Here is a 424808-nt window from a genome sequence, read left to right as displayed (position 1 = left end):
CGCGCAGCACCCACAGCAGGGGCATCTCCGCGGGGACGTCGACCTCGACGTCCTTGCCGTTGACGGTGAACTCGTACTTGGGCATGTCGCTCGGGAACTCCTCAGAAGTTGATCGGGAAGCTGCGCGGCTGCGTACCGGTCGCCCGGGCGTAGGCGGTGGCCACGGCACCCGCGCACACCGGAACCCCCAGCTCGGCCACGCCGCCGGGTTCGTCGGTGGTGGCCGGCATGACGTGGATCTGCAGCTCCGGCGGGGTGTGGCGCTGGCGTGCCCACTTGAAGTCGGCGTAGCTGCCCTCGCGCACCGCGCCGTTGTCGATGTGGATGCCGGCCTGCAGCACCGTGGAGATGGCGTCGGTGAGGCCGCCCATCATCTGGGCCTCGATGCCCTTGGGGTTCAGCGGCAGACCGGCGTCGACGGCGATGACGGCCTTGGTGACCCGCGGGTTCTTCGGGTCGGTGGCGTTGATCTCGACCAGGCAGGCCGCGACGGACTTGTACTCCTCGTGCATCGAGATGCCCTGCGCGTGGCCCTGGGGCATCGGGCGGCCCCACTTGCCGTCCTTGATGACCTTCTGCAGCACGGCCTTGGCGCGGTCGCTCTTGGCGTTGTCCAGCCGGAATTTCGCCGCGTCGGAACCGGCCTTCTCCGCGATCTGGTCGATGACCAGGTCCTCCGCGGTGCGGAAGGTCGCCGAGTGCACCGACCGCCAGCTGCCGGTGTGCAGACCTTCGATTTCCAAGTCGGTCAGCGAGATGCTGGTCGCGCCGAACTCGTAGGGCACCGACTGGGTCAGGGCGAAGTAGCCCTGACTGATCGGCATCTTGCCGACGTGGGCCTCGATGAGGGTGGAGACGAGCAGGTCGCCGACGCCGTGGCTGAAGTCGACCTGGACGGTTGCCATCTTGTGCGCCCAGGACCGCACCTTGCCGCTGCGGAAGGAAGCCTTCACGCGGTGGTGCGAGGCGGGACGCATCCGGCCGTGGCGGGTGTCGTCGTTGCGGGTCCACATCAGCTTGACCGGCTTGCCGATGGCCTTGGAGACCTCGGCGGCCTCGATCGCCGCGTCGTGGAACAGGCACCTGCCGAACGAACCGCCGGCGCGGGTGACGTGCACCTTGACGTCGGGGATGCCGATCGCCGCGGCGATGTCTTTCTGCCCGTCGACGGGCGCCTGCGAGGGAACCCAGATCTCGGCGCGGCCATCGGTGACGTCGGCGATCGCGTAGTTGACCTCCATCGGCGCGTGGCTGACGAAGGCGAAGTCGAAGCTCGCGTCGATCTCGTCGCCGTCGCCGTCGGCGACCGAGTCGTCGAGGCTGCCGGTCAGGCCGGCCAGCTTCTCCTGGATGTCCGCTGAGGAGGTGTCGGTGAGGGGGCCGGGTTTCCAGGTGACCTTGAGCTCCTTGGCGAGTTCCATGGCTTGCCAGGTGTACTCGGCGCACACCGCGACACCGGTGGAGAGCTTGACGGTGCCCTTGAACCCGGGGGTGTTGCGGAGGGCCGAGTCGTCGTAGGAGGCGACCTCACCGCTCAGCGTCGGCGGGCGAACCACGACGGCCACCACGGAACCCGGGATCTTCAGGTCGCCGACGTAGCGGGCCTTGCCGGTGATGATGTCGACCGCATCGGAGCGTGTGTGCGGCTTGCCGAGGATCGTGAAGTCCTTCGGGTTCTTCGGGCTGGCTGGGACCGCTGGTGCGAGCACCTTGGCGGCGTCCTTGGCCAGTTCGCCGAAGGTGGCCTTGCGGCCGCCGGGGCCGACCACCCCGGTGCCCTGGGTGGACAGACCACTCGCGGGCACGTCCCACTTCTGGGCGGCGGCGGTGATCAACCGAGAACGCGCGGCGGCGGCCATCTGGCGTAACGGCTTCCAGAACGTGCGCACCGAGGTCGAGGCGGCCGTGATCTGGTTGAACAGCAGCTCCGGGCGGGCATCGGATAACCGCACCACGACGTCTTGGGTGCGGGCGCCGAGTTCCTCGGCCAGCATCATCACCACGGTGGTGTTGATGCCCTGCCCGGACTCCAGCCGCGGCAGTTCGAAGAGGACCTTGTTATCCGCGCTGAACTCGAGCTTCAGCAGCGGCATGGTGGGCGCGGTGGCCAGCTTCATCAGGTCTCCGGCGTCGAAGACCCCCGCGACGCTGGGAAGCGGCAGCTGTCCGGAGACCGGCGTGGCAGCGGCGGTGGCCTCGCCCTCCAGCACGAACTTGCCGGCGATCGTCAGCATCGGCGCTGCCGCGACATAAGTGAGGAAGCTCCGGCGTCGCGTGCCCGACGCCGGAGCGGCTTCCTCGTGATCGGTGGCGGGGTGAACCATCCCAACTCCTCTCGCGCGCCGGCACTGAAGGCTTGTCCCGGCGAATAGTCGCCCATACTGTAAGGGCAACAGTAAGAGCGACTAGACGGGGTTGATCACGGCTTTGTCACGGCGACAGCGAGCCACTTCTATGTGCACCAGTCGGGTTCCGGATGGAGATCAACACCGTGAAGATCCGCGCGGCTTCTACGGGTCAGGCGCGCGGTGATCCGGTGGAAGTGTGCTGGTCGAAGGAGTGCAGAGTGGACGATCCACCGAGTAGGGATCAGGCTTCTGGGCACCGTGTTTCGTGTTCTGGAGAGCCCAGCCTTGTCGAGGGGTGCGCTTGCCGAGGCAATCCCGTGCCCGTGGACGCGCAGGTTCCTCGCCGAGGGCGTCTCGCAACTGCACAGCGAAATCCTCCCGTCCATGTGGCGGGCGCCGCGCAGACGGACGCTGGTGCAGTTGGCAGACGGCGGCGTAGACGGTGGCCGGTGTGGTCGGCGCCGGTGGGGACAGGTGGTGCTGTCAGCTCGGCATCACGTGCGCCTTCGTCGTTTCTGGGAGCATTTTCGATTTTTCCGTGCGTCGTGTGCCGACGCAATCATCACGGGGAGAACCACCGATGAGTGGCAAGAGCGTGACCGGAGTTCGTGACTACTTCGACGCATGGACCAGTGTGATTCTGAGCGACGTTGGCCACACGTATCAGGCGGGTACCGTGATCGGTCACAGCGCCACCCCGTATCGCGACACCAATGTGTTTCTCGCCGGCCGTGCGGGTATTGGCGCGGGTATGCGGGTGCTGGACGCAGGGTGCGGCGCGTGTGGGCCGGCGGTGGACATCGTCGAGCACACCGGTGATCTCACCATCGACGCGATGACCATTTCTGAGGTGCAGGCTGCGGCGGGAACCGCCCACCTGCAGGCCCGCGGGCTTGCTGACCGCATCCGGGTGCGCGTCGGTGACTACCATCAGATGCCTTTTCCTGACGGTACTTTCGACGTTGTGTACTTCCTGGAGTCGGCGTGTTACACGGAGGACAACGTGGCGCTGTTCGGTGAGGCGTTGCGCGTGCTGAAACCCGGTGGTGCGCTGTACGTCAAGGATCAGTTCGTCGAAGAAGGCCCGCTGACCCCGGCCGAGACGACCGCGCTGGCGGGCATGAACGAGATATTCGCCTGCAACATCACCCGCCTGCTCGACGAGGTGGCGCAGGCCATCGCCGACGCAGGGTTCATCGATGTGCAGGCGGGTGGCAGGGACTTCTTCGACCACGCCGAATACAAGAAGGCCATGGCGAAATTCCTCGACGAGCGCCCGCTCCTGGGCGCTGACGGGCGTCCCCAGCTGACCTCTCTGGGCCAAGGCCATCAGTACCCCGGCGTCCTCGAGGGAACTCCACCAGTTTTCACCGCCGACATCCGCGCCATCCGCCCGCGCTGACAACGACAAGGAAACGACTGTGGATGCACGGGCCGAGAAGTATGACGCCTGCATATTCGACTTCGACGGCACACTCGCCGACACCACGGAATTAAACCTGGGCGCTCTGCGTGCCGCCCTCGCCCACCACGGCATCACGCCGTCAGCCCAGTGGTGGGACACGGTGCCGGTCACCTCGCAACAAGCCTGCCGCGAGCGACTCGAACACGACTACGGAATTCCTGTCGCTGAACTCGTAGTGGCAGGCCGGCAGTACTGGCTCGACAACAGCACCGGACTCAAGGCCTTGCCCGCCGTGGACGTGGCGATCGAGCTGGCAGGGCAGGGGATGCCGCTTGCGGTTGCCTCCGCCAACTATGCCGACGCGGTGCGGGCGGGGTTGCGCGCCGTGGCGTTCGATGGCCTGTTCCACACGGTGATCACCGCAGAGGATGTCCGCGCCGTCAAGCCCGCTCCCGACGCCTACCTGCTTGCCGCGCGCCGGCTGCGCGTGGATCCGAGCCGGTGCCTGGCCTACGACAACACCGACGAGGGTGTGCAGGCTGCACAGCAGGCAGGCATGACCGTCGTCGACGTCCGACAGGGCCTGACATTCCAACATCCGAGTACGGGGTGAGCATGACAACCATCCACGGGGACGCCGAGGACGTGGGCATCGCACCGTCTGCCGACGACATCCGACGCAGCGTCGATGCCGCCCTGCACCGGTTCCTCGCCACACAGGCCGGGCAGCACGACAAGCTCGGCGACCCGCACTCGGCTGCACTGCTGCGTGATTTCGTCCTGCACGGGGGAAAACGGCTTCGTCCGTTGTTCTGCTACTGGGGCTGGCGCGGAGCCGGCGGCCAGGACGGCGAGGGCATCATCACCGCGGCAGCCTCACTGGAACTGTTCCACGCCTTCGCCCTCATCCACGACGACCTGATGGACGCCAGCCCGCAGCGGCGCGGAAAGCCAAGCCTGCACCGCGCCTGGGCAGACCTGCACGCCCAGCAAGGGTGGCGTGGCGACGGGGACCGCTTCGGCCACAGCATGGCCATACTGGCCGGCGACCTCCTACTCACGCTGTCCGACGAGATGTTTCATTCCTGCCACCTGCCTGAGAGTCACCTCGCGCGTGCGTTGCCTTGGCTGCACGCGATGCGCAGCGAGATCTTTGCCGGCCAATCGATGGAACTACGCGAACAAGCCCGAGGCTCCTCGGACACAGTCGCATTCGACGTGATCCGCTACAAGTCCGCCAAATACACGATCGAACGGCCATTGCACATCGGCGCCGCGCTGGCCAGCTCAGATGCGAGCCTGGCCCTCCACTACACCGACTACGCCATCCCTCTCGGCGAGGCCTTCCAGCTCCGCGACGACCTCCTCGGCGTTTTCGGAGATCCCAGCGCCACCGGAAAATCCACCATGGACGATCTGCGTGAGGGCAAGCCCACCGTGCTCATGGCCATCACCCGCCAGCAGGCAAACCCGGACCAACTCACGCGCATCGACACACTGCACGGCAACCCCGAAATCGATGAGGTCGGATGCGCCGAACTCCGACACATCATCATCCACAGCGGCGCGCTAAGCCGGGTGGAACGGATGATCGACGACCGCGTTACCCGAGCACGCCAAGCCCTGCACAACACCCCGGTCCCCACTGATGTACGCAGCGCACTACAGCAACTGACAACGGCAGCCACACACCGAACAGTCTGAGAGCAAGCCTTTTCTTGGTCATGCCTTCAGCCACCTGAACCGCAACATTTAGTTGCCGGTCCACCCCTTTTCGATTGAGCGGGCGGCTGAACGGCCGAATTAGGCAGGCCTTCCGATGTGGGGTGGTTTGAGGACGACGGCGGAGTTGTGTCCGCCCATGCCGATCGAGGATTTGACCGTCAGACCGGCGGCTGGTCGTGTGGGGCCGGAAAGCAGGCGGGGGTGCCCGGTAGCGACCAGTGGTGGTGCGGGAAGTAGGTCGCGGTCGTATCCCAGTGCCGTGGCGGCGATTTCGACGGCGGAGGCTGCACCTTGGCAATGGCCGGCGAGCGGTTTGATCGAATACAACTCGGCTGTGTCGGGAAACAGAGCGTCGAACACCGCTGCTTCGGCTCTGTCGCATTGGCGGGTGCCGGGGCCGTGGGCGTTGAGGTATCGCACCTGTTCTGGCGCGATACCGGCGTTGTCCAGGGCTTGGGTGAAGCAGCGGGTGATGTCGGTCAGCTCAGGGTCGATCGAGGTGACGTGGTAGGCGTCGTGCGACATTGATCCGCCCAGCACGTGCAGGTAGGGATTGCTCGTGCCGTGGGAAAGGACCATGGCGACCGAGCCTTCGCCCATGATGAAGCCCTGGCTGCCCTCCTGGAACGGGCGGCACGCTTGCAACGGTTCGGTGTCGGTGATGGCGACGCCCAGCTCGGTGAAGTGCTGCAGGTTCTCCGGAGTGACGGAGAGATCGGTGGCCACGAAGATCACGTCGTCAACGATGCCGCTGTCCAGCCATGCCTTGGCGGTGAGCAGGCCGGCGTTGCCGGAGGCGCACATGGCGCCGACGTTCATGGCCGGCCCGTGAAAGCCATATTCCTGCATGAGGGTCGAGATCGGTGTTGACGGCATCAGTGCGAGGTAGCTGCGAACGGACACGTGTCCGTCGTGTGTGAGGTAGAAGTCCTTCCACAGGTCGACTTCGCCGAGCACTACAGCGTGGAGCAATCCGACCCGCCGCCCGGGGCGCCATCCGCGTTCCGTCGCATCTGCGATGGCTTCGCGGGCGGCGAATCGCATCGCCCGCTGGAATCGGCTCGGGCCATCCGTGGTCTCGCCCCCGTCGGGAACGATTGCCGCCCAGGGGGCTCCCTGCCCGTTCTCGCCGTAGTCCTCCTGCGGTCGGGCGGCAGGCGTCGCCGCGGCGAGTCCTCGCCACAGCATTTCCCGGCCCCAGCCGTAGCCGGTGACAGCGCCCAGCCCTGCGATGTCCAACTCTCGTAATCCCATTGCGGATCTCCTCGAGTGTGTTCGCTAGATCACAATTCCTAGCAGGGCGGTTCTGGCCTGTCTCACCCGAGAGTGTCGCTACTCAGGCGCGAAATGCTACAGACGGTGACGCTGCGAGCTTAAGAATAACTCGAATGGACTAGTTAGATGCTTTGGAGTACCTGTTGGGAAATACGAATAGTAGTATTGCCGTGCTGGTGTGCGGCACTCTGAGGAGATAGTTTCCGCAGGTCATCAGCGTCGGAGGGGAGCGGATGTCGCCGGAGCAGGAAGAGGTCGACCGAGGCGTGGTCATGTCCGGTTCGCGGATGGACCGCGCCATGCTGGACCTGACGCTCGCCATTCACGGGGCCGTGGCGTGGCGCTATCGCTTCGCTGACGACACGCTCACATGGTTCGGTGACGGGCTCGGCCAACTCTTGTCCATCCCGGACGCGAGTGCGGAGTCATTGCGGGCCCGGCTGCGGGAATTGCTGGAGCCGGTGATCGTTTCCGCCGCGACGGCATCCGCGTGGCGCGAATTCGAACTCGAGCAGCCGTTCGAGGATCACCACGGGGTGCACCACAGGCTTTGCATCCGAGCGCGCCCGACAGGCCAGCGGCATCCAGAGGAACTCATCGGTATCGCCACGGACGCACACCCCGGCGGAGAGGAAGTTCGGCAACTGGCCGTCCTGGCCGATCGGTACCGTTTGCTGGCTGAGCTGAGTCCCGATGCGATCTGCGTGCATCAGAACGGCCTGCTCACCTATGTCAACCCTGCAACGGTGCGACTGGTGCGGGCCGAGTCCGATGAGCAACTGCTCGGGCACCCCATCAGCGAGTTCGTCGCCGAGCCGTCGCTGGGCGACTTGCGCCGGCGGGTGGCCGGCTTGACCGAACCGGGGATGGCCTCCGAGCCGACCGAGGTGCGGTTGCGCTGCGTGGACGGCGACACCGTGCTCATCGAGTCGGTCTCAGTGCGCACCGAGTGGAACGGTCATCCGGCCTTCCAGGTCCTCATGCACGACATCACCGCCCAGCGCAGGGCTGAACAGGCGCTTCACGAGCAGGCCACCCACGACGATTTGACGGGGCTGCTCAACCGCCGCGGGATGAACGAGATCCTCACCTGGCTGACCTCGGGTGAATCGAAGCAGCTCGGACTCGTGTTCTGCGACATCGACAACTTCAAGCGAATCAACGACTCGCTCGGTCACGAAGCAGGTGACGAACTCCTGATCGCTCTGGCCCGTCAGCTTTCCGCATCCGTACCACCGGAGTGCACGGTCGGGCGACTCTCCGGCGACGAGTTCCTCGTCATCACCGCAGACCTCGACGCGGTCGGCGGACTCCAAGCGTTGACCCGGCGCATCTCCGAAGCACTGCGCATCATGGTCCCCATTCGTGATCAAATGGTCAGTGTCTCCGCCTCCACTGGTGGGGCTCTGTTGACCGGTTCCATGACCGGGCAGGACCTCTTGCGCTACGCCGATGTCGCCATGTTCCACGCGAAAAGTCGCGGTCCCGGTCGCATCTCGTTGGCCGACAGTGAGATCGTCTCCGCTGCAGAAGGACAACTGCAACTCGAAGGCGAATTGCGCCAAGCCATTCACAGCGACGCGCTGACCTTGCACTACCAGCCGATCGTCGGCCGCGACGGCGCGATCGTGGCCGGTGAAGCGTTGCTGCGCTGGCCGCATCCCGAGCGGGGCGAACTGGGGCCCGGGGTGATTCTCGCGGCTGCCGAGCAAGGCGACCTGATGCGCGAACTCGACCAATGGGTGCTGCGAACCGCGTTGGCGGAAGCGTCCCGATGGCCATCGTGCGATGGCGCACCCCCTTCTGTCGCGGTGAACCTCGGTGGGCTTCTTCCTGGCGACCCCTCCTTCCTCGATGTGGTCACAGAGATCATCACTGATTCTGGGTTGGCGTTTGACCGGGTCGTGCTCGAAGTCGTCGAAACGGCTCTGGTGGACCTCAGTCCGCAAACGCATCAGGCCATGACCGACCTCGCCAAGCTCGGGGTGCGCTTTGCCCTCGATGATTTCGGCACTGGTTATTCCACGCTGTCCCGACTCAAACAGCTCCCGGTCCACATCCTCAAACTCGACCGCACATTCGTGGCAAAGATCGACACGGACCAGGTCGATCACGCGATCGCGCGCGCGATCGTCACCATGACCCACGCCATGGACCGCATCTGCGTCGCCGAAGGAGTCGAAACCCACGAACAGCACCAGGTGCTACAGAGTCTGGAAGTCGACCAATACCAGGGATACCTGCTGGCCCGCCCGCAACCGGCCGCTGCCTTCCTCGACCATCTCGCTACGCGTCGGTGAGCCGGCACTTCAGAAGTGCCGGGCAAGGGCGCCAGCAGTACAGCTAGGGCTCCCGATGATCTCGGGCTCTGCGGTTCTCGATGCGGTGGATGGTCGCGTGGGCGGGGATCAGCAGGAGCCAGCAGGCCGGCGCCCACGTGGGAGACACCAGGGCTACGGGCATGGACGCGACGAAGACGGCGATCGTCACCGCGGAGGGTGCGTAGGCCGACAGTGCCTTAGTCTCGGCGCGGAAGCTGCCGGTGTGACGGGCGATGGTGACGATGACCAGCTGCAGTGCTGCGATCGCGGCGACGTTGGCGGCGTAGCTGATCACCGCCACCGATTCGTTGCCGTAGTTGGCCAGCAGCGACGAGGGGAACGGCAGCAGTGCGACGAAGCCCAGCAGCGCCATGTTCACCGCTGCGACGGAGGGGACGATGCGCCGGATGTCGGTGAACAACGCGCGGTGTCCCAGCCACAGCACGCCGATGACCAGGAACGCGATCGCATATCCGGCCAGGTCGGGGGCGAGTCCGCGCAGAGCGTCGTGCAAGCTGCTCGTGTTCAGCCCTTCCGGAACGCGGATGTCGAGGGCGAGCAGGGTGGCCGCGATCGCGAAAACACCGTCGGACAGGGCGAGCACCCGCCCGTCCTGCCCCGAGTCGTCATCCTCGACCGTCACACCCCGAGACTGACCGAAATCCCGTCATCGAGCACGGTGACCTAGGTCCGGGCTGTTCCGCCGGCGTGAGATCGAAGGTGTTTCCCCAGGGCACACATGACGTTGATGCGTTGATGCCTAGTTTCTGATGATGGGTGTCGTTGTGTGGTGCGCAGGTGTTGAACGAAGGACGTCACCAGGGCGGTCGAGCGCCGTACGGCTACAAGGTCGTCGATGCCGGGCCTCACCCGAACCCGTCCCGCGCGGCTGACGGGTACCGGCTGAAGGTGCTCGCGATCGACAACGAGGTCGTTGACGTGGTGCGCTGGATCTTCGCCGAGTACCTCAGCGGCAGGGGCGACCGAGCGATCGCCAACGGACTGAACCGCGACGGCTTCCCGTGCCCCTCGGCCCGTCGGGCGGAGCAGAACCGGCACCGGCTGGCCGAAGCCGTTCTCAAGGGAGTTGCCGCCCACAGCATGTGCTGGGGCAAGACCGGGCCCGCCGCCGCATGCTGGAAAGCGTGCCGCAACGACCCGGGAACGCTGGCGACAGGTTCATGATCTGCTCGATCACGGTGTCGGGCTCCTCGAGGTCTCCCGCAGGTTGAACCTGGCGCTGAACACGGTCAAGCGCTACGCGCGCATCCGGGAGCCCGAACGCCTCGTGCGGGCCCCGCAATACCGGCCGACCCTGGTCGATCCGTTCCGCGACTACCTCCGCCAGCGCCGAGCCGAAGAACCGGCTGTGTCCGTCCAGCGGCTGCTCGCTCTATCGCTACATCACCCAGGGCCGCGTCGAATCCGACCGACCCGCGATCTCGCCACACCGCCTGACCCGCAACCTGCTGGCCCACCCCGACAGGCTTGCAGCCCACCAGCGAGAACGCCGCGACGCCGCGATCGGCTCCTGCCCCGAAATGACCGGATTCACTTCCCTGATCAGAGACTTCGCCACTCTGCTGAGCCCCGATCCCGGCAACGACGCACGCGTGAGCCGCTGGATCGGTGTGGATCATCGGTGATCGCGAGTTGGTCGTCTTCTTGACCGCTGGGGACCAACGAGACCCATTTGACCGGCGTGGAGCCACGCGGTCAAGTGCGTCGGCGGGTGTTCGTCGGTCCTGATGGTCCTTGATGTTGGCTTCGGTGTTCTCGGCATGTGGTCCGCGTTGGAAATGGAACGCGATGTCGTGGCCGTCATCGACCAGGCTGTGGGTCTGGCGCTCTGTGACGACGTGAAGCCCTGGTCCGCCGCGGGCATTGCGGCGGACCAGGGCATCAATCGGACGTCTTCATGTGCTCGTGATCAGGTGTGTGTCGACGCGTGCGAGACCGGTAGTGTCCGCGGACGGACTTGCACACTATTCACCCGCCTTCAGCTTCCCGAGAACGGTTGAAGCAGGGGCTTTTTGCTGTCCCAGGTGTCCCGGTACAAGCTCAATTGGGACACCGTGTAGGGGCAGGCAGGGTTGCCCGGTGAGCTGCGTAAACGTGGAGGGGGCTGGGTCGGGGGCGGGTGTTGCGGGGTGTCCCGGCCTGTCCCTGAACGGGTTTTGGCGCATCCACCGAGCGCCCAGCCGGTGGGCCGCAGAGGCGTGTCCCACGGGTTCCATTCGGATTGTCGAGCTGCGCGGCTCGGTTGGATGGTCGTTCCGAAGAGGCTGGCGACCACCGGCTGGACGTGAGGTGCCTAGATGTGGTGATCGGTTGTGCGTCAGCTTGGTCGGCGGCTCAGCAGGGGCCGGTCGTGGCATGGTCAGGTTCGGAGTCCTGCGAGGAGTGCTCGTCGGCTGGCTCGGACGTGTTCTCGCATGACTTGCTCGGCGCTGTCGCCATCCTTGGACATGATCAGCTCGACGACGTTGTGATGTTCGCGGTCTGACTGGCTGGGGCGACCGGGCTGGCTCAGTGAGGTGGTGACGAGGCGGGAATAGGCCAGCTGGTTCATCAAGGTGCGGTAATGACCTTCGAGTTTGCGGTTGTCGGCACCCACGATGATGAGTTCGTGGAATTCCTCGACGAGCTCGGCGTAGCGTTGCCGGTCGTCTGCGGAGACGGCGATGTCGGCCTGCCTCAGGTTCTCCTCCAGTTGGTCCAGCTCGGGCACACGTCCGCGTTGAGCCAGCAGCCTGGCGGCAGCGCCTTCGAGGAGCTCCTTCATCTCGAACAGCTCGGTGATCTCGCGCCGTGAGGGGGCGGTCACGAAGGTGCCCACCCGGGGCCGGATCTCGACGAGTCCCTCGGTCTGGAGCTGCTTGAAGGTCTCGCGCACGGGTGTCCGGCTGACGTCGAACTCCTCCGCGAGCGCCAGCTCGGACAAGCTCATCCCAGGCTGCACCTCGCCGTCGATGATCCGGCGCCGAATCTCGGCGATCAGCCGGGCCTGGATTGAACCCGTGCTCGCACCGTTGTTGCCGCCCACTGCACGTCTCCTCTTCAAGCCTGCCGACTCGGACCGAAGCCCCCGGGGTCATGCGAGGGGGTCGAGCGCACTTCCGTCGAAGAACTTACCCGCGCTGTAGACCATGGGAGGGAGGTCCGTGACCGTGGCGTGCTCCACACGACAGATGAACACGGTGTGCGTGCTGGCCCGCAGGCGCTCGCGGATCTCCACCTCCATCTGTGCAGCGCTGCTTGTGATCAGCGGGCTGCCGTGGGGGCCCGGGCTCCAGTCCAGGTCGGCGAACTTGTCCGCGGATTTGGTGGCGAAGGTCTTCACCACGTCGCCCTGCGCGGTGGAGAGGATGTTGATCGCGAGGTGGTCGGTCCGGAACAGGCAGTCGTGCGTGGAGGACGTGTGCTGTACGGCGACCATGACCGTCGGCGGTTCGAGCGAGATGCTGGAGAAGGCGTTCACCGCGAGTCCTCGGGGCGTGTCGTCATCGAGTGCGGTGACGACGGTGACGCCGCTGACGAACTGGCGGTTGACCTGCTTCATCAGGTCCAGGTCGGGGATGGTCATCGTGGTGTTCCTCGTGCTGGTGGTCATGGTGCTCACCCGTCCTGGCCGACGGAGATGATGCCGAGCGCGGTGAGCAGGGCGCGCGGATCCCAGGTCACGGACTCCTCGACGATCAGGTCGCCGTCGAACAGGGCGAAGTTGACCCCGTTGACCGCGACTGAACGGTGGGTTGCCGGCACGCCGAGAAACGGGTGTTCGTGCGCACCGGTGCTGTGCCAGCGGATGGCGACGCGGTCGTCTTCGATGATGATCTCGTCGATGACGGTCGTCAGGTCTGGGAACGCGGACCGGGTCGACAGGATGGACGCCTTGAACTGGTCGAGGCTGTGCACTGCCCCGGCGCTCTCGTGCCTGCGGTAGTCGGGGCTGAGCAGGTCGTCGAGAGCGTCGACGTCGCCGCGGTCCCATGCGGCTTCCCAGGCGCGCTGGATCCGTTTCCGTCGCGCGTCGGCGTCGGACATGCGATGTCTCCTTTCGGTTCGGTGGTCGCGTGGGTGCGGGCGAGATTGCGCTCGTGTTTTCGGAGGCTCGACGTCGTCGTGGCCCTAGGGGGCGACAGGCCCTGTGGCATGGCAGGGGGGGCGGAGTGCCGGTGCTCGGGTTCCGTCTCCGAGACCACGCCTGTGGCATGCAAGAGAAAGTAGGCCGGACCACACTTGTATGTCAACGGGTGGGCTGATGGTGGGCCCCACGGCCCCATCGCTGGCGCCCTACGCCGATCAATCTACCTGGATTTATGTCGCAAATAGGCCGCTCAGCCCGCCCTTGAGGTGACTCCGTGGGTGTCCGGTGATGTCTCCGGTTATTGACCGTTGGGCCGGCGAAAGCTACCTTCTGTGGCATGCAAGAGGGATTGAAGGTCGATGAGCTCGACCTACGCAAGGTGGTCGTCTACCGGGAGGAGGTCGTCACAGAAGCCGGCGAGCGGCCGGCGGCCCCTGCTGCTCAGGCCAGCGTCGCGGCGGTGCTGCGGAATCCGTGGCTGGGTACGGGCCCATCGCGAGACCTCTCGCCCGAGGTGCTGGGGGTCGCACCGGGCCTGGCACGTGTCCTGACAGGCCACCTGATCGAGACCCTCGGCAGCGTCGATGCCATCGAGGCCTTCGGGAAGGCCGCGGTGGTCGGCAACGCCGGCGAGATCGAACACGGGGGTGCACTGATCCACACCCCGTACTTCGGCAACTTGATGCGCGAGTTCCTCGACGGCGAGTCGATCATCTGCTTCGCCGACGCCCGCGCGGAGGCGGGCACGACGTTGGTCGTTCCGCTGTGGCACAAGACCCACGCGGCGACCAGGAGTCACTACCAGACCGTGACCGCTCGCATCCCGGATGCGCCGCGGTCCGACGAGCTGGTCATCATCGCCGCTGCCTCGACCGGTCCCCGCCCGCATCCTCGAATCGGGGATCGCACCACCGACCCCGCCGTCACCGCACAGAAGCTGGAGAGTTCCCTGTCATGAACCTGCGCAAGATCGTCACCGTGGTCGAGGAGACCCAGGCGGAGGGCGGCCGCCCGGTCGAGCCCGCGGCCCGCGTGGCTGTCGTGGCCGCCATCATCGAGAACCCGTGGAACGGGCAGGGTTTCGTCGAGGACCTCGCGCCCGGCATCGATGCGAACGCCTCGGACCTGGGTGCCCTGCTGGCACCCCGCGTGTTGGCCGCGTTGGGAGAGCCGGCAGAGGCCTATGGCAAGGCGGCCATCGTGGGGTTGGGCGGCGAGGTCGAGCACGGCTCGGCGCTGATCCACACGCTGAAGTTCGGCGACCACTTCCGCAAGGCGGCCAACGCCACGACCTTGCTGCCCGCGGTGGAGAAGCGCGCCCCCGCCGGGGTCGTCTTCGACATCCCGCTCAAGCACATCACCGACGCGACGATCCGGTCGCACCACCAGACCGTCGAGGTGCGCATCGCCGATGCGCCGCACGCCGATGAGATCGTCGTGGCGCTCGCCGCTGCCTCACAGGGTCGCCCGCAGCAGCGTCTCGCCTCGCTGAAGACCGAGCAGTAGTCACCCATGGCGGCGCCGACACTCGTCCTCCTGCACGGGGTGGGGCTGGACCACACCGTGTGGGAGCCCGTCGCCGGGCTGCTCCGGGCCGACTTCCGGATCGTCGCGCCTGACCTGCCAGGTCACGGCACGCGGCCGCCGGCGTTGGCCGGCACAACCCTCGCCGATCTGGCAGATGGGGTCGTCGACGAGATCCCGCCCGGCTCGCACGTGGTGGGCTTCTCGCTCGGTGCACTCGTGGCGCAGCACCTCGCGGTGCACCGCCCGGAGCTGGTCGCCACGTTGACCTCGGTCAGTTCCGTCTGCCAGCGCACCGAGGACGAGCGCGCAGCGGTGCTGCGCCGTTTGGACTCGGCCACGCAGGATCTCGCTGCCAGCACCGCGGCCTCCCTGCACCGCTGGTACGACGGCACCGACGTGTCGCCGGAGTGGATCCGCGCGACCGAGGCAATCCTGTCGGCCAACGATCCGGACAGCTTCGTGCACTGCTACCGGGTGTTCGCGACGGGAGACGCTGAGATCGCCCCGCACCTGCGTGAGATCCGCGTTCCGTCGCTGGCGGTTACCGGTGAGCTCGACCCGGGCTCCACGCCGGAGATGACCCACCGCCTGGCGCGGGCGATCCCGGACTGCACCGCAGCGGTGATCCAGGGCGCCCGGCACATGCTTCCCATCCAGAAACCCCGCGAACTCGGCACCAGCGTGTCCGACTTCCTCAGAAGGTATGCCCATGTCTGAGATCCGACGGCTTCACCACTTCATCGGCGGTGAGCCGACACCATCGCACTCGGGGGAGTACTTCACCAGCACCAACCCCGCCACGGGCGAGACCGTGTACGAAGCGGCGCGTGGCGACGCCCGCGACGTAGAGTCCGCCGTCCGATCTGCCCGCGCCGCCTTCGAGGATCCTCGGTGGCAGGCGCTCAGCCAGACCCGCCGCGGCCACTTGCTGCGTCGGCTCGGCGACCTGATCGGCGAGAACGCTGAGGAACTAGCCCGTTCTGAGAGCCTCGACAACGGAAAACTGTTGCGGGAGATGCGCGGTCAGCTCGCGACGCTGCCCGAGTACTACTACTATTACGCCGGTCTCGCGGACAAGATTCAGGGCGATGTCATCCCCACCTCCGATCGTCGCGTCATCAACTACACGATGCGCGAGCCGCTGGGCGTGATTGGCGCCATCACACCGTGGAACTCCCCGCTCACGCTCACCAGCAGCAAGCTCGCCCCGGCGTTGTGCGTGGGGAACACGGTCGTGATCAAGCCGTCCGAGTACACCTCGGCCACGGTCCTGCGTCTGGCCGAACTCGCCATCGAGGCCGGATTTCCACCGGGGGCGGTGAACGTCGTCACCGGCTTCGGCGCGGAGGCCGGGCAGCCCCTTGTCGACCACCCGGGTCTGGCGAAGATCTCCTTCACCGGCAGCACCGCGACCGGCTCGCGGATCGCGTCCGCCACGGCAGGCCGGTTCATCGGCTCGACGCTCGAACTGGGCGGCAAGTCGCCGAACATCGTGTTCGACGACGCCAACGTCGCGAACGCCGCCACCGGGGTGGTAGCCGGGATCTTCGCGGCCGCCGGTCAGACGTGCATCGCCGGAAGCAGGGTGTTCGCTCATCGGTCGGTCTACGACGAATTGCTCGAGCGGGTGGCCGAACGGGCCCGCAGCATCCGCGTGGGCGACCCGCTCGCCGACGACACCGAACTCGGCCCCCTCGCGTTCGAGGACCAGCGGGACAAGGTCGCGTCCTATGTCGAGCTCGGCCGCAGCGAGGGCGCGCGTGTGCTCACCGGTGGTCAGGCCAGTGATGGTGGCATGGGCGGCTTCTTCTACGAGCCGACCGTCCTGGTCGACGTCGACAACGGGATGCGGGTCGTGCGCGAGGAGATCTTCGGCCCCGTCGCGGCGATCATGCCCTTCGACACCGAGGACGAGGTCGTCGCGCTCGCCAACGACACCGAGTACGGGCTCGCCGCCGGTGTGTGGACCACGAATCTCGCCCGTGCGCACCGGATGGCCGATCGGCTCGACGCCGGCACCGTCTGGGTCAACACCTACCGAGCGATGTCGCCGATGTCGCCCCGCGAGGGCTTCAAGAGCAGCGGCGTCGGGGTTGAGCACGGCGCCGAGACCATCAAGGAATACACCAGGCTCAAGAGCGTCTGGATCAACACCGACGAAGGTCCCGTTCCGGACCCGTTCGTGATGCGGAGCTGAGATGCCGCTCGTCGAAGTGACTCTTGCACAGGGACGTTCGGAGGAGCAGATCCGCTCGATGATGACCGCCGTGCACGAGGCGGTGCTCGCCACCGTCGGCACGCGACCCGAACACATCCGCGTCATCGTGCGCGAGGTTCCCAGAACGCACTGGGCCACGGGGGATCGCACCATCGCGGAGACGTTTGAAACACCACCGGAGGATGAACAATGAGGTTTTCCCTCTTCGCCCACATGGAACGCTGGGACGAGCAGACCACCCACCGCGAGCAGTTCGAAAACCTCGCAGAGCTGGCGCTGATGGCCGAGGCCGGCGGATTCGGCACCGTCTGGGTCGGCGAACACCACGCCATGGAATACACGATCTCGCCGAACCCCTACCCGGTGCTCTCCTACCTCGCGGCCAAGACCAGCACGATCCGCCTCGGCGCGGGAACGCTGATCGCGCCCTTCTGGAACCCCATTCGCGCGGCGGGTGAGTCGGCGCTTCTCGACGTCATCAGCAATGGGCGGGCGGAGGTCGGGTTGGCCCGCGGCGCCTACCAGGTCGAGTTCGACCGCATGGTCCCCGGCACCAAGGCCACCGACGGTGCTACCCACCTCCGAGAGCTCGTCCCTGCGGTGCGGGCGCTGTGGCAGGGCGACTACGCCCACGACGGTGAGATCTGGCAGTTCCCGACCGCGACCAGCGTTCCGAAGCCGGTCCAGCAGCCCACGCCGCCGATGTGGATCGCGGCGCGCGACCCCGCATCGCATGACTTCGCGGTGGAGCAGGGCTGCAACGTGATGGTCACTCCGCTGATGAAGGGCTACGAGGAGGTCGCCGCCCTCAAGGAGAAGTTCGACAACGCCGTCGCCAACCACCCGGAAGTGGCCGAGCCGGAGATCATGGTGCTGCGCCACACCTACGTGCACTCGCCGGATGAGCCCGAGGGCTGGCGCCCTGCAGCTGAGGCGATCTCGAAGTTCTACCGCACCTTCGACGCGTGGTTCGGTAACAAGACCGTGCCCACGAACGGGTTCCTCGAGCCGAGTCCGAAGTCGAAGTTCGCCGACCGGCCGGAGTTCGAGCCGGAATCGTTGCACCGCACCGCGATGATCGGCACTCCTGCGGAGGTCATCACCAGGCTCAAGGAGTACGAGGCGCTCGGCATTGACGAGTTCAGCTTCTGGACCGACAACAGCATGTCCCACGAGGACAAGCGCGCCTCTCTGAAGCGTTTCATCGACGAAGTGGTGCCAGCGTTCCAGTAGCACGAGTCGCTACCGCGTCCGCGCATCGCCCGACCACCGTCGGGCGATGCGCGAGTTCGCCTGGCGGGTCAGTCTCACAGCAATCTGAATGGATCCTCTGATGACGTCGTTTCTCCCTGATCGCAGCGTTGTCCGTGTTCAGGCGGCATTGTCGGCGATCGCCGAAGGACGCCCGGTGATCGTGGTCGACGATTTCGACCGCGAGAACGAGGGCGACCTCATCTTCGCCGCAGAGCGAGCAACTCCGGAGCTCCTGGCGTTCATGGTGCGGCACACATCGGGGTTCATCTGCGTTGCCCTGACCGGTTCGGACTGCGCACGGCTGGACCTGCCACCGATGCACCACGACAACGACGATCCGTATCGAACGGCCTACTGCGTCGCTGTCGATCGCTGCGACAACGGCACCGGAATCTCTGCCAGAGCACGCGCTCGGACGATCGCGAGCCTGGCTGATCCGGCGATGGCCGCGGACGATTTCCAGCGACCAGGACACGTCGTTCCGCTACGCGCCCAGGAAGACGGCGTGCTCGCTCGACGAGGACATACCGAAGCCGCGGTCGACCTCGCGCGCATGGCAGGGCTGCATCCGGCAGGTGCGCTCTGCGAGATCGTCTCCACCGAACAGATTGGCGCCATGGCGCGCGGCCCGGAACTGGAGCGCTTCGCCGCCGAGCATGGCCTCGTCATGCTCTCCATCGATGATCTCGTCCGCTACCGGCAGAGCACGGAACCGCTCGTGCAACGAGTGGTGTCGACCTCGCTTCCTACCGAGCACGGACGATTTCACGTTGTTGGCTATTCGGGACGAGACCACGCCGAGCACCTGGCACTCATCGCCGGGGAAGAGCACCGGGTCAGCACGACCACTCCGGTGCACGTTCACCACGAATGCCTCGTTGGTGACGTTCTGCGTAGCCAGGCGTGCGGGTGCGGGCGTGAGCTCGACGACGCGATGCGCCGATTCGCAGCTCAGGGCGAGGGCGTGGTGGTGTACCTGCGCGGTGAGGCGCGGTCGTGCGCTTCGCGTACCAGTGATCTGTCCCCGGTAGCGGACTGGATCCTGGCTGACCTCCAGGCCGAAGGTCAGATCGCGACTGCTGAGGCGGAGTGGCAGGACGTGGATCTCGCTGCGGCGAGGTCGTACGACCAGGTGCCGTATGAGGTCGGGGTTGTCGCTCAGGGCTGACGGCCGTCGAATCCCGCATCTCGTTCGGGATGCGGGCTTCGCGTTGTCCAGTCCAGATATCGCTGGGGTCTGGACGATGTTCGGGTCGCGCAAGCATGAGTGGAGACCGGAAGCCTCGCGACCGGTCGTGTCTCAAGGCTTCCGGGGTGCTCGCTCACGCGCCGGAGACGAACTCGGCGATGCGGGACACGCCTGTGGTGAGGTCGTCAAGTCCGAGTGCGTAGGACAGGCGGAGATATCCGGGAGTCCCGAATGCCTCTCCCGGGACGAGGGCCACGCCGGCCTTGTCCAGCAGCAGTTCGGCGAGCTCGACCGTCGTGCTCGGACGGACACCACCGAAGTCCCTGCCCAGCAGTGACTTCACCGAAGGATAGGCGTAGAAGGCTCCCTCCGGCTCGGGGCACACGACCCCGTCGATCTCGTTCAACATGCGCACGATGGTCTGTCGGCGGGTATCGAACGCCGACTTCATCTCAGCGACCGCGGACAGGTCGCCGGATACCGCGGTCAGTGCTGCGGCCTGAGCCACGTTGGACACGTTGGACGTGGTGTGCGACTGCAAGTTCGCAGCTGCCTTGACGACATCGGTAGGCCCGATCATCCATCCCACGCGCCAGCCCGTCATGGCAAAGGTCTTCGCCACGCCGTTGATGACGATGCACCGATCCGCGATCTCCGGAACGACCACCGGCAGCGAGTGGAACTCGGCCGCCCCATAGACGAGGTGCTCATAGATCTCGTCTGTCACGACCCAAAGCCCATGATCGGCGGCCCAGCGCCCGATCGCCTCCATCTCATCGCGTGAATAGACCGAGCCCGTGGGGTTGTTCGGAGAGACGAACAACAAGACCTTCGTGCGATCCGTTCGGGCAGCCTCGAGTTGTTCGACGGAAACGCGGTACCCGGTCGACTCGTCCGCGGTCACATTGACCGGGACACCACCGGCAAGGGCGATCGACTCCGGATACGTCGTCCAGTAGGGAGCCGGGACGATCACTTCGTCGCCGGGATCCACGATGGCGGCAAACGCCTCGTAAATCGCTTGCTTGCCACCATTGGTGACGAGGACCTGCGACGGCTCGACCTGGAATCCCGAGTCCCGCTTGGTCTTCTCCGCGATCGCTTCGCGGAGCTCGGGAAGTCCAGCCGCGGGGGAGTAGCGGTGAAAACGCGGCTCGCGGCACGCCCGAACAGCGGCTTCGACGATGTAATCGGGAGTGGGGAAGTCCGGTTCGCCAGCGCCGAAAACCACAACCGACTCTCCGGCAGCTCGCATCGCCTTCGCCTTGGCATCCACGGCGAGAGTGACCGACTCGCCGATCGCGGAAATGCGCTGAGAGACCCGTCGAAAACCTGTTGGGTCGAGGTGTGAGCTCATGCGTCCAATTTACTCGAATGGCGCCCGAAATTGCAGCTCCTGCGCCACGGGGTGCATCTCACATCGGCCGTTCTCCACTGCCGTGCCGCAGCAATCGTCGCCTGCGGAGCATGGCGCCGTCGCCGCTCGCGACTCTGTCGGGCACGGTCTTGGAGCCGTGCCCGACAGAGCTGCTTTGCCTCGTAGCGAAATTGGTTGGCGCCGGACCCCGGCGTCGGTCAGGGGCGGGTCAGTTCCTCGGTTCAGCCGGGAGTGATGCGGGGACAGGGCCGTCGAGTCGCTCGCTGTCGCTGGAGCCGACGGAGTTCGCCGACGCAGGCAGTGCGACTGTGCTGTGGGCGGCTGTGGATGTCACAGCGCCCTCGATCAGGGAAGGGTCATGTGGGACGAACTCCGTCCTGAGGTCCTTCCAGAAGCCGATGGCGACGCCGATGAGGATGAGCAGGAAGGGTGCGGAGGTGACGATCACCATCTGCTGCAGGGATTCCAGGCCGCCCGCGGCGAGCAGGGCGATGGCGGCGGCGCCGGTGACCACGCCCCACAGCGCGAGGATCCACTGCGGAGGTTGCTCGGACCCCCGGCTGGTGAGCATGCCGAGCACGAAGGTGTTGGCGTCGGCGCCGGAGACGAAGAACAGCACGACGAGCACGATCGTGACGATCGAGGTCAGCGTGGGCAGCGGGAGGGACTGGAGGGTGGCGAAGAACGCCGAGTTCTCATCGGCTGCGGCCGCCACCGCGATGCGGGTGCTGCCGGCGAGGTCGCTGTGGATCGCGGTGCCGCCGAAGGCGGTGAACCAGATGGAGAACACCGCGCTGGGCACGACGAGCACACCGGTGACGAACTCGCGGATCGTGCGGCCGCGCGAGATGCGCGCCAGGAACACCCCCACGAACGCCGCCCAGGACAGCCACCAGGCGAGCATGAAGTAGGTCCAGGACTGCATGAAGTCCAGATCGCCGCTGGCCGGGGTGATCAGGCTGGCTGATACGAGCTCGCTGACGTAACGGCCGATGGTCTGCACGTAGAGGTCCACCAGGTACAGGGTGGGGCCGACGACGAGCACGAACGCGAACAGCAGCGCGCCCAGTCCCATGCTGGTCTCAGAGAGGAACCGGATGCCGCGCGCGACGCCGGTCAGGGCGGAGGCGGTGAACAGCAGGGTGATCACGCCGATGATCGCGAACTGCACGGGTGGGGAGTCGGGGATGCCGAACAGGGCGGTGAACCCACCGTTGATCTGCATCGCCCCGAGTCCGAGGGAGGTGGTGGTGCCGAACAGCGTCGCCAGGACCGCGAACACGTCGATCGCGCCACCCACGGGTCCTTCGGTGCGCTTGCCGAGCAGCGGCCGGAACAGGGCGCTGACCAGGCCGGGGCGTCCGCGCCGGAACATCGACCAGGACATGGCGAGGCCGACGACGGCGAAGATGCCCCAGGCGTGCAGTCCCCAGTCGAAGAAGGAGAACTGCATCGCCGTGACCGCGGCGGCCGGCGTCATCGGCGCGGCCATGCCGTGCGGTGGCTCGGCGAGGTGGGTGATCGGTTCGGCGACTCCGTAGGAGATCAAGCCGATGCCCATCACCGCGGACAGGATCATCGCGTACCAGGTGAGCCTGCGGAAGGCGGGACGTTCGTCGTCGCGGCCGAGCCGCAACCGCCCATAGCGGCTGCAGGCGAGGAACACCAGGAAGATCAGGAACCCGAGCGAGACCAGCAGGTAGGCCCAGCCGAAGCTGCGGGTGATGCCGTCGAGCGCGGCCGAGCCCACCCGGGACAGCGAGTCACCGGCGGCGGTGCCCCACACGGCGATTGCGACCGCCAGGGTGAGCGAGACGAGCAGGACGGGCCCGGGTCGCCGGTGTTCCGGCGACGCGGTAGGTGAATCAGACATCGTTGTCTCCGTGAACTGGCCTGAAAGAACAGTGGAAGTGCGTTGTGCCAGCAGGGGCAGGCAGCCGTGTTGGAAGGAACCGTGGCATGCAACAGCAGCGACGGTCAATACCCAGATCTGTGCTCAACCGATGAGGCTACGCGAGCAGTATTCGGCCTAGACCTGGACTTAATCGGTTCTGAACGGCAAGAGGTCGCGGCATTCTGTTGCAAACAGATCCGGGCCGACCTACCTTTACTTGCATGCAACAGCAGGGTGTCCGGTCCGGCCGCGGTGGAGCGCAAGAACGCGTTGTCGCAGGAGTTCGCAGCGGCATCATTGAAGGTCGCCACCTGCCGGGTGAGCCACTGTCGGAAACGGCGCTGGCCATCGAGTACGACGTCTCTCGGACCCCGGTTCGTGAAGCGCTCAAGCAGCTCCAGATCGAGGGCTTGGTTGAAATCCGGCCACGGGTCGGTACTTTCGTCCGCCGGCCGAGTCGTCGCGAGGTCGTGGAACTGTTCGAGCTCAAGGAGATGCTTGAAGGGATGGCGGCGCGGCTGCTCGCGTCCCGGGGCTCGGTTCCGATCTTGGACGAGCTTGAGGACAACATCGAACGTTCTGGCCACGCCGTCGTCAAGGAGGACGCCGAGGGCTATGCCGGCCTGGTCCACGAGTTCCACGAGCTGTTGGTGCGCGGCGCCGACAGCACGCAGCTGGACACGCACTACCGGAAGCTGATGAATCAGCTCGCCTACCACCGTTTCGTGTCGGCATCACTGACTCGCCCGGGACGGCTCGGCGCCTCGCTATCGGAACACCGGCACGTGCTGGAAATGATCAAGGAGAAGGACGGTTTCGGCGCCGAGTTCGCCATGCGCGACCACGTCCGCTCCAGCGAGCGGGCGACACTGACTGCTGACGATCCGCTCGTGGGTGGCACTCCTCTCGGGAAGGAGTTTTGACGCGTGTTGGACCGCACCCGCGCTGGGATCGGAGCGGCTGAGGCGCTGTGAATCCTCCGGCGGTGCTCGGCGCGTGATCCCTTTTACCTTTGATATCGAGAACTTCCTTTCGAGCAGTGCGCGACGTGCTCGGGTTCGCCGTGGATGCCCAGCCGGAGGCACATGTGGCTGATCGCTGGAACATCGTTCCCTACCTGGCAGCCCAGGCGATCGCGGCGCTGATCAGCAGCAACCACGGCGCCTGCCCTGCCAGAAAAGGATTCGAGGCAGGCACTGAGACCTCCGTGCGCAACCTCGCCGTTTTCGTCGATGGGATCAGCGCACCTGGTGGCAGTGTCCTGGAACCCGCGTCTGATCCTCACGCTGGCGACGCCCCGTCCACCTGACGGGGCGTCGTCAGCTCCAGGCGTCGACTGAAAGACAGGGGGTGCGGCGGCGAGGTGAGCTATCTGGTGGCTCTGTCCGTGGCCGCGGTGTCGTCGTCGAAGGTCATCTCCGGTGCGGGCCGGCGGAAGCCCTTGGTCAGAACGGCCAGATAGACAACGCCGATCGCCAACCATACGCCGCCGATCTGGAGCGCGACGTCACCGAGCTGCGTGAGCAGATAGACGGAGACGGCGCCGCCGATGACCGGCATCACCAGGTACGAGAACAGGCCCAGGCGGCGGCCTCGCCGGCGCTCGCGGACCAGGTGGGCGATCACGCAGATGTTGACCACGGCGAAGCCGAGAAAAGCGCCGAAGTTGATGAACGAGGTGGCCGTGGTCAGGTCGAGCTTCATCGCTAGGACACCGGCGGCCGCGGTCAACAGCAGGTTGCTGACCGGGGTGCCGGTCTTCGCCGACAGCCTGCCGAAGACGGCCTTGGGCAGTACGCCGTCGCGTCCCATGACGTACATGAGGCGGGCGGCGGACGCCTGCAGGGCGATGCAGGAGGCGATGGACCCGGCGATGGTGACGAAGTTGATGATCTCGGCGTACGTCTCGCCGCCGACCTGCACCTTCAGGTGGTAGGCGGCTGCGTCGACGTCGGCGAACTGCGCGCCCGGGTGGACGAGTTGCATCACGAAGGACAGCACGATGAAGATCGCGCCAGCGGCGATGACGCACCCGATGATGCCTCGGCCGATCGTCCGCGCCCCGCCCCTGGCTTCCTCGCCGAGCGTGGAGACGGCGTCGAAGCCGAGGAAGGAATACGCGGCGATGGCCGCGGCCGCGGTGATGGCGCCGATCGAAGTGCCGGCGTTCCAGAGGGAGTCGGTGACCGGGGCGGACGAGCCGTGCTTGCCGAGGAAGACGACGCACAGGGTGGCGAAGAGGACCAGCGAGCCGACCGCGATGAACATCAGGACCTTGTTGACGCGGTCTGCGAGTTTCATGCCGAAAGCATTGATGCCGGTGGTCAGGGCCACCGAGACGATCAGCCAGACCCACTTGGGCACGTCAGGAAACTGGGCGTTGAAGTAGATCGCGGTGATGAGCCAGCCAACCATCGGGATGAAGAAGTAGTCGAGCAGCATCGCCCAGCCGGACAGGAAGCCGATGCGGCCGTCGAGCATTCTGCGGGCGTAGGTGTACACGGATCCCGAACCGGGCACGGCGCGCGCCATCTTCGCGTAACTCAGACCGGTGAGCAGCATCGCGACGGTGGCGACGGCGAACGCCGTCGGGGCCGCGCCACCGCTGGTGGCGGCGACCACGCCGAAGATGGTGACGACGATGCCGGGGGAGATGTAGGCCAGGCCGAAGAGGACGACGGAGAAGAGGCTCAGGTCGCCCTTCAGTCTCATGGTGTTCCGGGGCTCGCTGCTCATCGTGGTGGCTCCTCGGTGGTGGGGACGGGGTTACAAGCTGTGGGGTTCCAGGTGGCGGGGTCGATACGGCCCCCGTACAGCGGGAGTTCGAGGGGCGCGTCACCGGGGCGGAACTGGTCCCAGACGCGGTTGAGGCCCGCAGTGCCGTAGCGGCGGACGTTGCCGACCTCGTCGAGGTCGATCACGTCGGTGAGGGTGGTGTCGCCGGCGTCGACGGTTTCGGTGCGCACCGTGCCCTGTGGATCGATGACGAGGCTGCGGCCGATCCCGGACGGGGCGGCGGAGTTGACGCTGGCGACGAAGACCTGGTTGGCGATGGCGTTGGCGCGGTTGAGGACGACTTCCTGCGTGCGGTCGCTCGTCGAGGTGCGCACCACGTTGACGATCAACTCGGCGCCCAGCCACGCCAGATGGCGGGAGACCTCCGGGAACCAGGTGTCGTAGCAGATGGACAGTCCGATACGGCCGATCCCCGCGAGGTCGACGACTTCGAACCGGTTGCCGGGTGCGGTCGTCTCGTAGGGGCGCCACGGGCAGATCTTGCGGTACGCGGCGAGGCGTTCTCCCTGCGGCGAGTAGACGGGTGCCGTGTTGTGGACGCGGCCGTCGGCGCCGCGTTCGTAGGCGCTGCCGGGCACCAGCCAGATGCCCAGGTCGCCCGCGAGTTCGGCGAGGGCAGCGTCCCGTTTGCAGCCGAGCGGCTCGGCGGCCTTCTCCGGCGAGGACGGAACGCCTGGGGTGGTCTCGCCGAGGTGCAGCTCGGGGTAGACGACGAGGGCGCCTGGTGCGCGCAGCTTCACGCGCCGCTCCACGTCGGAGGTGAAGCCTGCGAGGTCGTCGGCCGGGCGGCCGGGCGCCTGGGCGAGGATCAGAGGCAGGGGGCGGGCCATGCGGGGAACACCAGCCAATCGAAGGGAGGTTTCTGGCGGGAGCAGTCGGCGGTGGTTCAGCCGCCGAGGGCGTGGGCTCCGGGCGGCGGGAGCGAAGGTGAGAAAAGCGTGGGGCCCGTCACCTATAGTTTCAAATACTTCCTAGGGCTGACTTGCATGCCTTTGAGGCATGCAAGTGTTCTGCCTCCGCCGTCTTCCGAGAGGCCATTGCCATGGACCTGCGAGTGCTGCGCTACTTCCTGACCATCGTGGAGACCGGTTCCGTCACCAAGGCCGCCGAGGAGGTCCGCGTCGCCCAGCCCTCGCTGTCGCGCCAACTGCGCGGCCTGGAGGCGTCGTTGGGCATGACGCTCTTCGATCGCGGCGGCAAGCAGCTGGTCCTGACCGCCGCCGGCCGGCGCTTCCTTCCGTTGGCCCGAGATCTGGTCGCCCGAGCCGACGCCGCCGAGGCCGCAGTCGGAGCGCTGGCGTCCGGGCGCGCCATGCGGATCACCGTGGCTGCGCCGCCCACCACCATCACCGACGTGATCGCGCCGTTCCTGGCCACCTGGGGACCGGAGGATCCGCTCGTCACGGTGCAGGCGGAAAGCCCGGCTCGTGCGTACCAGGCCCTGGGGAGGGGCGCCGACATCGCCATTTCCTCGGCGCCTCCGAGACGCCGTTTCGCCGGGCTGCCCGTGGCGCGCCTGCCGCTGTGGGCCTATGTGCGGGCTGACCACGCCTGGGCGGACCGGGACGGCGTCACGATCGGGGAACTCGCCGCGGCGCCCCTGATCGTCCTCACCCCGGCGCACGGCACCCGACGCATCCTGGACCACGCTGTGCAGGACGCCGACGCCTCGTACGACATCGTGCTGGAATGCGACACCCCGCACGTCGCACAGGCGATGGCGGCCTCGGGCCACGGAATTGCGGTGGTCTCCGACGATCCCCGCTTCGACCTTCACCCGCTGCTGATCCTCGACGGCGCGGGCGAGCCGCTGCAGATCCATCTGCACGCCGCGTGGGACGCCGGCCACTATGCGCTGCGCAGCATCGAGGCGTTCGCCGCGGGGCTGTCGCGCTTCTGCATCGAGCAGTACGGGCCTCAGGTCACCGCCCGCGAGTGAGCTGGAGGTATACCTGGCGGGCAGCCTGATCAGACCGGGCAGGTATTGGACGGCGGTCCCGGCGGGCCCCAGCATGCGTCGATATCCGTATCTGCTGCCGGCCCGAGAGGACACGCTCCATGCCCAAACCCTTCCATGGCCGAGGGTTGAGCCGTGCCACCGCCGTTACTGTCGTGCTCGCGGCGCTGTGCACCGTCTCGCCACCGACGATCGCGGCGTCCGCCCACGCCGTGCCCGTACCGGGCGATCCGCTCACCGGGAGCGGTGCGGTGAACCGGGCCGAACTCACCGCCGGCCAACTCACCGAGGGCACCGCCACCGACACGGTGCCCGACAACGCCTTCGCACTCCCCGCCCAGGCAGCGCCACCCACGCACAGCTTCGAAGGCACCCTCACGCTCAACGGTCTCTCCACCACAGGCGGTTTCCGCGCACTGAAGGACCCGCACGGATACGGAGACACGGAGGCCACCCGGCACCTGCCACCGGTTGACATCGCCCTGGTGCAAAACGGTAGTCACCTCGTCCCGGCGAAGCGCGGTTTGCAGTACACGGGGAACCAGGCGTGGAACCTGGCGGTGGGGCCCGGCCGCGCGTGGAACGAGGACGGCGACGGTCAACGCACCCGCGCCTCACTGCCGTTCGCGCTCGTCGAGCGCAACGCGAACTGCGTGCACAACGGCGCCCTGACGTTCCTCTTCGACGCCACATCGGTCTCCGAAGTTCGCTACCAGATCACCACGGAGACCTGCGAGTACTTCCAGTTCGACATGTGGGGCCAGGTGCCGGCCACCTACCGGCCCGGCCCCGTCGACGGCGCCGAGAACCTGCGCGACGCATACGCCTCCGAGGTCGGGGACCGGCTCCCGACCAAGCCCGTCTCGGCGCTGGCCACCGACTACCCGGAAAGTGGGGTGGACGTGGCGAAGTTCGGCGCCGGCATCACGCCGTCCGCGCTGAGCACCTTGGGCTTCTACTTCGGCGGAGTGCACTACGTGGGCAACTGCCGGACCCGGCAAGGGGAGTACCCGTTCTGCGGCCAGATGTTGTTGCCTTCGTACTCGACCGCGAAGTCGGCGTTCGCGGGAGCAGCCATGCTGCGTCTGGCGAAGCGCTACGGCTATGCCGTGGTCCAGGAGATGCTCTCCGACCGAATCCCCGAGATCGCCGGCAACACCGCCTGGAGCGGCGTCACCCTCGACCAGACTCTCGACATGGCCACCGGGAACTACACCTCGCCAGGCTACGAGATCGACGAATCGGGCCCCATTATGGCGGACTTCTTCGCAGCCGAGCCCTACGCCGACAAGATGCGACTCGCCCTGTCCTTCCCGCGTAAGGCCAGTCCCGGCGGCCAGTGGGTCTACCACACCTCGGACACCTTCCTCGCCACCCGCGCGATGAACAACTACCTGCAGGACAAGGCCGGTTCGGACGCCGACATCTTCGACATGCTCGGTGATGACGTGCTCGAGCCCGTCGGTGTCGGGCCCGACTCGCTCGTCTCCTCCCGCACCGACAACAGCCCCGGCGGAGCACCCTTCGGCGGGTACGGCATGTTCTGGACGCAGGACTCCGTCGCCCGGTTCGCCAAGTTCCTCAACAACGACCACGGCGCCGTCAACGGAACACAGATCCTCGACCCAGCCCTGCTCGCGGCCACCATGCAACGCGACCCGGAGGCCCGGGGCATGACCACCACCGGCGCCAAGGCCATGAAGTACCAGAACGGCTTCTGGGGAAAGGAATTCACCTCCGCCGACAACCCCGCCTACACCAGCCCCTTCCACGTACCGTTCATGTCGGGGTACGGCGGCATCACGGTCGCGATGATGCCGAACGGCGCCACCTACTACTACTTCAGCGACAACAACGAGTTCAGTTGGAACGCCGCCGTCGCCGAGGCCAACAAGCTAGCGCCCATGCCCGGCGCGGCAGCTACTGCGAGGTAGATCCCCGGGCGGCACGCGTGCACGCTGTGCCGCCCGGCGGGGAACTCGTCATTCCTCCGATCGCTGAGACCACGTCGGCTCAATTCCGGGTGTGCTGATCGCGGGCGCTTGCGTCCAGCGATCGTCTTGGGTCAGTCCCTCGCACCGCCACCACGCACGCCCACCGAGATTCGCTGGTATCTGGACACGAGCAGGGTGGATACTTCCTCTGCCAGGACGGATCCGTTGGCGTGGTGTCGGCGACGAAGGGAGGCTCCGGTGGTGGAACCAGTGGACGACATGATCCCGTTCAATGGCGCGCGGCGGTGGCTGCAACCGGAATCCGGGCGCGGGAGCGGCAGTGATGCGGCGTTCTTCGCGGCGCGGCCGGATCTAGTGCTCGTGGCGAAGCGTGCGGTGCGCGCGTTGGGCGGCGGGTTCGTGCGCTACCTCGACATCGCCGGTAGCGGGGTGCGTCGTGTGACAGTCGATGTGCCGGACACGCAGCGGCGCGTCGCGCGTCTCGACATCGTCGACGTCGAGGCCCCCTACGGGCTGACCGTGCGCGAGCTGCAGGTCGCCACGTGCGCTGCCAGCGGGCTGGGAAACCAGGAGATTGCCTCGGCGCTCGGCTGCACACGCCGCACGGTGGCCACACACCTTGAGCACGTCTTCGCCAAGACCGGGGCCACCTCCCGTGCGCTTGTGGCGACGCTGATCGCTGCGGAGGACGCCTACGTGGCGCCCTTGCCGAGCCCCGATCTGGTGCTTCCTGGACCGCTGCTCGCGGTGCTGCGTGGTCCCGTGACAGCACCGCGGGTGGCAGTGCGTGCTCCGCGGCCCCGGCCGGCGCTGCTCGGCGCGGTGTACCCGGCGAACCCGTCGGCCGGCGGAGACGTCGTGGCGATGCGCCGCGGGGCGAAGCTCGCGGTGCAGGAGCTCAACGCGCGCGGTGGCATCGCGGGTCGCCGTGTCGAGCACGTGACCGTTGCCGCGACGTCAGAGGAGCTGTTGGAAGCGGTCACGGCGCTCACCGCGCGCGGCGTGGACGCCATCATGCTGGGGAATTTTCCGCTGCCGTTCGCGCGACCTGCGGTCGCGGCCTCGGCAGCTGCCGGAGCGCCGGTGCTGCACAGCATGACCGGGGCAGTCCTGTCCGAAGACGTGCGCGCGGACCCCGATGGCCTGGGTGCCGTGTTCCAGGTCTGCTCGACCGAATCCGCCTATGTGCCGGGTTTGTTGCGGACGGTCCGGTACCTGGAGGACAGCGGTTCGTTCCGGCCGAGGCGCCGGAGGCTGGCCGTGCTCCAGCGGGAGAGCACGTTCGACACGGGAGTCTTCGATCGCGTGCAGCGCCAAGCGGCAGAGGCCGGCTGGAAGCTCGTGTTCCTCGAATCGGTTCCGGACCGCACCGCGAGTTTCAGCGGCCTCATCCGGCGGCTGGAACAGGCCGAGCCGGATGCCGTGTCCTTGTCGATCTTCCCTGAGCCGACACTGCGCGCGTTCCTGTCCACCGCCGGGGCGCTGCGCGAGCACGCGCTGGTGCATGCCGCGTGGTCGCCGGTGGCCCCGGGTTTCACCAGGCGGTTCGGTGAAGTCAGCGAGGGCCTGGTGTGGTCTACGGTGATCGGCAACGTGGACAGTCCCGTGTGCGACGGGTTCGAGCGGCGGTTCCGCGCGGCCTTCGGGGCCGATCCGGGGCTCGCGGCCGCGGCGGTGCATTACGACATGGTGAATGTCCTGGCCCAGGCGTGGAGTCTGGTCAGCAGGCCGTGGGACTTCGCGGCCGTGCAAGAGCGGTTGCGATCGACGTCGTCGTTCGGAGTGACAGGAGCGCATCAGTTCGTGGGGCGCGGTCAGCACGGGCTCAGCTACCCCGACGACACCGACGACCCGACGCGCGGCCACCCGCACTTGGCGTACCGCATCTCGGGCGGCACCAACCGGAGGCTGGTGCCGCCCGTGCTCAGCTGAGCCACGTCGGGGCGGTCACCGAGCCGATGCCATCACCGCCATCAACGGGCACGGTGCGCCCGTTGACCCAAGAGGCGTCCTCGCTGAGCAGCCAGGCGATCACGGCGGCGATGTCGTCAGGACGGCCAATCCGGCCCTGGACGCTGGCCGCGCGAACCTCCTCCACGTACGACCGGGGCACGGGGTTGATGGCCGAGGCAACGTCGACGAACCCGGGAGCCACGGCGCAGCACCGGATCCCGTCGCGGCCGTGCTCAAGTGCGAAGCCGCGTACCAACGCATCGAGCGCCGCCTTGGACGCCGCGTAGACCGCCGTGCCCGGCCGTGCTCGGCTGGCGGCGCCGCTGCTGACGAATACCAGCGTTCCCGGCCGGGCTTCGGCCACGCAGTCGCGGACGAACTGCGCCCCGGCGCTCAGCGCCGAGCGCGTGTTGACGGCCATGACTCGGTCGAACAGATCCTCGTCGCTCGCTGTCACCGGCGCTGCGGGGAAGACGCCCGCCGCGTGGACAAGCGCGTCGAAACCGCGGTGCTCGGCCCACAGCCGCGCCACGTGCGTCGCAACGACGTCCCGCTCGGCGAGGTCGAGTTCGGGCAGGTCGACGCCGGTGACCGTGTAGCCCGCCGCCTCCAGCCGACTCGTCACGGCACGGCCGATGCCTCCCTGCGCTCCGATCATCAGGACCGACCGCTTCGCTGCCACGTTCACCCTCCTAGCAAAGCGGGGCGGACCCGCCGGGAGACATCGACGCACGACTCGAAGGCGACGCCGAGCTCGTGGCAGCCGGTGATGAACTGCTCGAGCGCGACCATGCGCGCGCCCCGGCCGATGACTTGAGGGTGCAGCGTCACGGTCGCGACCCCGTCCGCGACGGTGTTCGCCATGTAACGGACGTCGCCGAGGAAACGGGCGAACATGGTCTCGGCGTCCTGGAGCCCTGGCATCACGAACTGCGACGTGCGCACGAATTCCAGGTGCGGGTAGTCGTCCAGCGTCCAGGAGACGGGCAGTTCGACCACCGGTGCGGTGTCGCCGAAGAGGTACGGCCCATCGACCTCGCACCGGTCACCGGAGCGCGCGAGGTAGGGCTCGAAGTCGGTGCCCATCAACGACGAGTCGTATTCGACGCCGAGCTCGGTGAGGATCGCGACCGTGCTGTCGGTGAAATCGAAGCTCGGGGTGCGGTGTCCCGCGGGCGGGTGTCCGGTCAGCGCTTCGATCAGCTCGGCCGATCGCCGGTTCACGGCCACCTCGGATTCTCTGTCCAAGGTGGTCACCGGCTCGTGTGCGTAGCCGTGCAGCGCGATCTCGTGACCCGCCTCGGCGATGGCCGCGCACTGGGCTGGGTAGGTCTCCAGCGTGTGCCCTGGGATGAAGAACGTGGCCGGGACCTCGGTGCGGTGAAGCAGCGCGAGGATGCGGTCGATCGCGTACGCGCCGAACTCGCCTCGGGAGATCGGGCCAGGCGTGGTTTGGCCGCGCGCGATCCACAGCGAGATGGCGTCGAAATCGAAGGTCAGGCAGACGGTTCCACGGATCATGCGGACACCACCTCGGGTGTGGACTGCGTGTCGGGCGGGAACTCCACCGGCGCGACGCGTGGGTCGTCGAAGAGGGTGTCCAGCTCCCAGCGCGCGTAGCCGCGGCTGCTCGGGGGACCGGGCGCGATCCACAGCACCCGGTCGGTCAGGTCCATGACCAGGGAATAGACGGTGGCCACGCGTTCGGAGGCCGGGACGTCGGGATCGGGGTGGCGGCAGATGCCGTCCGGATAGGACCACTCGTCTCGCAGCGTCGCCACGATGTCGGCCACCCGCACCCGGCGTTGCTCGAGCGCGGGTTCGAGAAGGTGCCTGGCCCGTACCGGACGCAGCAGCGTGAGGGCGCTCGTCGCGGCTTTCCGGTCGTGCAGTGGCAACTGTGCCTGGAAGTGGTTGGAGTGGGTGAGCAGACCGCCTTGGGGAACAAGGGTGCCGAAGACTCCGGGCGCGAGTTCGAAGTCGATGGATTCGCCGCCCGCGTCGGCGAGCAGCACGTTGCCGGAGGAGATCCTCTCGACGGGCAGCAGCTGCTTGTGCGCGCCGGACATCGTCTTGGCCTGCAACGCGCCGCGCAGCAGGTAGTGGTACGGCACACCGGCACCGCCGCGGTCCAGGTCGGAGACCAGCAGGTTGGCGCACACTCCGAGCCCCGCGGAGTTGAGGCCGCTCTTGGCGAGCATGCCCGCCTCGGTCAGTGACAGCACGCGGAACCCGGTCTCGTCGCGGGTGGCCAGCAGGAACGTTGCTGCAGCCTGTTCGGGATGCCAATCCCAGTTCTGGGCCAGCAGGGTGTGGCCGTTCTCCGCGTAGCGGGGCAGGACTGACAGCGACGTGCACCCTTCGTCGCGGTAGCCGGTGCCGTACAGCATTTCCGTGCGTGCGTTGAGCGCGGCGAGCCGGTGCGCGGGGTGCCCGGAACCCGTGGCCATGCCCTCGAGCATCGCGGCGATCTCGGGGGAGTAGGAGGCGGCGACGTCGAGGTACACCCGGCCCCAGCGGTCGATGTCGGCGTTGCTGAGTCCGGCGTCGTCGCGGAACCGGCCTGTGTAGGTCTCCAGGCTGCGCGCGATGAGATCCGCAGTGCGCGCGCCGAGGTCCTCGCCCATCTGCCGGTAGCTGCCCTGCACGACGATCAGCCGTGGATTGCTGTGTTCGCTCATGGTCGATCTCACTTCAGTTCGGTTCGGTAGGTTTCCGGCATCGAGCACACGGTGACGAAGGTGATGACCGCCGCAGCCGTGGGCAGCGCGGCCACGACCAGCGCGTTGCCTGTGACGTCGATCAGCGCGGTGGCGATGAATCCCGCCGTGCCGCCGAAGGCCATGACGGAGAAGTTGTAGCCGATGCCCAGTGCCGAATACCGGACGTTGGTGGGAAACAGTTCGGCGAGCGTGGCGGGGCCGGGACCGGAGAACGCAGCGAGGACGAGCGCGATCAGCACCTGACCGAGGTACACGCCCGCGACGCTTCCGGTCTGGAACAGCCACATGACCGGAAAGCTGAGGAGCACGAACCCGCCGGAACCGATGAGCAGCAGCGGTTTCCGCCCGATTCGGTCGGAGAGGACGCCGAAGCCGAAGATCGCGACCGTCAGCACGACGAGTCCTACGATGTTCGAGGCCTCGACCGTGCTCGAATCCAGGCCGACCTGCTTGCGCAGATGGGTCGGCAGGTAGGTGAGGAAGAAGAAGTAGGCCACCGTCCAGCTCACGGTGAAGAAGAAGCCGCGTGCCATTGCGGTCTTCTGGGTGTGGAAGGCCAGTCGTAGCGGGCTGTCGCTCGTGGTGCCGGCTGCCGCCTGCGCCTGGTAGGCGGGCGTGTCCTCGAGGCCGAAGCGCAGCAGCAGCGCGACGAGCGCGGTCACGGCACCGATCAGGAACGGCACCCGCCAGCCGAAGTCGAGCATGCCTTGCTCGCTCCAGAACAGTGAGTTGAGGGCGACCACTGCCGCGGCGACCAGGAAGCCGGCCGCGGTGCTGACCTGGTTGAGGCTGCCGTAGCGGCCCCGTGAGCGCGGGCCGGCGTATTCCACGAGCATGGCGGCGGATCCTGCCCACTCGCCGGCCACGGCGAATCCCTGGAACAGCCGCAACACCACCAGCAGCACGGGCGCGGCGAGCCCGATCGTCTGGTAGCCCGGCAGCAGTCCGATGAGGACGGTCGCCGCGCCCATGAGGATCACGCTCGCGATCAGCGCCGGTCGCCGGCCCAGTTTGTCGCCGATGTGGCCGAAGAAGATGGTTCCGAGCGGCCGGGCGAGGAAGCCGACTGCGAAGACCGCGAATGTGGACAGCAGGGCTGAAGTGGAGCCGCCCACGAAGAAGTGGGCGCTGAGGTACACGGTCGAGTAGGCGTAGACGAGATTGTCGTACTGCTCGAGCAGGTTTCCGACGCTGCCGGAGATGACCGCGCGGAGCTTGAGCCCGGGCCGGGTGCCGGTCGCCGGGGGTCTGTTGTGTTGTGCCGTCATGGGGTTCGCTCCTCGGGAGGGGCCGGTCGGGGTCAGGAAGCTGCCAGGTAGCCGCCGTCGACGGGCAGCAGGACACCGGTGACGAACGAGGACTCGGGGCCGGCGAGGAACGTGAGCGCGTTCGCCAGCTCGTCGGTCTCGCCGGGGCGGAACATCGGTGCGCCGGAGATCCGCGCGTCCAGCGCCGCCGGCGGGAGGTGGTCGAGCAGGGGAGTGCGGAACACTCCGGGTAGCACCGCGTTCACGCGGATCCCGCGCGGCGCGAGCTCCACCGCGGCGATCTTGGTCAGCTGGTGCACTGCGGCCTTGCTCATCTGGTAGGCCACCGACGTGGGAACGGTGTCGGCGTCGGCGGGTGGGGTGGTGACCCCGTAGATCGAGCCGACGTTGATCACGACGCCACGCGTGCGCGCGAGGTCCTCGGCGAAGGTTCTGATACCCCGCCAGGGGCCGAAGGCGTTCACGGCGAGCACGCGGGTGAAGTCCTCGTCGGTGGTGGTGAGCAGGTCCGTCCGGGCGCTGATGCCGGCGTTGTTCACCAGCAGGTCCACCGGCCCGAACCGCTCGTGCACCAGGTCCCGCAGCCGGTCCCACGAGGCGGGCTCTGCCACGTCAAGGTGCAGCCGGTCGTCGGTCTCGGCGTCGTGGTCGAGGTCGGCGCGCACGACGGTCGCGCCGAGCCCCGCCAGCCGGTCGGCGAAAACGGCACCGATTCCTCCGGCGGCACCGGTCACCACTGCGATCTTGCCGTTCACTGCCACTCCTCGTTCGTTCCTGGTCGGCGACGGTGGCGAGGACAGTAGGGACGGCTCGCACGCCGGACATCGGTCGTTCGACCGATGTCGACTCGCGATGTCTTACGGCGACAGCTCCAGGTACCGCTGCGTGTGCTGGTGGCAGTAGGCGCGCAGGCCGTCGACCAAAGCGTGGATCGCCGAGCGCGCGTAGTGCGCTGCGTCCCAGCCCGCGTACAGGGGGACGATCAACGGGCCATCGGGAGCTTCCACGATCAGCTCCCGCAGGTCGAAGCGGGCCTGGTCGGTAACCAGGCACACCCCTCGGCCCGCTGCGGCCAGTGCTTGGGCGAAGGCGGAGGAGCCGGTCTCGGCGACACCGGCGGGGGTAAGGCCCGCGCGGTTGACGGCATCGTCGACGACCAGCCGGGCCGCGTTGGCGCGCGTCATCAGGATCAGTGGGTCGGTGACCAGTTCAGAGAGGCTGATCGTGGTGCGCCCGGCCCAGCGGTGATCGGCGGGCACCTGCGCCATCACCGGAGTGCGGCCGAGGAACGCCGATTCCAGCGGGGCGGGGGCCGGGTTGGTGGAGATGCCGATGTCGGCGTCGCTGAGCAGCAGCGTGTCGAAGACCTTGCTCGGCTCCTCCTGGATGGCGTCGTGGAGCGCGGGCCCCGCCGTGTCGCCGCCTGCCATGAACGGGGCGAGCAGGTACGCGACTGTCGCGGGCGGAGCGACCACAGTCAGCGCCGCCCTTTCGCCCTGGCCTGCGGCTGCCATCGTCTCGGTGGCCTGCTCCGCGCGGCGCACCAGGTCCTGGGCGATGGGGCGGAAGCGGCGACCAGCGGCGTTCAGCGTCAGTGAACCGGCGCCGCGGTTGAAGAGGACGACGCCTAGGTCCTTCTCCAGGGCGCTCAACTGGCGCGAGATGGAGGGTTGGGCGATGTGCAACTGGCGGGCAGCGGCGGTGACCGACTCGGCGTCGGCGACGACGAGGAAGTAGCGCAGCACCCGCAGTTCCATGACGACCTCCTGAATGCCGGTATGCCTCGAAGGCATGGGGATCTTAGGAAGCAAGTATTAGACAGCATCGGCGGCCGAACTCAAACTACCGCTATTCCACATAGGTCCTTGTCGTGAACGCCGAGTCCGCCGGAGGCCCCATGAACGTCCCACGCCCAGCCCTCGCCGGTGCTTCGCGGCAAGCCCGTCGCGCGGGTCTTGCCTCGTTCGTCGGCACCACCATCGAGTGGTACGACTTCTACATCTACGGAACGGCGTCCGCGCTCGTCTTCGGAAAGCTGTTCTTCCCCGCCGTCTCGCCCGCCGCCGGTGTACTCGCCTCCTTCGCGACGTTCTGGGTCGGTTTCCTCGCCCGGCCGCTCGGCGGCATCGTTTTCGGTCACCTGGGCGACCGCATGGGCCGCAAGACAACCTTGGTCATCACGCTGCTGATGATGGGCGTCGGGACGTTCCTCATCGGCCTGGTTCCCACACACGCGCAGATCGGGATCGCCGCGCCGTTGCTGCTGGCATTGCTTCGAGCGGTTCAGGGCATTGCCGTCGGTGGTGAATGGGGCGGTGCGGTGCTGATGGCGTCCGAGAACGCGCCGAAGGGCCGCGGGTCACTTTTCGCGATGCTGGTGCAGCAGGGTTCTCCGGCCGGGGCGATTCTGGCCACCGTGGTCTTTTTGGCCGCCGGAACCCTGGATGACGCGGCCTTCGCCTCGTGGGGTTGGCGGGTGCCTTTCCTGCTGTCAGGCGTGCTTGTCGTGGTCGGTCTCGTGATCCGCATGAAGGTTGAGGAGTCGGACGAATTCGAGCAGATCAGGGAGAGCGGCGAGGTGGTGAAGCTGCCGATCGCCGAGGTGCTGCGGACCGCCTGGCGCAGCGTGCTGCTCGGTATCGGTGCCTCGATCATGGGCATCTCTTCCGCGTATTTCACGAACACCTTCGTGCTCTCCTGGACCACCAACGAACTGCACATGAACCGGCAGACGATGCTCTACGTCCTGCTCGGGATCTCGGTGGTGCAGTTCGTGTGGCAGCCGCTCGCAGCGCTGATCTCCGAGCGAGTTGGCGAGGCCCGGTTCATGGTTTGCTCACTGCTGGTCAGCGTCGTCCTTGCGGTGCCGATGTTCCTGCTGGTCAATACCGCGCAGCCAGTGCTCGTCTTCTGCGGCATCGCGCTTGCCACCATCGCCGGCTCCGGCTACTACGCCGTTCTAGCCGGATTCCTCGCCCGCTCGTTCACTTCCCGGGTCCGCTACACCGGAATCTCACTGTCGTACCAGCTGTGCTCGACTCTCATCGGCGGCACAACGCCCTTCGTGGCTCAGGCCTTGCTGACCGCCAGCGGCTCGATCTGGCCCGTGGTCGTGTTCTACACGGCCCTGCTGCTGATCACCACGGTCTGTGTCGCTGCGCTCGCCCGGCTCACCGCGCTGCGCACAGCTCAGGAGCGGCACGCTGCGGCGTCCGTCTGATGTCTTCCAAACAAGAAGGAGTTGAGGAATTTGCGCCTCGATGCGGTGTTCCACAATGGACGGTTCACCACCCTCGACCCGGACCGCCCCACCGCTCGCGCAGTCGGTGTGCTGGGCGGCCGGATTGTCGCACTCGACGAGGAGTTGGAGGGCAGCTCCGCGGACGTCGTCGTCGACCTCGGCGGCGCGCACGCCGTGCCGGGCTTCAACGACGCGCATCACCACTTGAGTCTGGTTGGTAAAGGCCTGCGTGAACTGGACGTGTCCTACACCTCGGCGCCCAGCCTTGACGCGCTGTACAAGGCCGTGGCCGAGCGGGCCGCGGCGCTGCCTGGCGGCGCGTGGGTACTGGGGGCGGGGTACGACCAGAACAAGATCGGCGCTCATCCGAGGTCTGAGGAACTGGACCGGGCCGCTCAGGGCCGGCCGGTCTGGCTGGTGCACACCTCGCACCACATGGCCGTCGCCAGCACGGAGGCGTTCGCCCGAGCTGGATTCACCGATCGCACCGCACTACCCGAGGTGCCTGGCGGCCACGTCGTGCGCGACGAGGACGGGCGGGCCGCGGGGTTGCTCCAGGAGACGGCGATGCAACTGGTCGAGCGGGTGTTTAGGCCGGAGCCGAGCGAGCAGTGGTCCGCCAACATCGCCGCCGGTTCGCAGGCCGCCCTCGCGGTCGGCTTGACCAGTGTGACCGAACCAGGCATCGGCGTCGTCGACGGAATCGGCAACGGACCGGCCGATCTGGACGCCTACATGCGGGCGCGCGAACGAAGCGCTCTCGGCGTCCGGATGACGGTCATGCCCTACATCACCGCACTGCACGATTGCGGCGCTGTGGAACCAGGTGTCACCTGGTACGGCCTTGATCTCGGCTTGCGTACCGGCTTCGGCGACGAGTGGCTGCGCATCGGACCGACCAAGATCCTCTCGGACGGTTCGCTGATCGGTCGTTCCGCCGCGATGTGCTGCGACTACCACGATTCGCCAGGGAACAGCGGACTGCTCCAGTACGAGGCCGAGCAGATCCGTCGGTACATCGTCGAGGCACACCGCTGCGGCTGGCAGGTCGCCACGCACGCCATCGGGGACGCCGCCCTGGACGTCGTCCTCGACTCGTACGAGCAGGCGCAGTGGTTGCACCCGCGTACGGATGTGCGCCACCGCATCGAACACGCGGCGGTGACGAGCGACGCGCAGGTCGCCCGGATCGCCGCGCTCGGCCTGATTCCGGTACCACAGGGCCGGTTCCTGTCGGAGATCGGTGACGGTCTGCTCGCGGCCCTCGGTCCGGTCCGGGGCAAGCTGGCCTACCGAATGCGGTCGTTCCTGGACGCTGGTGTGGAGCTGCCGGGCTCTACGGACGCTCCCGTGGTCGCTTCGGCTCCGCTGCTGAGCATCCACGACATGGTCAACCGGCGGACCGCCTCTGGTGCGCCGATCGCGCCGCATGAGGCCGTGACGGTGCAGGAGGCGTTGCGCGCGTACACGATCGGCTCGGCCCACGCCGTCCACGAGGAACACATCAAGGGAACCCTCTCCCGCGGCATGCTCGCCGACTTCGTGGTCCTCAGCGACGACCTGTTGCGTGTGGAACCTGAACGCATTGGAGAACTGACCGTGGGAGCAACCGTCGTCGGCGGCCATGTAGCCCATGACGTCGGGGCGCTGAAGGTCTCCTGAGCACGTGAAGTCCACTTCTAAGTATGGCCTGCCCCACACCCGTGCCTGACTGATTTGCCGCTGATCACGAAACCGTTTCACCATCCCCGCCGTGACCCGGAACCCAAGACTCCGAGCAGCGCGGGTCGATCTCGCGGTCTCGGTGCTCAACGGCGGCATGATGGCCATCTGTCTCGCCGCCGTCGGCGAGTCCAGCGGGGTCCATCCGCTGCCGGTCGCGATGGCCACCGCAGCAGGACTCGCCGTGTTCGTGGTCGCCGGTGTGCGCTACGCCCGCGCCCGCCGAGGTGATCGGAGATGAGCGAACGACGGATCTCTGTAATCCGATGGAGTTGGACGGCCAATGGCTAGGCGATGCCCATTTGGCGAGGTTGGTTCGTTTGCTTATCGTTCCGGCACCTGCGGTTGACGTTGATCGGCGGTCCCATCGGGGTCTCTAAGAGGTCCTAACAGAATGATCTTGGATGTGGTTTGATCTTGAGGTCGTCGTGGGATCGTCTGGTTGGGGTTGGTGTGGCGCAGCGCAGGCCGTGGGAAGTCGAGGACGGGCTCTGGGACCGGATCGAGCCTTTGTTGCCGGTGGTCGAGCGGCGGTTTCGCAACCCTGGTCGCAAGCGGCTGGACGATCGCAAGGCGTTGTGTGGGATCTTGTTCGTGCTGTACACGGGCATGCCGTGGGAGTTCCTTCCGCAGGAACTCGGGTACGGGTCGGGCATGACCTGCTGGCGACGGTTGCGGGACTGGACCGAAGCCGGCGTGTGGCAGCAGTTGCACGAGGTGCTGCTGGCCGAGCTGAACGCCGCCGGATTGATCGACTGGTCACGTGCGGCGGTAGACGGCTCCCACCTACGAGCGTTAAAAGGGGGCCCAAAACCGGCCCCAGTCCGGTAGACCGAGCCAGAACCGGGTCGAAACATCATGTGATCGTCGACGGCGGTGGAACGCCGCTGGCGGCCACGCTCACCGGCGGGCAACGCCATGACGTCACCCAGCTGATGCCTCTGATCGAAGCCGTCCCGCCCGTGCGCGGACGGCAAGGCCGCCCACGCAAGCGACCCGAGGCGCTCTACGCCGACCGGGCCTACGACTACGACAAGTACCGCAAGCTCGCCCGAACCAAGGGAATCCAACCACGATTCGCCGAACGCGGCACCGAACACGGCTCCGGACTCGGCGTGCACCGATACGTCGTCGAACAGACCATCGCGCTGCTGCACTGGTTCCGGCGCCTGCGCATCCGCTGGGAGATCCGCGATGACATCCATGAAGCCTTCCTCAGCCTCGGCTGCAGCATCATCTGCTGGCGCAAACTCAAGAACAACTCAATCTGTTAGCACCTCTAAGCATGGGTGGGCGACGACTTCGCAGCCGTCGGGTGCTGGGCTGGCTGAGGGATCCTCGGCCAGCCCAGTTCTCTCCGTGCCCTGCGGAAACGCAACGCCCGCACGGTCGTGGGCACCGCGAGGACCAGCATCTCCCGGTGTCCGGCTTCCCCGGGGGGGGAGGGGGTCACCCCCGGGGCCTGCGCAGATCGGATGAAGTTCGTCGCCGCGGTGATCGAAAAGCCGTGAGGGCGGGTGGTGCTGCGGTCGGTACCGGACCGGCCTTTCTTACCTGCCATGTGTGCACCCCCCGGGGTTGTTAGAACGACCCCAGGGGTTGTTAGAACGGTCCTGGGGGCGTCATCTAGTCAAGGTCAATCTCCGGTTGCATGGCCCCGGCGAGCAACCAGGTGATGGCGCGCCGGGCGTCGGCGTCGTCGGCGAGGGCAACGGTGATGCCGTCCCGGCCGTGGGCGGTGTAGTTCAGGGTCCATGCGCCGCTGCGGTGCCGGGTGATGTCCAGGCACGCGCCGTCGCCAAGGGAGATGGTGCGCTGCATCGGTTCGGGGGCCTTTTCAGATCTGCTCGTTCGGGGGAACTCCTAACCAGTATCCGAACGGTCGAACTGCCGATGCCGATGGTGAGGGCCTCGCTCCAGAGCGATTTGGTCCAGGTATCGGCCGTCACAGCGGTGCACAGCACGTGGAGTTCGTCCTTCTCCGGTGCCAAAGCCGCGACCGACCCGTACCGGGCCGGCGCTGTTTCGGCACGGCTGAGGGCTCGGCGCAGTTCTTCGCGAGGCCCCCGGAGCCGAATGACCTTGACCGACTTGGGGAGACTTTGGGCCGTTCCTTCCGGATCGGCGGCCGCGAGCACCACCTCGGCGGTCCGTGCTTCGCCTTGCAAAAGGAGGTCGAAGGCTCGCCTGCGCAACGTTCGCGCGGACTCTCGCTGCTCGAGGCGGCGTTCGAGCTCCAGACTCAGCAACGACATCGAGGTGAGCACCGCGGTGCGCTGGTACTCGGTCAGCGGGGCCGGCGTGCGGACCGCGACGTAGGCCTCCGGAGGCTCACGCAACCCGATGGGTTGCACGACAGTCGAGGCTTCCGGCGACGACCAGTTTGCCGAGGCGCCCAGGCCGTGCGGTAGCAGCCCGACGACCTCATTCCTGACCTCGGCGAGTCCTGTCGGATCAGGCGAGGTTTCGGAGATGGTCCTGCCGTCGGGGCCCAGCACCCACACCGTGCCGCGAACATATCCGGCCAATTCGTCGGCGATCGAGTCTGCCGCGTCGCGGCGACGCGCGGCTTGGGCGAGGCGCCGTTGCAGGGCGACCGCATCGCGCGCCGCCGCTCGGTCGGAGTCCTCGAGCAGGCTCGCGACTGCCTGGCTGATCGAGACGAAGCTGGTCTCCATCGGTACGGCGAGCAGGTTGACCCCGAGGGCCGCGCAGGCGCTCCGCAGCCCCTCGGGCACATCGGCGTGCGTGAGTCCGGTAGCGATCCCGAGCGCCGCAACACGGGCCTCGCGGAGGTGCTCGGCGTAGCGGTACCACCGCGACGGCGACCAGTCCATTGTTTCGAGGCCGGTGAACAGGAGAAGCTCACCGCCCTCCAGGAACGGCCGAGGATCGGGAATCTCGTTGGTCGCGACCCACCGCACCTGTGCCTCTGGCAGCGGACAGGCGACCGCGTGCAGGACGACATCGGTGTTCAGGACGTCGGCAACACTCACCATGGCTGCCATTCTGCACTAACAGAAGTCCGAACTGAGTGCGAAATGGCACTGCCCTAGGTGATCGCAGCTGCTTAACGTCGGTTCAGTTCCGCCCACTGTCGTGAGGAAGAGGCTGATGACGCAGCTCGCAGATCCAGCAGTCAGCGCACCGTCGAATCCACTGGAGGACGCCCGGACGCAGCTGGCTGACGCGATCGAGATCCTCGGCTACGACGAGGGCCTCCACTCCATGCTCGCCACGCCTCGTCGCGAGGTGACGGTCAGCATCCCGCTGCGGCGCGATGACGGGAGCACCGAGCTGTTCACCGGCCACCGCGTGCAACACAACTTCTCGCGGGGCCCGGCCAAGGGCGGATTGCGGTTCAGCCCGGGTGTGACTCTGGATGAAGTGCGCGCGCTGGCCATGTGGATGACGTGGAAATGTGCACTGGTGGACGTGCCCTACGGCGGCGCGAAGGGCGGGGTTCGCATCGATCCCCGTGAGTACTCATCGGCGGAGCCCGAGCGAGTCACGCGCCGCTACACCAGCGAGATGGTGCCGGTCCTCGGGCCCAACCAGGACATCCCAGCGCCGGATATCGGCACGGACGACAAGACGATGGCGTGGCTCATGGACACCTACTCGGTGAACAAGGGCCACACCGTGCTCGGGGTCGCCACCGGCAAGCCGCTCAGTCTCGGTGGGTCCCGCGGACGTGCGAGCGCGACCTCGCAGGGAGTCGTCCACGTCGTGCTTGAGGCCCTGCGGTCGCGTGAACTGGATCCGGCCACCTCATCGGCGGCCGTGCAGGGCTTCGGCAAGGTCGGTCGTGGCGCGGCGCACCTGCTCGTCGAGGCCGGTGTACGGGTCGTCGCCGTCAGTGACCAGTACGGGGCCGTGCATCACCCGCGCGGCCTCGACATCGCGGACCTCGCCGACCACGTCGACGGCACGGGCACCGTGGTCGGGTTCGCCGGAGCGGACAAGACGTCCAACGAAGAGCTCCTGGAACTGGACGTTGACGTCCTGGTGCCCGCCGCGGTCGAGTCGGTGATCACGACGCGCAACGCGCACCGGGTCCGCGCCGGAATCGTCGTGGAGGGAGCCAATGGCCCCACCACTCCGAAGCCGACGAGGTGTTGCTCGACAATGGTGTGCTGGTCGTTCCGGACATCCTCGCCAATGCTGGTGGCGTGATCGTGTCTTACTTCGAATGGGTGCAGGCCAACCAGTCGTACTGGTGGAGCGAGGACGAGGTCGGTTCTCGGCTCGCGAACCGGATGAGTGCGGCGTGGCAGAGCGTGTGCGAATTCGCTGCCGAACGCCACGTTTCATTGCGCAAGGCCGCCACCGCGCTCGCGGTTGAACGCGTGGCTTTGGCCCACCAGCTGCGCGGACTCTACCCGTGACGAACTCGCCATCACCAGCCCTACCCGACAGGAGTTGACCTTCGTGCCGATAAAGCTCGCCACCCCGCTCGTTGCTAGCGGTTCCAGTCGACAATCCGTGGTTGTTGCGCAGGCCCGCGGACGCGGTGATGCCTGATCTGGAGGCTGTCGTCGCGCGCCAGAAGCCAAGGAACAAGCGCAGTCGGAGCTCGCGCACTTCCGGACTGCTCCAGCCACAGCGGACTCTACGTTTGCACGTGCGCGTCAACGACCCGGCGAGCGTGCCGGTGCCAAGACCTGAGCGTGCTGGGAGGGATCTTCGAACTCCACGCCTGGTGCGTGCCCGCGCAATGCACGCGGGCACGCACCAGGGCTCAGCTCGGCATGACGGGTCTCAGGCCGCTGCCGGGGAGATGCGTTCGTGCCTCGAAGCCGGGGTTTGGACCTGTTCGGTTCTCGATCAGGCGGCAGCGCGGGTTCGGGCGAGGTGCTTGCCGACTCGATGGGCGCGGACGATGGCCGAGCCGAGCGTTGCGCCGCCGCCGGGGTAGGCGTCCCTGAACAGGGTCGCGGCGCAGTTTCCCGCGGCGTGGAGACCTTGAAGCGGGTCGCCCGCGTGATCGAGGACGCGCCCGTCGGCGTCGGTGGCGAGACCGCCGGCGGTGCCGAGGACACCTGCGTGCACGGGCACGGCGTAGAACGGGGGGCTTTCGACCGGAGCGAGGCATGGGTTGGGCTTCACGGCGGGGTCGCCGAGGTGACGGTCCTGAGGGCTCCCACCTCGCCCGAAGACAGGATCCGCGCCCTGGCGGGCGTTCTCGTTGAAGGCGCCGACCGTGGTCAGCAGACCGTCCTGGTCGATACCCGCGACCTGGGCGAGCTCGTCGAGCGTGTCGGCGCGGATCATCCACGGCTGCGCCGACGACGCACCCGCCACCGAGTAGCGGTCCAGGTGCGCCTGGTCGAAGACGAGGAGCGCCGGGCTGTTGGCGAGTTGCCCGGTAGCCGGATCGATCGCGCCGAAGGCCCGGTTGAGGTCGTGGTAGTTCGTCGCTTCGTTGACGAATCGGCGTCCTGAGGTGTTCACGGTGATCGAGCCGGGGAGGGTCATCTCGACGTTGCCCATCCGGCCCGAGGGCATGCCGTCGTAGCGGGCGGTGGGCGGGGTCAGGACCGGCACGCCCCACACCGCTGTCATCTCATCGACCGCGGCACCCGCCCGCAGGCCGAGGACCAGTCCGTCACCTGTGTTGCTGGGTGCGCTGATCGGAGTGATGGGGTAGGGGAGGAAAGCCTTGCGCAGAGCGGGATTCCACTCGAAACCGCCGGAGGCGAGCACTACCGACGAGGCGCGGGTCCCGGTGCTGCCGACGGTGACGTCCCACCCGCCGTCCCGGCGTTCCAGGCCCGTCACCCGGGCCGGTGCGACGACGTGGACACCGCGCTCGATCGCCGCGACCAGTAGCCGCCCTACCAGCGCGCCACCCATGGTGCGCACGCCCGCAGCTGCACGGCGATCGAGCAGTTCGGCGTCGATCGGCGCCCCGGCGAGAGCGTCGCGCTCGGCCATGGTGATCAGGGGGAAGTAGGTCGGCGGTCGGAGCAGTTCCGCAAGACCCGGCCAGGGGTGCGGGTCGAAGGGTTCTTGGTCGAGGCCGCGGCCGGAGGCGGCGCCTGCCCACTCCGGGTGGTAGTCCGGGCGGGCGAGGGCCCGCATGCGCACCCCGACGTCGCTGAGGAACCGGACGGCCTCGGGCGCGGTCGTCACGTACCGGTCGATCTCCGCCGCGCTCATCCGGCCGCCGCTGCCGGCGTGGAGGTAGGCCTTGGCGGCCTCGGCCGAGTCCTCGAATCCGGCCTCGGTCATGAGGTGGTTGCCGGGTGCCCAGATGACTCCACCGCCGACGGCGGAGGTGCCGCCGAGCTGCTCGGCCTTCTCCAGGACGACAGTGGCCAGGCCCGCGTCGGCGGCGGCCACAGCGGCGGTCAACCCGGCGGCGCCGCTGCCGATGATCGCCACGTCGTAGTGGGCGCGAGGGCTTGAGGTGAACAGGCTCATGAGGTCATCAGCTCCACGGCGACCTTGCCGACCAGCTGGGATCGGGATCGCAGCAGCGGGAAGGCCTCATCGATGCGGTCGAACGGAAAGCGGTGGGTGATCAGCGCGGTGGCCGCGTCGCGGTGCTCGTCGAGCAGTTCGAGGGCCTCGCCGATGCGGCGCTGGCTGTTGCGGCTGCCGAGCAGGTCGATGTCCTTGACCGGCAGCGTGCGCATGGACAGCGTCACCGACCTGTCGGAGATACCGACGAGCACGACGCGTCCCGCGGTGGTGACCGCGTCCACGGCGGTGGTCAACGCAGCAGGGGACCCGGTGGCCTCGATCACCAACGAGGGCTCTGCGGGAAGCGCGAGGGCTTGATCGGGTTCGACCACGACGGTGCTGGTGGCGCCGAATAGCCTGGCGAACTCGCTGCGCTCGGGGGTGGTGTCGGCGGCGATGACGTCGACACCCAGCGAGGTGAGGTGCAAGGTCGCCAGCAGTCCGATCGGACCGCAGCCCAGGACCAGCGCCTGCTCGCCCTTCTCCGGCCGTCCTCGCAGCACCGCCTGCATCGCGATGCTTGCCGGTTCGGCCAGAGCTGCGAGGCCGGTGGGCAGGTTCTCGGGGACCGGGTGCAGATCGCCCAGGGGGACGGGCAGCAGCTCGGTGAGCCCGCCGTCCTCGTAGCAGCCGAGGCACGACGAGTTCCGGCACGCGTTGACCCGCCCGATGCCGCACGCGTAGCAGGCCCCGCACCAGCGCATGGGCGAGACCGCAACCCGATCACCAGCCCGGACGCCGCTACCGGGCGGGGCGGACTCCACGACGCCGGCGATCTCGTGTCCCTGCACGATCGGCAGTTCGGTGGCGTAGTCGTCCTCCCAGATGTGCAGGTCGGTGCCGCACAGCGTCACGGTGTGGACGCGGACGAGCGCTTCGCCCGGACCGGGATGCGGCAGCGCCACGTCCTGGATCTCGATGCGCTCGCGGGCGAGCGTGCGGGCGACCTTCACCGCAGGCCGCCGAACACGATGGTCCACTCCCGCACCGAGCGGTCGGCGATCAGGTCGTGCTTGCGGAACGGGTCTTCGTCGAGCGCGGAGGTGATCTCCGCTGCGGATTCGCCCTCGAGGACCAGCAGCGCTCCGGCTCCCGAGTCGATCGGTCCGGAGATCCGCAGCCTGCCAGTGGCGTGCAGATCGGCGAGGAAGTCCTTGTGCTGCGGCCGGATCGCGTCGCGTTCGGTGTCGGTGTCGGTGCCGTAGGTGTAGATCACCGCAAAAGTGCCCATGTCGGAAGGACTCCCGTGTCGTCGGAGGTTGAGTGCTGAACACTCATCAGCTTCGCCCGGAGATTGTGCCGAGTCCAATACATGGTTGGTCAGACATCATGTGCCGATCGCACATTGTTCGATGGTGGGCAGCACTTCGGACGCCACGTCGAGCAGGGCGCGCATGGCGTCGGTGACCCGCTCGGGATGCCAGAGCAGCGCGCTCCGCAGCCGAGGGGAAGTGCCCTCGAGCGGTACCCACACCGCCCCGGCCGGCATGATCGGCTGGAGGCAGGTGGGAGCCAGCGACACCCCGAGACCGCCGGCGACCAGTGAGAGGACGACGTAGGGGTCCTTGACTTCTTGGGCGACCACGGGCCGGAAACCGGCTGCGTGGCAGGCGGTGAGGATCACCGCGCGCAGGGCGGACTGGCCCGGCATGAGAACCCAGTCCTCGTCGGCGAGTTCGAGCAGCGAGAGGCGTCCCCGCGTGGCCAACCGGTGGTCGGAGGGCAACGCGGCACCGAGGACCTCCTCGGAGATCGTGCGACTCGGCAGCGCGCCCGGCGCAGGAAGGCCGACGAACGCGACGTCGAGCGTCCCGTGTTCGATCAGCCCGACCGCGTCCTCGGTGGTCACCCGGTCGACCAGGTGGAGGGCGACTCCGGGGTGCTCGGTGCGCAGCGCGCGGGTCAGCCGCGGGAGCGTGAGGTGGTTGAGCGCACCCGAGAACCCCAGGCGCACTTGCCCGTATATCTCACCCGGGCTGGCGCTGGTGGCGCGCAGGGCGAGGTCGGCTTCACCAACGATCCGCCGGGCGTGCGGGAGGAACGCGTGCCCGGCGGAGGTCAGCGCCACGGTTCTGGTGGTGCGCTCGAAGAGCGGTGTGCCGACGTGCTTCTCCAGCTTCTTGATCGTCTGGCTCAGTGGGGACTGGGCCATGTGCAGCCGTTCGGCCGCGCGTCCGAAGTGGCGTTCCTCCGCGACGGCCAGGAACGCGTCGATCCACCGCATCTCCACGTGGTCACCGGTCCTCTCGTCAGTAGGTCGCGCGGCCGCCGCTGGCGTCGTAGACCGCCCCGGTTGAGAAGCTGAGCTGCTCCGAGCACAGCCATCCGATGAGCTCGGCGATCTCGTCGGCTTGGCCGAACCGGCCCATCGGGGTCAACGCCTGCGAGCGGGCGAGCACGGCGGTATCGGTGCGCGCGTTCATCTGGGTCGCCACCGCCGCCGGGGCGACCGCGTTGACCAGCACGCCGGTCGTGGCGAGTTCCTTGCCCAACGACTTCGTCAGCGCCACGACCGCGGCCTTCGAGGCCGAGTAGGCGCTCTGCGCCGGGTTGCCGTCCTTGGCGGCGATGCTCGCCAGGTTCACGATCCGGCCCCATCCAGCGCGCACCATGCCCGGGACGACGCTGCGGCAGAGCAGGAACGTGCCGTCGACGTTGACCTGGAACGTGCGCCGCCACTCGTCGAGATCGAGTTCGGCCAGCGGCCGGGAGGGACCCACGATTCCCGCGCTGTGCACGAGGATTCCGAGCGGACCGATGTCCCGCACGAGCGCGGCGACGGCGTCGGGATCGGTGACGTCGAGCTTCTCGTCCGCCCCTGGCGCGACATCAGCGGTGACGACCCGGACGCCGTCGCCGCGCAGCTTCGCGGCGGTCGCGGCGCCGATCCCGCTGGCACCACCGGTGATCAGGGCGACCGCGCCCGCCGGGTAGCTCACGCGGTCCTCCCGATCCGGGCGTGCGAACCCGCGAGCTCGCGGCCGCTTATCCAGCCGAACGTCATGGCCGGTCCGATGTTGATCCCTCCGGCGGGGTAGTGGCCGCCCAGCACGCTCGCCTGATCGCATCCGACGGCGTGGAGCCCTAAAACCGGGTCGTCCTGGGCGTTGAGGACCCGCGCGCGCTCGTCGGTGGCGAGCCCGGCGAAGGTGCCGAAGCTGCCAGGTACGACCCGCACCGCGTAGAACGGCCCCTTCTCCAGCGGGGCGAGCGACGGGTTCGGCGCGACGGCCTGATCGCCGCCGTACCGGTTGAAGGGCGTGGAGCCACGTCCGAACGCGGGGTCCTCGCCACGACGTGCGGCGGCGTTGAACTCCGCGATGGTCGCGGTGAGCTCGGCTGCGTCGATGCCGCACTTGCGGGCGAGCTCTTCGATCGTGCGGCCGCGCTGCAGGTATCCGCTGCGCAGGTAGGGGAACAGCGGGACCGGACGGGGTTTGGCCATGCCGAGCGGGTAGCGGCGGACGAACCGGGAATCGGCGATCTGCCAGGACTGCACCGGTTCGCCAGCCGGGGTGGCGGCGATCATCGCGGAGACGTAGTCGTGGTAACCGTTGGCCTCGTTGACGAATCGGCGCCCGCTGCGCAGCACGCCGATGCTGCCCGGCTTGGCCCGGTCCATGATGTGCGGGAACACGCCGGTGCGGCCGTTGCGGTAGGGCACCAGGGAGACCGGGCACCAGGCGGCGGGGGAGGCGAGGTCGGTGCGCAACCGGCCGCCTGCGGACTCACCGAGGGTGATGCCCGAGCCGTCGGCGGTGGCCGGCGCCAGGCTCCAGTGCCGTTCACCGCGCGGGAACAGGGCGAGGCGGCGGTTCTCGTCCTGCGGAAAGCCGCCGGCGGCCAGCACCACGCCCCGCGATGCCGAGATCCGCACCGGGCCGTCCGGAGTGGACGCCAGCACGCCGGTGACACGGCCGCTCTCGGTGGTCAGTCCGGTGACCTCGGTGGACACCCGGATCTCGACGCCCAGGTCCAGGGCAGAGCGCAGCAGCCTGGCGATCAGCGCGGTGCCGTTGACCAGCTGCATGCCGCGACGCTTGCTCGCCAGGTCCACCAGGTGCCGGGTCACCCGGCGGGCGGCGTGCAGCAGTCCCCGGACGTCGCCGCGCGACGCGGCCAGGAATCCCGCGAGATCCGGCCCGGCCATGATTCCCATCCCGAGGAACGAGGTCTCGTAGAGCTGGGGGCGCAGGAGCCGCGCCACGTCGCTCCCGAGCCTGCGGAGGTCGGCGGGAGCGGGTGCGACCGAGCGGTGTCCGGTGCCCGCGCCGGGGAGGTCGCCGTAGACGTCGCAGATCTTCGAGCCCGGGGCGAACGTCAGTGCCGTGCGCTCGTGGAAGAACCGCACCATCTCCGGGGCGGCGGCGAGGAAGGCGTCCACACGTGTCGGCTCGTAGTCCTCGCCCAGCGCGTTGCGGAGGTAGGTGCGGAACTCGTCGGTCTCCTCGCGGACCCCGTCTGCGCGGGCGAGCGGGTTGCCCGGTGCCCACATCCAGCCGCCGGACCAGGCCGTCGCGCCCCCGCATACGTCGGCGCGTTCGAGGACCGCGACCCGCAGGCCGTGGTGGGCCGCGGTCACCGCGGTGGCCAGCCCCGCGGCGCCGGAACCGACGACGACCACGTCGTGGTCGAGCGAGGGAGGGGAGGTTCGGGTGGTGGTCACGCTGGGTTCCTCCAGGCGTCCCGGGCGGATTGTGTGCGTCGCGCACCGGGACTATGTAAGATTCGATGTAAAATAGTTAATTGACTGTGCTTTTCAGCGACTATAAGCGGATCGTGCTGCAGCGCAAGCCCCTGCAGTCAGAAAGGTGCACTGTGGAGATCCGGTGGCTCGAGGCGTTCATCGCCGTGGCCGAGGAACTGCATTTCGGCCGCGCGGCGGCCCGGCTTCGGCTGGCCCAGTCGCCGCTGAGCCAGACCATCCGCAAGCTGGAGAAGGAGCTCGGGGCGACGCTGTTCGACCGCAGCACCCGCAGCGTCGCCCTCACCCCGGCCGGGCAGGCGTTCCTGCCGCACGCGCACCGCGTCTTCGAGGAGCTCGAACTCGCCCAGCAAGCGACCCGGGCGACCTCGGGCGTGGTGTACGGGACGGTGGCCATCGGGTTCTCCGGAGCCCTCAACCACCTCACGCTGCCGCCGCTGACCAGGGCTGTCCGCCAGCGCTACCCGAACATCTCGCTGTCGCTGACCGGTCGCGTGATGACCAGGGGTGGGGTCGAGCAGCTGGAGCAGGGCGGCCTGGACATCGCGTTCGTCGGGCTGCCGATCGACCCGTCCCCGGTGCGCACGCGGCGGGTCGGGCGCGAACCGCTCGGTGCGGCGCTGCCGATCGACCACCCGCTCGCGGGGGAGGCCGCCATCGACCTCGCCGACTTGGCCGAGGACGGCTTCATCACCATCCCGGCGGCCGCCGGATCGTCTCTGCAGGAGCTGACCACGCAGGCGTGCGTCAAGGCGGGTTTCCGCCCGCGCGTGGTCCAGGAGATCACCGACCCGTACATGATCCTGACGCTGGTGTCGGCTGGTGTCGGCGTCTCGCTGATGCCGGCGGGCATCTCCGGCATCATGCCCTCGGCCTCGGTGTTCGTGCCGCTGCGCGGCGAGCAGACCCACATGGAGCACGCGTTGGCTTGGCTGGACGACAACCCCTCGCCGGTGACGCGGGCGGTGCTGGAACTGGCCGAAGAGGTGCTGCCCCATCCGGCCGACTGATTATGTTGTTTGAACACATGGTGTAGGTGAAACCAAGTATTGGACTGGGCATAGTCGTTGCTGCGATTCTCTTCCGCACCGCCCGGCACTCCCCGTTCGGGAACCGGATCTCCGTCGATGACGCCGGATCGGAAGGAACGCCATGTCCCCCAGGCCAGCAGAGGTCCCGCCGTCAGGCGGTACCCGCAACAACCCCCGGAAGGCCGCGCTCTCCGGATTCCTCGGCAGCACGCTGGAGTACTACGACTTCTTCATCTACGGCTCGGCCGCTGCGCTGGTGTTCGGCAAGGTCTTCTTCCCCGACGCCGGCGCGACTGGACCGCTGCTGTCGATCGCGACCCTCGGCGTCGCCTACGTCGCACGCCCGCTCGGCGCGATTCTCTTCGGGCACTTCGGCGACCGGTTCGGTCGCCGCAACGCCCTGATGGCCACGTTGCTGCTCATGGGCCTGTCAACGTTCCTGATCGGCTGCCTGCCGAGCTACGGACAGGTTGGCATCGCCGCGCCCATCATGCTGGTCGCCCTGCGGCTGCTGCAGGGCTTGTCGGCAGGTGGTGAATCGCCCGGCGCGAGTTCGCTGACCGTGGAGCACGCCCCCGACGGGCGCCGCGCGTTCTTCACCAGCTTCACCATGAGCGGGATCATGTTCGGGATCGTCATCTCGAGCCTGGTGTTCATCCCGATCGCCGCGCTGCCCGACGAGCAGCTCCTGTCCTGGGGCTGGCGAATCCCGTTCTGGCTGAGCATCGCGGTCACCGCCATCGCCTACTTCCTGCGCCGCTCGCTGGCCGAGCCCGAGGTGTTCTCCGAGCTGCAGGAGTCCGCGGAAACCGCCAAGGCCCCGGTGTTCGAGCTGTTCCGGCACCACTGGGCGACCCTGCTGCGCATCGCGATCTGCGCGAGCTTCGCCATGGTCAACACCATCGTCAACGTCTTCGCTCTCTCCTACGCCACACAGATCGCCGGAATCTCGAAACCGACCATGCTCGCGGTGATCTCGGTGGCCAACATGGTCGCCGTCGTCACCCAGCCCGCCTACGGGCTGCTCGCCGACCGGGTCGGGCGCAAGCCGGTCTTCGTCACCGGACTGCTCGGGGTCAGCGTGATGGTGTTCGTGTTCTTCCACGCGATCGGCACCCAGAACGTGCCCTGGATCTACCTCTCGGCGGTCGTGCTGATCGGCTTCTGCTACGCCGCGCCCAACGGCGTGTACCCCGCCTACTTCCCGGAGCAGTTCCCAGCCCGAGTCCGTTACAGCGGCATGGCGATCGGACTGATGATCGGCCTGCTCGCTGCCGGGTTCACCCCGTTGCTCGCCTCGACCCTCACGACCGGCGACGAGGCGAACTGGACTCCGGTGGCCTGGATGTGCGCCGCGTTCGTGCTGGCCTCCGCGGTTGCTGCGCTGACCGGGCCGGAAACCTTCCGCACGCCCACATCCCGCCTCGGCGAGAGCCGGGCGCAGATCGCCGACGCACCAGCACCGGCGGTGCGGTGATGCCCCGGGCCCTGCGGGCAGCGGTCATCGGGTGCGGCAACATCGCGGGCAACCACGCCGCCGCCTACCGCGGCCTTCCTGGCGTCGAGCTGGTGGCGTGCACCGACGTCTCGTCGGAACGGGCCGAGCTGTTCGCCGCCCGGCACAGCACGTCCGCGGCCGACCCGGACGAGGTGTTCGACCTCGACCTGGACCTGATCAGCGTCTGCACCCCGCACCCGACGCACGAATCCGTCGTCACCCGGGCCGCGGCGCATGGCGTGCACGTGCTGTGCGAGAAGCCGATCGCCATCGAGCTCGGTTCGGCCGCCAGGATGGTGGCAGCGTGCGAGGTGGCAGGCGTCACCCTCGGCGTGGCGTTCCAGCGGCGCTTCTGGCCCGCCGCGCAGCGGGTCCGCGCCGCGATCGACGACGGCACGCTGGGAACCCCGGTGCTCGGGCACGCTTCGGTGCTGCTGCACCGCGAAACCTCCTACTACACCGCCGATGCGTGGCGCGGCTCGTGGGCGAGCGACGGCGGCGGGGTCCTGATGACCCAAGCCGTGCACAACATCGATCTGCTGCAGTGGTTCATGGGAGACGCGGTCGAGGTGACGGCGGCCCACACGACCGCCAAGCACGGCGAGGCGATCGAGGTCGAGGACACGGCCGTGGCGACCCTGCGCTTCGCCTCGGGCGGTCTGGCCACGCTGGCAGCCTCCACCGCGCTCACCCCCGGCCTCGGTACTCGGGTGCAGGTCGTCGGACGCACCGGCGCGAGCGCTGGTCTCGCCGAGTACCCGGAGGGAAGCGAAGCCCGGATCGACGTGTGGGCGGTGCCCGGCGAAGAGGCGGCGGAATCGCCGTTCGGTCCCGGCCTGCGCGCCGACCTCACCTTGCCGGAGATCAACGGCAGTCTCGCTCCGCTGCACACCCTGCAGATCGCGGATTTCGTCAGCGCCGTCCGGGAACGCCGCGATCCGGCGGTCACCGGGCGGGAAGCCGCGAAGTCGCTGGCGATCCTCACCGCGCTGTACGCCTCGGCCGCATCCGGCTGCCCGGAGCAGGTCCCCGCTCTGAAGGAGGAGATCACCTCATGAACCCCATCGGGCTCGCCCACCTGACCCTGCTGCGGTTGAGTCCTCCCGAACTAGTCAGCACCGCCGCAGAAGCGGGGTTCGACTTCGTCGGCGTCCGGGTCAACTCGGTGACAGCGGGGGAGCACCAATACCCGATGGAGCCGGGCTCGCCGATGTCGCGCGAGACGTTGCGGCGGCTCGACGACTCGGGTTTGAACGTCCGCGACGTCGAATTCCTGACGCTCCGCCCGGAAACCGGACCGGCCGAATGGCGGCCCGCCCTCGACGCCGGTGCTGCTCTCGGTGCCCGCACGATCAGCGTCGTCGGCTCCGACCCGGACCGGAAGCGCTTGGCCGACACGCTGGCCGCGCTGACCGCCGACGCCACGCCGCTCGGCATCCGGCCCACCCTGGAACCCATCAGCTACCAATCGGTGAGCACCGTGGCCGAGGCCGCCTCGATCGCCGGGGCCACCGGTGCGGCCGTGCTGCTCGACGCCCTGCACCTCCAGCGCGGTGGCAGTTCGATCGACGACGTCCGAGCTCTCGATCCCGACCTCGTTCCCTGCCTGCAGGTCTGCGACGGCCCGCTCACCGCCCCGGAACACCTTGACCTGCCCGAGGAACTCCCGCTCGGGATGAAGGCCGACGGGTCGGTGTTGCAAGCAGAGGCCCGGGTCCAGCGGGAACTCGTCGGCGACGGCGAACTCCCGCTGCCGGAACTGCTCGCCGCGGTGCCCGCCGGAACACCGCTGAGCGTCGAGGTTCCACACGCCGCGCTGCAGACGCGCCTCACCTCACTGGAATTTGCGCGACGCAACCTGGCCGGCGTGCGCGCACTGCTGACCGAGACGAGCGCCCATGTCTGAGGTGATCGCTCCGGTCCGTCACCGAGTGGCCCTGGTGGGCGCGGGAATCGGCGGTTCGCTCTCGCCCGCGCTGCACGAGCGCGAGGCCGCTGCGCTCGGTCTCGACTACAGCTACCGGCTGCTCGACCTCGACCACCTGCCAGCGAGGTGGAACTTCCGGGAGGCGGTCGGGGAGGGCACGACCGGGTTCAACGTGACGCACCCGGCGAAGCAGACCGTCCTCGACCAGCTCGACGAGCTCTCCCCGGACGCGCGGGCGCTCGGCGCGGTCAACACCGTCTCCGTCGACGGGGACCGGCTCATCGGTCACAACACCGACCACAGTGGATTCCTGTCCGGTCTGGGCCACGGGCTCCCGGGCGTCCTGCTGGACCGGGTCGTCGTGGTCGGTGCCGGGGGCGCCGGTTCTGCCGTCGCCTACGCCCTGGTCGGTGCCGGAGCGGCCGTGGCGATCGCCGATGCGGACCCCCAACGCAGCGTAGGCCTGGTCGCCAGGCTGCGCGCGAGGTTCCCGGGCGCCGCGATCACCGGTCTGCCCGCCGAGCGGGTACCAGCCGCGCTCGCTCGGGCAGACGGAGTGGTCAACGCGACCCCGATCGGCATGACCGGCCACCCCGGCCGGCCCTTCGACACCGGCGCCCTCGAACCCCGGCACTGGGTCGCCGAGGTCGTTTACCGCCCGTTGATGACGGCCTTGCTGCAGGACGCGCGCGTGACCGGGTGCCGATGCCTCGACGGCGGCGCGATGCTCGTCTCCCAGGCAGCGCGAACTCTCGCCCTGCTCACCGCAACCACACCCGACCTCGATCGGATGCGGCGGCACCTCAGCGAACTCGTCGCCGGCGAGGAGGAAGCGAACCATGACTGACGATTGGGACCACGAGGTCGACCTCCTCGTTCTCGGCTCCGGCGCCGGCGGCATGGGTGCCGCGGTCGTCGGTGCCGAAGAGGGACTTTCCGTCCTGGTGCTGGAGAAGACCGAGTGGCTCGGCGGCACCACGGCCTACTCGGCCGGGACGTGCTGGATCCCCGGGCACCAACACCAGGACGATCCCGCCGCCGACACCGCCAGCGCGAGCAGCTACCTCGACGCCCTCGTCGGCGACCGCGCCCCGCGCGAACTCCGCGAGACCTACCTCGCGCAGGGGCCCGCCATGCTCGACTACCTGAAGCGGGTCGGCGTGGAGTTCTGGCACTCCAAGACCGTCGTCGACTACCACCCGGAGATCCCCGGGTCAGGCGTCGGCCGTGCGCTGGAACCGCGCACCTTCGACGGGCGCGAGCTCGGAAAGGCCCGCTTCGGCCGGATCCGGCGGCCGGTCCCGGAGTTCGCGCTCTTCGGCGGCACGCTCATGGTCCGGCGGTCGGAGGTCAATCAGCTGCTGACTCTCTTCAACGGATCGATGCGCGGCGTGGCGGTAGCACTGCGCCTGGGGGTGCGCTGGGCCGCGGACCGGCTCCGCTACCCGCGTGGCACCCGGCTCGCCATGGGCAACGCCCTGGTCGCCAACCTCTACGACAAGCTCCTGCAGCGCTCCGGCGACGTCTGGTTCACCGCCCGCACCACCGAACTCATCGCCGACGAGTCCGGACAGATCGTCGGCGCGGTCGTCACGCACCGAGGTCGCACCGTCCGGGTGGCGGCTCGGCGCGGCGTCGTCCTGGCGGCCGGCGGTTTCTCCGCCAGCCCGGAACTGCGAGCCGAATACCTGCCCCGACCCACGCCGCAGTTCACCCGGGCCGGGGAGGGCGCGACGGGCGACACGATCGCCCTCGCCCGCTCCGTCGGCGGCGTCCTCGGCGAGCCCTCCGGCGACAACGCCCTGTGGTTCCCCAGCTCCATCGGCCGCCGCCGCGACAGCTCCACCGCGGTCTTCCCGCACATCTGGGACCGCGCCAAACCCGGCATCATCGCGGTCAACGCCGCAGGACGCAGATTCGTCGACGAGTCGGTGTCCTACCACCGCTTCACCCGCGCGATGTACGACTCGCACAAGTCAGTTCCGACGATTCCGGCCTGGCTCGTCCTGGACTCCCGGACCCTGGGGCAGTACGGGCTCGGCGTGGTCTACCCCCATCTGCCCAAACCGCTGCTCAAGCGGCACATCGATGCGGGGTACCTGCATGCCGGGCGCACGATTCGAGAGCTCGCCACCGCAATCGGCGTCGATCCGGATGGTCTTGAGCGCACGGTGGCCGACACCAATCGCGATGCTCGCACCGGAGTTGACGAGGAGTTCGGGAAGGGGAGGAGTCCCTTCGGTCACCAGTACGGCGACCCGGCTCATGCTCCGAACGTCAACCTCGGCCCGATCGAGGCAGCTCCCTTCTACGCGATCGCCGTGGTCCCCACGCCGCTCGCGACCGCGCTCGGGTTGCGCACCAACACGGATGCGCAGGTGCTGGACGCATCAGGTGAACCGGTTCCCGGTCTCTACGCCTGCGGAAATGACGCCAACTCGATCACGGCGTCGGAATACCCGGGAGCTGGCTGCCAAGTAGGAGCAGGTCTGACCTTCGGTTACCTCGCAGCACGCCACGCTGCTCGTCGGTAACGGGTGGGCCCGTTTCTCCTTCGGGCCCTTACCAGGGACGAATCTCAGGATGTCGCGGCCGCACTGGTGTAGACCGCGTCGTTGGAGCAACGGTCAACCGATCGCAATGGCTGGTGATCGCCTGACCGGGCCTCAATACAGTCCACTGGGTATTACTCATTTGGCTTGGGACACGGTCGTCCTGAGGTGCCGCTAGACCTGGTCGTCGTGCGTGGGCGACGGCGGAGCAGGCTCCGCCGTCGCCCACGCACTCGTCGGTACCGGGGCGGGAGTTGTTCTGCCGGCGGTACCGGAGCCGACGGCCAGGTCGAAGATGAGTTCGGACCTGGTCAGGCTGTGCTCGCGTTCGAAGTGGGCAGGGCCTAGCAGGTGAGCCACCCGCCGTTGATATCCAGACTCGTCCCGGTGATGTAGGAGGCCTGCTCGCTGACCAGGAATGCGACCGCGTCGGCGATCTCTTTCGGTTGGGCGAACCGCTTCATCGGCACTTGGCTCAGCAATGAGCCATCAGCGATCACTTCACCTAGCATCGGAGTCTGGACGAAGCCTGGGGCGACCCCGTTGACGCGGATGCGCTGTCCGGCCAGTTCCCGAGACAGGCTCGCCGTCAGATTCTGCAGCGCGGCCTTACTCGCGGCGTAGGCGATGCTGGAGGGCAGGTATGGCGGGAAATCCGCGCCTTCGACGCCCCCGGCGCCCAGCTTCGCGGTGATGGAGAGCAGGTTGACGATGCTCGCGCTGCCGTCGGCGGGCATGAATGGGCAGACCTCCCGAATGAGGAAGAACGGTGCTGCGACGTTGACCGCCATCACTCGGTGCCATTCCTCGTCGGTTAGTTCGGTGAACGGGATCTTGCGGCCGTTTCGCTTGGGTGAGATGCCGACCGCGTTGACGACGGCGCCGATGGGGCCGCCAGCCCCGGCGAATACCGCGAGTTCCCGATTGACAGCCGAGTCGGTCAGGTCCCCTGCGAACCCGCGGTGCTCGGTGCCTGCGACCTCCGGAAGCCCAGTGGCGACCTTGTCAGCCGACTCCGAGTTCATGTCGGCGACCACGATTCCGTAGCCCAGGCGCGCCAGGCGGTCGCAGATCGCGGAACCCAGGCCGCCGGCACCACCCGTCACGATGGCGGTCTGTTTCGGTGTTTGGGCAACCGTCTTTTTGGTCGAGGTCTGTGTGGACGATGGCAGAGAAGGTTCAAGGCTCACGGCGATTCCTTTGTCGATGGAGCGGTGGTGTGCCGGGGCGGCTCGAGAGCGCCTGGCGGTACGTGGTTTCCAATTCCCGGTGCTTTGCACCGGAATCGATGCCGTCTGATTGGTCTTCGATGGGGTCGGCAGCACCTCTTCGGCGAGGTCGAGCACGGTCTTCAGAACCCGAAACGGGTTGTCCGCCGACCACGCGAGCCCGTGGTTCGTGTAGGTCTGCTCGCCACGAAGCGGTAGGAGACCGATCCCGAGAGGAGGAGGCGGGTGCTGGTCACGCCGGATGTCATCAGTGCGATGCCAACGCCGGCCGAGTCCAGGGTGAGGATGCTGTACGGATCACGATCCGCGGCCGGACTCCCGCCTGGACGCAGGCTCGGATCGCGGAGTCCTGCAGGGCTGAGTCCGTGCTTTGCAGAGTGGTTATGAATCCGGTCGGGTCGGCGAGAACGATGTCTGGGCGACGAAGGCCCGCAGCCATTGGCGCTCCGTGGTGAGGGAGTCCTTTGGCGATGCTTGCGCGCACTCGAGGCACTATATAGCTTGGTGCGGTCACAGTGAAGGAAGGATTAAGCGCAAATGCAACATAGTTTGTGCGCTCGATGCGTCTGAATTGCGACTGGAGTTCAAGCGAAGAAGGATGCAGTGTGAACCGTGATCTGGAAGCGTTGTCGCATGTTGCCGTAGACCTGGCTCACCAGGCCGGGAGGCTTCAGCTTGAGCGGCGCGCCGCACTCGTCGTCCGAGGTGCGAAAGCCCACGCGAATGATCTGGTGTCGGATGTGGACCTTGAAAGCGAGCGTCTACTCGTCGACGGTTTGCGGCACCATTGTCCCGACGATGGGCTACTTGGCGAAGAAGGGGCGAAGCAGGCGGGAACCAGCGGTTGGACCTGGGTCGTCGATCCGCTTGATGGAACCCGCAACTACATCTCGGGCACAGGCCCGTGGTCGATCTCCATCGCTCTGCGCAAGGACAACGCCACTCGACTCGCCGTCGTGCATGACCCGGCCGCCAGGGAGACCTTTACAGCGGTGGCCGAGCATGCGCCGCGCCTCAACGGGCACGGGATCAGCGCGAGGCGTGCCGTTCGCCTGACCGAGGCCCTCGCGGGCATCTGCTACAACACCTCCACTGCGACGAAACAGCGAATCGGACCGGTTTTCGCCACCCTGGTGCCGCACGTCGGCGACATCCGTCGGCTGCCCGCCGCGCTGCAGCTCGCCTACCTCGCCGCCGGGCGCCTCGACGTCGGCGTCGTCCTCGGCACGCGACTCTGGGACGTCGCCGCGGGGTTGTTCCTCGCCTCCCAGGCCGGTCTAGTCGTCACCGGACCGGAAGGCGAGGCGACGCCGCAGCTGACTGTCTGCGCCACGCCGGAACTGTGGGAGGACTTCGCGGCACTCCTGGCTTCGACCGGTTTGCTGCCCTGACGCCGTGCCCGCGGAGTCCGGGTTACTCACGCTGGTGGCAGAAACGAGTCGCGGTCAACGCCGTTGTCGTCGAGGACGGCTGGCTCATTGGCAACAACGCGGACCGCACGGGCTTTCTCGCCGGACTCCGGGTAAGGGCTGCCGGGAGCTAGATCCAGAGGCGTCTATTCCGGTGGGTTGAGGGGCCACGTGGTTTGGTAGGTTCGGAGCCATGGTGACGAGCAACGACGTGGCGCGGCACGTCGGGTTGTCACAGACCACGGTTTCGCGTGCTCTGCGTGGGGACGCCTCGGTCACTCCGAAGACCCGTGACCGAGTTCTGGCGGCGGCTCGCGAGCTGGGTTACGTGCCGCACTCGGCCGCGCGCACACTCGTGACCCGACGTTCCCGTGCTGTCGGTGTGGTCGTGGCTGATTTGTCGAGCCCGATCTACGCGGTCATCGTGGAGAGCCTGCAAGGCCGTCTGGATGAGCGCGGCTACCGGATGATCCTGATCCGGGACCCCGATGAGCCTGGATTCGAGAACGCTACGGATGTTCTCACCAGCGCAACCGTGGACGGCATGCTTTTCGTGTCTGCTCGTGACAATTCCGCGGCGGTGCAACTCGCGACGGAGCGCGGTGTGCCGGTCGTCCTGCTCAGCCGTGACGACTCAAGTGTGACCACGGACGTCGTCCTTTCCGACGACCGTGCAGCGGGTGAGCTCGTCGTCTCCCACCTCGTCGACTGGGGCCACGAGCGGATCGGGGTGCTGTCCACGCCTCGAGACCGTTCCAACGGTCGCGACCGTGAGGACGGGGTGCGGGAGGCCCTGCGCCGACGAGGGATGCAAGTACGAGAGGAATGGATCAAGCGGACGTCGTTTGGTCATGCCGACGCCGTTCGTGCGGCCTGCGAGATTCTCCGGGAGCCCGAGGCTCCGACAGCCCTGTTCTGCGTTGCGGACTCCTTCGCCTTCGCGGTGCTGGACGCCGCGCACCAGCTTGGTCTCCGCGTTCCCGACGATCTCTCTGTCGTTGGTTTCGATGACTCCGAACCGTCGCGTTGGTCCTTCGTGCGGCTGACCACGGTGCATCAGCCGATTCGGGAGATGTCGTGCGAGGCTGTGGATCGGTTGGTGAGCCGGATCGAGACCTCCGGTACCCACCAACCGACCACTCGCGTGTTCCCGGTCACGCTCCGGGAAAGGGCGACGGTAGCCCGTCCCGCGCGCTGATCAGGCGGTGTTGCGGCCACCGCTGAGGTCGAGGGTTTGGCCGGTCATGTAGCTGGCCTCCGGGGAGAGTAGCCAGGCAGCGAGCGCGGAGAACTCCTCGGGGAGCCCGACCCGGCCCATCGGCACCTTTGCGAGCAGAGCCGCGTTGCGCTCGGCGCTGAGGTCGTCGAGCAGTCGGGTCTTCATCATCGACGGGGCGATGCAGTTGACGGTGACTCCATATGGTGCGACCTCCTTCGCGGCGGTCTTGACCAGGGCGACCAATCCGGCCTTCGACGCGGAATAGGCCGCTTGGTGCGGATTGCCCTCGCGGGCCGCGATTGAGGAGAGGATGGCGATCCGTCCGTAGCCTTGGTCTTGCAGCTTGGGAAGCAACGCGGCAAGTCCGTGCAGGCATCCGTCGAGATTGATGTCGAGCACCCGCGACCAGCCCGCGACCGGCATGTCGGCCACTGTCGTCTCCGGGCCCTGGACGCCATGGGCGAAGAGCGCCCCGTCGATGTGGCCGTGCCGGTGCAGCACCTCGGCGGTCAAGCGATCCCAGTCGTCACGCTTGGTGACGTCGAGGGCGAGGCTGTGCTCGGGGGTGGACCCGTCGCCGCGCCCACCGGCGACGACGTCGGTGCAGATCACCGTCGCGCCCTCGCGCATCAGACGCTCGGCTGTGTTCGATCCGAGACCCCCTGCGGCCCCTGTCACAAGGAGGACCTGGCCGTCGAACCTGCCGGGCCAGAACGTCTCGGGACTCGCCATGAGCGATCGGGAAGCCGTGCCGTCACTACGATTCGCGGTACTGGTCACGAGATTCCCTTCATCGCACTGTCGTTGTGGTCGAAGTGGGACACATATGCCCGGTGAAGCTGTTCGAAGTGCTGGGCGTGTCCGAACTCAGCGCAACCGGCAACATCGGGCACCTCGATGCTGACCGGTGCTGACGGGAAGGTCTCGAGGATGCTCCGGAGCGGGAAGCTGCCTTCGCCGGGGCGCTGTCGTCGTGAGCGTGATTCGAGTGGAAGTCGGTCGGCGCTGACTGTCTGTCCCAACGGCATTCGCTCCGGAACTGGCAGTGGGGGAGGCGTTTCGGGTCCGTCGCAGAGCTGGATGACGCGGAGTGCATCGGCCGGCACGTCCTGGAGGTCTTCGACTTGGCCGCCTGCGCGGACGAAGTGCAGTACGTCGAGCATGATGCCGCAGCCGGTCTCGCGTGAGAGCGCACATGCGGCCGAGACCGTGTTGATCGGCTGGTAGGCGATGGGTTCGAGGCTGGGCTGGATGCCGTGGTCGCGGCCGTCGGCGACGAGTTCGGCGAGCGCTTCCCTCAAGCGGTGTTGGTCGGCGTCGCCTCCGATCACGTTGAGCACGGTGGCGCCCAGTGCCGCACCTGCCTCGAGGGCGGGCAGCCACTGCTCGCGTCCCCGGGTCCCGTCGAGGGTGAACGCCTCGACGTCCAGCACGGTCACGCCTGTCTCGGCCATCGCGCGCAGTGTCTGCCGGGACATCGGGGACCCGGGGGTCATCGGGTATCGCTGCTCTCCTGGGGTGGCGGGAAAGACCCGGAGGCCGACGGAGGCGAAGCCGGCGTCGGCCGCCTGCCGGACCAGGTCTGGTGGGGCTAGGTCGAGGGCTGACAGGTGTGCCACGCCCAGTGGCTGACTCATGAAATGAACGCTCCTGCGAGTTCGGGTATTGACGGGCCCGCAGACGGCTCGTACCGTCCTGCACCATCCGAATGACTACGCAGTCATTCAAACACTCGACCTGCTCCGAGGCAACGGCGCACATCAGGAAGGTCAAGGCGAACAGCTCATGACGACGCACCCTTCAGGCCCCACCCCAGACGCCGGCGAGTCCGGTCCACTCGACGCCTCGACTCCGATGCGCCCTGGCACCGGCGATTCGGGATCCAAGCGCAGCGCCATGGCCAGCACGGTCGGAGCGATCGTGGATTGGTACGACTTCTTCCTGTACGGCACCGCTGCAGCGGTCGTGTTCGGGCCGCTGTACTTTCCGTCGGCGAACCCATTGGCCGGGCTTCTGGCCTCAATGGGGTCCTTCGCGGTGGCGTTCGTGTTCCGGCCGATCGGGGGCGCGGTCTTCGGGCACTTCGGTGACAAGGTCGGGCGGAAGAAGATGCTGGCCATCACCGTGCTGATGATGGGGCTGGCCAGCACCGGAATCGGCTTGTTGCCCTCGTACGCGGCGATCGGTCTCGCCGCTCCGGTACTGCTGGTCCTGTTGCGTGCGATTCAGGGAATCGCAGTGGGCGGGGAGTGGGGTGGCGCGGCCCTCATGGCAGTTGAGAATGCACCCCGGGGGAAGCGCAACTTCTTCGCCTCCGGCGTGCAGACCGGCTCGTTCATCGGCCTTCTGCTCGGCACGGCTGCCTTCAGCCTCGCTCGCGGTCTCACGACCGACGAGCAGTTCATGGCCTGGGGCTGGCGGATCCCCTTCCTGATCAGCATCGCCTTCGCCCTCGTGGCGTTCTGGGTTCGATCCGGTGTCCCTGAATCGGCGAAGTTCAAGGAGATCGCTCGGGAAGACCACAAGGCACGCGCCCCACTGGCGGTTGCGCTGCGGACCAGCCCCAAGCAGATCCTGGCCGTCATCGGAATGCGGATGGTCGACCAGAGCACCTTCTACATCGGCTTCACGTTCGCCCTGGCTTACACCTCGAACTTCACCGACAACTCGCCCGCGAACGTCCTCACAGCCTCGATGATCGCGATGATCCTGGCCATTCCGTCACTGAGCCTGTGGAGCACGCTCGCTGACCGCTACGGGCGTCGGCCCTTCTACATCGCCGGTCCGATTCTCGCCACCGTCGCAGTGTTCCCCCTGTTCGTGTTCCTGGAGAACGGCTCGCTCCTCGGCCTGACGTTGTCCTTCGTGGCTCTGATCAACCTCGGTCACAACATCTCCGCGTGCGTGCAGCAGACCTGGTTCACGGACCTGTTCGACGCCCGCATCCGGTACAGCGGCGCGGGCTTCGCCTACGCGCTCGCCGGGGCTGTCGGCGGCTTCATCCCACTGACCGCGACGGCGCTGCTCGCCTTCAATCTCGGCTGGTACCCCGTGGCCGGCCTCGTGACCGGGCTCTGCGTCCTCTCCGTTGTCGCTGCTCTGTGGTCCCACCGCTGGACCACGTCCGCAGGTGAGAGCTCCACGGCGTGACCGCCGACGAGTCTTCTCAGCCGGGCCGACCGGTGGCGCACAACGACCACCGACAGCAATCACGATTTCCTGCCACATCTGGTAAGTCTGGAGAACTGCAACCGTGACCATGCCGACGAGCGCACCCGTCACCACCGACGTCATCATCGTCGGCTCCGGAGCCGGAGGACTGTCCGCCGCAGTGACGGCCGCGCAGGGCGGTCTACGGGTCACGGTGCTGGAACGTGCCGAGGTGTGCGGTGGCGCCACAGCGTGGTCGGGAGGCTGGATGTGGGTACCGGGCAACCACCTCGCCCGGGCGGATGGTGTCGACGAGGACCCGGCGGCCTTCCGCGCCTACCTCGCCGCCGTGCTGAAGGAGGACTTCGACGAGGAACGTGTCGACGCGTTCCTCGACTCCGCTCCCCAGATGGCACGCTTCTTCCACGACAACACCGCACTCGCCTTCACACCCGGCTCCAAGATCTGCGACATCTACGGCGACCTTCCCGGAGCCGGGACGGGTCACCGCTCGCTCGCACCGGCGCCAGTCAACCTCCGTGAGCTCGGGCCGGACGTGGCCCGGTTGCTCCGGCGTCAGTTGTATGAGACCTCGTTTCTGGGGCTTGGGATCATGGCCGGGCCGGATCTCGCCGGATTCCTGGCCGCATCGCGCGGTGACGCCCGCGGCCTGGCACACGCGGTCCGGCGCGTCACGCGACACATTGCCGACCTCGCCTTCTACCGACGCGGGCAGCAGTTGGTGAACGGCACCGCTCTGATCGGTCGCCTGCTGCGCGCGGCGCTGGACTTCGACGTCACCATCCGCACCTCCAGCACAGTGACCAACATCGTGCGCGATGACGAGGATCGGGTGATCGGGGTCGAGGTCACCACGCCCTTCGGCAGGGAACGCCTGCACGCGGAGCGAGGTGTGGTGGTCGCCGCAGGCGGGTTTCCTCACGACCGTGAACGGCGCCGTGCTCATTTCCCCACGGGGCCGGATCACCACTCGCTTGCCCCGGTCACCGCCGACGGCGCCGGAATCGACCTTGGCCAGGCCGCGGGCGGGCGTCTCCGCACTGATCTAGCGTCGCCGGCGGCATGGTGCCCGGTTTCGCTGGTGCCCTACCGCTCCGGGCGAATGGGGGTGTTTCCCCACATCATGGACCGTGCCAAGCCCGGCAGTATCGGCGTCCTGCGCAACGGTCGGCGCTTCGTCAACGAGGCGAACGGCTACCACGACTACGTCACGGCCATGATCGCCGCGAGCTCGGAGGGCGACCAGCCTGAGGCGTGGCAGATCGCGGACGCGCGTTTCGTGCGCCGCTACCCGTTTGGCATGGCCAAACCCCGCCCGGTTCCGCTGTTGCCTTATTTGCGCAACGGCTACCTCAAGCGTGGTCGGACCCTAGCCCAACTCGCAAAGGCATGCGGCATCGATGCTGCAGGCCTCCAGAGCACGGTCGCCAACTTCAACGAGCATGCGCGGCAAGGACACGATCCGGAGTTTGGCCGCGGTTCCACCCCGTTCAATCGATACGGCGGGGATCCTTCCACTGGCTTCCCGAACCCGTCACTGGCGCCGATTGAGAAAGGCCCGTTCTACGCAGTCCGGGTCGTGCCGGGCAGTTTCGGGACCTTCGCGGGCTTGGCCACCGACGCCCACGCTCGAGTGCTTGACGATGACGACAAAGCCATTGCTGGCCTGTACGCGGTGGGTTGCGATCAGGCGAGCGTCATGGGCGGGCACTATCCGGCCGGTGGCATCAATCTCGGACCGGCCATGGTCTTCGGCTGGATCGCCGGCATGGATCTGGTGGCTTCGACCGGTCGGGGAGCTCGCCTCAATCGGGTTGGAGACTGATTCTCCCGAGACCTGGGAAGTTTCAGCCGGTGCGCTCGTCACCGGCTGAACTCTCCGCCCCCCGGCCACACTGATGCCGGTGACGGATCCGTGGCTGCAACCCTTCTCGAGGTGATCGACTGGGTGAACCTTCTCCCTGGTGCCTGACCTGTATGAAGGTGGCTTCCGGGCAGGAGGGCGATGAGACGTCGCTCTCCGCAGCGTTCTGGACGCCCCGGCGCTGTTGGCTGCTTGGTCTTTCTGAGCGTCATTGTTGCGTGTGGTCGGTGACCCAGGTGGCGATTTGCAGGCGGGAGGTGAATCCGAGCTTGACGAGAATGTGCTCGACGTGGGTTTCCGCCGTGCGTCGGGAAATGACCAGACTGGCCGCGATCTCCTTGTTCGACTTGCCGGTTGCGATGAGGCTGGCGACTTCGCGTTCCCGCTTCGTCAGCGTCGGCTCGGCTACGGGCACCTGTTGTGCGTCATGGGCAGGTGAGGGAGGTGTTGTCTCGCCCAGTGCATAGGAGATCGTCTCCTCCCGGCTTAAAAGTGCGCCTTTCTGGCCGGCGGCCTCGAATGCTGCGTCGCCGAGTCGTTCGCGGATCTGTTCCCGTGCCTGTGCGCGCCAGGACAGCAGGGTCCCGCCGCCGAATAGCGGAGTGCCGATCAGATCCCACAGCTTTCCGAGCGCACCAAACAACACGCCAGCACGTTCGGAGTCCCCTTGAGCGGCGGCCACCCAGCTCAGCAACTCGACGCAGCATGCGATGCCGAGCATGTCCTCAAGATCCTGCTTGGCTCGAAGTGATGCCGATACGTGTAGGGCTGGCTCTGCGGTATTGCCCGCCGCCCACCAAGAGACTCCGACGTTCCACTCCGTCCATGACAGAGCCCAGCGCTCTCCGAGCGGGGTGCAGACGGATTCGCACTCGCGCAGGAACTCCATGGCCCGGGCGACGTCTCCGTGCAGGCCTGCCCTTTGTGCTTGCTCGGCGAAGACGATCAGCGCCGGGGCAGTCCAGTGGGCAGAAGCGCGGTGGCGGGCCAGGGCTTGGTCCAACAGCAACCGCCAGTCTTCGACCGTGTCAAGCATCCTCTATCTGATCACCGAAAGGTCCAGTCGGGTTGGGGTCTTCCGTCTGCGCTTGCACGAGTCCCTCACCGGTGCCCGCGGTCCGCAGTCGCCACATCCGCAGGGCGACGTGGCTGTCGAGCATCCGGCTTCCACGCCGCCAGTCAGTTCCGAGCAGCTGGTCGATGCGTTCGAGCCGTTGCCGGACGGTGTTCAGGTGCACTTTCAGGCGTTGTGCGGTTGGCGCCAGGACCGATCCGGTGTCGAGGAAGGTCCATGCCGTGAACGTCAGATCGGTGTTGCGGTGCCGGTCGTAGTCGAGGATCGGGCCGAGCTGGAACTCGACGAAATCTTGCGCCAAGCGCCGGTCCGAGAGCCCCAGCAGGATTCCGGCCGTTCCCAAATGTGTCAGATCCGCTGCCTCGCCTTCGCGGCCGAGGACTTCGAGTGCGTTCACGATCGCTTGCGCGTAGCGGTGCCCACGTCGGACTCCCGCCAGGCCGTTGACCGGTCCGGAACAACCGATGGTTGCGGTGACGTCGGCGGCTTTCAGTGCCTTCAGTGCTCCCTGCCCGTCCAGCAGGGCGACCTCTCCCGGTGTCACGAGGCACAGGTGTCCTTCGTGCAGCGACACCAGGCCGGAACGTTCGTGCAGGTATGTGCGCAGTACGACCAGCGCCCTGTAGCGTTGTTCGACCGCAACGTCGACGATGTGCACGCACCATGGTCCGTCCGGCGTGAGGCGGTATTGGGACACGCGGCGGCGAAGTGCCGGACCGTGGTCGGACCGCTCGGCGAGCATGTCGTCGATGAGTTCGCGCTGCTGGTGCTCCTCGGCATCGAGGACCACCTGCTCGAAGAGCAGCAGGATGCTGAGGTATACCGCCGATCGTTCGACGAGAGCGGTCGAGGGCGGCATCGGTTCGGCGACGAGCAGGGCGCCGAGGCATTCCGAACCCGCGGTCGCAGCGACCAATGTCCAGGGCTGGCCCGCGACGCTGAGCTCGACCGCGCCACGGGAGTTCGCCGAGCGGGCAGCGGCTTGCTGGATTCCGGTGATGTCATCGACGATCAATCCGTCCCTCGAACTCGTGATCAGCGTGCCGGCGGCATCGACGACAGCCACGTCGGACCGCAGGAACTCTGCCAGCAGGGGAACGATCTTTTCCACGCTTTTGGACTCGAGCAGGGCAGCTGTCAGGACTTCGTCGAGCCGGACCAGGCCCTGCAGAGCCTGCAGGTGTTCGAGATTGCGGGATCGGGCCTCGTCGAGGGCTGATAGTGCCTCCCCCATCTCACTGAAGGCCCGGGCATTCTCCAACGCGACAGCGGCATGGGCGCCGATCGACTCGACGAAGGCCACGTCGTCGTTGCTGAAGGTGTGCCGGTGCCGGTTCGCCACGAGCAGCGCACCGATCAGGGTCCCGCTGGCCCGCAGCGGGACACCCATGATTGCCTTGACTCCCTCGCCCGCGACGGCGTCGTCGATCTCCGGTATGTGGATGAACGTCTCGTCGGTGAGGTAGTCCTCGGTCTGCGCGGGCGAGGCACCGCGGGCGACCTTGCCGAGCACCCCGGCCCCCAGCGGCATGCGGATGGCCCGATACGCAGCGGTGGTGACACCGTCGGCCATCCGGATGTAGGTCTGCCTCCGCGAGTCGTCGTTGAGGCTGATGTAGGCCATATCCGTACCCATCAGCGATCGGGTCCGGCGAACGATCGCACTGAGGATGGCCTCGACGTCGCGGATCGCGGTCAGATCCGTCGCGGTTTCATGCAGCGTGCGCAACAGCGCCTCACGCCGCCTGGCCTCCCACAGCGAATTGTTGACCCGGCGCAGCGCAGCTGCGGCACGTGGGTCCTCCGTCCCAGTGCGGTGCGAGGCTAGGACGTTCTCCAGTTCCAGCGGCGCAATGCCCTTGTCGAGAAGCTCGAGCAGTGCGGGAACGCCCTTGTCATCCTGCGGCGAGTTCGCGCCAGTCACGCAACGAGCGTAGCCCACATTTCGGTGTCTTGAGTGCACACAGATGAGCGTCAAGTATGGCATCTCGTGCCATATACAGCCCATATGCAGAGCTGGAGAATTGCTCCCCACTGAGCCGCCATTCACACCTAGGCGCTCATTCACACATCGGCATTCTTAGTCAGACAAACAAGGGCGATTGTCATGGCGAATAACATGAAGGTCCACGTGCTCTCCACCGGTGTCATGGAAACCGATTACACGTGGCTGCTGCTCAAGGGCGGGAAGACGATCGTCGACCGCCATCACCGCAACACCCTCCCCGTCTGGGGGGACTGTCCCACGCACGCTGTGCTCATCGAGCACTCTGATGGACGCATCTTGTGGGACACCGGCGTGCCCAGGGATTGGGAGACCCGATGGGCGCCGACCGGATTCCAGGACTTCTTCCCGGTGCAGGACGATCCCGAAGGTCCCGGCTACCTGGACTCCGCGCTCGCGCAACTCGAGCTGACCCCCGACGACATCGACATGCTGGTCCTCTCGCACCTGCACTTCGATCACGCCGCCAACGCGAAGATGTTCGACCCCAAGCGCACCAGGATCATCGCCAACTCAAACGAGATCGACGGTGCACTGGCCATCGACGGAGCCTTCAAGGGCGCGCACCTGGTTTCAGACTACGAAGGCCTGCCGCTGGAAGCGGTGTCCGGTGACGTGGAGATCGTTCCCGGCGTGAGCGTCATCGAAACTCCCGGTCACACGTGGGGCACCATGTCCCTGCGGGTCGACCTCCCCGAGGACGGGACGAAGATCTTCACCTCGGACGCGGTGTACCTCAACGAGAGCTGGGGGCCTCCCGCAATGGGCGCGGCGATCGTGTGGGACAACCTCAAGTGGTTGGAATCCGTGGAGAAGCTGCGCACGATCGCCGACAAGACCGGCGCCGAGGTGATCTTCGGCCATGATGCCGAGCAGTTCTCGCAGCTGCGTGTCGCCCCTACGGGATTCTACCGGTAGGTCACGATGATTCTCTACGACTTCACCTGTGCCGACGGCCATCGGTTCGAAGCGGGGATTGCATCGATGCACGCGCCAGATCCCGCCTGCCCGGTCTGCCAGCGGCCCTCGTCGCGCCGCCCGTCGGCAGTGACCATGGCCGGCCAAGCGGACCCCGGCCCGTCCCGGGACGAGATGCCGCGCAGCTGGCAAGCCGTCCGCGGAGGCGAACGATCCACGCTGGATGGCTGGCGGAAACTGGCTGTGGAGCGGGAAAAACTCGAGCACAAGTATCCCGAGCTCGGCGGCGATCGCCGACCGGTGCTCGCGCACGAGGGCATCTTCGCCAGCAACCCGTTGAGGGTTGGCGACGACATCCCCTCCCGGGTGACTGAGGCAATCGCCGAGACGAAACCAACTACGCAAGCAGAGATTCCCTCTAAGGACACGAAGTGAAGATCTCCGGAGCAGTTCTGGAAGAGATCGGGCGACCGCGCCCGTTCGGTGATTCAACCCCCATTACGATCTCGGAACTCGAACTCGACCCACCGGGCCCCGGTGAGGTGTTGGTGCGGCTGGAGGCGGCCGGGCTGTGCCATTCCGACCTCTCGGTCCTCGACGGCAACCGCGTGCGCCCCGTGCCGATGTTGCTGGGACACGAGGCCGCGGGCCGCGTCGAGGCACTGGGCGAAGGGGTGGCCGACGTCGCCGTAGGCCAGCGGGTCGTGATGGCGTTCCTGCCGCGTTGCGGAGAATGCGCCGGCTGCGCCACGGACGGCCAGATGCCCTGCCTCCCAGGAACCCGGGCGAACAACGAGGGCGTTCTCCTTAACGGTGGTGTCCGCCTCCACCGTGACGGCTCCGAGATCAAGCACCACCTCGGCGTCTCCGGGTTCGCCACCCACGCAGTGGTCGACCGGCACTCACTCGTGCCCGTGGACAGCGACGTGCCGCCCGACATCGCGGCCGTTCTCGGTTGTGCCGTGCTCACCGGCGGCGGTGCAGTGCTCAACGCCGGAGCGCCGAAGCCGGGTCAGTCGATCATGGTCGTCGGGCTCGGGGGTGTCGGCGTGGCCGCCCTGCTCACCGCGCTGTCACTCGAGAAAAACGAGGTCATCGCGGTGGATTCGCTCCGCGACAAGCTCACCTTCGCCGACAAGCTCGGTGCGAACGCGTCGTACACGCCCCAGGAGGCACTCGCGCAGGGCGTCAAGGCCGACGTGGTCATCGAGGCCGCAGGCAAAGCCCGTGCCTTCGAAACTGCGGTCGCGGCGACAGCGCCCGGAGGCCGCACTGTTACGGCCGGTCTGCCCGGCGCCGAGGCGAGGGCGTCGATCTCCCCGCTGGGCCTGGTCGCCGAGGCTCGGACCATCATCGGCAGCTATCTCGGTTCGGCCGTGCCGTCTCGTGACATTCCCGCCTACGTCCAGCTGTGGCGCGAGGGGAAGCTGCCTGTTGAGGAACTCATCTCGTCCCGGATCGCGTTGTCGGACATCAACGAAGCCATGGACTCCCTCGCCGACGGCACGGCGATCAGGCAAGTCATCATCTTCGATCAGGAATGAGAAACGCCAGGCCATGAAACCTGAAGAGAAGCTCCTCGCAGAGGTCCGAACAGGACTGTTCATCGATGGTGATTGGAGGCCGGCCAAGGACGGCGCGACATTCGACGTCGAGGACCCGTCGACCGGCAAGGTCCTGACCTCGGTGGCGAACGCGACCTCCGCCGACGGGGCGGCGGCGCTGGACGCCGCCGCCGCCGCGCAGGAGTCCTGGGCGGCGACATCACCCCGGGAGCGCGCCGAGTTGCTGCGCTGCGCATTCGAAGCCGTCACAGCTCGCGCCGAAGATTTCGCACTGCTCATGACGATGGAGATGGGCAAGCCACTGGCCGAGGCGCGTGGCGAGGTCGCCTACGGTGCCGAGTTCCTGCGCTGGTTCTCCGAGGAGGCCCCACGCATCTCCGGCCGGTTCGCAACCGCCCCGGACGGGAAATCTCGACTCATCGTGCTCAAGCGGCCGGTCGGCCCGTGCCTGTTCATCACGCCGTGGAACTTCCCGCTGGCGATGGCGACTCGCAAGATCGCGCCGGCTATCGCCGCGGGGTGCACGATGGTTCTCAAACCGGCGGCGCTGACTCCTCTGACCGCCGCGTTGTTCACCCAGGTGCTCTCGGATGCAGGGTTACCCGCAGGCGTGCTCAACGTCGTCCCCACCACTGAGGCAGGTGCGGTCACCGGACCGCTGATCAAGGACTCACGGCTGCGCAAGCTCTCCTTCACGGGATCGACGCCGGTGGGCAGGAAACTGTTGGCCGACTCCGCACACCAGGTGCTACGCACCTCCATGGAGCTCGGTGGGAATGCGCCGTTCCTGGTTTTCGGTGATGCCGATCTGGACGCCGCTGTTGACGGAGCGATGCTCGCGAAGTTGCGCAACATGGGCGAGGCATGCACTGCGGCGAACCGGTTCATCGTGCACAGCTCCGTTGCCAAGGAATTCAGCAGCAAACTCGTGGAGCGGATGGAGCGGCTGCGGCCCGCTCGCGGCACCGAGCCGGACTCCGACCTCGGTCCGCTCATCGACGCCGCCAGCCGGGACAAGGTGCACGACCTTGTCATGGACGCGGTCGGCAGGGGTGCGGAGGTCCGGACCGGAGGCGCCCCGATCGACGGTCCAGGCTATTTCTACCCGCCGACTGTGATCACCGGAGTCAATGAGGACGCCCGCATCCTTTCCGAAGAGGTGTTCGGGCCGGTCGCGCCGATCATCACGTTCGACACGGAGGACCAGGCCGTCGCCCTCGCGAACAACACTGAATACGGGCTGGTTTCCTACGCCTTCACCCGCGACCTCCGCCGCGGCATGAGGTTGATGGAGCGGCTCGACTCCGGGATGTTCGGGCTGAACAGCGGCATAGTGTCCAACCCCGCGGCCCCGTTCGGCGGCGTCAAGCAGTCCGGACTCGGCAGGGAAGGCGGCCTCGAAGGCATCGAGGAGTTCCTCGAAACCCGATACGCGGGTATTTCCGACCCGTTCGCAGGCTGAACCACATTGTGCGGCTCCCGGCGAACTGAACTTGGGCGCAGCACAGCAGGCCACGACTCCCTAGTGCGCATGCTGCCCAGCTCGGCTTGGTAACGGCACCGCAGTCCGGCACCGCTACGGGTGAGTGCTGCAAGGCGGCATATGTGGCCGCCTTGCCGCACTCCAACCGCGCGCGGACCGACCTAGCTCGAAAATCCTGCTCCGACGACGAAGCGACCTACCATGACACGCGAATCCACTCCCTCGCGCTCCTCCATTACTCGAATTGTCGGCGCCAGCCTGGTCGGCACAACCATCGAGTGGTACGACTTCTTCCTCTACAGCGCTGCTGCAGCGCTGGTGTTCAACAAGCTGTTCTTCCCCAACTCCGATCCGCTGACCGGAACCTTGCTGGCCTTTGGCACCTACGCGGCAGGATTCGTCGCCCGCCCCGTGGGCGGGCTGGTGTTCGGACACTTCGGCGACAAGCTCGGGCGCAAGCGGCTCCTCGTGCTGAGTCTGCTGATGATGGGCGGCGCGACATGCGCGATGGGGCTGCTTCCCACGTATGCCTCCGTCGGCGTGGCTGCTCCGCTGTTGTTGACCGCATTGCGCCTGCTGCAGGGTTTCGCGCTGGGTGGCGAATGGGGTGGTGCGGTGCTCATCGTCTCCGAACACGGTTCGCCACAGCGGCGCGGGTTCTGGGCCTCGTGGCCACAAGCCGGCGCTCCGGGAGGGAACATCCTGGCTACCGGGGTGCTTGCCGTGCTCGCCGCGGTGCAGTCGGACGAGGCGTTTTTGGCTTGGGGCTGGCGCGTTCCGTTCTTGCTCTCCGGTGTGCTGCTCGTTATTGGACTGTGGATCCGGCTCTCCGTCGCGGAGTCTCCGGTGTTCCTCGAAGCAGCGGAACAGGCCAGGCGGAGCTCGGTGGTCGTTCGCGCACCGATCGCTCAGGTACTGCGAGACTACTGGCGCGAGGTCCTGATCTCGATGGGTGCGCGGATGGGCGAGAACACCACCTACTACGTGATCACCGCGTTCATTCTCGTCTACCTGACCGGCCCGGTGGGGCTGCCCAAATCGGTCGGTCTCAACGCTGTCCTCATTGGATCGATCGTGCACTTCGTGACCATTCCGCTATGGGGTGCGTTGTCGGACCGGTGGGGCCGCCGACCTGTCATCATCGCTGGCGCGGCAGGCAGCGGCGTCTGGGCGTTCGCCTTCTTCGGCCTGCTCGACACCGGTTCCTTCTTCGTGATCATTGCGGCGACCGCGGTGGGACTCGTTTTGCACGGCGCGATGTACGGGCCGATGGCGGCCTACTTCTCCGAACTGTTCGGGACGCGGGTGCGCTACTCCGGGTCCTCGATCGGCTACCAGCTTGCTTCAGTGGTCGCCGGAGGGCTCGCGCCCCTGATCGCCACCGCATTGCTGCAATTCTTCGACAGCGCCTTGCCGGTCGCGCTCTACGTCGCGGCGACGACAGCGTTGACCGTGATCGCTGTGGTGATCTCCCGCGAGACCCGGGCAACCGAGTTCGGTGACGTGCCTGACAAGCCGGCCACGAAGATCTGACGTGCAGCTTTGGGGCACCGGCCCAGCCCCCGTCCGGGCTGGTGCCCCATCCACATCCAAGGAGAATGGGCTTGGTTGGAGGTCTGACCTCGTTGCTCCGGCCCTCACAGCCGCTCCGGGACTCGGTAACGCGGAGGCTGCGTCATCCGTGCTTCTGGGTTTACGAGGCGCCGTTACGGGTGAAAGCGCCGGAGAACGTTGTCGGTGATCGTGGTGATGGAGTGGTCGCCGATGCGCAGACCGTTGACCCACTCGCAGGTGCCTGCGGTGAACACTTCGCCTGCGCCGCGTGGGAACGACACGACCATGCCGGCTCCACGGGCGAAGCGGCGCCGGTTCTGCTCGGTGTAGTCCTCGCCTGCGATGCTGGCGCGGTATCGGGCGTCTCCGTCGCCGAGCATGAAGTAGCTCTTGTCGGACTCGCGACCGTCCTCGGCTGCGGTGGACCAGTTCATGGCGATGATCTGCAGGCCTTCAGGTGCGCCGTCGGTTCCGCTCGGATGGGGGAGGCCGTGGCGGAATTCGTAGTCGAGGCCGTCGACCTCGTAGGAGAACACGGCGGCTTCATCGCCCAGGGTGTCGGCGTAGCCGAGGCCGGTGTCGTTGAGCGACCAGTGTTCGGGGCGGAAGACGGTGTAGCCGCGTGAGGATCGTGGTGCGAAAGCGCCGAAGCCTGCGTACATCCCCCGTAGTGCGTTGACCCCGAACGTCGTGGCGCCGGGGTTGCCGACCGCGGGGTCTTCCCAAGCGGCGGTGAGCAGGTGCTGCTCCTCGGTTCCGGCTACGGGATCGTGGTCGGCCGCGTCGTACTTGTAGGCGATCTGCCTGCCGTGTTCCAGGTCGAGTCGGATCTGCCACATGAAGTTGCCGGCGAACCGGGCCACGTGACCGCCCGCGGTGACGTACTCGTCGACGTGGGCTCGCATCTGCGCGGTCCAGTACTCGTCGTGGCCGCTGAACACCGCGCACCGGTAGGGCGATAGCGCCTCGGGGTTGCCGTGGAGGTCCTCCTGGACCAGCAGGTCGATCTCGTAGCCGCTGCCCTCGGCCCAGCGGAAGAAGTGACGTTCGTAGGTGGCCCAGCCCGCTGCGGCGTAGTACTTCGCGTACCCGTTGAGGTAGGCCCACTCGGCGAATTCGTAACGGGGCGGCTGGGGTGTTCTTGGCCGAGTGGCGCTGACCATGCGTGGGGCGCCGTCGGGCAGCCACACCTGCCCGCGTGCCCACGGGCGCTGCGTCGAGAGGACCGGGGAACGTCCCCGGGCGGTGTTGGGGTGCAGGCCGAAGTAGTGATTCGCTCCGCCCCAGTCGTTGTAGGCCGACCAGGTGCAGGTGGCGAGGACCTGCACGAGCGCTTCGGGTCGGGCTGTCGGGCTCCGGACGACGAAGAAGTGGTGCCCGAGCGGACGCGCTCCCGCCGGGGCGTGGGGGTCGCGCATCTCGACGAGGTATGGACCGGGTTGCAGGTCGTCGGGGAGTGACCATGTGGTCGTGACACTCCAGTCGCACCCGGTCTCGTACGCGTTGGCCGCGACGGGCTGGAAGCCGACCGAGTTGAGGTGGCTCCGGTGCACGGTTGTCTCGTGGAACCCATCGCGGTAGATCCGCAGGTCCAGCTCGGGAGCAGTGGCGGAAAGGAACAGGTTCACCGTCTCGCCCGGTAGGTACGACCGTTTGTCGGAGTAGCACCAGGCGGCGGGGTAGCCGTCCTGCCGAGGGACCTCGACCCAGACCCGTTGCGGTCCGGGTGGGAGGCCGGAGACGCGTTCGGGAGTGATGTCACCGCCGGGGCGGGATCCGTTCGCGGTGGAGGCAACCATGTGGAGTCCTTCCGGTCAGGTTCTCGCAGTTCAAGGCCTCGACAGGTGCTGTCCCGGCTGGTCGTCAGCGGCATCCGCCTCCCATGTCGGCAGCTGTTCCCCCACGGGGGTGATGTGGTCGTGGCCTCCCTTGGAGGGTGCGGTTTCGGGAAGCACGAACAGCGTGAGCAAGGAGACCGTGACGGCGATGGCCACGTACCAGGCAGGCATCAAGTCGCTGCCCGTCGCGGAGATGAGCCAGGTGAGCAAGAACGGTGAGGAGACCGAGGCGATGACCGAGAGGTTGAATCCCAGCGAGACACCGGTATAGCGCACCCGGGTCGGGAACAACTCGACCCACGTGCACACCAGCGGACCCGTGTAGCAGCCCAGCGCCAAACCGCCCGCGACGACCTGCAGCACGCCGATCAGCGCGAGGCTGCCGCCGTCCATGAACACGAACGTCGGGAAGATCAACACCAGCATGGAGATCGAACCGAAGAACAGCAGGGGCTTGCGCCCGATTCGATCCGACAGGTGGCCGGCCACCGGGATGGTCAGGGCGTAGGCGGCGATGGCCAGCGAGGTCGTGACAAGCGAACTGCTGGCGCTGTAGCCGAGCTCGGTGCGCAGGAACGTCGGGGTGTAAACGAGAACGACGTAGTAGCAGACGGTCTGCCCCAGGGCAATTCCCGCGACCTTCAGCACATTGGCCAGCTGAGTTTGCACGGTCTCGCGGACGGGGGAGGACGCGACCGCGTCAGAGTCGGCGAGTTCCTTGAACGAAGCCGTCTCCTCCAGACGCAGCCGGATGTAGAGGCCGATCAGGCCCAACGGAATCGCGACCAGGAAACCGACCCGCCATCCCCAGCTCTGCAGCTGATCCGCAGTCAGCGAGCCGGCCAGCACGAACGAGAATATGGACCCGGCCAACAGCCCAAACCCGGTGCTGGAGGGCATCAGACTGACCATCACTCCGCGCCGCTTGGCCGGCACGCTTTCAGCGATCAGTGCGGCTCCGCCGGCGTATTCGCCACCAGCCGAGAACCCCTGCACGATTCGGGCGAGGACGAGCAGGATCGGTGCGGCGACGCCGATCGTCGCGTAGCTGGGAATCAGACCGATGGCGCCGGTCGACAGCGACATCAGGACGAGCACCAGCGCGAGCGTGCGCTTGCGCCCGATCTTGTCTCCGAAGCGGGCGAAGACCACACCGCCGAGGGGGCGAGTGACGACCGGTAGGGCGAAAACTCCGAAAGTGGCCAGCAGGGCCGCAGTGGGGTCCTGGCTCGGGAAGAAGACGGCCGAGATCGTGACGGCCATGAATCCGTAGATGCTGTAGTCGAACCACTCGATGAAGTTGCCGATGGCACCGGCTGTGGTGGCCTTCGCTGAGTTGGTTCGTGTCGTTGCCGTCATACCTGTTCCTGTTCGTCGCTCAGGCCCGCCAGTGTTCCCGCGGCCACCATGGAGATCTCTTGTGCTGCGACTCTCGGTCGGTCTCCCTCCGCGTTGAAGGAACGGTAGGTCAGCTCTCGGTATAGGGGTAGGCGGTTGTGGCTACACCAGCCATAGGGTAAGCCTGTGCTTGCGCTGGACTCCCAGATGAACGGTGGTCCGGGCTACGGCGTCGTGACCATGTCGAAACGCCAAATCTTCCGACGCGGAGGTGTCGCACAACGATGACGCTGAACCAACTGCGCGCCTTCGTCACCGCCGAGCGCCTGGGGTCGTTCACCGCGGCGGCCTCGGAACTGGACATTGCCCAAGCTTCGGTATCAGAACTCATCCGACGGCTGGAAGAGGAGCTCGATGCCGTGCTCTTCGTGCGAGGATCGAGGCGGTTGTCGCTGACCACCGCCGGCACCGAACTGCTGCCCTACGCGCGGGAGAGCATCGCCGCAGCTGAGGAGGGCGCGAGAGCAGTCACATCGCTGGGATCACTCGGCGGCGGCACCGCGACCTTCGGCGTGCTGCGCAACGCCGACTTCTACCTGCTGGGCAACCTCGTGCAGACCTTCCACCGCAAGTACCCAGCGGTGCGCGTGCGGCTCGTGGGGCAGAACTCGGCCGAAACGGCCGCCGCCATCTCCGCGGGAGAGATCGAAGCCGGACTGGTCGTGCTGCCCGTTGACGAGGACGACCTGATCATCACCCCGCTCATGCAAGACGAGGTGCTCTACGTCAGCGCCGATCCCAACAGCGTGGCGGCCGCAGGAATCACGATCGAACAGTTCGCACAACGCCGCCTCGTGCTCTACGACGCCCATTTCGGCTGGAAGGACCCGACTCGCCGGCAACTCGCCGACCGCGCTCAGCTGGCCGGCGTTCGGGTTGAACCCCTGATTGAGATCGAGCACGTCGAAGCGGCGTTGAAGCTGGTCGCCGCCGGAGTCGGCGACACGATCGTGGGGTCCGCCCTGCTCAGAAGTCCGGCTTTCCCGGCCGGGCTACACACGGCGTCCTTCGCCGAGCCGCTGTTCGACACCATCGCGTTCGCCCGTAAAAGGGGTCGCCCGCTATCGCGAGCGACACGCGAGCTGGCGAGGCTAGCCGAAGACGCCATCAGCGAAGCCCGCGGCCCTGATGCTCGACCTCGACGGCAAACCTGACAGCCGAGTTGCTGGGCAGTTTGAGCAGCCGGGCGCGGCGCTGATCGGGCAGATCGGCAGGCCTGCTCATGATCCACGAGGGCAGGCGCCGCGGGGACGGGATGATCCGGTCCCTTGCTCTCGGCCCTGGTTGAGGTACTTGTACAGGCTTGGGTGCCGCGCGGTGCGCAGCTGCTAACGCCCGTCCGGAGTCAAGCTCACTCGCTAGATCCCCACCGCCGACTGCCTTTCACCGCTCGGCGGGCGAGGTGTCTTGTGGGCCGGGCCGGTTCGCCAGCGTCGAATGCGGCGAGAGCATTTGCCGGTGTCTGGTCTCGTGCGCGTGCTGGTCAGCGGGTGTTGGAGTCTGGGCTGTCTGCTCGGTTCTGGCCGTGGAGCCGGTGTTGTCGAGCTCTGTGATACGCAAGCGCGCGGTGGTCAGGTCGCGTTCGAGTTCGGCGATGCGGCAGGCGGCGGCGAGGACGGTCAGGCCGCAGTCGAGCAGTTCGCGTACGCGGGCGGCCAGGGCGAGTTCGGTGCGGCTGTAGCGGCGGTGCCCGCCGGTGGAACGGTCCGGCGCCAGCAGCCCGGCGGCATCGAGGCTGCGCAGGAAATCCGGGGTGACACCGAGCATCTCGGCGGCGCGACCCATCGTGTAGGCCGGGTAATCGTCATCGTCGAAGGCAGTGGTGGCCCGGCTAGTCGGGGGCTGATCGGTCATCTCCACCTCGCGTGCTTTACGGCGTGTCCGGGCCCGCAGCCATTGCGGGCCCGGACACAAGCGTCACTCAGCTGGAGCCTTCAATGATCTTGCGGCCGCTTCCGTGGCCCACTTCGATGCGCCGCGGCTTGGCCTGCTCGGCCACCGGCAAGGTCACGGTCAGCACCCCGTCGGTGTAGTCGGCGCGGATGTTGTCCAGATCCAGGCCGCCGCCGAGCGTGAGCTGGCGGGAGAAGGTGCCTCGGGGCCGCTCAGCGGTCAGGTAGCTGATCTCGCGATCGCCGCCTGTGCGCTCAGGGCGCTGGGCTCGCACGGTCAGGGTGTTGTTCTCCGCGCTGACCTCCAGCGAATCGGGGTCGATGCCGGGCAGGTCGAACTCGACCACGTAAGAATCCCCGGTCCGGTAGGCATCCATGGCCATGGTCTGCGGCGCCCGGGAGCTGCCGAACACCTCACTGGTCAGCCGATTGAGATCACGGAAAAGCGGATCAAACGCCAACGTCATCACTCACCACTTCCTCGGCTGTGTTTGTCACACAATTTCCAACGAATTCCACTGGTGAGCACCGGGGACGATCCCACGCGAGCTGCTCCGCTCCCCAGTGCCTGGCTAGAGGAACTATCGTTACGCAGCCTGTCATCCTCTTGATCTGTGCTGGTCAACCTCTTGTCAATCAGCCTGCGCCATCTATTCTGGAACTGCCACCTCAGATTTTGCAAGTTTTTGCAAGTCCGCTAATTCGCATTATATGTCGGCGCGTGGCTAGATTTTTCGAGAGTGAAAGGTGGTGCGTGCAGAAATGACTGGGCAGCATGTGGTCTATCGACCGGATCGAACCACCACTGCACGCCCGGCACCGCCGCGATGGCACGAGCGACTCCTGCACGATGTCCGGGGCGACCACGACTGAGTGGTTCTACTGCGATACTCGCAAGGGTGATCCGATTCGCGCTGCTTTATCCCACTCCGGAGGCTGCCGAGGACGACTTCATCGACATCGCCGCACGATGTTCGCCGCCGGCCGAGCTCGTCCCGGTCCACTTCCCCTGGCCAGAAGGGGCCGAAGACCTCACCGTGCTAGGCACCGAGCAAACCTACGCCGCGGTCCGCACGCTCGGCTCAGACACCCACCTCCAACAGGTGATCCATGCACTTCACGGATTCGACGTGGCAATCTTCGCCGTGACCAGCGCCAGTTTCCTGCATGGCGAGCACGGCGTTGACCACCAGCTTGACACCCTGCGGCGTCTGACCGGACTGCCCACAGTCAGCACCACATCGGCGTTTCAGCATGCCGTGAGACATCTCGGGTTGACCAGAGTGGCGCTGGCCTCGGTCTATCACCCCTCAGCCAGCGACCACTTCATCCAGCGCCTCGCCGAGGCCGGCGTAACCACCGTCAGCCGCGTCGACGCCGATGCCTCGTCCGACCGCGAACTCGCCGACTGGACCAGCACCCAGATCGACGCGCTGGTCCAAGCATGCCTGCACGACCAGGCGCAAGCCGTAGTCCTGCCTGAGACCGCACTGCACACCGCCGCGATCGCCGAGCGACTGGACGAAACTGCCGGCCGTCCGGTCCTCACCGCCACCCAGGTCAGCATCTGGGCCGCCTACGACACCATTGCCCGACGACCCCGCACGACGAACGCTGGCGTCTTGTTCGTCGGAGCCGGAGCAGCCCGTCCCGCTGGGACCAACCTTGGTTGACTTCTCAGCAAAGGCGCGTGCAGATTCGCCGGAACCGACCCGCCCGATGTTCGCTGTTCGGCACCTCGTGCGGCTGCAGGTAGGCGGCTGCTTTGATGAGCGCCTTTCCAAGCGGGTTCATGGCCCGGTACTGCGAGCACTGGCGAAGTGATGTCTCCACGGCTCGTTGCCCGATCGCCTCCGTCCGTGCGCCGCGCATCGGACAGGAGGACGGGCGTTTCACCACCGGAGTGCGCGGATACTCGCTGGGTGACCAGAGTTCACGCCGACCACCCGGGTGATCGGGTGTCGAGGGGGAGTGCGGTCATGCCGGAACCCGGAAGCCACCAGTACGACGTCGCGCGCGCCCGGCGCCGCAAGAAGCACAGCGACGAGGGCATGTCGGACGAGAACGCCGACCGGGTCACCCAGCGCGAGCTCCAGCGGGACAACCCACCGCGACGGCCGTCGGACGATCGCGCGCAAGGCCCGCTGGGTGAGCGGCCGTCGGGCGAGCCCGGCGGCAAGGGACGCGAGCGGGACCGGAAAGGTGGCGGCATACACCTCCGCAGCAGCACCTTCAACGACCACGACGTGCTCCCGCGCTGGTCCAGCAAGGACGGCGAGGACATCGCGCCGACGCTGGAGTGGGACGGCGTGCCCGACGACGCCGTCGAGCTCGCCGTCGTGTGCGCGGACCCGGACGCCCCGAACGGCACGTTCCTGCACTGGCTGGTTTCGTCGCTGCCACCCTCCGTGGACCGCATTGACCACGGCGAAGCACCCGCGCGTGCGGTGGAATCACGCAACGACTTCGGCGAGTACGGCTGGTCCGGTCCGATGCCACCGGTCGGCGATGCCGCTCACCGGTACTTCTTCCACGTCTTCGCCAGCAACCGGCCGCTGAATCTCGGTTCTGACTCCGGACTCGACGAGCTGAACCGCGCGTTGGCCGACAGCGAAGTGGCGCGAGGAACCATGGTCGGGCTGTACCAGCGTTGACCTCCTCACCACGCGCGGCCACCGGTCGTCGACGACCACACCTGCGGTGCTCCTGAGCCCGCTGCTCCCGCGGGCGGCGACCGGCCTGCGGGGGCGCCGACACCGATCCGCTCGCGCCCTGGCCTCCAGGCCGGTGGGAGGCCCATGCTGGTTCCGTGACGTCGGAGAAGGTGCTGGGTCCGCTGACGTTGCTGCGGCAGCGTTGGGGAGCCGCGCTGTTCGAACGCGTCGCCGGCGCCGATGGTCCGGCCAAGCGGGCCCGCATCCACGGCCTGCCGGGCCCGCGCTGGTTCTCCGAGGACCGGCCGATCCGCCGGGTGCACGCCGATGCCGCCATGTTCGTCGGCGGGCTGCGGGCGCTGCTGCTGCAATCGCTGCACCCGCTGGCCATGGCGGCCGTGGCCGCGCACTCCGGATATCGGGGAGATCCGTGGGGGCGCCTGCAGCGCACGAGCACCTTCCTCGCGGTGACGACCTTCGGCACCGCCTCCGACGCCCAGGACGCGGTGGCCACCGTGCGCCGCGTGCACCGTAAGGTGCGCGGCTCGATCCGCGATGGGCGGACCTACCGCGCCAGCGACCCGCACCTGCTGGGCTGGGTCCACGTCGCCGAGGTGGACAGCTTCCTGCGATGCCACCAGCACTACGGAGCGGTGCCGCTGGACGATGACGCCTGCGACGCCTACATCGACGACATGGCGCGCATCGGCACCGAACTCGGCGTCGTCGATCCACCGCGCGACCGCGCCGAGCTGGCCGCACGGCTCGCGGCCTACCGCCCGGAACTGCAGGGCACGCCCGAAGCTCGGGCGGCCGCCCGTTTCCTGCTGCTCGATCCGGCGGTGCCGGTGGTCGCCCGGGTCCCCTACGCCTTCCTGGCTTCCGCGGCGGTCGCAGAACTGCCCGCGTGGGCGCGGTGGCCGCTGCGCCTGCCCTACCTGCCGGTCACCGAGGCGACGGCGGTCCGCCTCGGCGGGCACGGCATCGTGGGCGCGATCCGCTGGGCGATGACGGCCCCTGCGCAGGCGGGCGGCGCGGACCGGAGCTGAGCAGGCTCGCGGCGGTGCTGGCCACGATCGCGCTACCGAGCGGTCGTGGCGAGCCCGGCTGCGCCCCGCCTTCGTTTGCCGCCCACGCGCTCGGGTACGCCTGGGCCGAAGACTAAGAGGAGCGCAGGTTTTGGCAGAACGCGTCACTGGTCCGCTCGGGTGGAGGCTCGTACACGCCGTGGAGGGCGTGCTGCTCATGGTGCTCGGGGCCGCGGGACTGATCGCGTTGGCGGTGCCACCGGAGGACCAGCCGCTCGTGGTGTTCGAACTCAATCCGGCGCATGCCGTTCTCCTGCTCCTCACCGGGGTGCTCGCCTTGATCTCGACGTGGTCGTTGCGCACGATCCGGTGGTTCGCCGCAGCTGAACTGGTCGTGTTCCTGGTTCTCTTCGTCTACGGCACCGCCCAGAGCACGGCGGACGAGTCGAGCACGATCTTCGCCCTCGACCCACCGGAGAACTTCCTGCACGCCGCGCTCGCGTTGCTGGGCTTCATCGTCCTCTGCGGAGCTTACGTGGTGCCGGGGTCGGCGGGCCGGCGGCGACTGATCACCACCACGCATCGCCCGAAGGCTCGCGAGGCCAGGAGCGGTGAAGAAGACACGCCGCGGTAGCTCCGGCCAGATATCGGTGAGGGGTTTTCGCGGTTCAGAGCCTGTGGAGACCCTCTTTTTTGTTCTTGTTTTGCTCCCGGAGTCAAGCACGCCGCTCATGGACACCTTGACTACGGAGATTTCGAATGGCTGTTTTTGATCTTGGCAAGCTCACCGAGGGCCTGTCGACGGTGTGGACCGGATACCTGCGGGACTGGGAGCGCAGCCTGCGTTCGGTGAACCATCCCGAGACCACTCGCTACAACTATCTGCTCGCCGCCGGCCAGCTCGCTGGCTACCTCGCCGAGCACTCCCCGGACCCGGATGCCGACGACGCTGCGGAGGACCCGACCGAGGTCACCCGCGATCACATCGAGGCGTTTCAAGGGACACCCGCTGTCGAGGCCACGGCGTGTGCGTAGAGCCGTCCGGCGCGGTAGGAGGACCGCACCAGTGGTCCCGCCAGTACCCCTGCGAAGCCGGTTTCGGTGGCGAAACGGGAGTGCTCGGCGAACTCTTCGGGTTTGACCCAGCGTTCGACGGGGTGATGTTTGGCGGATGGCCGGAGGTATTGGGTGATCGTGAGGAGGTTGCAGCCGGCGTTGTGCAGGTCGGTGATGGTGGCCTGCACTTCATCCGGGGTTTCGCCCATGCCGAGGATGAGGTTGGACTTGGTGACCAGCCCGTGTTCCCGTGCGGCGCTGAGCACGTCCAGGGATCGCTGGTAGCGGAACGCGGGGCGAATTCGTTTGAAGATCCGGGGCACGGTCTCGACGTTGTGCGTGAGCACTTCTGGTCGTGAGTCGAAGACGTCCTTCAGCAGTCCGGGATCGCCGCCGAAGTCGGGGATGAGGTTCTCGACGCCGGTGCCGGGGTTGAGCGCGTGGATCTGGCGGACTGTTTCGGCGTAGACCCAGGCTCCGCCGTCGTCGAGGTCGTCGCGGGCGACGCCGGTGATGGTGGCGTAGCGCAGGCGCATGGTCCGCACGCTCTCGGCGACCCGGTGCGGTTCGTCGCGGTCCAGTTCGGTGGGTTTGCCGGTGTCGATCTGGCAGAAGTCGCAGCGTCGGGTGCACTGGTCCCCTCCGATGAGGAAGGTGGCCTCGCGGTCCTCCCAGCATTCGAAGATGTTCGGGCAGCCCGCTTCTTCGCAGACGGTGTGCAGTCCTTTGCGTCGGACGAGGTCCTTGAGCTCGGTGTAGTGCGGGCCGGTTCGGGCGCGGGTGCGGATCCAGTCCGGCTTCGGTTCGATCGGCGTTCGCGCGTTGCGGGCCTCGATGCGCAGCAGCCTGCGTCCCTCGGGGGCGACCGTCATGTTCTACTTCCTCGCTGAAATCCGGGTCCGCGGGGCGTGTGAGGCCCCGCGGACCCGGAGGTCGTCAGGTGTTGAGCGGGCGGCCGAGTGCGGCGAGCACCGACTCGTGCATGGCCTCCGACAGGGTCGGGTGGGCGAAGACGACCTCGGCGAGGTCGTCCGCTGTGGCTTCCAGGGAGCGGGCGATGCCGAAGCCCTGGACCTGTTCGGTGACCTCGGGGCCGACCATGTGCGCTCCCAGCAGTTCGCCGCTGGTGGCGTCGAAGATCGTTTTGACGAAGCCCTCGGGTTCGCCGAGGGCCAGCGCCTTGCCCGATGCGGTCAGGTCGAAGCGCCCGATGCGTAGTTCCCGGCCGGTGGCCGTGGCCTGTGCTTCGGTCAGTCCGAGGCTGGCGACCTGTGGGCGGGCGTAGGTGCAGCCAGGCACGTAGTCGTGGTCGAGCGGTGAGACGTGCCCGACTCCGGCGAGCTTTTCCACGCACAGCACCCCTTCGTGGCTGGCTTTGTGGGCCAGGCACGGGGCTCCCGCGACGTCTCCGATCGCGTACAGGCCGAAGACGTTGGTGCGGCACCACTGGTCGGTTCGCACGAAACCGCCGTCGAGCTCGACCCCGAGTTCCTCGAGGCCGAGCCCTTCGACGTTGCCCTGCACACCCGCCGCCACCAGCACCCGGTCGACGGTGATCGGGTCGCCACCCAGAGTCGCGGTCACCGCATCCGTGCCGACGGCGATCTCGGAGACCGAGGTCGAGGTCCGCACGCGCATTCCGCGCTTCTCGAACCGCGTGCGAACGTGGTCGGCGACCTCGGGGTCCTCGGCGGGCATGATCTGCGGCGCCAGCTCGACGAGGGTGACCTCGCTGCCCAGATCGGCGTAGAGGCTCGCGAACTCGACACCGATGGCTCCGGATCCGACCACCAGCAGGGACTTCGGCAGTTCCGCGGGAACCAGCGCTTCGAAGTAGGTCCACACCCGGTCGCCGTCGGGAATCACACCCGGTACTGGCCTCGGGCGCGCACCGGTGGCCAGGATGACGTGATCGGCGCGGTACTCCGCACCGTCGACGTCGACGACACCCTTGCCCGTCAACCGGCCGGAACCGGTGATCACATCGACACCGTTCTTGCGCATCAGGTAGCCGACGCCGCTGGAGAGCCGCTCCGACACCGAGCGGCTGAACTCCACCAGTCCCGCCATGTCGAAATCAACACCGGTCGCGCTGAAACCCAGCGGCTTGAGATTCGCCAAGGTGTGGGCGACGTCCGCGCCGTGCAGCAGCGCCTTGGTCGGGATGCAGCCCCAGTTCAGGCAGATCCCGCCGAGCCGGTCGCGCTCGACGACCGCGGTGCGCAGACCGAGCTGCGCGGCGCGGATCGCCGCCACGTAACCACCGGGCCCGGCACCGATGACGAGCACGTCGTACTTCTCGCTCATGGACACTCCCTAGACCAGCATCAGGGCCGGTGACTCGACGAATCGCTTCAACTCGGCCAGGAAACCGGCGCCCAGCGCTCCGTCGATCACCCGGTGGTCGCAGGAGAGCGTGACCGTCAGGATCGTGCGCGGGACGACCTCGCCGTTCGCGATGACCGGTCGCTGGGTGCCCGCTCCGACCGCGAGGATCGCTGCCTGCGGCGGATTGATGATCGCGTCGAACTCGCGCACGCCGTGCATGCCGAGGTTGGACACCGTGAACGTGCCGCCCTGGAATTCCTCGGGCGCCAGCGTGCCGCTCTTGGCCTTGGTGACCAACGAGTGCACCTCCTCGGAAACCGATGCCAGAGAGCGGGTGTCGGTCTTGCGGACGATCGGCGTGATCAAGCCGGAGGGCAGGGCGACCGCCACGGAGACATCGGCGTGGGTGTAGCGGCGCACCGACTGGGTCTGCTCGTCGAACTGCACGTTGACCTCGGGCACTCTGAGCAACGCCGCCCCGCACGCCTTCACGATGAAGTCGTTGACCGACAGCTTCACCGACGGCACCGTGGCGTTGATCTGCTTGCGCAACGCGAGCAGATCGTCGATCTCGAGGTCAGCGGTGAGCCGGAAGTGCGGGGCATCGCGCTTCGACGCTTGCAGCCGCTGCCCGATCGCCTTGCGCATCGAGTTGAACGCCACGGTTTCGAACTCCACCGGGGTCTCGGCATCGCTCGAGGCTTCGGCGTTCGCCGTGACCAAGCCGAATTTCCGCTCGGCCTCGCGGACGTCTGCTTCGCAGACCCGCCCGCGCGAACCGGTCGCCCGGCAGTCGTGCAGGTTGATGCCAAGGTTGCCGGCCAACCTGCGTGCGACCGGGGTCGCATCGACCTCGCTGTCGTCCTGAGACGAGCGGCCAGGCAGACTGGAGCGAACCGGGGGAGGGGCAACTGATCCCCCAGCTGCGCGGATGGCGTTGTGCACGTCCTCCACTGAGACCCGACCGGCACGGCCGCTTCCGGTGACCTTGCCCAGGTCGATCGTGAGCTTCGCCGCCAGCTTGAGCGCGTGCGGGGTCGCGAAGACCTCGCCAGTGGCCAGCCCCTGCAAGGACTCCGGCACTTGAGTGGAGCCCGACGACGCCTCCGGCTTCGGGACGGGAGGCGCCGTCGAGGTAGGAGCCGCTGCCGGAGCGCGTGCTGCTGCCGGAGCGGCGGCTTCGGCCGGGGCGGGGACTTCGGCCGGTACCGGGGTCGTCCCGCGGGACGACAGGAACTCGTCGATCTCGGCATCGGACACGGTTTCAGCCGCCGACACGGCCAGAACTCCGCCCACCGGGAGCGTCTCGCCGGGCTGGGCGACGATCCGCCGCAGCAGCCCGTCGAACGGTGCCTCGAGCTCGTTGGTGATCTTGCTGGTCTCGACCTCGCAGAGCAGGTCGCCCTTGCGGAAGCTGGTTCCCTCCGACACGCGCCACACGGTGACGGTGCCCTCCTCCATCGACAGGCCCCACTTGGGCACCTCGATCGCGTTGATCTCGCTCATGATCAGGCCGTCACCACCTTGCGCACCGCGTCCTCGATCCGCGCGGCGTCGGGCATCCAGGCGTTCTCCAGCTTCGGTGAGAACGGCACCGGCGTGTGCGGGGGCGTCACCAACTCGACGGGGGCACGCAGGGAACCGAGCGCCTTCGTGGCGATCAGCGCGGCGACGTCGTGGCCGAACCCGCACCGCGCGGCCGACTCGTCGACGATCACAACCCGGCCGGTGGCGGCCACCGACTCCAGCACACCCTCCTCGTCCAGCGGCGACACCGTGCGCGGGTCGACCACCTCCACCGAGATCCCCTCGGCGGCGAGCTTGTCGGCCGCGGCGTTGGCGGCGTTGACCATCGCCGACAACGCGATCACCGTGACGTCGGTGCCCTGGCGGGTGTAGTTGGCGATGCCGAACGGGATCGTGAACGGATCGTCGGGAACCTCGCCCTTGGTGTCGTAGAGCGTCTTGTGCTCGCAGAACACCACCGGGTCGTCATCGCGGATCGCCTGGATCAGCAACCCCTTGGCATCGTGAGCGTTCGAGGGCGCGACGACCTTGAGGCCGGGCACCGCGGCGAAGACGTTGTACGGCGACTGGGAGTGCTGGGCTGCGGCGTTGAACCCGGCGCCGATCATCCCGCGCACCACCAGCGGGGTGCGCGCCTTGCCGCCGAACATGTACCTGAACTTGGCCGCCTGGTTGTACAGCGCGTCGTAGCAGACCCCGAAGAAGTCCATGAACATCAGCTCCGCGACCGGCCGCAGACCGGTCAGCGCCGCGCCGGCCGCCATCCCGATGATCGCCGACTCGGTGATCGGGGTGTCGATGACCCGATTCGACCCGAACTCGCCCCACAGGCCCTTGGTGACCCCGAGAACGCCGCCGAAGGCCTCGATCTTCTTCGTTTCCAGATCCGGATTGGTTCCGGCGTGGCCGCCACGCAGATCCTCACCGATCTGCACCACGGTGGCGTCGCGCTGCATTTCCTGGGCCAGCGCGTCCTTGACCGCTTCGCGGTAGGTCTTCTTCGACGAAGTCATGATTTCCGTTCCCTCAGTACGACACGTAGACGTCGGTCAGCAGGCTCTCGACCTCCGGGTATGCCGCCGCGCGGGCCTTGGCCACGGCGTCGTCCACCCGGAGCCGGGCTTCCTCTTCGATCGCGTCGAGTTCCTTCGCACTGGCCTTCCTGGAATCGACCTTGGCGCGGAAGTTCAACAGCGGGTCCTTGGTGCGGCGCAGTTCCGCGACCTGCTCGGGCGTGCGGTAGAGCTGGGCGTCGCCCTCGAAATGGCCGAACCAGCGGTGCGCCCGAGCCTCGATGGCGGTCGGACCGCCACCGTTGCGTGCGCGTTCGACGGCCTCCCGGGTCGCCTCGTGAACCTCGAAGAAGTCGGTTCCGTCGACCGAGACGGCGGGCATTCCGAAGGAGGCGGCGCGCGCGGCGATGTCCGGGGCGCCGACCGCGTAGTCGGTACCGGTGGCCTCGCCGAACCCGTTGTTCTCGATGACGAACACGATCGGCAGTTGCAGCACGACCGCCATGTTCATCGCCTCGAAGACGGTGCCCTGGTTGGAGCCGCCGTCACCGGTGAACGATGCCGCCACGCCGCCGTTGCCCAGCGTCTTGGAGCTCAGAGCAGCGCCGATGGCCAGGGACGGTGCGCCACCGACGATCGCGTTGGCGCCCAGCATGCCCACCGACAGGTCGGCGATGTGCATCGAGCCGCCCTTGCCGCGGCAGAGTCCGTCCTCCTTGCCGAAGATCTCGGCCATCATCCCGTGAATGTCACAGCCCTTGGCGATGCAGTGCCCGTGTCCGCGGTGGGTGGAACCGATGTGGTCGGTGTCGCGAAGGTTCTCGCACACGCCGACCGCGATCGCTTCCTGCCCCGAATAGAGGTGGATGAACCCGGGAATGTCGCCGGTCGCGTTCTCCTCGTGAAGGCGGTCCTCGAATGCTCGAATCTCGGACATTCTCCGATACGCACCCAGCAGTGCCTGCTTGTTCAGCGCCATGTTGCTCCTCTTCGCCGCCGTTGGGACGCCAAAGGTATGGCGGAGTCGTGAGCGGTAACCAGCGTTGCGGCAGGTTGCATCGGCGCCGGAATGCTCGTACCTGAAAACCGAGATTCGATTCAAGGAGAATCGGAATGCAACCCGTTGCAACCCTTGCGTGGGAATTGGGTTGAGCAGTCTGATGTGGCGATGTCACCTCGGCGACACATCGCGGTTACCGGCGAGGACGCACGTGGTCAAGATGAAAGATCCGCCCACGAACAGGAGGACTGTCTCCAGTAAATCGATCGGCGTGAGGACATCGCGGTCCTCCGACTGCCGGGTTCGGTGGGGCCGCGACCGGATGCGCCAGCCCAACCGACAGGAGTAGCCGATGAAGACCGACCGTCTCGAAACCGCTGTGCCCGCCGGTGTTGACCCGCACCAGTACACGCGCGCGCTCTCCCGGGTTCACGAGGCGGTGCTGTCGGGGCAGCACCCGCCCGTGCAGCTGCGGCCGCTGATCCGCCAGTCCTGGGGTCGAGTACGCCGCCAGGGCGTCGACCCCGACCGCGGCGGCGGCTGGCGGACAGCCTCCTCAGGCGAGGTCGAGGAACGTCGCGCCGCCTGCGGTCTCACCGAGGATGCGCTGCTCGCTCTGCGAACCGGCCTGGTGCCCGTGGCCCGGAGCGCGGGTCACATCGTGGTCATCGTCGACGTCGACGGCCGCGTGCTGTGGAGGGACGGGCATCCAACAGTGTTCCGGCGCGCTGATCGCCTGGGCCTCGTTGAAGGGGCCAGCTGGGCCGAGAACGCGGTCGGTACCAATGCCATCGGCACCGCTCTGGTCGAGGACCGGCCGGTGCAGGTCCACTCGGCCGAGCACTTCGTCCGCACCCACCACGCCTGGACCTGCTCCGCGGCGCCGATCCACGACGCCGCCGACGGACGACTGCTGGGTGCGGTCGACATCAGCGGGCCTGCCGACACCGTGCACCCCAGCACGCTGGCACTGGTGCACGCCGTCGCCGGTCTCGCCGAAGCCCGGCTGCGCGAGGCTCACCGCACCCGCCTCGACAGGCTGCGCGCGATCGCGACGCCGCTGCTGGCCAAGCTCAACGGGCAAGCTCTGGTGACCGACCGCCACGGCTGGGTCGCCGCTTCCACCGGGCTGCCGCCGACCGACCGCGTCGTCCTGCCGGAACGCGCTGACGTCGAGCAGGTCTGGCTGCCCGCGTTCGGGACTTGCTCGCTTGAACCGCTCCCCGAAGGAGTCCTGCTGCGCCCGCAGGGGGAGCGGTCGGTGGTCGGAACCCGGCTGGTGCTCGACATCGGTTCGGCCCGACCAACGCTGACCGTGCACCGCGACACGGGCAGCTGGACCTATCCCCTGAGCGGCAGGCACGCCGACATCCTGGTCCACCTGGCCGCGAACCGGGCGGGCAACAGCGCCGCCGATCTCGCCGAGCACCTGTTCGCCGATCGCACCAGGACCATCACCGTCCGCGCGGAGATGTCCCGCCTGCGCAAGCGGTTCGCCGACCTGCTCGACCACCGGCCCTACCGCTTCCTGCCCGACCTGGACATCACCGTCGCAACGTGAGGTATCAGGCCGGCTCGGGCGACCGAGCACCGCGCGTTCCCGACTCCCTCCACCCCACGGCGTGGCCGGTTCCTGACGCAGGTGGAACCGCTGAGCACACGAGAGGAATTCGACATGACGGACACCATGCAGGCAGCGGTCTACCGAGGACGGCGCAGTCTGAGCGTCGAGGAGGTGCCGGTGCCGGCTCCCCGCTACGGCGAGGTTCTCGTCGAAGTCGGGTTCAACGGGATCTGCGGCACGGACCTGCACGAATTCTTCGCGGGACCGATCTTCGTCCCCGACGGCGTCCCGCACCCCTTGACCGACGAGGCGATGCCACTGGTCATGGGCCACGAGTTCTCCGGCACGATCCGCGAAGTCGGCGCCGGTGTGACGGGCTGGTCAGCGGGAGACCGGGTGGCCGTCGAGCCGGTCTACCGGTGCGGCGAGTGCGCCCCGTGCAGGGCGGGTCACTACAACATCTGCCAGAAGATCGGCTTTCACGGGCTGATGTCCGACGGGGGCATGGCCCGGTACACGACGGTGCCGGCCTACATGCTGCACCGGCTGCCCGACTCGGTGTCGCTGGAGCTGGGCGCACTGGTCGAGCCGATGTCGGTCGCCTACCACGCGACGACGCTGGCCGACCTGAACCCCGGGGACACCGCGCTGGTGTTCGGGGCCGGCCCGATCGGTATCGGAGTCTTCCACGCGCTGCGCGGGCAGGGAATCGAGAACACGCTGGTGGTCGAACCTTCGGCGACGCGGCGCGCGGCGATCGAGCGGCTCGGTGCCCGCACCGTCGACCCCGCGGACGTGGACGTGGCCGCGCTGGTCGCGGATGAGACCCGAGGGGCGATGGCGGACGCGGCCTTCGACGCGGCTGGGGTCGCGGCTGCGGTGCGCACGGCGCTCGGGTCGGTCGGTGCCCGTCGCCCCGTGGTGGCTGTCGCGATCTACGAGACGCCGCTCGAAACGCCACTGCTGGAGCTGGTCATGCACGAGTCCCGCATCCAGGGGTCGCTGTGCTACACGGGCTCGGATTTCGAAGCGGTCATCGCCTTGATGGCCGAGGGCAAGTACGACACCACGGGCTGGGTGGAGGCCATCGCGCTCGGCGACGTCGTAGCGGAAGGCTTCGAATCGCTCCACCGCGGCGAGAAGATGAAGGTGCTGGTCGACCCGGCCCGGTGACCGTCGGGAAGCGGTTGAGACGCCTGCCGGCCGCGAGCGAACGGGCTGGATGTGGGCGCGTCGCAGGTGAGCAGCTGCTCGTCCGGGGCGTCGGCACTTCCTGCGGGGGTGAATCGTTGATACTGCAGGAAGCCGGATCGACGAGCATCGGAGGAGTCCGCCATGAGCCTCATCGGCACCGTGCTGGGGTACGTCCTGACGGCGTACCTGCTGCTGCTCATCGCTCGGATGGTGCTGGATTGGGCTCGGGCGGCGACCGAGGGGCCGCACTGGGTGAGGCGCGCTCGCGCGCTGACCCACGCCGGGACCGAGCCGGTGATCGCGCCGGTGCGGCGGGTGTTGCGGCCGGTGCGCGTCGGCGAGATCTCGATCGACCTGGCCTTCACCGCCGTGTTCGTGGTCGTGCTGATCCTGCGTTCGGTCGCCTTCAACCTGTAGGGGTGTTCGGGCGCTTGCTCGCTCGTCCTGACAACCGGCAACGTGGCGGATGTCAGGACGGCTGGCAGCGGGGTCAGCACCCACCCGACACCTCGGTGTTCGCGCCACCAGTCGGTCACAAAACCCGAGGCTTCGCCGGTGATCGGCGCTCTCCTGATCTGCGCTCGGCCCCGATGCGCCATCAGCCTCCGCCCGGGCGATCGGGTTCACGCGACCGGCTGGGACCGCCGCTCGTGGTCGTTGTCCTGGTGGCCACCGTGGGGGCTGGTCAACCGGGCGCGGATCTGTTGGCCCTGCTCGCGGGCGACTCCCGTCGTGTCGAACGGTGTTGCCATGACCAGCGCTGCGGCTCCTTGTGTCCAGGTCTGGTCGTCCGAGCGGTCTACTTCGACGGGGAGGTGGCTGCGGAGGGCGGGCAGGTGGGCACGGAGTGCGGGTTCGAAGCCCGGGCGCCAGTGCTGCCAGGCGGTGGTTCCCTCTCCGTAGATCGCTACCGTTTCGGGATCGACGATGTTGACCAGGCCGGCAACCGATCGTCCGAGGATTTCACCGGCGTCGCGGAGGATCGCTTGTGCTGGTCGCTCTCCCTGGTCCGCGGCGGTGTGGAGATCGGCGATCGTCTCGTCGGCGGTCAGAACACCCTCGCGGCGTGCTGCGGAGACCAGCGCGCGATCACCGATGATCGCTTCGAGGCACCCGCGGTTGCCGCACACGCATTCCGGTCCGTTCGGATCGACCGGCGTGTGGCCGAGCTCGCCGGCGTCTCCGTGCGCGCCTCGGTACACCACACCGCTGGCCACGATCGCCGCTCCGATGCCGGCTCCGATGGTGACGATCAGGAAGTCGCGGTGTTGGCGGCCTCGGCCGTAGAGGCAGTCGGCGGCGGCCAGGGCGTTGACGTCGTTGTCCACCAGCACGGGCAGCCCGAGGCTGGTTCGCAGTCGTCGTCCGAGGGGCAGGCCGCGCCAGCCCAGGATGTCTGCGTTCACGACTCCCTCGGCGGGATCGTGGACCCCGCCGGGAACGCCGAGTCCGATTCCCAGGATCGAGCTGTCGTCCCCGTCGATGCCGTCGATCACGGCTGCGAGTGTGTCGGTGAGGTGGCCGAGCGCGTCTGCGGAAGTGGGATCGAAATCGTGGACCGAAAGATCGCGCACGGTCCCGTCGAGTTCGACGGCGGAGATGGCGAGGCGGTCCGGGGCTATCTTGACACCCAGCGCGCGCTTGGGTGACCCGGCCAGGCCGAGCAGCTGCGCGGGTCTGCCACCGCGTGAGGGAGCTGACGCGAGTTCTTCGAGCAGGCCGTGGGAGATCAGTTCCTTGGTCACCTGAGTCACGGTCGCCGGGCTGAGACCCAGGCGCTGCGCGATCTCGGTCCGGCTCAAGGAACCGGACGTCCCGGCCAGGGCGAGGACGGCCGCGCGGTGGTGGTCTGTCGACGGTGAGGCCACCAAGCAACCCCTTTCGCTGTTTCTAAACGAAGCCCCAGATTAGGTGCCGGCCCCAAGGGGGTCAACGCGGGGGCTCCTTCGCCGCCGTGTGGCGATGTGAACTGCGATTACTGCTGACGTGAGGGCTGGGGCGGTTGCGTTCGGATTCGGCCGACCTCGCCCCTTGACGTGGCTGCCGACACAGCTTAACTTTCTACGCACTTAAATTAATCACGAAGAAACCCGCCGAGGGCTTCGGTCTGCCCAGCTCAGGGCCACCCCCATCGCACTGGCTGGCCGTTCCCGGCTTCTCAACGATCTTGAGCTGGCCGCGGGAATCGCCCCATCACGGCGGGTGGCCGGACGGCCGCAACACCGTCTCTGCAACTCGTGACTGGCTCCGCGCAGCCAGTCAGAGGTCGAACAAAGGAGATCGACGTGAAATTGAGACGCGCTACGACTGTATCGATCATGATCTCGTCGTTGCTGCTCGCCGCCGCGTGCGGCAACGGCTCCCAGAATTCGCAGCAGTCCGACGAGCTGGAAGGTCGAGGGCCGATCACCTTCGCCACCGGCAAGGACGACGGCTCCGGGCTCAACCCGAGGATCGTCGACGAGTGGAACCGAACTCACCCGCAGGAGCCGGTCCGCCTGATCGAGCTGCCTGCCTCGGGCGACGACCAGCGGCAGCAGATGATTCAGAACGCGCAGACGAAGTCGGACGCGTTCACGGTGCTGGACCTGGACAACGTGTGGATGTCGGAGTTCGCCGCCAACCGGTGGATCTCGCCGCTGCCCAAGGACCAGTTCGACACCTCGAAGTTCTTGCGGCCGAATCTGGAGACCGCCGAGTATCGCGGCCGTCTGTTCGCCGTTCCGCACGGCTCGGACGGGGCGATGCTGTACTTCCGCAAGGACCTCCTCGCCAAGGCAGGCGTTGTTCCACCGAAAACCTGGTCGGAGATGCAGCAGGCGTGCGCGAAGGTGCTCGCGCTGCCCGAGGCCGCCGGAATGTCCTGCTACACCGGTCAGTTCGAGAAGTACGAGGGCATGGTCGCCAACTTCGCTGAATCGGTGCACAGCGCCGGCGGCGAGATCGTGGGTGACGACGGAAAGCCGCACGTCAACACGCCGGAAGCCAAGCGCGGTCTGGACTTCCTGGTCGAGGGATTCCGGTCGGGGATGATCCCCAAGGAAGCGATCGCCTTCAAGGAAGCCGAGTCGCGCAAGGCGTTCCAGGACGGCAAGCTCGTCTTCACGCGCTGGTGGCCCGCTCAGTGGGCGAGCTTGAGCAAGACCGACGGCTCTTCCTCGGTGGCCGGGAAGTTCGACGTCGCTCCGCTGCCGGGACTGTCGGGCCCGGGTGTGTCGAGCTTGGGCGGGCACAACCTGGCGATCTCGGCCTACGGCAAGAACAAGGCGACCGCGCTGGACTTCATCAAGTTCCGCACCGGTGAGCAGCAGCAGAAGTTCGCCTTGGACCTGGCTGCCTCGGCGCCCTCGCTGGCTTCTGTCTACGACGACCCGGCCCTGCAGGCGAAGTACCCCTACCTGCCGGTGCTGAAGGACTCGATCACCCGCGCCGAACCACGCCCGCGAGTCATCAACTACGGAGAGATGACTCAGGCGATCCAGGACGACGCGTACAGGGCGCTGACCGGCGACAAGAGCTCTCAGCAGGCGCTCGCCGACATGCAGAGCCGGCTGGAGCAGCTGAGCAAGCCGTGACGCACGAGCGCACGAATGCGAGGGATGTCATGACGATGACCGCGGAGCGTCCCACCGACGAATTGAGTCAGGTGCGCACGCCGGGCGAAGACGGTAATCGGAGGAGAAACCCGTCCGGTAGAGCCGCGTCGACCGCGAGGCTCGCTGGTCTGCTGGTTTCACCGACGTTGCTGGTGCTGGGACTGGTCGTGGTGTACCCACTCCTGTCGGCGTTGCGGCAGTCCTTCTACACCGAAGGCGAGAACGTCGACCCCGAGGGGTTCGTCGTTGAAGGTGACCAGTTCGCCGGGCTCGCCAACTACACCAACGCGGTCGTGGGCGAGGGCGCGGGCCGATTCTGGAACGCGATGTTCAACACGACGTTCTTCACCGTCACCACGGTCACTTTGGAGGCGCTGCTGGGCGTGGCGATGGCGCTGATCATGCACCGGGCGTTCCGGGGCCGGGGCCTGGTGCGGGCGAGCGTGTTGGTGCCGTGGGCGATCCCGACCGCGGTCTCCGGTTTGCTGTGGCGGTGGATCTTCGCCCCGGACGGGGTCGCCAACACCATGCTGGGCCAACAAGTTCTGTGGAGCGCGGACGGCCCCCAGGCCCAGCTCGCGGTCATCATCGCCGAGGTGTGGAAGACCGCTCCGTTCGTCGGGTTGCTGACCCTCGCGGGCCTGCAGATCATCCCGAACGAGGTCTACGAGGCGGCCAAGGTCGACGGCGCCACCGCGTGGCGGCGCTTCTGGAACATCACGCTGCCACTGGTCAAACCCGCTCTGCTGGTGGCGGTGCTGTTCCGGCTGCTGGACGCGCTGCGCATGTTCGACCTGCCGTTCGTGCTGATCGGACAGCAGAAGCACTCGGTGGAGACGTTGTCCATGCTGGCCTGGCAGGAGGCCACCAATGTCCACTACGGCCCCGCAGCGGCCTACGCCACGATCATGTTCGGCTACGTGGCCCTCGTCGCCTTCGCCTTCGTCAAGTTGCTCGGCGCGGACGTCATCGGCGAGGCCCGCAACCGGCGTCGCGAGGGACGGAAAGCCCGCTCCAAGCAGGGAAAGGCGGTGACGGCATGACCACCACCCACGCATCCGCACGCGGTTGCGGGCGGGAACCCGCTTGGAAGCGCTGGCTGCCCAACCTCGGGATCGTCGTCATCGTCGGGTTCTGCCTGGCGCCGTTCTACTGGATGGTGATCACCGCCTTCCGGCGCCCATCGGACCAGTACGACACCTTCCCGCTCCCGCGCATCTGGTCGGTGGACAACTTCCTCGCCGTCTTCGCACCGGACACCGGTTTCGGCCGCGCCTTGGCCAACAGCCTCGCCGTGGCGGGGGTGACCACGGCGCTCACCCTGATCGTGGGGATATCCACGGCATACGCCCTGGCGCGACTCGACTTCCGCGGAAAGAACCTCGTGCTGGCGCTGATCATCGCCTGCAGCATGTTCCCGGGGATCTCGCTGATCGTGCCGCTGCTGAAGCTGTTCACCAGCATCGGCTGGATCAACACCTACCAGGCCATGATCACACCCAGTCTGTCGTTCGCGCTGCCGCTGGCGGTGTGGAACCTGACGACGTTCTTCCGGCAGATGCCGGTCGAACTCGAACAGGCGGCCATGATCGACGGTTGCACGCCGGGACAGGCGTTCCGGAAGGTGATCCTGCCACTGGCCGCCCCGGGCGTGTTCACCACGGCGATCTTGACCTTCATCATGGCCTGGAACGAGTTCATCATCGCCCTGTCGATGGTCAACGAGAAGGAGATGCAGACGGTCACCGTCGCGATCTCCAAGTTCACCGGCTCGCAGGGGTTCGAGCAGCCCTTCGGCACGCAGATGGCCGCCGGTGTCGTCGTCACCGTCCCACTGGTGATCGCCGTGCTGATCTTCCAGCGCCGCATCGTCGCCGGCCTCACCGCCGGCGGCGTCAAGTAACCCGCAACTGCCCGCACACCATCCGAGGAGGACCTCACCGATGCACGACAACGACTTGATCGATTCGCACCAGGGATCCGCACCGTGGTGGCGAGACGCGGTGATCTACCAGGTCTACATCCGCAGCTTCGCCGACGGGAACGGCGACGGCATGGGCGACATCGCCGGAATCCGGTCGAAACTGCCCTACCTGCGCGACCTCGGTGTAGACGCCATCTGGATCAACCCCTGGTACCCGTCACCGCAGGCCGACGCCGGCTACGACGTGGCCGACTTCCGCGACATCGAGCCCCGGTTCGGCACCCTCGACGACGCCGACCAGCTCATCGCCGAGGCGCACGAGCACGGCATCCGCGTCATCCCCGACCTCGTGCCCAACCACACCTCCGACCAGCACGTCTGGTTCCAAGCCGCGCTGGCGGCCGGGCCCGGCAGTCCCGAACGCGCGCGCTACATCTTCCGACCGGGCCGCGGGCCCGACGGCTCGGAGCCGCCGAACAACTGGAACTCCTGCTTCGGCGGCCCGGCCTGGACGCGGGTGAGCGAACCCGACGGCAGTCCGGGGGAGTGGTACCTGCACCTGTTCGCCCCGGAACAGCCCGATCTGAACTGGGCGCACCGCGAGGTCCGGGAGGAGTTCGAATCGGTCCTGCGGTTCTGGTTCGACCGCGGCATCGACGGCTTCCGCATCGACGTCGCGCACGGCCTGATCAAGGACACCGATCTCCCCGACGTCGTCGCACCGCAGGGGTCCGGATACGTCTACCCGGAGGGCGAGCACCCGCACTGGGACCGCGACGAGGTGCACGAGATCTACCGGCGCTGGCGGCGCATCGCCGACGAGTACCCCGGCCACCGGAAGTTCGTGGCAGAAGCCTGGGCCGATACCCCGCAACGGCTGGCCAACTACGTCCGCTCAGACGGCCTGCACACCGCGTTCAACTTCGATTTCCTGCAGGCGACCTGGAACGCCGAGCGGCTGCGCGAGGTCATCGACACCACCACCTCGAGCCTGAACGCGGTGGGCGCCCCGGCCACCTGGGTCCTGTCCAACCACGACGTCCCTCGCCACGCAACCCGGTACGGACGCCCGCCCGTCGACTGGGTTCCGGGCCAGAACTACAGGGCGGCCGGCGAGGCGGACCCGGAGCTGGGCACTCGCCGCGCTCGCGCCGCAGCGCTGCTCATGCTGTCGCTACCCGGCGGCGCGTACATCTACCAGGGCGAGGAACTGGGCCTGCCCGAGGTCGAAGACCTCCCGGAGGAGCTGCTCCAGGACCCGGTGTGGGAGCGGTCCGGGCACACCGAACGCGGCCGGGATGGTTGCCGAGTTCCGATTCCGTGGTCCGGTGAGAAGCCGCCGTTCGGCTTCAGCCCTGCCCACGCCACGGCTGACCCGTGGCTGCCGCAGCCGGAATCGTGGAAGGACCGCACGGCCGAGGCGCAGACCGGCGACCCCGGCACGATGCTCGAGCTCTACCGCTCCGCCCTGCGCATCCGCCGCGAGAACCCCGCGCTCGGCGAGGGAGACCTGGCCTGGAACGACGCAGGTGAAGGCGTCCTGTCGTTCACCCGCACGCCCGGCTTCGCCTGCGCCGTCAACCTCTCGGGGCAACCCCACCGACTGCCCGCGCACGACCACGTGCTGCTGGCCAGCGGCGAGCTGGACGACGACCTTCTCCCGCCCGACACCGCGGTCTGGCTGTCCCTGTGATCACCCGCGGTCGAGGAAAGAGGTAACTGATGGCAACCATCACCTACGACAAGGCGACCCGGCAGTACCCGGGCGCCGACCGGCCCGCGGTGGACGACCTGGCTCTGGACATCGCCGACGGTGAGTTCCTAGTCCTGGTGGGTCCGTCCGGATGCGGGAAGTCGACGAGCCTGCGGATGCTGGCAGGGCTCGAGGACGTCGACTCCGGCGCGATCCACATCGGCGACCGCGAGGTCACCCACCTCTCGCCGAAGGACCGGGACATCGCGATGGTGTTTCAGAACTACGCGCTGTACCCGCACATGACCGTGGCGCAGAACATGGGCTTCGCCCTGAAGATCGCCGGATCACCGAAGGACGAGATCAACCGGCGGGTCGCCGAGGCCGCGACACTGCTCGACCTGGAGCCGTATCTGGATCGCAAGCCCAAAGCCCTCTCCGGCGGGCAGCGGCAGCGGGTGGCCATGGGCCGAGCCATCGTCCGCGAACCCCAGGTGTTCCTCATGGACGAGCCGCTGTCCAACTTGGACGCCAAGCTGCGCGTGTCAACGCGTGCGCAAATCGCCGCCCTGCAACGCCGGCTCGGTGTCACGACGGTCTACGTCACCCACGACCAGGTCGAAGCCATGACCATGGGCGACCGGGTCGCGGTGCTCAACAACGGCGTGCTCCAGCAGTGCGCCTCCCCGCGCGCTCTCTACGAGCGGCCCGCGAACGTCTTCGTCGCCGGCTTCATCGGCTCGCCCGCGATGAACCTCGCCACCTGCGAGCTCGTCGACGGTGGGACGCAGCTGGGCGGACTGTTCCTCCCGCTGCCGCGAACGACCAGAGAAGCGGCCGGCGCCGACGGTTCCTCCACGGTCACACTCGGGTTCCGGCCGGAAGACCTCGACATCGTCGGTCCGGGCGCAGAAGGGTTGACGGGCACGGTCACGCTCGTCGAGGAACTCGGCTCCGACGCCTACGCCTACTGCAGGCTCACCGAAGGCTGCCGCACCCACGGCGAGGTGGACGTCATCGCCCGCGTCGACCCGCGCACCGGCGTCACCAAGGGCGAGCAGATCCACCTGCGCCCACGGCCGGAGGCACTCCACGCGTTCTCCGCGACCACCGGCGAACGCCTTCCCGCCTAACCACTCCACCCCGGTGCGGGCGGACATGCCGCCGCCCGCACCGGGACCACCACGGCTCCAGTCGCCGCCGGGCACCGGCTCTGTCATCGGCAGCGGAGCGACTTCACAAAGGCGGGTTGACTACTGATCAACGACCAGCTCGTGCGATTCCGACATCTTCGAGCACATCGAAAAAGAGGTCACCCCCCACGCCGGGTGAACGGCGGTCCGGATCGTCCCCACTCAACGGGCTGTTGACCTGGCCACGACCAAGAATGAGGCCCGTTCCTTGCAACCCCTGCTATCTCCGTGTCACCGCACTCTGGGGTTTGTGCCCGCTCCCGGGGCGGGGAACGGAAGTCGCACTCATCGCGGCGGCACGGCGTCAGGCGAGGTGGTGGTGTGTGGGGTGGCTTTGTAGCGGATGGGTCGGGTGCTGTCGTCGCGTTCGGCTTGGCCGTCGTTGGCCATGCGGCGGAGGAGTTCGGAGGTGGCGTTGCGTTCGATGGTGTCGGAGGTTCCTTGCTTGGTGAGGTTGGTGATCTGGGTGACTGTCATCCAGGTCCGTGGTTTGGTCAGCAGGACCTGGCTGATGCGGTCCCTGCGGCTCGGTAGGGTCTGGTCCTGGGCGGTGTCGGTCGGCTCGGGTTCGGCCGCCGGGGCTGCGTTGGTTTTTGCGGTGGTGGCGGGGGTCTCGGGGGTTTCGGCTGGGGATGGCGTGCTGTGCGGTGGTGTGTGGCGGCGTGGGTTGGTGGTTTCTTCGCGCCACTGGTCGATGACCGTGCGTTTGAACTGGTTGTTGACCGGTACTGGGAGTCCTTTTTCCTCGGCCCACTGGCGTAGTTGGGTGCGTTCCTGCGCGGACAGGTCGCTGCCTCGTGTGCCGTGTGGGCGGGTGGTTCGCCGGGGTGTGGTGGGTTGTGGGAGGTCGGGCATGGAGGCTTCGATGCGCCCGGCGTCGAGGTAGGGCCGCAGGAGTTGCAGGAGTTTGCGGTATTCGTCGGCGGCGAGGTCGATTTCCACGCGCATCTGGTCGATGTTGATCTCGTGGGTTTCGACGTCGTGTTCGGTGCCGCTGATGTCGCAGTATCGGATCTGGCGGGTGCCCATGGATCAGCGTGCCTTGCTGTTTTTGCGTGCGGGCTTGGCGGTTTTCGAGGCGCTGCGCGAGGTCTTGGTGGTGGTGCGGGTGGTGGCTTTGCGCAGGGCGGCGAGGCTTTGCCCGGCCAGTGCCTTGGAGGCCACGGAGTCGCCGATCTGGCGGGGGGTCATGCGGCCGCGTCCGGTGGGGGAGAGGTAGGTCTGTCCGTCTTGGCCGGTGCGGTACTCCAGTTGGGAGGTGACGCGGTGGAAGCGGGTACGGCCACGCGCCCGGGTGCCTTCCCACTTCTCCACCTTGACGGCTAGCTCGCAGCAGGTGCAGGTCAGCCGGCGGACGAACAGGCCGTCGGAGTCGATCTCGGAGAAGTGGATCCCGGCCTGTCGGATGGTCGGGAACAGGTGGCGGCCGCGTTCGCGGCAGGCCAGGACGTCGTCGGTGACGCGGTCGACGTAGAGGTCGACATCTTCGTCGGAGGCCTTGATGTAGCCGGTTTCCTGGTGTTGTTCACCTTGTGTCGACAGGACCTTCGGTAACTCGGTCACCTTGTCTGCCACCGCATACTCCATCCGTTTCGTGGTGTCCCGGTGATGCCGCACAGCTGTGTGGTGGGACCGCGGACTGCGGGTCGCTTAGGTGTTGTGGAATCACATTAGCGATTCCCACGTTGATCATCCACGTGTGCGGGCCATTGTTGCAAGCTGGTCTGCGAGCCGAGAGATCTTAGTGACCGCTTCCCTGCTCAGGTGCCTGGTTTCGTGCAGCGAGGTTCGGCAGTTGAATCGAAATCAATGTTCTCCTGGCCGCACTAGCCTCGCGACTAACCGCATGCGACCCGTGGAGGCGGTGGGCGATGGGACGGTGGTGGCAGGATCCGCTGAGGCGGTACGGCAAGCCGGTGCAGCAGGCATTCTTGGCCGTGGACTGCCTGATTCCCAGCTGTTCGGTCAAGTTCCGTTTATCGATCTAGGCGTTCACAGCAGGGGGTGGGCCGGGCCTTGTCCGATGAGCAAGATTCCGGCCCACCGCGCGAACAGCTTCGCTGTCTGGCCGCGGTCTAGATCACTGGGCGGCGGCTTCGGACGCGACTGGTGTCGAGCGGTGCGAGGCGGTGGGCGTTGTCGAAGAGTGCTCGTTCGGCTAGTCGGGTCGCGGTGAGGGCGGCGATGGTGGTGGCGGCGAGCAGCATGTACATGACGATGATCTGGTAGCGGATCGCGGTCATCGGGTCGACTCCGGCGAGGATGAGGCCTGTCATGGCTTCGGGCAGGCTGATGAGTCCGACGACTTTGGTGGAGTCGAGCGTGGGCAGCAGTGCGGTGCGCAGGGCGGAGCGTTGGAATGGGAGGAACGCTTCGCGGCTGGAGAGTCCTAGTGCTAGGCGGGCTTCGATGGCTGGGCGGTCGGACTGCGCTTGTTGGCGTACGCGGTGCAGTGACACCGCAGTGGCTTGCATGGCGGTGGCGACGATCATGCCGCCGATGGGGACCAGCACGCGGGGCTGCGGGGAGATCGCTCCGAGCGCGACCAGTGAGCCCAGGGTGATGGCGGTGCCGGTGGCGATCGCGATGGTGGCGGTGGTTCGTGCCTGTGGCAGTGCGCGGCCTCGGTAGCCGGCGACTTGACCTCCGAGCACGACCATGAACGCCACCCAGCCGAGTGCGCCGGGGAGTCCGGCGTGTTGGAAAAGCAGCACCAGCACGGCGCCCACGGCTGCGAGTTGGAGTCCGGCCCGGCCGGCGGCGATCACGAGCTCCTTGGTGAGGTGCAGGCGCTGGTGGCGTGCGATGAGCGCGGTCAGGGCGACCAGCAGCAGTGAGGCGGCAACGGCGCCCCAGCTGGGCACGGTGAGCTCGGTCATGATCCGCTTCCCGGGCGGTCCTGGATGGCGGCGGCATTCCCGCTGTCGTGGACGAACACGTCATCGGCGAGGTCTTCGACGAGCCGGTGGTCGTGGCTGACCATGACGGCACTGCCGCCGTCGGCGATGAAGCGTCGGACGGTCGTTGCGATCGCGTCGGCGCTGGTGCGGTCGAGGGCGGAGGTGGGCTCGTCGAGCAGGAGAGCTTCAGGGTGCAGGGCGAGTCCTCTGGCCAGGCAGAGACGTTGCGCTTCGCCGCCGGAGAGCCCGTGGGTGCTGCGGTGCAGGAAGAACTCGGGTGGCAGCGCTGCCTGGAGCAACAGCTCGGCGGCTTCGGCCTCGTTGAGCAGCGGGTTTGCGACTCGGAGTTCGTCGAGCACGGTGTCGGTCAGCAGCGTGGGCCGTTGGGCGATGAACTGCACGCGGCGTCGCAACGCCAGCACGTCGAGCTGGTCGAGGCGAGTGCCGCGGAAGGTGAGATGGCCGTCGTCGGGGTCTTCGAAGCGGGTCAGCAGGCCAGCAGGGTGGTCTTCCCGCTACCGCTGGGGCCGAGCAGTGCCGTGCAGCGGTGTTCGTTCATCCGCAGGGACACATCGTTGATCACCGTGGTGCCGTGGCGGTGCACGGTGACCGCGGAGAGGGTGAACAACTCTGGCTGTCCCATGAAGTGGTCGCGCCCTTCCCATACCTTGTTGTAACCGTGGTTGCAATGTAACCGTGGCTCATGACGTTGGACAGTGCCGAGGGTTCGCCGGGGAGTGGGTGCTGCTGTCGTACCGCATGCCAAGCAGGGGTTCTTCCTGCGCGCGGAGACGGCGTTTCAGATGATCGAGAACCTGGGCGGGGTGCCACGCCATTGGGAGGACAACACCGCCGAGGTGTCGCATGGCGAGGGCTTCCTGACGGTGTTCCGGGAGATGTTCAACAAGCCCGGGTTCTACATCCGTGATCATCATGACGGTGCCGACGGCGGACCCGCTCAACCCGGTCCTGAGGTGTCTGCTGCAGATCGCGGGGTGGTGCCTGGCCCGCAGGTGCGCTTGCTCGTGGGCCACGACCACGCAGGATCTACTTTCGCGGCAGTCCCCCGGGCGACGTCTGCGGTCACTGTTGTTCACTGAAGCCGCAGGCCGGTTCTTCGAGATTTCAGTTCGGTCGAGCTGAATGATGAAGTCCGCCATGTCGGGTTACGTTGCTTGGTATGACATCTGACGCGGACTCCCCAGACGTCGCCGAACCGAAGCCGACGTGGGGCGCCAGGTTCAAGCAGGTCGGACCGGGCATCATGGCCGCGGCCACCGGAGTGGGAGCCGGTGACCTGGTGGCAACCCTGGTTGCGGGTTCTCGCTACGGGTATGCGCTGTTCTGGGCGGTGATCCTGGGCACCGTGTTCAAGCTGGCGCTCGGGGAGGCGGTCGGCCGCTGGCACCTGGCGTCCAATCGCACGATGCTCGCGGGCTGGCGGACGCTCGGGCGCTGGGCGGTCACCTACTTCGGCATCTACGCCGTGGTGTGGGGCTTCGTCTACGGGGCCACCGCGATGTCGGCTTCAGCGCTGCCGCTGAACGCACTGTTCCCGGTGCTGCCGGTCAGCGGCTGGGCGGTCATCTGCGGCCTGGCGGGTCTGATGCTCGTCTGGTTCGGCCGCTACTCGGTGCTGGAAAAACTGATGACGGTGCTGGTCGGCGTCATGTTCGTGACCGTGGTGGGCACCGCGATCCTGGTCGGCCCGAACCTGGTGGAACTCGGCGCGGGCCTGGTGCCAAGGCTGCCGGAAGGCTCCGTGGCCTACGCGTTGGGTCTGATGGGCGGCGTTGGTGGCACGATCACGATGGCCGCCTACGGGTACTGGACGTTCGCCAAGGGTTGGCGTGCGCCGCGCTGGATCCCGTTCATGCGGACCGACAACGCGGTCGGCTACGTCACCACCGGCATCTTCGTGGTGGCGATGCTGGTGGTCGGCGCGGAAATCCTGCTCGGTCACGACCTGACCGAAGGCGACAAGGGTCTGCTGACGCTCGGGGAGACGTTGGCCGCGGATTACGGGCAGTGGGCGCGTATCCCGTTCCTGGTCGGGTTCTTCGCGGTCGCCTTCAGCTCGATCATCGGGGTGTGGAACGGCGTGAGTCTGCTGTTCGCCGACTGGTGGCGGACCTGGCGGTTGCCGAAGGACGCCCCGCCGGAGACCTCGGAGGACTACGACCACAAGGCCGGCATGCACAGCACGCCCTATCGGGTCTACCTGCTGTGGGTGACCTTCCCGCCGATGCTGTTGCTGCTGCTGGGCAAGCCGTTCCAGCTGACGATCGTCTACGGCGTGCTGGGCGCCTTCTTCATGCCGTTTCTCGCGGGCACACTGCTGGTGCTGCTGAACTCGAAGACGATGATGCCGGCAGCGCACCGGTCCCGGTGGTTGTCGAACACCCTGCTGGGGATCTGCCTGCTGCTGTTCGTCGGTGTCGCGGTCAACGAGATCGTCGAGTTGTTCGAGTAACGCCTGCCGGGGTCGACCAGGGGCTCGTTGCCGGGCAGGGTGAGGACTTCGTCGTGGGTCCGTGCGTGGGCGGGTCTCCTGCTGCGCGGCACGAGTGAGCTCGCGGCTGGTGACACAGCAGCTGGGGCGGAGGCACGTGCCCACTTGGTTTCTCCGCAGTGCACGGACGAAGCGTCAGGCCATCGGAGTCAGCAACCCGGGCGCTATCAGCAGGACCACGCCCGCACCGATCAACACGGCACCGAGCGCGGAGCTGACGATCTCCGCGCGGGGGAGGACCTTCTCCATCGCGATGACCGCGGCGAGAACGGCCATCCACAGTAGGTTCATCGCACCGACGGCGAGCAGGACGACCATCAGCGCCCAGCAGCAGCCGAGGCAGTAGCCGCCGTGGTGCACGCCGACCCGCAGCGCCCCCAGCCTGCTGCGGACCACCGTGTCGCCGTGCTTGACCACGAGTGCCAGCGGCGATCGGCAGCGGACCAGGCACCAGCGCTTCAACGGGCTGAACTCGTACGCTCCGGCCACCAGGAGGACGACCGCCCCGACCCGCACCGACGTCGCGCTGTGGTCGATCGCGTCGAATCCGCGCAGGATCGCCCACGCGGCAACGCCCGCGGCGGTCCAGATGAGCAGGTACCCGAGGGTCAGGGGCGGCAGGACTCCGCGTTTCTGCCGCGCTCGCACCAGCCTGGACACCCCGATCGTGAACGGGGTGATCGCCGGCAACATCATCGCGGCCATCATCACGACCCAGATGCCGAGGAACAGGGCGAAGGGCGTCGGCCCGCCCGACATCTCCGCTGGTCCCATGCCGGTGAGCAGGCCCATCCGCATGTCGGGCATGCCGAGGACGGCGCTGAGCAGCCAGGAAATCCCGGCCAGCGCGAGCAGGACCGCAGCTAGCGCCAGCTCCACCCCGGACCAGGATCGCAGCGATGGGATGCCGCGCGCCTGCGCAGTGCGGGTCATCCGGCGTCCGGTCCGGTCCAGTCGAAGGGGATGTACTTGCTGGAGTAGCCAGAGCGGTCCCAGCTGAAGCCGAACGCGTCGGCCCGGTCAGCGGTGGCCTTGCCCCAGACGGCCGCTCCGTGCCCTGGCCCGACTTCCGAGCCGGGCAGGTTGTGCACCTGCACGCGGGCGCCTTCGGGGCTGGCGGGGCCGGTCAGCGCTTCGACGGTCGCCTCTGCCTTGCCTGGGATGCGGATGCTCCAGGTGGCCAGATCATCGGCGATGGAGGCTTCGATCGGGCTGTACTCCACGCCGACGATCTCGGGGCCGAAGAGCTCGCCGAACTGCTTCGGCCAGCCTCCTGCCTCTCCGCCGAAGATCTTCTGCAGTGCGGTGCGCTGCGATTCGTCCGCTCGCTCGTCGAGGAAGAGGGCCGCACGGGCGTCGCTGTGCTCACCGCTCCACACGTTGCCGACGAACGAGGCGAGCATCGCGACGTTGAGACCGTCCAGGGCGGTGTCTCCGTAGTTGCCCTCGCGGATGTGCCACAGCAGGACGCCGTTGCAGTCGCCGTATGTTGGCGGCTGCGCGAAGGAGCACGGGCACGGAATCGCACACTTGCACGCGTCGAACCAGCCCCCGGAGACGTGCCACTGCGGAGTGCTCGGAGTGGTCATGCCGACCTCCACACCATCGCGAACGCAGACCTCAATTCCAGTGTCGGCGCGCTTGGCGGCACGAAACACGGTCGAAAGACCCGATGCATCCGCATCCTGCGGGCCCCAGCGGTGGGTCCGCGGCGTCGCGACGTTTGGGACGGTGGCCGGGAGTACGTCCAGGAGTTGGCCGACGATCGCGTCCACCTGGGCAGGCCGTCTACCTCGTGAAGAGCATTGGATGACCATCGGGACCGCAGTTCCGCAAAGGTTTGACGGGATCAACGTGCCCGGGTTGGGAGCGTGGCGCTGCGGAACCCAACGCTTCCCGCGCCCACCCGCGCCGGGGTTAGGAGGTGACCGGTTCGGCTAGCGGGACAGGTTCGGGGGAACGCCACGGCCGCAGCCACGCCAGGTCCTGGCGGTCAACCGTTCGTCCGCAATGGACGCACTTATCACCGGGATTGGTTTCGTGACCGCATTCCCGGTGGATCAGCGTCATCGGCTCAGCGGGTTCGGCTGCTTCGGTGTACCGCTGTCCCCACGCTGCGAGTGCGTGCATGACCGGAAGCAGATCTGCACCTGCGGCGGTGAGCCGGTATTCGTGTCGGGTGCGGCCGTCGTCCCGGTAGGGGACGCGGACGAGCAGCCGGGCGTCGACGAGGCGGGACAGCCTGGTCGAGAGCACGTTGTCGGCGATTGCGAGGTCCTCTCGGAATTGGTCGAAGCGCTTCATTCCCACCGTGGCGTTGCGCAGGATCAGCAGCGCCCACTTGTCGCCGAGGACGTCGATCGCGCGTCCGATGGGGCAGGGCACGTCAGCCCACGCTGTCCGTTTGGTGCTCATCGCGCACATCCTCCACTGGCTTGCAAATAGAAAGTCTGCGTCCTACCGTACCCGCATGCCGTCTGACGTTCACAATGCAAGTCAGCTCGTGGTGGATCCGCCGAGATCGGGTATGAAGGTCTTCGCGGCGGGCGCGCTGGCACTGGCGGCGTTGTACGTGGGCAACAATCTGCCTAGCGCGTTATATGGGGTCTTCCGGGAGGACTTCGGCTTCTCCTCGCTGACTCAAACGCTGTTGTATGCCACTGCGGTCGCGGTGATCCTGCCCGGCCTGCTGGTGTTCGGTCCGTTGTCCGATGTCGTCGGCAGGCGGTTGCCGATGGTGCTGGGGCTCCTGGTTTTCGCCGCCGGGGACGTGTTGTTCGTCGTCGCTGACGATGTTGGGTGGTTGTTCGCCGCGCGGGTCGCGCAGGGGCTCGGGATGGGCACGGCAACCGCTGCCGCTCAGGCGGTGCTCAGCGACAGCGTCGGCGGCTTCGTCCGGGATCCTGTCCGGGCACAGCGGCTGGCGGCCGCCGTGGCGACAGCGTGCATCACGTTCGGGCTGGCGCTCGGCCCGCTGCTCGGCGGGGTTCTGGGTGCGTTTGGGCCGGCGCCGCGGCAGCTCGCGTTCATCGTGCACCTGGGCCTGGTCGTCCTGGCGGCAGCTCTGGCGTTGCGTGCGCCAGGTCGAGCTCAGGCGGAGGGAGGGCGATGGCGCCCGGCACGCATCACGATTCCTCCTGTGGTGCGGCGGACCTTCACGATCGCTGCTTCTTCATCGTTCCTGGCATGGGCGGTGCTCGGGATGTTCTCCGCGGTGCTGCCTTCGCTGGTCGGTGACCTGCTGGGCACGCGAAACCTCGCGCTCACGGCCAGCGCGCTGACCTTGATGATCGGCACCTCCGGTGTGGTTCAGCTCGTGGCTCGCCGTCTCGCTCCGCTCACCGCCCAAGCATGGGGGCTGGGTGCTCTCGCGTTGGGGCTCGCGTTGCTCGTGGCCGCAGGCAGCGCCGGGAGTGAACTGCTGACCGTGCTCGCCATGTTGAGCACCGGCGCCGGGCATGGCCTGGTCTACTCGGGCGCGTTGCACGAGATCATGGTGGTGACCCCCTCCGCGGATCGCGGCTCGGTCGTCGGCGCCTACTTCATCGTGAGCTACACCGGCCTGGGCGGACCCGTCGTCGGCGTCGGCCTGCTCGCCGTGAGCCTCGGCTTGGAGTCCGCGACGCGGGTGGTGGCCTTGGTGATCATGGCTCTGTGCGTGGTTCTCATTCCTTCGGTGTTGAACGAAATCCGGCGCCGCGCTCGTTCTGCGGTGACGGAGTCATGGGTCTGAGATCGGCGGGAACGGAGCCGGTTGGGGCGCTCGAAGGCAATGGCGCCTCGGGGTAGCGGTGAATCCCTGGCGGCTCAATAGTCGCGCAGCGGCGCTGATGATCCGGTGCCGAGTGCCGCACGAGTCGCCCACGGATCGAGAGTCTCAGGCGCCTCACAGTGTTGCCGGACCGGAACGACTCTGACTATAGTTGACCATAGTCAGAGTAAGTCTGACTCTCTGTCTTCGCATAGGCAGCGTCGTTGGAGCCAAGGAGACCGGTGTGTCCAATGAGGAGGACCTTGACCTCGGGGATCTGATGAGCATCCTGGCTGAGGATCTCCAGGTGGTCATCGCACGGACGCTGGCTGACCGGTCTCCCGAACCGGCAAGGCTCTTCGGTGCGCGCGTGGCGGCGACCGACCGGCGCGTCGCCGCGGAGGCGAGGCTGCCCGAAGACCGCCACGAAACGCTCGGTGCAACGGTGGGATGTCTGATACTGACCGAATGGCTCGCCGGGGCGCGCGTTCACGACGAGCTGGACCTCGCTGGGATGCTGGGCTCCATCCACGCGGATCTCGGTCCTGACTGCGCTGACCTCGCCCGCGATGCCACCGCCCTGCTGGACGGCCCAGCGCAGCCGCCGGACGAGGATTTGCTGGTCGCGTTGATCTGGCTCGCCGCGGCGGTGGTGCGGCACTATGGCAACGACGATGTCGCCTGGTTGTGCGGAAGCCCCGCTGACTCCCGGTGACAGGGACGTATTTGTCGACGCGCCAACGGTCTCCAGCTAAGCGGACCAAAACGGGCAACGAGGTGAGGGTGGGTGCCGAGCAGCGGTAGAAGGCCTGCGCTGCTGGAACGCCCTCCGGCGGGTACGGTCATTGATCGTCCGACCTCAAGCAGCGTGAGCCAGCGTTCCCGACGCCCTGGAGCCGACTCTGATGCGCCTTCCCGAACGGGTCATCCCCCTGTATCTCCGTGCCGTCGGCAGGAATCGCGTGTTCCGCTCCCCTGGACGTGCACGTGCCCACGTCGACCGCCTGGCGCTGCGGCCCCGCCCTTACGCACCGCCGCGTCGGCTCGGGTCTCCGGTGACCATCGATGTCTCGCGCCGCGACGGCTGGCCGGTGTACCGCGTACGCCCTGCGGACGCCCGACCTCAGGGGTCCGTGGTGTACGTCCACGGCGGAGGCTGGGTGAACGAGATCTCCGCGGCGCACTGGCGGCTGGTGGCCCAGATCGCCGCCGAGGCCCGGACCACGGTGGTGGTGCCGATCTACCCGCTGGTCCCGTTCGGCACGGCGGAAGCCGTAGTGGCTGCCGTCGTCGAACTCGTCCGGGAGGCGGGCGAGTTGCACGGGGAGGTACGGCTCGCTGGGGACTCCGCCGGGGGCCAGATTGCCCTGTCCGCCGCGATGGTTCTGCGTGACCAGCACAGCGTCACCCTGCCGAGGGCCCTGCTCATTTCGCCAGCGCTGGATCTCGCCTGGTCAAATCCGCGGATCCCGCAGGTCCAGCCCAGCGATCCCTGGTTGGCGGTGCCCGGCGGCCGCGCGCTCTCGGACCGCTGGCGCGGCGAGCTGCCCACCGAGGACCCCCGCGTGAGCCCGCTGGCCGGGGACCTAGCGGGGCTCGGCCCGCTCACCGTCTTCAGCGGCACCCACGACATCCTCAACCCGGACGCGCACCTGCTGCGGGACCGCGCGAGAGTGGCAGGGGTCGAGGTGGAGTTCCACGAGGGGGAGGGGCTCGTGCACGTCTACCCGCTGCTGCCCACCCGAACGGGCGAGGCAGCGCGGGCGATCATCGCCGAGCGCCTCACGGTCGGATCACCCTCGAACGGGCCGGAGGACGGCGAGCGTTCGGCAAGGTCGACGAGCATCCGGATGCCTTAGCGCTCCAGCCGGACTTCGTGATCGTGTTTGGTGAGGGGGCGCCGGAAATGGGTGCCACCGCCAGTTGATCATGGTTGATGCTTGTGATCTCTGGAGCGGAGCGTTGAGGCACGGTTCGGCTGCTTCCTGCTCCCGGCGCGATTATTGATGGGGGTCGGCGTGCGACCGGAGCCCTTCCCGGCGGCGTCACTGGAAGTTCTTCAACACCTCCTGGGCTTGTTGGACTCCGGTCTGCATGTCGTTGAAGGAGCGGTTCTCCTGCATCAGCACGATCACGTGGTCGACAGCGTCGAGACCACCGGTGGGCATCGGATTGGCCATGGCCCGATGCAGTGATGGGGGCAGGAGCGATGCGGCAGCGGCGCTACCGAGGGCGCCGGCGAGCACGCGGCGTCGGGAAACTTCTGGCATGGCAGGGGACGATAGGCAGTCCGCCTCACATGTGGAGGTTGCGTTCGTGGCGCTCAGATGAACTGGCGGCGCCGAAATGGTTCCGGATCTCGATGACGGCTTCGGCGCCGTCCAGCAGGCAGCTGATCATCAACCGGATGACCACGGTCTGTGCCGCGAATCGCTGCACGCCTTCGGGCTCGTGCTACAAGTTGCGCAGCGCGGCCTGCGGAACCCTTTCGGCCCTCGCCGCATCATCCCCGACCAGGGCGGGAGTGTCAGTGAAGCTTCGCGATCGACTGTGCAGTGAGCGCGGTTTCTGGCGTGACACAGGGCCCCGGAGAAAGCTTGTCGTCAGAAGGGCGACGGGCGAGGCAGTTGGGTTCGGCGGGTTCGGCTGTCTGAGGATGTGTGAGCGGGTCAGCGGGGGAGGGGCCGTCGACCGGACCGGGACTCTGCTGGCCCGGTCGACACCCCCGATTGAATCAACGAAGCACTGCGTGTTCGCAGGCCTTGATGCCCGCGGTCGTCACGAGACAGCTTGTCAGAGAGTGGTGCGGAAGGGGCCGGTGACTTCGTAGGTGATGCCGCCGCTGCTGGAACCGCTGGTGCCGCGTTGGGAGGAGAAGTACATGCGGTTGCCTGCTGGGTTGAAGGCCACGCCGCACAGTTCGGAGGCTGATTGGCCGGTGACGTGCAGGAATGGGGCGATGATGTCGTCGGGGGTGATGATGCAGATTTCCATGTTGCCGCCGTCTTCGGCGACGTAGAGGTCGCCGACGGTGGCGCCGGTGATGTTGTCGACGCCGGTCAGCGGCGGGTTGCTGGTGAGGTTGTCGTCGTAGGCGATGTGCAGTTGGTTGGTGGCCGCGTCGTAGGCCCACACGCGGTTGTCGCCCTTGGTGGTGAAGTAGCAGATGTTGTTGCGGTAGAAGGCTCCCTCGCCGCCGTTGAAGAGCTTGGCGCCGGCGACCTGGTCACGGGTGGGTGTGGGGCTGCCGTCGGGGTCGGGAACGGTCACCCAGGACAGGGTGGTGCCGTTTTCGACCAGGACCTGCAGGGTTCCGCCGGCCGACAGGTCGCCCCAGGTGGTGGGGATGAACCGGTAGAAGCAGCCGTCGGTGGTGTCCTCGGTCTGGTAGATCACCTTGCGGTCGGGGTCGCAGGCGGCGGCTTCGTGCTTGAACCGGCCCATGGCGTCCCGTCGTACGGCGGCTTTGGTGCCCCAGGGGTCGGTTTCCCAGGTGTATCCGAAGTCGGTCTCCTCGCACGACAACCAGGTGTTCCACGGGGTCGGGCCACCGGCGCAGTTGCGGGTGGTGCCCGACAGGATGCGGTAGGCACCGGTGGTGTTGCCGTTGGCGTCGAAGCGGATGGCGCTGACGCCCCCTGCACCGGTGCCCATCTCGGAGTTGGAGACGTAGATCCACCCGGCGCCATCGGCGAAGCACGCGCCGCCATCCGGGGCGCTGTGCCAGGTGTAGCCGGTGCCGGCCACGGTTTGGGTGGAGCGGGCGATCACGCGGCTGGAAAAGCCCGCCGGCAGCTGGATGCCGTTGGCGTCAGCGGCCTGCAGGCCTCCGTAGGGGCTGGGGCCGGTCTTGGCCGGGTAGGCGATGGATTCGCGGGTGACGCTGAATCCGAGGGTGACCACGGTGCCACCGACCACGGCGGCGCGGAGGAAATCCCGACGTTCCACGGCGTTCTCCTTCAGTCAGAAGCCGGAACAGGTTGTGCCGCAGCAAAAACGACGCGGCAAACGGGAAATCTATGGCGCGTACGGTGTCCGATGAGTGCCCGCATCATGAACACTTCCAGGACGGTGGATGATCGCAAGAATCACCTGGGTCAAACGGAACTTTTCTCTCCGATTGGAATGGATGTCCAGGTGTGGACCATTTCTCGGATAATGGCCTCTTCCGTTGGACCGCACATCGAAAGTCCCCGCTATCCAGGGGGTCTGTGATGGGTGGTTGCTCAGTTGTCGTGTGCGGCGACACCGCACCACGCGTAGGGCCGTTCTGTTTCTGCTTGTGCTGTCGCTTTCGGGTGGGCGATGAGGTCGGGGCACCAGTCGGGGAGCTGGGCCACGCCGGGGTTGAGCAGCGTCCACTGGTCGCCGAGTCCGTCGAACCAGTCGGTGATAGTGCCGCGGTCGCGCAGCCACACGGGTTTGATGGCGCCGTATGCGGTCCGGAAGCGTTCCATGGCGGCGCGTGACAGGGGGTCGGGGACGTCGGAGGCGAAGTGGGAAAGGGCGATCCGGGAGCCGGGGGCGAGTTCGCTGCCGTAGCGGCGCAGCACGTCCGCGATGTTGTCGTCGGGGCCGACGAACTGCAGCGCTGAGACGGCGAGCAGGCACACGGGCTGGTCGAGGTCGAGCAGGCGCTGCGTGGTGACGTCGGCGAGAACCTCGCGCCAGTTCAGCAGGTCAGCCTGGGTCACTCCGGCCCAGTCGGTGTGCTGCAGGTAGGCCCGGGTATGGGCTGCCGCGACCGGGTCGCATTCGACGTAGACCACGCGCACGGGTTCGCTGGTGCGCAGTTGCAGGATCTCGTGCACGTTGCCCATGGTCGGAATGCCGGAGCCGAGGTCGAGGAATTGGTGGATACCCGCGTCGAGGGCATCCGTGACCACTCGTTGCATGAAGGACCGGTTCTGCCGTGCCACGCCTGCCGCCTGTGGCCACATGCCGAGCAGTCGCTGGCCGAAGACGCGATCGATGGCCCAGTTGGAATTTCCGCCCAGGAACCAGTCGTAAACACGGCCCGGATTGGGACGGTCAACGTCCAGTTTTGCTCTGCTATGAGATGACCTTCCGAGCACCGCCGTCCTCCTCGTTCCCAAGGCGCCCTCTGATGATCGCATTCTGACCAGACCTTGCTCCTGTATGACCGTCTCAGCGTCACCCGAACAGAAGGAATTGGAGCTGTGTCGTCCGATTGTTCGTGTTCGTGGTGCCTTTCAGGCCTCGTCCGCTTGCCTTCCGATTTCATGGTTTCGGAAGATGTCAGGGCAGGTGCCGGTCGTCTTCTTGTCGGTGGTTCCCGGAAGGAAAATGGCGGCGACGTCTACCGGCAGCAGACGGAACCCAGTCATGGGTAGGCGTTTGTGCTCGACTGCGCCCGTGGGGCCATGGTGCCGACGCCCGCTGGTGAGATGGTGTGTGACCGCCATCCGCTAGCGGGCGTCGGCACGGCTGATCCTACGTAGCCCGATCGGATTAGTGAAGACGCTTCCTACTGGCCGATTTGTTCCGCGGACTCGGGTGGTTGGTGCGGAAACTGGAGGCTGGGGGCGATGGTCATGCCGGTGCCTCTGCACCTTGGGCATAGCCGTTTGCGGGTGACGAACTGCGGTGCTTGCCCGGCTTCGGTGAGGACTTGCACCGCGGAGACCTCGCGCTGACCCTGGCAGTGCTCGCACTTGGGCCGTGGCCAGCAGATGCTTGGCAATGCCTCGGCTCGCGTGATGACCTGTATCCGCAGCTTTTCCAGGTGCGGAAAGCGTTCGTCGGAGTCAGCGTGGCGTCCGGCAGTCTCAGTTTCGGCCAGTGCGAGCTCATAATCGCGCACCGCCTCTTCCACTTCTTCGCCGATACCACCCCGGCGCGTTTCCCTCATGTCCTCGTGCCCCTCTTCGTTCAGCCGCCCATGGACTCGGCGGTGGTGATGACCTCGGGGGGAACCGGGGAGTCGGATGCCAGCGCCTCGAAGAGGGTTTGGGACTTCTGCTTGTCCCACTTGACCACTGAGCCGCCGGCGTCGGTCTCGCCGAAACCACCGAAGGGCACGGTCGTGGTGATGCCGTCGCCGGAGGCGATGCCGTTCATGGCGAAGGCGAGGCTGCCCAGGTGCCACACGTGGTCGTCGCGGTTGACCAGGAACGTGCTGGAGGTGTTGAGGATCAGCGGGAACAGTCGCAGCGGGTTGAGGAACACCTCGGGGCTGGATGCCTTTTCCGACAGCGCGCTGAGGAATTCGCGCTGCCGTTCCACGCGGTCGAGATCACCGCGCGCGGTGGCGCGGGTGCGCACGTAGCCCAGCGCCTGCGGGCCGGTCAGGGTTTGGCAGCCCGGCTGCAGGTCCAGGTTGGCCTTGGGGTCCTGCATCGGTTCCTTCACGCACAGGTCCACGCCACCGACCGCGTCGGTCATGTCGGCGAACCCGCCGAGGCCGACCTCGGCGTAGTGGTCGACGCGCAGCCCGGTGTTGGCCTCGATCGTCTTGACCAGCAATTGCGACCCGCCGTGGGCGAAGGCGGAGTTGAGCTTGTCCTTGCCCTGTCCCGGGATCGACACGTAGGAGTCGCGCGGTAGGCTGACCATCGTCGGCTTGCCACCCGCGGCGGGCACGTGCACCAGCATCATCGTGTCGGTACGGCGCCCTGCGGTGTCGCCGGTGCCGAGCTCGGCCTGCCGCTCGGAGTCCAGGCCCTCGCGCGAATCCGAGCCCACCAGCAGCCAGTTCGTCCCCGGCCCATCGGCCGGCCGTTCGCCGTCGGTCGGGATGGCGTCCTCGCGCTTGAGCGAGAAGTCCACGTAGACCAGGAATCCCACCACGACCAGCAGGAAGACCGCGATGACCGCCAGGATCTTGCGGCCTGGGCGACGGCGCGGACGGTAGTTCTGCGGCGGCCCGTAGGGATGCTGTCGCTGTGCGTAGGTCATATCGCCTTCCGAAACAATCGCCGGATACGTATCCGCCCCCCCGGCGGCACCGGCGCGAAGCATCGCAGAGCGACACCGACGAAAGTAGGGCCTAGCCCACTTGGGTGACCTACGGTCTGAACACAGAGTCATCACGCGGCGGTAACCATCCGCGCAATGTGCAATGTAGTTGCATTAGGCAAATTCGATATTTCAGCTGCATACGGCGACAAAGCGACACAGATTCAGTTTTGTCGCGAGATCCGGTGAACCTTCTCTCGCATCACCCGGATGAGGGCTGGGTTGTTTCGGCAGGGTCAAGACGGACACAATCCGCAGCCATGAACTACGACCCGCGCTACGGTCCGCCGCCCCAGCAGGGCTACCCCCACCCGCAGCAGCCAGGTCCATATCAGCAGCCGCCACCGGGCCCGTACCCGCAGCAGCGGCCTCACCAGGGCGGATACTACGACGAACCACCGCACGGCCGTCGCCGGGACGACAGCGGCGAGACCATCGCCCACATCGTCCGCGTCGTCGTGGGCGTGGTCATCACGATCTTCACGCTGCACGTGCTGTTCGTGGTCTTCGACGCGAACCAAGGAAATGGATTCGTCTCGTTCGTTTACGCGATGGCGCAGGTCTTCGTGCTCGGTCTCGGCGACGTCTTCACGCCCGACGACGAACTCCTCGGCGTCGTCCTCAACTACGCCCTCGCCGCCCTCGTCTGGGCCGTCGGCGGAAAGCTCATCATCAAGGCGCTCCGCCGCTGATGCTTGCGAAGCCGGAAGGCCTCCATCGAAAGTAGCAGGTCGCATTTCGGTTGTTTCGGTTCTGATGCCCGTCAGCATGCTGGATCCGATTGCTCCGCATAGGTGGGCCGGTTGCCCTTCCCCTCGGCTGGCCCGCCTATGCGGTACTTCGGGTCAACACCCATCAGGTTCTCCCAGGCGACGCGGTGCGCTCCAGAGGCTGTCGAGATCATCAGTAGGGGAAACCCGCAACGCGCCATGCCGACAGCGCCGTTGCGGAACCATGAGTGGACTGGATCTCGACCTGTCGGAGTCTTTCGAATTTCCCTGAGCACCTACGTATTCGCCGATTCCCTCGGTGGCAGGATCTCGGTTGCAGTCACGTCGTCGTCTTCGTAGCGAGCGCCAACTTTCTCGGAACGCCACAGTTCCAGCCGCCGAAGGCACTGCCGCAGCTCTTCGGCACGCATCGCCCAATCCCGGCGACTCTCACGACTGCATGCCGGGTCGGTCATCATCTTCCGGGCGAAAGAAAACCGTCCGTAGAGGTAGGTCAAGGCCGTGTCATCGTGGCGAGCCACCAGCACTCCTTAGCTTCGAAAACAACGATCACCCGTGTGGCCGCACAGGGGGTTCGTAGCGCTACCTTTTGTAGTTCAGCGCATGAGATCCACTTGCCCTATCGGCCAACCAGGCGAAGCGTTACGGGTCACCCCTCGACCTGAGATCGCGCATCGTGATCAAGAGTCGGTGGACGTCCGGTTGCAGTGACCGCCCGGCACGCTGGTGCGCAGGATCCTCTGCTCAACACCCTGGGCGTTTGGTAACCACCCCGCTACAGAACGCCGCGGATGATGGAAACGCAGCGCATCCGGCACCTGGTCACCCTTGCCAGAAACCTCGCGAACGCGAACTCGATTCCTCCGCTTCATCTTTGACAACTGGTGGGTAACCTGCGCAATTCATGCCGTAAGCGTCATTTGACCTGCGGAGATGAGTGCGCGCGAGTAATTGTTTACGCCGCAGTAAAGAACTTCGCGAGATTCCTGTAGTGGTCCACCCGCGTGCGAGAGGGTGCGATCAAAATATGACCCATTCCACAGTCCCTTGAATCGATTTGAGAACGCTCGTATCACGGTCGGGCAACTATGTTGTGGAACTTTTGGTTGATACTTGTAATAAAATGGGAAAACGGCTGGTCACAGTGCTTTTCTGATCGAATTTCGTCTCTTGCTGAGGGGTGGCGGGAAGTAACGCGCTGGGCGGCGTGCGGGATTAACGCTCGGAGATGACGGATGGCGTCACGGTGCGTTGCGCATCGCAACGCCATGCGATCACTCGCCGGGTTCTGCAACGACACAACGACACGATCGCGCTACGCCGCCTACCCGGCCGGTGGCGTCGCTGGTCAGATCGGAGGGAAAATGGGCTGCTCCCATGCCAAAACATGCCCTCTCTTCCCGTTGCTGAACGCAAGTTTGCGCGGCTGGCGAGAGTCCTATTGCGACAGCGAGGCGCGTTGGCGCGAATGCACGCGGTACCAGCTGGCATCCAGAGGCCAGCTCGTGCCAATCTCACTGCTGCCCAACGGAGCTGACGCGAGGCACATCCGAAACGCCGCCGAACGGTCCGCTGCCGCCGAACCGACACCGCCGGCACCCCTCATTTCCGGGGCGCCCGGATCCGAGGCTTGGTTCGAACCTACGCCGATACCGGAATCCGCCAGACCAGTCGAGGCGCCGGTTCAGCGCCACGAGCAGTCAGCACGGTCACACGTCAACCAAGTCCCCGACACTCCACCGGTTAAGGGGCGCAAAGCACGGTCCACTCGGACGCGGATCTCCAAGCGCCGATGGTGGACCCGACTCGCCGAATGGATGCGAGGTCCTTCATGACCACCTACTGGCCCTGGTGGGCGGGAGCGATCGGACTCGCCCTCGTCACCATCAACTACACGCTGATCACCGATCGGTCCTTCGGTGTGTCCTCAGCGTGGGACCGCGTGCTGCACTGGCGCTCCGAACGTCGCTTCGAGAAGCAGGAAGCCGAGTTCGCCGACGGACGCGCGCTCGAGGAAGCCTTCGCCGCAGCGACCGCCGCGGAGTTCGGCACCCACGCCGTCCCCTCCCACCCACCAAAGGCGACGCACGACGACGACCGGGACATCGAGCCTGTCGCCGCACGGGTGCGCCCGGCACCTCTGGTCACCCAGGCCGCATTACTGCTCTCGATCTTCATCGGCGGATGGCTCGCGGCGATCAGCATGGGCAAGTTCGAAGTCCGCTACGACATGGGCGAGGGCTTCAGCAGGCTCGTCACCGCCGATCCCAACGTCATGATCGGCGTGCTGTTCGCCGGCGGGATCCTCGTCGGCTTCGGCACTCGGCTGGCCGGTGGCTGCAGCTCGGGCCACGGGCTCAGCGGATGCGGCCGGTTGCGGCCTGTCAGCCTCGTCGCCACGACTGTCTTCTTCGGCACCGCCGTGGGTGTGTCGTTCCTGCTGTGGAAGGTGATCTGATGAATACCAGGGGCGCTGTTCTCGTCGCCAACATCATCACCGGGCTCGCCCTGGGTTTCATCGTCACCAGCATCGGGTTCGGTGACTACGCCGAGCTGAACCGCATGTTCACCTTCCAGGACCCGCGCATGCTGTACGCCTTCGCGGGGGCAGTGGGGATCATCGTCGTCGTCTTCACCGTGGTGGGCGTCCGCCGCGTACCGACCCTCATCCACGGCGGTGTTGTCCCCGGTGCCGTGCTGTTCGGCACCGGCTGGGCGATCTCGGGTGGCTGCCCTGCGATCCCGATCATCCAGGTCGCCAGCGGATACCTCCCGGCCCTGGCCACGATCGCCGGCGTCATGGTCGGCATCTGGCTGTGCCGCTGGGTCAACGCCAGGTTTTTCCAACTCGACCGCGGCGCCTGCGGCCTGTAGCGGAACCGAAGTGGTGGGGCGGGCGCCCCCCGACTGCCGCCCGCCCCGCCCCGACTTGGCTGGACCTCCGATGTCCCGACGTCAAGCTTGCATCAGGAGTGAGAGATCGCTCTGCCGCGGGAGAGGGTGGTCCAACTGCTCGCCGACCGGCACACATGTCGAAGTGGTTGCGGGGGTCTGGTGCTGCATGAGCCGCTGAGTGGGGTGCACGGGCAGGTCGGTACCGAATCGCGGGTCGTGATGCAGATGGGGAGGCAGAAGGTCAAGCGCACCGAGACCATCACGCGCCGGGAACCGGCAGACCTGCGCGGGATCCCGACAGGGAGCGTCGTTCACTTCGACCGCGAGATCGTCGCCGAGCACATGTGGAGCGCCGTGCGCGACCGGCTGACCGAAACCGGTCCGGCAACGACGCTCTGGGTGAGTGAGAGCGAATACCGGCCCTCACGGGCGTGGTGATCGCTGTACGTGAAGGCCGCGCGAGACCGAAGACCGCCCCGGGTCCGACACCGAACAGAGTTCGCAGGCAACCGGGGATCGCGAAACGATATCGGTTGCATCACTCACGGGTATGACCCATCGGATTCGAAGCCGGAAATGCGATGCCGGCGCCGAAAACCGGAGTACTCGTTTCCGCTGGTCGCCAGGCAAGCACTTGCTTGGGTTGCTCCATTCTGCGTCACAGAAGTGCGCATTCGGACGAGAGAAGCCCTGCTGTCGCAGCATTCGGGCGGCTATTCACTCCGTCACTGCTCCGCTAGGGTGCTCCGCCATACCTAGCAGGGTGAGTCTGCGCACAGATGCCAACACGCACAGTCACATCCGCGAGAACCCGAGGCGTGGGGTGCCGGACGCTGCGTGTGGGCTTGTCTCGCCTTGCTCGCTGTGTTCGAGCCGAGCTTTGGGTTGTTGCCTGGGCAACCCTTGAGAGGAGTCCTGAATGGTCACGCCCGCCACTCCAGAGGAAACCGCGGAGGGGGCAGCGGTGGCGGAACCGGGGCAGGCGTCCGGTGTTGGGCGTCGGCGCTTCCTCACCTACTTGATGGCCGCCCCGACGCTGACGGTCGCCGCGCAGCTGGTCCCCGAGGGTGAGGTCGCCGCTGCTGCGGCCAAATCCCAGATCCCGGTTCCGCTCCCGCCACTGGAGCCGATGGTCGACTTCGCCGACGCCGTCACGATGCTGGCGATGCCCACCATGCCGCTGATGCGGCTGGAGATCGCCGCCAACAACAAGGTCCGCTTCGAGATGCCCCGGCTGGAAGTCGGCCAGGGCATCAACACCTCGGTCGTCATGATGATTGCCGAGGAGATGGACGCCAAGCCCTCCGACGTGGTCGTCGAGATCTCCGACGCCCGCCCGGAGCTGTTCATCAACCACTTCACCGGGTTCTCCAGCGGTGTTCGCGCCCTGTGGCAGCCGCTGGCGTCGATGGCGGCCGCCGCCCGGTCCCGGCTGGTCACGGCCGCTGGTAAGCGCTTCGGCGTTCCCGCCACCGACCTGACCGTCTCGGACACGGCCGTGCACGCGCCCGACGGACGCAAGCTGAGCTTCGGAGAACTGGCCAAGGACGCGGCCAAGGTGACCCTTCCGGCGGTCCCGGCGCGTCCGAAGAAGATCGAGCAGCACAAGGTGCTCGGCAAGCCGATGAACCGCGTCGACGCGCGCGGCATGGTCACCGGCGCCACCAAGTACGTCGGCGACATCAAGATTCCCGGCTCGGTCGTCGCCGTCGTCGTCCGTCCGCCCACCGTGGACGGCAAGGTCGCCGCCTTCGACGACTCCTCCGTCCGCGCCCTGCCTGGGGTGTCCGACGTGGTCGAACTGCCCACCGGAGTGGCGGTGTGCGCCGAGAACACCTGGCAGGCTCTGGAAGCCGCGAAGAAGCTCCACGTCAGCTGGGTTCCCGGGCCGGGGGCGAGGACCTCGGACACCGACATCAAGGCGACGCTGAACGAGAAGACAGGCAGCATGATGGACACCCTCGACTTGGGCGACGGCGAGGGCAAGATCGACGCGAGCTTCGACTTCGCCGGTGTCAGCCACTCGCCCATGGAGGTCAGCTACGCCGTCGCCGACGTGCGTCGAGACCGGGCGGAGGTCTGGTACCCGGGCCAGGTCGGCATGGGGGTGCAGGTCGACGTCGCCAAGGCCGTCGGGCTGCCGCAGCCGGCCGTGACCGCGCACATCACGCGAGCCGGTGGTTCGTTCGGTGCGCGCGGTTTCAACGACGCCGTCGTGGAGGCCGCCCGCGTGTCCAAAGCGGTGGGCAAACCGGTCAAGCTGATGTGGACGCGCAACGACGAGACCCGGCACGGGCGGATGCGTCCGCCGACGCACCACCGCATCATCGCCTCCTACCGGGGTGGGAAGGTCCGCTCCTTCCAGCAGAAGATGAGCGGCGTGATGGTGGACCTGTCGCACGGTGCGGGCATCGTGCTGACCTCGGAGATCTTCTCGGCCATCAACAAGCCGGTCGACGAGATCGTCTTCTACATCAGCCAGAACGTGCCGTACGAGTTCGGCCTGGTCACCATCGACGGCAAGGGCGAGCGGATTCCCGGCGTGAAGACCGCCGAGTGGCGTGGTGTGCACGGTGGTTCGTTCCGCGCCGCGCAAGAGCTCATCGTCGACGAACTGGCGGCGAAGCTCGGCAAGGACCCGCTGAAGTTCCGGATGGACTCGCTCAAGACCGACCGGGCGAAGGCGGTGCTGAAGAAGGTCGGCGTCGAGGGCGGCTGGGGCCGCCCGATGCCCCAGGGCTGGGCCCAAGGTCTCGCGGTGCACGAGGAGCATCGCTCCTCCTCGGCGTGCCTGGTGGAGATCAACGCCACCGACCCGGAGAACCCACGGGTCACCAAGGCCTTCGTGGCGGTGGACGTGGGCCGCGCGATCAACCCGCGCGGTGTGGAGGCGCAGATGCAGGGCGGGCTGATCGACGGGATCTCCACGATCCTTCAGGCGGGCCTGCACTTCGACAACGGTGCCGTGCGGGAAGGCAGCTTCAGCGACTTCAAGTGGGCGCGGCAGCGGCATTCGCCGCTCGAGACGAAGGTCTTCGTGATGCCCCCGACCGGCGACCCGGGCGGTGTGGGCGAGCTGGGCGTTCCGGTGTGCGCGGGTGCCGTGGCCACCGCTTATGCCCGGGCGACCGGTACGCAGCCGCGCAGCTTCCCGATCAACTTCTGAGGAGTCCTCGAGCGACATGCCCAAGTACGAGTTCACCGTCAACGGCAAGGACGTCGAGGTCGACGTCCCCGCGGAGATGCCCCTGCTGTGGGTGCTGCGCGACGAGCTGCGCATCACCGGTCCCAAGTACGGCTGCGGTGTGGGCGTCTGCCGCGCCTGCACCTGCCTGCAGGACGACGAGGCCGTCCAGACCTGCATGGTCAAGGCCGCCGACGCCGACGGCACCGAGATCACCACGATCGAGGGCCTGGCCGACGACGACGAGCTGCACCCGGTGCAGCAGGCGTGGTTGGACCGGGACGTCGCGCAGTGCGGCTTCTGCCAGCCAGGACAGATCATGCAGGCAGTCGCGCTGATCAACGAGACCAGCGAGCCGACCGACGCGGACATCGACAAGATCGAGAACGTCTGCCGCTGCGGCACCTACGGCCGGATCCGCCAAGCCATCAAGCAGGCCGCCGAGAACATGTGACCTGCTGACAAAACGACGAGAGGCGCCCCGGACTCAACAAGTCCGGGGCGGTCGTCCCCTGACGGTGTGGTCGTGGTGCTCGAGCCGGCGGTGATTTTCTCCGAGTCCGATCTCACTCCCGCTCGCGGGGAGAGGTGTACTCGTGCATCTGCTGAGCTTCTTCCCAGTACTGCCCGGCGTGCCGCATCGCTGAGGTGAGAACCCCGTTCATCTTTTCGAGGTCTCCGATCGCGCGGTCCAGAGCTTCGTGCGGATGGTCGCGCAGCGCTTCGCGGTACAGGCGGTCGCGATCAACTTGGTCGAGCTTGTTGGTCAACTCGTGGGCCAGGTTGTGCAAGGACCCCAACACACCGAGCAACGCCGCACCGAAGGGAGGCCAGTCCAGCGACGCCAGATCCGCATCAGCGCAATCCCTCACGGCGCTGTCGAGCGATTCACGGGCGGCGTACATGTCTTCGAGGGGATGTTGAGCCATGGCTTCCCACCTTTGCCAAGCTGGTCGGGCTTTTTGTTACCCGCTGTGCGGCGGGCCCAAACCCCGTCGCCTCGGCCGGTGCGAGTGCGGCGACCACGGGTGATCGCCTTTCAGTCGTGGCCGGCGGGGTCGTCGTCGATGATCTTGTTGAGCCGCAGCGCGAGTTGGACCTCCAGGGAACCGTCCGGTTCCTGCCAACCGTCGCCGAGGAGTGTGCCGATGCGCTCCAAGCGCTGCGAGACGGTGTTGACGTGGATCTGGAGGCGGTCCTTGGTGCGGTTGAGGTTCATGTGGGAGGCGAAGTAGGCCTCGAGCGTCTCGGTCAGCTCGGTGCCGCGCTGCGCGTCGTAGTTGAGCACGGGCCCGAGGACCGACCGGATGTAGCGGCGCGCGTCGGCTCTTTCGCCGAGCACCATCCCGAGGAACCCGAGATCGGCCATTGCCGCGCCTTCGCCGTGGCGATCGAGCGCGAGCAGCGCGCGCACGCACCTCCTGGCTTCGGTGTAGGTCTGCGCGAGGGCTTGCGGCCCCGAGGCGGGACCGGCTGCGCCCACGGTCACGCGAGCACCGAGGGAGTCGGTGAGCCCACGGGCGAAGGCCTTGGCGGCCTTGCCGGGTTCGGTGTTCGGCAGCAGCGCGACCTGGTCCTCGAGCGCACCGGCGACGCCACCGGCGGCCCGGGCGTTCCAGGCGACGGCCGTGGCCAGCCGCTCTCTCGGGACGCCCTCGGCGTGCGCCACCAGCACCGAATGCGGGCTCGTGAGTTCGACGCCGAGCCGACGTGCTCGCACCACCAGCCCCGCGGGATCTCGCTGCGGGGCGGTGAGCAGGTCGGCGACCAGCTCACCACCGACCTTGTTCTCGGCTTCGGCGGTGGAGCGTTGGAGCAGGAGCAGCAGGGCGGTGACCACGCCGGCGCGTTCGAAGACGCGCCGGTCCACGTCCGACAGCGCAGGGCATCTGGTGAGGACCAGGCTGCCCAGGAGTTCGGGTCCGGCGAGAACGGCGTACACCCAGTGGTTCTCGTGCGCCACGGCCCGACCGGCCTTGCGCGAGGCCGTGACCGCTTCGTGCGGCTGCGGCAGGGGACCGGTTCCGACGCGCGCGAGTTCGTTGCCGTCGGCATCGTGAACGACCAGACCGCCGGAGAACATGGTCGCGACCGCTGCGGCGACCTCGGAGATGTCCTCGCCGCGAAGCACCAGATCGGTGAGTCGGTCGTGGGCGCGCTCGGAGTGCTGCATCGCCTCGTTGTGCTTGCGGATCGTTTCGTTGGCCTCGTTGAGCTCGTCGACCGCCTTGCGCGTTTCTTCGATCAACCGGGCGGTGTCGATCGCGATGGCCGCGTGGTCGGCCAGCGACGCCAGCAGTGCCACCTCATCTCGTGAGAAGTCGTGTGCTGTGCGGAAAGCCGCGAACAGCACACCGATGACCTCGTCGTTCAACGACAGCGGCACGCCGAGGATGGCGACCAGGCCTTCTTCGTCGACGGCAGCGTCAATGGGAGTGGTGTGGGCGAACCGGGAGTCCGCGGCGTAATCGGCCGTCGCGTACGGGCGGGCTGTTTGCGCGACGAGGCCTCCGAGGCCCTCGCCCATGCCGAGACGGACCTGCTGGAAGCGCGCCGAGATCGATCCGTCGGTCACCCGCATGTAGGTCTCGTCGCGCGTTTCGTCGTTGAGCGACAGGTAGGCGATGTCAGCGGCCAGCAGCATGCGGGCGCGGTGCACGATCGAGCGGAGGACAGCGTTGAGGTCGCGCACCCCGGCCAGGTCGCTGGCGCTGTCGAAGAGCGCGGCCAACTCCGTTTGCCTGCGTTCGTGTTCGGCGACCTTGTGGTGCACCCGGAGCGCGAGCTCGCTGGCCTTCTCGATCTCCTCGAGGTCGGCCTCGGACGCTCCGGACGTGCGGGCGGTGACGGCGACCTGCGCGACCTGCTCGCTCGGCGCGTTGTTTGCGAGCAAGGTCAGCAGGCGCCGCAGCGCCGCTGCTGCCTGATCCATGCGCCCATTCTCCTCGGTGGAACCGGGGGCACCAGCCGGGACGGGGGGAGCCGGCTGGTGGCCCCGAGGCAGGACGGAGCTAGACCGTCTGGCTCGGCTGTTCCGCAGCCGAGCCCAGCCCGGTCGCTCGGGTCTCGCGGGACATCGCGGTGGCGATCACCGTGAGCGCGGCTCCCGCCGCGACGTAGAGGGCGACCGGCACCGCCGTGCCGTAGCCCTTGAGCAGCGCCGTGGCGATCAGCGGTGCGAGACCACCGGCGACGACGGACGCGAGCTGGTATCCGATGGAGGCGCCGGAGTAGCGCACCTGGGTGCCGAAGAGTTCGGAGAAGAACGCGGCCTGCGGACCGTACATCGCGCCGTGCAGGACCAAGCCGACCGTCGTGGCCAGCGTGATCACCACGGGCGACGCGGTGTCGAGCAGCCCGAAGAACGCGAAGGCCCACGCGCCGCTGCCGAGCGCGCCCATGATGATCACCGGACGTCGGCCCCATCGGTCGGAGAGCGCCCCCCACAGCGGGATCGTCGCGAAGTGCACGATCGATCCGATGAGCACGGCGTTGAGCCCCACGGACTTCGGGAGGTCCACCGGACCGGTGAGGTAGACGAGGATGAAGGCGGTGATCACGTAGTAGGCGGTGTTCTCGCCCATGCGAGCACCCATCGAGATCAGAACCTCGCGCCAGTTGTCCCGCAGCACCCGTGCGATCGGGGCGCGCACCACCGCTGAGTTGCGCCGGGCCTGCTCCGCGGCCTCCAGGAACACCGGGGACTCCGTCACCGAGAGCCGGATCCACAGGCCGATCATGACCAGCACGCCGGACAGCAGGAACGGGATGCGCCAACCCCAGTCGAGGAAGGCCTGGTCGGACTGGACTGCGGCCAGGATCGCCAAAACTCCTGTGGCCAGGAGGTTTCCGCCTGGGGCGCCGGCCTGCGGCCACGACGCCCAGAAACCGCGGCGTTGCGGGGAACCGTGTTCGGAGACGATGAGAACCGCACCGCCCCATTCACCACCGAGCGCGAAGCCCTGCACGAGACGCAAGGTGGTCAACAAGATCGGGGCCGCGATGCCGACGGAGGCGTAGGTGGGCAGCAAACCCATCGCGCAGGTCGCACCGCCCATCAGGAGCAGGCTGAGCACCAGCAGCCGCTTGCGGCCGACCTTGTCGCCGAAGTGCCCGAAGACCAGGCCGCCCAGCGGCCGGGCGCCGAACCCCGCCGCGTAGGTGCCGAAGGCTAACAACGTCCCGGTCAGCGGATCGGAGTTCGGGAAGAAGAGCTTGTTGAACACCAACGCTGCGGCTGAGCCGTACAAGAAGAAGTCGTACCACTCGATCGTGGTGCCAACCAGGCTGGCGCCGATGATCCTGGAAATCGATGTGCGTTCGGGTTTGGGTTCCTGTGTCATGATGCACCGCTTCGTCGTTGGAGCAGGATGTCTGGCAGCAGCACGGTCAGTGCGCGGTCCACCCGCCGTCGAGGGACAACGAGCTTCCCGTCATCGAGGGGCACTGGTCGCCGCTCAGCCACAGAACGGAGTTGGCGACCTCGCTGGGTTCGATCAGCTTCTTGATGCCGGTTCGGGAGAGGAGGACGCGTTCGGTCACCTCGTCCTCGCTGATCTGGTGGGCCTGTGCTTGGGTGGCGATTTGGTCCTCCACCAGAGGCGTGCGCACGTATCCGGGGTTGACGCAGTTGCTGGTCACCCCGAACTCGGCGCCTTCGAGCGCGGCGGTCTTGCTCAACCCCTCCAGCGCGTGCTTGGCCGCGACGTAGGCCGACTTGTACGGACTCGCGCGCAGGCCGTGCACGCTGGAGATGTGCACCAGGCGCCCCCACCGCTGGGCGTACATGTGCGGAAGGCACTGCTGCATGAGCAGGAACGGCGCCAGGACCATCACCTTGTGGATCAGGGAGAACCGCTCGACCGGGAACTCGTGGATCGGAGCCACGTGCTGCAACCCGGCGTTGTTGACGAGGATGTCCACCTCGCGAGGTAGTTCTGCGATCGCGTCGGCGTCCGCCAGGTCGACGACGTGGGACTCGCCCCTGATCTCGGTCGCGAGGGACGCAGCGCTGTGCTGGTCGACGAGGTGCACGGCGGCGCCGGCCGCGGCCAGCGCCTCGGCGCAGGCCTTGCCGATTCCACCCGCGGCGCCGGTGACGAGGGCTACCTTGCCCTCCAGCGCCCCCGCGTTCGCCGCGGTGTTGTGCGGGTCACTTGTGGTCATGACGGACAAGGTAGGACGCCCGCCCGAGGGATGGCATGTGGCAACCGCACACAAACATGACCAGGTCCATGTTGGTGTGCCACATGCATCGAAGGCCCGGGCGTGGGCGTCCGGGGATCTTGTTGTGGGTGCGTGCAGCAGGGACCGGGCTCGTCTTCCCAGGACGCGACGGGGGCGGGGCGCACCTACAGTGGGCGGGGTCGTGCACCACCACGTGTTCCGGGGGGCGTCGTGGAACGAGACAGGTGGCCGGTTCCGGAGCAGGGGCTCGTCCTGACGCACTTCCTGACGGTCCACGACGTCGTCCGCGCGCGGGAGTTCTACGCAGCGGTGCTGGGCGGCGACGTGGTGCTCGAGGAGAACCCGTGCATCGTCAAGGTGGCCAACAGCTGGATCATCATGAACCCCGGCGGTGGCCCCACCCCCGACAAGCCCGGCATCACGCTGCAGCCGCCGGAGCGCACCGGCACCGTCTCGGCGTTCATGAACGTACGCGTAGCCGACATCGCCGCCTTCTACGCGCAGGCGCGGGAGAAGGGTGCGGAGTTCCTCACCGAGCCGATCGACCGCAAGGCGGAGATCCGCTGCTACATGCGCGATCCCGACGGGTATCTCATCGAGGTCGGGCAGGCCACCGGCATGCTGGAAGGGATCTTCGCCGACCCGTCGGCAGGTTCAGGCGACTAGCCGGCTCTGGCGGAGTTCGCGCTCCGAAGCCGGGCGCCCAGCCGGGCGCGGCCACGGTGGTTTGCGCAGCTCCCGCCGCTTCCACCTGCTGGTGCGAGCGCCACCGAATCACTCAGGCCTAGATCCGCAGCGGTACCGCGCACGCTGGCGGCGAGCTGATCGGTCCGGGGTGGCGGGAGGCTCCAGGCTCCGACGGTGGCCGGGGCCCGCTCGTTTCGGGTCGTTGGACTCTGGTGGGCGCGGGCCGGGCCTCGCATGCTGGGGATCGAGGTCATCGCGACCTGCGAGGTGATCGTGTCGACAGGGCTGGGGCGGAGCCGTTCGCGCGCCTGGGGGGCGGGATCCTGGCGGTCCTGCCGGACGGCCTGTCCCTGGTCCCGGGTCCTCCCGAGCGGGTAGGAGCTGAGCAATGAGCGATCGCACCAGTCGGAGATCGCCCGCCGAGCCGAGACGCCGGCACTGGCTTTCACCGCACGTGGCCACGGGTTTGGTGCTCGCCGCGCTGGCGGTGATGCTGATCGTCGGCGTCGTCATCGGACTGCTGGTGAGCCGTTCCAGGAAGTGAACAACCGGCCGCCCGGAAGCACGAAGGGGATGAGGGCCGTGGCACAGGCAGGACATGGCGCCGCCCGCTACCCGACCGCGAAGCAGCACTGGGCAGGCGGGCTGGAGCTGTTCGCCGCCATCATGCTGGTCATCATCGGTTTCTTCCACGTCATCGTCGGACTCGCGGCACTGCTGCAAAGCTCCTACTACTACGTGGTCACCGAGAACTACGCGTTCACCATCGACCCCACGGCCTGGGGCTGGGTGCACCTGGGACTGGGAATCCTGCTCGCGCTCACTGGAGGCGCGCTGGGAGCCGGCCAGTCGTGGGCGCGCGTGGTCGGCATGATCATCGCCGGGCTCAGCGCCCTCGGGAGCTTCCTGTTCATCCCGTACGAACCGGTGTGGGCGCTGCTGATCATCGCGATCGACGTCGCCGTGATCTGGGCGCTGGCCGCGCACCTGCGGGAACCGACCTCCGGAAGGACGGCGTCCAGCGAGTAGCGTGCGAGAGAAGAGCGTGATCTCGTCAGCCGCGGTGCCGCGCGGGTGGCCGACTTCCCGGCGGTGCGCGGCTGCGCCACCTCTCCTGCAACCTGGGGACGCACGTCTCTGCGGCCGACGGCGTGGCCGCCTTCGGCAACACGCAGGTGTCAGCGGGTGTCTCGTGCGCGGGTTCACTTCGTCGATCACGGCCGAGAACCCTGATCCACCTGGCTCGGTCCGAAACGGGATGAGCGCACGCCGTTCACGGCACTCTTGAGCTCTCCCTGCGGAAACCGTTGCTGCCACGTGTGAAGTGGCTGCCAGGACGTCCCACCGAGGGGTGCGGTGGACCGATCGGAGACGCCCGAACGCCGTGCGATACCGAAACTGCACCCCAGTCGCTCCGGTGGTGGCGCAACGGGCTTCGAGGGTCACGGGCATCGCTGCTCCCGTGCCTCGCGGAGTGGTTATGTTAGCGCTGTTATTCTTAGGGGTGAAATAGTCTCTTGAGCTCGGAGGTGGCCGAGGTGGCGCGACGCAACCGGTCCCGGCCGGATGCAGTGGACTTCATGCTGGCGGAGTGGCAGCGGGAGTGCCCGGATGTCGATGCGTCGGGGATGGCGGTGTTCGGGCGCCTGCACCGCGCCTTCCACCGGTACCAGGACCAGCTGAACCAGCTCTTCCAGTCGTTCGACCTGACGATGGCCGGTTTCAGCATCCTGGCGTCGCTGCGTCGAGCGGGCAGCCCGTACCGGCGCACGGCTGGTGAGCTGGCCGACGTCGCGTTGGTGACCACCGGCGGGATCTCGCAGCGGGTGGACAAGCTGGCCGCAGCCGGGCTGGTGTCCCGCGAGCGCGACGAGCGGGATCGCCGCACGGTCCACGTGCAGCTGACCGATGAGGGCTTGGCGTTCGTCGACCGGGTCAGCGCCGCGCACTTCGCCAACGAAGCCCGGATGCTGTCCGGCCTGACGGCCTCGGAGCAAGAACGCCTGGCGGACTTGCTCAGCCGCCTGGAGGGCTCGCTGGATCACTCGGCGGCCCAGGCCGAGACCGCCGAGTGACCGGGCGCGAGGATCACTGGGCCCAGGGCAGCGGGTCTTCGTCGAGTCCCCAGTAGATGCTCTTCTGCCGCGTGTAGCGCAGGATCGCGTCGCGGCCCTTGTCGGTGCCCACGCCGCTGGCCTTCATCCCGCTGAACGGCGTGGCGATGCTGAACTGCTTGTAGGTGTTGATCCACACCGTGCCCGCATCGATGGACCTGGCCAAGCGCCAGGCCCGTCGGTAGTCGCGGGTCCAGATTCCGCAGGCCAACCCGAAGATCGTGGCATTGGCCTGGGCGACCAGGTCGTCCTCGTCGCGGTAGGGCAGCACGACGCCGACCGGTCCGAAGATCTCCTCCTGGCAGGTCAGCGAGTCGTTGTCCAGTCCGCTCAGCAGCGTCGGCGGGTAGTAGGCGCCGTGCGCCAGGGCCGGGTCGTCGGGCGCTTCGCCGCCGCAGAGCACGGTGGCTCCTTCGGCGCGCGCCCGGTCGACCATCGCCGCGACGCGGTCGCGGTGCTCGAAGGTCACGAGCGGACCCACCTGGGTGGCCGGATCGGTACCGGGGCCGACCCGCAGCCGGCGGGCACCGGCGACGAGCCGTTCGACGAACTCGTCGTGGATGCTCTCGGGTGCGAAGATCCGGGAACCGGCGATGCAGCTCTGCCCGCTGGAGGAGAAGATCCCGTAGAGGATCCCGGCCGCGGCCTGTTCCAGGTCGGCGTCGGCCAGCACGATCGTCGGCGACTTGCCGCCGAGTTCGCTGGTCAGCGGCATGAACTTGTCGGCGGCGAGGCGGCCGATGGCGCGACCGGTGTCGGTGCCGCCGGTGAAGGACACCTTGCCCACCAGCGGATGCCGCACGATCGCATCGCCGACCACCGATCCCTTGCCGGGCAGCACTGACAGCAGCGCCGGGGGCACCCCGGCTTCCACGACGAGGCGTGCCAGCGCGAGCGAGACCAGCGGCGTGGCTTCGGCGGGCTTGAGCAGCACGGCGTTGCCCGCGGCCAAGGCGGGGGCGATCTTCTGCGCGTCGCTGGCGATGGGGGAGTTCCACGGCGTGATCGCGCCGACCACGCCGATCGGCTCGGCGACGCTCATCGTCAGGTACGGCCCGCGCGGTGGTGTCAGCGGGGTCTCGGTGGTTTCCAGCGCTGCGGCGTAGAAGCGGAAGGTTCCGGCGGCGCTGCCCACCAGGGCCCGGGTCTCGGCCAGCGCCTTGCCGGTGTTGCGGGTTTGCAGGTGGGCGAGTTCGTCCGCGTGCGCCTCGATCAGGTCCCCGATGCGCGCCAGGTACCTGGCGCGCTCGTGCGGGAGCAGGTCGCGCCAGACGGGGTCGGCCGCTGCGGCGGCGCCGGCTTCGGCGGCTTCGGCGACGTCGCCCGGTGAGGCCGCGGTGAGCTTCGCGATGACCTCGCCCGTGGCCGGGTCGACGCATTCCAGCGGTCTGCCGCGGCCCGCGCGCCAGCGGCCCGCGACGTGGATCTCATCCGGCACCCCGGAACTCGTCATGCTGCACCTCCAGGTCTGAGTGGCGATGACCAGTTACCTTACTGATAAGGGAATGAGCGCAACAGGGCGCGCTTTTCCGGGAAGTGGTTCGGGGCTCTCACCTGCGACGATTAGCTGATCTACAAGGAATCTTGCGGCGGGGGGTTGCGTGGGTCACGCCCGTCTGGCAATACTGCTCACCGCTAGCTCACTTACCGCTAAGGGATTATGGAGGTCGCCGCGATGACCGCTGCAGACGCCGAGGCGCACACCGACCTGGACGGGCTGATCGACTCCTGCATCGCCTCCCGGGCGAGCAGGCACGAGGACTGGGACACCCTGGCGTTCCAGACCAAGGCCGGCGACGAGTTCCGCCGCGCGCAGATCCGCTACATCGGCTCCGGCGCCACCGGCAACCACGACGGCGACAGCCGGTCGCTGCCGTCGGAGCACTTCACCTTCTCCAACATGCGGCTGCCGGTGGGCTCGGTCGGCCCGGAGCACACCCACCACGACGTCGAAGAGGTCTTCTTCGTCCTGGAGGGGCAGCTGGAGGTCAGCGTGCACGACGTCGAGGACGGCACCAGGACCGCCACCCGCGTGCTCGGCTACCGCGACCTGATCCGGGTGCCCGCCGGGGTGCCGCGCAGCCTCAAGGCCATCGGCGACACCGATGCGCTGTTCTGCGTGGTCATCGGCGCGCAGAAGCCGCAGCTGCCCACCTACCCGGCGACCTCGCCGGTGCACGGCGTCACGCGCGACTGAGAAGAGTCGAGGAAGGTCCGGGTGAGGAGCATGTCCCACGAAGTTCGCGTGCACAGCACGACGTGGCTGGCATCGGGCGTGGTGCAGGTGGAGTTCCGCGACCCGGCGGGAGCCGACCTCCCGGCGTGGGAGCCGGGAGCGCACCTGGCGCTGCAGCTGGGCAACGGGATGACGCGCGAGTACTCGCTGTGCGGCGACCCGGCCGACCGGCGCAGCTGGACGGTCGCGGTGCTGCGGGAGCCGAACTCGCGCGGTGGCAGCAGCTGGGTGCACGAGCGGTTGACCGCCGGCACGCTGCTGCAGGTCGACGGGCCGCGGAACAACTTCCCGCTGGAACCCGCCGAGCGCCACCTCCTCATCGCGGGCGGCATCGGGGTGACGCCGATGCGCGCCATGGCCGCCGAGCTCGCTGACCGCGACGGTGACTGGCAGATGCTCTACTGCGGACGGTCGCGGGAGAGCATGGCATTCGTCCCGCAGCTGCGGCAGATCGGCGGCGACCGGGTCCGCGTCCACGCCGACGACGAGCACGGCGGTCCGCCGGACCTCCGCGCCGAGCTCTCGAAGCTCGCGCCGGGCGCGCTGGTGTACTGCTGCGGCCCGGAGCCACTGATCAACGCGGTGGAATCGGCGTTGCCCGACCCGTCGGTGCTGCGCGTCGAGAGGTTCCGGGCACCCGAGCAGCCCCAGTCCACATCGGACGACGGGTTCGAGGTCGTCTGCGAGGACTCCGGGGTGCGGGTGTTCGTCGGACCGGACGCCTCCGTGCTCGATGCGCTGGCCGACGCCGGCGTGGAAGTCCCGAACTCCTGCCAGGAAGGCGTGTGCGGGACCTGCGAGACCAAGGTGCTCGGCGGCGAGCCGGAGCACCGCGACCACGTGCTCAGCCCGGGGGAGCGGGAAGCCGGCGACACCATGATGATCTGCGTGTCCCGCTGCCGCTCCGCCGAGCTGGTGCTGAGCCTGTGAATTGAGAACGACCATGACCGCCGTCGCAGCGCTCAACCACCGGCAGAGGGCCATGTTGCGGGCCGTCGCCGGTGGCCGAGCCGAGATCACCTGCAGCTGCGAACCCGACCTCTACGTCGACGGACTGCCCTGCTGCGACCAGGGCAGCGCCCGAGACCTGGTGCAGACCGGCTTGTTGCGCGCAACCCGGACCGGGCCGACCGGTCAGCGCGTCACCGCGGCCCTGACCGATCTCGGTCGAGCCGCACTGCGCTAGGAGGCACGGGAACCGGTGTCGAAGCACTGGAGGAGAACTGACATGTCGCTGAACCTGGAGCCGGTGCAGACCCGGCTCGGGCCCACCACCAGCTACGCCGACGCCTTCGGCGACGAACTCGAGGCGATCTACGGGCGAGGCGTGCACGACCTGCCCGGCGTGGTCGCCGCGCTCAACGAGGCCGGGGTCCGTCCGGCCGACGGCTCGGACTGGACGGAGCAGACGTTGACCGGTGAGCTCGCCCACCTCGGTGCGAAGGAGATCTGATGACGACCAAGCTGCGGACGGAGCAGGACCTCCTGATGCTCGGATTGCGGGATCGCTGGTACCCGCTGTGCCCGTCGCACCACGTCCGCTCCGGCGAGCTGACCCGGCTGGAACGCGCGGGCGAAGAACTGCTGCTGTGGCGGGACAGTTCGGGTGCCGTGCACGTGCAGGAGGACCGCTGCCCGCACCGCGCGGCGCGGCTGTCGATGGGCGTGCACATGGGCGATCGGATCGCGTGCAACTACCACGGCGTGCAGCTCGACGGCGATGGAGTGGTCGCCTCGGTGCCCGGCAGCCCGGGGTGCGCGCTGGAAGGCCGCCGAGCGCTGCGCACCTTCCCCGCCGAGGAGCACGCCGGAGCGATCTTCGCCTGGTTCGGCTCCGACGAGGACGCCGAGCCCACCCCGCTGCAGGTCCCCGCACCGATCGGCGGAGGGGAGTGGGACGAGTTCCTGTGCTACGTCGAGTGGGACGCCTCCTACCTGCTGTCGCTGGACAACCTGCTCGACCCGATGCACGGCGCGTTCCTGCACCGCAACAGCCACACCATGTACACCGGCAAGCGCGAGGCCGCCTTCCAGATCCGCGACACCGACACCGGTTTCGTGTTCGAGAAGACCGACCAGCGCGGCGTCAACTTCGACTGGTCTGAGTGGCTCGACACCGGCGGCCTGCAGTCGGTCACCCTCGACATCCCGTACCCGGAAACGGCCGGTCCGGGCGGGCCGTTCACCATCGTCGCCTGCGTCACCGCGATCAACGAGCAGCAGCACGCCGGGTTCTTCTGGCGCTGCCGCAAGGTCAGCGGCTGGCAGCGGGACAGCTGGCGGTTCCTGTACAAGAACCGGATCGAGGCGCGGCACTGGCAGGTGCTCGAGCAGGACCGGGTGATGGCCGAAGGCATGCCCGACGACGCCTGGGCCCGCGAAAACCTCTACCAGCACGACATCGCCCTCGTCCGGCTGCGCCGGGTGCTGCGCGCCGAGGCCAAGCGGCAGGCCAGCGCGGCAGCCGCTCGCGCCGAGCGCACACCCGCCCGCGCGGCGGCCCGCTGATTGGAGTGCCCGAACATGCGATTGCCCGATGACGGACCGGTGGTGAGGCTCCGGTCGCTGCGCTCGGTCAGCCTGCGCACCGAGCGGTTCGCCGAAGCCGCCGAGTTCTACCACGAGGTCTGGGGCCTCACCCCGGTCGAGACCGACCGGGATGCCGCGTGGTTGCGCGGCACCGGTTCCGAGCACCACATCGTCGAGCTGCAGCAAGCCGAGCAGAACGGGCTCGGCAAGATCGCCTTCGCCGTCGGCACGCCCGCCGAGATCGACGAGGCCGGAAAACGCCTGGCGGGCCTGGGGATTCCGATGCTCGCCGAGCCCGGCCCGCTGGATCAGATCGGCGGCGGCTACGGGCTGCGCTTCGTCGACCTGGAAGGCCGGCTGGTCGAGCTGTCCTGCAACGTCGAAGCCGTCGTGGCCCAAGACCCCAACGGTCTTCCCGCGGTGCCGCGCAAGGTGGCGCACGTGGTGCTCAACACCGTCGACATCGACGCCGCCTGCGACTTCTACACGCGGGTGCTCGGCATGCGGATCTCGGACTGGTCGGAGCACCAGATGGCGTTCCTGCGCTGCAACTCCGACCACCACGTGATCGCCTTCAACCAGGCCGAGTGGACCTCGATCAACCACGTCGCCTACGAGATGCCGTCGATAGACCACTTCATGCGCGGCATCGGGCGGCTCAAGCACAACGGCATCACCCCGCTGTGGGGGCCGGGACGGCACGGGCCCGGGTCGAACACCTTCTCCTACTTCGCCGACCCGGCCGGACTGGTGTGCGAGTACACCTCCGACGTCGCCCAGGTCGAAGAGGACGCCTGGCTGTGCCGGGTGTGGCGCCGCACCGCGGAGCTGTCCGACCAGTGGGGCACCGCCGGCCCGCCGTCGAAGGACGCCCGCGCGCACATGGCGGGCAAGCCCGACACCGGCTACCGGGAGTGGGTGCGGGCATGAAGGTGGCGATCCTCGGCTGCGGCGCCATCGGCGGCGTCGTGGCGCGCGCGGTGCACAGCGGGCAGGTCGTCGGCGCCGAGCTCATCGGAGTCGTGCACGCCGAACCCGTCGAACCGCCCGGGCTTCCGGTCCTGGACGTCGAGTCCGCGATCGCGCAGGCGGACCTGGTCGTCGAGTGCGCCGGTCAGCGCGCACTGGCCGAGCTCGGGCCCTCCATCGTGGCCGCCGGGACCGACCTGCTGGTGGTGTCGGTCGGTGCGCTGGCCGACGACGCGCTGCTGGCCAAGCTCCGCGACACCGGCCCCGGCCGGCTGCACCTGTGCAGCGGCGCCATCGGCGGGCTCGACGCGCTGGCCGCGACCGCGCGGATGGGCGGGCTGGACGCGGTGCGCATCGTGACCACCAAGAAGGCGCCCGCGCTGATCCAGAAGTGGATGGATGAGCCTGCCGCGCAGCGGCTGCGCACCACCGCCGAACCGGTCCAGCTGATGCGGGCCCCGGCCCGCGAGGTCACCGCCGCGTTCCCGGCCTCGGCCAACGTCGCGGCCTCGGTGGCGCTGGCGGTGGGGGACTGGGACCTGGTGGAAGCGACCGTGGTCGCCGACCCGAACGCGCCGCTGACCAGCCACGTCATCACCGCCGCCGGGAGCGCGGGCAGCTACCGGTTCGAGATCCGCAACCACCCGTCACCGGACAACCCGGCCACCAGCGGTGTGGTGCCGCACGCGGTGCTGGCCTGCCTGGCCCGGCTGGCCCAACCCACCGGAGCGTTCGCATGACCCGGGCGAGTGCGTCCGAAGTGGACGTCGTGGAAGCGGGCAGCGGTAGGCCCCTGGTGCTGCTGCACGGGATCGGTGGTGCGGCCGAGGCCTTCACCGCGCAGCTGTCGGGCCTGGCCGGCGACCACCGGGTGATCGCGTGGGACGCCCCGGGCTACGGGCGCTCCGCCGATCTGCCCGGCGAACCGGATCTCGACGCCTACGCCGACGCGGTCATCGCGCTGCTGCGCGGCCGGGACGCCGCGCCTGCGCACCTGCTCGGGGTGTCCTGGGGCGGGGTGATCGCCACCCGGGTCGCGCTGCGCGCACCGGAGGTGCTGCGGTCGCTGGTCCTGGCCGACTCCTCGCGCGGGTCCGGTCGCACGGACGCGGGCCGCGAGGCGATGGCGTCGCGGGTCGAGGAGCTGCGCACCCGTGGGGCGGGCGCCTTCGCCGCCGTGCGGGGACCGCGCCTGACCGCGCCGGGTGCCGCGCAGCCGGTGGTCGACCAGGTCGTCGCGCTGATGTCGCGGGTGCGCCTGCCCGGCTACCGCAACGCCGCGCGGGTGATGGCCGCGACCGACCACTCCGCCCAGCTGCCGCGGATCACCACGCCGACGCTGGTGATCGTCGGAGCCCAGGACCAGGTGACCGGGGTGGCCGAGAGCCGCGCGCTGGCCGAGCAGATCCCGGGCGCCCGGCTGGTCGAGATCCCTGAGGCGGGACACGCGGCCAACCAGGAGAAACCCGAGGAGTTCAACGCCGTCGTGCGGCGCTTCCTCGCCGAGGTCGACGGCAGCGGAGGTGCGCTGTGCTGAACGGACGACTGGTGGTGGTCACCGGAGCGGGCCGCGGCCTGGGCCTGGCCATCGCGCACGACCTGGCCGACGCCGGGGCGCACCTGGTGATCGCCGAGCGCAACCCCGAGTTCGCGCAGGCAGCGGTGACCGAGCTCGCCGAGCGCGGCGTCCCGGTGCACCGCGTGGACACCGACGTGTCCGACCCCGACTCGGTTCGCCGGCTGGCCGAGCGGGTCGCCGAGCTCGGCGGCGCGCACGGGGTGGTCAACAACGCCGCGCTGGCAGACGGCGTCGGCGGCAAGCACTTCCAGGACATCGAACCCGAGGAGTTCGACCGGATCATCTCGGTCAACCTGCGCGGGACCTGGCTGGTGTCGCGAGCGCTCTACCCGCAGCTGCGGGCCGCCGGTGACGGCCGGATCCTCAACATCGCCTCCGACGTCGCCTTCTACGGCCCGCCCCGGCTGATGCACTACGTGGCGTCCAAGGGCGCGATCGTGGCGATGACGCGGGCGATGGCCCGCGACGCGGGTCCGGACGGCATCACCGTCAACGCCGTCGCGCCCGGCATCACCGAATGCGAAGCGACGCAAGCGGTTCCGGCCGAGCGCCACGAGCTCTACCGGATCAACCGGGCGCTGTCGCGGCCGCAGCAGCCCGAGGACCTCGTCGGTGCGGTGCGGTTCTTGCTGTCCGACGCCGCCGCCTACATCACCGGCCAAACATTGTTGGTGGACGGTGGGTTCGTATGCCGTTGAGGAGGACATCATGGATCTGGGCCTGAGCGGTCGCACCGTGCTGGTGACCGGCGCGAGCTCCGGCGTCGGGTTGGCCACCACCAGGATGCTGCTGGCCGAGGGAGCCAACGTCGCGGCGTGCGCGCGCGACGCGGAGCGGTTGAAGACCGCCCTGGACGGGCTGCCGGGCAACCTGCACCTCGGGGCGTGCGACGTCCTCGACAACGACGCCGTGCAGGAGTTCGTCGAGGGTTCCGCCGAGCGGTTCGGCGGAATCGACGGGGTGGTCAACAACGCCGGGCGCTCGCTGATGGCGCGGCTGTCCGAGACCGAGGACCGGCAGTGGTGCGACGAGCTGGAGCTGAAGATCTTCAGCGTCCTGCACGTGGTCCGGGCGGCGCAGCCGTGGTTGCGCGAGTCCACCGCCGCGTCGGTGGTCAACATCAACGCGATCCTGGCTCGCCAGCCGGAGGCGCGGCTGGCCGCCACCTCGGCGGCGCGGGCCGCGCTGCTCAACCTCAGCAAGACGCTGGCCGGTGAGCTCGCCGCGGATGACATCCGGGTCAACTCGGTGTGCCTCGGGCTGATCGACACCGGGCAGTGGCGGCGCCGCTACGAGCAATCCGGTTCCACCGCGGACTTCTCCGAGTGGAGCGCCGAGCTGGCCGCCGACCGCGGCATTCCGCTGGGCCGGCTCGGCACCGCCGACGAGGTCGCCTTCCCCGTCGTCGCGCTGCTCTCGCCGCGCGCCTCCTACCTCACCGGCACCGCCATCGACGTCGGTGGCGGCATCGCCCGATACCTGTAGCAACCGAAGAGGACTGTCATGCCCCAAAATCACGGCGGAGACCTGCTCGTCCAGGTCATGCGCGACAACGGCGTCGACACCGCGTTCGGCGTGGTCAGCGTCCACAACCTGCCGCTGGTGGAAGCGGTGAGCCGCGAACTGCGGTTCGTGGCGGTGCGGCACGAGGCCGCCGCCGTCAACGCCGCCGACGGCTACGCCCGCGCCACCGGCGGGCTCGGCGTCGCGATCACCAGCACCGGCACCGGGGCGGGCAACGCCGCCGGTGCGCTGGTGGAGGCGCTGACCGCGGGCAGCCGGGTGCTGCACGTGACGGGTCAGATCGACTCGCCCTTCCTCGGGAAGGGGCGCGGCGTCATCCACGAGACCAAGGACCAGCTCGCGATGCTCGGCGCGGTGTCCAAGCACGCCGCCACGATCACCGAGCCGGAAGCGGCGGAGACCGCGCTGCGGCAGGCGGTGCGCACCGCGCTGTCGGTGCCCTGCGGACCCTCCAGCGTGGAGTGGCCGATCGACCTGCAGTACGCCGCGCAGGAGATCATCCCGGCACCCGCTGAGCGGGGCGCGGCGACACCGGCCGCGGACCCGGAGGCGCTGCGGCGCGCCGCCGAGCTGATCAGGGCGGCCGAGCGGCCGATCCTGTGGGTCGGCGGTGGCGGTATCGGCGCGGGTGAGCAGGTGCGCGAGCTCGCCGAGCTCCTGGACGCGGGCGTGCTGACCAGCAACTCGGGCAGGGGCACCGTGCCGGAGGACCACGAGCTGGTGGTCGGCAACTTCGCCGCCAACCCGGCGGCCGCGCCGCTGCTGGCCGAGGCCGACCTGCTGATCTCCATCGGGACGCACTTCCGCTCGAACGAGACCAAGCACTACGCGCTGGAGCTGCCCGCCGACCACGTGCAGATCGACGTCGACCCGGCCGCCGTCGGGCGCGTCCACCCGGCCACCGCGGGTCTGGTCGGCACCGCCGAGCAGGTGCTCCCGCAGCTGATCGCCGAGCTGGCCGGCAGCGCCGGCGCCGGGCGGGACTGGCGGGAGGCGGTCGCCCGCACCCGCGCCGCCGTGCGCGCGCACCTCCGGGAGGGCATCGGCACCTACGCGCTGATCTGCGAGGCGATCCGGGCGACGCTGCCCGCCGAGTCGGTGATCGCGCGGGACGTGACGATCCCGTCGAGCCAGTGGGGCAACCGGCTGCTGGACATCCACGATCCCCGCACCAACGTGTTCCCGGTCGGCGGCGGCATCGGCCAGGGGCTCGCGCACGGCATCGGCGCGGCGCTCGGCTCGCCGGACGCACCGACGCTGGTGCTGGCCGGCGACGGCGGGCTGAGCGTGCACCTCGGGGAACTGGCCACCTTCGCCCAGGAACAGCCCTGGATGGTGCTCGTGGTGTTCAACGACGGCGGCTACGGGGTGCTGCGCAACATGCAGGACAAGCACGCCGGACGGCGTTCCGGGGTGGACCTGTTCACCCCGAACTTCGGCCGCCTGGCCGAGGCGCTGGATCTGCCGTACGCGCTGGTCCAGCGCGCGGAATCGTTCGCCGAGACGTTCACCAAGGCCGTCGAGGAACGCGGTCCTTACCTGATCGAGGTCGACGTCACGGCCTTGGAGCCGACCCCGTCCCCGTTCGTGCCGCCGGTGCACGTGCCCAGCTAGAGGAGGCGCAGCGATGCCGCCCGAACCGGCCCACCACCACGCGCACGGCCCCGCCAACCGGGGACGACGAGTGCTGCGCACCGCCGCACCGCTGTTCGTGCGCTTCCCGCGGACCCCGCCGCGCGCGGCGGTGGTGGTGCTGCACGACGCCTACGGACTGACCGAACCGATCGAGGACTGCTGCCGGGCCCTGGCCCGCTTCGGCTACGTCGCCGTCGCCCCCTACCTCTACTACGAGACCGGGGGCAAGGAGTTCCGCCCCGAGCACGAGCAGACCGCGAAAGCCGCGATGTCCCTGCTCGCCGCCGACGACCTGGCCGCGGACGTCGCCGGTGCGCTCGACCACCTCGGCAGCAGGCTGGCCGTCCCGGCGCGGACCACCGCGGTGCTCGGCGTCGGCACCAGCGGGCAGCTCGCGACCCGGGCGGCGGCCGACCACGAGCTCCCGATGGCCGCGGTGTGCGACCCGCTGGACAACACCGGGCACCCGGGAGTCGCACGCGACCGGCGAGACGAGGCGATCCGGTTCATCAACGGCCGGATCGGCTGACCACAACCATCACGAGGATCCCACGACCGCTCTCCAGACCCAGGAGACACCACGCGCGAGACCGACCGGACTCGCCCGAAGCCACGGCAGTTACCGTTTCATGCCACGAGCCCACCCGTGGCATGCGTGTCCCAAAGGAGGGGCGCATGAGCATCTCCGCTCCCGACCACACCGTCCAGCACGACATCGCCGCCAGACTCGAGCGGCTGCCGATGTCGCGATGGCACGTGAGCATCCGCCTGATCATCGGCGTGGTCACGTTCTTCGAAGCCTTCGACCAGCTGCTCATCGCGTTCTCGCTGCCCGAGATCACCCGCGAGTGGGGGCTTTCGGCGGCGGGCGCCACCGCCACCCTCACCGTCGGGTCGATCGGCATGCTGGTCGGTGCGCTGGCCTCGGGCTGGCTGGCCGACCGTATCGGCCGCGTCCGGGTGATCACGCTGTGCGTGGTGATCACCGCGCTGGGCAACCTCGGCATGGCGTTGAGCCCGGCGCTGCTGCCGCTGCTGATCATGCGGTTCGTGCAGGGCTTGGCGATCGGCGGTGAGGTCCCCACCGCCGCCTCCTACATCGCCGAGCTCAGCCGGGCCAAGAAGCGCGGCCGCTTCGTGCTGATGTACGAGGTGGTGTTCCCGGCCGGGCTGACCGTCGGTGCGCTGGCCTCGGCGTGGATCGTGCCGAACTGGGGGTGGCGCGCGCTGTTCCTGATCGCCGCTGTCCCGGGCATCGCCGCGTTCTTCCTGCAGCGCAAGGTGCCGGAGTCGCCGCGCTGGCTGGCCGCGCGCGGCCAGAACGACAAGGCGCGCGAGGTGATGTCCCAGATCGAGGCGAAGGTGCGCGCCTCCACCGGCCAGGACTTGCCGGCCCCGGCTCCGGTGGCGGGTGTCGTCGGCACCGGGTCGGCGCGCAACGGCGCGCTGCGCGACCTGTTCACCGGCCGCTATCGGCGGCGCACGCTGGTGGTGTGGACGATCTGGTTCGTCGGCTACCTGGCCAACTACGGGCTGACGTCGTGGCTGCCGACGCTGTACAAGCAGGTGTTCCACCTGCCGATCGGCACCGCGCTGTGGTACAGCACGTTCGCGTCGGTGGCCGGGCTGGCCGGCTGCGTGCTGGCGGCGCTGACCATCGACCGCCTCGGCCGCCGGGTGGTGCTGAGCATCGGGCTCGGCGGCACCACGGTCGCGCTGGGCGTGCTGGCGCTGCTGGGCGTGACCTCGGCCGGTCAGCTCGTGGTGTTCTCGGCGTTCGCGGCGATGTTCAGCTTCACGGCCAACATCAGCCTCTACCTCTACACGCCGGAGCTGTACCCGACCCGCAACCGCGCGCTGGGCTGCAGCATGGGCGGGGTGTTCAACCGGCTCGGCATCATCACCGGCCCGATCGTGGTGGCGATGGTGCTCTCCAGCGGAGCGGGCCTGTCCGCGGTGTTCGCCAGCATCGCGGCGATCTGCCTCGTCGGCACGATGATCACCGCGGCCTTCGCCGAGGAGACCAAGGGACGCACTCTCGAAGAACTGTCCCCGTGAACGTCGGCGAGGCGGGTCATGAGCAGGTGCTCTGACCCGCCTCGCCGAGGACGGTCTGCTTCAGCGCTGATCAGAGGCGGGTGCTCGCTTCCGCAGGCGCAGGCCCAGTGCCGAGGCGGTGAGGAACACCGCCCCCACCAGCAGCACCGCGACCGGCCCACCGAGCGCACCGTCCGTCCAGTCCCAGACCGCTTCGGGCACCGCCACCGTCACGGCGAGCACACCCAGCGCCAGCAACACCACGGCCCGCTCGACCAGGTAGCCGCCGAAGCACAGCAACCCGATCAGCAGGGTCAACCCGTAGCCCACCCACGACGGGTCCACACCCACCGCGTACTGCGCCCCGGCCAGAGCGATCAGCACGCCCGCCCCGAGCACTGGGCGGCGGTGGCCCATCACCCTGAGAGCGGAGAGTGCGGTCCACACGGCGCCCAGCGCCACCAAGCCCGTTGTGGTGGCCGGTGAGGAGCTGTCGAACCATTCGGCAACCGCGGCCATCACCACGCCGACGCTGAACCCGATTGCCACCAGCAGAACGGGAAGTCCGCCCACGACCACGTATCCGAGCAATGCGACGAGCAAACCGGTCACCGAGGCCGCCACCGACTCGAGCACGTCAACCCCGCTGCCGACCGCCAGCGCCGCCGTGCAGGAAGCCAAGGCGAACAGGGCTGACACGATCCGGCTGCGCGCGGACGGATCCGCTTCGCCGAACGCTCGCAGCGCACGCGGCCCGCCGGCGATGACCAGTCCGGCGCCGACCAGGGCGAGGGTCGCGGCCACCAGCAGGGCAACGCGCGCGGGGACCGCCAGCTCTTCCCAGTACATCCCCACCAGCAGAACTGCACCGGCGAGGACCAACGCGCCGCCGATGTAACCGAGCACCTCCCACACGGCGGTGCGCGAACCCCAGGGCGCACCGCGCTTGATGTCGAGCTCGTCGAGGACTGCTGCGACCTGCTCACGGGAAAGCACTCCCCGTTCGCCCAACCGCTCCAGGCGTGCGCGTTGCTCCGGGGAAAGGCGCTGCGAATTGCTCATCGACGGCATTACAGCATCACCGCAGCGATATGTCGTTAGGTACTTCTACGCAAGACGTCCTGACTCGTGCGGCGATGAACTGCCTCAACCGGTCGTGTTCAACGCGGACATTTAGTCCGAAGTGGTGGCCGTACTCGGAGCGAGGCATGGGCGCGTCATCGTCTGGGAATCCTCTGGTCGTGACAAGTTCTGCACTGGTGCGTGCACGACGAGGACCAGAGGAGGCGCGATGGGTCTGGTTCAGGAGACTCAGCGGTCGCTGTATGCCACGGTTGGGGCGACAGCGTGGGTGGTGGATGCGCTACGTGGTGCGCCCGGCTGGGTCGGGAATGCGTGGCGGGAACGCGATCAGGTGATGCACTGGCTCGGCAGTGCTTACGAGGAGCTCTCGGAACGCGGCCAGGGCATTGTGGGCGGGGCCCAGGAGGGGCTCGAAGTCGGCGCCGGCGAGGTGAACCAGGCTGCGCGCCGCATCCCAGGGGCTGCCGAGGCCGAAGGGGCGGTCGTGGGGGCGTTCACCGGCGAGGAAGATCTGCCGATTTCACACTACGACCAGCTCAGGGCGGACGAGGTCGTGCACAAGTTGCCGGGGTTGTCCCAATTCGAGCTGCGAAAGGTCCGAGGCTATGAAACGCGCAATCAGGCGCGTGCGACGGTCATCGGGCGCATCGACAAGTTGTGCGAGGAGCAGCCCTGGCCGGGCTACGACGAGATGAAGTTGGACGAGATCCTTCCGAAGGCGCGGGAGTTGCCGGCTGAGGAGCAGACGAAACTGGTCAGCTACGAGCACCGTCACAAGAACCGGCGAACGATCGTTGACGGTTTCAGCCACGCCTGAATCGTTCTGAGGTCACGTCGACGAGCTCTGGTGAGGGCTGGCGTGCAGGGCGCTCAGCAGTGCGAGGGCGTGGGCGCTGGGGGTGGCCGGTTCCGCGTGGTAGATGATCAGTTGCTGCCCGGGGGCACTGCGCACGTCGAAGGCTTGGTAGGTCAGCGTCAAGGGCCCTACGTCGGGATGGACCAGGTGCTTGGGTTCGCGAGTTTTGCCGCGCACCTGGTGGGAGCTCCACAGGGCGCGGAAATCCTCGCTGCCGTCGCGGAGTTCGGCCACCAGGTGCAGCAGAGCGGGGTCGTTCGGGTCGTAGCCCGCGGCGCTGCGGAGGTTGGCCACGGTGGCTTGGGCGGTCCAGTTCCACCGCGCGTAGAAGTGGCGTCCAGCGGGGTCGAGGAAGGTCATGCGGGCGAGGTTGTCCGGCGGCTGAAACGGTGAGAACAGCGCGTCGGCCAGGGCGTTGCAGGCGAGGACGTCCAAGATCCGGTTGAGCACGAAGGCCGGGGTGTTGGGGCATCCGTCCATCAGCTGCCGCAGTTCCGGGCTCACGGTCTGCGGTACCGGGGCCGGGGCGGTCTCCGGTGCGGTGCGTGCCAGCCGGTACAGGTGCTCCCTCAGGTCGGGGTCGAGATCCAGCGCGCGGCACAGAGCGTCCAGAACCTGGGGAGACGGGTTGGATTCCCGTCCTTGTTCGAGGCGGGTGTAGTAGTCGGCGTTCACGCCGGCGAGCACGGCTACTTCCTCGCGGCGCAGGCCGGTCACCTTGCGCCGACCCGAATACACCACGCCCGCGTCCTCAGGTGACTGTTGCGCGCGCCGTGCCCGCAGGAACTCTCCCAACTCCCCACCGCTCATACCGCCACCGTAGACCGGGATCCCCTGTGGCTGGGTGGGTGTGGTGCACCCAGTCACGGCGCGTCCTGCCGGTGAGCGCACCTGCGTTGGAGGCTCGGTCCTACGAGACCGAGAGCAGGGATCGGGGTGAGCAGGTGAGCACGGGAACCGGTCGGCCGAACGCCGACGTGGTCGGAATGTGGGTCACCGCGGACGGGTGCATCCGGCAGGAGCTGCGCGTCGACGTTGTGGCCTCAGCCCGGTCCAGCTTCATCACCGGCGCCATCGTCGCCGCTGACGGCGGCTGCACGGCCGCCTGACCGATCCCGTCAGCAGAAGAGGAACGAAACATGACTGCAAGGCTGACTGGCAAGGTCGCGCTGATCACCGGCGCGACCGGCGGCATCGGACAGGCCGCGGCGGAGCTGTTCGCCCGCGAGGGAGCACAGCTGGTCCTCACCGACATCGGCGACGACCGACTGCGGGGACTGGCGGCGCGGCTCGAAGCCGACGGCACCGACGTGCTGGCGCAGCGGCTGGACGTCTCCTCACCCGAGCACTGGGACGAGGTCATGGAACTGATCGACCGGCGCTTCGGCCGACTGGACGTCCTGATCAACCTCGCAGGTGTCGTGGACTGGCCCGGCATCGAGGACACCGAGCAATCCGCCTGGGACCGCGTGATCGCCGTCAACCAAACCGGCACCTGGCTCGGGATGAAAACCGCCATGCCGCTGTTGCGCGCGTCCGGCAACGCTTCGGTGATCAACACGTCGTCCGTCCTCGGTCTCATCGGCAGTGGGGCGGCGGCTGCCTACCAAGCGTCCAAAGGAGCCGTGCGGATACTGACCAAAACGGCTGCCGTCGAGTACGCCACGCAAGGTGTTCGGGTCAACTCGGTGCATCCGGGCGTGATTCGGACACCGATGATCCATGATCTGCTCGACGAGCAAGGCGACCAGCAACCCGACATCGTGCGCACTCCGATGCGCCGCGCGGGCCGCGCCGACGAGGTCGCTCCGGCGATGCTGTTTCTGGCCAGCGACGAATCCTCGTTCATCACCGGAGCCGAGTTCGTCGTCGACGGCGGGCTCGTCGCACACTGACACCGACCCGGCACCCACCCCGGCCATCACACCGACTCCGATGACGAGTGGAACCCGCCGCGGAGTCGGTGTGACCTCGCAGGTCCCTTCAACGGCGGTCACCTGGTTTTGCCGGTCCTGTCAACGATCACCGGCGTGCGTTGGTGCGTGCTGCAAGACGTGCGACACCCTCACGCGGCTGGGAACGGTGACTTCGTGCGGGCGGGGGATCAGCTGCGGACGATGCGCCGGTGGTTCTGGCGCTGTGATGGTCCATTTCGTGCCTCGGCGATCCACGGGCCGTCGATGGACGCGTCGAGAATGCCTTCCTCCAACCATTGGTACCGATTTTCGAGCACCTGGCGGGAGATCACTCGGTCGTTGGCGTCGGTGTTGCGCCAGAGTCGACTGAACAGGTGCTCGACGCGACACCGGGACTGGTTGCAGAAGGCCTCGGCCAGCTCCACTGCCGATTCCTCCTGCCCGGGCGAACGGGCGTAGACGCAGCTGGCGCTCATCGCGTACAGCTCGGCGCCGATGTCGACGATGCGGCCTAGGAAGAGCTGATGGTGTTCCAGGCGAGCTTGCCAGCGCGACATACCGTAGAAGATCTGACGGGCGAGGCGCCGGCTCGCGCGTTCGACGAAGCGCTGGTGCTCGGAGAGCGGTCCGTACGCACCGAAGGCGCTCGGCACCTGGCCCCTGCCTGCGACCAGGGTGGGCAGCCAACGTGCGTAGAAGGCACCGGCGCGGGCCGCGGCGCGGGCCTTGTGTTGCATGTCGGCCTTGGGGTCGATGATGTCTCCGGCCACCGAGAGGTGCGCATCGACCGCTTCCCTGGCGATCAGCAACCGCATGATCTCGCTGGATCCCTCGAAGATCCGATTGATCCGCATGTCTCGGAGCATCTGCTCGGCGGGGACCCCGCGCTCGCCGCGCGCGGCCAGCGACTCCGCTGTTTCGTAGCCGCGACCACCGCGGATCTGCACGAGCTCATCAGCGACCTGCCAGGACAGTTCCGTGCTGAAGAGCTTGGCCAGTGCAGCTTCGATGCGGATGTCGTGCCGGTCGGCGTCGGCCAGCCGACCGGACACCTCCAGCACGGCCTCCAAGGCGAACGATGTGGCAGCGATGAACGAGATCTTGCCCGCGATGGCCTCGTGCTCACCAATCGGCCGACCCCACTGGACGCGCTGGGACGACCACTGACGAGCGATGCGCAGGGACCACTTCGATGCCGCCGTGCACAGCGCGGGCAACGAAAGCCGCCCGGTGTTGAGCGTCTTGAGGGCGATCTTGAGTCCATCGCCCTCACGGCCGATCCGGTTGGCGGCGGGTACGACAACGTTGTGCAACCGGGTCACGCCGTTCTCAATGCCGCGCAGGCCGAGGAAGGAATTCCGGTTCTCGACGGTGATGCCCTCGGCGTCCGCCTCGACGACGAATGCCGTGATACCACCGCGGTGTCCCTCCGACTTGGGTACCCGCGCCATCACCACGAGCAGGTCGGCGAGCACGCCATTGGTCGTCCAGAGCTTGACGCCGTCGAGCGTGTAACTGCTGCCGTCCTCGTTCGGGACCGCGCTGGTGGCCAGCCGCGCCGGGTCGCTGCCGACGTCGGGTTCGGTCAGCAGGAATGCGGTGATCTCGCGAACGCAGCGCGGCAGGAATTCTTGTTTCTGCTGCTCGGTCCCGAACATCTTGACCGGCTGCGGCACGCCGATCGACTGATGTGCCGACAGCAGGGCACCGATCGACGGATTTGCCGTGCCGACCAGCATCAGCGCGCGGTGGTAGTACACCGCGGGCAGGCCGAGCCCGCCGTAGGCCCGGGGGATCTTGATGCCGAAGGCTCCGAGGTCCTTCAGTCCGTTGATCACCTCGTCCGGGATCCACGCATCGCGCTCGATCTGCGGTCCGTCGACCTTCGTCTCGCAGAACACGCGCAACCGTTCGAGGAACGCCTCTCCTTCGACCGAGGTCTCACCCCGGGGAAGCGGGTCGATCAGGTCGAGCCGCAGCCGTCCGAGGAACAGCTCCTTGCCGAAACTAGGTCGGTCCCAGCGAGTTTCGCGGGCTTGTTCGGCTACCTGCCGGGCGTGGTCCGCGTCGACTCGCGTCCTGTCTTCGTGTATGTCATCGACCTTGGTCATCTTCGACTCCCAACGCACTAGGGCTGGGGCTGGCACCGGTCACGACAGTACTGCCGGTGGGAGGCACGCGATAGTTCGCGAGTGCGGCGCAAGGGGAGGATGGCTGGAGCACCTGATCATTGACGCTGCGAAGACGACCGTTCCGGTGCCAATTCTTTGGCCTCGATTGCTACCGAGCGTGAATGTGGCCCACTCTGCCGGGTAAGCATCAGGTATGGCCTCACTCATCAGGGATGCAGGCTCGGCGAGAAGGTAGTCGCGGTGGAGACGATGGTGCGCTCGCCGGTGAAGGTGTGGATGACCCGGACGTGTAGGTGAGCACGAGTGCCGCTCATAGGTCGAGGTCGCGTAGGAAGGTGAGGCTGGTTCGGACGTCGGCGGTGGGGCCGTCATCCGTGGGTTCGTCGGGGAGGATGGTGTCCTGTTCCATTGTGTACCAGCCGTGGTACCCATTGGATTCGAGCACGGTGATGATGCTGGCGATGTCGATGTCGCCTGCACCCAGTGGCCGGTACATGCCGTCGCGGACGGCGCTGGTGTAGGTCATCTCGCCCGCGCGCACTTGGTCGGCGAGGGCGACGTCGACGTCTTTGAGATGGGTGTGGGTGATGCGCTCGGGAACGGCTTTGGCCAGCTCGACGGGGTCTGTGCCGCCGATGAGGAGGTGGCCGGTGTCCAGGCACAGCGGCACGGTCGAACCGTCGAGGATGCGCTCGACTTCTTCGCGGTTCTCGACCACGGTGCCGACGTGCGGGTGCAGGGCGGGGCTGATGCCCCGTTCGGCGGCGCGTTCGGTGATTCGGCTGAGGTTGGCGAACAGGGTTCGCCACGCCGTGGTGTCGAGTTCGGGACGTGTGTCGTAGCCGTTCAGGCCGGTGGCCGCGGCCAGAACGAGGGTTCTCGCGCCGGCGGTGACGAATCCATCGAGTTCGCGGTCGATCTCGGGCAGTGGATCGTGCGTGGTGTCGTGCAGGACGACGGGGACGAACCCGCCCACCGCGGACAGCTCGTGTTCGCGCAGCGTGGCGGCTTTGGCCTCGGGTGCGGCGGGGAGGAACCCTTCGGGGCCGAACTCCGTGGCCACGAGACCGAGTTGGCGCATCTCCGGGAGAACTTCTTCGGGCGTGAGCTGGTGACCCCAGCCCGGCACCTCGCAGACGCCCCAGGAGATCGGGGCCCCTGCGATTCGGTTCATGATCATGGCGTGGCTCCGTTCGTTGCGTTTCTGAGGAAAATTGTTGAACGCGTGTTGAAATGACGTTCCAGCCCAAGGGGCGCATCCGCGCCACCCGGACAACTGCGTGCTATCGCCGTCCATCCGGTCGCCCCGTGGGCGTTCAGATCGTGCGGATGACGCGGGTGAGTTGGTCGTTGGGCTCGTGCGGTTGGCCGTTGCCGGCTGTCAGGCTGGGGTTTTGACTGCGAGAACGGGAACGGGACTGTCCAGGAGCAGTCGTTGGCTGATGCTGCCCAGCAGGGCTTTGCCCACTGGCGATCGTCGGCGCATGCCGATGACGAGCCGGTTGATGTTGGATCGGGCGTCGATTTCGTCCAGCACTGCGTCGACCGGGTCGCGGTCGCCGGGTCCGTTGCGCTCGACGATCGTGATCTCGAGGTCGTCGGGCAAGCTCGAGTCGTCCAGCGGCTGCAGGCGCAGGTTGACCAGGACGAGGTCGGTGCCCAGCAGTCGGGTCTCGGTGATTCCCGCGGTCAGCGCGTGGTCTCCTTCGCTGCCCTCGGCGATGGCGGTCATGACGGTCATGATGTGCAGGCCCTTTCTCCCGGGGCAGGTCCGGTCAGGCGTAGCGGGTGCGGAAGTCGTCCTCGAGCTCTTCGAGTGAGCGGTCCTTGGTCTCCGGGACGCAGGTCGCGATGAACGCGATGGCCAGCACGCCGAAGGCGGCGAAGGCGAGGAAGGTGTTCGAGATGCCCAGGGCCTTGACGACGGGCGGGAAGCCCAGAGCGACCAGAGCGTTGGCGATCCAGAGCACGAAGATGCTGATGCCGATGGCCAGGCTTCGGATCTTCAGCGGGAACATCTCGGAGAGGATGAGCCAGACCAGCGGGCCGATGGTGGCCTGCATGGAAAACACGAAGAGCACGACGAACACGAGGATGAACCAGGCCTTCGTGCTGCCTTCGGGTATCAGCATCGCCGAGAGGCCGACGAGCAGGTGGAACGTCGTGGTCAGGGTGAAGCCGCCGAGCATCATGGTGCGCCGCTTGATCTTGTTGATCATCGACAGGCCCACGGACACACCGATGACGCTGAAGGCTCCGTTGAGGGTGTTGGCGATGATGGCGGAGTTGTTCGAGAACCCGGCGTCGCCGAGCAGCTGCGTGCCGTAGTACATGACGGAGTTGATGCCGGTGAACTGCTGGCAGATGCCCAGGCCGGCCCCGATGAGGATGAGCAGGCGGACCCAGCGCACTCGGAGGTCGACCGCACCGGCGGTCTTCGCGGCGCGTTCTTCTTCGGCGAGGCGGTGAACCTCGGCTATCTCGGCTTGGGCGCGCTCGGTGGTGCGGATCTGGGACAGGACCGCGAGTGCCTCCTCGTCACGGCCTCGGGTGACCAGCCAGCGCGGGCTCTCGGGCAACCGCAGCATGCCGACGAACAGCGCGATCGCCGGCAGGAGGGCGACCAGGAGCATGACCCGCCAGATCCAGGCGGTTTCGCCCCAGATGCTGAAGATGATCGCGTTGATGACGAACGCGGAGAACTGGCCCACCACGATCATCAGCTCGTTGCGGGTGACGATGCCGCCGCGACGTTCGGCCGGAGCGATCTCGGCCAGGTAGACCGGCACGGTCGCCGAGGCCCCGCCGACGGCGAGGCCGAGCACGAAGCGGAACAGCGCGAGAACCTGCCAGCTCGGTGCGAGCACGCAGCCCACCGTTCCGAGCATGAACACCAGGGACAGCAGCAGGATGTTGTGGCGGCGGCCGTACCGGTCGGACAGGACCCCGCCGGTCATGGCACCGAAGGCGGCGCCGAAGACGAGGTTGCTGACGACGATTCCCTCGGTGAGCGGGGTCAGGCCGAGGTCGGCGGTGAGAGGGTCGAGGGCACCGTTGACGACGCCGGTGTCGTAGCCGAACAGCAGGCCGCCGAAGGTGACGACGACGGCGATCAAGCCGAGACGTCGCGAATGGGGCCCTCGCGTGTCAGGGGGTAATGCGTGGGGTGCGGGCGAGGTGGTGTTGGTCATGACTGCTGCTCCTCGTTGAGCGCTCGGGCGTCGCCGGTTCGCTGGCATCGAATGGTGCGCGGTCAGAGTTGGTCCGGCGATTTCTCGAACCAGGACTTCTTCGCGAAGTGCTCGGGGCCCGAATCGCGAGGCGATCTGGGGCGACCGCCTCTGCCGCCAGGGGATCGTGTCGTTGGACGAATGTCCAGGAGAAGTCGCGGTGTGCGTCTTCTACTGCTGATCAAGGCTGTCGAGGCGAACGGTCTGTCCTGTTCGGACGGATTGGATCGCGGCCAGCGCGATGGCGAGGGCGAAGCGGGCGTCTTCGCCGGTCGTCTGCGGTGGCGTTCCGTTGCGCACGCACCGGGCGAACTCGGTCAACTGTGCGGTGTAGGCGTCGTGGAAGAGGTCGACGTTGCGCCGCACGCTGTCGTTTCGCACGCCGTGCGCGTCGTATGCGGTCATGGTGCTGGGCCGGATGTCGCCCATGGTCGCCATGCCTTCGGAACCGAATACCTCGCCCCGGACGTCGTAGCCGTAGACAGCCTGGAAGCTGGCCTCGGCCGTGGCCATGGCTCCGTTGTCGTACCGGAGGTGCACCAGGGCGGTGTCCAGCAGGCCGCGGTCCCTCCAGTCAGGACGCACGAGCGCATCCGCCGTGGCGTACACCTCGGTCGCGCGGGCGCCGGGGTTGAGCCAGTTGAGGGTGTCGAAGTCGTGGATCAGGGTCTCCAAGAAGATCCCCCACGCAGGCACCCTGGCCGGGTCGTTCAGCTCCGGGTCGCGGGTCAGCGACCGCAGCAGTTGCGGTCGGCCGATTCCGCCCGAGGTGACCAGGTCGTGGCCCGCGCGAAATCCCCCGTCGTACCGGCGGTTGAAGCCGACCTGCAAAGCCACTCCGGCTTTGGCGGTTGCGGTGATGGCCCGGTCGGCGTCGGCGAGGGTCAGCGCCATCGGCTTCTCGCAGAACACGGCCTTGCCCGTTTCGGCTGCGGCCTCGATGAGGTCGGTGTGGAACTGAGGCGGCGTGGTGATCACCACTGCGTCGATGTCCGGATCGGCGAACACCTCGAAGGGATCGGTGGTGGCTCGCGGAACGTCCAAGCTGGTGGCCAACAGCTTCGCGGCTTCCAGGCGTGGGTCGGCGACGGCGGCCAACCGGGCCTCGGGAATGCGGCGGGCGAGGCTTTCGGCGTGAAAGGCGCCAATGGCTCCGGCGCCGATGAGCCCGAAGGCGACAGGGGTGGTCGTCATGAGGTTTGTCCTTCCAGGAGCAGGTGAGCGGCGGCCGAGGTGTCCGGGGCTGGACGGGAGAAGGCGTCCCGGAAGCGTTGAAGAGCGAGTTCGCTGTCGCCGGAAGCAAAGGCCTCCAGCCCTACAGTTCCCCGGTAGCCCATGTCGTCCAGAGCGTCGGCGATCGCCGGGTAGTTGATCTCGCCCGTGCTGGGTTCGCACCGTCCCGGCACGTCGGCGATCTGGACTTCGCCGATGAGCGAGCCCGCGCGCCGCAGCAGCTCGATGAGGTTTCCCTCGCCGATCTGGGCGTGGTAGAGGTCCAGCATCATGCGCAACCCGGGGCTGTCCACGGCCTCGACCAGTGCCAGGGTGTCCGCCGCTCGCGCGAACGGGACTCCCGGGTGGTCCACGGCGGTGTTGAGGTTTTCCAGGCAGAACGTCACGCCTGCGCGTTCTCCCAGCTCGGCGATCCGTGACAGCGTGCGGCAGGCGGTCAGCCACATCGCGCCGGTGACCTCGTGTTCCGGGCGCACCGGCAGGCCGCCTTCGCCGAGTTCGGTGCCATGCAGGTTCAGCCGGGGGCAGTCGAGCTTCTCCGCGACGGGTAGCAATGCTTCCGCGGTGCGAAGCAGCTCGGTGGCGCCGTCCTCGTCGGACAGCCGCCCGTGGACGTATCCGGTCATCGACGAGAATCGGGCTCCCGTCCGGGCCAGGACGTCGACGTCGTGGACCGTGGAGTTCCAGATCTCCACCCCGAAACCTAGATCATCAATCCGGCGCACGCGCTCCTCGAACGGTCGATCGAGGAACACCATTTCGGCGCACACGGCAAGGTCGAACACGGTAGATCTCCCCTGTTGAGCAAGTCAGCCGGTAGTACAGGTGGCCACCGAAGGCGGATGTAGCATGCGATCCACATCACTGAGACCGGTCTCAGTTCGTGACCTGGCGAACAGTTTCACGCCATCGACCGGGCATAGTCAATACGTAAGGACAAATTGAGGAGTAACTCTGATGGCCCGTTCATCTCGCCGCGCTGCGGTCACCATCGGGGACGTCGCCCGTGCCGCCGGCGTCTCGCGTGCCACGGCCGCCCGCGCGCTCGGCGGCTACGGGCAGGTCAGCCAGCGGGTCCACGAACAGGTCACCGCTGCCGCTCGTGAGCTCGGCTACCAGCCCAACGCCCTGGCCCGCAACATGAGCACCGGGCGCACCCAGTCGCTGGGCGTGGCCATCGCCAACATCGACGACCCCTTCTACGCCCGGCTCACCCGCGGCATCACCGACGTCGCCCGCGCCGAAGGGCTCGAAGTCCTGGTGGCCAACACCGACGAAGACCCCGAACTGGAGCGGCGAGCCGTTCAGGTGTTCCAGGCGAATCAGCTCGAAGGCATCCTGCTCACCCCCGCACCGACCGCCCACGCCGAGCACCTGATCGCCGCCAACGAGCAGGGGACACCCGTGGTGCTCATGGATCGCCACCCGCGAGGGCTCGGGCTCGACGCCGTGGTCGTCGACAACCGCGAAGCGACTCGCCGGGCCATTCACCACCTGCTCGACGCCGGGCACACGCGAATCGCGTTCGTCGCCGGAGGCGGGCGTCCCGACGCGAGGGAAGAATCCCCGCGACCGAGCCCCGACTCCTCGGACGTGGCACTCGCGGCGACCACCCTCGAACGCATCGACGGTTATCGCGCTGCCCTCGCCGAGCGCAACATCCCTGCCGACTCACGGTATCTGCGCTGCGGGGACTTTCACCGCGAAGCCGCCAAAGCCGAGGCGCACCAACTGCTCGCGCTGGACGAACCGCCGACTGCGATCTTCGCGGCCGGCAGCATCCCCGCGCTGGGAACCGTGGAAGCCATCTACGACTCAGGGCTGCGCATCCCTGACGACCTCTCCGTGATCGCTTTCGACGACGCCGACTGGTCCAACGTCGTTCAACCTCCGTTGACCGCGATCTCCCAGCCGGCCTACGACGTCGGAGCACTCGCCACCCGGACCCTCCTCCAGCGCATCCGAGGCGACGACAGCCCACCGGTCGTCCACGTGCTCGACACGGAGTTGCGCAACAGGAAATCCGTCGGTGAGCCCCGCACTGCGTCACGGCGGCCGGCGGAGTGACCGAGGCGTTCTTCACGCGCTGAGGAACTCGCCGACCACTGTCCGAGCGGTGATCCGACAACCAGATCGGCATTCCCTATGGGGGAGAGGGGCGTCGCAGCGGCCCAGCACTCCCGAGGGTTAACCGAAAGGCACCTCATCCATGACGTCGACCACCACCTCGACACCCACGGTTCCTGCTCCAGGATCCGGTCGGGGAGTCGACGTCGTCTGCGTGGTTGCCTCTCGCAGAGGCCTCGCGCGGCGGGACCCGTTCCGGACGGAGCTTGTGGCCCAAGCAAGCGCTGCACGCGGGTTGCTGCGGGGAGGTGTGTGGCCGGGAGACGGTGGACCTAGGTGCGTTCTTCGATGTTGCGTTCCGCTTCGACCTGCGCGTTGGTGTCGTCGTCGCGGAGGTGGTTGTGCCGCTGCACACCGCGACCGACGAACAGGCCCGCGATCAGTCCAGCGGACACCACGCCCAACAGCACGGCGAACGTGGCGCGGGGCGCGTTGGTCATCAGCGTGGGTGTCGCGACCGCCGCGATGGCGGCCACGACGCGTGCCGCGCCGACGATGCTGCCCTGCGCGGTGGCGCGCAGCAGGGTGGGGAAGGCCTCTTGGGTCCAAATCTTGAGCATCGCCTCGAACGCCAGGGCGCCGCCGATGGCGCTGAAGATCGCCGAGATGGCCAGGCTCCAGACCGTGACGCCGACGACTGCGACGATGGCCATCGCCAGCACGTAGCAGGTGGCACCGAACAGGTACCAGCGCAGCCGGTTTCGCCCGTCGACGATCCGCATGAACCACACCGCGAGAAGCACGCCGAGGCACTGCGTGATGACGCTGATGGTCGAGGCGACCGCCACGGTCGAGCCTGCGACGTTGACGTAGAGGAAGGTCCCGAATTGCCCCTTGGTGTTGGCCACGATGTTGACCAGCGCGTAGAAGGTGATGAGTCCGAGCAGCGGGAGCAGGTAGGGTCCGGCAACGAGCTCGCGCAGGCTGAGAGCGGTGTGGTGTGAACCGGTTTGGGTGAGCTTCTCGCGCGAGGCCACCCACTTCGAGGATTCGGGGACCCGCAAGCGCAGCAGCAGCACCACGACCGCGACCACCGCGACGTGGGCGTAGAGGACGCGCCCGCCGATGCTGCCGAGGTCGCCGACGACGATGCTCAGCAGCTGCGTGGCGATGATGCCGCCGAACCACAGGACCTGCGAGAGCCCGACCAACTTGCCCGCTTGACCTGGCGGTGCCTCTTCGGCGATCAGCGCGAGCGAGACCGGCAGATCCGCTCCGGAGGCGTAGCCGATCAGCACGACGCCGATGTAGAGCATGATCGGGCCGGCTGCGGCGGCGAGGAGGCCTGCGCCGAGCGCGAGCAGCACCATCGTCAGCGAGAACACGATGCGCCGCCCGAACCGGTCGCCGAGGCGACCCCCGGTCAGCGCGCCGGCGGCGATGGACAGGGTCAGCAGGGACGACAGGACGCCGATCTGCAGCGTGTCGAGACCGAGGTCGTCCTGGAACAGCACCAGCGCGGTGCCGGTGGAAACGATTGCCGCGGCGTCGAGGTAGGACGCCATGCCCGCGACGGTGGACCGGGTCCAGTCGCGAGCGGTGAGAGCCGGGGTGGTCATGGGCGAATCTCCTTTGATGGGCCAGACCAGAGCGGCGCTTCGCTGTTCGTGGTGCGGGTCCACGGCCGCCGAAGCACGAAGGGAATGAATCGTTTCATGGAATGGTGATGTGATCCGGACTACGTGTCAACGAATCCGGGCAAAGCTTCCCGTTCAGCGAAAGCGCACTGGAAAAGGAGCATGCCGGGAATCCGCTTGTGTGGCGGCGAAAGCTCGATCAGATGCGCGCTTGTCCGCTGGTGTTCGGGGCTCTACGGTTCCAATTGAAAGCTTTCAAGTCAGCCTTCGGGAACGCTCTGCCGCACGTCGACGACGACGCGAGACAAGGACCTCGATGCCATGACCGACAGCGTCATCCCCCATGCTCCGACCTTCGAGAACCACCGGGAACCGATCGGGATCGGCGTCGACGCGCCCCGGTTGTCCTGGACCACGTCCGCTCCGGCCGACTGGGCCCAGCGCGCCTACGAACTGGAGATCACCCGGGGCGCTCGGGTCGCGAAGCACGGCCCGGTCAGCGATGACGAGTCCCGCTACCGCCCCTGGCCGGAATCCCCGCTCGCGCCGCGCGAGTCGGCGAGCGTGCGGGTGCGCGTGCACGACGACAACGGGATCTCCGAGTGGAGCGAACCCGCGGTCGTCGAACGCGGCCTGAGCGAAGCGGACTGGGTCGCAGTCCCGGTCGGCGGCGACCCCGGGGAGCCCGGCACCGAGCGTCGCCCGTGGCTGGTGCGGCGCGGATTCTCGCTGCGCGGCCAGATCGCCTCGGCTCGGCTGTACGTGACCGCGCACGGCCTGGCCGAGGCCGAGATCAACGGGCACCGGGTCGGCGACGACGTCCTGTCACCAGGCTGGAGCGTGTACTCGCAGCGGTTGCGCTACCACACCCACGACGTGACCGACCTGCTCGCCGAAGGGGACAACGCGATCGGCGCGTGGCTGGCCGACGGCTGGTACCGCGGCCGGATCGGGTTCCGCGGCGGTGCTCGCGACCGCTACGGCACCGACCAGTCGCTCATCGCGCAGCTGGAGGTCACCTACTCCGACGGAAGCCGTCAGACCATCGCCACCGGCCCCGGATGGGTCGCCGCTCCCAGCCCGATCCTCGCCTCGTCGATCTACGACGGCGAGACCTTCGACGCCCGGCAGGTCCCGCACGGCTGGTCCGAGGCGGGATTCGACGACTCGGACTGGGTCGCGGCGCACGTGTGCGACCGCGACCCGGCGACGCTCGTCGCCCCCGACGGGCCGCCGGTGCGCCGCACGCGCGTGGTGCGCCCGGCGCGCGGCGAGCGACGGGCCCCGAACCGGCTGCTGGTGGACTTCGGCCAGAACCTCGTGGGACGGCTGGCGATCAGGGTCCGAGGCGAGTCAGGGCAGGAGATCGTGCTCCGGCACGCCGAGGTCCTGCAGGACGGCGAGATCTACACCCGCCCGCTGCGGCAGGCGGCGCAGACCGACCGCTACGTCCTCGCCGGGTGCGGCACCGAGGAGTGGGAACCGCGGTTCACCTTCCACGGTTTCCGCTACGCCGAGGTGACCGCCCCGCCTGCCGTGCTCGACGTTCTGGAGCTGGAAGCGCGCGTGCTGCACAGCGATCTGCGCCGCACGGGCTGGTTCGCGTGCTCGGACCCGGACCTCAACGCCCTGCACGACAACGTGCTGTGGTCGATGCGCGGCAACTTCGTGGATCTGCCCACCGACTGCCCGCAGCGCGACGAACGGCTCGGCTGGACCGGCGACATCCAGGTCTTCGCGCGCACGGCGGGTTTCCTGCACGACGTGACGGGAATGCTGTCCTCGTGGTTGCGCGACCTGGCGATCGAGCAGAACGACGACGGTGCGGTCCCGGTGTTCGTGCCCACGCTCGACGACGCCGGATCGTGGGACATGGCCGAACCGATCGCGGCGTGGGGCGATGCCGGTGTGCTCACGCCGTGGGACCTCTACGTGGCCTCCGGCGACCGACTGGTGCTGGAACGCCAGTGGGACAGCGCGAAGGCCTGGGTCGACCTGCTCGACCGGCGTTCCGGCGAAGACCGGCTGTGGACCGGCGACCACCAGCTGGGGGACTGGCTCGACCCGGCGGCACCACCCGATGACCCCGCGGCGGCCACGACCGACCGGGAACTGGTGGCGAGCGCCTACTTCGCCCACTCCGCGCGCAGGCTCTCCGACATCGCCGAGGTTCTGGGCCGCACGGCCGACGCCGAGCACTACGGCACGCTCGCTTCCGAAGTTCGCACGGCCATCCGAGAGCGCTGGACCGACGGCGGGGGCGCGTTGACTGAAGAATCCCAGTGCGGATACGCGTTGCTGCTGGCCTTCGACATCCTGGAAGAGCCCGCAGAGCGGGCCCGCGCAGGCGAGCGGTTGCGGGACCTGGTGGTCAAGGCCGATCACCGGATCTCCACCGGATTCGTGGGAACTCCGCTGGTCTCGGAGGCGCTGTCGTCGACCGGTGGCCTCGACGTCGCCTACCGTCAGCTCCGGGAGCGCGGCTGCCCGTCGTGGCTGTACCCGGTGACGATGGGCGCGACGACCATCTGGGAGCGCTGGGATTCCATGCTGCCCGACGGCACGGTCAACCCGGGCGAGATGACCTCGTTCAACCACTACGCGCTCGGCGCCGTCGCGCACTGGATGCACAGCACCATCGCCGGTCTCGCCCCGGACACCCCCGGGTGGCGGCGAACCCGCTTCGCACCACGCCCCGGGGGCGGTCTCACGTGGGCTCGAGGCGCCTACGACGGCCCGTACGGGCGCGTCGCCATCGACTGGTCGATCGAGGACGACACCCTGACGGTCCGCACCGCGGTCCCCGCCAACTGCACCGCAACCCTGGAACTCCCCGACGGCACGACCCGCGAACTCCGCTCCGGAGAAGCGATCCTCACGTGCCCGATGACGCGCTGAACGCTGGCGCTTCGGCCGTACAGCTTCTGAAATGGTGTTGTTGCTAGACCCCGGAGCGCGCCTCGCAGCTCACGGCGTCGTCAGGTCTCGGTGTTTCGGTCCTGGCGGCGCAGGGCGGCCCACCGGTCCAGCCGTCGGCGGATGTTGTCCTCGTGACCGCTCTCGGTGGGGTGGTAGTAGGTCTCGCGGTCCATGCCGTCGGGGAAGTAGTTCGCGCCGGAGAACCCGTCCGGTGTGTCGGGGTCGTACTGGTAGTCCTCGCCGTAGCCGAGGTCCTTCATGAGTCGCGTGGGTGCGTTGAGGATGTGCTTCGGTGGCATCAGCGAACCGGTCTGGTGTGCGCGTTGGCGTGCGGCGCCGAAAGCGCGGTGGACGGCGATGGATTTGGGAGCCGTCGCCAGGTGAACGACGGCTTGTGCGATCGCCAGCTCGCCCTCGGGTGAGCCCAGGCGTTCGTAGACGTCCCAGGCGGCGAGGGCCTGGTGCACCGCCTGCGGCTCGGCCGTTCCGATGTCTTCGTTGGCGAAGCGCACGAGTCGGCGGGCGATGTAGAGCGGGTCTTCGCCGCCGTCGAGCATGCGGGCGAGCCAGTACAGGGCGGCGTCGGGGTCGGAGCCGCGCATGGACTTGTGCAGCGCCGAGATGAGGTTGTAGTGGCTCTCCTGGGTTTTGTCGTACAGCGGTGCACGCCGCTGGATCTGCTCGGTGAGCGCGGCCGTGTCCAGCGGCGGTGTGTCAGCGGGCAGCGCTTGGAGTTGCTCGACCATGTTGAGCAGGAACCGGCCGTCACCATCGGCCATGGCCACCAGGGACTGACGGGCGTCGTCGTCCAGCGGCAGCGTCTGACCCGTCAACCGCTCCGCGCGCTCGATCAAGGAGTTGAGGGCGGTGGTGTCGAGGCGTGTGAGGACGAAGACCCGGCAGCGGGACAGCAGAGCCCCGTTGAGCTCGAAGCTGGGGTTCTCGGTGGTGGCGCCGACGAGGACGACCGTGCCGTCCTCCACGTACGGCAAGAAGCCGTCCTGCTGGGCCCGGTTGAACCGGTGGATTTCGTCGACGAACAGCAGCGTGCCCTGACCGATCTCGCGCCTGCGGCGGGCTGCTTCGAAGACCTTCCTCAGATCTGCGACGCCTGAGAAGGTCGCCGACAGCGTCTCGAAGGCCACGTTGGTCCGTTCCGCCAGGAGTCGAGCGATGGTCGTCTTCCCGGACCCCGGTGGACCCCACAAGATCGCCGAGACCAGCCGCCCCTGCTCCACCATGCGTCCGACGGGAGCATCGGTCGCGAGCAGGTGCTCCTGGCCGACGACCTCCTTCAGACTGCGCGGGCGGAGTCGTTCGGCCAGCGGGCGGTGCGCATCGTCGTCGAACAGGGACGGCGGTTGTTCTTCGTGCTTCATGGGGCGAGTCCGTGGGTACGTGCGAGTGGGTTGTCGTCATTGCCGTGCGCGACGTTCGTGGGTGCGGTTGGTGGTCATCGGGGACGACGCTTGTGCGGAACCGTGTCCAGAACCAGGTGGTAGGAGTCGTCGACGAGTTCGGCGACGATGTCCCGGGTGATGTCCGGGCCGGCTCCCAGGGAGATCCAGTGCCGTTTGTCGAGGTAGCGGCCCGGACTGATCGAAGCGTGCCGATCTTGCAGCAGCCGACCGTACTCCGGTTCGGCCTTGACGGTGACGATGCGCTCGTCCGGGTCGTCGGTGATGATCAGAAAGACCTTGCCCGCCACCTTGTAGACGTCCAGCTGCTCGGTGAACGGGCGCCCGTGGGTGGCCCCGGGCAGCTCCTCGACGCAGTCGGCCGCGGTCTTCAGCAAGGTCTCCCCGTCCAACGTCCCCAACTCCCTCCTGGCCGGCCGCTGAAGGCGTCCTCCGACGGGGTGGGCCGGTCTGCCCTCCCATTGTTTCCCGACGTCAGGCGACCCGACCAGTGAACTGCGGACACGTGATGGTCACCAGGCCGACAGGCCTTGACATCGGAGCAGCGTTCTCCCAGGCCAGGCCGATTCGTCGCCCGTGCTGAGACGGGTTCAGTCCCGCTGCACAGCTTCCAGCCACCGGTCGGGCCTCCGCACGGCCTGGAAGTGACCACGATCGGCCAAACGCCGTACCACGGGCTATCCCAACACCGACTTCCTCAAAGCAGTGGGCGCCCGAACGCCCGGAGACACTCGAAACACACGTTGACGCTGGGCCCGTGCCTGACAATCGGGGTCCGGCTTAGTTGACCTGGCGGGTGTGGTCCTCCCAGTAGGGCGCGCGGAGCTTGAACTTCTGCAGTTTGCCGGTCGCGGTGCGGGGGAGTTCGGTCCGGAACGTCACCGATGTGGGCGCCTTGTAGCCGGCGATCCGGTCCTTGCACCACCTGATCAGCTCGGCCTCCATCTCGGGAGTGCCCTCTGACTCGGGAGCGAGCACCACGAGCGCCTTGATCGTCTCGCCCCACTTCTCGCTGGGCACACCGATCACGCACACCTCCGCGACCGCGGGATGGGAGAAGAGGATGTCCTCGACCTCGATCGAGGAGACGTTCTCGCCGCCGGTGATGATCACGTCCTTCTTGCGGTCTGCGATCGTGAGGTAGCCGTCGTCGGTGAGGTGGCCGCCGTCGCCGGTGTGGAACCAGCCGCCGTCGAGCGCCTTCTCGGTCTCCTCCGGCTGCTCCCAGTAGCCTTCGAGCACCACGTTGGAGCGTGCCAGCACCTCACCGGCACCTTCCTCGGACTGGTCGATGCGCAGTCGTACGCCGAGCGCCGGTGCGCCGGCTCGGGTGAGTTTTTGCGCACGCTCCTCCGGGTCGAGGTCGTCCCACTCGGACCGGGTGCGGTTGACCGTCAGCAGCGGCGAGGTCTCGGTGAGACCGTAGATCTGGATGAACTCCCAGCCCAGCTCTTCTTGCACCCGGACCACGGTCTGCGTCGGCGGGGGTGCCCCGGCCATGATGATCCGCACCCGGTCCCGGCCGGGAATCTCGCCCTCCCAGTCCTGGGCGGCTTCGAGCACCGCTGCGGCGACCGCTGGAGCAGCGCACATCACCGTGACGCCGTGGTCGCGGACCCGGCGCAGGATCTCGGCTCCGTCGATCTTGCGCAGGATGATGTGCTGCCCACCGACTCCGGTCATGGCGAACGGCATGCCCCAGCCGTTGGCGTGGAACTGCGGGAGCGTGTGGAGGTAGACGTCGCGGTCGCTGATCTGCGAGTGCAGCCCGAAGGTGAGCGCGTTGACCCAGATGTTCCGGTGCGTGATCTGCACGCCCTTGGGCCGCGCCGTCGTGCCGGAGGTGTAGTTGATCGTGGCGGTCGCCTGCTCGTCCGGTTCCCAGGCCTGGGGTTCGGATCCGGGCGGCGCGTAGAGCGCGTCGTCGTCGCCGAGCACGAACTTGTGCTCGCAGCTGACACCCGCCAGCGCCTCCTCGAGCTCCGGGTCGACGTAGAGCACCCGTGCGCCGGAGTGCTCGACGATGTACTGCACCTCGTCAGGCCTCAGCCGGAAGTTCACCGGGACGAGCACCCGCCCCCATCCGCTGACCCCGAAGAACGACGTGAGCAGCCGTGCACTGTTGTGGCTCACGATCGCCACCCGGTCGCCGACACCGATGCCGAGCTGGTCGAGTTTCGCGGCCTGACGACGCGCCAGCTCCCCCAACTGCGCGTACGTCAGCTCGCCCTGGCTCGCCGCCGGCTGCATCGGCTCGTCGATGACGCCTACCCGGTCGCCGTACACCTGCACCGCACGGTCGATGAAGTCGCTGACGCTGAACGGGACGAACATCGCTGATCATCTCCTTGGGGACGTGGCCTCGGCGTCGGACGAAACGCCGAGCCCGGTATCGCCGGTCTTGCAGGCTATGTTGTGGGCGACCGCCGATGGGCGCGACGGGCCAGGCTCGGCGCAGCAACTAGCGGAGTGGGTTGGCACGCACGCTCTCGGTCACGAGGAGAACTACCACGGCGTGCGGACTGATGCCCAGAGCATCGCGACGGTCCTGTGATGCGAGTGCGTTGCGGAATCCTGCCTCCCGCTTGGTGCGTGCTCGCAGTTCGCGTTTGGCCTGTTCCATGTCGAACCGCGCTTGACCGCGTGCGGTGACCGACGCAGCCGTGATCACACCGCGCTGGACCCACCGTGCGATCGTCTGACGCGTAATACCCAGTTCGCGCGCCAGCTCCGAGCTGCTGATGAGGCGCGACTGACCAGGCATGACCCGAAGGTGCGATGACAACTCGGACGAACTCATCGATGGCGGTAACGAGCTCAATCAGGGTGAGCATGACGCGTGATTGAGGTCGCGGTCGAATTCGACGGCGGTGGCTGGCCGCCGGTCATGCCGAACGCCGGCTGATGGGTATTCACCCACAGTGTCCCCTCCAACCGCCGGAACCGCTTCCCGGCCAAACAACGCCCGGACGTGGCAGTCTCGCGAGCTTGAACCAAATCCGGGCGTTGTCCAGTGGTGAACGAGTTTGCGGACGGTTCTCTCAGGCGTAGAGGACTTTCCCGAACGCGGCGATCTGAATGACCACGTCGGCCGCGTCGGCATCGAAGCCGGCCACGCCGGGCCCCTGAGATAGCAGTGCCTGACACTCGCGCTGCACGTCGTCCTCGATCTGATGGGCGTCACCGCTAGCGATCTTCTGCACAGCACGAAGCAGGTCGTCGTGAGTGATCACGTGCTGGGAAATTTCGGTCTCTGAGCTTCCGAACGCGAACTCGGTGAAAGCCAGCGTCCAGGTTTCCGAGTCGATGTTGTCGGCCGGGTGCCGATCGACGCGATACCACGGGAACCCCAGGGCGCCGGAGCCGATGAATATGGCGAGTGTGTCTTGAGCGGTAATGGTCACTGGCAGGGTCCTCTCAACAGTTTCACCACAATGAGCCGTACGGTGAATCGTTTTGCTGACGCCGATCTGGTGTCTGATTTCGCGGGAGACGTCGGGCGGATGTGGCACTACCTTCGCCGTTGCTCCAATGCCGCCAAGTACAACGACGCGCACCACGACGCCGAACGCGACGCTGTGTGCATCCCCGCGATGTCGGCGAGCGCATCTGTCCACGTTTCAACCGCCCGGCTGCTCTCGATCAACGTGCGTTCGGACAGCTCCGGGGTCAAATCGGCCAGAGTCACGGCTGCTTCGTTCACTCGGCGTGCAAGCGCGGCTAGGTCATCGAGCGACTCTGTTCGTAGACGTGGGTCGCACGCAGCCGCCGCTAGCAAGTCACGAGCCAGGTTTACGGCTTCTACGGGGTTGTCGGGAGGAGTCGGGGAACTCATCCCGTCGGAATACTCCGCCAGGCACATACCCGACGGACCGGCACGCCCCAACCTTCAAATAATCCCCCACTCAGAGCAGCGGGCGGCCGTTGACGTGTCACCATTTGAAATCTTGTGGGTATTCGAGCTCGGGGTCAGCCCTCTATGCTCTTTGTCGGGCGTGGCAGGACCTGAGGGGGTGGGCACTGTGTCCGGGTCCTGCCACGCAAAATGCTCGCCCCCGATAGTTCCGAACTCGGGGGCGAGCATCCTTTTCTGTGCCACGCGCACCGCCACGTCCGCGCGATCCTGGACGGCCTCCTGCAAGGCTTGCTGTTTGGTTTCGTCAACGAGCATGGCCACCACGAACGCAGATAAGAACAACAGGTGTACCAACCGGGCTCGTTCGGAGCGTGGAGTCGTTGCCATCGCAAATGTGATTCCGCTCTGGTTGCTCACTTTACGGATGTTCTGCGGAGTGCCAGTAAATGTTGAGCTCGGTTCGGTCAGTGCTGGATTGGCAGCACTCGTGCTGCGGTCCCGATGTGGACGGGATTCACGCCAGTTTCGCCGGTGTCTGCTCCGAGTGCTGTTGATCTGGTGCTTTTCATTGCGCGCTGTGGTCGTGCCCATTAGCTTTCTCTGTGATCCGCGGCTCTCGCGAGCTGTTCCCCGGCGTGGGGAAGAAGACCCTGGAGGTGCCATGCCGCTGTGGCGGGTGCGTGATTTTCACGACGACGATCTGGACCAGGCGATTCACATCTGGGACCAGAGCCGCGAAGGCGGTGAGCCGGTGTTCTCCGCGGCCGAGGTGGTGTCGATGGCGCGGGCCGGACACCCGGCGACGGTGGCGGTCGTGGACAACGACGTGGTCGGCATGGCAGCGGCGAAGGTGGAAGGGGAGCGGGCGTGGCTGGCCTTGTTCGCCCTCGACACCCGGTGGCGCAACCGCGGCATCGGGAGCGCGTTGCTGGACGAACTGGAGAAGAAGCTGCGGGGTCAGGGCGTGCACCGCATCGCCAGTCTGGTCCCAGAGGGTGCGGCCGGGTTCAACGCCATGGCCAACTCCGGTTACCGCCCCCGCACCGATCTGACCTACTTCGAGAAGGTCGAACACCTCGACCCGGTCGAGTTCGGGGTGCTCGAGGAACTGGGCGGGCAGCTGCTGCCGCGCGGCAGGTGGGAAGCGCTGGCCGGGATGACGAAGGAGAAGGACATCATCGAACGGCGCGTGGTGCTGCCGATCTCGCATCCCGTGCAGGCCGAGCGGCACGGCGTGCTGCCGCCGAAGGCGATCGTGCTGTTCGGGCCGCCTGGCACCGGCAAGACCACCTTCGCCAAGGCGATCGCCTCCCGGCTGAACTGGCCGTTCGTCGAGTTGTTCCCCTCGCGGCTGGCCGGGGCGTCCCCGGACGGGTTGGCGGCGTCGCTGCGCGCGGTGTTCGCCGAGCTCGAGGAACTCGACGACCTGGTGCTGTTCATCGACGAGGTGGAGGAGATCGCGGGCACGCGTTCCACGCCCGCCGCCGGTCCTGCGCACGGCGTGACCAACGAACTGCTCAAGTTGATCCCGGGCTTCCGCGAGCACGACCACCGGCTGCTGGTGTGCGCCACCAACTCGGTGAGTTCGTTGGACTCGGCGTTCTTGCGGCCGGGCCGGTTCGACTACATCATCCCGATCGGGCCGCCGGACGAGCCCGCCAGGCGGGCGATCTGGTCGCGCTACCTCGGGCCGGCGCGCGACAACGTCGACCTGGACGTGCTGGTGAAGCGCACGGACCTGTTCACACCGGCTGACATCGAGTTCGCCGCCCGCCAAGGCGCCCAGACCGCGTTCGAACGCGACGTGCTGCACGACGACAGCACCATGGCCACCACCGACGACTACCTGCGGGCGGTCACCGACGCACGACCCACGCTGACGGCCGAGGCCATCGCGGAGTTCGAGCAGGACATCGAAAACCACACCCGTCTGTGACCGAAGCGCAGGCGAAGCCGGTCCGGAGGGGGAGACATCGTCGTCGTGCCGCCTCGTCGCAGCGTGCGTCCGCGACCGTCTTCGCCGCACTGCTCACCTGGTGGCCGCCGGGGCACTTCTTGATCGCGACGTGTGCGTGCACCATCCGATAGGGTGTGCGCTATACGCACGCGATGGTTCGAGGAGGTGTGTTCGTGACGGCTGATCCGGCTGTGGGCGGTCGTGTGGCCGGCGGGTACTTCGTGCAGTCGGTGGCGCGGGCGCTGTCGGTGATCCGTTCGTTCACCGCGGAGCGCCGGCGACAGACTCTTGCCGAGGTGGCACGAGAAACGGAGCTCGACCGGGCCACGGCGCGCAGGTTGTTGCTGACGCTGGTCGACCTGGGCTATGTCAGTTCCGACGGGGGTCACTTCGAGCTCACCCCGCGGGTTTTGGAGCTGGGTTATTCCTACCTGTCCGGGATGTCGTTGCCCGAGGTAGCCCAACCGCACCTGCAAGCGTTGACCCGGGAACTGAACGAGACCGCCGCGCTGGCGGTGCTCGACGGCGACGAGATCGTCTACCTCGCGCTTGCTACGAGCAGCAGGCTCGCGACCGTGAAGATCAACATCGGCACCCGGTTCGACGCGCACACGACCTCGATGGGGCGGGTGCTGCTGGCCGGGTTGCCGGAGGACGAGTTGGACGAGCGGTTGAGCCGGTTGCATCTGCAGCGGCGCACTGATCGCACGGTGCGGGACTCGCAGGCCCTGCGCGCGGAGATCGACAAAGCACGCGCACAGGGCTGGGCGCTGGTCGATTCCGAGCTGGAGGAGGGCCTCCGGGGCGCGGCTGTGCCGGTGCGCGATCGCGCCGGGCTGGTCATCGCCGCGGCGAACGTGTCGGTGCACGCCGGGCGCACCACGCCGGAGCTGGTCGAGCGAGACTACATCCCGGTGATCCTGCGGACGGCGCGCCTGATCGAGGCTGACCTCATCGCCGCCGGCTGATTCAGCCTTCGAAGCTGATCCAGCACTTGCCGGGTGTTGCTGCGACCGCGGTGAAGGCCTCGGCGGCTTCGTCGAGGTGGAACCGGGCCTGCAGGACCCGGTGCGGTTCGAGGGCACCCTTCTCCAAAGCTGCGATGGTGTCGGCGAAGTCGACCGGGTGGTCGTAGATCAGCGAGCCGGTGATCGACCACTGCTGCGAGACGATCGCGTGCGAGGACAGGGCCAGCGGGCCGGAGTTCATGCCGACGACGGTGGCGTGGCCGCCCGGCCGCAAGTGCTCCAGTGCTGCGTCCAGGGCTCCCGGGGCGCCCGAGGTCTCGAAGACGTGGTCGACCTCCTGGTGCGGGTCGTCGACCGTCGCGCCCAGCGACATGGCCAGCTCGTGGCGTCCTGCGTGGGGTTCTTGCACGGCGGGCGTGATCCCGACTTCGAGTAGCGACTGACACAGCAGCAGGCCCTGCGAGCCCGCTCCGACGACTAAGCAGTGCTGCTGTTCGCGGGCCCCGGAGCGGCGCACGGCTGCGCGCGCCACCGTCAGCGGCTCGACGCACACCAGATCTGCCAGGCTCACGTGATCGGCGATCGGGTGCGCGAAGGCAGCCGGCACCGCGACGCGCTCGGCGAGCAGGCCCGGCGTGGTGAGGCCGACGGCGTTGCGCTTCCGACAACCCGATGTGAAGCCCGCTTGGCACGGATCGCAGCTTAGGCAGCAGTAGTTCGGCTCGACGGCCACCCGCTGTCCAACCTGCCGATCGCGAATGGCCTCGCCCACGGCGACGATCTCGCCGACTCCTTCGTGCCCGAGAACCCAGGGGAGTTGAGGTGTTTTCCGTCGGCCGCGCACGACAGCGGTGTCGGTGCCGCACAGCCCAACACCGAGCATGCGCACGACGACGTCGCGCGGGCCGCAGGCCGGTTCAGGAACGTCGATGACGTCGACGCGTTCTGGGGCGGTCAGTGCTGCTGCCTTCATCAGGACTCCAAACGTGCGCTATGCGCTCAACTGTGCGCATCGTGACCATAGCGTGAGGGCGGTGGCCCATCAAGGCGCGCTCATCGCTTCCCGTGTCGTCGCCCAAGTGGTGATCCGAGCTTCCGGTCGCGCCGGTCGAGGCCGGGCGTGGAGGTCGATGTCCGCGTCGACGCCTGATCCGCACGCCTGGTCGCTTGACTCGGTGTGGCTGGCATCGCACTATGTCGTGCAACAAGCGCACAGACGTGCGTATAGCGCACAGGAGGTGTCCAATGGCGGATGCGCCCGAGCAAACGGAAGCGAAGCCCGTTCGCGCGGCGGCGGGGAGCTTCGTAGGAGCTGTAGTGGAGTGGTATGACTTCCTGCTCTACGGAATCGTCGCCGCAGTCGTGTTCAACGACGCGTTCTTCCCCGACATCAGCCCGCTCGCCGGAACTCTCGCGGCTTTCGCCACGTTCGGCGTCGGGTTCATCTTCCGCCCGCTCGGCGGTGTGTTCTTCGGGCACTACGGCGACAAGATCGGCCGCAAGACCATGCTGGTGTGGACGGTGTCGATCATGGGCGTCTCCACCGCCCTGATCGGTCTGCTGCCCACCTACGCCAGCATCGGCTGGTGGGCGCCGCTGCTTCTGGTGGTGCTGCGCGCCATCCAGGGCTTCGCCGTGGGCGGGGAGTGGGGTGGAGCTGCGCTGATGGCCGTCGAGAACGCGCCACCGAAGCTCAAGGCCTTCTTCAGCAGCGGCGTGCAGGTCGGCTACTCGGTCGGATTGCTGCTGGCCACCGGTGTCGCCGGGTTGATGCAGGCGTTCACCAGCGACACCGCGTTCCAGACCTGGGGCTGGCGCGTCCCCTTCCTGATCAGCGTCGTGTTCGTGGCCATCGCGCTGTGGATTCGCGCCGGCGTGCCCGAGAGCGAGGTGTTCCGCGAGCAGGTCGCCGAAGCCGAGCCGGCCAAGCGCAAGCTGCCGGTCCTGGAGGCCCTGCGGCAGCACCCGGCGGCCTTCTTCCAGATCATCGGGCTGCGGTTGGGTGAGCTGCTGACGATGTACATCGTCACCACCTTCGCGTTGGCCTATGCGACCAAGCAGTACGGCTTCGACTCCGGCTTCATGCTCACCGTCGCACTGCTCGTCGGCGGCATCGGCATCGTGACGATCCCGCTGTTCGCTTGGATCTCCGACCGCTACGGCCGCAAACCGGTGTTCATCACCGGCGCGGTGGTCGGCGTGATCGGCGCCGTGCCCTACTTCCTGTCCATGCAGGCGGGCTCGGAAATCCTCGTCGTGGTGAGCTCCGTCGTGCTGGTCAACATCGCTCACGACCTGATCGTCAGCGTGCAGCAACCGCTGCTCACCGAGTTGTTCGGCCCCGAATACCGCTACAGCGGCGCCGGATTGGGATACCAGGTGGCTGCGGCGGTCGGTGGTGGATTCACTCCGGCCATCGCCACCGCGCTCGTCCTGCTCGGCGGCGGGAGCTGGCACTGGGTCGCCGCCTACCTCGGCGCCGGATGCCTAGTGTCGGCACTGGTCGCACTCACCCTGCAGCCCGCAGGCGAACCGGCCGCGGCACCGAAGCCAGCGCCGGCGTGATCGACGGCCGGGCGACACGCCACGTGTCGCCCGGCCGCCGATCACACATGGCTGCAGGTCCTCCGCGGCCTCTTGCGAGATGGCATTAGCGTTGCCGTTCCGCTCGGGGACGGTTTTGCGTGACCCGAAGAGCTCCCGTGCGGCTGCGTTCGCATGACCGTCTCCGCCGCGGTCGAGACACGCACGGGCACCCCAACCTGTCGCTCAAACGCGTGTACAGGGCGGGAGAAGACCGCTTGGTCTTGACCGGACTGAAAGACCGGCGATACTCGCGAGCCGCATCGGTTCGCCGACCGAATGCGTCGGCAGATCCAGGTGGTTGTGTCCTACTCGAGGATCAGATCGTCGATCGCTCGGCGCGGAGCGGGAACGGTGGGGCCTCCGTAGCCGATCCGCAACAATGCCTGGGGATGCAGCGTCCCGCCCAGCAGGTGGCGCAGTTCGTCGCGGGTGTCGGGCACCTCGATGACCTCCGAGATCATCGAGGCGGCCAGGCCGCGGGCGGTCGCCGTCAACCAGACGTTCTGAACAGCCTGCCCGGCTTGTAGCTCGGCATACGGGCTCTCCTGGTGAGTGCACAGCACGACCAGCAACGGGTGGGACTCGTACTCGACTCCTTCTGGGCGCGGTGACACCCCGGCCGAGAAGTCTCGGTGCACCCACTGGTCCTGCGGCCCTGGTCGGGGGCCCGCGGCAGAGGTGGGCACTCCTTCCAACGCGTCACCGGACTGGCCCGTCCACGCTGCTAGCTCGGCGCGGAACCGCGAATCGGCCTCCTGCACCCGGTGCGCCCGGTGGACCAAGCCCTCCAGCGTCCCGAGCTCTCCCGGTGTGACGAGGTGCAGCCAGCACTGCTCGGCTTGAGCGGCGTGGAGCATGTCGTTTCGCTCCGTGGTCGGCACCGGTACGTTGCGGAACGGGGCGCGGTGGCTGTGCCGCTGAGGAATCGCGGCGTTCAGGCGTAGCGTCTCCGGTCGAGGAGCGGTGTGGCCGCCGCTGCGGATCTCCGCGAGCGCGGTGGGCCCAGCCAAGTGCGGGAGCAAGGTCACGTTCGGTCGGATCCCGGCGCTTTCCAGCGCGAGCCGCAGGTTGAACAACGCGGCGCCGCAGGCCAGGCGGAGCTCGCGACCTGCCGGGTCGGCGACCGGCAGGCGGCGTGCCGGGTCGTAGTGCAGTTCGATCATCTGCGCCAGGATTCGGAACCGCCACGGCTGCGTGTTGTGCAGGGACGGAGCCAGCCCCGCTCGCATGATGACCTGCTCGATCTCGGCAGTCGTCAGATCGAGTGCGTTGGAAATCCTGTGCACGGCCACCTCCTGGTCGGGCGCGCAGTCCGATGTTGTGACTGTGGCGGAGTTCGATCTGCACCACCAGGGTCCAACGTCCGTTGCTCGCCGCGGGCCCTCGGTACGAGGCTTGGCCCGTACGACGTTCTGAGCCGTCGCGGTCCACCGGCACAGCCGTCGTCGAGCAACTGATCTCAGGTCACGACGGCCTCGGTCAGCGAAGCCTTCGAGGTTGCCCGCACGCGGGATGCGGTGCAGCGAGAGGTCCTCGGAGGTTCGGGGCGTCCGCAGCTGGTCGTTCGCGTCGGCTGGCTGGCCGCGTGCGAGAAGCCTCGGACCTGCCGGGAGGTTGACGAGGCGCTATCCCGGGAGAGTTGAGTGCGGCGAACTTGTTCGGGGCTCGCGCACCACCACGACGGGGCAGGTGGCGTGGTCGACGCAGTATCGGGCGGTGGAGCCGAGGAGGGCTTGTGCGAACGTGCCCGTGCCGCGGTGGCCGACCACGAGCAGCTCGGCTGCCTTGGCGTGTTCGAGGAGCACCTCAGCGGGGTGGCCGCCGGCGGTGCGAAGGTGGATCCGCGGGAGATCGTCTTCGGGCACCTCGGCTCGGACGATGTCGTGCAGCCAGTTCTCGGTCGCGAGGTCGAGTTGTTGGGCCGTGGGCATCGGCCAGTCGTAGAGCTCGGGCACCGTCCAAGCCATCACGGCGGTGACGGTGGCTTCGGTTCGGCTCGCTTGGTCGAGGGCCCAGTGCAGCGCCTGACGAGAAGCGGGTGAGCCGTCGACTCCGACGACGATCGGGCGTTGAGGCGGGGTGTTCATGTCGTGCTCCGCGAGGTCTCAGGGCGCTGGATGCGCGCCGTCGGGCGTGGGCGGGCTGGCCGGATCACAGCGGGTCACCGGCGGAGTCCGTTGCGGGGGTGGCGTCCATCGAGAAGCGGGCGGTTTCGCCTGGCCTGAGGTGGGCGCTGTGCGGTCCGCAGACGCAGGTGATGGTCGGCGCTGGTGGTCCTGGGGCTGTGCGCACGGCGACCGCGCGTCCGGAGACGCGGATGGCCAGTGGTAGGCCGTGGTAGCGCACCGTCAGTTCCAGGGGGCCGAGTTCGGTCGGCCATTGGGGGTTGAGGTGCAGGCCGTCGGGGCGGATCTCGATTCCGGTGAAGCAGCGTTGCACCAGGTCGAGCGTTCCGGTCATGGCTGCCAGGTGGATGCCTTCGGCCGTTGTGCCGCGTTGGGTGTCGTGCAGGTCGCTGAACAGTGCCTTGTCGAAGAACTCCAGCGCGCGGGGCCGGTTTCCGCGTGCGAGTACCCAGGCGTGGACGACGGCGCTGAGCGTTGAGCCGTGGCTGGTGCGTGCGAGGTAGTGCTCGACGTTGGCGGGGATGTCGGCCATGGGGTAGCCGAGTCCGCTGAGGAGCTCCTCGAGTTCTTCGGCGGAGAGCAGGTAGAACAGCATGAGCACGTCGGCCTGCTTGCTGACCTGGTAGCGGTTGGGGTCGTCGCCTTCGGCCTCGAGGATGCGATCCAGGCGTTGGATGTCGCCGTAGCGTCGGCGGTAGGCATCCCAGTCGAGCTCGGCGAGCCGGTGGTATCCCTCGAATTGGCTGAGCAGCCCGGTGTCGTGGAAGGGGACGAACATGCGGTGTGCGAGCCGGTCCCACCGGTCGATCTCGTGGTGGCGCAAGTCGATCTGGTCGGTGAGCTCGCGGCGCCGCTGTCCGGGCAGTTCCCGCAGGATCTGGGTCGCCGTCGCGCACAGCCAGGCGGTCATGATGTTGGTGTAGGCGTTGTTGTCGATCCCGGGCTCGTCGTTGTCGGGGTAGGCCGTGTGGTACTCGTCGGGACCGACGACGCCGCGGATCACGTAGCGGTCCCTGCTGCGGTCGTAGGTGGCCAGCGCGGAGAAGAAGCGGGCGATCTCGCAGATCAGCTCTGCGCCCTCGCTGCTGAGGTAGTCCTCGTCTCCGGTGGCGAGGTGGTGGTGGCGAGCGCTGTGGGCGATGGCGAGCCCGACATGTCGTTGCAGGCGGGTGTGGTCGGGCAGCCAGCGGCCCGAGCGCGGGTTGAGGTGCCAGGAGGGGCTCTCCTCACGCCCGTTGCTGCCGCTCTGCCACGGGAACATGGCTCCGGTCAGCCCGGCTTGCCGGGCGGCTCGGCGTGCGCGGGGCAGTCGCCGGTATCGGTAGCGCAGCAGCGCGCGCGACAGGCGTGGTAGTCGCAGGTCGAGCACGGGCAGCACGAACAGCTCGTCCCAGAAGACGTGTCCCCGGTACGCCTCGCCGTGCAACCCGCGCGCGGGCAGCCCGACGTCGAGATCGTTGATGTTGGGCGAGGCGGTCTGCAGCAGGTGGAAGCGGTGCAGCAGCAGCGTTCGCCGAGCCGGTTCGCTCAGCGAGGAAGCGGTGGTGAAGTGCCGGTGAAGCCGGGCCCACGCCATGGCCTGGGTGTGGCACAGCTCGTCGAATCCGGGTGCGTCACCTGCGCTGTCGGCCGCTTCGGACACGGGTTCGGTGCTCGCCGGGTCGCGCGAGGTGTGCAGCGAGATGATCTTCTCCACCTGGATCTGCGCGTTTGGAGTGGCCTCGAGGACGAACTCGTGGTCCACGCGAGCTTCATCGATCTCAGTGACGGGAGTCTGGTGAGTCTTGTCCTCGGCGAGGAGCCGGTTGCGTTGCGCCACGGCGATGCGCACGTGCGACTGGGACGTCAGCGCGTCCAGCACCGCCAGATCAGGACTCGCTTCGGTGACGTGGTGGTCGACGAGGTGGTGCGCGGCGAGGTCGCGATAGCGGGCGACACCGGTGTTGGCGACGGCGCCGTCGAGGCCGCTGCGGATCGTGACGCTTCCCGACCAGTCCTCGGGTTGCAGGGTGGTGTGCAGTCCGGCGAGGTGCGCATGAGTGAGGTGCACGAGGCGGTGCTGCACCAGGCGGGTGGTGCGCCGGTGCTGATCGCGGAACCGAATTCGCCGCACCAGAATTCCGCGCTGGAGGTCCAGTTCCTGCTCGACGTCGAGCAGTTCGACGTGATCCAGTGCGAACCACGGTTCCTCGTCGATGCGGAAGGTCAGCGGCAACCAGTTCGGTGCGTTGACGATCGATTCATCTTCGATCCGGTGGCCGGCGAGGTCGGTGGTGAGCCGGTTGAAGCATCCGGCGAGGTAGGTTCCGGGGTAGTGCACTCCGTCGGCGGCGGACTCGGGTGCTGCACCCCGGGTGGCGAAGTAGCCATTTCCCAAGGTGCACAACGCTTCCCGGCGCCCCTCGTCGTCGGGATCGAAGCCCTCGAACCTCAGGCGCCACGCGGTCATCGGGAGTTGTCGCGGACCACGACGACCGGGCAGCGCGCGTGGTGGACGACGTGCTGGCTGACCGATCCCAGAAGGGCTTCGGCGAACCCGCCGTGCCCGCGGTGGCCGACCGCGATCAGGTCCGCTCCGGTTTCCTCGGCGAGGTCCAGCAGGGCCCGCGCCGGGTGACCGTTGGCGACGTTCTTGCTCACCGCGAGGTCGGAGTCCGGATCGAGGACTTCGGCGATGATCTCGTCCAGGCCTGCGGCGGTGCGCTGGGAGATGTCGTCGCTTTCGGGGACTTCCCAGTTGTAGATCAGCGGGACGTCCCAGGCCATGAGGGTGACGAGAGCCCCGCCGAGTTGTTCGGCGTGCCAAGCCGCCCAGCGCAGCGCTGCCTTCGACGCGGGTGAGCCGTCCACGCCGACCACGATCGTGTACTTGTGCTGTTGGTCCATCGCAGCCTCCCGGGTGTGTCGGATGCCCCGGCTCGTGTTGTCGGCGAACAGCGGTTCGATCCTGCGCCCCGTTCGCGGGCCGCTACGGGCGCTCCGACCGCGGCCCCACTGTGATGGTGACGCTTACCCGGTTTCACGGCACGGTCGAAAGTAATCACTTGTGATCGAGTTTCGTGATCACGTGACTGAGAGGGGCCGAAATGCCCTGTTGTTGATGTCCGATGGTGCTCACCATGGACCGCGCCCCGGAGTTCGTCACGAGGAGCAGAGGTGCATGAAGGAGCGTTACTGGTCTGCGGGCATCAGCTGGCTCGTCCATGCGTTGGGGATGCGGCGAAACCCGTTGCGACGTCCGGTCGATCGCCTCGTGGCCGTGGCGTTGCTCGGTCTGCTCGTCGTGGCGCTGACCGTCGTGCCCCTGCTAGCCCTGTTCTCGGGCAAGGCCGAATACGCTGCGCAGCGACGCGAGGCAGCCGTGATTGCGAGCGCGCAGCACGTGGTCGATGCCGTCGTGCTCACCAACCCTCAGATGGTCGGCTCCGAACCCGGCGGAGGAGCGAGCGTGCGCGCCGAGGTCGGGTGGACCGGCCAAGACGGTCATCCGCGTGCTGAGCGCGCCGAGGTGCCCTCCAGCAGCCACGTCGGCAGTCGTGTGCCGGTGTGGGTTGACGGTGCCGACCGCGTGGCGCCGGCCCCGCCGACGGAGGTCACCAGCATCGCGTCAGCGACGGGCACGGCGGTCGGGGTGCTCGTTCTGGGCCTCCTCGCATGCGTGGGGATCATGAAGACCGTCCGCGCGGTCGCGGACAGTTGGGCCCGGCGTCGCTGGGAGTGGGAGTGGGTGAACGTGGAGCCCGATTGGACCGGGCCTGGACGAGGATGACGCTTCCGCTCGACCTGCTGCCGAACAGTGGAGTGGGTGTGCGCGCCTTCGATGGGGGTAACCCGGGGCCACGGGTCATGTGAGACGTCCAGCGGAAGGACTGAGCGAACCATATGGACGACATCGAGCTCGTCGACGACCGGCCGTGGTCGCCGGAAGAGGTCGCTACCATCGCCCGCGCTGTCAACCGCGCGCCGTCGGTGCACAACACGCAACCGTGGTCGCTGTCGGTGCACGACCGCGTGGTCGAGTTGGACCAACGAGACGACATCGCACAGTCCCAGTACGACCCGGAGGGCAGGGACCGCTTGATCTCGTGCGGAGCCGCGCTGACCAACCTCGTCCTCGCTATCCGCAAGCTGGGATGGCGAGCCGAACTCGCGTTCGGGGACGATTCCAGGCCGCTTGCTTCAGTGACGGGCACCACCCGGCTGCCGCCCAGCGAGGCCGAACTCCAGCGGTACGAGGCGATCGCACACCGCGCCAGCCACCGTCGGCCCTTCGACTCACGCCCGGTCTCCGGCCCTGACGAGGAGGCCCTGCTGAGCGCGGCGGAGTGCCTCCCATCGCTCGGGGCCCGGTGGATCACCGGTAGCGCGGAAGCGCTGCATCTGGCGCGTTTGCTGACCTACGCCGCCCGCGTCCAGCACGCCGACGAGATCTATCAGCGGGAACTGGCGAGCTGGATCGCTGATCCGACCGATTCGAGACCCGGGGGAGTTCCCGCGAAAGCGCTGGGCACGCAGGGGCTCGGCGCGGTGGGGTTGGTCAGCGGATCGACCCACGTACCGGATGAAGCCTGGCTGGCAGCACGCATCGAAACGGAATCGGTGTTGCTGCTGAGCACTCCGGACGACGGGGTCCGTGCTCACCTCGACGCTGGTGCCGCCTTGCAGAACGCGTGGCTGGAGGCCACCCACCGCGCTCTGGGCGCCTCCGTCATGACCCAATGCCTGCAACTCGATGAAGTCCGAGAAGGACTCTCGCAACCTGGCCACCAGCCCGATTCGATCCAGGCGCTGATGCGCTTCGGCCACCCGGCCACGATCGTTCCGCGCAGCACCCGGCGTCCGCTCGAAGAGATCTTCAACGACTATCCGCGATGAGGCCTCCACCGCCCAGCGGACCACGACCACCGGACGCGGGGGCGTGGTGCAGGAGGTCCGGCGACCGTCGAACCTCCGCTGCCCGGTGTCGGACGAACCGAGCGTCGCGTGCGGCATCGACACTGGGTCAAACACCCATGAGGCCAGCGGGATTCGTGCGAACAGCGTCGCGGCTCGTCACGCGGGGCGGGGGTGCTCGCGGACGACGAGCACGGGGCACCTGGCGTGGTGCAGAAGCGCCTGACTGGTCGACCCGAGCAGCATGCCGCGGAACCCACCCCTCCCTCGGGTTCCCACCACGACGAGCTGCGCGCGGTCGCTCCAGTCGAGCAGGACGCTCGGTGGCCGGCCGGCGACCGCGACGCGCTCGACCTCGACGTCGGGGTAGTGCGGACTCCAACCGGCGAGAGATTCGGCCAAGATGCGCTCCACATCACCGGGTCGCTCGTGGGCTCGGCCGACGCCGACCTCTCTGATCGAGGGGGTCTCACCGACGTGCACCGCCACCAGGCCCGCCTTTCGCCACGAGGCTTCGTCGAACGCCTTGCCGAGCGCGGCGATGCTGATCGCGGTGCCGTCGACACCGACGACCACCGGGCCATCCGGAGTGTTCGGATCGCGCACGATCGCCACCGGGCTGGACGCGTGCACGGCGACGGCGGCGGCCGTGGAGCCCAGCAGCATCCCGCTGAAACCGCCACGTCCCGAAGCACCCAGGGCGATCATGTCCGCGGTCTTCGACATCCGCAGCAGCAACGAGATCGGCGGCTCCTGCACGTACTCGGTGTGCACGGGTACTTCGGGGTCGACCGTGCTCGCGCGATTCAGCCCGTCGCGCAGGTGTGCACGAGCCAGCTGATCGATCTCTTCGAACATCGCGGGCAGGTAGGGCAGCTCTGGCCCGTAGAAATTGCGGAGGTAAGGCTCGGTCGAGGCGACCAGCCGCAATGAAAGACCGTGCGAGGACGCTTCCGCCGCGGACCAAGCCACCGCGCTGAGTGCCTGCTCAGAGCCGTCGATGCCGACGACGATCGTGTCGGTCAGATCAGTCATCCGCCTTACCCCCGGTTGCGCTGAGAATCCGACCGGCGACGCCCCCGGACGTGGCGCAGCCGTACGACCCGACGACGCCAAGACGTCATCGACGCGCTCTCGACCCCGGGTCGAAACCTGGAACGGAGCTTCTCCTGAGATTCCCCGCGCGCGGCACGGGGCAAACTCGAGCAGATCCGACGATGGTTCTGCTGGGCGGTTGGCGACTCCAATGGCGCCCAGGTGCTGTCCGTTCTGGGGGCGTCACCGCCAGTCGGGTGATCGAAACGTGCTCAGGCGCCGCCGTGCAAGTAAGGTCGCTCGGCCCTACAGCTGGTGCCGGTGAATCGGTTCGACTGGTGTCGTGGCAAGGAGCGAGGAGCCGCGCGCTTGGACCGTGGGTGAGCCCGGACCGCTGACGAGCGGACCGCTATCGCTGCGCGCCCGACCACGGCCAAGCCCAGGAGCGGACGAACTCCTGGTGCGGGTGCTCGTGTGCGGAGTGTGCCGGACGGACCTGCACATCGTCGAAGGGGACCTTCCCGTGCGCAAGGCCGGGGTGGTTCCGGGCCACGAGGTGATCGGTGAAGTGGTCGGGAAGGGCCCAGACGCGTCGGGGTTCGAGGAGGGCGACCGTGTTGGAATCGCGTGGCTGCGCAGGACCTGCGGGAGCTGCCTGTACTGCCTAAGCGGTCGGGAGAACCTCTGCACGACTTCGCGCTACACCGGCTGGGACGCGGACGGAGGTTACGCCGAGTGGACCACGGTTCCCTCGGAATACGCCTATCACCTTCCGGCAGGCTACTCCGACGAGGAACTCGCACCACTGCTGTGCGCCGGCCTCATCGGTTACCGGGCGTGGAAACGTGCCCGGGTGCCCCACGGCGGTCGGCTCGGCATCTACGGCTTCGGCGCCAGCGCACATCTGACCGCCCAGGTCGCCCTGGCACACGGAGCGACGGTGCACGTGCTCACGCGTTCGGAAGCGGCACGAGCCCTCGCCTTGGACCTGGGGGCCGCCTCGGCCGGAGGCGCGGCGGACAGCCCACCCGAGCCGCTCGACTCGGCCGTGCTGTTCGCCCCGGTCGGAGATCTCGTCCCGGTCGCTCTGGAGGCGTTGGACCGCGGTGGCACGTTGGCGATCGCCGGGATCCACCTCAGCGACGTGCCGGCGTTGGACTACCAGCGACACTTGTTCTTCGAACGCACCCTGTGCAGCGTCACGGCGAACACCAGGCTCGACGGTGAGGACTTCTTCCGCTTCGCTGCCAGCAACCGCATCCACGTCACGACGACGCCCTACCGGTTCGAGGAAGCTGATCGCGCGCTCGCGGACCTGGAAGCTGATCGCGTGCGCGGCGCGGCCGTACTCCGCGTCGACTCGCGCACTGCTTGTTGAAAAGCCCGATCGACGCGGCTGCGCGGTGAGCACGGGGCTTCGCGAGCGGGGCATGACGAAAGGCCCTGGATGGATTCCGCCTGCTCATCGAGTCTGAGCTCAAGCAGCTTCTTGAGAAGTGTGATGTTCGGTGCTATGTGCGGTCGTCGGACCGAAGTGGGCACGGCAGGAGTACATGTTTCGTGCGGGAGGGATGATGACTCAACCTCATGAGCGACGTCTTCTCGATCAGATCGAGCGGGGGCTGCGCGCAGCGGATCCGGGGTTCGCGGAGAGGATGACCCGCGCGCGGCCGCTCACGAGGGTTCGGGCGTGGATGAGCTTTCACAGGGCGCTCGGCGTGGTCGCGGCCTTTCTCGCGCTGCTGTGCCTGGTGCTCGGCGAAGGAACCGGGTTCATCGTCTCCGGTCTCCTTGCCGGCGCACTGCTGGTCAGCACCGGGTGGAGGCTCCGTACCGAATGACGGGGGAGCGGCTCATGCTCGCGACGGAGGCCTGGACGGTCGATATCCACCTCGAGGAGAACCACGACCCACCTCGTGCCCTGGCGAGCTTGCACGGCCGTGACAGCGAACTGAGTGCCGACGGCCTGCCACCTGTTCAGGGAGGCGACGTCTGACGTCGAACAGCTCACGGGTGAAGCCCCGTGCGATCAACACAGCTGCCTCGACCGCAGCCGGGTGAGCGTGCGTGCTTTCCACTGCGTTCGTGCGGTGATCGCGCGCCCACGTCGCTGCGATCGGCATCGGGGCCCGAACCATCGGCGGATGCTTGCCCGCGCGGTGACCTCGGTCGACGAGTTCGTGTCGTTAGACCCTCCTGCAACCACGCGCGGCGCCCCATCGTGAATGAGGATGCTCACGAGCGGACGAGGAGTGGGATGCGCGGCAGAACTCGCGCGATCGTGCAGTGGACGGTCGCGGTGGCGGGGTTGGGCGTGTTGGCGTGGCAACTGCCCGCCCTGGTGGGCGAAGGGGGTCGCCTCGCCGCGGAACTTGCCGATCTCCGCTGGGGATGGATCGGGTTGGCCGTCCTGCTGGGCATAGGAGCGCTGGTGCTCTACGGGGAATTGCACCGGCGTCTGCTGGCTGCCGGCGGTGCGCGCTTGTCGGTGCGGTCCGTCCAGGCCATCAACTTCGCCGAGAACGCGCTGTCGACCACCCTGCCCGCTGTCGGCAACGCCGCCGGTTTCGTCTACGCCACGTACCAGCTGCGGAGGCGGCACGTGGAAGTGGCTCTGGCCGCTTGGTCGCTGATGTTGGCGGGAACGGTCTCCACCATCGTGGTGATCTTGCTCGCCGTCCTCGGCGCAGGTATTACGGGGCGAGTACCGGTGCTCGTCGCGGTCCTTGTGGTCTTGGGCCTGCTCTTGGGGACCTGGGCGTGCTGGCGTGCTGTGAACAGCGCCCCCGTGCTGCGTCGCTGCCTCAGATGGCTCGTCCGGCTTGGGCGGCACCTGCCGGCCTTCCTCGTGGGCTCCCGCACGTCGGCGGTGGACCCCGATTCGGTGTCGCAGCGCGTGTCCGACCGGATCGGGCTGCTTCGACCGAGCGGCGGCGGATGGGTTCTCATCATCGGATGCGCGGTCTTGAGCTGGGCCATGGATTTCCTGAGCCTGTACGCGAGCGTCGCCGCGGTCGGGCATCCGGCGCCGTGGTCGGCCTTGGCGCTGGGTTTCGTCGTGGTGCAGATCAGCATCGCGTTGCAGCTGTTCCCGGGTGGTGCGGGGATCGCCGAAGCCGGATTGCTCGGGGTGCTGATCGCATCCGGTGTACCGTTCGCCCCTGCCGTGGCGGGAACGTTGGTCTACAGGCTGATCAACTGGCTCGGTCTGGCGGCGATCGGTTGGGTCGTCTACGCCGTCCAAATTCACCTGACGTCACCGCCCCAGCAGCAGCTGCGCGCACGAGGATCCCCTTCTCGGGAACCGGAGACCGGATCTTGCAGCTGAACGGGTGGACCCGGATGCGACCGTCGAGGACGGGCGCCTGGAGTTGCGGGCAGACTCGCTGCGGGAAGCGGTTTACCTAGCGTTGGCACTGGCGGAATCGAGGCCCCGTCAGGGGTGCTGGTTCTGGCCGGGATACCACCAGGCCCGCGGCGGTCGGCTCGCACCTTCGGCGGGGGAGATGCGGCTACCCTGGTCGGCGACGGCGCGACTGATGTCCGATGGCGCGAGGATGCCGACCAGATGGCCCTCGTCGAACACGAGGACTCGTCCGTCGGTGGCGGTGGACAGCCGGGGCAGGATCGAGGCCATGGACTCCCCCGGGGCGGCTGTCGCAGTTCCCTTCAACGGTGTGGCGGTCTGCCGCACGGTGGTGCGGTGCCGCGCTGGCTGGGGCACGGCTTGGATGCGACGGACGGTGGCCAGTCCTTCGACCTGCCCGGTCTCGTTGACGACGGGATATCCCGCATGAGGACGTTCGAACGGGGATTTCTCCAGGAACTGCTCGACCGTCAAGGCGCCCTCGACGGTGTCGACCGGGTGGGACATCACCTCGCGGATCCGCACGTCGACCAGCGCAGCGCCGAGGTGGGCGCGTTGCTCTTCGGCGGCGGCCATGCCGGCGATGAACAGTCCCAGCAGGCTCCACCACAGCCCCTCGGCGTGCTGACCGATCAACTGCGCGAATCCGGCGATGATGAGGAGGTAACCCAAGCCGAGCCCTGCCCGGGCTGACCAGACGGCGGCCTTGAACCGGTCGCCGCTCCAACGCCACAGCAGAGCTCGCAACACCCGCCCGCCGTCCAGCGGTGCGGCAGGAACGAGGTTGAACACCGCCAGCAGGGCGTTGAGCAGCGCCAGGTAGGAGACCACGGCCACCAGGAGCTCGTCCGCACCGGCGGAGCGCGCACCCCAGGCCGCTGCGCCGAACACGCCGGCGAGCAGGGCGCTGACCAGCGGGCCCACCACCGCGATGCGCAGCTCGGCGGCGGCATTGCCCGCTTCACCGCGGAGTTGGGCGATGCCGCCCAACAACCAGAGGGTGATGCCTTCCACGGCGACGCCATTCCGGCGGGCCACTGCGGCGTGGGCGAGTTCGTGCCCGAGGAGCGAGCACACCAGCAGCGAAGAGGCTGCGATCCCGCTCATGACATAAGCGGCTGTGGAACGGCCGGGGAAGACCAGAGGAAGCTGGTGGACGGCGAGCCCGACCGTGACCAGCACGAGGATGCCCACCACGCTCCAGTGCAGCCCGATGCGCACTCCGGCGATCCGGCCCAGCGGGATCGTTGTGTTCATGACCACGCTCCGAGGCAGAGGGTTCTTCTCCATTGTGCACTGCGCGCGTGGTGATCGACGGTGGTTGCTCGCGGTGTGGGAGTGAAAGCTGTCGGCCGCTGGGGACTACGAGTTGACCGGCGCGATCAGTCCTCAACCTAGGCTTGGGCGAACGAGCGTGCCGGGCGCAGCCTTCGAAGTGCTTTCACATCACAGCAGTTCGGGAACAGAGGACGATGATTGATGGTCCTCATCAACAAGTCCGCTGTGGTCACGCGCCCCAGTAGATCGAAAGTCTCTCTCGGATGAACGGCGCGAGACGATAGGCGGCCCGCGCGATGTGTGAGAGTCCGATGCTCGTGTCACAGTGCGACTGTCGCCAGCGTCCGTGCCAGGAGTGAGACACGGCGGTGAGGAGTGGGCGGGATGACGGCGAAGCAGGATCTGCCGGTGTTGGTGGGGGTCGATGGGTCCGAGCCGTCGTTGGCCGCTGCGGTGTGGGCGGCTGAGGAGGCCTACCTCCGGCATGCTCCGGCGCGGCTCGTGGCTGTCGGCAACGATTCGGCGCAGGACGAGGAGGTCCGGGCGTCGCTCTCGAACGCGGCGGAGCACTGTCGCGAGAAGCATTCCCAGGTCGAGGTCGTCGAAGAGATCGAACACGGGAGTCCGACTGGGGCGCTGATCCGGTGCTCCGCGGAGGCACGCCTGCTCGTGGTCGGATCACGTGGCCGCGGAAACCTCGCCGAGGTGGTGCTCGGTTCGGTGAGCACTGCGGTGGCGATGCGAGCCCGGTGCCCCGTCGCGGTCATTCGTGATCGCCGCACGAGCTTCTCGGTCGGCCCGGTCGTGGTCGGCGTGGACGGCTCGGCGTCGAGCCGGTCGGCACTGCAGTTCGCGTTCGACGCGGCCACCGCGCGGCAGGCCGATCTCCTAGCGATCTATGCTTGGCGGCCGGAAAACGCCGGGCGTTCCCGGCGTGATGTGCCGCAGAGGACCGTCTGGTTCAGCCTGGACGACGCGCAGCGCGAGCTGGCCGCGCAGCTCGGCCGCTGGCGCGAGAGCCACCCGGATGTTGTGGTCCGCGAGGAAGTGCGGTTCGGACACCCGGTTGAAGAGCTGGTGTCAGCTGCTTCGCACGCCCAAGTGCTGGTCGTGGGACATCGAGGAATGGGCGGATTCGAGCGGCTGCTCCTGGGTTCGGTGGCCCACGGGGTGCTGCATCACGCGGAGTGTCCAGTGGTCGTCGTGCGCCCCGGCCAGACAACATGAGGTCCCCGAATCTCTGGTGCTCGGTCGGCTAGCGCGGTCCGAGGTCCCCCGCGCGGTGTCCGAGGCGGGCCGCTTCGAGCAGGATCTTGCGCTCGGCGGTGTCCACGGCCTGGCGCACCGCGGGCACGGCGTCGGGATTGACTGAGATCGATGTGATGCCGTGGCGGACGAGGTGTTCGGCGAACCCGGGGTCCGCGGAGGGTGCTTGACCGCACAGCGAGGAGGTGATTCCGGCGTGGCGGGCGCTTTCGACGATGTTGCCGACGGCGTCGAGTACGGCTGGGTCTGACTCGTCGAACAGCGGCGCGCATTCCTCGGAGTCGCGGTCCACGCCGAGGACCAGCTGGGTTAGGTCGTTGCTGCCGATGGACACGCCATCGATTCCCATCTTGGCGTACTCGGGAAGCCAATACCGCACCGATGGGACTTCGGCCATGACCCAGCGGTGCAGACCGCGGGCCCCACCGAGTCGGCTGCGGTCGATTTCGTCCATGCACTGCGAGAGCTCCCACCGCGTGCGGACGAATGGGATCATCAGGTGCAGGTTCGGTGTCGTCTCCCGGACGCGGGCCAGCGCTTCGAGCTCCAGCCGGAACAACGACGGGTCGCGCACGTAGCGGTAGCAGCCGCGGTAGCCGATCATCGGGTTGTCCTCGTCCGGCTCGAAATCCTCGCCACCTGCGAGATTGCGGAACTCGTTGCTTCGGAAGTCCGCCGTGCGGTAGATGACCGGCCGCGGTGCGAAGGCAGTCGTGATCGTAGACAACGCGGTCACGATCGCGTTGATCGCTTCCTCCTCGCCGTCTCGTGCTAGCACGCGGCCGGGGTGCTCGCCGCCCAGCGCGTCGGTGAGCAGGAATTCCGCGCGCAGCAGCCCCACGCCGTCAACAGGCAGCGCGGCCACCCGCGCTGCCTGCTCGGGCAGGGCGAGGTTGACGTAGATCCGAGTGGCGAGCGACGGTTCCGCAGCCGGTGGTCGTTCGGCTGCGAGGGTCGGCGTCTGGGCCGGAGTGCTGCGGCCCTCGGTCACGGTGCCGTTCGCGCCGTCGACGGTGACCCGCGCACCGGTGCGCAGCGTCGTGGTGGCGGTGCGGGTGCCCACCACGCAGGGCAGGCCCAGTTCGCGGGCCACGATCGCGGCGTGGCAGGTCATGCCGCCGCTGTCGGTCACGAGCGCCGCCGCTCTGCGGATCGCGGGAAGCCAGTCCGGTGCGGTCATCGATGCCACCAGCACCTCACCGGTCTGCAACGCGCCCGCCTCTGCGGGAGAGCGCAGGAGTCGTACAGATCCGGAGGCTGTGCCGAACGATGCGGCGAGTCCGGAGACCAGAACCGCTCCGGCGATTGGACGTCGGTCGAGGGTCGTGATCGGGCGGGACTGGACCAGCCACCACCGGCCGTCGGCGATCGCCCACTCGACGTCCTGCGGGCTGCCGTACAGCTGCTCCACCTTCGTCACCAGCTCGGCCAGCTCCGAGATCTCGGCGTCGCAGAGCACGCGTTGTTCAGCTTCGGTCGCCGCCACTTCGACGCGCGCTTGCCGTCCGCCCGAGTCTGTGACGATCTTGTGCGTTTTTCGGCCGATCGTCACGCGCGTGGGCTGGCAGTCCGTCTTCCTGACGGTGTAGTTGTCGGGTTCCACGGTGCCACCGACGACCGATTCCCCGAGCCCGAAGCCGGCTTCGATCAGCATCTCGTCCTCGTCCCCGGTGGCGGGGTTGGCGGTGAAGGCGACTCCGGAGCGGTCGGCATCGACCATCTGCTGAACGATCACTGCCATCACCGGTTGCTCGCGCACTCCTTGCGCCGCGCGGTAGACGAACGCACGAGGGCTGAACAGTGATGCCCAGCAGTCCACCACCGTGGCGGCCACGTCGCCGGCGCCGCTGACGTTGGTGAACGATTCGTTGACCCCGGCGAAGGACACGTCGGGTGCGTCCTCCGCGGTCGCCGACGAGCGCACCGCGACTCGAAGATCGGTGCCCAGCTCGGTGTAGGCCTCATCCACGGCAGCGCGAACAGCGGCGGCCATTCCCGCTCGGTGGACGAGCTGCTGCAGCCGGTCGCAGATTTCGGTGAGCCGGTCCGGATCATCGATCACTCGGACGGCGTCGCTGATCAAAGCGTCCAGCTCGGATTGCGTGCCCGATTCCTCCATGCACGCGCGGTAAGCATCGGCGACCAAGACGAATCCGGGTGGAACAGGTAGATCCGCGCGTGTCAGCTCGCCGAGGTTCGCTCCTTTGCCGCCCACCTCGAACACGTCATCGAGACCGAGTTCGGACAACCACCGGATCCACGGCATGGTCACCTCTCATTGTGCCGATCAACGCTTTTCGCAAGCGCTCCCCCTGCTTACCCCTGGCCAACACATGTTCCCGACGTTCGGAACGGACCGCAGGGCGGAAACCTCCGATCTGCGGCTGAAGACGGCACCTCGGGTGAGAGGCACGATCACTCGACTTCACACAGCGGCACTCGCCACTTGGTTCTGCGCTCGGTCCGCACCGGGTAGGCGGAGTCCTTTGAGGGCGAGGGCGTTGACGGCGACGATCACGCTGGATCCCGACATGCTCAGGGCGGCGATCTCCGGGCGGAGCATGAGGCCGAAGGCGGGTTCGAAGACGCCGGCGGCGATGGGCAGCGCGATGGTGTTGTAGCCGATGGCCCAGCCGAGGTTCTGCCGCATCTTGCGCAGTGTTGCCCGGCCGATGCGCAGCGCGGTGGGCACGTCGAGCGGGTCGGAGCGCATCAGCACGACGTCGGCGGTCTCGATGGCCACGTCCGTTCCGGCGCCGATGGCGATGCCGAGATCGGCTTGAGCGAGGGCGGGAGCGTCGTTGACGCCGTCGCCGACCATGGCGACCTTGCGGCCGGATCCCTGGAGTTCGGCGATCTTGGCGGCCTTCTCGCCGGGGAGGACCTCGGCGAGCACCGTGTCGATGTCCAGGCGCTGGGCGATTCGTTCGGCGGTGGCTCGGTTGTCGCCGGTGAGCATGACGACCTCGATGCCGAGATCGTGGAGGGCGGCGACCGCGGCTTGCGAGGTCGCCCGGGGTGCGTCCGCGATGCCGAAGACCCCTGCCGCCTGTCCGTCCACGGCGGCGAGGACGGCGGTGCGGCCGTTGGCGGCCAGCGCGTCGCGCTGCTGGGCGATCGGGCCTAGGTCGATGCCCTCGCGTTCCAGGAGCCGCCGGTTGCCCACCAGCACGTCCTTTCCCGCCACGCGGGCGATCGCGCCGTGGCCGGGGACGCTCTCGAACCGCTCGGCGCGCACGGTGCCCACACTCCGCTGATCGGCGCGGTGGACGATCGCTTCAGCCAGCGGGTGCTCGGATTCCCGCTCGACCGCCGCCACCAGGCGTAGCAGTTCGTCCTGGTCGAGTCCGTTCGCGATCACATCCGTGACCTCGGGCTCGCCCTTGGTCAACGTGCCGGTCTTGTCCATCACCACGACTTGGACGCGTGCGGAGGTCTCCAGGGCGAGGGCGTTCTTGAACAGCACACCACGTTTGGCACCGAGTCCGGTGCCAACCATGATCGCTGTGGGGGTGGCCAGGCCGAGGGCGTCCGGGCAGGTGATGACGACGACGGTGATGGCGAACAAGATCGCCGTGGCGAACGTGCTGCCGAACAGCAGCCAGGCGGCCAGCGTGGCGCCACCGCCGATGAGCGCGACGAAGACGAGCCAGAACGCGGCTCGGTCGGCGAGCTTCTGCCCGGGTGCCTTGGAGTTCTGCGCTTCTTGAACCAGTTTCACGATCTGGGCCAGGGCGGTGTCCGAACCGACCTTGGTCGCTCGGACCCGCAGGGTCCCGTTGGTGTTGATGGTCGCGCCCACGACTTCGCTCCCGGGAGCTTTGTGAACTGGCAGGCTCTCGCCGGTGACCGTGGACTCGTCGACCTCGCTGTCGCCCTCCTCGACGAGGCCGTCGACGGCGATCTTGGCACCTGGCCGGACCAGCAGCACATCGCCGACCTCGACCTCGGCGGTCGGGATCTCGACCGGCTGCCCGTCGCGCAGGACGAGGGCGTGGGGCGGGGCGAGGTCGAGCAGGGTGCGGATGGCGTCGTTGGCACCGCCGCGGGCACGCATCTCGAACCAGTGGCCCAGCAGGACGAACGCGGCGAGCACGGTGGCGGCCTCGTAGAACACCTCGCCGCCGCCGGTGAGGGTGATGGTCAGCGAGTACACCCAGCCGGAGCCCACCGCGACGGCGACGAGCACCATCATGTCCAGCGTGCGGGCTCGCAACGCCCGCATCGCGCCGTCGAAGAAGATCCAGCACGAGTAGAAGATCACCGGCAGGCTCAGCAGCAACGCCCACACGTCCTGCCGCAGACCAAACGGGGTGGGCACGTGCAGGCCGAAGACCTCGGTTCCGATCGGGGACCAGATCACGATCGGAACGGAGAACACCAGCGCGACCAGGAACCGGTTGCGCATGTCGGCGACCATCGCCGCCATCGACGTGGCCCCGGCACCGCCGTGGCCCATCGCCTCGTGCGGTGAGGGGCCGGGTCCTGCCTCGGACGGCTCAGCTTCACCGAGCGTCGTGGTGCCTGCCTCGTGGTCGGCCGGGTCGGGTTCCTGCATCGGGTCGCAGACGTGGGCGGGCACGGACTGCCCGGCGCAGTGGTAGCCGCACTCCCGCACCCAGCGCCGCAGGTCGGACAGGCTCGTGCGAGCGGGGTCGAAGACGACCGTCGCAGCCTGGGCGACTGGGTTGACCGCCACTGAGCGAACACCTGGTCGGCGTCCCAGCCGAGCGGCGACGACGTTCTGCTCGGAGGCCCACAGCAGGCCCCGCACGTCCAGGACCGCGGTGCTGGATTCCTTGCGGTGATGATTCGAGTGGGTGTGCGCATCGTTCACCGGATCTACCCCCATTGGAGCAGTGTCAGCCCTGCTCGCCGCGCCGTCCACGCGGGCCGTTGTGGGTTAGTGCAGCCATGCGTCACGCACGAGGAGCATCACCGCCGCGCCGCCGATGATGAGCGCTGCGGGCACGATGACGGTGGTGGGTGCGCCTGCCGACCAGGCGAGCAGTCCAGCAGCGGCGAGTGCAACGGTGCCGACGATGGGCCGACGCAGTGCCGCGTGGGTGTTTGTCGGCATCGGTGTGTCGGTATCCGTGGATGTGCCCTGCTGCGAGTACCTGGGCATGCGGGTGATGGATCGCAGCAAGACGGCGAACAACGCGATCCCCGCGGTGAGCAGGACCGTGCTGGCGATGAGCCACGGCCGCGCCGCACCGCTCATTTCCGGTGCGAAGGCCTTGACTGCTATACCCGCACCCAGGATCGATCCTGAGGCGGTCCAGGGCTCCGGTCGAGTGGGGTTCACCAGTGGTCACCCCGGTTCCTCTCACTGATGCGGTTGTGCGCCTCGGGTGGCATTGCTCGTTCGGAGGACGCCGGGAACGAACGCCCGGGTGCCGGCCGCGTAGACCGCCACTGCTCACCGAACCGTTTGGCGACCTAGGGCCCTGTGACATGGTCATCACGCCTTGTCGCGACTGTTTGCTCGGCACAGCAGGATGCGGTAGGGCCGAAGTACCCGATCCTCGCTGAGCTCCCTCGTCCGGGGGCGCCCCTTGGGCTTGGGCGGTGACACCGGGAAGAATCTTCAGGCGGCAGAAAGCCGCGTTTGAAGGTCCCCGAGTGGAGGCTTTCGTCCCTGCACAACCGTGCACGTTGCCGCGCATTCTTGGGATACCAGTCACTTGGGCTGGCGGAGGATGCTTTGTGAAGGAACTTCCCATGAGGAATTGGCATTACGGACTTTATGCCATCGTTGCTACCGCCATCGCGGTGCTGGGAGCGCTGTGGTTGGGCGTGCCGGTCGGCACGATCGCGCTCCTCGGGCTGGTGCTGGTGTGCCCGTTGATGATGATGTTCATGATGCGGGGCATGCGTGGTGGCGGGTCAGACGAGCACGATCACGATGTCGGCGAGCGTTACGATCCACACCGCCACACTCCTCGTGGTTGAGATGGCACCCCTGTGCCGGTGAATGTGACAGCCGCGCCACTTTCGTCTGTTCGGAATGTGTGAGTACCGGTCGCGTTGGGTGGAGGTCGCCATGAATGAGAGGCTCTGGGAACGGCTGGGCGCAGGCAGTGGCCTGTTCGCTGCAGTGGTTCTCCTTGTCGGGATGTTGCTCGTGCCCATGCCGGTTGGCCTCGCCGATGATCCGTTGGCCATCGCATCTTATTTCGCCGAGAACCGCGTGGAGATCCAGGTCGCGGTCCTGCTGGTGTCGTTGGGTGCGGTGGTGTCCTTGTGGTTCGTCGCCCACCTGCGTCACGTGTTGCAGAGGGCCGAAGGCGGTGAGGAAGCGTTCGCACCCGTGATCCTTCTCGCCGGGGCGAGCCTGGCGGTGGCCACGATGTTCGCCATGATCCCCGCTGCCGTGCTGGCCGCTCTCACCACGCGGACGGCATCGCTGAACGGACCAGCCGTTCTCACCCTCTACACACTGCACCAGCAAGCCGGCGGAGCGATCGGTCTGCTGATCGCCCTGTTCGCGGCCACGGCAGGTGCTGCCATGGTGCGCCGCGAGATCACCGGGCCGTGGCTGGGATGGCTGGGTTTCCTCGTGGCCGCGCTCGGTCTGGTCGCAGCGGTGACGGTCTTCTTCGACGCGGGTGTGCTGATGACGGTGCTGATGTTCGCCGCGGGCATCGCGTTCGTCCTGTGGATCGGCGCAGCGTCGGTGGTCATGGTCACGCGACCGGAAGTCGATCGAGCAGGGGCAGCGCGCACCGCCTTCGCGCACTAGCTGCAGCGCTCGGCCCGGGCATCGCGCGAGTTTCCGGAACGGTATTCGGCCTGATGCCCCCGCAGATGATGATCGCCCACCAGGGGTGCGAGGCCGAGTTGGCCCGAAGCATGAACGGCGAACCGAACAACTCGCCCGCGGCAACGAAATCAGCAAGGCTGCGCGATCTCATTCCGCGCACGGTCCAGTTCTCGGCGAGGAACAGGCGCAGCACGACCGGCCCAGCGGCGGCGAGGCACAAATCCACTGGGGCGAAACCTCGGAACTGACCGGCCATCACTCCTTGTTGCGGACGACGATCACTGGGCAGTGCGCGTGGTGCATGACGTGCTGGCTGACCGATCCGAGAAGGGCTTCGGTGAATCCGCCGTGTCCGCGGTGGCCGACGGCGATCAAATCTGCTCCCACGTCTTCTGCGGCGTCGAGGAGGGCACTGGCCGGATGCCCGGAGGCGACCTCGTTGCGCACTGCGACCTCGCTGTTCTCGGTGACGACCTCCGCGACGGTCTCGCTCAGCCGGGTCGCAGCGCGGCGTGCGATGTCGTCGCTCTCAGGCACCTGCCAGTTGTAGATCAGCGGCTGGTCCCAGGCCATGACAGCCACGATCTGCCCGTCGGTCTGAGCGGCGTGCCACGCGGCCCACCGCAACGCCGCGACCGACGGTGGCGAACCGTCCACGCCGACGACGATCGTGTACTTGTGCGCATTGTTCATGGAGCCTCCCCGGGAGAACGGGATACCCCGCTTCCGCTTGACCGAAACGGAGTCGCTCAAGTGTGAGAACGGGTTCGCCGCTACGACGGCTGTGTCCGGCTTCCGGGTAGACGATGACGAAATGCCCTAATCTTCCCATGACGGGAGGCTCATTCTTGGGTGGGAGCAGCCCTCCGGGAAAGCGGCCGCTCCCGCCGGACGAGATCGTCGGAGCGAGGGGATCGCTGTGATCGAGAGCAGGCTGTTCGTCGTGGGCGTGGACGGTTCGGAGGCGAGCCAACGTGCGCTGCAGTGGGCGTTGCGGGAGGCACGGGCGCGCGGGGCTTGGGTCGCCGCGATCATGGTGTGGCAGTCGCACGCGGTGCTCTCCGGTCCCGCTCCGCTGATGATGAATCCCAGGCTGGCACCGCACGAAGTGCGCGATCAGCACTGGCAGGAGCTGACCCGGGTCGTCAGCGAGGGCCTTGCGGGCGCGTCCACGCCTAAGTTGCACGAGGAGCTACTAGAAGGGGTCCCGGAGGAAGTACTGGCCGAGAAGTCGGCGCACGCCGCGATGCTCGTCCTCGGCGACCGAGGACGTGGTCGGGTCGCCGACGCGGTACTGGGCAGCACCGCGTTGCGCTGCATTCACCACGCGCGGTGCCCGGTCCTGATCATCCCCAGCGGCTTCGACCTCGGGGAGATCGGTCCGGAAACGGCGCACGAGGCCAGTGATCCGGTCCTCGGCTGAGCCGGTCGACCATCCGCGCAGGCATGCACCGCCCGCGAGGTAGATCATCGGCCGGGTTCGCGCGAATCGATCACGTGGCTGTGTCATCCGAGCTGCCGACGACCGCGACCGGGCAGGGCGCGTGGTGCAGGACGCCGGCGGCGACCGAACCCAGGAACACCCCGTCGAATCCACCACGCCCGCGGTGCCCGACGACGAGCAGCTGCGCGTCCCGGCCCACGTCGGCCAGCGCCGCCACGGGGTGGCCGCGCTGCGCCAGCTGCCGAGTGCGGACGTCCGGGAACTGCTCGTGCAAGGCGGAGACTTGCTCGGCGAGCGACTGCTCGACGTCCCGCTGCACGCGGTCACGCTCGTCGGATGACAGCAGTCCGGCGAGCAGGTCCCCTTCGTGCCACACCTCCGTCACGAGCAACTCGGCACCGGCGCGTTGAGCCTCTTCGAACGCGAACCGCAAGGCGGCAGAGCTGGATTCAGAGCCGTCGACACCGACCGCCACCGGCCCGACGGTCGTCGGCACGCCCCGTCGGACCACGACGACCGGACACGAGCCGTGGGTGGCCACGGCGGAGCTCACCCCGCCGAGCAGAGCGTCCGCGAAACCGCCGTGCCCGCGTCCGCCGAGAACCATCAGCTGCGCCTTCCGGCTGTGCCGCAGGAGTTCCTCGACCGGTCTTCCTTGCGCGATCTCGACGTCCACCGCGAGGTGGGGGGCCATGGCCCGGCACTTGGCGGCGGCCTTGTGCACCGCGCTCTCGGCGTGAGACGCGCGGGCCGGGTCGTCGTTGACGATCACGAGCAGCAGAGCTGCCCCGCGGTGGTCCGCCTCGGCCACGGCCCAGTTGGCCGCGTGCACGGCGTCCTCGGAACCGTCGATTCCCACGACAATGGGTTGGTCCGGTGTCGTCATGTCGGTCTCCCATTCGGCTTGCGCTGCGAACTGAGCGGTGCCCGCTCCCCGTCGCGATGACGCGGCAATGCCTTCGTCCGCTCTGGTTCCGAAGGTCTGTTCGTCCGGCTCCTCACCACCAGCGACACGAGTCCAACGCTCTAGGCATACCCGTGACGAGCACCGCCACGCGAGTCGAAGGGCCCGTCCGGGTAACCCGCCGCCGCGCGGCGGCATGGTGCGCCGGCCTACGCTTCGCCGCTCCATTCACTGTTCAGGAGCGGTCGTGGTTGGCCGCGAGTGAGACGAAGCGGGCCAGCAACCCGGTCAGGGAACTCGGGTCGTCGACGCCGTAGTGGGCCCAAGTCAGGCGGTCGCCGTGCTCGGCGCTGCGCACGACCACGCCGATGCCGTCCTCGCGGACCTCGCGCAGGGCGTCTTCGTCGGTGTAGTCGTCTCCGGCGAAGACGGGCACCGCGCCGGCGCCCGCCAGTCCCATGTGCTCCAGCAGCCAGCGCAAGGCTCTGCCCTTGTTCCAGTCGACGTCCGGCAGCAGCTCGATCACCCGGCGTCCGTGCGCAAGGCGCAGCGCGGGGAACGTGCGACCGATGCGGTCGACCGCGGACAGCACGTCGTCGGTGAAATCCGGCCGGACGTTGCGGTAGTGCACGGCTAGGGCGAAACGCTTGCGGTCGACACGCGAACCTGGGATGAGCTTCAGCTCCTCGCGGAGGTGCCGTTCGGCTTCGTCGAGGCCGTGCAGCGCCGAATCGCCGACGTCGTGCGCGATCAAGGCGCCGTCGGGGCTCGCCAGTTCGAACCCGTGGCTGCCCGCGTACCAGAGTTCGTCGAGGTGAACTCGGCGGCGCACGTCGTCGAGATCCCGGCCGCTGAGCACCGCTACCGGGCTGTGCCTGGAGAGCTGTTGCAGGACGTCTCGCGTGCGTGCGGGCATGACGACTTCGGTGGGGTCCTCGCGGATCGGAGCGAGGGTCCCGTCGAAGTCCAGCACCAGCACGAGGCGGCGATCTCGCAGCCGCAGGGCGATCTCGTCCCAGCATCGGTGGGCGTCGGGCACCTCGGACAGACGCCGATCGGCCGAGGTCGTGACGGAAATGTCGCTGAGCGTGGACACGACCACATCGGCACCTGCTTGCAGCAATCGGCTCGGCGGACCCGTGCGGGCGACTCCGATGACGCGGCCGAAGGATCCGGCCTTGGCCGCCTGGACTCCGGCTTTGGCGTCCTCGACGACCACGCACGCCGAGGCCGGCGTGTCGAGGCGGCGCGCTGCTTCGAGGAAGATCGCCGGTTCGGGCTTGCCGGGCAAGTTGAGCCGATCGGCGAGCACGCCGTCGACGCGGATGTCGAACAGCTGCCCCGCACCGGCGCGCCGGAGGACCTGCCGGCAGTTCCGGCTGGCGGAGATGATGGCTGTTCGAACGCCGTGTTCGCGCAGGGCCTCGATCAGCGCTACCGCGTCGTCGAACAGCAGCGCACCCGCCGTGGCGAGTGCATCGAGGAAGTAGTGGTCCTTGAGCTTGCCGAGACCGTGGGCGGTTTCGAGGCCGGCGACGTCATCGGCATCGCCGTGCGGTACCGCGATGCCACGGGAACCGAGGAAGTCCAGCACTCCGTCGATCCGCCGCTTGCCGTCGACGTAGTCGGCGTAATCGGCTCGTCGGAACGGCTGGTGATCTTCGTTCGAGGCGTGGGGGCGCTCCGCCAAGTACTGGTCGAACAGGCGTTTCCACGCCGCTGAGTGCACGGCGGCGGTATCGGTGATCACGCCGTCCATGTCGAACACCACTCCGCGGTAGCGTCGAGGATCGATGTTCGTGGTGACCATGTGGGCTCCCGCGCCTCCCGCGACCACTGAGCGAGGCGTGGTCAGTGGTTACCCGCCTGCGCGCAAGGGTATTCACCGTGCCAGGCGGTTCCGAGATGCGCGAGCGCGCACACCACGTGCGGACAGCTGTGCCGCGATTGTGGTGGCCGCTGTGCGATCTCGGAACCGAGCAGGTAGACCGGCAACGAAGCGAACCTCGGTGCGATCTGCCGGGTTGGTGGTCGGCGGTTCGCGGTCAACGCCGGAGGGAGGGTGACGCGGGTGGACCGTGGCGTTGCGCCATCCGGCCCCGGGCACCTGAGGTGCCGGGGATGTGCCGCGTCGCGAAGTAGCTGAGGTGGCAAGTCCGCGCCACATCGCATCCTCCGGTCGAGAACGGGACCCGGCGGCCATCGATCCGCGCGAGCCGACGGCGCGCGTGTTCAGGGACCTGCGGACGACCGCTGGAGGACTCACCTCGCGGGAAGCTTGGCGGCGGCTCGAGGTGCACGGTCCCAACGATCTGCCGCATCACGCGGTCAGGGGATGGCCGGTCGCGTTGCTGCGGCAGTTGACCCATCCGCTGGCACTGCTGCTGTGGATCGCCGGGGTGCTGGCCTGGATCGTCGGCACGCATGAGCTCGCATTGGCGATCGTCGCAGTCATCCTGCTCAACTCAGCACTCGCGTTCTGGCAGGAAGAGCAGGCGGAGCAGGCCGTCGAAGCCCTCGGGGACTACTTGCCGCAGCACAGCCAGGTACGGAGGGACGGGAGCCCCGCGCGGGTGCTGGCCACCGAGCTCGTGCCAGGAGATGTGCTGCTGCTCGGCGAAGGCGACCGGGTTCCCGCGGATGCCAGACTGCTCAGCGGCGCCCTCGAAATCGACGCCTCCGCGCTGACCGGCGAGTCCAGTCCGGTCGAGCGGACTGCGGACTTGCCGGACACGGCGCGACGCCCGGTGGACTCGCCGGTGTTGGTCTTCAGCGGCACCGTGTGCACTGGGGGGAGTGCGGAAGCCGTCGTGCACGCGACCGGTCGGCACACGGAGTTGGGCCGGATCGCGATGCTCTCGGCACGGGTGCGGCTGGCCGAGAGCCCCCTGGAACGCCAGGTGCGCCGTGTCGCGTGGTTGATCGCGGCCGTTGCCACCGGCGTCGCTGCCGCCTTCCTGCCCCTGGGCGTGCTGGCCGGCCTGACGTGGACGCAAGCCTTCGTGTTCGCGATCGGACTGCTCGTGGCCAACGTCCCCGAGGGGCTCCTGCCGACGATCACGCTCTCGCTCGCGGCCGGGGTGCGCAGCATGGCGCGCAGCGGTGCGCTGGTCAAACGCCTCTCGGCAGTGGAGACGCTCGGCTCGACAACCGTCATCTGCACGGACAAGACCGGCACCTTGACCCGCAACGTCATGCGGGTCGTGGAAACGCGAGACGGCGTCGGCGCGCCCGCTTCACCCCGGCCTGAGTTCGCCGTGGCGGTGGCCCGGTGCACCACGGCGGACGAACGCACGAATTCCGGCGATCCCATGGAACTGGCCTTGCTGGCGTTCTCGCGCTCCGTCGGCGAGGGCCTGAGCTCCGAATGGCGGGACGCGGAACGGGCCAGGCTGTTCAGATTCGACACGCACTTGAAGCGGATGACCACCGTGGACCACCTGGCGTCCAGGTACGTCGCACACGTCAAAGGCGCCCCCGAAGAGGTGCTGCCCCGGTGCACCAGCTCCCAGGACGATCGTGGTGCGGTGCGGTCGCTGACGGACCAGGAACGGGCCAGGTTGCTCGATGTGGTGAACGAGATGGCCGGACGCGGGCTGCGGGTGATCGCGGTGGCGTGCCGCGACTTCCCGGTGCTGCCTTCAGATCGCGAGACGGCTGAAACGGACCTGTGCCTCTTCGGGCTGATCGGGCTGATCGACCCGCCACGAGAAGAGGTCGCCGCCGCGGTGAGCGCATGTCACGCGGCGGGCATCCGCGTCCACGTGGTCACCGGCGACAACGGTCGTACCGCGGCTGCGATCGCGCGACAGGTCGGCATCGGAGCGGACCAGGTGGTCGACGGGGCGGACTTGGACGCGATGGCAGAGTCCGACCTGGACGAGCTGTTGATGAGCGGCCAGGAGATCGTGTTCTGCCGGGCCGCCCCCGAGGGCAAGCTCCGCATCGCCGATGCGCTGCACCACTGCGAGCAGGTGGTCGCGATGACGGGCGACGGGGTCAATGACGCACCTGCCCTGCGTCGGGCCGATCTGGGCGTGGCGATGGGGGCCAGCGGGACCGACGTCGCCCGCGAGGCCGCTACCGTCGTGCTCACCGACGACAACTTCGCGACCATCGTCAGCGGGATCGAAGAAGGCCGCCGGGTTTACGACAACGTGCGCAAGTTCGTCCTCTACATCTTCGCCCACGCGGTGCCTGAGGTCTTGCCTTTCCTGCTGTTCGCGCTCTCGGGCGGAGCGATCCCACTGCCGTTGACGGTGCTGCAGATCCTCGCGATCGATCTGGGCACCGAGACGCTGCCGGCCCTGGCTCTGGGCCGGGAGCGCGCCGAGCCCGGTTTGATGGATCGACCACCGAGAACGCGGTCCGACAGCGTGGTCACGCGGCGCCTGCTGTTGCGGGCGTGGGGGATCATGGGAGTGATCTCAGGGATTCTCGTTCTCACCGGGTTCTTCGCGGTGCTGCTCGCCGCCGGATGGCGACCAGGGGCGGACGTGTCGGGGAACGCGGTGCTCCACCACGCCTACCTGCAGGCGACCACCGTGACTTTCCTGGGCATCGTCTTCTGCCAGATCGGTACTGCGTTCGCGTCTCGCACCCAGTACGTCGCGCTCCGGCAAATCGGGCTGAACAGCAACAGGTTGCTGCTCGTCGGCTGTGCGTTCGAGCTGCTGTTCGCGGCCGCGATCGTCTACCTGCCCCCGCTGCGCGCGGTGTTCAACACCGCACCGCCTCCGGTTTGGACATACGTCCTCATGTTGCCGTTCCCGGTGCTCGTGTGGGGAGCCGATGAGCTCTACCGAAGCTTGTCGCGCGCTCGGACGGCGCGATGTCGAGGACTGTGAGTGGCCTCGTGCGGCGCTGCGGCGACTGACCGATGACGAAAGACCCTGGATGGGGCTCGGCTGATCACCGAGCCTGAGAGCAAGGAGCTACTCGGGAGAACGCGATGCGCTGCGATCGGCTGTCGGCCGGGGCCCATTGGCTCGGTCAGGCTCTGCGATCGACGCCGAACCCACTGCGGCGTCGGCTGGATCGCCTCACGGCGATCCTGGTGCTCGGGCTGCTCCTCATGGCGTTGGCCGTGCCTGCGGGGGCGATCGCGTGGGGCGAGGCGACGTACGCCGCGAACGCCCGGGCGGCCGCCGAGGCCGTCGAGACTCGGCGCCCTGTGGAGGCCGCCGTCATCGCACCGCCCACCACGCAGGTCGTGGGAATCAATCCCGACATCCAGACGACCACTCATCGCGCCGATGTGAGGTGGGTCGGCGTCGACGGGACTCCCCGGATCGGGAACGTCGAGGTCGGTCGAACAACTGCGACGGGTGGGAAGGTCGTGGTGTGGGTTGACGACGCCGATCGGGTCGTAGCGGCGCCGTTGACCGCAGGCCAACTCCGCGCCTCCGAAATCGCGTTCATCTTCTGGTTGGTCACCATCGGCGAGGCGCTGTGCGCGGCTTTGATGGTCTGGGTTCACCGGGTCGCGAACGCCCGTGCGCAGTGCGCGTGGAGCCGGGAGTGGGAGATCGTCGGACCCAAGTGGACGCGGCAGCAATACTGACGCCGCGCGACGGGAGCTCTGACCACCCGCTTCGTCGACCAAACCGCACGTCGGCAACGGTGCACGCGCAAGTCCCTGCAGTGGCGAGCTGTTGGTGACCCCGCGCCCGGGAGCGATTCGGTTGCCACGACCCGAATCGCCTCTCCCGTCATCGTGATACCTCGGCACCGATGTCGACGGCGGTGACCTTGTATTCGGGGCAGCCGGTCACCGCGTCGGTGTGTGGCGAAGTGACTCTGTTGACGGCGACGTGCGGGAAGTGGAAGGACGTGAACACCTGTCCCGGTGCGACGTCTCGTGTGACGTGGGCTGCCAAGGTGGCCTGACCCCACCTGCTGGTGACGGTCACGTCCGCCCCCTCGACCACTCCGAGGTGCGCTGCGTCGGAAGGGTGAAGTTCGAGGGCCTCGTCCGGGAGCAGTTCGGTGTTCTGGGTGCGCCGCGTCATGGATCCGGTGTTGTAGTGCTCGAGTCGGCGGCCGGTGATCAAGGTGTACGGGTATTGGGAGTCGGGTTGTTCGCCGGGTGGGAGGTAGGGCCGCGCGGCGAAGGCGGCGCGGCCGTTGGGGGTGGCGAACCCGTCGAGGTAGAGGACCGCGGTGCTCGGTCGATCTGCCGCCTGGCAAGGCCAGTGCAGCGGGCCTTCAGCGTCGAGGCGCTGGTGCGACAGACCGGCGAAGATCGGTGTGAGCGAAGCGCATTCGTCGAGCGCCTCGGCGGGTGTCCGGCAACCCAGGTCCACGCCCAAGGCATTGGCGATCCGGTGCACGATGGTGAAATCGGTGGCGGACTCCCCGGGTGAGGTGAGCGCGGGACGGACTCGCTGGAAGCGGCGGTCGAAGTTGACGAAGGTGCCGTCCTTCTCCAGGAAGGAGGCCGCGGGCAGGACCACGTCGGCGAGCTCGGCGGTTTCTGAGCGGAAGATGTCCTGGCAGATCACGAAGTCGCATGCGCGCAGTGCGGTGCGGACGTGGTGTGCGTTCGGGTCGCTGCGGACGACGTCCTCACCGATGATGTGCAGCGCGCGCAGGTCGCCGGAGATCGCGGCGTCGAACATCTGCGGGATTCGCAGGCCCGGGCGCTCGGGCAGCTCGCCGCCCCACCGGGCCGCGAACCGGTCGCGGATCGAGGTGTCGGTGACCGGTTGGTAGCCGGGGAGCACGTCTGGGAGCGCCCCCATGTCGGACGCACCTTGGACGTTGTTCTGACCTCTCAGCGGAAGGATTCCGCAACAACCGGGGGTCCCGACGGAGCCGCGGAGGATGGCCAGGTTGGCGAGGGTGCGCACACCGTCGGTCCCGTGTGCGTGCTCGGTGATCCCGAGGCCGTAGACGATGACCGGACGCTGCGCTCGCCCGAACAGCCGCGCTGCCTCGACCAGGTCCGCGGCTGGAACGGAGGCGATCTCGGCGGCGAAGCCGGGTGGGTACCCCTGCACGAGCTGGGCGAGGTCGTCGAAGTGCGAGGTGCGGTGCTCGATGAAGTCGTGGTCCAGTTGGCCCTGCTCGATCAGCTCTCGGGCGATGGCATTGAAGACGGCTACGTTGGAGCCTGGACGGGCTTGCAGGTGGACGTCGGCGAGGGCAGCGAGTTCGATGCGGCGCGGATCCACGACGATGAGGCGTGCCCCGGCCATCACGCGTTGCTTGATGCGCGCCCCGACCACGGGGTGCGCTTCAGTCGGGTTGGCGCCCACGAGCAGGATGCAGTCGGTGCGGTCCAGGTCGTCGAGCGGGTTGGTGCCGCCGGCCAGTCCGAAGGAGGCGGTGAGCCCGGCCGCCGAAGGAGCGTGGCAGAGCCTCGAGCAGTTGTCGATGCTGTTGGTGCCGACCGCGGTGCGGATGAACTTCTGGGCGAGGTAGTTCTCCTCGTTCGTGGCTCGCGCGGAGGAGATCATGGCGATGGCGTCCGGCCCGTGCTGTTCCCGGATCGAGCTCAACCGATGCGCGATCGTGGACAGGGCATCATCCCAAGTGGTTTCGACCAGTTGGTCGTCGCGTCGCACCAGGGGTGCGGTGAGGCGATCATCGGCGCGGCTGAAGGCGTGGGCGAACCGCCCCTTGATGCAGGCGTGCCCGCGGTTGACAGGGGCGCGGTGCGTCGGGGTGATGGCGGCGACGGCGCCGTCCCGGACGTGGACATCGAGCGTGCAACCGACTCCGCAGTAGCCGCAGGTGGTAGTGGTCGTCGTGGTCGGGCGGAGGTCGAGCAGGCCCGGCTCGGAAAGCGCTCCGGTGGGACAGCTGTCCACGCAGCCTCCGCATCCGACGCAAGGGGAGGAGACCCAAGGGCCACCATCACCGGCGGCGACAACGGTGCCGAATCCGCGTCCGGTGAGCTCCAGCGCGAACGTCCCCTGGACCTCGGCGCACATGGCCACGCACCTGCCGCAGGCGATGCACAGGTCCCGGTCCAGCTTGACGTAGGGGTGTGAGTGGTCGAGTCCTCGTTCGTGCTCCGCACCGCTGAAGCTGCTGGTGGTGATGCCGAAGTGGGCGCAGGCCCGGACCAGTTCGCTGCGCTCGGACGGCAGGTCCAGGGCACGCTCGGGAAGTTCGGACACGATCAGTTCCACGGCTTCACCAGCGGCTTGTCGGGCGACCGGATCGTTGAGGCGGACCTGCAATCCGTCGCTCGCGGGCGTCGTGCAGGCGGCGACGACGCGCTCTCCGGCTCGCACGAGGCAGGTCCGGCAGGAGCCGCGTGGCGAGAGCCGCTCGTCGTGGCAGAGCGCAGGCAGATCGGCACTCGCGGCGTGCACGGCATCGAGCACGGTGGCACCGTCCGGAACCGTCACCGAGGCCTCTTCGACGAGGACGTGCATCAGGCCTCCCCTCCGGTGAGCTCGTCCGGGTACACCTGGAGCAGGCTGCGCACCGCGGTGGATACGCCCCGACCGAAAGCGCACAGGCTTCCCACGGACATCACGCTCAACACCTTGTCGTGCTGCTCCAGGATTCGTCTGGAACTGGTCGGGAATTGCGTCGCCAACTCCTGGCCGCGGCGGGTTCCCACCCGGCACGGCGTGCAGGAGCCGCAGCTTTCAGCGGCGGCGAAGCTCCACGCGTGCCGGAGCAGTTCCCGCGCATCGATCCGGTCGTCGACCGCGACCAGACTGCCGTGGCCGAGCCCGACCCCGGATTCGGCAAGGTCTTCTGCCAGCAGCGGGATGTCCAGGTCGTCCGGAGATACGAAGCCGCCGAGCGGGCCGCCGATCTGCAGGGCCCGGAGTTGGTAACCCGGAATGAGACCGCCGCCGAGCTCGTCGACGAGGTGGCGCAACGAGACACCGAACTCGACCTCGTACACGCCCGGGTGCGCGAAGCGCTGACTCAAGCACACGAGTTTGGTGCCGGTCTCGGTCGGATTGCCAAGCCTTGCGTAGGCGGTGCCGCCGTGGCGCAGCACCCACGGCACCGCGGCCAGCGTTTCCACGTTGTTGACCGAGGTGGGCTGCCCGTTGAGGCCATGTTCGGTGGGATATGGCGGCCTGGGGCGCACAGCGCCGCGGAATCCCTGCAGCGCGTGCAGGAGGGCGGTTTCCTCCCCTGCGACGTAGGAGCCAGCGCCCTGCACGACCTCGATGTCGAAGTCGACCGGGGAGCCGTGCACACCGCGGCCCAGGTGTCCAGCTTCGCGTGCGCTCTTCACCGCGTCGCGCACCTTCTCGGCAGCCAACGGGTATTCGGAACGGACGAACACCACTCCCCGGTTCGCTCCCGTCGCGAAGCCCGCGAGCGCCAGCCCTTCGAGAACTCGGTCCGGGTCGCTTTCCAGCAGCAGCCGGTCGCAGAAAGAGCCGGGGTCGCCCTCGTCGCCGTTGGCCACCACGAATTTCGGCTCCGGGCCGCTCGCGGCCGCTCGCCACTTGTCGGCCACGGGAAACTCCGCACCTCCGCGACCGCGCAGCCCGGCGCGCGCGACCTCGGATCGGACCGCCCTCGGGGACTGGGTGGCCACGATCTGCGGCCACACCTGCCACGAGGCTTCCTTCCCGGTCAGTCCTGCAAGCACGACGGTCCGAGCACCGGTGGCTCGATAGGGGATCGCAGGTGGTGGTGCGCTCTGGGGATCGGTGGAGCGCAATCGTTCACCGATGTCAGGGCCGGTGATCGGTGTGCGCCCGTCCAGCGCCGCCGGTGAGTTGTAGCAGTAACCGAGGCAGTACGCCCCGGCCAACGACCGCGAGCCGTCCGCGCTGGCCTGTCCGGCGGTCACGCCCAGTGCCGCCTCCGCCACCGGCACGGTGTGCTCACCGGCCGAGACGAAGCACGACGTACCGGCGCACATCTGCACGTGCCGGTGCCCACGGGAACCGGCGAAATCAGCGTAGAACCCGGCGGCGCCGGTCAACGCTGCCACCGGCCGCCCGAGGTCGTCGGCGACGGCACGCAGGTCGGCTTGGTCGATTCGCGCGTGCTGCGCCGAGGCGTCGTGGAGCCGTTCGAGCGCACGGCCGTCGCTTCGACCGAACCGCCGTTCCCTTTCGACGAACGCGTCTCGACCCATGGGCTCCTCCCACTCGGATCGTCAGCGTGGAACCACCGCGCAAGGCGGGCCACGTGGTGCGGCGCGCCTTGGCAGGCGTCCCGCCGTTGCCTCGAACTCACGGTGACCGACCACGTACGGCTTCGCGAGCCGAGCTGTTCCGGGCAGCACCCGCGGCTGCGAGACGTGAATGCGGTATTGCGCTACTGGCTCGACCTTGATCGTCAGCCGGGGACCACTGCGACAGGACAGGGAGCGTGGTGCAGCGCGCCACGCGTTGTTGAACCCAGCAGCAAACCGGTGAATCCGCCTATCCCGCGGTGGCCGACCACGAGCAGCTGGGCCTGCCGAGCCGCGTCGCGCAGCGCCTGCACGGGCGGGATGTTCGATACCACCTGGTGCACGACGACCTCCGGAAAGTCTTCGGCCCAAGGCGATACCTGGGCCTCGAGACTGCTCCTGGCCGAAGCCAGCAGTTCGTCGCGGTCCGGGTGGTCGTAGGGGCCCGGGATGAAGCTGGCGTCGGGAAATGCTTGAACCGCGACGAGTTCGCTGTTGAAGCGCGTTGCAGCGTCGAAGGCGAAGTGGAGCGCGTGGTGGCTCTCCGTCGACCCGTCGATCCCGACCACCACTGGCCCGGACTGCGGAAGTTCGGTGCTGGGCACGACGACGACCGGGCACGATGCATGGGTGGCGACCGCGGTGCTGGTCGAGCCGAGCAATGTCGTCCGGAACGCGCCTTGGCCACGGGATCCCACCACGATCAGCCGCGCTGCGGCGGATCGGTGGACCAGTTCCCCAGCGGGATGGCCGGACCTGACCTCTTCGGTGATCTCCAGCTCACCTGCGATGTGCCGACAGCTGTTGCCGATGTCGTGGACCACCGCCTCGGCGTGCGACTCCCGGTCCGGTTCGTTGTTGACCAGAACGAGATGCAACGGGGCTGCCAGGCGCACTGCTTCTGCCGCCGCCCACACCGCGGCCTGCGCGGAGGAGTTGGAACCGTCCACACCGACCACGATGGAGTGCTCGGCTCGCTCCATTTTCTCGCACCTCCACGGATGTGTGCGCGCATCGACCACTGTCGACTGCAACTGGCGTGCTGATAGGTTCTCCGGGCCCTATCGTTGCTTGCGAGCGCGAGGTCCGCGTCTGCCACGACGGGCATGAGGGGCGGTAAGTGCTTCGCACAGCGCCTGAGAGGCCCTGGGGACCGAGAATGCGCGCTTGGGAGTCGGCTGGCAAACCAGGAACCCGCCGAACAATCGATCCTCGGAGAGGATGAGGACCCGGCTCGATGTCGACAGGTGGCGGGGCCGACCACGGCCCTGAAGTGCAGGATACGGCGCAGGTCGCGCGTGCGGTGCTGACCGATGGCAGCGTCGTGACCGTGCGACCGCTGGAAGTCCGCGATCTTGCTGAGGTCGAACGCCTGCACTCCGCGCTTTCGGAGGTGGACCGCTACTTCCGGTTCTTCGGTGTGCCATCGGAAGTAGCCCTGGAACGTTTCGTGCGGAGGCTGGTGGATCACGGCGATGCGCATGCTCTCGCCTTGGGAGCGTTCGACGGGCACCGCTTGATCGGGGTCGGCCATTTCGAAGTGTTGATCCCGGAAGTCGCCGAGGTGGCTTTCGTGGTGGAACGGGCGCGGCACGCGCGCGGAGTGGGAACCTTGCTCCTGGAGCACCTGGTGTCGGCGGCACGACGTCGCGGACTGCGAGAGTTCCGGGCTGAGGTGCTGGCGGCGAACTCAGCGATGATGCGGGTGTTCCAGGACAGCGGCTTGCAGTACGACGTGAGCGCGGACGGGTCGTCGTACCAGGTGACGATTGCGCTGGACGCGGGAGAACCGTACTACGCCAAGGTGAGCGACCGTGAGCGAGTGGCGGACATCGCCAGCTTGCGCCGGGTGCTGTGCCCTGCCTCGGTAGCTGTCATCGGTGCGAGTCATCGGGCGCCAGCGGTGGGAAACGCTCTGCTGGGCAACATCATCCGTGGCGGCTACACCGGAAGGATGTACGCGGTCAACCGGAGCGGAGGAGAGGTCCTCGGACTGACCGCCCACCGGTCCGCGTCCGATCTTCCGGAAACTCCCGAGCTCGCAGTGCTGTGCGTGCCCGCCGAGCACGTTTCGGACGTGGCGGAGGAATGCGGAGATCTCGGGGTACGAGCGCTGGTCGTTGTGACCGCCGGGATCTCGGGGTGTCCGATGTTCGCGGAGGGGCTCATCGCAGCGGTCCGGCGCTGGGGGATGAGGTTGCTGGGACCGAATTGCCTCGGCCTGGTCAACACCGACCCGGTCGTGCGGTTGGACGCGACCTTCAGCGCCGCGGGTGCGCCTCGGGGCGAGGTGGGGCTCGCCACGCAGTCCGGAGGAGTGGGAATCGCGCTGATCGAACGGCTGTCCGGACTCGGCCTGGGTATTTCCACGATGGTGTCCACTGGCGACAAGTACGATGTGAGCGGCAACGACATGCTCCTGTGGTGGGAACGCGATCCGCGCACCATCGCGGGGGTCCTCTACCTCGAATCCTTCGGCAATCCGCGAAAGTTCGCGTGGCTGGCGCGCAGGTTCAGCGAGCGGAAACCCTTGATCGTGCTGCGCAGTGGTGCCAGCCCGATCGCCCAGCGAGCCGCGCTCTCGCACACGGCAGCGGCCGCTACTCCGAGCACCACTCGAGACGCGTTGCTCCGGCACACCGGCGCCATCGGTGTCGACGATCTCGGAGAACTGGTGGCAGTGCTTGGTCTGCTCAGCTGGCAGCGACTCCCGAAGGGGCCGCGCGTGGCCGTGGTCAGCAACGCGGGAGGACTCGGCCTGCTTGCGGCCGAGGCCTGTGCGCAGGCCGGTCTCGAGTTCTCCTCGCTACCGGAGGCCGGGCCCGACCTGGCCGCCTTGTTGCCGGAGCAGGCCAGTTCGCGCAATCCGGTTGACACCACGGCTGCGATCGACGCCGCCACGTTCGCTCAAAGCGTGGAGTTCGTGCTGCGCGACGAGACGGTCGATGCCGTGGTCGTTCCGGTCTTGCGAACCGCGGTGAGCGACCCGATCGCGGGTTTGACCCACGCAGTCTCTCGCGCTCGGGCACGCGGCTGCGACACACCTGTGCTCGCGGTGCGCGCTGGGCAGGAAGAATCGTTGGCGTCGCTCGTCGACGGTGAGGCACGAATCCCCGTGTTCGCCGATCACACCCTCGCCGCTCAGGCGCTGGCCGACGTCACCACCTACAGCCGCTGGCTGAAGCGATCTCACGGCGTGGTTCCCGACCTCCCGCACATCGACGTCTCGACCGCGCGCGATTTGGTGGGTTCCGCGTTGGACCACCTACCAGCGGGCGGTTGGCTGGGGGACGACGTGGTTCGGAAGCTCCTCGGGTCCTTCGGGCTCCCCAGCGTGCCGTCGTGGGAATGCGCCACCGAAGACGAGGCCGTCGTCGCTTTGCGCGAGTTCGACTGCCAAGTGGTGCTCAAAGCCCATGTCGAGGGGCTGGTGCACAAGGGTCGAGCTGGTGGCGTCGTACTCGGCGTAGCGACGGTCCCCGATCTCCGCGCCGGCTGGGCACGCCTGCGGGCGCGCTTCGGCACCGACCTGCGTGGTGTCACGGTGCAGCCCATGGTCGCGCAAGGGCGGGAGTTCCTGGTCGGGACGCTCAGCGACCCCGCCTTGGGGCCGATGATCGTTTTCGCGCTCGGCGGAACGGACACCGACCTGATCGCCGACCGCAGCCGGCGACTCTTGCCGCTGACCACCGGCGATGCCGAAGACATGTTGCACGAGCTACGGGCCGGGCCCCAGTTGTTCGGTCCTCGGTCGGACGAAACGCTGGACCGCGACGCCGTGACAGATGTGCTCCTGCGGACGGCTCGCTTGGCCGAACTGTTGCCGGAGGTTGCCGAGGTCGACCTCAACCCGCTGATCGTGACCGCAGGAGGCGTGCAGATTCCCGATGCTCGCATCCGTTTGGAACCGCGTGAAATCGAAGACCCCCTGATCCGGAGATTGCTGCTGTGAGCGAGGCCGGTGGGGCTGTGACAGCAGTGTTCGGGCAGGACCCCTGCGCTCGTCCGTATAGACCGTAGGTGGCCGTGGTACCCGAGGTGTGGTGCACGCGGTGACGCCGTCGGCAGACCGAACGCTCTAGCGAGGAGGAGTCCCGATGAACAAGAGAACCAGGGAGACTGACGTGACAGCGGAGACGGACACCACCGCGGACTCGACGTCCTGGGAGGTCACCGGCGAGTCCGTGACGATCGACGATTTCGCGGCCGAGAGCGATTTCGAAGCCGTCGAACACCTCGTGGTCAACAGGGCGCCGGACGCGATGTATTCCGCGCTCCGGAACCTGGACCTGCTCACGATCAGGTCATCCACGGCGGACCTGGCCATGTGGGTTCGAGGTTTGCCTGAGCGCTTGAAGAGGCGGGTCCCACCGAGGCAGCCGACCAGGCTGACCTATGACGATCTCGTCTCAAGCGGCGACTGGGTTCTGCTCGGCGAGCAGCCCGGAAGAGAGGTCATCTTCGGGGCGGCGGGCCGGTTCTGGACTCCGATCGTGCGATGGGAGCAAATCGAGGCCGAGCAGTTCACGGAGTACGGCAAACCGGGGCGGGGTAAGATCTTCTCTTCGTTGTCGGTCCGACCGTACGGTCGAAGCAGCAGCCTGGTGACCTACGACATCCGCACCGTTCTCAACGACCCGATCACACACCGAATCTTCAAGCTGTACTGGGTCGTGGTCAAGCCGTTCGTCAGGGCCATCATGCGAGCCACCGTCCGCGCTGCCGCCGAGCAGGCGGCGTAGTCGTGCGAACAGGTCGGAGGCCGTCCAGTGATGACGGCCGGTCTCGCGGCTGAGCGGTAGACCCGGATCCGAACACTTCTGGAAATGGACGGGGTCATGAGTGAGAACGGACCGCGAATCGTCGTCGGAGTCGACGGCTCACCGGGCTCGCGAGCGGCACTGCGGTGGGCGCTGCGCTACGCCGAACAGACCGCCGGGGAGATCACCGGGGTGCTGGCGTGGGCACCGCCGAACTTCACCGAGCCCACACCCATGCCACCGCTGATGTCCGATGACGAGTTGAGCATGCGCGCGGAGAAGGGGCTCCGGGAGATCGTCGACGAGGTCACGGCGGCGTTGCCGACATCGGTGCCCATCCGCAGAGAGGTCGTCCGCGGTCATGCCGCAAGTGTCCTGCTGGACCAGGTGAAGCACGCGGATCTCCTGGTCGTCGGAAGTCGTGGGCACGGCGGATTCGTGGGTGCTCTGCTGGGGTCGGTGAGTCGGCATTGCGTCACCCACGCACCGTGCACCGTCGTCGTTGTTCGTCCGCCGGCCCAATGATGACGATGAGAGGAAACGGGTGATCTTGCCGGTGATGCGCGAGGATCCTGGTGGGGGTGAATGCGATGGCCGGAAGGTGGGTTCCGTCGCGGGAGACGGTGCGCGCGGCGTTGGCGTTGGCGTGCCGGGCGCCCTCGGTGCACAACAGCCAGCCCTGGCTGTGGAAGGTTGCCGAGCATTCGGTGCACCTCTACCTGGATCCGTCTCGCGCGTTGCCCGTTGTCGACCCGACCGGCCGGGAGGGGGTGATGAGCTGCGGCGCTGCGTTGAACCACCTGCGCATCGCCTTGGCCGCCGAAGGATGGCAGGCCCGGGTGCACCGGCTGCCGAACCCGGATCAGCCGGACCACCTGGCCTCGATCGAGTTCACCAGGCTCGACGAGGTCGATGAGCACGTGCTGACCTTGGCCGCCGCGGCTGCTGACCGCCGCACCGATCGGCGGCCGTTCCTGACCGACCCGGTGCCGCAGGAGGTGCTCGCCCCGTTGCGCGAGGTCGCGGGGTCCGAGGGTTGCCGGCTCGTCCTCGCCTCTGACGAGCGGTTGCGCAGAGAGCTGGAAGTCGCCATCGAGCAGGCGAATTCGGAGTTGCGCCAGTGGCCCGAGTACCGGCAGGAACTCGCCTCGTGGGCAGGGCGCCACGCTGCTGCTGAGGGGGTACCGGCTCGCAGCCTCCCGGCGGAGCACCTGCGTGGTATGCCGGAGCGGAACTTCGCGCTCGTTGCCGAGGGCGAGCTGGAGGTGCCGATCCTGGACGATGGGGCGGTCTTGGCGGTGCTGGCGACCCTGGGTGACGATCAGGAGAATTGGCTGGCGGCGGGCGAGGCGCTGAGCGCTGTCCTGCTCTGCGCGACGGAACAGGGCCTGGCGACGTGTCCGCTCAGTCAGATCGGTGAGAGCGCCGTTTCCCGCGATCAGGTCCGGGAGCAGGTTCTCGGGGGAGACGGGGTTCCGCAGCTGGCGCTGCGGATCGGGTGGCCGGTGACGCACGAGTTCCCCGCGCCGCTGACACCGCGTCGAGCGCTGTCGGACGTCATCGAAGGGTTGTTCCCCGAAGGGTGAACGCTGCAGCGCACGGCCCCGACACCTCCCTCGACCAGCGGCGCTCGTCCTTCGCCCACGTTGCTCACGGTGCGGAGGCCGGAAGCGGTGACCTCGCAGGTTCACCTGATCACCGCTACGGGGCAGGCTGCGTAGTGCACCACGGCGTGGCTGACCGAACCGAGCAAGGTCGAGCGGAGGGCACCGCGCCCGCGTGTGCCGACCACGAGGAGATCGGCATCGACCGCAGCGGTGAGCAGCGCATCGGTGGGACCTTCGGTGGTGATCAGCTCTTGGTGTGCCACGACGTCCGGGTACCGCTCGGCGCATCCCGCCACGGACTCGGCCAAGACGCGGCGCTGAGCGTCGATGGCATCGGAGTCGAGGGTCCATCCGCGGTTCGGTGGCAGCGGGTCCGGAGCTTGCTCTGCGATGGCCAGCAGTGCGGTGAGTTCCGCGTCGTGGCGGAACGCGAGGTCGTAGGCGAATCCCGCTGCCCGCGCGCTGCATGCGGAGCCATCGATGCCCACGACGACCCGTTCGATCTCTGCCGGCGGTCCGTTGGATCCGGACCAGCGGTGGCCGCGCACGATGACGACCGGAGCGGGCGCCGAGCGCACCAGGTCGCCGGCGGTCGAGCCGAGTAGAAGATGATGCGCCCGCCCCTTCCGGGGCGGGCCCAGCACGAGGACGCACGCGCCGGTAGCGGCGTCGCGCAAGATGCTTGCCGGGTCGCCCATGCGTGCCCGCGTCCGCACTTCCAGACCGGGGTGTTCGCGACGGCATTCGGCAGCGATGTCGGCCAGCACCCGCTGCGCGGCGCTGCGCAGCGGTTCGAACGAAACGGTCTCGCTGGGCAGGTGTATGCGCGTCAACTCCTCGAGCGGGATGGGTATCGCGTGAACGACCTCCAGCGGCCGCCCGCGTGTCGTGGCGTCGAGCGCCGCCCACCGCACTGCCGTCCGCGATTCTGCGGAAGCATCGAATCCGACGACGACCCCGTCGTCGTGGACCGTCGACATCGCGATCAACCTCCGGTGGTCGGGCTATCGCAAGCGTCGCTCAATCGGTGCTGCGCCGCAGCCCGCGTGTGTGCGTGAGGCTTCACCGGCGTCGCGCCCGGTCGCGCTCATGGCCGCCCGGACGTAGCGTTTTTTGCCATGGATGCAGTTGTGAAGACGATTTCGCCTCGCACCTCCCAGGCCCAGGACCTGATGGAAGAGCAGGTGGGAAGCGGACTCAGGGCATCGCAGCAGTACCTGGCCTGCGCGGTGTGGTTCGACCAGCGGGATCTCCCGCGTCTGGCGTCGTACTTCTACCGGCAGTCGCTGCGCAAACGCGATCACGCGATGCGGATCGTGCAGTACATGATCGACAACAGCGTTGCGGTGGAAGTCCCCAGCGTTGAGGCGGTCCGAAACGACTTCTCGGACCCTCGTGAGCTGATAGCGCTCGCCGTTGAGCAGGAACGCGTCGCGACCGATGAAGTCACGACGTTGTCTCGAGTCCTGCGTGAGGAGGGAGATTACCTCGGCGAGCAGTTCGTGCGCTGGTTCCTGTCCGAACAAGTCGACGAAATCGCGCAGATGAACACGATGCTCAACGTCGCCGATCGCTCGCAGGGCAACATGTTCGACCTGGAGGACTACCTCAAGCGGGAATCCGTGGAGAACGAGAGGTACGAATCGGGAGCCCCTCAGGTCGCGGGCGGGAAGTTGCGATGACGTCCCGTGCACCACGTGGTGCCGGCCCCGGAGGCGGCAGCTGCGGTGAGCACCAGTGCGTCGTGGCTCACCGGGCGTGGCGCGGTGCTTCCGGGCTCAGGGGCCCTGGTTGGTTTCCGCCAGCGCGAAGTAGCTTTCCTCTTCCTGGGTGAAGTGCAGGAGTAGCACGGTGTGCAAGCCGTACAGGGTGGCGAGAAGGTCCTCGACTTGGTCGTCGCCGATGTGCCGACGCGCTTCAGCGAGGTTCAGGTGGGAGCGGATCCTGGCGCTGAGTCTGTCGATCTCGGCGTGCATGCGGCTCATCGTCGCGGTGGCCTCGGCGCCGCCCAGTGCGGAGGCGAGGGCGGGGTAGAGCTGGATTTCCTCGGCTCGTTCGTGCGGAACGAGCCGCTGATCCAGGAATTCACCGGTCCGACGCAGCGCGGCCAGTGCATTCGTGGACCTGGGGTTTCCGGAGATGAGGTCCGCGGTGTCGCGGATCATGTGCAGGGTTTCCCGGAGCTCGTTCTGCTCGGAGGCGAAGTGGTGCAGCAGGTCTTGCGTGGCGGGCGGCACGGTGCGCTCGCCGCGGTCGCGGCCGCGCAACGCACGCAGCGCGTTGAGGATGACCGCGACGTCGATGCCTTCCTGCAGGAGAGCCCCCGCAGCGGGTTGCAGCAGACCGGCTACGGCAATGCCCATGGCCAGGAGCGACAGGCTCATGCCGACGGCGGCGCTCTGCACCGCGATGCCGCGCGCGCGACGGGCGATGCTCATCGCCTCGGCGAGGGGATCCAGCCGATCCGCTGTGAGCACCACATCGGCGGCCTCCGACGACGCGGTAGAGCCGCGTGCCCCCATCGCGATTCCGACCGTCGCCGCCGCTAGGGCGGGAGCGTCGTTGACGCCGTCGCCGACCATGATGGTGGTCGCGGTTCGGCTCTCCTCGCGCACACTTGCGACCTTCTCCGCGGGACTCTGCTCGGCGTGCACCCCGTCCAAGCCCAGCACGGTGGCGACTTCCCTGGCCGGTTCGAGGCGATCGCCGGTAAGCATGACCAGGCGGCGCAGTCCTGCTTCCCGCAGCCGCCGGAGGGTTCTGGGGGCGTCTCGGCGCACTGGATCGCGCAGCAGCACCGCGCCTACGAGTTCGCCTTCGCGGCTGACCCAGGCGATGGCAGCGGCGTCGAGCATGGCGCGGTTCAGCGTGGTGTCGATCCAGCGCGGTCTGCTCTCGGGAAGCGCGAGTTTGCCGACCTCGATTCGGTCACCCTCGACGATGCCGCTCATCCCGCGGCCCGGCTGTTCCGATGCGTCGTGTGGTGGCGTCAGCACGAGCTGAAGCCGGCGCGCGTGCCCGACGATGGCCTCGGCGAGGACGTGGGGGGATGCCTGGTCCAGCGAGGCGGCCAGCCGGAGCACTTCCGTGGCCTCGATCGCCGGTGCGTTGATGACGTCCAGCACCGCTGGGTGTCCCGCAGTGAGGGTGCCGGTCTTGTCCATGACCGCGGTGGTGGCGCGGCCGAGGTTCTCCAGCGCAGTGCCATCGCGGATGATCACCCCGGCTCGAGAAGCCCGGGACATGCCCGATACGACCGCCACGGGAACCGCCAGAAGCAGCGGGCAAGGTGTGGCAACGACCAGCACAGCGACCGCGCCGACCGGGGAACCCGTGATCAACCAGCTGGAACCGGCGAGGAGCAAGGTCAGCGGGAGGAACCACGTCGCGTACCGGTCGGCGAGCCGGACGACGGGTGCGCGCTCCGCACCGGCCTGCTCCGCCAGCCGCACGATCCCCGCGTAGGTGCTGTCCTGGGCTCGAGCATCGGCCAGCAGTTCGAAGGCGGTTCCCGCGTTGACGACGCCGCTGCGCACGGTGTCTCCGGGAGCGCGCTCGACCTGCCTGGATTCGCCGGTTAGTACAGACTCGTCGAGGAGAGCGGGATCGCTGCTGACCCGACCGTCGACAGGCACCACCTCACCGGGGGCCACCAGCAACAGGTCGCCGACGCGCACCTCGTCCGCGGAGACGTTCTCGATGGCTCCTTTCGCGCGCCGATGGGCGATCCGGGGGGCGTGCTCCAGCAGAGCGCGCAAGTCGTGGGAGGCTCGGCGCTGCGCTGCGGAGTCCAGGGTCTGCCCGGAGGCGAGCATCACGGCGATGAGCGCTCCTGCGAGGTACTCGTGCACTGCGAGGGTGCCGCCGAGCGAGAGCACCGCGATGAGGTCGACGCCGGTCCGGCCCTGCCACAACGCCAACACCATCCAAACCAGCGCGGGCACGATGGCAGCGGCGGTTGTCGCCATCCACACCACGTCGGCTATGCCGGGAGCCCCGACTGCCCAGGCAGCAACGCCGACGAGCAGCCCGCTCGTCGTGACGACGAGAAGCGTCGGCTCGAACCAACGTCGGAGCCGACTCGCCTTATTCTGATGCGTCGACCGTGGATCGGGCATCGCCCGCACATCCTTCTCGCTACTCGTCGCGTACCAAACACCCCGCGCGCACCGGGTCGGCAAAAACCGGCCCGGCGCAAACTGGCCCTCTGTCGCCGCTCGCCTATGGCTGGCGGGAGCCACACGCCGCCTGAGCGCGCCAGAACGCGGAGGCCAACGTTAGGAAGGGCTGCCCTCCGGTAGTAAGGGCCAATGTCCTCTCCCTCAACCATTGCGGGTCTGGCGACGCCCGGCGGGGGGTTCTTGCTGGAGGGGAGGAGTATCGGCCGGAAAGGCTCGGCCGGGTTTCCGGTGCGATGCTGCGCGCTTGCCGTGCGTTCGGCGGGGTACCCAATCGGCGCGGGCGTTCGGTCGTCGCAGATGGAGGCCTGAGCGGTTGCCTGGCCAACGCGTGGTTGAGGAGGTTGCCATGATGTTCGGAGATGGGGGCATGGGCGTGTGGGGGTTCGCGTTCATGACCGCGAGCACGGTGCTGTTCTGGGCGGTGATCATTCTCGGCATCATCGCCTTGGTCCGGTATCTGTCGCGAACGGCCGACCACGGTAGGTCCCAGGATTCGACCAGCAGTGCGGAGCGCTTGCTAGCCGATCGGTTCGCGCGTGGCGAGATCGACGAGGAGGAATACCAACGTCGTCTCCAGGTGCTGGGCGAGCGAGCGCGAGGCCGGTAACCCCTGCGGGGATGAGAGAACCTCGGGTCCTCATCAGTGTCCGACCGCTCCGTCGCTCACACTACGGTGCCACATTGGTTTCAACGTCGCTCACGACGGTGAAGACGTGCGGTCGGCGGCTTTAGGCAGGACACTCGGCGGTGTTCGGCCGTAGTAACGAGGGGGCCGCGATGGGCAAGCGAGCACTCGTCGCTTACGGCACCAAGTCTGGTGCTACCGGGGAGATCGCAGCAGCGATCGGTGATGTCCTGGCACAGGCGGGCCTCGATGTCGACGTGCGCCGTGCTGGGCACGTGCGGGGCGTCGAGAACTACGACCTCGTCGTTCTGGGGAGCGCAGTTTACATGGGCCGTTGGTTGCACGAGGCGCGTCGCCTTCTGAGCCGCCGGGACTTGGAGGGGTGCGAAGTCTGGTTGTTCAGCAGTGGACCGGTTGGCGAACAGGCCCGGGGCCGCGAGGGAGAGAAGTGGACCAGACCTCCGCGCATCACTCGGCGCGGCGAGCGGATCGGCGCACACGATCACGTGGTGTTCGGTGGTTCGGTTTCCGAGCACGGTGGTGGGTTCCTCCGCCGGAACATGGCGAAGTCGATCGACCCGGCGTTCAGGGACTTGCGCGACTGGGATGAGATCGCCGTCTGGGCCAGCAAGATCGCGTCCGCGCACGCGGAGTGACGCAATCAACCGTCGCCATTCGGGAGTGGATATGAGCAATCCGAGCCTCAAACCGGTGGTCGTGGGTGTTGACGGTTCGTCGTCGGCCGTCCACGCGGTGCGGTGGGCTGCGGCTGAGGCGCATCGCAGGAACGCGGGGTTGCGGATCGTGTACGCCGATGTGCTCTCGTTGGTCTACCTTCCGGATCTGCCGGGTTACCCGCTTCCCGTGCCCTACATCCAGGCCGCGCAGCGGCAGGGCAAGGAGTGGCTGCACCGGGCGGTCGATGTCGCCAGGTCGGAGGTGGCCGGCCTCCGGGTGGAAACCGAGATCCATGTTGGACAGGCGGGGGCCGTGCTGGTCGATGAGTCGCGCGGGGCGCAGTTGGTCGTGGTGGGCAGTCGGGGTTTGGGTGGGTTCACCGGGTTGGTGGTCGGGTCGGTGGCGGTGGCGCTGAGCGCTCACGGGCATTGCCCGGTCGCGGTGGTCCGCGGGCCCGGGACAGCGGTGCCCGAGGCTCCGGTCGTCGTCGGAGTGGACGGGTCTTCCGCCGGCGAAGCGGCGTTGACCACGGCGTTCGAATACACCTCGCGACGCGGTGTGGCGTTGCGAGCGGTGCGCACCTGGAACTCCCTCGATGCGGAGGCGGCGTGGTGGTCCGAGGGGCAGGGCTGGGACAGCGTGCAGACCGACCAGGAACGGTGGCTGGCTGAGCAGCTGGCGGGCTGGTGCGAGAAGTTCCCCGACGTCGAGGTCCACCGCTACGTGTCCCACGACAAGCCCGCCCGAGCTCTTCTCCAGCACGCCAAGCATGCGCAGCTGGTGGTGGTGGGTGCGCGGGGGCGTGGCGGGTTCACCGGCTTGCTGCTCGGTTCCACGAGCCAGCAATTGCTGCAGCATTCGCCCTGCCCGGTGATCGTCGCGCGCTGAAGCCCGTCGGCACGTCCGCGCGTGATGAGTGAGCCAGACGTAGCCGACCGCTGGCCGGAGGAGAGGGAACGTCATGGACCTGACCAGCACGTCGCGAGTGGTGGAGGGCGTTTCGGTAGCCAGACGTGAACCACCCGAGGCCGCGGCCGTGGCGGAAAGCCACACGGCCGTGGTCGTGTTCATCGGCGACCGAGCGTACAAGGTCAAGAAGCCTGTGGATTTCGGGTTCCTGAACTTCACCAGCGTCGAGTCCCGCCGAGCGGCGTGCGTCCGGGAGGTGGAGCTCAACCGGCGCCTGGCGCCGGACGTGTACCTCGACCTGTCCGAGGTGCTCGATGGTGAAGGCCGGAGTTGTGACTGGATCGTGGTCATGAGGCGAATGCCTCCGGACCGGCGGCTGGCGACGTTGGTGGAGCGCGGCGTGGACGTGCGCTCGGACCTCCAGCAGCTCGCCCGGAAGTTGGTGTCGTTCCACAGCACCGCGAAGCGGGGCCCGGATGTCGAATCAGCCGGCGAGCCGGCCGCGTTGCGCAGGCGATGGGTCGACAACTTCACCGGGGCGGAGCCGTTCGTCGGTAATGTTCTCGGTCGCGAAACTTTCGAGGACATCGTCTGGCGGGCGTTGGACTACGTCGATGGCCGTGCGCGGTTGCTGGGGGACCGCCTGCGCCGCGGGTACGTGGTGGACGGCCACGGCGATCTTCAAGCGGAGGACATCTTCTGCTTGCCCGACGGCCCACGTGCGCTGGACTGCCTGGAGTTCGACGACGCGCTGCGCTACGTGGACGGTCTCGACGACGCGGCCTTCCTGGCGATGGACCTCGAACGTCTCGGTGCGGCGGAGCTCGGACGGGAGTTCCTCGGCTGGTATGCGGAACTATCGGGTGCTCAGGTCCCCCGCTCGCTCGCCGACCACTACATCGCCTACCGCGCTTTCGTGCGGTCCAAGGTCGCCTGCCTGCGTCACGAGCAGGGCGTTGCGGCTGCGGCCGACCAGGCGCGGAAACTCGCGGGGATGGCACTTGAACACCTGCGCTCAGGTCAGGTGCGGCTGGTCGTCGTGGGCGGCTTGCCCGGCGTGGGCAAGTCCACGGTGGCGGGCGCGCTCGCAGACCGGATGGGCGGGGTGCTGCTGAGGACGGACCAGATCCGCAGGGAGATGCCGCGTGCGGCAGGCCTCGACTCCGGAGCGGGCTACGGCAGGGGCTTGTACGACAGCACGCAGGTCCACGACACCTACGGCGAGATGTTCGCGCGGTGTCGCCAGTTGATCGAGTACGGCGAGAGCGTCGTCTTGGACGCGAGTTGGAGCAATGCCGATGAACGAGAGGCGGCCCGTGCGCTCGCACGGGAGGGACGCGCCGCGATCACCGAGCTCAGGTGCGACGCGCCCCGGGAAGTTGCGGCGGCTCGCCTTGCCGCCCGCGTGGATGATGTCTCGGACGCGACGGCCGATGTCGCCGACCGGATGGCGGGCCGATTCGCCGCGTGGCCGGAAGCGGTTGAGGTGGACACCGGGGGAGAAGCGGATTCGGCCGTGGCCGCCGCCTGGAGGATCCTGCAAGCGCGCAGGTGAGCTGTTGCCCCCGGGTGGTCAGAGCAGGAGCGCAGTCAGGCCAGGTTCGACGGAGTCCGCGGCCGAGGTCTGTTCGGGCAGGTGGTCGCGGCGCCGGGGTGGCCGTCTTGCTGGGACTTCTGGCACTGGTCGCTCTCATTGTCCAAGCGCACGCTAGCCGTGTGCGGTTCCGCGATGGAGACGGACCGTCGAGAACAACTGGAGGTATCGATGACCGAGCAGCAGACACGGACCGCGGAGGCCCGCGGATCGGTGCCCAAGCCGCGCTCGCAGTACGGTGGGGTGATCCAGGGCTCGGGCGCAGGAATGGACTGGGTGCGCTTCGGCGGCGTGATGATGGCGGTGCTCGGCGGGTTCGGTGTGATCGAAGGTTTGGCCGCGCTGTTCTCCCCGACCTACTTCGTCACCGTCGGAGGTGCAGTCCTGGCCCTCGACCTCACCGCGTGGGGATGGCTGCACATCATCATGGGCGCGCTCGTGCTGGCGACAGGGTTGTCCTTGCTGGGCAATGCCCCGGGTTGGGCGCGCGCTGTGGGGGTCGGGCTGGTGGCGATCAACATGATCGTGCAGCTGGCCTGGCTTCCGGCTTTCCCGATCTGGTCGATCCTTCTGCTCGTGATCGACGTGCTCATCATCTACGCGCTGATCGCCACCTGGAACGCCCAGACCGAGCGGTGACGCCCCCAGTAGCGGCAGGCGGCAGCTCACGAGATCCCGAACGGGTCCGTCCGTTGCCGCCCATGCCGTCCTGTGGCCGCGGTTGAGCGATCAGACCCGAGTTCGGTGTGTCGCTGAGTCGCGCGGCCCGGTGGTTCGCGGAGTAAGGGAGCGAGTGGGGATGGTGGACAACGGTGGCCGACCCGGCGTCGGCGGGCAGGGATCGGCGGGGAGCCCAACGAGTCCCGGCGAGGGCCCGGGGGGTGCGGCTTTGCCGCGGGGTGTGGTGATCCTGCTGGGGGCGGCCGCGGCGGTGGTCACCGTGGCCGGGATGTACTGGGTGTCGTGGCTGCTCGGGCCACTGCTGCTGGCGTTGGTGATCGTGATCGCGGTGTACCCGATCAAGACCTGGCTGGAGGGCAAGGGGTGGCCGACGTGGGCAGCCGTCTTGTCACTGCTCGTGGTCATCTTCGGGTCGGTGCTGGCGCTCACGGCCTTCCTGGCCGCCTCGGTGAGCCAGCTCGGCTCACTGCTGGCCGAGAACTCCGGGAAGGCCCAGCAGCTGGTGGACTCGCTGTCCGCGCAGCTGACCAAGCTGGGTATCAATCCCGCCCAAGCCCGGGCCACGGCCGGCTCAGCGGATCTGAGCAAGTTCGCCGACCAGATCGGCACCGTGTTCTCCAGCGTCGGCTCGATACTGAGCGGCCTGGTGTTCATCCTGGCCCTGCTTCTGTTCCTGACCGCGGAGTCCGGCGGCACCGCCCGCCGAATAGGCATGATCTCGAAGGATCGCCCGCACATGATCACCGCACTGGCGGGTTTCGCCCACGGCACCCGCAGCTACCTGGGGGTCACAGCGGTGTTCGGGCTGATCGTCGCGGTGCTCGACACCACCGCCCTGGCGATCATGGGGATTCCGCTGGCCGTGCTGTGGGGCGTGCTCGCGTTCATCACCAACTTCATCCCGAACATCGGGTTCGTCATCGGGTTGGTGCCCCCGGTCCTGCTGGCCCTGCTCACCGGAGGCTGGCAGCTCGCGCTCGCGGTCGTGGTGGTCTACTGCGTGCTCAACCTGGTCATCCAGTCGCTGATCCAACCGCGGTTCATCGGTGACTCCGTCGGTCTGTCGGCCACCGTGACGTTTCTGGCGTTGCTGTTCTGGGCCTGGATCCTCGGCCCGCTGGGCGCGCTGCTGGCCATCCCGCTCACCCTGCTGGTCAAGGCCGTTCTGGTCGACGCCGACCCCCGCGCGCAATGGGTGGAGGCCTTGCTGGGCGCCGAACCGGCGACCCCCAAGATCAAGAAGGACAAGCAGGCCAGGCAGAGCCGGCGCGCACGCCGCCACTTCCGCATCAGCCACCGTCCCAAGCCCGCCGACGTGGCGACCCCGCCGGCATGAGCGGCGCGACCATCGTGCCACCGACGTCACCTGGCACCCGAACGCCGCGGCGACGTGTGATCGTCGTATCGATCCGATCGACGCTGACCGTGGTCTTCCTCGTCGCGCTCTTCTACCTGCTGCCCCTCACGGCCAAGCCGCCCGGCGGGTACACGCTGCTGGGCCTGCTGGTCGCGCTGGCGGGGATCACCGGGCTGATCGTGTGGCAGATTCGCGCGATCGTGCGCTCCCGCAATCCCGGGCTGCGGGCTCTCGAGACGCTGACCCTGGTGATCCCGGCCTTCCTGCTGATCTTCTCCGCCGGCTACTTCCTGGCCTCGCAGACGAACCCGGCGGTGTTCTCCGAACCGCTGACCCGCAGCGACGCCCTTTACTTCACCATCACCGTGTTCGCCACCGTGGGTTTCGGCGACATCCACCCCGTCGCTGAGCCCCTGCGCCTCGTCGTCGCCGTCCAGATGCTCGCCGACCTGCTCCTCCTCGGACTCGTCCTGCAGGCCGTCCTCAACGCCGTGCGCAGAGGACAAGAAAGAAACGCAGCAGCCGGTCCCAGCGCGGACAACCGCGCGGGCAGGCGTAAGAGCGGATGAGCGGCAGTCCGTCGAGGCGGGTTCCACCGCGAGTTGGGCGCCGAGTCCGGAACAAACGGCACACGGCGCTCAACACTTTGGGCTGCCACTCGACAGCGCGGCGTGACTCAACGGGACGCGCCATCGGTAGAGCGGTCTGTCGCCCGCACGCGGTTGCGGCGTCTGCGTGCCATCGTACGGTCGGCGTGGACGTGCGCGGGAATGAGGTGTCGGCATGCGGGAAGTCGTGGGAGTGGATGGCTCCGAGCCTGCGCTGGAAGCCGTGCACTGGGCGGCTGTGGACGCTCGGCTGCACCGGCGTTCGCTGCGGCTGGTCTGCGCTGTTCCCCAGGCTCCGGAACCCGCTGGACCGGGCTTGGACGAGATCAAGGCCGAGCGACCCCGTGGGCTCTCGGAGGCGGTGACCGCTGCGCGTGCCGCTGCCGGAGGTGTGGAGGTCGAGCAGGTGCTTCGGCGTGGAATGCCGGGAGAGGTGCTGCTCGACGAGTCCCAAGAGGCAGAGCGGCTCGTCGTCGGTGCGCGAGGGCTCAACGAGGTCACCGGGGTGCGGTTGGCGCTGGGGTCGACGGCGGAGCTGGTCGCGATGCGGTCTCGCTGTCCGGTGGTGGTCGTCCCCGACTCGCCTGGTCGAGAGGACGCGCGAACCGGTCCGGTCATCGTGGGTGTTGACGGGTCGAGGGTGGGTGAACCCGCGCTCGCGGCGGCCTACGAGGAGGCGTCGTTGCGTGGAGCGCCGCTCGTGGCCGTGCACGTGTGGAGCGACGTGGCGGTCGATGAGTGGTTCGCACCAGGTGCTGCTGACTGGGAAGCGATCAGGGTTGACCAGCAGCGCGTGCTGGCGGAGCGGCTGGCGGGATGGGCAGCGAAGTACCCGGATGTCTCGGTGGAGCGTGTTGTTGCGCGCGATCGACCGGTTCGCTTCCTGGTCGAACACGGTGCGCGGGCGCAGCTGATCGTTGTGGGCAGCCGCGGGCGCGGTGGGATCACCGGGATGCTGATCGGGTCGACCAGCCGTGCTCTCCTGCACTGCGCGCCGTGTCCGGTGCTCGTGGTGCGCGCCTCCTGACTACGTGAAAGTCCTTGCCCTGGCGCGCGCGATCATTGCCGAAACGGATCGCAAGCGGGCCTCACGGCGACCAGTTGCGCTCGTGCCATGACGCGTAGGTCAGCAGCAGGGTGGCGGTGAGGGCCGCGACGAAGAATTCCTTTCCCTGCCCGAGTATCAAGCACAGGACGGCGAACAGCGCCGCCAGCACGCCCAGTGCCCGCCACAAGGTCATCCACCGCATCACCTTCGTGATCGGTCGAGGCGTCGTCATTCTGTGGGCGAATTCGGGATCATCGGAACTGAGTTGGCGTGCGATCTTCTTGAGGCGACGGCGTTCACGGCCGCGGGACATGACTTCCCCCTGTCGGAACGCGAAGCCATCGGCCGTTCTTCCGGTTGGTGGATCGGACGTTCCGTTGTGCCGTACCGGTTCTTCTGCTGACCATGGCGGAGGCTCGCGAGAGAAGCGCGGCAAGCTGCGGACGGCCTGATGTGCGGGTTGGCCACCGGCAGCTATCCCAGTCTACCGTGGCGGGAGCTCTCGGGTGCCGTGACGAGGGGCGTTCATGAGTTCATGACCACTGTGGAGTCGATGGTGCTGTTGTCGTGCCGCTTTCGGTGGCGCGAGTGGAAGCCGGTTGCGCGTTGTTGGCCGGGATACGCCGCGGGGTATCCGGCGAGCGCAGCGGCGTCGGGCTGAACCCGGGCTGGTCATGTAGGGGTGAACGATGACCGATGTGGAACCGGAGCCGCTGACCGCGAGCCGCGATTCCCTGGGGATCGCGGTGCAGCACGCCTCGATCAACATCCCTATCGCGGCTCCTGGCGACTCCGTTGACGAGCTGTTCGCCGGCCTGCGCATCCGGGAGTTCGACAGCGCGGCCGTCGTAGCGGTGTGCGAAGACGGCCGGCTGCTGGGGTTGTTGACCGTGGAGAGGTTGCTGGCGGCACGGAGGGGTGCGCGCGTCGCCGAGGTGATGGACGGGCATCCGCCGGTGGTTGCTCCGGGAACGGACCAAGAGCGAGCGGCATGGGAAGCGGTGCGACACGGGGAGCCGGGTTTGGCGGTCGTCGGACCGTCGGGTCGGTTCGTCGGGGTGATTCCGCCGCAGCGCCTGCTGTCCGTGCTGTTGGAGGAGCATGATCAGGACATGGCGCGGCTGGGCGGGTTCCTGTCCTCGTCGGCCTCGGCGCGCAGCGCCTCCACCGAAGGCGTCGGACGCCGGCTGTGGCACCGTTTGCCCTGGCTGCTGCTTGGGTTGGCCGGTGCCTTGTTCGCGGCGCTGATCGTGGGTGCTTTCGAAAGTCAGATGGAGCGCCAGGTGCTGATCGCGTTCTTCGTCCCGGGGGTGGTCTACCTGGCCGATGCCATCGGGACCCAGACCGAGGCGCTGATCATCCGCGGCTTGTCCGTCGGTGTCAGCGTCTCCCGGGTCGCGCTTCGCGAAATCGTCACCGGTACCATGCTCGGGCTGCTGCTGGCCGTCTTGGCGCTGCCACTAGTGGCACTGATATGGAACAACGTCGAGGTGGCGCTGGCGGTCTCGGTGGCGTTGTTCGCCGCGGCGTCGGTGTCCACGTTCGTCGCAATGGTCTTGCCATGGCTGTTCCACCGCCTTAACAAGGACCCGGCCTTCGGTTCCGGGCCGCTCGCCACCGTGGTGCAGGACCTGTTGTCGGTGAGCATCTACTTCGTCGTGGCCACCGCGGTCGCCACCTGACCTCGTTTCCCGGACAGCCAGCGGCGGCGCGTGAAGGCCTTCGACTCCGGGAGAAGGCTACGTCGGGCAGGCCCGCAGACCCTGGCAGCGACCCGAGGACGAGATGACGGTAGTAGGCGAGAGAGGAGGAGGGCCATGTCGTACTCGCCGATCAGCGCGCATGATGCGCGCGAGGTGCGTGGGCTGGCTGGGCGCGCACCTTCGCTGTTCAACCTCCAGCCGTGGCGGTTCCGCGAGGCGGCAGGTGCGCTGGAGTTGTTGCTGGACGGGACGGTGGCGCTGCCGGAGACTGACCCGGACCGCCGCGAGATGGTGATCAGCTGCGGAGCTGCGCTGCACCACGCGCTGTTGTCCCTGCGCGGGCGGGGATGGCGGCCTCGGGTGCAGCGAATGCCGAGCGAGCATGATGCCGATCTGCTGGCGCGGATAGACGTGTTGGATGGAAAGCAGGACCCCGCCCCGTCCGATTGTGCGCTCGTCCGTGCCGCGCAGCGACGCCACGTCGATCGCCGCCAGTACGCCGCGATCGCGGTGCCGCGGGAAGTGCTCCGCGACCTCGTCTCGGAGGGCGCGGTCGCGAGCGTGTCGGTGCTTACGGGTGATCAGCGGTACGCGGTCGCACAGGCGTTCACCAAGGCAGCGATGATCCATGCCGGGTCCGATGCCTACCGCGCCGAGTTGGCGGCCTGGTCAGGGCTGACGCCGTCCGCCGCGAGAGGGGTCCTGGATGAGAGCGCACCGTGGCACGGTCAGCGGTACGGAGACGTTGTCGTGCGGGACTTCGGCTACGCGGAGACGGTGGTGCGCGAGACCGGTTCGGCGCTGACGGCGGGAAGTCTGCTGTTGGTCAGCACGGATACCGATGATCGCGACGCCCATCTGCGTGCGGGGGAAGCGCTGGGCGCGGTGCTGTGCCAGGCGGAGCTCGGCGGATTGTCGAGCTGCCCGCTCAGCGAGGCGTTCGAGGTTCCGCGCACGCGGGCGCACGTGCGACGCGAGGTACTGGCAGATGAGGGCTATCCGCAGATGGCTGTCCGCGTCGGCTGGCCGCAGTCGGCCGACCTGCCCGCGGGGACAGCGCCGGTGCACGCCACCAGGGTCCAACGTCCTTAGAGCCTGAGCTCGGCCGCGGGGCGTGACTTCGGTGAAGCACCGCAAGGGCGCGGTGCGAAAGCGACACTTCCTGCCAGCCGTGCGGCGATCACCGATGCGCGAGTCCTTCCAGGCGGTCGGCGCGTTGCTACCACTGGTGGACCGTCACATCACCAGCACGATCCCGCCCGCGACCGCGGCGGCCGGCAGGACGAGCAGCACCGCAAGGCGTGTCGCGAAGCGCAGTCCACCTGCGACGGCAGCCAGCACGATCTTGATCAGGGTGTTGCTCAGCAGTGCCATTCCCACGCCCAGCAACGCCACGCTGATCGGAACGACGGTGCCGCCCAGCGAGGAGGCGGCCACTGCTGCGGAGTGCGCGTCGGCGAGCCCTCCCACGAATGCGGCCGCGAGGACGCCCCGCGGGCCGAGCAGCGCCGCAGCGGCGCGCGTAGCGGTCAGCAGCAGGATCAGCACCAACGTCAGCGAGATCGTGACGCGCAAGGACAGCGGGCGCTGGAACGCCGACGGCGCATCGGCGGTGTCCGTCCGCTCGGAGTCGGAGTCACCTCCGGTGCGCCGGGTGTGCCAGGCGAGCCATCCGGCCTCGCCCAGCAGGACGGCCGCACCGGCGGCCGATGCCGGTAGCAGCCGGACCGCGATGGCTGGATTGACGACGGCGGTCAGCGCGACGAGCTGCACCAAGGTCGCGACGCTGGCCGTGAGCACTGCGGGCAGGACCGCGTGCCGCACGTTCCCGCCCGCTCGGCGGGCGAGCACGACGGTGGTCGCCGAGGCGGATACGAATCCTCCGAGGAAGCCGACGAGCACCAGTCCCTGCCGTTCGCCGAGCGCGCGCACGGCCACGTAGCCGGCCCAGCCGATGAGCGTGATCGCGATGACCAGCAACCAGATCCGGGACGGGTTGAGCACCCCGTAGGGACCCAGGGGCCGGTCCGGCAGCAGCGGGAAGATCACGAACGCGACGACGAACAATCTGATGGCGTCCGCGATGTCGTCGTCGGTGACCAGGCGCGTCGCGAAGCGGTGCAGTGGTCGTTTCGCGGCCAGCAGCGCCACCGCGGCTACGGCGATGGGCACCGCCCACGTCGGCTGCGACCACGCCAGTGCCCCCAGCAGCACGGCGGCGATCGCAGCGACCTCCGTGGTGGCGCCCAGGTCTGCCTCCGGACAGGTCCGCGCGGTCAGCATGTACCAGACGACCACGAGGGCACCGGCGACGCCGACCGTGACGATCAGCATCGTTGGTGACAGGGCGGCGGCGATAGCGCCTACGAGGCTCAGCAAGGAGAACGTCCGGGACCCTGCCGGGCGTACGGGCTGTCCGGCCGTGCTGTGCTCGCGCTCCAAGCCCAGCAGCAGTCCGATCGCCAGCGCGGTGGCGAAGTGAACGAGGGCCGTCGTGGTCTGCACCCGGAATCCTCAGCCTAGGACCTCGCACTCGGCGCGAACGGGGTCCGCGCGTGCGCTTGCTGAGAGTCTTGGTCGGGACGGCGCCCATCGCATCTTCCGAAACCGAGATGACCTGTACCGCGCTAGCGTCCACGTGAGTGGCCGGGCAGAGGTACCCAGGTCGGACGCCGTGCCGGCCCACGGGTGGGTGGTCACCTCACGACGGCCGCACCTCCGGATCGGTGCCGCGCCGGAGCCGGGCGCCGAGCTTGAGGTGGTGCGGGAGGCTGTGCTCGCGGTGCGCGTCCGGCCCCGGGTACAACAGGCTCACGTGGTCATCGTCGAGCCACCGCACGAGGTAAGGTGGTTCGCCGTTCGGGCCGCGAACCTCGATGATCTGTCCCTTGTAGCGGTGGTCGCCGAGGTGGGCCCCCTCGACGATCAGCCATTCGCCGACTTCCGCGCGCATGATCAAGCTCCCGTATCCGGCGCTGCTGTCTACCAGCCTCGCCGACGAGCTGGGGCATCAGCAGAGTCGAAGGACTCTCACCACGCCTCGACCTGCCGCGCGGGGGTGGGATCGCGGAGCTACTCGCCTTTGCGTGCGACAGGTATTTCCTTGGTCTCCGGTGTTTCTCTGCGAGGCATGTGGATGGTCACGATGCCGTTGTCGTAGTCGGCCTTGATGCTCCCGACGTCGCAGCCCGAGGGCAGCAGCATCGTGCGGCTGTAGGAGCCGTAGTAGAACTCGCTGTGCGATTCCGCTCGTTCTTCCTGCCTGCGTTCGGCTTCGACCCTGAGCTGGTCGCCCTCGATGTTGATGTGGATGTCGTCAGGATCGACGCCGGGAAGTTCGCAGCGAACCACGAAGCTGCCTTCCTCGCTGAACGCTTCGATCCGCATCGCGTGCCGTTCGCCGAACGGCCATTCGCTCTCCAGCATGCGCAAGAGATCCGGCAGGCCCCGAGCGGGGCGAGGAAGCAAGTTGCTCATGGTGTCCCTCCTGGTGATGACGGCTTCCCGTCCAGCATGGGACAAGCACTCGGCAGCCGCAGAGCCTGAAACCGGCGGAGGGGTGACGAGATGGGATCGGCAATGCCGCTGAGGGCCACGCTCCGCACACGCGTGAGCAGCCTCGAACCGTGTGGAAGCGACCGGTGCGATGAGATCGGCTGGTCTGGGAACGTCTCGCGGTCCCAAGTGACTCTCCGGTGGCGGACGGGAGGTGCCGTGCTGCGATCAAGTCCCACGACGGGTAGAGGGGGTACCGGGACCCTGCTCTGAGGCCCCCGGGGGGAGCTATGGAAGGCAGCAAGCGACGGATCGTCGTCGGCGTGGACGGATCAACAGGTTCTCGGGCGGCGCTGCGGTGGGCTTTGGGCTATGCCGAGGGGTGCGGAGGACGTGTCGTGGCGGTGTTCGCGTGCGGGGTCCCCGCGCTGATCGACGTCGCGTTGATGATGCCGGAGGAGGAGCGCGTCCTCACAGTCGGGGAGCGGGAGTTGCGAAAAGCGGTCGATGAGACGTGTGCGGAATCGGACACCGGAGTTCCGGTGGAGCGGCGGGTCGTGCGGCAGGATGCCGTTCGAGCGCTGCTGGACGAGGCGAGGGATTCGGACCTGCTGGTGGTGGGGCGCCGTGGGCACGGGAGGTTCGCGCAGGTGCTGCTCGGATCGGTGAGCCTGCACTGCGTCAATCACGCGCCATGCCCGGTGGTCGTCGTCAGCGGTCCGGGTTGAGTTCTTCCGGCGCCATCCTGGGTGAACCGGGGGAGGAAGCGGTGACCATGGTCGGCGGTGAGCGGGGCGGGGACGATATGGGCATTGGCCCGGAGCGGTTGCCGCGTGGAGTCTATGAGAAGGAGCTGTTCCGCCTCCAGGCTGAGCTCGTCAAACTGCAGGAATGGGTTCGGCAGGAGGGGACCCGGCTGGTCGTCGTGTTCGAAGGGCGAGACGCGGCCGGTAAGGGCAGCGCGATCAAGCGAGTCGCCGAGTACCTCAACCCGCGCGTGATGCGCATCGTCGCGCTGCCGGCTCCGACGGAGCGGGAGCGCGGGGAGTGGTACTTCCAGCGCTACGTTGCGCAGCTGCCCGCTGCCGGTGAGATCGCTCTGTTCGACCGCAGTTGGTACAACCGTGCTGGGGTGGAGCGCGTCATGGGGTTCTGCACGGAAGAAGAGCATCGGCGGTTCTTGCGCCAGTGCCCGGCGTTCGAGCGGCTGCTGATCGAGGACGGGTTCTTGCTCCGCAAGTACTGGTTCTCCGTGAGCAGGGCCGAACAGCGACGACGGCTGCGCAAGCGCAGCGAGGACCCGATGCGGCGGTGGAAGTTGTCTCCGCCGGACTTGGAGTCGATGACTCGCTGGGAGCAGTACTCGGCTGCGCGCGATGAGATGCTGGCCGCGACCGAAACTCGCTGTCCCCCTGGTACCTGGTGGAAAGCGATGACAAGCGTCGTGCGCGGATCAACCTGATCGCGCACCTGTTGTCGACCGTGCCGTACTACGAAACGCTCCGCCCCCGCTTCGAACTGCCCGCTATGCCGCCGTCGACCGAACACCGCCGACCACCTCGCGAGCGCTACAACTACGCGCCGTATCGTTCCGAAGCGCTCTGACGTTGCGAAAGGGCCAATCGCGGGCGGACCATCACGAGCTCAGATGTCCATAGCAACCGCGAACGCACTTCGCGCCAAGAAAGTTCGACATGCGGTTCGTATCGGAGTTGTGCGGGCGAGGCCGACGGTGCGTCTCCCAGCTGGGGGAGTTTCTCGGTTTGAACCGGTCAGCGCCAGGTTCTGATGGCGGTTGTGGTGAAGGTCCGCTTTCGGGTGAAGTCGGGTCTTTTCGGCGTGGTCAGGCGCGGCCGAGGAGTTTGCGCCAGAACCCGCCCTTGCTTCTGGCCTCGGCTGTCGGGGCGCAGTCGCACCGCTGGGCCTTCGGCACGTCGGCGAGCACTTGCTCCACGTGCTGACCGCATCCGACGTAGGTCGGTTTGCCGCACTGTCGGCAGTTGACGCGACGACACATCTTCACCACTTCTTTCCAGAGAACGAACGTAGACCTGGGGGTCATCCCAGAGCCGAGGGGTTGATGAGGGCGGCCGCGGCGACGAAGACCGCGACGGCCAAGACGACGAAGGCGAACCAGCGCCGCACGGTGGACGAGTCCAGCTTCGTGGACCACCGCGCGGCCACGACCGAGACCACCAGCGCGGCGCCGGCGAAGAGCAGTAATACGCGGTAGTCCAGGCTGTCGGCCGCCCCGGCGTGGGCGACCAACCCGGACACCGAGTTGATCAGCACCACCACCAGGGAGGTGGCGACGGCTTGCTGCGCCCCCAGGCCGAGAAGCAGGCTCAGCGCGGGGACGATGATGAAACCGCCGCCGACGCCGAACAATCCGGTGAGCACGCCGACGGTCGCACCGGCGAGCACGGATTTGGGCAGGCAGGTGCGCCAGTTGATCCCGCCCTGCTGGGTGCGGCAGGCGCCGGTGTGGTTCTCGCCCCCGTGCAGCATGCGCACCGCGACGACGACCATGAGCGCGGCGAAGGCCAGCAGCAGCCAGCGCTGCGGGAAGAGTCTGCCGAGCGCGGCGCCGCCGAAGGCGGCGGGGATGCCGGCCGCGCCGAAGACCAGCGCCACCGGCCACCGCACCGACGTGCGCCGCTCGCGGGGAAACAGGGCGCCCAGCGAGGACAGGGCGACCACGGCAAGCGAGGTGGGAATGGCGGTCTGCAAGGGTTGCCCGACGCCGTAGACCAGCGCAGGCACGGCGAGGATCGAACCACCGGCGCCGAGCAGCCCCAGTGCCAACCCGATCACGGCGCCGAACACCACTGCCAACAACAACGAAACCACCTATCCCGGGAGCGGACTCATCGACCGCCCCGCTGCCGTCAACGCCGTGCACGTGCTCGCCAGAGGTCAGACATCAAGCCCGGCGCCCGGCGCCCGTTCCGCCGGTGAGGGCGTCGAGGAGTGCCCGGCCGTCGGTGCGGGACGTGCGGTTGTGGGGCAGCAGTCCGAGGACGCGGGACATCGCGCAGTTGTTGCTCACGGCAGCGAAGGTCAGCCCCGCGCCGACGAAGCCGGCGACCCACTTCAGCGGGTCGTAGGCGGTGCTGGCCACCACGCCGGTGAGCACGAGCAGTCCGGCGACAAGCCGCACCTGCCGCTCCATGGCCCACGTGCCGCGTCCCTGGTTGAGCTCGCCTCCTTGCTGCTGCCAGCCGGTGATGCCGCCGCGCAGCACGCTGAGCCGGTCCAGACCGGCGTTTTCCAGCAGGCTGCGGGCCTGCTCGGCACGACCACCCGAGGCGCACACGAGCACCACCGGGTCGCCGTGCTGGGCGGTGAGCTCGTCGCGGTGTTCCCGCAGCAGGTCGAGGGGCACGTTGTAGGAGCCCGGGATGTGCGACGAAGCGAACTCCCCGGGTGCGCGCACGTCGATCAGCCGGATCTGAGGGTCGGCGTCGCGCAATGCGCGAACCTGAGCGGTGTCGATGGTCTTGGGCAGGGCCTGGGTCATTGCTATGAATACCTCCACGATCGTTTCCGGGTTGTGGTCTCAGGTTCCGTCGGTCATCGGCACGCCGGCCTCGGTGGCGGCGTCGAACATGTCGTCGATGAGCACGACCGTGCGTCCGGCCGATTCCAGCAGCGAGGCCGCCGCTGTGGCGCGGTAACCGCTGCCGCAGTGCACCCACACCGCACCCGCCGGCACCTCGACCACCCGGTCGCCGAGCTCGTAGAGCGGGATGTGCACCGCACCGGCCACGTGGTGAGCGGCGAACTCGTTGTTGGTCCGCACGTCCAGCACCACCTCCGGCGCCGGAAGACCGCCGGTCTCACCGGCCATCGCCGCGGCCAGGTCGGCGAACGTGGCGGTCGGGGTGCTGCGCAGCTGGCCGGAGTCGGCGGCCAGCTCTTCCGGGGTGCCCACGGCCGCCGCGGCGAACTTGTCGATGCCGATGCGGGCCAACTCGCGCTGGGCCTGGCCGACCTGCTCGCGGGACTCGCCCAGCAGCGTGATCGGAGCGCCCCAGTCGATCATCCACCCGAGCCATGTCACCATCGGGCCATCCAGCCCGAGGCTGACCGTTCCGGCCAGGTGGGAGACCACGTAGGCCTTGCGGGAGCGCAGATCGACCACCCACTCCCCGTGGTCCAAGCGGCGGCGCAACTCCGCCGGCTCGGCCCGGACCGGTTCGCGCAGGTCCAGCGGCTCCGGTCCGGCGGTGTTCTGCACACCCATGTGCGCGTAGTACGCCGGGTAGGCATCCAGCCCCGCCAGGGTCTGCTCGACGAAATCACCCTCGGCCAACGTCAGCGCCGGGTTGACACGCTTCTGCTCTCCCAACGTTGCTGAGTCGCCAGAAGCCTGTGTCGCCGAGCAGAAGCTGCCGAACCCGTGGGTCGGCCAGATCTGCGCTCCGTCGGGCAGGATCGACGCCAGCTTCTGCGCGGACGCGTGCTGGTGACGGGCGAGGTCCTCGCTGTGCTGCTCGCCCAGAAGATCGGTGCGCCCGGTCGTGCCGAACAGCAGCGAACCACCCGTGAAAACGCCCACCGGGCCGTCCGTGCCCTCCAGCGCGTAGGACAGGTGGTGGAAGGTGTGCCCCGGCGTGGCCACCGCCCGCACCTGCATCCGGGGCGAGAGCTCCACGACCTCGCCGTCAGCAAGCCGACGCCGGTCGAACGGCACCTCGTCGGCAGCCGCCAGCCCGTACTCGGCGCCGGTCAACCGGGCCAGCTCCAAGCCACCGGAGACGTAGTCGTTGTGCACGTGCGTGTCCAGCACCAGAGCGATCCGAACGCCCAACCGCCCGGCGGCGGCGATCACCCGGTCCACGTCCCGCTGCGGGTCGACCACCACGGCGACCTCGCCGTCGGTGGCCAGGTAGCTGCGGTCACCCAGCGAGGACGTCTCGATCACCTCGACCACCAGGCCACCGGCCAAGCGGTCCTCCTGCTTCACCACATCCATCGCCGTCACTGCTGCGCACCCCTTTCAACCTCGTTGCCCGCTTCGATCCACCCCGAAGTGCCACCGGCAACCGAAACCGCTTGACCACCGGCCGCGTTCATCGCTTCCGCGGCCTTCAGGCTGCGCCCTCCTGAACGGCAGATGACGTAGCACTCCTGCCCCGCAAAGCGCTGCGGCGAAGCCAGCACCTCCTCCAGCGGCACGTTCACCGCACCCGGCACATGACCCGAGGCGAACTCCTCCGGCTCACGCACATCGACCAACCGAGTACCCCGCCGCCACGTCCCGGCGAAGACTTCCACACCGACTTCCGGCGTCTTCTCAGACAACGATCCTCCTAAACCCCTGGGGGTATAAACCAGTCACATGTTCCCGGGCGACCAAAGAGAGGCGCCTCGGGGTCGCGCTCAGGCGAGCGCGAGGAACAGGCGTTCCAGCTCCTGCTCGGTCATCGGCGGTTCATCGCCGTCCTCGCGAGCCTGCTGGCAGTACCTCATTCCGCTGGCCACAATCTTGAACCCAGCACGGTCCAGAGCACGCGAAACAGCCGCGAGCTGGGTCAAGACCTCAGCGCAGTCGCGTCCCTCCTCCATAGCCTCGATCACGCCGTTCAACTGACCGCGCGCCCGGCGCAGACGGGTCAAGGCGTCTCCCACCATCTCGGGCTTCATCTCCACCACGACCATCTCCCTTCGCTAATCCCAACGTAACAAACCCCCGGGGGTATTCCAAGGAGAGAAGGTCGGACGACCGGGTGCTCCGTGGTTCAGGTGATGATGTGGTTGCCGAAGTCGCGGCGGGCCAGAGCGGCGCCGCGGATGGCGAGGGTGCTGGCCTCGGAGCCGCTGCCGTGGCTCAGTCCCTGGGAATGGTCATGACGTGTCCCCGATGTGGTCGATGGGGCGGCGGTCGGTGCGGGGGTGGGTTTCGTACATGCGGAGGGCGACGCTGATGCAGGAGAGGAGGCTGAGGGCGGCTGCGGCCCAAACGGCGGCGCGGAGGTCCCAGATGTCGGCAACCATGCCGCCGAGGACGGCGCCGGCGGCGTAGCCGCTGTCGCGCCAGAGCCGGTAGACGCCGACCGAGCGGGCGCGCCAGCCGGGGTGGGCAACATCGCCGATGGCGGCCAGCAGGGTGGGGTAAACCATCGCGGTGCCCGCGCCCAGCAGTGCGGTCGCGATCGCCCATGCCGGGAAGGTGCCGACGATGGCGATGAGAGTGAGCGCGGTTGCTTGGACGAGCATTCCGGCGGTGATGAGGTGCTTGCGCCCCCATCGGTCGGACAGGGCTCCGGTGGCGAGTTGCCCGATGCCCCAGACGGCGGGGTAGAGGGCGACGAGGATGCCGACCTGGTCCACCGCGAGTCCGGCGCTGGCGAACAGCAGTGGGAACAGGCCCCAGGAGAGGCCGAAGTTGAGGTTGTTGATCAGCCCGGCTTGGCTGGCCGAGGACAGCGCGGGGTCGGTGAAGGTCGTGCGGACAAGGACTTCCCGGTTGGTCAGATCGGTGTGCTGGCCGCTGAAGCTTCCGGACTGCGGCTGGCTTGCTTCAAGTCGGGCGTGCTCGCGGGTCTCGCGGACGGCCAGGGTGGACAGGGCGAGGCCGAGCACGACGTAGGCCGCGCCGAGCAGGAATGGTGCGGGGCGCAGCCCGTACTGCTCGGCGAGGTAGCCGGCCAACGCCGAGGTGATCGCGACGGCGCCATACCCGGCGGCTTCGTTGAAGCCCATCGCGAGCCCGCGTTGCCGGGGGCCGACGAGATCGACCTTCATGATCACGGTCGTGGACCAGGTCAGGCCCTGGTTGATGCCCAGCAGGAGGTTGGCGGCCACGACCCAGCCCCAGTGATCAGCCCAGATCAGCATCACCGGCACGGGGATCGCGATGAGCCAGCCCGCGATCAGGACGGGTTTGCGGCCGAAGCGGTCGGACCAGGTGCCGGCGAAGTAGTTCGTGGCGGCCTTGCTGAGCCCGAACACGAGCACGTAGGTCAGCAGGACTGTGTAGCCGGTGAGGTGGAATTCCCGTTCGGCCAGCAGCGGCAGGACGGTCTGCTCCTGGCCGACCATGCCGCCGACCAGGGCGTTGACCAGCACGAGCAGGCTGAACTGGGCGAGGTTGGCGCGCAGGCCCAACCGCACCCGGGTGGCACTCATTCCCCGTGCTCCAACGGGCGGCCGGTGGCCTGGGCCCAGTCGGCGGGGCCACCTTCGAGGACGGCGAGGTCGCGGTGCCCGGCTTGTTCGAGGACGCTGGCCGCGCCCATCGCACGTTCGCCGTGCCCGCACATCACGACGGTCGGTGCGTGCGGCAGAGCTTCGGCACGGTCCGCGAGGGAGCCGAGCTCAACGTGAGTGGAGCCGGGAACGTGCCCGGCAGCGAACTCGGGAACTTGGCGGACGTCGAGAACGTTCTCCCGGCCGATCTCCTCGGCACGCACCAGCCGTGTAGCGGTGATCTCCTGCTCATCGCCGATCCAGGCGTCCACGCCGCCGTGCAGTTCTCCAGCGATGTTGGTGCAACCGATCTTGGCGGCCTGCCAGGCGATCTCGGCCGGGTCTTGCTCGTCTCCGCGCACGACGATCAGCGGTCGTTCCGGGTCGGCGAGCCAGCCCAGCCACGAGGCGAAGACCGGCCGCAGCGGGATCGACAGCGCCCTGGGAATGTGACCCGCGGCGAACTCGGGCACCGGCCGCACGTCGACCCCTTGAGCGCCTTCGGCCAGCAGCGACCGCACCCGTGCCGCATCCAGTCCGGGTAGTGCTGGGTCGGTGTCGAGCACTGCGGGGCCCCGGCGGTTGACCTCGGCCAGGCGCAGGAAGTAGTCGGGGAAGCTGCCGAGCGATCCGATCAGCGCTGCCACGAACGCGTCCTCACCTTCGGTCCGCAGCAGCGGGTTGGTGGCCTTTTGGGTGCCGATCGTGCTGGTGCGCTGAGCACCGGGCGGTGCCGAGCAGAACGATCCGGCGCCGTGGGTGGGCCACACGGCGACCTCGTCAGGCAGGTCGGCGAGTCTGCGCAGTGAAGCGTACTGCTGGCGGGCCAGCGGTTCTGTTCGTTCGGGCGCGATCAGGTCGGTGCGCGCTGCCGAGCCGACCAGCAATGAGCCGCCGGTGAACACGCCAACTGGCTGGTCGCCGTCGAGCAGCAGGAAGGACAGGTGCTCCTGGGTGTGTCCGGGCGTGGCCAGGGCGCGCAGTCGCAGCCCGCCGAGGTCGATCTCGTCTTCGTCGTGCAGTCCGGTGTGGCGGAATTCCCGGTGCCCAGCGGCCGAAGCCAGAACGCGGGTGCCTTCGGTCACCGACAACTGGCGGGCGCCGGAAACGAAGTCGGCGTGCAAGTGGGTGTCCGCGGCGAACGCCACGGTCAGCCCCCGTCGGCGCGCGGCCTGCTGGGTGGCCCGCAAGTCGAGGCTGACATCGACCACGAGCGCGCGCCCGTCTCCCAGATCGACCAGGTAGGCGGAGTTGCCCAGTCCCTCGTCGATCAGCGGTACGAGGTCAACGGTGCTCATTGCGAGCGCTCCTTCCGGGTGTGTTCTCCGCATGCGCCTTCTTGTTATACGCTATTCCATGAAAGATTGGAGGATTGATGGGTGATCGAGACGCGAAGACGGCCCTGTTCGATCAGTTCGCCCGTGTCGGCAAGGCGCTGGGCAGCGGCAAGCGGTTGGAACTGCTGGACCTGCTCGCCCAGGGCGAGCGCACGGTCGAGGCGTTGGCACGTGCGGCGGAACTGGGGCTGACCACTGCGTCGGCGCACCTGCAGACGCTCAAGCAGGCCAACCTGGTCACCACTCGCCGGGAAGGCACGAAGGTCCACTACCGGCTGGCCGGCACCGACGTTGCCGCGCTCTACGCGCTCACGCGCACCGTGGCCAGCGCGCACCTGCCCGATGTGGAAGCGGCCAGCAGCGCCTATCTCGGTCCCGACGACGCCGAGCACGTCAGCCGCGACGAGCTGCTGCGCCGAGCCGAGAGTGGCGACGTGGTCGTGCTCGACGTGCGGCCCCGTGAGGAGTACGAGGCCGGCCACATCCCCGGCGCAGTGTCCGTTCCCCTGGAGGAATTGGCCGACAGACTCGGCGATATCCCGGCCGACCAGGAGGTCGTGGCCTACTGCCGCGGCGCGTACTGCGTGCTCGCGCACGACGCAGTGCGGCTGTTCACGGCGCACGGCCGGACTGCGCGCCGCCTCGCCGACGGAATGCTCGAATGGCGCCTCGCCGAGTTGCCGGTGGAAACCACCTGACCCCCGACCCCCGACCGTCCTTATCACCGTCGGTTCCGCCGCCGCAGCGATCCTGGTCGGACGCACATCACAGCGTCTGGGGCGCCGCACCGGGCTCGCAGCCGGATACGCGGCCGGTGTGGTCATCGCCGTGCACGTGGCCGGGATGTACCTGCCTTCCCATTCAGCGGCCTGCTCGTCGACCGCTTCGGCAGGCTGACCGTGGCCGCCGCTTCCGGCCTCACCCTTCTCGCCGCCGGCCTACTCGCAGCCCAGGTCCCGCCGCATTCCGTTGCCCTGCTGGCACTCGCCCTCGCGTTACTCGGGCTTGGCTGGAACTTCGGACTGGTCAGTGGCACCGCCATCATCACCGACATGCTCCCCCTGGCCATCCGAGCCAAGACACAGGGCACCGCGGACGTCGCCAGTGCTCTTGCCGGAGCGGGAGGAGGCATGGCCTCGGGGTTCGTCGTCGCTGCGAGCAGCTGGGCGCCTCGCGAACTCAGGTCAAGACTCTGCTCAAAGCGCCGGGTAGTCGGCGTAGCCGCGCTCGTCACCGCCGTAGAAGGTGCCGTGGTCGCCTTCGTTGAGCGGTGCGTTGTGCTCGAATCGTTCAGGCAGGTCCGGGTTTGCGATGAACGGTCGGCCGTACCTGCTGCGAGGGCCTCCTCGGCGGTTTCGCGGGTGTACTCGTCGTTGGTGATGATGGTGCCGGAGAACGCCGAACGAGACAGAACGGTGGTGCCCGACCTGGTCGATGCGTTCCGATCATCCGATGATCTGCGGCGCGTTCGGTCTCTCGGTGTCAAAGTCGACTTCCACGCACCACTTCGAAGTTATTCGTGAGAGCCGTATCATGGCCCAGTCGAAGAGGGCACGTCCCGGTACAGCGAACTGCGCGCGGACGAGTTGGAAATACGCTTCCCCGGTTTGCTGCCCGCCTTTCTCGCTAGCGCCGGTGTCTCTCCCGCCTGAACACGGGGCTCTGAGCGCGTTGTGGGCGCTCGCATGCCCCGCAAACGCAGGGGGTGCCCCCCGGGTGCTCCGCGAGCGGGCTGTTGCTGGTGAACCGTTCGGTGACGCGTCGGGCTACTCGGTGATCCGGAAATCGTGCAGCGCGGTTGCCCAGTGCGCCAGCAGCTCCGATGACTCGTAGGGCGTTCGCAGAACGGGTTTGGCGTTGGGCAGCTTGTGCGAGTGCGCTCGGTGGGCGTCCAAGACGATGGTTTGATCGTGGAGCTTCAAGGTGCAGGTGTGCAGCCGCGTCCAGCCGGCCTCAACAGCTGCGGCGCACCAGACGGCGGCAGCTTCGCGGGTGACCGAGAAGGGCAGGACCCGTTCCTCTGGGCGGGGTGAGACCGGCCCAAGGGTCGGCACCAACGTCCCGTAGCGCCGAGTCAGAGCTCGTACCGCTTCCGACAGCGATGGTGCGAAGCACCATCCGTCCTGGCTTCTCCAGCGCACGCCGCCGCCGGGCCACGTCATGACCGCGACCCGGCGGGCGGCACTGCGACCGTGCGAGCGGAGCAGCGCTGTCAACGCTCGGGCACGCCGCTCGGCCGCCCCGGGCTGCAGCGGTGCGATGCGTTCCGGCCATCCGGCCTGCGTGCTCCCACAGGTTCCGCACATCGCCTACACCATCACGTCGCCGCTGTTGGGGCCCAATGTTTGACCGGTGTAGAGGTTGCCGCCCGGGTGGGAAGCGAGCAGGACGGCAGTGGGGGCGACTTCCTCGGGAAGTCCGAATCGGCCGAGGGGCAGTTCGGCCTCCTTCGCCTGCTTCCAGTCAGGGCTCAGGCCGTCGATCAACGGTGTGGTGATCGGCCCGGGAGCGATCGCGTTGACCAGCACGCCGTGCGCGGAGACTTCTCTGGCCAGCGCTTTGGTGAAGCCGATGACGCCGGCTTTGGCGGCGCTGTAGTGGGTGAGTCCCGATCCGCCCTTCTGCCCCAGCTGCGAGGCGATGTTGATGATCCGGCCGCACCCGGCGTGGAGCATGTGCGGGACCACTGCGCGGCAGGTGAGGAATACGGAGGTGAGGTCGACGTCGATCATGCGTTGCCAGGTCGCCACGTCCATGTCGACCAGCGGTACCTCGGTGAGGATCCCGGCGCAGTTCACCAGGACGTCGATCCGGCCGACCTGTTCGATCTCGGTGTCGATCAGCGCCTGCACCGCGTCGGGGGTGGTGAGGTCGAGCACGTGCCGCGTGCCGGCGAGATCGGATGCCGTTCGCCCCAGACGGTCCGCGTCCAGGTCGGCGAGTGCGAGAGTGGCGCCGGCTTGGGCGAAAGCGGTGGCGATCGCTGCGCCGATCCCGCTGGCGGCGCCGGTGATCATGCAATGGCGTCCGACCAGCGATCCGGTGGAGGTGGTCATCGCGGTCCTCCTTTCGTGGGTCAGTCGGGGAAGCGGACGGTGAGCCCGCCGTCGACGATCACTTGTTGGCCGGTGATGTAGGAGGCGTCGGCGGAGGTGAGGAACCGGATCGCCCGCGCCACCTCGTCGGCGCGGCCGACGCGCCCGGTTGGGATGCTTCGCCCGGCCTCGGCGAGTCCGTCTGGTCCGAGCGAGTTGTCCGCGTCGAGCGATTGCGGTGTTTCGATGAGTCCGGGGATGACCGCGTTGGCGCGGATTCCGCGTGGTGCCAGTTCCACGCTGACCGAGCGGATCAGGCCCAGCACACCGGATTTGGCCGCCGCGTAGTGGGCGTGGTCGCCCCAGCCGTAGACGCCGCCGGCGATTGAGGACACGGCGACCATCGCGCCCCCGTCGTGCATCTTCTCCGCCGCGGAGCGCAGCAGTCGAAGGACTCCGGTGAGGTCGACGCTGAGCATGTCGTCCCAGCGGTCGTCGGTCATCGCGGAGATCGGGGCCCGGCGCAAGATGCCGGCGTTGGCGACAGCGATGTCGAGCCTGCCGAATTCGCCGATCGCCGTATCGACGAGGGTGCGCACCGCTACCGGATCGGTGACGTCCGCGGCGACGGCGAGCGCGCGGCCTCCCGCGGATTCGACATCGGTGACCGCAGCGGTGGGGTCGTGCGGGTCTCCCGGGTGGTAGCCGAGGACGCTGGTGACACCGGCGCGGGCATAGGCCAGCGCGAGGGCGCGACCGATTCCGCTCGCGCCACCGGTGATCACCGCGACCTTGTCGGCGAGACCGTCATCACGGGTGGTCGGGTTCGCGACGGAGCTCATGTGGCTTCTCCTCAGGTCGTGGTCGTGGTCAGCGGCGCAGCTGATTCGTGGGGAGACCCCTGGTTGACCTTGCGGGTGCCCAACATCGCGATGCTGGAGCCGATCAGGCCCAGCGATCCGGCGCAGAAGGCCGCGAACGTCATCGAGTACCCGGTGCCGACGAGGGCCGAAAGCAGCGCGGAGCCGACGATCGCGCCGACCGGACCCATGATGTGGGCGGTGTTGGGGCCGATGCCGCGGACGTGGGCGGGGAATGACTCGCCCATGTAGAACAGCAGCGCGGCGTAGGGGCCGGTGAGGAAGAACAGGCCCAAGGCGTAAAGCGGGATGACGGCGGCGACCGGGCCGAACAGCATCACCGTCATCACCACGCCACCGATCAGCCAACCGACGATGATCGTGGTACGTCGTCCGATGCGGTCACCGAGGTAGCCGTGGAAGAGATAACCGGTGAACCCCGCGGCGTTGGCCAAGATCAGAACCAGCAAGGCGTTGTCGAACGACACGCCCTTGGCTTCGGTGAGCACCGTGGTGCCCAGCACGGAGAAGACCTGGATGGCCATCCAGTTCAGCAACCACGCCGCCGACAGGCAGACGGTGTGCATGCGCAACCCCGGTGCGAAAACATCGCGCACGGTGCCTGCGCGCTCGTCCTCAATGCCCGCCGCGGCCGCCACCCGATCGGCCTCGTCCGAGCGTCCCTCACGGCGGAGCTTCCGCACGTGCCGCATGTTCACGAATACCGGTGATTCCGGCAGTCGCCAGGCCAGCAGGACGATCACGATCGCCGGGAACGTGGCGAACAGGAACACACCGCGCCAGCCGATCGCGGGGAGGAATGCCGCCGTGAGCGCGGCACCGAGCAACGCCCCCACCGGCCATCCACTTTGGACGAAGCTGTACATGAAGCCCCGCTTGCCCTTGCGGCCGTAGACCTCGTTGAGGTAGACGCTGTTCACGACTTCTTCGGAGTATCCGAGCCCGGAGAACGACCGGACCAGGACCATGGCGACCTTTCCGCCCGCGATCGAGCTGACCCCGGAGGTCAGGGCGGCGCCTGCGGTGGTGATCATCAGGGCGGGTTTGCGGCCCAGGCGGTCGAGCATCGGGCCGACCGCGAGCGAGACGATGAAGGTTCCTGCGGTGACCCAGGTGGCCACTGCGGTGCTCTCAGCGGAGCTCCAACCGAAGTCGATGGCGATCTCGGGGAGCAGGGTCCCGAACAGCGTGTGGTCGAAGACGCTGAACACCCAGGCAAAGAAGCAGACCAGCGAAACTCTTCGAATCATTCGGGCGCTCAGCGGTGCGCCGCCGGGCGGCAGGACGTCGGGTTTTTCGGACATGGCAGGACTCCGTGTGGGTGACGCGGCGGATGGCGGGAGCCGCGGTGTGCGAGGGGGATCGTGAAGGCGACGGGGGCGGGAGGGTGTCGCCTCCACGGAGGCGAATTCAGCGGCGCGGGTTGCGACGGAGGAAGTCGTCGGCGATCTCGTCGAAGGTGACCCAGCGGACGCCTTCGTGGCTTCCGATGTGGTCGATGAGGCGCTCGTGCATGAGCAGGTTCTGCGGGCGCCCGGAGACGTCGGGATGCACGGTCATCGTGAACACCGCGTAGTCGGATTCCCGGTAGACCCAGTCGAACTGGTCCCGCCACATGACTTCGAGATCACGCGGGCTGACGAAGCCATGGCTGTTGGGGCTGGCCTTGACGAACATCATCGGGGGCAGGTCGTCGAGGTACCAGGAGGCCGGGATTTCGACCAGGCTCGTCTGGTGCCCGCGCTCGAGCGGCTTCATCCAGGTCGCCGCCGGCTGGTCGTAGTCGATCTTGGACCAGGAATCACCGACCCGGACGTAGTACGGCTCGAAGTCTCGGTGCATGAGCGAGTGGTCGTACTTGATGCCGCGCTCGAGCAGCAGTTCGTTGGTTACCGGGGAGAACTCCCACCACGGCGCGACGTAGCCGGTGGGGCGGCGGCCGGCCCGCTTCTCGATCAGGTCGATGCAGTGGTCCAGGATGTCGGACTCCTGCTCGCGGCTCATCGCGATCGGGTTCTCGTGGCTGTAGCCGTGGACGCCGATCTCGTGACCGGCCTGCACGCACGCGTCGAACTGCTCCGGGAAGGTCTCGATGGAGTGCCCCGGCCAGAACCAGGTCGTGGGAAGGCCGGTGCGGCGGAACAGCTCCAGCATTCGCGGGACGGCGACCTCGCCTGCGAACAGGCCGCGCGAGATGTCGCAGGGTGAGTCTTCGCCGCCGTAGGACCCGAGCCAACCGCCGACCGCATCGACGTCGACCCCGTACGCCACGAGGATTTCCTTGGCCATGACGCTCACTTTCCTTCCGTTCGTGATCGGATTGCGTTCAGCTGCTCGCGGCCGCTGTGGACACCACGCGGGCCTCGCGCAGCCAGGTCAGGCATCGCCGTGCGACTTGATCGGGCTGCTCTTCGCCCGAGAGCGCGGTGGCCAGCAGCAGGCGGGCCTGCCAAGGCGAGAGGTCGCCGGCGAACACCGCACCTGCCGCCGCGAGATCGGCACTGCCTCCGGCGTAGAGGCTGGCGACAGGCCCCGCGCCGGTGCGGCTCGTGATCAGCACGGGAATGCCGTCTGACAGCAGTTGCAGGCAGGCCCGCGTGGTCTCGGGCGTGGTGTTGCCGGAGCCGAAGCCGGCCACCACCAGACCGCGCATGCCGTTGGCGACCGCGTGGTGCAGCCACGACGTGTCAGCGCCGAGGTACTGCCCGGCGATGTCCACCCTGGGGAGATCGATGGTGCCAGGTGGCAGCAGCGGTACGCGGGGAGTTGCCCCCTGCACGCGCACGCCGGCCTCGTCGACGTGACCGATCGGTGCGCGGCCCGGCGCGGAGAACGCCTGGAGCGCGAGGGCGTGAGTTTTGCGCACACCTACGGCCGGCAAGACCTCGTTGCCGAAGGCGACGGTGACTCCGGTTCCCCGTGCGTTCGGCTCCGCCGCCCAGCGCAGCGCCGCGGCGAGGTTGCGCGGGCCGTCCGGCGCGGGGTCGTCGAACGGGCGCTGCGCGCCGGTGAGCACCACCGGTTGCGGACCGGCGTGCGCCAGTGCGAGCAGGAAGGCCGTCTCCTCGAGCGAGTCGGTTCCGTGCGTCACCACCACACCGTCGGCCCCGGCCGCAGCGGTCCGAACGGCCTCCACCAGCGCGAGCACATCCGGGATCGTCGCGGCGAAGCTGGTGACGCCGGTCAGGTCCCGGGCGTCGATGTCGAACTCGGTGAGGGCCCAGACGTCCTTCGCGGCTCCGAGCAGCTCGGCGGCCCCCACTTCGACCCGGCGGCCGTACGGGGTGCTGCGGGTGGCGATGGTGCCACCCGTACCGAGCAGGGCGAGATGCTGCACAGTTCCTCCGCTAACGATTGCGCTAACGATTGCGTAGAATGATGCGTGTGACCCAGCGCGCAGTCAAGGGAGAAATGGAGACGTAACGGAACCGACCCGGGGCTGCTCGGCAGCCGATGGGCAACAATGACCTTGAACAGCGCCGTTGCGAAGGGGAGCGAGACGACAGTGAGTGGTGGGATTGCCGACTTCGGGATGCCGGACCCGAGCGGGTCGGAGGAGAGTCCCTCGCGGCCCCCGACGCTCGCCGACATCGCTGAGGCCGCTGGTGTGCACGCCACCACCGTCTCCCGGGCCATTCGCGGTGGTGATGGGGTGGGACGCAAGACGGCCGAGCGCGTCCGCGCGGTGGCCAGGGAACTGGGTTATCTCCCGAACCCAGCGGCGGCCAGCCTGCGCACCGGTAGGTCGAGCATGCTCGGCGTGGTCGTCCCGCGGCTGACCGACATCGTGCTGGCCACGATCTACGAAGGTATCGAGAGCGGCTCCGCGGCAGCCGGCTACCAGACCGTCGTCGCCAACAGCGGCGATGACCGCGAAACGCAGCGGGTGCGGGTCGAGACCTTGCTCGCCGCCAGGGTGGGGGGATTGATCCTCGGCGACGCGCGCAGCGATTCGGGCTTGGTCCACGAACTGATCGACCGCGGGAGCAAGGTCGTGCTCACCTCACGGCGATTGCCTGGAGTCCTCTCGGTCACCTGCGACGACCAGCTCGGCGGCAGGATGGCGGCCGAGCACCTCATCGAGCTCGGGCATCGCCATCTCGCCGTGATCGCCGGCGAGCCCTACGCCTCGACCGGGGTCGAGCGAACCCAGGGCTTCCGGGACGTCTGCGCGGAGCAGGGCGTCGTCCTCCCGGAGACGCACGTGCTGGAGTCGCGGTTCGACGTGTGCGGAGGCAGGGAAGCCGCTGAGATCCTCCTGCAGCTCGATCCGCGACCGACCGCGCTGTTCGCCGTCAACGACTTCGCCGCGATCGGTGCGCTGGGCGCGATCCGAGATGCAGGCCTGCGCGCCGGAGATGACGTGGCGGTGGTCGGTTTCAACGACGTGCCCCTGGCGGCCGAACTCGCCGTGCCGCTGAGCTCGGTTCGCTCTCCCATGTGGGAGATGGGTTTCGAAGCCGCTCGCACCCTGATCCGCCTCATCAATGGTGAGGAGTGCGAATCCCTCGCCCTCGCGCCGCAACTCAAGGCCCGCGCATCGAGCCTGGGCTCCCGATGAGGTTCAGGCGTTCGAAGCGCTGTGGAGCGCGCGGGTCTGGGAAGGCCGGGGAGCGGCCCGGCCGACGCGGCGACACCGCCGTGCTGCGGCCTGCTCAATCCCGCGCCCTACCCCGATGTCTGAACGGCGTTCGGTGACGTCCTGGACTCAGCCGCAGGTCGAGTTGCACAGCTTTTCGAGGCGGTTGGCGCGAAGCCAGTTCTCGTCGACCATCACGCGCTCGTCGTTCAGAATGACGGCTCTCATCTCAAATCTATTATGATGATTCCAAGCAAACCACTTGTGCTTCGGCGGGCCCGAGATCATGCTGGTGCCGAGAACCCGATGATGTGGAGACCACTGGAGGATCGGTGACGACGAGAGGGCAGACGGCCCCGCGGCGGGACCGCGCGGGCTCGCGTTGGTCGCCTGCTTCCACGGCGTCTCGCGCATCGCGACGGACGCCCGGGCCATCTTCGGCGAGTGCCGGTACGTCTTGGTCCACGACGGCGCACCAGCTGCGACTCCGGGAGAAGGCGATCGCGATGCAGCAGACCGTCCGGTGGGTGGCCGATGTCTGAGCCGACAGCCGTCGTCGTCACCGGTGCCGCGCAGGGGATCGGCGCGGCGATCGCCCAGCGCTTCGCGGAGTCCGGCCACCCCGTCGTCGGCCTGGACCTCGACGCCGATCGGCTCGCCGCGACCGCCAGGTCCTGGCCGGGCGCTGGGCACCACGTCGTGGGAGGCGACGCCGCCTCGTCCGAGGTCGTCGGCCGAGCGTGCGAGCTCGCCAGTGCGACGCCGAGCGGCCTCGGCACGTTCGTCGTGAACGCCGGCCATGCCAAGGCGGGTCCGTCGGCGGACTATTCCGCCGCGGACTGGGACGCCATGCTGCGTGTGCACCTGACCGGCGCCATGGTCGGCGCCCAGCAGGCTGCCGCTCGCATGCCCGAGGGCGGAGCGCTGGTCATGATGTCGTCGCTGAACGGGCTGTTCGGGTTTCCTGGCCGTGCCGCCTACGGCGCGGCCAAGGCCGGGGTGGCCGGGCTCGTGCGCGGTCTCGCCGCCGAGTGGGCGCCTTGGGGTATCCGGGTCAACGGGATTGCCCCGGGTTCGGTGGTGACCGAGCTGTCCGCTGAATTCCTGCGTCGTGGAGTGATCAACGAGGATGACTTCCTCGACCGCATTCCGATGAAGCGGTTCGGGCAGCCGGCCGAGGTCGCCGAGCTGGCCTACTTCCTCGGCACTTCGCTCTCCTCCTACATCGCCGGCGTCGTCGTGCCGATCGACGGCGGCTGGGCCGCTCAGGGGATCGGCGGAAGCTGACTGCACGTCGAATGTCGTCAGTCCCATGATTTCTCTCGCCTCCAGGCTTTTCCGGGGGCGCGATGACTCGACGGTCAAGGAGGACCGGATGAGCGAGGCGCGGGCACCTGCCGGTCGGCGCAGTGGAACGACGGTTGCCGTCATCTGCTGCGTCGCAGTCATCTTCGACGGGTACGACCTGTCGGTTTTCGCGACGACGATCCCGTCGTTGCTCGAATACGAGCCGTGGAGGCTGGAGGCCGCCCAGGCGGGCGTGATCGCCAGCTACGCCTTCATGGGGATGCTGGTCGGTACGCTGATCTGCGGTTTCGCAACGGATGTCCTGGGACGCAGGAAGATGCTGATGTTCAGCATCGCCTGGTTCTCGATCTGGATGCTCGCCTGCGCACTGGCGCCGAGCCCGGAGCTGTTCGGGCTCTTCCGGCTCTTCTGCGGGATCGGGCTCGGCGGCCTGCTGCCCACCGCTCTCGCCCTCACGGTGGAGTTCGCGCCACGGGACCGGCGCAACCTGTTCAACGCCTTGGTCAGTTCCGGCTTCTCGGTGGGAACGATCGCGGCCTCGCTCCTCGCGCTGATGCTGATCGAGCCTTTCGGCTTCCGGATGATGTTCGCCCTCGGGGGCGTCGCCGCGATCGTGCTGCTGCCCGTCGTCCACTTCGCCATGCCCGAGTCCGTCGGCTTCCTGGCGGCCAAGGGCCGGTTGAGGGAGGCCCGCGAAGTGGCGGAGCGCTACGGCCTGCCCGAGCCGGCTGAGGGCGTCGAGCGGGACGCACGACGGGTGAGGCTGCGAGACCTGGGCCGCCGGCCGCTGCTCTTCGTGGCGGGCGTGTTCGCTCTGACGACCCTCATCGGGCAGCTGTTCATCTACGGGTTGAACACCTGGCTGCCCCAGATCATGCGGACGGCCGGGTATCCGCTCGGCTCCGCGCTGAGCTTCCTCGCCACGATGAGCGTCGGGGCCATCATCGGCGCCACGGTCATGTCGTGGTTCGCCGACCGCTTCGGTCCGCGCCGCATCGCGTTCTGGGGCTTCGGCATCGGTGTGCTCGCGCTTCTCGTCATGAGCATGAGCCCGCAGATCGTCGTCCTGTACGTCGCGGTGTTCCTGGCTGGTGTGGGAGCCAACGGAACCTCGGTCATCCTCAACGGCTTCGTCGCGATTTGGTTTCCGGCCGCGGTACGGGCCACCGCGATGGGGGCGATCATGACTGTCGCTCGGATCGGCGGGATCATCGGCCCGATCATGGGTGGCCTGATCGTCGGCGCCGAGCTGCCCTTCCAGTGGAGCTTCTACGCCTTCGTCGTGCCGGCACTGATCGGGATGTGCCTGATCCTGACCCTTCCGCGACGCCATCTCGATGGACGGGGATTGGCGGAGCCGGATCGGCCGAGGAGGGCGATGACGTCATCGTGAGTCGCCCGAGCGGGGTCGGGGAGTGGACTCGTTCATCTGCCGCCGGAGTGATGCTGGTGGTGGGGGCTGGCGGCTTTGCGGGTGTACATGTCGAGGTCGGCCGCGTGGAGCAGGTCGGCGGCCGGCGTGGTGGAGCTGGTGGTGGCAGCGAGTCCGATGCTGGCGGTGAGTGTGATTTCGTGGCCTGCGACGATGAGGTCGGTGTTCAGGCGTCGTGATACATCGTCGCGGAATGCCCTGGACGCGTTGATGTCCGGCTTGTTGGAGACGACCACGAATTCGTCGCCACCGAGGCGGGACACCGTGTCTCCAGGGTGGACGGCGTTGAGGAGTTCGTCGGCGGTGGTCGTGAGGAGTTGGTCACCGGCGGCGTGGCCGTAGCGGTCGTTGACGGGCTTGAGTCCGTCGACGTCGGCCAGCAGTACTGCGAGGACGCCGCCGTGCTGGGGGAGTGCGTGGAGCTCGTGGTTGAGCCGGTCCATGAGCAGGGCGCGGTTGGCCAGGCCGGTGAGCGGGTCGTGCAGTGCCATGTGCGCGATGTGGCTGTCGCGCATCTCCTCGTCGCCGATGGTCTCGTACTGGGCGACGAGGTAGGCGGGCTCTTCGTCGGCTCCTCGGACGAGGTTGATGCGGATGAGGGCCCAGATGGGGTATCCGTTCTTGTGCCGGTAGCGCTTTTCGGTGCTGGCGGTGTCGATGTGGCCTGCGGCCAGTTCGGCGAGGAGGTCCAATCCGGAGGTGTCGTTGGGGTAGGTGAGGTCGGTGAAGCGCATGGCCTGCATCTCGTCGCGGCTGTAGCCGACCATGTCGCAGAGCTTGTCGTTGACCTCGAGCCAGCGGCCGGTGAGGTCGAGCATGGCCATGCCGATGGGGGCGTTGGCGAAGGTGCTGCGCCAGCGCCGCTCGGCTGTGCGGCGTTCGGTGATGTCCTGGTACTGCACGAGGACGAACTGCGGCACGCCGGCGGAGTCGCGGATGAGAGCGAAGTCGACCAGGACCCAGATGGCTGTGCCGTCGGACCGCACGCCGCGCCGCTCCTGGGTCAGCTTCTCCACGTCACCGGTGATCAGGCTACTGATCATGTCGTCGTCGACCGGTGAGTCATCTGGATGTGTGAAGTCCCCTGCCGAGCGGTGGAGCACGTCCGCGAGGTCGTAGCCGAGGAGCTGGCAGGCCGCGGGGTTGGCGTAGATGACCCGGGCCTGCAGATCGAGCGCCGCGACCGGAGCCGCAGCTTGCTCCAGGATCAGCTGCCATGCCACACCGTGGGGCATGGCTGAGCTCGGCATAGCCACTGGGCAACCGTAACGGCGGCACCCTCTTGGCACGCACAGGTGTCATTCTGCCGGGTGAAGATCGTCCGCTTCGGATCCTCTTGAGGGCAATGATCAACTCGTTCTGGGCCGCACAGCTTCGCTTGCGCTCGGCCGAGCTTTCGAGGAACGCGCCCTCGGAAGCAATCGGTGACTATGAATATCAGGAATATCTTGACTCTTGTCGCAGCTCGGGTGATCCTGGTTGCAAGTCACGCCCTGCGGCTCTCCTGTCCGGCGCCACGTTCGTCCAATGTGGAATGGTATGCCCGGCGCTGCGGGTCCTCGAGGCGCCGCGGGATGGTCGCTGCGCAATTCCCCCAGGCAGAAAGGCGAATCCGATGTATCGGCTCACGGCGATTTACGATCATCCGTCCGACCCCGAGAAGTTCCTGAAGCACTACCGCGAAGTGCACGCGGTTCTGGCGACCAAGCTGCCGAAGCTGAGGAACTACGAATGGGGCGTGACCGAACTTCCGGACGGATCGAAGCCCGCGCACTTCCTGGTCGCGGTCCTGGACTTCGACAGCAAGGAAGACGCCCTGGCGGCCCTGCAGTCGCCGGAGGGAGAAGCCGCCTCGGCCGACATCGCGAACTTCACCACGCCAGACGCGTTCCAGATGTCCTTCTCCCAAGTCATCAAGGCGGCCTAGGGCTGTTTCAGGACCCACACTCCCCACCTTTTCAAGGAGCCCATGGTGGACAGACTTCAGGGCAGAGTCGCCCTCGTCACCGGTGCCGCGAGCGGCATCGGCAGGGCGACCGCTGAGCGTTTCGCGGAGGAAGGCGCGGCGGTGCTCGTCACCGACATCCAGGACGTTGCCGGCGAGGGAGTCGCGAACGGGCTCAGGGAGTCGGGATCCCGGGCCGCTTTCCTGCACCACGACGTGGCCTCCGAGGAGTCGTGGCAGGAGGCGATCGACCACGTCGTCGCGGAGTTCGGAGGGCTCGACATCCTGGTGAACAACGCCGGGGTCGGGGACGTCGCCCCGCTCGAGGAGACGACGAAGGAGCAGTACGAGCGGACGATCGCCGTCACGCAGACCAGCGTGTTCCTGGGCATGAAGGCGGCTGCGGAGCAGTTGAAGGCGTCCCGGTGCGGCTCGGTGGTCAACGTCAGTTCGATCTACGGCGTGGGCGGCGGGTTCGGCACCTCGCCCGGTTACCACGCGGCGAAGGGGGCTGTCCGGCTGCTCACGAAGAACACCGCCATGCGCTGGGTCGGCGACGGCGTGCGGGTGAACTCGGTGCACCCGGGGTTCGTGGACACCCCCATCCTCGAGAACGTGAAGGGAACCGAGATCGAAGCGGGCATGGTCTCGGTGATGCCGATGGGCCGGCTGGCTCGGCCGTCCGAGATCGCCGCCGCCATCGCCTTCCTCGCCAGTGACGATGCCTCGTTCATGACCGGTTCGGAATTGCACGTGGATGGCGGCTACCTGGCTCGCTGACCTCGCCGCCACCGTTCCCACGCGGGGTCCTCGAGAGTGCTCGAGGACCCCGCGTGCTGTGCTGCCCGGCAGGAACCTCCGCCACCGGTCCGGCCCGCAGACCCAGTTCCTGGGCACGTGCTCAGAACGAGGCATCCGGGTCGGCCAGCGATTCCGGGGACGGTTTCGCGCCGGCATCGATCGCCGCTCTGGCGTGGATCATCTGCTTGGGTTGATCGACGCTGAGGTGAGCGTTGAGCGTGCCGTCCGGTGCGAGCCAGGCCGCTCCCCACTTCGCCGAACCCCGGCCGCGGATCACGACCGCGTCCTCGGCGCCGTGCTGGCCGACGTACTGGATCTTGTGCCCGAACTGGTCGCTCCAGAAGTAGGGAACCGGGTCGTGCACCGGCAACGGCTCCGGGCCGTCGTTGCCGCCCAGGATCATCGCTGCGGCGACGTCGGGGCCGGTTCGCGCGTCGTCCCAGTGCTCGACGCGCAGGCGCTTGTTCCACCGCCGCGACCACCGGGCGGCGACATCGCCCACCGCGTACACGTTCGGCCTGGTGGTGCGCAGGTGCTCGTCGACCACCACGCCGCGGTCGACCTCGATTCCGGAGCCGGTCAGCCAGTCGGTCTGCGGGCGCACTCCGATACCCGCCACCACGACGTCCGCCGTGAGGTGCGACCCGTCGCCGAGCCGCACGCCGGTGGCGGTCACCTCGAGGATGCTCACCCCGAGGCGCAGGTCCACGTCGGACCACCAGGGCAGGAACTGTGCGCCGACCTCGTCGCCGAGGGCGGCGGCCAGCGGTGCCGGACCCGGTTCCACGCAGGTCACGCGGCACCCCAGCCGGAGTGCCGCCGTCGCGACCTCCCCGCCGATCCAGCTCGCTCCTGCGAGCACGATGTGGGCGCCTGGGCGCAGTCCGGCGCGGAGCCGTGCCGCGTCCTGCGCGGTGCGCACGACGTGCTGCGGGCCCGTTCCGGGCAGCGAGAGGGGTGCCGACCCCGTCGCGATGACCAGGGTGCTGAACGGAACCTCGCCCTTTGCTGTCCGCACCACGTCCCGATCCGGGGCGAGGCCGGTGGCAGGAACGCCCAGCCGGAGATCGGCTTCGAGCAGCTCGAAATCGGTGCGCAGGGTCGTGTCGCGCTCCTCCAGGAGCGCGGCCTTGGTCAGCGGTGGCCGGTCGTAGGGCGGGGAGGATTCGGCGCAGAGCACCAGCAGCTCGCCGTCGTGCCCCTTCGCGCGGACCTGTTCGCACACCCGGGCCGCTGCCAGGCCCCCGCCGGCGACGACGATCCGGTTCATGAACCGTTGCCCCTCGGCGGAACGCCCTGGTGAGCGGGGAAGTGGGCGGACTTCTGCAAACCCATGTTGGCTCCTTCTGCGGGCATCGGTGCAGTGCGGCGAGGCCCGCCGAGGTCATGACGTGGCTGGACGTGCGGTCCCCCGAGTGTGAGCTCGGGGAGAGAAGGGTGTGGCGCAGGGCGTCGTGAGTGCGGTCCCGGTTCGCGACGGCTTCCGGAGAGGCTGCCGACCTGCCATGCTTTCGCGTCTCTCCACCCCTTCGCTTCGGCATGATAATGGTTATACTAGATGGGTCGGCTGTCAACGATGCGAGCCGAGTCGGTCGAGGAGGATTCATGCGAGTTCAGGTCGACGCCAACCAATGCCAGGGGCACGGGCTGTGTCAGATGACCTCGCCCGAAGTGTTCGCGCTCCGGGACGAGGACGGGCACGCCTATCCGATCACCGAGGAGGTCGACGGCGCTCTGGTCAATGCTGCTCGCGACGGTGCGGATGCGTGCCCGGAGCGGGCGATCAGCCTGAAATGACGGCGAGTGAGCTGCGCGTCCCGCGGGTTGCCTCCTGAGCGGCTCGCGGCGCGCTCGCTCGGTCGGCGGTGCCCCCCGGGTGTCCTTGGAGATCGCGAATACAAGGATTATCATTATAAGGAAATGTCCCCGGGTGGGTGTGGAGGAGACCGATGAGCGACGTCCTCGTGGAGCGTGGTGCCGGTGAGACCGTCTGGATCCGGTTGAACCGGCCCGAGCGGCGCAACGCGTTCGACCCCGAGATGTCCGCAGCCGTCGTGGAAGCGCTGGAGGGCTCCGCCTCGGCGCGCGCGGTGGTCATCACCGGGTCCGGCGGCAGCTTCTGCGCCGGTGGTTCGCTGCAGCAGCTGAGCACGCCGACGGTGGGGGAGATGCGCCAGCTCTACCAGTCGACCCTGCGGATGCTGGACGCCGTGCGGCAGTGCCCCAGGCCGGTCATCGCCGCGGTGAACGGAGCCGCGGCCGGCGGGGGCAACGAGCTGGTCGTCGCGTGCGACGTGGCCATCGCCGCCCGTTCGGCGACCTTCGGGCAGACCGGGCCGCGAGTCGGCAGTTCGCCGGTGACCGGGGCCACCAACGTGATGGGCCTGCAGATCGGTGAGAAGCGCGCGAAGGAGCTGTCGCTGTTCTGCCGCCGCTACAGCGCCGAGCAGGCGGAGCGGATGGGCTTGGTGAACGCCGTGGTCGAGGACGACCTGCTGGAGCAGACCGTCACCGAGTGGTGCGGTGAGCTGGCCGCGCTGAGCCCCCGGTACCTGGAGATCACCAAGGTCAGCTCGAACGTCTGGTGGAATGCCGCGCGCGATTCGTTCAGCGCGGGCCTGGGCATGCTCGTCCAGGCGGTGGGCAGCCCCGACATGACCGAAGGCGCGGCGGCCTTCCTGGAGAAGCGCAAGCCGAACTTCCCCCCGCCGGAGTGAGGCCGGTCGTTCGGCTCGGTGGTGCGGGATGTGCGGGCCACCGGGGCGGACGCGGGAACCGGTGCGGCGCGCGCCTGGTTCCCGCGTCCGTCGATCTCCCCGCCGGTCAGCGGCCCTTCCATACCGGCATGCGCTTCTCCTTGAACGCCAGAGCGCCTTCGCGGGCGTCCTCGGAGCTGCGCACCGGCTCGCTGATCGCCTGCTGGCGGTCGAACGCCTCGTCCGACGGCCAGTCGCGGGCGGCGTTGATGATCTCCTTGGTGGCGCGGACCGCGAGCGGGCCGTTGCCCGCGATCGTCCGCGCCAGTTCCACCGCCGTCGCCCGGGCCTGGCCGGGTGGGGTGAGTCGGTTGACCAGGGAGACGTCGTGCGCCGCCCGCGCCGAGACGAGTTCGCCGGTGAGCGCCCACTCGACCGCCACGTGGTAGGGCACGCGTTCGGGCAGTCTGAGCAGCCCGCCACCCGCCGCCACGAGGCCGCGCTTGACCTCGGGCAGGCCGAACTTCGCCTCTTCGGAGGCCACGATGAGATCGCAGGCCAGGACGATCTCGAAGCCGCCCGCGATGGCGTGGCCCTCCACGGCCGCCACCAGCGGCTTGGTGGGCGGCTGCTGCACGATCCCGGCGAAACCGCGGCCGGGTAGCGACGGCCGTTCCCCGGCGAGGAACGCCTTGAGGTCCATGCCCGCGCAGAAGCTCTGCCCCGCGCCGGTGATCACGCCGGCGGCCAGGTCGTCCCTGCTGTCCAACTCGTCCATCGCGGCGGCGATCGCCGTGGCGGTCGCGGTGTTGATGGCGTTGCGGGCCTGGGGCCGGTTGATCGTGATCACCAGAACGCCGTCGACGTTCTCGGTCAGGACGACCGGCTCGGTCACGCAGGACTCGTCATCGCTCGTTGTGGAAGTGCTGGATTCGGTCACGCTGCTCTCCTCATTTCGGCGGCATCCGGATCGCACCGTCGAGGCGGACCGTCTCTCCGTTGAGCATCGGGTTGTCGATGATGTGGTGGGCGAGCGCGGCGAACTCGTCCGGGTCCCCCAGGCGCTGCGGGTGCGGTGTTTGCTTCGCCAGCCCGTCGCGGATCTCGTCGGAGAACCGGGCCAGGATGGGGGTGTCGAAGGTGCCGGGAGCGATGGAGCACACGCGGACCAGCTTCCGCGCGAGGTCGCGGGCCGCTACGAGAGTCATGCCCACCACCCCGGATTTCGCCGAGGCGTACGGGATCTGCCCGATCTGGCCCTCCCAGGCCGCGACCGAGGCGGTGAGCACGCAGGCTCCGCGCTCGCCGTCGACGGGCTCGTTGGTCACCATCCGGGCGGCGGTCAGCCGGAGCACGTTGAACGAGCCGATCAGGTTGGTGCGCACGATGGACTCGTAGGACTCCAGCGATCCCGGTTGGCCGTCCCGTTCGACGACGCGCACCGTTCCGCCGCGGCCCGCGCAGTGCACGAGTGCTCGGATCGGGCCCTCGGCCAGGTCGAGCGCCCGGCTCACGGCGTCGGCATCGGCGACGTCGGCGGGGCCGAATCGGGCCGAATCGCCCAGTTCCTTCGCGACTCGTTCTCCGTCGGAGGTGGGCAGATCGATGATGACCGTGGGTACGCCCCGTTCGACGAACCGGCGCGCGGTGGCCAGGCCGAGGCCGGAAGCACCTCCGGTGACGACCGCTGTCGCGTTGTCCAGCTTCATTTCTCTCCCGTTCTCACACGTTGTTCCCGTGCGTTTTCCAGCGGCGCCGTGCGCTACGCGGACAGGTTCTCGACGATCGCGGCGTTGGCCATGCCGCCGGCTTCGCACATGGTTTGGAGGCCGTAGCGGCCGCCGGTGCGCTCCAGGTGGTTGATCAAGGTGGTCATCAGGCGGCAGCCGGACGCGCCGAGCGGGTGTCCCAGGGCGATTGCGCCGCCGCAGGGGTTGAGTCTTTCGTCGGGCACCTCGAATTCCCGCTGCCAGGCGATCGGAACCGATGCGAAGGCTTCGTTCACCTCGAAGGCGGCGATGTCGCCGGGTGACAGCCCGGATCGCGCGTGCACGGCGTGCGTGGCGGGAATCGGGCCGGTGAGCATCAGCGTCGGGTCGTCACCGACCACGGCCGAGGCCACGAGCGCCGCCCGGGGTCGCAGGCCCAGCGCGGCGGCGCGCTCCTCGGACATCACGAGCAGTGCGCTGGCACCGTCGGTGATCTGCGACGAGTTTCCGGCTGTGATCATCCAGTCCAGGTCGGGGAAGCGATCCAGGTAGGGCTCTCGCGCGAACGCGGGGGCCAGCTGCCCGAGCCGCTCCGGGGTGGTGCCTTCGCGGATGGTTTCGTCGGCGGCGACCGCGGTGCCATCCGGCGTCGTGACCGGCACGATCTCGCCGTCGAAGGACGTGGCGGCGGCGCGTTCGTGCGAACGTGCCGCGTACTCGTCGAGCTCGGATCGGCTGAGCTTCCACTTCGCGGCCACGAGCTCGGCGGAGATGCCTTGGGGAACGAGCCCGGGGAACCGAGCGCGCACCTCCGGTCCGTGCGGATCGGCGTCGCCGCGCGCGCACCCCATCGGCACCCTGCTCATCGACTCCACGCCTGCGGCGATGGCGATGTCGTAGGCGCCGGCCTGGACGCCCTGAACCGCGAAGTCGATCGCCTGCTGGCCCGAGCCGCACTTGCGCTCGATCGTCACGGAGGGGACGTGGGTGGGAAATCCCGCCGCCAGCACCGCCTGGCGACCGGGGGTGGCGGATTGCTCGCCGACCTGGCCGACGCAGCCGACGAGCACGTCGTCGATCAGCCCGGGGTCGAGGTCGTTGCGGGCCACGAGCCGGCTGAGGACCTGCGCGAGCAGGTCCACCGGATGCAGCCCGGCGAGCGCGCCGGTGGACCTGCCGCGCCCCATCGGGGAGCGGACCGCGTCGACGATCACTGCCCGGCCCATTGTTTCCTCCCTAAACCATGATGATGATAAGCAGAGACAACTGCATCTTGCACGGGGCTGATCGGAGGAGCAAGCTTGACCGCGCTGCCGGTAAGACTATTATGATGATTACGATAAAATGAGGGTGGTGGGCCAGTGGGATCCGCAATCGACGCCGACGAACAGCGCGCCCTGAAGGAGGTCGCGGCCAAACTCGCCGCGGAGCGCTACGCGCCGCGCGCGGAGGAATGGGACCGCGAGCGGACCGCTTTTCCCCACGAGGAGCGTCGCTACCTGGGGGAACTGGGACTGCTCGGCATCGCGCTCCCGGAACGGCACGGTGGCGGGGGTGCACCGCTGCAGCACGCGTTGACCGTCATCGAGGAGCTGGCCAAGGAATGCCGTCCCGCGGCGTTCCAGGTCTTCGAGTCCAACACCGGGCCGGCTCAGGTCGTCGCGAGACTCGGCAGCGAGCAGCAGCGCGAGCGCTTCCTGCCGCCGATCATCAGCGGGGAGGCGACGCTCGCCGTGGCGATCTCGGAGCCGGACGCGGGCTCGGCCGCCACCGACATGAAGACCAAGGCCGTCGTCGAGGGCGACAAGGTCGTGGTCAACGGTTCCAAGCGGTGGATCTCCAACGGTGGCGAAGCAGATCACTACCTCGTCTACGCGCGCATGAACGACGCACCCGGGTCGAAGGCCATCGGTGCGGTGATCGTCGAAGCCGACCGCCCCGGCGTGAGCTTCGGTGAGCGCGAACGGCTGATGGGATTCCGCGGCATCCCGTCTGCCGACATCCGCTTCGACGACGTCGAGGTCCCCGCGGAGAACCTGGTGCTCGGTCCGGGGCGCTTCCGCGAGCTCTTCGGCGCGTTCTCCATCGAACGCCTGGGAAACGCCACGATGAGCCTCGCGCTGGGGCAGGCGGCGCTCGACCGGACCAAGCGCTACGTCCAGGAACGCGACCAGTTCGGCAAGCCGCTCGTGGAGTTCCAGAACGTCCAGATGACGCTGGCGGACATGCTGCTGCAGGTCGAGGCGGCCCGCTTGCTCATCCAGCGCGCGGCAGCCGGTGTCGGTGAGAACCTGCCGAACTCGCTCGACGTGTCGCTGGCCAAGTGCACCGCGAACGAGATGGCCAAGCGGGTCACCGATCTCGCCATGCAGCTGCACGGCGGGAACGGCTACACCGAGGAGTTCGGCCTCGAGAGGCTGCACCGCGACTCGCACGGGTGGGCGCTGGCCGGAGGCACTCCGGCGATGCAGCGCATCCGAATCGTCTCCGAAATGCTCGGCCGCTCCTTCGACCAGCGCCGCTGACCAATCCGACGCGAAGGGAAACACTCATGACACGCCGCTTCGAAAACCGCACCGCCGCCGTCGTCGGCGGTGGATCCGGCATGGGCCGGGCCATCTCGCTGCGCCTGGCCGACGAAGGCGCTCACGTCTACGTCGCCGACCTCGGTGCCGACGCCGCCGAGGGGGTGGCCAAGGAGATCGTGGCCGCTGGGGGCAGCGCGGTCGCGCAGCAGGTCGACGCGACCGACAACGACAGCTTGCGCGCCCTGTTCGACCGCATTCGCGACGAGCGCGGTGTGCTGCACGCGTTGCACGCGCAGGTCGGCATGCCCGGCCCCGCCGGACTCGAGGTGTCCGACGAGCAGTGGGCCACCAACGTCGACGTCAACGTCAAGAGCGCCTACTACACCTGCACGCTCGGCTTCGACCTGCTCAAGGCGGCCGGCGGCACCGGTTCGATCACGATGACCTCGTCGACCTCTGCGCTGGTGGGCTCGCCGTTCAGCCCGATCTACTCGCTGACCAAGGGGGCGCTCGTGCCGTTCGCGCGGTCGTTGGCGCTCAACGGCGCGCCGGACGGGGTGCGCACCAACGTGGTGTGCCCCGGCACCGTGCACACCCCGATGCTGGCCCAGTTCTTCGGCCGGGAGCCGGGAGCCGACGTCTCCGAGCTGACCAAGGACTTCGTCGGTGGGATCCCGCTCGGCCGGGGCGCGGAACCCGAGGAGGTCGCGGCGGTGATCGCCTTCCTGCTCAGCGATGACGCGAGCTACGTCACCGGCGTCACCATCCCGGTCGACGGCGGATTGACGGCGAAGTAAGCGACCACTGTGGAGGCCGAGCATGACCCGGGTTTACCGCGATCTCGTTCCCACCTTCGCCGATCCGGCGGACTGGACGCTCAGCACCGTCCTGCGGCACCACGCCCAGGAGCGGCCGGACGCGACCTTCCTGATGACGCCGGAGGAAGGGCTGCGTTGGACCTACGCCGAGATGCTGTCCTCGGCGCAACGGATCTCCGGCTCGCTGATCAAGGGCGGTGCGGAGACCGGTGATCGGCTGGTCATCATGGCCGCGAACTCGTCGCGGCTGGTGCGCAGCTGGTTTGCCGCCGCCGTGGGAGGGCTGGTCGAAGTACCGATCAACACCAACTACGAAGGCGAGTTCCTGCGGCACCAGGTGGTCACCGTCGGGGCGCGATGGGCGGTCATCGACGACACCTTCGCCGAGAGGTTCGTCGCGATCGCCGAGCACGCACGGGGCATCGAGCACTTCTGGGTCATCGACACCGGGCGCGGGCAGGAAGCCGTGGAGGTGCTGCGGCGCGGTGGTTGGGCCGCCGATCTGTGGGACGACCTCGAAGAAGGGTCGGAGTTGGAGCTCCCGGCGCCCCGGCCCCAGGACCTCGGCGCCATCTTCTTCACCTCCGGCACCACGGGTCCGTCCAAGGGCGTGGCGATGCCGCACGCGCAGCTGTACTTCTTCGCGCAGATCGTCGTGTCCCTGACCCGGCTCACCCCGGAGGACACCTATCTGACCACCACGCCGCTGTTCCACGGCAACGCCCAGTTCATGGCGGTGTACCCGGCCCTGGTCGCCGGTGCCGGCGCCGTGGTGCGGCCGAAGTTCAGCGCCAGCCGGTGGATCGACCAGGTGCGCGAGTCCGGCGTGACGGTGACCAACTTCGTCGGCGTCATGATGGATTTCGCGTGGAAGCAGCCGCCGCGACCGGACGACCGGGACAACCAGCTCCGGTGCGTCTACGCCGCACCCACCGCGAGTTCGATCGTGGCGGACTTCCAGGAGCGCTACGGCATCGAGGCGTTCGTCGACGCGTTCGGCCTCACGGAGACCTGCGCACCGATCATGTCGCCGTACGCCGTCGAGCGCCCGCCCGGCGCGGCCGGTCTGCAGGCCGCGGACTGGTTCGACATCCGGCTGGTCGACCCGGAAACCGACCAGGAGGTGCCGGTCGGCGAGATCGGTGAGCTCGTGGTGCGGCCGAAGCACCCGTGGACGTGCAGCATGGGCTACTACGGCATGCCCGAGAAGACCGTCGAGGCGTGGCGAAACCTGTGGTTCCACACCGGTGACGCGTTGCGCAAGGACGCCGACGGGTGGTTCTACTTCGTCGACCGCTACAAGGACGCGCTGCGCCGACGCGGTGAGAACATCAGCTCCTACGAGGTGGAGCAGGCGATCCTGGGGCACCCGGCGGTCGCCGAGTGCGCGGTGATCGGTGTTCCGGCCGAGGTCGAAGCCGGCGAGGACGAGGTCCTCGCCGCCATCGTCGCCACCGAACCGGTCGAGCCCGGCGCCGTCATCGACTGGTGCAAGGGCCGCATTCCCGAGTTCGCCATCCCCCGCTTCGTCCGGTTCGTCGATGCGCTGCCGAAAACGCCCTCGGAGAAGGTGCGCAAGGCGGTGCTGCGCGAGGAGGGGATCGCCCCGGACACGTTCGACCGCCAGGAGAAGGCACATGGACTTCAGCGCTGACACGACGCATTCGGACATCCGGGAGGCCGTGCGCGCGCTGTGCGCCGGATTCCCCGACGACTACTGGGCCCAGCACGACCGGGACGAGGAATTCCCCTGGGACTTCTACAAAGCCGTGGTGGACGGCGGCTGGCTCGGCCTGACCGTGCCCGCCGAGTACGGCGGCGGTGGCCTGGGCGTCACCGAGGCCGCGATCGTCGAGCAGGAGATCGCGGCCTCGGGCGCGGGGATGAACGGGTGCAGTGCGGTCCACATCGGGATCTTCGGTTTCGAGTCGATCATCAGGCACGGCAGCGCGGATCTGAAGAAGAGGTTCCTCCCACGGCTCGTCGAGGGCGATCTGCACGTCTCGTTCGCGGTCACCGAACCGGACGCCGGAACCGACACCTCGACGATCTCGACGTTCGCGAAGAAGGTCGAAGGAGGCTGGTCGATCTCGGGGAAGAAGGTCTGGATCACCAAGGCCCAGGAGGCGGAACGGCTCATCATCCTGTGCCGGACGTCCCCGCGTGAGGACAGTGCGAAGCGCACGGACGGGATGACGCTGTTCTTCGCGCCGATGGACCGCGAACGCGTGACGGTGCGCAAGATCCCGAAGCTGGGGCGCAACGCCGTGGACACCAACGAGCTGTTCATCGACGAGCTGTTCGTCCCCGAGTCGGATGTGATCGGCGAGGTCGGCGACGGCTTCCGCGCGATCCTCGCCGGTCTCAACGCCGAACGCGTCATCTCGGCCAACGCCTCGATCGGGATCGGCCGGGCGGCATTGCGCCGCGCGACCACCTACGCGAAGGACCGGACGGTGTTCGGCCGCCCCATCGGGCAGAACCAGGCGATCTCGCATCCGCTCGCGCGAGCGCTGGTCCAGCTCGACGCCGCGGACCTGGTGTGCCAGCGCGCGGCGTGGCTGATCGACAACGACCAGCCCAGCGGCAAGGACGCGAACGAGGCGAAGTTCCTGGCCGCGGAGGCCGGTTTCTTCGCCGCGGACGCGGCCCTGAGCGCGCACGGTGGGTACGGCTATTCGAAGGAGTACCACATCGAGCGGTACTTCCGGGAGGCGCGGCTGATGCGCATCGCGCCGATCAGCCAGGAGATGGTGCTCAACTACGTGGCCGAGCACGTGCTCGGCCTGCCGAGGAGCTACTGATGCGTCCTTACCGTTCCGTGCTGTTCCTCCCCGGCCACCGCACGACGTGGGTGGACAAGGCGTTGCGCGCCAACGCGGACGCGATCGTGCTCGACCTGGAGGATTCCGTGCCCTCCGGGGAGAAGGTCGCCGCGCGGGAGGCGGTCGCGGGGTCCATCCGGCGGGTGCGGGAGTCGGGGAGCGAGGTCGGTCTGTTCGTGCGGGTCAACCCGCTGGATACCCGGCTCACCGGTGGTGATCTCGAGGAGGTCGTCGTTCCCGGCCTGACCGGTGTCTTCGCGCCGAAGATCGAGCGCAGCACCGACGTGCTGCGCTACGACGCGCTGCTCGACCACTTCGAGGAGCGCAACGGGGTTTCCGGTCTGGAGTACATCGTGCCGGTCGAGACGGTCCGGGCGATCCACGGCTGCCTGGAGATCGCGACCGCGTCCCCGCGGGTCGGGGCCATGATCGGCCCGACCGCTGAGCACGCGGACATCGCCAAGGCCGTCGGCTACGAGTGGACCCCCGAGGGGACCGAGACGCTGTACCACCGCAGCCGGATCCTGCTGGCGTGCCGGGAAGCCGGGATCCACGCGCTGACCGGGTTGTGGGAGGACCTCGCGAACCTGGACGGCCTGCGGGAGTTCGCCGCGCGCGGCAGGCAACTCGGTTTCCGCGGGATGATCGCGATCCACCCGAGCCACGTCGCCGCGATCAACGAGGTGTTCTCACCGTCCACCGAGGACATCGAGTTCCACCGGGGACTCGTCGAGGCGTACGAGAAGGCCCGCGCCGAGGGCACGGGGGCGCTGCGCTATCGCGGCCTGCACATCGACAAAGCGCACTACGACAAGGCGGTGGAATGGCTGACGCGGGCCGAAGCCATCGCGGGAAACGGGGAATGACATGCGCGGTCTGTACTTCGAGGAGTTCGAGATCGGTGCGGAGTACGCACATCCGTTCACCCGCACGGTCACCGAGATGGACAACGTCATGTTCACCTCGCTGACGATGAACCTGCAGCCGCTGCACCTCGACGAGGAATTCGCCAAGAAGAGCGTGCACGGCGCCAGGGTGGTCAACAGCCTGTTCACGGTGGCGCTGATCGGGGCGTTCCACGTGCCGGAGCTGACGATGGGAACCACCCTCGGCAACCTCGGCTACGACAAGATCCAGTTCCCGCACCCGGTGTTCCACGGCGACACCTTGCGCGCGGAGACGACGATCCTGGACAAGCGGGAGTCCAACAGCCGCGACGACTCCGGGATCGTGTGGTTCGAGCATCGCGGTTTCAACCAGGACGACACGCTCGTCTGCCTGCTGCACCGAGTCGGCTTGATGGCGAAGAAAAAGGAAGAAGAGGGTGCCCGATGACCAAGACACCTGAGTCGATGCGCGACTACGTGCCCGGAGTGCGCACGCTGACCATCGCCAACAAGCCGGTGCAGCCGGCCGGGCAGCGCTGGGAGGTCGTCAACCCGGCCACGGAGCAGGTCCTGGCCGAAGTCGGCGGTGCTTCCTCCGAGCAGGTCGACCAGGCGGTGCGCGCCGCGCGGGAGGCCTTCGGCGGCTGGGCCGCGCTCCGGCCGGAGGAGCGTTCGGCGGCCATCCACCGGCTTGCCGATGTGCTGGAGGCGCGCGTCGACGAACTGCTCGCGTCGATCGTCAACGAGGTCGGCACACCGGTGTCGCTGGCCGAAGGGCTCCAGGTCAAGATGGGCCTGGGGCACCTCCGCTGGCAGGCCGAGGCGGCCAAGAAGGACCGCACGGTGCACCTCGGGGGCTACGACCAGCCGGTGCCGACCATGAGCGAGGTCTCCCACTACCCGGTGGGCGTCGTCGCCGCGATCACCGGCTACAACTACCCGCTCAACCTGGCCATCTTCAAGTTCGGCGCCGCGCTTGCCGCGGGCTGCACGGTGGTGCTGCTGCCGTCACCGCGCACGCCGCTGACCACCCTGCTGCTCGGTGAGCTCAGCCGCGAGGCGGACCTGCCCGACGGCGTGTTCAACGTGATCGTCGGTGACGCCGAGGTGGGGCGGCGGCTGTCCTCCCACCCGGGGGTGGACAAGGTCTCCTTCACCGGGTCCGACGCGGTCGGCGCGAAGATCATGGAGCAGGCCGCGGCGAACCTCAGCGGCGTGACGCTCGAACTCGGCGGGAAGTCGGCCAGCATCGTGCTGCCCGGTTGCGAGGTCGAATCCTTCGCGGAGGAGATGCACCTGCGCTGGTCCCGCAACGGCGGCCAGGGGTGCGCCGCGCTGGCCCGGCTGCTGGTGCACGACGATCTCTACGACCGGTTCCTGGCCGCGAGCACCGGCGCGTTCGACCAGATGCACGTCGGCGACCCGTGGGACCCGAAGACGAACATCGGGCCGATGATCCGGCCCGAGCACCGCGACCGGGTGCAGAGCTTCGTTGACGGCTCGATCGACGAGGGCGGCCGGGTCCTGCTGTCGGTCGACCAGCCGGTTCCCGACAAGGGCTACTACATCAACCCCGTGCTGCTGGGCGGATTGCCGCACACCGCGCGGGCCGTGCAGCAGGAGATCTTCGGCCCGGTGGCGGTCGTGGTCCCGTTCCGGGACGCCGAGGAAGCCATCGACCTGGCCAACGACACCGCCTACGGGTTGGCGGCCAACATCTGGGCACCGGACCTCGACGAGGGCCGGCGCGTCGCCGAGCGGTTGCGAGCCGGAACGGTGTGGATCAACGGCGGCGGTGCGATGCGGCCGGACGCGCCGTTCGGCGGATCCGGTCGTTCGGGTGTCGGCCGGGAGATCGGCGAGTGGGGCATCCACGAGTACCTGGAGCCCAGGCACGTCCAGTGGCGCGTGTGAGTGAGCGGGCGATCGAAGGGGAGGGGTCATGGCTGAAGCCGGTGACGCGCCGCTGGCCGGTGTGCGCGTGCTCGAACTCGGTGCGGGCTACGCCGCACCGACCGCCGGGAGGATGCTGCGTGATTTCGGCGCCGAGGTCATCAAAGCGGAAGACCCGGTGAACGGTGATTACGCGCGCCAGTGGGTGCCGCAGAAGGACGGCCTGTCGCTCGGGTTCGGCCGCCTCAACAGCGGCAAGCGCTCCGTGGGCATCGACCTCCGCCAGCAGGGCGGCCGGGATCTGGTGCGCCGCTTGGCCGCCGAGGTGGACGTCGTCGTCGAGTCGTTCCGGCCGGGGCGGCTGGAAGGCTGGGGGCTCGGGTACGACGTGCTCAGCGAGCAGAACCCGAGCCTGGTCCTGACCAGGATCTCGGGCTTCGGGCAGACCGGGCCGTACCGGAATCGGCCCGGTTTCGGCACGGTGGCGGAGACGTCGAGCGGGTTCGCCCACATCAACGGCTGGCCCGAGCACCCTCCGACCTCGCCTCCGTTCGGGTTCGCGGACTCCATCGCGGGCATCTCGGCGGCGATGGGCACGGCGATGTCGTTGTTCCGCAGGGAGCGCACCGGCAAGGGCGAGGTGGTGGACGTCGCGCTGTACGAGCCGCTGCTGTTCATCGTCGGCGACATGGTGCTGAAGTACACCGGGCTTGGCGAGGTGCAGGGTCGCATCGGCAACGCCACCGGTGCCGCGTCCCCCCGCGGCATCTACCAGTCGGCGGACGGGAAGTTCCTGTCGATCGCCGCGTCGAACCAGGTGATCGCGACCAGGCTGTTCACCGCGATGGGGCAGCCGGACATGATCGAGGACCCGAGGTTCGCCACCGGGCCGGCCCGGCTGGAGCACAACGATCTGCTGCAGAAGCACGTCAGCGACTGGGTCGAGTCGTTGTCCAGGGATGCGGCTCTCGCCGTGCTCGAGGAGCACGAAGTGGTGTGCGCGCCTGTCAACGACGCCTCCGACATCGTCGCGGATCCGCACTTCCTGGAGCGCACGCTCGTGGGCATCACCGGTCCCGGCGGCTGGGACTCGGTCATGACGCCCGGTCCGGTGCTGCATCTCGCCGGTTACGAGGGGCCGGCCTACGACGGCGTGCCCCGCATCGGCGAGCACACTCACGAGGTGCTGGGGGCGGGGCTCGGGCTCTCCGGCGGCGAGCTGGGGGAGCTCGTCGCCAGGGGTGTGATCACCGGTCGCGAAGGCGCTTCAGCGTGACCGGCCCGTTCTGAAACGGCTCCCGGCCGGGCCCGCCCTGGTGTGGGCCCGGCCGGTGGGTCTACGGCTGCCCGCCGTCGACGGCGAGCACCGCGCCGGTGGTGTAGCTGGACGCGTCGGAGGCCAAGTACACCGCCATGCCCACGATCTCGTCCGGTTGGCCGCCGCGTTGCAGGGCGAAGCGCTGGGCTCGGGTGGCGAACTCGGCGGGGTCCCAGGACGCGCTGACGTCGGTGTGGAAGGTTCCGGCCATGATGGCGTTGCAGCGCACCGAGGGGCCGAAGGTGTGCGCGAAGCCCGTGGTGATCGCGTTCAGGCCGGCCTTGGCCGCGGCGTAGGGGAGCACCGAGGGCCGCGGGCGGGTGGCGGCCGCGCTGCTGATGTTGATGATCGACCCTCCGGTGCTCTCGGCCATCCTGCTGCCCACCAGGGCGGAGAGCCGGAACGGTCCCTTGAGGTTGACCGCGATCACCTTGTCGAACAGCTCCTCGGTGATGCCGTCGACGTGGTCGTAGAGCGGTGACATGCCCGCGTTGTTGACCAGCACGTCGACGCGCCCGACCCGCTGGTAGACGTCGTCGACGAGTGCGTCCAGCCGGTCCCACTGGCCGACGTGGGCGCTGATCGGGTACGCCCTGCGGCCCGTTTCGCGCTCCACTTCGGAGGCGGCTTCCTCGCAGGCTTGCTGCTTGCGGCTGGAGATGATGACGTCGGCGCCCGCTCGGGCCAGCCCCAGGGCGATGGCCTTGCCCAGCCCGCGGCTGCCGCCGGTCACCATCGCCACGCGGCCGCTGAGGTCGAACGCACTGGTCGGATCGAAGGTCATGAGGTCACCTCGGCGTTAGTTGACGCGGGACAATTCCTTGTTATGGTAATCATAAATATGCCAGAAGTTGAAGGAGCTGCGGTGGCTGACGCGGAGGACGGACGGCTGTTCGAGCTGTCGGAGAAGTACCTTGCGCTGCAACGGGAAGCCCGTGAGTTCGCGGCGTCCGTGCGCGACATCGCCGAGCGGGCCGACGAAGCCGGCGACATCGACCCGGAGATGCGCAAGCGCCTCGCCGCCAGCGGCATCGGCTCGATCATGGTTCCGGCGGAGTTCGGGGGCCGCTACGAACGGGTCGATTCGCTTGCCGTCACCTTGGCGCGGGAGGCCTTCGCGGCCGAGAGCGCCCACCTCGACTCGCTGCTGGGCATGCAGGGAATCGGCAGCTACGCGATCAGCGCAGGAGGCAGCGACGCTGTGCGCGCCGAGTGGCTCCCGGCGGTCGGCCGGCTGGAAGCGATCGCCGCGCTGGCCCTGACGGAACCTGACGTGGGGTCGGACCTCAAGGCGTTGTCGACGACGCTCGTCGCCCGCGACGGCGATCTCGTCCTCAACGGGCGGAAGTCGTTCATCACCAACGCCGGGGACGCGGACTTCTACTGCGTGCTGGCACGCGAGGGCGAGAGCTACTCGCTGGTGCTGGTGCCCGCCACCGCCCACGGGGTTTCGGTGGCCAAGCCGCACCAGATCATCGCACCGCACGTGCTCGGCGACGTGGTGCTCGACGAGGTCCGCGTCCCGGAGAGCCACCGGCTCGGGGCGCCGGGGAAGGGTTTCACCCTGGTGCTCTCGACGCTGGCGACCTTCCGGGTCTCGGTCGCGGGCGCAGCGGTCGGGCTCGCCACCGCCGCGCTGGAGGAAGCCGTCCGGCACGCCGCGGGACGCGAGCAGTTCGGCGTGAACCTGGCCCGGCTGGGCTCGGTGCCCGGCAGCCTGGCGACCTCGTGGACCGAGATCGAAATGGCCCGCGCGCTGACCTACCGCGCCGCGGAGGCCGCGGCACGCGACCCGCTGGCGAACCTGCACCTGTCGTCGATGGCGAAGGTGGGCGCGACCGAGATCGCCGGACGCGTGGTCGACCGGTCGGTCCAGACGATGGGCAGGTTCGGCCTCGTCCAGGGCAGCAAGATCGAGCGGCTCTACCGGGAGGCGCGTCCGATGCGGATCTACGAGGGGTCCACCGAGGTCATCCTCGACTCCCTGGCCAAGCAGCTGGTGAAGGGCGTGACCCGGTGACTGCGCCGAAACGGGCCGTCGTCCGCTTCGCCGGTGACTCCGGGGACGGGATGCAACTGGCCGGTGACCGCTTCACCGCCGAGGCCGCGGCCTTCGGCAACGACCTGGCGACCCAGCCGAACTTCCCGGCCGAGATCCGGGCACCGCAGGGAACGCTGCCCGGTGTCTCGAGCTTCCAGATCCACTTCGCGGACTACGACATCCTCACGCCCGGAGACCGGCCCGACGTGCTCGTGGTGATGAACCCGGCGGCGCTGAAGGCGAACGTCGGAGATCTCCGCGCCGGAGGCGTGCTGCTGGTCAACACCGACGAGTTCACCAAGCGGAACCTGACCAAGGCCGGTTACGAGGGTGATCCGCTGGCCGAGCTCACCGGGTTGGTGGTGCACGAAGTGCCCATGTCGACGCTCACCCGGGGTGCGGTCGAGCCGGCCGGGGTGGGCAAGCGCGACGCGGCTCGGGCCAAGAACATGTTCGCGCTCGGTCTGCTGTGCTGGATGTACCAGCGGCCGACGGAGGGCACCGAGCGGTTCCTGCGCGAGAAGTTCGCGCGCAAACCGGACATCGGTGAGGCGAACGTGCTGGCCTTCCGCGCGGGCTGGAACTACGGCGAGACCACCGAGGCCTTCGCCTCCACCATCGAGATCGCTCCCGCGCGGCTGCCGGCGGGCACGTACCGGCAGGTGACGGGGAACGTGGCGCTGTCGCAGGGCCTGGTGGCGGCGGGTCGGCGCGCCGGGCTGCCGGTGTTCCTCGGCAGCTATCCGATCACGCCGGCCAGCGACATCCTGCACGAGCTGAGCAGGCTCACCCGTTTCGGGGTGACGACGTTCCAGGCCGAGGACGAGATCGCCGGGATCGGCGCAGCGCTGGGCGCTGCCTTCGGCGGGGCCTTGGGCGTGACGACCACGTCGGGCCCGGGACTGGCGCTCAAGAGCGAGACGATCGGGCTGGCGGTGATGACCGAACTGCCGTTGCTCGTCGTCGACGTGCAGCGGGGCGGGCCGTCCACCGGGCTGCCGACCAAGACCGAGCAGGCCGACCTGTTGCAGGCCCTGTTCGGTCGCAACGGCGAATCGCCGGTTCCGGTGGTCGCGCCGAGATCACCGGCGGACTGCTTCGGCGCGGCCGTCGAGGCCGCGCGGATCGCCGTGACCTACCGGACGCCGGTGCTGCTGCTCTCCGACGGCGCGATCGCCAACGGCTCGGAGCCCTGGCGGATCCCGGAACTCGACGACCTTCCCCGGATCGATCCCGCGTTCGCCGAAGCCGGTGGGGAGGCCTTCGCGCCGTACCGGCGGGATCCGTACACGCTCGCGCGTCCCTGGGCGGTGCCGGGCACCGCGGGGCTGGAGCACCGCATCGGCGGGCTGGAGAAGTCGCACCAGGACGGTGCGATCTCGTACGACCCGGACAACCACGACCTGATGGTCCGGTTGCGGCAGGCCAAGCTTGACCGCGTCGACGTGCCGGACCTTGTCGTCGACGACCCCGGCGGACGTGCCCGCACGCTCGTCGTGGGCTGGGGGAGTTCGTACGGACCGATCGGCGCGGCGTGCCGCAGGGTGCGGGGCCGGGGCGTGCCGATCGCTCAAGCGCATCTGCGCCACCTGAACCCGCTGCCCGCGAACCTCGGCGAGGTGTTGCGGAGCTACGAGCGAGTGGTCGTGCCGGAGATGAACCTCGGGCAGCTGTCGATGCTGTTGCGCGCTCGCTACCTCGTCGACGCGCAGCCGGTGACGAAGGTCGCCGGGCAGGCGTTCCTCGCTGAGGAGCTGGAAGAAGTCCTGCTCGAGGTCGAAGCCGGCACGATGGCCGCCACCGAGCGGAACAAGATGGCCGCGGCGGTCGCTGCGGCGCGAGGAGAGGACACCGCGAAGTGACCACTGCGGCCGGTATCGACCTGGGACTCACGGCGAAGGACTTCACGTCGGCATCGGAGGTGCGGTGGTGTCCCGGTTGCGGTGACTACCCGATCCTCGCCACGGTGCGCGGACTGCTGCCGGAACTCGGATTGCGGCGCGAGAACATCGTTTTCGTGTCAGGTATCGGCTGTTCGTCGCGTTTCCCGTACTACCTCGAAACCTACGGGATGCACTCGATCCACGGACGTGCTCCGGCGATCGCCACCGGGTTGTCGGTCTCGCGGCCCGATCTGTCCGTCTGGGTGGTGACCGGTGACGGCGACGCGTTGTCGATCGGCGGCAACCACCTGATCCACGCGCTGCGCCGCAACGTGAACCTGAAGATCTTGCTGTTCAACAACCGGATCTACGGGCTGACCAAGGGCCAGTACTCGCCGACCTCCGAGACCGGCAAGATCACCAAGAGCACCCCGGGAGGCTCCCTCGACTCACCGCTGAGCACGCTGTCGCTGGCGCTGGGAGCGGAGGCGTCCTTCGTGGCCCGGGCGTTGGACTCGGACCGCAGAGGACTGGCCGACGTGCTGCGCCAGGCGGCCGCGCACCGGGGTACGGCGCTGGTGGAGATCCTGCAGGATTGTCCGATCTTCAACGACGGTTCGTTCGACCTGCTCCGCGCGAAGGACGAGGCGCCGAACCGGCTGATCCCGCTCGTCCACGGCGAGCCCATCGTCTTCGGTGCCGACGGTGAGCATTGCGTGGTCCGCGACGGCTTCGGGCTGCGCGTGCGGCCCACGGCCGAGGTCGAGCGGCACGAGCTCCTCGTGCACGATGCGGTCAGCGATGACCCGGAATACGCTTATGCGCTCAGCCGCGTGTCGAGCCAGGACCTCGAACACGTGGTGACCGGTGTGCTGCGCAGCGTGTCCCGCCCGGTCTACGACGACCTCGTGCGCGAACACCTGCGAAACGCCCGGAGTGACGAGGCCGGCAGCGATGGCGAGTTCCGGGCCCACATGAGCGGAGCGGACACGTGGACGGTCATGTGAAGTCTTGGCCCTCCGGCCGGTATGCTGCGAACCATTATGAGTGAATCGGTCAGCGTAGCGTGGGAACGCCGTGGCGAGAAGGTGTCGTCCATCATCGCGCGTGAAATCGTGCGCGACATCGCGCAGCGCAAGCTCTCGCCAGGCGACATGCTGGAGTCCGAGAGCGTGATGCTCCAGCGCTTCCAGGTGGCGCGGGCGTCCCTGCGGGAGGCGCTGCGCGTCCTGGAGGTGCACGGACTCATCCGCATGAAGCCGGGGCCCGGCGGCGGCCCGGTCGTGTCGGAAGTGGACAGCCGCGAGTTCGGCCGGATGGCCACGCTCTTCTTCCAGGTGCAGGGAATCGAGTTCAGCGAGCTGGTCGAGGCCAGGCTGATCCTGGAGCCGCTCGTCGCCCGGCTCGCCGCGGAACGGCACGATGCTTCCGACGACGAGGAGCTGCGCGAGATCGTCGAGCGCGGCTTCGCCGCGAAGACCGACGACGAGTGGCTCACGGCGAGCAACGCCTTCCACGCGAAGGTCTTGTCGATGTCGGGCAACGGCCTGCTGAGCCTGTTCGCGCGGGCGTTGAAGGACCTCTTCACCGAGCGCGCGTCCGGTGTGTACGTCGCCCGCCGCCGCGACCCGGTGCGTCGTGTTCACGCCGACATCGCCGAAGCGATCATCTCCGGTGAGCCCGAGGTGGCCGAACAGCTCATGCGCGAGCACATGAGCGAGTACGCCAAGACCATCGCCAAGCGTGAGCCGCAGCTGATGAACGAGGTGGTCGACTGGCGCTAGCGCCAGCCGACCTGGGGCCCGCGCCTACACGTCGAGCCGGAGGACGCGGGCGAGGTTGCCGCCCAGCACCGCGGACTCCGCGTCGTCGCCGAGGTTCAGCGCGCGGATGGCCGCGATCTCCTTCGCCGGGTCGGTCATGGGCCAGTCCGAGCCGAACACGATCCGCTCGGTCCCGTGCTGGGTGATCAGGCGTCGTACCGTCGTGGGGTCGACCTCGCTGAGGGCCGGGGGCCACGAGGTCTCCAGCACGACGTCCAGTCCGCGCAGCTCCTGCTCGGCTTCCGCCAGCATGTGGTAGCCGCCGAAGTGGCACGCCACCAGCCGCAGCCGCGGGAAGGTGCGCACGATCTCGCGCAGCATGCGCGGCGTGCTCAGCTCGTTCACCGCTCCGCTGCCTCCCGCGCCGACGTGCACGATCACGCCGATCTCGTCCCCGAAGGCCTCGAAGAGCTCCCACAGCCGCTCGTTCATCAGCCCGTAGTTCTGGAACAGGGGGTGCACCTTCACGCCGTGGAGGCCGTGGCGGCGCAGGCTCGCCAGGTTCTCCTCGACCGGCAGATCGACGTGCACGGTGCCGAACGGGGTGAAGGTCTCGCCGTCCAGCGAGGCGATGAACTCGTTGGTGCGGTCGACGTTCTTCGCGGCCCCGGCGACCCCGAGAGCGATGCTGCGATCGACGCCCTTGGTCTCCATCTCGGTCGCCAGCGAGCTCGCTTTGCCGTTGCCGACCGCCTGCAATCCCGGCAGGCGGTTGGCGGTCAGCGCCCGCTCAGCGATCGCGTCGGGCCAGACGTGCGTGTGCGCGTCGATGATCATGGATCTGCCCTTTCATCGGATGAGGCGCTCGCGGCCTCGACGCCGTCTCCATCCAGCTCCCTGAAATCTTGCAGATCATTATATTGAATTATGCCACTGTCAAGGCTGTCGGAGCCTGATCTCCCGGCGTTCCCAGTGTTGCGGGAGCACCGGGCCGGCGTCGCCTGATCTTCGAGGTCGCGGCGGTGCGCGAGCGGAACTCAAGCGTCCTCAAAACAATGACTATGAATATAATGAACGGTATTGACTTCGGTCACATCGCGGGCCAAGGTGGCTGTGTTGGCCGTCACGCCCGAGGTGAGTCGCACCCGGCTCGCGGATCCGGTCATCGCCGCGTGTTCCAGCTGTTTTCAACGTGGAGAACAGGAGTGAGGCGGATGTCGGCCACCACGATCACCGCCGGAATCGGGAGTGAGGAAGTCCTCCCGTCCCGCGAGCGGCCGGCCGACCGGCTCACCACGAGAGAAGGATCCGGTGCGGTCGACACGGCCGCGGTCGGTTGAGCGAGACCACCAGGAGAGAGCACATGTCCACAACCGTGGCCGTCGGCACCCCGCTCAAGAACTACTCGAAGCTGTTCATCGGCGGGCGCTGGGTGAACCCGTCCAGCGACCGCGTCATCGAAGTCGTCTCGCCCAGCACCGAAGAGGTCGTCGCGACCGTCCCCGAGGCGCGCGAAGCAGATGTCGACGCGGCGGTCGCCGCCGCGCGCAAGGCGTTCGACGAGGGGCCCTGGCCGCGCATGACTCCGGCGGAGCGCGGCGAGGTCCTCGCTCGCGTCGGCGAGGAGGTCGAGAAGCGGTTCGCCGACATGGCCGAGGCCTTCACCGCGGAGATCGGAGCTCCGGCGGCGGTGAGCGAAGCCTTCCACCAGAACGCCCTGAAGATGTGGGGCGACGTGTCCACCCTGCACGAGCGCGCCGTGTTCGAGGAGGAGCGCGAGTGGGCCGAGGGGCGTGGCAGGCTCGTCCGGGAACCGGTCGGCGTCGTGGCCACGATCATCCCGTGGAACGGGCCGGTGGCCACCGCGTCGCTGAAGATCGGCCCGGCCCTCGCCGCCGGATGCTCGGTGGTGCTCAAGCCCGCACCCGAAGGCCCGGTCAGCGTCATGATGCTGGCCGAGGCCTTGGAGGCCGCGGGCCTGCCCGAGGGAGTCGTCAGCGTGCTGCCCGCCGGCCGGGAGGTCGGCGAGCACCTCGTGAGCCATCCCGACGTGGACAAGGTCGCCTTCACCGGCAGCACCGCCGCGGGCAAGCGGATCATGAGCCTGTGCGGCGAACGGGTCGCCCGGGTGACCCTGGAACTGGGCGGCAAGTCGGCGGGCATCATCGCCGACGACATCCCGCTGAGCGAGGTGCTGCCCACCCTCGTGCCTGCCGGGATCGGGCACTCCGGCCAGGTCTGCGCCGCGCTCACCCGGATCCTCGTGCCGCGCGAGCGGCAGCAGGAACTGCTCGACGAGATGGTGCCGATGCTGGAAGGTCTTGCGGTCGGCGACCCCCGGGCGGAAGGGACCGTGCTGGGCCCCCTGGCCGCCGAGCGGCAGCGGGACCGGGTGGAGAACTACATCCGCATCGGCGTCGAGGAAGGGGCGAGGCTGGTCACCGGCGGTGGCCGTCCCGAAGGGCTCGACCGCGGGTACTACGTCCAGCCGACCGTCTTCGCCGATGTCGGCAACGACATGCGCATCGCACGCGAGGAGATCTTCGGCCCGGTCATCTGCGTCATCCCGTTCGACAGCGTTGACGAGGCCGTCGCCATCGCCAACGACTCGGACTACGGGCTCTCCGGCGCGGTGTACGCGTCGGACACGGCCTTGGCCGAGCAGATCGCGCGCCGCGTGCGGACGGGGCAGATCTCGGTCAACACGTGGGGCATGTGCGTGGTGCAGCCGTTCGGCGGCTACAAGCAGTCCGGACTCGGCCGTGAAGGCAACGTCGAAGGTCTTTCCGCCTACCTCGAAACGAAGTTGATCCAGTACGGGTGAGCTCGTCGGAGATCCGACGTCGAAACCACTCGCAGAATTCCCTTTCCTCCACGCGAAGAGGTCCGCCATGGCTCTTGATGAAGCAACATCCGGATTCCTCGCCCAGATGGCCGAGACGGGACTGCCTCCGCTGCACGAGATGGAACCGGAGCAGGCACGCGGTATGACGGCCATGCTCAAGGACATGTTCGGTGAGGGCCCTGAGGTCGCCCGGAGCGAACTGGTCCAGGTTCCCGCTGAGGGACGTGACATCCCGGTGCGGATCCTGGTGCCACACGACGAGCCCCGTGGAACGCTCGTCTACTACCACGGCGGCGGTTGGGTGATCGGCGCGATCGACGAGTTCGACACGCTGGGCAGGCAGCTCGCCGTCCGCACGGGCTGTGCCGTGGTGCTGGTCGACTACCGGCTGGCGCCGGAGCACCCGCACCCGGCCGCCGTCGAGGACGCTTGGGACGCGCTGGTGTGGGTCGACCGCAACGTCGAGGAGATCTGCGGCAAGCGGGTTCCGCTGATCGTGGCGGGAGACAGCGCCGGCGGGAACCTGGCGGCCATCATGAGTCGCAAGGCGCGCGACCACGAGCTCCCGCTCGCCCTGCAGGTGCTGGTGTACCCGGTGACGGACTGCGATTTCGACACCGCGTCCTACACCGACCCGGAGAACCAGCTCATGCTCAGCCGGGACAGCATGATCTGGTTCTGGAACCACTACGCCCCCGCGGGAACGCGGGAGCACCCGGACGCTTCCCCGGCGCGCGCACGCGATCTCACCGGCCTGCCGCCCGCCGTGGTCGTGACCGCCGAGCACGACGTGCTCCGCGACGAGGGCCAGGCCTACGCGGAGGCACTGGCGAGCGCCGGCGTGCGCGTGTCCCACCGGCAGTTCTCGGGCCAGATGCACGGCTTCTTCACCATGGTGAACCTGCTGCCCGGCAGCGAACAGGGAATCGGTTACGTCGTGGACGAGATCGACGAACGGCTTCGCGCGATGAGCTGACCACTCCACGAGCGCAGCACAGCAATTCGCAGCGTCCATCCGCGTGGATGGAGCGCTTGGTCGGTTGCGCCCGAATGACGGCCCGAGAAATGCCAACGGATGAACCGAAATTCTGCGAGGACGGGATCTTATGGACGACAAGAGGAACATTCCCGCGCAACTCGACGCCGTCGTGGTCGGTGCCGGTTTCTCCGGTCTGTACATGCTCTACAAGCTCCGCCGGCTCGGGATGAGCGCCAAGGTCGTCGAGGCCGGTGGCGACGTGGGCGGGACCTGGTACTGGAACAAGTACCCGGGCGCCCGATGCGACGTGGAGAGCATGCACTACTCCTACTCCTTCGACCGGGAGCTGGAGCAGGAGTGGGAGTGGACCGAGAAGTACCCCGGCCAGCCCGAGATCCACGCCTACATCAGCCATGTCGCCGATCGCCACGATCTGCGCAAGGACATCGTGCTGAACACCAAGGTGACCGACGCCCGCTTCGACGAAGGATCGTCGCGCTGGACCGTGCGCACCGATCAGGGCGACGAGGTGTCCGCGCGGTACTGCATCATGGCGGTGGGGTGCCTGTCCAAGCCGAAGTTGCCTGAGATTCCCGGGATCGAGAACTACACCGGTAACTGGTACCACACCTCGCACTGGCCCGAGGAGCGCGTGGACTTCAGCGGTCAGCGGCTCGCGGTGATCGGCACCGGATCGTCGGGGATTCAGGCGATCCCGATCCTGGCCGAGCGCGCTGAGCAGCTCACCGTTTTCCAGCGCACCGCCAACTTCAGCCTCCCGACCTTCAACGGCCCCATTGACCAGGACCTGGTCTCGCAGATCAAGTCCGAGTACCCGCAGGTCCGGGAAGAGGGGCGGATGTCGGGTTTCGGCATCGCGGTCGAGCCGCCCACCCAGTCGGCTCTCGAGGTCAGTGAAGACGAACGCCAGTCCAAGTACACCGAGCGGTGGAACCGGGGCAACCTCACCGGTGTCCTGCAGGCCTACACGGACCTGCTGGTCGACGAGCGGGCGAACGACACCGCGGCCGAGTTCGTGCGCGGCAAGATCCGCGAGATGGTGCGCGACCCCGAGAAGGCGGAGATCCTCTGCCCCCAGGGTTATGCCTTCGGGACGAAGCGGCCGTGCTTGGACACGGGCTACTACGACACGTTCAACCGCGAGGACGTCGACCTGGTCGACCTGCGGGCGACCCCGCTCGTGGAGATCACCGAGAACGGCGTGCGCACCACCGAGCGCGAGTACGGGTTCGACAGCATCGTCTTCGCGACCGGTTTCGACGCCATGACCGGTGCGCTGCTGTCGATCGACGTCGTGGGCAGGGACGGACTCGCCCTGCGGGACAAGTGGGCCGAGGGACCGAGCACCTACCTCGGGCTGACCACGGCCGGATTCCCCAACCTGTTCACCATCACCGGCCCCGGCAGCCCGTCGGTGCTGAGCAACATGATCGTGTCGATCGAGCAGCACGTGGACTGGATCAGCGACCTGCTCTCACACATGTCCCAGCAGGAGCTCGCGGTGGTGGAACCGACCGAATCGGCTGAGAAGCAGTGGTCGGATCACGTGCAGGAGTGCGGTGAGGCGACGCTGTTCACCAAGACGGACTCCTGGTACATGGGCGCGAACGTGCCCGGCAAGCCGCGCGTCTTCATGCCCTACATCGGGGGTGTGGGGGCCTACCGCGAGAAGTGCGACGAGGTCGCCGCCAACGGCTACGAAGGTCTCGCGCTACAGACGGCGGGCGACACCGCCCTCGACTCGATCAGCTGAATCCCGCTTCTTTTCCGCTGCCGTCCGCGCGGACGTCGGCGTCGCTCATCCCTTCGGCACGAGGAGACACGACATGAAGACCCAAGGCGCGCTCTTGTGGGAGCCGGGAACCGGATCGGGCTGGTCGGTGGAGGAGATCGAACTCGATCCGCCGAAGGCGCGGGAGGCCACGGTCAAGCTGGCCGCCTCCGGCATCTGCCACAGCGACGACCACCTGGACACCGGCGACATCCCGCTGCCCTGGGCGCCGATCCTCGGCGGGCACGAGGGGGCCGGCGTGGTGACCGAGATCGGGCCCGGCGCCGAAGGGCTCGAGGTGGGTGACCACGTGGTGTGCTCGTTCCTGCCTTCGTGCGGCCGGTGCACCATGTGCGTCAGCGGACGCTCCAACATGTGCGCCCTCGGCGCGGGCGTGCTGGGGGGCACCTCACCCGACGGCACCCATCGCATCCACGCCAGGGGCAAGGGTGTCGGGGCGATGTCCTACCTGGGAACGTTCGCGCCGTACGTGACCGTCCCGGTGGACGCCCTGGTGAAGATCGACAAGGATATCCCGTTGGACAAGGCGGCGCTGATCGGGTGTGGCGTGCCGACCGGCTGGGGCTCGTCGGCCTACGCCGCCGACATGCAGCTCGGGGACACCGTGGTGATCTTCGGCGTTGGCGGCGTCGGCATGAACGCCGTTCAGGGCGCTCGTCATCGGGGTGCCAAGAACATCATCGCCGTGGATCCCGTGGCGTACAAACGCCAACGGGCCCCCGAGTTCGGAGCGACGCACACGGCCGAAACCGCCGAGCAGGCCGCGGAGCTGGTCTCGGAGATGACCAACGGCCAGGGTGCCGACCGGGTCCTGATCACGGTGGGCGTCGCGCACGGGTCGCTCATCGAACCCGCGCAGGCGATGACCCGACGCGGCGGCACGGTGGTCCTGACCGCAGCGGCGCCGGTGACCCAGCGCGACGTGCAGATCGACCTGTTCACCTTCGCCATGTCCGGCAAGCGGCTCCAGGGAACGCTGTACGGAAGCACCAACTCGCGCAACGACATCCCGCTTATCGCCGACCTCTACCGCAGGGGCGAGCTCAAGCTGGACGAACTCGTGACGCGCACCTACTCACTGGAGGACATCAACACCGCGTTCCAGGACCTCCGGGAGGGGAAGAACATTCGCGGCGTGATCGTCTACGACTGAGGGCGCAGTGCTCGGGTCGGCCGATGGTCGCTTCGCGCGACCTCGGTCGGCCGCTGTTGAAGGATCGCGCCGCCGAGCGCCGAAGCTCGACACGTCAGCCAGGACTCGCCAGTCCGGAAACGAGAGCAGATGACCAGCACGCAGATTTCCGCCACGACGGCCGCCGAACTGCAGATCGTCCAGGCGACGCATCGCTATGCGCGCGGTCTGGACAGGTTCGATCCCGAGGAGGCGCTGTCGGCGTTCACCGAGGACGCCGTCTGGGACGCCACCGCCGTCGGCCTTGAGCGCTTCGAGGGCCACGAGCAGATCCGCGGGTTCTTCGAGCGCGACGCGGAAGCGATCGCCAGCCAGTTCCACATCATCACCAACCACGTGATCGAGTTCGACTCGGATGATCGCGCGCACGGGACCAACTACGTGTTCTCCGAGGGGCAGACCAACAGCGGAGCCAAGTTCAAGGCCGTGGCTCTCAACGAGGACCGCTACGTCGCGACGCCGGACGGCTGGCGCATCGCATCGCGGGTGATCTCGGCCCTGATCCCGCCCGAACTGGACGGATTCGACGCATGAGCACCACGGACCGAGGCAAAGAGCTGATCAAGTCCTATTTGGACGCTGTTGGTTCGCTCGCCGTCGACGACATCGCACCGCTGTTCCACGTCGACGGCCGACTGGACATCCCCTACGCCCCGGACGGCATCCCGCGCACGATCGAAGGCCGGGTCGCGATCGACGACTTCTACCAGGCGCTCCCGCAGATGGCGACACCGCTGAACTTCTCCGACTACCGGATCTGGGCCCTGGACGAGGACGGGGAGTACGTCGCCGAGTACCGGTCGGACTCGTCGTTCAGGGCGACCGGTGCGGCCTATCGCAACAACTACGTCGCGCGGGTGACCGTCCGGACCGACAGGATCGCCCGGTTCGCCGAGTACTTCGACCCGATCCCCCTGGTCGAGGCGCTCGGCGGGACGGTGTCGCCGGCGCCCATGGAGGCAGGTGCTGCGGCTCCGGACCGCGGAGCGATCGAGGACGTGCTCAACAGGTACGCGATCGCCTACGACGAGAACGACATGAGCACGATGGCGGACTGCTTCACACCGGACGCCGTGATGAGCCTGCGCGTCCAGGACGGCGATCTCGTCGGGCCTTTCGAAGGCCGGGACGCGATCGTGAAGCTCATGCGGGATTCCCTGGCCTCGCAGACGGACCAGCGGCGTCACATCGTCACCAACGCGGTGATCCGCGCGGCCGACGCGGCCGCGGTGTCGGTGGAGTCCTACCTGACACTCATCTCCGTCGAAGGCGCGAAGCTGACCGTTCTGTCGACCGCGCGGTACGAGGACCAGCTCGTGCACGACGGCGGTGCGTGGCGGTTCAGCAAGCGCCACGTCCAGCTCGACCTCCCGTACTGAGGTGATCACCGATGCGACGAGGAGCGGAAGCGTGAACCAGGGACTCATACCTGCCAAGTGGGCCGCGTTGTGCCCCGGTCAGCACGCCGTGTTCGACGTCCCGAACGACCGCCGGCTCACCTGGTGGGAACTGGACTCGATGGTGCGGCGGTTGGCCAACGGTCTCGTCGACCTGGGGTTGAAGCCGGGTGACCGCGTCGCGGTGCTCTCGCGCAACAGCGCCGAGTACCAGGCGCTGTACTTCGCCGCAGGCCGGGCGGGACTGGTGCTGCAGCCGCTGAACTGGCGGCTGGCGAACCCGGAGCTGGTGGCCATCGTCGCGGACGCGCGTCCCAGCGCGGTCATCAGCTCGCCCGAGTGGGCGGGCGCGGTCGCCGAGCTCCAGCGGCACGTCGACATCCCGCACTGGCTGGAGTTCGGCGCCGACGGCGATGGCAGCCTGGAACGGCTGATGGACGCCGCTTCGGACGACGAACCCGAGTGGTCGTCGCAGGTGGGCGACGACGATCCGTTCTTCATCCTCTACACCGGTGGGACCACCGGGCAGTCCAAGGGCGCCCTGCACTCCCACCGCAGCGCCGCGGCCGGGATGCTCAACCAGACCGTCGCCGAGCGCATCGTGCCCACCGACGTGTACATGCTGACCGGGCAGATGTACCACATCCCGGTCGTGCTGGCGATGAACTACCTCAAGCACGGATGCCCGCTGGTGCTGGTGAACTTCGAACCGAAGCAGGCGTTGGAGGTCATCGAGGCCGAACGGGTGTCGGCGTTCCTGGGCATCACCACGATGCTGAACTGGATGATGGCCGTCGAGGGCTTCGACCGGTACGACCTGTCCAGCCTGCGCAACATCCAGTACGGCGGCGGTCCGATGCCGTCGAGCATCGTCCGCCAGTCCCTGGACTCGTTCCCCTGCACCCTGATCCAGGGCTACGGGCAGACCGAGGGCTCGACGATGTGCTTCCTCTCCCAGGAGGACCACGTCAACGCCCTCGCGGGAAACCGGCCGGAGCGGCTGCGGTCCTGCGGCCGCGAGGGGTTCGGCACCTCCGTGCGCGTCGTCGACGACGACGGGCGCGACGTCCCGCAGGACGGGCGGACGCCCGGCGAGATCATCGTGCGGTCCGAGGCGAACATGCTCGGCTACTGGAACCGGCCCGACCTCACCGCGCAGACGCTGCGCAACGGGTGGATGTGGACCGGGGACGTCGCCGCCTGGGACGAGGACCGCTACATCTTCATCGTGGACCGCGCGAAGGACATGATCATCTCCGGCGGCGAGAACATCTTCAGCGTCCAGGTCGAGGAGGCCGTCGCCCAGCACCCCGCCGTGCTCGAATGCGCCGTCATCGGAGTGCCGGACGACGAGTGGGGCGAGTCGGTCAAGGCGGTCGTGGTGGTCAAGCCCGGCAGCGACGTGACCGAGCAGGACATCATCGAGCAGGCGCGCCGGCACCTGGCCGGTTACCAGAAGCCGCGTTCGGTGGACTTCGTCGACGAGCTGCCGAAAGCGCCGACCGGGAAGATCCTCAAGCGCGCGCTGCGGGAGCCCTACTGGGCCGGGCGGGGGCGTCATGTCTGACGCACCGGTGGCGGAGGACCCGAGCGGGCAGGTGGGCAGACGCTTCCCGGGAGGGGAGTTCGTCATCGAGCCGTGGCGGGCATGGCTGGTCGCGGACGTCGTGCTCGACGAGCCCGGCGCGACGGTGGCGCACCCTGTGTTCGTCTGGATGGCCGCGACCGGTGCGATGGGGTTGAGCTGGGACGAGCTGTTCGCGTGGTTCGGCTCGACCGCCGCGGACGGCCCCGTGTTCGGCGAGCACGAGACATCGATCCACCGGCCGCTGGTGGTCGGGGGGACCTACGCGGTCAGCGGCGGGATCACCTCCGCCGACCGGAAGTCCGGCCGGACCGCCGGTGCGTTCGACCTCGTCGGCTACGAGCTCGAACTGCGCGACACCGCCGACGGGGTGCACGTCGCGACCTGCTGGAACTCGATCGTCTTCCCGCGGAGGGGCTGATGGAGGTCGCGGTCGGTGCGCGGTTGCCCGAATGGCGGGTGCCCGCGGTCAGCGCCGAGAAGATGAAGACCACGGCGGCCTTGCTTGCCGACCCCAATCCGATCCACTGGGACGTCGAGGTCGTCCGGGCCCTCGGCATGGGTGAGCGCCCGATCAACCAGGGCCCGCTGAACATGGCCTACGTGCTCAACATGCTCGCCGCTTGGAGCGGCGGGCACGAGCGCTTGCGCCGGTTCCGAGTGCGCTTCCGCGGCAACGTCTTCGCCGGGGACGAGCTCAGCGCGGGCGGTGTGGTAACCGGTGTGCGCGCAGAGGCGGGAATCACCTTGGCGGACTGCGACGTCTCGCTCGACGTGGTGGGCGGGGCGACGGTCCTCAGCGGAACGGCCACCGTCGCCGTCGGGCGGGTGAACGAGGAGAGCACGTGACACAGCACGACAGGCTGGAGTTCCAGCTGACCTACGGCGACTGCGACACGGTGGGGATCGCGTTCTTCGCGATCTACTACCGCTGGATGGAGCGGGCCTACACCTCGTGGATGTCCTCGCACGGCCTCCGAAGCGGGGAGCTGCCCGATCAGCTGGGCATCATCACCGTGGGTGTGAGTTCCGGTGCGACCTACCTGCGGCCGGCGAAGGTGCTGGACCGGCTCACCTGCCGGCTGGTCCTCGATCACATCGGTACCACCTCGTACTCCGTGGGTTACGAGTTCACCAGGGATGGGGAGCTGATCACCCGGGGCCGCATGGCCTACGTGTGCCGCGGTCTCGACTGGTCGAAGACCCCGGTTCCCGACGCGCTGCGGCGCGTCCTGAAATCCCTGCCCAGCCCGCACTTCTCCGTCCCCGCAGGAGGCTGACATGGCGCGAGAACTCCCGACGACCGATCTGGCGGCGATGGTGCGCGCGCAGACCACGGTCGATCACCCGGGGAATGACGACGTCGCGGCCCACCTCGCGATGCTGCGGGACATGCGGGATCGGGAGGCGATCCGGGACCTCGCGGTGCTCTACACCCGCGCGGTCGACGACTACGACCTGGAAACCCTCCTCGACATGTTCACGGCGGACGGCGTGTTCGAGCGGCGGGGCAAGGCGGCCACCGGTCGCGACGCGCTGCGCTCGGCCTACACCGAGGCGATGCGGGCCAACCGGTCGATGGTGCACACCCCGGACTCCCACGTGGTCCAGTTGCTGCCCGGCCGGCGGGCGATCGGGTGGGCGGCGGGTCACGCCGAGCTCGTGATGGATTCCCGCACCGTGCTGGCCGCGTTCCGGTACGAGGACGAGTACCGCTGCGCGGACGGCCGCTGGCTCTTCGCGCGCCGGTCGCTGACCTTCAAGTACGCCCTCCCCGCGGACCGGCTCGTCGACGGACTCGGCTGCGCGGAGCGCATGCGGTGGCCCGGTGGTCGCGCGACCGCCGCGGATTACCCGGAAAGCCTGCCCACCTGGGCCGAGTTCCACAGCTGACCGGACTCCGGGACGCAGCACCGCGCTGAGCGCGGCAATCCAGAGAGGAGCATCTCGTGCAAGGACGGATGACGGGCAAGGTCGCTTTCATCACCGGTGCGGCACGGGGGCAGGGGCGCAGCCACGCGTTGCGCCTGGCCTCCGAGGGGGCCGACATCATCGCCGTCGACATCTGCGAGGACATCCGCACGGTCACGCCCTTCTACTCGCTGGCCACGGAAGACGACCTCGCCGAAACGGCGAAGGAGGTCAAGGCGCTCGACCGCCGGGTCGTCGCCACGAAGGCCGACGTCCGCGACCTCGGAGCGCTCCAGAAGGCCTTCGACCACGGCACCGCCGAGCTCGGACCGGTGCACACCGTCGTGGCCAACGCCGGCATCGCGACGGCGTTCCGCAAGACCTGGGAGCTGACCGCCGAGGAGTGGCGGGACATGATCGACGTCAACCTGACCGGCGTCCACCACACGGCGACCGCGGCGATCCCCAGCATGATCGAAGCGGGCAACGGCGGGTCGATTGTGTTCACCAGCTCCATCGGCGGGTTCAAGGGAGTCCCGAACGTGGGGCACTACGTGGCGGCCAAGCACGGCATCGTGGGGTTGATGCGCACGCTCGCGAACGAGCTGGCGCCGTACCACATCCGCGTGAACACCGTGCACCCGACCAACGTCAACACGACGATGATCCAGAACCCGGGCGTGTACGGTCTGTTCGCGCCGGAGGATCCCGAACCGAGCCAGGAGAAGGCGATTCCCGGGTTCCTGTCGATGAACTCCATGCCCGTCCCGTGGGTGGAACCCGAAGACATCAGCAACGCCGTGCTGTACCTCGCCTCCGACGAGGCGCGCTACGTCACCGGCGCCACTCTTCCCGTGGACGCGGGGGCCTACGTCAAGTGAGGGGTGCGGCATCGTGCAGCGCTCACGGCGAGAGATGATCGGGGAGTCCGGCCCATGACCGACCAGGACGCAGGTTCCTACGACGTGGTCGTGCTCGGCACCGGGGCGGCGGGATTGGTCGCCGCCCTGGTGGGGGCGCAGTCCGGCGCTCGCGTCGGCCTGTTCGAGAAGGGCGACCTCGTGGGCGGGACGACGGCGTTGTCCAGCGGGGTGGCGTGGATACCGGCCAATCCGCGCGCGGCGGAGGCCGGTGTCGCGGACTCGGAGGAGCAGGGGCTCGGGTACTTGGATTCCCTGTCCCACGGCAGGATTCTTCCCGAGCTCGCCGAAGCGTTCGTGCGCACCGGGCCGGAACTCGTGGAGTGGCTGGACTCGGCGACTCCGCTGAAGCTCCGCCTCGTACCAGGGTTCCCCGACTACCACCCGGAGAACCCGGGCGGGAAGCCGGGAGGGGGCCGGTCGCTGGAGCCCGAGCTGTTCTCCTTCGACCGCCTTCCGGGCTGGGACGGTCGCATCGTCGGCGTCACGCGCCCGATGCTGGTGGCCGAGACACCGATCGGCGGGGGCACCGGCGTGCTGGATCCGGAGGTGGCGCGGCAGCGGCGCGAGCGGAAGCTCGAAGGTCTGGGCCGCGCGATGGTCGGGGCGTTGCTCCGGGGGTGTCTCGACCACGGGGTCTCGCCGGTGGTCGGGGCGCGGGCGCGGGAGCTGGTGTTCGAGCGCGGGCGAGTCAGCGGAGTGCGGTTCGAGGGGCCGGGCGGGCCCGCTGAGGTGCGCGCTGGATCGGTGGTCATCGCCACGGGTGGCTTCGAATTCGATCCCGCGCTGGTGCGGGACTTCCTGCGCGGGCCGATGAGCATGCCGCCCGGGGTGCCGACCAACAGCGGCGACGGTTTGCGCATGGCGATGCAGGCCGGCGCGATGCTGGGAAACATGAGCGAAGCCTGGTGGGTTCCGGTCGTGGAGCTGCCTGACGAGCATCCCGACGGACGTCCGGTCGTGAGCCTCGTGCTGCGCGAGCGCACGCTTCCCCGGTCAATCATGGTGAATTCCAGGGGCCTGCGCTTCACCAACGAGGCCGCGAACTACAACGCGCTCGGCGGTGCGTTCCACCAGTTCGACCCCACTCGGTTCGACTACGTCAACCAGCCGTGCTGGCTGGTGTTCGACCACGAGTACGTGCGCCGCTACGGGGGATTCGGCGCGCCGCCGGGCGGCCCCGCCGCCGACTGGATCGTCCGGGCCCCGAGCTTGGCCGAACTGGCCGAGCAGGTGGGCATCGACGCGGAGGGGCTCGCGGGGACGGTTCGGCGCTGGAACCGCCTGGTCGTCTCGGGGCGGGACGTCGACTTCGGCCGGGGCGACAGCGCGTACGACGGGTGGTGCGGCGACCGAGACGCGTATCCGGAACGCGCGGCGACGCTGGGCCCGCTAGAGGCGGCGCCGTACTACGCCGTGCCGATCGTGGCCAGTGCGCTGGGGACCAAGGGAGGTCCGCGCACCACTGTGGACGGTGAGGTTCTCGACGTGCGCGGTTCGGTGATCCCCGGGCTGTTCGCGGCGGGCAACGCGATGGCCGGACCGACGGGGATGGTGTACGGCGGAGCGGGCGGAACGCTCGGGCCCGCGCTGGTGTTCGGTTATCGCGCGGGCGGGCGAGCCGCCGAGGAGGCCGGTCGACGATCGGTGCGCAGGCACGAAACCGTGGAGGGAACATGGGAAAGTTCGACGGCAAAGTCGCGGTGATCACCGGCGCGGCGCGAGGCCAGGGGCGTTCGCACGCGCTGGCTTTCGCCCGCGAGGGTGCCGACATCGCGATCTGCGACATCGGGGCGCAACTGGACAGCGTGCCGTATCCGATGTCGACGCGAAGCGACCTGGACGAGACCGCGCGGTTGGTCACCGGCCTGGGCAGGCGTTGCAGGGCCGCGACCGTCGACGTGCGCGATCCCGAGCAGGTCACGGCCTTCGTCGAGCAGGCCCGAGCGGACCTGGGCCGGATCGACTTCTGCCTGGCCAACGCGGGGATCTTCACGTTCTCCACGATCGCGGACATGGACGATCGGATGTGGTCGGAGATGGTGGGCACGAACCTCACCGGAGCCTTCCACACGTTGCGCGCCGTCCTGCCCGTGATGACCGAACAGGGTGCGGGGCGCATCGTGGCGACCTCGTCGATGGCGGGGAAGATGGGCTACCCGAACGTCGGTCACTACTCCGCGACCAAGTGGGGGCTGATCGGGCTGGTCAAATCGCTGGCCCAGGAGGTCGCTTCGCTGGGCATCACGGTCAACGCGGTGTGCCCCACCGGCGTCGACACCACGATGATCCAGAACGAGGCGGCGTACAAGCTGTTCATGCCCGACGCGGAGCACCCCACGCGGGACGAGGTCGCCCCGTTGTTCCAGGGCGTCAACGCGATGCCGGTTCCGTGGGTCGAGTCGGCCGATGTTTCGGCCGCGATGGTCTTCCTGTGCTCGGACGAGGCGCGCTACATCACCGGCGAGACGATCGCGGTCGCTGCGGGCGCGAACGCCGCCAACGCGGGCTGAGCCCGTCGCGGTGCGGCGACCGCGCGGAGATTCCCCAGACATGGCGGAAAATCAATGATAATAGTTACTTCCAAATATCTCGACGGAGAGGTGCGGTCATGGGAGTCAGCCCGGGAGCACGGCCGGCGGAGCCGGTGATCGTCGTGGGAGCCGGTCTGTCGGGCATCGCGACGGCGCTCGGCGCCGCCCTGCACGGGCGACGCGTGGTGATCTTCGAATCGGCCGAGCAGGTCGGCGGTGCCGCCGCCTTCTCCGGCGGGCAGGTCTGGTGCGGGGCGAACCCCGTCGCGGAGCGGGACGGCATCGAGGATTCGCTGGAACTCACCGAACGCTACGTGCGCGCGATCGCGCACGCCGCGCCCGAGGTCCTCGACGAGCGGGCGATGCTGCGCTGGATCAGCACGGCGCCGAAGGCGATTCAGCACTGGGAAGACGTCGGGGCGATCCGCTGGAAGGTGATTCCCGAGCTCGCCGACTACCACGACGAAGCCGATGGCGCGCTGCCGGTGGGCCGGTACCTCACCAACGAACTGATCGACGGCAGCGTGCTCGGCGCGTGGCGGCAGCGCCTCCGGGTCAGCCCGTACTTCCCGGTGGGCACGACCTACGACGACATGCTCATCAAGGGCCGCCGGGCGGCCTACGTCGACGATTCCGCCGAGGACGAGGAGATCGCCGCGCACGCCGGTGTCCCGGCGTTCGGGGTCGCCGACGGCGTGCGGAAGACGGGGCGGCACCGCGGTGAGGACCCGCTGACCTTCGGCACCGGCGTCGTGGCGAGCTTCCTGGCGAGGTTGCTGGAGGAGCGGCACGTCGACATCCGCACGTCCCACCCGGTGACCGAGCTGCTGCACGAGGACGGCCGAGTGGCCGGGGTCTGCGCCGACGGTCCCGACGGGCCGGTGGAGGTTCGCGGTCCGGTCGTGCTGGCGACCAGCACCTACGACTGGGATCCAAACCTGGTGCGCGAGATGGTCGGGATCGAGCCCGAGGACTTCGGCAGCGTCGCGCCGGAGAGCCTGCGCGGCGACGGCATCAAGCTCGCCCGGTCGGTCGGTGGAGCAGTCGCCACGATTCCCGCGACGAGCGTGCCGATGTTGCCCGGCTGGCGTTCGCAGGTCGGGACCGGCTACGGCTACGGCCCCGAGTACGCGATGCCGCACTCGATGATCGTCGACGCCAGGGGCGAGCGGTTCTGCAACGATTCGTACTGGGTCGACATCGTGGCGAAGACGCTGGACCCCGACGACCGGCACCTGCCGTTCTTCCTGGTCTGGGACGACCAGCACCGGCAGAAGTACGGTCTCGCGGCGACCCCGCCGGGAGGCACCTACCCGGAGGGGTGGGTCACCTCGCGGCCGACGCTGCACGAGTTGGGGGAGGCGCTGGGCATCGACGCCGAGCGGTTCGAGTCGACCGTCGCGCGCTTCAACGACAACGCGGCGCGCGGCGAAGACCCGGACTTCGGCAGGGGAACGGTCACCTACGTGAACCGGTTCGCCGGAGATCCCGGCAACAAGCCGAGCCCGGTGCTGGGCGAGCTGGTCAAGCCGCCGTTCCACGGGCTGCGGTTGAAGTTCGTCGGGACCGGCATCGGATCGAGCGGAGTGCACATCGACGGGGACGGCCACGTCCTCGACACCGGCGGCGAGGTGATCGACGGCCTGTTCGCGGTGGGTTCGTGCGCGGCGCTGACCACCACGGGTTCGGGCTACAACAGCGGATTCGCGCTCGGGCGCGGTGTCACCCTCGCCTACCTGGTGTCCAACGAACTCGGCGGCGCGCCCACGCCGTAGGCCGCGCGATCAGCCGATCCGGGTCGGGGAGGGGAGACGAGATGGCGGGACAGCGGGCACGGTCGGGGTCTCGGACGCTGGGCGAGTGGCTGGGCGAAGCCGCCCAGCGCGCCCCCGCGGCATCAGCGCTGGTGGCCGAGCAGCGGATCGGCTACCGGGAGCTCGACGAGGTCAGCGACCGGGTGGCGGGCGGCTTCGCCGCGCTCGGGCTCCGCCGAGGTGATCGGGTGTGCGTGCTGATGCGCAGCAGCGTCGCGTGCCTGGGGGTGTGGTTCGGTCTCGCGAAATCCGGTCTCGTCGAGGTCCCGCTCAACGTCGCCAGCGGGTCCTACCTGCTGCGCTACTTCCTCGAGCACGCCGGTGCGAAGGCGATCGTGTGCGACGCGGAGTTCGAATCGCAGGTGCGGGAGTGCGCGAGGGGTGTCGACTCCCTGGTGCACCTGGTCGTCGACGGCGAGGCCGAGGGGACCGAGTCCGGGTCGACCGGTCTGGTCCGGCACCACCTGGCGGCTCTCGCCCGGCAGCCCGCGGGCGAGATGAGGCCGGTCGACCCCGCGGACACGGCGGTGATCCTCTACACCTCGGGCACCACCGGCCCGCCGAAGGGCGCGCTGCTCAGCCACCGCGCCAACGTCAACCTGGCTCGCCACACGGTCGACCTGCTCGGTTACACCGCAGAGGACCGGCTGTACAGCGTGTTCCCCTTGTTCCACAGCAACGCCCGGTACTGCAGCGTCATGGCCGCGATCGAAGCGGGCGCCGACCTCGTGCTGGACCGGAAGTTCTCCGCGAGCCGGTTCTGGGACCGCTGCAGGGAGCACGGCGTGACGGCCTTCAACTACCAGGGCGCGATGATGAGCATCCTCCACAAGCAACCACCTCGCGCGGACGACGGCGACAACCCGGTGCGGCTCGGCTTCGGCGCGCCCTGCCCGCCCGAGATCTTCGCCGCGTTCGAGCGGCGGTTCGACGTGCGGCTCACGGAGATCTACGGCAGCACCGAGGTCTCGATCGTCACCGACATGCCGCCGCACCGGCGCAAGATCGGTACGGCGGGTTCGGCCTCCGCGAACTACCAGGTGGCGGTTGTCGACGCGCACGACGAACCGCTGCCGCCCGGGGCGGCGGGTGAGATCGTCGCGCGCCCGGTGAAACCGGGATGGATGTTCGACGGCTACCACGCGATGCCGGAGGCGACCGCGAAGAGCTGGCGGAACCTGTGGTTTCACACCGGCGATCGCGGAATGCTCGACGAGGACGGGTACTTGACCTTCCTCGACCGGATCAAGGACACCGTCCGCCGTCGCGGCGAGAACATCTCCTCGTGGGAGGTCGAGCGGGTCGCGTCCGCCCACCCGGCGGTGGCCCAGGTCGCTGCCTACGGGGTCCCCTCGGAGGTGTCCGAGGAGGACGTCATGGTGGCGGTCGTCCTCGCGTCGGGGCGGACGCTGGCACCGGACGAGCTGATCGCGCACTGCTCGGGTTCGCTGACCGCCTTCGCGCTCCCGCGGTACGTGCGCGTGCTGCCGGAGCTGCCGATGACGCCCAGCCAGCGGGTCGAGAAGTACAAGCTGCAGGCCGATGGCATCACCGCGGACACCTGGGACCGGGAGGCGAATTCCGATGACCGCTGAACTGACCCGCTTCACCCGATCCGAGCCGCACCCTGGCGTGCTGCAGCTGACCATGTCCCGACCGGAGAAGCTCAACGCGATGGACCAGGCGTGGTTCCGCGAGCTCCGCGAGGTGATGGACGGGCTCGGTGAGGAAGACGATGGGGTCCGCGCCGTGATCATCACCGGCGCCGGCCGCGCGTTCTCCGCGGGCGGGGACATCGACATGTTCGCCGGGCTCGACGGCGACGTGCACCGGACCCGTCCGCACCTACGGCGCGTCTACGACGCGTTCCACGCGGTGGAGCGGTGCGCCGTCCCGGTCATCGCCGCGGTCAACGGGCTGGCTTACGGCGGCGGCACCGAACTGGCCCTGGCCTGCGACGTGGTGCTGGCGGGGCGGTCCGCCCGGTTCGCCTTCAAAGAACCCTCGGTCGGGCTCATGCCGGGCTTCGGCGTAGTGCGGGGACCGGCGGTGATGGGTCGGCACTGGACGCGCTACCTGGCCCTCAGCGGCAGGGACGTCGACGCCGAGCGGGCGGAGCGGGCGGGTGTCGTCCAGGAGGTGCACCCGGACGAGTCGTTGCTGCCCGAAGCGGTGTCGCTGGCCTCGGAGATCGCCTCCCACCCGGCTCTGGCGGTGCGGTGCGCGAAGGCGTTCATCAACCGGGACACCGGCGGTGGCTTCAACGAATCGGTGGAGGCCACCGCACTGCTGTTCGGCACGGAGGAGCACCGGGACGCGGTCAAGGCCTTCCGCGAGTCCAGGGCGAGCGGGACCTGACGGCCGGATGCTCCGCGAACTCGGTCGGAGGGTTCCCCCATCGTCGCAAATCTAGTATAATGGTAACCATCAATAATCCCGTTGCGCTCCACTGCGGCGGGCATTGGGCGCACCCTGAGATCTCGGGAACCGCCGACCTCGCGAAGCGTGACCCCACGACGTGATGAGGAGCTTGCGTTGGAGTTCGGAATCTTGATGGGGGACCAGCCGGTCGGATCCTCGCCAGCGGAACACCTCGATCTGATGTTGCGCAAGGTCGAGGCGGCTCAGCGCGCGGGGTTCACCTACCTGACCATCGGTCAGCACTTCCTCTACGACGGATACCGCTGGTTCCAGCCGGTCCCGCTGCTCGCGCGGCTGGCGGCCGAGTTGGACGAGCACGTCAAGATCGGCACCACGGTCCTCGTCGGCCCCGTCCACCACCCGGTGATCCTCGGTGAGGAGCTCGCGACCCTCGACGTCATCACCCGAGGTCGTCTCGTCGTCGGGATCGGGACCGGCTACCTCCCCGCCGAGTACGAGGCCATGGGGGTGCCCTTCCAGCAGCGCTACCGGTTGCTGGAGGAGCTGATCGAGGTGATGTCGAAGCTGTGGTCCCAGGAGCGCGTCACCCATCACGGGCGGTTCTGGACCATCGACGACGCGCCGACGCACGTCCACCCGGTCCAGAAACCGCGTCCACCCATCTGGCTCGGCGCCATGAAGGAGACCGGTGTGCGCCGCGCGGCCAGGCACGGCGATGTCTGGACGATCACTCCTCAGCAGACGGTGGATCAGGTGAAATCGCTGATCGAGCTCTACGCCGAGGAACGGATGAGCCGGGGGCTGGAGCTGTCTCCGCTCCCGCTGCGCCGGGAGCTCATGATCGGTGCGGACTTCGACGACGCCGTCACGCGGTTCGCCGCAGTGGCGCGGGGCAAGTACGAGGCCTACGCCGGTCGCGGCATGACCTTGCTGGACGAGGACGCGGTCCGGGGCGAGTTCGCGTCCACCGTGCAGGACCACGTCATCCTCGGTGATCCCGGGCAGTGCCGCGCGCAGATCGCCCGCATCGCCCAGGAGCTGCCCATCGGCCCGCTGCTCATCCGCCCGCACTGGCCGGAGATGGATGCCGAGCAGACGGCGGCCTACCTCGAGGAGGTGGGCCGGGAGATCGTGGCTCCGCTGCGCGATCTGCGGCCCCGCAGCTTCGCGGACTTCCTCGATTCGACGACGGTGTGAGGCGCTCGTGCTCGCGGGCGGCTCGGGCGGGAAGGTCTCGGGATGCGAGGCGTCCGGCAAGGGAACCGGAAAAGCGTTCATATTGGCGCGCGGCAACGGCTGGACCGATTCTCGCCGGAGATCGACTCAATTCCGCGAATGTGTCACGACCGGCTTCCGGATCCGCGCGACGACTCGACTTTGGTGCAGACCTTTCCCGGGTGCGAGTGCCGTCCCACCTGGAATTTCTTCCTTTCTGGATTCAGATCCCTGGGGGTCGAAAACGGCGTCACGGGAGTCATCGGCTGGGGTGAGAAGAAGCCCTTGACGCCGGTTTGCCGATAACTATTATCAGGGAAGTTTGCAAGGAGTGATGTTTGTGACCGAGCAACCTCGTTGTCCGATCGTGCATTTCGATCACCACTCTGCTGAGCACGCCGCGAATCACGTCGATGCGTACCGCGAACTTCGCCAGGAGTGCCCGGTCGCTTGGACCGACGCGCACGGCGGGTTCTGGGTGCTTTCGGACTACCCGAGCGTGTTCGAGGCCTCGCGCGACGACGACCTGTTCTCCTCGGCCAGGTCCGAGCACGGCGGGGAGGGGCTCGCCATCATCATCCCGAAGGCTCCGACCGCCTTCCACATCCCGATCGAACTCGACCCGCCGAAGTTCCGGAGCTACCGCAAGGCGGTCAACGCCGTCACCTCGCCGGCCGCGGTGCGTCGGCTCACCGACGTGATCGACAGGTTCGTCACCGGGTTCATCGATGAGATCATCGAGACCGGTGAAGCCGACCTCGCGTTCGTGGCCGGGGTTCCCGCGGCGGTGACCGTGGACTGGCTCGGCCTCGATGCCTCGGAGTACAAGCGCTACGTCGACGCGATGCACACGCTCGTCTCCGCGCGACCCGACTCGGCCGAGTACGCGCACGCGAGGGATGTCGCGGTTCCCTGGGTGGAGAAGACCGTCCGCGCCCACATCGCCGCCCGTCGGGAACACCCCACCGACGACGCCACGAGCGCGTTCCTCGCCGCCGAGGTCGACGGTAGGAAGATGACGGACGACGAGATCTACTCGATCCTGGAACTGCTCATCTCAGGTGGGGTCGGCACCACGGCCTCGCTGGTGACCCAAGCTCTGGTGTGGCTCTACCGGAACCCCGGCGAGCGCGAACGCCTCATCGACGATCCGAGCATGATCGATGTCGCGGTCGAGGAGTTCCTCCGGGTCTTCTCCCCGACGCAGGCGCTCGCCCGCACGGTCACCAGGGACGCGGAGTTCCAAGGGGTGCACTTGCGCGCGGGTGACCGCGCGCTGATGAGCTGGGCGTCGGCGAACCGCGACCCGCGGCAGTTCGACGACCCCGACGAGGTCGACATCACCCGGTGGCCGAACAAGCACATGGCGTTCGGTCTTGGCATCCACCGGTGCGCGGGATCGCATCTCGGGCGTGCGATGGCTCGCGCCATGATCGGCCAGGTGCTGGAGCGGATGCCGGATTACGTGGTGGACGTCGACGGCATCGTCCGGTACCCGGACCAGGGGACCAACGCGGGCTACCACTCGATCCCGTGCAGCTTCACGCCCGGGGAGCGCCGCCTGGCGTCCCCGCTGTTCCCCAGCACGCCGTAGCCACGCCGGGTGCGTCGCGCGTCGGGACTGGTGTCCGCGGCGCGGTTTCTCCGCGGGCGGCGGCCGCGTGGGCGAGCTTCGGGTGAGTCGTGTCAAGGAAACCGCTCGGGTTTCCTGGACTGATCACGCGCGCGCACATGTTGCCGAGGCGCCGGCGCGATTTGTGGCCATCGCCAGTGCAGCTCGTCGGTGCTGATCGTTGTCGATCAGCAGGACGTTCGCGGACCGGCTCGAGTGCGCGCTCGCGGAACTGTTCGCCATGGGCGGTTTGCTCGCTCTTCTTGCCAGTGCGGAAGAACGGTTGTGCACCGCGCGCCCTTGACAGCCATTATTGAGTATAACGATGATAAGAGAAATCGCCGGGGTGCGAGGAGGCGCGTCGATGTCCGCAGGCCTTGAGGAAAGACTGCGCGTGGTCGAAGACGAATTGGAGTTGCACCGTCTCGTCGCCCGCTACGCGGTGGCGGTGGACGACCGGGACGCAGCGACGTTGTCCGAGCTCTACGCCGGCGATGCCGAGTTCAACGGCCGCGACCGGGTCGTGCGCGGCCGCGACGCGGTGGTGGATTACCTGTGCGAGCAGACCGCGTCCTACGGGCCGAGCATTCACGTTCCCCAGTCGTTGCTGATCACGTGGGTCGACGATGACCACGCGAGCGGCGTCGCCACGGGCGCTGCCGAGCTGTCGCTGCTCGGCAAGCGGATGCTCTGCGCATTTCGCTACTACGACGACTACGTGCGGGAAGACGGACGGTGGCGGTTCCGCCACCGTGACATCCAGTTCATCTACGCGGCACCGACCGAGGAGCTGGCCGAGATCTACGCGGGAGGACTCCGCAAGCGTTGGCCTGGCGCGGAGCCGGCGCCGGCGGACATCCCGGAGTCCCTGCCGACTTGGCGTGACTCCAAGGGTCTTTAGCGCACGACTGATCAGGAGGGCTCAATGGCGAGCGTGCAATCCGAGGCTCAACGCCGCAGAGGGATGTGGGTGGTTGCCATCTGCTTCACCGCCGTGGTGTTCGACGGCTACGACCTCATCGTTTACGGCGCGACCCTGCCCAGCATCCTGGCCTACCAGGAATGGCAGATGACTCCGGTGCTCGCCGGGTTGATCGGCAGCTATGCCCTGGCCGGAATGCTGGTGGGCACGCTTCTGTGCGGCGTGGTCACGGACATGATCGGGCGTCGCCGCATGATGCTGGCCAGCATCGTGTGGTTCTCGCTGTTCATGGGCGCGTGCGCGATCGCGCCGAACGCGCAGGTCTTCGGCCTCTTCCGGCTGCTCGCCGGTATCGGGCTCGGCGGCGTGCTGCCCACGGCGGTGGCACTGACCGTGGAGTTCGCCCCGAAGGGCCGCCGCAACTTCTTCAACGCCATGACCTGTTCCGGCTACTCCATCGGCGCGATCATCGCCTCGCTGCTGGCGATCGTGCTGGTTCAGGACCACGGCTTCCGCGTCATGTACGCGATCGGTACGTTGCCGCTGGTGCTCCTGGTGCCGCTGGCGTGGAAGGTCTTGCCGGAATCGGTCGAATACCTGATGGCCAAGGGAAAGACGGCTGAGGCGCACCAGGTCGCCAAGCGGTTCGGCCTGCCGGTGACCGAGCCCGCCACCACTCCGGAGGCCCGGACCACGGCCAAGGGCGTTCTTCGCCTGTTCCGCCCGCCCTACGTGGCTTTGCTGATGGTGTTCGCGGGCGCGTGCCTGATCGGCCAGCTCCTCACCTACGGGCTGAACACGTGGCTTCCGCAGATCATGCGCACCGCGGGGTATCCGCTCGGGCCGGCGCTTCAGTTCCTGGTGGCGCTGTCGCTCGGTGCCATCGTGGGCGCGCTGGTGCTCTCGGCCCTCGCCGACCGGGTCGGTGGCCGGATCGTGGTGATCGGCGGCTTCGTCGTCGCGGTGGTCTCGCTGCTGCTCATGAGCATGAATCCGCCGACGGCGGCGCTGTACCTCGCGGTGGCGCTCGCCGGTGTGGGGGCGAACGGCACGATGGTCGTGCTCAACGGCTACGCCGCAACCCAGTTCGCTGCGGATGTCCGTGCGTCCGCGCTCGGCGTGATGATGGGCATCGGCAAGATGGGCGCGGTGCTCGGCCCGCTCGTCGGCGGCTGGGTGATGGCCTCCGACTTGGGCGTGGAGTGGAGCTTCTACGCGTTCCTCCTCCCTGCGGCCGTGGGCGTGGTGATCATGTTCTTCGACCGGGGCGCGAGGATGACGTCGGAGGCGGTGCGCGAGCCGGTGGTCGAGAGGTGAGCCGGGTTGGCATCGACGATCTGGAGGATCTCCAGTCGGTCCGCGGCAGTTCCAGCGGCATCGATGAGCTGATCCAGGCGCAGAGCGAGGCCGTGGTGAGCTTCGCCAGCGACACCGGGTGGGCTAGCGGAGTCGTGATGAGCTACGTGCGCCACGGCGGTGCTTTCTGGGTGACGGCGGTGTCGGATCGAGCGCATGCCAAGGCGTTCCGGCGTGACCCGAGGGTGTCCCTGGTGATCTCGGCGACAGGAACTCATCTTCCGGGTCGCCGGATGGTCTCGGTGCGGTGCCTCGCGCATGCTCACGTCGACGAGGCGACCCGGCACTGGTTCTACGGCGCGCTCGGTGAGCGGCTCTCGGTGGAGGACCGGGACGCGTTCTTCTCCTTGCTCGACAGCGAGAACCGCGTCGTGTTCGAGCTGCGGCCGGTGCGCGTGGCGGTGAGTCATGACTCGCGAAAGCTGCCTGGCGACGGTCGCGGCGGGAGCGCTCCGTGATGGCCGCACACGGGCTGCCGGTTCCGGCGTCGTGCCTCTCCGGGGTGGCGAGCCAGTTTCCGCAGCCCGAGCTGGCGGCTCTCAGTCCATTCCGGATTCGCGCAGCGTGATGTTGAGCCGCCCTGAACGCATGCCGATCGCTGGATCAGCCGTCCCCGGAAGGGTTTTCGGAACACCGTGGTAGGCCATCCGGGACGGCCCGCCGAAGACGAACAGGTCGCCGGAGCGCAGTTCGACGTCGGTGTAGGGCTGCTTGCGGTTCTCGGTGTTGCCGAAGCGGAACACGCATTCGTCCCCGAGGCTCAGCGAGATCACCGGGGCCCGGCTGAGCTCGTCGCGGTCCTGGTGCATGCCCATGCGAGCCCCGGCATCGTAGAAGTTGACCAGCGCGATGTCCGGGTCGTAGGGGCCCGTGTCCGGGCAGGTCTCGGCGACGGCCTGCCTGCCGAGCTCGGCGAGCCAGTCGGGCAGCGGCTTCACCGGCGCACCGTCACCGTCGTCGACGGTCTTCGAGTAGCGGTACGGGTACCAGTGCCAACCGAGGCACACCGTCTGAACCGACATCCGCGCGCCGTTGGGCAACCGAGCCGCCCGCAGCCCGGCGGGTGGTCTGGCCCATTCCCGGCACGCGGACACCAACCGCCGCTGCCACTGCGGCGACAACCACCCGGGGACGTGCACCGCCCCCGGAGCGATCTCAGTGCGCGGACGCGGAAAGAGCTCCATCACCTGCGATTTTACGTTCGGACTCGCACTCCGGAGCGGGGCGGGTCGGGCCTTCGAACAAGCGTTTGAGCATCGATGAGCAACGAGGCGGTGCTCGTGTCGACCCACTCGGCAGATTGATCATCATCTGTCCGGGTCGCTCGGCTCCTCGGTAGCCTGATCAGTGCGTCCCGCCGGACGTAGCGCCCCAGGTCGCTCCTGCGATGGCGTCGGCGGGCGAGTTCGCCGGTGGGGAGGCACACCCATGGTCAGCGAGTCGTTCGGGCAGGTGTTGAGGCGGTACCGCGCTGCGGCCGGTCTGTCCCAACCTCAACTCGCCCGCAAGGTCCACGCCGATCAGAGCGCGGTGTCGCGGTGGGAGAACGACCGCACGACCCCTGGCCGGGAGACCGTGGAGCGCCTGGACGAACTCCTCGATGCTGGGGGAGGTCTCACGAGCGCGGCGTTGCCTGCTGCGCCCGCACCGCTGCAGCCGGTAGATCAGCCGGTGACCTGCGGCGACGTTCAGGCGCTCCGGAACACCATCGCGCACCTGGTGGGCCTCGACGGGCAGCACGGCGGCGCTGAGCTGCTTCCGTTGGCGGCACGCACTTTCAGGACCGCGTCGGCGCGGCTGGCGACCGGCAACTACGCGGCCAGTCTCGAACCGGACTTCACCGCTACCGTGGCCGAACTCGGTGAAGTCGCTGGATGGCTCGCGTTCGACGCCATGCAGCACGACAAGGCCCGCAGCTTCAACCTGGAGGCCCTGCACCTCGCCCGGCTGGCCGGGGACGTCAATATGGAGTTGTTCCTGCTGGGCAACATGGCGTTGTTGGCGCAGGAAACCGGACAGGCCCGGGAGGCACTGCGCACCGTCGAGCTGATGGAGCGTTTTCCGTTGTCCCCGAGGTTGCGGGTCATGGCCGCGCTCAGACGTGCACGGGCTGCCGCCGACCTCGGTGATGAACGCGCACTCGCCCTCATCCAGCAGGCGCAATCGCAGGTGGACGAGTCGCTCACCGACGCCGATCCCGAGTGGTCGTGGTGGGTCGATCGCCGCGAACTCGTCATGCATGAAGGAAGCATGTGGCGCGCGGTCGGCAGGCTGGACAGGGCGGTGGACCGCTACGCCGAAGCGCTCGAAGCCGTGCCCGACGCCTACCGCTGGTCGGCCTACATCGGTGGCTCCTGGCTCGTCGCCGCGCTGGTCGAGGCGCGGTCGTGGTCGGAGGCTGAAACCGCGGCCAACGAGCTGGCCCGACTTGCGCCCGAGGTGTCGTCCCGCCGCGCGTCCCAGCGGCTCCGTGAGGCGGTCACAGCCGCGAAGAACCTCCGCGGCCCGTCCAGCCTCGAGGGGCTTCTCTCCGCTCTGGTCAGCAATTAGAGGACGCGGTATGCGTCCTATGCATGCCCCATGCGCATAGGGGGAAAACACCGCCGCCCCGCAGTGGGCTGGGCCGTTGAACCCAGTGCACAGGTGGTCTGGTGCCTGCTCGTCGTGTCTCCCGTCAGGTGCGTGGGTTGGTCACCGAGGCGCGTTGGACCAGTCGAGCGCCGACTCGCATGGCTCGGCCGGATCGCGCGTCTCCGGGGCCGCGTTCGATGGCGGCGAGCACGCGGTTGGCGGCGAGTTCGGCGAGTTCGGCGGCGCCGTTGTCGATCACGGTGATGGCCGGTTGCCAGTAGCGGAACCAGCTGACGTCCTCGTGGCAGATCAGTGACACGTCGTCGGGGACGCTGACGCCGCGTTCCCGGAGTTCGGGCAGCACGCCGAACGCCGCTTCGTGATTGGCGACGTAGAGCGCCGTGGGGGCGTCGTCGCGGTCGAGCAGTGCGGCGAGCGCCTTCTCGCCGAAGGACTCCAGGAAGGGGCCGCGCACCACCAGGTCGTCCACCACCTGCAGGCCGGCCGAGGTGAGCGCGGCGGCGTAGCCATGGAAGCGTTCGCGCCCGGAGTTGGCTTCCAGCGGTCCGCCGATGTAGCCGATGCGCCGGTGGCCGGCGTCGAGGAGGTGCTCGGTGGCGAGGTAGGCGCCATCGGAGTCGTCGGCGAGCACCGCTTCTCCAGGAGCGTCCGGGGAGCAGCGGATGAGGCTGAGCACGGGTATGCCTTCGGCGACGATCCGTTCCAGCAGCGCGACGTTCCGGCCGGTGCCGATCACGACGACACCGTCGACCTGGTGCTCGGCCAGCATCTCCAGGTATCGCGCCTCGCGGTCCTCGTCGGCCCCGGTCACGCAGAGGATGACCTGGTAGCCGCGATCGTCGAGGCGCTGCTGCAGCACTTCCGCGATCGCGTGGAACGAGGCGTTGACGAGGTTGTTGAGCACGAGCCCGACCAACCTCGTCCGGCGGGTGCGCAAGCTCTGCGCGGCCCGGTTCGGGCGGTAGCCCAGCTTGGCGGCCGCCGCCTCGACCCGATCGCGGGCGTCCGCGCTGATCGAGGTCGCGCCGGACAGCACGCGGGAAGCGGTGCTCCGGGAGACGCCGGCTTCTTGTGCGACGTCGAGCAACGTCACTGTACGAGGAATCGTTCCCACACTTTCCATGATCGCCGATCGGAGCGGAAGGGCAAGGCGATGATACTGGTTGGAAACATGATTGTCGCACGAGGCGACATTTCGAGTATTGCTTTAGCTGTGCCCGGGTGCGATTGTCTCATGGGATCGATTCCAAGAGAGGCGGAGCGACCGTGGATCGAACTTCAGTCAGCTGGCGGGGGTACTGGCCCGCAGCTCCCACCCCGTTCACCGCTGACGGTGCGCTCGACGAGCAGGCGCTGCGGAACGTCCTTCGTCTTTACGCAGACCAGGGCGTCCACGGTGTGCTGGTCAACGGCACGACCGGCGAGTGGTTCGCGCAGCGACCCGCCGAACGGCGGCGAGTCGCCGAACTGGCCGTGGAAGTGCTGGGCGGGTCGACGCCCGTCGTGGTCGGGTGCACCGGCTACACCCCGGCCGAGGTCATCGAATTCGCCGAGCACGCGCGGTCGATCGGGGCGGACGGCGCGCTCGCCACGCCGCCGCCGTACGCGCACCTGACCCCGGAGGAGATCGTCGGCTTCTACGAAGCGGTCACCGAGGCGGTCCCGTTGCCCTGGATGATCTACAACTGGCCGCGCGGAGTGGCGGTCGACATCGACACCGCCACGGCGGACCGCCTCGCCGACCTGCCGAACGTGGTGGCCTACAAGGACAGCACCGGCGACGAGCTCATGGCGATGGCCACGGCTGAAGTCGTTGCCGGACGGGTGCGGACCTTCGGCCGGTTCATCCACCGCCGGGGCATGGCATTCATGCTCGGTGTGGGCGGCGACGGCAACATCGACGGCGGCGGCATCGGCGCGCCCTTCGCCGTGCCCTACTACGAGGCCGTCTGGCGCGGCGACCGCGACGAGGCGCTGCGGTGGTCGGATCTCTACGGCGCGATGGTCGCCGCGTTGGTGAACCCCGACTACAGCGCCAAGTTCGCGCATCCGACCGCTCAGGTCAAGGCCACCATGAACCTGCTGGGACAGCCCGGGGGAGCGGTGCGCCCGCCGCTGCTGGACCTCACCGACCCGGCTCGCCTGGACGCGCTGGCCGCTGCTCTCGACTCACTCGGGCTCCTCCGCGGCAGCCCGACCACCTGACCACACCCCGATTCGGATCAAGGAGGGGACATGCGCCTCATCGCCGCTGTCCTGTCAGCCGCACTGCTCACCCTCGGCGCCACGGCCTGTGGATCTGGCACCGGCGCCGCACCTGCCAACTGCACCCCCAAGGTCCCGGACGACCAGCTGGTCAAGCCCGGCACCTTGACCTACGCCACCAACGCCACGCTCCCGCCCATGCAGTACGTGGAGGGCGACGAGGTCGTCGGGATGCGCATCGACCTCGCCAACGAGCTGGCCAAACGGCTGTGCTTGCGAACCGAGGTCGTCAACGTGCCCTTCGACGCCCAGGTCCCCGGGGTCCAAGGGCACCGGTGGGATCTGATCAACACCGGTATGTTCTACACCCCTCCTCGCGCTGAGACGATGAACCTGGTGCCCTACGAGGTCCAAGCCGTCGGCGTCGCGGTGGCAGCGGGCAATCCGAAGCAGATCAAGAGCCGTGAGGACCTCTCCGGCCGCACGCTGGCGGTCGAAGCACCCGGCTACGAGTTCGACACCCTCAACCTGTTGAACGAGCAGTTCATCGCTCAGGGCAAGGCGCCCATCCAGCTGCGGACCTTCCAGACGAACGCCGACGCCTTCCAGGCGTTGTCGGCGGGCCAGGTCGACGGGGCGTCCATCGTGGAATCGGTGATGTCGTTCTACCAGCAGGGTGGGCGGTTCGAGACCGTCGTGCGCGGGATGAACAGGGCGCCGCTGGCCCTCGGCTTCGCCAAGGACCGCAGGCCGGTGGCCGATGCCGTCGCCGCGGAACTGGCCGCCATGCGGGCCGAAGGGTGGATGAAGTCGCTGTTCGACGAGTACGGCGTGAGCGGCTTCGACGGCGAGCTCGCCGTCACCACCGGACCGCTTCCGGTGCAGCAGTGAGATCGGGGAGCTGACATGTGGTCTTGGGAAGCGTTCTTCACCTTCCTCAGCAGCGAATCCCTGCTGCGAGGCGCGTGGACGACGATCTGGTTGACGGTCGTCACGATGGTGGTCGGCCTGGTCGTCGGCCTGGTGCTGGCGTTGATGCGCTCGTCCCGCTCGCGATCGATTCGGGCCGTGGCCAACTCCTACATCTGGTTGTTCCGCGGTACGCCGCTGCTGGTGCAGTTGATCATCATCTACACCGGGTTGCCGCAGCTCGGCATCAAGTTCGGCCCCATCCAGGCGGCGCTGCTCGGATTGGCGCTCAACGAGGCGGCGTACCTGTCGGAGATCGTGCGCTCGGGGATCATGTCCGTGCCTCGTGGCCAGTTCGAGGCGGCACGCGCGCTGGGCATGAAACCGGTCACCGTGATGCGGGTCGTCGTCCTCCCGCAGGCGTTTCGAGTGATGATCCCGCCGCTGGGCAACAGCCTCAACGGCCTGCTCAAGACCACCACCCTCGTGTCGATCATCGCCGTCGAGGAGTTGTTGCGGTTGACCCAGTACGCCGTCCAGCTCAACTTCCGCGTGCTCGAAGGACTCGTGGCCGCGGCCTGCTACTACCTGGTGATGACGTCGGTCTGGACGTTGCTGCAGGGGCGGTTGGAAGCCCTCGTCAACCGATCGCACGGCACCGGGACCGCGAAGCGGCCGAATCATCAGGTGCCGCAGTCCGCCGAACTGGTGGGGGAGACCCGATGAGCACGAGTGGAATCGAATCCACCGCGCCCGCGCAGCCGGAGTGCGTTGTGGATGCCCGTGACGTCTGCAAGAGCTTCGGTCCGCTGACCGTCCTGCGCGAGGTGAGCCTGCAGGTGCGCCGCGGGGAGGTCGTCCTGGTCCTGGGTCCTTCGGGCAGCGGGAAGAGCACGTTCCTGCGCACGCTGAACATGCTGGAGCCCATCGATTCCGGCACCGTGTCGGTGTGCGGCGAACCCCTCGGGGTCGGTGCCGACGGGCGCCGCGTGGCGGAGAAGCAGCTGGCGGTCCAGCGCCGCCGGACGGGCATGGTCTTCCAGCAGTTCCACCTCTTCCCGAACATGACGGCGCTCGACAACGTCGCCGCCGGGCCGGTGCACGTTCGCGGGCAGGCCAAACCGGAGTCGCGCGATGAGGCGCGAGACCTGCTCGCGCTGGTCGGGTTGGCGGACAAGACCGATCACTACCCCGGACAGCTGTCGGGTGGCCAGCAGCAGCGGGTCGCGATCGCACGCGCTCTGGCGATGCGTCCGGAGGTCATGCTGTTCGACGAACCGACCTCGGCGCTCGACCCGGAGATGGTCAACGAAGTGCTCGAAGTGCTCGTGAAGCTGCGCGAGGAGGGCATGACGATGGTGATCGTCAGCCACGAGATGGGGTTCGCCCGTGCCGCCGCCGACCGCGTCGTCTTCATGGACGAGGGAGTGATCGTCGAGGAAGGCGCGCCGAGCGAGTTCTTCGCCCATCCGCAAAGCGAGCGCGCCCGAGCTTTCCTGGCGAAGATCCTATGAGCGGCCAGCGCGACGACACAGCGGTGTGCGTGGACGGGGTGGACGTTCCCGCAACCATCGGGCAGAGCCTCGCCGGGGCGCTGCACGATGCGGGAATTCGGGTCCTGCGGCGCAATCTCGTCACGGAGGAACCTCGGGCTCCGTTCTGCGGGATGGGTGTCTGCTTCGAGTGCGAGGTGTTGGTCGACGGGCGGCTTCACCGGGCGTGCCAGGTGCACGTGCGGCCGGGCATGGTCGTGAGCACGGGGCGGGAGCACGACGATGAGCGTTGACGGTGATCCGCGCCGAGCGGGCTCGATCGAGAGCTGCGATGTCGCGGTGGTCGGTGGCGGTCCGGCCGGTCTGTCCGCCGCGCTGCACCTCGCCCGCCTCGGTGCGGACGTGATTCTGCTCGACGAGGCCGAGGAGCTCGGCGGTCAGTACTTCAAGCGTCGGCAAGGCTCGGTTCTCGCGCAGCACGGCGATTTCCGGCCGGAGGGCACCTCGCTGATCGCAGCGGTGCGGGCGAGCGGAGTGCGGTGCTGGACCGAGTGCTCGGTCTGGGGCGTCGGCGAGGACGAGCGAACGCTGCTGGTCGCCGGCCCCGAGGACGAGCCCCGATCGGTGTCGGCACGGGCCGTGCTGGTCGCCACCGGCGGCTTCGAGCGCAGCATCCCGTTCCCCGGCTGGCAACTGCCGGGTGTGGTGACACCCGGGTACGCGCTGCACCTGGCGACCTGCGATCGGATTCCGGTCGGGCAGCGCGCTGTGGTGGCCGGGACGGGTCCGTTCCTGCTCCCGGTCAGCTGCGCGCTGCTCGACGTCGGGGTGGAGGTTTCCGCCGTGGTCGAGCTCAACCGTCCGTACCGGCCGAGCCTGCGCGCTGCTGAGGCGTTGGCGCATCCCGCGCGACTGGCGGAGTTCGCGTCGTACCGCGCGGTGCTCGCTCGCCGGAAGGTTCCGCTGCTGCAGGGGTGGCAGGTCGCCGAAGCCACCGGCTCGGGGACCGTGCAGCGGGTGCGCATCGAACCCGTTGGCGGCCACGAGGTGGGTCGCGAGTACGACGTCGACGCGCTCGCGGTCGCCTACGGGTTCCGGCCCGCCACCGAGCTGGTCCGCTTGCTCGGAGCGCGGTGCGAAGTGCGGCAGGACGACCTGTTCCCGCGCACTGATGGTCGGGGGCGCACCACGGCCGAGGGCGTCTACGTCGCGGGCGAGAGCGCCGGCATCGCCGGAGTGCACGTGGCGCGGCTGCGCGGGGAGGTCGCCGCGGCGTCGATCGCCGCCGACCTGGGCTTGCCCGGAGCAGCCGAGCCCGCACGGGCGACGCTGCGGCGTCTGCAACGCGGGGAGGCGTTCAGCGCCGTTACCGCTAATCTCTACCCGGTACCGGAGTCCCTGGTCAGCGGCCTGTGCGACCGCACGGTCATCTGCCGGTGCGAGGGCGTGACCGCGGGGCAGATCCGCGCCGCGGACGCGGTCGGCTGGAACGACCGCAACAGCGTCAAGGGTGCGACGCGCGCCGGGATGGGGCCCTGCCAGGGCAGGGAATGCGCCCCGGCGGTGGCCGCTCTCTGCGGGGCATCGGGCTCCGCCGAGCCGTTCCCCGCCCGGATGCCGATCAAACCGGTGCCGATCCGGGTCGCGATGGGCGAGTCCGCCGAGGAGGTCTCGTGATTGCCCCTTTCCTCTTCCGTGATCTTGAAAACCGACCGGCGCGGGTGTCCCGCGGGAAAGCCGAGGAGACGTCGTGACGACTTCGACCGCAGATGTCGTCGTGATCGGTGCCGGCATCCTCGGTGCGGCCGCGGCGCACGAGCTGGCCGCCGCCGGCCATCGCGTCGTCGTGCTGGAGCGCCGGGCACCCAACCGGGAAGGGTCCGGGACGACCGCGGGGAACCTGCACATCCAGGCGATCCACACCCGGCGACCCGGACAACCCATCCCGGCCGACAACCGGAGGTTCCTGCCGCTGCAGCTGGCGGCCTCGCAGCTGTGGGGCGACCTGGAAGACCGGCTCGACGCGGATCTGGAGGTGCGCCGCAACGGCGGCTTCATGGTCGCCGAAACCGCCGAGCAGACCCGGGAACTCGTCGAGAAGAATCGGATGGAGGCCGAACTGGGACTGCGCACCGAGGTCCTCGACGGCGCAGCGGCGCGGGCTGAACTGCCGCTGCTGTCCGAGCGGGTGGTCGCGGCGACGTGGTGCGAGCTCGACGGGTACGCCAACCCGTTGCTCGTGGCCCCGGCCTACCTCGCCGCCGCCCGCCGCCACGGCGCCGTGGTCCGCGGCTTCTCACCGGTCACCCGCATCGCCCGCACCGGCCGGACGTGGCAGGTCAGCACCAGCGAGGGCACCTGGTCGACCCCGACGGTTATCAACGCCGCCGGGCCGTGGATCGGTCAGGTCGCAGAACTGGCCGGCACCCGGCTGAACATGACCCCCGTGGCGATCCAGATGCACGTCACCACCAGGGTCCGGCCGATCATGCGCCACCTCGTGCAGCACATCGGCGAAGGCATGTCGGTCAAGCAGGTCAGCGCCGGGCACCTGCTGATCGGAGGCGGGTGGCCGGCCGAGCGGCTGGACCTGTCCGGGCGCAGCGCACCCAGCTTGGCGAGCATGCGCGGAAACCTGCTGCAGGCGGCCCGGATCCTGCCGTTCCTCGCCGATCTGCAACTGCTGCGGATGTGGGCGGGGCCGCTGGCGGCAACACCGGACGAGATGCCGGTCATCGGCGAGGTGCCCGGGGCTCCCGGGTTCTTCGTCGCCGGGGGGACCTACGCGTTCACCCTCGCCCCGCTGTGGGCTTCCGCCTTGGCGCGGCTCGTGGCGGGCGGGAGTCCGCCGCTGCCGATCGATGATCTGGGCCCGGCGCGCTTGTGCGCGGACGCGGCCGTCACGAGCTGAATCCGACAACACCGAGCGATGGAGGTAGGAGATGACAAGCCTGCGGATGTTCGTCAACGGGCAGGCCATGTCGGGAGGTGAGCTCAACGGGGCGCTCGCCGGTGGCCGTTTCCTCGGAGCGGCCAGCACGGCCGCGAAGTACCGGTTCTACTCGGTCCGGGACGAGTTCCCCGGCCTGCACCCGGACGCCACGGGCGGCTGCTCGGTCCCGGGCGAACTGTACGAGGTGGACTACGAGCTGCTGCGGGAACGGTTGCTGCCCAACGAGCCCGAGGAGTTGGAGCTCAGCGTGATCGAGATGGCGGACGGTTCGGGCTCGCTGTGCATGCGCCTGCGGGACGACCAGCTCGACGCGGAGGGCGTCGTGGACATCAGCGCAGCGGGTGGCTGGCGGGCGCACCTCGCCACAACGGGGAGGGCGTCGTGACGGGCGGTGGAGAGCTCCTCGTCCGGGGCGGCACGGTGGTCACCGACTCGTGGTCCGCTCCAGCGGACGTGCTGGTTCGTGACGGGCGGATCGCCGCGCTGATCGAGCCCGGCACCGGCCCGCGCGGGCTGGACGAAGTCGATGCCGCCGGCAAGCTGGTGATGCCGGGCGGTGTGGATCCGCACTGCCACGTCGGATTCACCTCCGGTGCCTACACCACGCGCGATGGCTACTTCCAAGCCACTGCGGCAGCGGCCTTCGGCGGCACCACCACGATCGTCGATTTCGCCATCCCTCGGCCCGGCGAGTCTCCCGCGCAGGCGGTGGAGCGACAGCGGGCGAAGGCCGGGCAGGGCGTGTGCGACAGCGCCCTGCACGCGTGCGTCACGGATTGGGACGAGACCATCCCCGAGCAGTTGCGCTCGTTCGTCGCCGACGGCGTCGTCACCGTGAAGATGTTCACCACCTACCGCGGCGAGACGATGGCCGACGAGGACACCATCCTGCGGGTGATGACCCACCTCCGGGACCTGGGCGGCATGGCGGTCATCCACTGCGAGTCCAACCACATCATCGAGGACGTGCAACACCAGTGCGCTGGTGGCGGCCACATCGGCGCCGGGGATCACCACCGGACCCGCCCGGAACTGGCCGAGGACGCCGCGGTGGCGGGAGTGCTCGCCATCGCCGAGTCGGTGCACGCCCCGGTCTACTTCGTGCACCAGTCGACGCCGGCCGCGGTGGACCAGGTCGTTCGCGCCCGGGGACGGGGGATCCGGGCGTTCACCGAGGCGGTGACCCATCACCTCGTGCTGGACGAGAGCAAGTACGCCGAGGCGCATCCCGAGCGCTTCGTGTGCTGCCCGCCGCTGCGCTCCGCGGCGACCGTGCGGGAGCTGGGTGTTCGCTTGATGGCGGGGGAAGTGACCACGGTCGGCAGCGACCACTGCTGCTACGACACCGCGCAGAAGCTGGAGCGCAAGGACGACGTCCGGCACATGCCCAACGGGCTGCCCGGGGTGGAGACCCGGATGCCCGTGCTGTTCTCCGAGTTCGTCGTGCAGCGCGGCCTTCCCGCGCAGCGCTTCGTAGCGATGACCTCCGCGAATCCCGCGCGGCTCAACGGGCTCTACCCCCGCAAGGGGTCGCTGATGCCGGGGGCGGACGCCGACATCGTGGTGTGGGATCCGGCGGCGGTGCGCACCGTGGACAACGCCGACCTGCACATGGCGACCGACTACTCGCCGTTCGACGGATTGGCCGTCAGGGGTGCGGTTTCCACGGTGGTGGTCGGCGGCCGGGTGGTCGTGCACCAGGGCGAGCTCCTCGACGCCACACCCCGGGGCCGCCACCTGCGCGCTTCGCAGCTGCGGCGGCCGGAGGTGCCGGCCCCGGCCGCGATCTGACCCACCGCAGGGCACGGGTCCGGGTTCTGCTGGTGATCGCGAGTTGCGTTGGTGCTCAGCGCCGAGGTGTCGCGCGGAAGCCCGAGCACCCGAGCCGAATGCGGATCGAAGGTGGCCAGGGCCGCGGGCGGACCGATTTCGCGGGCGGTGAGGAGGTGCTTTCGATCAGCCTGGCGGCAGGCCGACGGTCGGGCGTTCCCGAGGTAACCCGTTGTGGTGCTGCTCCACCTCCTTGTCGTGCTGCCCCGCCACCGGCACCAAGACTTGTACAAGTATTGACATTGCTTGTACAACTCTTGCACTGTTGGTGGCGTTCCAGCAGCTGTAGCCGGAGGCAGGTCACGTGGCACCCAAACTCACGGAAGTCGCCGAACGCGCTGGCGTCTCCCTGTCCACCGCGTCGCGGGCGTTCAACGCGCCCGACCGCCTCGGTCAGGCCACCCTCGCCCGGATCATCCAGGCGGCCGATGAGATCGGGTATGGCGCCGCCAGGCCAGCCGCCGTCGAGCAGACCGCTACCACGGTGGCGGTGATCGTGCCGGACGTCGGGCACACCGTGTTCTCCCAGTTCGTCAAGTCCGCGCAGGCGCAGGGTTGGCACCGCAGGCAGACCGTGGTACTGACCGATACCGATGACAGCCCGGATCGCGAGCGAGAAGCGCTGGGCGAGCTCCAGGGCAGGGTCGACGCGCTCGTGGTGTGCAGCCCTCGGCTGCCGGCCGAAGATATCGTCGAACTCGCCGGGGATACGCCTCTCGTGCTGGTCAACCGGTTCTCGCCGGATTGCGACTGCGTGGTGGCCGACTCCGAGGACGGCTTGCGTCAAGCCGTGGACTACCTCGTCGCGCTCGGGCACCAGCACCTGGCGTACGTCCCCGGATCGCCCCAGTCCTGGTCCAACGAGCGGCGGCTCAAGGCGATCAAGGCGCTCTGTGAGGAGCGTCGGGTGCACCTCGATCTGCTCGGTTGGCAGCAGGAAACACTGGCCGGCGGGCGTGCGGCGGCTCCCGGAGTGATGGTCACCGGGGCGAGCGCGGTGCTGACGCACAACGACCCGATGGCCATCGGCGTCATGAACGGGGTCCGGGACATGGGGCTGTCCGTGCCGGATGACCTCAGCATCGTCGGCATCGACGACTCCCCGCTGGCGCAGCTCACGCACCCGTCGCTGAGCAGCATCAACGTTCCGCTGGCGAAGGCCGGTGTGATCAGCCTCGACCTGGTGCACCAGCGGGCCGCGGAACCCGCCGCCCCCAACCGGGAAATCCACCTGCCGACTCAGTTCGTGGTGCGGGGATCCACGGGTCCCGCGCGCGCACGTGGCGCCCGCCCAGCAGGGAGCACAGAAGCATGAAGATCATCGTGACGGACCGGAACCTCGCGCCCCATCGCGCCCGCTTGGAGGACGCTCTGGTCCCCGGGTGCTCGGTGTCCTGGCACGGCTCGCCGCACGACGCTTCGGTGCTCGACGATCTCGCCGAAGCCGAGGTCTACGTTGGCGGTGTTCTCACCGCGTCGATGGCGGCCGCCGCGCCGAAGCTCCGCCTGGTGCACGTGGCCGGAGCGGGAACCGACAACATCGCGATCACCGACCTGCCCGAGCGCGTCGCCGTCGCCAACACCTTCCACCACGAGGCGGCGATCGCCGAGTACGTCGTGGCCACGACGGTGTCGCTGCGCAGGGGGATCCCGGCGGCGGACCGGGCACTGCGCGAAGGACGGTGGGCGAGTCCCGTCCACGACCCGGCGATCCCGCAGCCGAACACGCTGCACGGCGCCACCATCGGCTTCGTCGGGTTCGGCCACATCGGCCGGGAGACGTGGCGGCTGTTCCGGGCCTTCGGTTGCGAGGCGGTGGCCGTCACCGCCAGCGGGCGCACCGACGCCGGTGCGGAGGGCCTGCGGTGGGCCGGCGACATCACCCGGCTCGGGTCCCTGCTGCGGGAGTCCGACGTGGTCGTCGTCGCGGTTCCCCTCACCGAGGGCACGCGGGGGCTGATCGGCGAGCGCGAGCTGCGGGACGTCGGTGAGCGCGGAATCGTGGTCAACGTCGCCCGCGGTCCCGTCGTCGACGAGCGCGCCCTGTTCGACGCCTTGTCCGGCGGGCTCATCGCGGGCGCGGCGATCGACGTCTGGTACGCCTATCCGGGCGCCGACGGCGCGGGCGAGCCCGCTTCTCTGCCGTTCGCGACGTTGCCCAACGCCATCCTCACGCCGCACAGCTCCGGCATCACCAGGCAGACGTTCCTTGGTCGGGTGGACGACATCACCGACAACATCGCCAGGCTCATCCGGGGAGTGCCGCTGCGCAACGTCGTCCGAGCTGGCCGATCGTCGACGGAGTCCGTCTCATGATCGACCGCATCGCCAGCGCCGAGGTCGTCGTGTGCAGCCCGACGCGGAACTTCGTAACGCTCAAGATCACCACGGCGGACGGTGTCGTCGGCTACGGAGACGCGACGCTCAACGGGCGTGAGCTGGCCGTGGCCTCCTACCTCCGCGACCACGTCGCCCCCCTGCTGATCGGCAGGGACGCCAGCCGCATCGAGGACACCTGGCAGCTCCTCTACCGCGGCGCCTACTGGCGGCGCGGTCCCGTCACCATGGCGGCGATCGGCGCGGTCGACGTCGCGCTCTGGGACATCAAGGGCAAGACCCTGGGCCAGCCCGTGTACCAGCTGCTCGGCGGCGCGGTTCGCGACCGCGTGCTCACCTACACCCATGCGATGGGCTGGGAGCTGCCCGCGCTGCTCGACGCCGTCGACGCGCTCCGCGAGCGCGGTTTCCGCGCCGTGCGCGTCCAATCCGGCATCCCCGGCCTCGACACGGTCTACGGGGTGCACCGCGACAGCAGCGGGTACGAGCCCGCGGCACGTTCCACCGCGGCGCCCGAAGAGGTCTGGGACTCCAGCGCCTACCTGCGCCACGTCCCCGGTCTGCTGGCCGAGGTGCGGCGGCACGTCGGGGAGGGACTCGAGCTGCTGCACGACGCTCATCACCGGCTGACGCCCCAGCAAGCGGCACGCTTCGCCGCCTCGGTGGAGGACGTGGATCTGTTCTGGCTCGAGGACGTCACGCCCGCCGAGAACCAGGACGCCCTCCGGCTGGTGCGCGGGCACAGCACCACGCCCCTGGCCGTCGGCGAGGTCTTCAACTCCATCTGGGACTGCCACAGGCTCATCGAGCACCAGCTCATCGACTTCGTGCGCGCTGCCGTCAGCCACGCGGGCGGGATCAGCCACATTCGCAAGATCCACGCCCTGGCCGATGTGCACCAGGTCAGGGGAGCGCCGCACGGGCCCTCCGACGTCTCGCCCATCACGCTCGGGGCGAGCCTGCACGTCGGCCTCGCCACGCCGAACTTCGCGATCCAGGAGTACATGGGTTACGACCCGCTGGTCGGCGACGTCTTCCCCGGAGCGTGGTCGTTCGACGACGGCCACCTCCATCCCGGCGACGCGCCGGGCATCGGTGTGGCGCTGAACGAGGAGCTGGCAGCGAAGTACCCGTACGAGCCCGCCTACCTGCCCGTCGCGCGGCAACGCGACGGCTCGATCACGGACTGGTGACAAGGATGCACAGGCGCCTCTCCCGCTCGACGGTTCCGGCGAGCGCTCTGCTCTCGGCCGCACCTCCCACCGCGACCGGAATCGTCCACCTCGGACTTGGGAACTTCCACCGGGCGCACCAGGCCGTCTACACCGCTTCGGCGGCAGCGGGTGAATCCCACCCCTGGGGCATCCTGGGCGTCGCCAGCTCCTCCACCACGACAGCGCGCGTGATGGAGGAGCAGGACCTGCTCTACAGCGTCGTCACCATCTCGCCGGACGACGAGCGGGTATCCGTCCCCGCCGTGCACACCGGAGTCCTCGTCGCCGCGCACGACCCCGGGGCCGTGGTCGGTGCGATCGGTGATGCCGGCACGAGGATCGTCACGATCACGGTCTCCGAGAACGGCTACCACTACTCCGCCGAGACGGGGTCGCTCGACCTCGATTCCGAGGCCATCCGCCACGACCTCGCGCACCCCGCGGAACCGCGCACGACGATCGGTCACATCGCGTACGGGTTGGCGCTGCGAGCCGACACGCACGGCGCTCCGGTGACGGTGGTCAGCTGCGACAACCTGCTGGCCAACGGACGTCGCACCGAGCGGCTCGTCCGGGACTTCATCGCCGCGATCCCCGCCGCGCGTGGGGAGCGGACGCTGGAATGGCTGGACGCCCACGCCTCCTTCCCCAACTCCATGGTCGACCGGATCGTTCCGGCCAGCACCGACGACCACCGAGCCGCCGCCGAACGGCAGCTCGGGGTCCGCGACGCCGCGACCGTTGGCGCCGAACCGTTCTCGGCGTGGGTGCTGGAGGACCGCTTCCTCGCCGGACGTCCCGCGTGGGAACGCGCGGGCTCCGTCTTCACCGACGACGTCGAGCCGTACGAGATGATGAAGCTGCGCCTGCTCAACGGGACGCACTCGCTCATCGCCTACCTCGGCGCCCTCGACGGACGGGCCACCATCCCGGACGCGGTGGCACAGCCTCACATCGCCGACGCCGCATCGGCCGTGCTTCGCGGTGACTACCTGCCGACGGTGAAGGTCCCGGACGAGGTCGACGTCGACGCCTACACCCGCGATCTGTTCCACCGCTGGTCGAACACCGCGCTGGGGCACAGGACGTCGCAGGTCGGCTCCGACGGCTCCGTGAAGCTGGGGCAGCGCGTACCCGCCCCCGTGTTTCACCACCTCGCCGGTGGTGACCTGCCGCACCACCTCGCGCTGACGGTCGCGGCCTACCTGTGCTGCGTCGCACCACCCCCCGGTTTCGATCCGGGCCCGCACGCTCGGGCCATGGTCGATCCGGCTGCCCGGCAGCTCGGCGAGCTGTGGGCCAACACCACCTCGATCTCTCGCTTCGTCCGCTCGGCGTTCGAATCCGGGCGGCTGTTTCCCCGCGAGCTGGCGGACCGCGAGCCGTTCGTCGACAGGGTCGCCGCTCTCGCCGACCTCATCGTCCGGCACGGACCAGCCGAGGCATGCGTCGATGCCGACCGAGCCACCCGGAACTGACCCCAACCCCTAGCCATCTCGCCTCAACGTGGAGGATCGCGATGAACGTGACGCCCGGAACACCACTGCAGACAGGCGGTGACAGTCCTGATCGGACTGTTCGACCGGATGAGTACCGCAATGTGCGCCGCGCCGCCTGGGCCGGATGCATCGGCACGACCCTCGAGCTGTACGACTTCGTCATCTACGGCACCGCTGCGGCGCTGGTCTTCAACACGCTCTTCTTCCCCGATGTCTCACCCGCGGCCGGCGTCATGGCGAGCTTCGCGACGTACGCCGTCGGCTTCGTGGCCCGACCTTTCGGCGGGTTGTTCTTCTCGCGCTACGGCGACCGGCGGGGCCGCAAGTGGGTGCTCGTCACCACGCTGGCCCTGATGGGGGTGGCAACGCTGGTGATGGGATTGCTGCCGACGTACGGGCAAGTGGGCATCCTCGCGCCGCTGCTGCTCGTGGTCTGCCGGTTCTTGCAGGGCTTCGGCGCAGGGGCCGAGCAGGCCGGCAGCGCCACCCTGCTCACCGAGGCGGCCCCGCCGGGCATGCGCGGCAGGCTGGCATCCCTCGTCATGGTCGGCGCCGCGTTGGGCACCGCGCTGGGCGCGCTCGCGTGGGTGCTCGTCCAGCTGATGCCGGAGGAGCAGCTGATGGCGTGGGGCTGGCGCCTGGTGTTCTTCAGCAGCGTCTTCGTGACCATCGCCGCGTTCCTCATCCGCCGCAAGCTCTCCGAGACCGCGGTGTTCGAGAAGATCAAGCAGGACCGGACGACCGCACCGTCTCCCGTGCAGGAGGTCTTCGCCAGAGGCAGAAAGCCGTTGTTGATCGTCGTGTTCATGACGGTCGGCATCAGCGTGCAGTCCTACACCTACCAGGTCTTCATGGCGTCGTACCTGAAGACCGAAGTGGCCGTCGACCCCGACTTCATCCCGAAGGTGCTGCTGGTCGGCGCTTTGTGCGGCGGCGTGGGCGCCTACCTGTTCGGCTGGCTCACCGACCGGGTCGGACGCAAGCCCGTCTACCTCGCCATCGTGTCGTCGCTCGTCGTGCTCCCCATCCCGACGTTCCTCGCGCTCAACACCGGTTCGCAGGTCTGGATCACCGTCGCGATGATCGCCGGCTTCGTCCTGGCCGGGCAGGGTTCCGTGGCCGTGACGATGAGCTATTTCCCCGAGATCTTCGGCAGCCGGTACCGCTACGCGGGCGTCACCATCGGCCGCGAGATCGCCTCGGTTCTCGGCGGCGGGTTCGCCCCGCTGATCTGCGCGGGGCTGATGGCGGCGTTCGGAACCTGGGTGCCGGTCGCGATCTACATGATGGTCACGATGATCACGGTGCTGATCGCCGCGATGTTCGCGCCCGAGACCAGGAACCGGGACCTCACCCTCGCGCACAACGCCACGGATCACGATCCCGCGGGGGTCCGGTGACGGCACGTCCTTCGGCGAGACCGCGGTGCTCGCGAGCACCGCGGTCTCGCTCGGGCCGGCTGCCTGCCGGAGTCCGACGTCGCCATCGCACTTCGCCCACGTCCCGTCGTGTCCTCAGCTGACCGGATCGCCTCCTGGAGGAAACATGGTGCACCCGGACCCACGAACGACAACCGCGGTCGTTGCCCACGGCCCCGGTGACCTGCGCGTCGAGACAGTGCCGGTGGACCGAGCGCGCCCTGACGAGGCGTTGATTGGAATCGCCTACGGCGGAATCTGCGGGTCCGATCTGCACTACTGGCAGCACGGTGCGGCGGGCGAGTCGATCCTGCGCACGCCGATGAGATTGGGACACGAGGTCTCCGGCACCGTCCTGCGCGCCGCGGCCGACGGTTCCGGGCCACCGGAGGGAACGCCGATCACCGTGCACCCGGCGACACCCGGTGCGGGGTCCGGCGCCAGGTACCCGGCGGACCGCCCCAACCTCTCGCCCGGCTGCACGTACCTGGGCAGCGCGGCCCAGAACCCGCACACCGACGGAGCATTCGCCGGGCTGACGGCCCTGCCGACCCGCATGCTCAGGGCGCTCCCGCCCGCGATGGACCTGCGAACGGCCGCCCTCGCCGAACCGGCGAGCGTGGCGTGGCACGCGGTGGCGAGAGGCGGAGCCGTCGCGGGAAAGTCCGTGCTGGTGATCGGTGCGGGCCCCATCGGAGCCCTGACGGTCGCGGTACTCGCTCGCGCCGGAGCTTCCGCCATCACCGCGGTCGACGTGCACCCGCATCCGCTCGAGCTCGCCACGCGGTTGGGCGCGCACCGCACCATCCCGGCGTCCGAACCGGACCGGATCTCCGAGGTTGAAGCCGACCTGACCATCGAATGCTCGGGCAACCACCGCGGCCTGGCCTCCGCGATCAGCGGCACCGCGCGCGGCGGGCGCATCGTCATGGTCGGCTTGTTGCCCTCCGGTGACCAACCCGTCCCCATGTCGACGGTGATCACGCGCGAACTCGACCTCGTCGGTTCCTTCCGCTTCAACGACGAGATCGACGACGTGATCGAAGCGTTGGCGGACGGCTCGCTGAAGGTCGAGCCGGTCATCAGCGCGGAGTACGACGTCACCCGAGCCGTGGCGGCCTTCGAGCACGCGAAGGACGCCGCCACCACGGGCAAGGTCCTCCTGCACTTCCCGCACTGACCAGGCCCTCTCGGGCGGTCACCGCTGCTGCGGGAGCGTCGGCAGAGCGCATTGTCCGCCTCGATGATCGACTGATGGTCGGGATGCAGGCGCTGCGTGGTAGCGATGTTGCCGTGGCCAGGCTCGCGAGTGGAACACGGAATTCCCGCAGACCGGGTTCGAAGAGCGACACGTCTTTCCCAGGGGTTCCTCGACGAGCTCACTTCCTTCCTGGCGGCCTGATGGGCGAGATGGATGGTGGGCGGGGCCCGGGTAGGGGCCCGCCCACCACTTGGCGCGGGGATCAGTCAGCGGCGGCCGCCATCGGCGGCAGACCTGACCGTTCGTGGGCGAGCGCCTGACCTCGCGTTTCTGCCAGCGCGGTGGTGCAGACCAGCGAGACCAGTCCGAGCGCCGAGAGCATCACACCGATTCCGATTCCGCCGAAGGTCGCGGCCAGGCCGGGAGCGAGGAGAGGCGGAACGGCGCCACCCAGTACGCCGGCGATGTTGTAACCCAGGCCGGCGCCGGTGTAGCGGTGGCGCGGCTCGAACAGTTCAGGCAGGAACGAACCGGCCGGCCCGTAGGAGATGCCGACGACACAGAGGCTCACGGTGAGTCCGATGGCGAACGCGACGGCGGTGCCGGTGTCGAGCAGCGGGAACAGCGCCAGGCCCCAGAGGATGCCCACGACGCACGAACCCATGATCAGCTTTCGGCGACCGAATCTGTCCGAGAGCACCCCGGCGAGCACGGTGGCGATGCCGAAGACCACCGCCGCGCCGATGCCGATGGCGAGGACGACTGTGCGCGGGAGCCCAGCGCCCTGCGGGCTGGTGCCGTAGCTGGTTAGATAAGCCGTGCCCATGTAGAAGAATGCGAAGAGCATGGTCAGGGAACCAGCCGAGAGCAGGACCTCTCGAGGTTGTGTCCTGAAGACCTCGAGGAACGGTAGACGTCTCGGTTGTTCGGCGAGTGCTGCGGACTGCGCCGCCTTGAACGCCGGGGTCTCGTCGATGCTGAGGCGGACGTAGAAACCGATTCCGACGAGCAAGATCGAGACCAGGAACGGGATTCGCCAGCCGTAGGACAGGAACGCCTCGTTCGTGTGGCCCATGACCAGTCCTGTGATGAGGAACGTGGCGCTCGAGAGCGCGAACGCGATCGCTGGGCCGAGTTGGGGGAACACGCCGTAGAGCCCTCGCTTCGCCTTGGGCGCGTATTCGGCTGCCAGGAGCGTCGCGCCGGCCCATTCGCCTCCGACGGCGAAGCCCTGCGCGAAGCGAAGAGCCACGAGGATGATCGGAGCTGCGACGCCGATGGTTTCCGCGCTGGGGAGCAGCCCGATGAGGACGGTGGCGATTCCCATGAGCAGCAAGGTGGAGATCAGGGTGCGTTTCCGCCCGAGCCGGTCGCCGTAGTGGCCGAACAGAATGGCTCCGACCGGACGTGCGAAGAAGGCGACGGCGAACGTCGCGAACGATGCCACGGTGCCTGCGGCCGGTCCGAGCGCGGGGAAGAACACCTTGGGGAAGACGAGCGCGGCTGCGGTTCCGTAGATGAAGAAGTCGTAGAACTCGATCGTCGTTCCCGCGCAGCTCGCGATCGCGACCCGGCGCAATGACACCTCGCGCGCTCGCGGTTCTTCGATGGCCATGGGTGATCTCCTCGTTGAGAACGATGGCGATTCGGGTGCAGGAAGTATGGCGATGTGCTGCGGGGGCCACTACCCGCGAAAGGGGGCATTTCGGGCTTCTGGAAGCTGGGTCGCGAGTCCTCATCGTCGCAGGTCAGAGTGCGTGTCAAGTGGCCGATGGGGTAGTTGCTCGCCGGAGTGGCCGAGGTGGAGATCAGGGGCTGCTGTGCGCGCGAGCCGCGTGGACGGCCGACGTGCGGTTGTGGACTCCCTTCTTCCGCCTCGTCGCGCGCCGTTCTTCGTTCCCATCGCCGGGATTACGGGCGCCGTGGTCGGCTGCATGGCGGGGGCCGCCATCATCACGCGAGGCAGCAGATCGGTGAGGAGTGTTGCGAGGCGCAGTGCGCTCTCGTTCCGGAGATTTCGGCTACGGGTTCGAGAAAGGTTGCGGGTGAGTGGAATCCGCAGAGGTCTTGGCGGCGCCCTGCCTGGGACCGCAGTCCATTGTGGGCCAACTGCCGTGCAGCGATGCATGAGTCGTGTGCAGCCAACCGTTCCCGGACAAACCCGTGGATGCTTCCGTGCTGAACATCGTGTTGTGCGAGGTGCTCCGAGGAAGCGCCCTGCGACAGCCCTGCCCGGCCAGGCGGAGGAGTTCGGGTGCTGCGCGCTGGTTGCCGAGGACGTGAGCGCGCGTCCACCGGTTGAGGGATCGCGAACGGTCAGCGGCAGGTTCTGACCGATGGCAAGGTGTTGGACGATGAAGTACCAAGGGGCCCTTCTCGTGTGCGTCTGCTCGACGTCGCATGCACGCGCGAGCCGATGTCCTGCCTGTCCGGGCCTCACGACCAAGCACCGAACAGCGTGACTCAGGCCGTTGTTGCGACAGGTCGACCACCGTTTGACACTGATCGCCAGGTCGAATTGCCCGATCGCGCAGGTAACCGCGGACGGAGGAAACCATGGCGCGCGCTCCAGGCGAAGAGCATGCCCCGGTCTCCGGGACGGGGAGGTTGACAGGAGGGGCGCTGGTGGCCGGCGCCTCGATCGTCGCCGCCCTGGGTGGGCTGCTGTTCGGCTACGACACGGGCGTGGTCGCAGCTGCGCTGCCTTACATCAGCGACGCCTTCGCGCTCGGCGAGACGATGAAGCAGGTGGTGACCGCGGCTCTGCTGGCGGGGGCCGTCGTCGGCGTGATCGTCGGTGGCAAGTTGGCAGATCGGTTCGGCCGCAAGCGGACCTTGACCGGTGTCACCGTCCTGTACGCGGTGGCGACACTGGGCTCAGCGGTCGCTTCCGATGCGGGATGGCTCATCGTTTCGCGGGTGTTCCTGGGCGTGGCGATCGGCATTTCTTCGTTGGTCGTACCGACTTACATCGCCGAGCTCGCGCCGCCTCGCAATCGGGGCAGGCTCGTGTCGCTGCACCAGTTCATGGTGACCGTCGGAATCTTGATGGCCTACCTCATCGGCTACGGTCTGTCCGAGTCCGCTTCGTGGCGTTGGATGATCGGTGTCGGCGTGCTGCCCGCGGTGTTGATGTCGGTGGGGCTGCTCGCCCTCCCGGAAACACCTCGGTGGTTGCTCTCCCACGGGAGGGAAGCCGAAGCGCGGGGTGTGCTCGTGCGTACCCGGCGAGCCGACGAGGTCGAGGCGGAGATCTCGGAGATCCGGGAAGCGGTCCGCGCGGAGGGGCGCATCACCTACCGCGAACTGCTCGGTCCGCGCTACCGCCGATGGATTTCGGTGGGCGTCGTCGCTGCGGGGGCGAGTCAGGTCGTCGGTGTGAACGCGATCATCTACTACGTGCCGACGATCTTGGAGGACGAGGGGTTCGGCAAGACTGCGGCGATCGGTGTTTCGGTGGCGATCGGGGTGGTCAACGTGTTGTTCACGCTGCCCGCTCTGCTGTGGATCGACCGAGTCGGCCGTCGCCCCTGGATTCTGGGCGGTACGGCAGTCATCGTCCTCGCGCTCGTGGTGATCGGGATCGTGTTCCTGTTCCCGCTGCAGGGCGCGACCGTGGGCTGGCTGATCGCCGTGCTCATGATCTACGAGTCAGCGTTCGCGTGCAGTCTCGGCATCGCCATCTGGTTGGTCAACAGCGAGATCTTCCCCAACAACGTTCGAGGTCAGGCGGCATCGTTCGGAATCGTCACGCACTGGGCGATGAACCTCGTCGTGTCGCTGACCGTGCTCACCCTGATCTCCGCGCTCGGTGCTTCGGTGGTGTTCTGGATCTACGCGTTGCTCGGCGCGCTGTGCCTGGGCTACCTCTACCGGTGGCTCCCGGAGACCAAGAACCGCAGCTTGGAGGAGATCGAAGCCAGTCTCACAGCAGACCGCAGTGACTCCACCCGCACGCACTGATTCGCCTCACGGCCATCGACCGAGATTGGCCCGGCGTGATCCGGCCGCTCTGCGGCTGTGAGCTTTCGAGTCGAAAGCCCCTGCCGGATATCAGCCGCGTGGTCGTGTACTGGGATTGCTCCGTTCGCGGACGGGCAGGCGAGACCGCGCATCACCGTGGGCCGGGAGGTTGCCATGTCGAGTCTTCCGCAGGCGCGCGACTCGTCCGGGTCGGCGACGAAGGCCACGTTGCGGGCGGGGACGCCCGACGACGCCGAGACCTGCGGGCGGATCTGCTACGACGCCTTCGCCGCTCTCGCCCACGAGCACGGTTTTCCGTCCGACTTCCCCTCCTCGGAGGTGGGGGTGACGGCGGTGCGCGGCCTGCTGTCGCACCCGGGGTTCTACGGCGTCGTAGCGGAACGCGATGGGCAGGTCATCGGGAGCAACTTCCTCGACGAGCGTTCGGAGGTCGCGGGTGTCGGCCCGATCACCGTTGCCCCTGGCGTGCAGGATTCGGGGGTCGGTCGGCTGATGATGATCGACGTGATGCGGCGTGCGGAGCGTCAGCGCTTTCCCGGCGTGCGGCTTCTGCAGTCGGCTTATCACAACCGATCGTTGAGCCTCTACGCCAAGCTCGGGTTCCAGATCCGCGAAGTCGTGCTGAACATGCAGGGGAAACCGATCGGCGGCACGGTGCCCGGCTATGTGGTCCGGTCGGCGACAGCCGACGATCTCGAGGGGTGCAACGGCGTCTGTCGCGCCGTGCATGGCCACGACCGCGCCGGTGAGGTGCGTGACGCGCTGTCCCAAGGTGCGGCCCGGGTGGTGGAACTCGACGGGCGTATCACCGGGTACACGACAGGGGTGGGCTTCTTCGCTCATTCGGTCGCGGAAACCAATGACGGCCTGCGGGCGCTCATCACCGCCGCGACCGAGTTCAGCGGGCCCGGCTTCCTCCTCCCCGCCAGGAACAGCCAGCTCGTGGTCTGGTGCCTCAACCACGGTCTTCGAATCCGCATGGTGACGACGCTGATGACGACAGGCCTCTACAACGAGCCTTCCGGCGCCTATTTGCCATCGATCCTGTACTAGCCGCTCGAGTTCATGGACGCCGGCCAGCACATCGGCAAGACTCTGCTGGTCAACGCGTAAAAAACCACGGTTTCGGGTGCGCGGTTGCGACCGCGTCCCGATCGACACGGCTGGCGCAGCCGGTGGCGATGACGTCGGCGCAGATCGAGGAGACGGTCGCGCGGTTCGCCACCACCGCGCGCCGCGCCGAGGCCGCGGGGTTCGACGGGGTGGAGGTCCACGCGGCGCACGGCTACCTGCTCTCGCAGTTCCTCTCGCCGCTGTCCAACCAGCGCACCGACGAGTGGGGCGGCACCCTGGAAAACCGTGCCCGTCTCCTGCTCGAGTGCGTCCGCGCGATCCGAGCGCAGGTGGGCCCGGGGTTCGCGGTCGCGGTCGCGGTCAAGCTCAACTCGGCCGACTTCCAGCGGGGCGGCTTCGACGCCGACGACGCGAAGAAGGTCATCGAGCTGCTCGCCCCGCTCGGCGTCGACCTCGTCGAGTTGTCCGGCGGCAGCTACGAGAGCCCGGCCATTCCTCGCCAGCGGCATCGACCTGGTCGGGATGGGCACGGCGCTGGCCGTCGATCCCGACCTGCCGGAGAAGTGGCGCACCGACGCCGAAGCGAGCGTCGAGATCCGACCGGTCCAGCTGAAGGACAAAGCCATGGCCTCGGCGGCCGGCATGGCACGGGTGCGCTACCAGCTCCGCCGCCTCGGGCGAGGCCGTCCCGCCCGGCCGGGCATCAACCCGGTCCTGGCCTACCTTCGGGAGGCGCCACTCCGGCACACTGCCCTGCGCCGCTACCGCACCTGGCTGCGGACCGGACTCGCCTGACCCGCTGCCCGACCTCTCGGAGGAGACCATGCCCGACCGCACCTACGACTTCGTCCTCTTCGGCGCCACCGGATTCGCCGGTGGGCTCACCGCCGACTACTTGGCGCGTCACCTCCCAGCCGGGGCGCGTTGGGCGCTGGCCGGTCGCAACCCGGCCAAACTTCGAGCAGCACGGGATCGGCTCGCCGAGGCGCATCCTGACGGCGCGCACGTCGAGCTCTTCGAGGCCGACGCGACGGACGCGGACGCGCTCCGCGAGGTCGCCGAGTCGACGCGTGTCGTGATCACGACCGTCGGGCCCTACCTGGAGCACGGCGAGCCGCTCGTGGCCGCCTGCGCCGCTGCCGGCACCGACTACGTGGATCTCACCGGAGAACCCGAGTTCGTCGACCGGATGTACCTGGCCCACCACGCCACTGCCGTGCGCACCGGTGCCCGCATCGTGCACGCCTGCGGCTTCGATTCCGTCCCGCACGACTTGGGCGCCTTGTTCACCCGTCGGCAACTGCCGGACGACGTCGCGGTGACCATCCGCGGCGTCGTGCGCAGCAACGCCATGGTCTCCGGCGGCACCTTCCACTCCGCGCTGGGACAGTTCGCGCGGGTCAGGCAGATGCGTCGGGCGATGAAGGAGCGCAACGAAGCGGAACCGCGCCCCGAAGGTCGTCGTGCACGGGCGAAGTCGGACAGGCCACGGCGTGACCGGAACCTCGGACTGTGGCTGCTGCCGTTGCCGACCATCGACCCGTTCATCGTCCAGCGCTCGGCCGCGGCGCGCGCCGACTACGGTCCGGACTTCACCTACACCCACTACGCGGGCGTCAAGAACCCGGCCACGATCGCCGTGGCCGCAGTGGGTTTCACGGCTCTGATGGGAGCCGCTCAGGTTCCGCCGCTGCGGCGGCTTCTCGCTTCAAGGCTCCCACGAGGGGAGGGGCCCTCGCAGCAGAGGCGTGCGCGCTCGTGGTTCACCGTGGACTTCATCGGAGAAGCCGACGGCCGCACGGTGCGCACGCGCGTCGGCGGCGGCGACCCCGGTTACACCGAGACCGCCAAGATGCTCGGTGAAGCGGCCATGTGCCTGGCCTACGACGACAACCCACCGACCGCCGGTCAGGTCACCACCGCCACGGCCATGGGCGAAAACCTCACCCGACGACTGATCAACGCGGGAATCACGTTCAGCGTGCTCGACCCCGTCACCGGGAAGCCCGGACTCAGCCGGCGCTGAGGTGCAGGGCGATGGGGTGGTCGTGGGGTGCTGACCACTCCTGCATGGTGGTGCGGTGTTCGGCCGGCCAGTGGCAGACGATCGCGTTGAGCGGGCCGTTGAGCTGGTGCTGCAGCCCGATCAGGAACCGGCCGGCCTGATGTGCGTCGAAGGGCCCGAGCTGTGCGTGGAACAGCACGACGTTCCGGTGCGAGATGGCCTGCAGGACGTTGACGTCGCCGAAGTGATCGCGAAAACCGTTCATGAGGTTGCGCTTGTGGCGGCTGTGACCGGGCGGTGGTGTGTGCGGCCTGCTCCAGACGATCCACGCGACCTTGGCTCCCGGGATCCACCACTGCGGTTCGGCGTTGGTCGCTCGCCACGGGGGCACGACCGTGGCGATGCGCGTGCGCACCATGTCCTTGAGGAGCGCCTCGTCGATCAGACCCCAGCGCGCGAGGTACTGACCGACGGTCGCGGGACTGAGAAGCACTTGGAACTCGCGGTGGACGAGGTCGGAAACCGCCTGCCTGCTCCACAGCTCGGCTCGGAGGCCGTGCGAATCCGGCGTTCCCCGGATGAGGGCGCGGATCGTCCACTCCTGCTGCCGCGTCGACAGCGCGAGCTGCTCGCCAGGACGTCGTCCCCGCGTCTTCGCTCGGAACGAGTCCTCACCGCTGCTCCGGAAGGCGCGCACCCACGCGCCGACGGTCTTGCGGGACACACCGAGCAGGCGCGCGACGTCGGATTGCGATGCTCCCGACTCGACTGCGGCAACGGCCCGACGACGGATCTCCTCCAGCGCTTCGGGGGAGAGCTTGCGCGCGTCCCGTGCCATCATCCTCAAGCCTTCAGCATTGGTCATTCGATGCATCACATCCCAGATACTCGTCGTTCGGGAACTCGCCGACGATGGATCTGGCGAGATGACGGCGTTCCTGGCGCTCTCGTGCGAGCACTGTGGACGATGACTAGGGTCGGCCGCGTGCCGCGCACCGCTTCACGGTCGCTGCACTGACGAAAACCCGGCTCCGGTGAAATTACCCGACCGGTTGCTCCCGAATGAACGGCCTGCTGTTAATTGTCCGTCAGCTCCGAATCAAGCGGGATGGATGATCGACGTGATGCGCGGTCACCTGAATCGGGGAGAAGTGTTTCTCGTCCGCATGCCGACGTGCGCGCGTGGACGCGGAGAACGCGCAGGCCCGGGGTCGGTGGTGCCGTGGGGGAGGGCGGAGTCGGGTGGCACGCATTTGCCCCCCATCCGGTGTTCGGGCACTCCTGGGTCGGTGGCGCGCCGGAGGTGGCCGTGTGGTGCTCGAACTGCGGAAACGCCGTTCCGGAGGATCCGTTCGCCGATGTGGCGATGCGGTTAACAGGATCCGGCGGACACGCTGTCCGCAGGGGTGTGTCCACCGGATCCCGTGAAAGCCCGGTCCGCACTCCAGGCCCTTCCCACGGTACTGAGTCATCGGCCGGTTTCCTGTGCGCGAGCTGTGAAGATGCCCGAAAGTCGCTGAGCCCCCACGCCGGACGGACGGCGTGGGGGCTCAGCGGGTGATCCGGCTACAAGTCGAGGATGAGCCGTGTCCCGCACGTGCGCGACACGCAGATCATCATCGTCCGGTTCGTTGCGCGTTCGGCTTCGGTGAGCAGCGAGTCGCGGTGGTCCGGGACGCCGTCGAGCACGGGAGTTTCGCAGGTGCCGCAGATGCCCTCCTGGCATGACGACAGCACCGGCACGCCCGCGTCCTCGGCGACCTCGAGGATCGAGCGGTCCTCCGGCACGTTGAGCGTGAGCCGCGAACGCGCGAGCTCGACCTCGAAACCACTGGTCGGAGCATCGACCTGGGTGGCCTTGAACCGTTCGAGGTGCAGCGCGCCGCGGCGTCGCGACGGGAAGCGGCTCTCCACCTCCGCGAGCAGGGACTCCGGGCCGCAGCAGTAGACCGCGGTTCTGCGGCAGGCCCCCCGGAGCAGGGAGTCGAGGTCGAGGCGGCCGGTTTCGTCCTCCGGGCTCAGGCCGACCCTCGGCCCGTAGCGGGTGACGAGGTCGTCGGCGAATGCCATCGTGTCGCGGGACCTGCCGCCGTAGGCGAGTCGCCAGTCGGCTCCCGCCCGGTCGACGGCGTCGATCATCGGCAGGATCGGCGTGATACCGATGCCGCCGGCCAGGAACAGGTACTTCTTGGCCCTCACCAGTGGGAAGTGGTTGCGGGGACCGCGAATCCGCAGCAGGTCGCCCTCGGCGAGTTCGCGGTGGACGTAGTCGGACCCGCCTCGGCCGTCCGGTTCGCGCAGCACCGCGACCTGCAGCGTCGAGCGGTCGGCGGGGTCCCCGCACAGCGAGTACTGGCGCACCAGGTCGTCGCGCAGCACGATCTCGATGTGGGCGCCGGGTTCCCATTCCGGCACGGGGCCTCCATCGGGATGGCGCAAGGTCAGCCGCACGACACCGGCGGCGAGGACGTCTTTGCGGTCGAGCTGGACCTTGAGCTCCACCTCGGTTCTGGACAGGGCGCCCGTCGTCATCAATGCCTCCTCAGTGAGATACCGCGTTCCGCGCACGACCTGTGGGCGGTGCGGAATGATTCGCGGTTTCCCGGATTCGAATGCCGCCACGGTTGGCGCGCGGATCGGCGTCGATGACGCCGCGCGAATGAGTGGTGTCGGAATGGCCGTCCAGGTCATCGTGACACGGGGACAACGTTCTGACCAGCAGCGTTCGGCGTCTCGTGGCTCTCCTTTGCGCTTCGCGTTCACCTGTCCGAAACACGCGCGTGCCAGGTGTTCCCGCAGTTCAGCGGGCTCGCGGGCGAGTGGCGGCGTGGGAGGTCGTTCCTGGGTGAGGCGGGGGTGCGATGAACGGGCGGCGAAAATGGTTCCACGCTTCGCGATGGGTGAATTGACGGGTGTTTCCGCGAAATGCGTCGTTGTCGTGCCTTCCGGTCCGATGTGCATGATCGCTTCGGTTGTCACAATTCTGCGTGGCGTGCGGATCCGGAATGCCGATGGGGAGGCCGGTTTCACCTGCCCGGAAATCACATTGCCAACATGAATTCATGCGGCGATGACGGGTGCGAAACGCCGGGGACACACGTCGTGCGACGCGTTCCAGCGTTCACCAGGCGGCGGCGAGGTCCGATCCGCGGCGTGCGGCGATCTGGCCGCCCCGGGTGCCGAGGCGCTCATCCATAACCGGACGATGTGACGACCGGTCGCGCGTGACGTTGCGATCGGGTGAGAAACCGCGCCGCGCAGCGAGACGGAGTGTTTTCACGACGGGTTTCGCCGCCACCGACGGTCCTGGCGCGCGAGAAATAGGTTCCACCCGGCGAGCCGGGGTCAGCGGTGGGGAGCGCCGGGTTGTGAACTATTTGCCGGACACCGCGTTCGGCGTGGTCCGTCCGGAACCCCGTCCACAATCGGCGATCCGTCGAGAAAATAGCTGGTCAGGGGGCACGTCCCGGGTGAGGAAACGAGCGCGAAACACGCATCGATGATCGATGTCACGGTGATCTGGGCACCGCCCGGGGGACGTGCCACCATTGCTCGGTCCGCGCTGAGCTCCCAGGCTCGCACCGGTGCATGTGGATTTGCTGAGAACAGGCGAAGAAAGCGCCTTGAGCGGGAGGGGAGGGGAAGGCATGGGACTCCGCCGTCACCTGACGTCCGGCGCGCTCGTGCTCGCGGCCTTCTCCGCCACGCCCGCGGCCGAGGCGGCTGAACCTGCTGTCGTCCTCCCGACCTGTGCGGCGGTCGTCGAGGGTGCCCCTGGTACCGAGGTCATGGTGCTTCCGCAGGCGTTGGTCGAGCCCGTCGCGACGGCGGTGCAGGGTGTCGTCGGCCTGCCCGGGGTGGCCGAGGCGTTCCGGGCGGAGTGGAGCGCTGCGCCACCGATCTCGGTGGGGCGGATCGGCGAGGGGTACCTGTCCGGCGGACGCATCGCGGACGCAGTGATCGCGCGTCTGGCGGAGATCCCCGCCGCACGTGCGGTCTTGGGCGGGTTGGCCCCGGTCGTGCACGCGACGTTGAGCCCGGTGTGCGGAATCGTGACGCACGTGGAACTTCCCGACCTGCCACGTCTCCCGCTCGGCCCACCGCCCATGCCGCCCCAACCGGCGGAACCGCCTCCGCCTCCGGCTGCGCCGCCCTCGCAGACCCCGAAACCACTGGCTGGCGATGAGATGGGGGCAGGCGCCGTGCCACGTGCTGAGCAACGCGCGCCGCAGGAGTGGCCGTGGGCGGCGGGGCGTCGCGTCGTCGGGGATCTGGAGCCGGGATCCGGAGAGCCGGAGATGTCGGCCGCGCGCACCGAGCTGACTGCGAGTCGTGCGGACTCCGCTGCGGACGAGAGGCCGTTGTGGCTCTTTTTCGCCGCCGTGGTGCTGTTAGCCATCGCGGTCGGGAGCTGGACGCGCTACCGGGGTGGACGAGGGTAGGGAAAACAAATCGCGAGGTCGCCTGAATTGGGGTTCAGGTGGCCTCGGATCGTGTTTTCCGCGCGTCCTCTCGCTCTCTTCGCGCCATTTTTTCGAGGCTCGCGCTAGTGTGCCTGAACAATGGGTTCGCGGCAGTGCGTGATCATGGTGGCGTGGTCTCGTCGGACCCTTGATCTCCCGTGTGCGCAACGGTGACCAGCTGGTATGCGTCGATCTTGTGCGTGGGAACTATTTCTCTGAAGCTGGATTCAATTTCTTTCAGGTGTCACGTGATGCATTGTCTTCTCTTCTGATCACCGAAATTCCGATTGTCCGGTGAGGGTCGTTTTACATTCGATTTACCGGTTGATCGTTTCGCTGGGATCGGCGGCGTGCTTAACTTTTTTCGTTCGATTGATGTCGAGCATGACCCGCCGATCCGGAAACGAATTGACGATACCCGTGTGGCGCAGGGCTGCCCGGGTTTTCCGAACCGAGGATTCGGAGAGGTGCGGTCGTTCCTCCGGAAGAAGTGTCGGACCGCCGGGGTGCTGGGACCCAACGAGCTTCGTCCCGACACCGCCGAACCGGCGATCTTCGCATCGCACGGATCAGAGAGGGATCACATGTCCGCAGAATCTCCTCCGGGAGCCCGAAAATGGCGTGGCCGCCTGAAAGCGGCCGCGGCGGTGGTGGTCGCCACCGCCAGCGCCGGAACGATGGCCGCGGTGCCTGCGGCTGCTCAGCAGCCGGTCGGCGCAGGTCCGCTGCCGGTGACCTTCCACATCAAGGATGACAACGGGAAGTGGTTCGACTCCGGCCTGAACCTCTTCGGCGGTCAGTCGCTGGCCGTCGCCGAGCTGCCTCGGGTGGGCACGTCGGCCGCCGACGGTTCGATCATCCCGAGCGTGCCTGATGGTGCGCTGCCGGGCCTGCCGGGCCTGGCTGGGATGGTCTCGCCGCAGAAGGCCACGTCGCTGACCAACATGGATCAGGCCGAGGGGCTGACCGGCCTCGTGAAGGGCGTTGGCCAGCAGGTGCCGGCCTTGGGGCAGACGGGTCAGAACCTGGCCCAGATGCTCAACCTGGACAGCACCTTGAAGACGGTCAAGGAGATCGGGGTCTCGAACCCGAAGGCCCTGCCGACTGCTCTGAAGGCCGAGCGTCTGCTGGGCTCCTTCACCCAGCAGGTGGCCGGGATGCCGGTCGACGCGCCGATCAACCTGAACCAGTTGCCGGTCGGGGTGGATCTGCAGGGTGTGCTCAACGAGTTGCAGAAGTTCGCGGTCAAGGGCCCGCCCGTGACGGTGAAGTTCGTGGTGGACCCGAAGGAGTCGGAGGGTCTGCGCAACCCCATGGGCCTGATCGCCCCCGAGGGTGCGCAGGGCTTTCCGTTCATGGATCCCAAGGGAGCGTTCTTCGGTGAGAAGCAGATCCAGCTGACCGAGCCGGGCCTGTACGCGTTCGCCGACATGGTGTCGCCGTACATGCTGGGTGCGGTCGTGGTGGACGACCCGTTGACGATCGGACTGGACTTCGGCAAGCGCTCGCAGATCAACTCGCGCGAGCTCAACGTGCCGTCCCACTCCGACATCGTCAACCGGTTGGTGAACGCGTTCTTCAACATCACCAACCCGAACAACTGGCAGAAGTTCGACCCGAAGAACCCGGTCAGCTGGAACCCGACCCAGGCGCCTGCCCCGATCCTGCAGTACGACGAGGCGGGCAACCCCATCCTGATCCCGATCTTGGACGCTTACTTCGACTCGAAGTTCAAGTACCCCAAGACGCTCAACCCGGGTGACAAGGCTCCGCCCGTTCCCGGTGTCGGCGAGGTCTGGCTCGACACCGAGATGGAGGAGTTCGGCGAGAAGGACAAGGTCGGCTCCGCCACGCGGATCAACGCCGAGAACTGGAACATCGAGCGCAAGATCGGTGCTCCTGGCATCAACATGAACAACCCGCACAACATGTGGACCGACAAGGACTACAAGTTCCTCTACCAGTCCGAGTGGTTCGACGATGAGATCAACGCCTTCGACCGGGAGACCGGCAAGCACATCGTCAACACCCAGGTCGGCCACAACCCGGCGCACATCATGACCAAGCCGGGTACCGACCAGCTGATCGTCGGTCTCAACGCGGGCAACGAGATCGTCGAGGTCGCTCCGGGCGGTGGCCCTGTCACCAAGCGGATCAACGTCAGCCCGTCCGGGGAGATCCGGCACCCGCACGCGCACTGGCTGTCCTACGACGGCAAGACCGCGATCACGCCCAACGTCATGACCGACAACGCCTCGATCATCGATCTCGACTCCGGGGCGGTCAAGACGGAGAAGACCGGGCAGTTCCCGATCGCGACCAGCATGACGTCCGACGCGAGCAAGGCCTACACGGCGGACTTCACCGGTCAGTCGCTCACGTGCGTCTCCCTCAAGGAGAACGCGTGCGCCGACAACGGGAAGCTGGTGCACAGCAAGACGATCGACCTGTGGGAGAACTACAGCCCGGTCGCCGGTCCGGCTGAGGGCAAGCCCTTCGGCGGTCTGTCGATCCAGTTGCCGGTGAGCCCGGACGACAAGGCCCTCGTGGCGGCGAACGTGCTCTCGCAGACGGTCTCGGTGGTGGACCCGAAGACGGACAAGGTCGTCAAGGACCTGCCGTGTTCGGCGGGCTGCCACGGCATCAACTTCGGTGCAAAGAAGGGTGGCGGCTACTACGCCTACGTGTCCAACAAGTTCGCCAACGTCATGCAGATCATCGACGTCGACCCGAACATGGACGGCAACATCGCTGATGCGGCCGTCGTGGGCACCAAGACGCTCGACGCCACCGCGGACACCGAGGTCGACGGCACCATCACCGGCGCGTCCGGCATGGGCGGTCAGGGTGTCCTCGCGATTCCGCTGGTCTACAACGGCTGGGCGCAGCAGAACGCGGGCAAGTGGGCCGAGATGCTGACTCCGCAGCAGCGCGACCCGATCGGCACCGGCAAGTGATCCGGGCCGAGTGAGCCCCCGGGGCCGGGTTCCGGCCCGGCCCCGGGCGGTCGCTCCAAGACGCCTCCTGGCTGTGAACGCCTTCCTTCCAACGCTTTCCGGGAGACAGTCATGCCGTGCTGTCCGAAATCCGCCCTGTACCTGGTGGTGGCAGGGGTGATCGCCGCCGATGTCGGGGTGCTCGCGCCGACGCAGGCATCGGCCAGCGTGTCGCTGGTGCCCGACGCGATCGCAGAAGGCGGCACCCGCAGCGTCGCGGTCCGGGTGGTCAACGAGGACGACGAGGCCGTCACCACCCGGTTCGAGCTGCACTTCCCGCGCGACCCGGCACTGCTGGTCGACGCGACGCCGGTCCCCGGCTGGACGGTGACCCGGCGGGACCGCCGAGCGGACCGGCCGGTGCGCGTCGATGACTGGGAAACCTCGGTCGTCACCGACATCATCACCTACAGCGGCGGGAGGGTCCGACCGGGCAACCACCAGGACTTTCCGCTCACGATGGCTCCGCTGCCGGAGAACACCTCGCTGGTGTTCACCGCGACGCAGACGTTCTCGGACGGACGGGTCCTGCGCTGGTCCGCAGCGGCCACCGGTGCCCCGACGATCACGATCGGCGATCCGACACCGCAAACGCCGGAATCGACGTCACCGGCCGTCCCGGAAATCGGTGCTGGGCCGATGCCCCCTTCCGCCGACCGAGGCGAGGCCGCCGCGGTCACGCCTTCGGCACAGCCATCACCGGCACCGGATCCGCAGGCGGTCGCATCGGCACCTCCTCCCACCGAACGCGTTCTGGCCGGAGACCCCGCTGTACCGCAGACCGACACGTCGTCGCGCTGGAAGCTCCTCGGACTCGCGACCGCCCTCCTGGTAGCGCTGCTCGCAGCCGTCGGATCACTGGCGCTGCGGGCCCGGCGGCGAGAGCGCGGCGACCCCGACGAGCTCTTCGCCGTGTTCGACGACGAAACCGCACCAGCACACGACCACGACGGCGGCGCCGACAGCGCCACCGTCTCGGAGGTGACCTCGCGATGACAGCGATGCTGACCCGACAACGACCTGATCGACGGGACGTCCCGCGCCCACCGATGTTGCGGCGCGTCCTGGCCGCCGTGCTGTTCGTCGCGGTGTGCTGGGGGGCGTTGTTGGCCACGATGCCCGCGCCGCAGGGCAATCCGGTGCTGCGCTCGACCTCGCCGGGCAACTCGGAGAACGTGAAATCACCGGACGAGGTGCTGCTGAGGTTCGACAGGCCCGTTCCCGCCGGACTGGCGACGGTACGCATCATCAGCCCGCCCGGTGAGCAGGTCGTGTTCACCCGCCCCTACAACCCGGCCGGACATGACGACACGGTGGCGGTCGCGATGCCGCCGGTCCGCTACGGCGGGACTTACACGGTCGCGTGGGCCTTGCCGTCCGACCGGCTCGAACAGGTCGCGGGCGCGTTCACCTTCGACCTCGTGATGCCGTCGACGCCGGTGGGTGTTCCCGAGATCGCGGCGGAACACGATCCGTGGGTGACCGGTGCGCACGTCACGGCACGCGTCGCCGCACTCGGAGCCATGTCGCTGCTGATCGGCGCGGCGGTGTTCGTCGCCGCCCTCCAGCCCGGCGCCGCGAGGTCGAGATCGGTGCGCAGGGTGCTGATCTGGTCCGGCATCGGCACTGCGCTGGCCACGATCGGCACGCTGGTGACCTTTGGCCCGTACGCAGCGTGGGTCCCGCTCGGCGACGCCTTCGACCCCGCCCTCTTCTGGGCCGCTGTGGAATCTCCTACCGGGCACGGGATGCTGGGCAGGCTGGCGCTGCTGATACCGGTGATGGCCGGCGTGGTGTGGCTGCTGGAGGCCTCTCCCGCGGAGACGCGGCGCGCACGGTTGACGCGCGGGGTCGCCGCGCTCAGTGGCGGAGCGGCGCTGGCTGCGACGTGGTCGCTGGCCCGCACCCGCCCGATCGGCACCCCGACGCCGCTCGAGGCCGCCGTCGACACCGCGACGCTCACCGCGGCGGCGGTCGGGATCACGAGCGTGCTGCTGCTCGGCCGCGTGGTGCCCAGTAGCCACCGGGAACAGGAATCCGTTGTGCCGCGGCTGATCCCGGTCCTGGCGGGCTGCTCCGCAGTGCTCGTGGGCACCGGCGGATATCACGTGTGGCAAGCGGTGCGAGATGGCGAACCGGCCTGGCTCGCGATCGGCTTGGTGGCGCTCGCCGTGCTGCTGATGGTCGTCAGCGCCGTCCTCCGCATCCGGTTGCGACGGCAGCGCGCTCTCACCGTCGAAGCCGTGGAACGGGAATCGGCCGAGCCCCGGCGGCTGCGCACCACGGCCGGCGTCGGGATCGGCGTCGCGGCGGTCCTCGTCGGCGCGACCTCGGCGCTCGTGCTCGCGCAAGCACCGGACACCGCCCACGCGCGGAACGACAGCTCCACGCCCGCCTCGATCCGGCAGCAGCCCGGCCCGTTCCGGGTGGCCTACGACACCGGCAAACCCGGTGGCCAGGGCTCGATCGACCTGGCGCTGATCCCCGCCGAGGAGAACGGCCGCATCCGGCTGGACACCCACATCACCGTCCTCGACGAGGCCGGTCGCCCGACCGACGCGGTCCGCGTCGCCGGCCTGCTCGCCAGGGAGAAGGGCGCCTCGGCTCCGCTCGCGCTGCGCTCCGGCGGCGGCCCCGGGCACGCGGTCGGCGCGGCGTCGCTGCCCGAACCGGGCAAGTGGGCGGTCGTGCTCAACGTGCGCACCCCCGACGGCGGCACGCAGACGGTCGCCCAGCCGCTCGACGTGCACTGAGACCAGGCCGGGCGCCCCACCAGACGGGCGCCCGGCCTCCCTGGAAGGAGCCTGCCGTGTCCATGGCGGAAACCGATCGCCCTCCCACCCTGGCGAAGCGCCGCCCGACGGCCAACCCGATGACCGGGCTGCGCCTGGTGGCCCGCCGGGTGCACTTCCTGGCGGGAATCGTGGTCGCGCCGTTCGTGCTGGTGCTGTGCGTGACGGGGCTGATCTACGTCTTCAGCCCGCAGATCCACGACAACCTCTACCACCGGCAGCTGTACGCGAACGCGCCGATCAGCACCCCGCGACCGGTCTCCGAGCAGGTTCAGGCGGCGCTCACCGCGCACCCCGAGGGCACCGTCCGCGAGGTGATCACGCCACCGGAGCCCGGCCGAACGACGCGCGTGGTGCTGTCGGTGCCGGATCTGACCGGGCCGGAGGAGGGGCGGACCGTGTTCGTGGACCCGTACACGAACTTCATCAACGGGGAGCTCACGACCGTCGGACACCGGTTGCCCGCGAACGTGTGGCTGCGGGAACTGCACAGCAACCTGCGGCTCGGCGAACCGGGCCGGGTCTACGCGGAACTGGCCGCGAGCTGGCTTCCGGTGATCACGATCGGCGGGCTGGTCGTGTGGCTCGCGCAGCCGCGCAGGCGCAACCGGCCGAGCTGGCGGGAACTCCTGCTCCCGGTCGGCGCGCGGGGAGTGCGGGAACCGTGGTGGCGGCTGCGGGCGTGGCACGGTCCGCTCGGCGTGTGGCTCACCCTCGGTGTGCTCGCGCTGTCGGTGTCGGGGCTGGTGATGTCCGAACACGCGGGTGGGCGCGCCGACCAGCGCACCGATCCGGTGTCGATGGGCGCCCCGAGCGTCGCGGCGCTGCCCGCGACGGGCTCGCCTCCCGGCTCGCCGCTGCCCGGTGCGCTCCCGGTGCCGCCGCCTCCGCCGCTGGGGGTTCCCGCTGCACCCCCGGCCGCGGCCCCACCTCAGACCACCGAACCGGATCCGTCGGGCGGGAACTCGTGGGAGCCGAGCGTGCCAGGGGAGGGGGCGAGCGCGCCGGAGACGCCGCCCAGCAATCCCGGAACGCCGTCCCATGAGCGGCCGGCGCCGCCGGAACCGGAGCCGAGCCCGGTCCCGCCGCCGCAACCCGCGCCGAAACCGCCGCCTCCGTCAGAGCCGCTGCTTCCGCTGATTCCCGGACTGCCGTTGCCCGACCTGTCCGACCTCCTGCCGGGAGTTCTGCCCGAGATCCCGGGATCACCGCTGGCCGCGAGCCCGGAGCCCGCACGGACGACGCAGAGCGCGGCGACCGGACCTGACGCTCAGGCCGTTGTCGCGGACATCGGAGTGGACCGCGCCGTCGAGATCGCCGCGGCCCAGGGACTGCGGGGCGAGCTGATCGTGCGACCACCGCACGCCAGTGGCGGCTACGCGGTCGTCGAGCACGCGCCGGGACTGCCGCTGCAGCGGGACAGCCTCGTGATCGAGGCCGCCACCGGCAGGGTGGTCGAGAAGACCGGCTGGGAGGACTACTCGTTCGGCGCCAAGTTCTCGGCGGTCGCCGTCGAGTTCCACACCGGAACGCTGTTCGGTCTCGCCAACCAGATCGTGCTCGCGGTGCTGGCCGTCGGACTGTTCGCCCTGGTGGCACTCGGCTACCGGATGTGGTGGGTGCACAACCCGTATCGCGGACGGTGGGCCTCACTGCCGCCGCCGGTGTGGAGACAGCTCTCCCGGCCCTGGCTGGTCCTCGTTCTGCTCGCGGTGGTCGTGCTGACGTGGGCGCTGCCGGTCTTGGGGGCGAGCCTCGTGCTGTTCGTGCTGGCCGACGGGGCGATCAACACCCTCCGGCGGCGACGCGCGACCGCCGTGGGTGGTGAGTGACGTGGCCACCGGGTTCCTGCTCGATCGCGCCGAGCACCGCACGCGGGCCCGCACCGCCACGGCGTTGTTGGCGGGGCTGTTCGCGCTGGCCGCGGTGGACGGGATGGTGCCGGGGACGGAAACGGCTTCCCGACCCGGCGCCGGCGCGGCACCACCGGTGCGTGCGGCCGTGGACGGGGGAACGCCGCTGTTCCTCGATCCACCACCGCCTCTGCCGGCCGGACCGCCCTCGCCCGCACCGGTTCGGCAAGGTGCGCTGGGGATTCCGGCGACCGTGCTGAGCGCGTACGAACGTGCCGCCGCCGTCCAGGCTGTCGCCGACTCGAGCTGCGGGCTCACGTGGCCGGTGCTGGCCGGGATCGGTCGGGTCGAGTCGCACCACGCGCGCAACGGAGACGTGACGCTCGACGGCACGATGCGCACGCCCATCTACGGGCCTCCGCTCAACGGGACCAGCGGCAACGCCGCCATCCGCAACGGTGGTGGGTGGGACCGCGCGGCGGGCCCGATGCAGTTCATCGCATCGACCTGGGCGGGTTGGGGCGTCGACGGATCGGCCGATGGGCGGGCGGACGTGCAGAACGTCTTCGACGCGACGCTGTCGGCAGGGCGGTACCTGTGCGCGAACGGCACCGACATGTCCACGATGGACGGACTGCGTGGAGCGCTGCTGCGCTACAACCATTCGAACACCTACGTGGACATCGTGATCGGATGGATCCGGAGGTACGAAACCGGTGTTCATCCGGTGCGGGACGGCGCCGGAGTCGACCTGGTGGCGGAGTCCTCCGGATTCGACGGCAACCCAGGTCCCGGAGCCGATCCCGCTGCGCCGGCCCCGGCCCCCGAGCCCGTCCCACCGGAAGCACCGACCCAGCCGGCCCCACCGACCGCGCCACCTCCCGAACCACCGGCCGAGTGCGGACCAGCTCTGGAGAAGGCGCCCGTGCTGTGCCCGGTGGGGACGGTGATCGGTGACATCACCGACGGGGTGGGCGCTCTCGTGCCCAACCGGCCCACCGCGCCGTCCCTGGAGATGCCGGACCCGCGGTGATGAACGCTCAGTCCACTGTGGTGTGTTGAAAGGAGAAGAGCATGCTTCCCGCTGGGATCGATGGGATTCCGCTGCACCCGCTCGTGGTTCACCTCGTCGTCGTGCTCGTACCTGCGGCCGCGTTCACCGTGCTCGTTTCAGTGATCTGGCCGGCGGCTCGCGAGCGATTGGGCTGGATCACGCCGGGACTGGCGTCATCAGCGGCGATCAGCGTGCCGATCGCGGAGAGCTCCGGTGAATCGCTGATCGAGGAAGTTCAGGTCTCCGCGCAGACCGCGACCCATGCCGAACTCGCTGAGGGGCTGCTGCCCTGGGTCGCCGGACTGGCCCTGTGGTCGGTGGCCGTCCACGTGTGGGGGCTTCGCGTGCGAGGCGGAACCGGAATCGCAGGGATGCCGAGGCGGCTCGTGGCCGTCGTGTTGATCACCGGCGCGATCGTGTTCAGCGCCGGGTCGACGGTGCAGGTGGTGCGGATCGGCGAGTCGGGGGCGCGGTCGGTGTGGACCGACGCCGCCGCAGTCCGGTTCGCCGGGAATGAAGTAGTCCGATGAGGAGGGAACACATCGTGGAGCACGAACCCGGAATTCACGTGGGCCGCCGCACGCTGATCGCAGGCACCGGAGCCGTGGCGGGAGCGTGGGCGCTGACGTCCTGCGCCGATGACGCCGAGCCCGCGGCCGCCCCGGAACAGGCGGCACTACCCGGGCAGATGTTCACGCTCACCACCGTGTCGCAGGTCCCGGTCGGTGGCGTGGTTTCCGTTCCGGGACCCGACGGCAAACCGGTGCTGGTCTCGCAGCCGGAACCCGGCACCGTCAAGGCCTTCGACTCGACCTGCACCCACAAGGGCTGCACCGTCAACGCCGGTGAGGCGAAGCTCCAGTGCCCGTGCCACGGCGCCGAGTTCGACCCCGCCAGCGGAGCTCCCGTTGCAGGCCCGGCGAAAGCACCGCTGGCAACGGTGAACGTCCACATCGACGAGCAAGGCAACGTCCACGCGGTCTGACACGCGCGTCTCAGCACGGATCTCGTTTCCAACATCCCAGTGAACCGCTCCGTCCTCCAGCGCACGGCGATCGCGCCCGCTTCCTGGAGGACGCGGCGGGAGAGGAGTCCCATGAGAAGAACCTCCGCACTGCTGGCCGTCCTGACGGCCGCGCTGCTGGGCCACGGTGTCGCACCGGCGGTGGCCGGCGCATCGGGAGAGCTGATCAACAGCAGTCCGGGAACGCTGGTCACGGGCGGTCACACCGCCACCGAGCAGTACCCCTGGATGGCATCGCTGCAGCGGCAGGGCCAACACAGCTGCGGCGGCTCGCTCGTCGCCGACCAGTGGGTGCTCACCGCCGCGCATTGCGTGCAGGAGGCGAGCCCGGCCGATCTCGGGCTCCGCATCGGAAGCCCGGACCACACCCGGGGCGGGACCGAGCGCGGTGTGTCCCAGATCGTCGTGCACCCGGACTACGCCACGAACGGCCCGAACGGCGACATCGCGTTGCTCAAGCTGGATCGAGCGACCTCGCAGACACCGATCCGGGTCGCCGACAGCTCCGGTGCCACCGGTACCCCGTCCAGGATCATCGGCTGGGGTCTGACCTGCCCGCTGCGCGGTTGCGGGCAGCCGCCCGAGCAGTTGCAGCAGATCGGAACGCAAGTCGCGGCCGATGCGGGATGCTCGCTGGGCGGTGTCGACGGCCCGACCGAGATCTGCACCGGAAGTCAGGAACTCCTGCTCGACAACGCCTGCTTCGGTGACTCGGGCGGCCCGCAGTTGGAAGGTTCTCCCGGCGACTGGCGCTTGACCGGGGTCACGAGCCGACTCGGCAGCGTGGTCCCCGTCTGCGGCACCGCCCCGTCGATCTACACCGATGCCACCGCGTACCGCGAGTGGATCGGTCAGACCATCGGCTGAGGCCACTGCGCCGACCGGTCCGCGCGGCGGCGGTCGGCGCAGTGCCGACTGCCGCGGGCAGGTCGCGTGCGCGGCATCGCCGGGCGGGGGCGCGAGAACTCAGCGACGAATTCCCAGGAGGGAGCTACGAGTGGAATGCGAGAACCGGTTGCACGGCGGCGCCCGAAGCCTGTCCGCGGACGCGTTGCAGAAGTTGCGACGGCAGGTCGTCGCCGAGGTCGAAGCCGGCCTGTCGATGAGCTGCGTCGCCCAGAACCACGGGATCTCCCGCAAGTCCGTCGGCAACTGGGTGCGCGAGTACCGCTCGAACGGCGAGCAGGCGTTCGTCGTCCGGAAGAAGGGCAGGCGCGCCGGGTCGCGGATGGCGTTGCTCCCGTCGCAGCAGGGGTGGGTGGTGCAGACGATCTCCGCCGGCCCTCCGGAGCGCGCGGGTTTGCCGTACCTGCTGTGGACGCGACGGGCGGTGGCGGAGTTGATCCGCGACCAGTTCGGCACCAGCCTCGGCCCGGCCACCATCGACCAGTACCTCGTGCGCTGGGGACTGACCACCAAATCGCTCCCGCCGATAGACCCGGGCGAACTGCCCGACGCGTCAGCCGGGGTGCAGCGGCTGGCAGTCGCCTGGGTGCGCCCTCAGCCGATGGCGGATTCCGGTCCCGTCCACGGGCTGCTGGCCGTGACCGGTCGTGGACTGCTCTTCTTCGAGCTGAGCACCCGGCCGTTCGACCGATCGGAACTGACCGATTTCCGACGGCGGCTGCGCATGCAGTTGGGGCGGTCGGTGGATCTCTTCATCAGGGCCTGGCCGCCGGAGGTCGCGGAGTTGCGGGAAGCGCTCTCGGATCCCGGCAAACCCCGAACGGTGTAGGTCAGCAATCGGCTCGAGCGAGGACGGGTGCGTCGCCTGATCAGCCGCAGGCGACGCACCCGTCGACGCCCGGCTCAGCGAGCCTCGGCGCTGCCTCGGTAGGTTCGCATCCACGCGCGGAGTGCCGGGGATGAGAGCGGGGCCAGGCCGCTCAGATCCGCAGGCGCTGCGGTGCGGCGAGGTGCGGTGGGAAAGGCGGCGAGCGCCGGCCGAGAGGGCTTCAAGGTCTGTTCGAAAGCTGTCGTGCCTGATGTCATCCCCGACCTCCATCGTGAATTGCTCGAATGCGGACGAAATCGGCTCAGCCCGCGTCGGAATACGAGGGTTGCCCGAGCCACGTCTCGCGTCCTGTCACCAGGTCTCGAACCGTGAGCGGATCCAGCGATGCGTAGAACGCCTCCTGCGCCACCCGCAGCGCCCCACGCAGTCCGCAAGCGCGCAGCAACGGGCACGGCGGGTCGTCAACGCAGCCGACGACGTCGCCGGAACCCTCGATCTCGCGGACGATCCAGCCCACCGACGCCTGCCTGCCCAGCGGGGTGAGCGTGAGGCCACCGCCGCGTCCGCGGCGCGCGTCCACGACCTCCAGGTGCTGGAGCTTGCTGACGGCCTTCGCGACATGGGTGTGCGGCGCACCCACCGCGATGGCCACCTCTTTGGCGGTGATGCGCCTGATGTCATCTCCTTGAGCGAGCCGCAGGACGATTCGCAGGGACAGGTCCGTGAACTTCGTCAACCGCACGAGGAGCACTCTGGGGAAGGTGGATGTCAGATGCGTATTTGCCGAGTGACGGCTTTGTGACGTTCGGTGTTCGTTGCCCGGAATGCTGCTTCAGCTCACGGTGCTGTCCTCGTCGTGCCAGCACTGTTCGCGGGGGCGGAGGAGTTCAGGGCTGTTCTGGCAGTCGCGCAGCGCGAACCCCGCGGCCAAGAGGACGAGCGACAACAGCAGGTCGTCGCCCAGATCGATCTCATGCTCCTGAGGTTCGGGACCGTCCAGCAGACCGATCGCCTCGTGGGCCAGTGCGGCGCACTCGGTTCCGATGTGCTCGCGCAGCGCGGCCACCGCCGCACCAGCCAGGCCTTCGTCCGGCGAGGCGTGCAGTGCTCGAGTCAACCGGTTGACCACCAGCACGAACAGCACCGTGCTGCCGAGGGTTTCCGCGACCTCGTCCGGCTCCGGTTCGCCGAGGGCCACGAGGAGGTCGGTCTCCGCGACTCGTCGGGCGAACCGGCGCGCCGGCTCGGCCGAGCGCTGGTCGAGCGTCGCTGCGAGCGCGTCCTCCAGGTCGGTGGACAGCAGCTCGATGAGTTCGGACAGGTCGGCCTCGTCGCCGGGTGCGGGCTGTTCCGGGACCACGGCGTGCTCCCGATGCGCGATGTCGTCGGCGGTGAAATGGCCTCCGGTGCCTGTCATGTTCCTCCTGCCGGGCTCGGTGGCCGCGGAAAATAGGTTCTGTTCGAAGCCATTTAAACAACCGCGTCATCGTCCGCCGGTGTCCGAAGTGTGACGCCCGTGCTAAACCCGCTCATTGATGCCGAGTCACCGCGAGCCGGTGTGCGAGCGCTGTTCGCGGAAGGTCGACGAACGATCGGCGGTCTGCCGGGCAAATTCGTGACACCCAGCATCACCGCTGCCGTCGCAGAACGTGCTGGTGGCGACCGCTGTTGTCGCACATCCGACCGGCGTCGCGGTGTCACGAGTTTCGCGATTCATTCCTGAGGTTCGAATTGGTTCTGCAGATTCTCCGCAATCGGATGAGAAGGCGCGAACATGGTTTTTACCGGCGATCGACATCGGTGCAACACCTCGCGGTCTAAGGTGCGTTCCGATTCCGCTGTCGACGGCTGGAATCACGAGGTAACACCGAGCACATGAGAATTGACCCAAGATACTGTTAAGGTTTCCTGAGAAGCGCTCGTGCATAGCGTTTTTCATGTCTGGAGGCGGAAATGAGCCGGCCCCAGGTGGAGAAGCTCCCTTTCCTCGTTCTGAAGCACTCGTTGAAGCAGGAAGGCCCACGCCGTGGTCGTAGGTGAACCGAAGACGATCGAGGTCATCGACAAGGCTGCTCCTGAGAATCGCTCCACCCGGTGGGCCGCGCTGCGACCGCTGCTGCTGCGCCTGCACTTCTACGCCGGTGTGCTCGTCGCGCCCTTCATCCTGACCGCCGCGATCACCGGCCTGCTGTACGTGCTTACACCGCAGCTGGAGGAGGCGCTGTACGGACAGCAGCTGCACGTGCCTGCCTCCGAGGCTCAGGCGCTGCTGTCGACCCAGGTCAACGTCGCGCGAAACGCACTGCCCGAGGCTGAACTCAAGGCGGTGCGTCCGGCCGCGAGTCCCACCGACACCACGCAGGTGATCTTCACGGCTGAGGATTTGCCCGAGAGCTACTACCGCACGGTGTTCGTCGATCCGCACGACGCCGAGATCCGCGGTGTGCTGGACACCTACGGCAGCAACCAGGCCCTGCCCCTGCGCGCGTGGGTATCGGAACTGCACCGCGGCCTGCACCTCGGCGACCTCGGGCGGATCTACAGCGAGCTGGCGGCGAGCTGGTTGTGGGTGGTGGTGCTCGGCGGCTTCGCCCTGTGGTTCGGTCGACGCGCGACCCGGAGGTTTCGGATCCGGCCGCCTGGCCGGACGCGTGTGCTGTCGTGGCACGGCTTGACCGGTGCCGGCATCGGGCTCGGCTTGCTGTTCCTCTCCGCGACCGGGCTGACCTGGTCGTCCTTCGCCGGGGGTACCATCGCGAAGCTGCGCGAGGCGCTGTCCTGGGAGACGCCGACGGTTGCCAAGGGGCTTCCGATGCGCGTCTCGTTCGAGCAGTCGAGCAGGCGGATCGACATCGGATACGACCAGGTGCGGCAGGTCGCCATCAACCACGGGTTGACCGGGCGGGTGGAGATCACCCCGTCGGAGCACATCGGTGCTGCCTACACCGTGCAGGAGATGGGGCGCAGCTGGCCCACCCAGCAGGATTCCGTGGCGATTCACCCCGTGACGGGGCAGATCACCGACAGCGTCCGGTTCGCCGAGTATCCCCTGATGGCCAAGCTGTCCCGTTGGGGTGTCGACGCGCACATGGGTCTGCTGTTCGGCTGGCTGAACCAGGTCGTCCTCGCCGTGCTGATGATCGCGGTCATCAGCGTGATCATCTGGGGTTACCGGATGTGGTGGCTGCGCCGCCCCACCCGCGGGTTCGGCAACCCACCGGCGCGCGGCGCCTGGCGCGGACTGCCCATACCCGTGCTGCTCGGCGGCGTGCTGGTGGTCATCGGTGTCGGCTGCGCGGTGCCACTGCTGGGAATCTCGCTGCTCGCATTCCTCTGCGCGGACGCACTGCTGGGCATGCGCGCACGCGCTGCCGGCGATGAGGGAGCCAGCAGACCCGTGGGGTGAACGAGTTCGCGACCCGTCGAGCGAGGTCGTCCAACGCCGCTGCACAGCTATTTTCTCCCGGATGGTGGGATCAACCGATTGAGCTTTGAGCTCAAACGTTTGAGTACTTAGCTTCAGTGGAGCTGACTCAATGGAGAGGGCTCCGCAGATGACCAACGTGCACGCCGCACAACAGCGCCCGGTGGTGCGCGCCTTCGGGTGGCGCGACCGGGTCGGCTACCTGTTCGGCGACCTCGGCAACGACTTCACCTTCATCTTCGCCTCGGCTTACCTGACCGTGTACTACACCAACGTCGCCGGGCTCAACGCGGCGCACGTGGGCACGGTGTTCCTGATCGCCAGGCTCATCGACGCGTTCACCGACGTCGGCTGGGGCCGCTTCCTCGACCGGCACACGCCCGGCCGGGGCGGTCGTTTCCGGCCGTGGATCGCTCGTATGGCGATTCCCGTGGCGGTGGCCAGCACGTTCATGTACGCGCCGTTCATCGCCGACTGGGACTACCCGGTCAAGCTCGGCTACGCAGCGGTCACCTACCTCGTGTGGGGATCGATCTTCTACACGACCACGAACATCTCGTACGGCTCGATGGTCTCGGTCATCAGCGAGGACCCGAGCCACCGCGCGTCGCTGTCGGTGTTCCGCGGGCTCGGGGCCAACAGCGCCGGACTGATCGTGTCCTTGGTGCCGCCACTGCTCATCTACGGGATGGTCGACGGCAGGTCGCAGATCGTGCCGTTCCGGTTCTTCGCCACCGCGCTGGTGTTCTCGGCGTGCGCGGCGTTGTTCTACTTCCTGTGCCACGCCGGGGTGCGCGAGCGCGTCGAAGCACCGGAGCCGGCCGAGCGCCGCGGCTTGGGCCGCCTGCTCCGCGTCCTGGCCGGTAGCCGACCGCTGCTCGTGGTGATCGCGTCGAACATCATCATCATGCTGGCGAGCCTGTTCCTGTCGACGATGGCCGCCTACCTGTGGCTCTACCACTTCAACAACGGCGCGATGTCCGGTCCCGCGCAACTGGCGATGTACGTGCCCGGTCTCCTCCTCGCACCGATCGCCGCGCGCTTCGCGTCGCGGTTCGGCAAGAAGGAAGTGCTCATCGTCGCGCTGCTCGGCGCGGCGGCGGTCTACCTCCTGCTCTTCGCGCTGCGGGTCAGCGACCCGTGGGTCTACGTCACGCTGAACCTGCTGGCGGGCTTCGGGATCGGGTTCTACAACCTGCTCGTCTGGGCGGTCATCGCCGACGTCATCGACTCCGAGGAGCTGCGCAGCGGTGAGCGCGACGACGGGTCGATCTACTCGATCAACACCTGGGCTCGCAAGGTGGGTCAGGCCGTCTCCGGTGGTATCGGTGGCTACGCCCTGGCGTTCGTCGGGTTCCAGAGCGGCAAGCCCGTCCAGAGCGACTCCACCGTCGAGGGGGTCTACGCGCTGGCGACCCTGGTGCCCGGAGTCCTGTTCGCCGTTGCGGCTTGCGTGCTGATGCTGTTCCCGCTCAGCAGAGCCCGCGTGGCCGCGCAGGCCGCCGAGCTCGACGCCCGACACGGCGCGCGGACCGGGGAGGCCTGATGCGACCGACCCTGAAGGACGTCGCGGAGCGCGCCGGCGTGTCGGTTTCGACGGTGTCCTACGTCCTCAACGACTCGTCGAAGGTGGTGCTGTCGGCCGAGACCCGGGCGCGCGTGCGGCGCATCGCCAAGGAGCTCGGCTACATCCCCAACAGCGTCGCCCGGTCGCTGCGCTCCCGTTCGAGCCACATCGTCGGCATGCTGGTGACCAAACCGCTCACCAATCCGCGTTTCGCGGCGATCGTGCAGGGGGCCAGCGTCGCGCTCGCCGAGAAGCGGATGCACCTCACCATCCTCTCCGACCCCTCCAGCGGGGCCTATCTCGAGGACTACCGGAGCGGCAGGCTCGACGGCATCGTGTTCGTCGGCCACGACGACGAAGCGGTACCCCAGGCTTTCGCCGACGCTTCACGGCTCGAGGGCCTGCCGCTCGTCGCGCTCGACTGCGGCGAGCCCGCGGACGACGCGTCGTACTCCACAGTGGACTTCGATTACGCGCGCGGAGCGCGACAGATGATCGAGCACGTCGCCGACCGCGGTTTCCGCGTCGTGCTGCACGTCCAGCCCGAGGTTGCCTCGCGCGCCAACCGGCAGCGGGAGCAGGCGATGCTGCGCGCACTCGCCGAGCACCCGTCGCTGTCCCTCGGGGTCGTGTCGACGGGGCTGACCAGCGAGCGGTTGCGGGAGTTCGAAGCGTCCCCGGTACGCATCGACGACCACGCGCGCGAGGTCGCCGCGCGAGTCGGCACCGCCATCGCCGCGACGCACGAGAAGCCCGAGGCAGTTGCCGTGGTGTGCTCGTGGGGAGCCGACGTGGAGGCGGTGATGTCGACCCCGCAGGTGCGCGCTGACGGAATCTTCGTCGGCGCGATGGCAGGTGGAACGCCCTCGACGCTCATCTGGCCCAACCTCGCCTATTCGCGCCTACCTCTCGAACGGGCCGGGGCGGAGAGCGCACGGCTGCTGATGCAGGAGGTCCGCGGTGGTCCCCACGAGCACCTCGTGCTGGACCCCGAGCTCGACGCCTCCTGACAGCATGACGATCAACCAGCGAAAGCAGGAACCGGTGACACGCACGAACATCGTCTTCATCATGTCCGACGACCACGCGGCGCACGCGATCTCGGCCTACGGCAGCCGGGTCAACACGACCCCGCACCTGGACCGGATCGCCGATGAGGGCATGCGGATGGACGGGACGTACTGCACCAACGCGATCTGCAGTCCGTCCCGCGCGACGATCCTCACCGGGACCTACAGCCACATCAACGGAGTCTCGTCCATCTGGACCGAAATGGACTACCGGGTTCCGACGTTCGTCGAGGTGCTGCGCGACAGCGGTTACGCCACAGCGCTGTTCGGCAAGTGGCACCTCGGAGAGCACTGGCGGTCACTACCGCGCGGGTTCGACGAGTGGAAGATCTTCCCCGGCCAAGGTGACTACGTCGACCCCGAGATGATCGATGCCACCGGCGCCTCGACGGTGCCGGGCTACGCCACCGACATCGTCACCGACCAGGCCATCGACTGGCTCGACAACCGCGACCAGGACAAGCCGTTCTGCATGATGGTGCACCACAAGGCACCGCACCGCCCGTGGGTCCCGGATGTCAAGCACCGGCACCTCTACGCCGACGGCACCATCCCGGAGCCCGAGACGTTCTTCGACGACCACGCCACCCGCAGCAAGGCCGTGCGCGGGGTGCACATGACCATCGCCGACGACCTGGGCGCCGAGGACCTCAAGTCCGACGTCCCCGCACACCTGCGCGGACCTGAGAACCGCGAGGCGCGGATGCGCTGGAAGTACCAGATCTACATGCGCGACTACCTGCAGTGCATCCAGTCCATCGACGACAACGTCGGACGCCTGCTCGACCACCTCGACGACACCGGGCTCGCCGAGAACACGCTCGTCGTCTACACCTCCGACCAGGGGTTCTTCCTGGGCGACCACGGCTGGTTCGACAAGCGGCTGATGTTCGACCAGTCGCTGCAGATGCCGATGCTCATCCGGTGGCCCGCGCAGATCGCCCCGGGAAGCCGGTGCGAGGAGATCATCACCAACGCCGACTTCGCGCCCACGTTCCTGGACGCGTGCGGCCTCGACACCGCCGAGGAGCTGCCGGCGGCGCAGGGCCGCAGCTTCCTCCCGCTGCTGCGCGGCGAGCAGGTCGACGACTGGCCGGACGCCGTGTACTACCGGTACTGGGAGCACGACGATCCCATCCACAACGCCCCCGCCCACTACGGCATCCGCACCGCCGACCACAAGCTCATCCACTACTACGGAGCCGGACTCGGCGTGCCCGGAGCTTCGGAGCGGATCTTCGATCCGGAGTGGGAGCTCTACGACCTCCGCGTCGACCCGGCGGAGCTGAACAACCTCGCCGACGACCCCGCGCACGCCGAGATCCGCCGCGAGCTGGAGGTGAAGCTGGCCGAATACCAGCGGCACTACGCCGACGCCCCCTACACCGGGCCCGGCACGCCGCAGCCGCAGTGGGGCCCGCACGACGCCGACATGCTGGCCAGAGTCGAGAAGTACGTCGCAGGCATTCGTGCGACGAGCTGACGTTCAACAGAGGGGAACCTGCGCATGACTGCCACCGACGACCGCATCGACGACCTCGTCGGCAAGCTCGGACTGGAGGAGAAGGTCCGGCTGCTGACCGGCCGTGACTTCTGGACGACGTGGCCGATCGAGGAGATCGGCTTGCGGCGGATGGTCGTCTCGGACGGCCCGAGCGGGGTGCGTGGTGAGGTGTGGGACGAGCGTTCGCCGTCGCTGAACCTGCCGTCGGCGACCTCGTTGTCCTCGTCTTGGGACACCGGCATCGCAGCCCGATACGGTGCGGTCGCGGCCGTGGAGGCACGCCGCAAGGGTGTCGACGTGGTGCTGGGGCCGACGATCAACCTGCACCGCTCTCCGCTGGGCGGCAGGCATTTCGAGGCTTTCAGCGAGGACCCGCTGCTCACCGCCCGGCTCGCTGCCGCCTACGTGCGGGGGTTGCAGGACAACGGCGTGGGGGCCACGCCGAAGCACTACGTGGCCAACGACTTCGAGACCGACCGGTTCACCGTCGACGTGCGGGTGAGCGAACGCGCCCTGCGGGAGGTCTACCTGCGGGCGTTCGAGGACGCCGTGGTGCAGGAGCGGGCGTGGCTGGTGATGAGCGCCTACAACTCGATCAACGGCGCCACGGCCACGGAGAACGAGCTGCTGGAGACACCGCTGAACAGCGAGTGGGGCTTCGACGGCGTGGTGATCAGCGACTGGACCGCCGTGCGCAGCGTTCGGAGCGCGAAGCACGCGCAAGACCTGGTGATGCCCGGTCCGCGGGGACCGTGGGGAGACAAGCTGGTCGAGGCGGTGCGCAGCGGTGCCATCGACGAAGCCGTCATCGACCGCAAGGTGCGCCGCATCCTGCACCTGGCGGCACGCGTCGGTGCGCTGGAGGGCTTCGAACCGGTCGAACCGGCGCGCTCGGAGGACGGCGCCGCCTTCGCCCGGGAGGCCGCCGTGGAGGGCTCCGTCCTGCTGGCCAACGACGGCATCCTGCCGCTGGCCGAACCGGCCCGCATCGCCGTGATCGGTCACAACGCGTTGCACGCTCGCAGCCAGGGCGGCGGGAGCGCCACCGTCCTGCCCGAACGGGTCGTGTCCCCGCTGGACGGCGTGCGTGCGGCGTTCCCGGACGCCGAGGTGTCCTACTCGTTGGGCGCGATCGTGCAGGAAGGGCTCGCCGAGCTCGACCGCGACGCGATGCGCAACCCCGTCACCGGCGAGCTCGGGGCGCGGGTCGAGATGCTCGATGCCCAGGGGGCACTGCTGTTCGCGGAGGATCGGCTGGCCAGCGGGCTGGTCTACTTCGGCGGGGACGCGCCCATCGGCGAGCTGGCGACCTTGGTCTTCGAAACCGACTACACACCGGCCGAATCCGGCCCGCAGCGCTTCGGCTTCGCGTCGGTGGGCACCGGCCGCATCTTCACCGATGGCGAGCTGGTCGCCGAGCGCACCACCGAGGCCGTCGGGACCGACCTCGGCGCCGCCTTCTTGTCGCCGCCCGCGGTGTCGGCGCCGGTGCAGTTCCGTTCCGGGCGCAGCGTGCGACTGCGCGTGGAATTCAGTCCGCAGCGCGTGGACGGTGGCCTGAGCAACGCGTTGAGCATCACCATCGGCACCGAACCGGCGGACGTGGATGCCGATGAGCTGATCGCTGATGCGGGCCGGGCCGCCGCCGGGGCCGATGTCGCGGTGGTCGTGGTGGGCACGAACTCCCGCGTCGAGTCGGAGGGCTACGACCGCACCGACCTGAGCCTTCCCGGGCGCCAGGACGATCTGGTGCGGGCGGTGCTCGCGGCGAACCCGCGCACGGTCGTGCTGGTCAACTCGGGTGCCCCGGTGCTGCTGCCGTGGCGGGAGCAGGCCGCGGCGATCGTGCTCAACTACTTCGCGGGGCAGGAGTACGGCGCGGCCGTCGGAGACCTCCTCACCGGCGCACGCGAGCCCGGCGGCAGGCTGCCCACCACGTGGCCGGCCGCCCTCGACGACGTCCCGGTGCTCGACGTGACTCCCGTGGACGGGACGCTCGCCTACGACGAGGACATCCACATCGGTTACCGCGCCTGGCTGCGCGCCGGAGCGGCACCGGCCTACCCGTTCGGGCACGGACTCGGCTACACGAGCTGGAGCCTGACGGATGTGACCACGACTCCGTTCACCGACGGCGTCACCACGGTCGGGCTGACCGCGCGCAACACAGGTGGCCGAGCGGGCAAGCACGTCGTGCAGGTCTACGCCTCGCGCCCCGACTCCGCGGTCGATCGGCCCGTCCGCTGGCTGGTCGGCTTCGCCACCGTGCGCGCAGCGGCCGGGGAAGTCGTGGACGTGCGCGTCCCGGTGCACGAGCGCGACCTGGCCCACTGGGAGGACGGCTGGCAGCACGAGCCGGGCGAGTACACCCTGCACATCGGGACGAGCGCGCTCGACATCGTCGCCACCACCACCGTGCGCCTGTAACGCCACACCCGTACGAAGCGTCCGCCCGCCATCCAAGAGTGCCGGGCGGACGCTTCGTTGACGGTATGTCGACAAGCCCGGGGAAGACCGTTGTCGAGCCTTTTCTCGACTTCCGGACCCGGGTAGAAGCGAGTCGGTTGGTTCAGAGTCCGTAGGTCTTGCCGATGATGTCGCGCTGGATCTCGCTGGTGCCGCCGTAGACGGTCGAGACCACGGTGGAGCGCAGCATCGATTCCATTCCGTACTCGGTGGTGTAGCCGTAGCCGCCGAGCATCTGCATGCCTTCCAGCGACACGTGTTTGGCGAGTTCGGTGCACTTGAGCTTGACCATCGACGCCTCGCGTGCGAAGACCCTGCCAGGTTCGGCGTCGATCTGCGCGGCCACGCTGTAGACCAGCAGTTGCGCGCATTCGAGCTCGGTGGCCATGTCGGCGATGCGGTGCTTGAGCGCTTGGAACGAGCCGATCGGACGCCCGAACTGCTCGCGCTGCCTGACGTAGTCGAGAGTGTCGTCGAACGCGCGCCGGGCGGCCCCGAGCATGCTTGCGCCGAGGATCATGCGCTCGAGGTTCAGACCGGCCATGAGCTGGTGCCAGGCTTGCCCGACGGTGCCGACGACGGAGGAGTCGGGTACGAAGCAGTCCGTGAAGTACAGGTCGTTGACCTCGCGTCCGCCCATCGTGTCGATCCCGCTGATCCGCAGGCCTTCGACTGAGGTGGGCACCATGAACTGCGTGAGGCCCTCGTGCTTCGAGGATTCCTTCGAGGTGCGGGCGATGAGCAGGATGTGATCGGCGATGTGGGCGTTGGAGCACCACGTCTTCTGCCCGTTGATCCGCCAGCCGCCGTCGACCTCGTCCGCTCGGCACGTCAGCGCGCCGACGTCGGATCCCGCGCCGGGCTCGGACATCGAGATCGCCTCGACCCGGCCGCGGATGACGCCTTCGAGCACGCGCTTCTTCTGCTCGCCGGTCGCGAACTTCTCGTACGCGGCGGCCGAGATGATCGAGGTGGCGAAACCGCCCATCGGGACGCGCCCGTAGGCGGTCTCCTCCAGGAACAGGCACAGCTCGGTCATGCCCTGCCCGGCACCGCCGAACTCCTCGGGCAGCGAGATGCCCAGCCAGCCGGCCTCGGCGAGCTTGGCGTAGATCCCCTCGTCGTGCGGTTGGGTCAGCGCGTCTCGTTGTTGCTGGGTGCCGCACTCGCGTCGGCAGAAGTCGGCCACGGCGTCGACGAAATCACGGCGTTGTTCGGTCAGAACCCGGGGCATGAGGGATGTCCTCTCGTGTGGATCGGTCAGCGGTACATCTCATCGATGAGGTCGGCGTAGGTGTCGTGGATGACCTCGCGGCGCAGGCTGAGCTTCGGGGTCAGTTCGCCGGATTCCGCCGTCCACGGGCCGGCGATCACCCGGTGTTCCTTGACCTGCTCGACCCGGGCCAGGTGCGCGTTGGTGCGGGCGACGAGCGCGTCGAGTTCGGCGCGCACGAGTGGGTGGAGCGCCAGTTCTGCCTGGTCGGTGGTGTCCAGCCCGCGTGCCTTCGCCCAGGCGGGGGCGCCGTCCTCGTCGAGGACGAGCAGGGCGGTGACGTAGCGGCGCCGGTCGCCGATCGCGAGGGCGTGCGCGACGAGAGGATGGGCTCGCAGCAGCGATTCGCTCCCGCTCGGGGCGATGTTCTTTCCGCCTGCGGTGATGATGAGGTCCTTCTTGCGGTCGGTGATCGTGACCATGCCGCGTTCGTCGACGACTCCGATGTCGCCGGTGGCCAGCCACCCGTCGGCGTCGGTCGCCGGTTCGATGCCGCCGTCGGCGTCGAGGTAGCCGGGGAACACCACGGGGCCGCGCACGAGCAGTTCGCCGTCGGGGGCCACGGACACCTCGACACCCGGTGCCGGTCGGCCGACGCTGCCGAGCGCGAAGGCTTCCGGGGTGCTCACCGTCGCCGCGCCCGTGGTCTCGCTCAAGCCCCACACCTCGTAGACCACGAGTCCCAGGCCGGCCAGCAACTCCAGGACGGAGGTGGGGATCGGTGCCGCCCCGCTCACGGCGCGATGGCACTCGTCGAGACCGATGGCGGCGCGGATCGGTCGCAGCACGGCCCGGTCGAGTTCGTCGTAGCGGTGCAGCAGGTCCGCCGGGACCTCCTCGTCGGCGGAGCGCAGGCGGAACACCTCCAGCGCGGCTTCGCGGGCGCTGTCGACCGCAGCTGCTTCGTCTCCGTCGAGCGTGCCGAGTCGTGCTGAAAGTCCGTCGGCCAGCTTCTCCCAGACCCTGGGGACCCCGAAGAATCCGTGTGGGCGCACGGCAAGCAGTGTGGGTAGCAGCTGGGCTTGATCGGGGCAGAGGGTGACGTGGCCGGCGTTGCAGATCGGCATGTAGATCCCGAGCACGCGTTCGGCGATGTGCGCCAGCGGCAGGTAGGACACCGACCGCGGATGGTCCGGGACGGGGATGAGGTGGTCCTGCATCGTCGACTCGTGGATGACGTTGCGGTGCGAGAGCACCACGCCCTTGGGCTCGCCCGTGGTGCCGGAGGTGTAGACGACGGTCAGCGGTTGCTCGGGCGTCGCCTCGTCGGTGAGATCCTCGAACGCCGCGTCGACGCCCGCCGCTCCCCGCAGTTCCGCGTAGCTCACGAACAGCGGGTCCGAGGATGGCGTTCCGGTGGGGTCCAGGACGACGATGGCGCGCAGCCCCGGCAACTCGTGGAGGACCGGCCGCCATCGGCTCAGTTGTTCGGCGTCCTCCAGCACGATCAGGGCGGCCGCGCTGTGACGGGCGATGAAGCGGATCTGTTCGGTGCTGAGCGTGTCGTAGGTCGTGCAGGGCAGTGCGCCGAGGTGGATCGCGGCGAGGTCGGCGACCCAGTGCTCGGGCCGGCGGGACATCGCGATGAGCATCCGCTCACCGGAACGGAGTCCGAGAGCCGACAGACCTCGGGTCAGGGCGGCGACCTCGGCACGCAGCCGCGACCAGCTCCAGGTGCTCGCGTCGGCATCGATGCCGCTGGTCAGCGCCGGGTGTTCGGGGAAGAGCCGCGCGTTGCGGCGCAGCAGCCCGGGAATCGTCGTGGCGTCGACCTCGTGGCGGATGGCGTCTGCTGTGGGCACGGCCTGTTCCCTTCATCGCGAACGGCGGTGGTCAGTGGGATGGCGGTTCGAGCATGGGCACGAGGAACCGGCGCGCGATGGCGCGCACCTGCTGGTCGTCGTCGAGGTCGATGCGATGGCTCGGGGTGACCAGGAACGATGTTGAGATGCGGACCATCATCTCGGCGACGACCTCGACGTCGACGTCCGCGGCGACGGTTCCCGCGCGTTGTTCTTTGCCGAGCCGCTCGGCGACGAAGCGGCTGACGGTGGTCATGGTCCTGCCGCCGTCGCCGATCATCGACGGCACGACGATCTCGGGTTCGGTGTCCATGAGCCCGCCGATGAGGGGATTGCTGCGGATCGCTCGCAGCGAGCTGGCGAAACCGACCTCTACTCGCTCAGCGACGGTCTCGGCGCCTTGGATGTCGAGCAGGAATTGGTCGAAGTAGCGGCGGAACTCGCGGCGGATGACCTGTTGAACCAGGGCGTCCTTGGTGCTGAACCGGCGGTAGACGGTGATCCGCGAGACCCCGGCTCGTTTGGCGACGTCCTCCATCGTTGATCGTCGGATGCCGATGCGGCGGAACTGCTCGTAGGCGGCTTCCAGGACGCGCTCAGTGGTCTCGTCGGTGGTCTCGGAACGGTCGATGGCCTCGGCGAACGCGCGCTCCAGCAACGACTCCCCGTGGTCGGTCCCGGGAGTGATCAGGCCGGACAGGATGGGTTCCACGAAGTCCTTCTTTCGACCGAGGTCTGGTGTTTCGGATCACGTTGTGTTTCTCTCTGATACAGAGAAGCACAATGCGTATCAAGATGCCAACCAGGGTGTCGGGAACTCGAGGAGGAGTTCGGCCATGGAAGAGCACAACAGGCGAAACGCGTTGAAGGTCGGCGGAGTGCTGGGCGCGCTCGGGGCGCTGAGCGCAGCGGGCTCCGCGCATGCTCGTCCTTTGTGGACGTGGCCCCCGGGCGGGTCGGTCGCCGGTACCGGTGCGGGTGTCGACCCGAAGTGGGTGTGGGACCCCGAGGCGGACGACCTGGTCGCTTCGCTGCTCGACCGGGGTGACGTGCCGCGGGTCAACGAACTGCTGCGGACGTGGACCAAGAACAGCCAGCCGCTGCCCGATGGATTGCCCGCTGACCTGCGCAATTTCCTGGAGCAGGCTCGGGCGCTGCCGTCGTGGGCGGATCAGGCGAAGCTCGATCAGGCCTACGACTTCACCGAGCGGCGAGGCTTGTACCTCGGGGTGTTGTACGGGATGGCCAGCGGGATGATGAGCACGGTCATCCCGAAGGAGGCGCGCGCGGTCTACCACTCCTACGGCGGTGCGAACATGAAGGACCGCGTCTCCAAGACCGCCAAGCTCGGCTACGACATCGGCACCCGCAACGCCTACCGCCCCGACGGCGAGATGATCGTGACCTGCGTGAAGACCCGTCTGGTGCACGCCGGCGTGCGGCATCTGCTGCCGCGATCGCCGCACTGGAACGAGGTCGCGCCGGAGGACATCCCGATCAGCCAGGCCGACATCATGGTCACCTGGCACAGCCTCGCGACCACGGTGCGGCAGAACCTGGACAAGTGGCAGGTGCCGATCCCGCCGGTCGATGCCGAGGCGTACCTGCATTCCTGGCAGGTCACGGCGCACATGCTCGGCGTCGACGACGAGTACATCCCGGCGTCGTGGGCCGAAGCCGATGCCCAGGCCGAGCAGGTGCTGGATCCGGTTCTGGAACCGACGCCCGAGGGCAACAACCTCGCCCAGATCCTGATGACCATGGGGCCGGACAGCGGCGCGTTCAGCAAGGCGCTCATCGGCGCGTTCACCCGCTACGTGCTCGGGGACCGCATCGCGGACTGGCTGGAGATCGCCCGCGAGCCCCTCTACGACCCGATGCTGCAGACACTCTGGCCGCCGTTCATCGCCGCGCGCGAGCTGGGCGTCCACTTCCCGGGTGCGCCCGAGACGTACTGGATGTTCGACGAGTTCCTGCGGCAGTCGATGCTGTTCTACCTCTCCGAAGGCGAGCAGATCAGCATCGAGATCCCGCAGAGCAACCGCCCGTCCTGAAGCCAGCAGGACGGGCCCCTGACCACGACCGGTGTTCTGGGGGCACCGGTCATCCCTCGGTTCGAAGAGGAGCGTGCAGCATGGCGGAGTTGAGCAGACGCGCGGCGTTGCTGGCCGGTGGTGCCACGGCGCTGGGTGCGTTGGTGGCGGCGTCCCCGGCGCAGGCGCGGGCGCTGGTCGGGTGGAACTGGTCGCCGACCGGGTCGGTGGCCGGGTCGAGATCCGGGATGGATCCGCACTGGGTGTGGGACGCCGAGGGTGATCCGTTGCTGGCGTCGCTGTTCGAGCGCGGTCTGATTCCGAGGATCAACGAGCTGCTGTGGGATTGGGAGCGCAATGACCAGGCGTTGCCCGATGGCTTGCCCGCGGATGTGCGGGACTTCCTGGAACGCGCCCGGCAGCTGCCGTCGTGGGCCGATCGCGACAAGCTCGAAGTCGCGGCCGAGTTCAACAAGGCGCGCGGGATCTACCTCAACCTGTGCAACGGGCCCGGCGGTGGCATCCTCGCGACCGCGATCCCCAAGGAAGCGCGCGCGGTCTACCACTCGGCAGGCGGCGCCGACATGGAGGACCGGGTCGCCAAGACGAGCCGTTTCGGCTTCTCGGTCGGCGCGCTCAACGCCTACCGACCTGATGGCACGTGCGTGATCGAGTGCGTGAAGACGAGGCTGGTGCACGCAGGGGTGCGCCATCTGCTGCCGCAGTCGCCGCACTGGCGAAACGGCGCGGGCGCCGACGAGGAGATCCCCATCAGCCAGGAGGACATGCTGGTCACCTGGCACACGCTGCCGACCTTCGCGATGCGCACGATGCGCGAGTGGGAGGTGCCGATCACCGACGACGAGGCCGAGGCCTACCTGCACGTCTGGCAGGTGACCGCGCACATGCTCGGCATCGCCGACGAGTACATCCCCGCCACCTGGGAGGCGGCCTACGCCCAGTCCGACCAGGTCCTGGCCCGCAACATGGGGCCGACGCCGGAGGGGGTCAGGCTCACCGACGTCCTGCTCGGCCAGCTCGCGGAGCAGACCAGCCCGGGCAGCGTGAGTCGCCCGATGTGCAACGCCCTCGCTCGCTACCTCGTCGGTGACCAGGCCGCCGACTGGGACGGCATCCCGCGAGAACCCGTGTGGGACAGGGTGATACCGGAAGCGTGGCCCTTCGTGGTCAAGTTCCCGGGAGGCGCTCATCACCGCTCCTGCGGTCCCCGAAGCCGCCTGGGCGCTTGACGAAGCCGCCCGCCAGTACATCTACTTCTACCTCACCAAGGGGGAGGAGACGAAGATCGTCATCCCCACTGGCAACCGACCGGAGTGATCAGTGACCCGCGTGCACCGAATTTACGGATAGGAGTTGATGTCCGCGCAGCCGTGTGCGGTCGCGACGAACTCATCCACGAACATCTGATGGACTTGGTGCGCCCGTTGCTGCGTGAGGCAGCGCCGGGCCGGCTTGGCGACTTCGGTGCAGGGCGCGGCGATGGTCGTCTCGTACTCCTCTTCGCCGGTCACCGGATCGACCCCGATCTGCGCTGTGGTGAACACCCAGGTCTGAGCTTCGATGGTGACCTCGGTCCGCCGCAACATGACTACGAACGCTACGGCCCTGGGCCCCGGCGGTGCAGAGTCCAAATCCCCCTGAGCACTGCCCGCCAATGGAGGAGATTTCGTCTTTCGACCGTCGTCCCGCTACGACAGACGGCTACGGGTCGTGAACTTGCGGCGTCAAGTCGATCCAGTCGTCGTCGTACACAGGGCACCGAGTCTTCAACCAGACCACGTTTCGGCGTGCTTCTTCTTCGGTGTCGAACCCGATGAGCGCCTGCTGCTCGCCGAAGACCAGGTAGGTGAGGAGCCACTTCGGCGGAATGAGTTCGAGGATGATCTCGTACGGCGGGAAAGGGAGCCAGTCGGAATGCCCCGCTTGCCACCGCCCGATGATCTCGGTCATCGATGCCCCTTAGCTGCGGTTGCTCACTGCAGTATCCGACGTGTGGTGGATGTTCGTTCGGGCCTTTCGACCCGAACGAACACCGGAAAATACTTGGCCCGGGTAGCAGGCCTTTGGTCACGGTGACGAAATGCGGTGCTTTCTCCGCTCCTGCTGACTGCTGAGGAGGGAGGAGGTGTTCGCTCGCTGGGGTTGACGTGTCGTCACTCCGGACGGTCCTTGAGCGGGTTTTCCATGGGTACGCCGTCTTCGGAGAGCGGGGGAGAGGGCAGGTCTGCGCTCGAGGTGAGCGGTGCCGCCCCGGTCAAGGGCCTTCCAGCCGTTTCTTTGAGGAAGAGAGTGCTCGCCAGCCCGATCGCTCCTGCGCCGATGAGGTAGTAGCCGGGCCAGTCGAGGTTCTCGGTCGTGGTGACCGCGACTCCGATGACCGTGGGTGCGGTCCCGGCGAAGGCTGACACGAAGACGTTGAAGATGATGGCGAGGCTGCCGTAGCGAATGAACGTGGGAAAGAGCGTGGGCAGGGTGGACGGTGTTACTGCTGCGAAGCAGAGCAGCGCAAAACCCATGATCAGCAGGCCGCAGACCTGACCGGGAAGGCCTGTCCGCAGCAGCCACACCGAAGGAAGGCCGAACAGGATCAGCGACACGCTTCCCGTGAGCAGGATGGGTTTCCTGCCGATTCGGTCGCTGAGCTTGCCGACGAAGATGATGGCGATCAGCATCGCGAGCATGACGGCGACCTGCAGCGTGGCCGACAAGGCGCCGCTGGTTCCGCTCTCGCCGTGGGCGGGCAGGGTCGTCGTCAGGTAGGTCGGCACGTAGTTCGTCAGCACGTAGTTGGTGACGTTCCAGGCGACGATCAGTCCGCCTGCGATCAGAACCGCAGAGCGGTAGTGCTTCGCCAAGATCTGGAAGACGCGGCGAAGTGCCATGGTGGCCATCGCCGGCGAGCGCTCCATCTGCTGCCGGAACGCCGGGGTCTCCTCGAGGTCCATCCGGAGGTACAGCCCGGTGACGCCCAGCGGGAGGGCGAGCATGAAGGGAAGCCGCCAACCCCACGTCAGCAGATCGTCTTCCGGCAGTGCGGCCACCAGGATCGAGGTGATTCCAGCGCCGAACATGTACCCGATGAGCGTGCCGAATTCCAGCAGGCTCCCGAGGGTGCCTCGCCTCCGGTCCGGGGCGTACTCGGCGACGAGCGTCAGCGCTCCGATGTACTCGCCACCCACCGAAAAGCCCTGCAGCATGCGGATGAACAGCACGATCAGCGGCGCTGCGATGCCGATCGAGCCGTAGCTGGGAACGAGCCCGAGCAGCGCGGTCGCAAGTGTCATCAGGAAGACCGTGGCGGACAGAACTCTGGTTCGGCCGAAGCGGTCCCCCAGCGGTCCTAGGATGATTCCGCCGAGTGGGCGGACCAGGAACGCGGCGGCGAAGGTGCCCAGGGTGAGCACCGGTGCCCACTCTCCGGCATCGGGGAAAAAGACCCGGTCGAGGGCGAGGGCGATGTAGGAATAGGTGCCGAAGTCGTACCACGTGGCGACGTTGCTCAAGGCTGCAGCCGTCGTCGCGCGACGAATCGTCTGCGCGTCCTCGATGGCCAACTTGCCGCCCGCCCCCGGTGGCACGGGCGTGCCGTTCACCCTGCCGGTCCGTTCGGCGGGACGTCCGATCGGGACGTTCGAGGAGCTCGACGCATGGTCACCTTCGGTGCACGCAGCTGATATATCTGTGCAAACTAATAGATGTGTCTGAGGCGGTCAAGGTTTTCGATGCGGCTACGGGCCTGCGAGCTGCTGCAAGCGGTCGAGGATCTCCTCGGCGGCCTCGCCGAGAGCTCGCGCCATGGCGGGGAAATCGGTCGCGCGGAGGTGATCGCTGTCGGCGGTGACGCTCAGCGCTCCAGCCACGCGCCCGCCCGGCCCTCGCACGGGGACGGCGACGGAGAGGAGCTCGGCCTCGAACTCCCCGCACGCGGTCGCCCAACCGCGATCCCGCACGCGGTTGAGGTCGGCCGTCAGGGCGCCGCGCGACACGATGGTGCGTTCGGTGAAGCGGGGCAGCGGTTGCCGCAGGACTTCCTCGAGCTGCTCGAAACCGAAGTGCGCCAGCAGCACCTTCCCGCTCGCGGTCGCGTGCAGCGGTAATCGGAGCCCGATCCAGTTGCGCTCCGTGCTCGGCTCCTGGGTGACGGTGGTGGCGCCTCCGCCGTCGAGGACGCTGAGGCTCACGGTCCCGCGCAGTTCGGAGGCCAGTCGGGTGCAGATGGATTTGCCCTCCCTCGCGATGTCCAGCTGTGCCGCGGTGGCGCCGGCGAGCCGGACGATGCCGAAGCCGAGCTGGAACTTGCCGCGAGAGCCCACTTGTTCGACGAACCGGAACTTCTCCATGGTCGTCATCAAGCGGGACACGGTCGACTTGTGCACGCCCAGCTCGCGCGCCAGCTCGGTGGCGCCGGAGGGTCCGCGCTGTCCCAGCAGGACGAGCATGGACAGGGCTCGCTCCACGGCCTGGGTGGCGGTCCGGGGTTCTGCGGTACCCGTGACCTTGCTCTTGTTGTGCATCCTGCAACTCCGAAATCAGCGCGGGTTGATTTGGGGTCGGTTAATTGACGGCAAACGATACGTGCCGGATGCTCTGTTGCGAATCGCACGTCGTGTTCCGCAATCAGCAACAGGAGCTACGATGATCTTAGTTGGCGCGGCGGCCGATATCCCGGTCGGAGAGTCAGTACGTGTGCAGGGCAGCGTGGCGATCGCGGTCTTCAACGCGGACGGCACCTTCTACGCGATCGACGACACGTGCACCCACCAGGATGCGTCGCTTTCGGACGGTTGGCTCGAGGACTGCGCGGTCGAGTGCCCCTTGCACGCCGCCTGCTTCGACCTCCGCACCGGAAAACCCAGCGGGCCGCCCGCGCGGAAACCCGTGCGAACGCATGAGGTGGTCATCGTCGACGGGCAGGTGTTCGTGAGCGAAACGATCGAGGTTGGCGCGGATGCTGATGCGGACGTTGCCGGAGTGCTTGGCGAAGGGGTTCGTTGATGCAGACCATTGCCGTTGTCGGTGCGTCCCTCGCCGGGGTGACCGCTACCCGATCCCTGCGCGATCAGGGATTCGAGGGGCGCATCGTCGTGGTCGGCGACGAGGCCCACGCGCCTTACGATCGCCCGCCACTGTCGAAGGACTTCTTGGCCGGGACGGTTTCGGAAGAGGACCTGACACTGGCGACGCCCGAGGACGACGAGCTGCGCGCGGAGTGGCGCCTCGGGAACCCGGCGACCGCTCTCGACACCGGTGATCGGGCGGTGGTGCTCGGCGACGGCGACCGGATCGTGGCCGACGGCGTGGTGCTGGCGACTGGTGCCCGGGCCAAGAACCTGCCCTGGAACCTGCCGAAGGGCGTGCACACCCTTCGCACGCTTGACGACGCGCGGGCGCTGCGCGACGAGCTGGTCGTGGGAGCCCGCCTGGTCGTGATCGGAGCGGGGTTCATCGGTTCCGAAATCGCCTCGACGGCGGTGGGCTTGGGCGTTGAAGTCGATGTCGTCGAATCCTCGCCGGTGCCGCTGCTGAAGCCGCTCGGTGCGGAGATGGGCGAGGTCTGCGCCGGGTTGCACGCGACGAAGGGCGTGCGGCTGCACACCGGCGCTGCTCTGGCCGAACTGGTCGGTCGTGAGCAGGTGAGGGCCGTCCGCTTGTCCGACGGTCGCGAACTGCCCGCCGACGTGGTGGTGGTCGGGATCGGCGCGGAACCGTGCGTGGAATGGCTGCGCGGGTCCGGCGTCGACCTCGACGACGGCGTCGTGACCGAGGCACGAGGCCTGACCAACGTCCCCGGCGTCGTCGCGGTGGGGGACTGCGCCAACTCACACCGCAACTTCCTCGGTGCGTCGCGCCGCCTGGAGCACTGGACCAATGCTCTGCAGCAGCCCGTCGTCGCGGTGTCCGCCCTCCTCGGCCGGGACTACGTACCGCCGGCTCACCACGAGGTGCCGTACTTCTGGTCGGACCAGTACGGCCACAAGATCCAGTTCGCCGGTCGCCGCACCGAGAGCTCCAAGGTCGAAGTGATCGAGGGGAGCCTCGAATCGCTCGACTTCCTCGTGCTCTACCGCGATCAGGACGGCAACCCGGAAGGGGTTCTCGGGATCGATCACGCCCGCTCGTTCGGGAGGTGGCGTCGCCAGCTGGCGGGTTTCCAGCCAGCCGGGCGCTGACGCATTCGCGCAGTCGGCTCGTCCTGCCAGGGCTGTGGCTCGCGGGCGCTCATCGGGCTCGCAGGTTCCTGGAACCCTCCGCACCTTCGGAACTGCGCCGACTGCTCATGACCGCATCGCAGGAGAAGGAAAGGACCATTCGTGAGCTCTGTCGACGCCCACGGCCAGGGGAAGCTGGAATCCACGTCCAGCCTGATCGCGACTTTGCCGGGATCGCATTACACCGACGCAGCGGTCTTCGAGCTCGAGAAGTCGCGGATCTTCCAGAGCAACTGGTTCGCCGCGGCCCGCAGCAGTGACATCCCCTCGCCGGGCAGTTTCCGCAACGTCGACGTCGGAGGGGAGAGCGTGCTGATCGTGCGCGGTCGCGACGGTGCGCTGAGAGCCTTCCTCAACGTCTGCCGCCACCGCGGTGCGCGCCTGTGCACCGAGGAGACCGGATCGGTGCGCAAGTCCTTGCAGTGTCCGTACCACGCGTGGACCTACGGCCTCGATGGTTCGCTCATCGCGGCACCGAACCTGAATTCCATGAACGACGTCAACCGCGACGAGTACGGCCTGATCGGCGTCACCTTGAAGGAGTGGCTCGGGACCGTCTGGGTCTGCCTCGCCGACGAGCCGCCTTCCTTCGAGGACACCGTGCGGGGAGCGGTGACGGCCAGGATGGGTGATCCGTTGCCTTCTGGTGAGCAAACGTGAGTGTGCTCCTCCATCAGGCAGCCTCGCCTTGGGGTGAGGCGCTTCCATTGCTGGATTCAGGTTTCACTGCCACCTGCGCCGCCGGAGCGGTCGTCTTACGATCGGCTCCACCACTGTCGAAGCGGGCACTCTGCTCCGCTCGCGCCAGTCGCGCGAGGTTGATCGCGGCGTTGAGATCACGGTCGATCACCATGCCGCAGTCCGTGTTGTCGCACACGTAGAGGCGTTCCGACAGGCTCAGCTTGGCTTTCACCGAACCGCAGCCGGAACACGTCTTCGAGCTTGGATACCACCGGTCAGCTTGAACTCGCGTCGAGCTGTACCAAGAGGTTTTGTAGTCGAGCTGGCGGGAGAACTCGCCCAAACCAGCGTCAGCGATCGAACGATTCAAACCTTTCTTGCGGGCGCCGCCGGCGGCCATCATGTTCCTCACCGCGAGGGTCTCGGTGCCGATCACGTCGAAGGACTGCGCGAGCAGTGTGGTCAGCTTGTGCAGGCGGTCCCGGCGCAGGTTCGCCACCCGCACATGCTGGCTGGCGATGGCCTGCTGGGTGCGCAACCACCCGCGAGATGGCTCCCGACGTGCGTTGGCTGCCGCGTCCCACGGACCGGCTTGGCGGGCGGCTTTGCGCTGCAACGCCCGCAACTTCCGCGAGGCCCGCTTGAGCTCTTTCGGAGCCTGCACACGCAGGACCTCCCGGCCCTCGGGAGTGGCAGCGACAATCAGGTCTTTCACGCCGAGGTCGACCCCGACGACGGGCGCGAGGCGCTTGACGTGCGCGGGCCGGGCGGCGGCGCGCTCGACCACGCACGTGAAGCTCACCAGCCACCGTCCGCGCTCGAACCGCACCGTCGCCTTCAACACCCGCGCCATCCCCGCTTCGAGGCGACGCGCGAGCTTGCGGGTGGACTCATGCACCCGCAGCGTCCCCAGCCGAGGCAGTGTCACGTGATGACGGTCGGGCTCGACCTTGATCGTGCCGGTGGTGAACCCGAACGACCTGGTAGAACGCTTGGACTTGAACGACGGGAACCCGACGCGTCGGCCTTTGCGCTTACCCTTGCGGCTCTCGTCCCAATTCTTCAACGCCTCAGCGAGGTTCCGGCAGGCGTTGGCGTACGCCTCTTTCGAGTTCTTGGGCCACCACGGCGTGCCGTCCTCGCGTACCGCCACATGGTGTTTGCGACGGTTGAAGTCGTTGCGCAGCGACTGGAACGACCAGGCCAGGGTCGGGGTGAGATCAGCGTTTGCGATCCCGTAAGACTTCTCGGCCTCGCGCTGGCCCAAGTTCGCTTTTACCGCGCGCAGCATCGTGTTGTACGCGAACCGCGCCCCACCCGCATGCGACTCCAACGCGGCGCTCTGCGCCGGGGTGGGGTCGAGCGCGTACTGGTACGCCTGCAACACCCAACCGTCGGGAACCTCGAACCTCTCAGCCATCAGGCCGCCTCGATATCGGACTGCTTGGCAACGGCGACCGCGCGCATAGCTCGGTTTCTCGCTCCCCGCCGCCCGCAGAGGCGAGCGCACATGCCGGTGAGAACTTCGATCATGTCCCGGACTAGATCATCTTCGGTCTCACCCATGTCGGTCACCACGATGCGGCGGCCCTGCGCCGACAAGGCCGCTTCAAGATGCTCGACCCCGAAACGGGCCAGCCGGTCGCAGTGCTCCACAACCACCACTGTTGCAGACGGGTCCGACAGCAAGCGGCGGATCTTCGGCCGCTTGCCGTTCAACCCAGACCCGACCTCGGTGACCACTTCCCCGACCTCGTGCCCGTTGCTGGTGGCCCACTCAGTCAACCTGGCTACCTTCCGGTCCAGATCAGCGCGCTGGTCATGTGAGGACACTCGCGCATAGATGACCACTCGACCGGTCTGCTGGGCATCGGCGACGTCAATCCAGATCGTTCCCGACTCCAACCTCCTAGCGGGCACCGGCATCCGATCCTCCCTGAACCACCGATACGCAGTCTGCGGATGCACACCCTGCAACCGCGCCCACTCAGCCAACTTCACACACTCAGTCAAACACACATTCGATCACGTTTACTCACACAACGCCGAACAGTTCGCAACCCTCCGCCATCGACGGTTGGGGAATCGACGAACTCGTGGTCGGCAAGCGGATCACTTACGACGTGCAGGCGAACTGGAAGCTGATCGTCGAGAACTTCATGGAGTGCTACCACTGCGCGACGATCCACCCCGAGCTGACCGAAGTGCTGCCCGAATTCGCCGACGGATACGCCGCGCAGTACTTCGTGGGGCACGGGGCGGAGTTCGGCGAGGAGGTCACCGGTTTCACCGTCGACGGCCAGGGCGGGTTCGGCACCCTCTCCGGCGTCGACGAGGACCACGACCGGCGGTACTACGCGATCACCATCAACCCGCAGGTGTTCATCAACCTCGTCCCGGACCACGTGATCTTCCACCGGATGTACCCGGTGGCCGTGGACCGGACGATCGTCGAGTGCGACTGGCTGTACACCCAGGAGGTCATCGACAGCGGTGTCGATCTCGCCGGTTCGGTGGAGCTGTTCCACCGGGTGAACCAGCAGGACTTCGACGCGTGCGAGCGCTGCCAGCCGGCGATGTCCTCGCGGGCTTATGCCTCGGGTGGCGTGCTGGTCCCCAGCGAGCACCACATCGGGGAGTTCCGGGATTGGGTGGCCTCCGCGGTCGCAGGCTGAGGACCGCGAGGTGCCGGGAGAGCGTCGTGAAAAGCCCGCACTGCGCTCTGGACTGATATACCAGTCGCATGTCACAGTGGGCGTCGGAACTGCGTTGTCGCCCTCGGTCTGCGGCCTCGCAACCGGAACACGGGTTGCGGTCGAACGTCGGAAGGCGCGTCCGCGGTCGAGGAGCAATCGCGAAGAAGGAGAAAGGCGTTATGCCACAAGAGGTCCGCGGAGTCGTCTCGCTCGCGCAGGGCAAACCCGTCACGGTCGAGACGATCGTGATCCCCGACCCCGGCCCCGGTGAGGCCGTCGTGCAGGTGCAGGCGTGCGGGGTGTGCCACACGGATCTGCACTACCGGGAGGGCGGGATCAACGACGAGTTCCCGTTCCTGCTCGGGCACGAGGCCGCCGGCATCGTGGAATCGGTCGGCGAGGGCGTCGTCAACGTCGCCCCGGGCGATTACGTGATCCTGAACTGGCGCGCGGTCTGCGGGCAGTGCCGTGCCTGCAGCAAGGGCAAGCCGCAGTACTGCTTCGACACGCACAACGCGACGCAGAAGATGACGCTGGCATCGGGAGAGGAGCTGAGCCCGGCACTGGGGATCGGAGCGTTCGCGGAGAAGACCCTCGTGGCCGCCGGGCAGTGCACCAAGGTCAACCCGCGGGTGAAGCCGCAAGTGGCGGGGTTGCTCGGATGCGGCGTGATGGCCGGCATCGGCGCCGCGATCAACACCGGGGGCGTGGGCCGCGGTGATTCGGTCGCGGTCATCGGCTGCGGAGGCGTGGGTGATGCGGCGATCGCGGGTGCGGAGCTCGCAGGAGCGAGCACGATCGTCGCGGTGGACCGAGACCCGCGGAAGCTCGACCAAGCCAGGGAATTCGGCGCCACGCATGTCGTCGACGCCCGAGAAGCCGACGTCGTCGAGGCCATCCGGAGTCACACCGGCGGATACGGCGCCGACGTGGTGGTCGATGCCGTGGGGCGCCCGGAGACCTGGAAGCAGGCGTTCGAGGCCCGCGACCTGGCCGGCACGGTCGTGCTCGTCGGTGTGCCCACACCGGACATGATGGCGCCGGAACTGCCGTTGATCGAGTACTTCGGCCGCGGCGGTGCGCTCAAGTCCTCGTGGTACGGCGATTGCCTACCCTCACGTGATTTCCCCGCGCTGGTCGACTTGCACCTGCAGGGTCGGTTGCCGCTGGAGAAGTTCGTGACCGAGGAGATCTCCCTCGACGGGGTCGAGGACGCCTTCGAGAAGATGCACCGCGGTGACGTGCTGCGTTCGGTGGTGGTCGTGTGAGCCCGATCGAGCACTTGGTCACCTCGGGTACTTTTTCCCTGGACGGGGGCACCTGGGAGGTCGACAACAACGTCTGGCTCATCGGCGACGAACGTGAGGTCCTGGTCATCGACCCCGCGCACGACGCCGATGCGGTCGCGGAGCGGATCGGCGGTCGTCGGTTGACGGCGATCGTGTGCACCCACGCCCACGATGACCACGTCAACCAGGCGCCGGTTCTGTCGGACAGCTTCGATGCGCCGATCCTGCTCGACCCGGCCGAAGCTCCGCTGTGGAAGCTGGCGCACCCGGACCGGCAACCGGACCGGGAGCTGTCGCACGGGCAGGTCATCACGGTGGCTGGTATCGAGTTGCGCGTCCTGTCGACGCCGGGGCACTCGCCGGGCTCGGTCTGCCTCCACGCGCCTGAGCTGAAGACGATCTTCACCGGCGACACCCTGTTTCAGGGCGGGCCCGGGGCCACGGGGCGGTCCTACTCCAGCTTCGACACGATCATCAGCTCGATCAGCCGCGATTTGCTCGCCCTGCCGGGGGAGACGACTGTCCACACAGGGCACGGAGGCTCCACCACCATCGGGGCCGAGGCTCCGCATCTGGAGGAGTGGAGAGCCCGGGGCTACTGACCCCGGGGTCTTCGCGAGAGGTCGTCGCGGACTCTTGACCGTGTTCGCGACGGCCCTTACTTTGACATGTAACTGATATATCAATTACGAAACATAGATACACCAGGAGGTGGCCGCATGTCCGCAACGGTTGATCGTCACGGGGTGGCGAGCGTCGAGAACGCGCTCGGTCTTCCCTTGGCGGAGACGGACCCGGAGGTCCATGCGGCCGTCAACCGGGAATTGGCTCGGCAGCGCGACACGTTGGAGATGATCGCGAGCGAGAACTTCGCGCCGCTGAGCGTGATGCAGGCCCAGGGCTCGGTGCTGACCAACAAGTACGCCGAGGGGTATCCGGGGCGTCGCTACTACGGTGGTTGCGAGAACGTCGACGAGATCGAGCAGCTGGCCATCGACCGGGTCAAAGCGCTTTTCGGAGCCGACTACGCGAATGTGCAGCCGCACTCCGGAGCTCAGGCGAACTCCGCGGTGATGGCCGCGTTGCTGGATCCGGGCGACACCTTCCTCGGCCTGGACCTCGCGCACGGCGGGCACCTGACGCACGGAATGCGCTTGACGTTCTCGGGGAAGTACTTCGACGCCGCTTCGTACCACGTGCGCGAGGACGACCACCTGGTGGACATGGACGAGGTGGAGCGGCTGGCGAAGGAACGGCGGCCCAAGCTGATCATCGCGGGCTGGTCGGCCTATCCGCGGCACCTGGACTTCGCGGAGTTCCGGCGGATCGCCGACGAGGTCGGTGCCTACCTGATGGTGGACATGGCCCACTTCGCCGGACTGGTGGCAGCCGGTCTGCACCCGTCACCCGTGCCGCACGCGCACGTGGTCACCTCGACCACCCACAAGACGTTGGGAGGACCGCGAGGCGGTGTGGTGCTCGCTGAGGGGAGCTTGGCGAAGAAGCTGAACTCCAGCGTCTTCCCGGGGCTGCAAGGCGGTCCGCTCGAGCACGTGATCGCGGGCAAGGCGGTGGCGTTCAAGCTCGCCGGCGAGGCCGCCTTCCGCGAGCGGCAGGAGCGCACCCTGGCCGGGGCGAGAATCCTGGCCGACCGTCTGTCGCTGGAGGAGAGCGTCGGCGTGGTGTCCGGTGGAACCGACGTCCACCTGGTGCTGGTCGATCTCCGCGATTCCGAGATGGACGGGAAGCAAGCCGAAGATCGGCTGCACCAGGTGGGCATCACGGTGAACCGCAACGCGGTTCCGTTCGATCCGCGACCGCCGATGGTCTCCTCGGGCGTCCGCATCGGAACTCCCGCGCTGGCCGCGCGTGGCTTCGACGACGAGGACTTCCGCGAGGTCGCGGACATCATCGCGCTGACGCTGCGTCCCGAGACACCGCAAGCCGGTCTCGACGCCCTCACCGAGCGCGTCGCGAAACTCGCCCAGAGCCGTCCTCTGTACCCGGAGCTGCAGGCATGAACACGAACTCCACGCCTCCCGGCGCGGATCTGCCCGAACACCCTGATTTCCTCTGGCGCAACCCGGAGCCGAAGAAGTCCTACGACGTGGTCATCATCGGTGGCGGCGGGCACGGTCTGGCGACCGCGCACTACCTGGCGAAGAACCACGGCATCACCAACGTCGCCGTGCTGGAGAAGGGTTGGCTCGCGGGCGGCAACATGGCCCGCAACACCACGCTGATCCGCTCCAACTACCTGTGGGACGAATCGGCCGCGATCTACGAGCACGCCTTGAAGCTGTGGGAAGGGCTCGAGGACGAACTCGGCTACCCGATCCTGTTCTCCCAGCGCGGTGTGCTCAACCTCGCCCACACCGAGCAGGACATCCGGGATTCGGTGCGCCGGGTCGAGGCCAACAAGCTCAACGGTATCGACGCGGAGTGGCTGAGCCCGGACGAGGTCAAGCAGGTCTGCCCGATCGTCAACGTCTCCGGCGACATCCGCTACCCGGTGCAGGGCGCGACCTACCAGCCCCGGGCGGGGATCGCCAAGCACGACTACGTCGCTTGGGGGTTCGCCCGGAGTGCGGACGAGGCCGGGATCGACCTGATCCAGGACTGCGAGGTCACCGGGTTCACCGTGGACGGCGAACGGGTGACCGGCGTGCGCACCAGTCGCGGTGACATCGCCTGCGGGACCGTCGCGCTGTGCTCCTCCGGGCACACCTCCGTGCTGCTGGACAAGCTCGGCGTTCGCGCTCCCTTGCAGTCGCACCCGTTGCAGGCGCTGGTGTCGGAGCTGCTGGAGCCGGTGCACCCGACGATCGTGATGTCCAACGCCGTGCACGTGTACGTCTCCCAGGCGCACAAGGGCGAGCTGGTGATGGGCGCAGGCGTGGACTCCTACAACGGCTACGGGCAGCGCGGCGCGTTCCACATCATCGAGCGGCAGATGGCCGCTGCCGTGGAACTGTTCCCGGTCTTCGCCCGCGCACACCTGCTGCGCAGCTGGGCGGGAGTCGTCGACGTCACCCCGGACGCGAGCCCGATCGTCGGGCGCACACCGTTCGAGAACGTCTACGTCAACTCCGGCTGGGGGACCGGAGGGTTCAAGGTCACGCCGGGGCTCGGGACGTGCTACGCGCACACCATCGCTCACGGCGAACCGCATCCGCACATCGCGCCGTTCAGCCTCGACCGCTTCACGACCGGAGCGCTCGTCGACGAACACGGCGCTGCTGCCGTCGCCCACTGAAACCGAGGACTGCTAGCCATGCAACTGATCCACTGCCCTTGGTGCGGCCCCCGCGAGGAGGTCGAGTTCCACTACGGCGGCCAGGCCGATCTCCCCTACCCGCAGAGCCCTGCTGATCTGTCGGACCGGGAATGGGCCGAGTTCGTGTTCTACCGCGACAACGACAAGGGGCCGTTCCCCGAGCGGTGGTGCCACAGCACGGGCTGCCGACGCTGGTTCAACGCCGTCCGGGACACGCGCACGTACGAGTTCCTGGCCATCTACCGAGTCGGTGAACCGGTGCCCGGCGTTGCCGGCGTGGAATCGACGAAGCCGGAGGTGCGGGCATGAGCCGGGTCGACGGGTATGGCCGCATCGACCGCGGTCGCACGCTCACCTTCACCTTCGACGGGCGCTCCTACACCGGCCACCCGGGCGACACCTTGGCCTCCGCCCTGCTGGCCAACGACGTCCACCACGTCGGCACCAGCGTGAAGCTGGGACGGCCGCGCGGTATCGGAGCAGCGTGGACCGAGGACGCCACGGGCCTGGTGCAGATCGAGGCGCCCTTCCCGGAACCGATGCTGCAGGCTGCCGCGGTCGAGCTCACCGACGGCCTCGTGGCTCGCGGCGTCAACGGGCAGGGGCGTCTGGCCGAGCGTCCCGATCCCGCCCGCTACGACCGCAAGCACACCCACGTCGACACCCTCGTGATCGGCGCGGGCCCGGCCGGGCTGCTCGCCGCGCGCAGCGCCGCCCGCGCCGAGGAGAGCGTCGTCCTGGTCGACGATCGCGCCACCGCAGGTGGCAGTCTGACCGGTGCTGAGCGGATCGGTGGGCGGTCGGCGCTGGAGTTCGTGGCGGAGGTCGTCGACGAGCTGACCGCGAACCCGGAGGTCCTGCACCTGCAGCGCACCACGGCGTTCGGCCAGTACGACGACGGGTTCGTGCTCGCGCTGGAGCGCCGCACCGATCACCCCGGTTCGGCAGCTCCGTCGAACCGCAGCCGTCAACGCGTGCATCGGATCCGCGCGCTGAAGGTCGTCGTCGCAGCCGGTGCTCACGAGCGTCCGATCGTGTTCGACAACAACGACCTCCCGGGAATCATGCTCGCATCGGCGGCCCGGGACTACCTGCACCGCTACGGCGTCCTCGCAGGGCGGCAGGTCGTCGTGTTCACCAGCGATGACGCCGCCTACTCCGCGGCGATCGACCTCTCCGCCGCCGGTGCGGCCGTGACGGTCCTCGACGCCCGGGATGAACTGCCGCCGGGCTGGGCGGAGCGCGCGGCGGCGAGTGGTGTCGAGGTTTCCGCGTCCACAGTGGTCATCCGTGCGGAAGGCGAGGAACACGTCGGCGCGGTGGTCGCGCGCAACCCTGGTGGCGAGGTGCGAATTCCCGCTGACCTGCTGCTCGTCTCGGGTGGTTGGAACCCGGCGGTGCACCTGTTCAGCCACGTCAAGGGCGCGCTGACCTACGACGCCGCGCTCGGTTCGTTCCGGCCGGCCGGAAGCCTGCCCGGCATCACGGTGATCGGTGCGGCCAACGGCACCCTCGACCTGGACGGCGTCGTGCGGGCCGGAGCAGGTGCGGAGGCGCCGGCGGTCGATGCGGAGCCGCCGCGCACACCGACGAAGGTGATCTGGCGGACCGATGGGGACGCGGCCCAGCAGTTCGTCGACGTCCAGCGCGACGCCACGGTGAGCGACATCGCCCGCGCGGTCGGCGCCGGGTTGCACTCGGTGGAGCACGTCAAGCGCTACACCACCATCGGCACGGCGCATGACCAGGGCAAGACCTCGGGCGTGATCGCCTCCGGCATCACCGCCGAACTGCTGGGCCGTCCGATCGAGGACCTGGGCACCACGACGTTCCGGCCGCCGTACACGCCGGTTGCCTTCGCGGCCCTGGCCGGGCGCGAACGCGGCGGCCTGTTCGACCCCGAGCGGATCACCGCGGTGCATCCTTGGCACGTCGACGCCGGTGCGGTGTTCGAAGACGTGGGTCAGTGGAAGCGAGCCCGCTACTACCCGGAGCCCGGCGAGGACATGGACACCGCGGTGCTGCGGGAGTGCGCGGCAACCCGGTCAGGCGTCGGCATCCTCGACGGATCCACGCTGGGCAAGATCGATGTCCAAGGGCCGGATTCAGGTGCCTTCCTGGACCGGATCTACACGAACATGATGAGCACCCTCAAGGTCGGCCGGGTGCGCTACGGCGTCATGTGCGGCAACGACGGCATGATCATCGACGACGGCACGGTCCTGCGCATCGCGGAGAACCGCTTCCTGGTCACCACGACCACCGGCGGAGCGGCGAAGGTCTTGGACTGGATGGAGGAATGGCTCCAGACGGAATGGCCCGAGCTGCAGGTGCACCTCGCGTCGGTCACCGAGCAGTGGGCGGTCTTCCCGGTCGTCGGGCCGCGTTCGCGTGAGGTGCTCGGCGAGGTGTTCCGCGACCTGGACGTGTCGAACGACGCGTTCCCGTTCATGTCGTGGAAGGACACGAATCTCGACGGCGTTCCCGTCCGAGTCGCCCGGATCTCGTTCTCCGGCGAGCTGGCGTACGAGGTCAACGTCAACTCCTGGTACGGACTTTCGCTGTGGAAGCGGCTGCTGGGGGCGGGCAAGCGCCACGGCATCACGCCGTACGGCACCGAGACGATGCACGTGCTGCGCGCCGAGAAGGGCTACCCGATCATCGGGCAGGACACCGACGGCACGGTCGCCCCGCACGACCTGGGCATGAACTGGGTGGTGTCGAAGAAGAAGGAAGACTTCATCGGCAAGCGCTCGTTCTCACGCGCCGAGAACCTGAATCCAATGCGGAAGCAACTCGTCTCGCTGCTCCCGACGGATCGGCGCACCAAGTTGCGCGAGGGCTCGCAGATCGTGGAATTCCGAGCGGACGGGACTCTTCCCGAGCCGCCGGTCCCGATGCTCGGACATGTCACGTCCAGCTATCACAGCGCCGAGCTCGGCCGGCCGTTCGCGCTGGCGCTGGTGAAGAACGGCCGCGGCCGCGTCGGCGATCTGGTGCACGTCCCGGTGGACGGTGCGCTCGTCGAGGCGGAGATCGGCGAAACCGTGCTCGTGGACCCGGAAGGAGCGCGCCGAGATGGCTAATGCGCTTCGCGCTACGCACCCCCTGGAAGACTGGAAGCACGCCCTGGCCGCGCTGACCTGGTCGATCGACGGCCTGGCGGTCAAACCCGAGGAACTCGTGTCCGCGGTGGATCTGCGCATCGATCCCGCCGGTCCCGGTTCCGCAGCCGTCGAGCACGCGTTGGGTTCGGCGCTCCCGGTCAAACCCAACACCTGGAGCTCCACTCGTGAGGGGCAGATCGTCTGGCTGGGTCCGGACGAATGGCTCGTGACGAGCAAGGTCTTCCGGCCGCACGAACTGGAGGGCTCGCTCATCAGGGTCGTGTCCGCGCACGGTGGCGCGGCCGTGGACGTGTCCGCGCAGCGCACCGCGATCCGCGTGAGCGGTGGACAGGCGCGCGAACTGCTCTCGTTCGGGTGCTCGCTGGACCTGCGACCCGCCGCGTTCCCGAAGGGCTCGAGCGCGCAGACCAGCATCGGGCAGGCCGGGGTGCTGATCCTCGCCCTGGGCGACGGTGATGACTTCCGGCTCTTCGTCCGGCCGTCGTTCGCGGGTTATCTCGCGGACTGGCTCCTCGACACGGCCGAGGAATTGCGCACCACCGAGTAGCACGAGGTCGGCCGTGACCGTGGGCACGGCCGACATCCCACCCCAGAGCATCCTCCGCGCGGTCACGCCAGACCCCAGTTAAGGAGCGCCCCCCGCCATGAGCACCACCCCTCGTGTCGTCATCATCGGCGCCGGGATCGTCGGCGCCAATCTCGCCGACGAGCTCACCGAGCGCGGCTGGACCGAGGTCACCGTCCTCGACCAGGGACCGCTGCCGCTCACCGGTGGCTCGACCTCGCACGCACCCGGCGTCGTCTTCCAGACCAGCCCCTCCAAGACCATGACCGAGTTCGCGACTTACACGGTCGAGAAGTTCAGCAGCATCGAGGTGGACGGCGCCCGGTGCTTCAACCAGGTCGGTGGACTCGAAGTCGCGACCACCCCCCAACGGCTCGCCGACCTGCACCGCAAGCACGGCTGGGCGACGTCCTGGGGCGTTCCCGGCGAGGTCGTCGGGCCGGAGCGGTGCGCGGAGCTGCACCCGCTTCTGGACCGCGAGCGCGTGCTCGGCGGTCTCCACACGCCCACGGACGGACTGGCCAAGTCGCCCCGAGCCGTCGCTGCCCTCATCGGCCGCGCTGAGGCGCGTGGAGCGGTCTTCCGCGGTTCGACCCGTGTGACCGAGGTCGTGCAGCGCAGCGGCCGCGTCGCCGGAGTGCGCACGGACGGCGGCGAGGAGATCGCCGCGGACGTCGTGGTCTCCTGCGCCGGTTTCTGGGGCAAGGCCGTCGGCGAGCTGGTCGGCATGAAGGTGCCGCTGCTCCCGCTGGCCCACCAGTTCGCCCGCACCGGGCAGATCGCGGAGTTGGTCGGGCGCAACGACGAGCAGACCGAGGCGAGTCTGCCGGCGCTGCGCCACCAGGACCGCGATCTCTACTTCCGGGAGTACCACGACTGCCTCGGCATCGGCAGCTACGCCCACCGCCCGATGCCGGCGCAGCTGTCGGAGCTGCCCGAGGTCGACGGCGACGACCTCAGCGAGGCGGCGATGCCCTCGATGCTGCCGTTCACCGAGGAGGACTTCGCCGCCGCGTGGGAGCACAGCAAGGAGCTGCTCCCGTCGTTGCGGAAGGCGAAGATCGACTCCGGGTTCAACGGCGTCTTCTCCTTCACGCCCGACGGCGGTCCGCTGGTCGGCGAGTCGCCGGACGTCGCCGGGTTCTGGGTCGCCGAAGCGGTGTGGGTGACCCACTCCGCCGGTATCGCCCGCGCCGTCGCCCAGCTGCTGGTGCACGGCCGCAGTGAGACCGAGCTCCACGGCTGCGATGTCAACAGGTTCGACGAGATTCAAACCACCGATGCCTACGTCGACGAGACCTCGCAGCAGAACTTCGTGGAGATCTACGACGTCCGGCACCCGTTGCAGCCGAGGTTCTCACCGCGGGACCTGCGGGTGAGTCCGTTCCACGCGCGGCAGAAGGAACTGGGCGCGTTCTTCCTGGAATCGCACGGTTGGGAACGGCCGCACTGGTACGAGGCCAACGCGCGCCTGGTGACCGAGCTGCCGACCGAGTGGCAGCCGCTGTCGCGCGATGCCTGGTCGGCGATGTTCCACTCGCCGATCGCGGCGGCCGAGGCGTGGAAGACCCGCACGGCGGTCGCCATGTACGACATGACCTCGCTCAAGCGCATCGAGGTCAGCGGCTCTGGGGCTGTGGCGTTCCTGCAGCGCCTGACCACCGGCAAGATGGACAAGTCGGTCGGCTCGGTGACCTACGCCCTGATGCTCGACGAGGCCGGCGGTGTTCGTTCCGATGTCACCGTGGCCAGGCTGGGTGAGCAGCTGTTCCAGGTCGGGGCCAACAGCAACCTGGACATGGACCACTTCCTGCGCGAGGCCCCGGACGACGGCAGCGTCCAGATCCGCGACATCACCGGCGGTACGTGCTGCATCGGTGTGTGGGGTCCGCTGGCCCGGGACCTGGTGCAGTCCTTGAGCGGTGACGACTTCTCCCACGAGGCGCTGAAGTACTTCCGCCTCAAGCACGCGCACATCGCCGGTCTCCCGGTCACCGCGATGCGGCTGTCCTACGTGGGTGAGCTCGGCTGGGAGATCTACACCAGCGCCGAGTACGGACAGCGGCTCTGGGACTCGCTGTGGGAGGCCGGACGGCCGCTGGGCGTCATCGCCGCGGGACGTGCGGCGTTCAACAGCCTCCGCCTCGAGAAGGGATACCGGTCGTGGGGCGGTGACATGACCACCGAGCACAACCCCTACGAGGCCGGTCTCGGGTTCGCCTTGAACAAGAAGAAGACCGACTACGTGGGCTACGACGCGGTCGCCGGCCTCAGCGCTGACACCGTCACCCGACGCCTTTCGTGCCTGGCCATCGACGATGGCCGCAGCGTGGTGCTCGGCAGCGAACCCGTCTTCGTCGACGGCGCGCCTGCCGGCTATGTGACGTCGGCGGCCTTCGGCCACACCATCGGCAAGCCGATCGCGTACGCATGGCTGCCCGCATCGGCCACGCCGGGGACTTCGGTGGAAATCCAGTACTTCGACCGGAAGGTGCGCGCCACCGTCGCCGTCGAGCCGCTGGTCGATCCGGAGATGACCCGCATTCGCCGTTGACCCCGAGCTGGGGTGCGCGGTCTGAAAAGGGTCGGTGGCCGCGCACCCCACCCCATCCCTCGTCGGTCCCGGAAGCGCAACCGGACTGCCGCACGAGTCCTGCGATCACATTCCCAGCCCGCACAGAAGAAGGACCGATGCCATGCGCATGGAAACCCTCGAACGTTTTCTGGGCTCGCTCTCAGACCGGGTAGCAGCCCCGGGAGGTGGGGCGAGCGCCGGGTTGCACGCTGCTCAGGCCGCCGCGCTGGTCGCGATGGTCGCCCGCTACAGCGATGGCGAGAAGTACTCCGAACACGCCGCGACGATCACGGCGGTGCGGAACGACACCGATCAGCTCCGCGAGCTCGCGCTGACGTTGGCCGAAGACGACGCCTCCGCCTTCGGCGCGGTCGGTGCGGCCTACGCGCTCCCGCGCTCCACCGACGAGCAGAAGGAGGCCCGGTCGCGTGCGATCGCGGCTGCCCTGGTCGAGGCCGGCCGGGTTCCAGCGAGGGTGGTTGCCGTTGCCAAGCAGGTCGTCGGCTTGGCCGAAGAGCTGCTGCCGATCGGAAATCGCAACGTGATCAGCGATATCGCTGCTGCTGCGGAAGCCGCCCGCGCGGCGGCGACCACCGCGCGGGTGAACGTGGAGGTCAACCTCAACGGGATCAGCGGGGCCGAGGAGCGCACCGAGCTGATCACCTCCATCGCCGAAGTCGACGACATCACCACGCGCGCGGACAAGGTCACCGCCGCCGTACGGGAGGTAATCGGACGATGACAGGACAACTCGTTTCCGATGAACCGGCCACGGCAGTGCTCAGCGGCGCGGCCCTGGCCAAGGAGATCCGTGCCGGGGTGACAGCGGCAGCGGAGACACTCGCGAGAGCCGGCACACCGCCGCGCTTGGCGGTCGTCGTGGCCACCGACGACGAATCCACCGCCTGGTACGTCCGCTCGATCGCCAAGGCCGCGTCCAAGACGGGAATCCGGTGCGACATCGTCGATCTCGGCTCCGAAGCGACACCCGATGAGATCCGCGGCCGGCTCACCGAGCTGAGCGAGGACGCGTCAGTGCACGGAATCATGCTGCAGACCCCGCTGCCCGGCGGAGCGTCCGTCGAAGACCTGGCGGCTTCGATCGTCCCGGACAAGGACGTCGACGGTGCCAATCCGGTGTCGCTGGGGCGACTCAGCGCCGGCATGCCCGCGTTCGTGCCGGCCACCGCCGCAGCGGTGATGGAATTGCTGGACCACTACGCGGTTCCGCTGGCAGGCCGTCGGGCCGTTGTCGTCGGACGCTCCAGCGTGGTCGGCAAGCCGGCAGCGCAACTGCTGCTGCAGCGCGATGCGACGGTGACCGTGTGCCACCGCCACACTCGTGATCTCGCCGCGCACACCCGCCCCGCTGAGGTCCTGGTGGTGGCCGTCGGACGCGCCGGCTTGATCGGCGCTGAGCACGTCGACGCCGGTGCTGTCGTGATCGATGTGGGAACCAATCCGACGGCCGACGGCGGTTTGACCGGCGACGTCGACGAGGCGGACGTGGCGGGCTCGGTGGCCGGGTTGACTCCGGTTCCCGGCGGAGTGGGGCCGGTGACGACGGCGCTGCTGCTCCGGCACACGATCGAGTCGGCTTCGCGGAGCCGACCATGACAGGCCCGCCCGCCACCACCGCGGCTCCGAGGGCGCCTGCGGCTGGTGTCGAGGAGTTGCTGCGGCTGCTCCGCGGTCCGCGCACGTTGGTGTGCGGGATCCTCAACGTCACACCGGATTCGTTCTCCGACGGCGGCGCCTACTGGCACAGCGGCGCTGCCGTGTGGCGAGGGCTCCGCTTGGTCGAAGAGGGTGCCGACATCCTCGACATCGGCGGTGAATCCACTCGGCCGGGTGCGTGCCCGCCCAGTGTTGCTGAGGAGCTCGACCGCGTGGTGGGGGTCGTCGAGAAGCTGGCAGCGCAGACGGACGTTCCGCTGTCGGTCGACACTTCACGACCGGAGGTGATGCGGGAAGCCGTGGCCGCGGGTGCAACGTTGATCAACGACGTGCGTGCGCTCCGCCATCCCGGTGCGCTGGAGATGACGTCGGATCTGGGCGTGCCCGTGTGCCTGTCGCACATGCTCAGGCCACCGAACCTGATGCAGCACGATCCGAGCTACGACCACGTGCTCGTCGACGTGGCCGCGTTCCTCCGGGAGCGGATCGATGCGTGCGTGAGCGCGGGGATCCCGCGCGAGCACATCGTGATCGACCCGGGGTTCGGGTTCGGCAAGACCCTCGAGCACAACCTGGCCTTGTTGCGCTCGCTGAGTTCGTTCACCGAGCTCGACGCACCTGTGATGGCCGGTCTGTCCCGCAAGGCGATGCTCGGCCAGATCACCGCACGGCCGGTCGGGGACCGGGAGGCGGCGTCGGTCGCCGCCGCCGTGCTGGCGGCGCAGCGCGGGGCGAAGGTGCTCAGGGTGCACGACGTGGCGGCCACGGTCGACGTGCTCAAGGTGCTCGACGCCGTCGAGGGATGAGTGGGCGGTGCCGGGCGGTCACATGATCGCCCGGATCGCCTTCTCGAATCCGGCGACGTGCTCTTCGGCGATCTTCTCGGCTTCCCGGCTCTCACCGTCTGCGACTGCTCGCAGCAGGCCGACGTGCTCGTCGACGTGCCGGTCGAAATGGGTGACCCGATCCAAGAACACGCAGAAGATCCGCGTGGCGAGGTTGTTGTACCGCACCAGGGTGTCTTCCAGGTGGGGGTTGCCGGCGGCGCGGTAGATCGAGCGGTGCACCCGCAGATCCCACTGCATCAGCTCAGGGCGGGACTTCAGCACGACGTCGTCGTCCTGAATGACCTCGGCCAGCTCGGTCAGCTCGGCGCGCATGACCTCCGAAGCGTTCTCGGAGGCGCGGCGGGCGGCCAGCGGCTCGAGGTGCACGCGGATGTCGGAGATGGAGGCGAGGTCGGTGATGTCGACACCGGAGGCGAAGGTGCCGCGGCGCGGGTAGGAGACCACCAGCCGGTCGACTTCGAGTCGCTTGAGCGCCTCGCGGACGGGCGTGCGGCCGATGCCGAGGGCTTCGCTCAGGGCCAGGTCGTCGATGGGCGACATCGGCGGGATGTCCAGCATGATCAGCTGGTCCTGGATGGCGGCGTACGCGCGTTCGGCCATCGAGGTGGGGGCTGGTTCGAGCTCGTGCGGGGCGGTGGTCACGAAAGACATCGTAGGGGCGGGAATCCGCTGGTCCATACATCCCAACCATTGATGTATCTTTTGTAACGATACTGATATATTAACTGTTCCCGGCGCGCTACAGGCGAATCCTCTCCGACGAGACGAGCAAGGCCCTGCACGGCCGCGCCATCAACATCCACCACTCCTTCCTACCGGGGTTCAAGGGCGCCAAGCCCTACCACCAGGCCTACCGCGGTGTGAAGCTGGTCGGCGCCACCGCGCACTACGTCACCTCAGACCTGGACGAGAGGCCGATCATCGAGCAGGAGGTCATCCGATCGACCACACCCACCACCCCCGCGCGCTGCAAACCGTGGGACGTGACGCGGAAGCGCTGTCCCGCGCGCTGCGCTGGCACTGCGAGCGTCGCGTGCCGCTCAACGGCCACAGCGCGGTCGTCTTCCCATGACCGCTCGTTTCGACGATCTCCGCGCGGGCACCGCGCTTCGGTTCCCGGCACCGTCCGGTGTGCTGATCGCGCACCGGCCGGAGGAGGTGGCGCCGGTTCTCGACCTGGTGGACCGGGCGACGTCGAACGGCCGGTGGGTCTTTGGGTTTCTGGCGTACGAGGCCGCGGCAGGACTGGATCCCGATCTCGCGGTCCACCCTGCGCAGGAAGGGTTGCCGCTGGCCTGGTTTGGCATCACCGGGCCGCCAACACCGATCCCTGCGGTGTGCGATCGTGTCGAGGCGGGTGGCTTCGACGTCGGATGGGAGCCACACCGGTCGCCGGTGGAGCATCGGGCCCTGGTGGATCGGGTTCGTGAGAGGATCGCGGCGGGGGAAACCTACCAGACGAACCTCACGGTGCGGATGCGCGGCAGGTTCGCCGGTGACCCGGCTGGGTTGTACCGGGACCTGGCGACTGCCCAATGCGGTGCGTACAACGCGTATCTCGACCTCGGGCGGTTCGCGATCGCCAGTGCGAGCCCGGAGTTGTTCTTCGAGCTGCGAAGCGACGAGGTGTTGTTGCGGCCCATGAAGGGAACCGCGCCCCGCGGCCGCGATCAGGAGGAAGATCTGGCCCTGGAACGCGCGTTGCGCGGAAGCGCGAAAGAACGGGCTGAGAACGTGATGATCGTTGACTTGATGCGCAACGACGTCGCGCGGGTCGCGGTGCCGGGCAGCGTCAGGGTGCCGTCGTTGTTGGCGGTGGAGCGGTATCCCACCGTCCTCCAGCTCACCTCGGACGTGACCGCGCGGCTGCGTCCTGATGCTGGTCTGCGCGAGCTCTTCCGGGCCCTGTTCCCCTGCGGCTCGGTCACCGGTGCACCGAAGGTCAGCACGATGCGCCTCATCCGCGAGGTCGAGGCCGATCCGCGTGGGGTGTACTGCGGCGCCGTCGGCTGGTTCGCACCGCCGTCCGCATCGGTGAGAGCGCGGTTCAACGTCGCCATTCGCACGGCGGTCGTCGATCGGGAAGCCGGCCGAGTTCAGTACGGCACTGGCGGTGGGATCACGTGGAGCTCCGATGCGGACGCGGAGCATCGTGAGTTGCTCGTCAAAGCTGAGATCCTCCGTCGCCGCAGTCACGCGCGAGCCTCCTCGTCCGGGATCGAGAGACCGTCGCGATAGGCCCCAGATGATCGCACCAGGTGGATGACCGCCGGGGAAAGTGCTGGATTCCAATGGAATTCGGGCGCGCTGATCCGGTTTTCCGGACGTGGACGTGTGCTGAACCCCGGCGATCGACGAGGTGCCTCGCGCGGAGCGAGGCACCTCGTCGCGGTGGTGACAGGGCCGGGATTCGTCAGTACCTCTCGGATCTCTCAGCCGGTTCTTCGACCGCGGCGGGGGATCCCGGAAGTGGTTGGTTGGCGGACTCCTTGGTGAACCACACCGAGATCGCGCCGATGGCGCCGGCCCCCATGAGGTACCAGGCGGGCCACATGACGTCACCGGTGGTGGCGATCAGTGCGGTCATGGCCGAGGCGACGGTGCCGCCGAACAGGGACACGGAGGTGTTGAAGGAGATGGACAGCGCTCCCTGACGCACGCCGGTCGGGAACAGGGCAGGCAGGGTCGATGGCATGGTGGCACTGAACATCACGAGCATGAGGCCCATGAGCAGGAGGCCGGTGAAGACGGTGCCGGTGGTGTTCTGCTGGATGAGCAGCACCGAGGGAACCGAGAGCACCGCCAGGGCGATGCATCCGCTGAGAACCACGGGCTTGCGGCCGATGCGGTCCGACAATCGCCCGATGGAGGTGATGACGATCAGCATGATGCCCATGACAGCGATCTGCAGCAGGTAGGACTCGGTCTCGCCGATGCTCGGTGGCAGCACGTCGGAGAGGTAGGTGGGCATGTAGGAGGTCAGCATGTAGTTGGTGACGTTGAAAACCAGGACCAGCCCACCGCACTGCAGCATGGCCGGCCAGTGCTGCGCGAAGATCGTTCGGATCGCCTTCTTGGCGTGCTGCTCCTTCTGGTCGGCTTCTTCGACGAGCTTCGCGAATGCGGGGGTCTCCTCCAACTTCATGCGCAGGTACAGGCCCACGATTCCCAGCGGTCCGGAGATCAGGAACGGGATTCGCCATCCCCACGACAGCAGATCTGCTTCGGACAGCGTCGCGTGGAGGACCATGACGACGACCGCGCCCAGGATGTAGCCGACCAGAGTGCCGAACTCCAGCCAACTGCCCAGGAAGCCACGGCGCCTGTCAGGTGCGTATTCGGCGATGAACGTCATCGCTCCGCCGTACTCGCCACCGGTGGAGAAGCCCTGCACGAGCCGGGCGATCAGCAACAGCATCGGCGCGGCGATGCCGATCGCGCTGTAGCTGGGGATGATCCCGATGCAGAAGGTGCCGACCGCCATCAGGATCATCGTCGTGGACAGAACGCGGGTTCGTCCGATCCGATCGCCCAGCAGTCCGAAGAACATCCCGCCCAGCGGCCGTACGAGGAAGGCCGCTGCGAAGGTGCCGAAGGTCGCCAGCAGCTGCGCGGTCGGGCTCGAATCGGGGTAGAAGACCTTGCCGATGGTGATCGCCATGTAGGCGAAGACTCCGAAGTCGAACCACTCGGTGACGTTGCCGACCGCTGCCGCGGTGACCGCGCGCTTGACCAGTGATGGGGCGACGACTGTGGAAGAGGAATGCGTTGTGCGTTTTTCCGTTGGAACTTCCGCTGACATGGTGTTCGGCACCTGGCGCGGTGCCGCCTCCTTTCAACGACGGGTTCCTGAAAGGCCATTGGGGCCGGTCAGGCGAAACTGGCGTTGGAAAGGCCGAGAAAGGCCGCTTGACGGGCCGATCTCGCGCTTTGCGCCCTCGGCTCGCATCCGGCCGTGGACGTATCCGCCTCGTCAGCACTGGCTGTGCCGCCGCGGCTCACGCCGAACTCTCGTTTGTTGCGCAATGGGGAACATGGCTCGCTGAATGCAACAGCCTTGCCTCGCTCGATGGCCTTGTCAAGGGCGACAACGGCCCGAAGCACGCTTTGATCAGCGCGAATCAACGCTTTGACCTGCGTAAATATAGATCAATTGGGATCTGAGATTGATATATCAATCGGCGATCAGGAGTCCGGAAGGGATGCCAGGGGCTTGACGTCGGCTCGGCGAATCCGCACGATGCGTGGCGACGGAGGCGGCTCGCGGGCTTCGGCACGGGGATGAGCGCGGTATTCCCGAAAAGTGGCCGCCCGGGGCTTCCTTCCGTTCGGTGGCGGGTGCTCATCCGGGCTGCGCGATCTCAGTGGAAATCGGAACCCCGAGTTCCACTTAAATCCGGTCAATCGCCGCATCTGCGGGGTCGTCGAGAGCCTCCGGCGATCTAAATCGGCGCGGCCGGACCCGCGGCGGCTCGGTCGCATCGCTCGGTGCGTGGAGGGAGCGTCACCGCGTTCAAGGGTCGATTCTCATTCCATTGCGCCCAGCGGCCTTTGCCTGGTACATGGCCTCATCAGCGCGAGCGAGAGCCTGGTCCGGGCTGTCGTTGTTGTTCAATCCCACGTACCCCAGGCTCGCGCTGACCGCGCAGGAGGAGTCGTTCAGGCGGACAGGCCCGTCGAATGCCTCCTGAATTCGCCTGCTGAACTCTTGAGGGTTCTCAGGGGCGGGGTCGAGAAGGATCACGAATTCATCGCCGCCCATGCGTGCGAGCGTGTCCGTCCGCCGAATGCAGGCGCGAACGCGAGCTACGACCGTGCGCAGCACGGTATCTCCCGCCTCGTGCCCCAGGACGTCGTTGACTTCTTTGAAGTGATCCAAGTCGGCGTAGAGGAGGCCAAGGCGCCGAGGCTGCTGGTCCTGGGACATGGCCTTGTCGAGGCGGAGCAGCAGAACGTTCCGCGTGGACGCCCCGGTGAGAGGATCGTGGTTGGCCTGATAGCTCAATTGCCGCCGGGCCGCGTAGAGCTGACGAAGCGTGATGAGCTGTCGCACGACGACCAGCGCTACAACGCCGATGAGCGCGTACACCTCGCCGACGTGCGGATCACCGGTGGAGATCGTCGTGAAGAGGGTCCATCCGCACACGACGGCGAATGGTATGTACGGAACGAACAACAAGGGTGTCCGCGGAACCGGGTGCGAAACCCGCCGGTTGCGCGACGGCGCGGCCAGCAGGAGCAGCACCGGGCCCACCATGTAGCCGACATCCGCCACGAGCGGAGGTGTCGAATAATTGGCGATGGTGTAGAGGTACACCGAATCCGACACATCAATGGCAACAAGGCCGGCCACCAGCCACACCAGCGGAAAACGCAAGGTTCCGTACAACGCGATCGCGAACAGAACCACAATGGTGATCAGGACCAGGTCGGCGAGAGTGTAGGAAGCCACTACGAGAAGCCTGCCCGCACGGGCGGTGTCGGCTTGCCGAACCACGCTGTAAGCGATTTTCCAGCTCAGCGCCAATACACTTCCCGCGATGATCAGTCCGTCGAGCACGACGACCACGTGCGACGGGACCACTTCGTGCTCTTCAACCGCACCCCGATCCTTCTTCGTCAGGACGAGCAGGGCCAGGAAGGAGAACAGCGGAAGTCCGAGATAAAGCGCGTTCGCAGCGTTCGGGAAGGTCATCGGATCGATGCTGCGGTACCAGGTCCACAGCGCATGAGCTGTGGCGAAGCAGGCGAGTGCCGAAGCCATCAACCATCGCCAGCGTCGCTCATCACCTGTCCGGCGCCACCCGGTCCAGGCGAAGGTCGTGGCTGCGGCAACGGCGGCCAGCACGCCGGTCAAGTCGGCGACGAACTGGCTGGCCGCAGTCCCCAGCATGCCCGAGAGCACCAGCACGACGGCAGCAGCAATGACGACCGCAACCGCCGCGAGGTTGACGGCGGTCATGCTGAGCGCCGTCAGGTGCCTGGGGTGTCGTTCGTGCATGCTCGCACCCGAACTGGTGTTCCGGAGAAGACGTCGTCGTGCCGGAACGGACGATTGGGCAAGCCATCCGGCCCGTCCCAACGATAGCTCCGCAACTCTGATCGGTCGCGGGAGCCGACCACTTCGACATCGGATGTCAAGAGCGGATCGTGCACCCGCGGAGTTCAGAAAGGCTGTGCTTGATCTCGGCTACGACTCGCCTCGTGAGTTCCGGCTGTGGAGGACATGGCCTGCCCGCCCCGGTCGAGGGGAAGTGGTTCCGGGGCGGGCAGGTGCTCGTTCGTGCAGGTCGGTCGCGCTTCGGGGTGTCGCGCCCAGATCTGGCGAGTCGTGCGCCGCGCACGGCGCGTTGCCCGCCACTGCCGAACGAGCTGGAGGTCAGTGATGACGGCGGCCCACGGCATGACCACGAGGAGTGCGAGCAGGACGTAGAAGGCGGTCATGTCACTCTCCGCGCGAAGACGCGGTGGTCATCGGTTGGTCGAAGGGGGTGGTGATCACCTCGTGGGAGTTCATCTCCGGGACTCCGAGCGATCGCGACGGGTTTCGAAATGTGCAGGTGGCATGGGAATTCCGGCTATCTGGTGCGCGCGGGCGTCGCAGGCCGCGCACGTTGGCGAGAACCAAGCCTCGGCGCTGCGATCGGCGGTCACCGACTCTCCGCAGAGCGTTTCGAACGGGACCCCGTCGTTGGGTGTTGCCTCGGCTGTGGCGTGGCGCGCATCAGTGCTCGGGCACCAGGTGAACGGGTGCGGGCGATAACTCATAGATCCCCCGAGCGGTCAATGTCGTGGGTGTGCATCCCGGATCGGGATTGGAAGGCGTGAAGGGCTTCGCGCCTGGTGGGCCATGCGGTTGAGAGGCGATGCGACTCAGCCCGCAGCAGAGCTGCCAGGGGGTCTCATGACTTGCTGTGATCCAGTGATCACGGCACGTGGCTGATGAAGTACCGTCGTGACTTGTGTACTCATAGACAGGACCTCGCAAGCATTCGTGGTCTGCGGCTGGGCGATGCGGTAGATCATAACTTGTGTACTCAAGTTAAGTGGATGCACAAACGGGTGAAATGCTGATCTAGCGTGATCGCACGCGCACAGGTTCGGAGGTGGGTGTGGCTCAACAGCAGCTGCCACCAGCAGTGATGAAGATCGTGTTGGGTAATGAGCTGGCGCGCCAACGCGTGGAAGCGGGGCTGACCCAGGACGATGCGGCGTCAGTGCTGCGTTGTACTCAGCAGAAGATCGCGCACATCGAGAGAGGCAGCGGCATCCGGGCGATGGAGCTGGATGCGCTGTTGGACCGCTACGGCGCCAGCGAGGACGACAGCGCCTATGCCCGAGACCTGCAGGCGGAAGGCAACCGCCGGGCCAAGCGGGGTGCCTTCAGTTCGAGGTTTCGGCAGTACATGCGCCTGTTCGTCGACATGGAACCGAGCTGTCAGCGGATTTTCGCCTATCGCGCTCTGGTCATCCCCGGTCTGCTGCAGACCGAGCGCTACATGCACACGCTGTCTCGGGCGTGGCGGCCTTCGTTGGGGCAGGAGCAGATCGACCGCGACATCGCCGACCGGCTTGCTCGCCAGCACGTGCTCGACAACACGGACCAGGAGTTCTGGTTCGTCATCGATGAAGCGGCACTCCACCGAATCACCGGAACCTCCGAGATCGTCAAAGAGCAGATCATGGCGCTCGTCGAAGCGCTCGACCGGCCGAACATCGACATCCAGGTCGTCCCCTTCAGCGCCGGCTACTACATGGGGCAAGGCCACGATTACTCGATCTTCGGTTACGACACCAAGCCAGCGGTGAGTATCGTCTACCTCGAACAACACGATGGTGGAACGTACGTCGACGACACCAAGCGGACCGCTCGGTACCTGACGCTGTGGGATCAGCAGAAGGCGGCGGCATCAGGGCCGGAGCAGACACGCCGCTTCCTGCTGGAAATCGCCGACACGCTCTAACCACCGGGCATGAGTGCAACGCGCGAGGGGCGGCAATGATGATGAACAGCACCAACTCGAACACGGGACACCGCGGCGGGCCTGTCGGCGTCTGGTTCAAGAGCTCGCTGAGCCATCCCAACGGCAACGACTGCGTCGAGGTCTTCTTCGACACCGGGCTGGTCCACGTCCGCGACAGCAAGGATCACGGCACTGGCCCGTCCATCACCGTGCCTGCGAAGCACTGGCAAACGTTCCTCGACGAAGCCGCCGGCCGTGCCGCAGCGTTATCCAACAGTGCGATCTGGATCGACATCGACTCCACCGGCGGGGCCACGCTTCGCCCGCGTCACGGTGCGGAGGTCGCCTTGTCGTACACGCCGGGGGAGTGGACGGCCTTCGTCGCCGGTGTTCGCAACGGCGAGTTCGACCTCCCACCTACCGTCGTGCTCGCCGCCTGATCGACATTGAGGTGAATAGAGCGCATGACGCCGAAACTCACGCCGACCGGGTGGCGGAAGTCGTCACGCAGCACGCAGGTTGACAACTGCGTGGAAGTGGGTCGCATCGGTGACGGTGCCGCGGTCCGCGATACCAAGAACCGGGAGCAGGGCTACTTCAGCACGACCCGCGTGCAATGGGCTGCGTTCATCAACGGCGTGAAGTCGGGCCGGTTCGACAGCTGACCGTTCGAATCGCCCACCCCGCTTTCACGTATGCGGAGTGGGCGCTTTCGTCCCATGCGTTCGGGCACTCGAGGCGCCACCTCGTGCGGTGACCCGCTTTGCAAGATCGTTTCAGGCGAAGCGGGTGATGACTGCGTCGGCTGCCCAGCACTCGGTTGGGGTCACGATCAGCGGGTTGATCTCCACGGTCTCGTAGTCGGCCAGTCCGCCGTGCTCGAAGGCTTCGCAGAGCTGGGTGAGGGCCTTGCGGGCGGCCGGGTGCTCGGTGACTCCGGCTGTGCGCAGCAGGTGTTCGGCGTCGTCGGGGTGCAGCGGGAGTCGCCGGGTGGTGGAGCGGTTGGCGAGTTCGGTGGCCGTGCCGCCCAGGCCGACCACGACGTGCTTGCCGAGCACCGGATCGGTGTTGAGGCCGATGAGGATCTCCTTGCCGAAGACCATCTCCTCGACGAGGTAGCCGTCGATGGTGCCGGGGTCGACTCCGGCGGCGGTGACGCTCGCTTCGATCTGCTTCGTGGTGGCGGGGAGGTCGTCGGGGCTGCAGATGCCCAGTGCCACGCCGCCGAGGCGGGACTTGTGGCTGATCGGGGCGATGATCTTGACCGCGAACGGTGGCCGCAGGTCGGAGGCCACGGCTGCCGGGTCGTCACCGCGATCGACTCGGACGCCGCGCACCACGGGTGTTCCGGCGGCTTCGACCAGGTCGCGGGAGTCGGCTTCGCTGAGCACGCGGTCGCTGGTCTCGGGGCCGGTGGTGTGCTCGTCGTCTGGCAGAGCGGGGAAGAGCTTGGCGAGGGCGGTGAAGGTCAGCCGGAGGTTGTGCACCACCGAGACGTGCGGGTGCCGAGCCTGGTAGTCGCGGACCCAGTCGGTGACCGGGACCGGTGCCATCGAGGTGATGACCAGCGGCATCTCGTGCTCCGCCGACAACCTCGCCAGGTCGTCCCAGTTCCAGGTGTGGACGGCCTGCTCCGGTGAGTCCGAAGGAAGCTGGACGCTCCAGGGCATCAGGACGAGTCCGGTGTTGGGGTCGGCGAAGACCCTGCTGTTGACGCTCTCGTCGCCTTCGCGGCGCTTGACCCCGATGACGTCGAGCGGGTTGTCGACGAACGAACCGGGCCCGGCGAGTTCGCGGATGCGCGCGATGGTCTCGTCGGCGAACACGGTGAGGTTGACGCCGTGGCGTTCGGCCAGGTCGCTGCACAGAGCTGCTGCGCCGCCGGAACCGCCCAGGATCGAGACCGCGCGCGGCCGACCGGGTTTGACGCCGGCCAGGCTCAGCGTGGCCAGGCGCATCAGTTCGTCGATGCCGTCGGCGCGCAGCACGCCGTGCTCGCGCAGCAGCTCGGAGAGCACCGCGTCGCTGCCGGAGATGCTGGCGGTGTGGGAGAGCACGACCCGGCCACCGCGTTCGGACACCCCGGACTTCAGCACGATGATCTGCTTGCCCGCCTCGCGGGCGCGTTCGAAGGCGTCGACGAACACGGGGAGCTGCTCGGTGGAGATGCCTTCCAGGTAGACGCAGATGACCTCGGTGGTGGCTCTGCTGATGGCCAGCGAGATCGCCTCGGCGACTCCGAGCAGCGCGCCGTTGCCGGTCGAGGCGCAGAAGTCCACGCCCAGGTGTTCCTCGGTGGCCGCCGCGACCAGCGCGGACAGCAGGGCGCCGCTCTGCGAGATGATCGAGACCGGGCCTGCCGCGGCGTCGAGCCAGGCCGGTTCGGCGACGGCGCAGACCCGCTCGTGGAAGTCGGCGAAACCGACGCAGTTGGGACCCCACAGGCGGGTTCCGGTGCCGGAGACGATGTCGATGAGCTCGGCGTGCAGTTGGCGGCCCAGGTCATCGCCGCGTTCCCCGAAGCCGTCGGAGACCAGCACGATGTCGGGAGTTCCCAGTTCGGTGAGTTCGCGGACGGCCTCGACGCTGGCTTCCCGCCGGATGGCGACCACGGCGGCGCGCGGCGCCTCCGGTAGGCCCCCGACGCCCGGGACGGTGGGCAGACCGGCGACCTCGGCGTGGGTCGGGGTCACCGGGACGACGTCGAGGTCCGGGTTCAGCGTGCGCAGGTTGTGGATGGCGCACTGGGTCCAGAAGTTGCGGGGCGAGGCGCCGACGACGGCGATGGTGGATCGGGACACGGCGGTGTGGCTCCTTCGGGCTCGGGGCGGGTGCGGTGATCAGAAGGCGAGGGAACCGCCCTCGGCGTACCAGGTGCGCGCGGCGGAGATGCCCAGCTCACCGAGCTTGGCGACCATGCGCCGGTTGCCCTCGGCGGTGTGGATCAGCGCGTCCCAGCCGGCGCAGGCGTCCAGGGTTTCCCGGAACCCCTGGCGGATCAGCACGTCGTTGGCCGCCCGCTTCTTGATCTCGAGCATGTCCAGCGGGGTCTTGGACACCTCGCGGGCGACTTCCCGCGTCTTGTCCAGCACGTCATCGGCGGGCACGGCGTAGTTCGCCCAGCCCCGGGACGCGGCTTCGGCACCGGAGATGTGGGAGCCGGCGGTGTAGGAGAGTTCCTTGGCCTTCTTCGGACCGAGGTGCGACATCGCGACGGGTCCGAGCATGCCGCCGCCGATGGGCAGCACCGGCCATCCGATCTTGGTGTCCTCGCCGACCACCGCCAGATCGGCGCAGGCCGGGATCAGCGTGGCCCCACCCATGCAGTAGCCGTGCACGCCGGCCACGACGGGTTTCGGCAGGTCGAAGACCGCGGTGAAGGCGCGGATGTGGCCGCGCAGGCGCAGCCAGTCCTCGTGGGCCGTGCGGTGTGCGGGCGCATCGCCGTTCGTGCTGGGTGCGGGGCGGGCGACGTCCCAGCCGACGCTGAACGCGCGGCCCGCGCCACGCACGATGATCACCGAGACCGAGGGGTCGGCCCCGAGCTCGTGCAGCGCGTTCTCGTAGTCCTCGAACAACGCGTCGTTGAACGCGTTGAGCTTGTCCTCGCGGTCCAGCACGAGTTCGGCGACCTTCTCGTTCCGTTCGATGCGGACGAGACTCATGGCACGAGCCTTTCTGCTAGGGGAGAGCCGGTGGTGGTGTCCGGCAGCGCGATCCGATGGCGGTACAGGACGAGTCCGTGGCCCCGATCAGCGATCGAGTGCAGGGACGCGGCGAGCTCGGCCCGGCATCGGCAGGCGTCGGGCTCGAAGAGGCACTGCAGGCATTCGTCGTGGATGATCGGCGGCTCGGTGACGTCGCCGCCGAGGACGAGCGCCGTGATCTCGGCGGTCCCGTCGCGCCACCGGACCACGTCGAAGGCCCTGCCGCGGATGGTCAGCTGGAACGCGCGCGCACGCCGGTCACCGCGTGCCAGTCGGTGGGCGAGCACGGCGGAGGTGGTCACCGCCGACAGGCAGTGTCGGTGCGCCCAGGCGCGTGCTTCCGGGAGCCGCTGGATTGTGGTCGGGTCGGAGTCGGAGACCAGGCAGGCGCGGGCGGCACCGGTTCCGGCACCGGCGAGCCTGACCAGGTCGAGTGCGGCCTCACCGGCCTCCAGCCGGCCCAGCACTCCCTCGTCGTGGGCTCGGTAGGTCAGCACGTGCCCGGGGCGTGCGAACGCCTCGGCCGTGGTGGTGGGGTCGCCGAGCAGGGCGATCGTGCGGGCGCGGTCGGCGGCGGAGATGCCGGTGCCGGTGCTCTCGGCGGTGTCCACGGCGACGCCGTATTCCGGGGCGTTGGGGGTGCTGCGGTCGCGGCTGATCGGGGGCAGTTCCAGCCGGTCCGCGTCGTGCCGGGCCAGCGCGACCTGCAGCAGGCCCGAGGTGTGCCGGACGGCGAAGGAGACCAGAGCGGTGGTCGCCAGGCTCGCCGCGAACACGAGCTCACCGCAGGGGTGTGGCCCGGTGTCGTCCACCAGCACGATCGGTTTTCCCGCTCGCAGTGCGGCAATCGCGTCGTCAACCGCGTCCGTCTGGTGTGGACCGCCCAGGGCCACGACGTCGTCGAGTTGGGGAGTTTCCGCGGTGGCGAGCATTTCGTCGATCCCGTTCATGACGACGCGCCGGAGAAGATGTCACGCGGGTTGTCCACGAGCATGGTGTCGATGTCGCGCTGGCTCACGCCCGCCTGGAGCAGCGCCGGGATGACGTCGCGGGTGATGTGCGTGTAGTTCCAGTTGGGCAGGTGCTCGGCCCGGTAGGCGTCGGGGAAGTTGTGGCTGTGGCACGACGCGTCGTGCGAGAGCACCAGGCGCGTGGCGTAGCCGCGGCGGACGAGTTCGACGACCGTTCCGATGCGCTTGTCGAACGGCAAGCGCTTGTCCAGCCCGAACCGGTCCATGCCGAGGTAGGAACCGTTGTCGAGCAGCCGCTGGAGGTAGTCCAGGTCCTCGGAATCGCCGCTGTGCCCGATGATCACGTTGCCGAGGTCGACGCCTTCCTCGGCGAAGATCTTCTGCTGCTCGAGCCCGCGCTCGGTGGCCACGTCGGTGTGGGTGGAGATCGGCACGCCGGTGCGCAGGTGAGCGCGCGCCACCGAGCGCAGCACCCGCTCGACGTCGGGGGTGACTCCCGGAACGTCGGTCGCGCACTTGAGGATTCCGGCGCGGATGCCGGTTCCCGCGATGCCTTCGCAGATGTCGCGCACGAACATGTCCACCATCGGCTCCTCGCCGCCGATGAGCCGTCCGGGTCCCCGGAGCCGCAGGTAGGTGGGCAGTTCGTTGAAGGTGTAGAAGCCGGTCGCGGCGATGATGGTGACCGGCGAGCGCTCCGCGACGGCGCGCACCCTGCGGATGTCCCTGCCCAGCCCGAGCACGGTCAGATCGACGATCGTGTCGATGCCGTTGGCCTTGAGATCGGCCAGCTTGGCCACCGCGTCGTCGGTGCGCTGGGCGTCGTCCCAGGTCTCGGGGTAGTTGGCCGCGTACTCGTGGTTGAACACGAACACGTGCTCGTGCATCAGCACGCGGCCGAGCTGGTCGCTGTCGATGCCGCCGGTGATGGTCTGGACCGAACTCATGGGGTGCACATCTCCCTCGGAAACAGGGTTGGGGACAAGCGTTTTCGCCTGCGGTGGAAGTGCAGAAGCGGGAGTGGAGGTGACTGCGGAAGGCGTCTCTGGCTGTTGACAATGACGCGCGTGTCATGTTTAGTCAAGCCCGTCTTCACCCCGGGTTGAGCAGCGGTTTCGCCCGGCGGCGCCGCCTTCGATGCGGGCTGCCGGACCACCCCGTCATGGGTCTTTGAGGAGAGCAATGAGCAACGTCGCCACCCCGCATTACGGGATCTTCAGCCTCTCGAACGTGCCCCCGTGGAACACCCACAACGAGGTCGTGCACAAGGCCGTCGAACAGATCAAGCACGCCGATCGGCTCGGCTTCGAGGAAGCCTGGGTGGCCGAGCACAACGGCCGCCGGTACGGGATCGTGGCCTCCGCGCAGCTCCTGCTGGCCGCGGCCGCGGCGGCCACCGAGCGGATCCGCCTCGGATCCGGGGTGTCGCGGCTGCCGATGCACCACCCGCTGCGACTGGCCGAGGACTACGCCTACGTCGACCAGCTCAGCAACGGGCGGTTGAACTTCGGGATCGGAAAAGCCTACGACCGCTTGGAGTTCCAGGCCTACGGGATTCCGGAAGCCGAGCGCGACGCCCGCTACGAAGAGGTCTTCGACATCGTCATGCAGGCGTGGCGCGACGGGAAGGTGCGGTACCGGGGCGAGCACTACCAGGTGCCCGCCGAAGGCGAGGTGGTCGACGAGGTCGAGCTGTTCCCCGAAGTGGTGCAGAAGCCGACGCCACCGGTGTTCGTGATGGTGTCCTCCAGCGAGGAGTCGCTGCGGTCGGCGGCCCGGCGGGGCTTCTCGTTCGTCCTCGGTCAACGCCCCACCCGCAACGACGTGAAGCACCTGGTCGGGGTGTACCGGGAGGAAGCACGCGCGGCCGGGCACTCCTTCGACGCGATCGACGAGAACATCGCCCGCGCTTCCCAGCTCAAGGCCGTGCACGTGGCGGAGAGCCGCGAGCAGGCCAAGGAGGAGTACCGCGAGGGCTACATGTGGTACGTCGGGGTCCTGACCAATCGCGCGAAGGTCGGGCTCGGCATCGACGAGCTCAGCTACGACGAGTACATCGAGCGCAAAACGCTGGTGCTCGGTTCGCCCGATGACGTCGCCGAGGAGCTCGCCTCCTTCCACAGCCACACCGGCCTCGGCGGCCTGGTCGCCTGGTTCGACGCGGGCAGTCAACCGCAGGACCGGGTGCTGCGATCGATGACAATGTTCGCTGAGAAGGTGCGTCCGCAACTGTGAGCGTGGCGGCGGACTCAGCAGCCGCTGGCACGCCGCACGTCCGAGAACGGAGACATGATGGCGAACGGCAGCTCCGGTGAAGGCCGCAGGAAGAGTCCGCCGAAGGTTTCGCAGCAGAGCCCGGAACCGCGCACCGCGCGCGGTCGCCGCACGCGCGACCGGCTGCTGGCCGCTGCGCGCGTCGTGTTCGAGACCCGAGGTTTCCTGGACACCCGCGTCGGTGACATCTGCGACGAGGCCGGCCTGGCGCAGGGCACCTTCTACATCTACTTCCAGTCCAAGGAAGACGTCTTCTACAACCTCGTCGACTCGGTCATCGCCGATCGGTACCTCCTGACGGCCGTGCCGGACGACTTCACCGGAACCGTTGCCGACAGGTTCGCCTACACGCTGCGGCAGTACTTCGCCGAGATGGAGCACTCCCGGCGGTTCAGCCGGATCGTCGAGCAGGTCGCCACGTTCGACGAGCGCATGCGGGAGAACCGCATGCAGATCCGGCGCGACTTCCGGCGGCGCGTGCAGCACGGCATCGAACGTCTGCAACGGCAGGGCGCGGCCGATCCCGAGGTCTCCGCCGAGCTCACCGCGGAGGCGATCGTGGCGATGATCAACAACTTCGCCTACATCAACCTGGTCATCGGTGAACGAGAAGACCTCGACATCGAAGAAGTGGTCCAGACACTCACCAACATTTGGGCGCGCGCCTTGGCGCTGGACGTCGAGAAGGCCGAGGCCAACGACCCCAGGGAAGCGCCCCGGAAGAGAAAGACCTGACGCGCATGGAATTCACCGTTCCGGAAGACGCTGCGGAGACGGCGAAGGCGGTGCTCAGCTTCATCGAGCGCCACGTGGAACCGATCGAACGCGAACACGCCGCGCTGCTCGACGACGAACGCAAGCGCTACGACGACAACGGGCTGCTGGTGCCTGCCGTTCAAGACCTGAAGAAGCAGGTCAGGATGGCCTCGGCGGAGGCCGGTTTCTACACGATGTTCGGCGACGAGGCGCTCGGCGGGGGTGGGCTCGGCGAGATCGCGCTGGTGCACATCCAGGAGGAGCTCAACCGGATCTGCGGGCCCGCCCGGCCGCTGATCCACGAGAACGTGATCCCGTCGGTGTTCACCAACGGGCTGAGCCCGATCCTGTGCGAGCTCAAGCCCGACGTGCGGGCGCAGTACCTCGACGGCATCGCCTCGGGGGAGAAGACGCTGTGCTTCGGGCTCTCCGAACCCGGTGCCGGCTCCGACGTCCAGCGCATCCGCACCCGGGCCGTCCGCGACGGCGACGAGTGGGTGATCAACGGCTCCAAGCAGTGGATCACCAACGCCCCCTACGCCGATTACTGCATCCTGTTCGCCGTCACCGACCCCGAGGCGAACAAGGACCGGCGCGGCGGCATCACCGCGTTCTTCGTCGACACCCGGTCCGAGGGATTCGAGTGCACCAGCGTCATCCCGATCCTGGGCCACGCCGGATCGCACATCGGCATCGTCACCGTCGAGGACCTGCGGGTGCCCGAGGACCACATCATCGGAACCCTGCACAAGGGGCTGGCGCTGGCGCTGCTGGGGATCAGCAAGGGACGGCTGTCGATGTCGGCGATGTGCGTCGGCCTGGCCCGCTGGGCCCTGGAGATGTCGGTGGAGTACGCCCAGCAGCGCGAGACCTTCGACTCCGCCATCGGTGACCACCAGGCGATCCAGATCAAGCTGGCGGAGATGGCGATGGACGTCTACGCGGCCAAATCGGTGGTGGGGCGCACCGCGTGGCTGGTCGAACAGCGCCATCGCGCGGTCAAGGAGACCTCGATGACCAAGGCCTTGTGCACCGAGATGCTGGGGCGGGTCAGCGACTCGGCCATGCAGGTGCACGGAGCGATGGGCCTCACCAACGAGCTGCGGCTGCAGGAAGCGTGGCGGCACGCGCGCACGCTGCGGATCCCCGACGGCACATCGGAGATCCAGCGCCGCACGATCGCCGGGCGCCTGCTCGCCGGCGACCACGAGCTGTAGTCGCCGATCTAAGAGGTGAGCAGTGGACATCGACGCGACATCGCTACCCAAGTACTCGGAGCTGCCGCGGCTTTCCGACATTGGCGCGAACTGCTCCTGGGGTGTGTTCGGGCCCGATGACGAGCTGGGCACCCTCAACCTGCTCGACGCCGACGCGGTGCGCGCCTCCACCGGACTGGTGCGCACCGGCGAGCGGATCGGGCTGAGCCTTCCGCTGGACCAACCGGATCCTCCGCTGTTCCGGCGAGAACCGTTCCAGCACACGATCAAGCGGATCGGCAGCATGTGGGACGACCGGCTGGACTCCTTCTTCCCGCAGGGGTCGACCCAGTGGGACGGGTTCCGGCACCACCGGGTGCGCGAGCACGGCTTCTACGGCGGAGTCGTGGACGATCCGGCGACCGGGAACCCGCGGCTGAGCATCCACCACTGGGCCCGCACCGGCATCATCGGACGCGGCGTGCTGCTCGACATCGCCACGCATCTCAGCGGCAGCGACTACGACCCGCTGACCGAGCGCAGCATCACCGCCGACGAGCTGCGCGCCGTCGCGCGTGCGCAGGACGTGACGATCCGCCCCGGAGACGTGCTGTGCGTGCGCACCGGCTGGCTGGAGGCCTACCGGGCGCTGGAACCCGCTGCGCGGGAGGAGATCTCGGCCCGCAAGAGCGGACTGGATTCGGCCGGACTGGGCGCCGACGAGGCGACGGCGGAACTGCTGTGGGACTGGCACATCGCAGCGATCGGCGTGGACAACCCGGCGGTCGAGGTGACCCCCGGCGACCCTGCCGTGGGCAGCCTGCATCGCCGGTTGCTCGGACTGCTCGGCATCCCGCTCGGCGAACTGTTCGACTTCGACGAGCTCGCCGGGCGACTGCGAAACCTCGGCCGCCATGAGTTCATGTTCGTGTCGGTCCCGCTGGCGCTCGTCGGCGGGCTGGGATCACCCGGCAACGCCGTGGCCTTGCTCTGAATTCCACTGAAAGATGATGAAGGTGGTGAAACATGGAAACGAGCGGTGACATCGCCGAATCGACGCGGAACGATTTCCGCGGTTCGATTCCGCCGCAGCGCATGCGTGATGTGGTGGGTTCCTTCTGCTCCGGTGTCGTCGTGGTCTCGGCGGTAGATGCCGAAGGGCCGGTCGGGCTGACCTGCCAGTCGTTCGCGTCGCTGTCGCTGGACCCACCGCTGGTGACCTTCGCGGTCGCCCGGACGTCGCGGACCTGGCCGCGCATCCGCGACGTCGGATCGTTCTGCGTCAACATCCTGGCGGCCGATCAGCGGGAGCTCAGCCAGCAGTTCTCCCGCTCCGGCGCGGACAAGTTCGCCGGGGTCGAGTGGTTGCCGAGCCCGCTGGGCGCCCCCGTCCTGGACGGCGTGGTCGCCTGGATCGAGTGCGAGCTGTGGCACGAGTACGACGGTGGTGATCACACCATCGTCATCGGTGAGGTGCACGAACTGGCCGGCACCGCAGACCGCCGTCCGCTGCTGTTCCACCGAGGCACCTACCTGGATCAACCGAGCACGACCGCGTGAACTGATCCCTCCGGGAAAACACGACGTTCACAACAGTTGATGCCGCGTGCGCATTCTTCGCGCCCGCGGCACGGGCCGAGCACGGCCGCATTCCGATGCAATTAGCGATCGCCGGAATTAACGGCGCATCGAAAACCATTCGCTCTCAACGAAGAGAGACATCATGGCCACATTGCAGTCCAGACGCGCCGCTGCGGCGAGCGTGATCGGAACGACCATCGAGTACTACGACTTCTTCATCTACGCGACCGCCGCGGCGCTGGTGTTCAACAAGGTGTTCTTCCCCGCGCTGCAGGGCTTGGCCGGCACGCTGGTGTCGCTGTCGACCTTCGCGGTCGCCTTCCTCGTCCGCCCCATCGGCGGTGTGGTGATCGGTCACCTCGGTGACAAGGTCGGTCGGCGCCCGATGCTCGTGCTGACGCTGACCCTCATGGGCGGCGCGACCCTCCTCATCGGACTCCTGCCGGGCTACACCACCCTCGGCGTGGCCGCCCCGGTGCTGCTGATCCTGCTGCGCATCGTGCAGGGATTCGCGATGGGCGGCGAGCTCGGCGGCGCCGTGCTGCTGACGATGGAGCACAGCAGACCGGAGAAGCAGGGCTACTTCGGCAGTTTCGTGCAGATCGGCGGCCCGCTCGGCCTGGTGCTGGCCACCCTGGTCTTCCTGCCGCTCAACGCGTTGCCGCAGGAGGCGTTCCTGAGCTGGGGTTGGCGCGTGCCGTTCCTGCTCAGCGCGATCCTCATCGTGCTGGGTTATGTCCTGCGGCGCACCATCGACGAGAGTCCGACGTTCGAGAAGATCAAGCAGCGCGGCGCCACCGACCGGGCTCCGGCGCTGACGATCCTGCGCACCTACCCGGTGCGGACGTTGCTGGTGGCCGGAACCACGCTCAGCGGTGGCGTGGTGTTCTACCTGATGTCGGTGTTCGGGTTGTCCTACGCCACGACGTCGCTGGGCATCAGCCGCGGCACCATCCTGCTGATCGTCCTGGTCGCGATGATCCTGGACTGCGTGTTCGTGGTCGCCTCCGGGACGCTGTCGGACCGGGTCGGCCGCGGCAGGATGATCCTGGCGGGGGTGATCGGCAAGGCGGTGCTGGCCTTCCCGTGGATCTGGCTGGTCAGCAGCGGCGACGTGTGGTTGATCTTCCTCGGCTACGTGCTCATGTGCATCCCGCACGCTGCGGGCCAAGGTGTGGCGGGGGTGTTCTACGCGGAGGCGTTCCCGGTCAACGTGCGCTACTCCGGGCTGTCGATCGGCTACACCATCGGCATGATCGGCGGCAGCGCGATCGCCCCGATGGTGGCGGCCAGCCTCGTTGCCACGTTCGGGATCAACTCACTGGGCTGGTACCTGCTGGCGATGAGCCTGCTGTCGCTGATCTCGACGATCGGAGTCATCCGGATCCGCAACAACAGCACCGCGGACGATGAAGCGGAGGTCGGCACCGGCGCAGCGGCGGCGGCGTCATGACCGGGCCGACTTCGAGGGTCGCCGTCGTCACCGGTGCGGCGTCGGGGATCGGTGCGGCGATCGCCGATCAGCTGCGCCGGGACGGACTCCACGTCGCCGCCCTCGACCGCGACGAGTCGGGCTTGGCCGCCGGGCGCGAAGACCGGGACCGCCTGGCCGTGCCCTGCGACGTGCGCGAGGACGCGCAGGTCGCAGCGGCCATCGACGAGGTCGTGGGCTGGCGGTCCCGCATCGACGTCGTGGTCAACGCAGCCGGAGTGCTCTTGCGCGCCGACGCGCGCGCCACCACTCCCGAGATCTGGCGGACGGTGCTCGACATCAACCTCGTCGGCACCTTCCGCGTCGTCCAGGCCGCGATGCCCCACCTCGCGGCCGGGGACGACACCGACGCCAAGCGAGTGATCAACATCGGCTCGGGTGCCGCCGACCGCGGCTATGCCTACCCGGCCTACACGGCCTCCAAGGGCGGGATCGTGGCGCTGACCCGGCAGCTCGCCGCGGAACTGGCACCGGAGGGGGTCACGGTGAACGCGATCAACCCGGGATTCATCCGCACCGCCATCAACGACGACGCGTGGCGCGACGACGACGCCAGGGCCCAGTGGGAACGCACCATCCCGCTGGGACGGATGGGCCGGCCGGAGGAGGTCGCCGCGGTGGCGTCCTTCCTGGCCTCGCCCGGAGCCGGCTACGTCACGGGCCAGGCGATTCGCGTCGACGGCGGCAGGTCCGCGATCTCAGGGCGGCCGTCATGAGCTCCGGCGGCGGTCGCCTCGCCGGTAAGACGTGCGTGGTCACGGGCGCGGCCGGTGGACTCGGCGCCGAGATCTGCCGGGCCATCGGCCGCGAGGGCGGCGTGGCGATCGGACTGGACCTGGTGGCGGCACCCGACCTGCTGCAGGTCGACATCCGTGACGAGCGCTCGGTCGCGCAGGCGATCCAGCGGATCGCGCAGGAGCACGGCGGGATCGACGTGCTGGTCAACAACGCAGGCATCGGCGGACCGCGGAAACCGGCTCACGAGGTCGACATCGCGGAGTTCGACGAGCTCTTCGCCGTCAACGTGCGCGGCACCTGGTTGTGCACCAAGCACGTGGTGCCGCGGATGATCGCCGCAGGCGGCGGCAGCATCGTCAACATGTCGTCGATGTACGGGCTGGTCGGCAATGCGATGGTGCCGCTCTACCACGCGACGAAAGAGGCTGTGCGGTTGATGACGAAAGCCCACGCGGCCACCTACGCCCAGCACGCGATCCGGGTGAACTCGGTCCACCCGGGCTCGATCGACACGGGCTCGGCCGGCTCGGTGCGCCAGGACGAGTCGCCGGCGGCGCGCGAGTACAACGCGCGCACGCTCGCCGCGATACCGCTGGGCGCCCGAGGCGAACCGGCCGACGTCGCCCACGGCGTGCTGTTCCTGGCCTCGGACGAGGCGAAGTACATCACGGGCGCCGAGCTGGTCATCGATGGCGGCTACACGGCGGTGTGAAGAACCTGCTGCGAGGAGGCCACATGCCCACTCTTGACGAGCTGATCGCGCGGACCGAGATCACCGATGTGCTCGGACGCTACGCGCACGCGATCGACCGCGGAGACCGCGAACTCGCCAGAACCTGCTACCACCCCGACGCCACGGACGACCACGGGCGCTTCAGCGGAACCGTCGACGAGCTCTTCGCGTTCTTCGAGACCTACGGCGCAACGCTGGAGAGCACGTTCCACTTCCTGAGCCCACCCACCATCGCGTTGGACGGGGAACGCGCGGAGGTGGAGACCTGCTGCCTGTACCGGCGACAGCCGGTCGACGGCGGTGCGTCGGCGGCGGTGTTCCAAGGCCTGCGCTACTTCGACATCTTCGAACGACGCGCGGGCCGCTGGCTGATCGCCGAACGGACCGTGATCCTCGACTGGGAGCACGCGGCCCCACCGCTGCCCACCACGGCGAGCCCGCCGACGTGGGTGCGAGGAAGCCGCGGTGACACCGACCCGGCCGCACCCTTGACGAGGTCCCTGTCGACCGCGGTCCGACGACGGGCCGACGGCGCGGACGCCGACGATCAGGGGTTCATCGGGAGGTGCACGTCGTCGTAGGCGGCGTCGGCCGCGTCGATCAGGCTCGCCCCGTCGGTCTGAGCGTCGGCGATGGCCGCGTACCAGGTGTCGAGGGTGGCTTTGCAGTGGCGGACCAACTCCTGCGCTGCCGGGCTCAGCGCATCGCGCCGGTGCGCGACGCCGAAGGGCACCGACACCAGCGGATCGGTTTCGATCACGACGGCACCGAGCCGTCGTGCCTGAACGGCCATCCGCAGCGGCAGGAACGCGTGCACCCCGCCGCCGAGGACGAGGGTGAGCTGAGCGTGGCGGTTGGGCATGCTCGCGATCAGCCGCGGTTCCACCCCCACGTTCCGCAGGGCGGTCGCGACCCGGTCGTTCTCGCGCTGCGCGAGCGAGCAGATCGTCAGCGGCAGGTCGCTGAGGGCGTCGAGCGGCAGCGTCCCGCTCGGCGGTGCCGGAGAACCCGGCGGCATCACCAGCAGCAGCCGCTGTACCCCGAGCTCGACGAATTCGAGGCTCTTGGTGGGGACCGGGCGGGTGGTGAATCCGAGCTCGTAGCGTCCGGTGGTCACCTCGCCGCACAGGTCCCGGACGCCGGCGACCTCGGAGATGTTCAGCCGCACGTCCGGGTAGCGGGACCGGAACGACGTGATCCAGGAGGCGACCGCGTCGCTGGACATCTCCGGCATCGTGCCGATGGAGACCGAGCCCGCCTCGAGGTCCCGGGCCGAGCTCAGCGCGTCGCGGGCGGCGACGACGTTGTCGAGGATCGCCCGCGCTTTGGGAACCAGCAGCGTCCCCGCCGGAGTCAGGGCCAGGCTGCGCCGCGCCACGCGCTGGAACAGCTCCACGCCGAGCTCGCGTTCGAGCGCCTGGATCGCTTGGGACAGCGCCGGTTGGGAGACGTAGAGGTGCTGGGCGGCGCGGTTCAGCCCCTCGTGCTCGACCACGGCCAGGAAGTACTCGATCTGGCGCAGTTCCATCGTCCCTCCTCCGGTCCAGCCCTAACGTACGCGGTAGCTGTCCGGCAGCACTCCCTCCGACGCGACAGACCGGGTCATCGCCCGGCCGAGGTTGCGCTCGTGGATGGCGGAGGCACCCTCGTAGATCCGCAGGGTGCGGACGTCGCGCCACATCCGGGGCACCGGGTGCGGTCCGACGATGCCTTCCCCTCCGAGCAACTGCACGCACTGGTCGGCGACCCTGCCGACCATCTCCGAGCAGAACAGCTTGGCCGCCGAAATCCGGTGCCGGGGAATGGTTCCGGCGTCGAACGAGCGTGCCGCGTCGAGGGTGAGCGCGCGCCCGGCTTCCATCTCCGAGTAGCACCGGCCCAGCTGGGCCTGCACGACGCCGAGCTCGGAGAGCGGTGCTCCGAACTGGTGCCTGTTCTGGACGTGGCGAGTGGTCTCCTCGAGCATCCGGGTCGCCTGGCCGACGCAGGTGGCGGCGACGTGCAGCCGGGCGTGGTTGATCCCGCGCATCGCCGCCGCGAGCCCGGTGCCCGGCACCCCGCCGAGCAGCCGGTCCTCGGCGACGACCACCGAGTCCAGGTCGATCTCGCCGACGGGGCCTTCGGCGTGGCCGTTCATGAGATCGGGAATGCGGGTCGACACACCGGGCGCGGTGCGGTCCACGAGGAACGCGGACACCTCGGCGTCGTCGGTGCGTGCGAAGACCAGCAGCGTGTCCGCCCAGTGCGCATTGGTGATGTAGCGCTTCGACCCGTCGAGGACCCACCCGTCGCCGGTGCGCCGGGCAGTGGTCTGCACGTTGGTGGCGTCCGAGCCGGCCTCCGGTTCGGACAGCGCGAACGACGTGACCTGCCGGCCGGCTGCCATGTCGGGCAGCATCTCGCGGCGCTGCTCCTCGGTGCCGTGATCGAGGATCGCCTGCGAGCAGAGCCCGATCACGGTCGAGAAGCGCGAGCGGTAGACGCACGACGCCCGGGTGAACTCCAACGTCAGCAGCACCTGCTGCTCCATCGTCCAGCCGAACCCGCCATAGCCGGGTGGGATCGAGATGCCGAACAGCCCCAGCTCGGCCATGCGCCCCACGATCCGATCCGGGACCTGACCCGCGGCGACCATCTCGGGCTCGGACGGGATCAGCTCGTCGTCGGTGAACTCGGCGATCGTGCGCAAGTGCGCGTCGAAGTCGGGCGTGCCGCTCATCGGGTCTCCATCCCTCGTGGTTGCTCCGGCTTGCCGACGATGCCGTCGTCGGCGAGCCGGTCGATCTCGTCCTCGTTGCGCCCGAGTTCGCGCAGCACGTCGCGGGTGTGCTCACCGAGCCGGGGCGCGGCCGACGTCCGGCCGCGCACCGTCGCGTCGACCTGGAAGGGCGCGGCCGGGGCGTCGATCCCGAGCTCGTCCAGCTGGACGACCAGCCCCGATGCGGCCAGGTCCGCGTCCTTGACGAGCTCGTCGAACGACCGCACCGAGCCGCACACGATCCCCCGCGCAGCCAGCAGCGCGATGGCCTCGGCACGGGTGAGGTGACCGAGAGCTGAGCTCAAGACCTCTTTGAGCGCCGGGCGGTTGGCGACCCGCGACTCGTTGTCGGCGAAGCGCGGGTCGACGGCGAGTTCGGGCCTGCCGATCGCCGAGCACAGCGCGGCCCACTTGGTCGCGGTGTAGGCCGACACCACGATGGCGCCGTCGACGGTCTGCACGAGATCCGCGGCGGGTGCCACTGCGGGCTGGCCGTTTCCCGTTCGCCGGGGCGCGTCACCGGTGAGGCGGTAGCTCATCCACTGCGTGGCCTGAGCCGCCACCACCGCTTCCATCAGAGACGTCTCGACGAGCGCGCCGTTGCCGGTTCGGCCGCGGCGAACCAGCGCGGCGAGCACCCCGGCTGTGAGGGCGTTCGCGGCGAGCACGTCGGCGATGGTGAAGCCGACGCGCTGCGGTTCACCGCCGGCGTCGCCGGTGGTGTGCATGACCCCGAACTCGGCCTGGGCGGCGATGTCCAGGCCCGCTCGTCCCGCCGAGGGGCCACGGGTTCCGAATCCGGTGACGAACCCGTAGACCAGGTGCGGGTGGCGGGAGCGCGCCTGCTCCGGCCCGATGCCGAGGCGTTCCGCCGAGCCGTGCCGGAAGTTGTGCAGCAGCACGTCCGATCCCGCGCACAGCTGGTCGAGGATCCGGAAGCCCTCAGGTCGACGCAGGTCGACCGCGATGCTGCGCTTGCCGCGGTTGTTCGCGTGCAGCATCGCCTCACCGAACGAACCGACGGAGCGCGCTTGGTCGCCGGCGAGGCTCTCCACCTTGATCACCTCGGCACCCAAGTCGGCCAGCTGCTGTCCGGCCCCGGGAGCGGCGATGTACTGGCCCAGGTCCACGACCCGGAACCCGGTCAGCGGTGCCTGCATCATGACGCCTTCCTCATCGCGGTCTCGGTCTCCAGCGCCTGGCGGGCGGCCTCCGGGTTCAGCAGGCGTGCGCCGACCACGGCGCACGCGCAGATGGCGATGCCGACGACGAGGAACCCGTTCGCGTAGCCCGCGGAAGGCGTCGGTCCTGCTTGGACGATGAGACCCAGCGCGTAGGGGGCGATGATTCCGGCGATGCTGTAGAACCCGATCACGCACCCGAAGAACGCGGCGCGCTGGCGTTGTGGGAGGAAGTCGGACGCGCCTGCGAAGGCGACCGAGAAGGCGACGCTGTTGATGGAGAAGGTGCAGATCACCAGCACCAGCTGGAGCGTTCCCGGCCCGACCAACGTGAACGTGATCATGCTCAGTCCGGCGAAGACGATGAGCGCTCCGCTGAAGTAGCCGCGAGCGGCCCGTGAGCTCCAGCCCCGAGCGAGGAGCCGGCCGGACAGGTAACCGCTGGTGAGGAGGACAACGATCGCGGTCGCGTAGGGCAGGGTGACCAGCCATCCGACGGTGGTGGGCGAGTAGCCGAGACCTTCGCCGAGGAACGCGGGCAACCAGGAGACCTTCAGCGAGGTGATGAGGTAGCCCGCGAACGACATCAGGCTGAGCCCCCAGAAGCTGGGCAGCCGCAGCAACCGCAGGAACGGCACGTCGATGTGGCCGTTCGGGTCCGCTTCGACCTCCGCGGCCACCGGGCGCCTGCGCAGCGGCTGGCGCTCGACGTAGCAGAGCCAGACCACCAGCCAGAGGATGCCGACCACGATCAGCACGAGGAATGCGGCGTGCCAGGAGTGAGTGACGATCACCCAGGTCAGCGCCGGTGCGGAGATCAGCGGACCGACCGAGGACCCCGCGTTCACGATCGATCCGGCGAACGCGCGCTTCTCCTTCGGGAACCGGTCGGCGACGACGCTCTGGCACAGCGCGTGCGCCGGGCCCTCGAAGAAGCCCAGCACGATCCGCGACACCAGCAGCACGCCGAACGTCGTGGGCACCGCGAGCGGCAGCATGCTCGCCACCCAGGTGAACATGAGGATGGCGGCCGCCCACTTCGCGGAGATCCAGCGCATGGCTGCGGACAACCCCACCGCGCCGACGGCGAACAGCCAGAAGAACGCGCTGCCGATGAGACCGAAGTCCCCGGCGCTGAGTCCGAGGTCATGGCGAATCTGCTGCGACGCCAACCCGACTGCGGCCTTGTCCGCGAAGTTCAGGGTGAAGAAGGCGAAGAGCAGGATGACGACGCCCCAGGCCTTGCGGTCCCGATGGGGGAGCGGCGGTGACACCACCGGTGTCCCGATGTCGGCTGATGCCATGTGAGCCTCCGTCGTGGCCTTGACGTCGTTGACAGCGCTGCGCTGCGATAACTCCACCGGTGATCGGCGGCGGCAACAAGGCCGGATCCCGAGTCAGGCTTATAGCCAGAGCCGATAGTCCCCACACCGCATGGCCGGATGGCGCCGCCTGGCGGCGGCTGGAAGCAGGTCGGCGAGCGCTTCTCGTGTGGGGCAGGGCGAAGTGGGAGTCAGCGCGGACGTGGAACAGCGCGGCGCTCCGGTGCCGACCGTCATGGATCAGGTCGACCGACGACTTCGGCCTGGGATGGGAATCCCGAAGGGTGCGGGCACGGCGCGCGGCGAGCTGGGCCTGCCCGATGGTGCGGCGATCAGCTCGGCACGTGCCCGAGGGCGCGCAGGAGGAAGGGCAGCATGCGGTCGGCGGTGTCCGTTGCGGTGGCGGCGTCGACCTGGTCCGGCGGCAGCGGGGTGAGGAAGAACCTGCACATCATGGGGCCGATCACCAGATCACCGAGCAGGTCTGCGTTCTCCACCGGGGGGATCTCGCCTCGGTGCACCGCACGTCGAACCGCCTCTTCCATGCGTTGACGCATGGGAAGCACGAAGGTGTTGGTGAGGGCTTCGGCAAGTGCGGTGTTGAACGCGGCCTCGCCGATGAGGGTTCGCAGCACACCTCCTTCCTTCCCGGTCAGGGAGGCCGCCTTGTCTCGGAGCAGGCTGCGCAGGTCGCCTTCGAGCGTGCCGGTGTCGGGCTGCGCTTCGAGTTCCTTCGCGTACGCGGCAGCGGCTGCGACGACCAGGGTCTCCTTGGACGGCCAGCGCCGGTAGAGGGTGGCGGTGGAGGCTCCGGCTCGGGCCGCTACGGCGGCGGTTGTGAGTGCGCTGTAACCACTTTCGGTGAGAACGGCCAGCGTCGCCTCGAGCAGTGCGCGGTCGCGGGTGGCATCGCGGGGGCGTCCCCGGCCGGCTGCGGTCTCGGTCATCGGCCCGCCTCCGAAGACTCCTGGAGCGAGGCACGCGGAGTGCCGGGTTCGGAGTGCGCGAGCCGTTGCTCAGGGGAGGTGGGTGGGGTCACGGCGCGATCCTACCCCAGTACCGAAACGAAAGGCGGTCGTTTCGTATATGATGGGTCCCATCACCACTCATGCGGGCGAAGGCTTGACCCCGGGCTCTGTGCGTGCGTCAGGAGCGGAGCCGTGGTGACCCACCCACTCCCACGAGCTTGGAAAGGGTGCGGGGACGATGGCCCGCAAGGGTCGCGACCCCGACAGCCCATGACCCGGATCGATTACCGCACCCACACCACGTTGATCACCGGCGCGAGTTCCGGCCTCGGCGCGGAGTTCGCCCGGCGGCTCGCTGAGCGGGGATCGAACCTCGTGCTGGTCGCGCGCCGCGCGGACCTGCTGGAGGCCCTGGCCGAGGAACTGTCCTCGAAGCACCAGATCACCGCCACGGCGGTGCCCTTCGACCTGACCATGCCGGCACCGGGTGAGGCGTTGGCCGAGGAGTTGGCGCGTCGGGGGATCACCGTCACCAGCCTGGTCAACAACGCGGGCTTCGGCACCCATGCCCCGTTCCGCCAGGAGGATCCCGACCGCATCCAGAAGGAGATCAGCCTGAACGTGGCCGGTCTGGTCGACGTCACCAAGGCGTTCATCGACCAGCTGACCGGCGTTCTGGTCAACGTGGCCAGCACTCTCGGGTATCAACCGTGGCCCAACGCTGCCGTCTACGGGGCGAGCAAGGCTTTCGTGCTGAGCTTCACCGAGGCGTTGTGGCAGGAGTCGCGAGGCTCCGGGCTGCGCGTGCTCGCGCTGAGCCCGGGCCCGACTCGGACCGAGTTCTTCGACGTGGTCGGCTCGGAGGACATGGCCCGCGGTGCCCGGTTGCAGACTCCCGGTCAGGTGGTCGCCACCGCGCTGGACGCGCTGGACCGGCGCAATCCGCCGCCCAGCGTCGTCTCCGGCGCGGTGAACTGGCTGGGCACGCTGATCTCGCGCTTCGCGACCCGCAGGCGCACCGTTCTCGCCGTCGGTGCGATCACCCAGCGGCAGATCCGCACGAGTCGGACCGGTCGCGCTGGAGCTCGCTAGACCGCTGCGCGGATTGGGCGGCCTTGTCGCGGAAGTGAGCTCCAACTCCTTGCCTGCCACGTGAGTCTCTCTTTAAGACGGTGTATTGTCGCTGGTATGAGGCGGACGTCTTTCGCGAATTGGCCGTGTTCGATCGCTCGGACGATGGACTTGTTGGGGGATTGGTGGACGCCCCTGGTGTTGCGGGAGGCGTTCTACGGGATCCGGCGCTTCGACGAGTTCCAGGAGTCGCTGGGCATCGCGCGAAACACCCTGGCTGACCGGTTGCGCCGGCTGGTCGACGAGGGCCTGATGGAGAAGCAGGCCTACCAGGACGTCCCGGTGCGGTACGACTACGTGCTGACCGAGAAGGGGCGTGACTTCTACGGCGTGCTCGCTGCGATGAACCGCTGGGGCGATCGGTGGCTGGCGGGCGAGAAGGGCGTGCCCGTGGTGATCCACCACGACCGGTGCGGGCACGACACCAGCCCCGAGGTCGTCTGCGCCATGTGCAAGGAACCGCTGAGGTCGGAGGAGGTCAGCAAGAGGATGGGCCCGGGCTACCCACCTCGTCTTGCTGAACGGCCGGATGTGCAGCGGCGCTTCTCCGTGTGAGACCCGGTTACGCAGGCGCCTGATCGGCGTCGGGTGCGCGATCGAGCCCTGAGCTCCGCTGGCGCAGCTCCTTGCGGAGGATCTTCCCGGTCGCGGATTTGGGGATGTGGTCGAGGAACGCGACCTCTCGGATCTTCTTGTAGGGCGCGACGCGCGCTGCGGTGAAGGACAGCACGTCCTCCGCGGTGAGGTCGGGATGGGTCGTCTTGCGCGTGATGAACGCTTTGGGGATCTCCCCGCCGCCTGGGCCGGGTGCGCCGATCACCGCAGCGTCGGCGATGCCCTCGTGGGCGAGGAGAACGGCTTCCAGTTCCGCGGGGGCGATCTGGTAGCCGTTGTACTTGATCAGCTCTTTGACCCTGTCCACGACGCGGAAGACACCGCCTTCGTCGACCGTGACGATGTCGCCGGTGTGCAGGTAACCGTCGGCGTCAACGGTGGCGCTCGTGGCTTCGGGGTTGTTCAAGTAACCGCGCATGATGTTCGGGCCGCGGCACCACAATTCACCGCGTTCTCCCAGCGCCGCGTCTTCTCCCGTGGTGGGGTCCACGACTCGTGCTTCGACGTTGGGCATCAGGATCCCGATCGAGCCTCGGTCGATGTCGGTGCGGTCCGGCGGAATGCCGTGGGTGCAGGGGCTGCATTCGGTGAGGCCGTATCCCTGCACGACCGCGGCGCCGAGCCGGTCGCTGACGGTTCGCGCGAGCCTGGCGTCGAGTGGCGCGGCAGCCGACATGACGACGTCGAGGCTGCTGAGGTCGTAGTCGTCGACGAGCGGACTGGTGGCCAGCGCCAGCGCGATCGGCGGGACGATGTACACGTGACCGATGCGATGTTCAGCGATCGCGCCCAGGAACGTGGCGAGATCGAACCGCGGCATGACCACGGTGGTAGCGCCCCGGTGGAGCCCTTGATTCATCAGGCCCATCGCGTAGATGTGGGACAGCGGGAGCACGACCAGCGACTGGGAACCGGGCTGAACCCTGCTGAGGGGGATGGTCTGCAGCAGGTTCGCGACGAGGTTGCGGTGCGTGAGCATCACCCCCTTCGGCAGGCCGGTCGTGCCCGATGAGTACGGCAGGGCCGCCAAGTCGTCGCCTGCGACCCTGACGGTGGGCGGGTGCGCCGACGTCGTCAGCAGATCGGCGAACGTCGTTTCCGGTACGGCGCTCGCACCCTGCTGAGGTGGGCCGAGAACGATGATCTGCTCGACCCGGACTCCTTCGTGGGCGACCGCCGCGCGGGCGCAGCCCAGTCCTACCGACGAGGTGAACAGGATCCGTGCTCCGGCGTCGCGCAGCTGATGAGCGAGCTCGTCCTCGGTGTAGAGGGCGTTGACGGGGGAGACCACGGCGCCTGCGCGGAGGATGCCGTGGAACGCCGCCGGGTAGTCGGCGCAGTTCGGGGAGAACAGGGCGGCTACGTCGCCGTGGCCGAGTCCGCGCTCGGCAAGTCCGGCGGCCACCCGGTCAACGGCATCCGCCAGCTGCCCGTAGCTGTAGGTCTGGCCGGATGCGGTGTCCACGATGGCCGGATCACCGTCGCGGTCGCCATCGCGCGAACCGAAGATGAAGCTGTGGAGGTCGACGTCCGGGATGTCGAAGTCGGGGTAGGTGCTGCGAAAGCTCATCGTCTCTCCTCGTGACGCGCGTGGGTCAGGACTTGGTGCGTGCGGGCTTGGGTTCCTTCGGCAGTCCGAGCAAGAGCTCGCCGATGATGCCGCGCTGGACTTGCGAAGAGCCGGCGTAGATCGTTCCGGCGCGCGCGTTGAGGTAGACGCTGGTCCACGATGCGGAGGAATTGGGAGCCCCCGGGTCGTCGGTCTGGTACCAGTTCGGCGAGGGGCGTCCGGTAGGGGTGAGCGCGTCCGGGCCGAGCACGTCGAGCGCGAGTTCTGTGGCCACTCGATGGTATTCGCTCCAGAGCAGCTTGAAGGCCGCCGCGTTCGGGCCGGGATCCTCACCAGCGATCAGGCTGCTGGCGGTGCGCAGGCCGTGGCAGCGCAGCTGCTCCACTTGCACGTGGCACCAGGCGATGCGGCGACGGATGTCGGGGTCGTGCTCCAGCCCGCGCTCTCGGACCATGTCCACGAGCCGGCCGAGCTCGTTGCGGAAGCGGATGGGCGCGTGCAGCGCGGTCTCCCCGCGCTCGAAGCCGAGCAGCGTCATCGCGACCTGCCAGCCGCTGTCGACCGGTCCGACGACCAGTCCGCGCTCGGTCACCGCTCCGTCGAAGAACACTTCGTTGAAGTCCGCGTCACCGGTGATGTTGCGGATCGGCCGGATCTCCACGCCGGGCTGGTCCAGCGGGACGAGCAGCATGCTGATCCCGCGATGCGGTGCCGCTTCGGGGTTGGTGCGGGCCAGCACGAACATCCAGTTCGCCCGATGGGCGCCGGAGGACCACAGCTTCTGCCCGTCGAGCACCCAGGAGTCGCCGTCGGGCCGGGCGCGCAGCGACAGCGACGCGAGGTCGGAGCCTGCTCCGGGCTCGGAGAAGCCCTGGGCGAAGACGTACTCGCCGGAAACGATCTTCGAGAGGAAGCGCTGGAGCAGGGCGGGCTCGGACCAGCGCAGCATGGTGTTGCCGAGCATGTTGATGCCGAAGGCGTCGTTGTCGGAGCCGAACGGGATGCCTGCCCCGGTCAGCTCCTCGACCAGCACGATCAGCTCAGAGGCGCCGAGTCCGGCACCGCCGTGCTCCACCGGCCAGGTCGGCGCGACCCATCCTCGCTCGGCCAAGGCCGCGCGAGTCCGATTGTGGAACTCCGTGCGCTCGGATTCCCCGAGCGCTCCGATGCCACGCCACCCAGGCGGGACGAGGTCTGCGACGAAAGACCTGACTGATTCACGGAAGTCGTCGATCCCCGCATCGCCGACCGGGGTTCCCGGCACGTTCACTGCTGCCTCCTGGCGTTCGACTTTGAGCGCGTGAACACAACAGTTGCGTAGAGAGACCCGATAGTCAATGCTACGTGGCAGTCTTGCTTCCCTGGTTGGAGGAGAAGTCGATGAGTTTCGCCCTGACAGATGAGCAGCTCGAGCTGCGGCGAACTTCCGGGAAGGTGTTCGGTGACGCCGAGCGGAAGAACCCGCTACCACCTTCATGGGACGCGGTTCCCAGCCGTCTCGATCGCGACTTGTGGTCGTCGCTGGGCGAGCTCGGCTTGCTGGGGATCGGCGTTGCCGAGGAGCTCGGCGGCTCCGGCGGCGGCGCGAGGGAGTTGTGCGTGCTCGCCGAGCAGGTCGGCGCGGCACTGCCGTCGATCCCGTTCGCCGGATCGGCAGTGGTGGCCGCGATGCTGGCCGCACAGCCAGAAGACAGCCCCGCCAGGAAGGTGCTCGGCGACGTCGTCGCCGGTTCGAGGGTCGCAACGGCAGCGTGGGGAACCTTCCCGGCGGTGATCGCAGCCGGCCGCGGGAACGGGGACCTGCGGCAGTCGGCGTCTCAGGTGGAGGGAACGGTCTCAGCGGTGCCGTTCGGACTCGACGCCGATCTGCTGGTGACGTTCGACGACAACGAGGCGATGCTGATCGATCTGTCGAGCGCTGGCGTGCGTCGCGCCGCTGCAGCGGCCGTGCTGGACCTGACCGAGCCGTTGGCGGCCGTCGAGCTCACCGGCGTCACGGCGGTACCCCTGGGCCCGTGCGCGGTCGATGACCTCCTGCGCACGGTGTTCGCAGCTGAACTGGTGGGCACCGGGCAGCGTGCCCTCGACGGTGCCGTGGATTACGCCGGCCAGCGCCACCAGTTCGGCCGCGCCATCGGATCGTTCCAGTCCATCAAGCACATGCTGGCCGATCGCTACGTCCAGCTCGACGCGGCCCGCATGCTCGTCCAGCGCGCCGCCGCGGCCCTCGATGACGGGCTGCCGGAGACCGAGTCCGCAGCGCGCACCGCGCTCGCCGCGGCGTGCGATGCAGCGGAGGCCGCGGCCGGTGACGCGCTGCAGGTGCACGGCGGCATCGGATTCACCTGGGAGCACCCCTCGCACGTGTACCTGAAGCGGGCGCGTGCGCGCCGCTCGCTGCTGGGCTCATCGGCCCGGCAATTGGACGCGATCGCCGACCACGTCCTCAATACCCACTGACCTGGAGGAACCCAAGATCATGAAACTCGGTGTCAACCTCGGCTATTGGGGTCTCGGCGGTGAGAGCGACAACATCGCCGTCGCTCAGGAGGCCGATCGGCTCGGCTACTCGGTCTGCTGGGCCGCCGAGGTGTACGGCTCGGACGCCGCCACCGTCCTGGCCTACATCGCGGCCCACACGGAACGGATCGACGTGGGATCAGCCATCTTCCAGATCCCCGCCCGCACACCGGCGATGACCGCGATGACGGCGGCGACCCTGGACACCCTCTCCGGCGGGCGGTTCCGGCTCGGTCTGGGCGTGTCCGGTCCGCAGGTCTCGGAAGGCTGGTACGGCGTCAAGTTCGACAAGCCCCTGGCGCGCACCCGCGAGTACGTGGAGATCGTCCGCACCGCCTTGTCGCGGGAGCGGCTCGCCTACGACGGAACGCACTGGACGCTGCCGCTGCCGGACGGGCCCGGGAAAGCGTTGAAGCTGACCATCCACCCCGTCCGCGACCGCATCCCCATCTACATCGCGGCGATCGGCCCGAAGAACCTGGAGCAGACCGGTCGGATCGCCGACGGGTGGCTCGGCATCTTCTTCGCACCGGAGCAGGCCGAGGTCTCCCTCGCTCCTTTGCGGGCAGGTAGGGGTGGCAGCCTGGACGGCTTCGACGTCGGCGTTCTGGTCCCGGCCCAGGTGACGCCGAGCAACAGCGAAGCCGACATCCGCACCGCCGCGGACGCCCAGCGCGCCTACACCGCGCTCTACGTGGGCGGGATGGGGAGCAAGGACAAGAACTTCTACAACCAGCTCGCCTGCCGGATGGGCTTCGAGTCGGCGGCGCAGGAGATCCAGGACAAGTACCTCGCAGGCGATCCGGCCGGTGCTGCGGCGGCTGTGCCGCAGGACCTCATCGACTCGACAACGCTGCTGGGCACCAAGGAACGAATGGCCGACAGGCTCAAGGCCTACGCCGAGGCGGGAGTGACCACGCTGACCGTCGCACCCGGCGGTTTCGCCCCCGGTCGCAGGGGGCCGGGCTTGGAGGAGCGGCTGACGATGCTGCGCACGGTCGTCGAAGCCGCAGAACTCGCCGGAGTGTGAGACCGACTCGCGCACCGACACGGCCTCCGCCGACGAAGGAGTCAGGCGGAGGCCGCGTTCGTGTTCGAAGGCATTAGGCGCGGCCTTGTCGGTGCATCTGCCGGGAGAAGCACGCGCGGCACATCGGTCCCTCGGGGATGAGCCTGGCCAAGCCGGGTTGGCGGGCGGGGACGGTGGGATCGGGTGTTCCTTGGCAGATCTCACCATGCCCGACCTGCCAACATGCGCACGTGCAGAACGAGATGAAGGTCCAGCCCGACATGTGTTCGCTAGAGCGGTAGGTCATGGAGTTCCCCCATGAGAGCTCGGGTGTTCGGGCCAACGCCGAGCGATAGCGCTTCCCGCAGGTCATCCTGCGTGTCGACATCCCGGCGGACGGTCAGGAAGGACGGGTGGGCGAGTTCAGCTGCTCCCATGTCCAGGTGCGCCAGGCGTGATTGATCGCCGAACCGGGGCAGGTCCGACGCGTCGTAGCGCCTGAAGAACGCGGTCGTGCCGGTGCCTGCGGTGTCGGCGACGAAGCTCACCGGGTGCCGGTCCGCCAATTGGAACGCCGTGTCCAGCTCGGAGCTTCGCGCGGCCGGGAGGTCCCCTGTCACCACGGCGGTTCCCGCCCGGGCCGATGCGCGTTCGGCCTCGGCCACCCCTGTTCGGACGGCCTGCTGGAGGCCGCCACCGGGGTCGCCGAGGACGGTCAGACCGCGCGCTGGATCCGAGCGCCAGATGTGGGTGTCGCTGGTGACGATGACGATGCGGCCCACGGCTTCGCAGGCCGCGACCGCGTCAACGGTGTCGCGCGACATGGCCAACGCGAGTTGGGGTCGTGCCGCACCGAGTTCCAGCCGGGACTTGGCGCGCGCGAGTGCTTTGAGCGGAATCACCACGTGCCACCGGGCAGCCTGGGGTTGTGAGTGGTTGCTCATGCTCGGCGGCTGCCTGAATGGGCAGCGGGGAGTCGGCCGTAGGTCGTCGTGCGCTGCCGGGCAGGTCGTCCCACGCGCGCTGCCAGCGCGTTGAGTTCTGCTGGTGTGCGTGCCGAACCGTGCTCCGAGCCGGCCATGCGGGAGATCGTTTCTTCCATGAGGCTGCCGCCGATGTCGTTCGCCCCGGCGCGCAGGATTCGTGCGGTGTCGGCGTCTCCGAGCTTGACCCAGGAGCACTGCACGTTGTCGATGCGTCCGTGCAGGGCCAGTCGGGCGAAGGCGTGCACGGCGAGGTTGTCGCGCATCGTCGGACCGGGCCGCGCGATACCGGCGAGGTAGATCGGGGAGCTGTGGTGCACGAACGGCAACCCGACGAACTCGGTGAATCCGCCGGTGTCGGCGGCGATTCGCGCCAGCACCCGCAGGTGGGTCAGCCAGTGACCGGGGTGGTCGACGTGCCCGTACATCATCGTGCTGGACGACGGGATGCCCAGGCGATGCGCTGTGGTGACCACGTCGACCCACGTCTGCGCCGGGAGCTTGCCCTTGGTGAGCACCCACCGCACGTCGTCGTCGAGGATTTCCGCGGCTGTGCCGGGGATCGAGCCGAGTCCGGCGTCGCGGAGTTCGGTCAACCAGTCCTCGACGCTGACACCGGCCTTGGACGCTGCGGAGACGATCTCCATCGGGGAGAAGGCGTGCACGTGCATGTCCGGTACGGCCTTCTTGATCGCCCGGACGATGCCCGCGTAGTAGTCGACGGGGAGCTTCGGATCGATACCGCCCTGGATGCACACCTCGGTCGCGCCTGCTGCCGCCGCCTCGACCGCGCGCGCGGCGACTTCCTCGGTCGAGAGCCGGTAGGCGTCCGCGTCCCGCTCGCGCTGAGCGAAGGCGCAGAAGCGGCACCCGACGTAGCAGACGTTGGAGAAGTTGATGTTGCGGTTGATGACGTAGGTGACGTCGTCGCCGACGACGCCGGCACGCAGCTCGTCGGCGAGCCGGGTCAGCGCGTCCAGCGCCACACCGTCGGCCGTGAGCAGGGCCATCGCAGAGGTGGTGTGGGACTCGTGCAGCAGCGCGGCCGGGTCCTCGGCGGCGATCCGGAGTCCCTCGCGCGCCTCGGGCGTGAGCCGTTCCGGTGCGGACTGCGCAGCCGGTGACGGTCGGGCCTGGTCGTGCAGCATGTCCCAGTCGCCGTAGACGGTGTCGAAGTCGCTGCGGCGACCGGCGCGGCGCCCTTCGTCGTCGATGGCGGAGTGCAGATCCGCCCGGCCGACGTTCTCGAGCCCGCCGTCAGGTTCTTGCCAGGGCCGGCCCGCGACGACGGCGTCGTGCTCGCCGAGACCGTCGTCGGTCGCCAGGGCCGCCACGTGGGGGTGGATGCGGGGGTCGATCCACTTGTCCGCATCGCGGACGTATCTGGGATAGGCCGTCAGACGTTCGTGAAGCCGGTACCCGGCAGCGTCGGTCCACGCGGCGAGGGCGTCGATCTGCGGCCACGGGCGCTCGGGGTTCACGTGGTCGGCCGTGATCGGGGAAACCCCGCCCCAATCATCGATCCCGGCTTTGAGCAGCAGCGCGTGCTGATCGCCGATGAGGTTCGGCGGTGCCTGCACGCTCACGCCGGGCGGCATGAGCAGCCTCGCCACCGCGGTGGTCGCCGCCAGGTCCTCGATGCTCGCATCGGGGCTCGCCCGCATCGCCGTGTCCGGCTTTGACCGGAAGTTCTGCACGATGATCTCTTGGACGTTGCGGTACTGCCTGGCGCGCTGCCGGATCGCGTGCAGCGATTCGGCGCGCTCCGTCCGCGTTTCACCGATGCCGATCAGGATGCCGGTGGTGAACGGGACGCCCACGCGTCCGGCGTCGTCGAGCACTCGCAACCGCACGGCGGGTTCCTTGTCCGGGCTCGCGTAGTGCGGGCCGGACTTGTCCGACCACAACCGGTCGGCCGTGGTCTCCAGCATCATCCCCATGCTTGGTGCGACCGGCTTGAGCCTCTGGAGTTCTTCCCAGCTCAGCACGCCCGGGTTGAGGTGGGGGAGCAGCCCGGTTTCCTCGAGCACGGCGATCGCGCACGCCCGCACGTAGTCGACGGTGGAGTCGTAACCGCGCTCGGCCAGCCACTGCTGGGCCTGCGGCCAGCGGTCCTCAGGCCGGTCACCGAGCGTGAACAGCGCTTCCTTGCACCCGGCAGCAGCCCCGGCGCGGGCGATGCTGAGGACCTCGTCGCGCTCGAGGTAGTAGGCGTCGAGCTTGCCGGGCACCGTTGCGAACGTGCAGTAGTGGCAGCGGTCGCGGCACAGCCGCGTCAGGGGGATGAAGACCTTCCGGCTGTAGGTGACGATGCCGGAACGTCCTTGATCGGCGAGGTGCTGATCGCGGACCCGACCGGCCACGTCCAGGAGTCTTTCGAGGTCGTCGCCTCGCGCGTGCAGCAGCGTTGAGGCTTCGCCGACGTCCAAGGTGGCGCCGTCCGACGCACGTCGCAGGGCGCGCCGGATGGCGGACGGCGCCGGTGCGGAGGAACTGGGCGAAGTCGTCACGGCTTGCTACTCCTGATTGCGAAGGGGCCCCGCTGTCGGGTCGATCCGCGTCCCGCTTGACCAGACGTGCGCATCGCGGAGCGAACACGCCGATAGTTGTTTAAAGAGACTTAGCTGTCAAGGGCCGTGCAGGCAGGGCAGAAGGCCGCGCAACGGCAGCGAGGGCGGGCTGGTCGGTTCGCCGCGCTGCACTGATGAGGTGTGGTTGTGTCCGCGTTTCCGCTGCGGGCTGCGCCCGCGACATGCCCGGTGGCTCGCGGCGGTCTTGACACCATAGTCCAAATGAGCAACTGTTCTGTTCAGAGTGTTTCTGACGGATCTTCGGTGGTGGAGAGGAGCTCGGCGGGCGATGGAGTGGACAGGTGCGCGGTATGCGGACAAACCGACGGTGCAGGTGGAGACCTGGATCAACGCCTCGCCGGATCGGGTGTGGGGGCTCGTGTCCGACATCGAGCTGATGCCCGAGTTGAGCCCGGAGCTCCAATCGGTGGAATGGCAGGACGGGGCGACCGGGCCCGCCCTGGGGACGCGGTTCATCGGACGCAGCGAGCACGATGCGCTGGGCCAATGGCAGACGACCTCGCACATCGTGGACTTCGACCCGCCGAGGTCCTTCGGCTGGGCCGTGGAGGACCCGGACAACCCCACCGCGATCTGGCGATTCACGGTTCTGCCCGAAGGTGACGGCACGCTGCTGCGGCAGTGGATGCAGATGGGCCCCGCGCCCTCCGGGCTGTCGCTGGCGATCGAGCGGATGCCGGACAAGGAGCAGAAGATCGTGTTCGTGCGGCTGCGGGAGTTCGAGACCAACATGACCGGCACGCTTGCGGCGATCAAGGATCTGGCCGAGGGCACGGGGAAGGCGGGTTCCTGATGCGGACAGCGACGACGATCGAAGGCTCGGGCGGTGCTTGGCCGGAGGTGGTCGAGTACGTGGTGGAGGCCGAGAAGCTCGGGCTGGACATCTGCTGGGTTGCCGAGGCGTGGGGCTCCGATGCCCCGTCACCCTTGGGGTTCTTGGCGGCGCGCACGGAGCGGATGCTGCTGGGCTCGGGGATCATGCAGCTGGGCACGAGGACGCCGGTGGGGATCGCGCAGGCGGCGATCACCTTGTCGCAGCTCTCGGAGGGCCGCTTCCTGCTCGGGTTGGGCCCGTCGGGTCCGCAGGTGATCGAGGGTCTGCACGGCGTGCCGTTCGCACGTCCGCTGGTGCGCATGCGCGAAACCGTCGAGGTCGTCCGCCAGGCGGCTTCCGGGGAGAAGATCTCCTTCGAGGGCAAGCACTTCGCGATCCCGCTTCCGGGTGGAGAAGGCAAGCCGATGCGCCTGTCGATGCGCGCCGAGCACGACATCCCGATCTACCTGGCCACGTTGTCGCCGGCCATGCTGAAGCTGACCGGCAAGATCGCCGACGGGTGGCTCGGCACCAGCTTCGTGCCCGAAGGTGCCGATGCGGCGTACTTCACTCACCTGGATGCCGGGCTCGCCGAGTCCGGACGGTCGCGTGCCGATCTCGACGTCTGCCAGGGAGCCGAAGTCGCGTTCGCCCGAGACGAGGACGAGTTGCGCGGGATGCTGGGGGAGCGCAAGCAGAAGCTGGCGTTCAGCCTGGGCGGCATGGGCTCGGCCAGCACGAACTTCTACAACAGCGCCTACAGCCGTCAGGGCTGGGCGGACGTGGCTGCCGAGGTCTATGAGAAGTGGCAGGCCGGGGACCGCGACGGCGCCGCTGAACTCGTCACCGACGAGATGGTGCTGGGCACGACCCTGCTCGGCACCGAGGACATGGTCCGCGACCGGCTGCGGGTGTGGCGCGACGCAGGCGTGGACACCGTCCGCTTCTACCCGGCCGGAGACACCCTCGAAGACCGGTTGACCACCTTGGGCAAGGCGATCGAGCTGGCCCACGGACTCGAATGAGATCCTCAGTCTCGCAAGCGTTGTGAGAGCGGTCGGGGGCTTGGGGCGGGGCCGAAACCGGCCCTGGGTGCGGGAAGCGTGGCGCTGCGGACCCCATCGCTTCCCGCACCCCACCACCACTGACACCGGCCCATCCCTGATCGCAGCATTCTGGCCCATGCAGCAGGGAGAGTGATGAACGATGAGCCGAGCGCCGGCCGGAACGGTCACCGAGGTCGCGCACGAGGTCGTGCGGTTGTCGATCGACACCGGTATGCCCTTCGGCACCTTCCGCGAGCGGTACGAGCAGGTTGTGCCGTCCTTGGACGTCGATCGGTTCACGAGCCTGGTGTCCGGGCAGAACAGCTGGGACGACATCGTTGCCGCCACGGCCGAGAACGCGCCGCACGGATTCATCCGGTACTGGAGCTCGGATGTCGGCAGCCTGATGCGGTTGGCCGGGGACGTCGGTTCCTGCGCGTCCTACCTGATGGGCAATCACACGATCGCTCAGCGGATGTACACGCACGACCCGGCGGTGATGCTGTACGCACCACTGCGCACCGCGCTTCACGAAGACCGCCAGGGCGCGGCCTGGTTCTCCGTCGATCAGCCGAGCACCCGGTTCGCCAGCTTCGGGAATGCGGACATCGCGGAGGTCGGCCAGGGATTGGACGCCAAACTGGCCGTCTTGCTCGGAGTTCTCGACGTCCCGGTCCCGCACCGTCTGGTTCCGTGAAGGTTACGCCGCTGAGGCGGATGCCGGGTGGTCGATGAAGTCGAGAACCGCGGCGACGACGGTTTCGGGGCTGTCTTCGGGGAGCAGGTGGCTGGCCTCGGGCACGGCGCGGAAGGTCGCGTGTGGACTCCGATCGGCCAGGTCGCGGCCCCTCTCGATGGGGATCCAGGTGTCGTGCTCGCCCCAGAGGATCGTCACGGGGCAACGGATCTCGGCGTAGCGGTCTTGGATCTCGTCGGTGTGCCGGTCGTCCATCTGGGCGATTTGGCGGTAGAACGCGGGCTGGCCCACCTCGCCGAGCCACGGCTGGAGGTAGCGGCTCATCTCGTGCTCGGAGAGCGTGCGGTGCACAGCGCCGGCGATGTAGGCGCGCAGGACCGCTTCGTGGATGTAGCCGGGCAGCTCGATGAACGCGTCGGTGTGCTCACGTGCGGTCTGCACCAGCGCGGAGCCGTGAGGGCTCAGCGCAACGGGGTCGATCAGCGTCAAGGTGCGGTAGTCCCGGCCGTCGAGCAGGTGGGTGCGCAGGGCGGTGGTGCCACCGAAGTCGTGGGCGACGACGTCGGGCCGGTCCAGGCCCCAGTGATCGAGCAAGGCCGTGAACAGCTGGTTCTGCACGCCCAGGGAGACGTCCTGGTCTTGCTGCTTGTGGGAGCGGCCGTAGCCGAGCAGGTCGAAGTAGTAAACCCGGCGGTGAGACGCGAGATGTGGCGCGATGCGCCGCCACACCACCGAGGAGAACGGTGTGCCGTGCAGCAGGACCAGCGGCTCGCCCGCACCCATCGCTCCGTAGCGGACTTCCTGGTCGCGGAAGTCGAACTTCCCGGTCAGGTCCCAGCCGGTGGATTCGGATGTCCTCACAGCAACTAACCCCTTTTTGTCGAAGTCTGGTTAGTGCATTAGGATTGGGGCTGTGCGGCACACTGTCAACCCTGTTGCTGAGCCGAGGAGGGAACGATGACGACGTGGCCGGAGGCGTGCTTCGTCGGCGGCGATCCCGTGCTCGACTTCGTCAACACCGCCGGTGGCCGCACGAAGGCGCGCGACGCCGAGCGCTTGAACCGGTTCTCGGACGCTCTCGAGTGGGCGCACGCGTGCGGCGTGCTCGACCAGGCGGAGCGTGACCAGCTGGTCGCGCGAGCTGACCGGGACCCGGTCGAGTCGGAGCGTGCGCTCGACGAGCTGCGCGAGCAGAGGGAGGCGCTGCACGCCTTCCTGCTCGCCGGTGTCGAGGGCGTCGAGTGCGACGCAGCGGTCCGGCAGCGGGTCCACTCGGACATCACGGCGGCTCACCGCGAGGCCGAACTGTCCGAGCGCTTCCTCGCTCGACCGGCGTGGGTCGTCGAGGTCACCGCCGCCGGTGCGCGGCTGCTGTCGCGACGGTTGGCGCTGGCCGCCGCGAGTTTTCTGGCCACCGATCGGCGCGCGCAGCTCAACGTGTGCGGTCGGTGCTCGTGGCTGTTCCTCGATCCCTCACCCACCCGTCGGCGGCGCTGGTGCTCCATGGCGACTTGCGGCAACCGCGCCAAGGCTCAGCGTCACCAGAAGCATTGAGCGGTCACCGGGGCCAACTTCCCCCGCGAGAGGCGAAGTTCAGCCAGCACCGCTACCTCGGTCCGGGCTGACACCCCGACTGCCCGGTCGGGGCTGCCGGACATGGTTCGACGAGCGTGATCTCCGGCTTCGGGATGAAGAGCCGTTGGTCGGTCAGGTCGGTGTTGCGCAGCACCGCATCGCGGAACGTCAGCTCCGGGATTCCGATGAGGCCGAGGTCGATGTCGGGCAGCGTCTGCGGGTTGAGCCGAACGCGGACGAGCGGGATCCCTGCGATCGTCAACGTGCCGACGAGCTCGACGATGTAGATGTCGAACTCGTCCACTTCGGACTGGCCGTCCGGGCCCGCGCGGAGGAGCAGGTTGCGACCGTTGCCGAGCGCACCGCGCAGGACGAGATCGTCGATGCGGGCCTTGTCGATGGTGAAGTGCAGGGTGGTGACCTGCCGCCCCTGGACTTCCCGCTCGGCGTGCCCTCGGTAGTGGATGCCGCGCAACGTCAGTTCGCTTGACGTCAGCGTCCAGACCCGTGCCGGACCGGGCTCGACGCTGGGCTCCTGGCCGGGCAGCACGATCGGCAGCGGCAAGCCCGACAGCAGTGGCCCCAGCAGGGACAGCGCCGTGTCGGGCAGGCCCCGGTCCTGGTCCGGTGCCGGTGGCGGGGGTTGCGGCGGTGTCGAGGGCGGCGGTTCGGTCGTCGGTGCCGACGAGGTCGGAGGTGACGACGTCTGGGGTGGTGGGGTGTGCGTCGGCGGGGGCGTCGTTGACGAGCTGGGCGGCGGTGGTGGTGGCTGCTCCGACGTGCCCAGCAGCAGCCCGGCCACGTCCGAGAGCAATCCGCCCGAGTCGTCCGGGGGCTGCGGGCGGGTCGTGGCCCCGAGCAGCAGAACGATCGTGACCAAGGCGATAGCCGTGCGCAGTGCGCGCGAGCCCCCACTCCCGCGGGGGAAGTGCGTCACCGATCGTCCTCCTGGCGGGCCGCCGGTTGCCAGGACAGCCCCAGAGCGCCACCGGCCACCCCGAGCAGGGTGCCGATGAGGAACCCGCCCAGGTTCGCGGCGACGAGCGCCAGCAGCGATACCACCATCACGAGGACGCTGACGGGAATGCGGGTGGCCGGGCGCAGCCAGTGAGCCAGCCCGCACATGACCAACACGACCCCGAGCACTGTCGCCGAGACGCCGCCGAGGGTCTTGAGGGCCACCACCGCGTCCCCGAACCTCAGGGTGCCGTACGGCGGGGTCATGATGGCGATGCCGGCCAGCTCGGTGAGCACGCCCGCCCAGAACGGCCTGGTGTACCGCCACTCCCGGAACCGGGCGATCGCGCGCTGCTGCCCGTCGGGGCCGTCCGCTCGCGCTGTCGTGCTCCCCGGATCGTCAGGCGCAGCCTTCACGCCCCACCTCCGTGTTGATCGCGAACTGCCCGAGTTGGAGCGTCCCTGCGGTGATCGAGCGGCCGGTCAGCCGCACCTGTTCGAGCGCGATGGTGCCGGACTGGATGCCGAACGCACCGGCCGGCCCGGCCAGGCCGGGCAACCGGTCCAGCGTGGCGGCGTCCCGCCCGATCTCGGCGTCGGTCAGCGTCAGCGACTGGCCGTTGGCGTTCTCCACCGCGATCAGCAGGTTCTGCGCGTTCACCTCTCCCGAGGTGATGGCGAAGTTCGCTTCGCCGACGACCGGGAGCCCGGTGGCTACGAACGACAGGCAGAGGTCGTTGATCCTGGCGTCGCCGAAGCCGATGTCGAGGACGGGGAAAGCGGCGTCCCGGCTCTGGTCGGCCGTGCCGAACAGCACCGCTGACTGGGACTGGAGCCGGTTGACCATGCCGTCGAACGGCAACCCGGCAACCGTGAAAGTTGCCGCCAACGCCCCTTGCACGAGCCCGACCAGCAGCAACGCCACGCACGCCAGCCCCACCAGCAGCGCCAGCGCGAACCTCCGCCAGCGAGTGCGACCTCGCTCCATCGCCATCCGCCCGCCCAACGTCCCAGTGGTGCAAACCACCGGGATGTTACTCCAAACGGCGTAGTCACTGCTCGGCCGACGCGGCAATGCGAATGTTTTGGCCCGTTCGGGGCACAGGCGGGCGCCGGGGACGTAGCCGCGCAGCTGTGCGATTTCGGCTCTGGATGCCACGTCGGTGCGATGGACGGGCCCTGATCAACACTGTGATCCGGTGGCAAGCGGCCGCCGTCCCCCGTGCTGGACCACGCGCGTCAGTTCGAGTCCGTTTGGGCCAGTGCTGCGAGGGCGTTCCGCACGCCCTGTTCGAGGATGGCGTCGGAGAGCTCCTGGTCGGCCAGGGTGCGGGAGAGCTGGAGAGTTCCGATGAGTGTGGCGAAGGCGTTGAGCGTCTTCACGCGTGCGGAGTGCGGGTCGTCCGGTGCGAGGCGCGCGGCGATGTCGTCGGCGATGTCCAGAAGGCCGTCGGTGTAGGCCTGCTTGACGGTGTCGTCGCAGCGCGATCTCGTCGAGGAGGGCTGCGGACGGGCAGCCCTGCTCGGGAGTGTCGCGATGCCCGGGCGAGAGGTAGTCGCGGATGAACTGCTCGATCCCGGCCCTGTCCGGCGCCTGCTCGCGGAGCTGGGTTCGCTGGTGGACCAGCTGCTCGGTGACGGCGGCCGAGACGAGTTCGTCCTTGGACGCGAAATGGGTGTAGAAGGCGCCGTTGGTCAGTCCCGCGTCCTTCATGAGCGTGGCGACGCCGGCGCCGTCGATGCCGTCCTGCTTGAACCGCCGGCCGGAGGCTTCGATGATCCTGCGCCGCGTGGCTTCCTTGTGCTCTTTTCCGTACCGCACCCCGTGCTCCTCCGCGCTCCATGACCTGTGGCTCGCTGCCGACGGTCCGTGCTAGCTTAGTGACATTACGATCGTAATCCAATGCTGGCCGGGCCGCACCAACGCACCTGAGGGTGCGCAACCGCGAGGAGAGGGATGTCATGAGCACGTACTTGGCGGACGAAGCTGAAGACCTCGTGGTGGAGGGTCGCTCGGCGCGCTTCACCTACCGGCGGTTGGGTCCGCGGGGCGGTGTCCCGCTGGTCCTGTTGAACCGGTTCCGCGGCACCATCGACTGGTGGGACCCGGAGTTCGTGGACCGCCTGGCCGCTGGACATGACGTGATCATGTTCGACAACGTCGGTATCGGTTACACCACCGGCGAGCCGCAGGACTCCGTCGAGGAATTCGCCGACGGCGCTGTCGATTTCGTCGAGGCGCTGGGCCTGTCGCAGGTCGACCTGCTCGGCTGGTCCCTGGGTGGTGTGGTGGCCCAGCACGTGGCGCTGCGCCGGCCGGAACTCGTCCGCAGGCTCGTCGTGGCGGGCAGTGGTTCGGGCATGACGCCCGACATGCCTGAGATGGCCAGCCGGGTTCTGGAGATCATGGCCAAGCCGGATGCCGACGAGGACGATCTGCTGTACCTGTTCTACCCCGAGACCGACGCGGCCCGTGCCGCGGGCGCCGAGCACTTGGCGAAGGTGTCGAAGCGACTGGCCGCCGGTGGCCCGGCGGTGTCGGAGACCGCGGCGAACCGCCAGCTGGAGGCGATCGGCAAGGCGTGGTCGGTTCCGTGGGAGCAGGTGCGGGCCAACCTGGAGACGATCGAGCAGCCCGTCCTCTACGCCAACGGCATGCACGACGTGATGGTTCCGGCCCAGGCGTCCTACCTCGCAGTCGAACAACTCGACTCCGCGGTGCTCGTGCTTTACAGCGATGCCGGGCACGCCTTCTTGTTCCAGCGCGCCGAAGCGTTCGCCCGCCAGGTGACGGACTTCCTCGCCGACTGATCGTGCCGCTGACGACCTGTGGAAAGGACTTGCTCGTGACCTCCTTGCGCGACCCGCTGACCTTGCCGTGCGGACAGGTGCTGCCCAACCGGATCATGAAGGCCGCGTTGAGCGTAGCGCTCGGCACCAAGCGCAACGCCCCGGACGAACGGCTGGAACGGCTGTACACGACCTGGAGCCAGGGCGGCTACGGCCTGCTGATCACCGGCA

The 424808-nt window shown here is 68.2% G+C and carries 383 protein-coding genes and 11 pseudogenes (1 of these 394 cut by a window edge); 238 read left to right on the top strand and 156 right to left on the bottom strand.

Annotation, left to right across the window (positions count from 1 at the left end; translation table 11 throughout):
• Positions 1-101 precede the first annotated feature (101 nt).
• Positions 102-2324 (bottom strand): molybdopterin cofactor-binding domain-containing protein, encoded by a 2223-nt coding sequence (locus AB0J78_RS08900; protein ID WP_363788129.1) that lies wholly within the window; start codon positions 2322-2324, stop codon positions 102-104.
• A 604-nt stretch (positions 2325-2928) separates the two neighbouring features.
• On the opposite strand from AB0J78_RS08900, the gene AB0J78_RS08895 reads away from it, so the two are divergent.
• From AB0J78_RS08895 to AB0J78_RS08885, 3 genes are read left to right on the top strand one after another with little or no spacing between them, the layout of a single operon-like run.
• Positions 2929-3750: a class I SAM-dependent methyltransferase gene (locus tag AB0J78_RS08895; RefSeq protein ID WP_363788128.1), complete on the top strand. Its 822-nt coding sequence runs from the start codon at positions 2929-2931 to the stop codon at positions 3748-3750.
• Between the two features lie 19 nt (positions 3751-3769).
• The gene (locus tag AB0J78_RS08890; protein WP_363788127.1) at positions 3770-4366 is read left to right on the top strand and encodes an HAD family phosphatase; all 597 of its coding nucleotides are present in this window, start codon (positions 3770-3772) and stop codon (positions 4364-4366) included.
• Between the two features lie 2 nt (positions 4367-4368).
• Positions 4369-5457: a polyprenyl synthetase family protein gene (locus tag AB0J78_RS08885; protein ID WP_363788126.1), complete on the top strand. Its 1089-nt coding sequence runs from the start codon at positions 4369-4371 to the stop codon at positions 5455-5457.
• Positions 5458-5556: 99 nt separating this feature from the next.
• Here the strand turns inward: AB0J78_RS08885 and AB0J78_RS08880 are convergent, their stop codons facing one another.
• Entirely contained in the window at positions 5557-6732 is a 1176-nt protein-coding gene (locus AB0J78_RS08880; RefSeq protein ID WP_363788125.1) for a beta-ketoacyl synthase N-terminal-like domain-containing protein, read from the bottom strand.
• 254 nt (positions 6733-6986) lie between these two features.
• Between AB0J78_RS08880 and AB0J78_RS08875 the strand changes: the two genes are divergently transcribed.
• Entirely contained in the window at positions 6987-9053 is a 2067-nt protein-coding gene (locus AB0J78_RS08875; protein WP_363788124.1) for an EAL domain-containing protein, read from the top strand.
• 43 nt (positions 9054-9096) lie between these two features.
• Here AB0J78_RS08875 and AB0J78_RS08870 read toward each other — a convergent pair whose 3' ends face one another.
• Positions 9097-9717, bottom strand: a complete 621-nt coding sequence (locus tag AB0J78_RS08870) for a TMEM175 family protein (RefSeq protein WP_363788123.1) — start codon at positions 9715-9717, stop codon at positions 9097-9099.
• A 155-nt stretch (positions 9718-9872) separates the two neighbouring features.
• Between AB0J78_RS08870 and AB0J78_RS08865 the strand changes: the two genes are divergently transcribed.
• Complete coding sequence (locus AB0J78_RS08865; protein ID WP_363788122.1) at positions 9873-10259, top strand: recombinase family protein; 387 nt, start codon at positions 9873-9875, stop codon at positions 10257-10259.
• Positions 10260-11454: 1195 nt separating this feature from the next.
• Here AB0J78_RS08865 and AB0J78_RS08860 read toward each other — a convergent pair.
• The 3 genes from AB0J78_RS08860 to AB0J78_RS08850 are packed head-to-tail and all read right to left on the bottom strand — an operon-like array spanning position 11455 to position 13121.
• Entirely contained in the window at positions 11455-12120 is a 666-nt protein-coding gene (locus AB0J78_RS08860) for a GntR family transcriptional regulator (RefSeq protein WP_363788121.1), read from the bottom strand.
• 48 nt (positions 12121-12168) lie between these two features.
• Positions 12169-12687, bottom strand: a complete 519-nt coding sequence (locus tag AB0J78_RS08855) for a flavin reductase family protein (protein ID WP_363788120.1) — start codon at positions 12685-12687, stop codon at positions 12169-12171.
• 5 nt (positions 12688-12692) lie between these two features.
• Positions 12693-13121 carry an ester cyclase gene (locus AB0J78_RS08850; protein WP_363788118.1) on the bottom strand — a complete coding sequence of 143 codons (429 nt, stop codon included), beginning with the start codon at positions 13119-13121 and terminating at the stop codon, positions 12693-12695.
• Positions 13122-13501: 380 nt separating this feature from the next.
• Here AB0J78_RS08850 and AB0J78_RS08845 point away from each other — a divergent pair, with 380 nt between their 5' ends.
• From AB0J78_RS08845 to ribB, 7 genes are all read left to right on the top strand, one after another.
• Complete coding sequence (locus AB0J78_RS08845; protein WP_363788117.1) at positions 13502-14122, top strand: amino acid synthesis family protein; 621 nt, start codon at positions 13502-13504, stop codon at positions 14120-14122.
• On the top strand, positions 14119-14670 hold the full coding sequence (locus AB0J78_RS08840) for an amino acid synthesis family protein (protein WP_363788116.1): 552 nt from the start codon (positions 14119-14121) through the stop codon (positions 14668-14670). The genes AB0J78_RS08845 and AB0J78_RS08840 overlap by 4 nt, the downstream gene beginning before the upstream one ends.
• Positions 14671-14676: 6 nt before the next feature.
• Entirely contained in the window at positions 14677-15408 is a 732-nt protein-coding gene (locus AB0J78_RS08835) for an alpha/beta hydrolase (RefSeq protein WP_363788115.1), read from the top strand.
• Complete coding sequence (locus AB0J78_RS08830) at positions 15401-16888, top strand: aldehyde dehydrogenase (protein ID WP_363788114.1); 1488 nt, start codon at positions 15401-15403, stop codon at positions 16886-16888. Before AB0J78_RS08835 ends, AB0J78_RS08830 begins: the two co-directional genes overlap by 8 nt.
• A 1-nt stretch (position 16889) precedes the next feature.
• On the top strand, positions 16890-17102 hold the full coding sequence (locus AB0J78_RS08825) for a tautomerase family protein (protein WP_363788113.1): 213 nt from the start codon (positions 16890-16892) through the stop codon (positions 17100-17102).
• Positions 17099-18142: an LLM class flavin-dependent oxidoreductase gene (locus AB0J78_RS08820; protein WP_363788112.1), complete on the top strand. Its 1044-nt coding sequence runs from the start codon at positions 17099-17101 to the stop codon at positions 18140-18142. Before AB0J78_RS08825 ends, AB0J78_RS08820 begins: the two co-directional genes overlap by 4 nt.
• Positions 18143-18242: 100 nt before the next feature.
• Complete coding sequence (ribB, locus tag AB0J78_RS08815; RefSeq protein ID WP_363788111.1) at positions 18243-19331, top strand: 3,4-dihydroxy-2-butanone-4-phosphate synthase; 1089 nt, start codon at positions 18243-18245, stop codon at positions 19329-19331.
• Between the two features lie 154 nt (positions 19332-19485).
• Here the strand turns inward: ribB and AB0J78_RS08810 are convergent, their stop codons facing one another.
• Both AB0J78_RS08810 and AB0J78_RS08805 read right to left on the bottom strand, forming a co-directional pair.
• Positions 19486-20709, bottom strand: coding sequence for a pyridoxal phosphate-dependent aminotransferase (locus AB0J78_RS08810; protein ID WP_363788110.1), 1224 nt, complete (start codon positions 20707-20709; stop codon positions 19486-19488).
• 229 nt (positions 20710-20938) lie between these two features.
• The gene (locus AB0J78_RS08805) at positions 20939-22603 is read right to left on the bottom strand and encodes a BCCT family transporter (protein ID WP_363788109.1); all 1665 of its coding nucleotides are present in this window, start codon (positions 22601-22603) and stop codon (positions 20939-20941) included.
• 242 nt (positions 22604-22845) lie between these two features.
• On the opposite strand from AB0J78_RS08805, the gene AB0J78_RS08800 reads away from it, so the two are divergent.
• Positions 22846-23547, top strand: a complete 702-nt coding sequence (locus AB0J78_RS08800) for a GntR family transcriptional regulator (RefSeq protein WP_363788108.1) — start codon at positions 22846-22848, stop codon at positions 23545-23547.
• A gap of 116 nt (positions 23548-23663) precedes the next feature.
• On the top strand, positions 23664-23933 hold the full coding sequence (locus tag AB0J78_RS08795) for a hypothetical protein (RefSeq protein WP_363788107.1): 270 nt from the start codon (positions 23664-23666) through the stop codon (positions 23931-23933).
• Positions 23934-23992: 59 nt separating this feature from the next.
• Here the strand turns inward: AB0J78_RS08795 and AB0J78_RS08790 are convergent, their stop codons facing one another.
• Positions 23993-25360, bottom strand: coding sequence for an APC family permease (locus AB0J78_RS08790; protein WP_363788106.1), 1368 nt, complete (start codon positions 25358-25360; stop codon positions 23993-23995).
• Positions 25357-26250 (bottom strand): carbon-nitrogen hydrolase family protein, encoded by an 894-nt coding sequence (locus AB0J78_RS08785; RefSeq protein WP_363788105.1) that lies wholly within the window; start codon positions 26248-26250, stop codon positions 25357-25359. The genes AB0J78_RS08790 and AB0J78_RS08785 overlap by 4 nt, the downstream gene beginning before the upstream one ends.
• 212 nt (positions 26251-26462) lie before the next feature.
• On the opposite strand from AB0J78_RS08785, the gene AB0J78_RS08780 reads away from it, so the two are divergent.
• The 3 genes from AB0J78_RS08780 to AB0J78_RS08770 all read left to right on the top strand — a co-directional run bounded on the left by AB0J78_RS08780 (position 26463) and on the right by AB0J78_RS08770 (position 31264).
• On the top strand, positions 26463-27359 hold the full coding sequence (locus tag AB0J78_RS08780; RefSeq protein ID WP_363788104.1) for a LysR family transcriptional regulator: 897 nt from the start codon (positions 26463-26465) through the stop codon (positions 27357-27359).
• A gap of 119 nt (positions 27360-27478) precedes the next feature.
• On the top strand, positions 27479-29311 hold the full coding sequence (locus tag AB0J78_RS08775) for a hypothetical protein (RefSeq protein ID WP_363788103.1): 1833 nt from the start codon (positions 27479-27481) through the stop codon (positions 29309-29311).
• Positions 29312-29590: 279 nt separating this feature from the next.
• Positions 29591-31264: an ABC transporter substrate-binding protein gene (locus AB0J78_RS08770; protein ID WP_363788141.1), complete on the top strand. Its 1674-nt coding sequence runs from the start codon at positions 29591-29593 to the stop codon at positions 31262-31264.
• On the opposite strand, the gene AB0J78_RS08765 is transcribed toward AB0J78_RS08770, so the two are convergent.
• The 6 genes from AB0J78_RS08765 to AB0J78_RS08740 form a co-directional block, all read right to left on the bottom strand.
• A complete protein-coding gene (locus AB0J78_RS08765; RefSeq protein WP_363788102.1) occupies positions 31257-31967 on the bottom strand; it encodes an SDR family oxidoreductase in 711 nt (236 codons plus the stop codon). The genes AB0J78_RS08770 and AB0J78_RS08765 overlap by 8 nt on opposite strands.
• Before the next feature lie 2 nt (positions 31968-31969).
• The gene (locus AB0J78_RS08760; RefSeq protein WP_363788101.1) at positions 31970-32806 is read right to left on the bottom strand and encodes a polysaccharide deacetylase; all 837 of its coding nucleotides are present in this window, start codon (positions 32804-32806) and stop codon (positions 31970-31972) included.
• Positions 32803-33966 (bottom strand): C45 family peptidase, encoded by a 1164-nt coding sequence (locus AB0J78_RS08755; protein WP_363788100.1) that lies wholly within the window; start codon positions 33964-33966, stop codon positions 32803-32805. The genes AB0J78_RS08760 and AB0J78_RS08755 overlap by 4 nt, the downstream gene beginning before the upstream one ends.
• Before the next feature lie 8 nt (positions 33967-33974).
• Positions 33975-35276: an MFS transporter gene (locus tag AB0J78_RS08750; RefSeq protein WP_363788098.1), complete on the bottom strand. Its 1302-nt coding sequence runs from the start codon at positions 35274-35276 to the stop codon at positions 33975-33977.
• A gap of 32 nt (positions 35277-35308) precedes the next feature.
• Positions 35309-36031, bottom strand: coding sequence for an SDR family oxidoreductase (locus AB0J78_RS08745; RefSeq protein WP_363788097.1), 723 nt, complete (start codon positions 36029-36031; stop codon positions 35309-35311).
• 102 nt (positions 36032-36133) lie between these two features.
• Positions 36134-37033: a LysR family transcriptional regulator gene (locus tag AB0J78_RS08740; RefSeq protein WP_363788096.1), complete on the bottom strand. Its 900-nt coding sequence runs from the start codon at positions 37031-37033 to the stop codon at positions 36134-36136.
• Between the two features lie 113 nt (positions 37034-37146).
• On the opposite strand from AB0J78_RS08740, the gene AB0J78_RS08735 reads away from it, so the two are divergent.
• The 4 genes from AB0J78_RS08735 (at position 37147) to AB0J78_RS08720 (ending at position 41513) form a co-directional block, all read left to right on the top strand.
• Positions 37147-38496, top strand: coding sequence for an MFS transporter (locus tag AB0J78_RS08735; protein ID WP_363788095.1), 1350 nt, complete (start codon positions 37147-37149; stop codon positions 38494-38496).
• 21 nt (positions 38497-38517) lie between these two features.
• Entirely contained in the window at positions 38518-40179 is a 1662-nt protein-coding gene (locus AB0J78_RS08730; protein ID WP_363788094.1) for an amidohydrolase, read from the top strand.
• 91 nt (positions 40180-40270) lie between these two features.
• Complete coding sequence (locus AB0J78_RS08725) at positions 40271-40480, top strand: hypothetical protein (protein WP_363788093.1); 210 nt, start codon at positions 40271-40273, stop codon at positions 40478-40480.
• Positions 40481-40692: 212 nt separating this feature from the next.
• Positions 40693-41513 (top strand): IS5 family transposase gene (locus AB0J78_RS08720; RefSeq protein ID WP_363788092.1). Its coding sequence is split into 2 segments (ribosomal slippage): positions 40693-41038 and positions 41038-41513, totalling 822 coding nucleotides; the frame shifts between segments, so codons are not numbered across the junction.
• A gap of 471 nt (positions 41514-41984) precedes the next feature.
• Here the strand turns inward: AB0J78_RS08720 and AB0J78_RS08715 are convergent.
• On the bottom strand, positions 41985-43238 hold the full coding sequence (locus AB0J78_RS08715) for a PucR family transcriptional regulator ligand-binding domain-containing protein (RefSeq protein WP_363788091.1): 1254 nt from the start codon (positions 43236-43238) through the stop codon (positions 41985-41987).
• A gap of 115 nt (positions 43239-43353) precedes the next feature.
• On the opposite strand from AB0J78_RS08715, the pseudogene AB0J78_RS08710 reads away from it, so the two are divergent.
• Positions 43354-44627, top strand: a pseudogene (locus AB0J78_RS08710) (Glu/Leu/Phe/Val dehydrogenase).
• A 439-nt stretch (positions 44628-45066) separates the two neighbouring features.
• On the opposite strand, the gene AB0J78_RS08705 reads toward AB0J78_RS08710, so the two are convergent.
• From AB0J78_RS08705 to AB0J78_RS08680, 6 genes are all read right to left on the bottom strand, one after another.
• Positions 45067-46665, bottom strand: a complete 1599-nt coding sequence (locus tag AB0J78_RS08705; RefSeq protein ID WP_363788090.1) for an FAD-dependent oxidoreductase — start codon at positions 46663-46665, stop codon at positions 45067-45069.
• Complete coding sequence (locus AB0J78_RS08700; RefSeq protein WP_363788089.1) at positions 46662-47687, bottom strand: alcohol dehydrogenase catalytic domain-containing protein; 1026 nt, start codon at positions 47685-47687, stop codon at positions 46662-46664. Before AB0J78_RS08700 ends, AB0J78_RS08705 begins: the two co-directional genes overlap by 4 nt.
• Positions 47657-47938: a YciI family protein gene (locus AB0J78_RS08695; protein WP_363788088.1), complete on the bottom strand. Its 282-nt coding sequence runs from the start codon at positions 47936-47938 to the stop codon at positions 47657-47659. Before AB0J78_RS08695 ends, AB0J78_RS08700 begins: the two co-directional genes overlap by 31 nt.
• Positions 47939-48034: 96 nt before the next feature.
• A complete protein-coding gene (locus tag AB0J78_RS08690) occupies positions 48035-48931 on the bottom strand; it encodes a LysR substrate-binding domain-containing protein (RefSeq protein WP_363788140.1) in 897 nt (298 codons plus the stop codon).
• A gap of 25 nt (positions 48932-48956) precedes the next feature.
• The gene (locus AB0J78_RS08685) at positions 48957-49646 is read right to left on the bottom strand and encodes an SDR family NAD(P)-dependent oxidoreductase (protein ID WP_363788087.1); all 690 of its coding nucleotides are present in this window, start codon (positions 49644-49646) and stop codon (positions 48957-48959) included.
• Positions 49643-51373 (bottom strand): FAD-dependent oxidoreductase, encoded by a 1731-nt coding sequence (locus AB0J78_RS08680; RefSeq protein WP_363788086.1) that lies wholly within the window; start codon positions 51371-51373, stop codon positions 49643-49645. Before AB0J78_RS08680 ends, AB0J78_RS08685 begins: the two co-directional genes overlap by 4 nt.
• A 152-nt stretch (positions 51374-51525) precedes the next feature.
• On the opposite strand from AB0J78_RS08680, the gene AB0J78_RS08675 reads away from it, so the two are divergent.
• The 6 genes from AB0J78_RS08675 (at position 51526) to AB0J78_RS08650 (ending at position 58402) form a co-directional block, all read left to right on the top strand.
• Complete coding sequence (locus AB0J78_RS08675; protein WP_363788085.1) at positions 51526-52422, top strand: LysR family transcriptional regulator; 897 nt, start codon at positions 51526-51528, stop codon at positions 52420-52422.
• A gap of 142 nt (positions 52423-52564) precedes the next feature.
• Positions 52565-53920: an MFS transporter gene (locus AB0J78_RS08670; RefSeq protein ID WP_363788084.1), complete on the top strand. Its 1356-nt coding sequence runs from the start codon at positions 52565-52567 to the stop codon at positions 53918-53920.
• Positions 53920-54999, top strand: coding sequence for a Gfo/Idh/MocA family oxidoreductase (locus tag AB0J78_RS08665; protein ID WP_363788083.1), 1080 nt, complete (start codon positions 53920-53922; stop codon positions 54997-54999). Before AB0J78_RS08670 ends, AB0J78_RS08665 begins: the two co-directional genes overlap by 1 nt.
• Positions 54996-55847 (top strand): TIM barrel protein, encoded by an 852-nt coding sequence (locus tag AB0J78_RS08660; protein ID WP_363788082.1) that lies wholly within the window; start codon positions 54996-54998, stop codon positions 55845-55847. The genes AB0J78_RS08665 and AB0J78_RS08660 overlap by 4 nt, the downstream gene beginning before the upstream one ends.
• Positions 55840-56715: a shikimate dehydrogenase gene (locus AB0J78_RS08655; protein WP_363788081.1), complete on the top strand. Its 876-nt coding sequence runs from the start codon at positions 55840-55842 to the stop codon at positions 56713-56715. The genes AB0J78_RS08660 and AB0J78_RS08655 overlap by 8 nt, the downstream gene beginning before the upstream one ends.
• Entirely contained in the window at positions 56708-58402 is a 1695-nt protein-coding gene (locus AB0J78_RS08650) for an FAD-dependent oxidoreductase (RefSeq protein WP_363788080.1), read from the top strand. The genes AB0J78_RS08655 and AB0J78_RS08650 overlap by 8 nt, the downstream gene beginning before the upstream one ends.
• A gap of 362 nt (positions 58403-58764) precedes the next feature.
• Here AB0J78_RS08650 and AB0J78_RS08645 read toward each other — a convergent pair whose 3' ends face one another.
• On the bottom strand, positions 58765-59766 hold the full coding sequence (locus tag AB0J78_RS08645; RefSeq protein WP_363788079.1) for an SDR family NAD(P)-dependent oxidoreductase: 1002 nt from the start codon (positions 59764-59766) through the stop codon (positions 58765-58767).
• Positions 59767-60254: 488 nt separating this feature from the next.
• Here AB0J78_RS08645 and AB0J78_RS08640 point away from each other — a divergent pair, with 488 nt between their 5' ends.
• Both AB0J78_RS08640 and AB0J78_RS08635 read left to right on the top strand, forming a co-directional pair.
• On the top strand, positions 60255-61040 hold the full coding sequence (locus tag AB0J78_RS08640) for an inositol monophosphatase family protein (protein ID WP_363788077.1): 786 nt from the start codon (positions 60255-60257) through the stop codon (positions 61038-61040).
• Between the two features lie 211 nt (positions 61041-61251).
• Positions 61252-62256, top strand: coding sequence for a LacI family DNA-binding transcriptional regulator (locus AB0J78_RS08635; protein WP_363788076.1), 1005 nt, complete (start codon positions 61252-61254; stop codon positions 62254-62256).
• Here AB0J78_RS08635 and AB0J78_RS08630 read toward each other — a convergent pair whose 3' ends face one another.
• Both AB0J78_RS08630 and AB0J78_RS08625 read right to left on the bottom strand, forming a co-directional pair.
• Entirely contained in the window at positions 62257-63009 is a 753-nt protein-coding gene (locus tag AB0J78_RS08630; protein WP_363788075.1) for an SDR family NAD(P)-dependent oxidoreductase, read from the bottom strand.
• A 44-nt stretch (positions 63010-63053) separates the two neighbouring features.
• Positions 63054-63914 carry a TIM barrel protein gene (locus AB0J78_RS08625; protein WP_363788074.1) on the bottom strand — a complete coding sequence of 287 codons (861 nt, stop codon included), beginning with the start codon at positions 63912-63914 and terminating at the stop codon, positions 63054-63056.
• Between the two features lie 28 nt (positions 63915-63942).
• Between AB0J78_RS08625 and AB0J78_RS08620 the strand changes: the two genes are divergently transcribed.
• Both AB0J78_RS08620 and AB0J78_RS08615 read left to right on the top strand, forming a co-directional pair.
• Complete coding sequence (locus tag AB0J78_RS08620) at positions 63943-65427, top strand: MFS transporter (protein ID WP_363788073.1); 1485 nt, start codon at positions 63943-63945, stop codon at positions 65425-65427.
• A gap of 109 nt (positions 65428-65536) precedes the next feature.
• Positions 65537-67273 carry an FAD-dependent oxidoreductase gene (locus AB0J78_RS08615; protein ID WP_363788139.1) on the top strand — a complete coding sequence of 579 codons (1737 nt, stop codon included), beginning with the start codon at positions 65537-65539 and terminating at the stop codon, positions 67271-67273.
• Between the two features lie 247 nt (positions 67274-67520).
• On the opposite strand, the gene AB0J78_RS08610 is transcribed toward AB0J78_RS08615, so the two are convergent.
• Together AB0J78_RS08610 and AB0J78_RS08605 are read right to left on the bottom strand one after the other, a co-directional pair.
• A complete protein-coding gene (locus AB0J78_RS08610; protein ID WP_363788071.1) occupies positions 67521-68348 on the bottom strand; it encodes a LuxR C-terminal-related transcriptional regulator in 828 nt (275 codons plus the stop codon).
• A complete protein-coding gene (locus AB0J78_RS08605) occupies positions 68341-70311 on the bottom strand; it encodes a GAF domain-containing protein (protein ID WP_363788069.1) in 1971 nt (656 codons plus the stop codon). The genes AB0J78_RS08610 and AB0J78_RS08605 overlap by 8 nt, the downstream gene beginning before the upstream one ends.
• Before the next feature lie 183 nt (positions 70312-70494).
• Between AB0J78_RS08605 and AB0J78_RS08600 the strand changes: the two genes are divergently transcribed.
• From AB0J78_RS08600 to AB0J78_RS08580, 5 genes are all read left to right on the top strand, one after another.
• Positions 70495-71310, top strand: coding sequence for an N-acyl homoserine lactonase family protein (locus AB0J78_RS08600; RefSeq protein ID WP_363788068.1), 816 nt, complete (start codon positions 70495-70497; stop codon positions 71308-71310).
• Positions 71311-71316: 6 nt separating this feature from the next.
• The gene (locus AB0J78_RS08595; RefSeq protein WP_363788067.1) at positions 71317-71745 is read left to right on the top strand and encodes a zinc ribbon domain-containing protein; all 429 of its coding nucleotides are present in this window, start codon (positions 71317-71319) and stop codon (positions 71743-71745) included.
• Complete coding sequence (locus AB0J78_RS08590; RefSeq protein ID WP_363788066.1) at positions 71742-72854, top strand: alcohol dehydrogenase catalytic domain-containing protein; 1113 nt, start codon at positions 71742-71744, stop codon at positions 72852-72854. Before AB0J78_RS08595 ends, AB0J78_RS08590 begins: the two co-directional genes overlap by 4 nt.
• A gap of 13 nt (positions 72855-72867) precedes the next feature.
• The gene (locus tag AB0J78_RS08585) at positions 72868-74337 is read left to right on the top strand and encodes an NAD-dependent succinate-semialdehyde dehydrogenase (RefSeq protein ID WP_363788065.1); all 1470 of its coding nucleotides are present in this window, start codon (positions 72868-72870) and stop codon (positions 74335-74337) included.
• A 222-nt stretch (positions 74338-74559) separates the two neighbouring features.
• Positions 74560-75891 carry an MFS transporter gene (locus AB0J78_RS08580; protein WP_363788064.1) on the top strand — a complete coding sequence of 444 codons (1332 nt, stop codon included), beginning with the start codon at positions 74560-74562 and terminating at the stop codon, positions 75889-75891.
• 173 nt (positions 75892-76064) lie between these two features.
• Here the strand turns inward: AB0J78_RS08580 and AB0J78_RS08575 are convergent, their stop codons facing one another.
• Positions 76065-77711: a N,N-dimethylformamidase beta subunit family domain-containing protein gene (locus AB0J78_RS08575; protein WP_363788063.1), complete on the bottom strand. Its 1647-nt coding sequence runs from the start codon at positions 77709-77711 to the stop codon at positions 76065-76067.
• 30 nt (positions 77712-77741) lie between these two features.
• Complete coding sequence (locus AB0J78_RS08570; RefSeq protein ID WP_363788061.1) at positions 77742-79109, bottom strand: MFS transporter; 1368 nt, start codon at positions 79107-79109, stop codon at positions 77742-77744.
• A 263-nt stretch (positions 79110-79372) separates the two neighbouring features.
• Between AB0J78_RS08570 and AB0J78_RS08565 the strand changes: the two genes are divergently transcribed.
• Complete coding sequence (locus AB0J78_RS08565; RefSeq protein ID WP_363788059.1) at positions 79373-80302, top strand: LysR family transcriptional regulator; 930 nt, start codon at positions 79373-79375, stop codon at positions 80300-80302.
• 427 nt (positions 80303-80729) lie between these two features.
• Here AB0J78_RS08565 and AB0J78_RS08560 read toward each other — a convergent pair.
• Together AB0J78_RS08560 and AB0J78_RS08555 are read right to left on the bottom strand one after the other, a co-directional pair.
• Positions 80730-81002: pseudogene (locus tag AB0J78_RS08560) on the bottom strand (helix-turn-helix domain-containing protein); the annotation flags it as partial.
• 67 nt (positions 81003-81069) lie between these two features.
• Complete coding sequence (locus AB0J78_RS08555; protein WP_363788138.1) at positions 81070-81507, bottom strand: Hsp20/alpha crystallin family protein; 438 nt, start codon at positions 81505-81507, stop codon at positions 81070-81072.
• Positions 81508-81939: 432 nt separating this feature from the next.
• Between AB0J78_RS08555 and AB0J78_RS08550 the strand changes: the two genes are divergently transcribed.
• The 5 genes from AB0J78_RS08550 to AB0J78_RS08530 all read left to right on the top strand — a co-directional run bounded on the left by AB0J78_RS08550 (position 81940) and on the right by AB0J78_RS08530 (position 85757).
• Positions 81940-82713 (top strand): decarboxylase, encoded by a 774-nt coding sequence (locus tag AB0J78_RS08550; RefSeq protein ID WP_363788058.1) that lies wholly within the window; start codon positions 81940-81942, stop codon positions 82711-82713.
• 306 nt (positions 82714-83019) lie between these two features.
• On the top strand, positions 83020-83694 hold the full coding sequence (locus AB0J78_RS08545; protein WP_363788057.1) for a YbhB/YbcL family Raf kinase inhibitor-like protein: 675 nt from the start codon (positions 83020-83022) through the stop codon (positions 83692-83694).
• Positions 83695-83849: 155 nt separating this feature from the next.
• Complete coding sequence (locus AB0J78_RS08540) at positions 83850-84743, top strand: oxygenase MpaB family protein (protein ID WP_363788056.1); 894 nt, start codon at positions 83850-83852, stop codon at positions 84741-84743.
• 130 nt (positions 84744-84873) lie between these two features.
• A complete protein-coding gene (locus AB0J78_RS08535; RefSeq protein ID WP_363788055.1) occupies positions 84874-85356 on the top strand; it encodes a DUF4383 domain-containing protein in 483 nt (160 codons plus the stop codon).
• 125 nt (positions 85357-85481) lie between these two features.
• Entirely contained in the window at positions 85482-85757 is a 276-nt protein-coding gene (locus tag AB0J78_RS08530; RefSeq protein ID WP_363788053.1) for a hypothetical protein, read from the top strand.
• Here the strand turns inward: AB0J78_RS08530 and lipA are convergent.
• The 5 genes and pseudogenes from lipA to AB0J78_RS08505 form a co-directional block, all read right to left on the bottom strand.
• A pseudogene (lipA, locus tag AB0J78_RS08525) lies at positions 85745-86650 on the bottom strand (lipoyl synthase); the annotation flags it as partial. The gene AB0J78_RS08530 and the pseudogene lipA sit on opposite strands and share 13 nt — an antisense overlap.
• Positions 86651-86714: 64 nt before the next feature.
• Positions 86715-88085 carry a dihydrolipoyl dehydrogenase gene (gene lpdA / locus AB0J78_RS08520; RefSeq protein WP_363788051.1) on the bottom strand — a complete coding sequence of 457 codons (1371 nt, stop codon included), beginning with the start codon at positions 88083-88085 and terminating at the stop codon, positions 86715-86717.
• 9 nt (positions 88086-88094) lie between these two features.
• Positions 88095-89612, bottom strand: a complete 1518-nt coding sequence (locus tag AB0J78_RS08515) for a 2-oxo acid dehydrogenase subunit E2 (protein WP_363788050.1) — start codon at positions 89610-89612, stop codon at positions 88095-88097.
• A gap of 2 nt (positions 89613-89614) precedes the next feature.
• Complete coding sequence (locus tag AB0J78_RS08510; RefSeq protein WP_363788048.1) at positions 89615-90646, bottom strand: alpha-ketoacid dehydrogenase subunit beta; 1032 nt, start codon at positions 90644-90646, stop codon at positions 89615-89617.
• Between the two features lie 13 nt (positions 90647-90659).
• A complete protein-coding gene (locus AB0J78_RS08505) occupies positions 90660-91625 on the bottom strand; it encodes a thiamine pyrophosphate-dependent dehydrogenase E1 component subunit alpha (protein ID WP_363788047.1) in 966 nt (321 codons plus the stop codon).
• Positions 91626-91998: 373 nt separating this feature from the next.
• Here AB0J78_RS08505 and AB0J78_RS08500 point away from each other — a divergent pair, with 373 nt between their 5' ends.
• The 3 genes from AB0J78_RS08500 to AB0J78_RS08490 all read left to right on the top strand — a co-directional run bounded on the left by AB0J78_RS08500 (position 91999) and on the right by AB0J78_RS08490 (position 94821).
• Positions 91999-93207 carry a GAF domain-containing protein gene (locus tag AB0J78_RS08500; RefSeq protein ID WP_363788045.1) on the top strand — a complete coding sequence of 403 codons (1209 nt, stop codon included), beginning with the start codon at positions 91999-92001 and terminating at the stop codon, positions 93205-93207.
• Positions 93208-93321: 114 nt separating this feature from the next.
• Positions 93322-94383 carry a 2,3-butanediol dehydrogenase gene (locus tag AB0J78_RS08495; RefSeq protein WP_363788044.1) on the top strand — a complete coding sequence of 354 codons (1062 nt, stop codon included), beginning with the start codon at positions 93322-93324 and terminating at the stop codon, positions 94381-94383.
• 162 nt (positions 94384-94545) lie between these two features.
• Positions 94546-94821 (top strand): YggT family protein, encoded by a 276-nt coding sequence (locus AB0J78_RS08490; RefSeq protein ID WP_363788043.1) that lies wholly within the window; start codon positions 94546-94548, stop codon positions 94819-94821.
• 206 nt (positions 94822-95027) lie between these two features.
• Here the strand turns inward: AB0J78_RS08490 and AB0J78_RS08485 are convergent, their stop codons facing one another.
• Positions 95028-96272, bottom strand: coding sequence for an ROK family transcriptional regulator (locus tag AB0J78_RS08485; RefSeq protein ID WP_363788042.1), 1245 nt, complete (start codon positions 96270-96272; stop codon positions 95028-95030).
• Between the two features lie 450 nt (positions 96273-96722).
• On the opposite strand from AB0J78_RS08485, the gene AB0J78_RS08480 reads away from it, so the two are divergent.
• The 5 genes from AB0J78_RS08480 to ugpC are packed head-to-tail and all read left to right on the top strand — an operon-like array spanning position 96723 to position 102750.
• Entirely contained in the window at positions 96723-97979 is a 1257-nt protein-coding gene (locus AB0J78_RS08480) for an ABC transporter substrate-binding protein (RefSeq protein WP_363788041.1), read from the top strand.
• A 35-nt stretch (positions 97980-98014) separates the two neighbouring features.
• Positions 98015-99043, top strand: coding sequence for a sugar ABC transporter permease (locus AB0J78_RS08475; protein ID WP_363788040.1), 1029 nt, complete (start codon positions 98015-98017; stop codon positions 99041-99043).
• A complete protein-coding gene (locus tag AB0J78_RS08470) occupies positions 99040-99903 on the top strand; it encodes a carbohydrate ABC transporter permease (RefSeq protein ID WP_363788038.1) in 864 nt (287 codons plus the stop codon). The genes AB0J78_RS08475 and AB0J78_RS08470 overlap by 4 nt, the downstream gene beginning before the upstream one ends.
• A 40-nt stretch (positions 99904-99943) precedes the next feature.
• The gene (locus AB0J78_RS08465) at positions 99944-101617 is read left to right on the top strand and encodes an alpha-amylase family glycosyl hydrolase (RefSeq protein ID WP_363788037.1); all 1674 of its coding nucleotides are present in this window, start codon (positions 99944-99946) and stop codon (positions 101615-101617) included.
• A 29-nt stretch (positions 101618-101646) separates the two neighbouring features.
• Positions 101647-102750: a sn-glycerol-3-phosphate ABC transporter ATP-binding protein UgpC gene (ugpC, locus tag AB0J78_RS08460; protein ID WP_363788035.1), complete on the top strand. Its 1104-nt coding sequence runs from the start codon at positions 101647-101649 to the stop codon at positions 102748-102750.
• Positions 102751-103095: 345 nt separating this feature from the next.
• Here the strand turns inward: ugpC and AB0J78_RS08455 are convergent, their stop codons facing one another.
• The 4 genes and pseudogenes from AB0J78_RS08455 to AB0J78_RS08440 all read right to left on the bottom strand — a co-directional run bounded on the left by AB0J78_RS08455 (position 103096) and on the right by AB0J78_RS08440 (position 106269).
• Complete coding sequence (locus AB0J78_RS08455) at positions 103096-103839, bottom strand: histone-like nucleoid-structuring protein Lsr2 (RefSeq protein WP_363788033.1); 744 nt, start codon at positions 103837-103839, stop codon at positions 103096-103098.
• A gap of 3 nt (positions 103840-103842) precedes the next feature.
• A complete protein-coding gene (locus AB0J78_RS08450) occupies positions 103843-104397 on the bottom strand; it encodes a hypothetical protein (protein ID WP_363788032.1) in 555 nt (184 codons plus the stop codon).
• A gap of 488 nt (positions 104398-104885) precedes the next feature.
• A complete protein-coding gene (gene fetB / locus AB0J78_RS08445; RefSeq protein WP_363788031.1) occupies positions 104886-105689 on the bottom strand; it encodes an iron export ABC transporter permease subunit FetB in 804 nt (267 codons plus the stop codon).
• Positions 105686-106269: pseudogene (locus AB0J78_RS08440) on the bottom strand (ABC transporter ATP-binding protein). The gene fetB and the pseudogene AB0J78_RS08440 overlap by 4 nt, the downstream one beginning before the upstream one ends.
• A 178-nt stretch (positions 106270-106447) precedes the next feature.
• Here AB0J78_RS08440 and AB0J78_RS08435 point away from each other — a divergent pair.
• Positions 106448-106810 carry a hypothetical protein gene (locus tag AB0J78_RS08435; RefSeq protein WP_363788030.1) on the top strand — a complete coding sequence of 121 codons (363 nt, stop codon included), beginning with the start codon at positions 106448-106450 and terminating at the stop codon, positions 106808-106810.
• An 80-nt stretch (positions 106811-106890) separates the two neighbouring features.
• On the top strand, positions 106891-108183 hold the full coding sequence (locus AB0J78_RS08430) for an Nramp family divalent metal transporter (RefSeq protein ID WP_363788029.1): 1293 nt from the start codon (positions 106891-106893) through the stop codon (positions 108181-108183).
• A gap of 174 nt (positions 108184-108357) precedes the next feature.
• Here AB0J78_RS08430 and AB0J78_RS08425 read toward each other — a convergent pair whose 3' ends face one another.
• The 3 genes from AB0J78_RS08425 to AB0J78_RS08415 form a co-directional block, all read right to left on the bottom strand.
• Positions 108358-109155 carry a DUF2182 domain-containing protein gene (locus AB0J78_RS08425; protein ID WP_363788027.1) on the bottom strand — a complete coding sequence of 266 codons (798 nt, stop codon included), beginning with the start codon at positions 109153-109155 and terminating at the stop codon, positions 108358-108360.
• Positions 109152-109811: a DUF1326 domain-containing protein gene (locus AB0J78_RS08420; protein ID WP_363788025.1), complete on the bottom strand. Its 660-nt coding sequence runs from the start codon at positions 109809-109811 to the stop codon at positions 109152-109154. The genes AB0J78_RS08425 and AB0J78_RS08420 overlap by 4 nt, the downstream gene beginning before the upstream one ends.
• Positions 109812-110139: 328 nt before the next feature.
• On the bottom strand, positions 110140-110637 hold the full coding sequence (locus AB0J78_RS08415) for a helix-turn-helix domain-containing protein (protein ID WP_363788024.1): 498 nt from the start codon (positions 110635-110637) through the stop codon (positions 110140-110142).
• 55 nt (positions 110638-110692) lie between these two features.
• Here AB0J78_RS08415 and AB0J78_RS08410 point away from each other — a divergent pair, with 55 nt between their 5' ends.
• The 3 genes from AB0J78_RS08410 to AB0J78_RS08400 all read left to right on the top strand — a co-directional run bounded on the left by AB0J78_RS08410 (position 110693) and on the right by AB0J78_RS08400 (position 113832).
• On the top strand, positions 110693-111955 hold the full coding sequence (locus AB0J78_RS08410) for an MFS transporter (protein WP_363788022.1): 1263 nt from the start codon (positions 110693-110695) through the stop codon (positions 111953-111955).
• A 262-nt stretch (positions 111956-112217) separates the two neighbouring features.
• Positions 112218-112688 (top strand): hypothetical protein, encoded by a 471-nt coding sequence (locus AB0J78_RS08405; protein ID WP_363788021.1) that lies wholly within the window; start codon positions 112218-112220, stop codon positions 112686-112688.
• A 190-nt stretch (positions 112689-112878) separates the two neighbouring features.
• Positions 112879-113832, top strand: a complete 954-nt coding sequence (locus tag AB0J78_RS08400; RefSeq protein ID WP_363788020.1) for an alpha/beta hydrolase — start codon at positions 112879-112881, stop codon at positions 113830-113832.
• Positions 113833-114018: 186 nt separating this feature from the next.
• On the opposite strand, the gene AB0J78_RS08395 is transcribed toward AB0J78_RS08400, so the two are convergent.
• From AB0J78_RS08395 to AB0J78_RS08370, 6 genes are all read right to left on the bottom strand, one after another.
• Positions 114019-114153 (bottom strand): hypothetical protein, encoded by a 135-nt coding sequence (locus AB0J78_RS08395; RefSeq protein WP_363788019.1) that lies wholly within the window; start codon positions 114151-114153, stop codon positions 114019-114021.
• 115 nt (positions 114154-114268) lie between these two features.
• Positions 114269-114412, bottom strand: coding sequence for a hypothetical protein (locus AB0J78_RS08390; RefSeq protein WP_363788018.1), 144 nt, complete (start codon positions 114410-114412; stop codon positions 114269-114271).
• 354 nt (positions 114413-114766) lie between these two features.
• Entirely contained in the window at positions 114767-115921 is a 1155-nt protein-coding gene (locus AB0J78_RS08385; protein ID WP_363788017.1) for an alkaline phosphatase PhoX, read from the bottom strand.
• Between the two features lie 278 nt (positions 115922-116199).
• Positions 116200-117090 carry an SAM-dependent methyltransferase gene (locus tag AB0J78_RS08380; protein WP_363788015.1) on the bottom strand — a complete coding sequence of 297 codons (891 nt, stop codon included), beginning with the start codon at positions 117088-117090 and terminating at the stop codon, positions 116200-116202.
• A gap of 371 nt (positions 117091-117461) precedes the next feature.
• Positions 117462-117845: a hypothetical protein gene (locus tag AB0J78_RS08375; protein WP_363788014.1), complete on the bottom strand. Its 384-nt coding sequence runs from the start codon at positions 117843-117845 to the stop codon at positions 117462-117464.
• Between the two features lie 20 nt (positions 117846-117865).
• Positions 117866-118891: an LCP family protein gene (locus tag AB0J78_RS08370; RefSeq protein ID WP_363788013.1), complete on the bottom strand. Its 1026-nt coding sequence runs from the start codon at positions 118889-118891 to the stop codon at positions 117866-117868.
• Between the two features lie 320 nt (positions 118892-119211).
• Here AB0J78_RS08370 and AB0J78_RS08365 point away from each other — a divergent pair, with 320 nt between their 5' ends.
• Positions 119212-119643 carry a hypothetical protein gene (locus AB0J78_RS08365; protein WP_363788012.1) on the top strand — a complete coding sequence of 144 codons (432 nt, stop codon included), beginning with the start codon at positions 119212-119214 and terminating at the stop codon, positions 119641-119643.
• A gap of 314 nt (positions 119644-119957) precedes the next feature.
• On the opposite strand, the gene AB0J78_RS08360 is transcribed toward AB0J78_RS08365, so the two are convergent.
• Positions 119958-120203: a hypothetical protein gene (locus AB0J78_RS08360; protein ID WP_363788011.1), complete on the bottom strand. Its 246-nt coding sequence runs from the start codon at positions 120201-120203 to the stop codon at positions 119958-119960.
• 1310 nt (positions 120204-121513) lie between these two features.
• Between AB0J78_RS08360 and AB0J78_RS08355 the strand changes: the two genes are divergently transcribed.
• From AB0J78_RS08355 to AB0J78_RS08335, 5 genes are all read left to right on the top strand, one after another.
• Positions 121514-122140 carry a YeeE/YedE thiosulfate transporter family protein gene (locus tag AB0J78_RS08355; RefSeq protein ID WP_363788010.1) on the top strand — a complete coding sequence of 209 codons (627 nt, stop codon included), beginning with the start codon at positions 121514-121516 and terminating at the stop codon, positions 122138-122140.
• Entirely contained in the window at positions 122140-122556 is a 417-nt protein-coding gene (locus AB0J78_RS08350; RefSeq protein WP_363788009.1) for a YeeE/YedE thiosulfate transporter family protein, read from the top strand. The genes AB0J78_RS08355 and AB0J78_RS08350 overlap by 1 nt, the downstream gene beginning before the upstream one ends.
• Positions 122557-122802: 246 nt before the next feature.
• On the top strand, positions 122803-123015 hold the full coding sequence (locus tag AB0J78_RS08345) for a hypothetical protein (protein WP_363788008.1): 213 nt from the start codon (positions 122803-122805) through the stop codon (positions 123013-123015).
• Between the two features lie 481 nt (positions 123016-123496).
• On the top strand, positions 123497-125743 hold the full coding sequence (locus AB0J78_RS08340; protein ID WP_363788007.1) for a molybdopterin cofactor-binding domain-containing protein: 2247 nt from the start codon (positions 123497-123499) through the stop codon (positions 125741-125743).
• A gap of 16 nt (positions 125744-125759) precedes the next feature.
• On the top strand, positions 125760-126215 hold the full coding sequence (locus tag AB0J78_RS08335) for a (2Fe-2S)-binding protein (RefSeq protein ID WP_363788006.1): 456 nt from the start codon (positions 125760-125762) through the stop codon (positions 126213-126215).
• 112 nt (positions 126216-126327) lie between these two features.
• On the opposite strand, the gene AB0J78_RS08330 is transcribed toward AB0J78_RS08335, so the two are convergent.
• The 4 genes from AB0J78_RS08330 to AB0J78_RS08315 all read right to left on the bottom strand — a co-directional run bounded on the left by AB0J78_RS08330 (position 126328) and on the right by AB0J78_RS08315 (position 130927).
• Positions 126328-126690, bottom strand: a complete 363-nt coding sequence (locus tag AB0J78_RS08330; protein WP_363788005.1) for a hypothetical protein — start codon at positions 126688-126690, stop codon at positions 126328-126330.
• Between the two features lie 110 nt (positions 126691-126800).
• Positions 126801-128693: a GAF domain-containing protein gene (locus AB0J78_RS08325; RefSeq protein WP_363788004.1), complete on the bottom strand. Its 1893-nt coding sequence runs from the start codon at positions 128691-128693 to the stop codon at positions 126801-126803.
• A gap of 79 nt (positions 128694-128772) precedes the next feature.
• The gene (locus AB0J78_RS08320; protein WP_363788003.1) at positions 128773-130104 is read right to left on the bottom strand and encodes an MFS transporter; all 1332 of its coding nucleotides are present in this window, start codon (positions 130102-130104) and stop codon (positions 128773-128775) included.
• A gap of 46 nt (positions 130105-130150) precedes the next feature.
• Positions 130151-130927 (bottom strand): 3-hydroxybutyrate dehydrogenase, encoded by a 777-nt coding sequence (locus AB0J78_RS08315; protein WP_363788002.1) that lies wholly within the window; start codon positions 130925-130927, stop codon positions 130151-130153.
• A gap of 231 nt (positions 130928-131158) precedes the next feature.
• On the opposite strand from AB0J78_RS08315, the gene AB0J78_RS08310 reads away from it, so the two are divergent.
• The 4 genes from AB0J78_RS08310 (at position 131159) to AB0J78_RS08295 (ending at position 133710) form a co-directional block, all read left to right on the top strand.
• Positions 131159-131614 (top strand): VOC family protein, encoded by a 456-nt coding sequence (locus AB0J78_RS08310; RefSeq protein ID WP_363788001.1) that lies wholly within the window; start codon positions 131159-131161, stop codon positions 131612-131614.
• Positions 131615-132023: 409 nt separating this feature from the next.
• Positions 132024-132179, top strand: a complete 156-nt coding sequence (locus AB0J78_RS08305) for a hypothetical protein (protein ID WP_363787999.1) — start codon at positions 132024-132026, stop codon at positions 132177-132179.
• Between the two features lie 38 nt (positions 132180-132217).
• Positions 132218-132664, top strand: a complete 447-nt coding sequence (locus tag AB0J78_RS08300) for a hypothetical protein (protein ID WP_363787998.1) — start codon at positions 132218-132220, stop codon at positions 132662-132664.
• Positions 132665-133173: 509 nt separating this feature from the next.
• Positions 133174-133710 (top strand): MarR family transcriptional regulator, encoded by a 537-nt coding sequence (locus AB0J78_RS08295; protein ID WP_363787997.1) that lies wholly within the window; start codon positions 133174-133176, stop codon positions 133708-133710.
• 13 nt (positions 133711-133723) lie between these two features.
• Here the strand turns inward: AB0J78_RS08295 and AB0J78_RS08290 are convergent, their stop codons facing one another.
• Complete coding sequence (locus tag AB0J78_RS08290) at positions 133724-135202, bottom strand: aldehyde dehydrogenase (protein ID WP_363787995.1); 1479 nt, start codon at positions 135200-135202, stop codon at positions 133724-133726.
• A gap of 222 nt (positions 135203-135424) precedes the next feature.
• Between AB0J78_RS08290 and AB0J78_RS08285 the strand changes: the two genes are divergently transcribed.
• The 13 genes from AB0J78_RS08285 (at position 135425) to AB0J78_RS08225 (ending at position 146279) form a co-directional block, all read left to right on the top strand.
• Positions 135425-135946, top strand: coding sequence for a cupin domain-containing protein (locus AB0J78_RS08285; RefSeq protein ID WP_363787993.1), 522 nt, complete (start codon positions 135425-135427; stop codon positions 135944-135946).
• A gap of 30 nt (positions 135947-135976) precedes the next feature.
• Positions 135977-136915 carry a PDR/VanB family oxidoreductase gene (locus AB0J78_RS08280; protein ID WP_363787992.1) on the top strand — a complete coding sequence of 313 codons (939 nt, stop codon included), beginning with the start codon at positions 135977-135979 and terminating at the stop codon, positions 136913-136915.
• Positions 136916-136928: 13 nt separating this feature from the next.
• Complete coding sequence (locus tag AB0J78_RS08275) at positions 136929-137171, top strand: hypothetical protein (protein ID WP_363787991.1); 243 nt, start codon at positions 136929-136931, stop codon at positions 137169-137171.
• Positions 137172-137213: 42 nt separating this feature from the next.
• The gene (locus AB0J78_RS08270) at positions 137214-137438 is read left to right on the top strand and encodes a recombinase-like helix-turn-helix domain-containing protein (protein ID WP_363787990.1); all 225 of its coding nucleotides are present in this window, start codon (positions 137214-137216) and stop codon (positions 137436-137438) included.
• Positions 137438-138493: a Rieske 2Fe-2S domain-containing protein gene (locus AB0J78_RS08265; RefSeq protein ID WP_363787989.1), complete on the top strand. Its 1056-nt coding sequence runs from the start codon at positions 137438-137440 to the stop codon at positions 138491-138493. Before AB0J78_RS08270 ends, AB0J78_RS08265 begins: the two co-directional genes overlap by 1 nt.
• 15 nt (positions 138494-138508) lie before the next feature.
• Entirely contained in the window at positions 138509-139444 is a 936-nt protein-coding gene (locus AB0J78_RS08260) for a VOC family protein (protein ID WP_363787988.1), read from the top strand.
• Complete coding sequence (locus AB0J78_RS08255) at positions 139441-140223, top strand: aspartate dehydrogenase domain-containing protein (protein ID WP_363787987.1); 783 nt, start codon at positions 139441-139443, stop codon at positions 140221-140223. The genes AB0J78_RS08260 and AB0J78_RS08255 overlap by 4 nt, the downstream gene beginning before the upstream one ends.
• Positions 140220-141020, top strand: coding sequence for an alpha/beta fold hydrolase (locus AB0J78_RS08250; protein WP_363787986.1), 801 nt, complete (start codon positions 140220-140222; stop codon positions 141018-141020). Before AB0J78_RS08255 ends, AB0J78_RS08250 begins: the two co-directional genes overlap by 4 nt.
• On the top strand, positions 141014-141760 hold the full coding sequence (locus AB0J78_RS08245; protein WP_363787985.1) for a 3-oxoacyl-ACP reductase family protein: 747 nt from the start codon (positions 141014-141016) through the stop codon (positions 141758-141760). Before AB0J78_RS08250 ends, AB0J78_RS08245 begins: the two co-directional genes overlap by 7 nt.
• 10 nt (positions 141761-141770) lie before the next feature.
• Positions 141771-142547, top strand: a complete 777-nt coding sequence (locus tag AB0J78_RS08240; protein ID WP_363787984.1) for an SDR family oxidoreductase — start codon at positions 141771-141773, stop codon at positions 142545-142547.
• An 18-nt stretch (positions 142548-142565) separates the two neighbouring features.
• Positions 142566-144200, top strand: coding sequence for a thiamine pyrophosphate-binding protein (locus AB0J78_RS08235; protein WP_363787983.1), 1635 nt, complete (start codon positions 142566-142568; stop codon positions 144198-144200).
• Between the two features lie 13 nt (positions 144201-144213).
• On the top strand, positions 144214-144750 hold the full coding sequence (locus AB0J78_RS08230; RefSeq protein WP_363787982.1) for a dienelactone hydrolase family protein: 537 nt from the start codon (positions 144214-144216) through the stop codon (positions 144748-144750).
• Between the two features lie 146 nt (positions 144751-144896).
• On the top strand, positions 144897-146279 hold the full coding sequence (locus tag AB0J78_RS08225; RefSeq protein ID WP_363787981.1) for an MFS transporter: 1383 nt from the start codon (positions 144897-144899) through the stop codon (positions 146277-146279).
• Positions 146280-146339: 60 nt separating this feature from the next.
• Here AB0J78_RS08225 and AB0J78_RS08220 read toward each other — a convergent pair whose 3' ends face one another.
• The gene (locus AB0J78_RS08220; RefSeq protein WP_363787980.1) at positions 146340-147320 is read right to left on the bottom strand and encodes a DUF2157 domain-containing protein; all 981 of its coding nucleotides are present in this window, start codon (positions 147318-147320) and stop codon (positions 146340-146342) included.
• A 229-nt stretch (positions 147321-147549) separates the two neighbouring features.
• Here AB0J78_RS08220 and AB0J78_RS08215 point away from each other — a divergent pair, with 229 nt between their 5' ends.
• Positions 147550-148158: a hypothetical protein gene (locus AB0J78_RS08215; RefSeq protein WP_363787979.1), complete on the top strand. Its 609-nt coding sequence runs from the start codon at positions 147550-147552 to the stop codon at positions 148156-148158.
• 12 nt (positions 148159-148170) lie between these two features.
• Here AB0J78_RS08215 and AB0J78_RS08210 read toward each other — a convergent pair whose 3' ends face one another.
• Positions 148171-149007 carry a helix-turn-helix transcriptional regulator gene (locus AB0J78_RS08210; RefSeq protein ID WP_363787978.1) on the bottom strand — a complete coding sequence of 279 codons (837 nt, stop codon included), beginning with the start codon at positions 149005-149007 and terminating at the stop codon, positions 148171-148173.
• 134 nt (positions 149008-149141) lie between these two features.
• Between AB0J78_RS08210 and AB0J78_RS08205 the strand changes: the two genes are divergently transcribed.
• Positions 149142-149306 carry a hypothetical protein gene (locus tag AB0J78_RS08205; protein ID WP_363787977.1) on the top strand — a complete coding sequence of 55 codons (165 nt, stop codon included), beginning with the start codon at positions 149142-149144 and terminating at the stop codon, positions 149304-149306.
• Positions 149307-149336: 30 nt separating this feature from the next.
• Positions 149337-150092 (top strand): glucose 1-dehydrogenase, encoded by a 756-nt coding sequence (locus AB0J78_RS08200; protein WP_363787976.1) that lies wholly within the window; start codon positions 149337-149339, stop codon positions 150090-150092.
• A 209-nt stretch (positions 150093-150301) separates the two neighbouring features.
• On the opposite strand, the gene AB0J78_RS08195 is transcribed toward AB0J78_RS08200, so the two are convergent.
• The 6 genes from AB0J78_RS08195 to AB0J78_RS08170 all read right to left on the bottom strand — a co-directional run bounded on the left by AB0J78_RS08195 (position 150302) and on the right by AB0J78_RS08170 (position 157493).
• Positions 150302-152224, bottom strand: coding sequence for an acyl-CoA dehydrogenase family protein (locus AB0J78_RS08195; RefSeq protein WP_363787975.1), 1923 nt, complete (start codon positions 152222-152224; stop codon positions 150302-150304).
• A 331-nt stretch (positions 152225-152555) separates the two neighbouring features.
• The gene (locus tag AB0J78_RS08190; protein ID WP_363787974.1) at positions 152556-153425 is read right to left on the bottom strand and encodes a sugar phosphate isomerase/epimerase; all 870 of its coding nucleotides are present in this window, start codon (positions 153423-153425) and stop codon (positions 152556-152558) included.
• Between the two features lie 201 nt (positions 153426-153626).
• Positions 153627-153977, bottom strand: a complete 351-nt coding sequence (locus AB0J78_RS08185) for a universal stress protein (protein WP_363787973.1) — start codon at positions 153975-153977, stop codon at positions 153627-153629.
• Positions 153978-154020: 43 nt separating this feature from the next.
• Positions 154021-155484: a sugar porter family MFS transporter gene (locus AB0J78_RS08180; RefSeq protein ID WP_363787972.1), complete on the bottom strand. Its 1464-nt coding sequence runs from the start codon at positions 155482-155484 to the stop codon at positions 154021-154023.
• Between the two features lie 162 nt (positions 155485-155646).
• On the bottom strand, positions 155647-156669 hold the full coding sequence (locus AB0J78_RS08175; protein WP_363787971.1) for a Gfo/Idh/MocA family oxidoreductase: 1023 nt from the start codon (positions 156667-156669) through the stop codon (positions 155647-155649).
• Positions 156666-157493, bottom strand: a complete 828-nt coding sequence (locus AB0J78_RS08170) for a TIM barrel protein (protein ID WP_363787970.1) — start codon at positions 157491-157493, stop codon at positions 156666-156668. The genes AB0J78_RS08175 and AB0J78_RS08170 overlap by 4 nt, the downstream gene beginning before the upstream one ends.
• Positions 157494-157665: 172 nt before the next feature.
• Between AB0J78_RS08170 and AB0J78_RS08165 the strand changes: the two genes are divergently transcribed.
• The gene (locus AB0J78_RS08165; RefSeq protein WP_363787969.1) at positions 157666-158775 is read left to right on the top strand and encodes a LacI family DNA-binding transcriptional regulator; all 1110 of its coding nucleotides are present in this window, start codon (positions 157666-157668) and stop codon (positions 158773-158775) included.
• Positions 158776-159107: 332 nt separating this feature from the next.
• On the opposite strand, the gene AB0J78_RS08160 is transcribed toward AB0J78_RS08165, so the two are convergent.
• Positions 159108-160394, bottom strand: a complete 1287-nt coding sequence (locus AB0J78_RS08160; RefSeq protein WP_363787968.1) for an MFS transporter — start codon at positions 160392-160394, stop codon at positions 159108-159110.
• Between the two features lie 339 nt (positions 160395-160733).
• Between AB0J78_RS08160 and AB0J78_RS08155 the strand changes: the two genes are divergently transcribed.
• On the top strand, positions 160734-163310 hold the full coding sequence (locus tag AB0J78_RS08155; protein ID WP_363787967.1) for a glycoside hydrolase family 78 protein: 2577 nt from the start codon (positions 160734-160736) through the stop codon (positions 163308-163310).
• 80 nt (positions 163311-163390) lie between these two features.
• Here the strand turns inward: AB0J78_RS08155 and AB0J78_RS08150 are convergent, their stop codons facing one another.
• From AB0J78_RS08150 to AB0J78_RS08125, 6 genes are all read right to left on the bottom strand, one after another.
• Positions 163391-164710: a replication-associated recombination protein A gene (locus AB0J78_RS08150; RefSeq protein WP_363787966.1), complete on the bottom strand. Its 1320-nt coding sequence runs from the start codon at positions 164708-164710 to the stop codon at positions 163391-163393.
• A 74-nt stretch (positions 164711-164784) separates the two neighbouring features.
• On the bottom strand, positions 164785-165150 hold the full coding sequence (locus AB0J78_RS08145; RefSeq protein ID WP_363787965.1) for an MmcQ/YjbR family DNA-binding protein: 366 nt from the start codon (positions 165148-165150) through the stop codon (positions 164785-164787).
• 379 nt (positions 165151-165529) lie between these two features.
• Positions 165530-167083 (bottom strand): AMP-binding protein, encoded by a 1554-nt coding sequence (locus tag AB0J78_RS08140; protein WP_363787964.1) that lies wholly within the window; start codon positions 167081-167083, stop codon positions 165530-165532.
• 127 nt (positions 167084-167210) lie between these two features.
• The gene (locus AB0J78_RS08135) at positions 167211-167513 is read right to left on the bottom strand and encodes a MerR family transcriptional regulator (protein ID WP_363787963.1); all 303 of its coding nucleotides are present in this window, start codon (positions 167511-167513) and stop codon (positions 167211-167213) included.
• A 277-nt stretch (positions 167514-167790) separates the two neighbouring features.
• Positions 167791-168153 carry a hypothetical protein gene (locus tag AB0J78_RS08130; protein ID WP_363787962.1) on the bottom strand — a complete coding sequence of 121 codons (363 nt, stop codon included), beginning with the start codon at positions 168151-168153 and terminating at the stop codon, positions 167791-167793.
• A gap of 485 nt (positions 168154-168638) precedes the next feature.
• Positions 168639-169022 carry a hypothetical protein gene (locus tag AB0J78_RS08125; protein WP_363787961.1) on the bottom strand — a complete coding sequence of 128 codons (384 nt, stop codon included), beginning with the start codon at positions 169020-169022 and terminating at the stop codon, positions 168639-168641.
• A gap of 244 nt (positions 169023-169266) precedes the next feature.
• Here AB0J78_RS08125 and AB0J78_RS08120 point away from each other — a divergent pair, with 244 nt between their 5' ends.
• Both AB0J78_RS08120 and AB0J78_RS08115 read left to right on the top strand, forming a co-directional pair.
• Positions 169267-170541, top strand: coding sequence for a GNAT family N-acetyltransferase (locus AB0J78_RS08120; RefSeq protein WP_363787960.1), 1275 nt, complete (start codon positions 169267-169269; stop codon positions 170539-170541).
• A gap of 194 nt (positions 170542-170735) precedes the next feature.
• Positions 170736-171530 carry an IclR family transcriptional regulator C-terminal domain-containing protein gene (locus AB0J78_RS08115; protein ID WP_363787959.1) on the top strand — a complete coding sequence of 265 codons (795 nt, stop codon included), beginning with the start codon at positions 170736-170738 and terminating at the stop codon, positions 171528-171530.
• 1 nt (position 171531) lies between these two features.
• Here the strand turns inward: AB0J78_RS08115 and AB0J78_RS08110 are convergent, their stop codons facing one another.
• On the bottom strand, positions 171532-172503 hold the full coding sequence (locus tag AB0J78_RS08110) for an alcohol dehydrogenase catalytic domain-containing protein (protein ID WP_363787958.1): 972 nt from the start codon (positions 172501-172503) through the stop codon (positions 171532-171534).
• A gap of 221 nt (positions 172504-172724) precedes the next feature.
• Between AB0J78_RS08110 and shiA the strand changes: the two genes are divergently transcribed.
• Positions 172725-174095, top strand: coding sequence for a shikimate transporter (shiA, locus tag AB0J78_RS08105; protein WP_363787957.1), 1371 nt, complete (start codon positions 172725-172727; stop codon positions 174093-174095).
• A gap of 326 nt (positions 174096-174421) precedes the next feature.
• Here shiA and AB0J78_RS08100 read toward each other — a convergent pair whose 3' ends face one another.
• The 4 genes from AB0J78_RS08100 to AB0J78_RS08085 form a co-directional block, all read right to left on the bottom strand.
• Positions 174422-175402, bottom strand: coding sequence for a nitroreductase family protein (locus AB0J78_RS08100; RefSeq protein ID WP_363787956.1), 981 nt, complete (start codon positions 175400-175402; stop codon positions 174422-174424).
• 339 nt (positions 175403-175741) lie between these two features.
• On the bottom strand, positions 175742-176203 hold the full coding sequence (locus AB0J78_RS08095) for a universal stress protein (RefSeq protein WP_363787955.1): 462 nt from the start codon (positions 176201-176203) through the stop codon (positions 175742-175744).
• A 64-nt stretch (positions 176204-176267) separates the two neighbouring features.
• Positions 176268-178691, bottom strand: a complete 2424-nt coding sequence (locus AB0J78_RS08090) for a glycosyl hydrolase family 65 protein (RefSeq protein WP_363787954.1) — start codon at positions 178689-178691, stop codon at positions 176268-176270.
• Positions 178688-179128 carry a universal stress protein gene (locus tag AB0J78_RS08085; protein ID WP_363787953.1) on the bottom strand — a complete coding sequence of 147 codons (441 nt, stop codon included), beginning with the start codon at positions 179126-179128 and terminating at the stop codon, positions 178688-178690. The genes AB0J78_RS08090 and AB0J78_RS08085 overlap by 4 nt, the downstream gene beginning before the upstream one ends.
• 274 nt (positions 179129-179402) lie before the next feature.
• On the opposite strand from AB0J78_RS08085, the gene AB0J78_RS08080 reads away from it, so the two are divergent.
• Entirely contained in the window at positions 179403-180011 is a 609-nt protein-coding gene (locus tag AB0J78_RS08080; protein WP_363787952.1) for a hypothetical protein, read from the top strand.
• 113 nt (positions 180012-180124) lie between these two features.
• A complete protein-coding gene (locus tag AB0J78_RS08075) occupies positions 180125-181117 on the top strand; it encodes a nitroreductase family protein (RefSeq protein WP_363787951.1) in 993 nt (330 codons plus the stop codon).
• 177 nt (positions 181118-181294) lie between these two features.
• Here AB0J78_RS08075 and AB0J78_RS08070 read toward each other — a convergent pair whose 3' ends face one another.
• On the bottom strand, positions 181295-182170 hold the full coding sequence (locus tag AB0J78_RS08070; protein WP_363787950.1) for a universal stress protein: 876 nt from the start codon (positions 182168-182170) through the stop codon (positions 181295-181297).
• A 343-nt stretch (positions 182171-182513) separates the two neighbouring features.
• On the opposite strand from AB0J78_RS08070, the gene AB0J78_RS08065 reads away from it, so the two are divergent.
• The 4 genes from AB0J78_RS08065 to AB0J78_RS08050 all read left to right on the top strand — a co-directional run bounded on the left by AB0J78_RS08065 (position 182514) and on the right by AB0J78_RS08050 (position 185498).
• A complete protein-coding gene (locus AB0J78_RS08065) occupies positions 182514-183548 on the top strand; it encodes a zinc-binding alcohol dehydrogenase family protein (RefSeq protein ID WP_363787949.1) in 1035 nt (344 codons plus the stop codon).
• Positions 183549-183723: 175 nt separating this feature from the next.
• Positions 183724-184011, top strand: a complete 288-nt coding sequence (locus AB0J78_RS08060) for a DUF3040 domain-containing protein (protein ID WP_363787948.1) — start codon at positions 183724-183726, stop codon at positions 184009-184011.
• Between the two features lie 14 nt (positions 184012-184025).
• Positions 184026-184166, top strand: a complete 141-nt coding sequence (locus AB0J78_RS08055; RefSeq protein WP_363787947.1) for a hypothetical protein — start codon at positions 184026-184028, stop codon at positions 184164-184166.
• Between the two features lie 261 nt (positions 184167-184427).
• Complete coding sequence (locus AB0J78_RS08050) at positions 184428-185498, top strand: lysylphosphatidylglycerol synthase transmembrane domain-containing protein (RefSeq protein ID WP_363787946.1); 1071 nt, start codon at positions 184428-184430, stop codon at positions 185496-185498.
• A gap of 108 nt (positions 185499-185606) precedes the next feature.
• On the opposite strand, the gene AB0J78_RS08045 is transcribed toward AB0J78_RS08050, so the two are convergent.
• Positions 185607-186794 (bottom strand): site-2 protease family protein, encoded by a 1188-nt coding sequence (locus tag AB0J78_RS08045; protein WP_363787945.1) that lies wholly within the window; start codon positions 186792-186794, stop codon positions 185607-185609.
• A 405-nt stretch (positions 186795-187199) separates the two neighbouring features.
• Between AB0J78_RS08045 and AB0J78_RS08040 the strand changes: the two genes are divergently transcribed.
• Entirely contained in the window at positions 187200-188042 is an 843-nt protein-coding gene (locus tag AB0J78_RS08040; protein ID WP_363787944.1) for a universal stress protein, read from the top strand.
• A gap of 28 nt (positions 188043-188070) precedes the next feature.
• Here AB0J78_RS08040 and ppsA read toward each other — a convergent pair whose 3' ends face one another.
• From ppsA to AB0J78_RS08025, 3 genes are all read right to left on the bottom strand, one after another.
• Positions 188071-190347, bottom strand: a complete 2277-nt coding sequence (gene ppsA, locus AB0J78_RS08035) for a phosphoenolpyruvate synthase (protein WP_363787943.1) — start codon at positions 190345-190347, stop codon at positions 188071-188073.
• Positions 190348-190506: 159 nt separating this feature from the next.
• On the bottom strand, positions 190507-192918 hold the full coding sequence (locus AB0J78_RS08030) for a heavy metal translocating P-type ATPase (RefSeq protein ID WP_363787942.1): 2412 nt from the start codon (positions 192916-192918) through the stop codon (positions 190507-190509).
• A 66-nt stretch (positions 192919-192984) separates the two neighbouring features.
• A complete protein-coding gene (locus AB0J78_RS08025; RefSeq protein WP_363787941.1) occupies positions 192985-193305 on the bottom strand; it encodes a hypothetical protein in 321 nt (106 codons plus the stop codon).
• A gap of 485 nt (positions 193306-193790) precedes the next feature.
• On the opposite strand from AB0J78_RS08025, the gene AB0J78_RS08020 reads away from it, so the two are divergent.
• Together AB0J78_RS08020 and AB0J78_RS08015 are read left to right on the top strand one after the other, a co-directional pair.
• On the top strand, positions 193791-194036 hold the full coding sequence (locus AB0J78_RS08020) for a DUF2933 domain-containing protein (RefSeq protein WP_363787940.1): 246 nt from the start codon (positions 193791-193793) through the stop codon (positions 194034-194036).
• Positions 194037-194199: 163 nt separating this feature from the next.
• Positions 194200-194826: a hypothetical protein gene (locus AB0J78_RS08015; protein WP_363787939.1), complete on the top strand. Its 627-nt coding sequence runs from the start codon at positions 194200-194202 to the stop codon at positions 194824-194826.
• 276 nt (positions 194827-195102) lie between these two features.
• Here AB0J78_RS08015 and AB0J78_RS08010 read toward each other — a convergent pair whose 3' ends face one another.
• On the bottom strand, positions 195103-195540 hold the full coding sequence (locus AB0J78_RS08010) for a universal stress protein (RefSeq protein WP_363787938.1): 438 nt from the start codon (positions 195538-195540) through the stop codon (positions 195103-195105).
• 226 nt (positions 195541-195766) lie between these two features.
• Here AB0J78_RS08010 and AB0J78_RS08005 point away from each other — a divergent pair, with 226 nt between their 5' ends.
• A complete protein-coding gene (locus tag AB0J78_RS08005; protein ID WP_363787937.1) occupies positions 195767-196270 on the top strand; it encodes a universal stress protein in 504 nt (167 codons plus the stop codon).
• A gap of 70 nt (positions 196271-196340) precedes the next feature.
• On the opposite strand, the gene AB0J78_RS08000 is transcribed toward AB0J78_RS08005, so the two are convergent.
• Positions 196341-197177 (bottom strand): universal stress protein, encoded by an 837-nt coding sequence (locus tag AB0J78_RS08000; RefSeq protein ID WP_363787936.1) that lies wholly within the window; start codon positions 197175-197177, stop codon positions 196341-196343.
• A gap of 253 nt (positions 197178-197430) precedes the next feature.
• Positions 197431-199005, bottom strand: coding sequence for a trehalose-phosphatase (gene otsB, locus AB0J78_RS07995; protein ID WP_363787935.1), 1575 nt, complete (start codon positions 199003-199005; stop codon positions 197431-197433).
• A gap of 355 nt (positions 199006-199360) precedes the next feature.
• Here otsB and AB0J78_RS07990 point away from each other — a divergent pair, with 355 nt between their 5' ends.
• On the top strand, positions 199361-202042 hold the full coding sequence (locus AB0J78_RS07990) for a cation-transporting P-type ATPase (protein ID WP_363788137.1): 2682 nt from the start codon (positions 199361-199363) through the stop codon (positions 202040-202042).
• Between the two features lie 104 nt (positions 202043-202146).
• On the top strand, positions 202147-202758 hold the full coding sequence (locus AB0J78_RS07985) for a hypothetical protein (protein WP_363787934.1): 612 nt from the start codon (positions 202147-202149) through the stop codon (positions 202756-202758).
• Positions 202759-202906: 148 nt separating this feature from the next.
• Here AB0J78_RS07985 and fdhF read toward each other — a convergent pair whose 3' ends face one another.
• The 3 genes from fdhF to AB0J78_RS07970 all read right to left on the bottom strand — a co-directional run bounded on the left by fdhF (position 202907) and on the right by AB0J78_RS07970 (position 208289).
• Positions 202907-205582 carry a formate dehydrogenase subunit alpha gene (fdhF, locus tag AB0J78_RS07980; protein WP_363787933.1) on the bottom strand — a complete coding sequence of 892 codons (2676 nt, stop codon included), beginning with the start codon at positions 205580-205582 and terminating at the stop codon, positions 202907-202909.
• Positions 205582-207267 (bottom strand): NAD(P)H-dependent oxidoreductase subunit E, encoded by a 1686-nt coding sequence (locus tag AB0J78_RS07975; RefSeq protein ID WP_363787931.1) that lies wholly within the window; start codon positions 207265-207267, stop codon positions 205582-205584. Before AB0J78_RS07975 ends, fdhF begins: the two co-directional genes overlap by 1 nt.
• 203 nt (positions 207268-207470) lie before the next feature.
• Complete coding sequence (locus tag AB0J78_RS07970; RefSeq protein ID WP_363787929.1) at positions 207471-208289, bottom strand: universal stress protein; 819 nt, start codon at positions 208287-208289, stop codon at positions 207471-207473.
• Positions 208290-208543: 254 nt separating this feature from the next.
• Between AB0J78_RS07970 and AB0J78_RS07965 the strand changes: the two are divergent.
• The 5 genes and pseudogenes from AB0J78_RS07965 to AB0J78_RS07945 form a co-directional block, all read left to right on the top strand.
• Positions 208544-209524: pseudogene (locus AB0J78_RS07965) on the top strand (GNAT family N-acetyltransferase); the annotation flags it as partial.
• Between the two features lie 30 nt (positions 209525-209554).
• Positions 209555-211258: an acetate--CoA ligase family protein gene (locus AB0J78_RS07960; protein ID WP_363788136.1), complete on the top strand. Its 1704-nt coding sequence runs from the start codon at positions 209555-209557 to the stop codon at positions 211256-211258.
• A gap of 172 nt (positions 211259-211430) precedes the next feature.
• On the top strand, positions 211431-212048 hold the full coding sequence (locus AB0J78_RS07955) for a hypothetical protein (RefSeq protein ID WP_363787927.1): 618 nt from the start codon (positions 211431-211433) through the stop codon (positions 212046-212048).
• A gap of 96 nt (positions 212049-212144) precedes the next feature.
• The gene (locus AB0J78_RS07950; RefSeq protein ID WP_363787926.1) at positions 212145-212591 is read left to right on the top strand and encodes a universal stress protein; all 447 of its coding nucleotides are present in this window, start codon (positions 212145-212147) and stop codon (positions 212589-212591) included.
• Positions 212592-212656: 65 nt separating this feature from the next.
• A complete protein-coding gene (locus tag AB0J78_RS07945) occupies positions 212657-213652 on the top strand; it encodes a nitroreductase family protein (RefSeq protein ID WP_363787924.1) in 996 nt (331 codons plus the stop codon).
• 101 nt (positions 213653-213753) lie between these two features.
• Here AB0J78_RS07945 and AB0J78_RS07940 read toward each other — a convergent pair whose 3' ends face one another.
• Positions 213754-214653, bottom strand: a complete 900-nt coding sequence (locus AB0J78_RS07940; protein WP_363787923.1) for a universal stress protein — start codon at positions 214651-214653, stop codon at positions 213754-213756.
• Between the two features lie 138 nt (positions 214654-214791).
• Here AB0J78_RS07940 and AB0J78_RS07935 point away from each other — a divergent pair, with 138 nt between their 5' ends.
• Positions 214792-215355: a ferritin gene (locus tag AB0J78_RS07935; RefSeq protein ID WP_363787922.1), complete on the top strand. Its 564-nt coding sequence runs from the start codon at positions 214792-214794 to the stop codon at positions 215353-215355.
• A gap of 96 nt (positions 215356-215451) precedes the next feature.
• Here AB0J78_RS07935 and AB0J78_RS07930 read toward each other — a convergent pair whose 3' ends face one another.
• On the bottom strand, positions 215452-217641 hold the full coding sequence (locus tag AB0J78_RS07930; protein ID WP_363787920.1) for a heavy metal translocating P-type ATPase: 2190 nt from the start codon (positions 217639-217641) through the stop codon (positions 215452-215454).
• A 559-nt stretch (positions 217642-218200) separates the two neighbouring features.
• Between AB0J78_RS07930 and AB0J78_RS07925 the strand changes: the two genes are divergently transcribed.
• The 8 genes from AB0J78_RS07925 (at position 218201) to AB0J78_RS07890 (ending at position 225333) form a co-directional block, all read left to right on the top strand.
• Positions 218201-218461: an SHOCT domain-containing protein gene (locus AB0J78_RS07925; RefSeq protein WP_125092146.1), complete on the top strand. Its 261-nt coding sequence runs from the start codon at positions 218201-218203 to the stop codon at positions 218459-218461.
• Positions 218462-218631: 170 nt separating this feature from the next.
• The gene (locus AB0J78_RS07920; protein WP_363787919.1) at positions 218632-219135 is read left to right on the top strand and encodes a flavodoxin domain-containing protein; all 504 of its coding nucleotides are present in this window, start codon (positions 218632-218634) and stop codon (positions 219133-219135) included.
• 31 nt (positions 219136-219166) lie between these two features.
• Complete coding sequence (locus tag AB0J78_RS07915) at positions 219167-220045, top strand: universal stress protein (protein WP_363787918.1); 879 nt, start codon at positions 219167-219169, stop codon at positions 220043-220045.
• Between the two features lie 73 nt (positions 220046-220118).
• Positions 220119-221621, top strand: coding sequence for an AAA family ATPase (locus AB0J78_RS07910; protein ID WP_363787917.1), 1503 nt, complete (start codon positions 220119-220121; stop codon positions 221619-221621).
• A 210-nt stretch (positions 221622-221831) separates the two neighbouring features.
• The gene (locus tag AB0J78_RS07905) at positions 221832-222299 is read left to right on the top strand and encodes a hypothetical protein (RefSeq protein WP_363787916.1); all 468 of its coding nucleotides are present in this window, start codon (positions 221832-221834) and stop codon (positions 222297-222299) included.
• Positions 222300-222549: 250 nt separating this feature from the next.
• Entirely contained in the window at positions 222550-223677 is a 1128-nt protein-coding gene (locus AB0J78_RS07900) for an AI-2E family transporter (protein WP_363787915.1), read from the top strand.
• Entirely contained in the window at positions 223674-224267 is a 594-nt protein-coding gene (locus AB0J78_RS07895) for a potassium channel family protein (protein WP_363787914.1), read from the top strand. Before AB0J78_RS07900 ends, AB0J78_RS07895 begins: the two co-directional genes overlap by 4 nt.
• 214 nt (positions 224268-224481) lie before the next feature.
• Positions 224482-225333, top strand: a complete 852-nt coding sequence (locus AB0J78_RS07890) for a universal stress protein (RefSeq protein WP_363787913.1) — start codon at positions 224482-224484, stop codon at positions 225331-225333.
• A gap of 61 nt (positions 225334-225394) precedes the next feature.
• On the opposite strand, the gene AB0J78_RS07885 is transcribed toward AB0J78_RS07890, so the two are convergent.
• Complete coding sequence (locus tag AB0J78_RS07885; RefSeq protein WP_363787912.1) at positions 225395-225667, bottom strand: DUF3040 domain-containing protein; 273 nt, start codon at positions 225665-225667, stop codon at positions 225395-225397.
• A gap of 385 nt (positions 225668-226052) precedes the next feature.
• Here AB0J78_RS07885 and AB0J78_RS07880 point away from each other — a divergent pair, with 385 nt between their 5' ends.
• A complete protein-coding gene (locus AB0J78_RS07880) occupies positions 226053-227036 on the top strand; it encodes a magnesium transporter (RefSeq protein ID WP_363787911.1) in 984 nt (327 codons plus the stop codon).
• A gap of 135 nt (positions 227037-227171) precedes the next feature.
• Complete coding sequence (locus AB0J78_RS07875) at positions 227172-228149, top strand: nitroreductase family protein (RefSeq protein WP_363787910.1); 978 nt, start codon at positions 227172-227174, stop codon at positions 228147-228149.
• A gap of 144 nt (positions 228150-228293) precedes the next feature.
• Here the strand turns inward: AB0J78_RS07875 and AB0J78_RS07870 are convergent, their stop codons facing one another.
• From AB0J78_RS07870 to AB0J78_RS07860, 3 genes are all read right to left on the bottom strand, one after another.
• Positions 228294-229562, bottom strand: a complete 1269-nt coding sequence (locus AB0J78_RS07870) for a DUF4010 domain-containing protein (protein WP_363787909.1) — start codon at positions 229560-229562, stop codon at positions 228294-228296.
• 196 nt (positions 229563-229758) lie between these two features.
• Positions 229759-230010 (bottom strand): DUF1918 domain-containing protein, encoded by a 252-nt coding sequence (locus tag AB0J78_RS07865; RefSeq protein ID WP_363787908.1) that lies wholly within the window; start codon positions 230008-230010, stop codon positions 229759-229761.
• A 119-nt stretch (positions 230011-230129) separates the two neighbouring features.
• Positions 230130-230534, bottom strand: a complete 405-nt coding sequence (locus tag AB0J78_RS07860) for an Hsp20/alpha crystallin family protein (RefSeq protein ID WP_363787907.1) — start codon at positions 230532-230534, stop codon at positions 230130-230132.
• Between the two features lie 308 nt (positions 230535-230842).
• Between AB0J78_RS07860 and AB0J78_RS07855 the strand changes: the two genes are divergently transcribed.
• Positions 230843-231280 (top strand): universal stress protein, encoded by a 438-nt coding sequence (locus tag AB0J78_RS07855; protein ID WP_363787906.1) that lies wholly within the window; start codon positions 230843-230845, stop codon positions 231278-231280.
• A gap of 77 nt (positions 231281-231357) precedes the next feature.
• A pseudogene (gene ppk2 / locus AB0J78_RS07850) lies at positions 231358-232157 on the top strand (polyphosphate kinase 2).
• A 238-nt stretch (positions 232158-232395) separates the two neighbouring features.
• On the opposite strand, the gene AB0J78_RS07845 reads toward ppk2, so the two are convergent.
• From AB0J78_RS07845 to AB0J78_RS07810, 8 genes are all read right to left on the bottom strand, one after another.
• Positions 232396-232569, bottom strand: a complete 174-nt coding sequence (locus AB0J78_RS07845; RefSeq protein WP_363787905.1) for a hypothetical protein — start codon at positions 232567-232569, stop codon at positions 232396-232398.
• A gap of 41 nt (positions 232570-232610) precedes the next feature.
• Complete coding sequence (locus tag AB0J78_RS07840; RefSeq protein ID WP_363787904.1) at positions 232611-233393, bottom strand: sulfite exporter TauE/SafE family protein; 783 nt, start codon at positions 233391-233393, stop codon at positions 232611-232613.
• Positions 233394-233475: 82 nt separating this feature from the next.
• A complete protein-coding gene (locus AB0J78_RS07835) occupies positions 233476-234072 on the bottom strand; it encodes a rhodanese-like domain-containing protein (RefSeq protein ID WP_363787903.1) in 597 nt (198 codons plus the stop codon).
• A 39-nt stretch (positions 234073-234111) separates the two neighbouring features.
• Positions 234112-235530 carry an MBL fold metallo-hydrolase gene (locus tag AB0J78_RS07830; RefSeq protein ID WP_363788135.1) on the bottom strand — a complete coding sequence of 473 codons (1419 nt, stop codon included), beginning with the start codon at positions 235528-235530 and terminating at the stop codon, positions 234112-234114.
• 5 nt (positions 235531-235535) lie between these two features.
• A complete protein-coding gene (locus AB0J78_RS07825; protein WP_363787902.1) occupies positions 235536-235859 on the bottom strand; it encodes a rhodanese-like domain-containing protein in 324 nt (107 codons plus the stop codon).
• A 78-nt stretch (positions 235860-235937) separates the two neighbouring features.
• The gene (locus AB0J78_RS07820) at positions 235938-236201 is read right to left on the bottom strand and encodes a metal-sensitive transcriptional regulator (protein ID WP_210970379.1); all 264 of its coding nucleotides are present in this window, start codon (positions 236199-236201) and stop codon (positions 235938-235940) included.
• A 201-nt stretch (positions 236202-236402) separates the two neighbouring features.
• Entirely contained in the window at positions 236403-237686 is a 1284-nt protein-coding gene (locus AB0J78_RS07815) for an MFS transporter (protein ID WP_363787901.1), read from the bottom strand.
• The gene (locus AB0J78_RS07810; RefSeq protein WP_363787900.1) at positions 237683-239044 is read right to left on the bottom strand and encodes a rhodanese-like domain-containing protein; all 1362 of its coding nucleotides are present in this window, start codon (positions 239042-239044) and stop codon (positions 237683-237685) included. Before AB0J78_RS07810 ends, AB0J78_RS07815 begins: the two co-directional genes overlap by 4 nt.
• Positions 239045-239121: 77 nt before the next feature.
• Here AB0J78_RS07810 and AB0J78_RS07805 point away from each other — a divergent pair, with 77 nt between their 5' ends.
• Both AB0J78_RS07805 and AB0J78_RS07800 read left to right on the top strand, forming a co-directional pair.
• A complete protein-coding gene (locus AB0J78_RS07805) occupies positions 239122-239781 on the top strand; it encodes a metalloregulator ArsR/SmtB family transcription factor (protein WP_363787899.1) in 660 nt (219 codons plus the stop codon).
• A 201-nt stretch (positions 239782-239982) separates the two neighbouring features.
• Positions 239983-240606, top strand: coding sequence for a hypothetical protein (locus AB0J78_RS07800; RefSeq protein ID WP_363787898.1), 624 nt, complete (start codon positions 239983-239985; stop codon positions 240604-240606).
• Positions 240607-240849: 243 nt separating this feature from the next.
• Here the strand turns inward: AB0J78_RS07800 and AB0J78_RS07795 are convergent, their stop codons facing one another.
• The 6 genes from AB0J78_RS07795 to AB0J78_RS07770 form a co-directional block, all read right to left on the bottom strand.
• Positions 240850-241389: a hypothetical protein gene (locus tag AB0J78_RS07795; protein WP_363787897.1), complete on the bottom strand. Its 540-nt coding sequence runs from the start codon at positions 241387-241389 to the stop codon at positions 240850-240852.
• A 3-nt stretch (positions 241390-241392) separates the two neighbouring features.
• A complete protein-coding gene (locus tag AB0J78_RS07790) occupies positions 241393-242139 on the bottom strand; it encodes an SDR family oxidoreductase (protein ID WP_363787896.1) in 747 nt (248 codons plus the stop codon).
• A gap of 20 nt (positions 242140-242159) precedes the next feature.
• On the bottom strand, positions 242160-242960 hold the full coding sequence (locus tag AB0J78_RS07785; protein ID WP_363787895.1) for an SDR family NAD(P)-dependent oxidoreductase: 801 nt from the start codon (positions 242958-242960) through the stop codon (positions 242160-242162).
• A gap of 11 nt (positions 242961-242971) precedes the next feature.
• Entirely contained in the window at positions 242972-244303 is a 1332-nt protein-coding gene (locus AB0J78_RS07780; protein ID WP_363787894.1) for an MFS transporter, read from the bottom strand.
• A 106-nt stretch (positions 244304-244409) separates the two neighbouring features.
• Entirely contained in the window at positions 244410-245288 is an 879-nt protein-coding gene (locus tag AB0J78_RS07775) for a polysaccharide deacetylase (RefSeq protein WP_363787893.1), read from the bottom strand.
• 37 nt (positions 245289-245325) lie between these two features.
• The gene (locus AB0J78_RS07770) at positions 245326-246336 is read right to left on the bottom strand and encodes an asparaginase (RefSeq protein WP_363787892.1); all 1011 of its coding nucleotides are present in this window, start codon (positions 246334-246336) and stop codon (positions 245326-245328) included.
• A gap of 168 nt (positions 246337-246504) precedes the next feature.
• On the opposite strand from AB0J78_RS07770, the gene AB0J78_RS07765 reads away from it, so the two are divergent.
• The 3 genes from AB0J78_RS07765 to AB0J78_RS07755 all read left to right on the top strand — a co-directional run bounded on the left by AB0J78_RS07765 (position 246505) and on the right by AB0J78_RS07755 (position 250279).
• Complete coding sequence (locus tag AB0J78_RS07765; protein WP_363787891.1) at positions 246505-247560, top strand: LacI family DNA-binding transcriptional regulator; 1056 nt, start codon at positions 246505-246507, stop codon at positions 247558-247560.
• Between the two features lie 552 nt (positions 247561-248112).
• Positions 248113-248865, top strand: coding sequence for an SDR family oxidoreductase (locus AB0J78_RS07760; RefSeq protein ID WP_363787890.1), 753 nt, complete (start codon positions 248113-248115; stop codon positions 248863-248865).
• 88 nt (positions 248866-248953) lie between these two features.
• Complete coding sequence (locus tag AB0J78_RS07755) at positions 248954-250279, top strand: aromatic acid/H+ symport family MFS transporter (protein WP_363787889.1); 1326 nt, start codon at positions 248954-248956, stop codon at positions 250277-250279.
• A gap of 32 nt (positions 250280-250311) precedes the next feature.
• Here the strand turns inward: AB0J78_RS07755 and AB0J78_RS07750 are convergent, their stop codons facing one another.
• Positions 250312-251541, bottom strand: coding sequence for a PAS domain S-box protein (locus AB0J78_RS07750; protein ID WP_363787888.1), 1230 nt, complete (start codon positions 251539-251541; stop codon positions 250312-250314).
• A 122-nt stretch (positions 251542-251663) separates the two neighbouring features.
• Here AB0J78_RS07750 and AB0J78_RS07745 point away from each other — a divergent pair, with 122 nt between their 5' ends.
• Positions 251664-252245 carry an EthD family reductase gene (locus tag AB0J78_RS07745; RefSeq protein ID WP_363787887.1) on the top strand — a complete coding sequence of 194 codons (582 nt, stop codon included), beginning with the start codon at positions 251664-251666 and terminating at the stop codon, positions 252243-252245.
• 42 nt (positions 252246-252287) lie between these two features.
• Complete coding sequence (locus AB0J78_RS07740) at positions 252288-253043, top strand: glucose 1-dehydrogenase (protein ID WP_363787886.1); 756 nt, start codon at positions 252288-252290, stop codon at positions 253041-253043.
• A gap of 121 nt (positions 253044-253164) precedes the next feature.
• On the opposite strand, the gene AB0J78_RS07735 is transcribed toward AB0J78_RS07740, so the two are convergent.
• A complete protein-coding gene (locus tag AB0J78_RS07735; RefSeq protein ID WP_363787885.1) occupies positions 253165-254334 on the bottom strand; it encodes an FAD-dependent oxidoreductase in 1170 nt (389 codons plus the stop codon).
• Positions 254335-254669: 335 nt separating this feature from the next.
• On the opposite strand from AB0J78_RS07735, the gene AB0J78_RS07730 reads away from it, so the two are divergent.
• On the top strand, positions 254670-254861 hold the full coding sequence (locus AB0J78_RS07730; protein ID WP_363787884.1) for a ferredoxin: 192 nt from the start codon (positions 254670-254672) through the stop codon (positions 254859-254861).
• A 152-nt stretch (positions 254862-255013) separates the two neighbouring features.
• The gene (locus AB0J78_RS07725; protein WP_363787883.1) at positions 255014-255781 is read left to right on the top strand and encodes an enoyl-CoA hydratase/isomerase family protein; all 768 of its coding nucleotides are present in this window, start codon (positions 255014-255016) and stop codon (positions 255779-255781) included.
• Between the two features lie 106 nt (positions 255782-255887).
• Here AB0J78_RS07725 and AB0J78_RS07720 read toward each other — a convergent pair whose 3' ends face one another.
• The 3 genes from AB0J78_RS07720 to AB0J78_RS07710 are packed head-to-tail and all read right to left on the bottom strand — an operon-like array spanning position 255888 to position 258695.
• The gene (locus AB0J78_RS07720; RefSeq protein WP_363788134.1) at positions 255888-256655 is read right to left on the bottom strand and encodes a crotonase/enoyl-CoA hydratase family protein; all 768 of its coding nucleotides are present in this window, start codon (positions 256653-256655) and stop codon (positions 255888-255890) included.
• 55 nt (positions 256656-256710) lie between these two features.
• Positions 256711-257469: an SDR family NAD(P)-dependent oxidoreductase gene (locus AB0J78_RS07715; RefSeq protein WP_363787882.1), complete on the bottom strand. Its 759-nt coding sequence runs from the start codon at positions 257467-257469 to the stop codon at positions 256711-256713.
• Between the two features lie 53 nt (positions 257470-257522).
• The gene (locus AB0J78_RS07710; protein ID WP_363787881.1) at positions 257523-258695 is read right to left on the bottom strand and encodes a thiolase family protein; all 1173 of its coding nucleotides are present in this window, start codon (positions 258693-258695) and stop codon (positions 257523-257525) included.
• 135 nt (positions 258696-258830) lie between these two features.
• Between AB0J78_RS07710 and AB0J78_RS07705 the strand changes: the two genes are divergently transcribed.
• From AB0J78_RS07705 to AB0J78_RS07670, 8 genes are read left to right on the top strand one after another with little or no spacing between them, the layout of a single operon-like run.
• Entirely contained in the window at positions 258831-259994 is a 1164-nt protein-coding gene (locus AB0J78_RS07705) for an acyl-CoA dehydrogenase family protein (RefSeq protein WP_363787880.1), read from the top strand.
• A gap of 26 nt (positions 259995-260020) precedes the next feature.
• Entirely contained in the window at positions 260021-260794 is a 774-nt protein-coding gene (locus AB0J78_RS07700) for an SDR family NAD(P)-dependent oxidoreductase (RefSeq protein ID WP_363787879.1), read from the top strand.
• 22 nt (positions 260795-260816) lie between these two features.
• Positions 260817-262469, top strand: a complete 1653-nt coding sequence (locus AB0J78_RS07695) for an AMP-binding protein (RefSeq protein ID WP_363787878.1) — start codon at positions 260817-260819, stop codon at positions 262467-262469.
• Positions 262453-263619, top strand: a complete 1167-nt coding sequence (locus AB0J78_RS07690; RefSeq protein WP_363787877.1) for an acyl-CoA dehydrogenase family protein — start codon at positions 262453-262455, stop codon at positions 263617-263619. The genes AB0J78_RS07695 and AB0J78_RS07690 overlap by 17 nt, the downstream gene beginning before the upstream one ends.
• On the top strand, positions 263619-264506 hold the full coding sequence (locus tag AB0J78_RS07685; RefSeq protein WP_363787876.1) for a CoA ester lyase: 888 nt from the start codon (positions 263619-263621) through the stop codon (positions 264504-264506). Before AB0J78_RS07690 ends, AB0J78_RS07685 begins: the two co-directional genes overlap by 1 nt.
• Before the next feature lies 1 nt (position 264507).
• Positions 264508-264975 (top strand): MaoC family dehydratase, encoded by a 468-nt coding sequence (locus AB0J78_RS07680; protein WP_363787875.1) that lies wholly within the window; start codon positions 264508-264510, stop codon positions 264973-264975.
• Complete coding sequence (locus tag AB0J78_RS07675; RefSeq protein ID WP_363787874.1) at positions 264972-266441, top strand: aldehyde dehydrogenase family protein; 1470 nt, start codon at positions 264972-264974, stop codon at positions 266439-266441. The genes AB0J78_RS07680 and AB0J78_RS07675 overlap by 4 nt, the downstream gene beginning before the upstream one ends.
• A gap of 28 nt (positions 266442-266469) precedes the next feature.
• Positions 266470-267696 carry a CoA transferase gene (locus AB0J78_RS07670; RefSeq protein WP_363787872.1) on the top strand — a complete coding sequence of 409 codons (1227 nt, stop codon included), beginning with the start codon at positions 266470-266472 and terminating at the stop codon, positions 267694-267696.
• Between the two features lie 61 nt (positions 267697-267757).
• Here AB0J78_RS07670 and AB0J78_RS07665 read toward each other — a convergent pair whose 3' ends face one another.
• Positions 267758-268522 (bottom strand): glucose 1-dehydrogenase, encoded by a 765-nt coding sequence (locus AB0J78_RS07665; RefSeq protein WP_363787870.1) that lies wholly within the window; start codon positions 268520-268522, stop codon positions 267758-267760.
• A gap of 81 nt (positions 268523-268603) precedes the next feature.
• Here AB0J78_RS07665 and AB0J78_RS07660 point away from each other — a divergent pair, with 81 nt between their 5' ends.
• From AB0J78_RS07660 to AB0J78_RS07645, 4 genes are all read left to right on the top strand, one after another.
• On the top strand, positions 268604-269758 hold the full coding sequence (locus AB0J78_RS07660) for an acyl-CoA dehydrogenase family protein (RefSeq protein ID WP_363787868.1): 1155 nt from the start codon (positions 268604-268606) through the stop codon (positions 269756-269758).
• Positions 269755-271641, top strand: coding sequence for a 2-oxoacid:acceptor oxidoreductase subunit alpha (locus AB0J78_RS07655; RefSeq protein WP_363787866.1), 1887 nt, complete (start codon positions 269755-269757; stop codon positions 271639-271641). The genes AB0J78_RS07660 and AB0J78_RS07655 overlap by 4 nt, the downstream gene beginning before the upstream one ends.
• A complete protein-coding gene (locus AB0J78_RS07650) occupies positions 271638-272669 on the top strand; it encodes a 2-oxoacid:ferredoxin oxidoreductase subunit beta (protein ID WP_363787865.1) in 1032 nt (343 codons plus the stop codon). Before AB0J78_RS07655 ends, AB0J78_RS07650 begins: the two co-directional genes overlap by 4 nt.
• Before the next feature lie 81 nt (positions 272670-272750).
• Entirely contained in the window at positions 272751-273446 is a 696-nt protein-coding gene (locus AB0J78_RS07645) for an FCD domain-containing protein (RefSeq protein ID WP_363787864.1), read from the top strand.
• Positions 273447-273470: 24 nt separating this feature from the next.
• On the opposite strand, the gene AB0J78_RS07640 is transcribed toward AB0J78_RS07645, so the two are convergent.
• Positions 273471-274262 carry an amidohydrolase family protein gene (locus AB0J78_RS07640; RefSeq protein ID WP_363787862.1) on the bottom strand — a complete coding sequence of 264 codons (792 nt, stop codon included), beginning with the start codon at positions 274260-274262 and terminating at the stop codon, positions 273471-273473.
• Positions 274263-274639: 377 nt separating this feature from the next.
• On the opposite strand from AB0J78_RS07640, the gene AB0J78_RS07635 reads away from it, so the two are divergent.
• From AB0J78_RS07635 to AB0J78_RS07525, 23 genes are all read left to right on the top strand, one after another.
• Positions 274640-274765, top strand: a complete 126-nt coding sequence (locus tag AB0J78_RS07635; protein WP_363787861.1) for a hypothetical protein — start codon at positions 274640-274642, stop codon at positions 274763-274765.
• Positions 274766-274788: 23 nt separating this feature from the next.
• Complete coding sequence (locus AB0J78_RS07630) at positions 274789-276249, top strand: aldehyde dehydrogenase (protein WP_363787859.1); 1461 nt, start codon at positions 274789-274791, stop codon at positions 276247-276249.
• A 67-nt stretch (positions 276250-276316) separates the two neighbouring features.
• A complete protein-coding gene (locus AB0J78_RS07625) occupies positions 276317-277246 on the top strand; it encodes an alpha/beta hydrolase (protein ID WP_363787858.1) in 930 nt (309 codons plus the stop codon).
• A 130-nt stretch (positions 277247-277376) separates the two neighbouring features.
• Positions 277377-279023 carry an NAD(P)/FAD-dependent oxidoreductase gene (locus AB0J78_RS07620; protein ID WP_363787856.1) on the top strand — a complete coding sequence of 549 codons (1647 nt, stop codon included), beginning with the start codon at positions 277377-277379 and terminating at the stop codon, positions 279021-279023.
• A gap of 73 nt (positions 279024-279096) precedes the next feature.
• Positions 279097-280215: an NDMA-dependent alcohol dehydrogenase gene (locus AB0J78_RS07615; RefSeq protein ID WP_363787854.1), complete on the top strand. Its 1119-nt coding sequence runs from the start codon at positions 279097-279099 to the stop codon at positions 280213-280215.
• A gap of 129 nt (positions 280216-280344) precedes the next feature.
• A complete protein-coding gene (locus AB0J78_RS07610; RefSeq protein WP_363787852.1) occupies positions 280345-280788 on the top strand; it encodes a nuclear transport factor 2 family protein in 444 nt (147 codons plus the stop codon).
• Positions 280785-281633, top strand: coding sequence for a nuclear transport factor 2 family protein (locus tag AB0J78_RS07605; RefSeq protein WP_363787850.1), 849 nt, complete (start codon positions 280785-280787; stop codon positions 281631-281633). Before AB0J78_RS07610 ends, AB0J78_RS07605 begins: the two co-directional genes overlap by 4 nt.
• A 31-nt stretch (positions 281634-281664) precedes the next feature.
• Positions 281665-283218, top strand: a complete 1554-nt coding sequence (locus AB0J78_RS07600) for an AMP-binding protein (protein ID WP_363787848.1) — start codon at positions 281665-281667, stop codon at positions 283216-283218.
• Positions 283211-283657, top strand: coding sequence for a hypothetical protein (locus AB0J78_RS07595; protein ID WP_363787846.1), 447 nt, complete (start codon positions 283211-283213; stop codon positions 283655-283657). Before AB0J78_RS07600 ends, AB0J78_RS07595 begins: the two co-directional genes overlap by 8 nt.
• Positions 283657-284085 carry a MaoC family dehydratase gene (locus tag AB0J78_RS07590; protein ID WP_363787844.1) on the top strand — a complete coding sequence of 143 codons (429 nt, stop codon included), beginning with the start codon at positions 283657-283659 and terminating at the stop codon, positions 284083-284085. Before AB0J78_RS07595 ends, AB0J78_RS07590 begins: the two co-directional genes overlap by 1 nt.
• A complete protein-coding gene (locus AB0J78_RS07585) occupies positions 284082-284516 on the top strand; it encodes a thioesterase family protein (protein WP_363787843.1) in 435 nt (144 codons plus the stop codon). Before AB0J78_RS07590 ends, AB0J78_RS07585 begins: the two co-directional genes overlap by 4 nt.
• Position 284517: 1 nt before the next feature.
• Positions 284518-285129 carry a nuclear transport factor 2 family protein gene (locus AB0J78_RS07580; RefSeq protein ID WP_363787842.1) on the top strand — a complete coding sequence of 204 codons (612 nt, stop codon included), beginning with the start codon at positions 284518-284520 and terminating at the stop codon, positions 285127-285129.
• A 56-nt stretch (positions 285130-285185) separates the two neighbouring features.
• On the top strand, positions 285186-286028 hold the full coding sequence (locus AB0J78_RS07575) for a mycofactocin-coupled SDR family oxidoreductase (RefSeq protein ID WP_363787841.1): 843 nt from the start codon (positions 285186-285188) through the stop codon (positions 286026-286028).
• Positions 286029-286082: 54 nt separating this feature from the next.
• Complete coding sequence (locus AB0J78_RS07570) at positions 286083-287774, top strand: FAD-binding protein (protein WP_363787840.1); 1692 nt, start codon at positions 286083-286085, stop codon at positions 287772-287774.
• Positions 287744-288580, top strand: coding sequence for a mycofactocin-coupled SDR family oxidoreductase (locus AB0J78_RS07565; RefSeq protein ID WP_363787839.1), 837 nt, complete (start codon positions 287744-287746; stop codon positions 288578-288580). The genes AB0J78_RS07570 and AB0J78_RS07565 overlap by 31 nt, the downstream gene beginning before the upstream one ends.
• 98 nt (positions 288581-288678) lie before the next feature.
• Positions 288679-290376, top strand: a complete 1698-nt coding sequence (locus AB0J78_RS07560; protein WP_363787838.1) for an FAD-dependent oxidoreductase — start codon at positions 288679-288681, stop codon at positions 290374-290376.
• A 41-nt stretch (positions 290377-290417) separates the two neighbouring features.
• Complete coding sequence (locus tag AB0J78_RS07555) at positions 290418-292010, top strand: AMP-binding protein (RefSeq protein WP_363787836.1); 1593 nt, start codon at positions 290418-290420, stop codon at positions 292008-292010.
• Positions 292000-292773, top strand: coding sequence for an enoyl-CoA hydratase/isomerase family protein (locus AB0J78_RS07550; protein ID WP_363787834.1), 774 nt, complete (start codon positions 292000-292002; stop codon positions 292771-292773). Before AB0J78_RS07555 ends, AB0J78_RS07550 begins: the two co-directional genes overlap by 11 nt.
• A gap of 177 nt (positions 292774-292950) precedes the next feature.
• Entirely contained in the window at positions 292951-293994 is a 1044-nt protein-coding gene (locus AB0J78_RS07545) for an LLM class flavin-dependent oxidoreductase (RefSeq protein ID WP_363787832.1), read from the top strand.
• Between the two features lie 358 nt (positions 293995-294352).
• Entirely contained in the window at positions 294353-295606 is a 1254-nt protein-coding gene (locus AB0J78_RS07540; protein WP_363787831.1) for a cytochrome P450, read from the top strand.
• Positions 295607-295988: 382 nt separating this feature from the next.
• Positions 295989-296525 (top strand): nuclear transport factor 2 family protein, encoded by a 537-nt coding sequence (locus AB0J78_RS07535; RefSeq protein WP_363787830.1) that lies wholly within the window; start codon positions 295989-295991, stop codon positions 296523-296525.
• Between the two features lie 24 nt (positions 296526-296549).
• Positions 296550-297863, top strand: a complete 1314-nt coding sequence (locus tag AB0J78_RS07530; RefSeq protein WP_363787829.1) for an aromatic acid/H+ symport family MFS transporter — start codon at positions 296550-296552, stop codon at positions 297861-297863.
• Positions 297860-298360 (top strand): pyridoxamine 5'-phosphate oxidase family protein, encoded by a 501-nt coding sequence (locus AB0J78_RS07525; protein WP_363787828.1) that lies wholly within the window; start codon positions 297860-297862, stop codon positions 298358-298360. Before AB0J78_RS07530 ends, AB0J78_RS07525 begins: the two co-directional genes overlap by 4 nt.
• An 81-nt stretch (positions 298361-298441) precedes the next feature.
• Here AB0J78_RS07525 and AB0J78_RS07520 read toward each other — a convergent pair whose 3' ends face one another.
• Positions 298442-299089: an alpha-ketoglutarate-dependent dioxygenase AlkB gene (locus tag AB0J78_RS07520; protein WP_363787827.1), complete on the bottom strand. Its 648-nt coding sequence runs from the start codon at positions 299087-299089 to the stop codon at positions 298442-298444.
• A gap of 241 nt (positions 299090-299330) precedes the next feature.
• Between AB0J78_RS07520 and AB0J78_RS07515 the strand changes: the two genes are divergently transcribed.
• Positions 299331-300452, top strand: coding sequence for a helix-turn-helix transcriptional regulator (locus AB0J78_RS07515; protein ID WP_363787826.1), 1122 nt, complete (start codon positions 299331-299333; stop codon positions 300450-300452).
• A gap of 124 nt (positions 300453-300576) precedes the next feature.
• Here AB0J78_RS07515 and AB0J78_RS07510 read toward each other — a convergent pair whose 3' ends face one another.
• Positions 300577-301587, bottom strand: coding sequence for a LacI family DNA-binding transcriptional regulator (locus AB0J78_RS07510; RefSeq protein ID WP_363787824.1), 1011 nt, complete (start codon positions 301585-301587; stop codon positions 300577-300579).
• A 173-nt stretch (positions 301588-301760) separates the two neighbouring features.
• Between AB0J78_RS07510 and AB0J78_RS07505 the strand changes: the two genes are divergently transcribed.
• From AB0J78_RS07505 to AB0J78_RS07435, 15 genes are all read left to right on the top strand, one after another.
• Entirely contained in the window at positions 301761-302699 is a 939-nt protein-coding gene (locus tag AB0J78_RS07505; protein ID WP_363787822.1) for a dihydrodipicolinate synthase family protein, read from the top strand.
• 30 nt (positions 302700-302729) lie between these two features.
• Positions 302730-303590 (top strand): transporter substrate-binding domain-containing protein, encoded by an 861-nt coding sequence (locus AB0J78_RS07500; protein ID WP_363787821.1) that lies wholly within the window; start codon positions 302730-302732, stop codon positions 303588-303590.
• Positions 303591-303605: 15 nt separating this feature from the next.
• On the top strand, positions 303606-304334 hold the full coding sequence (locus AB0J78_RS07495; RefSeq protein ID WP_363787820.1) for an amino acid ABC transporter permease: 729 nt from the start codon (positions 303606-303608) through the stop codon (positions 304332-304334).
• Positions 304331-305122 (top strand): amino acid ABC transporter ATP-binding protein, encoded by a 792-nt coding sequence (locus AB0J78_RS07490; RefSeq protein ID WP_363787819.1) that lies wholly within the window; start codon positions 304331-304333, stop codon positions 305120-305122. Before AB0J78_RS07495 ends, AB0J78_RS07490 begins: the two co-directional genes overlap by 4 nt.
• Positions 305119-305394 carry a (2Fe-2S)-binding protein gene (locus AB0J78_RS07485; protein WP_363787818.1) on the top strand — a complete coding sequence of 92 codons (276 nt, stop codon included), beginning with the start codon at positions 305119-305121 and terminating at the stop codon, positions 305392-305394. The genes AB0J78_RS07490 and AB0J78_RS07485 overlap by 4 nt, the downstream gene beginning before the upstream one ends.
• The gene (locus tag AB0J78_RS07480) at positions 305384-306778 is read left to right on the top strand and encodes an FAD-dependent oxidoreductase (protein WP_363787817.1); all 1395 of its coding nucleotides are present in this window, start codon (positions 305384-305386) and stop codon (positions 306776-306778) included. Before AB0J78_RS07485 ends, AB0J78_RS07480 begins: the two co-directional genes overlap by 11 nt.
• A gap of 73 nt (positions 306779-306851) precedes the next feature.
• Complete coding sequence (locus tag AB0J78_RS07475) at positions 306852-308012, top strand: FAD-binding oxidoreductase (RefSeq protein WP_363787816.1); 1161 nt, start codon at positions 306852-306854, stop codon at positions 308010-308012.
• A gap of 31 nt (positions 308013-308043) precedes the next feature.
• On the top strand, positions 308044-308439 hold the full coding sequence (locus AB0J78_RS07470) for a gamma-glutamylcyclotransferase (protein WP_363787815.1): 396 nt from the start codon (positions 308044-308046) through the stop codon (positions 308437-308439).
• The gene (hydA, locus tag AB0J78_RS07465; RefSeq protein ID WP_363787814.1) at positions 308436-309845 is read left to right on the top strand and encodes a dihydropyrimidinase; all 1410 of its coding nucleotides are present in this window, start codon (positions 308436-308438) and stop codon (positions 309843-309845) included. Before AB0J78_RS07470 ends, hydA begins: the two co-directional genes overlap by 4 nt.
• Positions 309846-310188: 343 nt before the next feature.
• Positions 310189-311199 (top strand): LacI family DNA-binding transcriptional regulator, encoded by a 1011-nt coding sequence (locus AB0J78_RS07460; RefSeq protein ID WP_363787812.1) that lies wholly within the window; start codon positions 310189-310191, stop codon positions 311197-311199.
• Positions 311196-312200 carry a 2-hydroxyacid dehydrogenase gene (locus tag AB0J78_RS07455; protein ID WP_363787810.1) on the top strand — a complete coding sequence of 335 codons (1005 nt, stop codon included), beginning with the start codon at positions 311196-311198 and terminating at the stop codon, positions 312198-312200. The genes AB0J78_RS07460 and AB0J78_RS07455 overlap by 4 nt, the downstream gene beginning before the upstream one ends.
• Positions 312197-313414: a D-mannonate dehydratase ManD gene (gene manD, locus AB0J78_RS07450; protein WP_363787809.1), complete on the top strand. Its 1218-nt coding sequence runs from the start codon at positions 312197-312199 to the stop codon at positions 313412-313414. The genes AB0J78_RS07455 and manD overlap by 4 nt, the downstream gene beginning before the upstream one ends.
• A gap of 5 nt (positions 313415-313419) precedes the next feature.
• Positions 313420-314913 (top strand): mannitol dehydrogenase family protein, encoded by a 1494-nt coding sequence (locus AB0J78_RS07445; protein WP_363787808.1) that lies wholly within the window; start codon positions 313420-313422, stop codon positions 314911-314913.
• 122 nt (positions 314914-315035) lie between these two features.
• The gene (locus AB0J78_RS07440) at positions 315036-316334 is read left to right on the top strand and encodes an MFS transporter (protein WP_363787807.1); all 1299 of its coding nucleotides are present in this window, start codon (positions 315036-315038) and stop codon (positions 316332-316334) included.
• Between the two features lie 145 nt (positions 316335-316479).
• Positions 316480-317532, top strand: a complete 1053-nt coding sequence (locus AB0J78_RS07435) for an L-idonate 5-dehydrogenase (RefSeq protein WP_363787806.1) — start codon at positions 316480-316482, stop codon at positions 317530-317532.
• A 283-nt stretch (positions 317533-317815) separates the two neighbouring features.
• Here AB0J78_RS07435 and AB0J78_RS07430 read toward each other — a convergent pair whose 3' ends face one another.
• On the bottom strand, positions 317816-319168 hold the full coding sequence (locus tag AB0J78_RS07430) for an MFS transporter (protein WP_363787805.1): 1353 nt from the start codon (positions 319166-319168) through the stop codon (positions 317816-317818).
• Positions 319169-320178: 1010 nt separating this feature from the next.
• On the opposite strand from AB0J78_RS07430, the gene AB0J78_RS07425 reads away from it, so the two are divergent.
• The 5 genes and pseudogenes from AB0J78_RS07425 to AB0J78_RS07405 all read left to right on the top strand — a co-directional run bounded on the left by AB0J78_RS07425 (position 320179) and on the right by AB0J78_RS07405 (position 324637).
• Positions 320179-321516 carry a sugar porter family MFS transporter gene (locus AB0J78_RS07425; RefSeq protein WP_363787804.1) on the top strand — a complete coding sequence of 446 codons (1338 nt, stop codon included), beginning with the start codon at positions 320179-320181 and terminating at the stop codon, positions 321514-321516.
• A 174-nt stretch (positions 321517-321690) separates the two neighbouring features.
• Positions 321691-322590 carry a GNAT family N-acetyltransferase gene (locus AB0J78_RS07420; RefSeq protein ID WP_363787803.1) on the top strand — a complete coding sequence of 300 codons (900 nt, stop codon included), beginning with the start codon at positions 321691-321693 and terminating at the stop codon, positions 322588-322590.
• A 128-nt stretch (positions 322591-322718) separates the two neighbouring features.
• Positions 322719-323057, top strand: a pseudogene (locus AB0J78_RS07415) (2,4-dienoyl-CoA reductase); the annotation flags it as partial.
• Positions 323058-323133: 76 nt separating this feature from the next.
• Positions 323134-323406: a hypothetical protein gene (locus AB0J78_RS07410; RefSeq protein ID WP_363788143.1), complete on the top strand. Its 273-nt coding sequence runs from the start codon at positions 323134-323136 to the stop codon at positions 323404-323406.
• Positions 323407-323434: 28 nt separating this feature from the next.
• Positions 323435-324637, top strand: coding sequence for a saccharopine dehydrogenase NADP-binding domain-containing protein (locus AB0J78_RS07405; RefSeq protein WP_363787802.1), 1203 nt, complete (start codon positions 323435-323437; stop codon positions 324635-324637).
• Here the strand turns inward: AB0J78_RS07405 and AB0J78_RS07400 are convergent.
• Positions 324624-325454, bottom strand: a complete 831-nt coding sequence (locus tag AB0J78_RS07400) for a helix-turn-helix domain-containing protein (RefSeq protein ID WP_363787801.1) — start codon at positions 325452-325454, stop codon at positions 324624-324626. The two genes, AB0J78_RS07405 and AB0J78_RS07400, sit on opposite strands and share 14 nt — an antisense overlap.
• Positions 325455-326182: 728 nt before the next feature.
• Complete coding sequence (locus AB0J78_RS07395; protein WP_363787800.1) at positions 326183-327148, bottom strand: PDR/VanB family oxidoreductase; 966 nt, start codon at positions 327146-327148, stop codon at positions 326183-326185.
• 1115 nt (positions 327149-328263) lie between these two features.
• Between AB0J78_RS07395 and AB0J78_RS07390 the strand changes: the two genes are divergently transcribed.
• The 10 genes from AB0J78_RS07390 to AB0J78_RS07345 all read left to right on the top strand — a co-directional run bounded on the left by AB0J78_RS07390 (position 328264) and on the right by AB0J78_RS07345 (position 340533).
• Positions 328264-329058: a hypothetical protein gene (locus AB0J78_RS07390; protein ID WP_363787799.1), complete on the top strand. Its 795-nt coding sequence runs from the start codon at positions 328264-328266 to the stop codon at positions 329056-329058.
• Between the two features lie 698 nt (positions 329059-329756).
• Positions 329757-332036, top strand: a complete 2280-nt coding sequence (locus tag AB0J78_RS07385) for a copper oxidase (RefSeq protein WP_363788133.1) — start codon at positions 329757-329759, stop codon at positions 332034-332036.
• Positions 332037-332147: 111 nt separating this feature from the next.
• A complete protein-coding gene (locus tag AB0J78_RS07380) occupies positions 332148-333071 on the top strand; it encodes a DUF1775 domain-containing protein (RefSeq protein ID WP_363787798.1) in 924 nt (307 codons plus the stop codon).
• A complete protein-coding gene (locus AB0J78_RS07375) occupies positions 333068-334828 on the top strand; it encodes a copper resistance protein CopC (protein WP_363787797.1) in 1761 nt (586 codons plus the stop codon). The genes AB0J78_RS07380 and AB0J78_RS07375 overlap by 4 nt, the downstream gene beginning before the upstream one ends.
• 62 nt (positions 334829-334890) lie before the next feature.
• Positions 334891-336699, top strand: coding sequence for a PepSY domain-containing protein (locus AB0J78_RS07370; protein ID WP_363788132.1), 1809 nt, complete (start codon positions 334891-334893; stop codon positions 336697-336699).
• 1 nt (position 336700) lies between these two features.
• Positions 336701-337753 (top strand): lytic transglycosylase domain-containing protein, encoded by a 1053-nt coding sequence (locus AB0J78_RS07365; protein ID WP_363787796.1) that lies wholly within the window; start codon positions 336701-336703, stop codon positions 337751-337753.
• Positions 337754-337794: 41 nt separating this feature from the next.
• Positions 337795-338304: a DUF2231 domain-containing protein gene (locus AB0J78_RS07360; RefSeq protein WP_363787795.1), complete on the top strand. Its 510-nt coding sequence runs from the start codon at positions 337795-337797 to the stop codon at positions 338302-338304.
• 14 nt (positions 338305-338318) lie between these two features.
• Positions 338319-338759 carry a Rieske (2Fe-2S) protein gene (locus AB0J78_RS07355; protein ID WP_363787794.1) on the top strand — a complete coding sequence of 147 codons (441 nt, stop codon included), beginning with the start codon at positions 338319-338321 and terminating at the stop codon, positions 338757-338759.
• 111 nt (positions 338760-338870) lie between these two features.
• The gene (locus AB0J78_RS07350) at positions 338871-339665 is read left to right on the top strand and encodes a serine protease (RefSeq protein ID WP_363787793.1); all 795 of its coding nucleotides are present in this window, start codon (positions 338871-338873) and stop codon (positions 339663-339665) included.
• A gap of 130 nt (positions 339666-339795) precedes the next feature.
• Positions 339796-340533, top strand: a complete 738-nt coding sequence (locus AB0J78_RS07345) for a winged helix-turn-helix domain-containing protein (RefSeq protein ID WP_363787792.1) — start codon at positions 339796-339798, stop codon at positions 340531-340533.
• Between the two features lie 301 nt (positions 340534-340834).
• On the opposite strand, the gene AB0J78_RS07340 is transcribed toward AB0J78_RS07345, so the two are convergent.
• The 3 genes from AB0J78_RS07340 to AB0J78_RS07330 form a co-directional block, all read right to left on the bottom strand.
• The gene (locus tag AB0J78_RS07340) at positions 340835-341275 is read right to left on the bottom strand and encodes an Rrf2 family transcriptional regulator (protein WP_363787791.1); all 441 of its coding nucleotides are present in this window, start codon (positions 341273-341275) and stop codon (positions 340835-340837) included.
• A gap of 90 nt (positions 341276-341365) precedes the next feature.
• Entirely contained in the window at positions 341366-341950 is a 585-nt protein-coding gene (locus tag AB0J78_RS07335; RefSeq protein ID WP_363787790.1) for a hypothetical protein, read from the bottom strand.
• Between the two features lie 126 nt (positions 341951-342076).
• Complete coding sequence (locus AB0J78_RS07330; protein WP_363787789.1) at positions 342077-342331, bottom strand: hypothetical protein; 255 nt, start codon at positions 342329-342331, stop codon at positions 342077-342079.
• A 228-nt stretch (positions 342332-342559) separates the two neighbouring features.
• On the opposite strand from AB0J78_RS07330, the gene AB0J78_RS07325 reads away from it, so the two are divergent.
• The 5 genes from AB0J78_RS07325 (at position 342560) to AB0J78_RS07305 (ending at position 350525) form a co-directional block, all read left to right on the top strand.
• On the top strand, positions 342560-343939 hold the full coding sequence (locus tag AB0J78_RS07325; protein WP_363787788.1) for a PepSY-associated TM helix domain-containing protein: 1380 nt from the start codon (positions 342560-342562) through the stop codon (positions 343937-343939).
• Positions 343940-344087: 148 nt separating this feature from the next.
• Positions 344088-345503, top strand: a complete 1416-nt coding sequence (locus tag AB0J78_RS07320) for a glycoside-pentoside-hexuronide (GPH):cation symporter (protein WP_363787787.1) — start codon at positions 344088-344090, stop codon at positions 345501-345503.
• On the top strand, positions 345503-346534 hold the full coding sequence (locus tag AB0J78_RS07315) for a LacI family DNA-binding transcriptional regulator (RefSeq protein WP_363787786.1): 1032 nt from the start codon (positions 345503-345505) through the stop codon (positions 346532-346534). Before AB0J78_RS07320 ends, AB0J78_RS07315 begins: the two co-directional genes overlap by 1 nt.
• Before the next feature lie 34 nt (positions 346535-346568).
• Positions 346569-348077, top strand: a complete 1509-nt coding sequence (locus AB0J78_RS07310; RefSeq protein WP_363787785.1) for a sulfatase — start codon at positions 346569-346571, stop codon at positions 348075-348077.
• Between the two features lie 24 nt (positions 348078-348101).
• Complete coding sequence (locus AB0J78_RS07305) at positions 348102-350525, top strand: glycoside hydrolase family 3 C-terminal domain-containing protein (protein ID WP_363787784.1); 2424 nt, start codon at positions 348102-348104, stop codon at positions 350523-350525.
• Positions 350526-350667: 142 nt separating this feature from the next.
• Here the strand turns inward: AB0J78_RS07305 and AB0J78_RS07300 are convergent, their stop codons facing one another.
• The 3 genes from AB0J78_RS07300 to AB0J78_RS07290 are packed head-to-tail and all read right to left on the bottom strand — an operon-like array spanning position 350668 to position 354351.
• Positions 350668-351798: an acyl-CoA dehydrogenase family protein gene (locus AB0J78_RS07300; protein WP_363787783.1), complete on the bottom strand. Its 1131-nt coding sequence runs from the start codon at positions 351796-351798 to the stop codon at positions 350668-350670.
• 26 nt (positions 351799-351824) lie between these two features.
• Entirely contained in the window at positions 351825-353639 is a 1815-nt protein-coding gene (locus tag AB0J78_RS07295; RefSeq protein ID WP_363787782.1) for an AMP-dependent synthetase/ligase, read from the bottom strand.
• A 31-nt stretch (positions 353640-353670) separates the two neighbouring features.
• The gene (locus AB0J78_RS07290; RefSeq protein WP_363787781.1) at positions 353671-354351 is read right to left on the bottom strand and encodes a TetR/AcrR family transcriptional regulator; all 681 of its coding nucleotides are present in this window, start codon (positions 354349-354351) and stop codon (positions 353671-353673) included.
• Positions 354352-354475: 124 nt separating this feature from the next.
• Here AB0J78_RS07290 and AB0J78_RS07285 point away from each other — a divergent pair, with 124 nt between their 5' ends.
• Together AB0J78_RS07285 and AB0J78_RS07280 are read left to right on the top strand one after the other, a co-directional pair.
• A complete protein-coding gene (locus tag AB0J78_RS07285; RefSeq protein WP_363787780.1) occupies positions 354476-355693 on the top strand; it encodes an oxygenase MpaB family protein in 1218 nt (405 codons plus the stop codon).
• An 80-nt stretch (positions 355694-355773) separates the two neighbouring features.
• Positions 355774-356922 carry an oxygenase MpaB family protein gene (locus tag AB0J78_RS07280; RefSeq protein WP_363787779.1) on the top strand — a complete coding sequence of 383 codons (1149 nt, stop codon included), beginning with the start codon at positions 355774-355776 and terminating at the stop codon, positions 356920-356922.
• Positions 356923-357033: 111 nt separating this feature from the next.
• Here AB0J78_RS07280 and AB0J78_RS07275 read toward each other — a convergent pair whose 3' ends face one another.
• The 4 genes from AB0J78_RS07275 to AB0J78_RS07260 all read right to left on the bottom strand — a co-directional run bounded on the left by AB0J78_RS07275 (position 357034) and on the right by AB0J78_RS07260 (position 360207).
• Positions 357034-357279 carry a hypothetical protein gene (locus AB0J78_RS07275; RefSeq protein ID WP_363787778.1) on the bottom strand — a complete coding sequence of 82 codons (246 nt, stop codon included), beginning with the start codon at positions 357277-357279 and terminating at the stop codon, positions 357034-357036.
• Positions 357280-357394: 115 nt separating this feature from the next.
• The gene (locus AB0J78_RS07270; protein WP_363787777.1) at positions 357395-357643 is read right to left on the bottom strand and encodes a hypothetical protein; all 249 of its coding nucleotides are present in this window, start codon (positions 357641-357643) and stop codon (positions 357395-357397) included.
• 203 nt (positions 357644-357846) lie between these two features.
• A complete protein-coding gene (locus AB0J78_RS07265; protein ID WP_363787776.1) occupies positions 357847-359286 on the bottom strand; it encodes an MFS transporter in 1440 nt (479 codons plus the stop codon).
• Between the two features lie 135 nt (positions 359287-359421).
• Entirely contained in the window at positions 359422-360207 is a 786-nt protein-coding gene (locus AB0J78_RS07260; protein WP_363787775.1) for an IclR family transcriptional regulator, read from the bottom strand.
• 121 nt (positions 360208-360328) lie between these two features.
• On the opposite strand from AB0J78_RS07260, the gene AB0J78_RS07255 reads away from it, so the two are divergent.
• From AB0J78_RS07255 to AB0J78_RS07245, 3 genes and pseudogenes are all read left to right on the top strand, one after another.
• Positions 360329-360688 (top strand): bifunctional 3-phenylpropionate/cinnamic acid dioxygenase ferredoxin subunit, encoded by a 360-nt coding sequence (locus tag AB0J78_RS07255; protein WP_363787774.1) that lies wholly within the window; start codon positions 360329-360331, stop codon positions 360686-360688.
• Positions 360688-361863: an FAD-dependent oxidoreductase gene (locus AB0J78_RS07250; RefSeq protein WP_363787773.1), complete on the top strand. Its 1176-nt coding sequence runs from the start codon at positions 360688-360690 to the stop codon at positions 361861-361863. The genes AB0J78_RS07255 and AB0J78_RS07250 overlap by 1 nt, the downstream gene beginning before the upstream one ends.
• 141 nt (positions 361864-362004) lie before the next feature.
• A pseudogene (locus tag AB0J78_RS07245) lies at positions 362005-362538 on the top strand (Rieske (2Fe-2S) protein); the annotation flags it as partial.
• 37 nt (positions 362539-362575) lie between these two features.
• Here AB0J78_RS07245 and tnpB read toward each other — a convergent pair.
• Positions 362576-364003: an IS607 family element RNA-guided endonuclease TnpB gene (gene tnpB, locus AB0J78_RS07240; protein ID WP_363787772.1), complete on the bottom strand. Its 1428-nt coding sequence runs from the start codon at positions 364001-364003 to the stop codon at positions 362576-362578.
• Positions 364003-364584 carry an IS607 family transposase gene (locus AB0J78_RS07235; RefSeq protein WP_363787771.1) on the bottom strand — a complete coding sequence of 194 codons (582 nt, stop codon included), beginning with the start codon at positions 364582-364584 and terminating at the stop codon, positions 364003-364005. Before AB0J78_RS07235 ends, tnpB begins: the two co-directional genes overlap by 1 nt.
• Before the next feature lie 68 nt (positions 364585-364652).
• Here AB0J78_RS07235 and AB0J78_RS07230 point away from each other — a divergent pair.
• The 12 genes and pseudogenes from AB0J78_RS07230 to folP all read left to right on the top strand — a co-directional run.
• Positions 364653-365258 (top strand): annotated as a pseudogene (locus tag AB0J78_RS07230) (SRPBCC family protein); the annotation flags it as partial.
• A gap of 200 nt (positions 365259-365458) precedes the next feature.
• A complete protein-coding gene (locus AB0J78_RS07225) occupies positions 365459-366547 on the top strand; it encodes an S-(hydroxymethyl)mycothiol dehydrogenase (RefSeq protein WP_363787770.1) in 1089 nt (362 codons plus the stop codon).
• Entirely contained in the window at positions 366544-367170 is a 627-nt protein-coding gene (locus AB0J78_RS07220; protein ID WP_363787769.1) for an MBL fold metallo-hydrolase, read from the top strand. Before AB0J78_RS07225 ends, AB0J78_RS07220 begins: the two co-directional genes overlap by 4 nt.
• A gap of 117 nt (positions 367171-367287) precedes the next feature.
• A complete protein-coding gene (gene glyA / locus AB0J78_RS07215) occupies positions 367288-368589 on the top strand; it encodes a serine hydroxymethyltransferase (RefSeq protein WP_363787768.1) in 1302 nt (433 codons plus the stop codon).
• Complete coding sequence (locus AB0J78_RS07210) at positions 368586-369824, top strand: sarcosine oxidase subunit beta family protein (protein WP_363787767.1); 1239 nt, start codon at positions 368586-368588, stop codon at positions 369822-369824. Before glyA ends, AB0J78_RS07210 begins: the two co-directional genes overlap by 4 nt.
• Before the next feature lie 18 nt (positions 369825-369842).
• Positions 369843-370154, top strand: coding sequence for a sarcosine oxidase subunit delta (locus AB0J78_RS07205; protein ID WP_363787766.1), 312 nt, complete (start codon positions 369843-369845; stop codon positions 370152-370154).
• Positions 370151-372931: a 2Fe-2S iron-sulfur cluster-binding protein gene (locus AB0J78_RS07200; protein ID WP_363787765.1), complete on the top strand. Its 2781-nt coding sequence runs from the start codon at positions 370151-370153 to the stop codon at positions 372929-372931. Before AB0J78_RS07205 ends, AB0J78_RS07200 begins: the two co-directional genes overlap by 4 nt.
• Complete coding sequence (locus AB0J78_RS07195; protein WP_363787764.1) at positions 372924-373520, top strand: sarcosine oxidase subunit gamma family protein; 597 nt, start codon at positions 372924-372926, stop codon at positions 373518-373520. Before AB0J78_RS07200 ends, AB0J78_RS07195 begins: the two co-directional genes overlap by 8 nt.
• A gap of 97 nt (positions 373521-373617) precedes the next feature.
• Positions 373618-376092, top strand: coding sequence for an FAD-dependent oxidoreductase (locus AB0J78_RS07190; RefSeq protein WP_363787762.1), 2475 nt, complete (start codon positions 373618-373620; stop codon positions 376090-376092).
• A gap of 142 nt (positions 376093-376234) precedes the next feature.
• On the top strand, positions 376235-376855 hold the full coding sequence (locus AB0J78_RS07185; protein ID WP_363787761.1) for a cyclodeaminase/cyclohydrolase family protein: 621 nt from the start codon (positions 376235-376237) through the stop codon (positions 376853-376855).
• Complete coding sequence (locus tag AB0J78_RS07180; RefSeq protein WP_363787760.1) at positions 376852-377730, top strand: bifunctional 5,10-methylenetetrahydrofolate dehydrogenase/5,10-methenyltetrahydrofolate cyclohydrolase; 879 nt, start codon at positions 376852-376854, stop codon at positions 377728-377730. Before AB0J78_RS07185 ends, AB0J78_RS07180 begins: the two co-directional genes overlap by 4 nt.
• Complete coding sequence (gene folP / locus AB0J78_RS07175; protein ID WP_363787759.1) at positions 377727-378596, top strand: dihydropteroate synthase; 870 nt, start codon at positions 377727-377729, stop codon at positions 378594-378596. The genes AB0J78_RS07180 and folP overlap by 4 nt, the downstream gene beginning before the upstream one ends.
• An 18-nt stretch (positions 378597-378614) precedes the next feature.
• On the opposite strand, the gene AB0J78_RS07170 is transcribed toward folP, so the two are convergent.
• Positions 378615-379289, bottom strand: a complete 675-nt coding sequence (locus tag AB0J78_RS07170; protein WP_363787758.1) for a GntR family transcriptional regulator — start codon at positions 379287-379289, stop codon at positions 378615-378617.
• Between the two features lie 83 nt (positions 379290-379372).
• Between AB0J78_RS07170 and AB0J78_RS07165 the strand changes: the two are divergent.
• Positions 379373-379710, top strand: a pseudogene (locus AB0J78_RS07165) (formyltransferase family protein); the annotation flags it as partial.
• The gene (gene pabB, locus AB0J78_RS07160) at positions 379707-380876 is read left to right on the top strand and encodes an aminodeoxychorismate synthase component I (protein ID WP_363787757.1); all 1170 of its coding nucleotides are present in this window, start codon (positions 379707-379709) and stop codon (positions 380874-380876) included. The pseudogene AB0J78_RS07165 and the gene pabB, both read left to right, overlap by 4 nt.
• A gap of 175 nt (positions 380877-381051) precedes the next feature.
• Here the strand turns inward: pabB and AB0J78_RS07155 are convergent, their stop codons facing one another.
• The 4 genes from AB0J78_RS07155 to AB0J78_RS07140 form a co-directional block, all read right to left on the bottom strand.
• On the bottom strand, positions 381052-382440 hold the full coding sequence (locus AB0J78_RS07155; protein WP_363787756.1) for an MFS transporter: 1389 nt from the start codon (positions 382438-382440) through the stop codon (positions 381052-381054).
• A gap of 711 nt (positions 382441-383151) precedes the next feature.
• The gene (locus AB0J78_RS07150; protein WP_363787755.1) at positions 383152-384600 is read right to left on the bottom strand and encodes a GGDEF domain-containing protein; all 1449 of its coding nucleotides are present in this window, start codon (positions 384598-384600) and stop codon (positions 383152-383154) included.
• A 203-nt stretch (positions 384601-384803) separates the two neighbouring features.
• Entirely contained in the window at positions 384804-385082 is a 279-nt protein-coding gene (locus AB0J78_RS07145) for a hypothetical protein (protein WP_363787754.1), read from the bottom strand.
• A 69-nt stretch (positions 385083-385151) separates the two neighbouring features.
• Positions 385152-385406 (bottom strand): zinc finger protein, encoded by a 255-nt coding sequence (locus tag AB0J78_RS07140; RefSeq protein ID WP_363787753.1) that lies wholly within the window; start codon positions 385404-385406, stop codon positions 385152-385154.
• A 344-nt stretch (positions 385407-385750) separates the two neighbouring features.
• Between AB0J78_RS07140 and AB0J78_RS07135 the strand changes: the two genes are divergently transcribed.
• The 3 genes from AB0J78_RS07135 to AB0J78_RS07125 are packed head-to-tail and all read left to right on the top strand — an operon-like array spanning position 385751 to position 387267.
• On the top strand, positions 385751-386602 hold the full coding sequence (locus AB0J78_RS07135; protein ID WP_363787752.1) for a helix-turn-helix transcriptional regulator: 852 nt from the start codon (positions 385751-385753) through the stop codon (positions 386600-386602).
• A 41-nt stretch (positions 386603-386643) separates the two neighbouring features.
• Positions 386644-387042, top strand: a complete 399-nt coding sequence (locus tag AB0J78_RS07130; RefSeq protein ID WP_363787751.1) for a DUF397 domain-containing protein — start codon at positions 386644-386646, stop codon at positions 387040-387042.
• A 24-nt stretch (positions 387043-387066) separates the two neighbouring features.
• Entirely contained in the window at positions 387067-387267 is a 201-nt protein-coding gene (locus AB0J78_RS07125) for a DUF397 domain-containing protein (protein WP_363787750.1), read from the top strand.
• 111 nt (positions 387268-387378) lie between these two features.
• On the opposite strand, the gene AB0J78_RS07120 is transcribed toward AB0J78_RS07125, so the two are convergent.
• The 4 genes from AB0J78_RS07120 to AB0J78_RS07105 are packed head-to-tail and all read right to left on the bottom strand — an operon-like array spanning position 387379 to position 392227.
• Positions 387379-389403 (bottom strand): acetate--CoA ligase family protein, encoded by a 2025-nt coding sequence (locus tag AB0J78_RS07120; RefSeq protein ID WP_363787749.1) that lies wholly within the window; start codon positions 389401-389403, stop codon positions 387379-387381.
• A 39-nt stretch (positions 389404-389442) separates the two neighbouring features.
• Entirely contained in the window at positions 389443-390267 is an 825-nt protein-coding gene (locus AB0J78_RS07115) for an enoyl-CoA hydratase/isomerase family protein (RefSeq protein ID WP_363787748.1), read from the bottom strand.
• Entirely contained in the window at positions 390264-391259 is a 996-nt protein-coding gene (locus AB0J78_RS07110; RefSeq protein WP_363787747.1) for a 3,4-dihydroxy-2-butanone-4-phosphate synthase, read from the bottom strand. Before AB0J78_RS07110 ends, AB0J78_RS07115 begins: the two co-directional genes overlap by 4 nt.
• Positions 391256-392227, bottom strand: coding sequence for a phosphotriesterase-related protein (locus AB0J78_RS07105; RefSeq protein WP_363787746.1), 972 nt, complete (start codon positions 392225-392227; stop codon positions 391256-391258). The genes AB0J78_RS07110 and AB0J78_RS07105 overlap by 4 nt, the downstream gene beginning before the upstream one ends.
• Positions 392228-392462: 235 nt before the next feature.
• On the opposite strand from AB0J78_RS07105, the gene AB0J78_RS07100 reads away from it, so the two are divergent.
• The 9 genes from AB0J78_RS07100 to AB0J78_RS07060 all read left to right on the top strand — a co-directional run bounded on the left by AB0J78_RS07100 (position 392463) and on the right by AB0J78_RS07060 (position 400631).
• Positions 392463-393515 (top strand): LLM class flavin-dependent oxidoreductase, encoded by a 1053-nt coding sequence (locus AB0J78_RS07100; protein ID WP_363787745.1) that lies wholly within the window; start codon positions 392463-392465, stop codon positions 393513-393515.
• A gap of 57 nt (positions 393516-393572) precedes the next feature.
• Positions 393573-394289 (top strand): TetR/AcrR family transcriptional regulator, encoded by a 717-nt coding sequence (locus AB0J78_RS07095; protein WP_363787744.1) that lies wholly within the window; start codon positions 393573-393575, stop codon positions 394287-394289.
• Between the two features lie 5 nt (positions 394290-394294).
• A complete protein-coding gene (locus AB0J78_RS07090; RefSeq protein ID WP_363787743.1) occupies positions 394295-395527 on the top strand; it encodes an acyl-CoA dehydrogenase in 1233 nt (410 codons plus the stop codon).
• Between the two features lie 22 nt (positions 395528-395549).
• Positions 395550-396500, top strand: a complete 951-nt coding sequence (locus AB0J78_RS07085) for a cyclase family protein (RefSeq protein WP_363787742.1) — start codon at positions 395550-395552, stop codon at positions 396498-396500.
• Between the two features lie 32 nt (positions 396501-396532).
• Positions 396533-397066 (top strand): flavin reductase family protein, encoded by a 534-nt coding sequence (locus AB0J78_RS07080; RefSeq protein ID WP_363787741.1) that lies wholly within the window; start codon positions 396533-396535, stop codon positions 397064-397066.
• A 163-nt stretch (positions 397067-397229) separates the two neighbouring features.
• Complete coding sequence (locus AB0J78_RS07075) at positions 397230-398540, top strand: MFS transporter (RefSeq protein ID WP_132674324.1); 1311 nt, start codon at positions 397230-397232, stop codon at positions 398538-398540.
• Positions 398537-399295 (top strand): SDR family oxidoreductase, encoded by a 759-nt coding sequence (locus tag AB0J78_RS07070; RefSeq protein WP_363787740.1) that lies wholly within the window; start codon positions 398537-398539, stop codon positions 399293-399295. Before AB0J78_RS07075 ends, AB0J78_RS07070 begins: the two co-directional genes overlap by 4 nt.
• Complete coding sequence (locus AB0J78_RS07065) at positions 399292-400029, top strand: SDR family oxidoreductase (RefSeq protein ID WP_363787739.1); 738 nt, start codon at positions 399292-399294, stop codon at positions 400027-400029. Before AB0J78_RS07070 ends, AB0J78_RS07065 begins: the two co-directional genes overlap by 4 nt.
• A 23-nt stretch (positions 400030-400052) precedes the next feature.
• On the top strand, positions 400053-400631 hold the full coding sequence (locus AB0J78_RS07060) for a nuclear transport factor 2 family protein (RefSeq protein ID WP_363787738.1): 579 nt from the start codon (positions 400053-400055) through the stop codon (positions 400629-400631).
• Here the strand turns inward: AB0J78_RS07060 and AB0J78_RS07055 are convergent.
• From AB0J78_RS07055 to AB0J78_RS07035, 5 genes are all read right to left on the bottom strand, one after another.
• Entirely contained in the window at positions 400598-401578 is a 981-nt protein-coding gene (locus AB0J78_RS07055; protein ID WP_363787737.1) for a LysR family transcriptional regulator, read from the bottom strand. The genes AB0J78_RS07060 and AB0J78_RS07055 overlap by 34 nt on opposite strands.
• Positions 401579-401599: 21 nt before the next feature.
• The gene (locus AB0J78_RS07050) at positions 401600-402769 is read right to left on the bottom strand and encodes an acyl-CoA dehydrogenase family protein (RefSeq protein WP_363787736.1); all 1170 of its coding nucleotides are present in this window, start codon (positions 402767-402769) and stop codon (positions 401600-401602) included.
• On the bottom strand, positions 402766-403971 hold the full coding sequence (locus tag AB0J78_RS07045; protein WP_363787735.1) for a CoA transferase: 1206 nt from the start codon (positions 403969-403971) through the stop codon (positions 402766-402768). Before AB0J78_RS07045 ends, AB0J78_RS07050 begins: the two co-directional genes overlap by 4 nt.
• Positions 403968-405293, bottom strand: a complete 1326-nt coding sequence (locus AB0J78_RS07040; protein WP_363787734.1) for an MFS transporter — start codon at positions 405291-405293, stop codon at positions 403968-403970. The genes AB0J78_RS07045 and AB0J78_RS07040 overlap by 4 nt, the downstream gene beginning before the upstream one ends.
• Positions 405294-405643: 350 nt before the next feature.
• Positions 405644-406258 carry a TetR-like C-terminal domain-containing protein gene (locus tag AB0J78_RS07035; protein WP_363787733.1) on the bottom strand — a complete coding sequence of 205 codons (615 nt, stop codon included), beginning with the start codon at positions 406256-406258 and terminating at the stop codon, positions 405644-405646.
• A gap of 291 nt (positions 406259-406549) precedes the next feature.
• Between AB0J78_RS07035 and AB0J78_RS07030 the strand changes: the two genes are divergently transcribed.
• Positions 406550-407371 carry an SDR family NAD(P)-dependent oxidoreductase gene (locus tag AB0J78_RS07030; protein ID WP_363787732.1) on the top strand — a complete coding sequence of 274 codons (822 nt, stop codon included), beginning with the start codon at positions 406550-406552 and terminating at the stop codon, positions 407369-407371.
• A 96-nt stretch (positions 407372-407467) separates the two neighbouring features.
• The gene (locus tag AB0J78_RS07025; protein WP_363787731.1) at positions 407468-407965 is read left to right on the top strand and encodes a helix-turn-helix domain-containing protein; all 498 of its coding nucleotides are present in this window, start codon (positions 407468-407470) and stop codon (positions 407963-407965) included.
• A 7-nt stretch (positions 407966-407972) separates the two neighbouring features.
• Here the strand turns inward: AB0J78_RS07025 and AB0J78_RS07020 are convergent, their stop codons facing one another.
• Positions 407973-409595: an AMP-binding protein gene (locus AB0J78_RS07020; protein WP_363787730.1), complete on the bottom strand. Its 1623-nt coding sequence runs from the start codon at positions 409593-409595 to the stop codon at positions 407973-407975.
• Between the two features lie 25 nt (positions 409596-409620).
• Entirely contained in the window at positions 409621-410859 is a 1239-nt protein-coding gene (locus tag AB0J78_RS07015; protein WP_363788131.1) for an acyl-CoA dehydrogenase family protein, read from the bottom strand.
• Between the two features lie 116 nt (positions 410860-410975).
• Here AB0J78_RS07015 and AB0J78_RS07010 point away from each other — a divergent pair, with 116 nt between their 5' ends.
• A complete protein-coding gene (locus AB0J78_RS07010; RefSeq protein ID WP_363787729.1) occupies positions 410976-412055 on the top strand; it encodes an acyl-CoA dehydrogenase in 1080 nt (359 codons plus the stop codon).
• A gap of 19 nt (positions 412056-412074) precedes the next feature.
• Positions 412075-413145, top strand: a complete 1071-nt coding sequence (locus AB0J78_RS07005) for an LLM class F420-dependent oxidoreductase (RefSeq protein WP_363787728.1) — start codon at positions 412075-412077, stop codon at positions 413143-413145.
• 269 nt (positions 413146-413414) lie between these two features.
• Here AB0J78_RS07005 and cofC read toward each other — a convergent pair whose 3' ends face one another.
• Together cofC and AB0J78_RS06995 are read right to left on the bottom strand one after the other, a co-directional pair.
• A complete protein-coding gene (gene cofC / locus AB0J78_RS07000) occupies positions 413415-414068 on the bottom strand; it encodes a 2-phospho-L-lactate guanylyltransferase (RefSeq protein WP_363787727.1) in 654 nt (217 codons plus the stop codon).
• On the bottom strand, positions 414065-416617 hold the full coding sequence (locus AB0J78_RS06995) for a bifunctional FO biosynthesis protein CofGH (RefSeq protein WP_363787726.1): 2553 nt from the start codon (positions 416615-416617) through the stop codon (positions 414065-414067). The genes cofC and AB0J78_RS06995 overlap by 4 nt, the downstream gene beginning before the upstream one ends.
• Before the next feature lie 349 nt (positions 416618-416966).
• Here AB0J78_RS06995 and AB0J78_RS06990 point away from each other — a divergent pair, with 349 nt between their 5' ends.
• From AB0J78_RS06990 to AB0J78_RS06980, 3 genes are all read left to right on the top strand, one after another.
• On the top strand, positions 416967-417491 hold the full coding sequence (locus tag AB0J78_RS06990; RefSeq protein ID WP_363787725.1) for an SRPBCC family protein: 525 nt from the start codon (positions 416967-416969) through the stop codon (positions 417489-417491).
• On the top strand, positions 417491-418537 hold the full coding sequence (locus AB0J78_RS06985; RefSeq protein ID WP_363787724.1) for an LLM class flavin-dependent oxidoreductase: 1047 nt from the start codon (positions 417491-417493) through the stop codon (positions 418535-418537). Before AB0J78_RS06990 ends, AB0J78_RS06985 begins: the two co-directional genes overlap by 1 nt.
• Positions 418538-418718: 181 nt before the next feature.
• Positions 418719-419255: a DUF302 domain-containing protein gene (locus AB0J78_RS06980; protein WP_363787723.1), complete on the top strand. Its 537-nt coding sequence runs from the start codon at positions 418719-418721 to the stop codon at positions 419253-419255.
• Positions 419256-419258: 3 nt separating this feature from the next.
• Here the strand turns inward: AB0J78_RS06980 and AB0J78_RS06975 are convergent, their stop codons facing one another.
• Positions 419259-420116 carry an alpha/beta hydrolase gene (locus tag AB0J78_RS06975; protein ID WP_363787722.1) on the bottom strand — a complete coding sequence of 286 codons (858 nt, stop codon included), beginning with the start codon at positions 420114-420116 and terminating at the stop codon, positions 419259-419261.
• Positions 420117-420212: 96 nt separating this feature from the next.
• Between AB0J78_RS06975 and AB0J78_RS06970 the strand changes: the two genes are divergently transcribed.
• Positions 420213-420809, top strand: coding sequence for a CGNR zinc finger domain-containing protein (locus AB0J78_RS06970; RefSeq protein ID WP_363787721.1), 597 nt, complete (start codon positions 420213-420215; stop codon positions 420807-420809).
• Positions 420810-420861: 52 nt separating this feature from the next.
• Here the strand turns inward: AB0J78_RS06970 and AB0J78_RS06965 are convergent, their stop codons facing one another.
• From AB0J78_RS06965 to AB0J78_RS06945, 5 genes and pseudogenes are all read right to left on the bottom strand, one after another.
• A complete protein-coding gene (locus tag AB0J78_RS06965) occupies positions 420862-421710 on the bottom strand; it encodes a hypothetical protein (RefSeq protein ID WP_363787720.1) in 849 nt (282 codons plus the stop codon).
• A 53-nt stretch (positions 421711-421763) separates the two neighbouring features.
• Positions 421764-422204, bottom strand: coding sequence for a DUF6114 domain-containing protein (locus tag AB0J78_RS06960; RefSeq protein WP_363787719.1), 441 nt, complete (start codon positions 422202-422204; stop codon positions 421764-421766).
• The gene (locus AB0J78_RS06955; RefSeq protein ID WP_363787718.1) at positions 422188-422781 is read right to left on the bottom strand and encodes a DUF6230 family protein; all 594 of its coding nucleotides are present in this window, start codon (positions 422779-422781) and stop codon (positions 422188-422190) included. The genes AB0J78_RS06960 and AB0J78_RS06955 overlap by 17 nt, the downstream gene beginning before the upstream one ends.
• Positions 422782-423026: 245 nt before the next feature.
• Positions 423027-423170 (bottom strand): hypothetical protein, encoded by a 144-nt coding sequence (locus AB0J78_RS06950; protein ID WP_363788142.1) that lies wholly within the window; start codon positions 423168-423170, stop codon positions 423027-423029.
• A gap of 316 nt (positions 423171-423486) precedes the next feature.
• A pseudogene (locus AB0J78_RS06945) lies at positions 423487-423609 on the bottom strand (TetR/AcrR family transcriptional regulator); the annotation flags it as partial.
• 140 nt (positions 423610-423749) lie between these two features.
• Here AB0J78_RS06945 and AB0J78_RS06940 point away from each other — a divergent pair.
• Together AB0J78_RS06940 and AB0J78_RS06935 are read left to right on the top strand one after the other, a co-directional pair.
• Positions 423750-424598, top strand: coding sequence for an alpha/beta hydrolase (locus AB0J78_RS06940; RefSeq protein ID WP_363787717.1), 849 nt, complete (start codon positions 423750-423752; stop codon positions 424596-424598).
• Between the two features lie 35 nt (positions 424599-424633).
• On the top strand, positions 424634-424808 hold the 5' end (the start) of the coding sequence (locus tag AB0J78_RS06935; protein WP_363787716.1) for an NADH:flavin oxidoreductase/NADH oxidase family protein. 1076 nt of this gene lie beyond the right edge of the window; 175 of the gene's 1251 nt are visible here — the first part of the coding sequence; the start codon lies at positions 424634-424636; its stop codon lies beyond the right edge, outside the window.

Origin of the sequence: Saccharopolyspora sp. NPDC049426, assembly GCF_040676935.1 — a bacterium.
Taxonomy (GTDB): Bacteria; Actinomycetota; Actinomycetes; order Mycobacteriales; family Pseudonocardiaceae; genus Saccharopolyspora.
Note: the sequence above shows the minus strand (reverse complement) of the source record. Positions and strands in the feature narration are given on the sequence as shown.

Excerpts from the sequence above, each read along its gene's own strand:
- AB0J78_RS06955 (WP_363787718.1), bottom strand. The coding sequence starts at position 422,781 with ATGGCGATGGAGCGAGGTCGCACTCGCTGGCGGAGGTTCGCGCTGGCG.
- AB0J78_RS08250 (WP_363787986.1), top strand. The coding sequence starts at position 140,220 with ATGACCCGGGCGAGTGCGTCCGAAGTGGACGTCGTGGAAGCGGGCAGC.
- AB0J78_RS08565 (WP_363788059.1), top strand. The coding sequence starts at position 79,373 with ATGACGCTGAACCAACTGCGCGCCTTCGTCACCGCCGAGCGCCTGGGG.
- AB0J78_RS07820 (WP_210970379.1), bottom strand. The coding sequence starts at position 236,201 with ATGAAGCCCGAGATGGTGGGAGACGCCTTGACCCGTCTGCGCCGGGCG.
- AB0J78_RS08255 (WP_363787987.1), top strand. The coding sequence starts at position 139,441 with ATGAAGGTGGCGATCCTCGGCTGCGGCGCCATCGGCGGCGTCGTGGCG.
- AB0J78_RS08610 (WP_363788071.1), bottom strand. The coding sequence starts at position 68,348 with ATGCTTGACACGGTCGAAGACTGGCGGTTGCTGTTGGACCAAGCCCTG.
- pabB (WP_363787757.1), top strand. The coding sequence starts at position 379,707 with ATGACCGCTCGTTTCGACGATCTCCGCGCGGGCACCGCGCTTCGGTTC.
- AB0J78_RS08575 (WP_363788063.1), bottom strand. The coding sequence starts at position 77,711 with ATGGTTGCCTCCACCGCGAACGGATCCCGCCCCGGCGGTGACATCACT.
- AB0J78_RS07100 (WP_363787745.1), top strand. The coding sequence starts at position 392,463 with ATGAGCAACGTCGCCACCCCGCATTACGGGATCTTCAGCCTCTCGAAC.
- AB0J78_RS07565 (WP_363787839.1), top strand. The coding sequence starts at position 287,744 with ATGGGAAAGTTCGACGGCAAAGTCGCGGTGATCACCGGCGCGGCGCGA.
- AB0J78_RS07615 (WP_363787854.1), top strand. The coding sequence starts at position 279,097 with ATGAAGACCCAAGGCGCGCTCTTGTGGGAGCCGGGAACCGGATCGGGC.
- ribB (WP_363788111.1), top strand. The coding sequence starts at position 18,243 with ATGACGTCGTTTCTCCCTGATCGCAGCGTTGTCCGTGTTCAGGCGGCA.
- AB0J78_RS07095 (WP_363787744.1), top strand. The coding sequence starts at position 393,573 with ATGGCGAACGGCAGCTCCGGTGAAGGCCGCAGGAAGAGTCCGCCGAAG.
- AB0J78_RS07925 (WP_125092146.1), top strand. The coding sequence starts at position 218,201 with ATGATGTTCGGAGATGGGGGCATGGGCGTGTGGGGGTTCGCGTTCATG.
- AB0J78_RS08155 (WP_363787967.1), top strand. The coding sequence starts at position 160,734 with ATGACCGACAGCGTCATCCCCCATGCTCCGACCTTCGAGAACCACCGG.
- AB0J78_RS07180 (WP_363787760.1), top strand. The coding sequence starts at position 376,852 with ATGACAGGACAACTCGTTTCCGATGAACCGGCCACGGCAGTGCTCAGC.
- AB0J78_RS07775 (WP_363787893.1), bottom strand. The coding sequence starts at position 245,288 with ATGGCCAAGGAAATCCTCGTGGCGTACGGGGTCGACGTCGATGCGGTC.
- AB0J78_RS08805 (WP_363788109.1), bottom strand. The coding sequence starts at position 22,603 with ATGTCTGATTCACCTACCGCGTCGCCGGAACACCGGCGACCCGGGCCC.
- AB0J78_RS07790 (WP_363787896.1), bottom strand. The coding sequence starts at position 242,139 with ATGACCACCTCCACCGGATCGCTGGTCGGACGCCATTGCATGATCACC.
- otsB (WP_363787935.1), bottom strand. The coding sequence starts at position 199,005 with ATGGTCACCACGAACATCGATCCTCGACGCTACCGCGGAGTGGTGTTC.
- AB0J78_RS08875 (WP_363788124.1), top strand. The coding sequence starts at position 6,987 with ATGTCGCCGGAGCAGGAAGAGGTCGACCGAGGCGTGGTCATGTCCGGT.
- AB0J78_RS08785 (WP_363788105.1), bottom strand. The coding sequence starts at position 26,250 with ATGGCCCGCCCCCTGCCTCTGATCCTCGCCCAGGCGCCCGGCCGCCCG.
- AB0J78_RS08615 (WP_363788139.1), top strand. The coding sequence starts at position 65,537 with ATGCCGACGAGCGCACCCGTCACCACCGACGTCATCATCGTCGGCTCC.
- AB0J78_RS08410 (WP_363788022.1), top strand. The coding sequence starts at position 110,693 with ATGCCGTCTGACGTTCACAATGCAAGTCAGCTCGTGGTGGATCCGCCG.
- AB0J78_RS07130 (WP_363787751.1), top strand. The coding sequence starts at position 386,644 with ATGAACAGCACCAACTCGAACACGGGACACCGCGGCGGGCCTGTCGGC.
- AB0J78_RS07225 (WP_363787770.1), top strand. The coding sequence starts at position 365,459 with ATGCCACAAGAGGTCCGCGGAGTCGTCTCGCTCGCGCAGGGCAAACCC.
- AB0J78_RS08670 (WP_363788084.1), top strand. The coding sequence starts at position 52,565 with ATGTCCCCCAGGCCAGCAGAGGTCCCGCCGTCAGGCGGTACCCGCAAC.
- AB0J78_RS07060 (WP_363787738.1), top strand. The coding sequence starts at position 400,053 with ATGCCCACTCTTGACGAGCTGATCGCGCGGACCGAGATCACCGATGTG.
- AB0J78_RS08160 (WP_363787968.1), bottom strand. The coding sequence starts at position 160,394 with ATGACCACCCCGGCTCTCACCGCTCGCGACTGGACCCGGTCCACCGTC.
- AB0J78_RS08475 (WP_363788040.1), top strand. The coding sequence starts at position 98,015 with ATGACCGCGGAGCGTCCCACCGACGAATTGAGTCAGGTGCGCACGCCG.
- AB0J78_RS08510 (WP_363788048.1), bottom strand. The coding sequence starts at position 90,646 with ATGACTTCGTCGAAGAAGACCTACCGCGAAGCGGTCAAGGACGCGCTG.
- ppsA (WP_363787943.1), bottom strand. The coding sequence starts at position 190,347 with ATGCCGTGGATCCGGTGGTTGTCCGAACTCGGTCTCGATGACGTGTTC.
- AB0J78_RS08140 (WP_363787964.1), bottom strand. The coding sequence starts at position 167,083 with ATGTTCGTCCCGTTCAGCGTCAGCGACTTCATCGACCGTGCGGTGCAG.
- AB0J78_RS07405 (WP_363787802.1), top strand. The coding sequence starts at position 323,435 with ATGCCCGACCGCACCTACGACTTCGTCCTCTTCGGCGCCACCGGATTC.
- AB0J78_RS06970 (WP_363787721.1), top strand. The coding sequence starts at position 420,213 with ATGACGACGTGGCCGGAGGCGTGCTTCGTCGGCGGCGATCCCGTGCTC.
- fetB (WP_363788031.1), bottom strand. The coding sequence starts at position 105,689 with ATGACCGAGCTCACCGTGCCCAGCTGGGGCGCCGTTGCCGCCTCACTG.
- AB0J78_RS08230 (WP_363787982.1), top strand. The coding sequence starts at position 144,214 with ATGCCGCCCGAACCGGCCCACCACCACGCGCACGGCCCCGCCAACCGG.
- AB0J78_RS08415 (WP_363788024.1), bottom strand. The coding sequence starts at position 110,637 with ATGAGCACCAAACGGACAGCGTGGGCTGACGTGCCCTGCCCCATCGGA.
- AB0J78_RS08055 (WP_363787947.1), top strand. The coding sequence starts at position 184,026 with ATGCTCGCGACGGAGGCCTGGACGGTCGATATCCACCTCGAGGAGAAC.
- AB0J78_RS07025 (WP_363787731.1), top strand. The coding sequence starts at position 407,468 with ATGAGGCGGACGTCTTTCGCGAATTGGCCGTGTTCGATCGCTCGGACG.
- AB0J78_RS08395 (WP_363788019.1), bottom strand. The coding sequence starts at position 114,153 with ATGGCCAATCCGATGCCCACCGGTGGTCTCGACGCTGTCGACCACGTG.
- AB0J78_RS07030 (WP_363787732.1), top strand. The coding sequence starts at position 406,550 with ATGACCCGGATCGATTACCGCACCCACACCACGTTGATCACCGGCGCG.
- AB0J78_RS07490 (WP_363787819.1), top strand. The coding sequence starts at position 304,331 with ATGAGCACGAGTGGAATCGAATCCACCGCGCCCGCGCAGCCGGAGTGC.
- AB0J78_RS07435 (WP_363787806.1), top strand. The coding sequence starts at position 316,480 with ATGGTGCACCCGGACCCACGAACGACAACCGCGGTCGTTGCCCACGGC.
- AB0J78_RS08225 (WP_363787981.1), top strand. The coding sequence starts at position 144,897 with ATGAGCATCTCCGCTCCCGACCACACCGTCCAGCACGACATCGCCGCC.
- AB0J78_RS07200 (WP_363787765.1), top strand. The coding sequence starts at position 370,151 with ATGAGCCGGGTCGACGGGTATGGCCGCATCGACCGCGGTCGCACGCTC.
- AB0J78_RS07560 (WP_363787838.1), top strand. The coding sequence starts at position 288,679 with ATGGGAGTCAGCCCGGGAGCACGGCCGGCGGAGCCGGTGATCGTCGTG.
- AB0J78_RS08195 (WP_363787975.1), bottom strand. The coding sequence starts at position 152,224 with ATGACCAAGGTCGATGACATACACGAAGACAGGACGCGAGTCGACGCG.
- AB0J78_RS07420 (WP_363787803.1), top strand. The coding sequence starts at position 321,691 with ATGTCGAGTCTTCCGCAGGCGCGCGACTCGTCCGGGTCGGCGACGAAG.
- AB0J78_RS08465 (WP_363788037.1), top strand. The coding sequence starts at position 99,944 with ATGCACGACAACGACTTGATCGATTCGCACCAGGGATCCGCACCGTGG.
- AB0J78_RS07255 (WP_363787774.1), top strand. The coding sequence starts at position 360,329 with ATGATCTTAGTTGGCGCGGCGGCCGATATCCCGGTCGGAGAGTCAGTA.
- AB0J78_RS08895 (WP_363788128.1), top strand. The coding sequence starts at position 2,929 with ATGAGTGGCAAGAGCGTGACCGGAGTTCGTGACTACTTCGACGCATGG.
- AB0J78_RS08270 (WP_363787990.1), top strand. The coding sequence starts at position 137,214 with ATGTCGCTGAACCTGGAGCCGGTGCAGACCCGGCTCGGGCCCACCACC.
- AB0J78_RS07580 (WP_363787842.1), top strand. The coding sequence starts at position 284,518 with ATGGCGCGAGAACTCCCGACGACCGATCTGGCGGCGATGGTGCGCGCG.
- AB0J78_RS07835 (WP_363787903.1), bottom strand. The coding sequence starts at position 234,072 with ATGACCCAGGCCCTGCCCAAGACCATCGACACCGCTCAGGTTCGCGCA.
- AB0J78_RS07280 (WP_363787779.1), top strand. The coding sequence starts at position 355,774 with ATGGCGGAGTTGAGCAGACGCGCGGCGTTGCTGGCCGGTGGTGCCACG.
- AB0J78_RS07755 (WP_363787889.1), top strand. The coding sequence starts at position 248,954 with ATGAGCGAGGCGCGGGCACCTGCCGGTCGGCGCAGTGGAACGACGGTT.
- AB0J78_RS07195 (WP_363787764.1), top strand. The coding sequence starts at position 372,924 with ATGGCTAATGCGCTTCGCGCTACGCACCCCCTGGAAGACTGGAAGCAC.
- tnpB (WP_363787772.1), bottom strand. The coding sequence starts at position 364,003 with ATGGCTGAGAGGTTCGAGGTTCCCGACGGTTGGGTGTTGCAGGCGTAC.
- AB0J78_RS07375 (WP_363787797.1), top strand. The coding sequence starts at position 333,068 with ATGACAGCGATGCTGACCCGACAACGACCTGATCGACGGGACGTCCCG.
- AB0J78_RS08635 (WP_363788076.1), top strand. The coding sequence starts at position 61,252 with ATGGTGACGAGCAACGACGTGGCGCGGCACGTCGGGTTGTCACAGACC.
- AB0J78_RS08530 (WP_363788053.1), top strand. The coding sequence starts at position 85,482 with ATGGCTGTTTTTGATCTTGGCAAGCTCACCGAGGGCCTGTCGACGGTG.
- AB0J78_RS07040 (WP_363787734.1), bottom strand. The coding sequence starts at position 405,293 with ATGGCATCAGCCGACATCGGGACACCGGTGGTGTCACCGCCGCTCCCC.
- AB0J78_RS08690 (WP_363788140.1), bottom strand. The coding sequence starts at position 48,931 with ATGCGGTGGATCGACGCGTTCCTGGCCGTCGCGGAGGAACGCCACTTC.
- AB0J78_RS08110 (WP_363787958.1), bottom strand. The coding sequence starts at position 172,503 with ATGAAGGCAGCAGCACTGACCGCCCCAGAACGCGTCGACGTCATCGAC.
- fdhF (WP_363787933.1), bottom strand. The coding sequence starts at position 205,582 with ATGCACGTCCTCGTCGAAGAGGCCTCGGTGACGGTTCCGGACGGTGCC.
- AB0J78_RS08570 (WP_363788061.1), bottom strand. The coding sequence starts at position 79,109 with ATGACGGCAACGACACGAACCAACTCAGCGAAGGCCACCACAGCCGGT.
- AB0J78_RS07945 (WP_363787924.1), top strand. The coding sequence starts at position 212,657 with ATGGCCGGAAGGTGGGTTCCGTCGCGGGAGACGGTGCGCGCGGCGTTG.
- AB0J78_RS07860 (WP_363787907.1), bottom strand. The coding sequence starts at position 230,534 with ATGAGCAACTTGCTTCCTCGCCCCGCTCGGGGCCTGCCGGATCTCTTG.
- AB0J78_RS08330 (WP_363788005.1), bottom strand. The coding sequence starts at position 126,690 with ATGGCTCAACATCCCCTCGAAGACATGTACGCCGCCCGTGAATCGCTC.
- AB0J78_RS06985 (WP_363787724.1), top strand. The coding sequence starts at position 417,491 with ATGCGGACAGCGACGACGATCGAAGGCTCGGGCGGTGCTTGGCCGGAG.
- AB0J78_RS07335 (WP_363787790.1), bottom strand. The coding sequence starts at position 341,950 with ATGACAGGCACCGGAGGCCATTTCACCGCCGACGACATCGCGCATCGG.
- AB0J78_RS08290 (WP_363787995.1), bottom strand. The coding sequence starts at position 135,202 with ATGACGAGTTCCGGGGTGCCGGATGAGATCCACGTCGCGGGCCGCTGG.
- AB0J78_RS08420 (WP_363788025.1), bottom strand. The coding sequence starts at position 109,811 with ATGACCACTCCGAGCACTCCGCAGTGGCACGTCTCCGGGGGCTGGTTC.
- AB0J78_RS07935 (WP_363787922.1), top strand. The coding sequence starts at position 214,792 with ATGGATGCAGTTGTGAAGACGATTTCGCCTCGCACCTCCCAGGCCCAG.
- AB0J78_RS07605 (WP_363787850.1), top strand. The coding sequence starts at position 280,785 with ATGAGCACCACGGACCGAGGCAAAGAGCTGATCAAGTCCTATTTGGAC.
- AB0J78_RS07065 (WP_363787739.1), top strand. The coding sequence starts at position 399,292 with ATGAGCTCCGGCGGCGGTCGCCTCGCCGGTAAGACGTGCGTGGTCACG.
- AB0J78_RS08285 (WP_363787993.1), top strand. The coding sequence starts at position 135,425 with ATGACCGCTGCAGACGCCGAGGCGCACACCGACCTGGACGGGCTGATC.
- AB0J78_RS08750 (WP_363788098.1), bottom strand. The coding sequence starts at position 35,276 with ATGACGGCACAACACAACAGACCCCCGGCGACCGGCACCCGGCCCGGG.
- AB0J78_RS07445 (WP_363787808.1), top strand. The coding sequence starts at position 313,420 with ATGCACAGGCGCCTCTCCCGCTCGACGGTTCCGGCGAGCGCTCTGCTC.
- AB0J78_RS07725 (WP_363787883.1), top strand. The coding sequence starts at position 255,014 with ATGAGCGACGTCCTCGTGGAGCGTGGTGCCGGTGAGACCGTCTGGATC.
- AB0J78_RS08760 (WP_363788101.1), bottom strand. The coding sequence starts at position 32,806 with ATGATCCGTGGAACCGTCTGCCTGACCTTCGATTTCGACGCCATCTCG.
- AB0J78_RS08800 (WP_363788108.1), top strand. The coding sequence starts at position 22,846 with ATGCAACAGCAGGGTGTCCGGTCCGGCCGCGGTGGAGCGCAAGAACGC.
- AB0J78_RS07495 (WP_363787820.1), top strand. The coding sequence starts at position 303,606 with ATGTGGTCTTGGGAAGCGTTCTTCACCTTCCTCAGCAGCGAATCCCTG.
- AB0J78_RS07055 (WP_363787737.1), bottom strand. The coding sequence starts at position 401,578 with ATGGAACTGCGCCAGATCGAGTACTTCCTGGCCGTGGTCGAGCACGAG.
- AB0J78_RS07480 (WP_363787817.1), top strand. The coding sequence starts at position 305,384 with ATGAGCGTTGACGGTGATCCGCGCCGAGCGGGCTCGATCGAGAGCTGC.
- AB0J78_RS08370 (WP_363788013.1), bottom strand. The coding sequence starts at position 118,891 with ATGACCTACGCACAGCGACAGCATCCCTACGGGCCGCCGCAGAACTAC.
- AB0J78_RS07080 (WP_363787741.1), top strand. The coding sequence starts at position 396,533 with ATGGAAACGAGCGGTGACATCGCCGAATCGACGCGGAACGATTTCCGC.
- AB0J78_RS07155 (WP_363787756.1), bottom strand. The coding sequence starts at position 382,440 with ATGTCAGCGGAAGTTCCAACGGAAAAACGCACAACGCATTCCTCTTCC.
- AB0J78_RS07675 (WP_363787874.1), top strand. The coding sequence starts at position 264,972 with ATGACCAAGACACCTGAGTCGATGCGCGACTACGTGCCCGGAGTGCGC.
- AB0J78_RS06990 (WP_363787725.1), top strand. The coding sequence starts at position 416,967 with ATGGAGTGGACAGGTGCGCGGTATGCGGACAAACCGACGGTGCAGGTG.
- AB0J78_RS07680 (WP_363787875.1), top strand. The coding sequence starts at position 264,508 with ATGCGCGGTCTGTACTTCGAGGAGTTCGAGATCGGTGCGGAGTACGCA.
- AB0J78_RS08705 (WP_363788090.1), bottom strand. The coding sequence starts at position 46,665 with ATGAGCCTGTTCACCTCAAGCCCTCGCGCCCACTACGACGTGGCGATC.
- AB0J78_RS07550 (WP_363787834.1), top strand. The coding sequence starts at position 292,000 with ATGACCGCTGAACTGACCCGCTTCACCCGATCCGAGCCGCACCCTGGC.
- AB0J78_RS07950 (WP_363787926.1), top strand. The coding sequence starts at position 212,145 with ATGAGTGAGAACGGACCGCGAATCGTCGTCGGAGTCGACGGCTCACCG.
- AB0J78_RS08885 (WP_363788126.1), top strand. The coding sequence starts at position 4,369 with ATGACAACCATCCACGGGGACGCCGAGGACGTGGGCATCGCACCGTCT.
- AB0J78_RS07875 (WP_363787910.1), top strand. The coding sequence starts at position 227,172 with ATGTCGTACTCGCCGATCAGCGCGCATGATGCGCGCGAGGTGCGTGGG.
- AB0J78_RS07105 (WP_363787746.1), bottom strand. The coding sequence starts at position 392,227 with ATGAGTTCGGTCCAGACCATCACCGGCGGCATCGACAGCGACCAGCTC.
- AB0J78_RS08500 (WP_363788045.1), top strand. The coding sequence starts at position 91,999 with ATGAAGACCGACCGTCTCGAAACCGCTGTGCCCGCCGGTGTTGACCCG.
- AB0J78_RS07745 (WP_363787887.1), top strand. The coding sequence starts at position 251,664 with ATGATCAACTCGTTCTGGGCCGCACAGCTTCGCTTGCGCTCGGCCGAG.
- AB0J78_RS07555 (WP_363787836.1), top strand. The coding sequence starts at position 290,418 with ATGGCGGGACAGCGGGCACGGTCGGGGTCTCGGACGCTGGGCGAGTGG.
- AB0J78_RS08780 (WP_363788104.1), top strand. The coding sequence starts at position 26,463 with ATGGACCTGCGAGTGCTGCGCTACTTCCTGACCATCGTGGAGACCGGT.
- AB0J78_RS08305 (WP_363787999.1), top strand. The coding sequence starts at position 132,024 with ATGAGCGATCGCACCAGTCGGAGATCGCCCGCCGAGCCGAGACGCCGG.
- AB0J78_RS08185 (WP_363787973.1), bottom strand. The coding sequence starts at position 153,977 with ATGACCGCCATCGCCGAGGGCAGCGAAGGAGACCACGCGCTGACCGCG.
- AB0J78_RS07005 (WP_363787728.1), top strand. The coding sequence starts at position 412,075 with ATGAAACTCGGTGTCAACCTCGGCTATTGGGGTCTCGGCGGTGAGAGC.
- AB0J78_RS08660 (WP_363788082.1), top strand. The coding sequence starts at position 54,996 with ATGAACCCCATCGGGCTCGCCCACCTGACCCTGCTGCGGTTGAGTCCT.
- AB0J78_RS08060 (WP_363787948.1), top strand. The coding sequence starts at position 183,724 with ATGTTTCGTGCGGGAGGGATGATGACTCAACCTCATGAGCGACGTCTT.
- AB0J78_RS07630 (WP_363787859.1), top strand. The coding sequence starts at position 274,789 with ATGTCCACAACCGTGGCCGTCGGCACCCCGCTCAAGAACTACTCGAAG.
- AB0J78_RS08340 (WP_363788007.1), top strand. The coding sequence starts at position 123,497 with ATGGTCACGCCCGCCACTCCAGAGGAAACCGCGGAGGGGGCAGCGGTG.
- AB0J78_RS07350 (WP_363787793.1), top strand. The coding sequence starts at position 338,871 with ATGAGAAGAACCTCCGCACTGCTGGCCGTCCTGACGGCCGCGCTGCTG.
- AB0J78_RS08775 (WP_363788103.1), top strand. The coding sequence starts at position 27,479 with ATGCCCAAACCCTTCCATGGCCGAGGGTTGAGCCGTGCCACCGCCGTT.
- AB0J78_RS07330 (WP_363787789.1), bottom strand. The coding sequence starts at position 342,331 with ATGTCGATCGCCGGTAAAAACCATGTTCGCGCCTTCTCATCCGATTGC.
- AB0J78_RS07915 (WP_363787918.1), top strand. The coding sequence starts at position 219,167 with ATGAGCAATCCGAGCCTCAAACCGGTGGTCGTGGGTGTTGACGGTTCG.
- AB0J78_RS08210 (WP_363787978.1), bottom strand. The coding sequence starts at position 149,007 with ATGAGCGGTGGGGAGTTGGGAGAGTTCCTGCGGGCACGGCGCGCGCAA.
- AB0J78_RS08375 (WP_363788014.1), bottom strand. The coding sequence starts at position 117,845 with ATGAGGGAAACGCGCCGGGGTGGTATCGGCGAAGAAGTGGAAGAGGCG.
- AB0J78_RS08855 (WP_363788120.1), bottom strand. The coding sequence starts at position 12,687 with ATGACCACCAGCACGAGGAACACCACGATGACCATCCCCGACCTGGAC.
- AB0J78_RS08790 (WP_363788106.1), bottom strand. The coding sequence starts at position 25,360 with ATGAGCAGCGAGCCCCGGAACACCATGAGACTGAAGGGCGACCTGAGC.
- AB0J78_RS07895 (WP_363787914.1), top strand. The coding sequence starts at position 223,674 with ATGAGCGGCGCGACCATCGTGCCACCGACGTCACCTGGCACCCGAACG.
- AB0J78_RS08545 (WP_363788057.1), top strand. The coding sequence starts at position 83,020 with ATGCCGGAACCCGGAAGCCACCAGTACGACGTCGCGCGCGCCCGGCGC.
- AB0J78_RS07865 (WP_363787908.1), bottom strand. The coding sequence starts at position 230,010 with ATGCGCGCGGAAGTCGGCGAATGGCTGATCGTCGAGGGGGCCCACCTC.
- AB0J78_RS07075 (WP_132674324.1), top strand. The coding sequence starts at position 397,230 with ATGGCCACATTGCAGTCCAGACGCGCCGCTGCGGCGAGCGTGATCGGA.
- lpdA (WP_363788051.1), bottom strand. The coding sequence starts at position 88,085 with ATGAGCGAGAAGTACGACGTGCTCGTCATCGGTGCCGGGCCCGGTGGT.
- AB0J78_RS08220 (WP_363787980.1), bottom strand. The coding sequence starts at position 147,320 with ATGAGCAATTCGCAGCGCCTTTCCCCGGAGCAACGCGCACGCCTGGAG.
- AB0J78_RS08080 (WP_363787952.1), top strand. The coding sequence starts at position 179,403 with ATGAAGGAGCGTTACTGGTCTGCGGGCATCAGCTGGCTCGTCCATGCG.
- glyA (WP_363787768.1), top strand. The coding sequence starts at position 367,288 with ATGTCCGCAACGGTTGATCGTCACGGGGTGGCGAGCGTCGAGAACGCG.
- AB0J78_RS08090 (WP_363787954.1), bottom strand. The coding sequence starts at position 178,691 with ATGACCGCGTGGCGCCTGAGGTTCGAGGGCTTCGATCCCGACGACGAG.
- AB0J78_RS08655 (WP_363788081.1), top strand. The coding sequence starts at position 55,840 with ATGTCTGAGGTGATCGCTCCGGTCCGTCACCGAGTGGCCCTGGTGGGC.
- AB0J78_RS07485 (WP_363787818.1), top strand. The coding sequence starts at position 305,119 with ATGAGCGGCCAGCGCGACGACACAGCGGTGTGCGTGGACGGGGTGGAC.
- AB0J78_RS08010 (WP_363787938.1), bottom strand. The coding sequence starts at position 195,540 with ATGAACAATGCGCACAAGTACACGATCGTCGTCGGCGTGGACGGTTCG.
- AB0J78_RS08175 (WP_363787971.1), bottom strand. The coding sequence starts at position 156,669 with ATGACGACCACCCCTGTCGCCTTCGGGCTCATCGGCGCCGGAGCCATT.
- AB0J78_RS07920 (WP_363787919.1), top strand. The coding sequence starts at position 218,632 with ATGGGCAAGCGAGCACTCGTCGCTTACGGCACCAAGTCTGGTGCTACC.
- AB0J78_RS08880 (WP_363788125.1), bottom strand. The coding sequence starts at position 6,732 with ATGGGATTACGAGAGTTGGACATCGCAGGGCTGGGCGCTGTCACCGGC.
- AB0J78_RS07360 (WP_363787795.1), top strand. The coding sequence starts at position 337,795 with ATGCTTCCCGCTGGGATCGATGGGATTCCGCTGCACCCGCTCGTGGTT.
- AB0J78_RS07845 (WP_363787905.1), bottom strand. The coding sequence starts at position 232,569 with ATGTGTCGTCGCGTCAACTGCCGACAGTGCGGCAAACCGACCTACGTC.
- manD (WP_363787809.1), top strand. The coding sequence starts at position 312,197 with ATGATCGACCGCATCGCCAGCGCCGAGGTCGTCGTGTGCAGCCCGACG.
- AB0J78_RS07810 (WP_363787900.1), bottom strand. The coding sequence starts at position 239,044 with ATGAGCACCGTTGACCTCGTACCGCTGATCGACGAGGGACTGGGCAAC.
- AB0J78_RS07260 (WP_363787775.1), bottom strand. The coding sequence starts at position 360,207 with ATGCACAACAAGAGCAAGGTCACGGGTACCGCAGAACCCCGGACCGCC.
- AB0J78_RS07715 (WP_363787882.1), bottom strand. The coding sequence starts at position 257,469 with ATGAAGCTGGACAACGCGACAGCGGTCGTCACCGGAGGTGCTTCCGGC.
- AB0J78_RS07455 (WP_363787810.1), top strand. The coding sequence starts at position 311,196 with ATGAAGATCATCGTGACGGACCGGAACCTCGCGCCCCATCGCGCCCGC.
- AB0J78_RS07170 (WP_363787758.1), bottom strand. The coding sequence starts at position 379,289 with ATGTCTTTCGTGACCACCGCCCCGCACGAGCTCGAACCAGCCCCCACC.
- AB0J78_RS07760 (WP_363787890.1), top strand. The coding sequence starts at position 248,113 with ATGTCTGAGCCGACAGCCGTCGTCGTCACCGGTGCCGCGCAGGGGATC.
- AB0J78_RS07780 (WP_363787894.1), bottom strand. The coding sequence starts at position 244,303 with ATGTCCGAAAAACCCGACGTCCTGCCGCCCGGCGGCGCACCGCTGAGC.
- AB0J78_RS07320 (WP_363787787.1), top strand. The coding sequence starts at position 344,088 with ATGACCAACGTGCACGCCGCACAACAGCGCCCGGTGGTGCGCGCCTTC.
- AB0J78_RS08595 (WP_363788067.1), top strand. The coding sequence starts at position 71,317 with ATGATTCTCTACGACTTCACCTGTGCCGACGGCCATCGGTTCGAAGCG.
- AB0J78_RS08070 (WP_363787950.1), bottom strand. The coding sequence starts at position 182,170 with ATGACTGATCTGACCGACACGATCGTCGTCGGCATCGACGGCTCTGAG.
- AB0J78_RS08120 (WP_363787960.1), top strand. The coding sequence starts at position 169,267 with ATGCCGCTGTGGCGGGTGCGTGATTTTCACGACGACGATCTGGACCAG.
- AB0J78_RS07270 (WP_363787777.1), bottom strand. The coding sequence starts at position 357,643 with ATGACCGAGATCATCGGGCGGTGGCAAGCGGGGCATTCCGACTGGCTC.
- AB0J78_RS07670 (WP_363787872.1), top strand. The coding sequence starts at position 266,470 with ATGGCTGAAGCCGGTGACGCGCCGCTGGCCGGTGTGCGCGTGCTCGAA.
- AB0J78_RS08165 (WP_363787969.1), top strand. The coding sequence starts at position 157,666 with ATGGCCCGTTCATCTCGCCGCGCTGCGGTCACCATCGGGGACGTCGCC.
- AB0J78_RS07315 (WP_363787786.1), top strand. The coding sequence starts at position 345,503 with ATGCGACCGACCCTGAAGGACGTCGCGGAGCGCGCCGGCGTGTCGGTT.
- AB0J78_RS07610 (WP_363787852.1), top strand. The coding sequence starts at position 280,345 with ATGACCAGCACGCAGATTTCCGCCACGACGGCCGCCGAACTGCAGATC.
- AB0J78_RS08450 (WP_363788032.1), bottom strand. The coding sequence starts at position 104,397 with ATGGAGTATGCGGTGGCAGACAAGGTGACCGAGTTACCGAAGGTCCTG.
- AB0J78_RS08050 (WP_363787946.1), top strand. The coding sequence starts at position 184,428 with ATGCGCGGCAGAACTCGCGCGATCGTGCAGTGGACGGTCGCGGTGGCG.
- AB0J78_RS07045 (WP_363787735.1), bottom strand. The coding sequence starts at position 403,971 with ATGATGCAGGCACCGCTGACCGGGTTCCGGGTCGTGGACCTGGGCCAG.
- AB0J78_RS07125 (WP_363787750.1), top strand. The coding sequence starts at position 387,067 with ATGACGCCGAAACTCACGCCGACCGGGTGGCGGAAGTCGTCACGCAGC.
- AB0J78_RS07910 (WP_363787917.1), top strand. The coding sequence starts at position 220,119 with ATGGACCTGACCAGCACGTCGCGAGTGGTGGAGGGCGTTTCGGTAGCC.
- AB0J78_RS07620 (WP_363787856.1), top strand. The coding sequence starts at position 277,377 with ATGGACGACAAGAGGAACATTCCCGCGCAACTCGACGCCGTCGTGGTC.
- AB0J78_RS08900 (WP_363788129.1), bottom strand. The coding sequence starts at position 2,324 with ATGGTTCACCCCGCCACCGATCACGAGGAAGCCGCTCCGGCGTCGGGC.
- AB0J78_RS07110 (WP_363787747.1), bottom strand. The coding sequence starts at position 391,259 with ATGAACGGGATCGACGAAATGCTCGCCACCGCGGAAACTCCCCAACTC.
- AB0J78_RS07185 (WP_363787761.1), top strand. The coding sequence starts at position 376,235 with ATGCGCATGGAAACCCTCGAACGTTTTCTGGGCTCGCTCTCAGACCGG.
- AB0J78_RS07855 (WP_363787906.1), top strand. The coding sequence starts at position 230,843 with ATGGAAGGCAGCAAGCGACGGATCGTCGTCGGCGTGGACGGATCAACA.
- AB0J78_RS08630 (WP_363788075.1), bottom strand. The coding sequence starts at position 63,009 with ATGGCGAGTCCCGAGACGTTCTGGCCCGGCAGGTTCGACGGCCAGGTC.
- shiA (WP_363787957.1), top strand. The coding sequence starts at position 172,725 with ATGTCGTGCAACAAGCGCACAGACGTGCGTATAGCGCACAGGAGGTGT.
- AB0J78_RS08715 (WP_363788091.1), bottom strand. The coding sequence starts at position 43,238 with ATGGTGAGTGTTGCCGACGTCCTGAACACCGATGTCGTCCTGCACGCG.
- AB0J78_RS08150 (WP_363787966.1), bottom strand. The coding sequence starts at position 164,710 with ATGAAGCACGAAGAACAACCGCCGTCCCTGTTCGACGACGATGCGCAC.
- AB0J78_RS08455 (WP_363788033.1), bottom strand. The coding sequence starts at position 103,839 with ATGGGCACCCGCCAGATCCGATACTGCGACATCAGCGGCACCGAACAC.
- AB0J78_RS08200 (WP_363787976.1), top strand. The coding sequence starts at position 149,337 with ATGACTGCAAGGCTGACTGGCAAGGTCGCGCTGATCACCGGCGCGACC.
- AB0J78_RS07635 (WP_363787861.1), top strand. The coding sequence starts at position 274,640 with ATGTCGGCCACCACGATCACCGCCGGAATCGGGAGTGAGGAAGTCCTC.
- AB0J78_RS08430 (WP_363788029.1), top strand. The coding sequence starts at position 106,891 with ATGACATCTGACGCGGACTCCCCAGACGTCGCCGAACCGAAGCCGACG.
- AB0J78_RS07250 (WP_363787773.1), top strand. The coding sequence starts at position 360,688 with ATGCAGACCATTGCCGTTGTCGGTGCGTCCCTCGCCGGGGTGACCGCT.
- AB0J78_RS07190 (WP_363787762.1), top strand. The coding sequence starts at position 373,618 with ATGAGCACCACCCCTCGTGTCGTCATCATCGGCGCCGGGATCGTCGGC.
- AB0J78_RS08040 (WP_363787944.1), top strand. The coding sequence starts at position 187,200 with ATGACGGCGAAGCAGGATCTGCCGGTGTTGGTGGGGGTCGATGGGTCC.
- AB0J78_RS07985 (WP_363787934.1), top strand. The coding sequence starts at position 202,147 with ATGCGCTGCGATCGGCTGTCGGCCGGGGCCCATTGGCTCGGTCAGGCT.
- AB0J78_RS08825 (WP_363788113.1), top strand. The coding sequence starts at position 16,890 with ATGCCGCTCGTCGAAGTGACTCTTGCACAGGGACGTTCGGAGGAGCAG.
- AB0J78_RS08810 (WP_363788110.1), bottom strand. The coding sequence starts at position 20,709 with ATGAGCTCACACCTCGACCCAACAGGTTTTCGACGGGTCTCTCAGCGC.
- AB0J78_RS08505 (WP_363788047.1), bottom strand. The coding sequence starts at position 91,625 with ATGGCGCTGAACAAGCAGGCACTGCTGGGTGCGTATCGGAGAATGTCC.
- AB0J78_RS07275 (WP_363787778.1), bottom strand. The coding sequence starts at position 357,279 with ATGTTGCGGCGGACCGAGGTCACCATCGAAGCTCAGACCTGGGTGTTC.
- AB0J78_RS08275 (WP_363787991.1), top strand. The coding sequence starts at position 136,929 with ATGACCGCCGTCGCAGCGCTCAACCACCGGCAGAGGGCCATGTTGCGG.
- AB0J78_RS08835 (WP_363788115.1), top strand. The coding sequence starts at position 14,677 with ATGGCGGCGCCGACACTCGTCCTCCTGCACGGGGTGGGGCTGGACCAC.
- AB0J78_RS08320 (WP_363788003.1), bottom strand. The coding sequence starts at position 130,104 with ATGACACAGGAACCCAAACCCGAACGCACATCGATTTCCAGGATCATC.
- AB0J78_RS07970 (WP_363787929.1), bottom strand. The coding sequence starts at position 208,289 with ATGGAGCGAGCCGAGCACTCCATCGTGGTCGGTGTGGACGGTTCCAAC.
- AB0J78_RS08625 (WP_363788074.1), bottom strand. The coding sequence starts at position 63,914 with ATGAGTCAGCCACTGGGCGTGGCACACCTGTCAGCCCTCGACCTAGCC.
- AB0J78_RS08345 (WP_363788008.1), top strand. The coding sequence starts at position 122,803 with ATGGGGAGGCAGAAGGTCAAGCGCACCGAGACCATCACGCGCCGGGAA.
- AB0J78_RS08315 (WP_363788002.1), bottom strand. The coding sequence starts at position 130,927 with ATGACCACAAGTGACCCGCACAACACCGCGGCGAACGCGGGGGCGCTG.
- AB0J78_RS07300 (WP_363787783.1), bottom strand. The coding sequence starts at position 351,798 with ATGCCCCGGGTTCTGACCGAACAACGCCGTGATTTCGTCGACGCCGTG.
- AB0J78_RS08400 (WP_363788020.1), top strand. The coding sequence starts at position 112,879 with ATGCGCCTTCCCGAACGGGTCATCCCCCTGTATCTCCGTGCCGTCGGC.
- AB0J78_RS08260 (WP_363787988.1), top strand. The coding sequence starts at position 138,509 with ATGCGATTGCCCGATGACGGACCGGTGGTGAGGCTCCGGTCGCTGCGC.
- AB0J78_RS07830 (WP_363788135.1), bottom strand. The coding sequence starts at position 235,530 with ATGGATGTGGTGAAGCAGGAGGACCGCTTGGCCGGTGGCCTGGTGGTC.
- AB0J78_RS07665 (WP_363787870.1), bottom strand. The coding sequence starts at position 268,522 with ATGACCTTCGATCCGACCAGTGCGTTCGACCTCAGCGGCCGCGTGGCG.
- AB0J78_RS07570 (WP_363787840.1), top strand. The coding sequence starts at position 286,083 with ATGACCGACCAGGACGCAGGTTCCTACGACGTGGTCGTGCTCGGCACC.
- AB0J78_RS07395 (WP_363787800.1), bottom strand. The coding sequence starts at position 327,148 with ATGACGACGGGCGCCCTGTCCAGAACCGAGGTGGAGCTCAAGGTCCAG.
- AB0J78_RS08695 (WP_363788088.1), bottom strand. The coding sequence starts at position 47,938 with ATGGGCACTTTTGCGGTGATCTACACCTACGGCACCGACACCGACACC.
- AB0J78_RS07285 (WP_363787780.1), top strand. The coding sequence starts at position 354,476 with ATGGAAGAGCACAACAGGCGAAACGCGTTGAAGGTCGGCGGAGTGCTG.
- AB0J78_RS07400 (WP_363787801.1), bottom strand. The coding sequence starts at position 325,454 with ATGGCACGGGACGCGCGCAAGCTCTCCCCCGAAGCGCTGGAGGAGATC.
- AB0J78_RS07740 (WP_363787886.1), top strand. The coding sequence starts at position 252,288 with ATGGTGGACAGACTTCAGGGCAGAGTCGCCCTCGTCACCGGTGCCGCG.
- AB0J78_RS08365 (WP_363788012.1), top strand. The coding sequence starts at position 119,212 with ATGAACTACGACCCGCGCTACGGTCCGCCGCCCCAGCAGGGCTACCCC.
- AB0J78_RS07500 (WP_363787821.1), top strand. The coding sequence starts at position 302,730 with ATGCGCCTCATCGCCGCTGTCCTGTCAGCCGCACTGCTCACCCTCGGC.
- AB0J78_RS08580 (WP_363788064.1), top strand. The coding sequence starts at position 74,560 with ATGACACGCGAATCCACTCCCTCGCGCTCCTCCATTACTCGAATTGTC.
- AB0J78_RS07885 (WP_363787912.1), bottom strand. The coding sequence starts at position 225,667 with ATGTCCCGCGGCCGTGAACGCCGTCGCCTCAAGAAGATCGCACGCCAA.
- AB0J78_RS07470 (WP_363787815.1), top strand. The coding sequence starts at position 308,044 with ATGACAAGCCTGCGGATGTTCGTCAACGGGCAGGCCATGTCGGGAGGT.
- AB0J78_RS08480 (WP_363788041.1), top strand. The coding sequence starts at position 96,723 with ATGATCTCGTCGTTGCTGCTCGCCGCCGCGTGCGGCAACGGCTCCCAG.
- AB0J78_RS07700 (WP_363787879.1), top strand. The coding sequence starts at position 260,021 with ATGACACGCCGCTTCGAAAACCGCACCGCCGCCGTCGTCGGCGGTGGA.
- AB0J78_RS07785 (WP_363787895.1), bottom strand. The coding sequence starts at position 242,960 with ATGAGCTCCGTCGCGAACCCGACCACCCGTGATGACGGTCTCGCCGAC.
- AB0J78_RS07140 (WP_363787753.1), bottom strand. The coding sequence starts at position 385,406 with ATGAGTTATCGCCCGCACCCGTTCACCTGGTGCCCGAGCACTGATGCG.
- AB0J78_RS07390 (WP_363787799.1), top strand. The coding sequence starts at position 328,264 with ATGGGACTCCGCCGTCACCTGACGTCCGGCGCGCTCGTGCTCGCGGCC.
- AB0J78_RS08095 (WP_363787955.1), bottom strand. The coding sequence starts at position 176,203 with ATGAACACCCCGCCTCAACGCCCGATCGTCGTCGGAGTCGACGGCTCA.
- cofC (WP_363787727.1), bottom strand. The coding sequence starts at position 414,068 with ATGAGCAACCACTCACAACCCCAGGCTGCCCGGTGGCACGTGGTGATT.
- AB0J78_RS07380 (WP_363787798.1), top strand. The coding sequence starts at position 332,148 with ATGCCGTGCTGTCCGAAATCCGCCCTGTACCTGGTGGTGGCAGGGGTG.
- AB0J78_RS08830 (WP_363788114.1), top strand. The coding sequence starts at position 15,401 with ATGTCTGAGATCCGACGGCTTCACCACTTCATCGGCGGTGAGCCGACA.
- AB0J78_RS08265 (WP_363787989.1), top strand. The coding sequence starts at position 137,438 with ATGACGACCAAGCTGCGGACGGAGCAGGACCTCCTGATGCTCGGATTG.
- AB0J78_RS07205 (WP_363787766.1), top strand. The coding sequence starts at position 369,843 with ATGCAACTGATCCACTGCCCTTGGTGCGGCCCCCGCGAGGAGGTCGAG.
- AB0J78_RS08325 (WP_363788004.1), bottom strand. The coding sequence starts at position 128,693 with ATGGATCAGGCAGCAGCGGCGCTGCGGCGCCTGCTGACCTTGCTCGCA.
- AB0J78_RS07795 (WP_363787897.1), bottom strand. The coding sequence starts at position 241,389 with ATGTGCGGAACCTGTGGGAGCACGCAGGCCGGATGGCCGGAACGCATC.
- ugpC (WP_363788035.1), top strand. The coding sequence starts at position 101,647 with ATGGCAACCATCACCTACGACAAGGCGACCCGGCAGTACCCGGGCGCC.
- AB0J78_RS08240 (WP_363787984.1), top strand. The coding sequence starts at position 141,771 with ATGGATCTGGGCCTGAGCGGTCGCACCGTGCTGGTGACCGGCGCGAGC.
- AB0J78_RS07640 (WP_363787862.1), bottom strand. The coding sequence starts at position 274,262 with ATGATCATCGACGCGCACACGCACGTCTGGCCCGACGCGATCGCTGAG.
- AB0J78_RS07940 (WP_363787923.1), bottom strand. The coding sequence starts at position 214,653 with ATGTCGACGGTCCACGACGACGGGGTCGTCGTCGGATTCGATGCTTCC.
- AB0J78_RS08075 (WP_363787951.1), top strand. The coding sequence starts at position 180,125 with ATGGACGACATCGAGCTCGTCGACGACCGGCCGTGGTCGCCGGAAGAG.
- AB0J78_RS07595 (WP_363787846.1), top strand. The coding sequence starts at position 283,211 with ATGTCTGACGCACCGGTGGCGGAGGACCCGAGCGGGCAGGTGGGCAGA.
- AB0J78_RS07730 (WP_363787884.1), top strand. The coding sequence starts at position 254,670 with ATGCGAGTTCAGGTCGACGCCAACCAATGCCAGGGGCACGGGCTGTGT.
- AB0J78_RS08820 (WP_363788112.1), top strand. The coding sequence starts at position 17,099 with ATGAGGTTTTCCCTCTTCGCCCACATGGAACGCTGGGACGAGCAGACC.
- AB0J78_RS08555 (WP_363788138.1), bottom strand. The coding sequence starts at position 81,507 with ATGACGTTGGCGTTTGATCCGCTTTTCCGTGATCTCAATCGGCTGACC.
- AB0J78_RS08755 (WP_363788100.1), bottom strand. The coding sequence starts at position 33,966 with ATGAGCGAACACAGCAATCCACGGCTGATCGTCGTGCAGGGCAGCTAC.
- AB0J78_RS08000 (WP_363787936.1), bottom strand. The coding sequence starts at position 197,177 with ATGACGACACCGGACCAACCCATTGTCGTGGGAATCGACGGTTCCGAG.
- AB0J78_RS08470 (WP_363788038.1), top strand. The coding sequence starts at position 99,040 with ATGACCACCACCCACGCATCCGCACGCGGTTGCGGGCGGGAACCCGCT.
- AB0J78_RS07930 (WP_363787920.1), bottom strand. The coding sequence starts at position 217,641 with ATGGCGACAACCGCCGCTGCCATCGTGCCCGCGCTGGTTTGGATGGTG.
- AB0J78_RS08585 (WP_363788065.1), top strand. The coding sequence starts at position 72,868 with ATGAAACCTGAAGAGAAGCTCCTCGCAGAGGTCCGAACAGGACTGTTC.
- AB0J78_RS08840 (WP_363788116.1), top strand. The coding sequence starts at position 14,119 with ATGAACCTGCGCAAGATCGTCACCGTGGTCGAGGAGACCCAGGCGGAG.
- AB0J78_RS07115 (WP_363787748.1), bottom strand. The coding sequence starts at position 390,267 with ATGAGTCTCGTCCGCATCGAACGGAACGAGAAGGTCGCCGAACTCGTG.
- folP (WP_363787759.1), top strand. The coding sequence starts at position 377,727 with ATGACAGGCCCGCCCGCCACCACCGCGGCTCCGAGGGCGCCTGCGGCT.
- AB0J78_RS08650 (WP_363788080.1), top strand. The coding sequence starts at position 56,708 with ATGACTGACGATTGGGACCACGAGGTCGACCTCCTCGTTCTCGGCTCC.
- AB0J78_RS08600 (WP_363788068.1), top strand. The coding sequence starts at position 70,495 with ATGGCGAATAACATGAAGGTCCACGTGCTCTCCACCGGTGTCATGGAA.
- AB0J78_RS07530 (WP_363787829.1), top strand. The coding sequence starts at position 296,550 with ATGGCGAGCGTGCAATCCGAGGCTCAACGCCGCAGAGGGATGTGGGTG.
- AB0J78_RS08335 (WP_363788006.1), top strand. The coding sequence starts at position 125,760 with ATGCCCAAGTACGAGTTCACCGTCAACGGCAAGGACGTCGAGGTCGAC.
- AB0J78_RS07535 (WP_363787830.1), top strand. The coding sequence starts at position 295,989 with ATGTCCGCAGGCCTTGAGGAAAGACTGCGCGTGGTCGAAGACGAATTG.
- AB0J78_RS07905 (WP_363787916.1), top strand. The coding sequence starts at position 221,832 with ATGACCGAGCAGCAGACACGGACCGCGGAGGCCCGCGGATCGGTGCCC.
- AB0J78_RS08490 (WP_363788043.1), top strand. The coding sequence starts at position 94,546 with ATGAGCCTCATCGGCACCGTGCTGGGGTACGTCCTGACGGCGTACCTG.
- AB0J78_RS07010 (WP_363787729.1), top strand. The coding sequence starts at position 410,976 with ATGAGTTTCGCCCTGACAGATGAGCAGCTCGAGCTGCGGCGAACTTCC.
- AB0J78_RS08180 (WP_363787972.1), bottom strand. The coding sequence starts at position 155,484 with ATGCCAGCGAACCGGCGACGCCCGAGCGCTCAACGAGGAGCAGCAGTC.
- AB0J78_RS08015 (WP_363787939.1), top strand. The coding sequence starts at position 194,200 with ATGTTGCTCGTGCCCATGCCGGTTGGCCTCGCCGATGATCCGTTGGCC.
- AB0J78_RS07685 (WP_363787876.1), top strand. The coding sequence starts at position 263,619 with ATGCGTCCTTACCGTTCCGTGCTGTTCCTCCCCGGCCACCGCACGACG.
- AB0J78_RS07020 (WP_363787730.1), bottom strand. The coding sequence starts at position 409,595 with ATGAGCTTTCGCAGCACCTACCCCGACTTCGACATCCCGGACGTCGAC.
- AB0J78_RS07890 (WP_363787913.1), top strand. The coding sequence starts at position 224,482 with ATGCGGGAAGTCGTGGGAGTGGATGGCTCCGAGCCTGCGCTGGAAGCC.
- AB0J78_RS08135 (WP_363787963.1), bottom strand. The coding sequence starts at position 167,513 with ATGCCTGGTCAGTCGCGCCTCATCAGCAGCTCGGAGCTGGCGCGCGAA.
- AB0J78_RS07035 (WP_363787733.1), bottom strand. The coding sequence starts at position 406,258 with ATGACCGAGACCGCAGCCGGCCGGGGACGCCCCCGCGATGCCACCCGC.
- AB0J78_RS08355 (WP_363788010.1), top strand. The coding sequence starts at position 121,514 with ATGACCACCTACTGGCCCTGGTGGGCGGGAGCGATCGGACTCGCCCTC.
- AB0J78_RS08025 (WP_363787941.1), bottom strand. The coding sequence starts at position 193,305 with ATGAGCGGTGCGGCGCGGCCGTGGCTCATCGCCAGCACGGTCCTGCTC.
- AB0J78_RS08770 (WP_363788141.1), top strand. The coding sequence starts at position 29,591 with ATGATCCCGTTCAATGGCGCGCGGCGGTGGCTGCAACCGGAATCCGGG.
- AB0J78_RS07625 (WP_363787858.1), top strand. The coding sequence starts at position 276,317 with ATGGCTCTTGATGAAGCAACATCCGGATTCCTCGCCCAGATGGCCGAG.
- AB0J78_RS07410 (WP_363788143.1), top strand. The coding sequence starts at position 323,134 with ATGGGCACGGCGCTGGCCGTCGATCCCGACCTGCCGGAGAAGTGGCGC.
- AB0J78_RS07815 (WP_363787901.1), bottom strand. The coding sequence starts at position 237,686 with ATGAGTGCCACCCGGGTGCGGTTGGGCCTGCGCGCCAACCTCGCCCAG.
- AB0J78_RS08085 (WP_363787953.1), bottom strand. The coding sequence starts at position 179,128 with ATGGACCAACAGCACAAGTACACGATCGTGGTCGGCGTGGACGGCTCA.
- AB0J78_RS08740 (WP_363788096.1), bottom strand. The coding sequence starts at position 37,033 with ATGGAACTGCGGGTGCTGCGCTACTTCCTCGTCGTCGCCGACGCCGAG.
- AB0J78_RS07515 (WP_363787826.1), top strand. The coding sequence starts at position 299,331 with ATGGTCAGCGAGTCGTTCGGGCAGGTGTTGAGGCGGTACCGCGCTGCG.
- AB0J78_RS08235 (WP_363787983.1), top strand. The coding sequence starts at position 142,566 with ATGCCCCAAAATCACGGCGGAGACCTGCTCGTCCAGGTCATGCGCGAC.
- AB0J78_RS08495 (WP_363788044.1), top strand. The coding sequence starts at position 93,322 with ATGACGGACACCATGCAGGCAGCGGTCTACCGAGGACGGCGCAGTCTG.
- AB0J78_RS08425 (WP_363788027.1), bottom strand. The coding sequence starts at position 109,155 with ATGACCCGCACTGCGCAGGCGCGCGGCATCCCATCGCTGCGATCCTGG.
- AB0J78_RS08515 (WP_363788050.1), bottom strand. The coding sequence starts at position 89,612 with ATGAGCGAGATCAACGCGATCGAGGTGCCCAAGTGGGGCCTGTCGATG.
- AB0J78_RS07590 (WP_363787844.1), top strand. The coding sequence starts at position 283,657 with ATGGAGGTCGCGGTCGGTGCGCGGTTGCCCGAATGGCGGGTGCCCGCG.
- AB0J78_RS08190 (WP_363787974.1), bottom strand. The coding sequence starts at position 153,425 with ATGATCATGAACCGAATCGCAGGGGCCCCGATCTCCTGGGGCGTCTGC.
- AB0J78_RS08665 (WP_363788083.1), top strand. The coding sequence starts at position 53,920 with ATGCCCCGGGCCCTGCGGGCAGCGGTCATCGGGTGCGGCAACATCGCG.
- AB0J78_RS08850 (WP_363788118.1), bottom strand. The coding sequence starts at position 13,121 with ATGTCCGACGCCGACGCGCGACGGAAACGGATCCAGCGCGCCTGGGAA.
- AB0J78_RS06980 (WP_363787723.1), top strand. The coding sequence starts at position 418,719 with ATGAGCCGAGCGCCGGCCGGAACGGTCACCGAGGTCGCGCACGAGGTC.
- AB0J78_RS07710 (WP_363787881.1), bottom strand. The coding sequence starts at position 258,695 with ATGGGCCGGGCAGTGATCGTCGACGCGGTCCGCTCCCCGATGGGGCGC.
- AB0J78_RS08215 (WP_363787979.1), top strand. The coding sequence starts at position 147,550 with ATGGGTCTGGTTCAGGAGACTCAGCGGTCGCTGTATGCCACGGTTGGG.
- AB0J78_RS07805 (WP_363787899.1), top strand. The coding sequence starts at position 239,122 with ATGGGTGATCGAGACGCGAAGACGGCCCTGTTCGATCAGTTCGCCCGT.
- AB0J78_RS07975 (WP_363787931.1), bottom strand. The coding sequence starts at position 207,267 with ATGGGTCGAGACGCGTTCGTCGAAAGGGAACGGCGGTTCGGTCGAAGC.
- AB0J78_RS07305 (WP_363787784.1), top strand. The coding sequence starts at position 348,102 with ATGACTGCCACCGACGACCGCATCGACGACCTCGTCGGCAAGCTCGGA.
- AB0J78_RS07735 (WP_363787885.1), bottom strand. The coding sequence starts at position 254,334 with ATGAACCGGATCGTCGTCGCCGGCGGGGGCCTGGCAGCGGCCCGGGTG.
- AB0J78_RS07210 (WP_363787767.1), top strand. The coding sequence starts at position 368,586 with ATGAACACGAACTCCACGCCTCCCGGCGCGGATCTGCCCGAACACCCT.
- AB0J78_RS07145 (WP_363787754.1), bottom strand. The coding sequence starts at position 385,082 with ATGACCGCCTTCTACGTCCTGCTCGCACTCCTCGTGGTCATGCCGTGG.
- AB0J78_RS08045 (WP_363787945.1), bottom strand. The coding sequence starts at position 186,794 with ATGAACACAACGATCCCGCTGGGCCGGATCGCCGGAGTGCGCATCGGG.
- AB0J78_RS08845 (WP_363788117.1), top strand. The coding sequence starts at position 13,502 with ATGCAAGAGGGATTGAAGGTCGATGAGCTCGACCTACGCAAGGTGGTC.
- AB0J78_RS07690 (WP_363787877.1), top strand. The coding sequence starts at position 262,453 with ATGGACTTCAGCGCTGACACGACGCATTCGGACATCCGGGAGGCCGTG.
- AB0J78_RS07050 (WP_363787736.1), bottom strand. The coding sequence starts at position 402,769 with ATGAGCGGCACGCCCGACTTCGACGCGCACTTGCGCACGATCGCCGAG.
- AB0J78_RS08380 (WP_363788015.1), bottom strand. The coding sequence starts at position 117,090 with ATGCGATCATCAGAGGGCGCCTTGGGAACGAGGAGGACGGCGGTGCTC.
- AB0J78_RS08350 (WP_363788009.1), top strand. The coding sequence starts at position 122,140 with ATGAATACCAGGGGCGCTGTTCTCGTCGCCAACATCATCACCGGGCTC.
- AB0J78_RS07150 (WP_363787755.1), bottom strand. The coding sequence starts at position 384,600 with ATGACCGCCGTCAACCTCGCGGCGGTTGCGGTCGTCATTGCTGCTGCC.
- AB0J78_RS07430 (WP_363787805.1), bottom strand. The coding sequence starts at position 319,168 with ATGGCCATCGAAGAACCGCGAGCGCGCGAGGTGTCATTGCGCCGGGTC.
- AB0J78_RS08280 (WP_363787992.1), top strand. The coding sequence starts at position 135,977 with ATGTCCCACGAAGTTCGCGTGCACAGCACGACGTGGCTGGCATCGGGC.
- AB0J78_RS06940 (WP_363787717.1), top strand. The coding sequence starts at position 423,750 with ATGAGCACGTACTTGGCGGACGAAGCTGAAGACCTCGTGGTGGAGGGT.
- AB0J78_RS07090 (WP_363787743.1), top strand. The coding sequence starts at position 394,295 with ATGGAATTCACCGTTCCGGAAGACGCTGCGGAGACGGCGAAGGCGGTG.
- AB0J78_RS07370 (WP_363788132.1), top strand. The coding sequence starts at position 334,891 with ATGGCGGAAACCGATCGCCCTCCCACCCTGGCGAAGCGCCGCCCGACG.
- AB0J78_RS07385 (WP_363788133.1), top strand. The coding sequence starts at position 329,757 with ATGGCCGCGGTGCCTGCGGCTGCTCAGCAGCCGGTCGGCGCAGGTCCG.
- AB0J78_RS07695 (WP_363787878.1), top strand. The coding sequence starts at position 260,817 with ATGACCCGGGTTTACCGCGATCTCGTTCCCACCTTCGCCGATCCGGCG.
- AB0J78_RS07070 (WP_363787740.1), top strand. The coding sequence starts at position 398,537 with ATGACCGGGCCGACTTCGAGGGTCGCCGTCGTCACCGGTGCGGCGTCG.